Annotated in this window: 397 protein-coding genes, 5 tRNA genes, 4 pseudogenes, 3 riboswitches and 1 other annotated feature (1 of these 410 only partly in view); of the genes and pseudogenes, 230 read left to right on the top strand and 176 right to left on the bottom strand. The window is 44.1% G+C overall.

The features are described from left to right. The 4 genes from rsxC to ACWYU8_RS02015 all read right to left on the bottom strand — a co-directional run. The coding region annotated (rsxC, locus tag ACWYU8_RS02030) for an electron transport complex subunit RsxC (protein WP_457516681.1) crosses the window boundary (this coding region is incomplete at its 3' end): on the bottom strand, positions 1-624 show 624 of its 2,210 nt. The annotated region extends 1,586 nt beyond the left edge of the window. 8 nt (positions 625-632) lie between these two features. Next, a complete protein-coding gene (gene rsxB, locus ACWYU8_RS02025) occupies positions 633-1,229 on the bottom strand; it encodes an electron transport complex subunit RsxB (RefSeq protein WP_457516679.1) in 597 nt (198 codons plus the stop codon). Positions 1,230-1,232: 3 nt separating this feature from the next. Continuing rightward, on the bottom strand, positions 1,233-1,811 hold the full coding sequence (rsxA, locus tag ACWYU8_RS02020; protein WP_457516698.1) for an electron transport complex subunit RsxA: 579 nt from the start codon (positions 1,809-1,811) through the stop codon (positions 1,233-1,235). A 337-nt stretch (positions 1,812-2,148) separates the two neighbouring features. Next, a tRNA-Asn gene (locus ACWYU8_RS02015) sits at positions 2,149-2,224 on the bottom strand. Positions 2,225-2,788: 564 nt separating this feature from the next. Between ACWYU8_RS02015 and uvrB the strand changes: the two genes are divergently transcribed. From uvrB to luxU, 3 genes are all read left to right on the top strand, one after another. Beyond that, positions 2,789-4,819 (top strand): excinuclease ABC subunit UvrB, encoded by a 2,031-nt coding sequence (gene uvrB, locus ACWYU8_RS02010; protein WP_457516677.1) that lies wholly within the window; start codon positions 2,789-2,791, stop codon positions 4,817-4,819. A 331-nt stretch (positions 4,820-5,150) separates the two neighbouring features. Further along, positions 5,151-6,554, top strand: a complete 1,404-nt coding sequence (luxO, locus tag ACWYU8_RS02005) for a quorum-sensing sigma-54 dependent transcriptional regulator LuxO (RefSeq protein ID WP_457516676.1) — start codon at positions 5,151-5,153, stop codon at positions 6,552-6,554. Then, on the top strand, positions 6,551-6,895 hold the full coding sequence (gene luxU / locus ACWYU8_RS02000) for a quorum-sensing phosphorelay protein LuxU (protein WP_457516675.1): 345 nt from the start codon (positions 6,551-6,553) through the stop codon (positions 6,893-6,895). Before luxO ends, luxU begins: the two co-directional genes overlap by 4 nt. Before the next feature lie 65 nt (positions 6,896-6,960). Here the strand turns inward: luxU and ACWYU8_RS01995 are convergent, their stop codons facing one another. Beyond that, the gene (locus ACWYU8_RS01995) at positions 6,961-7,860 is read right to left on the bottom strand and encodes a YvcK family protein (RefSeq protein WP_457516673.1); all 900 of its coding nucleotides are present in this window, start codon (positions 7,858-7,860) and stop codon (positions 6,961-6,963) included. A gap of 180 nt (positions 7,861-8,040) precedes the next feature. Continuing rightward, positions 8,041-8,178: riboswitch (molybdenum cofactor riboswitch) on the top strand. Here ACWYU8_RS01995 and moaA point away from each other — a divergent pair. From moaA to ACWYU8_RS01935, 12 genes are all read left to right on the top strand, one after another. After that, positions 8,167-9,156 carry a GTP 3',8-cyclase MoaA gene (gene moaA / locus ACWYU8_RS01990; RefSeq protein ID WP_457516671.1) on the top strand — a complete coding sequence of 330 codons (990 nt, stop codon included), beginning with the start codon at positions 8,167-8,169 and terminating at the stop codon, positions 9,154-9,156. (Overlaps the previous riboswitch by 12 nt.) A gap of 104 nt (positions 9,157-9,260) precedes the next feature. Next, entirely contained in the window at positions 9,261-9,773 is a 513-nt protein-coding gene (gene moaB, locus ACWYU8_RS01985) for a molybdenum cofactor biosynthesis protein B (protein WP_457516669.1), read from the top strand. Between the two features lie 27 nt (positions 9,774-9,800). Further along, positions 9,801-10,280 carry a cyclic pyranopterin monophosphate synthase MoaC gene (moaC, locus tag ACWYU8_RS01980; RefSeq protein ID WP_457516667.1) on the top strand — a complete coding sequence of 160 codons (480 nt, stop codon included), beginning with the start codon at positions 9,801-9,803 and terminating at the stop codon, positions 10,278-10,280. Then, a complete protein-coding gene (moaD, locus tag ACWYU8_RS01975; RefSeq protein WP_457516665.1) occupies positions 10,277-10,534 on the top strand; it encodes a molybdopterin synthase sulfur carrier subunit in 258 nt (85 codons plus the stop codon). The genes moaC and moaD overlap by 4 nt, the downstream gene beginning before the upstream one ends. Position 10,535: 1 nt before the next feature. Then, positions 10,536-10,988, top strand: coding sequence for a molybdopterin synthase catalytic subunit MoaE (gene moaE, locus ACWYU8_RS01970; RefSeq protein WP_457516664.1), 453 nt, complete (start codon positions 10,536-10,538; stop codon positions 10,986-10,988). A gap of 564 nt (positions 10,989-11,552) precedes the next feature. Further along, positions 11,553-13,238, top strand: coding sequence for an ABC transporter substrate-binding protein (locus tag ACWYU8_RS01965; RefSeq protein ID WP_457516662.1), 1,686 nt, complete (start codon positions 11,553-11,555; stop codon positions 13,236-13,238). Between the two features lie 131 nt (positions 13,239-13,369). Beyond that, a complete protein-coding gene (oppB, locus tag ACWYU8_RS01960) occupies positions 13,370-14,290 on the top strand; it encodes an oligopeptide ABC transporter permease OppB (RefSeq protein ID WP_457516660.1) in 921 nt (306 codons plus the stop codon). Between the two features lie 15 nt (positions 14,291-14,305). Next, positions 14,306-15,208 (top strand): oligopeptide ABC transporter permease OppC, encoded by a 903-nt coding sequence (gene oppC / locus ACWYU8_RS01955; protein WP_457516658.1) that lies wholly within the window; start codon positions 14,306-14,308, stop codon positions 15,206-15,208. A gap of 25 nt (positions 15,209-15,233) precedes the next feature. Continuing rightward, positions 15,234-16,205, top strand: coding sequence for an oligopeptide ABC transporter ATP-binding protein OppD (oppD, locus tag ACWYU8_RS01950; protein ID WP_457516656.1), 972 nt, complete (start codon positions 15,234-15,236; stop codon positions 16,203-16,205). Continuing rightward, entirely contained in the window at positions 16,202-17,197 is a 996-nt protein-coding gene (gene oppF / locus ACWYU8_RS01945; protein WP_457516655.1) for a murein tripeptide/oligopeptide ABC transporter ATP binding protein OppF, read from the top strand. The genes oppD and oppF overlap by 4 nt, the downstream gene beginning before the upstream one ends. Before the next feature lie 185 nt (positions 17,198-17,382). Next, positions 17,383-18,333: a glutathione S-transferase family protein gene (locus ACWYU8_RS01940; protein WP_457516653.1), complete on the top strand. Its 951-nt coding sequence runs from the start codon at positions 17,383-17,385 to the stop codon at positions 18,331-18,333. 163 nt (positions 18,334-18,496) lie between these two features. After that, a complete protein-coding gene (locus ACWYU8_RS01935) occupies positions 18,497-19,771 on the top strand; it encodes an MgtC/SapB family protein (protein ID WP_457516651.1) in 1,275 nt (424 codons plus the stop codon). Positions 19,772-19,834: 63 nt separating this feature from the next. On the opposite strand, the gene pta is transcribed toward ACWYU8_RS01935, so the two are convergent. Beyond that, positions 19,835-21,979 carry a phosphate acetyltransferase gene (pta, locus tag ACWYU8_RS01930; RefSeq protein WP_457516650.1) on the bottom strand — a complete coding sequence of 715 codons (2,145 nt, stop codon included), beginning with the start codon at positions 21,977-21,979 and terminating at the stop codon, positions 19,835-19,837. Positions 21,980-22,115: 136 nt separating this feature from the next. After that, positions 22,116-23,312 carry an acetate kinase gene (locus tag ACWYU8_RS01925; RefSeq protein WP_457516649.1) on the bottom strand — a complete coding sequence of 399 codons (1,197 nt, stop codon included), beginning with the start codon at positions 23,310-23,312 and terminating at the stop codon, positions 22,116-22,118. Positions 23,313-23,657: 345 nt separating this feature from the next. Here ACWYU8_RS01925 and yfbV point away from each other — a divergent pair, with 345 nt between their 5' ends. The 5 genes from yfbV (at position 23,658) to malZ (ending at position 29,300) form a co-directional block, all read left to right on the top strand. Then, positions 23,658-24,110 carry a terminus macrodomain insulation protein YfbV gene (gene yfbV, locus ACWYU8_RS01920; RefSeq protein ID WP_457516647.1) on the top strand — a complete coding sequence of 151 codons (453 nt, stop codon included), beginning with the start codon at positions 23,658-23,660 and terminating at the stop codon, positions 24,108-24,110. Positions 24,111-24,486: 376 nt separating this feature from the next. Beyond that, complete coding sequence (locus ACWYU8_RS01915; protein ID WP_457516645.1) at positions 24,487-25,452, top strand: ABC transporter substrate-binding protein; 966 nt, start codon at positions 24,487-24,489, stop codon at positions 25,450-25,452. A gap of 97 nt (positions 25,453-25,549) precedes the next feature. Continuing rightward, the gene (locus ACWYU8_RS01910; protein WP_457516643.1) at positions 25,550-26,503 is read left to right on the top strand and encodes an ABC transporter permease; all 954 of its coding nucleotides are present in this window, start codon (positions 25,550-25,552) and stop codon (positions 26,501-26,503) included. After that, positions 26,500-27,294: an ABC transporter ATP-binding protein gene (locus tag ACWYU8_RS01905; protein WP_457516641.1), complete on the top strand. Its 795-nt coding sequence runs from the start codon at positions 26,500-26,502 to the stop codon at positions 27,292-27,294. Before ACWYU8_RS01910 ends, ACWYU8_RS01905 begins: the two co-directional genes overlap by 4 nt. Positions 27,295-27,473: 179 nt before the next feature. Then, a complete protein-coding gene (gene malZ, locus ACWYU8_RS01900) occupies positions 27,474-29,300 on the top strand; it encodes a maltodextrin glucosidase (RefSeq protein WP_457516639.1) in 1,827 nt (608 codons plus the stop codon). Between the two features lie 79 nt (positions 29,301-29,379). Here the strand turns inward: malZ and dusC are convergent, their stop codons facing one another. Then, positions 29,380-30,348 carry a tRNA dihydrouridine(16) synthase DusC gene (dusC, locus tag ACWYU8_RS01895; RefSeq protein ID WP_457516638.1) on the bottom strand — a complete coding sequence of 323 codons (969 nt, stop codon included), beginning with the start codon at positions 30,346-30,348 and terminating at the stop codon, positions 29,380-29,382. Positions 30,349-30,531: 183 nt separating this feature from the next. On the opposite strand from dusC, the gene ACWYU8_RS01890 reads away from it, so the two are divergent. After that, complete coding sequence (locus ACWYU8_RS01890) at positions 30,532-31,140, top strand: SEC-C metal-binding domain-containing protein (RefSeq protein ID WP_457516637.1); 609 nt, start codon at positions 30,532-30,534, stop codon at positions 31,138-31,140. Positions 31,141-31,214: 74 nt separating this feature from the next. Here the strand turns inward: ACWYU8_RS01890 and dsbB are convergent, their stop codons facing one another. After that, positions 31,215-31,751: a disulfide bond formation protein DsbB gene (gene dsbB, locus ACWYU8_RS01885; RefSeq protein WP_457516635.1), complete on the bottom strand. Its 537-nt coding sequence runs from the start codon at positions 31,749-31,751 to the stop codon at positions 31,215-31,217. Positions 31,752-31,835: 84 nt separating this feature from the next. Continuing rightward, a complete protein-coding gene (nhaB, locus tag ACWYU8_RS01880; protein ID WP_457516633.1) occupies positions 31,836-33,422 on the bottom strand; it encodes a Na(+)/H(+) antiporter NhaB in 1,587 nt (528 codons plus the stop codon). 692 nt (positions 33,423-34,114) lie between these two features. On the opposite strand from nhaB, the gene fadR reads away from it, so the two are divergent. Further along, on the top strand, positions 34,115-34,954 hold the full coding sequence (fadR, locus tag ACWYU8_RS01875) for a fatty acid metabolism transcriptional regulator FadR (protein WP_457516696.1): 840 nt from the start codon (positions 34,115-34,117) through the stop codon (positions 34,952-34,954). A 108-nt stretch (positions 34,955-35,062) separates the two neighbouring features. Here fadR and ACWYU8_RS01870 read toward each other — a convergent pair whose 3' ends face one another. Together ACWYU8_RS01870 and metG are read right to left on the bottom strand one after the other, a co-directional pair. Next, positions 35,063-35,869, bottom strand: a complete 807-nt coding sequence (locus tag ACWYU8_RS01870; protein WP_457516632.1) for a hypothetical protein — start codon at positions 35,867-35,869, stop codon at positions 35,063-35,065. Between the two features lie 212 nt (positions 35,870-36,081). After that, positions 36,082-38,148, bottom strand: a complete 2,067-nt coding sequence (gene metG / locus ACWYU8_RS01865; protein ID WP_457516630.1) for a methionine--tRNA ligase — start codon at positions 38,146-38,148, stop codon at positions 36,082-36,084. 162 nt (positions 38,149-38,310) lie between these two features. On the opposite strand from metG, the gene apbC reads away from it, so the two are divergent. The 3 genes from apbC to ACWYU8_RS01850 all read left to right on the top strand — a co-directional run bounded on the left by apbC (position 38,311) and on the right by ACWYU8_RS01850 (position 42,483). Further along, the gene (apbC, locus tag ACWYU8_RS01860; protein WP_457516629.1) at positions 38,311-39,387 is read left to right on the top strand and encodes an iron-sulfur cluster carrier protein ApbC; all 1,077 of its coding nucleotides are present in this window, start codon (positions 38,311-38,313) and stop codon (positions 39,385-39,387) included. Positions 39,388-39,578: 191 nt separating this feature from the next. Continuing rightward, on the top strand, positions 39,579-40,220 hold the full coding sequence (gene udk / locus ACWYU8_RS01855) for a uridine kinase (RefSeq protein WP_457516627.1): 642 nt from the start codon (positions 39,579-39,581) through the stop codon (positions 40,218-40,220). A gap of 187 nt (positions 40,221-40,407) precedes the next feature. Continuing rightward, positions 40,408-42,483, top strand: a complete 2,076-nt coding sequence (locus ACWYU8_RS01850) for an AsmA family protein (protein ID WP_457516625.1) — start codon at positions 40,408-40,410, stop codon at positions 42,481-42,483. A 205-nt stretch (positions 42,484-42,688) separates the two neighbouring features. Here ACWYU8_RS01850 and cobO read toward each other — a convergent pair whose 3' ends face one another. Then, positions 42,689-43,294 (bottom strand): cob(I)yrinic acid a,c-diamide adenosyltransferase, encoded by a 606-nt coding sequence (cobO, locus tag ACWYU8_RS01845; RefSeq protein ID WP_457516623.1) that lies wholly within the window; start codon positions 43,292-43,294, stop codon positions 42,689-42,691. Between the two features lie 124 nt (positions 43,295-43,418). On the opposite strand from cobO, the gene ACWYU8_RS01840 reads away from it, so the two are divergent. Beyond that, on the top strand, positions 43,419-43,868 hold the full coding sequence (locus ACWYU8_RS01840; protein WP_457516621.1) for a low molecular weight protein-tyrosine-phosphatase: 450 nt from the start codon (positions 43,419-43,421) through the stop codon (positions 43,866-43,868). 70 nt (positions 43,869-43,938) lie between these two features. Here the strand turns inward: ACWYU8_RS01840 and ACWYU8_RS01835 are convergent, their stop codons facing one another. Then, on the bottom strand, positions 43,939-45,498 hold the full coding sequence (locus tag ACWYU8_RS01835; protein WP_457516619.1) for a SulP family inorganic anion transporter: 1,560 nt from the start codon (positions 45,496-45,498) through the stop codon (positions 43,939-43,941). A 317-nt stretch (positions 45,499-45,815) separates the two neighbouring features. Next, complete coding sequence (gene rne, locus ACWYU8_RS01830) at positions 45,816-48,947, bottom strand: ribonuclease E (RefSeq protein ID WP_457516617.1); 3,132 nt, start codon at positions 48,945-48,947, stop codon at positions 45,816-45,818. A gap of 637 nt (positions 48,948-49,584) precedes the next feature. Between rne and rluC the strand changes: the two genes are divergently transcribed. Beyond that, entirely contained in the window at positions 49,585-50,529 is a 945-nt protein-coding gene (gene rluC / locus ACWYU8_RS01825) for a 23S rRNA pseudouridine(955/2504/2580) synthase RluC (RefSeq protein ID WP_457516615.1), read from the top strand. A 57-nt stretch (positions 50,530-50,586) separates the two neighbouring features. On the opposite strand, the gene ACWYU8_RS01820 is transcribed toward rluC, so the two are convergent. Beyond that, the gene (locus ACWYU8_RS01820) at positions 50,587-51,168 is read right to left on the bottom strand and encodes a Maf family protein (RefSeq protein WP_457516614.1); all 582 of its coding nucleotides are present in this window, start codon (positions 51,166-51,168) and stop codon (positions 50,587-50,589) included. Between the two features lie 149 nt (positions 51,169-51,317). Here ACWYU8_RS01820 and yceD point away from each other — a divergent pair, with 149 nt between their 5' ends. From yceD to ACWYU8_RS01735, 17 genes are all read left to right on the top strand, one after another. Then, positions 51,318-51,842 (top strand): 23S rRNA accumulation protein YceD, encoded by a 525-nt coding sequence (gene yceD / locus ACWYU8_RS01815; protein WP_457516612.1) that lies wholly within the window; start codon positions 51,318-51,320, stop codon positions 51,840-51,842. A 59-nt stretch (positions 51,843-51,901) separates the two neighbouring features. Further along, positions 51,902-52,072, top strand: coding sequence for a 50S ribosomal protein L32 (gene rpmF / locus ACWYU8_RS01810; protein ID WP_011080823.1), 171 nt, complete (start codon positions 51,902-51,904; stop codon positions 52,070-52,072). Positions 52,073-52,082: 10 nt separating this feature from the next. Further along, complete coding sequence (plsX, locus tag ACWYU8_RS01805; protein ID WP_457516694.1) at positions 52,083-53,108, top strand: phosphate acyltransferase PlsX; 1,026 nt, start codon at positions 52,083-52,085, stop codon at positions 53,106-53,108. Between the two features lie 5 nt (positions 53,109-53,113). Beyond that, positions 53,114-54,064 (top strand): beta-ketoacyl-ACP synthase III, encoded by a 951-nt coding sequence (locus ACWYU8_RS01800; protein WP_457516607.1) that lies wholly within the window; start codon positions 53,114-53,116, stop codon positions 54,062-54,064. A gap of 75 nt (positions 54,065-54,139) precedes the next feature. Further along, positions 54,140-55,063, top strand: coding sequence for an ACP S-malonyltransferase (gene fabD, locus ACWYU8_RS01795; protein ID WP_457516605.1), 924 nt, complete (start codon positions 54,140-54,142; stop codon positions 55,061-55,063). 38 nt (positions 55,064-55,101) lie between these two features. Continuing rightward, positions 55,102-55,836 carry a 3-oxoacyl-ACP reductase FabG gene (gene fabG / locus ACWYU8_RS01790; protein ID WP_444495361.1) on the top strand — a complete coding sequence of 245 codons (735 nt, stop codon included), beginning with the start codon at positions 55,102-55,104 and terminating at the stop codon, positions 55,834-55,836. 247 nt (positions 55,837-56,083) lie between these two features. Further along, positions 56,084-56,317: an acyl carrier protein gene (gene acpP / locus ACWYU8_RS01785; RefSeq protein WP_004406112.1), complete on the top strand. Its 234-nt coding sequence runs from the start codon at positions 56,084-56,086 to the stop codon at positions 56,315-56,317. Positions 56,318-56,410: 93 nt separating this feature from the next. Beyond that, positions 56,411-57,661, top strand: a complete 1,251-nt coding sequence (gene fabF / locus ACWYU8_RS01780; protein WP_457516603.1) for a beta-ketoacyl-ACP synthase II — start codon at positions 56,411-56,413, stop codon at positions 57,659-57,661. A gap of 144 nt (positions 57,662-57,805) precedes the next feature. Then, the gene (gene pabC, locus ACWYU8_RS01775; RefSeq protein ID WP_457516601.1) at positions 57,806-58,621 is read left to right on the top strand and encodes an aminodeoxychorismate lyase; all 816 of its coding nucleotides are present in this window, start codon (positions 57,806-57,808) and stop codon (positions 58,619-58,621) included. Continuing rightward, the gene (mltG, locus tag ACWYU8_RS01770) at positions 58,618-59,634 is read left to right on the top strand and encodes an endolytic transglycosylase MltG (RefSeq protein ID WP_457516599.1); all 1,017 of its coding nucleotides are present in this window, start codon (positions 58,618-58,620) and stop codon (positions 59,632-59,634) included. The genes pabC and mltG overlap by 4 nt, the downstream gene beginning before the upstream one ends. Continuing rightward, positions 59,631-60,263: a dTMP kinase gene (tmk, locus tag ACWYU8_RS01765; protein ID WP_457516597.1), complete on the top strand. Its 633-nt coding sequence runs from the start codon at positions 59,631-59,633 to the stop codon at positions 60,261-60,263. Before mltG ends, tmk begins: the two co-directional genes overlap by 4 nt. 25 nt (positions 60,264-60,288) lie before the next feature. Then, positions 60,289-61,251 (top strand): DNA polymerase III subunit delta', encoded by a 963-nt coding sequence (locus ACWYU8_RS01760; protein ID WP_457516595.1) that lies wholly within the window; start codon positions 60,289-60,291, stop codon positions 61,249-61,251. Next, complete coding sequence (locus ACWYU8_RS01755) at positions 61,242-62,009, top strand: TatD family hydrolase (protein WP_457516594.1); 768 nt, start codon at positions 61,242-61,244, stop codon at positions 62,007-62,009. The genes ACWYU8_RS01760 and ACWYU8_RS01755 overlap by 10 nt, the downstream gene beginning before the upstream one ends. A gap of 445 nt (positions 62,010-62,454) precedes the next feature. After that, positions 62,455-64,071 (top strand): PTS transporter subunit EIIC, encoded by a 1,617-nt coding sequence (locus ACWYU8_RS01750; protein ID WP_457516593.1) that lies wholly within the window; start codon positions 62,455-62,457, stop codon positions 64,069-64,071. Then, the gene (locus ACWYU8_RS01745; protein WP_457516591.1) at positions 64,071-64,529 is read left to right on the top strand and encodes a hypothetical protein; all 459 of its coding nucleotides are present in this window, start codon (positions 64,071-64,073) and stop codon (positions 64,527-64,529) included. Before ACWYU8_RS01750 ends, ACWYU8_RS01745 begins: the two co-directional genes overlap by 1 nt. Positions 64,530-65,015: 486 nt before the next feature. Then, on the top strand, positions 65,016-66,446 hold the full coding sequence (gene ptsG, locus ACWYU8_RS01740) for a PTS glucose transporter subunit IIBC (RefSeq protein WP_457516589.1): 1,431 nt from the start codon (positions 65,016-65,018) through the stop codon (positions 66,444-66,446). A gap of 261 nt (positions 66,447-66,707) precedes the next feature. Next, positions 66,708-67,109: a hypothetical protein gene (locus tag ACWYU8_RS01735; protein ID WP_457516587.1), complete on the top strand. Its 402-nt coding sequence runs from the start codon at positions 66,708-66,710 to the stop codon at positions 67,107-67,109. Between the two features lie 60 nt (positions 67,110-67,169). Here ACWYU8_RS01735 and ACWYU8_RS01730 read toward each other — a convergent pair whose 3' ends face one another. From ACWYU8_RS01730 to ACWYU8_RS01720, 3 genes are all read right to left on the bottom strand, one after another. Beyond that, positions 67,170-67,265 carry a MetS family NSS transporter small subunit gene (locus ACWYU8_RS01730; RefSeq protein WP_457516586.1) on the bottom strand — a complete coding sequence of 32 codons (96 nt, stop codon included), beginning with the start codon at positions 67,263-67,265 and terminating at the stop codon, positions 67,170-67,172. After that, positions 67,262-68,728, bottom strand: a complete 1,467-nt coding sequence (locus ACWYU8_RS01725; RefSeq protein ID WP_457516584.1) for a sodium-dependent transporter — start codon at positions 68,726-68,728, stop codon at positions 67,262-67,264. Before ACWYU8_RS01725 ends, ACWYU8_RS01730 begins: the two co-directional genes overlap by 4 nt. Before the next feature lie 470 nt (positions 68,729-69,198). Further along, positions 69,199-69,789, bottom strand: a complete 591-nt coding sequence (locus ACWYU8_RS01720) for an outer membrane beta-barrel protein (RefSeq protein WP_457516582.1) — start codon at positions 69,787-69,789, stop codon at positions 69,199-69,201. Positions 69,790-69,916: 127 nt separating this feature from the next. On the opposite strand from ACWYU8_RS01720, the gene cydH reads away from it, so the two are divergent. Continuing rightward, a complete protein-coding gene (gene cydH / locus ACWYU8_RS01715; RefSeq protein WP_457516581.1) occupies positions 69,917-70,009 on the top strand; it encodes a cytochrome bd-I oxidase subunit CydH in 93 nt (30 codons plus the stop codon). Positions 70,010-70,041: 32 nt separating this feature from the next. Further along, positions 70,042-71,193: a patatin-like phospholipase family protein gene (locus ACWYU8_RS01710; protein ID WP_457516579.1), complete on the top strand. Its 1,152-nt coding sequence runs from the start codon at positions 70,042-70,044 to the stop codon at positions 71,191-71,193. A 66-nt stretch (positions 71,194-71,259) separates the two neighbouring features. On the opposite strand, the gene pyk is transcribed toward ACWYU8_RS01710, so the two are convergent. Continuing rightward, positions 71,260-72,702 (bottom strand): pyruvate kinase, encoded by a 1,443-nt coding sequence (pyk, locus tag ACWYU8_RS01705; protein ID WP_457516578.1) that lies wholly within the window; start codon positions 72,700-72,702, stop codon positions 71,260-71,262. A gap of 364 nt (positions 72,703-73,066) precedes the next feature. On the opposite strand from pyk, the gene mlc reads away from it, so the two are divergent. Then, positions 73,067-74,284, top strand: coding sequence for a sugar metabolism global transcriptional regulator Mlc (gene mlc / locus ACWYU8_RS01700; protein ID WP_444495284.1), 1,218 nt, complete (start codon positions 73,067-73,069; stop codon positions 74,282-74,284). Positions 74,285-74,376: 92 nt separating this feature from the next. Here the strand turns inward: mlc and ACWYU8_RS01695 are convergent, their stop codons facing one another. The 4 genes from ACWYU8_RS01695 to ACWYU8_RS01680 form a co-directional block, all read right to left on the bottom strand. Continuing rightward, positions 74,377-77,451: an error-prone DNA polymerase gene (locus ACWYU8_RS01695; protein WP_457516576.1), complete on the bottom strand. Its 3,075-nt coding sequence runs from the start codon at positions 77,449-77,451 to the stop codon at positions 74,377-74,379. Positions 77,452-77,478: 27 nt separating this feature from the next. Continuing rightward, a complete protein-coding gene (locus ACWYU8_RS01690; RefSeq protein ID WP_457516574.1) occupies positions 77,479-78,882 on the bottom strand; it encodes a Y-family DNA polymerase in 1,404 nt (467 codons plus the stop codon). A gap of 4 nt (positions 78,883-78,886) precedes the next feature. Continuing rightward, on the bottom strand, positions 78,887-79,579 hold the full coding sequence (imuA, locus tag ACWYU8_RS01685) for a translesion DNA synthesis-associated protein ImuA (protein ID WP_457516573.1): 693 nt from the start codon (positions 79,577-79,579) through the stop codon (positions 78,887-78,889). Between the two features lie 145 nt (positions 79,580-79,724). After that, positions 79,725-80,471: a YciK family oxidoreductase gene (locus ACWYU8_RS01680; RefSeq protein ID WP_457516572.1), complete on the bottom strand. Its 747-nt coding sequence runs from the start codon at positions 80,469-80,471 to the stop codon at positions 79,725-79,727. Positions 80,472-80,738: 267 nt separating this feature from the next. Between ACWYU8_RS01680 and sohB the strand changes: the two genes are divergently transcribed. From sohB to ACWYU8_RS01620, 12 genes are all read left to right on the top strand, one after another. After that, positions 80,739-81,800, top strand: a complete 1,062-nt coding sequence (sohB, locus tag ACWYU8_RS01675; protein ID WP_457516571.1) for a protease SohB — start codon at positions 80,739-80,741, stop codon at positions 81,798-81,800. Positions 81,801-82,011: 211 nt separating this feature from the next. Then, complete coding sequence (gene cmk, locus ACWYU8_RS01670; protein ID WP_457516570.1) at positions 82,012-82,692, top strand: (d)CMP kinase; 681 nt, start codon at positions 82,012-82,014, stop codon at positions 82,690-82,692. Positions 82,693-82,802: 110 nt separating this feature from the next. After that, positions 82,803-84,473, top strand: coding sequence for a 30S ribosomal protein S1 (gene rpsA, locus ACWYU8_RS01665; protein ID WP_457516568.1), 1,671 nt, complete (start codon positions 82,803-82,805; stop codon positions 84,471-84,473). Positions 84,474-84,687: 214 nt separating this feature from the next. Next, a complete protein-coding gene (gene ihfB / locus ACWYU8_RS01660) occupies positions 84,688-84,972 on the top strand; it encodes an integration host factor subunit beta (protein WP_444495276.1) in 285 nt (94 codons plus the stop codon). A gap of 281 nt (positions 84,973-85,253) precedes the next feature. Next, complete coding sequence (locus ACWYU8_RS01655) at positions 85,254-85,553, top strand: LapA family protein (protein WP_457516567.1); 300 nt, start codon at positions 85,254-85,256, stop codon at positions 85,551-85,553. Positions 85,554-85,571: 18 nt separating this feature from the next. Next, the gene (gene lapB, locus ACWYU8_RS01650) at positions 85,572-86,747 is read left to right on the top strand and encodes a lipopolysaccharide assembly protein LapB (protein WP_457516566.1); all 1,176 of its coding nucleotides are present in this window, start codon (positions 85,572-85,574) and stop codon (positions 86,745-86,747) included. A 68-nt stretch (positions 86,748-86,815) separates the two neighbouring features. After that, positions 86,816-87,517, top strand: a complete 702-nt coding sequence (pyrF, locus tag ACWYU8_RS01645; RefSeq protein WP_457516565.1) for an orotidine-5'-phosphate decarboxylase — start codon at positions 86,816-86,818, stop codon at positions 87,515-87,517. 426 nt (positions 87,518-87,943) lie between these two features. Next, complete coding sequence (locus ACWYU8_RS01640) at positions 87,944-89,782, top strand: extracellular solute-binding protein (RefSeq protein WP_457516563.1); 1,839 nt, start codon at positions 87,944-87,946, stop codon at positions 89,780-89,782. Between the two features lie 705 nt (positions 89,783-90,487). Then, positions 90,488-91,492, top strand: coding sequence for an NAD-dependent epimerase (locus tag ACWYU8_RS01635; protein ID WP_457516562.1), 1,005 nt, complete (start codon positions 90,488-90,490; stop codon positions 91,490-91,492). Between the two features lie 57 nt (positions 91,493-91,549). Further along, complete coding sequence (locus tag ACWYU8_RS01630; RefSeq protein ID WP_457516561.1) at positions 91,550-92,299, top strand: glycosyltransferase family 2 protein; 750 nt, start codon at positions 91,550-91,552, stop codon at positions 92,297-92,299. Next, entirely contained in the window at positions 92,296-92,967 is a 672-nt protein-coding gene (locus ACWYU8_RS01625) for a TVP38/TMEM64 family protein (protein ID WP_457516559.1), read from the top strand. Before ACWYU8_RS01630 ends, ACWYU8_RS01625 begins: the two co-directional genes overlap by 4 nt. Then, on the top strand, positions 92,964-94,688 hold the full coding sequence (locus ACWYU8_RS01620; RefSeq protein ID WP_457516558.1) for an ArnT family glycosyltransferase: 1,725 nt from the start codon (positions 92,964-92,966) through the stop codon (positions 94,686-94,688). The genes ACWYU8_RS01625 and ACWYU8_RS01620 overlap by 4 nt, the downstream gene beginning before the upstream one ends. A 90-nt stretch (positions 94,689-94,778) precedes the next feature. Here the strand turns inward: ACWYU8_RS01620 and ACWYU8_RS01615 are convergent, their stop codons facing one another. The 7 genes from ACWYU8_RS01615 to ACWYU8_RS01585 all read right to left on the bottom strand — a co-directional run bounded on the left by ACWYU8_RS01615 (position 94,779) and on the right by ACWYU8_RS01585 (position 105,077). Next, entirely contained in the window at positions 94,779-95,348 is a 570-nt protein-coding gene (locus ACWYU8_RS01615; protein ID WP_457516557.1) for a PqiC family protein, read from the bottom strand. Beyond that, positions 95,348-96,994, bottom strand: coding sequence for an intermembrane transport protein PqiB (pqiB, locus tag ACWYU8_RS01610; protein WP_457516555.1), 1,647 nt, complete (start codon positions 96,992-96,994; stop codon positions 95,348-95,350). Before pqiB ends, ACWYU8_RS01615 begins: the two co-directional genes overlap by 1 nt. Beyond that, on the bottom strand, positions 96,987-98,309 hold the full coding sequence (locus tag ACWYU8_RS01605; RefSeq protein WP_457516553.1) for a PqiA/YebS family transporter subunit: 1,323 nt from the start codon (positions 98,307-98,309) through the stop codon (positions 96,987-96,989). The genes pqiB and ACWYU8_RS01605 overlap by 8 nt, the downstream gene beginning before the upstream one ends. Positions 98,310-98,524: 215 nt before the next feature. Continuing rightward, positions 98,525-99,529 carry a substrate-binding domain-containing protein gene (locus tag ACWYU8_RS01600; protein WP_457516551.1) on the bottom strand — a complete coding sequence of 335 codons (1,005 nt, stop codon included), beginning with the start codon at positions 99,527-99,529 and terminating at the stop codon, positions 98,525-98,527. A 175-nt stretch (positions 99,530-99,704) separates the two neighbouring features. Then, positions 99,705-102,797 (bottom strand): beta-galactosidase, encoded by a 3,093-nt coding sequence (locus tag ACWYU8_RS01595; RefSeq protein WP_457516549.1) that lies wholly within the window; start codon positions 102,795-102,797, stop codon positions 99,705-99,707. Positions 102,798-102,887: 90 nt separating this feature from the next. Continuing rightward, a complete protein-coding gene (locus ACWYU8_RS01590; protein WP_457516548.1) occupies positions 102,888-103,766 on the bottom strand; it encodes a MalM family protein in 879 nt (292 codons plus the stop codon). A 69-nt stretch (positions 103,767-103,835) separates the two neighbouring features. Beyond that, positions 103,836-105,077 carry a carbohydrate porin gene (locus ACWYU8_RS01585; protein ID WP_457516546.1) on the bottom strand — a complete coding sequence of 414 codons (1,242 nt, stop codon included), beginning with the start codon at positions 105,075-105,077 and terminating at the stop codon, positions 103,836-103,838. Between the two features lie 771 nt (positions 105,078-105,848). Here ACWYU8_RS01585 and ACWYU8_RS01580 point away from each other — a divergent pair. After that, complete coding sequence (locus ACWYU8_RS01580) at positions 105,849-107,969, top strand: alpha-galactosidase (protein WP_457516544.1); 2,121 nt, start codon at positions 105,849-105,851, stop codon at positions 107,967-107,969. Positions 107,970-108,330: 361 nt separating this feature from the next. After that, a complete protein-coding gene (melB, locus tag ACWYU8_RS01575; RefSeq protein ID WP_457516542.1) occupies positions 108,331-109,704 on the top strand; it encodes a melibiose:sodium transporter MelB in 1,374 nt (457 codons plus the stop codon). Positions 109,705-109,809: 105 nt separating this feature from the next. Here the strand turns inward: melB and ACWYU8_RS01570 are convergent, their stop codons facing one another. The 5 genes from ACWYU8_RS01570 to dsrO all read right to left on the bottom strand — a co-directional run bounded on the left by ACWYU8_RS01570 (position 109,810) and on the right by dsrO (position 116,690). After that, positions 109,810-110,862, bottom strand: coding sequence for a c-type cytochrome (locus ACWYU8_RS01570; RefSeq protein WP_457516540.1), 1,053 nt, complete (start codon positions 110,860-110,862; stop codon positions 109,810-109,812). A gap of 8 nt (positions 110,863-110,870) precedes the next feature. Then, positions 110,871-111,434 (bottom strand): c-type cytochrome, encoded by a 564-nt coding sequence (locus tag ACWYU8_RS01565; protein WP_457516692.1) that lies wholly within the window; start codon positions 111,432-111,434, stop codon positions 110,871-110,873. 251 nt (positions 111,435-111,685) lie between these two features. Beyond that, positions 111,686-114,778, bottom strand: coding sequence for a molybdopterin-dependent oxidoreductase (locus tag ACWYU8_RS01560; RefSeq protein WP_457516538.1), 3,093 nt, complete (start codon positions 114,776-114,778; stop codon positions 111,686-111,688). 17 nt (positions 114,779-114,795) lie between these two features. Continuing rightward, complete coding sequence (gene nrfD, locus ACWYU8_RS01555; RefSeq protein ID WP_457516536.1) at positions 114,796-115,926, bottom strand: NrfD/PsrC family molybdoenzyme membrane anchor subunit; 1,131 nt, start codon at positions 115,924-115,926, stop codon at positions 114,796-114,798. After that, positions 115,923-116,690 carry a sulfate reduction electron transfer complex DsrMKJOP subunit DsrO gene (gene dsrO / locus ACWYU8_RS01550; RefSeq protein ID WP_457516534.1) on the bottom strand — a complete coding sequence of 256 codons (768 nt, stop codon included), beginning with the start codon at positions 116,688-116,690 and terminating at the stop codon, positions 115,923-115,925. The genes nrfD and dsrO overlap by 4 nt, the downstream gene beginning before the upstream one ends. Before the next feature lie 176 nt (positions 116,691-116,866). Here dsrO and ACWYU8_RS01545 point away from each other — a divergent pair, with 176 nt between their 5' ends. Both ACWYU8_RS01545 and ACWYU8_RS01540 read left to right on the top strand, forming a co-directional pair. Further along, the gene (locus tag ACWYU8_RS01545; protein WP_457516532.1) at positions 116,867-118,687 is read left to right on the top strand and encodes a sensor histidine kinase; all 1,821 of its coding nucleotides are present in this window, start codon (positions 116,867-116,869) and stop codon (positions 118,685-118,687) included. A gap of 19 nt (positions 118,688-118,706) precedes the next feature. Further along, positions 118,707-119,312 carry a response regulator transcription factor gene (locus tag ACWYU8_RS01540; RefSeq protein ID WP_457516530.1) on the top strand — a complete coding sequence of 202 codons (606 nt, stop codon included), beginning with the start codon at positions 118,707-118,709 and terminating at the stop codon, positions 119,310-119,312. A gap of 64 nt (positions 119,313-119,376) precedes the next feature. Here the strand turns inward: ACWYU8_RS01540 and ACWYU8_RS01535 are convergent, their stop codons facing one another. The 6 genes from ACWYU8_RS01535 to ACWYU8_RS01510 all read right to left on the bottom strand — a co-directional run bounded on the left by ACWYU8_RS01535 (position 119,377) and on the right by ACWYU8_RS01510 (position 129,951). Then, on the bottom strand, positions 119,377-120,258 hold the full coding sequence (locus tag ACWYU8_RS01535) for a transglutaminase family protein (RefSeq protein WP_457516528.1): 882 nt from the start codon (positions 120,256-120,258) through the stop codon (positions 119,377-119,379). Next, positions 120,255-122,651, bottom strand: a complete 2,397-nt coding sequence (locus tag ACWYU8_RS01530) for a circularly permuted type 2 ATP-grasp protein (protein WP_457516526.1) — start codon at positions 122,649-122,651, stop codon at positions 120,255-120,257. Before ACWYU8_RS01530 ends, ACWYU8_RS01535 begins: the two co-directional genes overlap by 4 nt. 281 nt (positions 122,652-122,932) lie before the next feature. Further along, positions 122,933-126,280 carry a transglutaminase family protein gene (locus tag ACWYU8_RS01525; protein ID WP_457516524.1) on the bottom strand — a complete coding sequence of 1,116 codons (3,348 nt, stop codon included), beginning with the start codon at positions 126,278-126,280 and terminating at the stop codon, positions 122,933-122,935. After that, a complete protein-coding gene (locus ACWYU8_RS01520) occupies positions 126,277-127,224 on the bottom strand; it encodes an alpha-E domain-containing protein (protein WP_457516523.1) in 948 nt (315 codons plus the stop codon). The genes ACWYU8_RS01525 and ACWYU8_RS01520 overlap by 4 nt, the downstream gene beginning before the upstream one ends. Continuing rightward, positions 127,221-128,678 carry a circularly permuted type 2 ATP-grasp protein gene (locus tag ACWYU8_RS01515; protein ID WP_457516521.1) on the bottom strand — a complete coding sequence of 486 codons (1,458 nt, stop codon included), beginning with the start codon at positions 128,676-128,678 and terminating at the stop codon, positions 127,221-127,223. Before ACWYU8_RS01515 ends, ACWYU8_RS01520 begins: the two co-directional genes overlap by 4 nt. Before the next feature lie 370 nt (positions 128,679-129,048). Beyond that, the gene (locus tag ACWYU8_RS01510; protein ID WP_457516520.1) at positions 129,049-129,951 is read right to left on the bottom strand and encodes a LysR family transcriptional regulator ArgP; all 903 of its coding nucleotides are present in this window, start codon (positions 129,949-129,951) and stop codon (positions 129,049-129,051) included. 112 nt (positions 129,952-130,063) lie between these two features. Here ACWYU8_RS01510 and ACWYU8_RS01505 point away from each other — a divergent pair, with 112 nt between their 5' ends. Next, positions 130,064-130,687: a LysE/ArgO family amino acid transporter gene (locus tag ACWYU8_RS01505; protein ID WP_457516518.1), complete on the top strand. Its 624-nt coding sequence runs from the start codon at positions 130,064-130,066 to the stop codon at positions 130,685-130,687. A gap of 132 nt (positions 130,688-130,819) precedes the next feature. After that, entirely contained in the window at positions 130,820-132,139 is a 1,320-nt protein-coding gene (locus ACWYU8_RS01500; protein WP_457516517.1) for a D-serine ammonia-lyase, read from the top strand. Positions 132,140-132,264: 125 nt separating this feature from the next. Here the strand turns inward: ACWYU8_RS01500 and ACWYU8_RS01495 are convergent, their stop codons facing one another. After that, a complete protein-coding gene (locus tag ACWYU8_RS01495; protein WP_457516515.1) occupies positions 132,265-133,134 on the bottom strand; it encodes a helix-turn-helix domain-containing protein in 870 nt (289 codons plus the stop codon). Between the two features lie 167 nt (positions 133,135-133,301). On the opposite strand from ACWYU8_RS01495, the gene ACWYU8_RS01490 reads away from it, so the two are divergent. The 7 genes and pseudogenes from ACWYU8_RS01490 to ACWYU8_RS01460 all read left to right on the top strand — a co-directional run bounded on the left by ACWYU8_RS01490 (position 133,302) and on the right by ACWYU8_RS01460 (position 140,531). Beyond that, positions 133,302-134,267 (top strand): phytanoyl-CoA dioxygenase family protein, encoded by a 966-nt coding sequence (locus ACWYU8_RS01490; protein ID WP_457516513.1) that lies wholly within the window; start codon positions 133,302-133,304, stop codon positions 134,265-134,267. Between the two features lie 282 nt (positions 134,268-134,549). After that, positions 134,550-135,509: a transposase gene (locus ACWYU8_RS01485; RefSeq protein WP_457516511.1), complete on the top strand. Its 960-nt coding sequence runs from the start codon at positions 134,550-134,552 to the stop codon at positions 135,507-135,509. Between the two features lie 220 nt (positions 135,510-135,729). Further along, a pseudogene (locus ACWYU8_RS01480) lies at positions 135,730-135,906 on the top strand (exoribonuclease R); the annotation flags it as partial. 182 nt (positions 135,907-136,088) lie between these two features. Beyond that, positions 136,089-136,301, top strand: a complete 213-nt coding sequence (locus tag ACWYU8_RS01475) for a hypothetical protein (protein ID WP_457516510.1) — start codon at positions 136,089-136,091, stop codon at positions 136,299-136,301. Positions 136,302-136,657: 356 nt separating this feature from the next. Then, a complete protein-coding gene (locus ACWYU8_RS01470; protein ID WP_457516508.1) occupies positions 136,658-137,554 on the top strand; it encodes a dihydrodipicolinate synthase family protein in 897 nt (298 codons plus the stop codon). A gap of 28 nt (positions 137,555-137,582) precedes the next feature. Beyond that, a complete protein-coding gene (locus tag ACWYU8_RS01465) occupies positions 137,583-139,082 on the top strand; it encodes an aldehyde dehydrogenase (RefSeq protein WP_457516507.1) in 1,500 nt (499 codons plus the stop codon). A gap of 99 nt (positions 139,083-139,181) precedes the next feature. After that, positions 139,182-140,531, top strand: a complete 1,350-nt coding sequence (locus ACWYU8_RS01460; protein WP_457516505.1) for an NAD(P)/FAD-dependent oxidoreductase — start codon at positions 139,182-139,184, stop codon at positions 140,529-140,531. Positions 140,532-140,667: 136 nt separating this feature from the next. Here ACWYU8_RS01460 and ACWYU8_RS01455 read toward each other — a convergent pair whose 3' ends face one another. Both ACWYU8_RS01455 and ACWYU8_RS01450 read right to left on the bottom strand, forming a co-directional pair. After that, positions 140,668-141,684, bottom strand: a complete 1,017-nt coding sequence (locus tag ACWYU8_RS01455; protein ID WP_457516503.1) for a GlxA family transcriptional regulator — start codon at positions 141,682-141,684, stop codon at positions 140,668-140,670. Positions 141,685-141,864: 180 nt separating this feature from the next. Then, positions 141,865-143,424, bottom strand: a complete 1,560-nt coding sequence (locus ACWYU8_RS01450) for an alanine/glycine:cation symporter family protein (protein ID WP_457516501.1) — start codon at positions 143,422-143,424, stop codon at positions 141,865-141,867. 497 nt (positions 143,425-143,921) lie between these two features. Here ACWYU8_RS01450 and ACWYU8_RS01445 point away from each other — a divergent pair, with 497 nt between their 5' ends. Continuing rightward, entirely contained in the window at positions 143,922-144,890 is a 969-nt protein-coding gene (locus tag ACWYU8_RS01445) for a LysR substrate-binding domain-containing protein (protein ID WP_457516499.1), read from the top strand. A gap of 174 nt (positions 144,891-145,064) precedes the next feature. On the opposite strand, the gene ACWYU8_RS01440 is transcribed toward ACWYU8_RS01445, so the two are convergent. After that, entirely contained in the window at positions 145,065-145,886 is an 822-nt protein-coding gene (locus tag ACWYU8_RS01440) for a transporter substrate-binding domain-containing protein (protein WP_457516497.1), read from the bottom strand. 149 nt (positions 145,887-146,035) lie between these two features. Next, positions 146,036-146,974 (bottom strand): homocysteine S-methyltransferase, encoded by a 939-nt coding sequence (gene mmuM / locus ACWYU8_RS01435; RefSeq protein WP_457516496.1) that lies wholly within the window; start codon positions 146,972-146,974, stop codon positions 146,036-146,038. Positions 146,975-147,811: 837 nt separating this feature from the next. Here mmuM and ACWYU8_RS01430 point away from each other — a divergent pair. Together ACWYU8_RS01430 and ACWYU8_RS01425 are read left to right on the top strand one after the other, a co-directional pair. After that, positions 147,812-151,588, top strand: a complete 3,777-nt coding sequence (locus tag ACWYU8_RS01430) for a S8 family serine peptidase (RefSeq protein WP_457516494.1) — start codon at positions 147,812-147,814, stop codon at positions 151,586-151,588. An 853-nt stretch (positions 151,589-152,441) separates the two neighbouring features. Beyond that, on the top strand, positions 152,442-154,373 hold the full coding sequence (locus ACWYU8_RS01425; protein WP_457516493.1) for a TonB-dependent receptor domain-containing protein: 1,932 nt from the start codon (positions 152,442-152,444) through the stop codon (positions 154,371-154,373). 182 nt (positions 154,374-154,555) lie between these two features. Here ACWYU8_RS01425 and mqo read toward each other — a convergent pair whose 3' ends face one another. The 3 genes from mqo to ACWYU8_RS01410 all read right to left on the bottom strand — a co-directional run bounded on the left by mqo (position 154,556) and on the right by ACWYU8_RS01410 (position 158,444). Next, positions 154,556-156,157, bottom strand: a complete 1,602-nt coding sequence (gene mqo, locus ACWYU8_RS01420; RefSeq protein WP_457516491.1) for a malate dehydrogenase (quinone) — start codon at positions 156,155-156,157, stop codon at positions 154,556-154,558. 246 nt (positions 156,158-156,403) lie between these two features. Further along, positions 156,404-156,718: a hypothetical protein gene (locus tag ACWYU8_RS01415; RefSeq protein WP_457516489.1), complete on the bottom strand. Its 315-nt coding sequence runs from the start codon at positions 156,716-156,718 to the stop codon at positions 156,404-156,406. A 331-nt stretch (positions 156,719-157,049) separates the two neighbouring features. Further along, complete coding sequence (locus ACWYU8_RS01410) at positions 157,050-158,444, bottom strand: amino acid permease (protein WP_457516487.1); 1,395 nt, start codon at positions 158,442-158,444, stop codon at positions 157,050-157,052. A 191-nt stretch (positions 158,445-158,635) separates the two neighbouring features. Here ACWYU8_RS01410 and ACWYU8_RS01405 point away from each other — a divergent pair, with 191 nt between their 5' ends. The 4 genes from ACWYU8_RS01405 to ACWYU8_RS01390 all read left to right on the top strand — a co-directional run bounded on the left by ACWYU8_RS01405 (position 158,636) and on the right by ACWYU8_RS01390 (position 162,173). Continuing rightward, the gene (locus ACWYU8_RS01405) at positions 158,636-159,100 is read left to right on the top strand and encodes an Lrp/AsnC family transcriptional regulator (RefSeq protein ID WP_457516485.1); all 465 of its coding nucleotides are present in this window, start codon (positions 158,636-158,638) and stop codon (positions 159,098-159,100) included. 211 nt (positions 159,101-159,311) lie between these two features. Continuing rightward, positions 159,312-159,929: a YitT family protein gene (locus tag ACWYU8_RS01400; protein WP_457516484.1), complete on the top strand. Its 618-nt coding sequence runs from the start codon at positions 159,312-159,314 to the stop codon at positions 159,927-159,929. Between the two features lie 14 nt (positions 159,930-159,943). Continuing rightward, the gene (locus ACWYU8_RS01395) at positions 159,944-161,137 is read left to right on the top strand and encodes an amino acid aminotransferase (RefSeq protein ID WP_457516482.1); all 1,194 of its coding nucleotides are present in this window, start codon (positions 159,944-159,946) and stop codon (positions 161,135-161,137) included. 268 nt (positions 161,138-161,405) lie between these two features. Then, the gene (locus ACWYU8_RS01390) at positions 161,406-162,173 is read left to right on the top strand and encodes a histidine phosphatase family protein (protein ID WP_457516480.1); all 768 of its coding nucleotides are present in this window, start codon (positions 161,406-161,408) and stop codon (positions 162,171-162,173) included. A gap of 82 nt (positions 162,174-162,255) precedes the next feature. On the opposite strand, the gene ACWYU8_RS01385 is transcribed toward ACWYU8_RS01390, so the two are convergent. Beyond that, entirely contained in the window at positions 162,256-163,275 is a 1,020-nt protein-coding gene (locus tag ACWYU8_RS01385) for an AraC family transcriptional regulator ligand-binding domain-containing protein (RefSeq protein WP_457516478.1), read from the bottom strand. Between the two features lie 10 nt (positions 163,276-163,285). After that, a complete protein-coding gene (locus ACWYU8_RS01380) occupies positions 163,286-164,230 on the bottom strand; it encodes a hypothetical protein (RefSeq protein ID WP_457516477.1) in 945 nt (314 codons plus the stop codon). A 273-nt stretch (positions 164,231-164,503) separates the two neighbouring features. Here ACWYU8_RS01380 and ACWYU8_RS01375 point away from each other — a divergent pair, with 273 nt between their 5' ends. Continuing rightward, positions 164,504-166,615, top strand: coding sequence for a phytase (locus tag ACWYU8_RS01375; RefSeq protein ID WP_457516475.1), 2,112 nt, complete (start codon positions 164,504-164,506; stop codon positions 166,613-166,615). A 109-nt stretch (positions 166,616-166,724) separates the two neighbouring features. Here ACWYU8_RS01375 and ACWYU8_RS01370 read toward each other — a convergent pair whose 3' ends face one another. Then, on the bottom strand, positions 166,725-167,753 hold the full coding sequence (locus tag ACWYU8_RS01370; protein WP_457516473.1) for an AraC family transcriptional regulator: 1,029 nt from the start codon (positions 167,751-167,753) through the stop codon (positions 166,725-166,727). Between the two features lie 187 nt (positions 167,754-167,940). Here ACWYU8_RS01370 and ACWYU8_RS01365 point away from each other — a divergent pair, with 187 nt between their 5' ends. Both ACWYU8_RS01365 and ACWYU8_RS01360 read left to right on the top strand, forming a co-directional pair. Next, positions 167,941-169,443, top strand: coding sequence for a flavin-containing monooxygenase (locus ACWYU8_RS01365; RefSeq protein WP_457516472.1), 1,503 nt, complete (start codon positions 167,941-167,943; stop codon positions 169,441-169,443). Positions 169,444-169,474: 31 nt separating this feature from the next. Further along, a complete protein-coding gene (locus ACWYU8_RS01360) occupies positions 169,475-170,278 on the top strand; it encodes an alpha/beta hydrolase (RefSeq protein ID WP_457516470.1) in 804 nt (267 codons plus the stop codon). Positions 170,279-170,352: 74 nt separating this feature from the next. Here the strand turns inward: ACWYU8_RS01360 and ACWYU8_RS01355 are convergent, their stop codons facing one another. From ACWYU8_RS01355 to ACWYU8_RS01340, 4 genes are all read right to left on the bottom strand, one after another. Next, a complete protein-coding gene (locus ACWYU8_RS01355) occupies positions 170,353-170,775 on the bottom strand; it encodes an Hsp20/alpha crystallin family protein (RefSeq protein WP_457516469.1) in 423 nt (140 codons plus the stop codon). A gap of 318 nt (positions 170,776-171,093) precedes the next feature. After that, positions 171,094-171,843, bottom strand: a complete 750-nt coding sequence (locus ACWYU8_RS01350; protein ID WP_457516467.1) for a class II aldolase/adducin family protein — start codon at positions 171,841-171,843, stop codon at positions 171,094-171,096. Between the two features lie 12 nt (positions 171,844-171,855). Then, a complete protein-coding gene (locus tag ACWYU8_RS01345; RefSeq protein ID WP_457516465.1) occupies positions 171,856-172,458 on the bottom strand; it encodes an HD domain-containing protein in 603 nt (200 codons plus the stop codon). 201 nt (positions 172,459-172,659) lie between these two features. Then, the gene (locus ACWYU8_RS01340) at positions 172,660-173,565 is read right to left on the bottom strand and encodes a DMT family transporter (protein WP_457516464.1); all 906 of its coding nucleotides are present in this window, start codon (positions 173,563-173,565) and stop codon (positions 172,660-172,662) included. A gap of 98 nt (positions 173,566-173,663) precedes the next feature. Between ACWYU8_RS01340 and ACWYU8_RS01335 the strand changes: the two genes are divergently transcribed. Both ACWYU8_RS01335 and ACWYU8_RS01330 read left to right on the top strand, forming a co-directional pair. After that, complete coding sequence (locus tag ACWYU8_RS01335) at positions 173,664-174,452, top strand: AraC family transcriptional regulator (protein ID WP_457516462.1); 789 nt, start codon at positions 173,664-173,666, stop codon at positions 174,450-174,452. Positions 174,453-174,688: 236 nt separating this feature from the next. Next, positions 174,689-174,901 carry a cold-shock protein gene (locus tag ACWYU8_RS01330; protein WP_457516690.1) on the top strand — a complete coding sequence of 71 codons (213 nt, stop codon included), beginning with the start codon at positions 174,689-174,691 and terminating at the stop codon, positions 174,899-174,901. Positions 174,902-174,999: 98 nt separating this feature from the next. Here the strand turns inward: ACWYU8_RS01330 and ACWYU8_RS01325 are convergent, their stop codons facing one another. Continuing rightward, positions 175,000-175,533: a hypothetical protein gene (locus ACWYU8_RS01325; protein ID WP_457516460.1), complete on the bottom strand. Its 534-nt coding sequence runs from the start codon at positions 175,531-175,533 to the stop codon at positions 175,000-175,002. 390 nt (positions 175,534-175,923) lie between these two features. On the opposite strand from ACWYU8_RS01325, the gene ACWYU8_RS01320 reads away from it, so the two are divergent. After that, positions 175,924-176,466 (top strand): isochorismatase family protein, encoded by a 543-nt coding sequence (locus tag ACWYU8_RS01320; RefSeq protein WP_457516458.1) that lies wholly within the window; start codon positions 175,924-175,926, stop codon positions 176,464-176,466. Positions 176,467-176,499: 33 nt separating this feature from the next. Here ACWYU8_RS01320 and ACWYU8_RS01315 read toward each other — a convergent pair whose 3' ends face one another. From ACWYU8_RS01315 to ACWYU8_RS01300, 4 genes are all read right to left on the bottom strand, one after another. Then, positions 176,500-177,396, bottom strand: a complete 897-nt coding sequence (locus ACWYU8_RS01315) for a 1-aminocyclopropane-1-carboxylate deaminase/D-cysteine desulfhydrase (protein ID WP_457516456.1) — start codon at positions 177,394-177,396, stop codon at positions 176,500-176,502. Between the two features lie 136 nt (positions 177,397-177,532). Further along, the gene (locus tag ACWYU8_RS01310; RefSeq protein WP_457516455.1) at positions 177,533-178,813 is read right to left on the bottom strand and encodes a sensor histidine kinase; all 1,281 of its coding nucleotides are present in this window, start codon (positions 178,811-178,813) and stop codon (positions 177,533-177,535) included. Continuing rightward, complete coding sequence (locus ACWYU8_RS01305) at positions 178,810-179,487, bottom strand: response regulator transcription factor (RefSeq protein WP_457516452.1); 678 nt, start codon at positions 179,485-179,487, stop codon at positions 178,810-178,812. Before ACWYU8_RS01305 ends, ACWYU8_RS01310 begins: the two co-directional genes overlap by 4 nt. Before the next feature lie 208 nt (positions 179,488-179,695). After that, positions 179,696-182,032 carry a YgiQ family radical SAM protein gene (locus ACWYU8_RS01300; RefSeq protein ID WP_457516451.1) on the bottom strand — a complete coding sequence of 779 codons (2,337 nt, stop codon included), beginning with the start codon at positions 182,030-182,032 and terminating at the stop codon, positions 179,696-179,698. A 379-nt stretch (positions 182,033-182,411) separates the two neighbouring features. On the opposite strand from ACWYU8_RS01300, the gene ACWYU8_RS01295 reads away from it, so the two are divergent. Both ACWYU8_RS01295 and ACWYU8_RS01290 read left to right on the top strand, forming a co-directional pair. After that, positions 182,412-183,095, top strand: coding sequence for a hypothetical protein (locus tag ACWYU8_RS01295; RefSeq protein WP_457516449.1), 684 nt, complete (start codon positions 182,412-182,414; stop codon positions 183,093-183,095). 98 nt (positions 183,096-183,193) lie between these two features. Continuing rightward, positions 183,194-183,394 (top strand): DUF4250 domain-containing protein, encoded by a 201-nt coding sequence (locus tag ACWYU8_RS01290; RefSeq protein ID WP_457516447.1) that lies wholly within the window; start codon positions 183,194-183,196, stop codon positions 183,392-183,394. A gap of 35 nt (positions 183,395-183,429) precedes the next feature. On the opposite strand, the gene ACWYU8_RS01285 is transcribed toward ACWYU8_RS01290, so the two are convergent. Then, positions 183,430-184,341, bottom strand: coding sequence for a LysR substrate-binding domain-containing protein (locus ACWYU8_RS01285; RefSeq protein WP_457516446.1), 912 nt, complete (start codon positions 184,339-184,341; stop codon positions 183,430-183,432). Positions 184,342-184,616: 275 nt separating this feature from the next. Here ACWYU8_RS01285 and metE point away from each other — a divergent pair, with 275 nt between their 5' ends. Next, on the top strand, positions 184,617-186,899 hold the full coding sequence (gene metE / locus ACWYU8_RS01280; protein WP_457516445.1) for a 5-methyltetrahydropteroyltriglutamate--homocysteine S-methyltransferase: 2,283 nt from the start codon (positions 184,617-184,619) through the stop codon (positions 186,897-186,899). Positions 186,900-187,009: 110 nt separating this feature from the next. On the opposite strand, the gene ACWYU8_RS01275 is transcribed toward metE, so the two are convergent. The 7 genes from ACWYU8_RS01275 to ACWYU8_RS01245 form a co-directional block, all read right to left on the bottom strand. Beyond that, entirely contained in the window at positions 187,010-187,396 is a 387-nt protein-coding gene (locus tag ACWYU8_RS01275; RefSeq protein ID WP_457516443.1) for a GspS/AspS pilotin family protein, read from the bottom strand. 3 nt (positions 187,397-187,399) lie between these two features. Beyond that, entirely contained in the window at positions 187,400-187,696 is a 297-nt protein-coding gene (locus tag ACWYU8_RS01270) for a YciI family protein (protein ID WP_457516442.1), read from the bottom strand. Between the two features lie 113 nt (positions 187,697-187,809). Further along, the gene (gene yciA, locus ACWYU8_RS01265; protein WP_457516441.1) at positions 187,810-188,205 is read right to left on the bottom strand and encodes an acyl-CoA thioester hydrolase YciA; all 396 of its coding nucleotides are present in this window, start codon (positions 188,203-188,205) and stop codon (positions 187,810-187,812) included. 125 nt (positions 188,206-188,330) lie between these two features. Continuing rightward, complete coding sequence (locus tag ACWYU8_RS01260; protein WP_457516439.1) at positions 188,331-188,894, bottom strand: septation protein A; 564 nt, start codon at positions 188,892-188,894, stop codon at positions 188,331-188,333. 168 nt (positions 188,895-189,062) lie between these two features. Beyond that, positions 189,063-191,603, bottom strand: coding sequence for a hybrid sensor histidine kinase/response regulator (locus tag ACWYU8_RS01255; protein WP_457516437.1), 2,541 nt, complete (start codon positions 191,601-191,603; stop codon positions 189,063-189,065). Further along, positions 191,603-191,821, bottom strand: a complete 219-nt coding sequence (locus ACWYU8_RS01250; protein ID WP_457516435.1) for a hypothetical protein — start codon at positions 191,819-191,821, stop codon at positions 191,603-191,605. The genes ACWYU8_RS01255 and ACWYU8_RS01250 overlap by 1 nt, the downstream gene beginning before the upstream one ends. A 157-nt stretch (positions 191,822-191,978) precedes the next feature. Then, positions 191,979-193,250 (bottom strand): dicarboxylate/amino acid:cation symporter, encoded by a 1,272-nt coding sequence (locus tag ACWYU8_RS01245; protein ID WP_457516434.1) that lies wholly within the window; start codon positions 193,248-193,250, stop codon positions 191,979-191,981. 543 nt (positions 193,251-193,793) lie between these two features. Here ACWYU8_RS01245 and ACWYU8_RS01240 point away from each other — a divergent pair. Continuing rightward, on the top strand, positions 193,794-195,335 hold the full coding sequence (locus tag ACWYU8_RS01240; RefSeq protein WP_457516432.1) for a long-chain-fatty-acid--CoA ligase: 1,542 nt from the start codon (positions 193,794-193,796) through the stop codon (positions 195,333-195,335). Positions 195,336-195,437: 102 nt separating this feature from the next. Here ACWYU8_RS01240 and ACWYU8_RS01235 read toward each other — a convergent pair whose 3' ends face one another. The 8 genes from ACWYU8_RS01235 to ACWYU8_RS01200 all read right to left on the bottom strand — a co-directional run bounded on the left by ACWYU8_RS01235 (position 195,438) and on the right by ACWYU8_RS01200 (position 203,336). Beyond that, complete coding sequence (locus ACWYU8_RS01235; RefSeq protein ID WP_457516430.1) at positions 195,438-196,130, bottom strand: Crp/Fnr family transcriptional regulator; 693 nt, start codon at positions 196,128-196,130, stop codon at positions 195,438-195,440. A 238-nt stretch (positions 196,131-196,368) separates the two neighbouring features. Further along, a complete protein-coding gene (trpA, locus tag ACWYU8_RS01230) occupies positions 196,369-197,175 on the bottom strand; it encodes a tryptophan synthase subunit alpha (protein ID WP_457516428.1) in 807 nt (268 codons plus the stop codon). Continuing rightward, on the bottom strand, positions 197,175-198,365 hold the full coding sequence (gene trpB / locus ACWYU8_RS01225; protein ID WP_457516427.1) for a tryptophan synthase subunit beta: 1,191 nt from the start codon (positions 198,363-198,365) through the stop codon (positions 197,175-197,177). The genes trpA and trpB overlap by 1 nt, the downstream gene beginning before the upstream one ends. Positions 198,366-198,404: 39 nt before the next feature. Beyond that, the gene (gene trpCF / locus ACWYU8_RS01220) at positions 198,405-199,844 is read right to left on the bottom strand and encodes a bifunctional indole-3-glycerol-phosphate synthase TrpC/phosphoribosylanthranilate isomerase TrpF (RefSeq protein WP_457516425.1); all 1,440 of its coding nucleotides are present in this window, start codon (positions 199,842-199,844) and stop codon (positions 198,405-198,407) included. A gap of 13 nt (positions 199,845-199,857) precedes the next feature. Next, a complete protein-coding gene (gene trpD, locus ACWYU8_RS01215; protein WP_457516423.1) occupies positions 199,858-200,856 on the bottom strand; it encodes an anthranilate phosphoribosyltransferase in 999 nt (332 codons plus the stop codon). A 19-nt stretch (positions 200,857-200,875) separates the two neighbouring features. Continuing rightward, positions 200,876-201,466: an aminodeoxychorismate/anthranilate synthase component II gene (locus ACWYU8_RS01210; protein WP_457516421.1), complete on the bottom strand. Its 591-nt coding sequence runs from the start codon at positions 201,464-201,466 to the stop codon at positions 200,876-200,878. A 6-nt stretch (positions 201,467-201,472) separates the two neighbouring features. Further along, on the bottom strand, positions 201,473-203,035 hold the full coding sequence (locus ACWYU8_RS01205; protein ID WP_457516420.1) for an anthranilate synthase component 1: 1,563 nt from the start codon (positions 203,033-203,035) through the stop codon (positions 201,473-201,475). Positions 203,036-203,160: 125 nt separating this feature from the next. After that, positions 203,161-203,264 (bottom strand) — a sequence feature (Trp leader region). Next, a complete protein-coding gene (locus tag ACWYU8_RS01200; protein WP_457516418.1) occupies positions 203,211-203,336 on the bottom strand; it encodes a Trp operon leader peptide in 126 nt (41 codons plus the stop codon). (Overlaps the previous feature by 54 nt.) A gap of 95 nt (positions 203,337-203,431) precedes the next feature. Between ACWYU8_RS01200 and rnm the strand changes: the two genes are divergently transcribed. The 3 genes from rnm to rluB all read left to right on the top strand — a co-directional run bounded on the left by rnm (position 203,432) and on the right by rluB (position 206,118). Next, positions 203,432-204,310 (top strand): RNase RNM, encoded by an 879-nt coding sequence (rnm, locus tag ACWYU8_RS01195; protein ID WP_457516416.1) that lies wholly within the window; start codon positions 203,432-203,434, stop codon positions 204,308-204,310. A 38-nt stretch (positions 204,311-204,348) separates the two neighbouring features. Then, positions 204,349-204,969 carry an L-threonylcarbamoyladenylate synthase gene (locus ACWYU8_RS01190; RefSeq protein ID WP_457516414.1) on the top strand — a complete coding sequence of 207 codons (621 nt, stop codon included), beginning with the start codon at positions 204,349-204,351 and terminating at the stop codon, positions 204,967-204,969. A gap of 210 nt (positions 204,970-205,179) precedes the next feature. Next, positions 205,180-206,118 (top strand): 23S rRNA pseudouridine(2605) synthase RluB, encoded by a 939-nt coding sequence (gene rluB / locus ACWYU8_RS01185; protein WP_444495175.1) that lies wholly within the window; start codon positions 205,180-205,182, stop codon positions 206,116-206,118. Between the two features lie 139 nt (positions 206,119-206,257). Here rluB and ACWYU8_RS01180 read toward each other — a convergent pair whose 3' ends face one another. Both ACWYU8_RS01180 and efpL read right to left on the bottom strand, forming a co-directional pair. Then, complete coding sequence (locus ACWYU8_RS01180; protein WP_457516412.1) at positions 206,258-206,578, bottom strand: HI1450 family dsDNA-mimic protein; 321 nt, start codon at positions 206,576-206,578, stop codon at positions 206,258-206,260. Between the two features lie 2 nt (positions 206,579-206,580). Further along, entirely contained in the window at positions 206,581-207,147 is a 567-nt protein-coding gene (gene efpL, locus ACWYU8_RS01175; RefSeq protein WP_457516410.1) for an elongation factor P-like protein EfpL, read from the bottom strand. A gap of 192 nt (positions 207,148-207,339) precedes the next feature. Here efpL and ACWYU8_RS01170 point away from each other — a divergent pair, with 192 nt between their 5' ends. Continuing rightward, a complete protein-coding gene (locus ACWYU8_RS01170) occupies positions 207,340-208,107 on the top strand; it encodes a nucleotidyltransferase domain-containing protein (RefSeq protein ID WP_457516688.1) in 768 nt (255 codons plus the stop codon). 13 nt (positions 208,108-208,120) lie between these two features. Here the strand turns inward: ACWYU8_RS01170 and ACWYU8_RS01165 are convergent, their stop codons facing one another. Further along, the gene (locus ACWYU8_RS01165; protein WP_457516408.1) at positions 208,121-210,484 is read right to left on the bottom strand and encodes a DNA polymerase II; all 2,364 of its coding nucleotides are present in this window, start codon (positions 210,482-210,484) and stop codon (positions 208,121-208,123) included. 469 nt (positions 210,485-210,953) lie between these two features. Here ACWYU8_RS01165 and uvrY point away from each other — a divergent pair, with 469 nt between their 5' ends. From uvrY to nspC, 10 genes are all read left to right on the top strand, one after another. Beyond that, positions 210,954-211,598: a UvrY/SirA/GacA family response regulator transcription factor gene (gene uvrY / locus ACWYU8_RS01160; RefSeq protein WP_444495172.1), complete on the top strand. Its 645-nt coding sequence runs from the start codon at positions 210,954-210,956 to the stop codon at positions 211,596-211,598. Further along, positions 211,570-213,432, top strand: a complete 1,863-nt coding sequence (uvrC, locus tag ACWYU8_RS01155) for an excinuclease ABC subunit UvrC (RefSeq protein WP_457516405.1) — start codon at positions 211,570-211,572, stop codon at positions 213,430-213,432. The genes uvrY and uvrC overlap by 29 nt, the downstream gene beginning before the upstream one ends. Positions 213,433-213,478: 46 nt before the next feature. Further along, positions 213,479-214,036, top strand: coding sequence for a CDP-diacylglycerol--glycerol-3-phosphate 3-phosphatidyltransferase (gene pgsA / locus ACWYU8_RS01150; protein WP_457516403.1), 558 nt, complete (start codon positions 213,479-213,481; stop codon positions 214,034-214,036). 422 nt (positions 214,037-214,458) lie between these two features. Next, positions 214,459-214,532, top strand: a tRNA-Cys gene (locus ACWYU8_RS01145). A 37-nt stretch (positions 214,533-214,569) separates the two neighbouring features. Beyond that, positions 214,570-214,645 (top strand) — tRNA-Gly (locus ACWYU8_RS01140). Positions 214,646-214,722: 77 nt separating this feature from the next. Beyond that, positions 214,723-214,809 (top strand) — tRNA-Leu (locus ACWYU8_RS01135). 10 nt (positions 214,810-214,819) lie between these two features. Next, positions 214,820-214,895 (top strand) — tRNA-Gly (locus tag ACWYU8_RS01130). A gap of 734 nt (positions 214,896-215,629) precedes the next feature. Further along, a complete protein-coding gene (locus ACWYU8_RS01125; RefSeq protein ID WP_457516401.1) occupies positions 215,630-218,506 on the top strand; it encodes a diaminobutyrate--2-oxoglutarate transaminase family protein in 2,877 nt (958 codons plus the stop codon). A 19-nt stretch (positions 218,507-218,525) separates the two neighbouring features. Next, positions 218,526-219,770: a carboxynorspermidine synthase gene (locus ACWYU8_RS01120; RefSeq protein WP_457516399.1), complete on the top strand. Its 1,245-nt coding sequence runs from the start codon at positions 218,526-218,528 to the stop codon at positions 219,768-219,770. 103 nt (positions 219,771-219,873) lie between these two features. After that, positions 219,874-221,007, top strand: a complete 1,134-nt coding sequence (nspC, locus tag ACWYU8_RS01115; RefSeq protein WP_457516397.1) for a carboxynorspermidine decarboxylase — start codon at positions 219,874-219,876, stop codon at positions 221,005-221,007. Between the two features lie 106 nt (positions 221,008-221,113). On the opposite strand, the gene ACWYU8_RS01110 is transcribed toward nspC, so the two are convergent. Both ACWYU8_RS01110 and ACWYU8_RS01105 read right to left on the bottom strand, forming a co-directional pair. Further along, positions 221,114-221,626, bottom strand: coding sequence for a glycine cleavage system protein R (locus ACWYU8_RS01110; protein WP_457516395.1), 513 nt, complete (start codon positions 221,624-221,626; stop codon positions 221,114-221,116). A 209-nt stretch (positions 221,627-221,835) separates the two neighbouring features. Further along, entirely contained in the window at positions 221,836-222,738 is a 903-nt protein-coding gene (locus tag ACWYU8_RS01105) for a DUF3943 domain-containing protein (RefSeq protein WP_457516687.1), read from the bottom strand. A 196-nt stretch (positions 222,739-222,934) separates the two neighbouring features. Here ACWYU8_RS01105 and ACWYU8_RS01100 point away from each other — a divergent pair, with 196 nt between their 5' ends. Next, a complete protein-coding gene (locus ACWYU8_RS01100; RefSeq protein ID WP_457516393.1) occupies positions 222,935-224,170 on the top strand; it encodes a CinA family nicotinamide mononucleotide deamidase-related protein in 1,236 nt (411 codons plus the stop codon). An 84-nt stretch (positions 224,171-224,254) separates the two neighbouring features. Here ACWYU8_RS01100 and ACWYU8_RS01095 read toward each other — a convergent pair whose 3' ends face one another. The 4 genes from ACWYU8_RS01095 to ubiG form a co-directional block, all read right to left on the bottom strand. Next, positions 224,255-224,536, bottom strand: a complete 282-nt coding sequence (locus tag ACWYU8_RS01095) for a 2Fe-2S iron-sulfur cluster-binding protein (protein ID WP_457516391.1) — start codon at positions 224,534-224,536, stop codon at positions 224,255-224,257. Then, the gene (nrdB, locus tag ACWYU8_RS01090) at positions 224,536-225,669 is read right to left on the bottom strand and encodes a class Ia ribonucleoside-diphosphate reductase subunit beta (RefSeq protein ID WP_457516389.1); all 1,134 of its coding nucleotides are present in this window, start codon (positions 225,667-225,669) and stop codon (positions 224,536-224,538) included. The genes ACWYU8_RS01095 and nrdB overlap by 1 nt, the downstream gene beginning before the upstream one ends. A gap of 98 nt (positions 225,670-225,767) precedes the next feature. Beyond that, positions 225,768-228,050, bottom strand: a complete 2,283-nt coding sequence (gene nrdA, locus ACWYU8_RS01085; protein WP_457516387.1) for a class 1a ribonucleoside-diphosphate reductase subunit alpha — start codon at positions 228,048-228,050, stop codon at positions 225,768-225,770. A 488-nt stretch (positions 228,051-228,538) separates the two neighbouring features. Further along, positions 228,539-229,246 carry a bifunctional 2-polyprenyl-6-hydroxyphenol methylase/3-demethylubiquinol 3-O-methyltransferase UbiG gene (gene ubiG / locus ACWYU8_RS01080; protein WP_457516385.1) on the bottom strand — a complete coding sequence of 236 codons (708 nt, stop codon included), beginning with the start codon at positions 229,244-229,246 and terminating at the stop codon, positions 228,539-228,541. A 298-nt stretch (positions 229,247-229,544) separates the two neighbouring features. Between ubiG and gyrA the strand changes: the two genes are divergently transcribed. The 10 genes from gyrA (at position 229,545) to ACWYU8_RS01030 (ending at position 242,396) form a co-directional block, all read left to right on the top strand. After that, positions 229,545-232,259, top strand: a complete 2,715-nt coding sequence (gene gyrA, locus ACWYU8_RS01075; RefSeq protein ID WP_457516383.1) for a DNA gyrase subunit A — start codon at positions 229,545-229,547, stop codon at positions 232,257-232,259. Positions 232,260-233,024: 765 nt separating this feature from the next. Further along, positions 233,025-233,201 carry a hypothetical protein gene (locus ACWYU8_RS01070; protein WP_457516381.1) on the top strand — a complete coding sequence of 59 codons (177 nt, stop codon included), beginning with the start codon at positions 233,025-233,027 and terminating at the stop codon, positions 233,199-233,201. A gap of 268 nt (positions 233,202-233,469) precedes the next feature. Next, a complete protein-coding gene (locus ACWYU8_RS01065; protein WP_457516379.1) occupies positions 233,470-234,066 on the top strand; it encodes a GTP cyclohydrolase II in 597 nt (198 codons plus the stop codon). A gap of 175 nt (positions 234,067-234,241) precedes the next feature. After that, positions 234,242-235,504, top strand: coding sequence for an imelysin family protein (locus tag ACWYU8_RS01060; RefSeq protein WP_457516378.1), 1,263 nt, complete (start codon positions 234,242-234,244; stop codon positions 235,502-235,504). An 83-nt stretch (positions 235,505-235,587) separates the two neighbouring features. Continuing rightward, positions 235,588-236,985: a di-heme oxidoreductase family protein gene (locus tag ACWYU8_RS01055; RefSeq protein WP_457516376.1), complete on the top strand. Its 1,398-nt coding sequence runs from the start codon at positions 235,588-235,590 to the stop codon at positions 236,983-236,985. Positions 236,986-236,995: 10 nt separating this feature from the next. Next, positions 236,996-238,033, top strand: coding sequence for an imelysin family protein (locus ACWYU8_RS01050; protein ID WP_457516374.1), 1,038 nt, complete (start codon positions 236,996-236,998; stop codon positions 238,031-238,033). Then, positions 238,014-239,096, top strand: coding sequence for a DUF1513 domain-containing protein (locus ACWYU8_RS01045; protein ID WP_457516372.1), 1,083 nt, complete (start codon positions 238,014-238,016; stop codon positions 239,094-239,096). Before ACWYU8_RS01050 ends, ACWYU8_RS01045 begins: the two co-directional genes overlap by 20 nt. 132 nt (positions 239,097-239,228) lie before the next feature. Next, on the top strand, positions 239,229-240,791 hold the full coding sequence (locus ACWYU8_RS01040) for a L,D-transpeptidase family protein (protein WP_457516370.1): 1,563 nt from the start codon (positions 239,229-239,231) through the stop codon (positions 240,789-240,791). Positions 240,792-241,101: 310 nt separating this feature from the next. Then, on the top strand, positions 241,102-241,650 hold the full coding sequence (locus tag ACWYU8_RS01035) for a DUF882 domain-containing protein (protein WP_457516685.1): 549 nt from the start codon (positions 241,102-241,104) through the stop codon (positions 241,648-241,650). An 89-nt stretch (positions 241,651-241,739) separates the two neighbouring features. Continuing rightward, entirely contained in the window at positions 241,740-242,396 is a 657-nt protein-coding gene (locus ACWYU8_RS01030; RefSeq protein WP_457516368.1) for an MBL fold metallo-hydrolase, read from the top strand. A 17-nt stretch (positions 242,397-242,413) separates the two neighbouring features. Here ACWYU8_RS01030 and ACWYU8_RS01025 read toward each other — a convergent pair whose 3' ends face one another. Beyond that, entirely contained in the window at positions 242,414-243,079 is a 666-nt protein-coding gene (locus ACWYU8_RS01025) for a DUF2982 domain-containing protein (RefSeq protein WP_457516366.1), read from the bottom strand. 257 nt (positions 243,080-243,336) lie between these two features. Here ACWYU8_RS01025 and ACWYU8_RS01020 point away from each other — a divergent pair, with 257 nt between their 5' ends. The 6 genes from ACWYU8_RS01020 (at position 243,337) to ACWYU8_RS00995 (ending at position 249,690) form a co-directional block, all read left to right on the top strand. Next, positions 243,337-243,750: a MarR family transcriptional regulator gene (locus ACWYU8_RS01020; protein ID WP_457516365.1), complete on the top strand. Its 414-nt coding sequence runs from the start codon at positions 243,337-243,339 to the stop codon at positions 243,748-243,750. Between the two features lie 815 nt (positions 243,751-244,565). Next, positions 244,566-245,654, top strand: coding sequence for a TRAP transporter substrate-binding protein (locus ACWYU8_RS01015; protein WP_457516364.1), 1,089 nt, complete (start codon positions 244,566-244,568; stop codon positions 245,652-245,654). Positions 245,655-245,773: 119 nt separating this feature from the next. Then, positions 245,774-246,313, top strand: coding sequence for a TRAP transporter small permease subunit (locus ACWYU8_RS01010; RefSeq protein WP_457516362.1), 540 nt, complete (start codon positions 245,774-245,776; stop codon positions 246,311-246,313). A gap of 12 nt (positions 246,314-246,325) precedes the next feature. Then, the gene (locus ACWYU8_RS01005) at positions 246,326-247,612 is read left to right on the top strand and encodes a TRAP transporter large permease (protein ID WP_457516360.1); all 1,287 of its coding nucleotides are present in this window, start codon (positions 246,326-246,328) and stop codon (positions 247,610-247,612) included. Positions 247,613-247,706: 94 nt separating this feature from the next. Continuing rightward, positions 247,707-249,062 carry a cache domain-containing protein gene (locus tag ACWYU8_RS01000; protein ID WP_457516358.1) on the top strand — a complete coding sequence of 452 codons (1,356 nt, stop codon included), beginning with the start codon at positions 247,707-247,709 and terminating at the stop codon, positions 249,060-249,062. After that, positions 249,055-249,690 carry a response regulator gene (locus ACWYU8_RS00995; RefSeq protein WP_457516356.1) on the top strand — a complete coding sequence of 212 codons (636 nt, stop codon included), beginning with the start codon at positions 249,055-249,057 and terminating at the stop codon, positions 249,688-249,690. Before ACWYU8_RS01000 ends, ACWYU8_RS00995 begins: the two co-directional genes overlap by 8 nt. Positions 249,691-249,740: 50 nt before the next feature. Here ACWYU8_RS00995 and cosR read toward each other — a convergent pair whose 3' ends face one another. Beyond that, positions 249,741-250,217, bottom strand: coding sequence for a MarR family transcriptional regulator CosR (cosR, locus tag ACWYU8_RS00990; protein WP_457516354.1), 477 nt, complete (start codon positions 250,215-250,217; stop codon positions 249,741-249,743). Between the two features lie 391 nt (positions 250,218-250,608). Here cosR and ACWYU8_RS00985 point away from each other — a divergent pair, with 391 nt between their 5' ends. Continuing rightward, the gene (locus ACWYU8_RS00985; protein WP_457516351.1) at positions 250,609-252,180 is read left to right on the top strand and encodes a BCCT family transporter; all 1,572 of its coding nucleotides are present in this window, start codon (positions 250,609-250,611) and stop codon (positions 252,178-252,180) included. A gap of 209 nt (positions 252,181-252,389) precedes the next feature. Then, complete coding sequence (locus ACWYU8_RS00980) at positions 252,390-254,273, top strand: methyl-accepting chemotaxis protein (protein ID WP_457516350.1); 1,884 nt, start codon at positions 252,390-252,392, stop codon at positions 254,271-254,273. Positions 254,274-254,340: 67 nt separating this feature from the next. Here ACWYU8_RS00980 and ACWYU8_RS00975 read toward each other — a convergent pair whose 3' ends face one another. Further along, positions 254,341-255,060: a 3'-5' exonuclease gene (locus ACWYU8_RS00975; protein WP_457516349.1), complete on the bottom strand. Its 720-nt coding sequence runs from the start codon at positions 255,058-255,060 to the stop codon at positions 254,341-254,343. Positions 255,061-255,068: 8 nt separating this feature from the next. After that, the gene (locus ACWYU8_RS00970; protein WP_457516348.1) at positions 255,069-256,958 is read right to left on the bottom strand and encodes a putative nucleotidyltransferase substrate binding domain-containing protein; all 1,890 of its coding nucleotides are present in this window, start codon (positions 256,956-256,958) and stop codon (positions 255,069-255,071) included. 193 nt (positions 256,959-257,151) lie between these two features. Here ACWYU8_RS00970 and ACWYU8_RS00965 point away from each other — a divergent pair, with 193 nt between their 5' ends. Beyond that, positions 257,152-257,793 carry an outer membrane beta-barrel protein gene (locus ACWYU8_RS00965; protein WP_457516347.1) on the top strand — a complete coding sequence of 214 codons (642 nt, stop codon included), beginning with the start codon at positions 257,152-257,154 and terminating at the stop codon, positions 257,791-257,793. A gap of 70 nt (positions 257,794-257,863) precedes the next feature. On the opposite strand, the gene ACWYU8_RS00960 is transcribed toward ACWYU8_RS00965, so the two are convergent. Both ACWYU8_RS00960 and ACWYU8_RS00955 read right to left on the bottom strand, forming a co-directional pair. Beyond that, the gene (locus ACWYU8_RS00960; RefSeq protein WP_457516346.1) at positions 257,864-259,054 is read right to left on the bottom strand and encodes an amino acid aminotransferase; all 1,191 of its coding nucleotides are present in this window, start codon (positions 259,052-259,054) and stop codon (positions 257,864-257,866) included. Between the two features lie 668 nt (positions 259,055-259,722). Beyond that, the gene (locus ACWYU8_RS00955) at positions 259,723-259,983 is read right to left on the bottom strand and encodes a hypothetical protein (protein WP_457516345.1); all 261 of its coding nucleotides are present in this window, start codon (positions 259,981-259,983) and stop codon (positions 259,723-259,725) included. A 174-nt stretch (positions 259,984-260,157) separates the two neighbouring features. Here ACWYU8_RS00955 and ACWYU8_RS00950 point away from each other — a divergent pair, with 174 nt between their 5' ends. Both ACWYU8_RS00950 and ACWYU8_RS00945 read left to right on the top strand, forming a co-directional pair. Further along, positions 260,158-261,555 carry an aminotransferase-like domain-containing protein gene (locus ACWYU8_RS00950; RefSeq protein WP_457516344.1) on the top strand — a complete coding sequence of 466 codons (1,398 nt, stop codon included), beginning with the start codon at positions 260,158-260,160 and terminating at the stop codon, positions 261,553-261,555. An 86-nt stretch (positions 261,556-261,641) separates the two neighbouring features. Further along, on the top strand, positions 261,642-261,860 hold the full coding sequence (locus ACWYU8_RS00945; RefSeq protein ID WP_457516343.1) for a hypothetical protein: 219 nt from the start codon (positions 261,642-261,644) through the stop codon (positions 261,858-261,860). A 75-nt stretch (positions 261,861-261,935) separates the two neighbouring features. Here the strand turns inward: ACWYU8_RS00945 and asnS are convergent, their stop codons facing one another. Continuing rightward, positions 261,936-263,336: an asparagine--tRNA ligase gene (gene asnS, locus ACWYU8_RS00940; protein WP_457516341.1), complete on the bottom strand. Its 1,401-nt coding sequence runs from the start codon at positions 263,334-263,336 to the stop codon at positions 261,936-261,938. Positions 263,337-263,860: 524 nt separating this feature from the next. On the opposite strand from asnS, the gene queD reads away from it, so the two are divergent. Beyond that, the gene (gene queD, locus ACWYU8_RS00935) at positions 263,861-264,223 is read left to right on the top strand and encodes a 6-carboxytetrahydropterin synthase QueD (protein WP_014232353.1); all 363 of its coding nucleotides are present in this window, start codon (positions 263,861-263,863) and stop codon (positions 264,221-264,223) included. A gap of 134 nt (positions 264,224-264,357) precedes the next feature. On the opposite strand, the gene ACWYU8_RS00930 is transcribed toward queD, so the two are convergent. The 4 genes from ACWYU8_RS00930 to pabB all read right to left on the bottom strand — a co-directional run bounded on the left by ACWYU8_RS00930 (position 264,358) and on the right by pabB (position 269,545). Beyond that, the gene (locus ACWYU8_RS00930; protein WP_444495133.1) at positions 264,358-265,719 is read right to left on the bottom strand and encodes an L-serine ammonia-lyase; all 1,362 of its coding nucleotides are present in this window, start codon (positions 265,717-265,719) and stop codon (positions 264,358-264,360) included. Between the two features lie 98 nt (positions 265,720-265,817). Next, positions 265,818-267,071, bottom strand: coding sequence for an aromatic amino acid transport family protein (locus ACWYU8_RS00925; RefSeq protein WP_457516338.1), 1,254 nt, complete (start codon positions 267,069-267,071; stop codon positions 265,818-265,820). 328 nt (positions 267,072-267,399) lie between these two features. Beyond that, complete coding sequence (locus ACWYU8_RS00920; protein ID WP_457516336.1) at positions 267,400-267,999, bottom strand: CoA pyrophosphatase; 600 nt, start codon at positions 267,997-267,999, stop codon at positions 267,400-267,402. 184 nt (positions 268,000-268,183) lie between these two features. Beyond that, a complete protein-coding gene (pabB, locus tag ACWYU8_RS00915; RefSeq protein WP_457516334.1) occupies positions 268,184-269,545 on the bottom strand; it encodes an aminodeoxychorismate synthase component I in 1,362 nt (453 codons plus the stop codon). A 289-nt stretch (positions 269,546-269,834) separates the two neighbouring features. On the opposite strand from pabB, the gene ACWYU8_RS00910 reads away from it, so the two are divergent. From ACWYU8_RS00910 to ACWYU8_RS00875, 8 genes are all read left to right on the top strand, one after another. Beyond that, on the top strand, positions 269,835-271,352 hold the full coding sequence (locus tag ACWYU8_RS00910) for a fumarate hydratase (RefSeq protein WP_457516332.1): 1,518 nt from the start codon (positions 269,835-269,837) through the stop codon (positions 271,350-271,352). A gap of 176 nt (positions 271,353-271,528) precedes the next feature. Continuing rightward, a complete protein-coding gene (locus tag ACWYU8_RS00905; RefSeq protein ID WP_457516330.1) occupies positions 271,529-271,714 on the top strand; it encodes a hypothetical protein in 186 nt (61 codons plus the stop codon). Positions 271,715-271,893: 179 nt separating this feature from the next. Continuing rightward, a complete protein-coding gene (locus ACWYU8_RS00900; protein WP_457516328.1) occupies positions 271,894-273,270 on the top strand; it encodes a YcjX family protein in 1,377 nt (458 codons plus the stop codon). After that, complete coding sequence (locus tag ACWYU8_RS00895) at positions 273,267-274,307, top strand: YcjF family protein (protein ID WP_457516326.1); 1,041 nt, start codon at positions 273,267-273,269, stop codon at positions 274,305-274,307. The genes ACWYU8_RS00900 and ACWYU8_RS00895 overlap by 4 nt, the downstream gene beginning before the upstream one ends. Positions 274,308-274,408: 101 nt before the next feature. Continuing rightward, on the top strand, positions 274,409-275,950 hold the full coding sequence (gene tyrR / locus ACWYU8_RS00890; RefSeq protein WP_444495126.1) for a transcriptional regulator TyrR: 1,542 nt from the start codon (positions 274,409-274,411) through the stop codon (positions 275,948-275,950). A gap of 34 nt (positions 275,951-275,984) precedes the next feature. Continuing rightward, positions 275,985-276,566 (top strand): ribosomal protein S5-alanine N-acetyltransferase, encoded by a 582-nt coding sequence (rimJ, locus tag ACWYU8_RS00885; protein WP_457516324.1) that lies wholly within the window; start codon positions 275,985-275,987, stop codon positions 276,564-276,566. A 4-nt stretch (positions 276,567-276,570) separates the two neighbouring features. Beyond that, positions 276,571-277,158, top strand: a complete 588-nt coding sequence (locus tag ACWYU8_RS00880) for an HD domain-containing protein (RefSeq protein ID WP_457516322.1) — start codon at positions 276,571-276,573, stop codon at positions 277,156-277,158. Between the two features lie 13 nt (positions 277,159-277,171). Then, positions 277,172-277,645 (top strand): DUF2947 domain-containing protein, encoded by a 474-nt coding sequence (locus tag ACWYU8_RS00875; RefSeq protein WP_457516320.1) that lies wholly within the window; start codon positions 277,172-277,174, stop codon positions 277,643-277,645. Positions 277,646-278,252: 607 nt separating this feature from the next. Here ACWYU8_RS00875 and ACWYU8_RS00870 read toward each other — a convergent pair. Together ACWYU8_RS00870 and ACWYU8_RS00865 are read right to left on the bottom strand one after the other, a co-directional pair. After that, a complete protein-coding gene (locus ACWYU8_RS00870; protein ID WP_457516319.1) occupies positions 278,253-278,672 on the bottom strand; it encodes a double zinc ribbon domain-containing protein in 420 nt (139 codons plus the stop codon). A gap of 451 nt (positions 278,673-279,123) precedes the next feature. Beyond that, complete coding sequence (locus tag ACWYU8_RS00865; RefSeq protein ID WP_457516318.1) at positions 279,124-279,735, bottom strand: site-specific integrase; 612 nt, start codon at positions 279,733-279,735, stop codon at positions 279,124-279,126. Between the two features lie 289 nt (positions 279,736-280,024). Here ACWYU8_RS00865 and ACWYU8_RS00860 point away from each other — a divergent pair, with 289 nt between their 5' ends. Next, positions 280,025-280,492 (top strand): hypothetical protein, encoded by a 468-nt coding sequence (locus ACWYU8_RS00860; RefSeq protein WP_457516317.1) that lies wholly within the window; start codon positions 280,025-280,027, stop codon positions 280,490-280,492. A 366-nt stretch (positions 280,493-280,858) separates the two neighbouring features. Here ACWYU8_RS00860 and ACWYU8_RS00855 read toward each other — a convergent pair whose 3' ends face one another. Continuing rightward, on the bottom strand, positions 280,859-281,137 hold the full coding sequence (locus ACWYU8_RS00855; RefSeq protein WP_457516316.1) for a type II toxin-antitoxin system RelE/ParE family toxin: 279 nt from the start codon (positions 281,135-281,137) through the stop codon (positions 280,859-280,861). Beyond that, positions 281,134-281,418: a type II toxin-antitoxin system RelB/DinJ family antitoxin gene (locus tag ACWYU8_RS00850; protein WP_457516314.1), complete on the bottom strand. Its 285-nt coding sequence runs from the start codon at positions 281,416-281,418 to the stop codon at positions 281,134-281,136. Before ACWYU8_RS00850 ends, ACWYU8_RS00855 begins: the two co-directional genes overlap by 4 nt. A 1,310-nt stretch (positions 281,419-282,728) precedes the next feature. Here ACWYU8_RS00850 and ACWYU8_RS00845 point away from each other — a divergent pair. From ACWYU8_RS00845 to ACWYU8_RS00830, 4 genes are all read left to right on the top strand, one after another. Then, positions 282,729-283,952: a sensor histidine kinase gene (locus ACWYU8_RS00845; protein ID WP_457516313.1), complete on the top strand. Its 1,224-nt coding sequence runs from the start codon at positions 282,729-282,731 to the stop codon at positions 283,950-283,952. Between the two features lie 12 nt (positions 283,953-283,964). Beyond that, positions 283,965-284,999: a response regulator gene (locus ACWYU8_RS00840; RefSeq protein WP_457516311.1), complete on the top strand. Its 1,035-nt coding sequence runs from the start codon at positions 283,965-283,967 to the stop codon at positions 284,997-284,999. A 146-nt stretch (positions 285,000-285,145) separates the two neighbouring features. Next, positions 285,146-286,294 carry a methionine adenosyltransferase gene (metK, locus tag ACWYU8_RS00835; RefSeq protein ID WP_457516309.1) on the top strand — a complete coding sequence of 383 codons (1,149 nt, stop codon included), beginning with the start codon at positions 285,146-285,148 and terminating at the stop codon, positions 286,292-286,294. A 54-nt stretch (positions 286,295-286,348) separates the two neighbouring features. Beyond that, complete coding sequence (locus tag ACWYU8_RS00830) at positions 286,349-286,921, top strand: BMC domain-containing protein (RefSeq protein WP_457516307.1); 573 nt, start codon at positions 286,349-286,351, stop codon at positions 286,919-286,921. A gap of 479 nt (positions 286,922-287,400) precedes the next feature. Here the strand turns inward: ACWYU8_RS00830 and ACWYU8_RS00825 are convergent, their stop codons facing one another. Beyond that, positions 287,401-288,222 carry an MIP/aquaporin family protein gene (locus ACWYU8_RS00825; RefSeq protein ID WP_457516306.1) on the bottom strand — a complete coding sequence of 274 codons (822 nt, stop codon included), beginning with the start codon at positions 288,220-288,222 and terminating at the stop codon, positions 287,401-287,403. 302 nt (positions 288,223-288,524) lie between these two features. Here ACWYU8_RS00825 and ACWYU8_RS00820 point away from each other — a divergent pair, with 302 nt between their 5' ends. From ACWYU8_RS00820 to ACWYU8_RS00745, 16 genes are all read left to right on the top strand, one after another. Continuing rightward, positions 288,525-289,643, top strand: a complete 1,119-nt coding sequence (locus tag ACWYU8_RS00820) for a 1-propanol dehydrogenase PduQ (RefSeq protein ID WP_457516304.1) — start codon at positions 288,525-288,527, stop codon at positions 289,641-289,643. A 117-nt stretch (positions 289,644-289,760) separates the two neighbouring features. Continuing rightward, a complete protein-coding gene (gene pduL, locus ACWYU8_RS00815) occupies positions 289,761-290,453 on the top strand; it encodes a phosphate propanoyltransferase (RefSeq protein ID WP_457516302.1) in 693 nt (230 codons plus the stop codon). Positions 290,454-290,456: 3 nt separating this feature from the next. Continuing rightward, entirely contained in the window at positions 290,457-291,278 is an 822-nt protein-coding gene (gene eutJ / locus ACWYU8_RS00810) for an ethanolamine utilization protein EutJ (RefSeq protein ID WP_457516300.1), read from the top strand. A gap of 7 nt (positions 291,279-291,285) precedes the next feature. Continuing rightward, positions 291,286-291,981, top strand: coding sequence for a hypothetical protein (locus tag ACWYU8_RS00805; RefSeq protein WP_457516299.1), 696 nt, complete (start codon positions 291,286-291,288; stop codon positions 291,979-291,981). Positions 291,982-291,993: 12 nt separating this feature from the next. Continuing rightward, the gene (locus ACWYU8_RS00800) at positions 291,994-292,257 is read left to right on the top strand and encodes a EutN/CcmL family microcompartment protein (RefSeq protein ID WP_457516297.1); all 264 of its coding nucleotides are present in this window, start codon (positions 291,994-291,996) and stop codon (positions 292,255-292,257) included. Between the two features lie 33 nt (positions 292,258-292,290). Then, positions 292,291-292,755 (top strand): GlcG/HbpS family heme-binding protein, encoded by a 465-nt coding sequence (locus ACWYU8_RS00795; protein ID WP_457516295.1) that lies wholly within the window; start codon positions 292,291-292,293, stop codon positions 292,753-292,755. 75 nt (positions 292,756-292,830) lie between these two features. Continuing rightward, positions 292,831-294,057 (top strand): propionate kinase, encoded by a 1,227-nt coding sequence (gene tdcD, locus ACWYU8_RS00790; RefSeq protein WP_457516293.1) that lies wholly within the window; start codon positions 292,831-292,833, stop codon positions 294,055-294,057. A gap of 16 nt (positions 294,058-294,073) precedes the next feature. Beyond that, entirely contained in the window at positions 294,074-295,441 is a 1,368-nt protein-coding gene (locus ACWYU8_RS00785) for a 4Fe-4S dicluster domain-containing protein (RefSeq protein WP_457516291.1), read from the top strand. Beyond that, positions 295,438-295,989: a BMC domain-containing protein gene (locus ACWYU8_RS00780; RefSeq protein ID WP_457516289.1), complete on the top strand. Its 552-nt coding sequence runs from the start codon at positions 295,438-295,440 to the stop codon at positions 295,987-295,989. Before ACWYU8_RS00785 ends, ACWYU8_RS00780 begins: the two co-directional genes overlap by 4 nt. Before the next feature lie 499 nt (positions 295,990-296,488). Then, positions 296,489-296,770, top strand: coding sequence for a propanediol utilization system shell hexameric protein GrpH (gene grpH / locus ACWYU8_RS00775; protein WP_014232056.1), 282 nt, complete (start codon positions 296,489-296,491; stop codon positions 296,768-296,770). 21 nt (positions 296,771-296,791) lie between these two features. Further along, positions 296,792-297,586, top strand: a complete 795-nt coding sequence (pduB, locus tag ACWYU8_RS00770) for a propanediol utilization microcompartment protein PduB (protein ID WP_457516287.1) — start codon at positions 296,792-296,794, stop codon at positions 297,584-297,586. Between the two features lie 48 nt (positions 297,587-297,634). Beyond that, the gene (locus tag ACWYU8_RS00765) at positions 297,635-299,233 is read left to right on the top strand and encodes an aldehyde dehydrogenase family protein (RefSeq protein WP_457516285.1); all 1,599 of its coding nucleotides are present in this window, start codon (positions 297,635-297,637) and stop codon (positions 299,231-299,233) included. Positions 299,234-299,275: 42 nt separating this feature from the next. After that, positions 299,276-299,575 (top strand): BMC domain-containing protein, encoded by a 300-nt coding sequence (locus ACWYU8_RS00760; protein WP_457516283.1) that lies wholly within the window; start codon positions 299,276-299,278, stop codon positions 299,573-299,575. Positions 299,576-299,758: 183 nt separating this feature from the next. Next, entirely contained in the window at positions 299,759-302,308 is a 2,550-nt protein-coding gene (gene grpM, locus ACWYU8_RS00755; RefSeq protein WP_457516282.1) for a glycyl radical diol dehydratase GrpM, read from the top strand. A 60-nt stretch (positions 302,309-302,368) separates the two neighbouring features. Continuing rightward, positions 302,369-303,286, top strand: coding sequence for a glycyl-radical enzyme activating protein (locus ACWYU8_RS00750; protein WP_457516280.1), 918 nt, complete (start codon positions 302,369-302,371; stop codon positions 303,284-303,286). 175 nt (positions 303,287-303,461) lie between these two features. Continuing rightward, the gene (locus ACWYU8_RS00745) at positions 303,462-303,842 is read left to right on the top strand and encodes a VOC family protein (RefSeq protein WP_457516278.1); all 381 of its coding nucleotides are present in this window, start codon (positions 303,462-303,464) and stop codon (positions 303,840-303,842) included. Positions 303,843-303,969: 127 nt separating this feature from the next. Here the strand turns inward: ACWYU8_RS00745 and ACWYU8_RS00740 are convergent, their stop codons facing one another. Continuing rightward, on the bottom strand, positions 303,970-304,521 hold the full coding sequence (locus ACWYU8_RS00740; RefSeq protein WP_457516277.1) for a TetR/AcrR family transcriptional regulator: 552 nt from the start codon (positions 304,519-304,521) through the stop codon (positions 303,970-303,972). Between the two features lie 95 nt (positions 304,522-304,616). Here ACWYU8_RS00740 and ACWYU8_RS00735 point away from each other — a divergent pair, with 95 nt between their 5' ends. The 15 genes and pseudogenes from ACWYU8_RS00735 (at position 304,617) to ACWYU8_RS00665 (ending at position 312,559) form a co-directional block, all read left to right on the top strand. Continuing rightward, complete coding sequence (locus tag ACWYU8_RS00735; RefSeq protein WP_457516275.1) at positions 304,617-305,069, top strand: HPP family protein; 453 nt, start codon at positions 304,617-304,619, stop codon at positions 305,067-305,069. 34 nt (positions 305,070-305,103) lie between these two features. Continuing rightward, entirely contained in the window at positions 305,104-305,682 is a 579-nt protein-coding gene (locus ACWYU8_RS00730) for a DJ-1/PfpI family protein (RefSeq protein ID WP_457516273.1), read from the top strand. Between the two features lie 34 nt (positions 305,683-305,716). Further along, positions 305,717-306,292, top strand: a complete 576-nt coding sequence (locus ACWYU8_RS00725) for an aspartate/glutamate racemase family protein (protein ID WP_457516271.1) — start codon at positions 305,717-305,719, stop codon at positions 306,290-306,292. Between the two features lie 16 nt (positions 306,293-306,308). Next, complete coding sequence (locus tag ACWYU8_RS00720) at positions 306,309-306,770, top strand: hypothetical protein (protein WP_457516270.1); 462 nt, start codon at positions 306,309-306,311, stop codon at positions 306,768-306,770. A gap of 89 nt (positions 306,771-306,859) precedes the next feature. After that, positions 306,860-307,297 carry a GNAT family N-acetyltransferase gene (locus ACWYU8_RS00715; protein WP_457516268.1) on the top strand — a complete coding sequence of 146 codons (438 nt, stop codon included), beginning with the start codon at positions 306,860-306,862 and terminating at the stop codon, positions 307,295-307,297. Between the two features lie 83 nt (positions 307,298-307,380). Further along, positions 307,381-307,899 carry a GNAT family N-acetyltransferase gene (locus ACWYU8_RS00710; protein WP_457516266.1) on the top strand — a complete coding sequence of 173 codons (519 nt, stop codon included), beginning with the start codon at positions 307,381-307,383 and terminating at the stop codon, positions 307,897-307,899. Positions 307,900-307,901: 2 nt separating this feature from the next. After that, positions 307,902-308,069: pseudogene (locus ACWYU8_RS00705) on the top strand (GNAT family N-acetyltransferase); the annotation flags it as partial. 132 nt (positions 308,070-308,201) lie between these two features. After that, positions 308,202-308,618 (top strand): VOC family protein, encoded by a 417-nt coding sequence (locus ACWYU8_RS00700; protein WP_457516264.1) that lies wholly within the window; start codon positions 308,202-308,204, stop codon positions 308,616-308,618. A 130-nt stretch (positions 308,619-308,748) separates the two neighbouring features. Next, entirely contained in the window at positions 308,749-309,366 is a 618-nt protein-coding gene (locus ACWYU8_RS00695; protein WP_457516262.1) for an HAD family hydrolase, read from the top strand. Positions 309,367-309,445: 79 nt separating this feature from the next. Then, positions 309,446-309,808, top strand: coding sequence for a VOC family protein (locus ACWYU8_RS00690; RefSeq protein ID WP_457516261.1), 363 nt, complete (start codon positions 309,446-309,448; stop codon positions 309,806-309,808). A 140-nt stretch (positions 309,809-309,948) separates the two neighbouring features. Beyond that, complete coding sequence (locus ACWYU8_RS00685) at positions 309,949-310,263, top strand: hypothetical protein (RefSeq protein ID WP_457516260.1); 315 nt, start codon at positions 309,949-309,951, stop codon at positions 310,261-310,263. Between the two features lie 17 nt (positions 310,264-310,280). Beyond that, on the top strand, positions 310,281-310,700 hold the full coding sequence (locus tag ACWYU8_RS00680; RefSeq protein WP_457516259.1) for a GFA family protein: 420 nt from the start codon (positions 310,281-310,283) through the stop codon (positions 310,698-310,700). Positions 310,701-310,727: 27 nt separating this feature from the next. Further along, positions 310,728-311,447, top strand: coding sequence for a TSUP family transporter (locus ACWYU8_RS00675; RefSeq protein ID WP_457516257.1), 720 nt, complete (start codon positions 310,728-310,730; stop codon positions 311,445-311,447). Between the two features lie 180 nt (positions 311,448-311,627). After that, a complete protein-coding gene (locus ACWYU8_RS00670; protein ID WP_457516255.1) occupies positions 311,628-312,062 on the top strand; it encodes a DUF5675 family protein in 435 nt (144 codons plus the stop codon). A 2-nt stretch (positions 312,063-312,064) separates the two neighbouring features. Then, positions 312,065-312,559, top strand: a complete 495-nt coding sequence (locus ACWYU8_RS00665; RefSeq protein ID WP_444492915.1) for a hypothetical protein — start codon at positions 312,065-312,067, stop codon at positions 312,557-312,559. Positions 312,560-312,701: 142 nt separating this feature from the next. On the opposite strand, the gene ACWYU8_RS00660 is transcribed toward ACWYU8_RS00665, so the two are convergent. From ACWYU8_RS00660 to ACWYU8_RS00635, 6 genes are all read right to left on the bottom strand, one after another. Further along, the gene (locus tag ACWYU8_RS00660) at positions 312,702-312,902 is read right to left on the bottom strand and encodes a hypothetical protein (RefSeq protein ID WP_457516253.1); all 201 of its coding nucleotides are present in this window, start codon (positions 312,900-312,902) and stop codon (positions 312,702-312,704) included. Between the two features lie 299 nt (positions 312,903-313,201). Further along, positions 313,202-313,756 carry a DUF3750 domain-containing protein gene (locus ACWYU8_RS00655; protein WP_457516251.1) on the bottom strand — a complete coding sequence of 185 codons (555 nt, stop codon included), beginning with the start codon at positions 313,754-313,756 and terminating at the stop codon, positions 313,202-313,204. A gap of 161 nt (positions 313,757-313,917) precedes the next feature. Further along, on the bottom strand, positions 313,918-314,991 hold the full coding sequence (locus ACWYU8_RS00650; RefSeq protein ID WP_457516249.1) for a tartrate dehydrogenase: 1,074 nt from the start codon (positions 314,989-314,991) through the stop codon (positions 313,918-313,920). Positions 314,992-315,025: 34 nt separating this feature from the next. Further along, positions 315,026-315,523, bottom strand: a complete 498-nt coding sequence (locus ACWYU8_RS00645) for an Lrp/AsnC family transcriptional regulator (RefSeq protein ID WP_444492879.1) — start codon at positions 315,521-315,523, stop codon at positions 315,026-315,028. Positions 315,524-315,579: 56 nt separating this feature from the next. Next, positions 315,580-316,239, bottom strand: coding sequence for a hypothetical protein (locus ACWYU8_RS00640; RefSeq protein WP_457516246.1), 660 nt, complete (start codon positions 316,237-316,239; stop codon positions 315,580-315,582). Positions 316,240-316,310: 71 nt separating this feature from the next. Further along, complete coding sequence (locus tag ACWYU8_RS00635) at positions 316,311-317,606, bottom strand: aspartate aminotransferase family protein (protein ID WP_457516244.1); 1,296 nt, start codon at positions 317,604-317,606, stop codon at positions 316,311-316,313. A 289-nt stretch (positions 317,607-317,895) separates the two neighbouring features. On the opposite strand from ACWYU8_RS00635, the gene ACWYU8_RS00630 reads away from it, so the two are divergent. Further along, positions 317,896-318,831, top strand: a complete 936-nt coding sequence (locus ACWYU8_RS00630) for a 2-hydroxyacid dehydrogenase (protein WP_457516242.1) — start codon at positions 317,896-317,898, stop codon at positions 318,829-318,831. A 34-nt stretch (positions 318,832-318,865) separates the two neighbouring features. On the opposite strand, the gene ACWYU8_RS00625 is transcribed toward ACWYU8_RS00630, so the two are convergent. The 9 genes from ACWYU8_RS00625 to ACWYU8_RS00585 all read right to left on the bottom strand — a co-directional run bounded on the left by ACWYU8_RS00625 (position 318,866) and on the right by ACWYU8_RS00585 (position 331,327). Then, positions 318,866-320,335, bottom strand: coding sequence for an NAD-dependent succinate-semialdehyde dehydrogenase (locus ACWYU8_RS00625; protein ID WP_457516240.1), 1,470 nt, complete (start codon positions 320,333-320,335; stop codon positions 318,866-318,868). 85 nt (positions 320,336-320,420) lie between these two features. Continuing rightward, a complete protein-coding gene (locus ACWYU8_RS00620) occupies positions 320,421-322,319 on the bottom strand; it encodes an ABC transporter ATP-binding protein (RefSeq protein ID WP_457516238.1) in 1,899 nt (632 codons plus the stop codon). Between the two features lie 10 nt (positions 322,320-322,329). Next, positions 322,330-323,157, bottom strand: coding sequence for an ABC transporter permease (locus ACWYU8_RS00615; RefSeq protein ID WP_457516236.1), 828 nt, complete (start codon positions 323,155-323,157; stop codon positions 322,330-322,332). Then, entirely contained in the window at positions 323,154-324,113 is a 960-nt protein-coding gene (locus tag ACWYU8_RS00610) for an ABC transporter permease (RefSeq protein ID WP_457516234.1), read from the bottom strand. The genes ACWYU8_RS00615 and ACWYU8_RS00610 overlap by 4 nt, the downstream gene beginning before the upstream one ends. A gap of 95 nt (positions 324,114-324,208) precedes the next feature. After that, the gene (locus ACWYU8_RS00605; protein ID WP_457516232.1) at positions 324,209-325,834 is read right to left on the bottom strand and encodes an ABC transporter substrate-binding protein; all 1,626 of its coding nucleotides are present in this window, start codon (positions 325,832-325,834) and stop codon (positions 324,209-324,211) included. 64 nt (positions 325,835-325,898) lie between these two features. Next, on the bottom strand, positions 325,899-327,173 hold the full coding sequence (locus ACWYU8_RS00600) for an NAD(P)/FAD-dependent oxidoreductase (protein ID WP_457516231.1): 1,275 nt from the start codon (positions 327,171-327,173) through the stop codon (positions 325,899-325,901). Between the two features lie 22 nt (positions 327,174-327,195). Beyond that, entirely contained in the window at positions 327,196-327,870 is a 675-nt protein-coding gene (locus ACWYU8_RS00595; protein WP_457516229.1) for a haloacid dehalogenase type II, read from the bottom strand. Positions 327,871-328,431: 561 nt separating this feature from the next. Further along, positions 328,432-329,907, bottom strand: coding sequence for a Na+/H+ antiporter NhaC family protein (locus tag ACWYU8_RS00590; protein WP_457516228.1), 1,476 nt, complete (start codon positions 329,905-329,907; stop codon positions 328,432-328,434). A gap of 76 nt (positions 329,908-329,983) precedes the next feature. Continuing rightward, positions 329,984-331,327 carry a glutamine synthetase family protein gene (locus tag ACWYU8_RS00585; RefSeq protein ID WP_457516227.1) on the bottom strand — a complete coding sequence of 448 codons (1,344 nt, stop codon included), beginning with the start codon at positions 331,325-331,327 and terminating at the stop codon, positions 329,984-329,986. A gap of 340 nt (positions 331,328-331,667) precedes the next feature. Here ACWYU8_RS00585 and ACWYU8_RS00580 point away from each other — a divergent pair, with 340 nt between their 5' ends. The 8 genes from ACWYU8_RS00580 (at position 331,668) to gabT (ending at position 340,586) form a co-directional block, all read left to right on the top strand. Further along, on the top strand, positions 331,668-332,414 hold the full coding sequence (locus ACWYU8_RS00580) for a gamma-glutamyl-gamma-aminobutyrate hydrolase family protein (protein WP_457516225.1): 747 nt from the start codon (positions 331,668-331,670) through the stop codon (positions 332,412-332,414). Between the two features lie 17 nt (positions 332,415-332,431). After that, entirely contained in the window at positions 332,432-332,989 is a 558-nt protein-coding gene (puuR, locus tag ACWYU8_RS00575; RefSeq protein WP_457516224.1) for an HTH-type transcriptional regulator PuuR, read from the top strand. Between the two features lie 35 nt (positions 332,990-333,024). Further along, positions 333,025-334,509, top strand: coding sequence for an aldehyde dehydrogenase (locus tag ACWYU8_RS00570; RefSeq protein WP_457516222.1), 1,485 nt, complete (start codon positions 333,025-333,027; stop codon positions 334,507-334,509). Positions 334,510-334,546: 37 nt separating this feature from the next. After that, on the top strand, positions 334,547-335,824 hold the full coding sequence (locus ACWYU8_RS00565) for an NAD(P)/FAD-dependent oxidoreductase (RefSeq protein WP_457516221.1): 1,278 nt from the start codon (positions 334,547-334,549) through the stop codon (positions 335,822-335,824). A gap of 17 nt (positions 335,825-335,841) precedes the next feature. After that, positions 335,842-336,708 carry an N-carbamoylputrescine amidase gene (gene aguB, locus ACWYU8_RS00560; RefSeq protein WP_457516219.1) on the top strand — a complete coding sequence of 289 codons (867 nt, stop codon included), beginning with the start codon at positions 335,842-335,844 and terminating at the stop codon, positions 336,706-336,708. A 12-nt stretch (positions 336,709-336,720) separates the two neighbouring features. Further along, entirely contained in the window at positions 336,721-337,803 is a 1,083-nt protein-coding gene (gene aguA / locus ACWYU8_RS00555) for an agmatine deiminase (RefSeq protein ID WP_457516217.1), read from the top strand. Positions 337,804-337,871: 68 nt separating this feature from the next. Continuing rightward, positions 337,872-339,299, top strand: coding sequence for an NAD-dependent succinate-semialdehyde dehydrogenase (locus ACWYU8_RS00550; RefSeq protein WP_457516215.1), 1,428 nt, complete (start codon positions 337,872-337,874; stop codon positions 339,297-339,299). A 15-nt stretch (positions 339,300-339,314) separates the two neighbouring features. Beyond that, positions 339,315-340,586 carry a 4-aminobutyrate--2-oxoglutarate transaminase gene (gene gabT, locus ACWYU8_RS00545; RefSeq protein WP_457516213.1) on the top strand — a complete coding sequence of 424 codons (1,272 nt, stop codon included), beginning with the start codon at positions 339,315-339,317 and terminating at the stop codon, positions 340,584-340,586. A gap of 58 nt (positions 340,587-340,644) precedes the next feature. Here gabT and ACWYU8_RS00540 read toward each other — a convergent pair whose 3' ends face one another. Beyond that, positions 340,645-341,544, bottom strand: coding sequence for a DMT family transporter (locus tag ACWYU8_RS00540; RefSeq protein ID WP_457516211.1), 900 nt, complete (start codon positions 341,542-341,544; stop codon positions 340,645-340,647). Positions 341,545-341,663: 119 nt separating this feature from the next. Here ACWYU8_RS00540 and ACWYU8_RS00535 point away from each other — a divergent pair, with 119 nt between their 5' ends. The 4 genes from ACWYU8_RS00535 to ACWYU8_RS00520 all read left to right on the top strand — a co-directional run bounded on the left by ACWYU8_RS00535 (position 341,664) and on the right by ACWYU8_RS00520 (position 343,712). Beyond that, positions 341,664-342,146, top strand: coding sequence for a MarR family winged helix-turn-helix transcriptional regulator (locus ACWYU8_RS00535; protein WP_457516209.1), 483 nt, complete (start codon positions 341,664-341,666; stop codon positions 342,144-342,146). Between the two features lie 19 nt (positions 342,147-342,165). Continuing rightward, positions 342,166-342,522, top strand: a complete 357-nt coding sequence (locus ACWYU8_RS00530; RefSeq protein ID WP_457516207.1) for an MmcQ/YjbR family DNA-binding protein — start codon at positions 342,166-342,168, stop codon at positions 342,520-342,522. A 161-nt stretch (positions 342,523-342,683) separates the two neighbouring features. Next, positions 342,684-343,118, top strand: coding sequence for an Mpo1 family 2-hydroxy fatty acid dioxygenase (locus tag ACWYU8_RS00525; RefSeq protein WP_457516205.1), 435 nt, complete (start codon positions 342,684-342,686; stop codon positions 343,116-343,118). A gap of 276 nt (positions 343,119-343,394) precedes the next feature. Further along, on the top strand, positions 343,395-343,712 hold the full coding sequence (locus ACWYU8_RS00520; protein WP_457516203.1) for a hypothetical protein: 318 nt from the start codon (positions 343,395-343,397) through the stop codon (positions 343,710-343,712). 47 nt (positions 343,713-343,759) lie between these two features. On the opposite strand, the gene ACWYU8_RS00515 is transcribed toward ACWYU8_RS00520, so the two are convergent. From ACWYU8_RS00515 to metA, 3 genes are all read right to left on the bottom strand, one after another. Then, complete coding sequence (locus ACWYU8_RS00515; RefSeq protein WP_457516201.1) at positions 343,760-346,924, bottom strand: response regulator; 3,165 nt, start codon at positions 346,922-346,924, stop codon at positions 343,760-343,762. A 181-nt stretch (positions 346,925-347,105) separates the two neighbouring features. Beyond that, positions 347,106-347,828 carry a type IV pilus biogenesis/stability protein PilW gene (gene pilW / locus ACWYU8_RS00510; RefSeq protein ID WP_457516199.1) on the bottom strand — a complete coding sequence of 241 codons (723 nt, stop codon included), beginning with the start codon at positions 347,826-347,828 and terminating at the stop codon, positions 347,106-347,108. Positions 347,829-347,977: 149 nt separating this feature from the next. Continuing rightward, the gene (metA, locus tag ACWYU8_RS00505; protein WP_457516197.1) at positions 347,978-348,919 is read right to left on the bottom strand and encodes a homoserine O-succinyltransferase MetA; all 942 of its coding nucleotides are present in this window, start codon (positions 348,917-348,919) and stop codon (positions 347,978-347,980) included. A 452-nt stretch (positions 348,920-349,371) separates the two neighbouring features. On the opposite strand from metA, the gene ACWYU8_RS00500 reads away from it, so the two are divergent. The 3 genes from ACWYU8_RS00500 to ACWYU8_RS00490 are packed head-to-tail and all read left to right on the top strand — an operon-like array spanning position 349,372 to position 352,500. Continuing rightward, entirely contained in the window at positions 349,372-349,572 is a 201-nt protein-coding gene (locus tag ACWYU8_RS00500; protein WP_457516195.1) for a DUF1656 domain-containing protein, read from the top strand. 7 nt (positions 349,573-349,579) lie between these two features. After that, on the top strand, positions 349,580-350,446 hold the full coding sequence (locus ACWYU8_RS00495; RefSeq protein WP_457516193.1) for an efflux RND transporter periplasmic adaptor subunit: 867 nt from the start codon (positions 349,580-349,582) through the stop codon (positions 350,444-350,446). A gap of 2 nt (positions 350,447-350,448) precedes the next feature. Beyond that, positions 350,449-352,500 carry an FUSC family protein gene (locus ACWYU8_RS00490; RefSeq protein WP_457516191.1) on the top strand — a complete coding sequence of 684 codons (2,052 nt, stop codon included), beginning with the start codon at positions 350,449-350,451 and terminating at the stop codon, positions 352,498-352,500. Between the two features lie 137 nt (positions 352,501-352,637). Here the strand turns inward: ACWYU8_RS00490 and ACWYU8_RS00485 are convergent, their stop codons facing one another. From ACWYU8_RS00485 to ACWYU8_RS00470, 4 genes and pseudogenes are all read right to left on the bottom strand, one after another. Further along, a complete protein-coding gene (locus ACWYU8_RS00485) occupies positions 352,638-352,988 on the bottom strand; it encodes a DMT family protein (RefSeq protein WP_457516190.1) in 351 nt (116 codons plus the stop codon). 193 nt (positions 352,989-353,181) lie between these two features. After that, a complete protein-coding gene (locus tag ACWYU8_RS00480; RefSeq protein ID WP_457516189.1) occupies positions 353,182-354,942 on the bottom strand; it encodes an ABC transporter ATP-binding protein/permease in 1,761 nt (586 codons plus the stop codon). 158 nt (positions 354,943-355,100) lie between these two features. Further along, on the bottom strand, positions 355,101-355,814 hold the full coding sequence (locus ACWYU8_RS00475) for a glutamine amidotransferase (RefSeq protein ID WP_457516188.1): 714 nt from the start codon (positions 355,812-355,814) through the stop codon (positions 355,101-355,103). Between the two features lie 200 nt (positions 355,815-356,014). Continuing rightward, positions 356,015-356,272 (bottom strand): annotated as a pseudogene (locus tag ACWYU8_RS00470) (carboxypeptidase M32); the annotation flags it as partial. A 162-nt stretch (positions 356,273-356,434) separates the two neighbouring features. Between ACWYU8_RS00470 and ACWYU8_RS00465 the strand changes: the two are divergent. Together ACWYU8_RS00465 and ACWYU8_RS00460 are read left to right on the top strand one after the other, a co-directional pair. Further along, positions 356,435-358,780, top strand: a complete 2,346-nt coding sequence (locus ACWYU8_RS00465; RefSeq protein WP_457516187.1) for a TOTE conflict system archaeo-eukaryotic primase domain-containing protein — start codon at positions 356,435-356,437, stop codon at positions 358,778-358,780. Then, a complete protein-coding gene (locus tag ACWYU8_RS00460) occupies positions 358,777-359,388 on the top strand; it encodes a Fic/DOC family protein (RefSeq protein ID WP_457516185.1) in 612 nt (203 codons plus the stop codon). The genes ACWYU8_RS00465 and ACWYU8_RS00460 overlap by 4 nt, the downstream gene beginning before the upstream one ends. On the opposite strand, the gene ACWYU8_RS00455 is transcribed toward ACWYU8_RS00460, so the two are convergent. Both ACWYU8_RS00455 and ACWYU8_RS00450 read right to left on the bottom strand, forming a co-directional pair. After that, positions 359,381-359,533 carry a hypothetical protein gene (locus tag ACWYU8_RS00455; RefSeq protein WP_457516184.1) on the bottom strand — a complete coding sequence of 51 codons (153 nt, stop codon included), beginning with the start codon at positions 359,531-359,533 and terminating at the stop codon, positions 359,381-359,383. The two genes, ACWYU8_RS00460 and ACWYU8_RS00455, sit on opposite strands and share 8 nt — an antisense overlap. A gap of 163 nt (positions 359,534-359,696) precedes the next feature. Beyond that, a pseudogene (locus ACWYU8_RS00450) lies at positions 359,697-359,966 on the bottom strand (carboxypeptidase M32); the annotation flags it as partial. 34 nt (positions 359,967-360,000) lie between these two features. Here ACWYU8_RS00450 and ACWYU8_RS00445 point away from each other — a divergent pair. The 7 genes from ACWYU8_RS00445 to ACWYU8_RS00415 all read left to right on the top strand — a co-directional run bounded on the left by ACWYU8_RS00445 (position 360,001) and on the right by ACWYU8_RS00415 (position 364,336). Continuing rightward, entirely contained in the window at positions 360,001-361,590 is a 1,590-nt protein-coding gene (locus ACWYU8_RS00445; protein WP_457516182.1) for a recombinase family protein, read from the top strand. Positions 361,591-361,692: 102 nt separating this feature from the next. Then, the gene (locus ACWYU8_RS00440; RefSeq protein WP_457516181.1) at positions 361,693-361,995 is read left to right on the top strand and encodes a hypothetical protein; all 303 of its coding nucleotides are present in this window, start codon (positions 361,693-361,695) and stop codon (positions 361,993-361,995) included. Then, positions 361,988-362,278, top strand: a complete 291-nt coding sequence (locus ACWYU8_RS00435) for a hypothetical protein (RefSeq protein WP_457516179.1) — start codon at positions 361,988-361,990, stop codon at positions 362,276-362,278. The genes ACWYU8_RS00440 and ACWYU8_RS00435 overlap by 8 nt, the downstream gene beginning before the upstream one ends. Beyond that, a complete protein-coding gene (locus ACWYU8_RS00430; RefSeq protein WP_457516177.1) occupies positions 362,271-362,504 on the top strand; it encodes a hypothetical protein in 234 nt (77 codons plus the stop codon). The genes ACWYU8_RS00435 and ACWYU8_RS00430 overlap by 8 nt, the downstream gene beginning before the upstream one ends. 165 nt (positions 362,505-362,669) lie before the next feature. Continuing rightward, positions 362,670-363,221 (top strand): recombinase family protein, encoded by a 552-nt coding sequence (locus tag ACWYU8_RS00425; protein ID WP_457516175.1) that lies wholly within the window; start codon positions 362,670-362,672, stop codon positions 363,219-363,221. A gap of 104 nt (positions 363,222-363,325) precedes the next feature. Then, positions 363,326-363,919 (top strand): hypothetical protein, encoded by a 594-nt coding sequence (locus ACWYU8_RS00420; protein ID WP_457516173.1) that lies wholly within the window; start codon positions 363,326-363,328, stop codon positions 363,917-363,919. Positions 363,920-363,994: 75 nt separating this feature from the next. Next, complete coding sequence (locus ACWYU8_RS00415; protein WP_318189893.1) at positions 363,995-364,336, top strand: hypothetical protein; 342 nt, start codon at positions 363,995-363,997, stop codon at positions 364,334-364,336. A gap of 50 nt (positions 364,337-364,386) precedes the next feature. On the opposite strand, the gene ACWYU8_RS00410 is transcribed toward ACWYU8_RS00415, so the two are convergent. After that, positions 364,387-365,592 (bottom strand): hypothetical protein, encoded by a 1,206-nt coding sequence (locus ACWYU8_RS00410; RefSeq protein WP_457516172.1) that lies wholly within the window; start codon positions 365,590-365,592, stop codon positions 364,387-364,389. 203 nt (positions 365,593-365,795) lie between these two features. Next, entirely contained in the window at positions 365,796-366,806 is a 1,011-nt protein-coding gene (locus tag ACWYU8_RS00405) for a hypothetical protein (RefSeq protein WP_457516170.1), read from the bottom strand. 1,279 nt (positions 366,807-368,085) lie between these two features. Here ACWYU8_RS00405 and ACWYU8_RS00400 point away from each other — a divergent pair. Together ACWYU8_RS00400 and ACWYU8_RS00395 are read left to right on the top strand one after the other, a co-directional pair. Next, the gene (locus ACWYU8_RS00400) at positions 368,086-368,364 is read left to right on the top strand and encodes a hypothetical protein (protein WP_318189889.1); all 279 of its coding nucleotides are present in this window, start codon (positions 368,086-368,088) and stop codon (positions 368,362-368,364) included. Then, a complete protein-coding gene (locus ACWYU8_RS00395; RefSeq protein ID WP_457516168.1) occupies positions 368,354-368,629 on the top strand; it encodes a hypothetical protein in 276 nt (91 codons plus the stop codon). The genes ACWYU8_RS00400 and ACWYU8_RS00395 overlap by 11 nt, the downstream gene beginning before the upstream one ends. A 143-nt stretch (positions 368,630-368,772) precedes the next feature. On the opposite strand, the gene ACWYU8_RS00390 is transcribed toward ACWYU8_RS00395, so the two are convergent. The 8 genes from ACWYU8_RS00390 to ACWYU8_RS00355 form a co-directional block, all read right to left on the bottom strand. Continuing rightward, a complete protein-coding gene (locus tag ACWYU8_RS00390) occupies positions 368,773-369,819 on the bottom strand; it encodes a hypothetical protein (protein ID WP_457516167.1) in 1,047 nt (348 codons plus the stop codon). A 221-nt stretch (positions 369,820-370,040) separates the two neighbouring features. Beyond that, entirely contained in the window at positions 370,041-370,652 is a 612-nt protein-coding gene (locus ACWYU8_RS00385; protein WP_457516165.1) for a hypothetical protein, read from the bottom strand. Between the two features lie 16 nt (positions 370,653-370,668). After that, positions 370,669-371,025, bottom strand: a complete 357-nt coding sequence (locus ACWYU8_RS00380; protein WP_457516163.1) for a hypothetical protein — start codon at positions 371,023-371,025, stop codon at positions 370,669-370,671. 3 nt (positions 371,026-371,028) lie between these two features. Then, positions 371,029-371,499 (bottom strand): hypothetical protein, encoded by a 471-nt coding sequence (locus ACWYU8_RS00375; protein WP_457516161.1) that lies wholly within the window; start codon positions 371,497-371,499, stop codon positions 371,029-371,031. Between the two features lie 364 nt (positions 371,500-371,863). Then, entirely contained in the window at positions 371,864-372,427 is a 564-nt protein-coding gene (locus tag ACWYU8_RS00370) for a hypothetical protein (protein WP_457516160.1), read from the bottom strand. A 402-nt stretch (positions 372,428-372,829) separates the two neighbouring features. Next, entirely contained in the window at positions 372,830-375,160 is a 2,331-nt protein-coding gene (locus tag ACWYU8_RS00365; RefSeq protein ID WP_457516158.1) for a DUF262 domain-containing protein, read from the bottom strand. A gap of 13 nt (positions 375,161-375,173) precedes the next feature. After that, the gene (locus ACWYU8_RS00360) at positions 375,174-376,424 is read right to left on the bottom strand and encodes a putative phage abortive infection protein (RefSeq protein WP_457516157.1); all 1,251 of its coding nucleotides are present in this window, start codon (positions 376,422-376,424) and stop codon (positions 375,174-375,176) included. A 282-nt stretch (positions 376,425-376,706) separates the two neighbouring features. Continuing rightward, complete coding sequence (locus ACWYU8_RS00355) at positions 376,707-378,248, bottom strand: carboxypeptidase M32 (RefSeq protein ID WP_457516155.1); 1,542 nt, start codon at positions 378,246-378,248, stop codon at positions 376,707-376,709. A 175-nt stretch (positions 378,249-378,423) separates the two neighbouring features. Here ACWYU8_RS00355 and ACWYU8_RS00350 point away from each other — a divergent pair, with 175 nt between their 5' ends. Beyond that, positions 378,424-379,116, top strand: a complete 693-nt coding sequence (locus tag ACWYU8_RS00350; protein ID WP_457516153.1) for a LysE family translocator — start codon at positions 378,424-378,426, stop codon at positions 379,114-379,116. Between the two features lie 59 nt (positions 379,117-379,175). Here ACWYU8_RS00350 and ACWYU8_RS00345 read toward each other — a convergent pair whose 3' ends face one another. From ACWYU8_RS00345 to ACWYU8_RS00330, 4 genes are all read right to left on the bottom strand, one after another. Continuing rightward, complete coding sequence (locus ACWYU8_RS00345) at positions 379,176-380,171, bottom strand: LLM class flavin-dependent oxidoreductase (protein WP_457516152.1); 996 nt, start codon at positions 380,169-380,171, stop codon at positions 379,176-379,178. Between the two features lie 135 nt (positions 380,172-380,306). Beyond that, positions 380,307-381,077, bottom strand: coding sequence for an alpha/beta fold hydrolase (locus ACWYU8_RS00340; protein ID WP_457516150.1), 771 nt, complete (start codon positions 381,075-381,077; stop codon positions 380,307-380,309). Beyond that, positions 381,065-382,078, bottom strand: coding sequence for a DUF2817 domain-containing protein (locus tag ACWYU8_RS00335; protein ID WP_457516148.1), 1,014 nt, complete (start codon positions 382,076-382,078; stop codon positions 381,065-381,067). The genes ACWYU8_RS00340 and ACWYU8_RS00335 overlap by 13 nt, the downstream gene beginning before the upstream one ends. A 177-nt stretch (positions 382,079-382,255) precedes the next feature. Continuing rightward, complete coding sequence (locus ACWYU8_RS00330) at positions 382,256-383,629, bottom strand: alanine/glycine:cation symporter family protein (protein WP_457516146.1); 1,374 nt, start codon at positions 383,627-383,629, stop codon at positions 382,256-382,258. Positions 383,630-383,755: 126 nt separating this feature from the next. Further along, positions 383,756-383,843: riboswitch (glycine riboswitch) on the bottom strand. Positions 383,844-383,845: 2 nt separating this feature from the next. Continuing rightward, a riboswitch (glycine riboswitch) is annotated at positions 383,846-383,959 on the bottom strand. Between the two features lie 419 nt (positions 383,960-384,378). Here ACWYU8_RS00330 and ACWYU8_RS00325 point away from each other — a divergent pair. Beyond that, positions 384,379-384,537, top strand: a complete 159-nt coding sequence (locus ACWYU8_RS00325) for a hypothetical protein (RefSeq protein ID WP_457516144.1) — start codon at positions 384,379-384,381, stop codon at positions 384,535-384,537. Positions 384,538-384,565: 28 nt separating this feature from the next. Next, the gene (locus ACWYU8_RS00320; protein ID WP_457516142.1) at positions 384,566-385,300 is read left to right on the top strand and encodes a chromosome partitioning protein ParA; all 735 of its coding nucleotides are present in this window, start codon (positions 384,566-384,568) and stop codon (positions 385,298-385,300) included. Positions 385,301-385,365: 65 nt separating this feature from the next. Here ACWYU8_RS00320 and ACWYU8_RS00315 read toward each other — a convergent pair whose 3' ends face one another. From ACWYU8_RS00315 to ACWYU8_RS00260, 12 genes are all read right to left on the bottom strand, one after another. Further along, the gene (locus ACWYU8_RS00315) at positions 385,366-385,749 is read right to left on the bottom strand and encodes a hypothetical protein (RefSeq protein WP_457516141.1); all 384 of its coding nucleotides are present in this window, start codon (positions 385,747-385,749) and stop codon (positions 385,366-385,368) included. A gap of 275 nt (positions 385,750-386,024) precedes the next feature. Continuing rightward, the gene (locus ACWYU8_RS00310) at positions 386,025-387,974 is read right to left on the bottom strand and encodes an LTA synthase family protein (RefSeq protein WP_457516139.1); all 1,950 of its coding nucleotides are present in this window, start codon (positions 387,972-387,974) and stop codon (positions 386,025-386,027) included. A gap of 188 nt (positions 387,975-388,162) precedes the next feature. Beyond that, positions 388,163-389,575 (bottom strand): ATP-binding protein, encoded by a 1,413-nt coding sequence (locus tag ACWYU8_RS00305; protein WP_457516138.1) that lies wholly within the window; start codon positions 389,573-389,575, stop codon positions 388,163-388,165. Continuing rightward, positions 389,565-390,221, bottom strand: a complete 657-nt coding sequence (locus ACWYU8_RS00300; protein WP_457516136.1) for a response regulator — start codon at positions 390,219-390,221, stop codon at positions 389,565-389,567. Before ACWYU8_RS00300 ends, ACWYU8_RS00305 begins: the two co-directional genes overlap by 11 nt. Positions 390,222-390,224: 3 nt before the next feature. Then, positions 390,225-390,860 (bottom strand): tetratricopeptide repeat protein, encoded by a 636-nt coding sequence (locus ACWYU8_RS00295; protein WP_457516134.1) that lies wholly within the window; start codon positions 390,858-390,860, stop codon positions 390,225-390,227. A 13-nt stretch (positions 390,861-390,873) separates the two neighbouring features. Next, positions 390,874-391,668 (bottom strand): SDR family oxidoreductase, encoded by a 795-nt coding sequence (locus ACWYU8_RS00290; RefSeq protein WP_457516132.1) that lies wholly within the window; start codon positions 391,666-391,668, stop codon positions 390,874-390,876. 8 nt (positions 391,669-391,676) lie between these two features. Then, complete coding sequence (locus ACWYU8_RS00285; RefSeq protein WP_457516131.1) at positions 391,677-392,360, bottom strand: TenA family transcriptional regulator; 684 nt, start codon at positions 392,358-392,360, stop codon at positions 391,677-391,679. A 10-nt stretch (positions 392,361-392,370) separates the two neighbouring features. Further along, positions 392,371-393,906, bottom strand: a complete 1,536-nt coding sequence (locus ACWYU8_RS00280) for an AMP-binding protein (protein WP_457516129.1) — start codon at positions 393,904-393,906, stop codon at positions 392,371-392,373. A 7-nt stretch (positions 393,907-393,913) separates the two neighbouring features. Beyond that, positions 393,914-394,525: a thermostable hemolysin gene (locus ACWYU8_RS00275; protein ID WP_457516127.1), complete on the bottom strand. Its 612-nt coding sequence runs from the start codon at positions 394,523-394,525 to the stop codon at positions 393,914-393,916. A gap of 278 nt (positions 394,526-394,803) precedes the next feature. Continuing rightward, a complete protein-coding gene (locus ACWYU8_RS00270; protein WP_457516125.1) occupies positions 394,804-397,149 on the bottom strand; it encodes an ATP-binding protein in 2,346 nt (781 codons plus the stop codon). Continuing rightward, positions 397,142-397,933 (bottom strand): substrate-binding periplasmic protein, encoded by a 792-nt coding sequence (locus ACWYU8_RS00265; RefSeq protein ID WP_457516123.1) that lies wholly within the window; start codon positions 397,931-397,933, stop codon positions 397,142-397,144. The genes ACWYU8_RS00270 and ACWYU8_RS00265 overlap by 8 nt, the downstream gene beginning before the upstream one ends. A gap of 11 nt (positions 397,934-397,944) precedes the next feature. After that, the gene (locus ACWYU8_RS00260; protein WP_457516121.1) at positions 397,945-398,676 is read right to left on the bottom strand and encodes a response regulator; all 732 of its coding nucleotides are present in this window, start codon (positions 398,674-398,676) and stop codon (positions 397,945-397,947) included. A 627-nt stretch (positions 398,677-399,303) separates the two neighbouring features. Here ACWYU8_RS00260 and nhaC point away from each other — a divergent pair. Then, entirely contained in the window at positions 399,304-400,809 is a 1,506-nt protein-coding gene (gene nhaC, locus ACWYU8_RS00255) for a Na+/H+ antiporter NhaC (RefSeq protein ID WP_457516119.1), read from the top strand. A gap of 461 nt (positions 400,810-401,270) precedes the next feature. Here nhaC and ACWYU8_RS00250 read toward each other — a convergent pair whose 3' ends face one another. The 3 genes from ACWYU8_RS00250 to ACWYU8_RS00240 all read right to left on the bottom strand — a co-directional run bounded on the left by ACWYU8_RS00250 (position 401,271) and on the right by ACWYU8_RS00240 (position 403,998). After that, a complete protein-coding gene (locus ACWYU8_RS00250) occupies positions 401,271-402,485 on the bottom strand; it encodes a hypothetical protein (RefSeq protein WP_457516117.1) in 1,215 nt (404 codons plus the stop codon). Positions 402,486-402,522: 37 nt separating this feature from the next. Continuing rightward, positions 402,523-402,666 carry a hypothetical protein gene (locus ACWYU8_RS00245; RefSeq protein ID WP_457516115.1) on the bottom strand — a complete coding sequence of 48 codons (144 nt, stop codon included), beginning with the start codon at positions 402,664-402,666 and terminating at the stop codon, positions 402,523-402,525. A 456-nt stretch (positions 402,667-403,122) separates the two neighbouring features. Further along, the gene (locus tag ACWYU8_RS00240; protein ID WP_457516113.1) at positions 403,123-403,998 is read right to left on the bottom strand and encodes a LysR family transcriptional regulator; all 876 of its coding nucleotides are present in this window, start codon (positions 403,996-403,998) and stop codon (positions 403,123-403,125) included. A 163-nt stretch (positions 403,999-404,161) separates the two neighbouring features. On the opposite strand from ACWYU8_RS00240, the gene ACWYU8_RS00235 reads away from it, so the two are divergent. Continuing rightward, complete coding sequence (locus ACWYU8_RS00235; protein ID WP_457516111.1) at positions 404,162-405,481, top strand: DUF1254 domain-containing protein; 1,320 nt, start codon at positions 404,162-404,164, stop codon at positions 405,479-405,481. 507 nt (positions 405,482-405,988) lie between these two features. Here the strand turns inward: ACWYU8_RS00235 and proX are convergent. The 3 genes from proX to proV are packed head-to-tail and all read right to left on the bottom strand — an operon-like array spanning position 405,989 to position 409,260. Beyond that, positions 405,989-406,996 (bottom strand): glycine betaine/L-proline ABC transporter substrate-binding protein ProX, encoded by a 1,008-nt coding sequence (gene proX, locus ACWYU8_RS00230; protein WP_457516109.1) that lies wholly within the window; start codon positions 406,994-406,996, stop codon positions 405,989-405,991. Then, positions 406,989-408,068 carry a glycine betaine/L-proline ABC transporter permease ProW gene (proW, locus tag ACWYU8_RS00225; RefSeq protein ID WP_457516108.1) on the bottom strand — a complete coding sequence of 360 codons (1,080 nt, stop codon included), beginning with the start codon at positions 408,066-408,068 and terminating at the stop codon, positions 406,989-406,991. The genes proX and proW overlap by 8 nt, the downstream gene beginning before the upstream one ends. Positions 408,069-408,072: 4 nt before the next feature. Then, entirely contained in the window at positions 408,073-409,260 is a 1,188-nt protein-coding gene (proV, locus tag ACWYU8_RS00220; RefSeq protein WP_457516106.1) for a glycine betaine/L-proline ABC transporter ATP-binding protein ProV, read from the bottom strand. 505 nt (positions 409,261-409,765) lie between these two features. Between proV and ectA the strand changes: the two genes are divergently transcribed. The 6 genes from ectA (at position 409,766) to ACWYU8_RS00190 (ending at position 415,428) form a co-directional block, all read left to right on the top strand. Beyond that, the gene (gene ectA / locus ACWYU8_RS00215) at positions 409,766-410,299 is read left to right on the top strand and encodes a diaminobutyrate acetyltransferase (protein WP_457516104.1); all 534 of its coding nucleotides are present in this window, start codon (positions 409,766-409,768) and stop codon (positions 410,297-410,299) included. A 34-nt stretch (positions 410,300-410,333) separates the two neighbouring features. Further along, entirely contained in the window at positions 410,334-411,599 is a 1,266-nt protein-coding gene (ectB, locus tag ACWYU8_RS00210; RefSeq protein ID WP_457516102.1) for a diaminobutyrate--2-oxoglutarate transaminase, read from the top strand. 15 nt (positions 411,600-411,614) lie between these two features. Further along, on the top strand, positions 411,615-412,001 hold the full coding sequence (locus tag ACWYU8_RS00205) for an ectoine synthase (RefSeq protein ID WP_457516100.1): 387 nt from the start codon (positions 411,615-411,617) through the stop codon (positions 411,999-412,001). 88 nt (positions 412,002-412,089) lie between these two features. Then, positions 412,090-413,514, top strand: a complete 1,425-nt coding sequence (locus ACWYU8_RS00200) for an aspartate kinase (protein ID WP_457516099.1) — start codon at positions 412,090-412,092, stop codon at positions 413,512-413,514. 165 nt (positions 413,515-413,679) lie between these two features. After that, on the top strand, positions 413,680-414,393 hold the full coding sequence (locus ACWYU8_RS00195) for a helix-turn-helix domain-containing protein (RefSeq protein ID WP_457516097.1): 714 nt from the start codon (positions 413,680-413,682) through the stop codon (positions 414,391-414,393). Positions 414,394-414,495: 102 nt separating this feature from the next. Further along, positions 414,496-415,428: a DMT family transporter gene (locus ACWYU8_RS00190; RefSeq protein WP_457516096.1), complete on the top strand. Its 933-nt coding sequence runs from the start codon at positions 414,496-414,498 to the stop codon at positions 415,426-415,428. A 43-nt stretch (positions 415,429-415,471) separates the two neighbouring features. Here the strand turns inward: ACWYU8_RS00190 and ACWYU8_RS00185 are convergent, their stop codons facing one another. From ACWYU8_RS00185 to ACWYU8_RS00165, 5 genes are all read right to left on the bottom strand, one after another. Beyond that, the gene (locus ACWYU8_RS00185) at positions 415,472-416,623 is read right to left on the bottom strand and encodes an ABC transporter permease (RefSeq protein WP_457516094.1); all 1,152 of its coding nucleotides are present in this window, start codon (positions 416,621-416,623) and stop codon (positions 415,472-415,474) included. After that, positions 416,620-417,786, bottom strand: a complete 1,167-nt coding sequence (locus ACWYU8_RS00180) for an ABC transporter permease (protein ID WP_457516092.1) — start codon at positions 417,784-417,786, stop codon at positions 416,620-416,622. The genes ACWYU8_RS00185 and ACWYU8_RS00180 overlap by 4 nt, the downstream gene beginning before the upstream one ends. 22 nt (positions 417,787-417,808) lie before the next feature. Beyond that, on the bottom strand, positions 417,809-418,789 hold the full coding sequence (locus ACWYU8_RS00175) for an HlyD family secretion protein (RefSeq protein ID WP_457516091.1): 981 nt from the start codon (positions 418,787-418,789) through the stop codon (positions 417,809-417,811). A 3-nt stretch (positions 418,790-418,792) separates the two neighbouring features. Further along, the gene (locus ACWYU8_RS00170; RefSeq protein WP_457516089.1) at positions 418,793-420,208 is read right to left on the bottom strand and encodes a TolC family protein; all 1,416 of its coding nucleotides are present in this window, start codon (positions 420,206-420,208) and stop codon (positions 418,793-418,795) included. A 134-nt stretch (positions 420,209-420,342) separates the two neighbouring features. Continuing rightward, positions 420,343-420,570 carry a hypothetical protein gene (locus tag ACWYU8_RS00165; RefSeq protein ID WP_457516087.1) on the bottom strand — a complete coding sequence of 76 codons (228 nt, stop codon included), beginning with the start codon at positions 420,568-420,570 and terminating at the stop codon, positions 420,343-420,345. A gap of 478 nt (positions 420,571-421,048) precedes the next feature. Between ACWYU8_RS00165 and ACWYU8_RS00160 the strand changes: the two genes are divergently transcribed. From ACWYU8_RS00160 to ACWYU8_RS00135, 6 genes are all read left to right on the top strand, one after another. After that, positions 421,049-422,668: an ATP-binding protein gene (locus tag ACWYU8_RS00160; protein WP_457516085.1), complete on the top strand. Its 1,620-nt coding sequence runs from the start codon at positions 421,049-421,051 to the stop codon at positions 422,666-422,668. After that, positions 422,665-423,351, top strand: coding sequence for a response regulator (locus tag ACWYU8_RS00155; protein WP_457516083.1), 687 nt, complete (start codon positions 422,665-422,667; stop codon positions 423,349-423,351). The genes ACWYU8_RS00160 and ACWYU8_RS00155 overlap by 4 nt, the downstream gene beginning before the upstream one ends. A 633-nt stretch (positions 423,352-423,984) precedes the next feature. Continuing rightward, positions 423,985-425,487, top strand: coding sequence for a glucose-6-phosphate dehydrogenase (gene zwf, locus ACWYU8_RS00150; protein WP_457516684.1), 1,503 nt, complete (start codon positions 423,985-423,987; stop codon positions 425,485-425,487). Then, positions 425,484-426,200, top strand: coding sequence for a 6-phosphogluconolactonase (pgl, locus tag ACWYU8_RS00145; RefSeq protein WP_457516082.1), 717 nt, complete (start codon positions 425,484-425,486; stop codon positions 426,198-426,200). The genes zwf and pgl overlap by 4 nt, the downstream gene beginning before the upstream one ends. Positions 426,201-426,239: 39 nt before the next feature. Then, positions 426,240-427,688: a decarboxylating NADP(+)-dependent phosphogluconate dehydrogenase gene (gene gnd / locus ACWYU8_RS00140; RefSeq protein WP_457516080.1), complete on the top strand. Its 1,449-nt coding sequence runs from the start codon at positions 426,240-426,242 to the stop codon at positions 427,686-427,688. A 386-nt stretch (positions 427,689-428,074) separates the two neighbouring features. After that, a complete protein-coding gene (locus tag ACWYU8_RS00135) occupies positions 428,075-428,212 on the top strand; it encodes a hypothetical protein (RefSeq protein WP_457516078.1) in 138 nt (45 codons plus the stop codon). A gap of 70 nt (positions 428,213-428,282) precedes the next feature. Here the strand turns inward: ACWYU8_RS00135 and ACWYU8_RS00130 are convergent, their stop codons facing one another. Further along, complete coding sequence (locus ACWYU8_RS00130; RefSeq protein WP_457516077.1) at positions 428,283-430,040, bottom strand: sigma-54-dependent Fis family transcriptional regulator; 1,758 nt, start codon at positions 430,038-430,040, stop codon at positions 428,283-428,285. Between the two features lie 245 nt (positions 430,041-430,285). Between ACWYU8_RS00130 and exaC the strand changes: the two genes are divergently transcribed. Next, positions 430,286-431,806: an acetaldehyde dehydrogenase ExaC gene (gene exaC / locus ACWYU8_RS00125; protein ID WP_457516075.1), complete on the top strand. Its 1,521-nt coding sequence runs from the start codon at positions 430,286-430,288 to the stop codon at positions 431,804-431,806. Between the two features lie 342 nt (positions 431,807-432,148). Further along, positions 432,149-433,381: an aldose 1-epimerase family protein gene (locus ACWYU8_RS00120; protein ID WP_457516073.1), complete on the top strand. Its 1,233-nt coding sequence runs from the start codon at positions 432,149-432,151 to the stop codon at positions 433,379-433,381. A gap of 90 nt (positions 433,382-433,471) precedes the next feature. On the opposite strand, the gene ACWYU8_RS00115 is transcribed toward ACWYU8_RS00120, so the two are convergent. Beyond that, positions 433,472-434,380 (bottom strand): LysR substrate-binding domain-containing protein, encoded by a 909-nt coding sequence (locus ACWYU8_RS00115; RefSeq protein ID WP_457516071.1) that lies wholly within the window; start codon positions 434,378-434,380, stop codon positions 433,472-433,474. Between the two features lie 92 nt (positions 434,381-434,472). Here ACWYU8_RS00115 and ACWYU8_RS00110 point away from each other — a divergent pair, with 92 nt between their 5' ends. Then, on the top strand, positions 434,473-435,396 hold the full coding sequence (locus ACWYU8_RS00110) for a DMT family transporter (RefSeq protein WP_457516069.1): 924 nt from the start codon (positions 434,473-434,475) through the stop codon (positions 435,394-435,396). A gap of 63 nt (positions 435,397-435,459) precedes the next feature. Here the strand turns inward: ACWYU8_RS00110 and ACWYU8_RS00105 are convergent, their stop codons facing one another. The 4 genes from ACWYU8_RS00105 to ACWYU8_RS00090 all read right to left on the bottom strand — a co-directional run bounded on the left by ACWYU8_RS00105 (position 435,460) and on the right by ACWYU8_RS00090 (position 439,601). Continuing rightward, the gene (locus ACWYU8_RS00105) at positions 435,460-436,230 is read right to left on the bottom strand and encodes a sulfite exporter TauE/SafE family protein (RefSeq protein WP_457516067.1); all 771 of its coding nucleotides are present in this window, start codon (positions 436,228-436,230) and stop codon (positions 435,460-435,462) included. Between the two features lie 146 nt (positions 436,231-436,376). Next, positions 436,377-437,903, bottom strand: coding sequence for a tripartite tricarboxylate transporter permease (locus ACWYU8_RS00100; RefSeq protein WP_457516065.1), 1,527 nt, complete (start codon positions 437,901-437,903; stop codon positions 436,377-436,379). Positions 437,904-437,922: 19 nt separating this feature from the next. Beyond that, positions 437,923-438,417 (bottom strand): tripartite tricarboxylate transporter TctB family protein, encoded by a 495-nt coding sequence (locus ACWYU8_RS00095; protein ID WP_457516063.1) that lies wholly within the window; start codon positions 438,415-438,417, stop codon positions 437,923-437,925. A gap of 212 nt (positions 438,418-438,629) precedes the next feature. Continuing rightward, the gene (locus ACWYU8_RS00090; RefSeq protein ID WP_457516061.1) at positions 438,630-439,601 is read right to left on the bottom strand and encodes a tripartite tricarboxylate transporter substrate binding protein; all 972 of its coding nucleotides are present in this window, start codon (positions 439,599-439,601) and stop codon (positions 438,630-438,632) included. Between the two features lie 372 nt (positions 439,602-439,973). On the opposite strand from ACWYU8_RS00090, the gene ACWYU8_RS00085 reads away from it, so the two are divergent. From ACWYU8_RS00085 to ACWYU8_RS00040, 10 genes are all read left to right on the top strand, one after another. Beyond that, positions 439,974-440,678: a GntR family transcriptional regulator gene (locus ACWYU8_RS00085; protein ID WP_457516059.1), complete on the top strand. Its 705-nt coding sequence runs from the start codon at positions 439,974-439,976 to the stop codon at positions 440,676-440,678. 12 nt (positions 440,679-440,690) lie between these two features. Next, a complete protein-coding gene (gene prpB, locus ACWYU8_RS00080) occupies positions 440,691-441,587 on the top strand; it encodes a methylisocitrate lyase (protein ID WP_457516057.1) in 897 nt (298 codons plus the stop codon). A 130-nt stretch (positions 441,588-441,717) separates the two neighbouring features. Further along, entirely contained in the window at positions 441,718-442,860 is a 1,143-nt protein-coding gene (prpC, locus tag ACWYU8_RS00075; protein WP_457516055.1) for a bifunctional 2-methylcitrate synthase/citrate synthase, read from the top strand. Between the two features lie 186 nt (positions 442,861-443,046). Then, positions 443,047-445,641, top strand: a complete 2,595-nt coding sequence (gene acnD / locus ACWYU8_RS00070) for a Fe/S-dependent 2-methylisocitrate dehydratase AcnD (RefSeq protein WP_457516053.1) — start codon at positions 443,047-443,049, stop codon at positions 445,639-445,641. Positions 445,642-445,650: 9 nt separating this feature from the next. After that, positions 445,651-446,847 carry a 2-methylaconitate cis-trans isomerase PrpF gene (gene prpF, locus ACWYU8_RS00065; protein ID WP_457516051.1) on the top strand — a complete coding sequence of 399 codons (1,197 nt, stop codon included), beginning with the start codon at positions 445,651-445,653 and terminating at the stop codon, positions 446,845-446,847. Between the two features lie 56 nt (positions 446,848-446,903). Then, positions 446,904-448,781 (top strand): propionyl-CoA synthetase, encoded by a 1,878-nt coding sequence (locus tag ACWYU8_RS00060; protein ID WP_457516050.1) that lies wholly within the window; start codon positions 446,904-446,906, stop codon positions 448,779-448,781. A 181-nt stretch (positions 448,782-448,962) separates the two neighbouring features. Next, positions 448,963-449,445: an N-acetyltransferase family protein gene (locus ACWYU8_RS00055; protein ID WP_457516049.1), complete on the top strand. Its 483-nt coding sequence runs from the start codon at positions 448,963-448,965 to the stop codon at positions 449,443-449,445. A 274-nt stretch (positions 449,446-449,719) separates the two neighbouring features. After that, a complete protein-coding gene (locus tag ACWYU8_RS00050; RefSeq protein ID WP_457516047.1) occupies positions 449,720-451,180 on the top strand; it encodes an NUDIX domain-containing protein in 1,461 nt (486 codons plus the stop codon). Between the two features lie 110 nt (positions 451,181-451,290). Then, complete coding sequence (locus ACWYU8_RS00045; RefSeq protein WP_457516046.1) at positions 451,291-452,454, top strand: threonine/serine ThrE exporter family protein; 1,164 nt, start codon at positions 451,291-451,293, stop codon at positions 452,452-452,454. 639 nt (positions 452,455-453,093) lie between these two features. Beyond that, positions 453,094-453,789 (top strand): hypothetical protein, encoded by a 696-nt coding sequence (locus ACWYU8_RS00040; protein WP_457516044.1) that lies wholly within the window; start codon positions 453,094-453,096, stop codon positions 453,787-453,789. Between the two features lie 131 nt (positions 453,790-453,920). On the opposite strand, the gene ACWYU8_RS00035 is transcribed toward ACWYU8_RS00040, so the two are convergent. Next, complete coding sequence (locus ACWYU8_RS00035) at positions 453,921-454,730, bottom strand: Cof-type HAD-IIB family hydrolase (protein WP_457516042.1); 810 nt, start codon at positions 454,728-454,730, stop codon at positions 453,921-453,923. 165 nt (positions 454,731-454,895) lie between these two features. Here ACWYU8_RS00035 and queE point away from each other — a divergent pair, with 165 nt between their 5' ends. Both queE and queC read left to right on the top strand, forming a co-directional pair. After that, the gene (gene queE / locus ACWYU8_RS00030) at positions 454,896-455,546 is read left to right on the top strand and encodes a 7-carboxy-7-deazaguanine synthase QueE (RefSeq protein ID WP_457516682.1); all 651 of its coding nucleotides are present in this window, start codon (positions 454,896-454,898) and stop codon (positions 455,544-455,546) included. 14 nt (positions 455,547-455,560) lie between these two features. Beyond that, positions 455,561-456,256 (top strand): 7-cyano-7-deazaguanine synthase QueC, encoded by a 696-nt coding sequence (queC, locus tag ACWYU8_RS00025; RefSeq protein WP_457516040.1) that lies wholly within the window; start codon positions 455,561-455,563, stop codon positions 456,254-456,256. A 129-nt stretch (positions 456,257-456,385) separates the two neighbouring features. Here the strand turns inward: queC and ACWYU8_RS00020 are convergent, their stop codons facing one another. The 3 genes from ACWYU8_RS00020 to ACWYU8_RS00010 form a co-directional block, all read right to left on the bottom strand. Next, positions 456,386-456,739 carry a DUF2750 domain-containing protein gene (locus ACWYU8_RS00020; RefSeq protein WP_444492712.1) on the bottom strand — a complete coding sequence of 118 codons (354 nt, stop codon included), beginning with the start codon at positions 456,737-456,739 and terminating at the stop codon, positions 456,386-456,388. Between the two features lie 149 nt (positions 456,740-456,888). Then, the gene (locus ACWYU8_RS00015) at positions 456,889-457,500 is read right to left on the bottom strand and encodes an OmpA family protein (protein ID WP_457516038.1); all 612 of its coding nucleotides are present in this window, start codon (positions 457,498-457,500) and stop codon (positions 456,889-456,891) included. Between the two features lie 2 nt (positions 457,501-457,502). Further along, positions 457,503-458,819: a TolC family outer membrane protein gene (locus tag ACWYU8_RS00010; protein WP_457516036.1), complete on the bottom strand. Its 1,317-nt coding sequence runs from the start codon at positions 458,817-458,819 to the stop codon at positions 457,503-457,505. A gap of 401 nt (positions 458,820-459,220) precedes the next feature. Between ACWYU8_RS00010 and ACWYU8_RS00005 the strand changes: the two genes are divergently transcribed. Next, positions 459,221-461,373 (top strand): Calx-beta domain-containing protein (locus tag ACWYU8_RS00005; RefSeq protein ID WP_457516032.1); only part of this gene is annotated, 2,153 nt, incomplete at its 3' end.

Here is a 461,373-nt window from a genome sequence, read left to right as displayed (position 1 = left end):
TTTTGGCTTTAGGATATGTTCGACAATTTCAATACCCTGAATCAGTTCTTCAGCATGTTCCTGCATTAACTTGTCATCGGATGTGATGTAAGGCTCACATTCAGCTGCATTAACAATCAGGATTTCTGTGCGAGCAACACCAGATTGGATCTTTTTTGCTGTAGGGAAGCCAGCGCCGCCCATACCCGAAATACCAGCAAGACGAATTACGTCGATCAATTCATCAGCGGTTTTTTGTGTGTAATCGGCAACAGGAGTTTTCTCGCCCCAGGCTTCACGACCGTCTGGTTTTATAATGACGCATAACTCACTCAGCCCTGATGGGTGAGCGACAGTTCTGGGTTCAATCGCCGTGATTTGTCCGGAAGTCGGCGCATGAACTGGCACTGTGAAGCCCGTTTCTGATTGTGTTAACGGCTGGCCTTTTAATACGGTGTTACCAACAGCAACGAGCAATTTACCCGCTTTACCGATGTGTTGTTTTATTGGTAGGACGATTTCTGCCGGAAGTGCTGCGTGAACCAAATTTTCTTTATTGGATTGTTTTTTATTTTCAGCAGGATGCACACCACCAGGGAAACTCCAAAGTGACCCAGTACGAATTTGTTCAATCAAAGACAACATACGAAACCTTAATCAATTGAATCTTTCACGTTTGCTGCGTCTTGTGCAGCATCCGTAATATTAAGTACTGGAATAGTGTTAAGTTGCCACTTCCAGCTGTCCGTGGTAGTTGCCACAGGAATCATTTCAATACAGTCAGTCGGACAAGGTGCGACACATAAATCACAACCAGTACACTCTTCTTTGATAACGGTATGAAGTGCTTTTGTTCCACCAACAATGGCATCAACAGGGCAAGCCTGAATACATTTGGTACAGCCAATGCACATATCTTCATGAATGAAAGCGACCGTAGGGACTTTATTCTCCAGATCGTGTGCTGACTCTTCTGGTTCAACACCCATCAGGTCAGCGAGCTTTTCTATCGTAGCTTGGCCACCAGGAGGACATTTATTAATATGGTCACCATTGGCAATGGCTTCTGCGTATGGGCGACAGCCAGGGTAACCGCATTGACCACACTGGGTTTGAGGCAAGATGGCATCGATTTGATCGACGATAGGATCGGCTTCAACTTTAAAGCGGATAGAAGCAAAACCAAGTATCGCCCCGAAAATCGCAGCAAGTACAACGAGTGCAATAATGGCAATTAGTATCGTACTCATTGTTTACTTCACCAAACCAGTAAAGCCCATGAAGGCAAGCGACATCAGGCCGGCCGTGATCATTGCGATGGAAGCGCCCTTAAATGGAAGGGGCACATCAGCGGCAGAAATACGTTCGCGCATTGAGGCAAATAGAATGAGTACGAGTGAAAAGCCGACAGCTGCACCAAAACCGTAGATGATGGACTCAATGAAATTATGGTTTTCATTGATGTTAAGTAGGGCAACACCCAGTACCGCACAGTTTGTCGTAATCAACGGTAAGAAAATACCAAGCAGGCGATAGAGTGTCGGGCTGGTTTTGTGCACAACCATTTCAGTAAACTGCACCACAACTGCGATAACTAAGATAAAGCTCATGGTTCGCAGATATTCGATACCCAGTGGATGAAGGATGTAGCTTTCCACTAAATATGCACACACTGACGCGAGCGTTAGCACGAAAGTGGTTGCTAAGCCCATACCAATTGCTGTTTCCAGTTTTTTGGACACACCCATGAAAGGACAGAGACCCAAAAATTTTACCAGTACAAAGTTGTTCACCAGCACCGTGCCGACTAACAACAAAATATATTCGGTCATAGTTATTACGTTCATAAATTCCGATCCCGATATTATCGTGTTTTGTGACACCAATAACAACCAGTGAACGATGTGGTTTTATATACACGGTGGAAAAATAGCCGCGTATGTGATTCAGATAGATGAATTTTTATCAAAATTAGAGCTTTGGTGAATGATTTGTGGGTGAAATGAGATCTAGTCGATGAGTTGATGAACGTCATTTTGTTGAACGCTGTCATTGCCCGATGAATCAATGGCATTACGTTCAAGCGTTGATGGCTTCGAATCGAAAATAAACGAACCATGGTTTAAAACGAAAAAAGCCCAGTTTTTCAACTGAGCTTTTTCTGGAATTTGGCTCCCCCTGCAAGACTTGAACTTGCGACATACGGATTAACAGTCCGCCGTTCTACCGACTGAACTAAGGGGGAATTGCTTTGCTAGAAAGCGGGGCAAATCTTACCGACCACCAAATCTACTGTCAACAGTAATGAAATACATTTTTTAGAAAATATATCATGTAAAACTCTTTACTTTTTTGTATTGCTTGCCAGTAAAGGGCTAGGGTTACTTATCCACCAAATTTGTGGATAACTGTGTTGATGAATTCTGAGTAAAGTTAATTGATATGCAACACGGTTTACTTTGGTTGGGAGTATAAGCAGGTTTATACTCTAATTAAGCTGATAAAACAGAGGGTTATTAGAACCTAGGCTTGAATAGTCAAAGTGGATAAAAGTTAAACTTTTGGGGATAAACGTAGTTTGAACTATTTTTTGGGGAAAACTTGTGGAAACTAAAAATGAAGTTGGGGAACTATCATTGGCTAGGGCGAAGTACTATATCAGAGTGCTCTGAATAAGGCTATAGCGATATAGACAAAGAGATAATTATATTAACAATGGTAAATAAAAGTCGCCTAGACGTAGATTTCGTCTACTAAGGTGTATATATATACAGCCGATATAATGTAAAGCAGTAAAGTGAGGAAGGGTATGAGTAAAGTTTATGAACTGGTCTCTGATTATCAGCCATCAGGCGACCAACCAGGTGCGATTAAGCAGTTACTTGAAGGCTTAGATGCGGGTCTTGCACATCAAACGCTTTTAGGTGTGACGGGTTCAGGTAAGACTTTTACTCTGGCTAATGTTATTGCTCAGGCTCAACGTCCTGCCATTTTACTTGCACCTAATAAAACCCTCGCAGCGCAGCTATATGGCGAGATGAAATCCTTCTTTCCTAATAACGCAGTCGAATATTTCGTTTCTTACTACGATTACTACCAACCGGAAGCCTACGTGCCGACCACGGATACTTTTATTGAAAAGGATGCATCGGTTAACGCGCACATTGAACAAATGCGATTATCAGCAACTAAAGCGTTACTAGAGCGTAAAGACGCGATTATTGTCGCTTCGGTTTCTGCTATCTACGGTTTGGGCGATCCCGAATCTTATCTGCAGATGATGTTGCATTTACGTCGTGGGGATGTGATCGATCAGCGTGATATGCTGCGTCGTTTAGCAGAACTTCAATACAAGCGGAACGATGTTGCGTTCGAGCGAGGTCAGTTCCGTGTTCGTGGTGAAGTCATTGATATTTTTCCTGCAGAATCCGATCAAGATGCGGTGAGAGTCGAAATGTTCGATGATGAAATCGACTGTATCAGTGTATTCGATCCGCTTACCGGTGTAGTTAAGCATCGCGATTTACCGCGTTACACCATCTATCCTAAAACGCATTATGTTACGCCACGTGACCGTGTTCTTGAAGCGATTGAGAATATTAAAGTGGAACTCGAAGTACGTAAGAAGCAATTATTGGACAACAATAAACTTCTCGAAGAGCAACGCATAAGTCAGCGAACCCAATTCGACATCGAAATGATGAACGAACTCGGTTTCTGTTCAGGTATCGAAAACTACTCTCGTTACTTAAGCGGCCGTTCTGAGGGCGAGCCGCCACCAACGCTGTTTGATTACCTGCCTCATGACGGTCTGCTGATTATTGACGAGTCACACGTGACCGTGCCACAGATTGGCGCAATGTATAAAGGTGACCGTTCGCGTAAGGAAACCTTGGTTGAGTTTGGTTTTCGTCTGCCTTCTGCGTTAGATAACCGCCCACTCAAGTTTGAAGAATTCGAGTCACTTGCGCCGCAGACTATTTTTGTCTCTGCAACGCCAGGAAATTATGAACTGGAGAAATCGGCAGGTGATATTGCGGATCAAGTTGTGCGTCCAACCGGTTTGCTCGATCCTGAATTGGAAGTGCGGCCAGTTGCGACTCAGGTGGATGATTTGCTTTCTGAGATTCGTATCCGAGCGGCGAAAGATGAGCGTGTTCTGGTCACAACGTTAACCAAACGAATGGCCGAAGATTTGACTGAGTATCTGCATGAGCATGATGTTCGTGTACGTTATCTTCACTCGGATATCGATACTGTTGAACGTGTTGAAATTATTCGGGATCTTCGTTTGGGCGAATTTGACGTGCTTGTAGGCATCAACTTACTGCGAGAAGGTTTGGATATGCCTGAAGTTTCGCTGGTGGCTATTTTGGATGCCGATAAAGAGGGCTTCTTGCGTTCTGAACGTTCTCTTATTCAGACGATTGGTCGTGCAGCTCGAAATCTTGAAGGTAAGGCCATCTTGTACGGCGACACCATCACCAAATCCATGAAAAAAGCAATGGATGAAACGAATCGTCGCCGCGAGAAGCAACAAGCATACAATGAAAAGATGGGGATCGTGCCACAAGCGTTGAAACGCAATATCAAAGACATTATGGAACTGGGTGATATCACCAAGTCCAAGCGTCAGCGTACGAACAAGCAAGTGCCATTGTCCAAAGTGGCTGAGCCGTCTCAGTCTTATGACGTCATGTCTCCACAGCAGTTAGATAAAGAGATCAGCAGGCTGGAAGCAGCGATGTATCAGCATGCACAGGATCTGGAATTCGAACTGGCGGCTGAAAAACGTGATGAAATTGAAAAATTGCGTGCACAATTCATTGCCAATAGTTAAAGGCCTCTTTGGAACGTCGTACCTTTTGGTGCGATGTATTTGCCTATAGTTAGCTATGCTATAACTGTGGGTAATGCATCACGTAAAAAAGAAGCCAATAGGCAGTCGTTTCTATTGGCTTTACATGCGAACATTTTGTTCACTAACAACGTCAGTTGGCTAGGTGACCCAAGGGGTCAACGTTTATTCAGCATGTTTTATGCCAGTCAATTAAGCTGTTGAAATTCATTTGTATTGATCTCAATTACCCATAACCTCAGTATTGTTATTTGCAAAATGCAAAGCATAATGCGATTATTATTTAAAACACAACAAAAAAGTTAGCTAGGTTATGCAACAAACTACAATAGATCAAAAGTCACGTTATTTGTTAATGGTTGAAGACACCGCATCCGTTGCGGCGTTGTATCGATCCTACCTCACACCGCTGGGCATCGACATCAATATTGTCGGTACTGGCCGAGATGCGATTGAAAGCCTTAATCACCGTATTCCAGACCTTATCTTGCTTGATTTACGTCTGCCCGACATGACGGGGATGGATGTACTACATGCCGTTAAGAATAGTCATCCTGATGTTCCAATCATTTTTATGACCGCACATGGTTCCATCGATACGGCAGTCGAGGCAATGCGTCACGGTTCGCAAGATTTCCTGATTAAACCGTGTGAAGCTGACCGTTTGCGCGTCACAGTAAACAACGCTATCCGTAAAGCCACCAAGTTAAAAAATGAAGCGGATAATCCCGGTAACCAGAATTATCAGGGCTTCATCGGCAGTAGCCAAACCATGCAGCAGGTATATCGTACCATCGACTCTGCAGCCAGCAGTAAGGCGAGCATTTTCATTACTGGTGAAAGTGGTACGGGTAAAGAGGTGTGCGCGGAGGCTATCCATGCTGCGAGTAAGCGTGGTGATAAGCCGTTCATCGCAATTAACTGTGCAGCGATCCCTAAAGACCTGATTGAAAGTGAGTTGTTCGGTCACGTAAAAGGCGCGTTCACTGGCGCGGCGAATGATCGTCAAGGTGCGGCAGAATTAGCGGATGGCGGCACGCTTTTCCTCGATGAGTTGTGTGAAATGGATTTGGATTTGCAAACCAAGCTGTTGCGATTTATCCAAACTGGCACATTCCAGAAAGTAGGATCGTCCAAAATGAAGAGTGTGGATGTGCGCTTCGTGTGTGCAACCAACCGCGACCCATGGAAAGAGGTTCAGGAAGGGCGATTCCGCGAAGATTTGTACTACCGTTTGTATGTAATTCCATTGCATCTGCCGCCATTGCGTGAGCGTGGAGAAGATGTCATTGAAATCGCTTATTCGTTGCTTGGTTATATGTCTCACGAAGAGGGAAAGAGCTTCGTTCGATTTTCTCAAGAGGTGATTGATCGTTTCAACAGTTATGAATGGCCGGGTAACGTGCGTCAGTTACAGAATGTCCTGCGTAACATTGTAGTGTTGAATCACGGTAAAGAAATTACCTTAGATATGTTACCGCCACCACTAAATAAACCTTTGGAACGCGTAAGCGCGGCTAACTTCGTCGAATCAAAGGTGATGATGGCGTCAGATATTGTGCCATTGTGGATGACTGAAAAAGTGGCTATTGAACGGGCGATCGAAGCATGCGATGGAAATATTCCCAGAGCGGCAGGCTATCTTGATGTCAGCCCATCCACTATTTATCGTAAGTTGCAAGCATGGAACAGTAAACAAGAGCGCCAAAAAATATGAGTATGAGTATGTTAAATCAGCAGAAAATAGAACAGCTATCCCAGGAAATCGGCAGTGAAAACGTCCCCGTCTTGCTCGATATCTTCTTAGGAGAAATTCATACTTATATTGAACACCTACAGAAATATGAAGGTGAAGAACAACTGACCTATCTGAAAGACATCAGTCATGCTCTTAAAAGCAGCGCAGCCAGTTTTGGGGCCGATCGCTTATGTGAGTTAGCGATTTCTATCGATAAGAAAGCTAAAGTGTGTGATTTGGCGGTCAATGGGGAAGAAGCCACTACCATGATTGATGTGCTGCGAGATACGCAAGAGGTTTATCGAGCCTGGAATCAGTAAAAATCTCAATCGATTACAAACACAAAGCCCTTCAATGTTGAGTGAAGGGCTTTGTTGTTCCAGAGTTATTTTGTTTTATTTAACAGCTGATTTTCAATAGATCTCTTGAGTTTGTTTCGGTCATGACGCCAGTCTCGATTGGTTGAAGCCAGTGACTCGGTGACTACGTTCCATCTGTCGAGTACTTCTTGTTCTGCTTTTTCAGCTAGCACGACATCTATTTTTCTGCCTTGTAGCGCACGTTCACACCATTCCAGTTTTTGCACCATCGTCATTCGGCCAGCAGGGCCATATTCCGGGCTTAAGTTAGAGACGAAAATGACTTTGGCATTGTGGTTTTTCGCGATAGCTTTACCCAGTTCTGGCAGCAACAGTGGTGGCATTATGCTGGTCAGAAAACTTCCCGGCCCGAGAATGATCGCATTCGCTTCTGATAAGGCGGTAATAGCTTCTTTTGTCGCTGGTACTTCTGGAGACAAATCTAAACGGCGAAGATCGGCTTCCATGTGGTCGACGTTAGTCTCACCCGTTACCCATTTTCCATCTACCGACAGGGCAGACAGATCGGATGGGTGTTCCGACATAGGCAGAATATTCACATCAACTTTCAGCATATTGCGGATAAGGTTGATGGCATCCAGCGGACGCACCGACAGGTTGTCCAGAGCTGTGAGCATTAGGTTGCCCAGATTGTGACCGTCCAGTTCTCCACTGCCTTTAAAACGGTATTCGAACATCATTGAACTGATGGAGGGCTCAGTGATCAACTGATTAATACAGTTACGCGTGTCTCCCCAAGCGATACCACCCTGACAATGGCGAATTCGACCAGTGGAACCACCATTATCTGTAGTGGCAACAATACCAGTGGCGTTTCCACCAAAATCGCGCAATGCGGCCAACATTCGACCTAAGCCATGACCACCGCCAACTGCGACTACTTTATTATCCGTATAGATACTCATACGTCTTATTCTTCTTATGAACTTTGTAAAAACGGCTACAATTTAACGTAACGAGTCCTTTTGCGGTACTCAATTAGCGGTAATTTGTGTGTCTAAAGGGATTTTTTAGACCTCAAGTCTGGATTCCATTATAAATATTCAGTATTTTACTCCGCAAAGCTATCAGAGTTTTACTATCTCTGGTTGCCATAACTCCGAGCTCACGATACTAAGTCCAATTGAGGATAGGTGTTTTGAGCCAGTGGCATGCTGCCACAAGGGCATGGTTGGAAATGACCACGCCTCCCGTGTTTGGAAAGGTGTTCCGTGGCGCAACAATTCGAAGACAAATTTCATCGTAAATTCTATTACTTGCGTCTGTCTGTTACTGACGTTTGTAATTTCAAATGTACCTATTGCCTGCCTGATGGTTATAAACCTTCGGGTAAAAAAAACTCGTCTTTTTTATCGCTTCCTGAAATCCAGCGGGTCGTGACGGCCTTTGCTGATTGTGGTACGTCAAAAGTTCGTATTACTGGCGGTGAGCCTAGCTTACGTAAAGACTTTACTGACATTATTCACTCGGTCGCGACTACCCGCGGTATAGAAAAAGTGGCGACGACGACGAACGGTTATCGCATGGCCAAGCAGGTAGCAGACTGGCGGGATGCGGGTCTGACGCATATCAATGTGAGTGTGGATAGCCTTGATCCTCGTATGTTCCATCAAATCACAGGTGAAAATAAATTCACAGAAGTGATGAATGGTATTGAGCGAGCGTTTGAAGTCGGCTTTGAGCAAGTCAAAGTGAACGTCGTGTTGATGAAAGATCTCAACCATCATGAATTGCCTGCTTTTCTCAATTGGATCAAAGAGCGTCCTATCCAACTGCGTTTTATAGAACTAATGCAGACTGGGGAAATGAATGACCTGTTCAACAAGCATCATGTTTCCGGCGTTGCTATTCGTAATCAATTGATTGCCAATGGTTGGCTACTAAAAGTCCGCTCGCGTAATGATGGTCCGGCACAAGTCTTTGTACATCCAGATTACAAGGGTGAAATAGGCTTGATCATGCCTTATGAGAAGGATTTCTGCGAGAGCTGTAACCGCCTGCGTGTTTCTGCGATTGGTAAGCTGCATCTGTGTTTATTTGGTGAGCACGGGATTGATTTACGAGATCTGCTAGAACGTGATGATCAAGAAAGTGAGTTAATCGAACGTATTCAAGCTCAACTGCAAACGAAGTCTGTTAGCCATTTCTTACATGATGGTAATCCGGGTATGACGCCTCATCTCGCGTCTATCGGTGGCTAAGTTTTCGCAACTTTTTATAAAGAGAGTCCTCCTCAGACTTTCTTTTACTTTTTCAGAATCGATAAAAAATATATCCCAACTAATTTAAGAGAATAGGTGAACAAATGGGCCACGCTGAAAGCAAATTCCAACCTGCAAACATTGCCGTTCTAACGGTATCTGACACTCGTACTGAAGAGAACGACACATCAGGTCGTTACCTTGCGGAGCACGCGCAAGAAGCAGGTCACCACGTTGTTGATAAGAAAATTGTTATCGATGACATGTACAAAATTCGTGCGATTGTTTCTCAATGGATTGCAGATGAAAACGTGCAAGCGATCATGATTACCGGTGGTACGGGCTTTACTTCGCGTGATAGCACGCCAGAAGCGCTTAAGCCACTTTTCGATAAAGAAGTGGAAGGTTTTGGAGAGTTGTTCCGCATGGTTTCTTATGAAGAAATTGGTACCTCTACTATCCAGTCGCGTGCGATTGCTGGCTTTGCTAACCATACCGTTATTTTTGCTATGCCGGGTTCTACAGGTGCATGCCGTACAGGTTGGACGAAAATCATCAAGCAGCAGATGGATGCAAGTCACCGTCCTTGTAACTTTATGCCACACCTATCTGTGTAACCTCTCGAAATTAGCGAAGGTAAAACAATGACCCAATTTACACATATCAATGCATCGGGCGAAGCCAATATGGTGGACGTTTCGGCCAAAGTTGAAACAGTACGAGAAGCTCGAGCTGAAGCATTTGTTCATATGGCACCAGAAACACTGCAGCTGATCGTTTCTGGGCATCATCATAAAGGCGATGTGTTTGCGACTGCTCGCATTGCCGGTATTCAAGCTGCGAAAAAGACGTGGGATTTGATCCCTCTTTGCCATCCGCTTTTGTTGTCTAAAGTCGAAGTTCAGCTAGAAGCCATTGAGTCTGAAAGTAAAGTGCGTATCGAATCGGTATGTAAACTTGCGGGCAAGACGGGCGTGGAGATGGAAGCATTAACGGCGGCTTCTGTCGCTGCGTTAACCATTTATGATATGTGTAAAGCCGTACAGAAAGATATGGTCATTGGCCAAGTCCGTCTGCTTGAAAAGACAGGCGGAAAATCTGGACACTTCAAGGCGGAATTATGATTAAAGTACTGTTCTTCGCACAAACACGTGAGTTGGTAGGCGTCGATAGCCTTGAGTTAGACGGTCGGTTCGATACGGTAGAAGCTATACGTTCGCACTTAGTTGAGTCGGGCGCAGAGAAGACTGGGAAATGGGATCTTGCACTGCAACCAGGTAAGTTGCTTTCTGCTGTTAACCAATCCATTGTTCCTCTTGATACCGAAGTGAAAGCGGGTGATGAAGTCGCATTTTTCCCACCAGTAACCGGAGGTTAATATGGATCCTCGTGTTTCTGTTCAGGCTGAAGATTTTTCTGTTGAACAAGAGTACCAACGATTATCCGAAGGTACAGCGGCAGGTGCGGTTGTCACTTTCATCGGCAAAGTTCGTGATATGAACTTGGGTAGTAACGTCGTTGGTTTGCATCTGGAACATTATCCGGGTATGACAGAAAAGAGCCTGAGTGATATCTGTGATGAAGCCGAATCACGCTGGCCATTACTTAGTGTACGCGTCATTCATCGCGTTGGTGATTTGGACATCGGCGATCAAATTGTATTCGTTGGTGTTTCTAGTGCTCATCGTGGAGCGGCATTTGATGCTTGCGAATTCATAATGGATTACCTCAAGACCAAAGCACCATTTTGGAAAAAAGAACGCACAACAAGCGAATCTCGCTGGATTGAATCACGAGACGCCGATCACAAAACCGCACAGCGATGGGAATAATAGTGTAGTAAGTGTTTTCCCCAATTTAAATATTTAAAGCTAAGTATTACAAATGCTTAGCTTTTTTATTTTTACTTTTTTATCTAAATTCCAGTGTTATGACCGACCACTTGAAGCACGAAAATTCTGCCTTTGTTTTTCGACTTTTCTGCACAATTTTGGTTCGCTTCAAACGACATATACGCAAACGTTTGCGGAGTGTAATGCCCATGAAGTGTTAATAATGTTTAAATGGGTAGTATATGATGCTACTAATCAGTTTTAACTTAGATTATTCGAAACTTTACTCTAATTAGGGGAGGTTAGTGTTCCTCTTTAGCTAGCGAATAGTTTTTAACTAGCGTTTTTTGCTGGTTTTGTGCGATACATGCAGGATTATCGGTCTTTTTACTACATTTTTATGGCAAATAACTTCAATGATTGCTAATGTGTGCCGCAGTCTTTGTATGGTTTTAGATTTTTTTGTGCTCAGTTTTTGCACTCTTTAATGTCTAAATCACAGCCCGTTTATGTGAACCTGCAAAGAGGTCATGGATGCAAACAAAAAAATTTGGAGTTTTACGCATGTATAAGAATAAAATCACGCGCGCTTTATTTATTGGTGCTGGTCTTTCTCTAGCGCTTGCTGGTTGTGGTGGCGATAAGCCAGAAGAAAAGCAAGCAGCTCAGCCTGCTCCTGCACCAGCCCCAACCACGGAAGCGAAATCTGATTCTTCAGAACCAAAACTTGCGGCGGTTCAAGAGTTAGTGCGTGGTAACGGTACAGAAGTAGCGACAATCGACCCACACAAATCTCAAGGTGTTCCTGAATCTCACGTGATTCGAGACCTACTTGAAGGCCTTGTAAACCAAGATGCAGACGGTAAGACTATCCCTGGTGTTGCTGAATCTTGGGAAACTGAAGACAATAAAACGTTCACATTCCACCTACGTAAAGACGCTAAATGGTCGAACGGTGATCCGGTAACCGCTGGCGATTTCGTTTATAGCTTCCAGCGTGCAGTCGATCCTGCAACCGCTTCTCCATACGCTTGGTACATGGAATACACCAAGATGAAGAATGCGAAAGACATTGTTGCGGGTAAAATGGACAAGAGCGAACTGGGTGTCAAAGCGGTTGATGACCACACATTGGTTGTTGAGCTTGATACTGCCGTACCGTACTTCGTTATGATGATGGGTCACACAACAGTGAAACCTGTACACCAAGCAACGGTTGAAAAGTTCGGTGATCAGTGGACGAAACCAGAGAACTTTGTCGGTAACGGCGCTTATGTTGTAGATAAATGGGTTGTAAACGAACGTTTGGTCTTGAAACGTAACGAACAGTATTGGGACAACGAGCATACAACTCTAGACAAAGTGACTTTCCTGCCTATCGAAAACCAGGTAGCGGAAATGAATCGTTTCCTAGCGGGTGAAATCGACATTAGTTATGAAGTACCTGTAGAACACTTCAAACGTCTACAAAAAGAGCACCCAGAATCAGTATCTGTTGTGGGTAACCTATGTACCTACTACTACCTGTTTAACACCAAGAAAGCACCGTTTGATGATGTGCGCGTTCGTAAAGCGATCTCTTACGCAATTGACCGTAACATCGTAAGTGATGCGATCATGGGCCAAGGTCAAAAACCAGCTTACTTCCTAACGCCTGAAATCACAGCAGGCTTCAATCCTGAAATGCCAGCTTACGGTAAGATGACTCAGGAAGAGCGTAACGCAGAAGCTACTCGTCTTCTGGAAGAAGCAGGTTACGGTAAAGACAACCCACTGAAATTCAACCTTCTTTACAATACTTCAGAGAACCACAAGAAAGTAGCGGTTGCTCTAGGTTCTATGTGGAAGAAAACCTTGGGTCTTGACGTAACATTAGAAAACCAAGAGTGGAAAACGTACCTATCTTCTAAAGATTCGGGTAACTTCGAAGTAGCTCGTGCCGGATGGTGTGGTGACTACAACGAAGCTTCATCATTCCTTACATTAATGATGAGCAACAACACGACTGGTGGTATTCACTACGACAGTAAAGAATACGACGAGATCATGAACAAAGCATTTGCTTCTACATCGGACGAAGAGCGTCAAGCGCTTTACGCGGAGGCTGAGAAGCTGATGGCGAAGGATATGCCGATTGCACCTATCTACCAGTACGTGAAATCACGTCTACTGTCTCCAAAAGTTGGTGGCTTCCCAGCTAACAACGCAGAAGAAAAGATCTACTCTAAAGACCTATACATCACTGAGTAAATCTTAATCAGATAGAATTATAAAAATCAGGCACTGCATGTAAGAAATTACATGTAGTGCTTATGTTGTTGTGTCCTAAATTTGGGCCATTGTTTTTCATTTACACTGTCACAGACTGAAAGAGTGAGTTTATGCTTAAATTCATCGCAAAAAGGATATTTGAGGCGATCCCAACCATGTTGGTTTTGATCACCGTATCTTTCTTTCTTATGCGTTTTGCTCCGGGAAATCCATTCTCGACAGAACGTCCACTACCACCTGAAGTTATGGCGAACATCGAAGCTAAATATGGCTTAGATAAGCCTGTATTCGAGCAATACACAACTTATTTGTTTAACGTTCTCCAGGGTGATTTCGGACCATCCTTTAAGTATCTGGATTACACCGTTAACGAACTGATTTCCGTTGCGTTACCTGTATCGGCAAAAGTGGGTTTTATCGCCTTTATCTTCACCCTGATCATGGGGGTGACGGTCGGTACGATAGCCGCTTTGAAACATAATACCTGGCTCGATTACACCATTATGTCAACGGCGATGATAGGCGTAGTCATGCCGTCATTCGTATTAGCTCCAGCACTGATCTACCTATTCTCTCTTCATTGGCATATTTTTCCTGCTGGTGGATGGAACGACGGTGGCTTGAAGTACCTGGTACTTCCTGTGATTGGTATGTCTCTTTTATACGTAGCAACCTTTGCGCGTATTACTCGTGGCTCAATGATCGAGACATTAAACAGTAACTTTATCCGTACCGCTCGTGCGAAGGGTCTAAGCTACCGTTACATCATTCTAAAGCACGCACTTAAGCCAGCACTACTTCCCGTTGTTTCTTACATGGGGCCTGCATTCGTAGGTATTATTACCGGCTCTGTTGTGATCGAAACCATCTTTGGTCTGCCAGGCATTGGTAAGCTTTTCGTTAACGCTGCATTTAACCGTGACTACTCGCTAGTAATGGGTGTAACCATTCTGATTGGTTTTTTATTTATCCTATTCAACGCGATTGTCGATATTCTACTTGCAATGATTGACCCGAAAATTCGCTACTAACAGGGACGTTTGGTTATGTTAACGAAAAAAGAAAACCTAGAAGCGATTGAAAAATTCTCTGAAAACTTAGAGATTGAAGGTCGCAGTCTTTGGCAGGATGCTCGTATTCGCTTTATGCGCAACAAAGCAGCGATGGTGAGTTTGTTTATCCTGACGCTTATGACATTTGCAGTGATTTTTCTGCCGATGATCGCACCATATGCATTTGATGATACAGACTGGTACGCGATGCACGTCGCTCCAAACGCTGATCACTGGTTTGGTACCGACAGCTTAGGCCGTGATTTGTACGTACGTACACTGATTGGTGGCCGAATCTCATTGATGGTTGGTGTCATGGGGGCATTTGTAGCGGTACTGATAGGTACTCTGTATGGTGCAACATCTGGCTTCATTGGCGGTAGAGTTGACCGTATCATGATGCGTATCCTCGAGATCTTATACGCGGTACCGTTCATGTTCCTGGTTATCGTACTAGTAACCTTCTTCGGCCGTAACATCATTCTTATCTTCGTGGCGATTGGTGCAATCGCATGGCTGGACATGGCTCGTATCGTACGCGGTCAGACACTTAGCCTACGTAGTAAAGAGTTCATCGAAGCGGCGCACGTTTGTGGTGTAAGTAACTGGAAGATCATTACTCGCCATATCGTACCGAACGTACTTGGTATCGTTGCAGTTTACTCTACGCTGCTTATCCCTAGTATGATTCTGACAGAATCATTCCTATCGTTCCTTGGTCTTGGTGTACAGGAACCAATGACAAGTTGGGGCGCACTTCTACAAGAAGGTGCACAGACAATGGAAGTGGCAATCTGGCAGCTGGCGTTCCCAGCAGCGTTCATGGTTGTGACTCTGTTTTGCTTCAACTACGTTGGTGACGGTCTGCGCGATGCGCTGGATCCTAAAGACAGATAATTAAAGATAGATTAAGGAAGCAACGATGAGCTTATTAGATGTCAAAGATCTGCGTGTCGAATTTACCACTCAAGACGGTATTGTCACCGCAGTTAACGATTTGAACTTCTCTCTGAACCAAGGTGAAACTCTGGGTATCGTAGGGGAGTCGGGTTCAGGTAAATCTCAAACCGTATTCGCAATCATGGGTCTGCTGGCTAAAAACGGCATCATTTCTGGTAGCGCGAAGTTTGAAGGTAAAGAGATCCTGAACCTGCCTGAAAAAGAACTTAATAAAGTCCGTGCGGAACAGATCGCGATGATCTTCCAGGACCCAATGACGTCACTAAACCCTTACATGAAGGTAAGTGACCAGCTGATGGAAGTATTAATGCTTCACAAAGGCATGGGTAAGGCGGAAGCATTTGAAGAATCGGTACGCATGCTGGAAGCGGTTAAAATTCCAGAAGCGCGCAAGCGTATTACCATGTACCCGCACGAGTTTTCTGGTGGTATGCGTCAGCGTGTAATGATCGCGATGGCACTTTTGTGTCGTCCAAAGCTACTGATTGCCGATGAACCAACGACAGCACTAGACGTAACCGTTCAAGCACAGATCATGGAATTGCTTAACGAATTGAAGCAAGAGTTCAATACGGCAATCATTATGATCACTCACGACCTTGGGGTCGTCGCGGGCTCATGTGACAAAGTACTGGTTATGTACGCAGGCCGTACAATGGAATACGGTACGGTAGATGAAATCTTCTATAACCCAAGCCACCCATATGCAGAAGGTCTGTTGAAAGCGATCCCTCGTCTGGATACTGAAGGTGATATTCTGCCAACAATCCCAGGTAACCCACCTAACTTACTACGCCTCCCAACTGGCTGCCCTTATCAGGAGCGTTGCCATCGTGTGATGGATCGTTGTAAGCAAGAAGCTCCGATTTTGACACCATTTGGTACAGGTCGTCAGCGCGCATGTTTTTCTGATTGGGAGGCTTGGAAGAAATGAGAACAGATAAATCTCTACTACTAGACGTTAAAGATCTTAAAGTTCACTTTAGTATTGCAGCAAAGTCAGCATGGCCTTGGACCAAGCCTTCAAACCTAAAAGCGGTTGATGGCGTTAACGTCCGTTTGTATGAAGGGGAAACTCTGGGTGTTGTCGGTGAATCAGGTTGCGGTAAGTCGACGTTTGCTCGTGCCATCATCGGCTTAGTAGAAGCAACGGAAGGCGAAGTCGTTTGGCTTGGGCAAGATCTGACTAGGATGAAAGACGCGCAACGCCGTGAAACGCGCAAAGAAATCCAAATGATTTTCCAGGATCCTCTGGCATCTCTGAACCCGCGTATGACCGTCGGTGACATTATCGCTGAGCCGCTAGAAACCTTCTATCCGGAGCTTTCAAAGCAAGAGATAAAAGGCCGCGTTAAAGAGATGATGGCAAAGGTAGGCCTGCTGCCAAACGTGATCAACCGTTACCCACACGAGTTCTCCGGTGGTCAGTGTCAACGTATCGGTATCGCACGGGCACTTATTCTGAAGCCAAAAATGATCATCTGTGACGAACCTGTTTCAGCACTGGATGTGTCGATTCAGGCTCAGGTGGTGAACTTGCTTAAAGAGCTTCAGAAAGAGCTTGGTCTATCTTTGGTGTTCATTGCGCACGACTTGTCAGTGGTGAAACACATTTCTGACCGCGTACTGGTCATGTATCTGGGTAATGCCGTAGAAATTGGTGAAGCTGATGCACTGTTTGCGGATCCTAAGCACCCATACACGCGAGCATTGATGTCGGCAGTGCCAATTCCCGATCCTAAAATTGAACGTAGCAAGACGATCCAAATGCTGGAAGGTGATTTGCCATCACCTATTAATCCACCGTCGGGCTGTGTCTTCCGTACTCGTTGCCCTATAGCAACTGAAGAGTGTGCGAAGACAAAACCGAGAATTCAAGGAAGTGATATTCACTCGGTAGCTTGTCTACACGTTCAGTGTAATTAATGCAGCTTATACTCAGCTTAAGCGCGACTCTTTTATCAGGGTCGCGCTTTTTTATTGCTTGTCTTTTTTGAGTTAAGTGTTCTTCATTCATTCGAATTTCTTGAACGACATGTCCTAAGTACGATTGTTTTCTGTGCGCCACGAATCGCTAATATAGAGAAAAATAGAACAAGAGGAGAGCGAGAATGGGTAAGCTGGTTGAAGGTGTTTGGCACGATGTCTGGTACGATACGAAATCAAACGGCGGTAAGTTTGTCCGCGAAGATGCTGGGTTTCGCAATTGGATTCAAGATGAGCCGGATGCTGAATTTAAACCCGAATCCGGGCGATACCACCTGTATGTTTCTCTTGCTTGCCCTTGGGCGCATCGAACACTCATTTTCCGTAAGCTTAAAGGGTTAGAAGAGCATATTGACGTCACGGTCGTATGCCCGGATATGTTGAGTCAAGGCTGGCAAATGGGTCTGCCTGAACCATTATTTGGCCATACCCGTATGCATCAAATTTATACCCAAGCGAAACCTGATTATACGGGGCGTGTGACGGTTCCTGTTTTATGGGATAAAAAAACCAACACCATCGTTTCAAATGAGTCTTCTGAAATCATTCGTATGTTCAATTCTGCATTTAATGAGCTAACGGATAATCACGCTGACTATTATCCCGCGCATCTACAATCCGTTATCGATGAGTGGAACGACTTTATCTACCCGAATGTGAATAATGGTGTTTACCGCTGTGGATTCGCGACCACGCAGGATGCTTATGAAGACGCATTTGATTCGTTGTTTTCTGCGTTAGATAAAATTGATGCACATCTGGCTACAAATCGTTATCTAACAGGTAATCAGATCACTGAGGCAGACTGGCGTTTGTTCACAACATTGATACGTTTTGATGCCGTGTATGTTGGCCATTTTAAATGCAATAAAAAACGAATTGCGGATTACACCCATATTCAGGGCTACTTAAAAGAGTTGTATCAAGTAGACGGTATCGCTGAGACGACGGATTTCTATCACATCAAGCGCCATTACTACTTCAGCCACACCGGAATCAACCCGACACAGGTTGTCCCAAAAGGTCCTGAGTTAGATTTAGAGTCGCCACACGGGCGTGAACAACTTTCAAATTAATTCTTCTGATAAAGCATCACCGTTGTGGTGCTTTTTAGTTTGTAGTTAACAGGACGAGATATGCATCTATATGCTTTTCCTGTTATTTTACCTGATGTCACAGATTATTCCGGCCCATAGCATAAACTAATGATATAGAACCGATCTTTTAACGGGGTGGGGTATGAATATCAACGAGTTTGCAACGGGTGAGCATCTTATTTGGAATCTGCTTATTGCTCTGCTGTTGGGCGCTATTATTGGTATCCAACGTGGCTGGGTGAAGCGCAACAGTGTTGAGGGTAGTCGCGTCGCGGGTATTCGTACTTATTCACTTGTTGGTTTGCTTGGTGGATTGGTTGCCATTCTCGCGGATCACTATTCCCCTTTGTTACTTGGCTTTGCGTTGATTGCCCTGGTGATATTGGCGTGTATTGCGTTTATGATGAGGCAAAAAGACAGTGGCGACGTCAGTATCACAGGCTTGGTTAGTCTCCTGGTTACCTTTGTTTTAGGGAGTTTGGCCGTTGCTGGTGAGGCTGTACTTGCCGCATCAGCAGCGGTCATTACCGCATTAGTTCTGGATAATAAGAGAGAGCTGCACGAAGCCTTGCAGAAACTGCAAGAATACGAACTCGATGCAGCACTACGATTGCTTCTTATCTCTATCGTTTTACTTCCACTGTTACCCAATAAAACCTATGGCCCTTGGGGCGCGCTCAATCCTTACGAGATTTGGTGGATGGTGGTTTTAATCGCCAGTATCTCTTTCGTCGGTTACTTTGCGATTAAGATTGGGGGGGCAAAACGAGGGATATTGTTTACGTCAGTTTTCGCCGGACTCAGCAGTTCAACTGCACTGACGCTGCAATTTTCTCATTTATCTCGTGAACAACCGAATATCAGCCCACTGCTTGCGAGCGGTATTCTACTTAGCTGCGGTACCATGTTCCCTCGTCTACTTATCATTTTGTCCGTCATTAACCCGTCACTGGTTAAACTGCTGTGGCCTATTGTATTGGCGATGATGGCTGCGCTTTACTTACCCGCTTGGTGGATCTGGAGAAGAAGTCAAATCGAGCAGGTTGAGCCATCGAATAAGCAAAGTAACCCTCTAGCACTAAGATCCGCTCTATTTTTTGGCGTGTTGCTCGCAGTGATTATGTTGCTCTCTCACGCGCTGTCAGATTGGTTTGGTAGTGCAGGTATTTTGATTCTGTCTGCTTTGTCAGGAATCACCGATGTCGATGCCATTTCACTTGCACTTGGGCGTCAGAGTATTGAGCACTTAAGTGTGACAACAGCGGCTCTGGGGATCATCATCGCCGCATCGGTGAACACGGTTGTTAAGATGGGGATGGTGATAGCATTAGGTGAAAGGAGGCTATGGCACCGAGTGACTCCTGTGATGATCGGGTGTGTAATTGTAGGTGGCCTGTCTTTCTTAGCCATCTACTGACAATAAAAAAACCCTCGATGAATCGAGGGCTTTAAAATAGTACCAGTTAGATTGGGAGGCGAATTACTTCTGCTCTTGGTCTGCCTGGATCGCTGTTAGTGCGATTGTGTATACGATATCGTCTACTAGAGCACCACGAGACAGGTCGTTTACAGGCTTACGCATACCTTGCAGCATTGGACCGATAGATACTAGGTCTGCACTGCGCTGTACCGCTTTGTAAGTTGTATTACCAGTGTTTAGATCTGGGAATACAAATACAGTCGCTTTACCTGCTACTGGAGAGTTAGGCGCTTTAGAAGCGGCTACGTTTTCCATGATAGCTGCGTCGTACTGTAGAGGACCGTCGATGATTAGATCTGGACGTTTTTCTTGAGCCAGTTTCGTTGCTTCACGTACTTTATCTACGTCAGCACCTTTACCTGATTCACCAGTCGAGTATGAGATCATCGCTACGCGTGGTTCGATACCAAATGCCGCTGCAGAGTCTGCAGACTGGATAGCGATTTCTGCAAGTTGCTCTGCCGTTGGATCTGGGTTGATTGCACAGTCACCGTAAACCAGTACTTGATCAGGCAGAAGCATGAAGAATACGGAAGAAACGATAGACGCGTTAGGTGCAGTCTTGATGATTTGGAACGGAGGAACAATAGTGTTCGCCGTAGTGTGTACAGCACCAGAAACCAGACCGTCAACTTCGTTGTTCTCAAGCATCATAGTGCCCAGGAAGACTGAATCTTGTAGCTTCTCACGAGCAACGACTTCAGTCATGCCTTTCGAACCGCGTAGTTCAACTAAACGAGCAACGTAGTTTTCACGGATCGCATCAGCATCGATGATTTGAACGCCAGCGCCTAGCTCAACACCTTGTTGTGCTGCTACGCGTTTAATCTCTGCCGGGTTACCCAGAAGCACACACTCAGCAATACCGCGCTCTGCACAGATAGCCGCTGCTTTAACTGTACGTGGCTCATCACCTTCAGGAAGAACGATACGTTTACCTGCTTTACGAGCATATTCAGTTAGCTGGTAACGGAATGCTGGTGGGCTTAGACGACGAGACTTCTGAGTACCTTCTGTCATTGACTCGATCCAGTTACCGTCGATATGACCAGCAACGTGTTCGTTAATGAACTCGATACGCTCTTTATCGTCTGCAGGAACTTCAATGCTGAAGCTCTGTAGGTTTAGAGATGTCTGCCAAGTGTTACCTTGTGCTTTGAAGATTGGCAGGCCAGTGCCAAAAGCAGGCTTACATAGGCTAGCAATTTCTTCTGGAATATCGTAACCACCAGTAAGCAGTACAGCACCGATATCCACGCCGTTCATTGCAGCAAGAGAAGCCGCAACGATTACGTCAGGGCGGTCAGCTGAAGTTACTAGAAGTGAACCCGGTTTGAAGTGCTCAATCATGTGCGGTAAAGAACGTGCACAGAATGTAATGCTCTTGATACGGCGAGTTTTGATGTCACCTTCGTTGACGATTTCTGCTTTCAGATGCTTCGCCATGTCAATTGCACGAGTCGCAATCAGGTCGATGCTCCAAGGCACACAACCAAGAACACGAATTGGAGAAGTGTTGAAGATCTCCATCACTTTCATTTCGTTTTGTTTCGCGCTGTCTGCATCATCAAAGATTTCAGATAGGTCAGGGCGAGTACGGCCAGCTTCATCAACAGGTGCGTTTAGTTTGTTGATGATAACGCCTGAGATGTTTTTGTTCTTAGTGCCACCAAAGTTTGAACATGCAACTTCGATACGCTCTTTAAGCTGAGCTGGGTTATCAGTACCCGGAGTGGCTACCAGAACAATTTCAGCGCCAAGTGTTGCTGCGATTTCCGCGTTCACTTGGTTAGCGAATGGGTGCTTACGAGTAGGAACCAAACCTTCGATAAGAGTTACGTCTGCATCTTTGTTGATTTGGTTGTAACGCTCAACAATGGTTTCTAACAGCTCGTCCATGTTGTCGTTACCGATTAGGCTTTCAGCAACAGACATCATCATAGGTTGGCCAATCTTCATATCGCTGTTACGGCCAACGATGGTTGAAGTCAGATCAGGTTGATCACCACCGCTGCGTGGCTGAGCAATTGGCTTGTAGAAAGAAACTTTAACGCCTTTGCGCTCCATAGCGCGAAGAACACCCATGCTAACGCTAGTTAAACCAACACCAGCACTTGCAGGGATAAGCATAATAGTACGAGACATTCGAAGAGTACCTTTGCTATTGGGAGAGATAAAAGCTCAACTCTTATTCCATGACATTCAAAGAATAGGGACTGAGCCCCAAAAGAACTTCTTTGGAAGAAAAACTGGCTAGCCTGTTGGCTAGCCAGATAATTCATTAAAGACCTGCTAGGCGCGCAGTGTCTTCAGCAATGACAAGCTCTTCGTTAGTCGAAATTACCATTGCAGGGATACGGCTGTTAGCTGTAGTGATAGTACCTTCGCCGCCGAAACGTGCTTTAAGGTTAGCTTCACTGTCAACTTCGATGCCAAAGATACCCAGGCGGTTTAGAACCATCTCACGGATTGGAGCAGAGTTTTCGCCGATACCGCCAGTGAAAGTGATTGCGTCTAGGCGACCATCCAGAGTTGCAGTGTAACCAGCAACGTACTTAGCCAGACGGTGACAGAATACGTCCATCGCGCGAGTTGCTTCTTCTTTTTCGCCGTAGTTGTCTTCAACGAAACGACAGTCAGAAGTCACTTCAGTCAGACCTAGCAGGCCAGACTCTTTAGTTAGCATAGTGTTGATTTTCTCAACAGAGTAACCTAGTGCGTCGTGTAGGTGGAAGATGATAGCAGGATCGATGTCACCACAACGAGTACCCATAACCAGACCTTCAAGTGGCGTTAGACCCATTGAAGTATCTACAGACTTACCGTTTTTAACTGCACATACAGAAGCACCGTTACCTAGGTGACAGTTGATGATGTTTACTTCTTCAACTGGCTTGTTCAGTAGGCCTGCAACTTCACGAGTGATAAATAGGTGAGAAGTACCGTGCATGCCGTAGCGACGGATGCCGTGCTCTTTGTACAGGTTGTATGGAAGAGCGTATAGATAAGACTCTGCTGGCATAGTTTGGTGGAAAGCAGTATCGAACACAGCAACGTTTTTAAGCGCTGGGAAAGATTTTTGAGCTGCTTTAATACCGATGATGTGTGCAGGGTTGTGAAGCGGTGCTAGTGTCGCACAGTCTTCGATACCTTTCAGTACGTCGTCAGTGATAAGTGCAGACTGAGTGAACTGTTCGCCGCCGTGTACTACACGGTGACCAATAGCTGCTAGGTTTTCAGAAAGCTCTGGCTTAGAAGCAAGAATAGTTTCTACCATGAACGCTAGTGCTTCTTCGTGTGCTGCACCATCGCCTAGTTGAGCTTCGTGCTTACCATCAAGTTTCCACTTAATGCGAGCTTCAGGAAGGTGAAGACACTCAGCAAGACCTGATAAGTGCTCGTCGCCGTTCTCGGCATCAACAACGGCAAATTTAAGAGAAGAACTACCGCAGTTTAAAACTAAAACTAGCTTAGACATGTATGACTACCTGTTATTCGTCTGATCAAAATCAGTTAAAGAATGAAAAATTAATCACAAGAATAGTCGATACCAGCAATGCTGCGTACTAATCTTGGTCAAAAATTGTTCGAATTCCATATAGAGATATTGTGATGAACCCACTCATCACGATGACGCGTTCCTTGCAGATAGTGACCTCATAGTTGCTTAAATTGTAAATAACGGCAACAATGAGGTTGAGGGCCTGCAAAGGATAGCGATAATGGGCAATGATAACAAAAAAAATTTGAAATAATATTAATTTCCATCAATTTTTTGCACCTTCAGTTGAAATGTTCAACTTTATTTTAGTGAGAGAATGGTATGAGTAATAAAGTCGGATTGATCCATAGCCTGAAAGATGGCCAAAACTACATGGAAATCTGGCCAGTTCGTAAAGAGCTGAATGCCGTATTTCCAGAGCAGCGCATTATAAAGGCGACACGTTTTGGTATTAAAGTCATGCCAGCCGTCGCCGCGATAAGTGTTCTCACTCAAATGGCGTTTAACAACTACAGTGCTTTGCCTCAATCTATCATTGTCGCACTCTTTGCAATCAGTTTACCGTTACAGGGTATCTGGTGGTTGGGCACTCGTTCTAACACTAAGCTCCCTCCATCTTTAGCTTCGTGGTACCGAGAGCTACATCAAAAGATAGTGGAAAGTGGCTTTGCATTAGAGCCAGTCAAAGCTAAACCCCGTTATAAGGAACTGGCGCTTATACTCAATCGCGCTTTTCGCCAGTTAGACAACACGGCGTTAGAACGTTGGTTTTAGTTGATTTCATTATCTAAGGTTCAATAAAAATGGAGTGTGCATCAGCCACTCCATTTTTTGTACTCGTCTTGCTCCTCACTCATGTTTGGGAGTTTGCGCTGGGTATCTTGGCTTTTTTATCAAACACTCTCTTCTTGTATGGCTACTTACGCCAGAGAATATTACTCCTGCCCGATCACAAATGTTGTGTTGCTGTTAAATGTTTCTTTTCTTTACTGAGACTTAGTAGTAATAATAAAAACAAGATGCACAAGAAGTGCACATTTATTTTATTTTACAGACACAACAACACCGCCTTCTCACTTTTGAACATGCGAGCGTCCACCATTAGGTGAATGCTCGCGGACCAAGGACGAAGACACATCAAGGAGTTATGATGAAGACGAAACGTTTACTTGCCACCGCTATTTTATCTGCTACGGCCGTTATGGCTTCTGCCAGTGTGCTCGCTAAGACAGCCACAGTTGCAGTTTCACAAATTGTTGAACATCCGGCATTGGATGCTGCCCGTCGGGGACTTTTAGACGGTTTGAAGGCGAAAGGGTACGAACAAGGCAAAAACCTTGAATTTGACTACAAAACCGCGCAAGGCAACCCGGCTATTGCGGTGCAAATCGCTCGTCAATTTGTTGGTGAAAATCCTGACGTTTTAGTCGGCATCGCGACCCCTTCTGCTCAAGCATTAGTCTCAGCTACTCGCTCTATTCCTGTTGTTTTTACGGCGGTAACTGATCCAGTCGGTGCAAAACTGATCTCAAAAATGGAACAACCAGGTAAAAACGTAACTGGTCTGTCTGATCTTTCACCTGTGGAACAGCATATTGAGCTTATCAAAGAGCTGATGCCTGACGTTAAGTCTATCGGTGTTGTTTACAACCCAGGTGAAGCGAACGCTGTGAGCCTAATGGAACTGCTTAAGCTTTACACTAAAAAGAATGGGATCGAGCTAGTTGAAGCTACTGCTCTTAAAAGTGCTGATGTGCAGTCTGCAACTCAGGTAATCGCTGCTAAATCAGACATTATTTATGCATTGATTGATAATACGGTTGCAAGTGCTATTGAAGGTATGATTGTAGCTGCTAATCAGGCTAAAACTCCGGTATTCGGTGCGGCGACTTCATATGTTGAACGAGGTGCTATCGCAAGTCTTGGTTTCGATTACTACCAGATTGGTGTCCAAACAGCTGATTATGTTGCGGCTATTCTGGAAGGAACTCCCCCTGGCGAGCTAGACGCTAAAGTGGCTAAAGGTTCTGACTTAGTGATTAACAAGACTGCAGCAGATAAGTTGGGCTTTGTTGTTCCTAAATCGGTTATAGATCGTGCAACCAGCGTGAAATAAAGCGAGTGAAAAAGGTTGGCGTAGCTCTACGCCAACTAATTACACCAGAACACTAGTCATCACTGGTTCTGGTATATAAGCAGAAAAGGGAGTTTGTATGTCTGCTTTTGCGTTTTTTGGCGCCTTAGAGGTTGGCCTTATTTATGGTTTGGTGGCACTGGGTGTTTACCTGACTTTCCGAGTTCTTGATTTCCCCGACTTAAGCGTTGACGGTAGTTTCCCAATGGGCGCTGCAGTAGCTGCAACTGCGATTGTTGCTGGTATCGACCCATGGATTGCTACTGGGTTGGCAATTATTGCCGGTGCAGCAACCGGCTGGGTAACCGCATTTCTTACCGTTCGTTGTGGAATTCTCAATTTATTGGCATCGATCTTAACCATGATCGCTGCATTCTCTATTAATATCCGCATCATGGGGCGACCTAATATTGCTCTTCTAGGTTCGGATACTATTCTGACTCCATTTGAAGCAATGGTAGAACCTGCCAATCTCATTTATGTAAGGCCATTGGTTGTGGCGGTATTAGTGTTGATTTCAGCTGGGTTTGTTATACGTCTGCTGAATAGTGATTTTGGCCTTGGGTTACGTGCGACTGGCGTTAACGCCCGTATGGTTGCCGCTCAAGGAGCAAGCACAGCTTTCTACACCTATTTCTGTCTGGCCCTATCTAATGGATTCGTCGGTTTTGCTGGAGCATTGTTTGCACAAACTAACAGCTTTGCCGATGTCACTTCTGGTGTTGGTACTATCGTAGTTGGTCTGGCCGCAGTTATTCTCGGCCAAACCCTGATTCCGGGACGTAAAATTTGGGTAGCGGTAACCGCAGTTATCGTGGGCTCTGTTTTATATCGTTTAGCCGTCGCATTTGCACTGAGTTCGGGTATGTTTGGTTTACAGGCATCAGACCTGAACCTGGTGACAGCTGTGCTGGTAGCGTTCGCATTGATCGTGCCAAAGATGAAAAGGAACCGAACGTCAAAAAAGGGTAGTACACCTGCTGAGAAGAGCGTGGTATCTAAGCAGGGTAAGAAGTCAGGAGATGCATTATGATCAGTTTAGAAAATATTCAAGTTACATTTAATCCTGGCACTATCCTTGAAAATCGTGCGTTAAGAGGTGTTGATCTGGTGGTACCAGAGCATCAGTTTCTGACTGTTATTGGTTCTAATGGTGCGGGTAAATCGACACTATTGGGTGCAGTAACCGGTGAAACACCTATGGTCGGTGGTAAGGTTAATATCGACAATATTGATGTGACTCGTCGTAGTGTTGATCAGCGTGCCAGCTTATGTGCCCGTGTATTCCAGGACCCATTAGCGGGTACTTGTGGCGCATTGACTATCGAAGAAAATATGGCATTAGCTTATATGCGTGGTAAACGTCGTGGTTGGAAGCATTCATTATCTTCTAGTCGCCGCAAACTGTTTCAGGAGCGCATCAGTATTCTGGGTTTAGGTTTAGAGGACAGATTGGGTGATAGCATTGGACTTCTGTCTGGTGGTCAACGACAAGCCGTTAGCTTGGTCATGGCAACCTTATCGGACAGCAAGTTGTTATTACTGGATGAGCATACCGCCGCGCTTGACCCACGAATGGCTGCGTTTGTTATCGACCTGACAAAACGCATCGTTGATGAATTTGATTTGACGGTCATGATGGTGACACATTCGATGAAAGACGCGTTGGCTTGTGGTGACAGAACTGTGATGCTACATCAGGGCGAAATCGTACTGGATGTGGCTGGTGAGCAAAGGGCGAATATGAAAGTGCCAGACTTACTTGAAATGTTCTCAAAAGTACGTGGCGAAGAGCTTTCTGACGACAGTCTGTTACTCAACTAACTAGTTTGTTGAGCAACTAAATAAACCTGAACGTTAACTCTTTCTGGTTCAGTTAACTACGCCTACCAAGTGTGATCCTCCTTGAGAAATGGTGCAATCATGCAGTTTCGCAAGGAGGATTTTTATTATTACACCCTATAGTAAACTCATTACATATCTCAGAAACATGAGTACTTGCTATGACCCTTCCTTTTATTTTTCACAGTCAGACGCTTGATGGCCTCTCTTTTGAACAAGAGAGGATAACGGTATTGCTCAAGACGGAAGACATCACCTTTGATGCAGTGTATGTGCGTTCTGAACCAGACAACGAAGAATACCTGACAGAGATGCAGCCAGCTGGTACCGCTGGAAAACTTAAACTCTGGCAAGCAACCTTTGCTCCAAATAAAGACAGAGACGTGACTCACTACGTCTTTAAGCTAGTTCAGGGAGAGCAGCAGTTTTGGCTGGATGGTCGCGGCGTGCAAAAACGGATTCCTCCCAAAGAATTCCACTTCAAATTGAATGTTAATAACCAGCCGCCGGAATGGGTGCAAAAGCAGGTCTTTTACCAAATCTTCCCTGATCGCTTTGCTACCAGCCGCGATGAAAAAGCAATTCGTCAAGCCTATGGTGAATACAACCCTCAAGCGATAGTAAAGCCATGGGGTGACGATGTCGGTAACCATCAAAATTCTGGCGCAAAAGAGTTCTTCGGAGGAGACCTGAAAGGTGTCGAGCAAAGGTTAGATTATCTTGAAAACCTGGGTGTAACGGCATTGTATCTCAATCCGGTATTCAGTGCCCCGAGCAACCATAAATATGACACAACGGACTATTTTACCGTTGACCCTATGTTTGGAAGTAATGAACAGTTTGCTCAGTTGTGTGACAAGATACGTACTAAGAAGATGAGAATTATCTTAGATGCCGTGTTTAATCACACCTCAGTTCACCATCCTTGGTTCGATATCAAAATGGAAGGCGACGGAGCGTACGGTAATCCAAAATCGAAGTATCGTAATTACTATTTTTTTGACGGTGACAGCAACAACTACATTGGCTGGAAAGGCATTGGCAGCTTACCGGTATTGAACTTTGAAAATGAACAAGTGCGCAATTACATCTATCAGGGAAATCAATCGGTGATCAAATACTGGTTGAGAGCGCCTTATTCTGTGGATGGCTGGCGCTTTGATGTGATTCATATGCTAGGGGAAGGTGAGGGGGCGAAAAACAATGCGCATTACGTAGAAGCGTTCCGTCAGGCAACAAAATCCGAAAATCCTGATGCATACGTACTTGGTGAGCACTTTTTTGAGGCAACTCAATGGTTGCAAGGTGATCAGGAAGATGGCGCGATGAATTATTATGGCTTTGCTCACCCGGTAAGAGCATTCATTGCCCATCAAGATATCATGTACGATCCCATCAAAATCGACGCAACTGAGTTTAAACAATGGTTAGATGAAGCAAGGGCAAAAATTCCATTTGCAAATCAACTGTCTCAACTTAATCAACTTGACAGTCATGATACTGCCAGATTCCTGACTCTTGTGAACTGCCGCCAAGATAAGATGCTCATCGCACTGACATTGTTGATGACTTATGTTGGTACGCCTTGTATTTATTATGCGAGCGAAGTCGGTCTGGAAGGTGGCTTTGATCCTGACAATCGACGTTGTTTTCCTTGGCATCAAGTGAATAAGTCAGAATGGCTGAATATTTACCAGCGTTGGATAGCCATTCGTAAACAGTTTAAATGCCTACAATCGGGTAGTATACAGTGGCTACATAGTAGTGAAGAGGCTTTGGTGTATGCGAGGCAACTGGGGGAGGAGGCGATTGTTGTCGCCATCAATATGCGGGAAGAGGATATTAGAATCGATTTACCGCTCTGGCAGTTAGGTTTAAATATCGAACATCTACATCAACTGTTGGGGGAAAACGAATCTATTGATTATCAGAACAATCTTTCTGTTACTGTTGAAAGGCTTAGTAGCAAAATTTGGCGCTTAGAATAACAATCTAGAATCGGTTTCATGAGTCATGATACCCCGAACGAGTCAAAAGAGCGCTCTTTCGCTCTTTTGACGGCTATAACTACGCTACTCGTGATTCATTTGTTACCAATGCATCCTGATAACGTTGAATGTGTTCAACAATCGGTGCTGCTTTATTATGGGTACGGATTTCACGGAACAACTCTTGTGCTTCTGGGTAAGACTGGCGTAAATAAGAGAACCACTGTTTAACCCGATTCGGGTAGTACAACCCTTTGTCACCTTTCATCTCGAATTTAGAGTAGTAAATCAGCAATTCAACCACTTCTGGCCACGACATAGGCTGGTGGTTATGTTTTACCATATTACCTAAATTGGGAATGTTGAATGCGCCGCGACAGACCATCAAAGAATCAGCACCAGTCGTTTCAATACAACGTTGGCCGTCTGCATAATTCCAGATCTCACCATTTGCAATCAAAGGGATAGTAAAGCGTTCGCGGATTTTAGTGATGTATTCCCATTTAATTTCTGATGCCTTATACCCGCCTTGCTTTGTTCGGGCATGAACGGTCAGTTCGTCCGCACCAGCGGATTGGATCGCATCCACAATTTCAAAACAGTCTTCAGGGTTTTCCCAGCCCAGACGGATTTTGGCACTTACCGGAATCGCTTCAGGAACGGCCTCGCGGCATGCTTTGACGACTTGATGGATTAATTCTGGATGTTGAAGTAGAGCAGCACCACCTTTACTTTTGTTGACCAGTTTGGCTGGACAACCAAAGTTGATGTCGATGCCTCGGGCACCAAGCTCAGCGGCTCTAACCGCATTTTCCGCCATCCATTTAGGATCTTGGCCTAGCAGTTGAACATGTACAGGCACACCAGATGCGGTTTGAGAGTCTTGTAAAAGCTCGGGACACAAACGATGGAAAACGTGATCTGGCAGTAACTGATCGATCACTCGAACGAACTCAGTCACACAGAGATCATAGTCGTTTATTTCGGTCAAAATTTGGCGCATTAAATGATCTAAAACGCCTTCCATTGGGCCTAATACAACTCGCATAGTTTGCCTAATACAGTTTGGAGATAAAAGGAGGGCGATTGTAGCGATGTAACGAGAGTTTGTCATTAAAAGACTCGGCGAGAGCAAAACGCTCAACCAGATAGCCTGGTGATACTTGGATTAGGTTACTTGGATTTGTGCTCTGAGGTATAATGCCGACAAATTTATGGGAAACCAGATGTCATGCAATATACATTGATCGAAAAAGGTGAAGTACCGTTAGAGGAATCTTCACTGTTTATTGAAGGGGCAGTTTTAGCCGCTAACCTAACTACCAAGCCATTGTCACCGGAAGCCTGGTTAGAGCCACTGTTAGGTGTAGACTTTAAAGCGATTCAACCTGCTGTTGAAGAGCAAATTCACAAGCAGCACAATAGAATTCTTAGAAACGAGTATTCCGTGCTTGAATTAACCAATAAAGAACCTGAGCAGCTAGCAGACTTTGCTGAAGGTTTCATGTCGGTTTGGCCATTGATTGAAGAGCAATGGCAAGGTACAGAACTCAATGATGGCTTACAGCGTATGCTGCAAGGCTTGCTAACGACAATGATGTTAGCAATTGATGAAGAGACGACTCAACAGCACATGCGTGATGCTGGCATTGAAACTCCTCCAGCACTGAACGATCTGATTGAACAACTCGATTTAATGGTCGGTGAAGTAGCATTAGGCGCTGATGAGCTGATGGTTGGCAATAAGTCACAAAGCTTGAACCCTTTCAAAGGCGTTGGGCGAAATGATCCTTGTCCATGCGAGAGCGGGAAAAAGTTCAAACAGTGCTGTGGTAAATGATATTCGTTAGTTCCGTTCTAACCTAGTAATGGCAAAACGCCGACCATTTCAAAGGTCGGCGTTTTACATTGGACTTAACGGATCGGGTTCTTGCGTCTTGGTTGGAAAAATTGCGCAATCACAACAAAGGCGAGAACGATCAGGTTAACTGCAAATATAACGGCTAACCATTGTGGCATAGACAATGTGAATAATTGCCATACTATCTTCGAACAATCGCCATAGGCTTCAAACATCCAAGGAGCCCATTGATTCAGCGGCGCCCAACTAGGGAAGGTTACAAACAGATCACAGGTTGCAAATGGCGACGGATTGAACTGGTAATCAGCGTGTTGCAGAGCCAGCATCAGGCCTTTATACGCACTCAGTCCCCACGCAATAAGCCCTAGCCATCGGAACAGCGGATTACTTGGCGAAATAAACCCGATAATCGCAGCTGCCCCTATTCCTAACATTGCCACACGTTCATAAATACACATCACACATGGCGCCAGCAACATCACATGTTGGAAGTAGAGAGCGCAGGCTTCAAAGAAAATGATAAACAAGAGAAGAAGTAGCCAAGATGCGCGTCCCTTGGAAAATTGGTTTAGTGATCTTAAAAAATTCACGGTTTCAATCCTGTATGAAAATAGAAAAAGCTCTGAATACTCAGAGCTTTTTATCGTGTATAAGTTTCTTTATCAACTCAAATTTTAGTGTCCACCCGAAACAACTGGGGTTAATTCACTACTATGCAGCGTTATCCAACCTGCGTCATAGAAGGAAGCCGTCGCTGGTTCCAAGAAGTACATGATCCCCATTAGGCCCACAATCGCGAGTACAACCGTGTATGGCAGTGCCATAATGACCATTCGACCGTATGATAGGCGAATTAACGGTGCCAGTGCAGATGTTAGTAGGAATAGGAACGCTGCCTGTCCATTTGGCGTTGCTACTGAAGGTAAGTTAGTACCAGTGTTGATAGCAACTGCTAGTAAGTCGAACTGTTCACGAGTGATCAAACCTTCAATTAGGGCTGTTTTCACCTCGTTAATGTAAACCGTACCCACAAAGACGTTGTCTGAAACCATGGATAACAAGCCGTTTGCAACATAGAACAAGGCCAACTGAGTGCTTTTATCTTCAACGGCGAGTACCGCATCGATAACAGGCTTAAATAGTTGTTGATCTATGATCACAGCAACCACAGAGAAGAACACCGCGAGCAGAGCGGTAAACGGTAGCGCTTCTTCAAACGCTTTACCCATCGAATGCTCATCAATGACGCCAGTAAATGCTGTGGCGAGGATAATAACGGAAAGACCAATCAGACCCACCGCTGCCAGGTGCAGTGCGAGAGCAGCAATTAGCCATACCGCGATAAAGCCCTGAACCCAAAGCTTAGCAACATCTTGATTAGTTCGAGTTTTACGTTCTTCTCGGTCGTAGTCCACGAGAATTTGGCGAACGTTGTTTGGTAGTTGCGCGCCGTAACCAAATACTTTTAGCTTTTCTACTAGTGCACAAGTAATCAGGCCACAAAATAGTACTGGTAGTGTCACTGGCGACATACGAATTAGGAATTCACCAAAATACCAACCAGCTTGGTCCGCAATGATAAGGTTTTGAGGTTCACCAACCATGGTCGTTACGCCACCAAGTGCAGTACCTACGCCGGCATGCATCAGTAATGAACGTAAGAATGCGCGGTAATTTTCCAAGTCATCACGGGTAAGTTCGGTGATGGTATCATCTTGCGTATGGTCATGGTCACCGATAGGGTTACCTGACGCCACTTTGTGGTAAATCGAGTAGAAGCCCACCGCGACGCTGATAACCACGGCAATCACCGTCAGTGCATCCAAGAATGCAGATAAAAAGGCCGCAGCAAAACAGAATGCAAGTGACAGTAGTGTTTTCGAACGAATGCCAAGCAATATTTTGGTGAAAATGAACAACAGAAGATGTTTCATGAAGTAGATGCCAGCAACCATGAATATTAAAAGTAGCAATACTTCAATATTCGCCACTAACTCATGCTTCACTTGTGCTGGGCTGGTCATTCCAATTGCAATGGCTTCTATTGCGAGTAAACCTCCGGGTTGTAATGGATAGCATTTTAATGCCATGGCTAGCGTGAAAATAAATTCAGCGACCAACAACCATCCAGCAACAAATGGGCTTATAAAAAAGAAAACAACAGGGTTAATAATTAAGAAGGCTATAATGGCAACTTTGTACCAGTCAGGCGCTTTACCTAGAAAGTTCTTGATAAAAGCGTTTCCGAGCGATATCGGCATGATGAATCTCTTTATAATAAGTTTATGAATAGACACTACAAAATGGTGCGTAAGTATCTGCTTAGTAGACTTATTAGCTAGCCTTTTTAAACAATAACTTAGTAAAACAACAATCCTTTGCTTTAGCGTAGTATTGCCAAGTTACTTCCTTTGAACTTAAGCACCGCTCATTTTCTTCGATCGCAAACTCTACACCCAGGTTTTTAATAGTCAATAACACAGAGAGTTGCTTCCGATGGACACAACTTTTTTTATTGTAATAACGCGATCGAATAGGCGTTATTATATCATGAAAGTCTCAAAAAACTCCTTTTGGGGTACTAAATGATGACAACTGACGGAAAATAATAATATATCTGAGATTTTAATTGAGTGAACACAAATTAATTTTTCATATTTTGAATATAAAAGTGTGACAGAGTTGTCGTTATTATTTTTTGAGTTATGTTTAGTGCGCCATGTACGTAATATTGGCTTTATACTCAAACAACGCTCTGAATCCTGCATCTTGAAGTCGCTTGGGTATACTAGTAGAACGAGTTTAATGGTGATTCAAGATTGAGACTGTTAATGGAGTAAATGCCCTAATCAGGGAGTGTTTCAATTGTTGATCGTTAGTTTTATCAAATCGCTAACTAGTGGTATGATGAGTGGCATCGACCCTAAAAAATCAATATTGGATAAAACGTAGAATGGTCATAAAGGCGAAAAGCCCTGCAGGATTTGCAGAAAAGTACATTATCGAGAGCATTTGGAACGGCCGTTTTCCTCCTGGCTCAATTTTACCCGCTGAGCGTGAACTATCTGAACTGATTGGTGTTACTCGAACCACGCTACGAGAGGTTCTTCAACGACTCGCTCGTGATGGATGGTTGACAATCCAACATGGTAAGCCAACAAAAGTGAATCAGTTTATGGAGACCTCAGGTCTGCATATTTTGGATACACTAATGACGTTGGATGTCGATAATGCAACGAACATTGTAGAAGACTTGTTGGCGGCACGTTCAAACATCAGTCCAATCTTTATGCGCTATGCATTCAAAGTGAATAAAGACAGTTCTGAGCGAACTATCAAGAATGTCATCGAATCTTGTGAAGCGCTTGTGAATGCTTCTTCTTGGGATGAGTTTATTGCGTCTTCGCCTTACGCTGAAAAAGTGCTGCAAAGTGTGAAAGAAGAAAACGAAAAAGATGAAGCGAAGCGTCAAGAAATTTTAATCGCAAAAACGTTTAATTTTTACGACTACATGCTTTTCCAACGTTTAGCATTCCATTCGGGTAATCAGATTTATGGTCTTATCTTTAACGGCCTGAAGAAGTTGTATGACCGTGTTGGAAGTTACTACTTCTCTAACCCCGCTTCTCGTGAACTGGCGTTAAAGTTCTACCGCCAACTTTTGGAAACCTGTGAAGGTGCCAAACATGATCAGCTTCCTGTGGTGATTCGTCATTATGGCATTGAGAGCGCGTTGATCTGGAATGAGATGAAGAAGCAACTGCCAACTAATTTCACTGAAGATGACAGTTGATCTTGGTTCTGATACCGTTCATTCATTGAACTCAAAAACCGCAGATGGAAAGTCTGCGGTTTTTTATTCTCAAATTTAAAGTTTACGATCACTCGTTGCCTTAAAATTTCACGCTAATGTGAGTCTGGGCAATGGCAAGTAAAGTGTTTCAACGATCGTAGAAAGTACGTGATCGTATGTATTAAAAATAGTCAGAGACAGATCTGATGTAATGTCGTAGAGCTGCTCTTCGTTTAGCCCAGTGACTCGGCCTTCTACATAGTCGTGTAAAGATTGTATCGCACGAACAGCTACTGGTGACGCAATACTCAGAGGTGCAATCACTGCAAGCTGGTTCACTCGACGTAGCATAACCGAGGCGATTTTCTTTAAACGTTCATTTTCCGCCTGACCATCGCAATCTCTGATGCTGATACGTAACTGAGTCAAGGTCTCTAAATTATCGATGATGCTTTGCCAGCTAATGTGATACTCGTCATGGAGCTCGTCGCGTTGCTCTGCTGCTAACCAGGCAATAGTGACTTCATCCATAAGGAACAAACAATGGCGAATAAGTTTACCATGTTCCATCTGATTCCTGGCGACGCTATAGTCGTGCCATTGCTCCAACATCTGGCTGACTTTGATCTGCAAAACGCGATACATAGGTTTACTTTCAAAGCGGGATGATTCCAGCAAAAGCTGCAGTTTTTGATTCAACTCCAGACTGAGTTCCTCTATTTCTTGTTCTTTGTTTTTTTGGAATTGAATAGAGTAATGCGTCGCTGCACGGTGACGGCGAAGTAGATGTACGATATCACGCAATAGTGTGAGTAGTTGATACTTGCTTGCGTGTTGTTGCTCACGTTTAGCGGATAGATGATAAATGCCCGCGAGAATTGCAACTGAAAGTAATGTTGAAATCAAAACAAACATAACTAACTCCTTGTTAGTCTTAAGCCCTAGCAAAGGTAGTCATGCAAGATTTATTCCTAGCGAAAATTCGATAAAAACAAGACATTAACAATAGATAATGGACGCGTTGCTCACTGGTGGTGCGATTAATGCACAATAATGTGAATTTGATCAAAAATCCCCACCTTCTGGGTGGGGATTTTGTGAAGTGAGTCTTATCTTAATTGACTACATTACATTACGCGCATTCCAGGTTGGGCACCTTCATGTGGTTCAAGGAGCCACAAATCACTGCCACCAGGGCCAGCAGCTAGGATCATGCCTTCAGACATACCAAACTTCATCTTACGAGGCTTAAGGTTTGCAACCATGACAGTGAGTTTACCTTCGAGCTCTTCCGGTTTGTACGCAGACTTAATACCAGAGAATACCTGACGAGTCTCGCCACCGATATCTAATTGGAACTTAAGCAGTTTGTCTGCTTTTGGTACTTCTTCACAAGAAATGATACGAGCAATTCGTAAATCAACTTGAGCAAAAGTATCGAACTCAATCTCGTCTGCGATTGGATCTTTGCTTAGCTCTGTTTCTGTCTTAGCTGCTTCAGCTTTCTCTTTTGCTGCCATTTCTGCTGCCGCATCTTCTTTTGATGCTTCAATCATCGCTTCGATGTTCTTAGGATCGATACGGTTGAATAGCGCTTTAAACTTAGTGATTTCATGGCCAGTCAGTGGTGCAGTAATACTTTCCCAAGTCAATTCTTGGTTTAGGAATGCCTCAGTACGTGCGGCAAGTGCTGGCATTACTGGTTTCAGGTAAGTCATTAGTACGCGGAACAGGTTGATACCTACAGAGCAGATTTCTTGTAGTTCCTGATCTTTGCCTTCTTCTTTCGCGACGACCCAAGGTGCCTTTTCGTCAACGTATTGGTTTGCTTTGTCCGCTAGCGCCGTGATTTCACGGATTGCACGGCCAAATTCGCGAGTTTCGTATAGTTCGGCAATGCGGTCTGCTGCTGCAGCAAACTCGTTGTACAACTCAGGCTCTGCGAAGTTGTCAGACAGCTTGCCATCGAAACGTTTAGCGATGAAGCCCGCGTTACGAGATGCAAGGTTAACTATCTTGTTCACAACGTCGGCGTTTACGCGCTGAGTGAAGTCTTCTAGGTTAAGATCCAGGTCATCGATACGGCTGTTTAGCTTCGCTGCGTAGTAGTAACGCAGACACTCTGGGTCTAGGTGCTCTAGGTAAGTACTTGCTTTTACGAATGTACCTTTAGACTTAGACATTTTCGCACCATTAACGGTTACGTAGCCGTGTACGAATACGTTGTTAGGCTTGCGGAAACCAGAACCTTCTAGCATTGCTGGCCAGAATAGGCTGTGGAAGTAAACAATGTCTTTACCGATGAAGTGGTAAAGCTCAGCTGTGCTGTCTTTTTTCCAGTATTCGTCGAAATCAAGGTCATCGCGTTTGTTACATAGGTTTTTGAATGAGCCCATGTAGCCGATAGGTGCGTCTAGCCAAACGTAGAAGAACTTGTCTTTTTCGCCTGGGATTTCAAAGCCAAAGTATGGAGCATCACGCGAGATATCCCATTGTTGCAGACCCGATTCAAACCACTCTTGCATCTTGTTTGCTGTTTCAGCTTGAAGAGAACCAGAACGAGTCCACTCTTTTAGCATGCTTTCAAACTGAGGCAGGTCGAAGAAGAAGTGCTCAGAATCTTTCATGATTGGCGTAGCGCCAGAAACTGCAGATTTCGGATTGATTAGCTCTGTTGGGCTGTATGTCTCACCACATGCATCACAGTTGTCGCCGTATTGGTCTTCTGACTTACACTTAGGGCAAGTACCTTTTACGAAACGGTCTGGCAAGAACATCTCTTTCTCAGGGTCGAAAAGCTGAGAAATAGTACGGCTAGAGATAAAGCCATTCTTTTTCAGCTCTAGATAAATGTGTGACGCCAGCTCACGGTTCTCATCTGAGTGAGTGCTGTGGTAGTTGTCAAAGCTGATATCAAAGCCAGCAAAGTCCTTTTGGTGCTCTTCGCTAACTGCGGCAATCATTTCTTCAGGAGTCATACCCATCTGTTGCGCTTTAAGCATGATTGGCGTGCCGTGAGCATCGTCAGCACAGATGAAGTTTACAGTGTTGCCGCGTAGGCGTTGGTAACGAACCCAAATGTCCGCTTGGATATGCTCTAGCATATGACCAAGGTGGATCGAACCGTTAGCGTACGGAAGGGCACAAGTTACCAGCATTTTTCTTGAAGAAAGAGGTCTTGGATCATTTGCCATACTTAATATTCGCTTTTCTTGATAGGTATAAAAATTTTTGATGGATAATACTACCCCATGAGCTCACTAACTCCAAGGTGTCAAACTATGGAATGCCTTAGTTTTTTTGGGGTTCTGATTACGATAGGTCGGTGGTAGCATGGTGTTAAACAAGGAGGGCGTATGCATCAGTTCACTTCAAAACAAGATTTTTGTCATTGGTTTAACCAGTTCCAGCATCCGCAATTGGTGGATAGTTGGGCAGATATTAACGGTGTGCTCACTATCACCGCTCAGGGTGAGGTAAAAATTACTCTGCCGTTTGCAAGCAATGAACTCCAGATTGTTCTACATGACTGGATCAAACAACAGCAAACCTCAGGAGTGGTGCCTGATTTTCCATTCCAAATCGAGCAGAACGTTAAAGCCCTGGAAACACATGTGACCAATGGTGTTAAAGGTGTAAAAAACATTATCGCGGTGAGCTCGGCTAAAGGTGGGGTTGGTAAATCAACCACTGCTGTCAACTTGGCGCTAGCCATTGCTCAATCGGGAGCAAAAGTGGGTCTACTGGATGCCGACATTTATGGGCCTTCGGTTCCTATGATGCTTGGTCAGGAAGATGCTAAGCCAGAAGTTCGCGATTCTAAATGGATGGAGCCTATTTTCGCTCACGGGATCTATACTCATTCTATCGGTTATCTGGTTGACAAGTCGGAAGCGGCAATTTGGCGTGGTCCTATGGCCTCAAAGGCGTTGTCTCAGCTGTTAACTGAAACGGATTGGCCTGAACTGGATTATCTGGTAATAGACATGCCACCAGGCACAGGGGATATCCAATTAACGTTGTCACAACAGATCCCTGTTACCGGAACGGTATTGGTAACCACTCCACAAGACTTGGCGCTGGCAGACGCGCGTAAGGGCGCAACAATGTTCAATAAAGTGAATGTGCCAGTAGTCGGTGTGGTTGAAAATATGAGCTACCACATCTGTAGTCAATGTGGTGCGACAGAGCACATCTTCGGTATGGGTGGTGCAGAGAAAATGTGTCAGGAATTTGGTTTGGCTCTGTTGGGACAAATTCCACTACATATTTCAATGCGTGAAGACATTGATGCCGGGATTCCAACGGTAGCAAGAAGACCGGAAAGTGAGCACGCTGGCTATTATAAACAGCTGGCGGATAGCGTTTGTAGCATGATGTTTTGGCAAGGCAAAGCAAAGCCAGATGCAATCAGTTTTACAATGGTAAACTAACTCTAAACTGTATTTGTTAATAGTGATGGTTGAAAGTTGCCCATTTTAACGTTTGCTCGGAGGTTAATCCTCCGGGCGGTTAGAAACTTACAACTAAACTCTAATTCCAGCTAGTAACGAAGAGGTGAACTCCCTATAATCAGGCGGTTTATCTTTTTATGTCACTAGAAATCATCATCGGGTGCAAATTCATGTCTGATAATAATCATTGCGTCATCGTAGGTATTGCTGGCGCTTCTGCTTCGGGAAAAAGTTTGATCGCGAGCACAATCTACAATGAGCTTCGCGAGAAAGTAGGCGATCATCAAATCGGTGTTATCACGGAAGATTGCTACTACAACGACCAAAGCCACCTAAGCATGGATGAGCGAGTAAAGACCAACTACGATCACCCGAGTGCGTTAGATCACGATCTACTTTGTGAGCACCTTGAAAAACTGGTTCGTGGCGAAGCGGTAGAAGTACCGGAGTACAGTTACACTGAGCACACAAGAACAACTCATACAAAGACAATGACCCCTAAAAAGGTAATCATTTTAGAGGGTATCCTTCTTCTTACTGACCCGCGCCTACGTGACATAATGCACGCAACGGTATTTATGGACACGCCATTAGATATTTGTCTGCTTCGCCGTGTTAAACGCGATGTTGAAGAGCGTGGCCGCACAATGGAATCCGTACTCAAGCAATATCAACAAACAGTGCGTCCGATGTTCATGCAGTTTATCGAACCTTCTAAGCAATATGCGGATATCATTGTTCCTCGTGGCGGTAAAAACCGCATCGCAATCGATGTACTGAAAGCTCACATTGCAAAACTTTTGAAAGCTTAAGTTTCCAAACGGCTATACTACTTTATTTTTATGAAAAGAAGTGGCACCTTAGGTGTCGCTTCTTTTTTTATTTTTAAATTAATCAGTTGCACTACAATAAAGGATAATTTCACGCTTTCACGGAACTGTCAGCGATAGAACAAATCAACTACTATAGTCTTAAAAACACACGAGCAAGGATAAACTAATGAAGAAACTGCTCTTAATTGTTGCAATACCCGTTGTGCTAGTCGTTGGGGCGATTCTCGCTTTAACTATTTTTGTAAACCCGAATCAATTTAAGCCCCTTATCGTTGAACAAGCCCAAAAACAAACGGGATTGGAATTAGTGATTGAAGGGGATCTTAGCTGGCAATTTTTCCCGTCCATCGGTCTTGAGTTAGGTCGTACCGAACTAAGAAATCCGCAAGGCTTCAGTCAACCCAATCTGTTTAAAGTGGAAACCGTGAGCGTCGATGTTTCCGTTACTCCACTTTTCAGTAAGCAGTTGGAAATCGGTAATGTTACATTGGATGGCGCTGAGTTTTACCTCGAAACCAAGCAGGATGGCAGCAAAAACATCGACGCTCTGACGAAGGCGCAGCAATCACAACAAACAAATGACAGCTCACAAGAGAAAAGTGCCGAAACGCAAGAATCTGGTTCTGACTGGACTATTAATCTTGCAGGTATCACGGTATCTAATGGCTCTCTTGAAATACAGGATAAACAGGCTGACAGCTACACAAAGCTATATGATATTTCTCTCAACCTTTCTGAATTTGCCTTTGACAATTGGACGACAGCAGATTTCGGTATAAAAGGTGAGATGAATGACCAGAAGTTCACCGCGCAAGGTCAGGCGGATTTTAAATTAGCCAAAGGTCTTGCAAGTTACGAGCTAAAGAACATCAAGTTTGATGCAACTTACGCTGATCCAAGCAACAATATCGAATCGGCTAACATCACTTTGGATACTTTTGCATTTGATACCGTTAATAACCTTAGCTATGCCCTGAAAGGCAGTGCCGCTGATATGAAGTTGGACATGCAAGGTGGTGGCCAGCTAAGTCTCGATAAAGAGATCACCAAAATACAGCTAGACAAACTATCGCTAAATTCAACGTTGGAAGGTGATGCTCTACCGCAAACACCGATGAAGGTTGATATGGTGTCTGATTTGTCTTTCGACCTGAGCAAAAGCCACTTGAGTTTTGTGCTGGAGAAGTTAACGGCAAATGCTATTGAGCTAGATGGTAAAGCGGATATTACTTTGGATGATATCCCTAAAGTGCGTTTTGCGCTGCATAGTCCAAATATTGATTTAGATGAATTTCTGGGCCTAAACCAACAATCAGAAGGTCAATCGACTTCAAATGGTGAGAGTACGAAAGCGGGCTCTGAAGTAGAGCCAGATTTGTCAGCACTGAAAACACTGGATGTCAAAGGTAACATCACGATCGATAAGTTCAAAGCCGCTAACGCAAAAATGGAAGCGGTGAAAGCAAGCTTTACGGTCAACCGTGGCGTTGCTGAGCTCACTTCATTCAGTTCAAAACTCTATCAAGGCACGATTAACGCGAAAGCTCAGTTGGATGCTCGTAAGACTCCAGCGACATACATCGTAACGAATACAATTAAAGGCGTGCATGTTCAGCCATTATTAGTGGATGTCGCTGACAATGATAAGTTGGAAGGCACCGGTAATATCGATATCAACGTTAAAGGCAGCAGCCTTACACCGACGGGTATTAAACAGAACCTAGTGGGTACAGTAGCGATTAACTTTGCTGATGGTGCTGTTCATGGCATTAACGTGGCACAGTTAATTCGAGAAAACTACGCAAAATTCAAAGGTCAGTCAGTTGAAAGCACGAAGGAAGTGAAGAAAACGGACTTCAGTGCGATGACCGCGACGTTGAAACTAAACAATGGCGTGGTATCCACGGATGATATGAAGGCGCAGTCACCACTGCTTCGTGTGCGTGGTAATGGTAAGGCAAATTACCTGAACGAAACTGTCGACTTCACTATCAGCACTTCTATTGTTGGTACGCTAGAAGGGCAAGGCGGCAAGAATATCGATGAACTCAAAGACATTACGATTCCGATCAATGTCTCTGGCAACTGGGCAGATCCGAAATTCAAACTGGTATTCGATGATATCCTCAAACAAAAAGCGCAGAAAGAAATTGACCGCGGCGTAGAGAAGCTAACGGATAAGATCAAAGACGAGAAAACCAAAGAGGCGGTAGACGGTTTGCTGAAAAACTTGTTTAACTAGATCTTAGAGGTTCTAGGATTCTAGGTCCTAGGAAAAGATTATTGGATTACGGAACGCTTCGCTCACAGAATACGGAGTACAGACTGTGACTCTGTATTCTGTAATCCGTATTCCAGACCAACAAACCCAATGTTAATAAAGAGATACGGAGCCACGAGTGGGCTCCCCTAGGACCTAGGACCTTCTTTTCCTAGGACCTAAATTACTACCAATCCACACCTTTCAGGGCTTTCACGCCAGACTCAAAAGCGTGTTTAACGTTCTTCACCTCAGAGACCGTGTCGGCCATTTCAATCAGGGTACGATGCGCACCACGGCCAGTGATGACAACGGATTGCATCTTAGGGCGATTGTTGAGCGCTTCTACGACTTCATCTAAATCGATGTAACCGTAACTAACCATGTAAGTCAGCTCATCAAACAAAACCACATCGAGAGACTCGTCTTGCAGCATGCGTTTACACTCTTGCCAGACCAATTGCGCAGCTTCAGTATCTGCCGCTTTGTTTTGCGTCTCCCAGGTAAAACCAGTTGCCATGACCTGGAATTCAACCCCCAGTTTCTCTAATAGGTTGCGCTCACCGTTATCCCACGTGCCTTTGATGAACTGAGCAACGGCACAATTCAAACCGTGTCCCACAGCACGCGCAATCGTACCAAAGCCAGAAGTAGATTTACCTTTGCCATTTCCGGTAATGATGAGCAAAAGACCTTTTTCTTCCTGAGCAGATGCGATTTTTGCGTCCACCTGTTCTTTTACTTTTTGCTGACGAGCCTTATGACGCGCTTCTTTGTTTTCATCGATAGACATAATCGTACCTAATTTCCTGTTTGTTCCGTCCCGAACATGAGTATGAACTTGGGTTAGTCATTTTATCCCGCTATGATAGACCAAGTACCTATGAAGAAAAACCATCGGAATATCAGGGAATAGAATGAAAAGAATACTCGTTGTATGTATGGGGAATATCTGTCGCTCGCCTACTGGAGAAGCCATCCTGAGAGCGAAAGCAAACGAGCTGGGTGCTGCTGTAGAGATTGATTCTGCGGGGACAATTGGTTATCACACAGGTAATCCACCTGACTCTCGTGCGATGGCGGCAGGAAGACAGCGAGGGTATTCTTTTAAAGGTATCCGAGCACGTCAGGTAAAAAGTAGCGACTTTGAGTACTTTGATCTGGTACTGGCTGCAGATAAAGCCAATTTAGCCGATCTTTTGGATATTTGCCCTGTTGAGCACCGTCATAAAGTCTCTCTTTTTCTGAGTCACTCAAATTCCGGCTATGAAGAAATTCCCGATCCATACTACGGTGGAGATGATGGTTTCGAATTGGTATTAGATTTAATTGAAGAAGCTTCTGAAGCGATTTTGAAGAAGATTTAATACGTTTAACCCAAATGAAAAAGGGATGAGCCATGACTCATCCCTTTGCATATCTATTCTTCGGACTGTGTTAGCCAGCTAAAACGTCGGTGGCAACTTTATAGCTTGGGTCTTCTTTCACATTGATTTCTACCAGGCTTCCCGCTTTGTGCAGCAACTTACGGCAATCTGGACTCAGGTGACGAAGATGAAGGGTTTTACCAATCATAGCGTAGCGTTCAGCCAGTGTTTCGATAGCTTCGATTGCAGAGTGATCGGTGACGCGCGAATCGGCAAAGTCAACGATCACTTCTTTCGGGTCGTCCTGAGCATTAAATATTTCGAGGAAATTCGCCGCAGAACCAAAGAAGATAGGGCCGTGGATTTTGTACTCTTTTGAACCTTCTTCATTGAGGCAAGTATCCGCGTAGATATGTTTTGCATGTTGCCACGCAAACATCAGTGCAGATGCAATCACACCAACAGCAACCGCAATAGCTAAGTCAGTAAGAACGGTCACCACAGTAACTAGAACGATAACGAAGAAGTCTTGTTTTGGTACGCGACGAGCAAGCTTGAATGTTGCCCACTCAAATGTGCCGATCACTACCATGAACATCACCCCAACGAGTGCCGCGAGCGGAATCATTTCAATTAGTGATGAAGCAAACAGAATGAACATCAGAAGAGCTACTGCCGCTACGATACCAGAAAGACGACCACGACCACCTGAGTTTACGTTAATCATCGATTGACCAATCATCGCACAACCACCCATCGCGCCAAACACAGAACAGGTTAGGTTTGCCATACCCTGGCCGATACATTCGCGGTTAGATTGGCCTCTGGTGTTAGTCATCTCATCCAATACAGTCAGAGTAAGTAGTGATTCAATCAGACCGATAGCTGCAAGGATCACGGCGTAAGGCAGAATGATTTGCAGCGTCTCTAGCGTAAATGGTACCGACGGTACAGAGAATGTTGGCAGAGAACCAGCCAACGTTGCAGTGTCATTGCCTGACATAGCGCGCAAGAAATCAACAACAGTTCGGGTTTCAAGATCCAAACCAACCACGAGAGCCGTAACGGTTACAATCGCAACCAATGATGACGGAACCGCTGTCGTAATTTTTGGTAAGAAGTAGATGATTGCCATTGTCAATGCAACCAAACCTAGCATTAGCATCATTTGGTCTTGCGGTAACCAGGTGAGCATACCGTTAACATCTGGGGCTTTAAATTGGCCTAATTGGGCAAGGAAGATCACGATCGCCAAACCGTTTACGAAACCGATCATGACAGGATGTGGCACGATACGGATAAACTTACCCAGCTTAAACAGACCAGCGGCAACCTGCAGAATACCGGCCAGCATAATGGCTGCGAATAAGTATTGAACACCGTGACTAGCAACTAGAGTTACCATGACAACGGCCATCGCACCTGTCGCACCAGAAATCATGCCAGGACGGCCGCCAAATATAGAAGTGACCAGGCCAACGATAAATGCAGCGTAAAGACCAACCATTGGGTCTACACCAGCAACGAATGCGAATGCTACAGCTTCAGGAACCAGTGCTAAAGCAACGGTTAAGCCTGATAGCACGTCATTTTTTACAGAGTGCTTAGAAAATTGCGGAAATTCGAACATGTTTGTTTTAAGTTCTCATTGAGATGTGTTTATCCCGACAGATATTCGTATTTGCACAAGCCACCGAGAGATGAAATGTCATCAACTCACTCGGCGTAAACCGTAGTAAAAAAGAGCAGCATCAGAATAGTGTCGAAAACTTGAGTCGGCGAATGCTACCGAAAAGTGTGATTAAGTTCAAGAATGATACGGATGATGAACCACAAATGTGATCAGCCGTTGATATTAATGTGAACAATTAGAGTGAATTTATAGAGATAAAAAAGGCTGCCACTGGCAGCCTTTTGTTTTGTTTTTCAAGCTATTGCAAATTCAAACTAGTTAAAGTTTGGTTTGGTCATAGCAGCTGAAGCTCGGTTCGTTGCTACTTGGCTACCTGCACCTTTTGGTTGGTAACGCTCAGCTTTGAATGGTGCCGCAGTGACTTCAATTTCACGTAGTTCTTGAGGACCAGGTGCTTTTGTCATTGGTGCGCTTGCTCGTGGCTTCACGACAACTTTAATAACATCCGCTTGAGTCTTCTGAACTTCAACAGGAACTTCAATCACTTGTGCGACTTCAACGGCTTCAATGACTGGTTCTGCAACTGTCTCTACAAATTGCTCTTGAGCTGGTGTAGTTTCAGTTACCGCTTCTGTTGTCTCAACTACAGGAGCTGGTTCTGCTGCCACAGTTGGTGTTGGTTCAGCTGGAGCTTGTTCTGCTACTACTGGCTCTGCAGTTGCTTTGTCAGCCACAGGTGCTGCAACTTTCGTTTCGACCACTTTTTGAACTTTAGGCTCTACAGCCGGGGCTTCCTCAACCACTGGTAGCTCGCGACGGATAATCACTTTACCCATTGCCAACTCAGGGCATGCAAAACCACCTTGTATTGCTGGTACTGCTGTTACTACCGCTTCTTCCTTAACCGGCACTTCTTTCTTAGGCGCTGGTTTTGGAATGTAACGTGGCATCACTTTACCCATTGCCATCTCAGGAGAAGCTACGCCACCCTTACGCAGGCGGAATGGGTTAGGGCGACGATCACGACCACGGCGACGACGCTGACCACTTGCACGAAGGTGACGTGGAGAGCGACGATTGCGACGTTGTTTAGACTCGGCTTGCTGGTTGTCCTGTTGAGCTTCAACTGTTTCTAGTGGCTGCTCAACTGGAGACTCTACGACTTCAGGTGCATTAACTAATAAAGTTTCTTCCACCTCTTGCACGGCTGCCTGCTGATCTTTAACGCGCACAGATTTGTTAAGTTTACGACGCTGACGTCTTTCTTTAACTTTCTCTGTTTTAACGTTTGGCTTCGCTTTGCTTTCTTCAGTCTTAACATCAGATCGTGCTTCAGCGGCAAGCTGCAACCCTTTTTCCGCGACTTTGGCGTTTACTTTAGGCTCTTGAGCTTTCTCTGCTGGTTGAGCTTTTGGTTTGCGCTTTTGATTGCGGTTTTGTTGCTTGTTCGCTGGTTGCTGAGCATCAATCTGTTCGCTTGCCTGTTCGTCACGAGGCTTGCGACGACGTCGGTTATCACGATTGTCTCTGCTATCGCGATTGTCTCTGTTATCACGGCTTTCGCGATTTTCACGGCCGTCACGATTATCGCGTTGATTGCTTCGGCGGCGATCATTGCGGTCATTACGATCACGTTTGTTGCGCCTGTTATCGTGATTAGACGTCTTATCTTCGTCTTGTTTTGGTTCTTCTTTTGCTTTTTCAGAACCACCAAATAAGAAGCTACCAATCGCTTTGAATAAGCGGGCAAATAGACCTGGACGAGATTCTTCCTGTACTACTGCTTCCTTCTTAACCTCAGGTACTGGTTTCGAAACCGGCGCTGGTGCAGATTGAGCTGGAGATGCAAAGCCTTTAAGTACAGGCTCTTCAATTCGCTTAGGCTTGATATCCACTTCCGCTGGCTCTTTACCTTCGGCTTCTTTCATCGCTTCCAGTTTTTGAGGCAGCAAGTATGAAATCAGGTCAAACTCTTCACCTTCACGGACACGAATCACTTCGAAGTGTGGCGTTTCCATATCAGAGTTAGGAACAACCGTAATCTTCACTTCCTGAATACGTTCGATATGGTTAACCGAGCGACGTTTTTCGTTAAGAAGGTAAGAAGCAATTGGAACCGGCACCACAGCCAAAACTTGTGCAGTGTTGTCTTTAAGAGCTTCTTCTTCGATTAGACGAAGAACAGAAAGCGCCAAAGATTCGTTGTCACGTACAACACCTGTACCGCTACAACGTGGACAGATGTGGTGGCTCGCTTCTGCTAGAGATGGGCTCAAGCGTTGACGAGACATTTCCAACAGACCGAAGCGCGAGATACGGCCAATTTGAACGCGAGCACGATCCAGACGAACGGCTTCACGCAGACGGTTTTCCACTTCACGCTGGTGGCGAACTGGGGTCATATCAATAAAGTCGATAACAACCAGACCACCTAAGTCACGCAGACGTAATTGACGAGCGATTTCGTCTGCTGCTTCCAGGTTTGTGTTAAGAGCTGTCTCTTCGATATCGCCGCCTTTTGTTGCGCGAGCAGAGTTGATATCGATTGAAGTTAGCGCTTCAGTTGGGTCGATTACAATTGAACCACCAGATGGCAGACGCACTTCACGTTGGAAAGCGGATTCGATTTGGCTTTCAATTTGGTAGTGGCTGAACAGTGGTACTTCACCGTCGTATTTCTTAACGCGGTTAATGAAATCAGGGCGAACCAGTTGAATGTGCTCTTTTGCACGTTCGTAAATGGTGTTGCTGTCGATGAGGATTTCACCAATATCACGACGCAAATAGTCACGGATTGCACGAACGATTACGTTACTTTCCTGGTGGATTAGGAACGGAGCAGGATTAGTGTCTGCCGCGCCTTTAATTGCACCCCAGTGATTAAGCAGTACGTTCAGGTCCCATTCAAGTTCTTCTGCACTTTTACCAACGCCTGCTGTACGTACAATCAGACCCATGCCTTGTGGCAGTTCTAATGTGCTTAGTGCAGCTTTTAGTTGAGTACGTTCGTCCCCTTCGATACGGCGAGAAATACCGCCAGCACGAGGGTTATTCGGCATAAGAACAAGGTAACTACCAGCCAGAGAAATGAAAGTAGTCAGAGCTGCGCCCTTGCTACCACGTTCCTCTTTTTCCACTTGTACAATAACTTCCTGGCCTTCAGTCAGCACTTCTTTAATGCTTGGACGGCCTTGGTAGGTGTAGCCTTCAGGGAAATATTCGCGGGCAATTTCTTTGAGAGGGAGGAAACCGTGACGCTCAGCACCGTAATCAACAAATGCGGCTTCTAAGCTTGGTTCAATACGTGTGATACGTCCTTTGTAGATATTCGCTTTTTTAGATTCATGTCCCGGACTCTCGATATCAAGATCGAAAAGTCGCTGGCCATCAACCAGAGCGACACGCAACTCTTCTTTTTGAGTTGCGTTAATTAACATTCTTTTCATTGAAAATTCTCGTTGTCTTTTCTCTTATCTTTCTTGTCGACTTGCCACTGTTTTGTCGCTGTTCCACGGTGCCTGATCCCATGACTTATATATTGCAGCCTCCCGGCTGGAAGGGGATGCTCTAGGGCACTTCAGTTATCACAAGCCTCTTCTGGTCTCTGTTAGAAACGTAGACTTGTGACCCGCTATTTGGGCGGTAGGTACTCAACGTGAATATGCGAGGAGTAGGGTGGCAAGTGTGTCGAATTCAATGTGTCTTACGCCAATGCTGCACCTGATCTTCGACGTTCTACTCGCATTGCTTGAGGAGTAATGAATGGCTGTGAATAAAATGTGACCAAACCTTCCTTAGCAGCTGTGAACTATAGCAGTGCGCGTCGCTATCAGCAATCTGCTTTCATCCAAACGATCGAAAAATTGTCACAAAATTCAAATTTTACATTTTATAACTGGCTGTTTCCTAAGCAATTGAACAGGCTAAACTTTGCAAGACAGAAAACAAGGGAGAAACTTGGAAGAGAGTTTTAATAATTTAAACAAAAGCTTGGGTGATTTTTACTCGTTTTACGCTGGCAAGTGTTTCTTTTGTAGAAAGAATAATGTGAAGTCATCCGTAATTGCGTTTACAATAGCGCGCATGAGCGAAATAAGAACGAAAGTCCAGTTTGTCGACATCGACGAAGACATGGCGGGTCAGCGCATTGATAACTTTTTGCGCAACCAATTAAAAGACATTCCCAAAAGCATGATTTACAGAATTGTGCGAAAAGGAGAGGTGCGTGTTAACAAAAAGCGCATTAAGGCCGAATACAAACTAAAAGCGGGTGATCTGGTTCGCATTCCTCCTGTTACGGTGGAAGAGAAAGAACAGGATGTAGCACCAAGCACCAAACTTAATCGAGTCGCTGAGCTAGAAGATATGATCATTTTTGAAGATGACCATATGCTGATCCTCAACAAACCTTCTGGTACTGCGGTTCATGGTGGTAGCGGTTTGAAGTTTGGTGCTATAGAAGCACTTCGAGCGTTACGCCCTGATGCCCGCTTCTTAGAACTCGTACATCGGATTGACCGTGATACCTCTGGCATTTTACTTGTAGCTAAAAAACGTTCGGCGCTTCGTCATCTGCAAGCACAGTTCCGAGCAAAAACAGTGAAGAAGTTTTACTTCGCGTTAGTGATGGGGCAGTGGAAGAGCAGTTGTAACGTGGTTAACGCGCCACTACTGAAAAACGAAGTGAACAGCATTGTTCGTGTTAATCCAAACGGTAAACCGTCAGAAACACGCTTTAAGATTTTGGAGAAGTTCGAGCAGGCGACGCTGATCCAAGCGAGTCCAATTACGGGGCGTACTCACCAGATTCGTGTGCATACTCAGTACACGGGTCACCCTATCGCCTGGGATGACCGCTATGGTGACCGCCGTTTCGATGCGTATACCGGACAATTAGGATTAGACCGTTTGTTCTTGCATGCGGCGAATATTAAGTTCCAGCACCCTTCAAACGATGAGTGGATGGAAGTTAACGCGCCGATGGAATCTAAGCTGGAAAAAGTGCTGGCAGGTTTAAGAAAGGCTTAAATACGATATTTGTACCGAATACCAAAAGGGAGCGATATGCTCCCTTTTGTCTCTTTATCAGAGAATCTCAAGTCCCTGAACTTGTAACATATCTATCAAATCAATCAACGGCAGGCCCACGAGTGTGTTCGGATCTTTACCAATAAGTTTCTTGAACAAGCAAATCCCCATTCCTTCACTTTTGAAACTGCCTGCACAGTAAAATGGCTCTTCTCTGTCTACATATCGTTCTATTTGTTCACGAGTTAAATCCCGGAAGTGAACTTCGAAAGTATCGTAACCAATTTCGGTGTGGTTAGTGGCCGTATTGTGGACAGCGAGACCAGTATAGAAAGTGATCACGTTGCCACTTTGAGCCAGTAATTGCTCGATGGCATTTTCACGATTGAGTGGTTTGCCGACGATTTTATTGTTAATCAAACAAACCTGATCACTTCCGATGACCAAACTTGGTCGATCGGTCGAGCAAGATGTTGCCTTGTCAGCCGCGAGTCGCATAACAAGATCGAGCGGTTTCTCGTCATCTAACGGCGTTTCATCACAGTTTGGTGTTAAACAGATAAAAGGGACTGAGAGCTTTTCAAGCAGTTGTTTACGAAATGGAGAGGTTGAGGCTAAAACCAGTTGGTAATTTTTCATTTTGAATTACAATTTGCAGGAGCATTTCCGATAGGATAATCGATCAAAAATGATTCTGGCTAATGCTCTGTATGATAAGCGCAAAAAAGAACAACTTTTTTGCCTTTTTCTTTGACTAATTTTGATTTGGAAGATAATATTCGCGCCCTATGCAAAAGGTAAAAATACCGCGAACGGTTGATCCGGCGAAAGCGGCACAGAAACGGTTGGACTACGATGGTATCATCCAAACCAGTCTTTTCAAGCGCTTAGCGGAAGCAACTGAAGGCGTAAAACGCGACGCAGAAGTCTCATTGTCATTTGAGATAGATGAACAGCGACTCGTTGTTATCTCTGGTAAAGCTAACATCGAAGTCGAATTAGAATGTCAGCGTTGTAATGAGGTATTCACACATATGTGTGAAGTTGAATTCCTTTACACTCCTTACTACGGTGAGAAGACGGAAGAGGAAGCACCAGAAATTTATGATTTGGTAGATCTAAATGAGTACGGTGAATTAGACCTTATACAACTGGTTGAAGACGAGTTCATCTTAGCATTACCTCAAATAGCGATGCACGATGAAGCGGATTGTAGCGTTGATTCAAATAACATGGTTTTTGGTGAGCTTCCTGAAGAAATTGAGGAAAAGAAACCGAATCCATTCGACGTTTTGAAAAGTCTGAAAAAGTAATTGGTGTGGTAGCTGATTCTTCTTCAGGTTTTTAACCCAATAGTATAGGAGTAGGGTCAATGGCCGTACAACAAAACCGTAAAACTCGTTCTAAGCGCGGTATGCGTCGTTCACACGATGCGCTAACTACAGCTGCACTATCTGTAGACGCGACTTCTGGTGAAACTCACCTACGCCACAACGTAACTGCTGAAGGTTACTACCGTGGCAAGAAGGTTATCAACAAGTAAGGTTGATCCTTTGCAAGCTATTACCGTTGCACTTGATGCAATGGGCGGGGATTTCGGTCCTCGCGTAACAGTGCCTGCCGCCGTGCAGGCACTGTCTCATTTCCCAGAGCTAAAAGTGGTCCTTATTGGTGATCAATCCCTGATCACATCTCAATTATCTCAATTAGGTACTTCTACCAGTTCCCGTTTGACTATTCTCCATACCGAAAAAGTCATCTCTAACTCGGAAAAACCCTCTTTAGCATTGCGTAATAGCCAAAACAGTTCTATGCGTAAAGCTATCGATCTTGTATCTGATCAAAAAGCAGACGCTTGTGTCAGCGGCGGTAATACCGGCGCATTGATGGCGCTGTCGCGCTTTATCCTTAAATTACTTCCTGGTATTGATCGTCCAGCTTTAGTTTCCGCGTTACCGACCATTAGCGGTAAACGAACCTGGATGTTGGATCTTGGTGCGAATGTCTCATGCGACGCTGACAGTTTGTTTCAGTTTGCTGTGATGGGCAGTGCTTTAGCTGAACAACATTTAGGTCGTCCCTCTCGTGTAGCGGTACTGAATATCGGTGCAGAAGAAATAAAAGGGAATGATTTGGTTAAGCGCTGCGCAGAAATGCTTTCTCAAACCGACGCAATTAATTTTGTTGGTTATATTGAAGGTAATCAAATATTACATGACGTTGCTGATGTCATCGTTTGTGATGGGTTTGTCGGTAACGTATGTTTAAAAGCCAGTGAAGGAACAGCGCAACTTTTTATCGAAAAAATTAAAACCAGTATGATGGCATCTACGATAAAGGGTTGGATAGCTAGAAAATTGTTTTCTCGGCTATTTAATGAACTAAAAACACTGAACCCCGACCAGTATAACGGCGCAAGTTTGCTAGGATTGCGCGGCATTGTCATTAAAAGCCATGGAAGCGCTGATGTATCTGCAATTGTCAATGCACTTGGAGAGGCAGTACACGAGGTCAAACGACAAGTACCAAGCCGTATTAGCGATCGTTTGGAAGCGGTTTTACTCGAGAGGCATTATTAGTCTTCATGTATAGCAAAATTTTAGGTACTGGCAGCTACCTGCCATCTCAGGTGCGTACTAACGCAGATCTGGAGAAAATGGTAGATACAAGTGATGAGTGGATCGTTGCTCGCACGGGTATTAAAGAGCGTCGAATCGCCGCAGAAGATGAAACTGTGGCTGACATGGCATTCTACGCAGCTGAAAACGCTATCGATATGGCAGGTATAGATAAGAACGACATTGATCTTATTATTGTTGCTACTACTAGCAGTAGCCATACTTTCCCTTCATCTGCGTGTCAGGTGCAAGGAAAGCTTGGCATTAAAGGTTGTCCGGCATTTGACTTAGCCGCTGCTTGTTCGGGCTTTATTTATGCCTTATCTGTTGCAGACCAGCACATTAAAACGGGTATGTGTAAAAACGTACTTGTGATTGGTGCCGACGCATTGTCAAAAACATGTGATCCGACTGACCGTTCAACCATCATACTTTTTGGTGACGGAGCGGGCGCAGTTGTTGTTGGTGCAAGCGAAGAGCCAGGCATTATTTCTACCCACATATATTCTGATGGTCAATTCGGTGAGCTATTGAGCTTACCAGTACCAGAGCGTGGCAAAGATGCCGATAAATGGCTCCACATGGCAGGTAACGAAGTATTCAAAGTTGCTGTAACTCAGTTGTCTAAACTGGTTAAAGACACACTTGAAGCAAACAACATGCACAAGTCTGAGCTAGACTGGTTAGTGCCGCACCAAGCGAACTACCGTATTATCTCGGCGACAGCCAAGAAACTGTCTATGTCACTGGACCAAGTCGTACTGACACTAGATAAGCATGGTAATACATCGGCGGCGACAGTTCCGACTGCTCTGGACGAAGCAGTACGCGATGGTCGTATTAAGCGTGGACAAACTTTGCTGCTTGAAGCATTCGGTGGCGGCTTTACCTGGGGCTCAGCTCTGGTGAAATTCTAAGTTTCACGAGAATTCAAAATATAAGGTGCACTAAGTGCATCTTATTTATTTTTACATTGCTTAAAGGAAAACAACATGAGCAAGTTTGCTATCGTATTTCCAGGCCAAGGTTCTCAAGCAGTAGGTATGCTGGCTGAACTTGGCGAACAATATGACGTAGTAAAACAAACATTTGCAGAAGCATCTGACGCACTAGGTTACGATCTATGGTCGCTTGTTCAAAATGGCCCTGCTGAAGATTTAAACCAAACTTTCCGTACACAGCCTGCATTGTTAGCGTCGTCTGTGGCTATTTGGCGTGTATGGCAAGAGCTGGGTCTTGAGCAACCTGCAAACCTTGCTGGCCACAGCTTGGGCGAGTACTCAGCACTTGTATGTGCTGGCGTGATTGACTTTAAACAAGCCATCAAACTTGTTGAGCTGCGTGGTCAGCTAATGCAAGAAGCCGTACCTGCAGGTACTGGTGCAATGTACGCAATCATTGGCCTGGATGATGAAGCTATCGCAAAAGCATGTGAAGACGCAGCGCAAGGCGAAGTGGTTTCTCCGGTAAACTTTAACTCTCCTGGTCAAGTTGTAATTGCTGGTAGCAAAGACGCTGTTGAACGTGCGGGTGCACTATGTAAAGCAGCGGGTGCGAAGCGTGCACTTCCTCTTCCAGTTTCAGTACCTTCTCACTGCGCGCTAATGAAGCCTGCGGCTGAAAAACTGGCCGTTGCTCTAGAGTCGATCGAGTTTAATACTCCACAGCTGCCGGTCATCAACAACGTAGATGTGGCAGCTGAAACCGATCCTGCAAAAATTAAAGAAGCACTTGTTCGTCAGCTATACAGCCCAGTTCGCTGGACTGAGAGCGTAGAGCTAATGAGTGAGCAAGGTGTAGAAAACCTTCTTGAGCTTGGTCCTGGCAAAGTTCTGACAGGTCTAACTAAACGTATCGTGAAATCCCTAAATGCGGCAGCAGTTAACGACGTAGCATCGTTAGAAGCGGCTAAGTAATTTAGATAAACACGATAATAAAAGGAAAACAGAACATGATGAATCTAGAAGGTAAGATTGCTCTAGTGACAGGCGCAAGCCGTGGCATTGGTCGTGCAATTGCTGAACTTCTTGTTGAACGCGGTGCAACGGTAATCGGTACTGCAACGTCTGAAAGCGGTGCTGCTGCCATCAGTGAATACCTTGGTGAAAACGGTAAAGGTCTGGCTCTTAACGTAACCGACGTTGAGTCTATCGAAGCAACACTAAAAACCATCAATGATGAGTTTGGTGTGATCGACATCCTGGTAAACAACGCAGGTATCACTCGCGACAATCTATTAATGCGTATGAAAGATGACGAGTGGAACGACATCATTGATACAAACTTAACGCCAATTTTCCGCATGTCTAAAGCAGTATTGCGCGGAATGATGAAAAAGCGTTCTGGCCGCATCATCAACGTAGGCTCAGTTGTGGGCACGATGGGCAATGCTGGTCAAACTAACTACGCTGCAGCTAAAGCAGGTGTGATTGGTTTCACTAAATCGATGGCTCGCGAAGTCGCTTCTCGTGGTGTAACAGTAAACACAGTGGCTCCAGGTTTTATCGAAACTGATATGACTAAAGCGCTAAATGACGAACAACGTGCAGCAACGTTGGCGAACGTGCCAGCAGGTCGTCTGGGCGATCCTCGTGAAATTGCATCAGCAGTTGCGTTCCTGGCTTCACCAGAAGCTGCGTACATTACTGGTGAGACTTTGCATGTAAATGGTGGTATGTACATGGTTTAATACGACAGTTTTTGCAAAATAAGCTACTTTACATTGTGGAGAATGGCTTATAGTTACATCTAACTGTCATGAACCTGTCATGCTTGTGCGCAAGATTTGTGCATGATTTAAGTCAAAAATGTATTGAAATTCGGTTAAATTCGCTAATTTTGTGGTTTGACCAGCAAGGACCCCCTTGCAACTTTCAATAGTTCGAATAAACTACGGAATCATCGCATTAGGCGAAATCTGTAAAGGAAAAGAAAAAATGAGCAACATCGAAGAACGCGTAAAGAAAATCATTGTTGAACAGCTAGGTGTGGACGAAGCAGAAGTTAAAAACGAAGCTTCTTTCGTTGACGATCTAGGCGCAGATTCTCTAGACACTGTAGAACTAGTTATGGCTCTTGAAGAGGAATTCGATACTGAGATTCCTGATGAAGAAGCTGAGAAGATCACTACTGTTCAAGCTGCAATCGACTACGTAAACAGCGCTCAGTAATTATCTCCTCCAGGCGGTCTCCTAGACCGCCTGTGTTTTTTCTAACTTCTTCTATCCTCCCATAGAAACATTCAATTCCCGGAGAATTATATCGTGTCCAAGCGTCGTGTAGTTGTCACTGGCATGGGTATGTTGTCACCGGTAGGCAACACAGTAGAATCATCTTGGAAAGCCCTGCTAGAAGGTCAAAGTGGTATCGTGAATATCGATCACTTTGATGCTACGAACTTCTCAACTCGTTTTGCAGGTCTTGTTAAAGATTTCGATTGCACAGAGTACATGTCTAAGAAAGATGCTCGTAAAATGGATCTATTCATCCAGTACGGCATTGCAGCTGGTATTCAAGCACTTGATGACTCTGGCTTACAAATTACCGAAGAAAACGCACCTCGAGTTGGTGTTGCAATTGGCTCAGGCATTGGTGGTCTAGAACTGATTGAATCAGGTCACACTGCGTTAGTAGAAAAAGGCCCACGCAAAGTTAGCCCATTTTTTGTTCCATCAACCATCGTAAACATGGTTGCAGGTAATCTATCTATCATGCGTGGTCTTCGTGGCCCAAACATTGCGATTTCTACGGCATGTACTACTGGTCTACATAACATTGGCCATGCAGCGCGTATGATCGCTTACGGTGATGCAGATGCTATGGTTGCTGGTGGTGCTGAAAAAGCGTCAACACCGTTAGGTATGGCAGGTTTTGGTGCCGCTAAAGCGTTATCAACTCGTAATGATGAACCACAGAAAGCTTCTCGTCCATGGGACAAAGGCCGTGACGGTTTTGTTCTGGGTGACGGTGCTGGCATCATGGTACTTGAAGAGTACGAACATGCGAAAGCTCGTGGTGCTAAGATTTATGCAGAGCTAGTTGGCTTTGGTATGTCTGGCGACGCTTACCACATGACCTCTCCAAGTGAAGATGGTTCAGGTGGCGCACTAGCGATGGAAGCAGCAATGCGTGATGCTAATATCACAGGTACTCAAGTGGGTTACGTAAACGCACATGGTACTTCTACTCCTGCTGGTGACGTAGCTGAAATCAAGGGCGTGAAACGTGCTCTTGGTGAAGAGGGTGCGAAGCAAGTTCTCGTTTCTTCAACTAAGTCTATGACTGGTCACCTATTAGGTGCTGCAGGCTCTGTCGAAGCAATCATCACGGTGCTGTCTTTGGTTGATCAAATTGTTCCGCCAACGATAAACCTTGATGATCCAGAAGAAGGCCTGGATATCGACCTTGTACCGCATACTGCGCGCAAAGTTGAAGGTATGGAATACGCAATCTGTAACTCGTTTGGCTTCGGTGGTACAAACGGTTCTTTGGTATTCAAAAAGTTCGCTGAGTAACATTCTATTCGCAGAGTAACATTTGTTCTCAGAGTAACACTGTCTAACCTTATTTAGATAAGTGGAACTTGTATTCTAACGGCTCGATGCTTAGCATTGAGCCGTTTTGTTTTATTTGATATCCGCAATTTTAAAGGTAACCGTATGTTTTGGGTAAATGGAATTCCGCAAACGCATGTTCCACTTGGCGATCGTTCCTTTCAATATGGTGATGGTTGCTTCACCACGATCCTGACCAAGAATGGGGAATTGGTGTACTGGCCTGAACATGTAGAACGTTTGGAAGCGTGTCTCAAAACACTCCTGATCCCTTCCCCTGATTGGCAAGATGTATCTGAATGGACAAATAATGCCGTCCTGCAGGATGACTATGCTGGGGTTAAAATTCACATCAGTCGAGGTGCAGGTGGAAGAGGATATAGCCCAAGTGGCATTGACGGTCCAATGGTTACCATTTCAAACTTTGCTTTTCCCGCTCATTACACTCTGTGGCAAAAGAATGGCGTGAGTCTTGGGGTATGTGAGACGCGCTTAGGCATTCAACCTCTCCTTGCGGGACATAAACATAATAACCGTTTGGAGCAAATTCTTGCGAAAGCCGAAATTGAAGGGGCTGAGTTTGCCGATGCAGTAACGTTAAATGTGCAAAATCATGTCATTGAAACTACAATGGCCAACCTATTTTGGGTTAAAGATAATAATGTCTGTACGCCAGATCTTAGTTTGTCCGGTGTTGCGGGTATTATGCGCCGTAAGGTGCTCGAGTTTTTGTATGCCAACGGCATCCGTGTGGAAGTCGGCTCTTTTGCTCTTCCTGATGTGCTTAAAGCCGACGAGGTATGGATGTGTAACTCATTATTAGGTGTCGCTCCGGTGACGAGTATTGCGGCATCAAACCAAAAGATTGAATTTCCAATAGGAAAAGTGACAAAACGACTGCAAGGAAACCTAACTACGTGATTAAAAAACTGCTGGCTGTTGTTGTGCTGATTGCTTTGATTGGCGCAGCAGGTGTTTTTTACGTTGTTTCACAGGCGAAGCAATACGTGAATAAGCCAATTCTACTTGAGCAACCTCAGCTATTTACGGTAGAAAATGGTACAAGTTTTAATCAGGTCATGCGCGATTTGGTTAAAGGACAAGTTATTGAGGCTTCTGATTATACGCGTTTAATTCCGCGTCTTTATCCGGAGTTGTTACAAGTAAGGGCAGGAACATTCCAACTTGAGCCAAAAATGTCGCTCTATCAAGCATTGGAGCATCTCAATACAGGAAAAGAGCATCAATTCGCGATCACGTTCGTCGAAGGCAGTCGTTTTTCGGAATGGGTCAGTTTGCTTAAAGATGCGCCTTACGTAGAGCACGATTTGACCAGTCTGTCTGAGAAAGAGATGGCGACTCGATTGGGCATAGAACGTGAAAAGTTAGAAGGGCTATTTTTAGCTGAAACTTACCACTACACTGCCAGAACGAGTGAGAGCCAGCTACTCAAACGTGCCCATCAGAAATTGAATAGTATCCTAGAGGCCCATTGGGATTCGCGTCAGGAAAAGTTACCGATTCAAGATCAGTATCAAGCGCTGATTTTAGCTTCCATCATTGAAAAAGAGACGGCAATTGATTCAGAGCGCGAGCGAGTCGCATCGGTATTCGTTAACCGTCTGAACAAGCGTATGCGTCTGCAAACAGACCCGACCGTTATCTACGGAATGGGAGAGGCATACGATGGCAATATCCGTAAAAAAGATTTGCGCACACCTACACCGTATAACACTTATGTTATTGATGGGTTACCACCTACGCCAATTGCGATGGCGGGTGAAGCTTCAATTGTTGCAGCTCTAAATCCAGAACAGAGTGACTACCTATATTTTGTTGCAAGCGGTAAGGGTGGGCATGTGTTCACCAAATCTCTTGCTGAGCACAATCGTGCCGTACGAGCCTATTTAAAAGAATTAAGAAAGAATAAATGATGAAAGCGAACTTTATTGTCATAGAGGGCCTGGAAGGCGCGGGTAAAAGTACAGCCATTAAAACCGTTTTGAAAACGCTTAACGATGCGGGGATCCACGATATTATTAATACCCGTGAGCCGGGAGGAACGCCTCTGGCTGAGAAAATGCGAGCACTGGTTAAAGATGAGCACGAAGGCGAAGAGCTTCAAGATATGACTGAGCTACTTTTGCTTTATGCGGCGCGCGTACAACTGGTCGAGAACGTCATTAAGCCTGCTTTGGCCAAAGGGCAATGGGTGGTGGGTGACCGACATGACATGTCCTCTCAGGCGTATCAGGGGGGAGGGCGTCAGATTGATGCTTCGTTAATGAAAAACCTCCGCGAGACGACACTCGGTGACTTTAAGCCTGCTTTAACGCTTTATATGGATATTGATCCTAAAATCGGTCTTGAACGTGCTCGTGGGCGTGGTGAGCTGGACCGCATCGAGAAGATGGACATCAGTTTCTTCGAACGTACTCGTGAGCGTTATCTGGATATCGCAAAACATGATCCGTCGGTTGTGGTCATCAATGCGGAACAGACCATTGATAAAGTATCCCAAGACATTCAAGAAGCGTTAAATGAGTGGTTGTCGCACCAATAGGCGAAAAAGGGGATATAGGTTACTCATGTTAAATGATTTTCCATGGTTAGAGCCGGTATGGACTAATCTGAAAGCTGGTTTAGATTCAGAACGCATACCTGGTGCTTTACTGCTTCAAAGCGAATCTGGGTTGGCAGTTGAGCAGTTCGTTGAATACTTTAGCCATGCGCTCCTTTGTCAAAACTACAGCAGTGAAGCATGTGGTTTCTGCCATAGCTGCCAGTTGGTTCAATCGCACAGCCATCCTGACTTACACTGGATCAAGCCAGAAAAAGAAGGCAAGTCTATTACAGTTGACCAAATCCGTGCATGTAATCGTCTCGCGCATGAGTCGTCACAATTAAACGGATATCGCTTATTCATCATTGAACCTGCGGACATGATGAACGAATCGGCGTCAAACGCGTTGTTAAAAACACTCGAAGAACCAGGTGAAAAATGTCTGTTTTTGCTGGTTACTCACAATCAGGAGCGTTTACTGCCGACGATTCGAAGCCGGTGTCAGCAGTGGGTTGTCACCCCACCATCGACAGAGCAAGCGATGCAATGGCTAACTGCGCATGGAGCGTCATCACTTCCCGCTTATGCGTTAAAACTCAATATGGGCTCCCCAATTAAAACGCTGGAAGCACTCAATAGTGGTGAATTGGAGGAGTACGCGACATTTGAACGTGAATTCCTCGAAGCTTTATCATCTCCTGTCGCGGATATTTCCCGTTGTGCATCTTATATAGCAAGTAACCCGGAGAGAGCAATGAACTGGGCCTGGTATCTGCTTACCGATGCTCAGAAGGTTCAATTCGGAGTTTCGGTAGATGATCTCTTACCGGGAGCCTACAAACTGCAGCAAAAAAGCTATAACGGTTTGTATTCATCAGCAAAGAAGTTGCTGGACATCAAGGCTCAAGTACAAGTCTTTCCAGGCTTAAATCTTGAGCTATTATCAATCAATTGGTTAATTGAATCACGAGAGGCAATATGTTCGTAGATTCGCATTGTCATTTGGACAAGTTGAATTACGACGATCTCCACATTAGTGTGGAAGACGTTATTAATAAAGCCAAGCAGGCTAATGTGACAGAGTTACTCTCTGTTGGTGTTACTTTGGACTCGTTTCCTAATATGTTGGAAATGATTGAGCCATTCGAGAATGTTTACGCTTCTTGTGGCGTTCACCCTCTGGATGTAGAGAGTGCTTTTTCGTTAGATACGCTTCATAAGTATGCATCACATAACAAGGTAGTCGCGATCGGTGAGACGGGTTTGGATTACCACTACCAGCCAGAAACTGCGGCTCTGCAAAAAGAACGTTTTGAACAGCATGTAGACTTAGCTGTTGAGTTGAATAAGCCTCTGATTATCCATACGCGAAATGCGCGTGCAGATACACTGGATATTCTACGGAATGGCGGTGCAGAAAAGTGTGGCGGTGTTATTCACTGTTTCACTGAAGATCTCGCCTTTGCGGAAGCAGCGCTTGAGCTAGGTTTCTATATTTCAATCTCGGGCATTGTGACTTTCCGTCAGGCAACGGAACTTAAACAAGTCGTCAAGACGCTTCCACTAGACAAGTTGCTTATCGAAACGGATTCACCTTACTTAGCACCAGTTCCACACCGAGGTAAAGAGAATCAACCTGCTTATGTTGTTGAGGTCGCTGCGTATATTGCACAACTTAAATCCTGCTCCCTCTCTGAGGTTGCACAAAAAACAACCAATAATTTCCGAAATCTTTTTTTACGATAGATAAAAAGATTTGGCTTAAAAAGGGGGCTTAGGCTCCTTTTTTATACCTAAAATTCGATTTATTTAAAAATTTCAGAGTAGTTAACCAAATTTGTTGGTTTTTTGATATCAATTCAACCTACATTTATTTTGTGATAAAAAGTAACAAAAGATCCTATTTTATTTACTCCTTAAAATTAATATTGTCATTCATAAAATACATAAAAAACAATAAGTTAATTATGATGAAATCCATTACTTAAGGGGTTGCAGACTGTGATCTGTCTATTACTTTGAAACTAAACTCTAGCATCTGCTAGAAACCGGTACCAGTTACGCGATATATTTAGAGCCAGAAAATATATCGCGTCCGCTTTTGTATTTTCTATAGAGGCTAGCATTCAGGCTGCGGGGGTGTGCCGCTAGCCCTCTAACCATTCTAAAAATTCTATCAGGAGCAAAACTAATGAAAGGTTTCTTTAGTAAACTTTCGCAATCCATTATGCTGCCTATCGCTTTGCTGCCAGCTGCGGGTATCATGTTGGGTATCGGGGGTAGTTTTACTAACCCTACAATGATTGAAGCGTACAATATTGGCGTGCTTCAAGAGGGAAGCATGCTAAATAGCTTCCTACAAGTTATGACTGCTGCTGGCGGTATTGTATTTGCAAACCTTCCAGTAATGTTTGCTCTAGCGATTGCTGTTGGCTTCGCTCGTGCAGAAAAAGGTGCTGCAGCACTAGCGGCTCTTATCTCTTACTTGGTTATGAACGTAGCTATCGCTAAAACGCTAGTCGTTGCAAACATGATCAACGCTGACGCAAACACTGTTATCCTTATGGGTAGTGAATACGCGGGTGTCTTGGCTGATACGCTAGGTATTGCTAATACGCTAAGTATGGGTGTGTTTGGTGGTTTGATCGCGGGTGCAATCACTGTTGTTCTTCATAACAAATACCACGATGCAAAACTGCCTGATTACCTGGGTTTCTTCGGCGGTGCTCGCTTTGTTCCTATTATCAGTGCTTTCGCAGCGCTGTTCTACGGTATCGTTCTGACTTTCATCTGGCCATTCTTTGGTGCTGCGTTCGGCGCTATCGGTGCGGCACTAGGTGAAATGACAGCATCTGGCCACGGCTACATTGCTTCTTTCATCTTCGGTGTTATCGAACGTTCTCTAATTCCTGTAGGTCTGCACCACGTATTCTACTTGCCACTTTGGCAGACAGAAATCGGCGCGACAGCAGAAGTTGCTGGTGAAGTGATCAAAGGTACACAAAACGTCTTCTTCGCCTCTCTGGCTTCTGGCGATTTCTCTCAGTTTACTTCTACTAACTTCATGACTGGTAAGTTCCCGTTCATGATGTTTGGTTTACCAGCTGCAGCATACGCGATGTACACACTAGCGGATGACGAAAACAAGAAAGCAGCAGGTGGTCTACTGTTCTCAGTTGCGCTAACTGCATTCCTGACAGGTATCACAGAGCCAATCGAATTTACATTCCTATTCCTATCTCCAGCGCTTTACTACGCGATTCACGTGCCACTGGCTGGTGTATCGTTCATGCTGATGGATATGCTAAATGTTAAAGTTGGTATGACGTTCAGTGGTGGTTTCATTGACTTCTCGCTATTTGGTGTTCTTCCTGGTGTAACTGGCGTTGAAAACCACTGGTACTTCATCCCTCTAGTAGGTATCGCTTACGCGTTTGTTTACTTCTTTGTTTTCCGTTGGTTTATTGTTAAGTTCGACATCAAGACTCCGGGTCGCAAAGGCAGTGCAGTAGCGGTTGTATCTAAGAAAGACTACCACGCAGCGAAAGGCGGTGCTGGTGACAACCAAAAAGCAAAAGACATGATCGAAGCACTTGGTGGTGCTGAGAACATCGTTGACGTTGATGCTTGTATCACTCGTCTGCGTATCACTGTGAAAAATGGTGCTGACGTTAAAGATAACGATTTCTGGACTCAACAGCTTGGTGCTCGTGGTCTGGTTAAAGTTGGCGATACTGGTATTCAGGCTATTTACGGCGCTGAAGCTGCTGGTTACAAAGCTCAAATTAACTCACTGCTTGGTAAATAATGAGTATTGGTGACAAATTTCGTAGAACAGGTGCATTCGTTATCGATCTGATGATCGCTAAGATGTTTACTCAGGTCGTGCTGTCTGTTCTTGCATTACTCGCATCCAATCTATGGAGTGGTCAGGTTGAGGGCTTTTCATTAAACGATGATATTGCTCTGCCGGTTTTATTGGCATTAGTTGTCATTATGCTATTGACCTTTATTGGTATCTACCTTGGTTACTGTACTGTTTGTTACAAAATGATAAACAAGTCACTAGGTAAGTACCTGCTCCAAGTAGAGAACAGTCGCGGGATTGAGCAGCTTGATTTGTCATCATATTTATCTCGAGAAAAAGAGAAAATTGTTTATTTCTTTGCAAGTTTAGGGCTCTATGCAGTGTACTCGGCAATACAGCTTTATATGTATGACAAAGAACCTTTGCATGAGCTCCGTGCTCAGCAAGCTCAGAAGTAACCTTTCTTTCTAGTAAAAGCCCGCGATAAGTCAGCGGGCTTTTTTATATTCAAAAAAGCCTAAGCTCATCATCCCTTCATTTTTTTATTTATTCTCGATTTCAGCATCCTAAGTGCTATTTATCGCCTATGCTTCTGTTAGATTTTTTCGTCAATTTATAGATCTGGTGTTTATTGAACTCAGAATTGACGCTGCGATTTTGTCTACTTTATCCTTATGGTGATATTCGTCGTATTTATATTTGTCAATAAGGTATTGGTGGGTGGTATGGGTCGCATTTTTTAGAGTAATTTGCCAATCAATTTGTTGTTTTCGTGATCTTGAAAGGATTATTGTCATCGAACTTTGAGGGTTATCAATAATATATTTTGAGCCATAAAATATACTCAATTTGTGGTTACATCTTAATTGGGTGCTAACATTTAGGCTACGGGGGGTGGTCGTTAGTACCCAAATAATACTTATATACTTATCAGGAGCTTGAACATGTTCAAAAACCTTTTTGCTAACCTGCAAAAAGTTGGTAAATCACTGATGCTTCCAGTATCGGTATTGCCGGTTGCAGGTATTCTTCTGGGTGTTGGTGCTGCCCATCTGAGTTTCATTCCAGAGATTGTTTCTAACCTAATGGAACAAGCTGGCGGTTCTGTATTTGGCCAGATGGCCTTGCTATTTGCTGTCGGTGTTGCTCTAGGCTTCACAAATAACGATGGTGTAGCAGGTCTGGCTGCAATCGTTGGCTACGGTATTATGACCGCGACGCTTGGTGTAATGGCTGGCGTCATGGGCGTTGAAAAAATCGATACTGGTGTACTAGGCGGTATCTTAAGTGGTGGTTTGGCTGCCTGGGCATTCAACCGTTTCTTCAAGATTCAGTTACCTGAATACCTTGGCTTCTTCGCAGGTAAACGTGCAGTGCCAATCATCACTGGCTTTGGTGCGATCATTCTTGGTGTTATCCTTTCTGTCATCTGGCCACCAATCGGTAGTGGTATTGCCGCATTCTCACACTGGGCTGCAGAGCAAAACCCACAATTGGCGTTTGGTATCTACGGTATCGTTGAGCGTTCTCTAATCCCATTCGGTCTGCACCATGTTTGGAACGTACCTTTCTTCTTCGAAGCAGGTAGTTGTGTTAATGCGGCAGGTCAACCTCAGAACGGTGTACTAACTTGTTACCTTGTTGCAGATGAAGCATCACGTGCTGCTGGTAATGGCTTCGGTCAGTTAGCGGGTGGTTACATGTTCAAGATGTTCGGTCTACCAGCGGCAGCAATCGCGATTGCTCACTGTGCGAAGCCTGAGAACCGTGCGAAAGTAATGGGTATCATGGCGTCAGCTGCGTTGACTTCATTCTTGACTGGTATTACCGAGCCTATCGAGTTCTCATTCCTATTCGTTGCTCCGCTTCTATACGGTATCCATGCGCTACTAGCTGGTTCTGCATATGTGGTTTCGAACACACTAGGATTTGTACACGGTACCTCTTTCTCTCACGGTCTTATCGACTTCTTAGTGTTGTCTGGTAATGCTCAGAAGATGGTTCTGATGATTGGTGTTGGTCTGGTTTACGCTGTTATTTACTACGTGGTATTCCGCACTGTTATTACTGCTCTAGACCTTAAAACGCCTGGCCGCGAAAATGAAACTGAGACTGTAGCAACGACTTCTGGCTCAGATATGGGCGGTGAATTGGTAGCAGCATTCGGTGGTAAAGCTAACATCACTGGCCTAGATGCGTGTATCACTCGTCTACGTGTCGCGGTAGCGGATACTGCAGCTGTTGACCAAGACAAACTGAAAAAACTCGGTGCAGCAGGTGTTGTAGTTGTAGCTGGTGGTGTTCAGGCTATCTTCGGTACTAAGTCTGATAACCTAAAAACAGAAATGGATGAGTGGATTCGTAACCACGGCTAATCACAGTTGTCCATGAAAGACTAGAAAGGAGGCTTCGGCCTCCTTTTTGCTTTTATAGCACTTTATTCGCGATATGCTACCCGCCAATATACCTATTGTAGTGAGTTACTTTATCGGAAACTCTGCCTGCATTCATGTGACGTCAAACGCAACTTCATCATCTTGAGTGTTTCCATACATCCTTCTTACTCATCGTTGACATAATTAAATTCACACGTGTTTGAATTGTACATGATGTTTTTTAAGAATTGATAAGCGCGTATGAAAACGAAATTAATACTGGCAGCGGGACTTCTGTCTAGCGCTGCAATGGCTGCTAATCAGCCAGCTGATCTAGCCGTTGGTATGGCAGTTGATCAGCAATTAAGTGTGGTTGTCGAGATCGATAAAACGTATCGCGGGATAATCGGTAACGACGGTATGGCTTTTGATTACATTGCCAAACGCGGTTCGTTTGACCAGAGCGTTCCTGTGACGTGGTACGTTGGTGTTGGCGGTTGGTATGAATGGGATGATGAGTTTGGTCTACGTGTACCACTTGGTGTGAATTGGGACCTCTCACAAGGTTGGGATGTGTACGCACAAATTCATCCTGAGCTGGATCTTTACAAAGGCGCTGACTTGCAAGTCGGTGGAGCGGTAGGTGTGAAATACAGCTTCTAGTTCTGCATAAATGAAAAATGCCGGCTCTCGAGCCGGCATTTTAATTTTAGGGAATAAATGTTATTGCTTGTTCATTGCGCGCTTTATGCAAATCGCAGCACCACCCCAGGTAATACCCAGACCAATAACCATCATGATGATTGCACTGATTGTCATTTTGTTGTCTCCTTGCGGTTTACTGCGTTAATTAATAGTCCGAAGACAAATAGCGCTGCGATAATTGCCCAACCTAAGGTCAAGTCATAACCACCATAGCCTTCAGTAAATAGAGCGTATAGCTTAGTCGCTAAGATAATCGCTAACATGGCAGGGGTTACGAAACGCAAGCAGATTTCAAACCATTGACCCACAGAGAAATCAGAACGTTCGTTAACGTAGCCGCGAACTTCAGCAACGCGATTAAGCAACCATGCCATCAATACGATTTCTACCAGACCACCAACCATGATACCGATGTTATTCGCGAAATGGTCAACCAGATCCAATAGTAGTAGACCACCATTGGTTGCAAATGCCATTGATACGATGAAACCCGTGCCGATAACTACGTTTGCTGCTTTCTTACGAGTCCAGTTCAACTTATCGATCATCGCAGATGTGACTGCTTCCATGATCGAAATGTGAGAGCTCAAGCCTGCTACAACCAGAGCAAAGAAGAACAATGGACCAAGAATGTATGGAGCTGGTAACAGGTTAATTGCCGCAGGTAGTGTTACAAACGCTAGACCCACACCAGCAGAAACCACTTCAGTTAGCGGTTTACCTTGCTCTTGAGCCATGTATCCCAATACTGAGAAGATCATGATGCCCGAAAGGATAGAGAAACCACAGTTAATCAATACCGTCATAAACGCATTGTTTGTGATATCTGATTTCTCTGGCAGGTAACTGGAGTAGGCGAGCATGATGGCAAAACCAATACTTAGGGTGAAGAAAATCTGACCATAAGCCGCTGCCCATACTTTGACGTCCCAAATCTTACTGAAATCAGGTTCGAACATGTAGTTCACACCAGCCAAAGCACCTGGTAAGAAGATCATACGACCGATTAGGAACAACACCATCAGGAACAAGATTGGCATCATGATCTTTGATGCACGCTCAATCCCTGATTTCACGCCGCTGGCAATCGCGACATAAGTTACTGCCCAGGCAATCGCCATAGACAGTGCTATTTTCCACTGAATGCTACCTAGGTTAGTTGGTGAATTGTCACCCAACTTAAGGTACTCACTAAAGAAGTAAGCGTTAGTATCCGCTCCCCAGCTTTGACTGAACGACATGCCAAAGTAAGAGATTGACCAACCAATTACGGCAACGTAGTAAACGGCGATGACCGCAGCAACACCAACCTGGAACCAGCCAAGCCACTCAAATTTTGAATGGATTTTAGCTAATGTCTTTGGTGCTGAACCTCGGTATTTTTGTCCCATACTGAACTCTAGGATCATAAATGGAATACCTGCAGTGATCATGGCGAAAAGGTAAGGAATAAAAAATGCTCCGCCGCCATTCTCGTATGCCATGTATGGGAAACGCCAAATGTTGCCCAACCCGATGGCTGATCCTACTGCTGCTAAGATGAACCCTGCTCGGGATCCCCATTGTTCTCGCTTCATATTTGACTCCTGTACGACTCCCTAAGGAATGAAGCTCTCCTTGTAAGCAACAAGGCAATTTTTTAGAAGTAAGGGCAACTGTTATCCGTCAGTTTTCACGCCTTAAATTCTAAGTTGTTATTTATTTGCCAAGTTATATGCTGCTTAACTTAAGAGAAATAAGAGTTTAACTCTTAGATTGTTGATGTGTGTTTGATAAAACTGAAATATTTATCTGTTTTCGTTGTTCAGACTAACTTTTAATAATAATAAGCGCAACAGATTCTAAATGTTAAGCTTAGTCTGTAGTTTGGTTTTAATCTTGTTAAACGAACTATTGTTAGGGGTGATCTAACTTCTTATTGATAAACTCTGAAATAAATAACTGCTAAATTACAGTCAATGTGGTCATAAGGACTATTTTAGTGATTTAGGGCGTACGTCTAGCTTTTGTACATCCTCCTAGATGATGTTTCCTCAATCTGTTGCAGTTAAAAGCGAAAACTAAATCCGACATTGGATTGAAATTGATTCATCCAGTCTGTGTCATATTTGACAACACAGGTTGACTCTTCTGCCGGTAATGTACATGCCCCAGAGGTATCGTTATCAACTACGGTACCCAGCCATCGTAGTTGCGCTGTAAGGGCAAATGTTTTTGAGTATTCATATTCAATGCCCGCAAATACACTGGCCGAAAAACCATATTTGTTGTCTGCCCAGTTTACATCGTTATAAGAGCCACCTATTCCAGCTCCAATGTACGTTTGCCAGCTTGGTGTAATAGGGTAGGCGATACTGCTCTGAAATTGCAGATAATGAATGTTTGCAGAGTTTGATAGTGTTTTTATTTCTGTTGGCTGATAAGAATAAAAGAGCCCAATCTTCCCTTGGTAAAAGGGAGTTTCTACCGCTAATGCATAGTTTGCGGCGGCATCAATGTCGTAGGTTTTACCACCTTCGTCTTCGACTTTTCCTCCCGCTGTATAGCCAAGAAATGGAGTGATAATGATGTTTGCCTGGGCTTGAGCAGCAATACTCAACAAAATGCCTCCCACTAAGCAGCCAAATTTATTCTTCATGCGCTATCTCCTTATTATGACTAAGCTAATTGTGATGGCTTAGCCAAAATCGTGCGAACAAATTAAGCAAGTCTTGAAGATATCTCACACCGGTGTTATTAATTTGTTACAGTTTTAGGAGGTGTTTATGGAACACGATCTCAAGTCCGCACTAATTATTGTAGTCGTTGTTTTCGCAGTCATTCTTTCGTTTGGATTTACGGCGATTTTGTCGCTTTAATCTAGGCGTAGAGTGGTAGAAGACGTAAGCCGATGATACGTAACAGCGGTATAATTACTGAAAGCCATACTGAAGTGGATATAGATGTTTATGAACATTTCAGGCATGGCAAAACTGCTCTCGTCACGCAAGGTGGAGGGCAGAGAGGGATTTTTACCGCTGGAGTGCTTGATGCATTCTTACTCTCCAATTTTGATCCTTTTGATGAATTTTATGGCACTTCTGCGGGCGCATTAAACTTGTGCCCGTACTTATGTCGCCAACACGGAATGGGCAAGGCTTTCATTACTGAGCTCACCACATCACCAGAGTTTTTTAATCTGTTTCAGTACATTCGGAATCAGCAGTATTTAGGGCTCGAATGGGCGCTACACAGAATTCAAGAATTTCCATACAAACTCGATTTGGATTTGGGGCGTAAGACGCTAGGTGACAGGCGGGCCTTTGCGGCTGTCACTAACGTAGAGACACTTTCCGACCAGTATCTTCCGATGCTTGGAGACTCCTGGTTTACTACTATGCTGGCAACATGTGCGATTCCTAAACTCTATCTTGGTCCTGTTGATTTGAATGGACATAAGTTTGTCGACGGTGGTGTGTCTGCTTCTATCCCTGTTCAGGAAGCGTGGAGACAGAATGCGCGTAATATCATTGTGATCCGAACAGAGCCGTTCTCTGAGACGGAAGCAAGGGCGCAAAGTGAAATCGGAGATAGACCAGTCCAGTGGTATCGAGAGTCGATCAACTCGGTTCAGCAATCATGGCAACAAAAAGTCAGTCAATGGAAGTCGGATTGGTCATCATTCTTCCAGCAAAAGATAAATGTCGCGCATCAATCTAAACTCTCCGGAAAAATGCTTTTAAATGGTGGAAGATGGCTATTTGGTGCAGATAATCTTTATCGTTTGAGTCACCTTATTGGCGAAAATTTTGATTCTGGTTTAGCGGACATGCTTATGATCCATTACCAGACGTTTGAGCTCACTCAGGCGTTTCTATCTACGCCGCCGGATGATACTTTTATCCTGCAAATTGCACCGAAAGAGGGGCTATTGTCATCTTCTTTATTGAGCGATCGTGAAGCGTTAGAGCATGATTACCAACTTGGTTTGCAGGCTGGCTATAACTTCATCCAACTTTATGACCAGCTTGATCTCAATGCAGATGGCCGTGAAAGTGCCTAGCAGCATCCACAACTTTGGATTAAAAAAGGGCTCAACTCGAGCCCTTAATAATAGGTAACGGATAGGTTAAGCAGAAAGAATCCGCATACAGTTGGTCGAGCCCACCACATCCATCACATCACCTTGAGTAATAATGACTAAATCACCGTCGTCTAGAAGGCCTCGCTCTTTAATACAAGCGATGGCAGCTTGCGCGGTAGGTAATCCTGCTTCCCCTTTATAATTAAAGTACACTGGCGTTACACCTCTATACAAAGCGGCGCGATTCAGTGTCGATTCATTTCTTGATAACGCAAAAATAGGCAAACCCGAGCTCAGGCGTGACATCATTAAGGCTGTTCTGCCAGATTCGGTCAAAGAGATCATCGCTTTGATGCCTTCCATGTGGTTGGCAGAGTACATGGTTGCCATTGCAATGGTTTCTTCTGCTGTCTCAAAGGTTCTATCTAAACGATATGACGATAAACTTGCCTCAGACATTTTTTCAGCACCAAGACACACTTCAGCCATTGATTTTACTGTTTCTACAGGGTACAGACCCGCCGCAGTTTCACCCGATAGCATCACGGCATCAGTGCCATCTAAAACGGCATTCGCTACGTCCATCACTTCCGCACGGGTCGGCATCGGATTATTGACCATCGACTCCATCATTTGAGTTGCTGTGATGACGACTCTGTTGAGGCTGCGTGCTCGACGAATAAGCTTTTTCTGTACCGCGATTAGTTCCGGATCTCCGATTTCTACTCCTAAATCACCGCGAGCCACCATGACAACATCTGAGGCCAGAATGATATCGTCAATCGTCTCATTACTTTCAACGGTTTCGGCACGCTCTACTTTGGCCACCAACTTCGCTTCTAAGCCTGCGTCACGCGCTAAACGACGTGCATAGTGCATGTCTTCACCATTTCGTGGGAACGAAATCGCTAAATAATCGACTTTAATCGCCGCTGCAGTAAGCATGTCTGCTTTGTCTTTTTCGGTCAGTGCATCGGCAGATAAGCCGCCCCCTTTTTTGTTGATCCCTTTGTTATTCGATAGCGGACCACCAACGGTGACGCGAGTATGGACTTTATTTCCTTCTACACTGGTGACTTGTAATTGCACTCGGCCATCATCAAGAAGCAAAATATCGGTTGGTGCGACATCCCGCGGCAGTTCTTTGTAGTCTAAACCTACAGATTCCTGATCGCCTTCACCTTTTGGCAAGTCACTGTCTAGGGTGAATCTATCACCTACTTTTAGATTGATTTTGCCATCTTTGAAGGTAGAAACGCGGATTTTTGGGCCCTGTAGGTCGCCTAAGATTGCAACCTGACGGCCTAATTTTGCTGCCACTGCACGTACTTTGTTGGCTCGCTGAATATGATCTTCACTGCTACCGTGTGAAAAGTTCATTCTTACAACGTTAGCGCCTGCCTTGATGATCTCCTCAAGTACATTGTCTTTATCGGTGGAAGGTCCAAGAGTGGTGACGATTTTTGTTCTTCTCAATTTGGCAGTCATAGATTCTCCGAAGAATGCTAGTGTGGGACAAGGTAACTCGAAATCTGTGTATTAAGTATACTCACAGAATAGAGGCATTCAGATGAACACGAATAAAAAGTGATCCACTTAGATATAAATCTAAGCCCATATCTCAGCCCAACATAGCCGCGTGCCAGAGATTGTCTCAAGTTTTACCCCTAATTCGGCAAATGAAATAAGTTACTTTTCACACAATTTAGCAGCTGTAGATTCTTAGTTATTTGATTGAATACACAAACATACAGGTTTATGCGTGATGCTTGTCACGGGGATTTATTAATTCACTTCACAATTACTTCGCAAAGTAAAAAAATTGTCGGGTTATAGAATTTTGGAGTGCAAGATGTACATGGCTCAACCAGGCCATATTGATCATATCAAACAGGTCAATGCTGGTCGTGTATATAAATTAATTGACTTAAAGGGTCCAATATCTCGAATTGATTTATCAAAGCAAAGCGAGCTTGCGCCTGCGAGTATCACCAAAATCACTCGAGAATTAATTGAAGCACACCTGATTCATGAAACCACAGTTCAAGAAGCAACGAGCCGTGGTCGTCCGGCAGTGGGATTACAAGTCAACAATGAAGGTTGGCAATTTCTGTCGATGCGTTTGGGGCGAGGCTATCTGACGATTGCGCTCCACGAACTTGGCGGTGATGTGTTGATCGATACCAAAATCGAAATTCACGAACTTGACCAAGATGATGTGCTCGAACGTTTACTCTATGAGATCGATGAATTTTTCCAAACCTACGCCGATCAACTGGGTCGTGTTACGAGTATCGCGATTACACTTCCCGGTCTTGTCAATTCAGAGCAAGGCATAGTGTTGCAAATGCCGCACTACAATGTCGAAAATCTCGCGTTGGGGCCAGAAATATACAAAGCCACAGGTTTACCAGTATTTGTTGCCAACGACACACGAGCTTGGGCACTAGCGGAAAAACTGTTCGGTCACTCAAAAGAGAATGAAAACTCCGTTCTTATTTCTATTCACCATGGATTAGGTGCCGGTATTATTCTGGATGGTCGTGTTCTACTTGGTCGCCACGGTAACATTGGTGAATTGGGCCACATACAGATCGATCCAAATGGAAAACGTTGCCATTGTGGTAATATCGGCTGTTTAGAAACGGTTGCGAGTTCACAGGCTATTCGTGAAGAAGTGGTGATGCGTATTGCTAATGGCGAGGAATCAAGTCTTGCCGAACAAGAAGAAATGACCATCGAAAGCATTTGTGAAGCGGCGGCTAACGGTGATCCTCTTGCGGTTGATGTGATCGAAAAACTGGGAGGCTATCTGGGTGCTGCAATTGCGATTGTGATTAACCTTTTTAACCCTGAAAAGGTGTTGATTGGTGGCGTTATCAATCAGGCAAAAGATGTGCTCTATCCAGCGATTCGTCGTTGTATTGAAGAGCAGAGCCTGCCAGTTTATCACCAGGACCTGGAGCTGGTGGAGTCACGTTTCTACAAGCAGGCGACAATGCCAGGTGCTGCGCTGGTAAAACAAGCGTTGTACGATGGGCAATTGTTGATGAAAGTAGTAGAGGGTTAATCTCCCACTCTGACTTTATATTCGATATATCAAGGGATGAAACTTGAGTTCTCATCCCTTTTTATTATCTGCCTGGCTCCAACGCTAGTGAACTAGTGAAAGTCGCGTGATTTGCTCTGTAACTCCGCTAAGTGATGAGTGCAGTCGATCAGTTTACCTGCAATTACGTGCGTGACTTCTCCCTCTTTCTCCAAAATTCCTTTTACCATCATTACCTTTGACGTGAGATAAGCTTGCTTTTGTGCACGAGCGGTAGCGCTCCAAACGACGACATTAATGTTCCCCGTATCGTCTTCTAAAGTGATAAAGGTCACACCCGCAGCGGTTCCGGGAGATTGTCGTCCGGCCACGAGACCCACAACGGTTACCAGTGATTTATGCGGTTTCTCGACGAGCTGTTCCATACGGGTAAAGCGAGGTAGCTTGCCTGCTTGTTCCAGCAAGGTAACAGGGTGACGATTAAGAGAAAGCCCCGTACTGGCATAATCTTCAATCAGATTCTCATACTCGGATGGCTGTGTTTGATAGCCTGAAACAGGCTCTTGCACATCATGAAACAAAGGTAGATCCGACAGCGAGTCCATGACTGCCCAACGAGCACTATAGCGATTTCCTGATAATATCTGGAAAGCGTTCGCGGATGCTAACAGTTCGATATCACGACGGTTTCTCAAGATTTGTTTTACTTCCTGAATTGAACGATAACCCTTGTTAGGACGATGTTTAACGAGTCGGGTTGCGCTCTCTTTATTGAAACCTTTTACTAGGCGAAAGCCAAGTTGCACACCCAGACGACCGTTTGGTCGCTTAGTTAAGTGATGCTGATAGAGCGAATGATTGACACATACCGGCAAAACTTCAATGCCGTGACGACGAGCATCCTGCACCAGTTGCGAAGGGCTGTAAAAACCCATTGGCTGGCTATTCAGTAGCGCGGTATAAAACTCGGCGGGGTAGTAGTATTTCAGCCAAGACGAACAATACGCCAGCACCGCAAATGAAGCCGAATGACTTTCGGGAAAACCGTATTCTCCAAAGCCGCAAATTTGCTCGAAGATGCGCTCAGCAAACGTTAAATCGTAACCTCGCTCGCGCATACCATCGATCAGCTTAGGTTTAAATTTGACAAGATCACCGTTCTTTTTCCAGGCTGCCATCGCACGACGTAGTTGATCCGCTTCACCGCCACTGAAACCGGCTGCGACCATCGCCAGTTTGATCACCTGCTCCTGAAAAATCGGTACACCCATGGTCCGTGCTAACACACTTTCCACTTCTTTTGATGGGTAGCTCACAGGCTCTTCTTTATTGCGTCTTTTAAGAAATGGGTGAACCATATCGCCTTGAATTGGCCCCGGGCGCACAATCGCTATTTGGATCACCAAGTCGTAATAACAGGCGGGTTTCAAGCGAGGAAGCATACTCATTTGTGCTCTGGATTCGATTTGAAAGACGCCAACAGTATCCGCTTTTTGGATCATGCGATACACATCAGGATCATCCTGAAGTCGGGTGATCTCTGCAATGGAAAGCGAACACTGGTGGTGTTTTTCGACCAGTTGGAAGCACTTTCTGATCGCATTCAACATGCCTAATGCGAGCACATCGACTTTGAGTAGTTTTAAGCTTTCTAAATCGTCTTTATCCCATTGAATAATAGTGCGATCTTCCATCGCTGCGTTTTCTACCGGAACTAACTCGTATAACGGTCCGGACGAAATCACGAAGCCACCCACGTGTTGAGACAGATGACGAGGAAAACCGATGATCTCGTTCACCAGTTGAATAAATTGCTGCCCCTTGAGCGACTCCGGGTGTAATCCGAGCTCAACAATCTGCGCTTGCCAGCCTTGGCTACGATCACGGCGATTCACGTTCTTAATGAAAAAGTTGAGCTGGGTTTCTTCTATTCCCAGAGCTTTACCTACTTCTCTGACTGCGCTTTTAAAGCGATAGCTGATCACGGTTGCTGCCAGAGCCGCTCGCTCTCTACCGTATTTTTTGTAGATGTATTGAATGACTTCTTCGCGACGTTCATGCTCAAAGTCGACATCAATATCCGGTGGCTCATCTCGCTCTTTACTTATAAATCTTTCGAACAGCACAGCAATTTGCCTTGGGTCAACCGAGGTGATTTCCAGGCAATAACACACCACAGAGTTCGCTGCAGAGCCTCGTCCCTGATAGAGAATGCCTTGCTTTTTCGCGAACATCACAATGTCGTGAATGGTTAAGAAGTAATAGTGGTATTTCAGATCTTTAATTAACGCGAGTTCATTCTCGATCGTTTTCTGAATGTCTTCTGGTACGCCATCAGGAAAACGTCTTTTTTTCCCGCATTCGACTAACATTCGCAGATAAGAGTCTGGTGTGTAGCCATCAGGAATTAATTCGGCAGGGTACTCGTATTTAAGCTCGCTCAGATTGAATTCACACAAATCAGCAATGTGTTTGCTCTCGGCAAGCCAATCCGGTTTGTAGACTCGGGAAAGTTTGTTGAGTGGTCGCAAAGCTCGTTCAGCATTGGTAATTCGTTCCAACCCTAGTTTGTCGACACTACAGCCGTGTTTCACTGCGGTTAGCACGTGTTGTAAGGGTAGACGTTCAACCGAATGCATCAGCACGCCGCCACACGCGGTAATAGGTAGTTCAAACTCATGGGCGAGTTTTTCACAATGGTGAGTATATGCCGCATCATCACCACTAAGGTGACGCTGGATTGCGATCCACAAACGGTTTGCATGACGTTGCTTTAACCAACGCCCCCAGTAATAGTCGCTGCTTTGATGAGTCGGTAACCACAGCACAAAGCAATGTTGAATCGACATCAAATCCCATTCAGAGAGTTGATAACTTCCTTTTTCACTGCGTCGTCTTGCGTTAGTGATGATACGGCACAGCTCTGCATAGGCTTGGCGACATGGACACAGTAAAACCACCTGGCATTCATCATTGAGCCAAAACATGCTGCCAATGATTTGTTTGATGTCGAGCTTATGTTGTTTGATCGTGGCGTACGCTTTTACTACGCCAGCGACGGAACATTCATCAGTGATCGCAATGGCCTGATAGCGATAAAAGGCTGCTTGCAGCACCAGCTCTTCTGCATGAGAAGCACCCGTAAGAAAAGAAAAATTGGACTGACAAAACAGTTCTGAGTAATTCATAACGACTTAACAAAAATAGCTATCGACTTAACAAAAAAATCCATGAAGAAACCAATGCTTATGCTGATCGCGAAACACCCATAACCAGCGACCTTGTCTGGTGTGCGCAATGTAGTAATCGCGCATGATCTCATCGCCATCCCACCACCCTGAAACAATTCGCTCAGGTCCATGCACCAGTGACACCTGCTCCTGGAGAGGTATCGGTGTGGGTAATTGCATCGCCGGACGCAGCAATTGCGGAGTGGAAGTAATCGTGACATCAGGTTCATCGGCCGGGCGATACTGGCAGGCTTTCTCTGGCCTTGGGTCACAAGCAATCTCTGGTTTGAGTACAGCACGTTTACCTAGTTTGGCCTGCAGTAAAGAGAGCAGCTCTAAGTTATTCATCTGGCCTTGCTGCCCGGCAAAGAGGTCACAAGCACTGCTGATAGGCTCGCCCTGACGAATCACCTGTAAAGTCAAACCAATCACAGGGCCATTGAGTGTCAGGGATTCCAGACTCAAACTGGCGAGTTGCAGCCAGCGTTGGGATAAGTAATCACCTTGCGCTGAAGTGAGTGGAAGGTACTGCTGTTGTTTATCCCGCTGGTGTAGCGTTAAGCAGAGTTCGAACGCGACTTTGTCTCTCAGCTTGAGAAAGGTTTCGAGTTGTCTCAGTAGCTTGGTTAAAGGTTTTTCAATCCACTGGACATTTTCGATCTCAAATAACAGCTCCAGATACACCTGGAATGATTCAGTTGGGTGATAAAAGTCGACAGGATGTTTAAATTGACCAGTCAGTCGGCCCACGTAGTTCACTAAATCAATATCAAAACGGCGAGCGATGTCTTGCAGCGGCAATTCAAGCAAGTCTTGTAATGTATTTACGCCGACACGCTGCAACTTATCAACCGTCACCGCAGATAAATCAGTTAGTGTCAGCGGCACAAGGTTGAGAGATTGCTGGATGAATTCACGGTTCTCGCTTAGTTGGTTATTCCCGGACAGCGCCATCAGCTTGGCAGCGAATGGTGAAAACCCACAGCCAAACTGAAAAGTCAGTTTTAAAGTGGTTAAGTGAGAGGTGATTTTGCGCCAGTAGTTTTGCAGCCCTTCATATAGACTGAGCATTGGCGTTACGCGTAGCAGGATCCCTTTATTGGGCATCAGTACCACATCAGATGTGATCAGATACAGCCACTGGGCAATCTCCTGCAGCTTATTCAGTTCGGTTTGCGGATGGTAAGGATGCACTTGTAAGTCACGACACAAAGACGCGGCACTCCCAAGCCCCATATCAGGTTTAATTCCTTGCTGCTGCGCAATGTCATTGTATTGAATGATGCGGCCTCGTTGGCTTTCGACAATCACCATTGGCTGCTCTTGGTTGTCAGCAAATAATGCGTCCAGTTGCAAGCTAGGGAAGTGCAAATAAATCCATAATGACATGCGCTTAACCTTGATTGGCTAGAGGGAAATGTACCACCGTCGACGGAGTATGACTCTTAGCTGGCACCACCAGTTGCGGATAATGATGTTGGAAGTTTATGTCTACCTGACCTTTGATCCAGCCACCTTTGCGCTTTAATACCTCAACGCTGACACCTTGCTCGTGGCCTTGAACTTTGAGGCTGAGTGATACAGGCAGAGACAGGCGGTTTGTCATGCTCGGCTTTAACATAAACAGAGGGCAAGCCCCTTGCTCACTGGCGACTTGCAGACGTTTGACCTGATGGATCTCCAGTTCCTCTTGCCACAGCAAAACATTGGTGCACGCGCCACTCTTCAGGCACTGCTCCGTTGCCCAGAGAGCGTCGCGCTGGTGGCCAGGTGTGACGACCCAGACTTGATTAATATCCAAACCAATGCTGTGCAGGAAGAGTGAATTCACCAGGGCTGGTGGCTGAATAAACGTAGTGACGCCTCTGGCCATAGAGGATTTCAAATAAGGTGCTAACAGACGCAATTCACCAATGCTGCCTACGGATTCCATCTCGACTACCCCATGAGGTGGAAAACCACCACCAAGCAGGGTGTCCAGCTCAGGAAAGCCAGAGCTGTTGAGGAATGGATGTGAGTCCGCTTCAGTTAAATTTGCTTGCCAAACAAGGTGTTGGCTCTTTAAGTGCTGAATAATATCTTGCATAGCTAGGTCAGTAGAACTTAATTGACTGTATATATATACAGTATATTTCTATGGCGGAAAGTCGCAAGATTTTTGTGGAGAGAAAAATGAAAAAGGCAGCGTTTGCTGCCTTTTCAATCGGTTATGTGAAGGAGTTCGAACGGAATTACTTACGCTTCGGCTGTGCATCAATACACTGACCATTCACATCGGTCACACTTGGATCCATTAGATGCAGGTACAGTGGCATCAGGTCTTGTGGTGTTTTTAGCTGGTTTGCATCTTCACCTGGGTACGCTTTTTCACGCATGCGCGTACGTGTAGCACCCGGGTTGATAGCGTTAACACGGATTGGTGTATCACTGAGCTCATCCGCAAGGACCTGCATCATACCCTCTACTGCGAATTTCGAGATTGCATATGGACCCCAGAAAGCACGACCAGAGTGACCAACAGTAGAAGACGTAAAGATAATACGACCCGCTTCAGACTTGCGCATCACAGGTAGTAAAGCCTGGGTCATCAGAACCTCTGCCTTTACGTTGATCTGCATGATGTCGTCGAAGTCATCTTCCTTGATTTGTTCGAATGGGCAAAGTGTGCTCAGAACACCAGCGTTGTGCAGCAGGCCATCGAGGCGACCAAATTGGCCTTCAATGGTCTCCGCCATATCAATGTAGTTCTGTTTTGTTGCCCCTTTTAGATCCAGAGGAATAATGGCGGCTTGTGGGTAACCAGCAGCTTCGATTTCATCGTAAATGGATTCAAGATTTTGAACGTTTCTGCCCAATAAAATCACTGTTGCACCGTGCTTTGCGTATGCAAGTGCGGCTTGACGGCCAATACCATTACCTGCACCGGTAACAAGAATTACTTTATCTTTTAGGGCATCTGCTGAAACGGAGTAGTCCACGGTGTTTAATCCTTATTATTGTAAGAGGGTCCATGATAGTTAATTGACGCTAAAATACGCCGATTTATCAATGGAAAATCTTGGTAATCGTGACAAGATGGTTACAATACACCAATTCATGTGTTATACCAATTCCAGAACTATCGTTAGGTATGTTATCTGAATGCAATCAATCAGCACTAGTGGTTACACACTTCGTTAGTCTCTAACTGATTTTCTACGCACCATACCTGACACACATGCTGGAGTGAGATAAAGGAGCTCTCATTGGAATTTATATTAGATTACGGTCTGTTCTTGGCCAAGATTGTCACAGTCGTTGCTGCTATCGTTGTCCTGATTATTCTTGTTAAATCGGCGGGTGGGAAATCTGGTGCAGCTAAAGGCGAACTCGAGATCACCAACCTTTCAGAACAGCATAAACAGTCTGTTGAGCAACTAGAACATCACTTACATGACGAGGCTTTTATCAAAGCCCGTGATAAAGCAGTGAAGAAAGAAGAAAAAGAAAAGAACAAATCCCGCGAGAAAGAAATCAAACAAGCGAGCAAAGAAGGGGCGTTAGACAGCAAGCGCGAACCACATCTGTTCGTTCTGGACTTCCATGGCAGCATCGATGCAAAAGAAGTGAACTCACTGCGTGAAGAGATCACCGCTATTCTTGCGGTTGCGCGTGAAGGAGATGACGTTCTCCTGCGTTTAGAGTCTGGTGGCGGCATGGTTCATGGTTACGGTTTGGCGTCTTCACAACTTGATCGCATTAAAGCGGCGGGTTTGCCATTAACGATTGCCGTGGACAAAGTGGCTGCCAGTGGTGGTTACATGATGGCATGTGTCGCCGATAAAATTGTTTCCGCGCCATTTGCCATTGTCGGCTCGATTGGTGTAATCGCTCAAATACCTAACTTTAATAAATTATTGAAGAAGCATGATATTGAGTACGAACAACTGACTGCCGGTGAGTACAAGCGTACGCTGACCATGTTTGGTGAAAACACCGATAAAGCACGTGACAAGTTCAAGCAAGAACTGGAAGAAACTCACGTATTGTTCAAAGATTTTATTCGTGAGCGTCGCCCAAGCTTAGAGTTGGAAAAAGTGGCAACGGGTGAACACTGGTTTGGCACCCAAGCCAAAGAGCGTGGTTTAGTTGATGAAATCAGTACGTCTGATGATCTGATTGTGGCGGCATGTAAAGATAAAACGGTATTGGCGGTTCATTACGTACAGAAGAAAAAACTGGCAGACAAGCTGGTTGGCGTTGCCGGAAAAATCGCAGACAGTGTGATTTTAAAGCTGGCTGAACGTGGTCAAAAACCGATCGTATAATCACTAAGTGTGGTATTCAATGTGAACATGGCGAGGGTGAAAGCTCTCGCCATTTTTATTTGCATTGTAAAATTCTTTTATAAATCAAGTTGCTTATGTGGTGTGATGCATTGCATGACATTTTTCCTCGCCCGAAAGGGCAATTTCCCGTATAATGCGCGCCTCGAAAACCGAGCAAATTGTTAAAAAGAAATAATAGGTGGAGAAGAACATGTCCTCTCAAACTCCGGTTGTAACCGTAGATGGACCTAGTGGTGCAGGTAAAGGCACTCTGTGTATGTTGCTGGCGAAAAAGTTGGGTTTCCAACTCTTAGACTCTGGCGCGATTTATCGAGTACTTGCACTCGCTGCTATTCACCATGGCGTTGATACTGAGTCTGAAGATGCGCTTGTCCCACTGGCTACACACCTAGATGTGCAATTTATCGCGGAAGGTGACCTGGTTAAGGTTATTCTTGAAGGCGAAGATGTCTCTGGTGAGCTTCGTAAGGAAGAAACAGGGATGGCTGCATCTAAAGTTGCTGCTCTGCCGCGTGTTCGTGAAGCGTTATTACGTCGTCAGCGTGCATTTGAAGCCGCTCCGGGTCTGGTTGCTGATGGCCGTGATATGGGAACCGTTGTATTCCAGCATGCACAAGCGAAAATTTTCCTTGATGCGAGCGCTGAAGAACGTGCAAATAGACGCCTTAAACAGTTGCAAGGTAAAGGGTTAGATGTTAGATTTGCTGACCTTTTAAGCGAGATCCAAGAGCGTGACGACCGAGATCGTAACCGCCCAGTGGCACCATTACGCCCTGCAGAGGATGCGCTTGTGCTAGATTCTACATCGATGACTATCGACGAAGTGGTAGAAAAGGCACTACAATATATCGAATCGAAGCTAGCTGAGTGATGATGCTCATCTAAGCTAAGAGCGTTGGTCGCAAGGATGATGACCGGCGAATTTAATAACCCCATGTGGTAGGACACCCGTGGACGTTTAATTTATTGAAGATTAAATAAATGACTGAATCTTTTGCTCAACTCTTTGAAGAGTTTCTAAACGAAACAGAATTCCAACAAGGCAGCATCGTTAAAGGTACTGTAGTAGCTATCGAGAACGGTTTCGTTCTTGTTGACGCTGGTCTTAAGTCTGAATCTGCTATCCCTGCTGAACAGTTCAAGAACGCTGCTGGCGAACTTGAAGTTGAAGTTGGTGCTGAAGTAGACGTAGCTCTAGACGCTGTTGAAGATGGTTTCGGTGAAACTCAACTTTCTCGTGAGAAAGCTAAGCGTCACGAAGCTTGGATCGTACTTGAGAAAGCTTACGAAGAAGCTGAAACTGTTGTTGGTATCATCAACGGTAAAGTTAAAGGCGGTTTCACTGTTGAACTAAACGGTATCCGTGCTTTCCTTCCTGGCTCTCTAGTAGACGTACGCCCAATCCGCGACACTGCTCACCTAGAAAACAAAGAGCTAGAGTTCAAAGTTATCAAACTTGACCAAAAACGTAACAACGTAGTTGTTTCACGTCGTGCAGTTATCGAATCTGAGAACAGCGTTGAACGTGACGAGCTTCTAGAAACTCTACAAGAAGGTTCTGAAGTTAAAGGTATCGTTAAGAACCTTACTGACTACGGTGCGTTCGTTGACCTAGGTGGCGTTGACGGTCTTCTACATATCACTGATATGGCTTGGAAGCGCGTTAAGCACCCATCAGAAATCGTTAACGTTGGTGACGAGATCCAAGTTAAAGTTCTTAAGTTCGATCGTGAGCGTACTCGCGTATCACTAGGTCTTAAGCAACTAGGCGAAGATCCATGGGTAGCAATCGCTAAGCGTTACCCAGAAGGTCACAAACTATCAGGTCGCGTAACTAACCTAACTGACTACGGCTGCTTCGTTGAAATCGAAGAAGGCGTTGAAGGTCTAGTTCACGTTTCAGAAATGGATTGGACTAACAAGAACATCCACCCATCTAAAGTTGTTAATGTTGGCGACGAAGTTGAGGTTATGGTTCTTGAAATCGACGAAGAGCGTCGTCGTATCTCTCTAGGTCTGAAACAGTGTAAAGCTAACCCATGGCAGTCATTCGCTGAAGCACAAGCTAAAGGCGACAAAGTTACTGGTAAGATCAAGTCAATCACTGACTTCGGTATCTTTATCGGTCTAGAAGGCGGCATCGACGGTCTAGTTCACCTATCTGACATTTCTTGGAATGTTGCTGGCGAAGAAGCTGTACGCGAGTACAAGAAAGGCGACGAGATCTCTGCAGTTGTTCTAGCAGTAGACGCAGAGCGTGAGCGTATCTCTCTAGGCGTTAAGCAAATGGAAAACGACCCATTCAATGCTTACGTTGCAGACAACAAGAAAGGTATTCTAGTTAACGCTACTGTAACTGCAGTTGACGCTAAAGGTGCTACTGTTGAAATCGCAGAAGGCGTTGAAGGTTACATCCGTGCTTCTGAAGTATCTCGCGATCGCGTAGAAGATGCTTCTCTAATCCTAAGCGCTGGTGATGTTGTTGAAGCTAAGTTCACAGGTGTAGACCGTAAGAACCGCGTAATCAACCTATCTATCAAAGCTAAAGACGAAGCTGACGAGCAAGAAGCAATGGCATCTATCAACAAGCAAGATGACAATGCATTCGGTAACGCAATGGCTGACGCTTTCAAAGCAGCTAAAGGCGAATAATATACTCGCTTAAGCAAAAAAGGAGCCGCAAGGCTCCTTTTTTATGTTTATCGTAATAAAAGTAGTAATACTAATACCAGTAAACTATCTTAATAAAAGACATTTCTTCATTGCATATTTTTGCGTAAAAATTGTCTAGAATTACTAGCAAGTGTTTGTTGGAATTAGTATTACTTACTATAATGAGTGATAAAGATACTCAAAGAGGGCAACTATGACTAAGTCTGAACTGATTGAAAGACTCTGCGCTGAGCAAACACATTTATCAGCGAAAGAGGTAGAAGATGCTGTAAAAGATATTTTAGAGCATATGGCCTCTACACTAGAGAGTGGTGACCGTATTGAGATCCGCGGCTTTGGTAGTTTTTCTCTTCATTACCGCGAACCTCGCGTAGGTCGTAATCCTAAAACGGGTGACAAAGTGGAATTAGAAGGTAAATTCGTCCCACATTTTAAACCTGGCAAAGAACTTCGTGAGCGCGTAAATCTTGGTATTTAACGCTCTCTTATTAGTTTGAAAAAGCGGCATACTTTTGTGTATGCCGCTTTTTTATCATATATCCCAGTAAAATGAATATCCGGGCATCCTTACCGAGTTAAGTTCCTGAACCCAGAGAGATATGGTTTTGAAGAAGTCGGTAGGGTAGATTACTTCAAAAGTGTGTCCATAAACCTGACATCTTGAGGTTACTTGGGTATAGATTATTGCTAATATACGTGGTCTGAAGAAACATTTTACTGCATAATCTGACCGATTTACTCCTCTAAGGGTGATGTAACATGAAAATTATAAAAATCGCTGCTGTATTTGCTCTCTTTTTAATTGCGCTAGCTCTGGGCTCACAAAACCAAGAGGTTGTGACCTTTAATTATCTTTTAGCAAAAGGAGAGTTTCATTTATCAACGCTATTAGGCGTGGTATTTGTTGCTGGTTTTGCTCTGGCATGGTTTATCTTTGCCAGCATCCAATTTAAGACTCAACTTCAAGTTCGACGTCTGAAAAAGAAACTGAAAAAGTACGAGCCAGTGAAAGCAGAGGCCACTGCACCTGCTAAACCTGCTATCGACAAACAGGCATAAGGATAAGGCTTCACTTTAATGCTTGAATTACTCTTCTTGTTATTGCCTATAGCTGCTGCGTATGGTTGGTACATGGGGCATCGCAGCGCTCAACAAGACAAGCAGAAGCAATCACATCAAATTTCCCGTCAATACATGACGGGTCTTAACTTGCTGCTCTCTGATCAATCAGATAAAGCGGTCGATCACTTTATAGAATTGCTCCAGGTTGATAACGAAACCATAGATACGCACCTCGCTCTGGGTAATCTATTTCGTTCCCGTGGGGAAGTAGACCGCGCAATTCGCATTCACCAGAATCTTATTTCTCGTTCAGGTCTGACTCTGGATCAGAAAAATCTTGCACTTCAGCAGCTTGCTAAAGATTACATGGTTTCTGGCTTTTTAGACCGTGCAGAAAAGATATTTGAGCAATTAGTGGAAGAGCCTGATCATCGAGAGGGGGCGCTTCAACAGCTCGTGACAATTTACCAGCAAACTCGCGAATGGGAAAAAGCCATTCACTACGCGAATCAGTTGGCTAAAGTGAGTAATAAGCGTTCACGAATGCGTACCAACATCGCACATTTCTGGTGTGAAATTGCCATGCTAGATCAATCTGATGGCAATAAGAGCAAAGCGGTTCAGCACTTTAAAAAAGCACTCTCTGAAGACCCTAAATGCGTTCGTGCCAGCATTGCGTTGGGGCGTATTTACTTAGAGTCTGAAGATTATAAACAGACCATCAAATACTTAACTTCAATCTTGGATCAAGACAAAGATTTTATCAGTGATGTCTTGCCTACAATTGCAGAATGCTACCATCACTTAGGGCAAGAAGATGAGCTGGTAGAGTTTCTTCGTGCTTGTATCGATAAGAAAGCAGGGGTCTCTGCTGAATTAATGTTGGCACAACTGGTCGCTCATCACGAGAGTGTGGGCGCTGCACAGGAATTGCTGACGAAACAGCTTTTGAAAAATCCAACCATGAAAGGCTTCTACCGTTTGATTGATTATCATATTGCTGAAGCTGAAGAGGGGCGTGCAAAAGACAGTCTCTCAACATTGCAAGCCATGGTTGGTGAACAGTTAAAAGTGAAACCGCATTATCGATGCCGAAAGTGTGGTTTTTCTACCCATTCCCTTTATTGGCATTGCCCATCTTGTAAGGGATGGGGGACGATCAAACCAATCCGAGGGTTGGATGGTGAATAGTTTTAATGCAGCTGACAGGTTTTCTGTCCGCTGCATTTTTTAGAAAAAAGAAAATGTTAGGAGATGAAATGATCGACCAAAAAGTTATTGTCGCACTGGATTATGATAACCAAGCGGATGCGCTTGCGTTTGTAGATCGTATTGATCCTGCGTCATGCCGTTTGAAAGTCGGTAAAGAGATGTTTACTCTATTTGGTCCTGATTTCGTACGTGAGCTACACAAACGTGGCTTCTCTGTATTTTTGGATTTGAAATTTCATGATATTCCAAACACATGTTCAAAAGCTGTGCGTGCAGCCGCTGAACTGGGTGTTTGGATGGTGAATGTTCATGCGAGCGGTGGTGAACGCATGATGACAGCGTCACGTGAGATTCTTGAACCGTATGGTAAAGATCGTCCACTGCTGATTGGTGTCACCGTACTCACCAGTATGGAACAAAGTGATTTGGCCGGTATTGGTTTGAATGTCGCGCCTCAGGAGCAAGTGATCCGCCTTGCGACGTTAACGAAAAACGCTGGTCTTGATGGCGTGGTATGTTCAGCGCAAGAAGCGTCATTATTGAAAGGCGAGCTGGGAAAAGAGTTTAAGCTGGTGACACCAGGTATTCGTCCTGCTGGCTCAGAGCAAGGTGACCAACGTCGTATTATGACGCCAGTTGACGCCATTCAAGCTGGCTCTGATTACCTTGTGATTGGTCGCCCGATCACTCAGGCGGAAAATCCTGCGGCTGTATTGAAGTCAATCAACGACAGTTTGGCGAACATGTAATTCTCATATCGAGTCATGGAAAAGGCGAAGCGTTAGTGCTTCGCCTTTTTACGTTTCAGGGTGACTAAAAGAGTAGGTTTAATGCTCTACGGTTAATCGACTTTGGTGTAGGGCATAACACTATATCGGTCACAATTTCACAACATAACGAGCTATGATAAACAGAAAATGCAAGCATGTGTAATTGATGGGTTGCGTTACAAATTAGTTACTAATACTATGTCGGGGATGCATTTACTGCGTTGTAAGGTCTAGGATGACCTGGTGAATCTCATTGAAATTAATATAGAAGTTGGCAGGATGTCGCTTCGTATTATACTCCTCTTACTTTCTTATTTGCGTGCAATACTTCTCGCAGATTTTGTGAGCTTCACTCACGGTCTTCCTTGTCTCAGCCTTAGATCGCAATCATAACAAGGAAGAAAAATGACCAAGAAACTGCCATTTTCAGTACTTGCAATATTAACTGCTGCCAGTTTTCAACTGAATGCCGCGGAATTGCCAGCTGATATTGAATGGACCTCAAATAATAACGAGCCTCTGTTTGCTTCTGAAGAAGCGGTTCATGGTGGCACTTACCGCACTTATATCGAAAGTTTTCCACAAACGTTACGTAGTGTTGGCCCTGATGCAAACTCGGGTTTACGCCAGTACCTGATGGATGGTACGCCAAAAATGGCACAACGCCATCCAAATACTGGCAAGTGGATTCCTCAACTAGCTAAGGCATGGGCGTTTGGTGAAGACAATAAAACCGTTTATTTTCAGCTAGATGAAACCGCAAAATGGTCGGATGGTGAGAAAATTACCGCCGACGATTACGTCTTTATGATGCAGTACTACACATCGAAAGATATTATTGACCCTTGGTACAACGACTTTTTCACCAACAGCATTGTGAGTGTAGAAAAAATCGATGACTACACTATTCAAGTGAACCTTGCGGTTGCTCAAAGCCATGACTCTCTGATGGTGATGATCAATATGCCGAGTAATGGCTTCCAGCCACGTCCAAAGCACTTCTTTGAAGGTGAAAAAGACGAGAATAATGACGGCATGCCAGATAACTTCGTTCGTAATTTCAACTTTAAAGCAGAACCGACGGCTGCAGCTTATTACCTGGATGAGGTGAAAAAGGGCAAAAGCGTAACGTTTAAACACGTTGGTGAAGAGTGGTGGGGTTACAACAACCGTTACTATAAAAATCGCTACAACGTTGACAAAGTACGTATTACTGTCATTCGCGATCCTGATATCGCTCTGAAGCACTTTGAAAAAGGTAACTTAGATTACTTTGAAATGGTGTTGCCTAGTTACTGGCACGATAAAACGAACGGTGACGTTTATAAGAACGGTTACATCGAGAAGTATTGGGGATTCAACCAAGCTCCTCAAGGCGCGGGTGGCATATGGATCAACACCGCGATGCCTTTGCTTGATAATCTTGAAGTACGTAAAGGTATTATGGTGGCGACCGATTTCGACGGTATGATTGAAAACATCATGCGCGGAGATTACTCGCGTAAGCCTCATGGCCTGGGTTTTGGTCACGGTGAATACGATGATCCAAATAATACAGCGCCGAAATTTGATGTGGATGCGGCAGTTAAGCATTTTGAAAAAGCAGGTTTTGCTACCATTGGCGCAGATGGCATTCGCGTGAATGACAAAGGCCAACGTTTAAGCTTTGCAATTACATACGGATCGAACTCCTATACGCCTCGTATCGCTTTTCTGAAAGAGCAAGCTAAGTTGGCAGGCCTTGACTTTACCCTTAACTTGGTTGACGGTTCGTCAGCATTTAAGTATATCCTGGAGAAAAAACACCAGTTGGCTTTCTTGAACATGGGCTCGGGTGAGATACCTGCATACTGGGAATATCTGCATTCGGATAATGCGAATAAGCCTCAGACTAACGCGCATACGAACTTCAGCAGTCCTGAACTGGATAAGCTGATAGAAGCGTATGACTCTGAGTTTGATCAGCAAAAACGTTACGCGCTATCACGACAAATTCAAGATTACGTGAGCGAAGCAAACATCATTGTTCCTGGATACATGGTGCCTTATTCACGAGTGGCTCATTGGCGCTGGGTGAAGATTCCAAAAGATGGTATGACGAAACTGACAGAGTGGGTTCTGCATCCAATGGATATTGGTAACTTCTGGATTGATTCCGAAGTGAAGAAAGAAACAGAAAAAGCGATGAAAAACGGCGAAACCTTCCCTGAAGTGAGCGTTGTGGATGATCGTTACAAGCTATAATTGCTGCTTTAACTGAGACACTTACAAAGATAGGCCCCGGATCTATGATTCGGGGCTTTTTATTATCACGGTTCTTATACCCAAATGACTTCAAGATGCCGGATTCAGAGCGTTGTCACTGATGCTAGTTCAAGGAAAAGAACGCAGCGGAATAGCAAGCTCTTTCCAAGTTATTTGACGCAGAAATTGTGTCAGTGACACGCTCCCGAAGGGCGAGTTGTCTTGACTCTCAGTCTTGTTAACGATTTTTGATTTAGAACCACTAGATCTTCAAATCGTTGCCGCGTCTGATAGCCAAGTCATTCTCGCTGAACCAAGCATCTCGAGGTTATTTGGGTATAGTCTATCGATTTAACATGATTACTATTTTATTTATTAAATATTGTAATGGATGAATGAAATAATAATTCATCACTTATAGTCATGCTTTTTAATATATCGGAATACAATAGCTGACGAATTTCTATAAATGAAAACTATTATCATATTACAGAAATATTAAATATATTAAGAGTGTGATTAAGATCATAATGTGATTGTATCTTTCAGTTAAATTTGTTTTGTTACTGAACGTTTCAGAATAATCTAGAGCAATATCACAACATATGTTTTTAAATCTGTCTCATAAATTATAATTTGTTAATAAACTTTACATTTCAACAAATTATTACTAATTTTAACTGATGGATTTTTTGGTTCGAATTTATGAAGTACTTAGTTACTGGCGCTGCTGGTTTTATTGGTAGTGCAACTGTTAGAAAACTTAACGCTCTAGGGCATGAAGTGGTCGGAGTTGATAACCTCAATGATTACTACGATGTGCAACTCAAACATGCAAGATTACAATTCATAAATAACCCCTTATTTCGTTTCTATCCTATTGATATTTCAGATAGGGAAGAAATAGAAGCCCTTTTTAAAAAAGAAAATTTTGATCGAGTCATTCATCTTGCTGCGCAAGCTGGCGTGAGATATTCAATAGAAAACCCTCACAGTTATGTGGAATCTAATTTGACTGGGTATTTGAATATACTGGAAGGCTGTCGTCAGAATAAGATTCAACACTTGGTTTATGCCTCTTCCAGTTCCGTTTATGGATTAAATAATAAAGTCCCATTTTCGACATCAGATAGCGTTGATCACCCTGTATCTCTCTACGCTGCGACCAAGAAGTCGAATGAGTTAATGGCTCATTGTTATTCCCACCTCTATCAAATTCCGACGACGGGACTAAGGTTTTTCACAGTATATGGTTCTTGGGGACGGCCCGATATGGCGCCATTTATTTTTACCAAGAAGATACTGGATGGGGAAACGATAGACATCAACAATAATGGCGATATGTGGCGGGACTTTACACATATTATCGACATTGTTGAAGGTATAGTACGCATCGCGGATGTCATTCCTGCTGAAAATGCTCAATGGACGGTGGAGAGCGGCTCACCAGCGAACAGTTCAGCGCCTTTCGCGGTTTACAATATCGGCCATGGTTCACCTATCAATCTTATGGACTTTATTAAGGGGATAGAAACAGAACTCGGCATTGAAGCTAAAAAGAATTTCAGAGAAATGCAGCCGGGGGATGTGTATCGAACTTACGCAGATACAGAAGATCTTTATGCGGTAACGGGGTATAGACCAGCGGTATCAATACAAGAAGGTATTGCAGAGTTTGTTTCCTGGTATCGAGAGTTTTATAACAAGTAAAATGAGTTATCGCTATAGGGTTTAGCTCTATAGCACGTTTGAGCAAGGTTAGTGTGCATGTTGCCGAGTATATCAGTTGTTATCCCTGCCAAAAATGAACAAGGGAATATCGGAAAGTTAGTTAAAGAAATTCATGATAGCTTGAAGGCTTATCCCGAAGTAGAAATTGTGATTACTGATGATGGTAGTACCGATAATACTGTAAAAGAAGCGCTTGAAGCCGCACAGGAATGTGGTTGTGATCTGCAAGTCGTAAGCCATGAGAAAAGTTGTGGGCAAAGCACTGCGGTTTTAACGGCCGTTAAACACGCGAAAGGCGAATGGATTATCACCTCAGATGCTGATGGTCAGAACGATCCGTCAGATATGCCAAGTATGCTTGAACTTGCTGCGAAAGTGACTAATCCGCACTTCTGTATCGCGGGTTATCGGGCGAAACGACTAGATACAGCTTGGGTCCGCTTTCAGTCCAAAGTAGCTAATAAAGTTCGTCATGCGTTATTGGGAGACGGTGTGCCTGATTCTGGTTGTGGTCTGAAAATCATCCCTAAAGCGACTTATTTACGTTTGCCATACTTTGATCATATGCACCGCTTTTTACCAGCGTTGATCAAGTCACTTGATGGCGAAATTGTGGTTCACCAAGTCGCACATAGGGACAGAGAAGCCGGGACGTCGAATTACAACGCATGGAACAGAGCGTGGGTAGGTATCGTGGATTTGCTTGGCGTGATTTGGCTACAAAGACGTACGAAAAACCCAATGGTGAAAGCGGTTAGTGTTGCAGGTACGAATCAACAACAATGAAGAAGTGGCTAAAGCTTTTTTTACTGATTGCTGTCGGGGTTTTGATTGCGAATCAGCTGGATAATCCCGTTTTGGTTCATTTAACCGATAAAAACTGGCTGGTTGGTTATATTCAACAAAACGGTATGACGGGCGAAGTGGTGATTTTCACTTTCAGTGTTATATTTTTATCTTTGAGTGGACCAAAGCAAGCTATCGCACTAGTTTTTGGCTATTTATATAATATAAACCTAGGTGTGACGTTAACATTATTAGCTTGTATTTTTGGTGCTACTTTTAATTATTATTGCGCAAGGTTTATATTCACAAATTGGCTATATCGTCATTTTCCCAAAAAAATGATTAAATTTAATTCATTTGCCAGCCGTAAACCATTTTATAAAATATTACTCTTACGTTTATTTCCGATAGGAAATAATGTGGTTACTAATGTCTTATCAGGTAGCGTACGCGTTCCTTTTTTTGCATTTATTTCTGCAAGTTTAATTGGTTATCTACCTCAAATCATAATATTTGCTCTGATGGGAGCGGGTATTCAATCGTCCAGTAATGCAATGATCTATCTCAGTGTTTTCTTTGGAGTTTTTAGCGCTGTACTTACCGGTTTTCTTTATAGAGACCATATTAAGAGCCGCGTTGAACTATTAAATATGGAAGAGGAACTATGAATCCCGTTGTCGCGAAGTCCAGGCAAATTTGGCAAAACGAAAACTATTACCAAACACTCGGCTTCTTGTTAATCCTCGCGATTATCATTATTTTTTCTGGGATCGGTTTACGTGACCCTTGGCCTGCGGATGAACCACGTTTTGTTGAAGTTGCTCGTGAAATGGTTCAATCCGGCAACTGGTTCTTTCCAACACGAGGCGGAGAGCTTTATCCTGATAAGCCGCCAGTATTTATGTGGTCGATGGCGGTATTTTACTGGTTAACAGGCAGTATAAAAGCGACATTTATGTTGCCTAACGCGATTGTTAGCTTAATCGCGTTAGTTTGCTGTTATGACATTTCTGCAAAACTGTGGAATGTGAAAACCGCTCGAAGCGTCGGCTTCTTATTGTTGCTTGCTCCGCAATTTATTATCCAGTCTAAAGCTGCTCAAATAGATGCCATGGTCGCTGCTTGGATCACCATTGCTATGTATGGGTTACTGCGGCATTTCTTTATTAAAGCCAGTTGGGCCTGGTACTGTGTCGCTTGGGTTTTCATGGGGCTAGGCATTATTACCAAAGGAGTCGGATTCCTTCCTGCTTTATTCTTGCTGCCAGTCTTAGCCCTTCACTTTACTGGAAAACACCGATTCGATGATGCGATATCCTGGAAACTCTTGCTTGGTCCGGTATTCATGCTTGCGACTATCGCGTGTTGGTTTTTACCGATGATGATGCTTGTGGAGACGAGCAATAATCCTGACTTTGTTGCTTATAAGAACAATATCTTGTTTAAGCAAACGGGTGAGCGATATGCGAACTCTTGGGGACATATAAAGCCATGGCATTATTTCGTTGTGAGCGTCATCCCTGTTATGTGGTTTCCACTGTACTTTGTGTTCTTCAATAAGAACTTCTGGAAACAGTTACGTCTGTCTCCGGTTCTGATTAGCCTGCTGTCTTGGATTGTACTAGTTGTGATCTTTTTTAGTTTCAGCCCGGGTAAGCGTGGAGTATACATTTTGCCAGCGCTGCCAATGATGGCGATATTAGCTGGTTACGCTTTCAGCCATCAGTCCTGGCCTGCATGGACAAACAAATTACTTAAAGCCTTAACACTTGTAATGGGCTTGGCTCTTTTTGTTGGTGCTGTGATGGTAGCGCTGGAGGTGAAAGCGATCACCAAACATTTAGATGACTATAAATCAGCGTTACCTTTCGCGGCATTCTTTTTAGTCGCGGCGATAATTTGGGGATTGGCCTTCTTCAAATCTCGCACTGTCCCAGCCATAGGCGCATTTTGGGTTGCGTTGTCGCTTACATGGGTTTGGTATAGCTTTGCTGGTTACATGCTACTTAATCCAATCCGTACACCAGCGCAAGAAATCATGCTGGAAGCTCAAAAAGCGATTGGTGAAGACGGCGAATTAGGTCTCACACAATTTAAAGAGCAGTTCTTGCTGTTTTCACCGGTTTCATTAACGCACTTCAGTTATTTATCTAATCATATCGAACAAGAGCGTAATGCATGGCTATGGATGAAGGAGAAACCAAAACGCTTCATCTTGACTCACGACGGACAAGATATGCATTGTTTTGATATTCATAAAGGAAAGTCACTCGGAACCGCGCATCGTAAAGATTGGATGTTATTGGATCAAACGAGTGTGCTTGATACCTGTGAACCGCCGAAAAGCATCAAACGTTATGAGTTACATCTAGTTGAACCATACTTATGATGTTTGTGTGTTCTACTTAAAAACAGCAGGGGGAGCGTGATGCTCCCCTTTTTATTTGAATCTGTCCAATTTTGTATCTGACCAAGTTTTTTAAAGCTGTTGGGCAATGTTATCCGTGAGTTTACTCAGTCCAGCTGATAATGCATTGACCAGCGCGTCGTAACCCTCATCCTGCAAAGGCACGATGGTTTTGATTTGAGAACGGCGTTTGACTTTGCCTTCTGCATCAATCAGCATCCATTCTCCTTCAAGTTCAGCGTTACCCTGATAATTTCCATTGAACTTATTCAAGCTTAGTTGCAGCTTATTCTCGCTACTCTGGTCTAGCAGGCTATGAACTTTAACTGGCCAATAGTGGTTTTGCTTTTGGCGAAGATCCGCAATAACACGTTGCGTAATTTGCTCTGAAATACTCTGTGCCCACTGATTGTGTTTCGCTTGAATGATCTGAGACTCAGAAGTGCGGTAGACAATGCCACTATTATTTAAGTAGCTGGCCAGTTCCACAGGGCGAACAACTAACAGCGGGCGTTCAGTCATTACAGCGCTACTCGGTAATTGCGACTCTGATTGAGGTAAAAGATACATCGAACCTGTCGATTCCGGTGCGCTGCTACAACCGGCTATTAGTGCAGAAACTAACAGAAATACACGTTTCATTATTTTTGCCCTCTTACAGGTACAGGATCACTGACTTCATCTTCTCCAAATACTAATGAATTTGGTTTTTCGTTCAGTTGTTTAAGGACAGGTTTAAACTCTGTCATCACTTTTTCCAGCTCTTTGAGTGTGGATTCCATTTCGGTGTACATGGTTGAGTTAGGGCCGTAGCCATCAAGTGTTTTTTGCAGCTGTTGCAGACTCTGGCGAATATCCGCCGGGATCTGCTGGGTATCGTTCTGACTTAACAGTTTATCGATACTGCTTGCCACACGTTCCGCCGAAGCTAATGTACGTTCGGATGTTTTCAGAGTTTCGTTTAAAGAGGTTAGCGTATCTTCCATTGGTAACTTATTGAGCTTGTCCAGGAAGTCATTGACTTGTTTCTGAACCTGAGCAAATCCGCCACGCATGGTAGGGAATACCTCTAAGCCTAAAAACTCGTCTGGGACGTATTGCTCGGCATCCGGATAGAAATCAGTGTCGATGTACAGGGCGCCAGTAATTAAGCTGCCAGTTTTTAGCGTACCACGCAAACCTTTGGCAAATTCCGCTTTCAATTTATCTTTATAATTAGACATCGAATCCGGGTGGAATTCTTCGAATAAGCGGCCTAACTCGATACGTACCAAGACCGGGATTCTCTTTACAGAAAAGCTTTCTTCTTGTGTTGGGAATCGTAGCGGTACTCTCATTACCGTACCAATGCGCAGGCCGCGGTACTCAACAGGTGCTTTTGCTTTGAGACCACGAACCGATTCATCAAACAACATGACAAACTCGATGTAATCATCATACATACCTTCGCGAAGCTGTTTAACATCGTCATACAAGCGGAAATTTGCCATGTCTTCCGTTAGTGGATCACCTGAATCCATACCTGGAATAGAATCAAAAGTCACGCCGCCGGTAAGCAAGCTTTCAATAGAGCCGAATTTTAATTCAAAGCCTTCGGTATTCAGTTGTAAATCTACGCCGGAATTGAGCCAAAACTTGGTGCGGGTGCGGACTAAATTGTCGTAAGGCTTAAAGATAAAGAGCTGATAAAGCGCTCGACGAGTATCGACATCAAAACTGGTTTTTTCTACGCGACCAACGGTAAAGCCTTTAAAGATTACCGGGTCGCCGACGCCAAGTTTTCCTGCTTCACGGTGAGTTAATACGAGTCTGCGACCTTCGGCATCAGGTGCTGCGACTGGAGGTACATCCAGCACAGTAAACTTTTCTTTCTCTTCATCTGATTTACCGGGTTGAAGCTGAATGTAAGCACCTGACAGTAAGGTCTCTAAGCCCGATACTCCATCCCGGCCAATACGAGGTTTGACGACCCAAAACATCGTGTCGTCTCTGAGCATACGAGCCGCATCTTTGTTCATTTGCGCTTTGGCAATGATGTGGTCGTAATCTTCGCTAAGCGTCACTTCGGTGATGACGCCGACTTTAACGTTGAGTGCTCTTATCTCGGTCTTACCCGCTTCAATACCATCTGCTGTGGGTAGCTGTAATGTGATTTGTGGGCCTGTACTGTTGATGTATTGGAACAGCATCCACGCCCCCATGACTAGCGCAAGGATCGGTACAATCCATATCGCAGAAACCTGCTTTTGCGGTTTTATTTGAGCGGTTGTGTTGTTCTCATCACTCATATTTAGATTTCTCTTTTAAGTTCTCAGACATTGGCTCTTGCGCTTCACTCTGTGGTAATTGCCACAATAAGCGAGAATCAAAAATCATCGCAGAGAGCATGGTGAAAATAACCACCGCAGCAAATGATAATGCAGCAGGGCCAGGATAAATCGCCATAAGATTGTGCAATTGAACCAGCGCAACCAAAATAGCGACAACAAAAATATCAATCATTGACCAACGGCCAATAAATTCAGTTAAACGATATATCTTCAAGCGTGAAATACTTTCTTCTGTTGGAAGGTATTGCGCTTTTTGAGCTTGATAATACAACCACGCCAGTGTCAACATTTTCGCCATCGGAATAAAAACACTGGCGAAGAAAATCACCATGGCAATCGGGTAGGAGCCTAAGTGCCAAAGTAATATCACCCCCTCCATGATGGTCGAGCCTTCTGAGTGACCAAGGCTAACGGTGTACATCATCGGGTAGAGGTTGGCCGGAATATAAAAAACGATGGAAGCAAACAATAAAGCCCACGCTTTTTGTAAATTGTCTGCCGGATTGTACTTGTGAAGCGGACTTTTACAGCGAATGCAGGACTTTTCTTCAATATGATTGATCTGGTGGCACGTATGACAGCCAATGTGGTTATGGTTGTGATGAGTATCGCCTTCTGTGACATCTGGTAGTTCAATCGCGGGAATAAAGTGTCCCCATAACCAGCTTTTATCGACCATTGAAATACACTTTACGACTAAAACGGTATATACGCAGAATGCCCAGAAAGAGGTTCCCATGCCTATATCGGCGAGAGAAGCGATTTTGATTAAGCTGACTAACACGCCAATCAAAAATACATCGACCATCAACCAGGGTTCGACCTTAAACAAAATCCGGCACAAGACTTTGGCCATCCGCTGTTGCTTTTTAGAAGGGGTATGTTTGCGCGTTTTTAATGCTTCAAAATGAAGAAAAAGAATCAAACCCACATAGATAGTAGGCAGGACAACAACGGTCGCAAGTAGCAATATCCCTAGAAGGACGTTTTGGAATTCTGCCAGCATTTTTGCAGCGTGCAGCAAGGTGATCTCTTGAGATAGTCCCTGGACACTAAAGGACATAAACGGAAATGAGATGCTAAGTACCAGCATGATCAAACATGCCGATGAAATCGCAATCACACTTTGATATGGCTTCGCGTTAACTTTAGTGAGTGAGTGTGAGCAGCGAGGGCACTGTGCTTTTTGTCCTTGTTCAATGTCTGGAATACGGACAACAAGACCACATTCTTCACATGAAATTAACTGACGTGAATTAGGTTGAATACTCATGGAATAGGATTGTAAATCATTTATCCGAACAAGACTCTGTTTTACAGTAGATACTTATATAAGGCAAAGCTTTTAACAAAAATTATACTTGCATTTTAGTAACCAATTGGTGTAGGTGATTTTCATACTTGTTATTATTTTGCGCACAAATAAGTTGAGTGCAAATTAAGTAAGATGAGCCTACTGAAAATGAGGTTTAGGGTTCGGGATTCAGTTTATTTGATGCTGGCTACCGACGAGCGTCTTACTAAAATAGGCATAAAGAGCTTGTGCTCGGTTCGTTCAGCTTCTTCTGAGTTGACCAATTGTAGAGAGAGCTTCACTGCCTCGTTGGCCATGACCTGAATCGGGTAGCGAATTGTAGTGAGGCGAGGGTAGATATAACGGGCTATATGACCGTCATCGAAACCAATCACAGACATATCTTCAGGAATTCGAATGCCGTTTTCTTGTAGCAGGGTCATACAGCCTGCAGCCATGTAGTCGTTGTAGGTGGCGACAGCTGTGATTGGAACGTTCTTCGCCAGTAGATTCACCATAGCTTGTTCACCACCGGTTTCATCGGGTTCACCGTATTCAATATACTCTTCACGAATTTCGATACCGTTGTCACGTAGAGCGTCCAGATAACCTTCTCGTCTGTCGCGAGCATCTTCGATATCGTGACTGGAGCAAATGTAGCCGATGTGCCTGTGGCCATTACGAATTAAATGCTCGGTAGCGATGTAAGAGCCTTTTCGGTTATCTAATGCGATACAGCGAGAGGCAATCTCGGGAACAATACGGTTGATTAACACCATACCCGGAATTTCCTTTGCTAGCTTGCACAGCTCTGAGTCACTCATCCCTTTACTGTGAACGACTAAAGACTCACATTGGCTGTTAATCAGCAAGTTTATCGCGTTACGTTCTTTGATCGCATCGTGATATCCACTGCCGATGAGAAGTTGTTTTTCTTGCTCACTAGCGATGGTATCGATGGCTTTAACCATGGTGCCAAAGAAAGGGGCGGAAACGTCGTTGACTAATACACCAATCGCATTCGAAGATTTGCTGACCAAAGCTCGAGCATTGGCATTAGGGCGATAGCCCAGTTTTTCCATTGCTTCTTTTACTGCAACAATGGCAGCTTCACTGGTGTGAGGGGCGTTATTGATCACGCGTGATGCGGTAGCAATCGATACTCCTGCTTCTTTTGCGACGTCTTTGATGGTAGCCATAGGAAACTCAGAATCTTTAATTTCAGCTATTTAACTATGAAGACAGTAGGAACTCAATTAGTGAGATAAGAATAGTGATGGTGTTTCAAGGTTTTGTATTAATTACGGGTAGATTTGAATGAAAAATCCCCAAACCGGAATTTGGGGATTGAAACGATGGAGAGTCTAGCTCACCTTATTGAGCGGGCTGAAACGACACTCGGTATGCATAGTGATTGTCGGTAAGCTGGAACTCCTTATGTACGCTCGGACTCCAAGAGTCATCACCACCTACACCCATATGTTTATGATCCAGACGCAGATAAACCTTTTCTTCTTTGACTATCTCATTGGTGTGCTTCGCTGCTGTCAAAGCGTGCTGCGCATATTGGCTAACACTGAACTGGAAATCACCAGAAATGATCAGGTCGTTAATTTCTAAATTCCGAGTACCACAGCGCAATCCACTGTCCGTAGGGAAGATATAAGGCGTGTGCATTTGTTCCAATGTTTGAGTGTGCAGACCAAAGCGCGCAGCAGCTAAACGATCCGGATAGTTCTCAAACGGACCTAAACCTTGCCACGTTACCGTCGTATTTTGCTCTTGTAGTGGCAATTGCATTTCCAAACCAATACGTGGCATAGGAGGTAAGTTATCCGCCAATTTCACATCAACGTTCAGTTGCATTCTGCCATCATTGTTTAGGATATAAATCCAAGTCGTGATAGCCTGCACGTCTCCGTTGAAGTGGTATGCATAGATAGATGTCACTTGTACTGCCTGCTCAAGCGTCTCGCTTTGGCAAGTCACACATTCACGTTCCCACTGACCAATACCAGCCATGTCCCATCGGCATATCCAAGCGTTAGGATCGACGTTGTCAACTTCGCTTACACCAATGTCGTTATCCAGCGGAGCACGGAAGAAGTTGTCTTGCGGCGCTGCCAGCATTTGAGTTTTACCTTCTACTTGCCAATCAACCAGCAAGCCTGTGTGGCGATCCCAGCGCCATTGGTATTTTTCGTCTAAGCTAGCCACCAAAATGGCGTTATCTTCTTGAATCAAAGAAGGAATTGGTTTTGATTCCAGTTTCGGTATCACCAGGCCAGAGTTGTTACGCAGAGAACATTGTTCTGTCGCGCAAACATGACCCGCAGGAGCCCATGGCGTCTCTTTTATTAAGGTAATGTCCGTGTTTAAGTGATACACAGCGTCTGCTTTTGGTTCGAAACTTAGTTCGATTTCCAACAGGGCTTGGCTATTGGCTTCGATATCAAGCAGTGTTGAGCCAGACTTAACCACTTTGCCGTCTTCCAATAGTGACCAGTTTAGCTGTTCATTATCAGTGGAGCGGAAAAGGTTTTCATTGTTGACTAGCAGTTTACAACGCTCTTTTGTTTGCTCTTGGAGTGATACGGTGATCATGCGCTGGCAATATTTTGCTTCTTCTAATGTTGGATGTACGGTGCGATCAGGGAATATCAGCCCGTTGATACAAAACTGGCGGTCATTAATTTCATCGCCGAAGTCACCACCGTATGCCCAGAAGTGCTTGCCATTTTCATCCCACTGACTCAAGCCTTGGTCTACCCAATCCCAGATGAAGCCGCCTTGTAGGCGAGGAAACTCGCGGAAAGCATCCCAGTATTCGTTAAAGCTACCCAAGCTGTTGCCCATCGCATGAGCGTATTCACACAAGATAAGAGGACGTGTTTCATTTGGTAATGAAATCCATTTTTTGATTGGCCACTTAGGTACCGCTTCGTCTTCGATTACCGTATTCACACGTGCATACATTGGCGCAATGATGTCGGTAGCCGTAGTATTTGAGCCGCCACCTTCGTACTGGATAGGACGTGATGGATCGTAGTTCTTAGACCAAGCGTACATGGCGTTATGGTTGCTGCCATGACCAGACTCATTACCCAAAGACCAGATAATGATAGACGCGTGGTTCTTATCGCGCATGACCATTTGCGTGTAGCGGCTCATGTAGGCGTTTGCCCACTGTGGATCGCTCGACAGACGGTTCATCGGCTGCATACCATGAGTCTCAATGTTTGCTTCATCACATACATATAAGCCGTATTGGTCACACAACTCGTACCAACGTGGGTGATTCGGGTAGTGGGAGGTACGTACCGCATTAAAGTTATGCTGTTTCATTAAACAGATGTCACGAACCATGTCTTCTTCGGTCATTACATGTCCGAGCTCAGGGTGATGTTCATGGCGGTTCACGCCGCGAATCAACAGTGGTTTACCATTTAACTTCAATTGCCCATCGGTGATCTCTACTTTACGGAAACCAACTTGATAGGCTTCGCTTTCCAGATGTGTGCCGTTTTCGTCCAGTAGAGAGACAACAAGGCGATATAGGTTTGGTGTTTCTGCCGTCCACTTTTGCGGATCATCCACGTGCAGGTTTTGAAACACAACGTCATTCCATGAACCGCGCTCGTCAATCCGGCGATTATTCGGTGTGTCGAGACGAGGCTTCGTTACGGCGTGCTCGCCATCAAATAATTGAACCTGAACTTGGTATGTGTCTGGCGCTGAAATATGGGTCACGACAGACAAAGAACCATCGCGATAGCAGGCGTCCAGATCCGGAGTGATGAAAACATCTTCAATACAGTGTTGTGGTTTAGATAACAAAGTCACATCGCGGAAAATGCCGTTTAACCACCACATGTCCTGATCTTCTAAGTAGCTACCATCACTCCAGCGGATCACCATGACTGCGAGACTATTCTCTCCTGCGACCAAATGAAGTGTGAGGTCGAATTCAGCTGGAAGGCGGCTATCTTGGCTGTAGCCAACCCACTTACCGTTACACCATAAATGGAAAGCTGAGTTAACGCCGTCAAAAATGATGCGTTGTGTATTTGTAAGTTCTTCTGCAGTAAGAGAAATCGTTGTGCGGTAACATCCGGTTGGGTTGTCTGCTGGTACAAACGGAGGATTCACCTCAAATGGATATTTGACGTTAGCGTAAATAGGCTTGTCGTAACCTTGCATCTGCCAGTTTGAAGGAACAGTAATGTCATCCCAATGGGTATCATTGAAGTGTGTTTCGATGAACTCGCCGTCGACCTGCTCTGGCGCTTCGAACAGCTTAAACTTCCACTGACCATTGAGAGATTGTCGCTGAGCATGAATATCGTCACGGGCATGGTCAATATTGCGATAGCTAGAAAGCGGGCTATGTGCTTTCAGGCAGTGAATGTTCACTGATTGTGGGTTTTCCCAATCGCGTCGTTGAATAATATCTGAAAATGCCATCATGTTTCCTACTTAATTTTTTATTTCTAATCTTGCTTCACTACGTCCATCGTCCATCACGCGCGTAATGAATAAATCTCTGTATTTGTCTCGCTATTTAGCTAACTGCTGCACGAGATAGTCTTTTGCTTGGGTAATGCCTTGCTCTTCGGCTTTATTTGCGATTTCTGCTGCTTGTTTTACGTTGTTCACTTCCAGAGCCGAATCAATTTGTTCCCGATAGTAGGACCATACCTGTGGTGACTCTGTTGATGTCGCTTGTGGTACTGACATTTGTGGTTGGGTATCAGGATTCTTCTTGCCGAGTTCTGCCAAGAGTGTCAGTACCGCATTGTTGTCTGACGCACTGGTGGTTACGTCAATCACGCCAAACGGTTGGTATTCCGCCGTAAGAGGTAATTGCTTGTTGCCTATGATATTTTGTGAATCTGCGTAGACTTGTTCGGGGTGAATTCGGGTTAACTCTTTACCAAGCAGGGCACTATCTGACGCGATAACAATGTATTTCGCACCATTAAGTTGTGGATTGATAGTGACGACTCTCTCAATACGTTCTAATCCACGCATTCCTGTCGTTTGATAGTCGAAAGTTTCTGCTGAGTAGCTGGAAATTAGCTGCCAATTGCCATCATAAATACGAATGTTCGCAGCAAATAGCGCGTTATTATCGATATAAGAACGAACTAATAGCGAGAAAGGCATATCTGCTGTAATTCGGTAGCTTGTTACAGGAAGTGCTTGTGAAGAAGCGGTTTCTGAACCCGATAAAACCGCGTTACTCAGTGTTGGCAAATTGGCGTCCATAACCACTTGCTGGTGGAAAGGCGTCGATAATGTCGTCAGAGGTAACGCGTCTAATGTTGAGCAGCACGCCTGCGTGTTCAAATCAGTATTAAAAGCTTGTTCTGGTAAGCTACTGCATGCGCCAAGAGACAGTGCCATGAGTAGAGTTGCCAACGGTTTTAGTTTCATCGGTTTTGTCCTTTTACGGGGTGAGCAAATCTCTCACCCCATTGCGTTCAAAATAGTAGCTTTGGTGCATTACCACCATGTTTCGACGTTAAAGCCGAATGTCACTTCATCTACGTCGCTCTTGCTGATGCTTTGTGAGTCGCCATAAACGTCACCGCCGCGGTTCCATTCATCGGCTTTTTCTGAGTATGTTGCGAATAAACGTAGAGATGGACGAGCCCAAACCCCTTTGCCAGCCTGGAACATCTGCGCCAGCGTGACTTTGTACATATCGTTTGTGCCGGCACCGTTTTGTGCTTCTACTGACTCGTAACCCACTTCCAGTGCTGTCGCCATATATTCTGTCCAGCTGTATTGAGGTCGGGCACCTACGCTGAACCACTTTTCGCCTTCGTTGTTATCCAGGTTATTGTCTTGGTAGGCGATGGAGTACATCACTTGGAAATCTTCGTTAACGTTCAGATCGCCGGAATTAAAAATTCGCCAGCTGTAACCATCGTGTTCTACTCCGGTGCTGTATTTACGATTAGAACCGCCTTCTGCACTCATTAAACCACCCGCTAGCGCATCAGTGCCGTATTGGAATGCAAACGTGTTTGAACCATAGTTCCAGGCTTGACGATATAGTGCAGAAAACATGGCGCCAGAAGTGGTGATGTCACTCTCGTCGTAGCTTGAATTTTGGGTGAAAACATAGTTCAGACCGACAGTAAGATCTGCGCTGTCGCTTAGTTCGATACCGCTCAAGCGTGCATCCAGATTGTGTAAGCTACGTCCATCTGCACTCGAATTTGGTGCCATCCAGGCAAAATGGCCTTTGGCAAAACCGAGATCCCAGTTTTCAATACCGATACCAGTGCTTGAGGTATCCCAGTATTTAATGTCGATCATGTGCACTTCATGACGGCGGTAGAAACGTTCACCCGCCCAGATTGAAGCGTCAGCTTGGCCGTCAAACAGTCCGTAACCGGCTGACCACATTTGGATCACACTCACGTCACCCCAGCTTTCGCCACTGCCCAGGTAAAGGGTGGTATCAAAGTACGCATCGCCTTGCTGCCATACGTCAGCTTTTACACCCGCTTCCCACCAGTTCAGCTCATTACCCAAACGGTAGTTACCATAACCTTGGCCAGCACGAATCACGTCGTTACGTTCGCCTTTACCATCGTTGTGTTCGTCGTTATCGGTGTAGATATTGCCCCATTTGGCGTAGCCAAAGTAAGTCACGTTTTCCACTGCAGCCATACTAGCAAGCGGTGCTAAGGCAAGGGTTAACCCAAGCGCTCTCACAAGCGTCTTTTGTTTCATGAAGTGTCTCCATTCTATTTTTATTTATGGATTTATTTTTATTTGAGTCCTAACTCGCCGTGCAGTGTAAATAAACTCTGGAAACGTTTTCATGATGAGGTTGGCATTTTTGCTCTGAACTGGGGTTGTTTGTTATTTTGTGTGATTTAGATCGCATTATTAGCTTCGTTTAATGGGGTTATGCCGTATTTTTCGTGAAAGCGTTTACGGGGTGAGGGCGTATGTTACTTGGGTTGTCAGGAAGGAAAATTATCAGGGAGGGTTTTGGTGAGTGCAATAGGATGAAAGAGAGCCCAACTGAACTCAATTGGGCATGTGAGACAAGGAAGTATAAACAACAAGCGTTCGCGGGCACAATGCACGCAGTTACATGCTGAATCGTCAAGCTGGGATATAAAGTTAGGACCCAAGAGAGACACTTCATTATGAATCTCGAAGCATTAAGAATACGAGTGTCGCTTGATCACTGCAAGAGTTTGAAGGTTTAACTGCGTGGTCTTTAGGCTTATTTGCATATTTGTTTGTAAGTTTTATGGTTTTTTTCTTTAATTACAATTAGTTATTGTATTTTCCTGTCCGATTTTACAACAATAAAATCTTATATTCTCTTTCTGATTTGAGTTAAATATAAGAGGGTATTAGGCCAAATGACGCTCGCATCAGTATGAAAAATTTATCTGTAAACGTTTCCATGATTTGGGGCTGGCTCACAGATTATTTTGTTCGTTTCATTATGATGCGACGTAAATTTCAGTTTCAAGGTAAGACAAGATGACGGACAAAACGCTGATTGAGCTAGCAGGTAAAGAGACTCAACTGATCGTAGAGTTGGGTGAGTATGCGGAGATCCTGCATTGGGGACAGAAAGTAAATGGTGACCTAGAAGGTTATCGTGTCACTTTACAACGTCCGGTGCCTTATGGGCGTTTAGACAAAGACGTATCCATGACTCTGAATCCTGAGCTTGGTCGCGGAGTGTTCAGTAGCCCTGGGATGGAAGGCCATCGCGATGGGCAGGATTGGGCACCCGTATTTGTTATTACTCGAATCGAACAGAGTACAAACTGCATTGCTATCGAGAGTGAAGACACTGTTGCTGGGCTGCGCTTAAATACCATTTTGGAGATGGATGAGCATGATGTGGTCAGGACCCGTCACACGATAACCAACATTAAAGTGGGGACGTATCATGTAAACCGTCTTGCGAATACACTTCCGTTGCCAGCAAGAGCAAATGAGTTGATGACGTATTACGGGCGTTGGGTGCACGAGTTCCAGACTGTCCGTCAACCTTTAACTCAGGGTGGTTACCAACAAGAAAATCGCCGCGGTCGTACCTCTCATGAGCACTACCCTGCACTTGTTGCTGGTACGGCTCACTTTGATGAAATGAATGGTGACGTATGGGGATTCCACTTTGCCTGGAGCGGAAACCACAGATTGAGAGTGGATGTGAAAGCGGATGGACGCCGCTATATGCAGGCAGAAGTGATTTATCTGCCGGGTGAAGTCGCACTAGAAGAAGGTGAAAGCCTGACTACGCCTTGGCTGTACGCAAGCCACAGCAGTGCAGGTTTGAATGGCATGAGCCATCACTTCCATTCTCACGTTCGCGCTGCGATTTTACCACGCGACTTTAGCAGCAAGCCACGTCCGATTCACTTGAATACATGGGAAGGCATTTACTTCGACCATGATCCGCAATACATCATGTCAATGGCCACCCAATCGGCAGAAATGGGGGTAGAGCGATTCATTATTGATGACGGTTGGTTCAAAGGCCGCAATGGCGACAAAGCAGGGTTAGGGGATTGGTTCTTATGTGAATCCAAATATCCACATGGTTTGAAACCAATCGTTGACCACGTAAATGTACTGGGGATGGAATTTGGTTTGTGGTTCGAGCCAGAAATGATCAACAAAGATTCTGACTTGTACCGCACGCATCCAGACTGGTTACTTGCAGTAGATGGATACGATCAGCCGACAGGTCGCAATCAGTATGTGATTAACCTGCAAAATGATGACGCCTTTAACTTCTTGTTCGAAAGATTGGATCACTTCCTGTCGACTTACAACATTGCTTACATTAAGTGGGATATGAACCGTGAAGTTGTGCAGCCAGGTCACCTTGGTCGAGCGGCAGCGCACAATCAAACTCGACGCTACTATGAGTTAGTGGATAAAGTACGTGAAAAACATCCACAAGTTGAGATCGAATCTTGTGCGGCTGGTGGCGGCCGTATTGATTATGAAGTACTAAAGCGTACCCATCGTTTCTGGGCTTCAGACAACAATGACGCGCTTGAACGTCAAACTATTCAACGCGGTATGAGCTACTTCTTCCCACCTGAAGTGATGGGAAGCCATATCGGAGCCAGCCACTGTCACAGTACGCGTCGTCGTCACAGTATTGAGTTCCGTGGGTTAACCGCTCTGTTTGGTCACATGGGCATCGAGCTCGATCCAGTGAAAGAAGAACAACAAGAAAAGCAGGGGTTTGAGCGTTACATCAGGCTACACAAAGTATTGCGTCCGTTGCTACACAGTGGCAGAACATGGCGAGTACCAACGGATGATAAAGCTCATCAAATTCATGCGGTTGTTTCCGAGGATCAATCCGAGGCCGTGGTAATGATCGCTCAGCTTGCTATGCCGACTAATTCACTCAGTGGCCATTTACGAGTTCCTGGGTTGGATCCTGAGGGGATATATCGCGTCTCTGTGTTAGATAAGCCTTCGAATTACGATGATATCGTTAATTATCAGCCTCCATGGACAGAGTCTGATTGCGAACTCTCCGGTGATTGGTGTGCCGAAGTGGGATTAACCATGCCTATTTTAGATGCTGAAACGGCGATGTTGGTGAAATTTGAACGGGTCTGCGAATAGCACCATAAAACTAGATCTTAATTAATTCCAGCTTTGTTTATCCAAGCCGTACAGACGTAATGTTTGTGCGGTTTTTTGCGTGCTTTTTAAAACGTATTCAATAAGTTGTTCTAATTGAATTATTTTTAAGTTGTTGAAAATTAATGAATATTTATATGTTCTGGACGTACAAATAGACGAAAATATTGTCCGATGTCTCATTTTGAAAAAACTGACTGTAAACGTTTCCATAAAGTGGTAATGGATCACAGTAAGGCGACAGGCGTGTGAGTAACATGACCATCGAAATATAAATAAAAGACGTCGACGTTATGAATTCTAGTTAGGGGAATGCATAGCTGTACGGCACTAAGGAACGATTATGTCTGATAAAATCACTCTACAAACCAAGGCCTCATACGGTCTTGGTGCACTTGGTAAAGACTTTGCCTGTGCGCCTATCTATATCTTCTTAATGTTTTACTTTACTGATGTCGCAGGTTTGTCTGCTGCATTTGTTGGTACCATCTTCCTGGCGGCTCGTATCATTGATGCCGTCACTGACCCGATGATGGGGGTGATCGTTGATAACACTCGTTCTCGATTCGGAAAATTCCGTCCATGGATTGTGATCGGCACGTTATTAAACGCGGTTGTGTTGGTTGGTCTTTTCAGTACTCACATGTTTGAAGGTACGGCACTGTATATCTATGCCGCGGCGGCTTACATCTTGTGGGGGCTAACCTACACCATCATGGACATTCCGTACTGGTCAATGATTCCAGCGCTATCTAGTTCTCGCGAGGAGCGTGAGAAGTTAGTCGTTTGGCCTCGTCTGTTCGCTAGCCTTGCATGGTTCATCACAGGTACTTATGGCTTGCACATTGTGGGTGAGTTAGGTAACGGTAACCAAGGCGATGGCTTCTTTAATGTGGCAATGCTGATTGCGGTACTGTTTGTTATGAGTGCATTCTTGATTGCGCGTAACGTAAAAGAGAAAGCAGCACCGACAAACGCAAATACTGTAGAAAAATTTAACTTCAAAGATGTGCTGGCAATTATTGGTAAAAACGACCAGTTAAAAGCACTTATCGGTACGGTTCTGTCGTTCCAAATCGCAAACCTGTTGGTTGGTGGCTTTGCCATTTACTACTTCTCTTACGCGTTGGGTGATGCTGAATTATTCCCTGTATACATGATGGTAGCAGGTGTGGCTGAAGTTGCTGGTGTATTCTTATTTCCTCGTATCGCAGCGGCTCTTCCTCGTAAAAACTTATGGCTAATCGCATGTGGTTTCCCTGTACTTTCTTGTGTATTACTGCTCGTTATGGGTTTTGTTGCTCCAGCGAATGCGCTCATGATTGGTATGGCTGGTGCTGCGATTAAGTTTGGTGTGGGCATTGCAAACGCCCTGCAAACAGTCATGCTGGCTGACGTTGTTGACTATGGTGAGCACAAAACAGGTCGTCGTAGTGAAAGTGTTATTTTCTCAGTACAAACCATGCTTGTGAAATTCGCTGGTGCAGCTGGTGGCTTCATTGTTGGTGTCGGTCTGTCGATCGTTGGTTACGTACCAAACGTTGAACAGTCAGAAAGTACTATTATGGGGCTTGAGTTTATGATGATTGGTTTGCCTGCCATCATGATGATCATCAGCGGTATTATTTATCGTCGTTACTACCGCTTACACGAAGGCTTTAATAAAGACGAAGTAGAGCAAGATACGTTGACAGAAAGTGCTCCGGCTAAAGCTTAATGGGCCAAGATAAGCTATAAAACTCCGCGGTAACGCGGGATATTTAAACTGAAAGGGGAGCCTCCAGAATTGGACGCTCCCCTTTGTTCTATTCAGTACTCTTTATTATTCAACAGTACTGCTTTCAAACGCGTTTGCGCCCAATTGCTCACCGTTCAGTGTTTTCCCATAGTAGCCTTGATGCTGGTGGTACTTTTCAGCATTCGAGGCAACACTGCCTTTAAAACGAGGATCTTGAGGACGTTCCTGGCTATTAACATATGCAGCCACATCCCATGCTTCCTGCTCACTCAACTGTACGCTTTTCCCGAGTGGCATGTTCTCGTAAATAAAGTAAGCTGCAGTGTTAACCCGGTGCATGCCTGCGCCCCAGTTATAAGCATTTGCTCCCCAAAGCGGTGGGATGTATGAATGGCCATCTGAGCCTTTGATGCCTGAACCATCAGCACTGTGACATGTTTCGCAGTTCTTTTCGTAGACCAGTGCGCCTCGCTCTGGGGATGGAGCTTGCTCTGGGTCCGCGATTTTAGGGTAGCCGCGTCCGGCAAGGTTACCACGCTCTTCAACTGGAAACGCTTGAGCAATGACCTCTGGCAACGGGAAATCTGGCGCTTTGCCGCCCGTTTGCAGGGTTTTGGCGTCCAGCTCAGGAATTGGCTCATCTGTCATACCATGATGGTCAAGTAAGCCACTCATAGCCAACCAGTAAGCGTAAGAACTCAGCGCGATGATTTCTGGTGAATCATAGGCAGGTGCTTTGCCGTTCATGGAATATTCGAAGCAGCCTTGGATGCGGTCGGCATAGGTGTTTATGCGATCGTTTTTCTTACGATAAGCAGGGTAGGCCATGTATGCCGCCCATAAAGGTGCTGCGTTGGCTTTACGTCCTGCTTCCATATGGCAGTTCACACAGTTTTGGTCATTACCTACATACTTTCCACGCATCTGTTGCGAGTTCACAAACAGTGAATAGCCGTGTTTTACCTGCTCACCAAATTCCGTATTGGCAATGGTGCTGAGATCGCGTGGCTGCAAATATTCACTTTGAGTTTCTTTCTTAACCGCAGGCAGTTCTTTTTGAGGGTCTGGTAATTGGTCGTTGGCTATCGCAGCAGCAGAGACGACAGGTAACACAAATAAAGAGTAGAAAAGTTTCATGTCTGCTCCTAATAACGCAGTGAGGCAAAATAGTAGGAAAGGTTTTCGATCTCTTTATCGGTGAGACTTTTCGCAATGGTGCTCATCATGTTGAGTGGGTCTCCACTGCGAGTGCCGTTTTTCCACGCCATCAATTGCGTTTTTAAATAGTCGGCATGTTGACTGGCCAGGCGAGGGAATTTGTCGACACCCATACCGCTTGCGCCATGACAAGTCGAACAGGCAGGAATGTTGCGGTCCCAGTCACCCTGAAAGATTAACTTACGATAAGGGCTGCGAATGTCAGCTTGGTCGCCTCGTTTCTCTGGATTTGAGAACTCATAGCTTGGTAAGTTTGAGTAGTATTCGAGCACCTCTTTACGAACGCTCGGATCGCTCACTTCTTGAGCCATACCTTGCATCACCGCATTTTGTCGTTCGCCACTAAGGAACAGCTCGATTTGGGTGTTGAGGTAATTCGCGTTTAAACCGGCGATCATCGGAGCGATATTTATCTGACCCATACCATCTTGACCATGACAACCGGTACATACTCCGGCTTTTTCAGGAATAGACGAGGCGCTAGCGCCCATTGTCGTGGCCAGCAAACAGGCTGTGACCACGGAAAGAATTTTTAACATGCTGACTCACTTTATCGTTTTAGTAATACGTCCAAGTAACCTTAAGGTGCTTAGGTGTATTGTCTGCTTTGTCAATAAGAGGTGGTATTGTGGATTTCCACATTTTTGATTGTAAGAGAGTGAGCTAAGTCTAGAGTTGGCTAAACCGAGTTCGACACGGTATTAAAATATGTAAGGACTGCCATAATGACAGTCCTCGTTAGTTATGCTTTGAAAATCTTAGCCGGCAGAGATTGACGGGCTGCGGCACCGACGACCCAATCCAGCAAAACGCCTTTCCCCTCTCTAGTGGGGTCAATCAAACCAATGTCGTTAATGTTTACGCCATCTTGGCTGCGTGTTTGTACTGGTTGCTGTATATCGCCAATCCAATGCGAGCGCTGTCCTAGTTCTGTATGGCCAAACCCATGCTCAAATCCGAGTGTGCCCGGCCGAATCCCACTTACCACCATTGCGAGTGCTTTGGTGCTTGCCGACGGCGTTTGGATAATAAATTCGTCACCAGTTTCAATGCCTGCGCGCTCGGCATCGATAGGGTGGATGTACACTGGGTTAACCCCTTTGATGGAGTGTAACCTTGGCGATAAATTTGAGACCGCACTGTGAATGTTGGATTTAAAGTTCGTCAGACTGAACGGCCATTCAGAACTTGGGTATTGAGCCTCCATCGTAGTGCCGTCTGCCAGTTTTTGCGGATGCCAGGTAGGACAGCCCGTGTAAAAGTCACCAGTCATGGTGTTTCTCGCACTGCCGACACGCTCATTCCATATTGCGACAGGCAGTGTCCATTTATGCTTCATCTGGTCTCCTTGATACGCTTCGGTGGCGTTTTCAAAGCGACCGCCGCGAGCAAAAATAAACGCCACGCGTTTCATCTCATCTGCTGTCAGCGTTTTTTGCATCGCTGGCATCAAACGCTCTAAGCCCGACCAAGCGATGTCTTCTGCCGATACTTCAGGTACGCCGCCTTTCACATAAGCCAAATTTGCCGCCGAGCGTAAATAGAAATCTTCTGCGCTATGAAGACCGTGCCAGTTGCCTTGCGCATCTTGAATTGCATTCTCGCCAAATCCGCCAAGCTGCATTTTCTTGGCGACATCAATCAGGAAGTTCTCCAGGCAAATCGAGCGACCATCGGCGGTTTTCTCTGTACGAGTTTCCACAATCGGCCAGCGAGCAGTCACGGTTTTTACTGGTACATCATGCCAGGGTGTAGCCATGCCCCAGCTTTCGTAGGTGACGGTGTCCGGCACAATGTAATCCGATAACGCAGTGGTTTCGTTGATGAACGCATCGACAGAGACAATCAAACCGAGCTGTTTCGGATCTTTGAGCTCGTCTTCCAACAGCGTTTTTAAGCCTGGTACGCCATACATCGGATTAGCCATATGGTTGATCCACGCTTTGACTCGGTATGGATAACCATCAATGGCTGCAGCGAGATGTTCTGTCAGTAGTGGCGCTGCGAACGGATACCAAGGCGCACGGGTCGGGTAAGGCGATTCTCCAGCCTCTACGCGACGTCTGTATTCGCTGGTCTTGTGATACGGGAATTTACTACGAGAGAGGAAGACACCTTTTGGGGCGACCTTACCGGCAAATCTGGTGAAGTCATAGCGAGGCCCGTTGTCTGAGGTTGGATATCCACCCGCTTTCGCCATCGCGCCGCCTTTCATGTTGATATTACCAATCAGAGCATTGAGCATCATGATGGTAAACGCGTTGTAGAAACCGTTAGTGTGCATGTTGCCACCGTGGGTATCCACCACCGCTTTTGTACCATGGCTGGTGAATCGTTTGGCTAACTCGATAATCTGTTCGACAGGGATTTCACATTGCTTACTGTAAAACTCCAGACTGTATTTGAACGCCTCTTCTTTGAGCCTTTGCAGAGAAGATTTTACTCGAACCTCACCCGATGTGAGTGCAACGGTTTTATCGATAAACAGTGCTGCTTCTCCGGTTTGAGTGTGAACCCCAAATTCACCGCTTTGGGCATCGACAATGACATACGGGTCTGAGTCAGAAAGCGCTTCGTCTTTAAATGGCAGGTTCAGATCGGAAGCTCGTAAAAACGTACCGTTTCTCGGGTGCTGCTCATCACTGATCACCAGATGCGTTGCATTACACCAGTGTGCGGTCCCGACGTGCTTCATCGCGTTAGCCCCCGGCTGAGCTAAGAAAGTTTTGTTGTAGCGTTGGTGTTCAATGATCCACTGGATCATGCCAAGCACCAGGGCTGAGTCGGTACCGGGTTTGATAGGAATCCAGCGGTTGTTGTCACCGGCTGCCAAACTTGACGAGCCCGCAGGTAAACTTGGCGTAATGATGGTGTACTCCAAATTACCATGAGTTCGAGCATTGGCGAGTTGGCGAGCCTGACGCTTAAATGGATTACCGGCTTGAGCGGGCGACATGCCGATAAAGATGATGTATTCCGCGTTGTCGAAGTCCGGCTTCAAGTGTGCGTTCTTATCCAAATCGTTCATGAATGCGCCGCTGCCAGCACGAAAGGCATAGCCGCAGTAGGAACCGTGGTGACCGAAATTACGTGTGCCATAGCTATTGAAAGCGAAGCGTTTGAAAATGTCGTCTCTGCCTTCGTTACCTGCATTGGTCATTAATAGTTGGTTGGCTTTCGGGCCGTATTCTGGGTTGTCCGGATCCACAGGCGCATTTAAATCGCGAATCGCACGTAAGCCATCAACATGACCTTCACCAAACAAATCACCGCCTTCCACGACTTCTTCTATCAGCTGTTCGTAGCTAATCGGAATCCATTTTCCATCACCACGTTTTCCTACTCGTTTGAGTGGTTGAGTAATACGGTACGGGCTGTTACGAATCTCTAGCATGCCATTGCCACGGGCACAGGCCGTTGAACGACCTTCAAGACCTACTTCTCCCGCCATACTTAAATAGGCGTCTTTGACAGGTGTCTCGAAAGGAATAGGGTGAATTTGCGAAAGCGGGTGATACGGGTTGCCACTGACACGCAAAATTTCGTCATTGCGGTTATCAATACGAACACGCAATCCACACAATGACCAACAGCCAAAGCACATGGACGGCGCAACACGCTGGTTTGAGTTCGGGATCAGATTACCTTTGTCGTTGACTGTGTATTCTGGTTCAAGAGAGTTACCGTGGTGAATATTACGGGTCTTTTTGCCCGCAGTGCCTTCGAGCGCACCTTCGACCATATGTTTGGTGGTGGTGGCATAACCTGCAGCAAATGCGCCAAGTCCACCCACAGCAAGACCTGATTTCAAAAACTGACGGCGTTTGTTATCCATAATGAAATCCTCTTTGATTAGCGTTCAGTTAAGGTGAGTGGCGTTGTTTGCGTTTTGGTTGTCTGTTCTGGCTGAATCAGCTCTGAGCCGAGTAATGCCAGTGCCAGCCACAATCCGAGCATACCGATAATCCCTGTCCAGCCATTTCCATCGATGGTCAATTGGTACGGATACAGACCGGCGTCGAATTTGGCGATGGTTTGCACTTCCATGATGGTGAACCAGCGAATCAGCCAAGCACTTGTCAGTGCTGCCAAAGACATACAAAACAACCCAGCGATGCGGCGGAATTTAGCCGATGAGTACGTTTTGCTGTCCCGCAAGATGATGAATGCGAATAAGATACAGCCCAACATAACAAAAGTGAGCAGGGCTATGTTGTGTACCCACTGGTCGCTTGAATAGAGCGAGAATGTGGAATTATTGGCTGCCCAAATTGGAAGGAGTATCAGTGTTAATGCTCCGCTGGTAACCACAGTTTTTTTGAGTAAGTTGATGTCACCAGAAGTGAGTACTTTTGACTCGTGAGGCAGCAGCAGCCAAACCAGCAGAGAAAATCCGACCGCACCCATAAACGAGGTGACGAACCAAAGGATGGGTGAAGCGGGTTGATTCCATAACGAGCGTGACTGAACCACGGCAATTTCAGCGCCCGTGTAGAGTGCGATAGTTAAGCCTGATATCACGGTTACTGCAGATACCATCAGGATTGTTTTGCGCGAGATTACCCACTCTCCAAGCGATAACTTTGATAGCAGATGCAACACTTTCCCCGGTTGGTGACGTAAAGCAATAATGTCTGGACGCAGATACAGCCATGCAGTCATCACCGCTAAACCGGAAAATACAGGTAGAAACAGCGATCCTAAAGACATCCAGGACCATGGGGTTATGTGTGCGTAAAAATGCCAGGCTCGGCCCGGTTGGTGTAGATCGCCTGTTAATGCCAGTGGTCCTACGATAGCACCGATGGCTAACGTTAACACCAGTGCCACGCGTAACCGATGGCTCGTCTGCTTCTCAAACAGTAAAGCAATAAAGAACAAAATAGCTGCAGCGTACGCAGAACCGATATAGAAGAAATACTGCACTGCCCATGGGAGCCAAGCCATTGCCTGAGGTTGGACTAACACTTCTGTGATGTTCATGCGTGTTCTCCTTGTGGGTCGTAAATGGCAGGTTGTCCGTCGACATGGCGGGTAAAACGTTCATCCATTCCGATATAAAAGACATGCGGTTTCGTGCCTTCGTTGGGTTTTAGTACTTTGATGTCATTCTGATATTCAGTAAGTAAGCGCTGGATTTCACTCGATGGATCATTCAGATCGCCAATCACACGCGCACCGCCCACACAGGTTTCTACACAAGCAGGTAGCAAACCTTGTTCTAACCGGTGTGCACAGAAAGTACATTTGTCGGCAGTAAGCGTTTCCTCGTTGATAAAACGAGCATCGTAAGGACAGGCTTGCACACAATAAGCACAGGCAACGCAACGACTGTTATCCACCATAACAACGCCATCTTCGCGCTGAAAGGTTGCCTGAACCGGACAAACCGCGACACATGGCGGGTTTTCGCAGTGGTTACAAAGGCGAGGGAGCATAAAGGCTTTGGATTCTCGCAAGGCTGTTGAGCCGTCATCGAGCGTGACTTCGTATTGTTTCACTGTGGTGCGGAACTGGCCGATAGGCGCCTGATTTTCGATGCTGCAACCCACGGTACACGCTTGGCAACCGACGCATTTTCGTAGATCAATCACCATGGAGTAACGTTTTCCGACTTGTCCTTTTCGGTCAGCGGACTGATTGTTTCGAATCACATTTCCCGCAGTCGCAGTACCAATGCCAGCTATCGGGATTAGTGCTGCACCGGCTGTGATGGCGCTGAAAAAGCGACGTTTGGTGGAATCCATAACTCACCTGCTTAGTTGTATTTGAACTGACTGATTCCATTGTGAGAAATGTATCGAGTGACCGATATTGTGGATTTCCACATACCCAGATCAAACTTGATCTAAAACAAATGTGGTTTAGGTGATGTAGCTGTTATTCTTGTTCCATCATTTTCGAAGGGAAGATTCGACTCATTATGAAGAGAACGCCACTGCTGTTTCAGGTTTGGATTCTTTGCTTAGCCGTATTTTCATCTTTGGCTCAGGCAACCTATGTGCCTGTTGAGAGTCAGCAGAAAGTGAAGCAACCAGAAGTGAAACAGGAAGTTCTGATTGGCGTTTTAGCAATACGAGGTCATCTTTATGCCCAGCAGAGATGGCAGCCGACTATCGATTGGTTGAATCAGCAAATCTCTGATGTGCACTTTGTACTTAATCCGCTCAACTTGGACGAGATGGGAGAGGCGGTGAAGCTTCACACCATGGACTTCATCATAACCAACCCTGGTCAAGCCGTTAGATTAGGGCGGCAATACGAGCTATCCTGGATGGCGACCTTGACCAGTCGCGCACCGCAAAATTCGAGCTACGGTATTGGTTCTGCGCTGGTGGTCCGTTCCAGTTCGGTCTATCAATCATTGCAAGACGTATCGGGGTTGCCGATGGCGGCCGTATCAGAAAAAGCTTTTGGTGGCTATCTGACTCTGCGCTATCAAATTGTTGAAATGGGGCTGGATCCGAATGACTTTTTCTCTGATGTCCGCTATCTCGGCTTTCCCATTGATGCAAACCTCTACCAACTGCGTGATGGCAATGTGGAAGCGGCCGTTGTCCCCGCCTGTCTGCTGGAGCAGATGCAAAATGAAGGGCTGTTACAGCAAGGTGATTTCCGGGTTTTAAACCAACAACCCAATGAGCATTCATCATGTGCCGTTTCGACGCTGCTATATCCTAACTGGTCATTTGCCAAAACAGAGCGCGGATCTTCTCTGCTGGCTAAAAAAGTCGCTCAGGTGTTGTTTGCTATGCCGCCAGAACATCCGGCCATCATTGCTGCTGGCGCATCGGGATGGACATCTCCAGTCAGTTTGCTAAGCATTGACAAACTCTATCAGGCATTAGATCTACACCCGTTGCAACAGCCGTGGTGGCAAGAAGCGTTGCGTTGGCTGCGTAACCATCAGGAATGGGCGTGGGGGCTGTTCATTTTTGTGATTGTATTGAACGCTTACCACTTTTGGCTTGAGTACCGTTTCAGCAAAAGCAAACAGGCTTTGGAGCAAACGTCTTTAAGGCTGAAAGAGAAAAGTGAACAGTTAGAGCATTCTCAGAGAGTCGCTATTGTCGGAGAAATTGGCAGCAGCCTTGCTCATGAGTTAAATCAGCCGTTGGCAGCGATTCGAAACTACAGCGAGGGAGGGTTATTGCGTCTGGCCAAAAAGCGCCCTCATGAAGATATTGTTCCTGTGCTTGAGAAAATACAGGGACAAGTAGAAAGAGCCGATGCGATCATTCAGCGATTGAGGACCTTAATTCGTAAGCGCAGCGTTGATAAAGCACCATGTGATATCCAAGCGTTAATTGATGATACGATTGAGTTGCTCCATTTCAGAATACAAAAGCAGGGTGTATCGATCATAACCAGTGCAGAAGGGGAGGCTCGCCCCATCCTGGCGGATGCAGTCGGCGTTCAACAGGTTTTGGTGAATGTGATCAACAACGCCATTGATGCTTGTGCTTCGTTTCAGGAGAAATATTACTCGTCCGGTTATCAAGGTAAAATTGCCCTGCACAGCGACTACCAAGCCAATCAGCTTTCCATTCGTGTACTGGATAATGGTACTGGATTACAGCAAGACAATCCTACTCAGGCCTTTGTGAGCACTAAGGCCGAAGGGCTTGGGTTGGGGCTGGCAATTTGTCGGGATGTGATGGAAATGCACGGCGGTGAGTTTCTCATCCATTCGACCACACCACACGGCTGTTTGGTTGAGCTTGTGTTTCCATATCAGGACTAATCAACATTAGGAGCAGTCAATGAGCAGCAAAGAAAAGCAGCTACCTGTTTATGTGGTCGACGATGATGAGTCAGTGCGGGATTCGCTGGCTTTTATGTTGGAAGAACATGATTTTAACGTCACTACCTTTGCTGATGGGCAGTCTTTTCTCGATGAGGTAGACATTCATCAGGCGGGATGTGTGATTCTCGATAGCCGAATGCCTAACCTTCGCGGCCAGCAAGTGCATCAATTACTTAATCAGGCCAACAGTCCTCTGGCGGTGATTTACCTGACAGGGCATGGAGATGTACCGATGGCCGTTGATGCGCTGCAGGCAGGCGCGATAAACTTCTTCCAAAAGCCCGTCAAAGGCGATGAGCTGGCACAAGCGATTTTACAAGGTCAGGTGCACTCAGCTGCAAGCCTTGATATCGCCGCAGCAAAATCGGCGTACGAGTCACTCACGCCTCGTGAAAAGGATATTTTGCGTTTAATCATCGAAGGTAAACGCAATATCCGTATCGCCGATGAACTGTGCATTGCGATGAGAACCGTAGAAGTACATCGTGCCAGTTTACTGAAAAAGTTCTCTGCGAAAACGGTGGCAGAACTGGCGTATATTTATGGAAAAATAGCGCTTTAGTTATTTGCTTTAGCAATTCGCTTTAACTATTTGCTTTAGTTATTCGCTTCAGCGACCGTCAAGTTTAAACTCTGGCCACATCAACAGAAACACTGAGATTGTGCGTTTCACCACCATCAAACACCACTCCCTGTAGTGGGGGAACATCGGCGTAATCGCGTCCCCAGCCAGTAACAATATGCTGATCGTGAGCGATGAGATCGTTAGTCGGATCAAATTCCACCCAGCCAAGATCAGGCACAAAGATCGCAAACCAGGCGTGCGAAGCATCCGCACCAACGAGCTTTTCCTGACCCGGAGGTGGCAGAGTTTCTATGTAACCGCTCATATAGCGAGCGGCGAGACCGACAGAACGGACGCAACCTATCGCCAGTTGGGCATAATCCTGACATACGCCACGTTTCTCTTTTAACACCTGCTCGGTCGGTGTTGCCACGTCGGTTGCTGTCGGATCAAAAGTAAACTCAGTAAATATTTTATGAGTAAATGCCATTGCAGCTTTTAGTACGGGCTGGTTGTCGCTAAATATTTCTTCAGCATATTGCCTTAGATTTTCTGAGCGCTTAATTTGTTGGGAATCCAGACAGAACTCCTGCGCCATCCTGACCTCAGCACTTTCTGCTCTACTCAGTATGTCGCGAAGCTCACCACAGGTCAGTGTGTGGTTTTCTACCAGATCTACCCAATTATGAGGTTGTATTTCTAAAATGCTGGTGACATCAATGGTCAGTTCCCGGTGTGGTTCCTGAATCGAGAAGTAAAAGGTTTCGTTGCCGAAATAGTCATGTCCTTCATTCTGGTACAAAGGCCGTGGGGTTACCTTGATCTTGCGGTTAAAACAGCGCTGATTCGTGGTATCCCTCGGCAATAAGTGCGCCATATTGTAACAAAGGGTTACTGGTGCACTATAGGAGTAGGTCGTTTTATGCTGGACTTTATATCTCATACATCCAATTTCCATTTGGGTTTTATCAACTGCTGCGGCCCTACCGTGTGATCAAAGTACTTATCGCTGATTAGCGAGGTAAACTGTTCTAGCTGGGCGATGATCTTATCCATCAAAGCGTTAAGTGCTTCCCTGGTTTGATTATTCGGATTCGCCCTCGCAAGGTGTTCCAGATCGGTGAGCTGAATATCATTCAGCGTGAGCAGGATAAGTCGGTTTTCGCTGGTTAAACCTCCAGGAATAAAGGCTTTACTGCGTGGCAACATCCCGAGAAATTCTTTCAGCTTTTCCGTCTGATAGACCAGTGAGCGCGGATTCGAAGGATCTACCATCAGAAGATCCAGACCAAACGGTACACGGGTTCTGGTACGATAGCGTCTTCTGAAGGAGATAAGCGCTTCCATACTGAGAAGCACCGACTCCAGTACTTGTTGCTGCGGAAAACTATCCAGTCTTACGCTTAAGGTTGACTGCAACATTTTGGCTGTCTGAATCGCCCTTTCGGTACGCTGGCCGATTTGCTGGAATATCCAGTCTTCACCTCTTAGCATGCTGTCGTTACTAAGTCCTGAAAGTGCCAGCAGAGTGGTTACCAGGTTATCGAGAGACTCTTCCGGATCCTCCGGTATGCCGCTGGTGTATGCTCGGTCCAGTTCGTTCAGATTGTCACGCAGCTTGTTAAGAATGATCCGGGTATCGGCAGAGAGTCGATCGCGGACTTGATCTCCACAGGTGAGCATTGCCAGAAGGTTGGATTTGATGCTGCCGATTCGGTTACCGTTCACCACCAAGTCAGCCAGTTCCTCCTCCGGGTTTTCCAGAAGTTCTATATTGCCTGCTACAAATCCGGGCAGGCAGTTTGTCTGTAAAGAGATCGCTCTTAACAGAATATTCCGAGCGGAAGGCGAGAGCACCTCGATACCATTGAGTTGTTTAAATAGCACCCGCATCAGGCGAATACTCAGCTCCGCTCGCTCAGCATAACGTCCGAACCAGAAGAAGTTTTCAACCACGCGGCTGGGTACGTTGCCTTTCTGAGCAACATGGAAGCCAGTATCGTCAAGCAGTGACTGGTGCGTGAGGTCAGGTTCATCTGCGGTTATCCAGGTGTCTTTACTGCTCGCACCGGATAGGTTCGTCACAATGTAATCCTGATCGGATTGAGTCACCCGGCTTAGCGCGCCCGGCATAACGCAGTAACTATAGCCATCTGCGACGGTAAAGGCTTTCAGCAAGCTATGTCGGCGGTTTATCTTTGATTCTGAACAGACCGGAACCGTGGAGCCGGGAATATAAATCTGCGCCACATACTGCTTCGGATTCGCCTTAATCAACTCTAGCGTTTTTATCTTTTCTTCTGCTGACAAACAGTGTCCATAAATGGTCCGACTGTTCGCGTGTCGATATGCAGGCTTGATGATCAGCTTTTCTAGATTCTGCGTCACAAATTGCATCGCGTCATCGACACCACACCAGTAAGTATCGACGCTATGCAACTTCAACGGTTCTCCCAGCAAGTATTCGCATATTTGCGGAAGATACGCCATCAGCACCGGAGATTCGAGCACGGCACTTCCGAGAGGGTTGGCGAGCACCACGTTGCCACTTCGGGCGGCCTCTAGCAGTCCCGGTATACCGAAACAGGAATCTGGCCTCAGCTCCGACTGGTCGCAGTCGTTGTCATCCGTACGACGCAGAATGACATCCACTGGAGATAGTCCGGTCAGGGATTTCAGCCATACTTTGCCGCGTCTTACCGTTAAATCCCCGGCTTGTACCAGAGGGTAGCCCAAGTAGTTGGCCAGGTAGGAATGTTCGAAATAGGTACTGCTTGCAGATCCAGGTGTTAAAAGAACGATCCTGGGTGTATCGGTCTTGTGTGCGACGAGCTGGCTTAAGGTGTTTCTCAAGGTCTGGAAGAAACTGGAAAGGCGTCTTACATTGCTGCGACGAAATACAGATGGCAGTACTCTGGAGATAACGGTGCGGTTTTCCAGAGCGTATCCGGCTCCTGATGGGGCTTGAGTTCTGTCACTTATGACCACATAGGAGCCGTCCGAGTCTCGAACAAGATCAATAGAATGAAAGATAAGATTTTTCAATCCCGGAAAATCAATGCCGTGGCACTGGCGCAAGAAACCTGGGTGAGCGAAAACAATCTCTGCCGGAATCACACCGTCTTTGATAAGGCGTTGCTCACCGTAGATATCTTTCAGGATAAGGTCAAACAACTCTGAACGTTGCGCCAGCCCTTTTTCTGTCTCTTCCCATTCGCTCTGATCGATAATATTAGGGATGACATCCAGAGACCACATCGTTGGAGAGAGTGGATCGTTTTTCAGATCATAAGTCGCACCGTCGTCACGCAGAATTCTCTGTGCACGCCTTTGCAAATCCTCAAGTCTTTCAACTTTCAGTTTGTCAAAATGATTAAACAGAGGCTGCCAGTGTTCTCTGATCTGGTTGTTTTCATCATATGCCTCATCATAGGCCTGCTTTGATGCCTGATAAGGACCGATGAGGGGCGGATTTTCTGCCGCCCCGTTGCAGTCTAAAACGAATTGACTCATATTCTCTTTTGTTACTACCCTATGCGTTATTGCCTAGTATATACCACCCGGGAACGACAACCAGCTCATCAACAGGCAGTTACCATTCAATTTTCGCTTTAGGTTCAGGCAATATGGCTTTTTCGTTTTCGTAAATCCAGAGTGTTTGGATACTCGTGGCATATCTCCTCTTTTGGTGGTGCCATCGGTCGAGGTGCCGTTTTATTTTCATAGAAGCTGCGCAGTGCATCGAACTCTGGCGGAGGATTCAGCGGCCCTTGAGTAAAGCCATGATCCCAGAAACGGTTTACCCGACGAGCCTCTGCTTCGTTTCCGTTAACCGGGAAGGTTTCGTAGCTTCTGCCGCCCGGGTGGCTGACGTGGTAAGTGCAACCGCCAATAGAGACGCCGTTCCAGCTGTCGATCAAATCGAATACCAGCGGAGAATCTATTCCTAACGTCGGATGCAGTGCCGAAGGCGGAGCCCAGGCTCTGTAGCGTACGGCTGCCACGTACTCGCCTTTTCTACCTGTTGGTTTCAACGGTACACGACGACCATTACAAGCCAGCACATAGCGACTATCTGTCATCCCTGACAGGCGAACCTGCAGACGCTCAACAGAGGAGTCGACATATCGGCTTGTACCAGTCTGAGTGATTTCCTCACCCAGAACATGCCAAGGTTCAATCGCCCAGCGCAGTTCGATCTCAATATCGTCGATCTGTTGTCGGCCGTAATGAGGGAAACGGAACTCCTCAAATGGTGCCAGCCACTCCAGCTTAAACGGGAAGCCGTGGCGTTGGAGGTCGTCGACTACTTCTTTGATATCTTGCCATACGTGATAAGGCATCATGAACTTATCGTGAAGGGTCGTGCCCCAGCGAACCAGCGGCTTGTGGTAAGGATCTTTCCAGAATCGTGCGACCAGACAGCGCAGTAACAGCGTTTGTACCAGAGCCATTCTGGCGTGCGGTGGCATCTCAAATCCACGGAATTCCAGCAGACCTTGTCTTCCGCTGCTGGTGCCTGCCGCATACAGTTTATCGATACAGAACTCAGAACGGTGAGTGTTTCCGGTTACATCGACCAACAGGTTTCTCATCAATCTGTCGGCTAGCCATGGTTGATCGACCAGACCTTCAGGGAAGTTCTGGAAGGCTATCTCCATCTCGTACAAGGCTTCATCTCTGCCTTCGTCGGGACGCGGTGCCTGACTGGTTGGGCCGATAAACATGCCGGAGAAGAGGTAAGAAAGACCAGGGTGGTGCTGCCAGTAGTTAACCAAGCTTCGTAGCAGATCCGGTTTTCTGAGCAGAGGACTGTCCGCTGGTGTCGGCCCGCCAAGAGTAATGTGGTTACCACCACCAGTACCCGTATGGCGGCCATCCAGCATAAATTTCTCTGTTCCCAAACGACACTGGTGTGCCTGTTCGTAGAGAATCTCAGTGTTCTCCACCAGTTCCTGCCAGTTTCTTGAAGGGTGAATATTCACCTCTATTACACCCGGATCAGGAGTGATCAGGAATTTTTGCAAACGATAGTCTTTTGGTGGCTCGTAACCTTCAATGACAACCGGAATAGAGAGAGCGCTCGCGGTTGACTCAATCTGATAGATGAGTTCGACATAGTGCTCCAGATGAGTCACTGGCGGTAGAAACAGATGTAATCGGCCGTCTCTTGGCTCGACACAAATCGAAGTTCGGATAACATCAACCGTTCTTTTGGCACTTTTTTCGTTTTGTGCCGGTGATTTCTGAGGCTGTTGGCGCTGGGCGACAGTGTCCGTTAACGAATAGACTGGTAGTGCCTCTCTGGTTTCGAACGGATCACGCTCCGGTGGGATCTCCTCTTCGCTGACATGCGGGAGAGAATCTAGCGGCAGTCTGTATCCCATTGGGCTATCCCCTGGGATAAGTGTGATTACATCACTTCGCATCTGCCAGAGTGAGCTACGCCAACTTTGTCCGTCAAATGAAACCGGAAGTACGTAGCCGCTGACGCTTTCCAGCCCACGTCCCAGTAGTTTTGCCAGACGGCGTCTCTCTAAGTCATCGCTCAGCTTGGCTTTTTTCGGGTTGGCAGACTCGGGTAGGGAGCGCTCTAACCATAGGTAGTAAAGTGAGTCTTCATAGGCTGGTTGAAGATACTGATTATGAATGCCTAATCGCTCACAAAGTAGTCGCCCGAAACGTTCAGCATCCTCAATCGTATGTTTGTAGTCTTTGTCTACCCGTGCCAGTAAGGACGGATCGTGCCACAGCGCTTCGCCATCGGTACGCCAGAAACAGCCAAGTGCCCAACGTGGTAACTCTTCACCCGGATACCACTTACCTTGGCCATAGTGAAGTAGTGCGTGGGTATTGAACTTGTCTTTCAGACGAATCAACAGGTCTTTTGCCAGTTTGAGTTTATCAGCACCTAATGCTTTCGTATTCCACTGTGCCGAGTCCATATCATCAATAGACACGAATGTCGGTTCTCCGCCCATAGTCAGGCGCACGTCCATCTCATCCAGCTCTTTGTCCACGGCAGAGCCAAGCGCTTTGATGTTTTCCCATTCGTCATCGGTGTAAGGTTTGGTCACTCGCGGATCTTCGTGGATTCGGATCACCGTGTTGCTGTACTCAAATTCGCATTCGCACTTTTCTGTCATGCCCGTAATTGGTGCGGCAGAGATAGGGTCTGCGGTACAGGCAAGCGGAATATGACCTTCTCCGGCAAATAAGCCGCTGGTTGGATCCAGACCGACCCAGCCAGCGCCAGGAAGATACACTTCACACCATGCGTGCAGGTCGGTAAAGTCCTCTTCTGGTCCAGATGGCCCATCCAAAGATTTAATATCAGAGGTCAACTGAACCAGATAACCGGAGGCAAAACGTGCGGCCAGACCAAGACTGCGCAGGATCTGAACCAGTAACCAGGAGGTGTCCCGGCAGGAGCCCTTTTTAAGTGTTAAGGTTTCCTCACAGGTTTGCACTCCCGGTTCCATGCGAATACCGTATTCTATCTGTCCTGCCAGTTTGCTGTTTAGATCCACCAGAAAGTCGACGATGCCTTTTTCACTGCGGTCGACATCTGCCAGCCAGCGGTCTAGCTCTTTACACGATTCAGTGACCGACAGATAAGGCGCAAGTTCTTCTTGCAAAAGTGCTTCGTAATCAAACGGGTATTTCTCAGCGTACTCTTCGATAAAGAAATCGAATGGGTTAATCACCGTCATATCAGCGATCACTTCCACTTCAAACTTCAGCTCACGCGTTTTCTCCGGGAAGACCAATCTTGCCTGATAGTTACCAAACGGATCCTGTTGCCAGTTAATAAAATGGTCTTCCGGTTCTACCTTAAGTGAGTAACCGTGAATATGAGTACGTGAGTGAGGGGCTGGCCTCAACCTCAATAGGTGAGGCGAGACCTTCACATCACGGTCAAACTTATACGAGGTTTTGTGCTGGATGGCTACACGTATGGTCATGCCGCATCTCCGTGATTAAAGTTGAACCAGGTTTCGCAAATTTCAGCCTGAAGGTTTATCAATGCCAGTTGGATATCGTTCAGATAGTCGCTGAACTCTTGGTTGATGCTTTCGTTGTGTTCAATACTGTAGGTGGCAGTCAGAATTTGATCAATGTGCAATATGAGCTCTTCATGACGTGGCAGATAAGTGGCAGCGCTCTTGATCTGTTTGAGGCAAAATGCCTGAGAACGAGGAAAATATTCGTCGGTCAGTAAGAAGGTCGTGGTATTTACGCCATCGATTCCGGAGCGCATGGTTCGAAGGTAGCTCTGATAGGCGCTTTGAGATTTCAGTACCTTAGGCCAGATTATCTGTTCCAGTAAGACTTCCTCTTCCGGCAGTGCTTTTATCTTTAGGCTAACGGCTGAATCCAGAATACGTGTGTTCATATCCGTGCGTTCCAGATAACGTCCCATAATAATGAAGCTCCAAGCTGCATCTCGGCTCATGGCATTACTCAGCAAGCCGATGATCTTTTGGCAACCCTCAATCACGGTATTCAGATATGTGTAACGTTCACCTCGGTTGATGCCTTTTTGCAGATTCTTGCGAACATAGATATCCAGCTCATTAATCAGCTCCCACATTTCTTCTGGGACGACATCTCTGGTTGTTCGAATATTCTCTCGTAACATTTTTAGAGAAGACAACATCGAGCTCGGATTGTCCTCGCTGGCGAGCAAAAAGCGCACAACGTTTCTTTCGCTCTTGTCTTTATACTTTTTTGTAAACTCGGGCACACTGCCGCTGATTTCTATCAGGTTGTACCAGGAAATACGCACATCCTTTGGTAAATCAAACAATAGTTCATCGTATACACCGATCAGGCGCACAATATTTTCCACTCGCTCCAGATAGCGTGCGCTCCAAAACAGCCGTTCAGCAACTCTCGATAACATCATTTGGCTCCTTCTGTTTTTACGATCCATGTATCTTTACTGCCACCACCCTGAGAGGAGTTCACCACTAGGGAGCCTTTTTTCATTGCGACCCGGGTAAGGCCGCCAGCAGTCACATAAGTTTTGCTGCTCTGCAGGATAAACGGGCGCAGATCCAGATGTCGTGGTTCCAACTTCCCTTTTTCTATCAGCGTTGGGGCTGTGGAGAGCTTGAGTGTTGGCTGGGCGATATAGTTGCGAGGATTATTCTTGATAAGTTCGGCGAAAACAGCCTGTTCTTTTTTGCTCGAATGTGGGCCAACCAACATGCCATAACCTCCGGATTCGTTAGCCGGTTTTACCACAAGCTTGTCGAGGTTCTTCAGCACGTATTCCCGGTCAGTTTCATTTTCGCACAGGAAAGTTTCGACATTTGGAAGGATAGCTTCTTCATCCAAATAGTATTTGATCAGCTGCGGTACGTAGGCATAAACCACTTTATCATCCGCTACCCCGGCACCCGGCGCATTGGCCAGTGCAACATTACCCTGTTTCCATGCTCGCATCAGTCCGGGTACACCAAGCAGGGAGTCGGGATCGAATACCTCAGGATCAAGAAACATGTCGTCAATACGGCGATAGATGACATCGACCCGCTCCGGGCCGTAAATGGTTTTCATGTAGACGCAGTCATCTTTGCCGACGTAAAGATCTCCGCCTTCAACTAACTCAGCACCCATTTGCTGAGCGAGAAAAGCATGTTCAAAATAGGCTGAGTTGTAGATGCCTGGCGTCAAAACCACGATCTCTGGTCGCGTAATGTCTCGTGGTGAAAGTGCCTTGAGTGTATCCAGCAACTGAGACGGGTAGGAGTCTACTTTTCTGATATTGTCGTTTTCAAATAGCTCAGGTAAAACTCGCTTGGTCACGGCCCGGTTTTCCAGCATATAAGAAACGCCGGAAGGAACGCGGAGGTTATCTTCCAATACATAGAACTGTCCGTCGTCGGCTCGCACCAAATCGGTGCCACAGATATGCGCCCACACACCAAAAGGGGGCGAAACACCGATGCACTCGGGACGAAAGTTTTTGGATTCGGTAATAATATGGGCGGGAATAATTCCGTCTTTGATACAGTTCTGATCGTGGTAAAGGTCGTCGATAAAACGGTTGAGTGCGGTCAGGCGCTGCTTGAGTCCTTTTTCTGCTACTTCCCAATCTTTCGCGTCGATTGTTCGGGGAATAATGTCAAAAGGCCACGCTCGGTCGATGTTTCCTTCTTCGGTGTATACGGTGAAGCTAATGCCCATTTCCTGAATGGTGGCTTCCGCCGCCAGCTTACGTTTATCAAGCTCTTCAGGAGGTAATCCATCAATATAGCTTAGCAATCGGCATGAAGACGAACGGTACTTACCTTCGCTGTCGATCAGTTCATCAAAGAACTCTCCACAATCATAACCTTCGGTTAATTTGCTCATAGCAGGGATCCTTCCTCTAGCTTTAGAAACCCAGTTCCCAGCCTTACCTAACCTTTATCCCTGGCAGCAAAATCCGAAATTCAAAGAAGGAAAATCGGCGGGGGTGACGTTTCTATTTTGATTAATTTTATTATTTGGCTAATGCACAAGTATGAATCTAACTCGTTACAATATGAAGAAAAGCAAATAACAGACCGCAATTTCGAAAGTCATAAAAGATTCGTAATTTTGAAGATCGCACAGCACCGCCAGACGAAGTCCAGCAGATAAACTGATGTTGTTGGGAGTTCTTGTTACGAGGTTATTACATATTGGTATTAATCGGATAAAAACTGTCTAAAAGCAATAGAATAAATAGATGGAGTGTTCTTTACGTTCTTTGAGGCAAGCTTTTTCTGGCCTGTTGTACGATAGCTTGTGACACCTTCTTAAGGATTCCCGACTCTAATAGCCAGTGATGCCAGTAGAGTTGCTGGTCAATGCAATACCCTGGAGTGATATCGATAAGATCACCTTGATCCAATTCTTGCTGAATTTGTATCTTTGGTATCATACAGTACCCAAAGCCAGCCAAAGCCGCTTTTACGCATGCTTCCGAACTCCCTACGGTATGCTTGATTTCACTCACCATTTCATATCCGAAAGCTTGTGATACAAAGCGCTCATTGACAAAGTCGTGTCGGCCAAAAGATATCGCAGGCGCCTTTTCTAACGTTTGAATCGTTACCCCTGCTGAAAAGTAACGTTGATGAAATTCGGGGGTTGATACGCACAAATAAGGCATATCTCCCAGTAAAATTGCATTACAACCAGCGAAAGCTCGCGAAGACTGACTAATCGCGCCAATTACTTCGCCATTTTTCAGTCTATCAATGGTTCTTCGTTCATCATCGACGACCATATGAATCTCAATATTGTGCTGTTGCATCACCGTACTTATTGCTGGCAGCAGCCACGTTGCTAAGCTATCTGCGTTGGTAGCAATAGACACAGAAACTGCTTTTGCGTCAGTATCATTACTTAATTCGGGCAAGATATCATGTTCGAGAATGCATACCTGCCGGTACAGACCCAACAGTTTCTGTCCTGCTGGGGTCGCCCTTGGAGGCTGCTCTCTGATCAGGACTGGCTGAGCGAGCCATTTTTCAAGTTGTTTAATACGTTGTGAGATAGCTGACTGAGAAATACATAGGACTTCTGCTGCTTTTTCAAAGCTTCTCTGGGCAATAATTTCGTCGAGAGCATTCAGCCAACGGTAGTCTAATCCGCGCATTACAACCTCATAAGTAAAACTAATTAAGTATTAATATTATTAGTTTTATTTCTTGGTCGCAATCCAGTATTTTTCTCTATAACAATTTATTATTCAGTTTTTAGGTATAAATATGAATTTATGGATATTGCTTCAGGGGTTCAGTTTTGGGGCGGCAACAATCATTCCTATCGGCGCTCAGAATGCTTATGTACTGAATCAGGGCATCAAACGCAATCACCATTTAACCACCGCAACGCTATGCAGTTTTCTCGATATCTTTTTTATCTCTTTAGGCGTTTTTGGTGGTGGCGCGATTCTAGCGTCAAATGAAGTACTACTTACTAGCATTACATTTGGTGGCATTGCTTTTTTACTCTATTACGGATTTCTGTCTTTAAAGAGCGCATTTTCGACACAATCAGACGAGAGTGAAACGGGAAGTGATAGCATTATTCGAGGTAAACGGGCTGTTATTCTCGGGGCTCTTGCCGTAACAGTCTTAAACCCTCATCTGTATTTGGACACGATTGTTATACTTGGCTCAATTGGCGGAAAATTTGAAGGGTATGACAGGGTATCATTTGCAGTAGGAACCATAATGGCATCATTTGTCTGGTTCTATTCTCTTTCGATTGGTGCAGCTAAATTAGCTCCATTACTCTCACAAGCAAAAGTAAAGAAAGGCATTGATATTGCTGTGGGTATCGTGATGTTTTTGATTGCGATATCGTTGGCGAGAGGAATAATCAGCTGAGCGAACTACGGTAGTTGCACGGAGCTGTATGGTGCTATAAATTTCAATTGCTTAAAGCACTAGCAAGTAAGTTCTCAGGCACAGAGTGGTTTCAAAAAACTGTTCTGTGCGTTTTGACATAAGGAAAAGTGAATGAACGACGCTGATATAAAACAATTGATCGATGATTACCCTATTGTTCAGCAACTGATTCAGTTAGAAGAAACGTGTTGGTTTAACCCTGAAGTGACTAAACTTGAGGTGGCATTGCCTTATGTTGGACTCGATCAGAGTGATGTGAAAGATGCTTCTGACAGATTGTTACGCTTCGCTCCGTACATTAAAAAGGCGTTTCCTGAAACAGAAGTAACAGAAGGCATTATCGAGTCTTCGCTTGTTTGTGCTCCTAAACTGAAACCAGTCTTACAGCACAAAGTTCCCAATCAAATACTGGGTGATGTTTATATTAAAAAAGACAGCCATTTGCCTATTTCAGGTTCGATAAAGGCACGTGGAGGAATATACGAAGTCCTTACTCATGCAGAATCGTTAGCGCTGGAGAAAGGGTTAATTACTATTGAAGACGATTACAGTAAGTTATTGAATGAAGAGTGCCTTACTCTGTTTTCTCAACACCGAATCGCGGTGGGTTCAACCGGGAATTTAGGTCTCTCTATTGGCATCATGAGTGCAAAGCTCGGTTTTGATGTGACAGTACACATGTCTGCTGACGCAAGAGAATGGAAAAAGAATAAGCTACGTGAACATGGTGTAACCGTCGTTGAGTATGAGGAAGATTATGGGATTGCCGTTGCTCAGGGACGTAAAATGGCAGAAAACGATCCGCAATGCTTTTTCATTGATGATGAAAACTCAAAAACACTTTTTCTCGGCTACGCGGTTGCTGGCGAACGACTCAAAGCACAGTTCGATGAATTTGGTATTGTTGTTGATGAATCAAATCCGCTGTTTGTCTACTTACCATGTGGCGTCGGTGGTGGGCCTGGCGGGGTGGCTTTTGGTCTCAAGTTAGCGTTTGGAGATCATGTACACTGTATTTTTTCTGAGCCTACTCATTCGCCGTGCATGCTGCTTGGCGTACACACGGGGTTGCACGACGGTATTTCAGTGCAGGATATTGGTATTGATAATAAAACTGCAGCAGATGGCTTGGCGGTAGGACGTCCCTCCGGTTTTGTTGGCAGAGCAATGCAACGCCTGATTGATGGCTATTTCACCATCAGTGATGAGCATATGTTTGAGTGGTTAAAAACGTTAAATCACCAGGAAAACATTAAAGTTGAGCCATCAGCAGCGTCTGCTATCTACGGACCGATAGTGGTCAGCAATGATCAGCAATATCTGCGACGAACAGGCTTAAATCCCGATGTATTAGCCAACAGTACTCATGTTATATGGGCGACTGGAGGAGGAATGGTGCCAGAAGAAGCAATGGCCCAATATTTATCCTGAGTCTCCATTCATGCTACAAGTAATGCATTCCACAATAGAAAGCCTGTGACTAAGGGTTACAGGCTTGCCACAAACCGCATTCATGCGTTAATCCGTCACTTCTTCAAATAGCCCAGCGCTATCCATTAAGATACTTTTCTAAACTTGGTGCGAAATGCATTCGGGGTCAGCTGTTTATACTTCAAGAACAAACGATTAAAGTTCGAAAGGTTATTGAAGCCAGATAGCTCCGCGATTAATGACACTGGTTTATCTGTCTGAACTAATAAAGAGCAGCCTTTTCCGAGTCTTACCTGAGTGATGTAGTTATTTACACTTTGCCCCATCATTTTCTTGAAAAAACGGCCTAGCGTACTTTCACTCATCCCCACCTGCGAGGCTAACTCTGATAGGGATAGTGGCTGTGTGTAATTTTCATGGATCGCTTCCAGAAGCTGACTCAACAAACGTTGCTGCCGTTTATCAGAATCTTGCCTGTCTAACATTTGGTTCACTGAAATACTTTCATAATCTTGCGTGCCGCTCAGCTCATCAATGATGTTCAGCATGATCGTGAGTCTTTGCATCGGCGATGCGGCATCTAATCGCTCGAACAGAGGTAGTAATTTTTGTGCAACCGTTTTCGGGAAACTCACTCCTCGATGAGCTTTTTGTAGCAAGGGAGTGAAGTTGTGACATTCAGGAAATAGACGGGTTATTTCATTCATCCATTCAGTGTCAAACCACAATACATAGACTTTTTGTTCAAGGTTAGGGTTAACACTTGTTCGAGAGTGCCAAGAGTGAGGAATGTTCGGCCCAAGTAATACCAAATCTAAGTCATCATACTCAGAGATGGTATCGCCGACATAGCGTTCGCCAGTGCTATTAAGTGTCAGGGTGAGTTCATATTCAGGATGAAAGTGCCACTCAAAAGGGATGGCATCTAATCGCCGAATAAGCAGTTGCCAGGAGTTATCCTGATGATATTTAACCTTTTCATACTGAGCTTTCATGAGTAATACAAACCTGAATAATCTTGTCACTATGAATGACTATAAAGTATCAGTATCTGCTGCTTTTGTATCACTTTGTTAAAAGGTTTGTTGTCAGAATGTGATCAAACAGACGAGCTCAAGGTCTGTTAAAGCAAAAACTAATCAGCCCTACAGGAACAGCCATTATGAAAAACAAATATGGATTCGGAGACAATGCACCAGGTAACAATAGTGTATCCAACATCAATTCAGCACAGTTAAAAGACATTTCAAAAACTTTGCCTTTGAAGAAACTGACTCCAGAACAGTTCGAGTTTTGGCAGCACAATGGTTACTTGGTGATTCCACAGATTATCTCGCAAGAGGCGGTTAAACGCTCACATGACTTCCTTTGGGAGTTCCAAGAAATGGACCCGCAAGATCCACAAACCTGGTATCAAGCACAACGCCGCGATCATGCGATGGTGGAGCTCAACAACTCAGGGATGGTTGAATGTTATAATCACCAAATCTTGTGGGACAACCGTCAAAATCCTGATGTGTACAACGCGTTTGTCGATATTTGGGATCAAGAAAACCTGTGGGTCACGATTGACCGAGCGAACCTGAATCCGCCAAACAAATCAGGTCGCGAATTTAGTGGTTTTATTCACTGGGATGCGGATACGTCATTAGATCCTCTTCCGATTAATGTCCAAGGTGTGTTAGCGTTATCTGATACCAGTGAAGAGACGGGAGGATTCCAGTGTGTCCCTGAGCTCTACCGACAGCTTGAAGAGTGGCGGAAAACACAGCCGGATGACCGTGACCCTTACGTTCCCGATCTGACCGGGTTTGATGTGGAATTTATTCCGATGAAAGCGGGTGACTTGTTGATATTCAACAGCTTGCTTGCACATGGTATTCGTCCAAATCAGTCGAATCAGGTTCGTATGGCACAGTACATCTCGATGGTTCCAGCAGAAGAAGGGAATCAGGCGATCAGAGATTGGCGAATAAACTCTTGGAAAGAACGAATCCCACCACAAGGATTTGCTTTCCCGGGTGACCCACGCAACTGGGAACAAACCAAATACCTACAGGCAGAGCTCACAGACCTGGGTGAGAAACTTCTGGGGCTAGCAAGCTGGAAAGTACCAGAATCTGTATAAAGTAGGTTTCACTTAGTGCTTAACACCAACGTATGAACTCGAAGCGCGGCCGATATGAATATATCGGTCGCGCTTTATTTCTTTTTAATACACTGAAGTCATCGTCAGCCTAATTTGTAGCTATGCTTGATGAATATAAGGACAGGCATCATATGAAATTGATATAAGCGTCATTTTCAGTAACACCCAATGCCTCTCGAGAGGTTTGGATACGAGCATTTTATTAATTCACGATTCGGTTAAGTTAGTGGTTGTACATTACTAACCCCAATGGATAACTGAATGACTACGGCCAGAAACCAGCAAATTTGCCTTGAAGCGACTCACTATTACCACTGTGTTTCACGGTGTGTCCGTCGCACTTTTCTTTGTGGTTATGATGAGCAATCAAATAAGAATTACGAGCACCGTAGAGGATGGATTGAGGACCGTATCAAACAGCTCAGCACTGTATACTGCATTGATATCTGCGCCTATGCCGTTATGAGCAATCACTACCATTTGGTGCTGCATATCAATAAAGAGCAAGCTGAATCCCTAACCGATACTGAAGTTATCGAGCGATGGACATCTTTGCATACTGCGCCTGCGCTAATTCAACGTCTTCGTAATATGGAATTAAAGACTGAAGCGGAACTCAACGCTGCTCATGAAATAATCGAGCAATGGCGCGAACGGCTTTTTAGTCTCAGTTGGTTTATGCGAGAGCTGAATTTCGAGATTGCGATGAAAGCTAATCAGGAAGACGAATGCAAAGGTCATTTTTGGGAAAGTCGCTATAAAAGTCAGGCGTTATTAGATGAAGAAGCTCTGCTAGCTGCGATGGCTTATGTGGATTTAAACCCGATTAGGGCAGGAGTTGCCCAAAGTCCAGAAACATCAGAGCACACTTCAATTAAAACCCGCTTAAAAGCACTGAAAAATCAGCAACCCACCACACCTTGTCTTCATCCGTTTATCGGAGATTACAGTGACCAAAAGGGATCTGGCATTCCATTTCGTCTAATGGACTATATCGAATTGGTTGATTGGACGGGGCGAGAATTTCGCGAAGAAAAATCGAATATTAGTGAAAAACAGCCACCGCTATTGGAGAGGCTCAGCGTAACACAGAAAGAATGGCTGAAAGTTTGCAACCAGCTCGAAAGAAAACGGGCTTTGTTGGTCGGTAGTAAAGAAAGCCTGAAGCTGGCATTGCCTCAGATGCAAAGAATCCGGCTCTGTGGATACCAGCTAAGCTAACAATTCAATAAATAAACCCATATTTTTCCACCTCTATCCACTGCAGCACTTCATGTGTTGTATTTGTTGTATTAACCACGCCTCAAAAACGTCAACACATTGGAATGGAGCAATCGAACAGGCCAAATAGATGAAAATGGCTATAACCGCTCCCACTTTTGGTTTAGCCGGAAAGCGGCACGCTAAGTTTTCTTTATTATGCCTGTCCTTAGTGATTTTATTGGTTCTGTGGCATTTCTATGCGATCTTATTTAGTTTGGAAGAAGCAATCACTCTTGAAACGCACTGTGAGCAAGTTGAAAAACTGCTTAAAAATGTGCCTTCGGATGTACTTGCGTGGGTTAAAACGCTTACAGAGCTTCTGCACACTTATGCTGAGATCAACGCTAACCCTTAAGACTAAATTTTAAAATCAGCAACTTACATTTCTATTGATGCCTTATCAAAACCTGGGAGAGTTAAGTGCTCGCACGTTAATTTGCTGTTTAATGTTGTAATTTTGTTGTCTACTGGTTGTAGAGTGTTTACGCAAAATTTATTCTCTGCTTTTGCAAAATTCACAATACAAGGAAGATTGATATGAATATACACGTGGAAGTCGTGTTTGGAATTATGCTCGTTCTGCTGGTGGTGTGGTTAACGCCATTAATACTCGTTTTAAAATCCACTAAAACACATGGAAGTGAAAAGCTGGGTTGGTTGTTAGCGATCGTTTTTATCTCTTGGTTTGCCTGGATTTTCTATTTACTTTTAGCACCGATAAAGGCAAATACGGGGCACGTTAGAGAGTAATATTCACCTAAGGCTAAAGCTCCGGTGTCAGGTAATTAGCTGCCGCACATTGGCAGAGAACCCCCTAATTGCAAATTTTGGGGTACATTAGCCAGATGAGGTTTTTCGTTTTCTGGGTATCGAGCCTGATTTTTATCAGGTTTTATGTGATTTTTTGTATTTACAGTGTTTTTAGTAGTGGGTGAAAGTTTGAATTTGAGGGCGTTCACCCATCCATAACGTGATGTTATGAATTTCCGGTCGAAAACGTTGTTTGTTGGTTTGTTAAGGTTTGGTTACTGTTTGGTGGTGTTTTGGATCGACCATTCATCATTGATTTTAACTACTTCTAGACAAATTAAACAAAGGCGGACTTCATGAAATTCATTGGAATATATACACCAGTTATCACTCCTTTTAGTCACGATGGCAGCATCGACTTTGACGCTTATTCTGTTCACATCAAATACCTGGTCAGCCAAGGTGTTCAAGGGCTTGTCATTGGCGGAACTACAGGTGAGTACTATGTCGAATCGTTAGAGGAACGTATAAAACTTCTGCAAGTTGCAAAGGAGTTAGTTTCAAATGACGTGCATGTTGTATTTGGTACTGGCTCAATTAACCCGGAAGATTCGATTATCCTGGCGGAAGCAGCAGCAAAATATAAGGCTGACGCAATTTTAGTCGCGACTCCACCATACTCACTTCTTACTCAAGAAGAGCTTGCTATCCACGCTCTCAATGTGGATAAAGCAGCGAACCTTCCAATCATGCTGTACAACTACCCAGACCGCATGGGCGTTAATATGGAAAAAGAGTTCTTCGATGCTGTGCTGTCTAAGTCTTCGAACTTCGTCTCTATCAAAGAAAGCTCTGGCGACATAAATCGCTTACATATGTTGGTCAATGACTACCCTCAACTACAAGTGTCATGTGGTATGGATGACCAAGCATTGGAGTTCTTTACCTGGGGATGTCAAAGCTGGGTATGTGCAGGCTCAAACTTCCTTCCGGGTGAACACCTAGCGCTTTATGAAGCCTGTGTCGTTGAGAAGGATTTTGTAAAAGGACGCAAGATCATGTCCGCAATGATGCCGTTAATGAGTGTACTAGAGCAGGGCGGTAAGTTCATTCAATGCGTTAAGCAGGGTGTAGAAATTGATGGTCGCTTCGCTGGTAAGGTTCGCGCTCCTCTACACGGTCTGACAGAAGAGGAAAAAAATCAGCTCGCCGATGTAGTCAGTACTCTGAAAGCTGCTATTTCTTCTCTTTAACTGAGACTGAACATCAAGGAGGATGAATATGTCAGAATTACTAATGCCTAGGGACTATCTTGATATTGCAAAACGACTACGTCTACCAACACAGAGTTTTATTGATGGCAAATATTGTGCTGCTGTTTCAGGTAGAACATATACAACGTCTAATCCAGCAACCGGTGAAGTTATAGCTCAGATATCATCATGTGACGAAGTCGATGTAAACAAAGCGGTTTCGGCGGCAAAAAGAGCCTTTGATGATGGTGGGTGGAGTCTCTTACATCCCCAAGAACGCAAGTCAATTCTAAAAGATTTTAGCAAACTGGTAGCCGAACACGCCTCAGAATTAGCGGTTATGGAATGTCTGGATTCGGGTAAGCCGATTCAAGATTGTGTCACGATAGATGTCCCTGAGTTTATCCACACTGTGGATTGGCACGCAGAAGCTATCGATAAAATTTACGACCAAACTGCACCTGTTGGTTCAGAAGCTATAGCTATGATTGTTCGTGAGCCAATTGGTGTTGTAGGGGCTGTTTTACCGTGGAACTTCCCTTTATTAATGCTCGGGTGGAAGATCGCCCCTGCCTTGGCCGCTGGCTGTTCAATAGTCGTTAAGCCAGCAGAGCAAACTTCATTGACTGCCATTCGTATTGCTGAGCTTGCTCATCAGGCGGGGATTCCTAGTGGTGTCTTTAGTGTAGTAACAGGATCTGGCGCTGATGTCGGTGAGCCACTTGGCCGTCACCCGGATGTCGACATGATCACGTTTACAGGCTCCACCGCTACGGGACGACTATTTTTAAAATATTCCGCTGAATCAAATTTGAAAAAAGTGGTTCTAGAATTGGGTGGCAAGAATCCGTGCGTTGTTCTTGATGATGCCGAAAACTTACAAAAGGTAGCACAACACGTCTGCTCCGCTGCGTTTTGGAATATGGGAGAAAACTGCTCAGCGGCATCTCGCTTAATTGTTCAGTCTGGTGTTAAACAAGCACTAATGGACAATATCCTGAACGAACTCAAAGAGTGGAAAATGGGCTCGCCAATTCATCCCGAAAATCAGTTAGGAGCCATGATCGATAACCGCCACTTTGACAAAGTCATGAGTTATTTAGAAATGGGTAAACAGAAGGGGTACACCATTTTAGCCGGAGGCAAGAGCCGGGATGGCTTATTCATAGAGCCTACTATTTTTGATGGCGTCGATAATCTTGATGATATTGCGCAAGAAGAGATATTCGGTCCGGTTTTATCCGTTATCACAGTCGACACCGTTGAAGAGGCAATCCGTGTCGCTAACGATACGAACTATGGTTTAGCCGCTTCTGTGTTTACTTCCAATACTGGCCGCGCCCTGCGTGCTGCACGAGCCATCAAAGCAGGTACGGTAACCGTCAATTGCTTTGGTGAAGGTGATATTACTACTCCGTTTGGTGGGTATAAGCAATCTGGATTTGGTGGCAGAGACAACTCTCTGCACGCCCACGATCAATACACAGAACTCAAAACCATTTGGGTTGACCTAACTCACGACCTGTAACTCTCTATTCATTTACCCGATATGGCTTGTTCAGTGACCGATATATTTTGGTCACTGGGCACGCCGTTTGAATAGCAGGCATGCGAAAAGGAACAACGTATGCAAAAACGAATTAACGTAAATAAATTGCCAGCGGATAAAGGTGAAGCTGCTTGGAATTCTATTCTTGGCAAGCAAGTTACTTATCCTACGATTGAAAAAAACGGTTGCTATGACTGGGTGATTGTTGGAGGGGGCTTCGCTGGAATGGCCGCAGCTCGCCGTCTGACTCAGTTACTGGGTAGCAATGAACGTATCGCCGTATTGGAAGCTGGTCGTTTAGCGCATGGTCCAGCTGGGCGAAACAGCGGATTTATGATCGATTTACCTCATGAACTGAATTCAGAAACCTATTCAGGTGGTATGGAGGATGATCTCAGAAAAATAAAGCTAAACCGCGTAGCTATCGATTTCGCCAAAGAACTCGCAGCGGAACAGGAGTTTGATAAACAAATATTTGATCCGTGTGGGAAGGTGACTGCAGCATGTACTGAGAAGGGGCAAAAGCACATCAGTAATTATGCTAAGCACCTGGACGCGTTGAACGAAAAATATGAACTGTTATCTGGCTCAGATTTAAAAAACTGGACCGGGACAGATTTCTATTCACAAGGTTTATTTACTCCTGGTGCTGTGATGATTCAGCCTGCTGCGTTTATTCGCCGAAGTGCTGCTGCACTACAGGGTAAAGTGGATATTTATGAAAACAGCCCAGTGACCGAAATGACACTTGGTGACGCTCATGTGCTCAAAACGCCGAAAGGTAATGTTACGGCGAAAAATGTCATACTCGCAGTCAACGGCCACATACAATCATTCGGCTTTTATCCTCGTCAATTATTGCACGTATTTACATACGCCTCGATGACACGCAAGCTCACGTCTGAAGAAGTGTCTCGATTGGGTGGCGTACCGGACTGGGGGATTCTGCCTGCCGATCCATTAGGCACGACTATTCGAAAAATTTCCGACTACCAAGGGTCGGGCCATCGTATTATTGTCCGAAACCAGGCAACGTTGAATCAGTCTCTCATCGCTTCAAAGAGTAATATGAAGCGCGCTGAATTATTACAGGATATCTCGTTTAAAAACCGATTCCCGATGCTGAAAGGTATCGACATGGAATATCGCTGGGGCGGTCGGTTATGCTTATCACTAAACTCAGTCCCGGCTTTTGGTGAGGTTGAAAATCGTGTTTTTGCCGCGAGTTGCCAAAATGGCCTCGGTACTGTCAAAGGCACCTTATCCGGAATGATGGCAGCAGAACTCGCAGTCTCAAAACGTTCGCCAAATCTGGAAGAGTTTATACGACATGAAACACCTAAGAAATTGCCTCCAGAACCTTTCCTTTCTGTCGGGGCTAATATGACAATGCGCTGGAAAGAGTGGTTAGCTGGAAAGGAGTTATAAGCACTCAGTACCCTTCTCACGTTTCACCTACTTCGGTAGGTGAAAGTCGTTTTAACCATCTAATCAATCCGTTACTGCAAAAATATTCAAACATTCCGGAAGCTTCGCAAACCGACTAAAATGAAACGCCGATGTGTTAGCCTCTAATGCGTTGACGGAGCTGTGTCGGCGTGTAGCTGAAAAGATCTTTAAAGCAATTGCTGAAGTGACTACTACTGACGAACCCGCAGCTCAAACCAATTTGAATAATTGACTCACGACTGTTTTCTAATAAGTCGTGGGCTCGCGCTAGTCGACAACGTATGTAGTAACGTGAAGGAGATGTATCGAGATGCAGTTGAAATAACCGCTCAAGCTGCCGTCTAGAGATAGATATACAACGAGCCAGCTCATCTGGTGTTAAAGGCTCTTCAACATTTGATGTCATCAACGATATCGCTTCTTTCAACACTTCTGGAAGCTCTGGAATGATTGCTTCGTGGCTCAAACGAGAGCGAACTTCCTGACGACCTTCGGATGCCTGATCACAACTTAATATTTCTCTTACTGCTCGAACAAGTGTTGGTCCAAAATGACCTTCAATAATATTTAACATCATCTCCAGAGCACTGTTCGGTCCTGTGCAACTGGAGTGAAAATCATCGACTTCAAAGGTATGCGAGGAAAGTTGAAGCTCAGGAAATGTTGCTCGAATAAAGCCATGACAGCTTGGATGAACTGCTGATGCAACTTTGTTACTCAATACGTTAGCTTGAGCTAGAGCGATAGTTCCATTCCAGATACTTCCTAATCTTACTCCCTGATTATCAACAGAACTTAATCCAGATTTTAATATCTCAGAACAGTTGGTATCACATCGGTATCCACCGCATACGAATAGCCAGTCCAGAGTCCCGCGGTTATGCAAATTCAATGATTCAATCGTCGAGTCCGTGACAATCTCAATACCAATGTCACTGAGTACTTTACGTGAATCAATACCCAAAATATGAATGTTATATAACGCGTTTTCGTGCACTAAGTTAGCCGTGATTAAGGAGTCCAGGGCGGCAGTAAATGCCATCATAGAGAAATTTGGCTGTAACAAAAAACCGATATGATATTGTTTGTCCTGCTCTTTACTGAACGGGGAATTTATAGTGTGTTGCAACATGATAATTACTCGTACGAAGGAATAGAGCTGCGTTCAAATGAACTGGAAAGGGGTTGATTAATAAATTAATTAGCCAGTAAGTTTGTAAGGCGCTAAAGCCAAAATAAAAACTAAAACTAACGTAAATACTAAAGCCAACGTAAATAGAGATACGTTGGCCATTAGTAAATGGAATATTAATTATTTTCCGCTTTGTTGTAGTAGTGAACCTTTTTTAATATGACTCTTTTTGTATTCGAATTCGCGACTAGTTTTAGATTTTTCAATATGTGACTTGTTAATTTCTAGCCATATATCCGCATTTTTTATTCCTAAAGCGCGAGGATTAAAGTGGGGCTCTTTACCTGACTCCAACTGGGACATGTAATCGTTGTAGATCTTGATGACTTGCGGAAATAAAAAGATAAGAACAATACCATTTACCCAAATCATTGCCCCAAGTCCAATCTCACTCACCGCCCATGCCATGCCTGCGGTGACGTTGAACCACATGAAGAACATGACACACATTAATATACGTAGTACCCATATCATCTTTTCACGACGACTTTCGCTGATGTTACGAGCTAAATACGCTAATCCAGATTCACCTTCATAGTAGTATGCGATAGTGGTGGAAAAGACGAAGAAAAGTAGAGAGACAGCAACAACAATTCCACCTAACCCCGGTAGCACGGAGTTTACTGCTTCCTGAACCCAGATAACACCAACGCTATTCGCCGCTGCCTGTTCAGCCATCACTTGCGAGCCTTGACCAATATAGATGTAGCCGTCTGTGCCCATAACATTAAAACAATCAGTAATGAGTATTAAAAAGGCAGTACACAAACATACAGCGACATCAATATAGACAGTGAACGCATTAATCATGCCTTGCTCGGCAGGGTGTTTACATTCAGCTGCAGCAGCTGTTGCGGGTGTTTCCCCCATCCCTGCGCCACTAGAATTCACAGCTCGCTTAACGCCATAAACCAATGCACTTCCAAACAAACCACCAAAAGCGGCATCACTTCCAAGTGCACTAGACAAAATGAGCTTTAACGTATCAGGAATAGCATGCAAGTTAGCACCTAAGACGACTAATGTGATGATGAAATAGAACGCAGCCATGACGGGTACGATAAGCGTTGAAAACTTAGCGATTCGACGAATGCCGCCAGATATCACAAGAAACAATAAGACTGAGACGACGGCACCTGAAATAACGGGGCTGATTCCCATACTGCTTTCAAAGGCCATTCCAATGTTGTTCGCACCAGCACCACTTACAAACAGCGGCACACCAATTAATGCAAGAAGAGCAAATAAAACAGCAACGGGTCTCCAGCCTAAACCACTTTCAATATAGTTGTAAGGTCCGCCACGGTATTGACCATCTTGTCGAACCTTATAGACTTGACCTAAGCTGTTTTCGGCAAAAGCAAGTGCGGAAGTGATCACGGAGGTGATGAGCATCCACAGTACTGCTCCGGGGCCGCCATACATAATAGCAACACATACACCGCCAATATTTCCGACAGCAATACGATAAGCCGCTACAGAGCAAAATGTTTCAAACGGTGATATTCCATCTGAAGATTCGCCTCCACTACGCAATAAGCGAAGCTGTAGCCGGGGTTTGGTTAGTGTTCCAAACCGCATTGCTATCATATAGGCCAGGCTGACAAACAGCAGTAATAAAATAACAGGCATTGCCCAAATAGCGCTGTTTATATTATTTACAAGTGTTTCTATATTCATTGTGTTCTCCTACACATATAGATGTAATTTCCTTATTTGGCGTTCATGAATATCTCTACTTCTTTGTTTGATATAAATTCGTTCTTTAAATTGAATGTTAATTCAATGAATTTTGATTATTCTAATTAAAAGGTTCGCATATAATAAATTATCAAATTTGTTTTATATGAGACCAATGTAACTGCAGAAAGATGGTGATATTCACCAATCCTTTTTAACAGATATATAAGCGAGTTTTTTAAGTTTGTTAGTTAACCTCTTGTTGATGACTTGGTTAACTATGTTAAAGATTTGTTTCTTTGCAGGCGAGAAACATTTAGTTCATATAAAGCATAACTTAAGGTAATCGATTCGGTGGGCATTAGTAATCAACGCAGCGCTAATCATATATGGGAGAACGCTTATTGTGTTGACCTATAAAGCGTTATATGGTCTGTTGAGAAAATGTGAACAAAATTGTTGCTCGATCTTATTGGTGTAAGGAGATACTAGCGGATATGGCAAAACATGTAGAACCAGATAGAATCCTAATGAAAATGCCTTCATTGAGAGCGATAAAATCTTTTGTTGCAGCTGCAAAATATCAAAGTTTTACGTCTGCGGCAGAATCATTGTGTGTCACACAGGCTGCGATAAGCCGTCAAATTAGAGAGTTAGAAGATGCATTAGGCGTAAAGTTATTCAATAGGGTTGGAAGATCCATTGAATTAACTGAAGCAGGGAATATTTTCTATGACGCTGCTTACCTGTCCTTTGTAAATATTGCACAAGTGACCCAACGAATAGAGAATCAAAATGTGCAAAAAAAGGAAGTGACGCTTTGTTGTTCACCCGCATTTGCAACTTGTTGGCTTGCCTTACATCTGCCTAAATTTATGGCTTTGTACCCGGAAATTAATGTCAATATAATTACGACTAACAGTATTCTGAGTTTGGAACCGGATGCCCACCCCGATTTTTTTATCAGTAAATGTTCGACATCTCTGAACGGTTATGCAGCTAGACCGCTTTTTCACGACATTATTTATCCAGTGTGTTCACCGAACTACCTGAAATCTAATCCAGAGATTCATGACCTGGATTTTCTCAACGAATCAATGTTATTAAACTTAAGCCCGTATGGAAGGGCACAGTTGGCCGAGCATGTCGATTGGGATGTCTGGTTTGCCGAAGTACAACAAACATTTCAAGTGAAGAATGGGTATCGATTCGCTTCCAATGATTATAATTTATTGATTAATATGGCCACTCAGGACCAAGGTGTGTGTTTAGGGTGGCATCACTTAGTGTCTAAATTGATTGAAGATGGAAAGTTAGTCCGGGTGGGGGATTTAGAAGCAAGATACAAAGAGAAATGCCACTACCTTGCGTACAACGAGGAAAAATCGAACGATCCTACCTTGATAATTTTCAGAGATTGGATTTTATCAGAATTCAGTCAGGGAGACTTGCCTGTTTCAGTGTAGGTTTTTCTTATCCGACTTATTTTAAGTGTCGTTGGGTAGCGAATTTAGGGCCATCAAATGGCAGCGTTCACATCTGTACGCTGCCATTTTTACATTTGAATAGGGCTGAGACGATAGTTAGGGTGACTCACATGCCCCGCCAGATTGGAATGACTGACGATTTTTTATGATGGGTTACTGTACGCTATCTACCCATTCATCCGATTTGAACCATTTGTCGTGGATACGCTGATAGGTTCCATCACCTTTTATTTGGCGAAGAAAGTTGTTTAAGAAGTTAAGGAAATCTGGATCTCCCTGACGAACAGCCCAACCTAGCGGTTCAAATGTAAAGCTTGTGTCGAGGTGAACCACTTTATCCTTGTGTTGCGCTTCATACATGGCGTTATAAGGAAAGTCATAGACAAAAGCATCAGCCTGACCATTTGCAATTTGTAGTACGGCATCGGCAGATGTGTCATAAAGGTCGATTTTCGCGCCTGACAAATACTTTTTAGCCGCTTCTGCACCCGTTGTACCCATTTGCGTAGCGATGACATACTGTTGATTGTTCAGGTCACGGAACGAATGAATTTTGTCAGCAAGCTTGGGAGAAATAAGGATTGTTTGTCCAACTTCTATGTATGGATCTGCGAAATTAACACTTAAATTTCGTTCAGGCGTAATGGTCATGCCGCCGATAAAATCACATTTGCCTGTCTTTAAAGCAGGAACAATGCCGTCCCATGCGGTATTCACAGGCACAAATTTCACGTTGATTGCGCGTGCCATCTGTTTAGCCAAATCAATATCAAATCCAACATAGCGACCATTTTTGTCCGTCATTTCGAACGGAATATAGCCGGATTCAAAGCAGAATTTGAGTTCTCCTGAACTTAATATTCCATTCAGTGCCGATTCAGCGGCAGTAGCATTGGTAGAGCAAAAGAGAGTGAAAATAGCAATTGAGGAGGTCAATACCCCACGAACTTGTTGTTTTAACGGCTTTAACTTCATTTTATACATCCACATATTTTAATTTTTATTGTTCAATGGGTTACGCAAATATTTCGCTCATGAAACGAGACTTTCAGATTTGTATCATTCATGTGACTAAACTCTACTTGCGTAAACGCCAGAGAATTACTCCAGGGGCGAAGTGTTTGTCATTCTACGCTTGAGAAAATCTGTTTTATTTCAGTCGGCGTTGTACCGCAGCATCCACCGATAATTCGAGCGCCAAGATTTTTCCATTGTTGAGCGTAAGAGAGGTAACTTGTCGAGCCGTTTTTATCGTGGTCACACCAGGTCTTGCTGTTTGGATCGTAACTATTCCCCAGGTTTCCATAGACAACGATTGGTTTATTGGTTTCTGTGTTGATTTTCTCAATCAGTCCACCAACAAATTGTGGGGCAGTACAGTTGATACCGACAGCAACGACACAATCAAATGCTTCTAGAGCGCGAATACACTCGGAGATATCTTGCCCATTAGATATCTGTGATTCGCTTTTAGCACTGAAAGTAATCCAGCATTTTGCATTGAGCTCCTGGACAATCTCTGCAATGACCATGGCTTCATCTAAACGTGGAATGGTCTCCGCAGCGATGAGATCTACGCCTTGGTTCCAGAGAATTTCAATTCGTTCTTGATGAAATTGACGTAATTCTTCCTTAGACAGGTGGTAATCACCACGGTACTCGGAACCATCAGCGAGGAACGCACCATAAGGACCAATTGATGCAGCTGCAATCGGGTATCGTCTATTTTCTGCTTTTCCTTCTTGCTCCCACCACGCATCTCTCGCTTCTAAGAGCAGAGTGGCGGAGGTTCTAATCAGATCTACGGCTTCTGCTTTGGTCAGTCCTTTCTTCGTGTAGCCTTCTATCGTGGCTTGATAGCTTACCGTGACACCGAAGTCCGCACCTGCCTGGAAATAATCGCGGTGCAATTGTTTTATTAATTCTGGGTTGTCTTTGAGTATTTTTGCAGTCCAAAGATCGTCGTTAAGATCACAACCCATCGACTCGAGGTGTGTACCTGCAGCACCATCAGTAATCAGTAACTGAGACTTTGTAAGAATTGTAGTGAGATCTTGTCTCATGGTTTTTCCTTATGTGAATAACTCACAGAGTGTTTTAATTATTGTTTTATCAGTGTTGAATTGCGTCATCAAAACCAAATGATGGCTTCAGTGCTTTTCAATACCCTGAAGTTACTCATAAGTTGTTACATTAGTAAAGCCACGGACACGGAAATACCCGATTACTTAAAGTGGTTGTTTGCCATCTGACGAGTCATTCCAATGCTACCGAAAATATTCTCTATGATGCTATGTGTACTGTTTAATATATCAGGGTGAATATTCAAGCTTTAATTAATTTCAACATGAGTTCTCCGATTAAATAACCGAGTTAGAAACCGTGCTAATGAAGTTGAGGTTTTGTTTTGGACGTTCTATAGATTGGGTTGCGTTTAAAACGATATTTATTAATTTTTCATAATAAATTACATTTGATATGTTGATCTTTGTTCAGATATTTTCTGAGTGAAAGGGTTATATTTAGTAAGTTTATTATGCACTAATAATTATATGGAATGGAAATTTCCAATCTCAACGGATATTATTTTTAATATTGTTTAATATATAAAAATTATAAATTTCAATAGGTTAGTGTATATGTTATTACGAATTACAATTTAATCTACTGAGTGCCCCAAATATTTTTCAAACGCTCATAAATTAACCACACTTTCGTGCCTTACGTGATAAAGTCTTACATTCCATTTACCTAAAATACGTAATATGTTAATAATTTTCGCCTCATTTGTAGGGGTTTTAAGTACTGCATTTGAAATAAAAAGGATTTGGTTCGCAGCCGCTAAGGAATAAAGGCAAGCGAACTATTAAAAAGATAAAAATCTGGAAATAAGGAAATTTATGAGTAGTCGCTTTAAGCTCAGCAAGGTTGCTGTGCATTGTTTGGCGTTGTTAGGGGCAAGTATATCACTTAGCGTGCAAGCCGAAACGGAATTGGATGCCATGCAAGGTGGGGCAAAAGGAGTTGAATTCACCCTTATTACTGGCGACAAAGTCAGTGCAGTTGTGAATAACACTGGTGAGCTCGGTGGCATTCGTATGCTGAATAAAGAGGGGGTGGAAATTGTTACGTCTGTGTTCAAGCGCGGTAACGATACTTACGTAGTGCCAGCGAAGGCACAACCTTTTGTTGATTCACACGCTATTGACTTAGAGTTGTTTAATATCAATAAGCTATATAAGTCAAATTATGATGATGCGAGCACAGACAATCTTCCGGTAATTATCGAATACTCTGCGGGAACGCTTGCAGGAGCGGCCGCACCGACTGTTATTGAGGGGACTTCATTAACCAGTGAAATCGAATTAATCGACAGCGCAGTATTTGGAATTGCAAAAGACAAAGCCGCCGATGTGTGGGAAAGCCTGACACAGGACGGACGTATCGAAGGGGTTTGGCTGGATGCGGTGATCTACGGTCACAAACAAGCTGCTGGCACCATGTTGACACCGACTGTGCCTTTAACGGGCGCGTTGGGTACCGCAGCCAGTGCGTTTAATGGTGAAGGTGTAACAGTCGCGGTATTGGATACTGGCTACGATGTTGAGCACAGTGACTTACAGGGTCAGGTTATTGGCTCAAAAGACTTTTCGTTTTCTTCTAACGGTGTAGATGATTTAAATGGCCACGGTACCCACACGGCTTCTACCATTGCTGGTACGGGCGCAGAATCGAATGGGTATTGGGCTGGTATGGCACCGGGCGCTGATCTTCTGATCGGTAAAGTACTGAGCAACAGCGGTGGCGGCAGTACCTCTGGTATTATTAATGGCATGATCTGGGCGGTGGAAAATGGCGCAGATATCGTCAATATGTCACTGGGCGGCTCAGCAACTGCCTGTGAAGGGCCAATGGTTGATGTGGTTGAAGCATTTAGGGATCAAACCTTGTTTGTTATCTCAGCCGGTAACAGCTATTCACGTGAAACGGTGGGTTCACCAGGTTGTGCGCCAAGTGCCTTGACTGTGGCTGCGTTGGATCGTGACAACCAGACAGCAGTGTTCTCTTCGCGTGGTCCGTCACCGGATGGTCATTCAGCGAAACCAGATATTGGCTCACAAGGTGTTGATGTCATGGCTGCAGCATCCGGCGGTGTTGGCAGCAATGCGTATCGGTCTTTGTCGGGTACATCAATGTCGGCCCCTCACGTTGCGGGCGGTGCAGCGATTGTATTGCAGGCGCGTCCTGAGCTTTCTCCTGTCCAATTAAAACGCGTTCTGACTTCTTCAGTCTTTGACAATGATGTTCATGTACTTGAGCAAGGTGCAGGCCCGATGGATGTCAATCGCGCAATTACTCAGCCCGTGATTGCTGCGCCAAACACAGAGCTCGGCCGCTTTGTTGATGTGGCATCAGCTGTCAGTGTCGAAGCGTATGTGACGCTGACTAACATCAGCGATAACGATGTAACTTACAAACTGAGCATGGATCTGATTGGCGAAGACGGTAAAACCCAACTTCCAGCGACTCTGGCTGGTTTAGGGATTAAATCAGTGACAGTGCCTGCGAATGGTTCAGTGGATGTTCCTGTATGGATTGAACCACAAGTGGCGTTGCGCGATGGTGCGTACGGCGCGATTACCGGGCGTATTAAAGGTGTGAGTACCGGACAGTCAGATGAGCAGATAACTGTACCAGTCTCGTTCTGGGTTCAGCCTCCGGAAGTGGAACTGACATTAAATGCGTACGATAATCGCGGTAAGCCAGCAACCAGCATCTCTAAAGCTTATATTATCAGTGAAGAAGATGATTGGGGGCATGCACTTTCCTTTACCAATGGTCAAGCCAGTATCAGCCTGCCACAGGGTAACTACAGCGTTATTTCACACATTGTAACTTACGACAATGACTCTGATTTTGGTGGATTGCCTGAGTCTGCTGCACAGATGGCATACCTTGATCACAAAGTTACTTCAGACACGGTACTTACTTTTGATGCAGGTATGGCAGAAAAAGTGGAATTTAAAGCAGATAAGCCAATTGATACCCAAGGCTTCTCGTTTGGTTTCACTTACGCCTTGGACGACAACAAAGTAGCGAAGCTTGCTGCGATTGATATGATGCCGGATTATGTGGAAAACATGTATCTGTGGTCACAAGGTCACGACGACCGTTTCCGTTCATTTGTGTCTACTCATGCAACGGCACCAGAAGCAGTACTAACCATGGAAAATGGCCAGCAGCTACATGCTGTTGCACAAGGACTTACCGTGGGTTTTGATGGAGAAGGAAGCGCTGAGGTGGTACCTGTTGGTGACGCAGCTTATAACACTGATTGGAGCCAGTTTGATTTGGCCGGTAAAATTGCGTTGATCCAAAACCCTTACTATGCCACGAACTACATGGTGAAAAGTGCAATGAATCAAGGCGCAATTGGCGTGCTTTTCTATCTTCCTGGCACTCATGGTCGTTATAAAACGGCCTTTACTGGAGTTCCGACTAAGCCAGTCGCTGGTTTAAGTGCGGAAGAAGGTGAAATGCTGTTTGCAGAAATCCAAAATGGTCGCAACAAGGTTAGCTGGTCGGGTACAGCGGTTGACAAAACACCTTATACCTACCAGTTACATCACATCACTGATGGTCACAACAAAGGTGGCTTAATTCGCGTACATGACAAAGACATGTATCACATCAGTGCAGCTTATCACGCACAAGGTGGTGAGGTTCCTGTGTTCCGTGACATGATGGCGCAAACCAATAGTACCGGTGAATTCTATTCAACGGGGAGTCCACAAATGTTAATTGCGCCGGTTGTACGTGATGAATACTACACCGCAACCAGCAAAAATACCTGGACTAACATTGTCATGCAGGGCAGCCGTATTCAATCGGATGGTGCTTACTTTGATGGCCCACGTATTATGTCTGCTGGTGAAAAAGAAGAGACAACCTGGTTGAAAGGGCCAAAAGGCGCGAGCTTGAATTCCAGCTCTTATTCCATTGGTTACCGTGATACGAATTTGATCAGATGGAACTTCCCACAATTTGGTGATTCATCAGGTCACGATGCGATTGCCGGTCATAATGGCAGCTCGGCTTATGGTTTGTGGGTGAATGGTGAGAGTACGTACATGAACTCAGGCACCTTGACCATGCCGGTTGAAAGTGCCGAAGTCCGTCTTGAACTGCGCAACTATAACCGTGGTGTGGCAGAGCGTTCACCGATTGGCGATAAGCTAGGCTCGTTCTATCAGGGGATCTTTACCTTTATGACAGATCAAACTATGCAAGGAGCGCAGCCAATTTTGGTACCGCAAATTGATGTGCCTGTGGATATAAACAACAGCCATGCAGCGGGCGAGCCTGCGAAGGTTGTTCTATCGGGTGCAATGGACAGTAGTGACGATGTCAATCTGGCCGAAGTTACTCTGCAATACGCTTATGGCCAGGAGTGTTTGCTGAGCTATGTTTCTGCCTATTCATACTGCCCGGTTAACAACAAATTGAATGAATCGGATTGGGTCGAAGCGCAAGTGGCTTATGAAGATGGTCAGTGGGTTGCTACCGTGCCAAATGATGCTCAAGCTGGCGAGTTTGTTCACTTACGTGTTTCTATGGTCGAGCAGGGCTCAAGTACGGCACAAGTAACAACCATGCGTGCTTACATGCTGAAATAAAGCTTGTTTATAAAGCCACCTTTGTCACTCCTCACACAGGGTGGCTTTTGACCCGTCCTGAGATGGGTTGACACTTTTTAACTAAAACGCTCGATGTACCTCACATCCGGCGTTTTGTTTTTAAAGCCGTACCATCTGATTATAGATTTCTAAAGATTCTGCAACTATCTTCCTCGTTTCTTCCAAGACTTCCGGTTTCCTAAGTAAAAACTCCGCTTTGAGTATCCCATTAATCCCCCTCTATTGATGCATAAGGCCTTCTGCTACTAAGAACTTCAGTTTAGGTGTACCTACCTATGCGTGGTTGCTTCATTCTGACTTCACGGACAAGCCCAAAAGCAGCATGCTCATGATGCTCAGAAACGAGATTGAGTCTGGCGCTGCTACGAGATTTTTATGCTAACTGACAAAACCTAATGATGGCCAAGCCTGCAATGGTTTTCTCTTGGGCAATGCGTCTTTGTGCTTTTTGTTACATCACTCATGCTCTACATCCTTCATGCTAATGAGATTTCGGTCACACTTTCTTATCTGTAAACAAATAATTATTTACCTGACCAACAGAACACAAGTGATAATCAATATCATTGTGATTTGCGTTATATAATTAATCAAATTTACAATGCTGCACCGAAGAACCTCAATATCTATTTGAATGTAGGAACCTTCGAAAGTGCGGGGGAGATAGCATCCTTGATACCAACCACCTTTTATTTAAAGAACTAAAAAACAAAGGTTAGTCCGTTGTTTTTCAACAAGTATCTGGTGGACGCGATTACTTCGCTTGGCGAGTAATGCTGGCTCACGGATTAATACATCTATTGAAAAACAAAGAAAAAGGAAGTTACAACCAATGAAATTGACCGTATTGAGTGTTGCAGTGGCTACAACGTTTATTTCGGGAACGGTATTTGCGGAGACTGACCAAACTGGCAATACCGAGGTAATGGTCGTTACCGCAACGAAAAACCAAACGTCTGTTCGCGATGCACCAGCGTCAATCACTGTGATAGACAACGAGACTCTGAATCGTACACCTGCTAACGATGTTGCTAGCGTGCTTGAAACGGTGCCAGGGCTACAAGTGGTTCGTACTTCCGGAAGTGAACCCTATATCACAATTCGCGGCCTGAAGAACAACAACTCTGCTCGTGATAACTACACCTTGATGCTTATCAATGGCCGTAGAATAACCTCCGCGGAGACAATGGTCCGTGGTGCAACTTTTGATTTTTCAAGTATTCCGATGAGTGCGATTGACCATATCGAAGTCATTCGTGGTCCAATGTCTTCACTATATGGTAGTGATGCGCTTGGTGGTGTTGTAAACGTTATCCTAAAACAGCCAACCGATGATACTCAGGTGAATGCGAGCTTAAGTTTTTCTCAACCTGAAAACGGTGGTGGCGCGATGGAAAAAGGTAACATTTTTGTCAGTGGCGCTGCTATACCGGATAAATTGTTGTACACCGTCACTGCAGAGTATAGCCATCAAGCTGATTGGTTCCCGGATGATGTCAACAGTGGAAACACCTTTTCTGGAAATGCGGAAGAAGAAAGAAGTGGACTACATACGTCATTGAACTGGTTAGTTAATGACGCGAATACTGTTCTATTCGATGCTGGTTATATGAAAGATGACCGTACATTTCCTGATGCCGACAAAGATGATAGCAGTGACGATGATATCACCAACAGTGAAAAGTATACGTTTGGTGTAGGACATCAAGGTTTATGGGATTGGGGTGATAGTGATGTTTATTATCTATATGAACACGCTGAAATTTATGATGATAACTCTCACCCATTATTGGGAGTGACCAATTCAAAGCAACAGAATCATTCACTAGACGGCAAACTAACCTTAACCACTTTTGATAGTCAGGTGATCACCACTGGGATTAATGCGACAACCACTTCGGTCGACATTGATCAAAACTATGACGGCAAACAAACGACTGGGCAGCAGGCCATTTTTCTTCAAGACCAGATCAACCTGACAGAAACGTTGGCAGCGACACTTAGTGGTAGATTTACTCACCATGACGATTTTGGTAGTGATTTCACGCCGAGAGCCTATTTGGTATATAACCCAACGAACCGTTTCACGGTTAAAGGTGGCTATGCTGAAGGCTTTAAGACTCCAACGATTTATCAATCGTCAGAAGACTTTTCTCTCGTGAGCTGTGGTGGTTCTTGTTACCTGACAGGGAACCCAGATCTGAAAGCTGAAACGTCTAAGACCTACGAGCTGGCTTCTAGCTATAATGCAGATCATTGGTTTGTCCAGGCTACCGTTTTCTACAATGAAATTTCCAACATGATCGACCGTGACACCTCTACGCGAGCATCTGGATGGATTACCTATCAAAATATTGATGAAGCTGAATCGAAAGGGGTTGAGCTAGAAGGTCAATTGGATATTCTCGAAAATATCGATTTGACTGCTAACGCGACATACACTAATGCGAAAGACAAAAGTGATGATACTAGTCTGGAGAATGTACCTCGCTGGTTATCAAATATTTCTTTGAACTGGTATGCAACCGATAGATTATCTCTCTACACCTCTGCTAACTACACAGGAAAGCAATGGGATGGAGATACTTGGCTTGATCCTTATGTCATAGCAAATCTTGGTGGTAGCTATGAATTCAATAGCAATTGGACTGTTAAAGCCGGTGTAACCAACTTCTTGGATGAGAACTTAGAATCTGATGAGCAGGATTACTCAGAAAACGTGGTCGGCCGCACTTACTTTGTCACACTCGACATGTCATTTTAATCCTCACAAATTTTGACTAAGGCTCATTCAGTCAGAGCCAATCAAAGCAGAAGGAGGTAGCAGCCTCCTTCTTTATTGTGCAAAGAAAATTCTCATGCGAGTTTGGTGTTCAAACACGATTATAGATTTTCATTATGAAAGCCAAACAAAATAGCGGGATATAGCGGTGGAACCGCAGGGAGTTAAGCCCTGTAGGCAAAAACCGGTTCGTTTTGCTCTACTATACTCTCTCTGCTTGAGCGAACTTCGAGTAAATCCTGCTCTAAGTGCAGTACTTCACTCGTTTTACGTAAAATCTCTTGATTCAATTGAGGATGTTCGATTAAAGACAAACCATATGATGGGACCATTTCTTTAATCTTATGCTTCCATTTATCCGAAGCCATCTGGTGACTAAAACAGCGTTCAAGTAGTTGAAGCATAATCGACGTTGATACAGATGCGCCTGGTGATGCCCCCAACAAGGCGGTGAGACTACCATCTTCTGCATGAACAAGCTCGGATCCGAGGTGTAGTTCACCGCCTTTCCCGTGTACATGCTTTATGATCTGTACGCGCTGACCTGCTTGTACTAAAGACCAATCTTTGATGTCTGCTGACGGGAAAAATTCGCGCAACGCATTCATTCGGTCTTCATTACTCTGTGTTAACTGGCCAAGGAGGTATTTGATAAGATCAAAGCTCTTCATCCCAACTTGTGTCATTGGCAACAGGTTTGATGAGCTTACAGAATTAAACAAGTCTAATAAGGACCCATTTTTCAAGAACTTACTTGAGAAGGTTGCAAAGGGCCCAAATAGAACCACTTCTTTTCCATCTATGACTCGGGTATCCATATGTGGCACCGACATAGGCGGGGCTCCTGCAGGGGCTTTGCCATATACCTTTGCTTTATGGGCTGCAATGATGTCTGGTTTTTCGGTCACTAAGAATTGACCACCAACAGGAAAGCCACCATAGCCTTTGGATTGTTTAATTCCTGATTTTTGCAGCAGAGTAAGCGATGCTCCTCCCGCGCCTATAAATACATATTTGCTATGAACCGTACGCGTTTTGTTATTGCTGAGATCCTTCACTTTTATTTTCCAGCTACCATCAGGTAGGTGTTTCAATGAACGGACTTCGTGTCGCAAGTTGAGTTTGAAGTTTTGATTTTTTCCCAGAGAATCAATCATGTGATGCGTCAGAGCACCAAAGTTTACATCAGTCCCAAAACGTGAACGGGTAGCCGCGACAGGCTGATTTGGATCGCGGTTTTCCATCAATAATGGTGCCCAGGAGTGGATCTGCTTTTTATCTTCGGAATAAATCATGCCATCAAAAAGCGGAAGAGTCCGAAGCAATTTGAAGCGCTTACGCAGAAACTCAATATTGTTTTCGCCAGTGACGAAACTCATATGGGGAACACTTTTGATAAAGCTACCCGGGTTACTAATTGTGCCTTCCTCTACCAGATAGGACCAAAACTGACGAGACTGTTGGAATTGTTCGTAAATATCAACAGCTTTACCTATCGTGACCTGGCCATTTGGCATCTCGGGCGTATAATTTGATTCCGCCAGAGAAGCATGCCCCGTTCCGGCATTATTCCATGCGTTGGAACTTTCTTGAGCTATCTCATCAAGACGCTCAAACATTTCTATTGTCCAGTTGGGCTCTAATTGTTGGATGAATGTACCAAGCGTCCCGCTCATGATACCTCCTCCGATTAAGACAATATCAACCATTTTTTCTCTGTCAGAACTGAGCTGGCTTAATTCATTTATACCAGATACGTTGTTCATTGGGATGTAATCTCTCTCTAAAATAACAAGTAGTTGGAAGTGAGGGATACGTTATTGTCTTTAAAAAGTACTGGGTATTTATTTTTGTTGTTATATACGATTGTTGTTATAGACGATTGTTAACATCGTTTGAATCGATTAGGTTTTACGTCGACGATTGGGCTACGATTTGCTAGCTGGTCGTCAGCGAGTTTCCTTGCCGCAGGTGCTGTACCAAATCTATGCCTGTGAAACCCGTCGCTAAGGTTATTCAGTGTCTCCTGATAGGGCTTCTTCAAATTCTTTACGATAACTACAGCCCATAGATAAGTGATCGAGAATATTAGGGGCATCGACTGTAGCACGTTGGGTCATGATGTCGCCACCATTGTCATGCTTGCGAAATAAAAAATTTGGCGCACTAGCGGTGATGCTAGAGGGTATGTCCGATATTTTTTCGGCTGAAATCTTAAAGTTTTCAGAGGTTCTTAAAGTGTGAATGCCATAATAAGCCTCAGCGGGGATGTCCCAAACTCCGAGCAAGTCTTCTACTTGTCGAGCAGTGCTATTTCCTTTGGTCATATTCTTTACCTAAACATGTAATTGTGTCGTTAGAAGTTACTGTTGAGCTGAGCGTTAATTTTATTGATGGCGGGGATAAAAACTTGCAGAAAACTCGTCATAGCAGAAAAATTGGTAGGTAAGTGGTGATTTGTTCGACCTTTCCGTATCGTTTAGCGAACGAAATTAAACTTAACAAATGGCATCGAGAAAATTTTCATGGTGGTATGAAATGGATTACCTAAACTACCCATTTGCGTTATAGCATTACGTTTCAGCATAGAGAGGAGAAGCTGCTGTTTGCCTCCTATTAGGCACCAGCAGCTTAGTCTTGTTATGTATTCAATTACAATCAGATTGAGGTCTCGGCGGTGACCAACGGCACTTCATCTTTCGCTACATAACGTTTCTTAAACTGATAGGCTACTGCCATGACGACTAGCCAGACAGGTAGAAGATAAACAGATAAACGCATGCCTGGCGTCATGTACATCACCACCAGGATACCGCTTAGAAACACCAGACAAATCCAGTTCGTCATTGGGTAGCCCCAAGATGGGAATAAGGTTTTCTCACGTTGCTTAATCTTGCTCAGTCTGAATTTCATATGAGTCACAGAGATAATTACCCAGTTCAGAACCAGCGCAGAAACTACCAATGCCATCAGGAATCCAAACGCTTCGTGCGGCATGAAGTAGTTCACTACGACACTCATCCCGGTTGAAATAGCAGAAACTGCCAACGCAATAAATGGTACGCCACGCTTGTTCACGTTCAGTAATGCTTGTGGCGCATTCTTTTGTTTTGCCAGACCAAATAGCATACGACTATTTGAATACACGCAGCTGTTATAGACAGACAGAGCAGCAGTTAAGATGATGATATTGAGAATGTTTGCTACCCACTCACTGTTAAGAGCATGGAAGATCATGACGAACGGGCTGCCACCTTCGGCGACTTTCTGCCAAGGATAAAGCGACAAGAGTACAACCAAAGAGCCGATGTAAAAAATCAGAATACGATAGATAACCTGATTGGTTGCTTTTGGAATACTTTTTTCTGGATTTTCCGCCTCAGCGGCAGTGATACCGATAAGCTCCAAGCCACCAAACGAGAACATAATCGCAGCCATAGCCATTGTCAGGCCAGACATACCGTTGGGCATAAAGCCACCCTGATCCCAAAGGTTAGTGATGGATGACTCTGGATTACCGCTATCAGTCGTGAGCAGATAAATACCAAAACCGATCATACAGACAATAGCCGCGACTTTTATCAGAGAGAACCAAAACTCTACCTCACCAAACATTTTTACATTGGTTAGGTTGATCGCATTGATCAGAACAAAGAACACCAGCGCCGAAACCCAGCTAGGAATTTCAGGCCACCAATATTGAACATAGATACCAACTGCCGTTAGTTCTGCCATACCAACAAGAATATACAAAACCCAGTAGTTCCAGCCGGACATGAAACCAGCAAACTCTCCCCAGTAGCGATTAGCAAAATGGCTAAATGTACCTGCGACTGGTTCATCTACGACCATTTCGCCTAGCTGTCGCATGATAAGGAAAGCGATAAAACCTGCTAATGCATAGCCCAACAGAACGGAAGGTCCTGCACTTTGAATCGTCTGAGCGATACCCAGAAACAACCCTGTTCCAATTGCCCCACCAAGCGCAATTAGCTGGATGTGACGATTTTTTAACCCGCGATGTAGATTGTCGGGATTTGAGTGTCCTTTCATAAAATTTCCCACGTTATTCATAACGACTTTGACGGTAAGTAGCCTTACTGGATCTACAGTAAACACACAACTTAACCCGGTAAGGCAATTCCTATGCCAAACAGAAAAGTGGACAATTGAGAATTGAAAAGTAGTAGAGATTTCTGGGAGTTGTTACACTCATGACCAGCTAAAAAGGAGATAAGCGATTCATGGCTAACGAACTGGACGATTTCGACGTAAAAATACTACAGCTATTGCAAGACAATGGTCGCCTTACCAATCAAGAACTTAGTCAACTTGTGGGGTTGTCGGCTTCGCAATGTTCCCGTCGACGTATTACGCTGGAAAACAATAATTTGATACTTGGGTACCATGCCCGTTTGTCACCGCATGCTCTACAGCAAGAAGTGATTGCAATGATAGAAGTTAAACTGCTTAATCATGAAGAAGAGAAGACGAATAAGTTTCTGAATTTTATAGATAAAGAAGTCTCTATCGTTGAGGTATTTAAAACCACAGGTGAAGCAGACTATTTAATAAAATGTTTAGTCTCAGATTTGAATACACTTAACGACTTAATCAACCGCATTTTTACCACCAAACTCATTTCTCATATCAAAACTTCTGTCGTGCTTGAGCGCGTCAAAGAATACGGCACAACCCTCCATTCCTAATAAATTGTTGCACCAAAATGGTTTAGCTCTTTGCACATTTGGTGCAATAAATCTCTATTGCATGCACGATAAAATCATTATTAAGTTTTTAATTGCACAATGTGTTCGTTGTGTTATTAATAATGCACAAAATTCGCATGTAAATTTGCGAAGTGAGTCATCCAGCGATAGGTCTATTGCTGGAAAAAGTGTTAGTTAAGGGATTAAGAAAATGTCAGAGGCGACGATGACGAACACAGACCATAAATGGTTTGAAGACGTGTTCGCACTTTTAATGGGAACAAGCTTGGTTTCATTTGGGGTGCTGTTTTTAAAGCAAGTGGGTATGGTAACTGGTGGTACAGCCGGTTTATCACTTTTCCTCAGTTATAACTTCCATATGGAATTTGGCACCATATTCTTTCTGGTCAACCTGCCGTTTTACTATTTGGCGATCCGTCGGATGGGTTGGATGTTCTGTTTGAAGACCTTTACTGCAGTAGGTTTGGTTTCGTTTATTACCAATACTCAATCCCATTTTGTCCAACTCAGCGATGTACATCCACTCTATGGCGCTGTTTTTGGTGGTTTTCTATTCGGAACCGGTTTTATCATTTTATTCCGTCACAAAGCCAGTCTTGGTGGCTTCAATATCTTGGCTTTATACCTTCAAGATAAAATTGGTTTACGAGCGGGTTGGTTCTTGATGGGCGTAGACATAACAATTATGTTAGTGTCTCTGTCCGTTGTCGGTTATGTCGAACTGGCTCTATCAATATTATGTGGTGTTATATTGAACTTTATTATTGGTTTAAATCACCGTGCAGACCGTTATCAAGTTAATAAGTAACAAGGAGAATTTCAGTGCTTAATCATGTAACAGCCTATGCTGGAGACCCTATTCTGTCTCTAATGGAAAAATTTATGGCAGATGAACGTTCTGAAAAAGTGAATCTAAGTATCGGCCTGTACTACGATGAAAATGGCAAAATTCCAACGCTTCCATCAGTTGCGGCATCTCAAAAGCAGTTAGCAGAAGAAGAAAGTCAGCCTTGTATTTACCTGCCAATGGAAGGTCTGGCACCATACCGTGCAGCGGTTCAAGATTTAGTGTTTGGTGAAAATCACCCGGCATTAGAAGAAAAGCGAGTGGCAACGATTCAGTCATTAGGCGGATCTGGCGCGTTGATGATCGGCGCAGATTTCCTACACAACTATTTTCCGAATTCCAAAGTATGGGTAAGTAACCCGACTTGGGAAAACCACAATGCCATTTTTGCTGGCGCTGGGTTTGAAGTAGGTGCGTACCCTTACTTTAATCCTGAAACGAAGATGCTGGATTTTGATGGCATGGTATCAGCGCTAAAAGCTCTGCCAGCACAAAGCATCGTTCTTCTTCATCCTTGCTGTCACAACCCAACGGGCGTTGATCTCACCAACGAGCAATGGGACAAAGTGATCGATGTTGTGAAAGGACAAAAACTGATCCCATTCTTTGATATGGCGTATCAAGGTTATGGTGAAGGTATTGCCCCTGATGCGTACGTTATTCGCAAAATTGCGCTAGAAAAAGAAGTGGTGAGCTTCGTAAGTAACTCATTCTCTAAAACTTTCTCACTTTATGGTGAGCGTGTTGGTGGCTTGTCTGTAGTATGTGGCAACGATGAAGAAGCGTCTCGCGTTCTTGGTCAGTTAAAAGCAACGGTTCGTCGTAACTACTCAAGCCCGGCTAAACACGGTGCAGTCGTCGTTTCGAACGTTCTGAATACGCAAGAGCTTAAGGCTCAGTGGATTGGCGAAGTTGAAGGTATGCGTAGCCGTATTCTGACTATGCGTGAAACCCTGCATGAACAGATAAAAAATCTGTGTCCTGAAAATGACTTTAGCTTCTTAGTTAAGCAAAAAGGCATGTTCAGCTACACCGGTTTCTCTCAGGAAACAGTAGAGAAGCTTCGTGAGGAACACGGTATCTATCTAATCAACAGTGGCCGTATGTGTCTTGCGGGACTAAACGAGCAGAATGTTGAACGAGTAGCGAAAGCATTCGCTGCTGTTTAATGAAGAGCTAACCTCGATTTAAATACACAACGCTAATATACCCAAGCCATCTTTAGATGCTTGGGTATATTTTTATCCACCTACAGCAAAACCTTATATGTGACTTTGCTAAACTTTGTCGTGCAACTATTCAGTTGTTCAGCTCTCTCGTATGAAGCAGTATCAACAAACCTATCAACGTAACGTTTCTGAAGTATATGGGAAACAAATCTGTCATAACTTCCCTATAAATTTCGTGTCTCTTTAATCACAAGGACAGAGAAAAGAAATGATTCGTAAAATCCTATTTTCAGCTGCGGCATGCAGTGCACTAACGTTTAGCCTACCTGCGTCAGCGGAAGTGGAGTACTGGTTTATTCGTCATGCAGAGACTGAAGGGAATATTGGCGTTGCCAATGCTCATAACCCTGATCCAAATTATCTAAACGAGCTAACGGATATTGGACGCCAACAAGCAGCCGTTCTCGCTCAAGGGCTCGTTAACGAACCAATTAAACGTTTATACAGTAGTAATGCTTTGCGCACCATTCAAACTGCATATTACATTACTGCAGAAACTGACCAGCCAGAACCAATCGTTGTTCCTGCAATTCGAGAGTGGGATCCTGCCGTACCAGCAAGTTATTCGCAGGAGGACGTCCTGAATGCTATGTATGACGTGATACCTCAGTGGATCAGCGGTGATACCAGCGCCAAACTATCAGTAAGCGGACCTGAAGGTGAGTCGTTGGAGGATATGTTGTCTCGAACTGTTCCTGGTTATAAAAATATCATCAAAAAGCATGAATGTGATGACGGCATTATCGCTATTGTTTCTCACGGTGCTTCGATCGGCTGGTCAATGCCTTCGTTGGCAGACAATGTGGATCTCACGTTCGCACTCACTCAGGGGTTACACAATACTGGTATCGTTAAGGCAGTACCAAATGGTAATAAACTGACGGTAATTAGTTGGGAAGGGCAAGAGATGGATACCAGCTCACTAGAATCCAAAAAGCCTAAAGAGTGTAGTAAGGACAAAAACCCGAACCATTAATGTAGAAAACAGCTTCAAGATTGCGAGCTCAAGGACACTGAAACGTGTCCTTTTTTATATCATTTTTATTTGAATGCGAAGCTCAGCTTGAACTCCACCTTCTGACTGCTCGTCGATAGTTACTGACATCGAAAAAGTTCATTTTGTGTGCAATCTGGACATCATCCAACTGATGAATATCTTGTAGGTAAAGGGCGTTCTGACGATTAATATCGTTGAGAAGTGAACGATAAGTGCTGTTGTGATTTTTAAGTCGCCTTTTCAGTGTCGCTGGGCTCATATTCATCACTTCAGATAGATCATTGAGTGACGGAACCTGTTGTTGATTTTGACGAAATTGCTCACGGATATAACTCAGCAAGCCACAAGGTCGCAGAGATGTGGTTTGTTGAGCGACCTTGTAGAGTGTTGAAGATCGCTCCGATATGGTTAACTCCAGACATTCATTAGGAAGGTGGATTGAAGGCATTGACTGCCTAAAGTCGACTATGCCCCAGTAAACATCATATTGCTCCTGCCACGATGGTTTGTTCCAGTCTACTTTTACAGACCAAGGGAGCTTTTCATTCGCGCGCCAATTGGTGGCAGAAATAATGGAAGTAAAGACATACTCTATTAACCACCGACGGTAGACAATACGCGCCCCGCTACTTAATGAATTCGCTTCACCAAAAGGATCCTCTTCAAACAAGTAGATACCCGTATCATCTCGCCGCTCGCGGAGTTTGACTAAGGGAAAATAAACCTCAGAATAAGCCACGAAATTCCCAAGTAATTCTCTGACTGTCCTAGCATGAACGATAAGGTGACTCGAATCTGAAAAAGCACCGGGAATAAGCTGTTTGCCAAACAGAAAACTCAATTCAGGAAACTGCTCCAGTTTAGCTACATTATGAATCAGGCGAGCAAGTTGGGAAGGACTCACCATTAAGTCACACTCAATCAAGTCTTCGTAAAATATGCCTGTATTTCGTAGCGCGTAGTGCATATTGACACCTCTGTTGTTGAGTAAATCAAGCAACAAAGCGATGTGGTGTCTTGCTGGCACTACTTTTTCATTCCGCTCAGACCAATGTGGTACGAGAGCATGACTTCCTTTCACGCTGATACCTTTAGAAGCTTTGTATAAATGGTTTCAGAGAGTCATCAATCAGTTTCTGAGCTGACTGTGGTGTATGAGCACGCTTCTGGCTTTGTGTCAGGCTGAATTGCCATTCAAGTTCAACAAAATCACCTGAATCCAGATAGAAAACAAAATTATTTAGTAACTTTTCCAGGTGACGTGCGAATTGTGAAGCCTCTTTGTCATCACCATTTTCCATCAGAATCAGGTAACGGTGTGCGGCGCAGTGACACACTAAATCGCAACTTCGGGCTGTGATAAATAAAAGCTCTGAAATTGAAATATGTAGCCTGTTTACTTCCGTAGGGGACAAGGAATGAACAAACTGTCGCTCATTGATTAAATTAATCACCAACAGAAAAGTAGGCTCGTTGAGCTTGGGAGCAAGCTTTGTACCCATCAGTGCCCGATGAAGGTAGCTGACATCTGGGAGGCGATAGTTCTCTGCATGAATCGGCGTTCTTGGATTCAGTTTGCGTCGTTGAGAAATGTAATTATTGATGACCAAAAGCTCTTTCCGCCATTGCCAAAACGCATACGTCACCATGCCTAAGCCAATCAGCATGCACTCCATGATGTTGCCGACAATCGTGTAAGACTCAAGCTTAATAAATTCGTCGATAAGATCTTGAGATAAAGACAGCAGGATACAAATGAAACCAAGAGAAAAATAGTTGGTAATCTTTCCTGGAGTGCGGGTTGAGAGGATAACCAGTACCCAGACTAACACCATTATGGCCGAAGAACCCTCCCCGATAATATCTAACCAGTCCAGTTGCTCTCGTTGTTTTACATAGCCATTTAGGTAGTTAAAAGCAAAGAGAACAGACAGAGAAATGACAAGTATCACCAGCCAAAATCGGTGACAGCGTAGTCCGTAAAAGATGTCGAAGACTCGATAGTTAAATTGGGTAATTAGGTTTTTTATTTTCATCTGGGAGTGTATAAGGCTGGTAAATGCTCTTTTGAAGCGTGGAGATTGATAAAAGTCCGAAAAGCTCAGGCAACGTATGTTGTCATATCAATGTGACAATTTATCGATAGACGTGATAAGACATTACGTAGATTTATCCTTAGTCCGAAAAGCTCATTAAGTCAGTTTTTGTTTTCTAAATCATTGATATTAATTTGTAATTTAGTTTTTTGTCATAAATCCTTCACCCGGTGTACCTAGATTCTCTCCTGACTTAAATACATGGAGAGAAAAATGCGTCGTTCAATACTTAGTTCAATCATCGTTGCTGCGCTTTTGAGTGGCTGTGATTTGGAAGATACCGAAACCGTTTATGTAGAAGCGCAAAGTGCCAGCACAGTAGAAGCAGAATTGCTCGAGACTTCGGTAACGACAGATACTAGCTACGATGACATCGGCGACTCAGCCTACTGGATCAATAGTGACAACCGTGAAAACAGCTTATTGTTTGTCACACTGGAAGGGGAGGGGCTGGCTGTATATAACCCGTCAGGTATTCAGTTAGCAAAGCTTGAAGGGCAAGAAATTACTGGGGCGGATATCCGCTACGATATCAGTGCTTCTGGCGGTGAATCGGTGGATGTACTCGCACTGGCACAACCGGATGACAACAGTTTTGGCTTCTATTCTATCGGTTATGACAATGGCGTGGTATTGGAAAAAATTGGAACGCTCGCGACAAACTATGCAGCAGAAGGTGTTTGTCTGCAGAAAAATACAACCAATGGAGCGCTGTTGTTAACGGGCGTAACCGAAGAAGGCGTTGCACTGCAGTACAAATTGAAATACGAAAATGGCGAAATAAAAAGTATTCTGACCGATGATGCAGGTGCGCCTATCGCAGTTCGCGAGCTAGAGGTGGGTGGAGAATTAAGTGCTTGTATTGTTGATGATGAAACCGCCACGTTATATGTTGCCGAGCAAGATGTTGGTATTTGGGCGTATGGTGCGGATCCTGAAGACATCAACTCCCGACGTCTGGTCGATGGTATTGAGCCTCTGGGTAACCTGCAAGAAATAGAAGCTTTAGACCTTCTGTACATGGCTGACGGTAATGGTTATTTGATTGTCGGTGATGAAGGCAAAGGAATGATGCTGTATCGACGCGATGACTGGCAACTTGCTGCAAATATTCATCTAGACGGCGTAGATGAGATTAAATCGCTAAGTGTTGCAGATGATGGTATTTGGGTAGCGAATTCAGAAACCAATGAGCCGGTTTATCAGCAGTTGAGCTACGAAACGCTGAATCAAGCAAGCTCAATGAGCGATACTCAAATTTCTCAGGTACTGAGTCCTGAAAACCTAAGTTCGACTGGTATTGCACTGGTTAAAGTGATTGGAGAAACCGATCCTGTCGATGACGATGACGATGGCGATGCGGCGGACGATCCTGCGTTTTGGCTCAATGAAAGTTCACCGGAAAACAGCCTGATTATTGCGACCAATAAGCAGGGTGGTTTAATGGCTTACGACCTGAATGGCGCGGAACTTCAATATCTCAATGAAGGGGAGCCAAACAATGTCGATATTATCCAGTCAGTCATTGATACAAACGGGAACAGCTTTGCATTGGCAGCAGCGAGTAATCGTGAATTTAACACCATCGCGCTGTATAGAATCCAAGAGGCGAAGGAAAGTCAGAACCCGATTGTTGAGCTGGACGCCGTGGGTGAGAATGCGCATGAAGAAGTGGCTCAGTTAAAATCTGAACTCAACGAAGTGTATGGTTTGTGTACCTATCAATCTTCTGACGGTACACCCTATATCTTTATCAACGGCAAGAGCGGAGATATTGAACAATGGCGCTTAACGGTTCAACAATCAGGTATTGAAGGCAGTATCGTTCGTCGCCTTAAAGTGGATAGTCAACCAGAAGGCTGTGTTGTTGACGATGCAACGGCAACCTTGTATGTCGGAGAAGAAGATGTCGGTGTCTGGAAGTTCTCAGCGGATGAGTCAGCATCAACTGATGGCGAGATGATCATTGCAGTAGATGGAGAGCAACTTGTTGCCGACGCTGAAGGTATCACTATTTACAATAACGGCACGGTTAACTATCTGATTGTTTCTAGTCAGGGCAATCACACTTACGCGGTATACAACATTGATGAATCTTATCAATATGTTGGTAGTTTCGCGCTGGTGGCAGATGATGAAAATGGTTTGGATGGTGCGAGCGAAACGGATGGGATTCACGCAGTTTCAAACTCGGTAGGAGATCTATTCCCTCACGGATTTTTCATTGCTCAGGATGGCTTTAACGTAAATGCTGGTTATGAGTATGATAATCAGAACTTTAAGATCGCTGATTGGAATGATATCGACGCAGCATTTGCTGAATAATCTTCCACACATCCATTAAAACAAACGGTAAGAGACACGGTTTTCTTACCGTTTGGACGCAGTGGGTTACTTTTTAAATTTTATGTGTAATCGCTGCTTTTACTTTTCTTTATCTGACAGTGATATCTTTCAGCAGCTGTGTTCGGTAAGTTCTCGGAGTAACGCCGAACCAAACTCGGCAGGCACGATTAAAGGTGGCTTGTTCAGAATATCCCAATAGTCCACTTATTTGGCTCAACTTGAGGTTTGGATCTTTCAAGTACTTTGTCACAATAACTTGTCTCTCGTTCATTAAGATTTGCTCGTAGGTTGTGTTCTCCTGAGCGAGTTTCCGTTGCAGGGTTCTTTTGTGCATAGAGAGGTGTGAGGCGATGGCTTCGGTGCTGCAATGACCAGTAGGAAGCAGGCCTCGAATTAACCTTCTTACATCATCAGAAACGGAACTGGCGAAGGGAATGGGTTGTGAATCCAGGTAGTGTCTAGCCAATTTGCAGGTTTGCTCATCTTCGCTGGATAGCGGAGTGACGAACACAGATTCTGGAAGGACAAATCCACACCAGTTCTGATTGAACTCGATCGGGCAACCAAATACTTTTTGATACGCTGCCTCATCTCCCAGTTGCGGGTGCATAAAGTGCGCAGAGATGGGTTTAAAATCGTTGCCACATAATAACTTCATCACTTGCATTGCATTCGCCAACCCAAGCTCATAACACTGTACTGAGTAATCGATACCACGGCCTTCTACGCTGTATTCCAGTCTTATTGTTCTTACTTGTCCCTTTGTCTGAACGATGTGCTTGGTCGTTAACGCGGAACAATGCAGGTGTAAGTAACTGGATATATTTTCCAGTGCGTCACCAACGGTAGCTGAGCTGCGTGCAATCACCGAAATTGGGCCAAGTATGCCCATACCTTGATAGTCGGCGAGCCGCAGCCCAAAGTCAGGGCATTCGAGAGACGTTACCGTGTCTTCCAGCAAGGCAATCATATTACGAAAGATCAGAAAGGAATCGTCACCCCGTTTATCTGCACTAGGGATGTGATATTTCGAGAGTAAAGCGTGTGGATCTCCACCCAAAGATTGCGTCAGATTGTCGTACCCACGAAGGTTTGTCGCTCTAATTAAAATATGCACTATGACTCCTTTGTCTTAATTCGTCCATCATATCGCTGTAACAGTTCAGTAAAATAAACGGAATTAACATTCTAGTAACATTGTCGTGTTTAATCAAAAAATAGTCGTCATTCATCAATATTGTTTTCTGTCCTTTCTGAAATATTTAGCAATGTTTAGTCAATAATAACGACAAAAGGAAAACGCTATGACCGCTGCACACTACGACACTATCATCATCGGGGCTGGCCTTTCAGGGATTGGAACAGCTTGCCACCTAACGTCAGAACATCCTGATAAAACGCTTGCCATAATTGAACGTAGAGCACGAATGGGCGGCACCTGGGACCTATTTCGCTACCCGGGGATTCGTTCTGATTCAGATATGACGAGCTTCGGATTTGATTTTAAACCTTGGTATTCCGATAAAGTTTTAGCTGAAGGCAAAAGTATCAGGGAATACGTTGTCGAAACGGCGCAAGAGTTTGGCTTTGAAGATAAAGTGCAATATGGATTGGTTATCACCAGCGCAGACTGGTCTGATGCCAAGCAGCGTTGGACAGTGATTGCTACCGAAGAGTCGACTGGTGAAGAGAAAACATTCACTTGTGCCTTTTTAGTCAATTGTGCTGGCTACTACAATTTTGATAAAGGATATCGACCTCACTTTGAAGGGGAAGAATCGTTTAAAGGCGATATTGTTCATCCTCAGTTTTGGCCAGAGGAATTGGATTATTCAGGTAAGAAAGTCGTGGTGATTGGCAGCGGTGCGACAGCGATTACTCTCCTTCCTAGCATGGCGAAAAATGCTGCTGGGGTTACGATGCTTCAACGCTCGCCAAGCTACATCATGTCGGTTCCAAACACAGATAAAGTTTCGATATTTCTCAATCGATTCCTTCCAAAAAAATGGGTTTTTAACCTAATTAGAAAACGCAATATTTTGATGCAGCGAGGAATGTATCTGGCATGTAGGAAATGGCCAAGCAGGATGCGCAAGGTCTTGTTGTCTCATGTACGTAAGCAACTCGGCCCTGATTTTGATATGACCCATTTCACTCCAAATTACAATCCGTGGGAGCAACGCTTGTGTGCAGCTCCGGATGGTGACTTTTTCAAAACGTTACGTTCAGGTAAAGCTGATATTGTGACTAATCATGTCGATCACTTTACGGAAAAAGGCATCATGCTGAAATCAGGGCAGCATCTGGATGCTGACCTGATTGTTACTGCGACGGGATTAGACGTACAGTTAATGGGAGGGATGGAGTTCCTGTTAAATAGTGAGCCAATCAACGTTCCAGATAGAATGATTTATAAAGGGATCATGATTGAAGGGGTGCCAAATTACGGCTGGATTTTCGGTTATACCAATGCGCCGTGGACGCTAAAAGCAGATATCGGTGGTCGTTATTTATGTAACTTATTCACACATATGGATCAGAATGGGTATAAGGAAGTCCGAGCAGTGGATACTGATGGTTCAAGCACGGGTATCAGCATGTTGGATGGTTTTGCTCCCGGGTACATGGAGCGAGCAAAAGAAAGAATGCCGAGACAGGGTAAAGATGGACCTTGGGTTGTCACTATGCACTACGGTAAAGACAAGAAAGCGTTGACTGAAGATCCGATAGAAGATGGTGTTCTGCAGTTTTCTCTTGCTGCAAACCAACAGAGAACGATGGTTCAGGATGTTGAAGCGACAGCATAACGCGACTTTGCCATAAGTTAAGGACTTGAATATGAACATACCTGATAGCACCAAGCCAGCTGTGGTACTTATCCCTGGGATGTGGAGTACGGGGGACACCTTATCAGAAGTAAAGCAAGCTTTTGAATCACATGGGTATAAGGTGGAGTCTCTTTGTCTTCCTGAACACAAGAAGAAGATCGAATACGATCAAGCGGATAAAAGCCGACTTGCAAAGACTTCTTTGCAAGACTATGTGGATTTTATCGTTGCCAAAGTGGCGGCGTATGATGTTGCTCCTATTTTAGTTGGGCACTCAATGGGTGGTTTATTAGCACAGTTAGTGGCGGCCAGAGCGCCAGTCAGTAAGTTAGTGCTTCTCTCATCAGCCGCTCCTGGCGGAATTAATGGCTGGAGCTGGTCGGTTATTCGCACGTTTGGACGTAACTTATTGATATTTCCACTTTGGCGCAAAGTTACGGCGGTTGGCGAGCGTAATGTTCGGTATGGTATTGCTAACTCGCAAAGTGCCAGTGTTCAGGCGCAGATTATGGAGAATATGACCTACGAATCGGGCATGGCAACGTTTCAGATTGGCGTAGGTGGTTTTTTCAAAAGCGGTTTTTCTCGGGTTGATGCTCAGCAGGTTAAATGCCCTATTCTCGTAATTGGAGGTACGGAAGATCGTATTACTCCGATAAAAATACAACGTGCTATTGCAATAAAATATGGGGAGCAGGCGAATTTGGTTGAATTGCCAGGTGCATGTCACTGGACAATAGGGGGAAGCACTTTGCCCCGAGTCACAGCGGTGATCTTTGACTGGCTTAATGATCAAATGAAGATCGCAGCGTAGAGACGCGTTTCGATATTGAACCGTGCGTGTAAAAATGCCCTCCAAGATTCGGAGGGCATTATGTTTACGCTTAGCTAGCGAATCGGAATATGATGTTCTTCTTCGCTGCGGCCAGCTAATTTAGGTACCACGACAGTCAAAACACCGTCGGCAAAATCAGCGCTAATTTCTTCGACATTGATGTTGTTACCGAGCGTAAAACTTCGAGACATTTTGCCACTGTAGCGTTCACTGTGGACTACCTTACCTTCTTTTTCTGTCTCTTTTTTAGTTTCGATACTTGCTTCTATGGATAACACACCTTGCTGGCAACTAAGTTTGATATCTTCTTTTTTCACTCCCGGCAAATCGGCAGTGACTTCGAAGGCTTGGTCTTTTTCGACGATATCTACTCGTGGAGAAAAAGTACCTTCCTCGAATCGTGTCCGCAATGCAGGAAATGAATTGTCAAAGAACCGGGATAAATCTGCCCAGCTATCACGAGGAACCAAGCTCATAAGTACCTCCTAATTCACTCTTTCCTAACATCAATATAAGTGTAATTCGGGTGTGAAAAATTTCAGGAAAAATTACGGTTCTGTTTGATAAAAATCAAATATCCGGAGGGGTATTATTAGGTAGTAAAAAAGAGGCTCTACGATTTTATATCAGACTAAGTTGTGGTTTGATTTCACGTGTTCCTTATCGAGAAGTCACGTGGTTCGTCTGCTCAGTCAGTTTGTTAAGCGCTACATTTTGCGTCAACACAGTCACTGTATACACAAATTTAAGCGCCCACTAAGGTGGTGATAGGGCGCTTTAGTTGATTTGCGAGCCTAGTCTTTATAACGCGGGTCGATGCGATCGAGTTTACGCAGTAATGCGGGCCATACGATTGAACCATCGACGCCTTGTGTTTTTACTGCCTCTGTTATTGAGCTGACAATCTTAGGCTCTATATGAATGAGCTTGCTTCCTCCGGATTGCGCCGCTAGCTGAATTTGGCAGGTGGTTTCCAGAGCATACATGGACAAAAAGGCATCAGCCACTGTTTTACCTACAGTTAACAAGCCGTGATTACGTAATATCAGGAAGTTGGCATCTCCTAAATCTCGTTGTAAACGCGGTTGTTCATCTTCTCTAACTGCCACCCCTTCATAATCATGATAAGCCAAAGAAGAGAGAACATAGGTCGATTGCTGACTTATGGGTAGAATCCCTTCTTTCTGTGTACTGACTGCGACACCTGCTCGAGTATGAGTGTGGATGATACAGCCAACGTCGTGACGAACCTCATGTATGCAGCTGTGAATGATAAATCCAGCGTGGTTGACTGAATGCGGGGTGTCTTGCAGTATGTTACCGTTTTGGTCGATTTTGATGAGATCAGAAGCGGTGATTTCATCAAACATCATTCCGTAAGGGTTGATAAGAAAGTGATTTTCAGCCCCCGGAATTCTTACACTGATATGGGTAAAGATTAAGTCGTCCCAGCCAAATTCAGCAACTAATCTATAGCAGGCCGCCAACTCAACTCGCAATTGCCACTCTTGTTCTGAAACTTGATTTCTAATCGATGAGTTCATAATACTTCTCTGTTATGCCGTGGTGAGTTTGTCTTGTGCCTGCTTGTAGATTGAACGAACTGGTTGTGCGAACACTTTACGGATCATTGGCTCAAAGAATTCCAACGGTAGGGTATCTAATTGAGGATCGAATGCAGGCGCATCATATTGGCTGACAAACTCGACAGTACGTTCGTAGCAGGGATGATCGATGTAAGTTTTGTGCATATCCCGATCCATATTCAAATGATGGAAGAAATAGTACCCTTGGAAGATGCCATGATGTTTGATCATCCAGTGATTTTCTTCGCTCACAAATGGCTCAAGAATCGTTGCGGCAATGTCCGGATGGTTGTAAGAGCCTAGCGTATCGCCAATATCATGCAAAAGAGCGCAAACCACATATTCGTCGTCCTTGCCGTCTCGATGCGCTAGCGTTGCACATTGTAAGCTGTGCGTGAGTCGATCGACCGGGAAACCACCGAAATCGCCATCAAGCAGCTGTAGGTGCTTGATGATTCTATCCGGTAACTCCGCTGCATAGCCGATAAAATGATGAGCGATGATCTGCCAATCCTGTGCAGTACCATCTTCCATATGAGTAAAACTTGCTAACGTTGCGTCATGTTTCTTCATTCTTTCGTCCTACTTGTGGATTCAGGAATAATAAAAACACACTTAATGTAATTTAAATGTTAATTAAGTTACATTTGATTAACTGTTTTCATGGCTGATTAGCTCAACTCATTTCCCGGTTACGAGATGTGATGGTTTGAACGTGAAGAGTTTGCCTTCTCTTGCTCTTGCACGGTGACTTAAACGCCGGTCATTTGTCTGTTAAGCTGCAGCTGAGGGTAGTTTTTGGGGGAGATTGTGGCCCTTTTTACGTACTCTTATTTGCGAAAGAATAACGCCCGAGACAACAAACATACCACCAATAATGTGGTAGAGGTGGATCTGTTCGCCCAGTAGCGTTGATGCCAATAAAACAGAAACGACTGGCAACAGGTTCATAAACATTGCGCTGGAATCGGCTCCGATCAGATCGATTGCTTTTACCCACATGAACGGCGCGAAAATCGACGCAGCAATACCGGCGTAAGCAATGAGTGGTAGTGCCTCTTGGCTTGGTAAAAGTTGCTCACTCGTCAGCCATAATGGCACCAGCATGGCTACAGAAAAGAAACCTTGCATGTAAACCAGTGTGAGGCTGTTGAATGGCATCTTCCAGCGTTTTAACAGTACGCAGTAAGCAGCGTAAACTAACGCCGCGAGTAGCATTAAGCTGTCACCTTGAGTGATATCCTGATGTAAGAAGTAGGCGACATCTCCCTGACCAAGCATATAGGCCAACCCGAACAATGAAATCAAGCCACCAACAATACTCAATTTAGAAATCGATTTACCAAGCAAAGGGACACTTAAAAACACGCTGATCAGAGGTACCAACGAAGTAATCAGTGCCATATTGGAAACAGAAGTCGTTAACCCTGCGTAGTAACCCAGAGATTGGTTTAAAACCATGCCAAGCAGAGCAAGACAAGCCAGTTTTGGCAAATAAGGTCGAATTAAGTGTCGTTGCTTAATCACAGCGGGCAGACAAAACGGGGTCAGGATCAGCATGGCGACGAGCCAGCGGTAGAAACTCATGGCACTTGGTTCAATTGTGCTAGAGGCCATTTTGTTGACGATAGCATTTCCGCCCCAAATCATGACAGTAAAAAACGGAAGTAAATAAACCATGTGAACCCTATCGCGCGCTAACTGATGATGATAGTCTGGCAGGTCTTTATAATGAAAAGTATCTTTAAAAAGACATAGTGAGCGATAGGAAGACAATTTTGAAAAAGAGTTCTCGAAACCTTCATCCATCATTATCAATCGACCGAGCACCATCCGATGTGTTTATGAATTTCGAAGCGTTTTTGTCCAATACCGAAACTCGAATTCATAGCCATCCCTGGGGACAAGTGCAATTGATCAGCGGCGGCATTTTGGAAATGGATGCAGAAGATACTCGATTTTTAGCACCACCACATTTGGCTATCTGGGTGCCAGCGGGTATACGCCATACCAGCTATAACCGTAAACCGATCGAATACTGTTCGCTAAATATTTCTCCCGACTTAACGGAACATTTCCCAACCAAAACGAGTTTAATTAAGGTCACGCCGATTATTGCTGCCATTATTGAGGACTTTCGTCAGCGTGACATCAATGTAGCGAAAAGCGATGAAGACAAGCGTTTGGTAAAAGTCCTGCTTGATCAACTGGCAAAGCAAGAAGTAGAGCATCATTTCTTACCTACGACAGACAACAAATATTTACAACCTATCCTGAAAGCGGTTGAAGAATCACCAACGGACGATGTCAGCTTGGCTGAATGGGCTGCAAAAGTGCATACCACAGAGAGAACATTGGCGCGTCATTGCCAGAGTGAGTTGGGGATGAGTTTTACCGAATGGCGTTTACGCGTACGGTATTTGCACTCCATGGAGTTGCTGCGCAAGGGGCAAACGGTAAAAGAAGTTGCTCTTACCTTAGGTTACAATCAAGCCAGTCCTTTCATTGCAATGTTTAAAAAATATTCTGGTATGACACCTGAGCAGTACAAGAACCGCTTGTTGTAAGTGTGACAGAAGCCCAGAGGTGATCTTCTACATGACTAATTTCACGACAACTTGCCAAATTTATTCAGTAAATTGCTTGCCAATTGTCCATATTGAGCTAATGGTTACATATAGTTTTATTTCGACTTAATCAATTGGCTTAGTTTTGAGTCAATGAGTCAATATGAAATTTAAACAAAGCGGCTCTTGTAATGGTGATAGCAAGGAACGTCATTCATAGTTCACCAAATATGAAGATTGAGAATATGAGTACAGGAATAGTTAAGTGGTTCAATGGAGATAAAGGGTTTGGGTTCATTACGCCGGATGATGGGAGCAAAGATTTGTTCGTTCATCACTCGGAAATAAAGATGAATGGATATAAATCGTTGAGTGATGGTCAGAAAGTAGAATTTGAAGTAGGGCAAGGTCAAAAAGGTCCGTGTGCAACGAACGTTAAGCCTCTATAAACAAAACGCTGATACGTAATTCATTGATTAAGCAGACTCACTAAATTTCGCATTGAGTCTGCTTTATTTCATTGCGAGTATCGGATTGATATAAAGCTTTACGGTCTGGCTCCGACTGGAATCATAATATGCGCATACGGTGTGCCTTTCCACATCACATAAGGGCCACCATACTTAGGATCGGTCGGCAATGAGTCGAGTAACGCTTGATCTGGAGTGATGATCATCAAATGCGGGCCTTCGACTATCCACTGATTATCATCGGTTTTGCCTTCTGCATAAGGGTCGGTATTACTTGCGCCGCCATCACCCGCTAACATATAAGAAATACCCAACGCTTTAGCCTGGAAAGGCTTCTTATTCATCCAGGCATCAGCCCACTCCATCCAAGGCCCATCCATACACATTGGAGCAACACCGTTTAACTGAGGTGGCGTTGGGAAACAAGTATATTGACTGGAGCCTTCTTGCAGAACATTGTTGTTCCAGTCCATCACCGTCACTTTATCTCGAATGGTTGGAGGAGCAGCACTCAAAGCGTCTGCCAATAAAGCTTGTGAATCATCTGCTGCGAATACACCAAAAGAGCAGCTTACGGAAATAAGAGTTGAAATATAAAAAGCTGACTTCATGTTTTATTACCTCAATTTAATACAACTGAGAATTAGAGTGATTTAATTATAGATTAATATTAGATATTGGTAATTTAATTTAGACGCACATTTATAAGTAACCAGTTTATTATGTTTATTTAAGTATTGTTAATTTATACATGTGAAACTTCGAATAAATAGATGCTGTTATGAGATGTTTATTAATTTTAATTATTCGAGTATAACCGTGATTATTATTGGTTAGCTTTGCACTAAAAATCAGTAACTCATTTAGCTAAAGTCTGAATCAAAATAGTGTGATCGAGCCTCAGTTTTGCATCTCGACCACTCCAATCAAAGCGAGTATTGAGCCATTATCGATATTCAGCCAGTTTCATTTGAGAACGACCACCAAGCAAAGGAGAGAGGATGTTATCGAGAGCTAATACGGGTTTGATCGTCGTCGATGTGCAGGGCAAACTCGCGACATTAATGCATGAAAGTGACACGCTCATTGACAATATCACTAAGCTGGTCAAAGGTGCGAAAGCGTTGAATTTACCTGTTCTGTGGGTGGAACAAAACCCAGAGAGACTAGGGGCGACATCCGAACCCATCCGACAAGTGTTGGAGAAAGATACTTTGCCAATTACCAAATACACATTTGATGGTTGTAAAGAGGAAAGGTTTAAACTGGCGGTGGAAAACGCGAAAGTCGACACTTGGTTAGTCTGTGGAATCGAGACACATATCTGCGTTTACCAAACCGCACTCTCTTTGCGCCAATTGGGGTATCGAGTTGAACTGGTGACGGACTGCGTTTCTTCTCGCAATGCCGCGAACAAAGCGCTTGCTTTAGCAAAATTAACTGCCAATGGTGTGGTTCTGACCGGTTTGGAAATGTGCTTGTACGAAATGGTGGAAGACTGCCGAGCACCAGAATTTAAGGATATTCTGGCGCTGATTAAATAGTTCCCACAAGTTAAATAGTTATACAAGTCCGCGTTAGTCAAATTCTCGCTGATATCTTGGCAGCATCGATTCGTTGCCAAGTAACCCTCCTTGATGGATATAGATCAGTGTCTTATCTTGATTCTCTTGTAACCAATGAGCCAAACACTGCCACATGTACGGATCGTAAAGGAGATCAAACTCCTGGTCCGTTTGCTCGTACAAGGTTTTCCAGGTCTCATAATCCTCTTTATACAGACGACCGAAATGGTGCTTATCACGCACTGACAAAATCGTAGGATGACTTGACTCCTCAAGTATATTGAATTGCTCAATTAAGTAGTTTCTATCTCCTACACAGGGACAGGTCAGCACTTCAATTCCATGTGGACTCAAATGTTTGTGCAGATACAACGCTGTTGTACCGGTGCCTGAAGGGAGGGCAACAGTGAACCGCTTTTTAGCACTAAAACGAGTCCAGTAAAGAATCTCCCGCGCGAGTTGTTTTACTCCACCTTCCGCGATCTGAGTTCTTCCTCCTTCAGGAATAAAAAGCGTCTTGTTGTCCAAACCACGGACTTCAGTAATGTATTGGCTAGGGTGAAGATTACTGCCGACGTCATGCATTGCGGTTATTCGCATGCCCAAATCCACCGCACCTCGATAGTTACCGATTGGCGTATCTTTTAACCATGAAGGGATATGGTTGACATAAAACTCGAAGGTCCAACCTTTAATTTTTGCGAGAGCAGCCAGAGAGTACATGGCATTGGACTGAGCCGAACCGTAACTGACAAGCGTAGTAATGTCCGGGTTTTGTTCTTCAAGAAGCATCATGAATTTACGCGCTTTATTCCCGGAAAAGTGGGAGTGAAGCAAGTCATCTCGCTTGAGAAAGAATTTGTGACCATTAAAGCTGTGTTGCGTGATTGGGCTTTCTGAGAGTTTCATGCTGATTGTGACAAAGTAAACTGTGTCACCTTGGTCATTAAAAAGGTGGCACAGTTTACCGTCTTAGTATGGAGAACAAAAGTAGGGGGGACGTAAAAGAACCCTATTTATATACGGTTACTTTATTCGTCGTATTTTATTCATCAATATGTTCAGTTGCTAAATTGATGATGGCCTCACACCCCCCGGAAGGATGTGTATCTATCGTAAATTGCCAGCCATAGCGTCGACATAAATCATCTACGATCATGAGCCCTAAACCGTGACCGTCAGCATCTGGAACAGAAGAAAAACCTTCCCCTTCATCCCGCACTGACAAACAAGAATCGGTCATCTGAATGTGGATTTTGCCTTTTGAAGTAGCGGCAATGCTATTCCGAATCAGATTACTTAAAACGATATTAAGTACGGCTGTGGTCGCTTTCGTAATTGGATTTCCAGAGATCTTTACATCAAATTCAACGGACTTTTCATCTGCTTGTGCCTGACTTAGAGAAACGATGCGGTTTAACTCTTGATCCGATATTTTACGTACCGGGCTGTCGTCCGAATTCCTCTCATAGCGGACTAAGCCGAGAAGAGCATCGACCATGGTCGACATTTGCTGTGTCGCATCTTGGATACGGCTGATCTGACGCTCTTGAAATGGCGTGCTAGAGTTGCGGGCTAATAAGCTGCTAGAGCCTTTCATCACCGTCAACGGGGTTCTGAGTTCGTGGCTTGCATAGCGTGCAAATGCTTGCTCTCGCTTAATGACCTGATTGATCTCATGCCTATACTCATTGAGCTGAGCGGCCAGCGTTTCGAACTCTTTCGCCGAACCTTGTGGCACAATGAATTTCTTCGTCGTATCACCCTGATGCTCATCAAGCTGAGCTTTCAATGTGTTAATCGGTTCAATCAAACGCTGCGACAATCGAAGTAACAAACTGCCGAATACAAACATCAAAACGAGAACGACCGCCAGCACGAGTCCGATAACATAAAAAAACTCGCTCCATGAGATCTCGATTTCGTCGATTAGAGAAAGCAGAATGATAGGATGTTCGACACCAGCATTCGTATAGGTGCTCATGTAAATCATGCGAGTGTTCGGATCTTCGCCGACTTCACCCAGAAAATAGTGCTTATCTTGCAAGTAAGGACGATAAGACTCGGGAAGCAGGTCAATGTCATTGTATGCTGTCGTCAAAAGATCCAGCTTTACAATGCCCTCTGTAGGGGATCTTTTAAAGAACTCGATGGCCTCTTTCGTGTCGATCATAATTCGGCGCTCACCGACACGATCTTCTGACCATAACAGTGAGCCACTAACAAGAGCAAAGCAGAGCACGCCAATCACAATAGAGACCAACAAGAAAAACAGTTCGAGCCGACCAGTCATACTTTTCGTATTACCCAGTAAGCGACGAATCATGCCCCTGGCTCCAAACGGAACCCGACTTTAGGAATGGTTTTGAGCAGATGTTCCTGAAACGGTTTATCTAGTTGCCCACGAAGCTGGTAGATGTGACTTCGAAGTACGTCGTTATTTGGCTCGTTTTCTTGCCATAAACGATATGCGATGTCTTCTCTGGTCACGATGTCTGGTGCACTTTGCACAAGCATTTCGAGAATCGTGTAGGTGGTGGGATTAAGAGCTAATAGCTTGCCCTTACGATAAGCCTGATGTGTCTTTTGGTCGATGGTGACTTCACCATATTTGAGCTGACTAGATGCAACCGTACCGCGATAACGTTTGATCAGTGCAGTCATGCGCGCTTCTAGAATATCAAGGTCAAATGGTTTGGTCAGATAGTCATCTGCGCCGTGGGAAAATCCTTTCAGCATGTCGTCGCGGCTATCGAGTGCGGTCAGCATTAATACCGGAGTATTGTTTCCTGCATCTCGTAACTTGTTACACAGCGTTAATCCATCCATCCGCGGCAGCATCAGATCGAGCAAAATAATATCGAACGAATTACCCAGAGCAAGCTTGAGGCCCAGTTCACCGTTGTCAGCGTAATCGAGCTGCATTCCGGCACACTCGAAATAATCGAACAACATTCCCGCTATTTCTCGATTATCTTCCACTAAAAGTACACGTTTCATTCATTCTTATCCCATCTCGGCAATTTCAATCGTTGCCCTCAACCAACATTATTCACGATAGGCGTGAAAAAGTTGTCAATGTAAGCCTACGCGTCTCTATGTATTTGCAAGTATAAGTTACTGATTGAAAGCGTAACACGCAAAACAAAAGGGCTCCAGAATTGCTTCCGGAGCCCTTGAATAACGTTAGAACTTAAATCGTTATGGATTATCCGCGTTTAGGTTTACGTTGACCAGCTGGTTTGCCCTGAACTTGTGGGCGACCTGCACCCTGAGGCTTGCCACTGTTTGGACGGTTTGAGTTCGAACCGTTTGCACGCTGGCCAGTATTACCACGACCTTGACCACCTTGTGCTTTACCTGAACCATTACGGTTACCTGAAGGTTTTCCGTCGCGGGAACCGCCTTCAGAGCGTTTCTCAAGGTGTCCACCAAAACCAGGTTGGTTCTTGGTATGTTTAGTCGCAAAGCGATTCGCTCCGTGACGGCCTGATTTGCGGCGTTGGGCCGGTGTTTGTGTATCGACATCTTCAGCCGGAACCAAACAGGTTGGTTTATCTCCGATCAGATGCTTTTTACCCATATTGATTAACGCTTCACGGATCATCGGCCAGTTAGCCGGATCATGGTAACGCAGTAGTGCTTTATGCAGACGACGCTGGCGTTCACCTTTAGCGACAGGAACGTCTTCACGCTGCTTGTATTTCACACGTTTCAGAGGGTTAGTCTCTGAGTAGTACATCGAGGTCGCGTTACACATCGGTGATGGGTAGAAGTTCTGAACCTGATCACACTCGAAGTCGTTCTTCTTCAGCCAAAGTGCAAGATTCAGCATGTCTTCATCTTCGGTGCCCGGGTGAGCAGAAATAAAGTAAGGAATCAGATACTGTTTCTTACCCGCTTCTGCGCTGTATTTTTCGAACATCTCTTTAAAGCGATCATACGTGCCCATGCCTGGCTTCATCATCAGATCCAGTGGGCCTTTCTCTGTGTGCTCAGGTGCAATCTTCAAGTAACCACCAACGTGGTGAGTAACCAGCTCTTTCACGTATTCCGGTGATTCAATCGCAAGATCGTAACGTACGCCCGAAGCCACCATTACCTTTTTCACGCCTTCCACTTTACGTGCTTCGCGGTATAGGTCGATGGTGTGTTTGTGGTCCGTGTTCAGCTTGTGACAGATCCCCGGGAACACACAAGACGGACGACGACAGTTCGCTTCTGCTTTTGGATCTTTACATCCCAAGCGGTACATGTTCGCAGTTGGACCACCAAGATCAGAGATAGTGCCGGTAAAGCCCGGAACTTTGTCGCGAATTTCTTCAATCTCGTTGATGATCGACTCTTTAGAACGGTTTTGAATGATTCGGCCTTCGTGCTCGGTAATTGAACAGAAAGAACAGCCACCAAAACAGCCGCGCATGATATTGACCGAAGTTTTAATCATCTCATACGCAGGGATCTTCGCTTTACCATACATCGGGTGAGGCACTCGCGCATAAGGTAAACCGAAGACAAAATCCATCTCTTCAGTTGCCAGCGGAATCGGAGCCTGGTTGACCCAAAGTTCACGGTCACCATGGCGCTGAATCAGTGCACGCCCAGAATAGGGGTTGGTTTCTAAGTGCATTACGCGGCTTGCATGCGCATACAGAATACGGTCGTTATTGAGTTTCTCGAAGTGAGGTAAACGTACCGCTGTAGTTTTAGCATCATGACGCGATGGACGAATAGTGATCGGCTGCGCCGCAGCTGGTTCGTCTTTCTTGGTTTCACACTGCGTTTCTACCTCGTAAGGGTTCTTAGGTACGAAGGCTTCTTTACGAGGCTTTTCAATACGAGAAGAATCGATAATGGTGTAGTTTTCTGGCTCTGCTGGCAGGTTTACCGCAGTACCACGAATGTTCGTCATGGTCGAAATGTCTTCGCCATCAGCTAAGCGGTGTGCAACTTCGACCAGAGCACGCTCTGCGTTACCAAATAACAGAATGTCTGCTTTCGCATCAAACAGTACCGAGCGACGCACTTTATCAGACCAGTAGTCGTAGTGAGCAACACGACGTAAGCTGGCTTCAATACCACCCAGTACGATAGGAACATCTTTATAGGCTTCACGACAACGCTGCGAATAAACCAGTGTAGCGCGGTCAGGGCGCTTTCCACCTTCGTTGTTAGGTGTGTATGCGTCATCATGACGAAGCTTCTTATCCGCAGTGTAACGGTTGATCATGGAGTCCATGTTACCTGCAGTGATCCCGAAGAACAGATTTGGTTTACCAAGCTGCATGAACGCGTCTTTGTTTTGCCATTCTGGTTGAGCAATGATACCGACTCGGAAACCTTGAGCTTCCAGCAGACGGCCAATGATAGCCATACCAAAGCTCGGGTGATCCACATAGGCATCACCTGTAACAATGATAATGTCACAGCTATCCCATCCTAAGGCGTCCATTTCTTTGCGGTTGGTCGGCAAGAAAGGTGCCGTACCAAAACACTCGGCCCAGTATTTTTTGTACTCATGAATAGGAGTGATGTTATTGGTCATATTTTGCTCTCTGTTCCAGGGAGCGCGAATTATAGCGATTTGAGGATCAGGTATCTATACCAAACTTGCTTATTCAAGCTTAGTTCATCGACTTTTATTTAGATTGTAAAAATGCCTATGAATTATCGATGGTTTTTTATCTGATATCACCATGAACTCCTTATGGTTATTGAGCTTGTGGTCACTATCACTTGCAATATTGTTAAAACTAATACGCAACTTGATTAATACTTGGTGGTGAAGTGGTGGCCGGAACTAAGCGAGTGTATCGAAATATCTGGCATCATGTCAGGGTAAAAGCTAGATAGTCTTAAGGTGGTCTGGGGATGTGTGATTTGATATTATCGCCATCCCAAACGACTTAGAGCTTGCATTCACTATGATTCAACAATTGCTGGTTACTTTCCCACCAATGTTATTTGGCGCACAGGCGCTACTGACTTTGCTTCTGATTAAGGGTGATATCTGTCCGGGGCAGCGAGGTCGTCTTCACAAAATGTTACCTGCTATTGGGGTCATGTGGCTGGCGGTGGCATCACTTCGTATTGAAGCCTTTATGGTGGTGTTTGCCATTTTTTACTTTTACTCTCAGGTTCAAACCAAAAAAACGCGTGAGAAAGGACCGCTGTGGGTACTCCATTTAGCCAATGGTTTGGCGTTTGCGTATGTGGCGATTCAAGTCTTTGAACAATCTCACTGGCCAGCAGCGGCTGCCATGACGGTAATGATCTTCTTTTTGGGAGCTTCGTTCTCTCAATTGCTTCTTACGATTGCACGCAGTCGTTTACAAGCCTTTCACCGAATTTTGCCCGTGACTGGTATTGTGTCTGGCATGCTGTTGGTGATAGCGACACTGTTTTCGTCTTACCAGTTGGATGAGGCGGCATTAAATACGGTAACTCAGCCTATTCTCATTGCCTTGGTGACGTTGATCTCTTCAATTGTGGTGTGGTGTTGGCATATCTTTACTCATAAAGCACCAGAGAAAGTGCAGCTAAGCATCGCATTCGTGCTCGCTATTGCATCCATGACCAGTCTGCAAAGTTTATTTACTCTCGTCTAGTATCGCGCAAATGAGCTCACGATATGAAGTGAGCTCACTTTAAATTCGCCAGATTATGTCTACGCTGTATATATACGTTGTCGAAGAGGAGTGTCGCGATGGATTTAAGCAAAGTAGGTAATCTGGATAGCATTATTTTGTTAGGCATCGTCAACGAAAAACTACGCTTAGAGTGTGACAGTTTTGACGAGTTGGTCTCGACCTATGAAATGGATACAGAGTCGGTAGTAGGCAAGCTCGATGTGCTTGGCTACCAATACGACCCTCTCACCAATCAATTTAAATCTTACGAACGCTAGAGTTCGTTACGCAAATTTGCAATTTCCACGAAGCGTTAAGCCATCTTGATCCCGTCAAGGTGGCTTTTGCATTGCTGTTTTGCCGTGGCAAAGAAGGCTTGTAAATAACGCTTATCTTTCTCCGAGTTGCGAACAGCCGCAAACAGGCGACGCCATAATCCTTTGCCAAAAGGCTTACTGTTGATCAACCCCTGACGTGAAAATTCCGAAATAGCCCAGTTTGGTAGCGCTGCAACGCCTAATCCCGCCGAGACCATTTGCACCAGCATCAATGTATTGTCCGCTTGTTTCCATTTTGCGGGCTCTACGCCAGCTGGCTGTAAGAAGTGTTTTACCACATCTAATCTCTGCTTCTGCACAGGATAAGACAGCATGGTTTGATCGGCCAGATTGAGTGGCTCGATGATCGCTTTGTCAGCCAGTGGATGGCTGGTGGAAGTGATCAGGCGCATTTCAAAATCAAACAGGGGCTCATAATGTACTTCCGAACGTGGCTGAATATCGGATGTGATGACAAGGTCAAGTTCCCCGGCGAGAAGGGCTGGTAGAGGTTCGAATCCAAAACCAGAGGAGAAGTCCAGTGTCACGCTTGGCCACGCCACCTGGTATTCTCTTAATGCCGGCATTAGCCATTGGAAGCAGGAATGGCACTCAATCGCCATGTGCAGTCGGCCATTAACGTCTTCTTTTAAACTAGCCAGTTCATTCTCTGCTCTTGCCAGTTTCGGCAAAATCTCTTCTGCCAGGCGCAGCAGAATCTCACCTTCAGAAGTGAACTTTACCGGACGGGTTTTTCTGAGGAATAGCTGTCCACCAATCCGAGATTCGAGATCTTTTATTTGGTGCGAAAGAGCAGATTGAGTCAAATGCAATGCGGTTGCGGTTGCCGTCAATGAGCCTGTATCTCGAAGCGAGGTAATGGTACGCAAATGTTTTAGCTCTATCATGAATCTCTTTCATCCTTTCTTGCTCGCCATGAACTTTACTAACTTACCCATAAAAAGCAGATATGTAAACGTCTAGACGTCTATTAATTTAAAAAGGTAATTCAAAAAGTAATTTAGTGAGTAAGAAGATGGTGTTATGAATTTTTTTAATAAACAAGTTGAATATTTGGATGTTGTTCAATTTTTGTTGTAGAGAGATAGTTTAGCCATCCAGACATCTTGATAACTCGGTGCAAGATGCTCTGACCTAAATAAATTGAATAAGGAATCTGGAAATGGCGACAACAACACACATACTTGGTTACCCACGCATTGGTGAAAAACGTGAACTGAAATTTGCACTAGAAAAATACTGGCGTGGCGAGATTGATCAAGTGCAATTGAAGCAAGTGGGTGAAGATTTGCGAGCGAAGAACTGGCAAGTACAATCCGAGGCGGGCTTGAGTTTTGTAACAGCGGGCGACTTCGCATGGTACGACCATGTACTCACGACAACGCTGCTGTTGGGGCATGTACCGAAACGTCATGCTAATGGTTTCCCAAATCTCGATACCCTGTTTACAGTCGGACGAGGTCAATCCCAGACGGATTGCGGCTGCGTTGGTTCGGCGGCTTCTGACATGACGAAGTGGTTCAATACTAACTACCATTACATCGTGCCAGAATTTAGTAAAGACGATACTTTCGAGGTGAGCTGGCCTCAACTTTTTGACGAAGTGCACGAAGCGGTAAAAGCAGGGCATCAAGTTAAGCCGGTTCTACTTGGCCCTGTCAGTTACCTATATTTGGGCAAAGAAGTTGAAGACGGTTTTGACCGCCTGACGCTGCTGCCAAGATTGCTGGCTGCGTATCAGGCGGTTTTGGCAAAACTGGCCAGCCTGGGTGTGGAATGGGTTCAAATCGATGAACCAATTTTATCGCTTGAGCTTGAAAGTAAATGGGCCAACTCCTTTAGGCTGGCGTATCAGGTGATCCGCAGTGACGTCAAAGTGCTGCTGACGACTTACTTTGATTCGGTAACTGATACTTTAAACAAAATTGTCGATCTGCCCGTTGATGGCTTGCACATTGACCTTTCTGCGTCACCTGAACAGTTGGACGAAATTGTCGGCAAGTTACCTCAAGGTTGGGTTCTCTCTGCTGGCGTGATCAATGGACGTAACGTCTGGCGTTCAGACCTGAGTGCACACCTGGAACGTTTACAGCCTGTAAAAGAGCAGTTAGGTGATAAACTTTGGGTCGCAAGCTCATGCTCTCTGTTACATAGCCCGGTTGATCTTGAGCTTGAACCAAAACTTAGCAAAGAAGTGAAAAGCTGGTTTGCCTTTGCTAAACAGAAAGTGACTGAAGTAGCCCTGTTAGGTAAAGCTCTGGATGGTGATCAAAACGCAATTTTGGCATGCGACACCTACAGTCAGCCGATCAAAGCGCGCAAAACAGCGACGCATGTTAATAAGCCGCAAGTGCAGACGCGGGTTAGTAACATTACAGTGTCACTTTCTAGGCGCAGTGCTCCTTATGCAGAGCGTGCTGCTCATCAGGCGGAAGTGCTGGGTTTACCTTTGTTGCCAACCACAACCATTGGTTCATTTCCTCAGACTGCGGAGATTCGTGTTCAGCGAAGTGCTTTCCGTACTGACCAGCTTTCTGAATCTGAATACAATCAAGCGCTGAAAGGGCACATTGCTGATGCTGTTAAACGTCAGGAAGCGCTGGATCTGGACGTGTTAGTTCATGGTGAAGCAGAGCGTAACGATATGGTGGAATACTTTGCAGAGAATCTGGCTGGTTTCCAAACCACGAAATTTGGCTGGGTACAGAGTTACGGTTCTCGATGTGTGAAACCCGCTATTGTTGTGGCTGATATTGAACGTGAGAATCCAATTACGGTTGATTGGTCTATCTATGCTCAGTCACTGACAAGTAAACAAATGAAAGGGATGTTAACTGGCCCCGTAACGATTCTGTGTTGGACATTCCCACGTGAAGACATTACGCGACAGGAAATTGCACAACAATTGGCATTAGCACTGCGTGATGAAGTTTCTGACCTCCAGGATGCTGGCATCAATATCATCCAGATTGATGAACCTGCGATACGTGAGGGGTTACCACTCAAAAAGCGTGATCATAAAGCCTATCTAGAGTGGGCGGTGGATGCATTTAAGATCTCAGCAGCAAGTGCGAAACCAGAGACACAGATCCACACTCACATGTGTTACAGCGAGTTTAATGAAATCATCGACTCAGTTGCTGAAATGGATGCAGATGTGATTACGATTGAAACATCGCGCTCCAATATGGAGTTACTGAAAGCATTTGAAGCGTTTAATTACCCGAATGAAATCGGCCCGGGTGTGTATGATATTCACTCGCCAAACATTCCAACGCAAGAGTGGATTGAAGGGCTAATCAAAAAAGCGGCAGAAAAAATTCCAGTACAGCGTTTATGGGTAAACCCAGACTGTGGTTTAAAAACTCGTAGCTGGGCAGAGACGGAAGCTGCGTTAGCTAATTTAGTCTCAGCAGCGAAAAAGCTTCGCGCCGAATTGGCATAAGTGAGAAAAAATAAAAGCAGGGTTCAATCCCTGCTTGTTCGTATCCGTTAATGCCCGTTTGTCTGAACCCGTTACATTGAGGATCGGACTTTTCGGTTCAATTACTGTGGTTAATTGCTGCAGCGTTGTTCTGAAATCAACTCGTCTGCCATTAATTGTCCACGAGTGTTACGGATTTTGACTCGATACATCAAACCCATATTGATTTGATCACGAATGTCTGGCTTATGACAGAAAGTGTAGATACTGGAATTGAGTACTTGAGTTAACGGCTTTGCACCAGCAGCAGTATCGTTGTAGATCATCATCATCTCAATCACATTCTGATTAGAAGACACGCGCATGATTTTCAATGGTCCGTACTCTAATGGCAGTCCTGCAGACAAAACACCAGCCCGGTTAGACGCCAAAAGCTCCAACTGACGCTGCTTTTCACTGCTCGATGTACAACCCGCTAGCGCGCTAAGCGCCAGGAAGAAACACAGTAATTTTTTCATAAATTAGAACACTTTTTTGAACGGTTTTACGATTACGCTTTCGTAAACGCCCGCTGCCACGTAAGGGTCGTTATCTGCCCATGCTTTCGCATCTTCCAAAGAATCAAACTCAGCTATGACCGTGGAACCTGTAAACCCGGCTTCTCCCGGATTATCAGAATCAATCGCTGGCATTGGACCTGCGGTCAGAAGTCGGCCTTCATCCTGAAGTTTCTGTAAACGTTCAAGGTGTTGAGGGCGAACACTCATGCGTTTTTCTAACGAATTCTCGATATCCTGAGAAAAGATGACGTACCACATAGCATAGTTCCTTAATTGGTAGGTTGGAGCCCTAATTTAACGACTTTTTGGCACTACTCACAAGTTAACATTGGAAAATGTGAGATTTTTCCACTGATTAGGTCGTTTAGGTATTATTTTTGGATTGGGCGTGGCTTTCCTTTACTGTCAATAGCAACGTAATTAAAGGTAGCATCACACACCATAAAGCGATCTTCTATGCCATCTACTTTCACTGGTTTGACCCAGACTTCCAGGTCAATACTCATTGAAGTGCGGCCAATTTTTTTACATACGCCATAGCAACATACAACATCACCGACACGAACTGGCTTTTTAAAAGTAATACTCGATACAGAGACGGTCACTACGCGACCTGAAGAAATTTCTTTTGCCAAAATAGCGCCTGCCAAATCGAGCTGAGACATGATCCAGCCACCAAAGATATCGCCATTCGCATTAGTATCTGCGGGCATTGCCAGGGTTCGAAGCAGAAGTTGGCCTTTCGGAGAGTTAAATTCTTGGCTCATTATGACATCCTAAATCATCGGTAGCGCTCAAATTAAGCGCAAATATTTATTCGAATTAGATCAAAACAGCGACCCGGAGGTCGCTGTTAATAATATGTTGGCGGGATTATAGCAAAGATGAGCTGTTAATCATCAACCGATACATCAGATGAGTTATTTTTCTGCTCTTTCGGCATGTGTTTGTAGATATAGAAACCCGTAGCGATCATGTAAGTGAATGTCGCTATGAGCAGGCCAAACACTTTGAAGTTAACCCAAACATCCAGTGGCAGCTGGTAAGCAACGTAAATGTTTAATCCAGCACAGAACGAGAAAAAGCCAACCCAAGCCCAGTTGATACGAGTCCAAACCTGCTCAGGAAGAGAGATCTCTTTGCCCAACATGCCCTTAATGGCCGATTTACCCATGGCATGACTGACTGCAAGACCAATAGCAAACACCATATACACGATGGTTACTTTCCATTTGATGAAGTTGTCATCATGAAGGAAGATGGTCATTCCACCAAAAACAGCCACCATCACGAATGTGATTAACTGCATCTTTTCCACTTTTTTGTAAATGGCATAGGTCAGAATGACTTGAATAGCCGTCGCTGCGATAAGTGCCCCAGTCGCAACGTAAATGTCGTACATCTTATACAAGGCAAAGAAGACAATGAGTGGAATAAAATCAAGAATTTGCTTCATGTTGCAGAAAACTACCTAGTTATTGAATTGCAGACAGTCTAACGTAATCTCGAACAATGTGAATACTTCGAGACAATTGGATACAAAAATTGCCACAGTTTGGGTGGCGATTTACTGTCGCTTAAATCAAGTTTAGGCTAGATCTGGAAACTTGGGTATGCGTGTGTATCACGATAAAGAGTCAGAGGCATTTCGCTTGTCTTGACCTAGCCATTTCTCCAACATGTCTCGTAGTGCGTTTAAGGTGGTGGGTTTTTGTAAACGGTCATCCATCAACGTTGAGATTCGCTCTAATTCTGATGCGCCACATTCCCCAGATAACGCAATCACGATAGTTGAAGGGGATAGCTGCTTTATATGTTTGCTTGCATCATAACCGTTCATGACTGGCATTTGCACATCCATTAAGACCAAATCGATTTTACTGGATTTCACTATCTCGATTGCGTTTGCACCATTGTTTGCCTGCAGACTATTGACGCCAAGCTGTTTTAAATACAGTTCAACCAAAGTACGTTGCACCTCTTTATCATCGACAACGAGCACGGTCGGAGCCGGTTCCCCCATTTGCAAGTGGCGAAGACGCATCGCTGTTGTATCACTGCTCGGGTTATTCCAGTCCATCTCCTGAGCGTTTAGTGTTTCCGCTTTTGGCGAATTGGGAACAACAGGGAAGTAGAGATAAAACTCAGTAAACTCGCCTTCAATGGAGCGACATTCAATTCGACCGCCAAATGAGCGTATGACGCGCTGGCAGTAACTCAAGCCAAGGCCACTACCGCCGCTTTTCTGATAAGAAAAGAATTCATCAAAAATCTTATTTTGGATGCCGCTGCTAATACCTGGCCCAGTATCTCGAAAGATTAAAATGTTTTCGTAGGTACCAGTTTGAGTACGGATTTCAATCTTGCTTGAAGGATACGAGTCAAAGTAGTAAACCGCATTGCGGATCAGATTAAAAATGACAAAACTAAACAGCGTCTCATTGATCTTGGCAACAAAATCGTGATGTTTAGGCAGATCGATTCTTTCAATTATCTTTTCACTTTCGAAACCGTAGCGGCTAACAGCCAAATGCATGGCCTTATGCATGGAAGTTATTGCAAGAGGCTCCTGCTCTGGTGATGTGTCACTGACTTCTCGCAAAATGATATCAATCAGCTGTCGCCCTCTTTGAATAGTTGTTTGCCCTTTGTTGATGTCACGTTTGAGTTCATTCAGGGATGCTCCAGATTCGATATGTTGAGCGAGTTCTTCAAATTGCAGCTGTACCTGAGTCAGAGGGTTGCGCATTTCATGGGCGATGGAGTGGGCGAGTGCACGACTTTGGCGAACATCTCTGTCGGCTTCGATAGTGCGTTGTACGCGAGTCAGCAATGTCTGTAAGGCGGAAATTTCTTCGTTAGAAAACAGTTGATGATTCCTTTTATGCGCAGAAATCAAGAGGTGAGACACCGATTTACTCTGACCAAATAGAGGCATCACCAACGCTGTATCGTTCGATCGCATGCGACGATAGAGTCTTTTCAAAGTGCTTCTATTTGAAGAGGCATATTTGATTTCCTCAGAGAGTTCATCCACTAAGAGAACCGATTTGTCGGAGTTGAGGTAATTTTCGTAAAACGATTGCGTATAGTAACTGCTTACCAATTGCAGTTTGTTTTCGGGGATGTTGAGTAATATAGCCAACTTACTCATCGCATCATCAATCGAGCGCTTAAAGTCACCTTCTAAGGCAAGTATTTGTTGTACTGGAGTGTATTTGTGAAAGTAAATTAAATAACTAACGACATACCCCACATATCGAAAGGACCAGCGCCATGTAGTGCCTATCAATGCACACAAGGGAATGCCAACAATCCATTGATTACTATCCGAAATAGGTATCAACATTAAGCCCAGAGGAACGATGTATAGGGCACATACAATAAGCGTTGTGGTAGCTAAATAAGTGAGATATTTCGCACTATAGAAACGTGAAGTCAGCAATGCATAACCGACAAAAAGCATCTCACTGACGGACAGAGCCGGGGGCAACCATGTGAGAGAAAAATCGCCAAGGAAATAAGTGAGTCCTAAGTGAACGACTGTGGTTGAAAGTATGAATACTAATATGCCGGCGATCATATAGTTGTTTTTAGCCAGTGTTAGTTTACTGCTGTTGACTCGCATCCGAATAATATTGACGAGTGTCAATACAATGAACGCCAATATAGTCGTGAAGAAGTAGGGTGTGTGTGAGCCAAACTCTATGACAAACTCACTAGGCCCGCTGATTGTCACGTTCTCTACTGTCAATCCGGGACGTGAGTTGATAAACATCACGTAAACGGATAGCAGGATAAACATGACTTGCTGCCACTTCTTTACATCGCTGTTGTTCTGTTCCGCTAACAAGTGACATGAGAAGTAGTATGCGAACGCGAATGAGAAAAAGGAAGCTAAATTGGCGAATTTAGCCATGAATACGCCGCCTTCTGAGCCAAACGTCACTAAGAGATCAGTATGAAAATAAGCATTGCTGCTAATCCAGATAATGATGGATGCAGAGTACGCAATGTATGGCGCGTGGTGAGAGCCAACAACCACCTCATTCCTTTTTCTTAGGCGATGGCAATAGTACAGCAGCCAGAAGAGTACGATGGCAATCGCGACATAGAGCGTAATAGCTTTTGGGTAAAGTAGACCTGCCAAAGCAAAATCAAGCATTATGCTTCACCGCAGGCTACGCTGAAAGTATGGGATGTAGGGTGCGACGCGCAGGCAAAAAAGCGTGCATGGTTAGCTTTATTCACGTTTGGCGACAATAAACCAGACAGCGCATGACCACTGCTTTTGTCTAGAACAACACTGTTTGCAACGCTCTGATTTTTATGAATAGACCAATCCACATTGGAGTTAAGATCTAAAGACAACTTTAGACTCATGGAACAACCTAGCACTGATGTTTTTATGTTTATAGGTGCGTTATATCACTTTGAATAAATTATGCTACCAGTTTCTCTTTGTATGGTTATCTAATGCAAATGTTGTATAAAAAAAGCCGCTCATTTAGAGCGGCTCATTAAAAATCTCGAACTAAACTTAAGCTTCTTGCTTACTCAGTTCTGCCTCTTTCTCTGTTTGCGCTTCTTCTTCTTCGATAAGTGCATCAACGATAACCGCACACGCAGCATCGCCAGTGATGTTTAGCGCAGTACGAATCATGTCGAAGATACGATCTAAAGCGAACAGTAGCGGTAGACCTTCAATTGGAATGCCTGCTGCCAGCAGAACCGCAACAACCAGGAATGATGGACCAGGTACACCTGCCTGACCAACTGCACCAAGAGTTGATGTTACGATGATCGCGATGTAAGCACCCATGCCAAGATCGATGTTAAACAGTTGAGCGAAGAAGATGGCTACCAAGCCGTAGTAAATCGCGTTACCAGACATGTTGATCGTTGCGCCTAGTGGCAGAACGAATGATGCTGTTGAGTTTCTAACGCCAAGGTCTTTCTCACAAGTGTCCATCGTTACAGGCAACGTTGCCATTGACGATGCTGTTGAAAGTGCAACTGCTTGTGGCTTCTTCATCGAAGATATGAATTTCTTCGCAGAAGTCTTAGTGAATACGTGAACCATAGCAGGGTATACAATGAAGCCAAAGATCAGAATAGCTGCAGTGTAGACAACGAATAGCTTAAACACGACCATCAGTGCGCCAAAACCAAACGTACCTACCGCTTCAGCCATCAGACCAAATACACCGATAGGAGCAATGATCATAACCTTGTTGATCATCCAAACCATCGCGTCAACAATGCAGTTCACGCCATTAATGATAGGGTCACGGCGCTCTTTAGATTGTTGAGAAATCGCGATACCAAAGAACATACAGAATACTAGGATTTGCAGGATGTTCGCATCATTCAGTGATTGGAAAACGTTAGTTGGGATCATACCAGTGATGGTCGCCCAGAAAGTCGGTAATTCACCTTTAGAAGCGTATTCTGCTGAGAACATGCCTTCAACACCAGAAACGTCGATGCCAATGCCTGGTTGGAATACTTCACCCATAAACAGAGCAAGCGCTACTGCCAGAGCTGATGTTAAACCAAAGTAGCCTAGTGTTACCACACCAACTTTACCTGCAGACTGACTGTTACCAAGACCAGCAGCACCAGAAATCAGAGCAACAGCAACCAATGGGATTACTAGCATCTTGATCAGGTTAATAAAGATAGCACCTAGTGGCGCGAATACCGTAGCGTCGTGACCCATCAGGGCACCAGCTGCTGTACCCACGATCATTGCGATGACGACTTGCACGCCAATGTTGTTTAGCAAACTCTTTTCTTTTAACACTTCCATAACCTCTGTGCTAACCAAATGTAAAATCCTGAAATTACACACCAATCAAAAATCGTTTTATGGAGAATAATTTCGCCCCTGCTTTTTACACGTATCATTCACAATTGGCAATATACGAAACAGGGTTATTGATGAAAAAATCGATATTTTATTGACGAAAGCTAATTTTTTACTCAATAGCAAACGTTTGCTATTCGAATTCGCTATGGAATTGCACATTGGTTATTAACTTAGTTAATGAGTTTGATTTGTGTAGGTTAATTATTTGTTACTTAATTGTTTTTCCGTAATGAGTGGTGCCTGAACGGTGTTGGCGCTTGATAATTCTGACATTAATTAGGATGCGAGCTCACACTTTAGTTATTTTGCTGTAATGAATGTTAAATATTTTACATTCTTGGGTTGATAACTCTTGTAAATATAATGTTAACAAGTGGTGGGGTTTAGGACATAAGGAACTGTATAAGACCACTCTTTCGTTAATTTTTGTTGTTAAATCCTTAAGAACAACGTGAATACCAATAATTTAGAGGTGAAGTCATTATGATGAATCTTGCTGCTGCTTTGCAGCGAAATGCTGCCAGTAAGCCTGATAAAACAGCGTTGATATGCGGTGACTTGGAAATTTCCTTCGCTCAATTTGATGCAATCGCAGGAAAAATAGCGACGTCTTTGATCAAAAATGGTGTTAAGCCGGGCGATCGAGTTGCATTGTCTTGCCCTAATCTGCCGTTCTTTGCTTTCATTTATTTTGCAGTTCAGAAGGCTGGCGCTGTTGCAGTACCGCTTAACGTTCTTTTGAAAGCGAGAGAAATCAAATATCACCTGGAAGACTCAGACGCTAAATTCTATTTCTGTTTTGAAGGAACGCCAGAGTTACCAATGGCCAGAGAAGGTGTGAAAGCCTTTAAGGAAGTGGACACATGTGAAAACATGGTCGTGATGACGCTATCGCAGGCTGAATTGGATTGGGGTGGAGTGCCTACTCTCAATGCGTTTATTCGCGACGTTGAGCCACTGGCTGATTACGTACCACGTAACGCTGATGATACTTGTGTCGTTCTTTACACATCAGGCACTACTGGCATGCCAAAAGGTGCTGAGCTAACTCAACAAAACATCATTATGAACGCGGTGGTTGCTCAGAATATCATGGCGGCGCAAGCTGATGATGTACACTTGGTAACTTTGCCTCTGTTCCACACTTTTGGTCAAACGGTTCACCTGAATGCAAGTGTTTTGAGTGGTGCCACGCTGGTACTTGTCCCACGATTTGAACCAACACATGTTCTTGAACTTATCGAAAAGCATAAAGTCACCTTGTTTGCAGGTGTGCCTACCATGTACATCGGGATGCTTCATGCTGAACACGACTGTGATATTTCTTCTCTTCGAGTGGCTGCGAGCGGTGGTTCACCATTGCCAACAGAAGTGTTCCGCGCATTCGAAGAAAAATTCAATGTGCCGATTTTGGAAGGTTACGGCTTATCAGAAACCAGTCCGATTGCATGTTTTAACCATTTAGATCAAGAGCGTATTCCTGGCTCTGTCGGCCAGCCGATCCAAGGTGTGGAAGTGAAGCTTGTCGATTTAGAGGGCAATAGAGTACCAGTAGGTGAAGAGGGCGAAATCATTGTCCGTGGCCACAATGTGATGAAAGGGTATCTGGGGCGTCCAGAGGTCACAGAATCTGTACTACGAGATGGTTGGTTCTACACTGGTGACGTCGGTCGCTTTGACGAGTTAGGGAATTTGTACATTGTTGATCGAATCAAAGATTTGATTATCCGTGGTGGCTTTAACGTTTACCCTCGTGAAATCGAAGAAGTGTTTATGACCCATCCTGCGGTCGCTATGGTTGCAGTGATTGGTATTCCGCATCAGGAGTACGGCGAAGAAATTAAGGCTTACGTGGTACTTAAACCAGATCAAGAAGTTGATGCTGCAGAATTGCAAAAGTGGGGACGCGAGCAGTTGGCTGCGTTTAAATATCCGCGCTTTGTTGAGATTCGCGAACAGCTTCCAATGAGTGCTACAGGCAAGATTTTGAAACGTGAACTGAAATCTGAGCTTAAAGTCGCTTAGACTTTAACAAGTACATAGAAACAAAAAAGACTGCTAATTTATTAGCGGTCTTTTTTATTGAGTGCGCGACTACTAACATTTTTAACATTCAGAGCGGAAGCGTTATTCAAGCTGCTTGAGATAGTCTTCCATTTCTAGCGGGTTGTGAATGGTGATACTTCCGTAACTTAGGGTGAGTGTCCCCAATGCTTCCAGTTTTTTTAATACCTTGTGCACACTTTGTCTGGTGAGCCCCATCATATTGGCGATGTGCTCTCGTGTTACACGTACAACACAAGGGGCGGCATTGATAGGTTGGTTGGTTTGATACGTTGCAAGCAGTAATAATCTTCGGCCAATGCGTTCTTCAATCCCTCTGATGGCATCATCCTCGATAACGGATATTGCGGACCAAAGTCTACGGCTCATCAGGTCGAGTATTACAGGGTAGCTTTGCGGATACTTCGCCAGAAGTTGACGAAACTTGTCTCCAGGGAGCTCTAACAGAGTGACATCAGAGTGCGCTGTTGCACCAAATATTCGTGGCATTCCTGGTGAAAAAACGTTGTCACCAAACCAACCGCCCGTATCAAAAATCATCAACGTGACTTCTTTTCCTTTGGGACTGATCGAGTTGACGCGAACTGAACCTTTCGCAATGACCATCAAGGAGGAGTGATTGTCCCCTTTGTTACAGATGAGTGCCTTCTCATCGAAATGCCGGGTTCGCGCAATTTGTACCGCGTCATTAATGCCTTCTTCCGGTAATCCGGATAGGACAGGGCATTGAAGCAACAACTTTTTTAACTCTTCCATGTCGGTACCTTAATGCTGTACTTTTAATTTCGTTATATTAACACCTTATAACTGGGTGCACTTAACGAGCTTATCTTTGTGTATGGCTTAAGATCTGAAATTGTGATGGCTCTCTATATGGCTCAAACTGACTTATTTTGAAATGCTCTATTGAGAAAGGATTCTTATTTTCCATTCAATAAAAAAACGCCCGCTATGAGCAATCAGCGGGCGTTTAGCTTATTTCTATAGAAGTTAGTTATTTTTGAGTGGCTGCTTTCATAGCTGACACAAATTCACCAAGCTTATCGAGCATAATTTGCGGTTGCTCGACGTACGTCTCGATAATTTTAACCACCGCAGAGCCAGAAATCGCACCTGCCGCGCCTGCTTCTATCGCTTGCTTAACTTGTGCGGGCTCAGAGATACCGAAACCAAGTAGTGCTGGCGGCGCATCAAATTGATTCAGTCTTTCTAACAACTGTCCAACTGGCATATTTGCCTTAGTTTCTGTGCCTGTTACACCAGCTCGAGAAAGCAGATACGTATAACCGCCACTTAGCTCTGCAACTTCCGCTAAGGTTTCATCACTGGCCGTTGGTGGTGCAATAAAGATCGGGTGAATGCCGAACTTCTCTGCCGCTGCAACAAAATCTGCGCTTTCGTTTGTCGGTACGTCAGCAATAAGCACGGAGTCAATACCTGCTTTAGCACAGCGCTCATAAAAGTTCTCAATACCGCGGGAGAAAACCAAGTTCGCATACATCAGCAGGCCGATTGGTAGTTCTGGGTATTTTGCACGGATCTTACCGATTTGCTCAAAGCAGATGTCCGGTGTCGCGCCAGATTGCAAGGCACGATTGTTTGCGCCTTGGATTGTCGGACCATCTGCAAGTGGATCTGAAAATGGAATGCCTAGTTCAAGTGCATCTGCGCCAGATTCCACAAGCGTTTCCATTATTTTGTAAGATTGCTCTGCATTTGGATCGCAAACCGTTACGAACGGGACAAATGCGCCTTGGTTTTTTTCGTTTAGGCGCGCAAACATCTTCTCATAACGACTCATTAGATCACTCCTTTTTCTTCTAGGATGGCATTAACGGTGAAGATGTCTTTGTCACCACGGCCAGATAGGTTGACTACCAGAAGCTGTTCTGTTTCTGGGTTTTCGCGAGCCATACGCAGTGCGTGCGCAAGTGCGTGAGAGGATTCAAGCGCAGCAATGATGCCTTCGCTACGTGCGATTTCCTGGAACGCATCCAGAGCTTCATCATCGGTGACGTTCGCGTATTCTGCTCGGCCAATTGAATTCAGGTAGGCGTGCTGAGGGCCTACTGATGGGAAGTCCAGACCCGCAGAAACAGAATAAGACTCTTCAATCTGGCCGTTCTCATCTTGCATGATCGGCGCTTTCATACCGAAGTAAATCCCAGTCTTACCGTGTTTAAGCGGTGCACCGTGTTGGTCTGTATCAATACCTTTACCAGCAGGCTCAACGCCAATCAGGCGTACATTTTCGTCATCGATGAAGTCTGCGAACATACCAATGGCATTCGAACCACCGCCAACACAAGCGATAACAGCATCCGGAAGACGACCTTCACGAGCGAGAATTTGGTTTTTAGTTTCTTCACCGATCATGCGTTGGAATTCACGAACGATAGTCGGGAACGGGTGAGGGCCTGCTGCAGTACCTAGCAGGTAGTGCGCATTCTCATAAGTAGCAGACCAGTCACGTAGTGCTTCATTACAGGCATCTTTCAGTGTGGCTGAACCAGAATAGACAGGAATCACTTCTGCACCCATCAGCTTCATACGGAAAACGTTCGGGCTTTGACGCTCGACATCTTTCGCTCCCATATATACGCGACACTTCAGACCAAGCAATGCACACGCCAAAGCTGTGGCTACGCCGTGCTGTCCTGCGCCTGTTTCCGCGATGATTTCAGTCTTACCCATGCGTTTTGCAAGTAGTGCCTGACCAAGCACCTGGTTGGTTTTGTGCGCACCACCATGAAGTAGATCTTCACGCTTTAGGTAGAGTTTGGTTTTGGTGCCTTTGGTTAGGTTTCGGGTAAGCGTGAGCGCGGTTGGGCGACCTGCGTACTCTTGGAGTAGCGTCATAAATTCGCTGCGGAATTCTGGATCTTCCTGTGCGTCAATAAACGCTTGCTCTAGTTGCTCCAATGCTGGAACCAAAATTTGCGGAACGTACTGACCGCCGTATTCGCCAAAGTAGGCATTCAATTTTGCCATCGTGATAATCCTTCTCGTCTTTTTTGCTACGAAATAGTTTTAGTAGTTGCGAATAGCGTTAAACGCGGCATGCAACTTCTGAGCATCTTTCTTACCTGGCGCGCTTTCTACACCAGAATTTAAATCTAATCCCAAGCAGCCTAATGCAGCTGCTTGTTGAGCATTCTCAGGGGAGAGTCCTCCCGCTAACATGATTTGACTAGGGTCGCCAATCAGTGACCAGTCGAATACTTGTCCGGTGCCGCCGGATTGGTTGCCAACTTGTGCATCGAGCAAATGGCGATCAACGTTTTCAGCCAGGAGTGTCGGCAGCACATTCTGAACTCCGTACGCTTTCCAGATTTCTACGCCGGAAGGGAGTTCTGCTTTGAGTTGGTTAACGTAGTGCTGATCCTCAGAACCATGCAGTTGAACCGCTTTTAAACCGAGTGATGTGACTATTGCAGATACAAAATCAATCTCATGGTTTTGAAATACGCCAACATATTGAAGTGGTGCGCCGCTCATCGTCAGACGGGCGGTCTCTAAATCCACGGCACGTTTAGACTGTTCAACGAAAATCAGGCCACCAAATACCGCGCCTGCTTTATAGGCTTTGGCTGCGTCGTCGGGGTGAGTCAGACCACAGACTTTATTTTCGCCCAGAGTTACCTTGCGAACCGCAAGCTCGAGATTATGCTCTGCCATCAGCGAACTGCCAATCAGGAAACCATCAGCGTAAGCTGCTAAATCGCGAACTTGTTGATGGGTGTAAATGCCAGACTCTGAAATTATTGTTGCTTGAGGTGCAAGTTTTCGAATCATTGGCGCAAGCTGTTTAGTGCGGTTCAAGTCGGTACTCAGGTCACGCAAATTGCGGTTATTGATACCGATGACGAGTGCGCCCAAGTCTACGGCACGATGAAGTTCTTCTTCGTTGCTGACTTCTGTCAGTATGCCCATATTGAGGCTGTGTGCTACTTCGGCCAGTGTTTTGTACTCTTCATCATTGAGTACAGACAGCATCAATAAGATGGCGTCAGCGCCGTAATGACGCGCCAGGTAAACTTGGTAAGTGTCTACCATAAAGTCTTTACATATCACAGGTTGCTTAACCTGATTACGCACTTGTGGAATAAATTCGAAGTTACCCTGAAAGTATTTCTCGTCAGTTAGGACCGAAATGGCATCAGCATGATTGTTGTAAACCGATGCGATGTAATCCAAATCGAAAACGTCTCTGATGAGCCCTTTTGATGGTGAGGCTTTTTTACACTCAGTAATGAAGACCGTTTTTTCGCCACTAAGCGCATCATAGAAGTTACGATCGGATGGTTCTAAATCAGATTGGAAAGTACTCAAATGCTGAGAGGCTTTACGTTCTGCTACCCACTGATACTTGTCGCGAACAATTTTAGCGAGTACTTCAGCCATTTCTGCTTCTTTCTTTGATACGTGCTCAGAAAGGTTGTCAGCATTTTGAGTGTTTAAGTCCGTCATCTTGATCTTTTCCTTAAGCGTGTGCGGCAAGTCGCTGTACCAACTGATAAGCCTTACCTGAGTTCATTGCCTCAATCGCTTTTTGAGCATTGGCTTTTAAATCTTCATGACCGAACAGACGCATGAGTAATGCTACGTTTGCAGCAACAGCGCTAAGCTGAGCGTCCGTTCCTTTTCCTGTCAGAATGTTGGTTATGATTGCTTTATTCTCTTCCGGAGCACCGCCTTTAATTGCTTCTAGCGGGTATTCCTGTAAACCGAAGTCTTCTGGCGTCAGTGTGTATTCGACGATCTGTCCATCTTTGATTTCTGCCACTGTGGTTGGACCGTGAATGGCGACTTCATCGAGACCACTACCGTGTACTACTGCTGCGCGCTTCATACCCATTTGTAACATGGTTTCTGCGATAGGACGAACCAGTTCTTCACTGTAAACGCCCATTAATTCAATGTTAGGGCGTGCCGGGTTAATCAGCGGGCCCAGAATATTGAAGATAGTGCGTGTTTTCATGGTTTGACGGACTGGCATCGCATGGCGGAAACCACCGTGGTATTGCGGGGCAAACAGGAAGGCGACACCGATGTCATCCATTGCTTTACGTGTGTCTTCCGGGCTCATCGCCAGATTGATGCCGAAAGAATCCAGCAAATCGGAAGAGCCAGACTTGCTGGATACGCTACGGTTACCGTGCTTCGCGATTTTCAGACCGCACGCTGCAGCGACAAATGCTGCTGTGGTTGAAATATTGATGGTGTCGTGCCCGTCGCCACCAGTACCAACGATATCGGCAAAGTCGTAATCCGGACGCGGGAACGGTTTCGCATTTGCAAGTAGTGCTTTCGCTGCCCCTGTAATTTCGTCAGGGGTTTCACCTTTAATTTTTAGTGCCGTCAGGGCTGAAGCCATTAAAATTGGATCAAGCTCACCACGGATAATGGTATCGAACAGTTGTTGGCTTTCTGCTTGAGTCAGAGGCTGCTGTTCGTACAGTTTTTTTATAATCGCTTCCATAATTCTTCTCCCGCTTTCCTTATGCGTTGTTTTTCTCAAGCGCCCATTCGATCGCATTAGCTAATAAAGTTGCCCCATAGGTGGTCATAATTGATTCCGGATGGAACTGGAATCCGCAAACTTTATCTTGTTCATGTACAACAGACATGGTCAATCCATCGACTTCGGCTGTAATGGTCAGCTCTTCAGGCACAAAGGTCGCTACTAAAGAGTGGTAACGCGCGATAGCCAATGGTGATGGCAGATTGGCGTAAGTGGCATGGTTTTGGTGCTCCATCATCGATACTTTACCGTGAATAATTTCGCCGGCACCTGCAACGGTACCACCATAGGCTTCAACAATAGCCTGATGACCAAGACACACGCCGATGATTGGGACTTTGCCTTTCATACGCTGAATTAAGTCTGGCATCGACCCTGCTTCGGATGGCGTGCCTGGACCAGGAGAGAGCAGAACAACAGGATTCTCAAGTCCATTCACCGCTTGTTCAATTTGCTCTGCCGGGATGTTATTCCGGTAAATTGTTACGCAATGACCAAGTGAACGAAATTGATCCACCAGGTTATAAGTGAATGAATCAAAGTTATCGATAAATACAATGTTAGCCATGAACTGCTACTCCTTATGCGCTGCTTGAATAGCAGAAATAACGGCTTGTGCCTTACCGCGTGTTTCGTCCGCTTCCGCTTGTGGATCCGAATCGAATACCACACCTGCCCCGGCTTGTACCTGAGCGATACCGTTTTCAACATACGCTGAACGAATCACGATACAAGTATCTAGCGTGCCTTCTCCGGTTAGGTAGCCAACTGCACCGCCATAGCTTCCGCGGCGAACACCTTCCACGTCACGAATTAACTGCATGGCACGAATTTTTGGTGCGCCAGTAAGCGTACCCATGTTCATGCTTGCCTGATAAGCATGTAATGCGTCGAGATCTTCTCGTAGCTGGCCAACAACTCGAGAGACTAAGTGCATCACGTGGCTGTAACGGTCAACTTTTAGCAAGTCTGCTACGTGGCGAGTGCCCGCGGCAGAGATTCGCGCTACATCGTTACGAGCCAGGTCGACCAGCATCATGTGTTCTGCGTTTTCTTTCATGTCGGTACGCAGTTCAAGCTCAATACGGCTGTCCAGATCAAAATCGATATCACCGTTTGGACGTTTGCCACGGCGGCGAGTCCCCGCGATTGGGTATATCTCAACCTGGTTGGTTTCTGTTTCGTACTTCAGAGCGCTTTCTGGCGACGCACCAAATAGCGTGAATAGCTCATCTTGCATGTAGAACATGTATGGACTTGGGTTACTTGTTTTCAGCTCTTTATACGCAGCTAGCGGAGAAGGGCATGGCAGGGTAAAACGACGTGAAGGGACTACCTGGAAAATATCGCCTTTCACTACGTATTCTTTTAAGTCGCGAACAATCTGGCAGAAGTCTTCATCTGAAATACTGGTTTGCACTGTCACATCGGCAAGTTTCGTTGCGTTCGGTAGATGCTTAGGTGAAGCACATTGTGCGCTAATTTCAGCAATGCGTGCTTCTAGCGTGGCCTTCTGCGAATTATCGCCAAAAAGAGTGGCTTGCAATTGGCAAGATTCGGTTTGGTGATCAACGACAAGCAAAGTTTCAGCGACGTAAAATACGTAATCAGGGCACTGGTTGGTTGCTTCTGCATTGCCTAACGGTTCGAAGTTCGCAACCAGATCATAAGCAAACAAACCACCCAAGAAAATAGCGTGTTTGTCTTCATCAGAAATATCGAAACTATGTTGAATTAAGCGCAGCGCATCAAATGTGGAAGCTTCGCGCAAACGGGAATCTTCATCCAGAGTGTCGCATGGTTGGGTGAATTCCAGAGTAAGGGTCTCACCATTAAATTGAGCGGAGATTTCGCCTCGTACATTCTGGTTTAAATGCGCGAGCAAGTTTTTACCATTTTCCGTTAAGGCGTGAAGGCTTACGGTATGGTCATAACAAATTACTCTAACGGCAGAGTCGACAATCATCAGCGACTTCAAGTCCTGTTTCGAATCAATTTCCGCTGATTCCAGAAGTAAGCTATCCGTTTTGTTTTCACATAGGGTGTGAAACAAGCGGGTTGGGTCCTGAGTGTAAGGAACAGAAGCAGTTAACACTTCCAGTTGTCCAAGATTCTTGATTTCAATGGCCTTGTTCACAAGACCTCCTTATAGCTGTTTTAATCTTCCTGCTGCACATAGTGGCATAAAGTAAGCGTTGTCCCAATTAAGAGTTTACGATATCCGGCTAATGTTTAAGCAGTTGAACTTGAAAAGGGCGATAAATTAAAAAGCCCGCTTTAGCAGCGGGCTTTTTAACGTTTAATTCTCTAAACTAGAAGTACACGTTTGCCCACCAAGAACTTGTCCAAGTGCGCCACCAAGCAACATTTGACGAGTTTGTCTTTCTAAGACAAACCGCAACTTTCGCTTTTTGGTTTTGGGTCGTTTCTTGTAACATAGTGAGCCTTGAATTAAGTGTTCTGTATTTTCGTACTAGTTAACTAGTGCGGAGGTAAAAAGTCAACCCCAAAACAATATTAAAACGATAAAAATATGAGAATTGATTTACATAGCCATACCACTGCCTCAGATGGCCGATTTGAACCAAAAGATTTAGTGGATAGGGCACTGAGTTTTGATATAGAAGTTTTGGCGATTACAGATCATGATACCGTTGATGGTTTGACACCCGCAAAGCAGTATGTGGAAGAGAACCAATTGCCGATAAAAATTATTAACGGCATCGAAATATCAACGGTTTGGCAAAATAAAGATATCCATATCGTGGGCTTAAATATTGATCCTGATAACTCGGCATTGACGACACTCATTGAGCAACAAAAACAACATCGAATTGCTCGTGCAGAGTTGATCGCTTCTCGTCTCGAGAAAGCAACTCGTGAAGGTGTATTAGAAGAAGTCCAGCTTATCGCCGGTGATGCACCTATTACACGCGCTCACTTTGCCAAGTGGTTGGTGGATAATGGCTTTGCCAAAAACATGCAAATGGTGTTTAAACAATACTTAACGCGCAACAACCCGGGTTATGTGCCACCTAATTGGTGCTCGATGAAAGACGCGGTCGATGCAATTCATGCTGCTGGTGGTCATGCGGTGTTAGCTCATCCGGGCCGATATCAGCTGACAGCGAAGTGGATTAAACGCCTTTTGGCGGCATTCGTTGAAGCAAATGGTGACGCGATGGAAGTTGCTCAACCACAACAGCCACAACAAGAAAGGCGCAATCTGGCAGATTATGCTATACAATACAAACTATTAGCCTCCCAAGGTAGCGACTTTCACTATCCATCTCCGTGGATGGAGTTGGGTAGAAACCTCTGGTTGCCTGCAGGCGTAGAACCAGTTTGGAAAGATTGGGGTATTGATCCTTCGTTGATTAACGATCAACAAGATGGCGTTCAAGCTCCATAAATATATAGAGCCGAGAGGTTCGATAATGAGGAATTACAATGAGCCAGTTTTTTTACGTTCATCCAGAAAATCCACAGGCTCGCTTGATTAATCAAGCAGTAGCAATCATTCGTAACGGCGGTGTCGTGGTTTATCCAACCGATTCAGGTTATGCACTTGGCTGTCAGCTGGAGAACAAACAGGCGTTAGAGCGTATCTGTCAGATTCGTCGTTTAGATGACAAGCACAACTTTACGTTGTTGTGTCGCGATTTATCAGAGATTTCACTTTATGCTCGTGTGGATAATGGTGCATTTCGATTGCTGAAAAACAATACTCCGGGGCCTTACACATTTATCTTCAAAGGCACAAAAGAAGTGCCTCGTCGTTTGATGAATGCAAAGCGTAAGACAATTGGTATCCGTGTTCCAGATAACAAAATTGCCCTCGATTTGTTAGAAGCGCTTGGAGAGCCGATGATGTCTACGTCATTGATACTTCCAAACAGTGATGTCACTGAGTCGGACCCTGAAGATATCCGTGACAAGTTGGAGCATGCGGTTGATGTGATACTTAATGGCGGTTTCCTCGGCGAGCAACCAACAACGGTTATCGACTTTAGCGAAGGCGACCCTGTTGTGGTTCGCGTCGGTTCAGGTGACCCGGCACCATTTGAATAAGTTTTATGGCAATAATTCGCTCAAAGTATCAATAAATAGTCCGGATTAGATGAAAAATAATTGGCGTAGATATAGAGTGGATTTTGCTTACATTCAGCTGAAGAATCACTTATAATGTGCGACCAAAAAAAATCCCATGCTAATGGGTACTTGCATAATGCAGACCAATCCTGGTCTAGACGTCTGTGAAGACGACACATAGGTAGATAAATGAGCGAAAAGTTACAAAAAGTATTAGCACGTGCTGGTCACGGTTCTCGTCGTGAGATTGAATCGTTAATCAAATCCGGTCGCGTAAGTGTGAACGGTATGGTAGCTAAACTTGGTGAAAGACTTGAAGATGAGAGCAGTGTCATTCGTATCGATGGTCACATTGTATCTGCGAAGATACAAGATGAAGTGATTTGTCGTGTGCTGGCATACTACAAACCGGAAGGTGAACTGTGTACTCGTCATGATCCAGAGGGTCGTCGTACCGTTTTCGATCGCCTGCCAAAAATTCGTGGCTCGCGTTGGATTTCAGTAGGTCGTCTGGATGCAAACACCTCTGGTCTGTTGCTTTTCACTACTGATGGTGAATTGGCGAATCGCTTAATGCACCCAAGCCGTCAAGTTGAACGTGAATACCTAGTACGTGTGTTCGGTGAAGTAACTGAACAAAAAGTTCGTAATCTGGTAAAAGGCGTTGAGCTAGAAGATGGTATGGCTCGCTTTGAAGACGTTGTTTACGCGGGTGGTGAAGGTATGAACCACACGTTTTACGTTGTAATCAATGAAGGCCGTAACCGTGAGGTTCGTCGTTTATGGGAATCTCAGGATTGTACGGTAAGTCGTCTGAAGCGTGTTCGCTACGGTGATATCTTCCTGGACAAGAAACTGCCTCGTGGTGGTTGGATGGAACTGGATCTGAAGGAAGTCAACTACCTGCGTGAGCTTGTCGAACTTCGTCCAGAAAAAGAGACTATGCTTGATCTGAACAAAGATAACACGTCACGTAAGCGTGAGCGTGCTCGTAGCCAAAAAATCCGTCGTGCAGTTAAGCGTCACGAAGAGCGTGTAAACACGCCTAAAGGTCGCAGCAACAACCCTTCTCGCCGCAAGCCAAAGAAAAGTGCTGGTGAGCAAGGCGTGCGAAACAAAAATCGTTAATCGGTACTAAAAATCATAAAGGCTTGCCAATTTAGCAAGCCTTTTTCTTATCTGAAAAGCGGGCAATTGGGAGCTTCTTTAGAGATAAAAAAACACCAGCTCGTATAAGCTGGTGTTTTTAATCATGGTGAGGGAGGCGTTAATCGCGCTTCCAAAGCATATGACAGAACTTATGGTCTGGGTCTCGGCTGATTAGCATACGAGCGAACACGTCATCAAGTTCGTCATTTTCCTCGTTTACCAGGCCAATTCGAACTTCTGCATACACTTCTTTTTCAATCTCAAAGCCAACATGCTCAACCCAGTCTTCACCGGTTTCTACAAGTTCTGCGGCGCCACGATCTTCAAATTGTGCGGTAAACAGAATGACATCAGCTGGCTCTAGGTTATCTGGAGCCATTTCCAGGAAAATGTCGTACGCAGCGTCGATAACATCGTCGTAAGAAATCAAATCAGACATGCTTATGCTCGGCTCATGTATTTGCGTTCAGATGTGTTGATAATTACGCGATCACCAGTTGCAATGTATTCTGGAACTTGGATAACCAAGCCAGAAGCAAAGCGAGCTGGTTTAGTACGAGCAGATGCTGACGCGCCTTTTATTGATGGGTCAGTTTCTTCGATCACGAGTTCAACAGAAGATGGCAGTTCAAGACCTACAGCAGAACCGTTGATCAAGATAATGTGGATACCTTGAGTATCTTCGTTGATGAACAGTAGCTCATCTTCTACTTCACTTTGTTTAAATGTGTATTGTGAGTAGTCTGAGTTGTCCATGAAGATGTGCTCATCGCCGTCTGCGTAAGAGTACACGACTGCTCGCTTGTTCATTTCTACTGTTTCTACAACGTCATCAGACTTGTAACGCTCGTCTACGCGCGCACCAGTCGTTAGATCAGTACAACGCATTTTGTAGATTTTAGCGCCGCCACGACCGCCAGGAGTCGTTACTTCAATGTCTTTAACTAAAAGAGTTTTACCATTCGACTCGATTGCGAAGCCTTTTTTGATTTCACTTGCCTTTGGCATTGTATTTTCCTATTCATACTTATTAAGCAAAACGCGGTGATTATAGCGTTAAGTTGTCTGGCAAGCATCAAAATTCATCGCTGAAATTCGTCTTAACGCTCAAGATTAAACACCTTATTAGGCTTGATTCAAAAGCAGTGCTGGTGGATCATATTGTCCTTGAGTCTTAAGTCCGAGTTCCTGTTATCTACAATGTCTCTTCCTGTTATCGACCCAAAACAGCCATTTCAAAAAGAATTCGAACCTCTGATCAGAGAAATCCTTGCATGCCTTAAAAGTGGATTGGGACTGAACTTACATAGTGTGTATGTCTATGGCAGTGTTGCTCGAAAAACCGCAGTATCTGGCCAATCCAATCTAGATTTAGTCATAGTAACTAAAGCTGAATTTGAAGCGAACAAAGCCACTTTGCTGAACACCATCAAATGGCGAGCACAGCAAGGGTACCCGCAAGTAAACGGTGTCTCAATACGAACCGCACTCGTCACGGATGTGGCTAATCTCGACAGTATTTTTACCTGGGGCTTTATGCTGAGACATTGCTGTGTTTGCGTCTATGGTGATGATTTAGCGGATTGCTTTGGCGATTATGTTCCGAGTTGGGAGATCGCCAAACATTGGAATATGGACGTAGATGAGTGGCTTTCGGTCCATCGCACCAAGCTTGCACAGGCAAAAACTGCTGACGAGCAGGTTCAGGCTCAAACGACAATTGCTAAAAAGTTACTTCGAGCATCGTACTCTTTAATTATGTACCGCGATAAGCGATGGTTTGATGACCCAGTTGAGTGCGGTCAGGTCTTTTTGAACTATCATCCGGAAAAGCAATTGGAGATCGAACGGCTAGGCATTTTACTCTCAGGACGGCCTATTCCTAAACGGTCGGTGATAGGCCTTTTAGATAGCTTTGGCGACTGGTTGGTCAAACAGTATCAAAAAACAGAGTTTCGAATTGGCTAGCTAAAGCCGATTGTTAAAACAAGCCCATCTGCGGCGCAGATAACGTCTCAAAATCAGTGCCAATAAATGGCAAAATGGCATCGGCGACTGGTTTTAGCTGCTTATCGATATAGTGCTGATAGTCAATAGGACTATTGCGGTACTCATGAGGCTCAGGTCCATTTACCGTAATAACATACTCAATTCTGCCGCGGTTCTGATACTGCAAAGGGCGGCCAAGTCGGGCATTGATTTCGTCTGCCAATCGAGCTGCACGTACTTGTGGTGGGATGTTCTTTTGGTATTCGTGTAATTTGCGCCGCAGGCGTTTCTGATAAACCAGCTGATCGTCGAATTCACCGCTGTTGGTTTTCTCAACCATTTCTCGCACGTATTCACTTGGATCTTCGCCATGGAAGATCATTCCATAGAGTTTATTTTGGAATCTCTGAGCGAGCGGTGTCCAGTCTGTACGAGCGCTCTCTAACCCTTTGAAAATGATGCGTTCCTGAGCCCCTTCGCCAATTAAACCTGCGTAACGCTTTTTGGAGCCGGTTTCTGCTCCGCGAATAGTCGGCATCAAAAACTTACGATAGTGAGTCTCGTATTCTATTTCGAGCATTGAAGTGAGGTTGTATTCTGATCGCAGATGCTCTTGCCACCAACGATTAATGTATTCCACTAGCTGATTGCCGACTTTATCTGCGTCGACCTGACTATAAGGCCTGTTTAACGACACAAAGGTCGAGTCCGTATCTCCATAAATCACTTGATAACCTTGGTCTTCAATCAGCACTTTCGTTTGCTTCATGATCTCGTGCCCACGCATGGTAATACTGGAGGCCAGTCGGGTATCGAAAAAGCGACAACCTGATGAACCTAACACACCATAGAATGAGTTCATGATGATCTTTATCGCCTGGGAGAAGGCTTTCTCATTGTTTTTCTTTGCTACATCACGCGCAGCCCAGAGTTTTTCGATCATTTCCGGTAAAAAGTGCTTTGTACGGTGGAACTGACCACCACGAAAACCGGGTACAGCCTGATCCTCTTCTTTGCCGATCTCGAGTCGCAGACCTTCTACCAGACCGATTGGATCAATCAAAAAGGAACGAATGATTGACGGGTACAGGCTCTTAAAGTCGAGAACCAATACCGAGTCGTAAAGGTTCGGAATTGAGTCCATCACATAACCGCCGGGACTGGCAATCCAGTTTTCCGGATGCAAGTTTGGTGCAGCGTACCCAGCGCGATGGATTTGCGGCAGGTAGAGATTAGTAAATGCCGCCACAGAGCCACCAACGCGATCCAACTCGACTCCCGTTAATCTGGAACGTTCTATTGCAAAAGCAAGTAGGTGAGTATGCTCAAAGATCTTATTCACCAACACGCAGTCCTGGAGATTGTACTTCGCTAAAGAGGGTTTATCAGAGCGATACATGCGATTGATCTCATCCATACGATCATGCACGTTGTGAATTTCTTTCCCTTCGCCTAATAGTTCTTGAGAAACGGACTCCAATGACCAAGAGCGAAAGTGATAGGTCGCGGTTTTGAGTGTGTCGATACCATCCATAACGACGCGCCCCGGAATAGAAATAAAGCCTTGCTGGCTTTGTGATGAACTACGGAAAAAACTTGCCTGATCCGCTCTTCCGAGTTTGAGCTTCATCTTGTGCCACTCTGCTCGTTTATGCAGTAAGCGGAAATCAAAGTCGATAACATTCCAGCCGACCACCACGTCGGGGTCAAACTGTTTAAACCACGCTATCAGAGCGACCAATAAGGCTTTTTCGTCTTTTACCCATTGGATTGGAGTATCTGCAGTTTCAGGTTCACCTATCATGATGACTCGTGAATCCATCGGGCTATCCAAGCCGATAGAGTAAAGAATGCCTTTTTCAGAGCACTCTACGTCGAGAGAAACGACATGCAGTTTAGGCTCGTAGTCACCGGAACGGCATTTTGCGTTTTGAACTCGCTGAAACCCGTTGGCGGTTTGATGGTTACCAGTAAACTCAATACTACCGCGGATAAATCGCTCCATCAGATAGCGGTCAGCAAGACGAATGTCGCCCTCATAAGTCACAATGTCGTGATGGGTTAACGCTCCCTGAAATGCTAAGGCATCTTTAGCAAGTTGCGTATAACAAGCGGCGAGGTGGATGTGTTCGAACGTTTTGATTTCTAATGAGCGGAACTCGACCGCAATGCCGTTTGACTGAGCGATTTCTCTCGCTTGCGCCAAATTGCCCTGAGCAATAAAAAAGACAGGTTTTTCCCCATTGATCAGTAGTTGAGTCGGTCCAGCTTCTGTCGACAACCAAAGCTCAATCTGAGTCTGACCTTGGATGTCTCGTGCCTGACGAGTAAGTAGGAAGCCTTGCTGGATGTTCAAGTGAGAAAAACCTTATCGATTACTTAGGGGAGTATTCTAGCATCATGTAACAGGAAGGAAACGAACTGTACCGAGAGTGTTATTTTTGTTGGCGAATAAATAAGCAAAGCACGGCCCTTATGATTGAGGAGAGATTTTAGGCCACACAGAATGCATCTGTACCCCATTATCTCGCTCACAGAATGAACATTTGGGGCTGATATTGAGTCGCTCTGGGCAATATGCAATCTAGCTGCTTGATTTCTCGGATTTAATGTTGTTTATTAACTTTCACAAGAATTCGGTTCTGCACTGCACGTGCTGAAATAACAGAGTGGTTTATGAATAAGTTCTTGCCAAAGTTTGCGTTTGAGCACATATTCATAGAAAGCAATTTTTCGCCAAATACGTTAGTATTAGGCGTCATACTGATATCCACATTGAACAGCATGTGGGTGCAGAACCAATAGTAAAGTGTGGAGATACAAGTTTGATAAATGTTTTCCTTGTAGATGATCACGAGCTGGTTCGCACAGGGATACGACGTATTATTGAAGACGTCCGTGGAATGAACGTAGCAGGAGAAGCTGACAGCGGTGAAGAGGCAGTAAAATGGTGTCGCAGTAATCATGCTGACGTCGTTTTAATGGACATGAACATGCCAGGAATTGGTGGTTTGGAAGCTACTAAGAAAATTCTTCGCGTGAACCCAGATGTGAAAATCATCGTACTTACCGTTCATACGGAAAATCCGTTTCCTACCAAAGTGATGCAGGCAGGTGCTTCTGGTTATTTGACCAAAGGTGCTGGGCCAGATGAGATGGTTAATGCGATTCGTGTGGTAAATAGTGGGCAGCGTTACATCTCTCCAGAGATAGCGCAGCAGATGGCATTGAGTCAATTCTCACCAGCCTCTGAAAACCCATTTAAAGATTTATCAGAGCGTGAATTGCAGATCATGTTAATGATCACTAAGGGTCAGAAAGTCACGGATATTTCTGAACAACTTAATCTAAGTCCAAAGACTGTGAACAGTTATCGTTACCGACTGTTCAACAAGCTGGACATTAACGGCGACGTTGAGTTAACACACTTAGCGATTCGTCATGGAATGCTGGACACTGAGACGCTTTAGTGTGAATCCTCCTTTTGATTCGGCTTCCTTTCTCAAGACAGTAACTCATCAGCCCGGCGTGTACCGAATGTACAACGCCGAGGCTGTTGTTATTTATGTCGGAAAAGCCAAAGACCTTCAGAAGCGCTTATCAAGTTACTTTCGCAAAAAAGTCGACAGTGAAAAAACGCGCGCACTTGTGAGTAATATTGCTAAAATCGACGTCACGGTGACTCACACCGAGACCGAAGCGTTGATCCTTGAACATAATTACATTAAGCAGTATTTACCCAAATACAACGTTCTGCTGCGTGATGATAAATCCTATCCTTACATCTTTATCAGTGGTCACAAACACCCTCGATTATCGATGCATCGTGGGGCCAAAAAACGCAAAGGTGAGTATTTCGGCCCTTATCCTGATTCTGGTGCGGTACGAGAAACTCTGCATTTATTGCAAAAGATTTTTCCTGTTCGCCAATGCGAAGATACGGTGTATTCAAACCGGACCCGACCATGTTTGATGTATCAGATTGGACGTTGTGCCGGCCCATGTGTCAGCTCAATCATCTCAGACGATGAATACGCCGAGCTGGTGGGGCTCGTGCGTCTGTTTTTACAAGGCAAAGACCAGCAAGTACTCAAGCTACTGATTGAAAAAATGGAGTATGCTAGCCAGCAGCTACGTTTTGAAGATGCAGCCAAGTTTCGCGATCAAATCCAGGCGATCCGTCGCGTTCAGGAACAGCAGTATGTCTCTGAAGACAGCATGGACGATATGGACGTACTGGGCTTTGCGCAAGAAAGTGGAATCGCGTGTATTCATATTTTAATGATTCGTCAGGGCAAAGTGCTCGGTAGCCGAAGTCATTTTCCTAAAATTCCTCAGAATACCAGCCAGCAGGAAGTGTTTGATAGCTTCTTGACCCAGTACTATTTGAGTCATAACGAAGCACGTACCATTCCTGCGCGGATTATTTTGAATCAGGAGTTGGCAGTTGATATCGAACCGATTCAAAAAGCTCTCAGTGAAGTGGCGGGGCGTAAGGTTCATTTCCATACGTCACCAACCGGGGTACGAGGACGTTATCTAAAACTCTCTAATACCAACGCACTCACAGCGATTACCACTAAAATTAATCATAAGATGACAATCAATCAGCGTTTTCATGAACTACGTGAAACGTTGAAAATGGAATCTATTGCGCGAATGGAGTGTTTTGATATTTCGCACACAATGGGGGAGAGCACCATCGCATCGTGTGTGGTTTTCAATAATGAAGGCCCGGTAAAGCAAGAATATCGCCGTTACAACATCACTGGTATCACGGGTGGCGATGATTATGCGGCAATGGGTCAAGCTCTCGAACGCCGTTATTCCAAACAGTTGGATGTAGAAAAGATCCCCGACATCATCTTTATCGATGGCGGTAAAGGGCAGCTCAATCGTGCGCATGAGATTATCGTACAGTATTGGGGTGATTGGCCGAAACGCCCAATGATGATAGGTATTGCGAAAGGGGTAACGCGTAAACCTGGACTGGAAACGTTAATTACCGTCGATGGACATGAGTTTAATCTGCCAAGTGATGCTCCTGCGCTTCACCTGATTCAACATATCCGGGATGAGAGCCATAATCATGCTATTGCGGGTCACAGAGCCAAACGTGGCAAAACACGACGCACAAGTGCCTTGGAAGGAATAGAAGGTGTTGGGCCGAAGCGACGACAAGCGTTGCTAAAAAATATGGGTGGATTGCAGGAGCTTAAGCGTGCAAGTGTCGAAGAAATCGCCAAAGTACCGGGGATTAGTCACTCTTTAGCAGAAATTATTTTTCAAGCATTGAAACAATAAGGAAAATCCCGCAACATTAGCACGCAATGTGTAAGAGAATAATAAAATGCGATTGAATATCCCGAACATTCTGTCTCTTCTTAGACTGTTCTTAATTCCAGTTTTTGTGGTTGTCTTTTATCTGCCTTATTCATGGGCGCCATTTGCTGCGGCAATGGTGTTTTGGGTAGCGGGTTTTACAGACTGGCTAGACGGCATGTTGGCTCGAAAACTGGGCCAGACTTCTCGTTTTGGTGCGTTTATCGATCCAGTAGCTGATAAAGTTCTGGTAGCAACCGCGCTGATTATGATTACAGAACATTATCACACCATTTGGGTGACGATTCCTGCGGTCACAATGATTGCCCGTGAAATCATCATCTCTGCCTTGAGAGAGTGGATGGCGGAAATTGGAAAGCGCGCCAGCGTCGCGGTTTCGTGGGTAGGTAAAGTAAAGACCGTAGCCCAGATGTTCGCCTTGTGGGTGTTGATTTGGCGTTATGACGAATGGATGGTTTGGGGCGGTTTTGCCGCATTATACATCGCAACTGTCCTGACGTATTGGTCAATGATCCAATATCTTGCCGCAGCAAAAGACGATTTGCTCAACGAAGAGCACCACTAAAAATCAAATTTTTGAAAAGCAGGCTATCAAGTCTGCTTTTTTTCTATCTGTGATTTGCTCTTTTGAATTTTCTAATGGTCACTTACTTACTGTGGTTGATATAAATGTGATGTAGATCTTGTTTTTCTTTATGTTCTTAAACTGGGAAGACGATGTACCTCAATATGAAAGGTTGATGCAGGCATACTCTCCAGTTTATAGGGGAGGTGTGTAGTCAAAAATTGATGATAAACAAGTGTATTTGAGCAATTGTTTGTATTAAAACTAAGCAATCCAGCGTCTTTCGCACAAATTCTAGTCAAACGATTTAAAAAAATAAAAATAGTGTTGACTCGAATGCTCGAATCCGTAGAATGCATCCCGTACCCAAGAGAGCACTGCTCGAAAGGGTGGTTTGAAAGCTAAACCTTTTCAAACATTAAGGCGCCTTGGCAGAGTGGCCATGCAGCGGATTGCAAATCCGTGGACCTCGGTTCGACTCCGGGAGGCGCCTCCATTATTCTTTTGAGAGCAAGTGGCTTTCGAGAATAAGTGCGACACTAGCTCAGTTGGTAGAGCGCAACCTTGCCAAGGTTGAGGTCACGAGTTCGAACCTCGTGTGTCGCTCCAAATTAAAATGATAACGCAGAAGCGGTATCAAAGATGGTGTTTATCGTACTAAACGGCATCACAAAGAATATTTGTGTGCCCTGGTGGTGGAATTGGTAGACACAAGGGATTTAAAATCCCTCGGCGTTCGCGCTGTGCCGGTTCAAGTCCGGCCCGGGGCACCATCTTAACATTGCGACACTAGCTCAGTTGGTAGAGCGCAACCTTGCCAAGGTTGAGGTCACGAGTTCGAACCTCGTGTGTCGCTCCAAACGTAAAAGCCCAGCATGAACATGCTGGGCTTTGTCGTATTTGTTTTCTGGCTAATCGTTTCATCGACAATTACCTTCATCTCTAATTCGCATCTGAAATCCCTCATGACTTCTTGGTGTTAGCCAATTCTACGAGCACCAATTATCCAAAATATCTATGCTTATCAGCATATTGAACGTATCAGAGATAAAACTGATTCACTACTTTCGCAATAAGACCCGGTTAGATACGATTTGAACCTAGATAAATGTTATTGAGAAGAGTGAATCAATTAACAAAAATTATTGCCAGAAGAATTTATTTTGTGATAAATTCGCGCGCAATCTCGGAGCGTATTTTATTACGGTTGATCTCTGGGGGATACGCGTAATGAACATTCAGGCTGATTGTGACATTACGTAGGGTAGGTATCGGCAAAGCCATTTGTTGATAGACGGGATACTAATGCTGTAACGGCAGCATGTTAATGGGAAACCCAACATTGAAACCTTTGAACAAACACACACTAATCAGCTTCATACTGCCGAAATGTCCTGTTCTACAAAACAGATGCATTACGGAACCTTGATTACGCCCCAGCACGGTTAGAAGTCACGAATCTCGTGACAGGATTATCTGTATTTGTCGTTTAGTAAATGACAAATGCGGAGGTTTACTTATTTCTCCTGCAACTCAATTCAAATGACGATTAGTTCAGGATGGTAACTTTTATATTTCAAGGGATTACCTAGTATGACCACTGCCTTTGAAGTCGATAACACTATCGCAAACATTTTTTCATCACAGGTTCCAGTTGTTGAGGGAACGTACGACTTAACTCCAGATCAAGTACTTATTGATCAGGCTGAACATGAATCTCAGGTTCGTTCTTATCCTCGCCGCTTGCCAATTGCGATTAAACAAGCTTTTGGCTGTTTGGTAGAAGATACACGTGGCCAGATCTTTTTGGACTGTCTTGCGGGTGCGGGTACACTGGCACTGGGTTACAACCATCCAGAAATTAATCAAGCTTTAAAAGATCAGTTAGATTCTGGTTTGCCTTACCAGACTCTTGATATTGCGACGTCAGCGAAAACTCATTTTATTAAGTCTGTGAAGGCGTTCCTTCCTGAAGAGTTGGGCGACAACTGCGTAATTCAATTCTGTGGCCCGTCTGGTGCTGATGCGGTAGAAGCTGCTATCAAACTGGCAAAACAAACGACTGGTCGTAACACCATGTTTGCGTTCCGTGGTGCTTACCATGGTATGACTAATGGCACGATGGGTATGATGGGTAACCTGGGTACTAAAGCTCGTCGTACTGGCCTAATGTCAGATGTGCATTTTATGCCTTACCCATACAACTTACGCTGTCCGTTTGGTCTAGGCGGTGATGAAGGTGCGAAAGCAAGTATTCGTTACATTGAACGTCTATTGAACGACGACGAAGCGGGTATCATGAAGCCAGCTGCTATCATCGTTGAGCCGGTGCAGGGTGAAGGTGGTGTAATTCCAGCGCCAGCTTTCTGGTTACAAGAGCTACGCCGCATCTGTGATGAGCACGGCATTCTGTTGATCTTCGACGAAATTCAATGTGGTGTTGGTAAAACGGGTTACAACTTTGCTTTCGAAGAAGCGGGTATCGTTCCAGACGTATTGTGTTTGTCTAAAGCGATCGGTGGCGGTATGCCTATGTCGCTTCTTGTTATCAACAAGCAACACGATACGTGGAAACCAGGCGAACACACAGGTACTTTCCGTGGTAACCAGCTTGCGATGGTAAGTGGTGCGAAAGCGCTTGAGATTATCCAACGTGACAACCTTGTTGAGCACGCAAACATCGCGGGCCAATATCTGCGTTTTGGTCTTGAAGGAATTCAGAAGCGCGTTAACTGTATCGCGGAAGTCCGTGGTAAGGGGTTGATGCTTGGTGTTGAAATCAAGAATCCAAACGGTGAACTGAATAAGTTCGGTGAGCCTGTTGCTGATGGTCAATTGACGCTTGCGATTCAACGTGCTGCGCTTGAGCGTGGTTTGATGGTTGAGAAGGGGGGCCGTGAAGGTTCGGTTATTCGTTTCCTTCCACCACTGATTATCTCGTTTGAACAAATTGACTTTGCTCTACGTGTTCTTGAAGAAGCGATTCTTGCTGCTGGCGGTAGTCATGTTGAAGCTTCACCACAAGAAGAGTGGAAAAAACACTTTATCCACACTGGTGAGTTTGGCAGTACTGAATTTGCATCTGTAATGAATCACGCTACAGCGGCAATGAAATCTGTGTTTGAGCAAGTGAACGCGCCATACTCAGGTATGGATCCTAAAGCGCTGGAAGAAGCGATTTACGCTGTTGATCTAGACAACAAAAACGTGCCACTAAAAACAGTAATTGATGAAGCAGCTGAGCTAGTAGCGAAGAACTCGATCTTCACTCAACATCCGGACTGTATTGCTCATTTACATACGCCTCCGTTGATGCCAGCAATTGCGGCAGAAACAATGATCGCGGCGTTGAACCAGTCAATGGACTCTTGGGATCAGTCTTCATCAGCGACTTATGTCGAGCAAAAAGTGGTAAACTGGCTGTGCGATAAGTACGAGCTGGGTGAGAAAGCTGACGGTATTTTCACTAGCGGTGGCACGCAAAGTAACCAAATGGGCTTGATGCTGGCACGTGATTGGATCGCTGATAAACTAAGCGCTCATTCGATTCAGAAGCTAGGTCTTCCTGAGTACGCTGACAAACTGCGTATTGTGTGTTCGAAGAAATCACACTTCACTGTTCAAAAGTCTGCGTCTTGGATGGGGCTTGGTGAAAAAGCGGTGATGACTGTTGATGCGAATGCAGATGGCACGATGGACGTGACTAAACTGGATGAAGTGTTAACACAGGCAAAAGCAGAAGGTTTGATTCCTTTCGCGATCGTTGGTACAGCTGGTACAACTGACCATGGCGCGATCGATGATTTAGACTTCATCGCGGATATGGCAGAAAAACACGATATGTGGATGCACGTCGATGGCGCGTACGGTGGTGCGTTGATTCTAAGCAGTCACAAACCTCGCCTGAAAGGCGTTGAGCGTGCTCAGTCTATCAGTGTTGATTTCCACAAATTGTTCTACCAAACAATCAGTTGTGGTGCGCTTCTTGTTAATGACAAGTCGAACTTGAAGTTCCTTTTGCATCATGCAGATTACTTGAACCGTGAACACGATGAGCTACCAAACCTTGTCGACAAATCTATCGCAACGACTAAGCGTTTTGATGCCTTGAAAGTTTTCATGACAATGCAAAATGTGGGACCGAAAGCTTTGGGCGATATGTACGATCATTTGTTGGCTCAAACACTTGAAGTAGCGGATATGGTTCGTAACAACGATCACTTGGAGTTGTTAGCGGAGCCATCACTGTCGACGGTTCTGTTCCGTGCAACGCACGATTCAGCGGACCTCGACGAACTAAACAAAGCGCTGCGTTTAGAAGCGCTAACTCGCGGTATCGCAGTTCTGGGTGAAACCATTGTTGACGGTAAAACCGCACTTAAACTTACGATTTTGAACCCGTGTTTAACGGCATCGGATTTTGAATCTTTATTCTCAAAAATCCAAAAGCTAGCACTTGAGCTAGTCTAAAGGAGGTAACGGAAAAACTATGGCAATTCTACAGATTGGTGCAGGCGGCGTTGGCTGGGTAGTTGCACATAAAGCAGCACAAAACAACGACGTTCTGGGTGATATCACTATCGCATCACGTACCATAAGCAAGTGCGAGAAGATCATCGAATCTATTCAGAACAAAGACAATCTGAAAGATTCAACTAAGAAACTAGAAGCTCGAGCAGTAAATGCTGACGACGTAGATTCTCTTGTTGCTCTTATTAAAGAAGTGAAACCAGACCTTGTCATCAACGCTGGTCCTCCATGGGTAAACATGCCAATCATGGAAGCGTGTTATCAAGCAAAAGTTTCATATTTAGATACATCAGTAGCGGTTGACCTTTGTTCTGAAGGTCAACAAGTCCCTCAGGCTTATGACTGGCAGTGGGGCTACCGTGAAAAGTTCGAAGAAGCGGGTATCACTGGTATCTTAGGTGCTGGTTTCGATCCTGGTGTGGTGTCTGTATTTGCTGCTTATGCAGTAAAGCACTTGTTTGATGAAATCGATACAATCGATGTCATGGACGTGAACGCTGGTGATCATGGTAAGAAGTTTGCTACAAACTTTGACCCAGAAACTAATATGCTAGAGATCCAGGGTGACTCTTATTACTGGGAAAATGGCGAGTGGAAACAGGTGCCTTGCCATTCTCGTATGTTAGAGTTTGATTTCCCGAACTGTGGTACGCATAAAGTTTACTCTATGGCTCACGACGAAGTTCGTTCAATGAAAGAGTTTATCCCAGCTAAACGCATTGAATTTTGGATGGGCTTCGGTGATCGCTACCTAAACTATTTTAATGTTATGCGTGATATTGGCCTGCTGAGCCCGGATTCGGTAACTCTGCACGATGGTACAGTTGTTCAGCCTTTGCACGTACTTAAAGCGCTGCTGCCTGACCCAACTTCTCTGGCACCAGGCTATACCGGCCTAACTTGTATCGGTACTTGGGTACAAGGCAAGAAAGATGGCAAAGAGCGTAGTGTCTTTATTTACAACAACGCTGACCACGAAATTGCATACGAAGACGTAGAGCACCAAGCGATTTCTTACACCACTGGTGTACCAGCGATCACTGCCGCACTACAGTTCTTCCATGGTATGTGGGCAGATAAAGGTGTGTTCAACATGGAACAGCTAGATCCTGATCCGTTCCTGGAAACAATGCCATCTATCGGTCTGGACTGGCATGTTCAGGAGTTAGTACCTGGGCAGCCTGTGATCCATAAATTAAAATAAGAATCTAGCGACTCTTATGTGTAAATTTAAGCCGACGCAAACGCGTCGGCTTTGTTCCATTTTATAGTCCCTTCGCCCCGGTGAGGGGACTCAAGGTATTAACATGCAACACAACGAACTAAAAACTCCGTACTTCATGATCAATGAAGACAAGCTGATTGCGAATCTAGAGAAAGCAAAACAGCTAAAAGAAATCTCAGGCGTGAAGCTGGTTCTTGCTCTTAAATGCTTTTCAACCTGGGGTGTCTTCGACATCATCAAACCTTATCTGGACGGCACGACAAGTTCTGGTCCGTTCGAAGTAAAACTTGGTCACGAAACGTTTGGTGGTGAAACTCACGCATACAGCGTTGGTTACAGTGAAGATGACGTACGAGAAGTGGCCGATATCTGCGATAAGATGATCTTTAACTCTCAATCTCAACTTGCAGCGTACCGCCACATCGTTGAAGGAAAAACATCGATTGGTCTTCGTCTAAACCCGGGTGTAAGTTACGCGGGTCAAGACTTAGCAAACCCTGCACGCCAATTCTCACGTCTTGGTGTTCAAGCCGATCACATCAAACCAGAAGTTTTTGACGGTATTGATGGTGTGATGTTCCATATGAACTGTGAGAACAAAGATGTAGATGCGTTTATTGGCCTGCTGGATGCGATCTCAGATCAGTTCGGTGAATATCTGAACAAGCTAGATTGGGTTAGCATGGGCGGTGGCGTATTCTTCACTTGGCCTGGTTACGATATTGAAAAGCTAGGACTTGCACTAAAAGCTTTCTCTGAAAAGCACGGCGTACAAATGTACCTTGAGCCTGGCGAAGCGATCATCACGAAGACAACCGATCTGGTGGTAACTGTGGTCGATATCGTAGAGAACGTGAAGAAAACGGCAATTGTTGACTCTGCGACAGAAGCACACCGTCTTGACACGCTGATTTATAATGAACCAGCATCTATTCTGGAAGCTTCAGAAAAAGGCGAGCACGAATACGTAGTCGGTTCATGTTCATGCCTTGCTGGCGACCAGTTCTGCGTGGCGAACTTTGAGCAGCCATTAGAAATTGGTCAGCGTCTGCATATTCTGGACAGTGCGGGTTACACTATGGTGAAACTAAACTGGTTTAACGGCCTGCGTATGCCATCGGTTTATTGTGAACGTTCAAGCGGTGAGATCCAAAAGCTCAACGAGTTTGATTACTCGGACTTTAAACGCTCATTGTCACAATGGTCGGTTAAATAAGTACGGTCAGTTAAATAAGCGTACCGTTTGAAAAGAGTGATTTGACTTCACCGCATCGCAAAAGAGCAGCTAAGGCTGCTCTTTTCATTTGCGCAAGTGAAGATATTTAGTCTTCTATAATAACCCGTGTATCTTCGCTCAATGCTTCAAGCTCATTTGCGACATCTTCTATTTCCATTTCACTTGGTAGTTTAATTGCCATTTTTGCACTAAACAGGCTTGAGCTGACACCGCCGCCACCAGCGATAAACACCCGTTGGCAATCCATATCTAAAATAGAAATGCCCTGAGCATCAAGCACATGAGTTATCTCATTGACGATACCTGCTCTATCATTGGCATCAAGTCTTAGCTGGAAGATTGTGTCCGCACTGTGAGAATACGGCTCTGAATCGACGAACTTAACCACAAGAGTCTGACAAGCAGAGAATGCTTCTTTAACGAAGTCGGCTTTGTCTTTTGGCAATTCAATTTTAATCACACCCGCGACCTGGTCTTCAATAAAATTGACTTTACTGATTAACCATTTACCGCCATTTTCATGAGTAATGGCAGCAAGTTCTTTGATGGTTGCAGGCGATGCTTGACCGACAAAATTGACGATAAACACAGTGTTCATATGGTCCCCTCCTGAAAAAGGTTTGGACGCGGCACGGGATTACGTAGCGCTTAAGTTATTGGAATAAATCCTTTTATTTAGTGTAGGTGTTAAAGGAGGGATAAGTTTGATGAAGGTCAATTTTTCTAGCTTATTCTCGATACAAATATGGAAAACCAAATTTGAGCCACAAAAACGCAGCCAGTTGGCTGCGTTAGATTTTCATGAATTTAGAACGTAACTTTTAATTCGACGCCATAGAATTGAGTGTCGTAACCTGCTCCGGCATTCAGGGCGAATTTAGCCACGTCTTGATTCCCAAACCAAGGCGATGAGCTAAATTGGAGCTCAGCACTACCTCCCCATGCTTCTGTTACCCAATAGTGCACGTGGCCAACCGGGTTAAGGAAGAACATTGACACACCGCCTACCGTTTCTGAGCCTAATACTTCCCCGCCGTTTGCCAGGATCTCTTGCTCTGCAGTGACCATCATTTCACCGACTACCGCACCAAAGAAAGGTGTGATGAAAAGATCTTGCCAGGAGGGAACTTCAGCGAAAGCCTCTACTCCATATTCCCAGAAGAATGCTGACATGGTGGTGGAGTACAGAAAGGATTCGAACTCGTTATAACCGGCATGGCGAGCAGCGGTGTAGTAGACGCCACCAAAATAGGGGTGCATGACATAGTTTAGGACATGTTCATCTCGATCCCATACCGGGCCATCGGAGACATTATCTCTCCATTTTTTGCCCAACTTACTCATATCGCGGTCTTCTTCATCCCACTTCGTAATGCTTTCTGGCAGGAATGTCATCAAACCAACAGTCGCGATACTTAATCCAAGGATGGTATAGGTTTGACCCATCAGGTAATCCCAATCTTTGTCCTGTGGAATAATACGATGTTTCGGCAGGAGTCCGGCATCAAGATTTAAAGAATCATCGTTATTCTGTTCAAAAGCAAGACTACGATTTTGCGGTTTGAAGGTATACAGTTCAGTCCTTTCACAGTAACCTGAAAGGCATTCAGGTGCGTAAGAGAACTCTGTGTGACTTGTCATATCGTATTGGCTTGCGTTTGCAACCGCTGATGTTGCTAGGCATAGTCCAGTTATTGCCTTCTTGAACATGGATGATTTTGACACAAACTTCTCCGAGCTATTGTTTGATGAACTAGCGCACAATTATCCGTTAAAAGAAAAGTCATTGAAATACATGCTCTTCATTTAAACAAAACTAATATACTAAGAAACTTGTCCAATATATAGAAATGATATGAGCATGGCCAAGAAAAAATAGAATTGTGCTTATGTCCAGGAGTCAGTTGTGAAAATAGCAATGCTTAGTACCGGTGAAGAAGTTCTTCACGGCGATATCGTTGATACAAATGCGGCTTGGTTGTCCGGTTTGTTTTATCAGCAAGGATTTGGCTTAACAAAACGTTCGACGGTTGGAGATAAACTTTCCAGTTTGATTGAAGAGTTCTTGATGCTCAGTTTCAATAATGATGTGGTTATCGTCAATGGTGGCCTAGGCCCGACAACCGATGACTTGAGTGCAGCTGCAGCAGCCAAAGCGGCTGATTGTAAGTTGGTGCTGTTTAAGGAATGGCTGGAACAGTTAGAGAGCATGTATGCGCGGCGTGGCAAACCTATGCCAGATAGTAACCTTAAACAAGCTATGCTACCTGAAACCGCTCAAATACTAGATAACCCAATCGGTACTGCTTGTGGTTTTAAGATGCTGATTAACGATGCGATTTTCTATTTTACTCCAGGTGTACCGAGCGAATTTAAACTGATGGCTGAAACGCAGATTCTACCTGATCTCAAGTGCTCCTTCCCGGATGTTAAGGGCTCGTCGTGTAGCCGTATTTATACATTTGGTCTTTCAGAATCTGGAATTTCAGACAAATTAGATCCGATTAAGTTGCCGCAAGGTTATGAACTAGGTTATCGATCTTATTTACCCTTCATCGAAGTCAAACTTTTTGGACCGACAGACCAGTTCGAACAACGATTACAGTTAATGAAGTTGATTAATCAACATCTGGAGACAAATACAGTCAGTGTTGATCTGCCAATGATTGAGCACGTTGGTCAGTTGTTGAAGACGAAAAATCTGACTCTGTCCGTAGCAGAAAAGAGCAGTGCTGGGTATTTGACTTACTGGCTCAACAGCGATGAAAACGCCGAAAAGCAACTTGGCAACAGCTGGGTTTTGTCATCGGACAAAAGCGAAGTTATTAAAGACGAAGGAGACCCTCTGGCTGCCGTATTCGCCCTGGCGGGTGCGACACGTGAAAAGTGTCAGTCAGACTTGGCATTGGTGACTGGTAAAGTTGACGAGGGTGTATTTTCTATTGCGCTTTCAACGCCAGCAGGGGAATGGGGCGTTTTATACAAACTATCTCGAAAATATCAGCGTGATGATCAGGTCAGCGTCATCAGTACTGCTGCGCTCGATCTTCTGCGCCGTTATCTGGAAACTAAGCCTATGTCGGCTCAATATGCGTTCATAGAGACAGTCAAAGAGATGTACATTCCATCGAGTGCAATTTAGGCAGGATGTTTACGAGCGTTGAATAAACAAAAGCCAAGGTGTTATTTACCTTGGCTTGTTTCATTTGATTGTTTTTCAATGGCGTTATGCGCGCTGTTTTTCTTTCATCACGTAGTTAACACCACTCAGTGAAACATTGGATTTTGCTTTACAGATACAAGGCAAAATTTCATCGCCTTGGGTGTAAGCCATTGCAAAACCAACATACTCAATCTCACCAGATTCTAATGTACAACGGCATGCACCACAGTGGCCGTCACGACAGTTATATTCTGGTTGCAGACCTGCCTGTTCCATGGTCTCCAAAATCGTATTTGAAGGGTTGGATTCAATGCTGACGAGCTTGTTGATTTTAATTGTCGGCATTACAGCTCAAATCCTTCAAAGTCGTCTGCGTGTACTTCGTTGTCAATCTGACCCACTAGGTAAGATGAAATCTCTGCCTCTTGCGGAGCAACCTGAACATTATCTGAAGACAACCAAGCATTAATCCATGGAATTGGGTTGCTGGTTGCGTTCGGATATGCTGCTGGCAGACCAACCGCTTGCATGCGAATGTTTGTGATGTACTCAACGTACTGGCTCAAAATGTCTTTGTTAAGACCAATCATTGAACCGTCTTTAAACAGGTATTGCGCCCATTCTTTCTCTTGCTCTGCCGCTTCTTTGAAAAGTTCAAAACACTCTTGTTTTGCTTCTTCTGCGATTTGCATGAAAGTGAAATCATCCTGACCGTTGCGTAGCAGGTTGATCATGTGCTGGGTTCCGTTTAGGTGAAGCGCTTCATCACGTGCGATCAGTTTGATGATTTTCGCGTTACCTTCCATTAGCTCACGTTCTGCGAAAGCGAATGAACAGGCGAAACTTACGTAGAAACGAATCGCTTCTAGTGCGTTCACAGACATCAAACAGATGTACAGTTTCTTCTTAAGGTCGTACAGACTTACCTTAACGGTTTCACCGTTGATAACGTGCTCACCTTCGCCGTAGCGGTGGTAATCATTTGTCGCTTGAATCAGATCGTCGTAGTAGTGCGCGATGTCTTTTGCACGCTTAAGGATGTGTTCGTTTTCAACGATGTCATCAAATACTACAGCTGGGTCGTTCACAATGTTACGAATAATGTGCGTGTACGAACGAGAGTGGATCGTTTCAGAGAACGACCAAGTTTCAATCCATGTCTCCAGCTCAGGCAGAGAGACAAGAGGAAGCAATGCCACGTTTGGGCTGCGTCCTTGGATTGAGTCCAGAAGCGTTTGGTACTTCAGGTTCGAGATGAAGATGTGCTTCTCATGATCTGGCAACTTGTTGTAGTCGATGCGGTCGCTAGATACGTCGACTTCTTCTGGACGCCAGAAGAAAGAAAGTTGCTTTTCGATAAGTTTTTCGAAGATTTCGAATTTTTGTTGGTCGTAACGAGCAACGTTTACGGATTGACCCAGGAACATTGGTTCCTTTAGCTGGTCGTTTTTGTTCTGGTTAAAAGTACTGTAAGCCATGATGCCTCAATTCCTTTTAGACCTCCCCGCATAGAGGGGGAGGTACTCGATATTCTGTTTCTAATACAGGTTCTGGGGATTGTCTGAGTGGGGGAAGATTAAATCTTACAACCGCCGCCCGCACAATCTTCTTCTTCTGGCTGAACAGCGTCTTTCTGTTCATCCTTAGCACCATCACGAGTGTTATGGTAGTAAAGCGTTTTTACACCAAACTTGTACGCGGTAAGCAGGTCTTGAAGAAGTTTCTTCATTGGTACCTTACCCGTCTCGTAGCGCGATGGGTCGTAGTTTGTGTTCGCTGAGATAGCCTGGTCAACGAATTTCTGCATGATACCGACAAGGTGCAAGTAACCATCGTTCGACCCGATGTTCCAAAGTAGCTCGTAGTTTTCTTTCAGCTCAGTAAATTCTGGCACAACTTGCTTCAGAATACCGTCCTTTGATGCTTTTACAGACACGTAACCACGTGGGGGCTCAATACCGTTTGTCGCATTAGAGATTTGAGAAGAGGTCTCAGAAGGCATTAGCGCAGTCAATGTTGAGTTACGTAGGCCGTGTTCCATGATCTCTTTACGTAGGCTGTCCCAGTCGTAATGCAGCGCTTCGTCACAAATCAGGTCGATGTCTTTCTTGTACGTATCGATTGGCAGCAGACCTTTCGCGTAGTTTGTTTCATGGAACGAAGGACATTTACCTTGTTCTTTTGCTAGTGCTACTGATGCTTTTAATAAGTAGTACTGCATGGCTTCAAACGTACGGTGAGTCAGACCATTTGCGCTGCCGTCAGAGTATTTCACACCGTTCTTCGCTAAGTAGTAAGCAAAGTTGATCACACCAACACCTAAAGTACGGCGGTTCATTGTCGACTTGTATGCTGCTGGTAGTGGGTAATCTTGGTAATCCAATAGTGCATCCAGCGCACGAACAACCAGATCAGACAGCTCTTCAAAATCATCAAGAGACGTAATTGCACCCAAGTTAAACGCAGAAAGCGTACACAGGGCGATTTCACCTGAATCGTCTTCAACGTTAGTCAGTGGTTTGGTTGGAAGTGCGATTTCCAGACATAGGTTAGACTGACGAACTGGTGCTACTTCAGAGTCGAATGGGCTGTGAGTGTTACAGTGATCGACGTTCTGAATGTAGATACGACCTGTTGAAGCGCGCTCTTGCATTAGAAGAGTGAACATCTCGATCGCTTTCACGGTTTCCTTCTTAATTGAAGGATCATTCTCATACTTCACGTACAGGCGTTCAAATTCCGCTTGGTTTTCGAAAAACGCATCGTAAAGCCCAGGTACGTCGGAAGGTGAGAATAGCGTGATGTTGCCACCTTCAACCAGACGTTGGTACATCAGTTTATTCAGCTGTACGCCGTAGTCCATATGACGAACACGGTTTTCTTCAACACCACGGTTGTTCTTCAGTACCATCAGGGAACGTGCTTCACCGTGCCACATCGGGTAGAACACTGTTGCAGCACCGCCACGCACGCCACCTTGTGAACAGCACTTAACAGCAGTTTGGAAGTATTTGTAGAACGGAATACAACCTGTGTGGAATGCTTCGCCACCACGGATTTCCGAACCCAAAGCGCGGATACGACCCGCGTTAATACCGATACCTGCGCGTTGAGATACGTAACGAACAATTGAGCTCGCCGTCGCGTTGATAGAGTCCAAGCTATCACCACACTCAATCAGTACACATGAGCTGAACTGACGGGTAGGAGTACGCACACCAGACATAATCGGAGTAGGTAGAGAAATCTGGAATGTCGATGTCGCATCGTAGAAACGCTTGATGTAATCAAGACGCGTCTCTTTTGGGTATTTAGCAAATAAACACGCAGCCACAAGAATATACAGGAACTGAGCACTCTCGTAGATTTGACCCGATACACGGTTCTGGACAAAGTACTTACCTTCCAGCTGTTTTACCGCAGCGTAAGAGAAGTTAAGGTCGCGCTTGTGGTCAATGTACGAATCAAGTAATTCTAGATCTGCTTTTGTGTAGTCTTCAAGCAGGTGTTTGTCGTACTTACCCATGTCAACAAGTCGAGCTACGTGATCGTATAGCGTAGGTGGCTCATATTGGCCGTAAGCTTTTTTACGTAGATGAAATACTGCTAAACGAGCCGCTAGATATTGGTAATCTGGCGTCTCTTCTGAAATCAGGTCAGCGGCAGATTTAATGATAGTCTCGTGGATGTCTGACGTCGTAATACCATCGTAAAACTGGATGTGGGCGCGCAATTCTACCTGAGAGACAGAAACATTACTTAGGCCTTCTGCAGCCCATGTAATAACGCGGTGAATTTTGTCCAGATCGATAATTTCTTTACGTCCATCACGCTTGGTGACGGTAAGTTGTTGGTTCATTCTGCTTTATTTCCCTAAGAAAACTGATTAAAGCCATGTTTTTGTCTATTTATGTGCGAGACATTTAAATCTTGCGTTGGCTTTGCGATCGAAGTCTATCTACATATTGTAGACTAAACACAATATATAGGGGTTCATTTGTTTGCGGATTACAAGATAGTGCTATTGCTCGGATTGATCAAGGCACATGTTTGGGATGACTTGTGGATAACTTACGAAATTAAAAAAATCAGTAAGTGAATACTAACCGATGAGAAAAGGGCACACTTGAATAGGTAAAAATGCAGTTTTCAGATCGGTTTAGAAATAACCGCACTGAAAAATATTTTTCTTGATCTTTGACCATTTTTATTTGCCAAAAATAGGTTGGTCAAAATACAATCCAGAGCACAAATCTTATACACAAAAGCGGCAACTTTATGCTACCGCTTTTGGCGAATTTGTTAACTAAATGGTCAATATAAATACGATTTATGGGGTTGTATCGTTTAGTATTTTGTAGTGTGAACGATGTAATTTACGTCGACTTTACGACCGAGTTTGTAGCTGTCAGTAAGTGGGTTGTAGTGCAGCCCCGTAATACCCAATTCGGTAAGGTCTGTTTGGTCGATCATCTTCATCATTTCGGCTGGTCTGATGAATTTTTCGTGGTCGTGAGTACCTTCCGGAACAATCTTAAGCAGTTTTTCTGCGCCGACAATGGCAAATAGGTACGACTTAACGTTGCGGTTCAGAGTAGAAAAGAACACGTGGCCACCCGGTTTTACCAGTGAAGCACAAGCGCGGATTACAGAAAGCGGGTCTGGGACATGCTCAAGCATTTCCATACAAGTTACCACATCGTAAGTTCCGGCATTTTCAGCGGCATGATCTTCGATAGTACTCCGGATGTAGGTAAGCTTAGTTCCCGTTTCCAGAGCATGTAGACGGGCGACTTCTAGGGGCTCTTTCCCCATATCAAGGCCCGTAACGACAGCGCCTTCTTTTGCCATGCTTTCCGCCAGAATGCCACCACCACAACCTACATCTAATGCTCGTTTGCCAAATAAGCCATCCGCTTTTTCAAGCACATAGTTCAAGCGAAGCGGGTTAATCTGGTGAAGTGGCTTGAATTCACCTTCTAAATCCCACCAGCGAGAAGCCATATCCTCGAATTTTTTAATTTCACTAGGGTCGACGTTTTGTGATTTAGTCATAATGGTTGCACTGCATTCAATCTGAGTCCTTTAGAAGGGCGCATTTTATCAGTATTAAACCGATTAATCCCCGATTTGTTCGCCAGAAATCTCTTTTTGCTTAATATTGACCGAAATATAGTCACTTTTCATAAGGATATCGGATGAGTGTGCAAATTCTCGACGTTTGAATCTCAACGAACCTCACAACCTGATAAAAGGAGAGGGAAAGGGATGCCGAAGTGATGAAATATGTGTTATATTTTTTCACCTTAAACGTATCGTAATTACGATCAGATAATAGAGGGATAATGGCTCTATGAGCGATTTAGCTAAAGAGATCACGCCCGTAAACATTGAAGACGAGCTTAGAGGTTCATATCTAGACTACGCGATGTCAGTAATCGTGGGTCGTGCTCTTCCGGATGTGCGTGATGGCCTAAAACCAGTACACCGCCGCGTTTTATTCGCGATGAACGTACTAGGCAACGATTGGAACAAACCATATAAAAAATCAGCCCGTGTTGTCGGCGACGTAATTGGTAAATATCACCCACACGGTGATAGTGCTGTGTACGACACCATCGTACGTATGGCTCAGCCGTTCTCACTGCGTTACATGCTGGTCGATGGTCAAGGTAACTTCGGCTCAATTGATGGCGACTCTGCTGCGGCAATGCGTTACACCGAAGTACGTATGGCAAAAATTGCCCACGAACTTTTGGCTGACCTAGATAAAGAAACCGTAGACTACGTACCTAACTATGATGGTACTGAGCAGATTCCAGCGGTTCTTCCTACTAAAATTCCAAACCTATTGGTAAACGGTGCTTCAGGTATCGCGGTAGGTATGGCGACCAACATCCCGCCACATAACCTTGGCGAAGTGATCGATGGCTGCCTTGCATACATCAATAATGAAGAGATCACTATTGATGAACTCATGGATTACATCCCTGGCCCAGATTTCCCGACGGCAGCACTTATCAGTGGCCGTAAAGGCATTGTAGACGCGTACAAAACTGGTCGCGGTAAGATCTACATGCGTTCAAAAGCGGAGATCGAAACAGAGAAAAACGGTAAAGAAACCATCGTTGTTACCGAGATTCCGTACCAAGTGAACAAAGCTCGTCTAATCGAGAAGATCGCGGAACTGGTTAAAGATAAGAAAGTAGAAGGCATCAGTGCGCTACGTGACGAGTCTGATAAAGATGGTATGCGTATCGTTATTGAGTGTAAGCGTGATGCTGTAGGCGAAGTGGTTCTTAACAACCTTTACGCTCAGACACAGCTACAAACAACTTTCGGCATCAACATGGTTGCGCTGAACAATGGTCAGCCACAGCTATTCAACCTGAAAGATATGTTGAAGTGCTTCGTGGATCACCGTCGTGAAGTTGTTACTCGTCGTACTATTTTTGAATTGCGTAAAGCTCGCGAGCGCGCGCACATTCTTGAAGGTCTTGCTCTTGCACTTGCGAACATCGATGAAATCATCGACCTGATTCGTAAAGCACCGACGCCAGCGGAAGCGAAAGCGGGTCTTATCGCACGAGGTTGGGATCTCGGCAACGTTTCAGCAATGCTGGAGCGTGCTGGTACTGACGCGGCGCGCCCAGAGTGGCTTGAGCCTCAATATGGTATCCGTGACGGCCAGTACTTCCTGACTGAACAACAAGCGCAAGCAATCCTGGATCTACGTCTACACAAACTGACTGGTCTGGAACACGAGAAGATTCTTGGTGAATACAAAGAGCTTCTGGATGTAATCGCTGAGTTAATGCACATCCTTGCAAGCACTGAGCGTTTGATGGAAGTGATTCGTGAAGAGCTAGAAGCTGTCCGCGACGGTTTCGGTGATGAGCGTCGTACTGAAATCACTGCCGCTAGCCATGACATCGACATGGAAGAGCTGATTGCTCGTGAAGACGTAGTAGTGACACTGTCTCACGAAGGTTACGTTAAGTACCAAATCCTAAGTGACTACGAAGCTCAACGTCGTGGTGGTAAAGGTAAGAGTGCAACGCGAATGAAAGAGGAAGACTACATTGAGCGTCTTCTAGTGGCGAATACCCACGATAACATTCTGTGTTTTTCAACTCGTGGTAAGACTTACCGTCTTAAAGTTTACCAGCTACCGCTTGCGAGCCGTACTGCTCGTGGTAAGCCTATCGTTAACATTCTTCCGCTGGAAGAGGGTGAACGAATTACGGCCATCCTGCGTGTAGATGAGTTCTCAGAAGATAAGTTTATCTTTATGGCGACGGGTGACGGTACGGTTAAGAAAACTCCGCTGAACCAATTTGCAAACGTCCGTTCGAATGGTCTGATTGCAGTGAACCTACGTGAAGATGATTCGTTAATTGGTGTGGATATCACCAATGGCGAAAACGAAATCATGCTGTTCTCTAAAGCGGGTAAAGTGGTTCGCTTTAAAGAAGCAGAAGAGATTCCAGTACTTGATGAAAATGGTAATCCAGTTCTTGATGAGAATGGTCAACCAGAAATTAAGTTTAAAGGTGTTCGCCCTATGGGTCGTACCGCCTCTGGTGTACGTGGTATGAAACTGGCTGAAAACGACCAGGTTGTATCACTGATCGTTCCATCAAACGAAGGTGACATCCTAACGGTTACAGAAAACGGTTATGGTAAACGTACAACACTTAGTGAGTATCCGACAAAAGGCCGTGGTACTCAGGGTGTGGTATCTATCAAGGTTTCTGAACGTAACGGCCCTGTTGTTGGTGCGGTACAGGTAGAAGAAGGCGACGAGATGATGATGATCACCGACGCTGGTACCCTAGTACGTACTCGTGTTGCTGAAGTGAGTCAGGTTGGTCGTAACACACAAGGTGTCACCTTGATCAGAACGGCTGATGACGAATCTGTAGTTGGCCTGCAACGCATTGATGAAGTTGAAGAAGTCGATTTACCAGAAGGTGAAGATGGCGAAGAAACAGAGACATCAAATGCAGAACCGCAAACACCAGAAGCACCTGAAGTGGATGATTCAGCAGAAGATGCTGAAGAGTAATCTCTAAGCCTAAAATTGCTATATAAAGAAGCCGAGCGTTATGCTCGGCTTTTTATTTGCCTATACTCAAACAATGCTCTGAATCCAGCACTTTGAAATCGCTAGGTATATTACGAGGCAATCGATTTCATTATTACGATGTGTACCAACGATCGGTTTTGGTTCAAGATAAATAATAGTTGGCAACGGAAACTATAGAGGCACGCATAGATAAGTGATATTTACGGAATCGTGTTTATTTCAATACTTAAATCAACATCGATAATCATTTATGCTCCCAATTTATATAGTCTTCATATCATGGATATAAATAACGTAAAGCTAGGAGCGATATAGGGCATATTGTTGAATATTAATAGTTAGTGTATATATAAATTAAAGTGTAATTAGAATCGCTCCCGATTATTTGTAAATCTTGCTCCTGATTTTATTGATCTGATCTCATATGTTTCTGTTATTCATTGGTTAATTGGCTTTTCATATGCACCTTTGTGTGCATCGCTCACCTTGATTGGTCGACGGGCTTTTCTGCAGAATATTAACGAATGACTGGAATAGAGTATTATGAATCTGTATTAGTATTCTTCGTCAGTTTTCAATAATTTAACAGGTATTCTTAGTGTGATTATTATTCCATAATTTGAAATAACCCGTGAAAATACTTAACAAGCTGTTATTATTTTTCGGGATTTATGAATGCTCCAGCAATTAAAAATAACAGTACTTGAGCTGGAAAAGTAATAAAATATCTAAGTAGGTGAACGAGTGGATTCAATCATATCGCAGTTAAGAAAGGACTTTTATGCGAACATTCGCGCATTGCAGGCACCTATGATGCCGCAAGTCACTTCGACGCTCTCCGTTTTAACCGACGAGGAAATTCAACAACTCGAAGCAGTGTGGATAGAATTTGCAGTTTGGAAAAGTCGCCAGACACACTAATTCTGTTGTTATTCGCCAGTACTTACTAACCCCAGTCAAAATTTGTCTGGGGTTTTTTATTGTAGTTTTTAGAGAATGTTATAGTATAACACTTCATCAGCTTGGCTAAGGGTACGTTTAGCTTTGGAAGCTTTAGGGGAACAGATTGAGATTAAATGTGATCTCTGTATTGAAAAATTCAGTATCAGTCCCCATAGTTGAAGGGCAATAAGAACATCCCATGAATGTAATAACAAAACATAAAGAATTAAATCGAGTGAGTATAGATATGGCGGAAGTACGAGCCAGAGTAGACTTTAAAGTCGGGGCTAAGAGTGATATCGATGCTGAAATCCTGTCTTTCCGTGGTTTGAAGACAGATAAAGAGCATGTAGCAGTTATCTTTAAGCAAGCGGACCAAGAGCAAGAGACGCCACTAGTACGTATGCATTCAGAGTGTCTTACTGGCGATGTTTTTCACTCTTCTCGTTGTGACTGCGGCGAGCAGTTAGAAGAAACCATACAGATCATGGGAGAGTCTGGTGGCATCATTCTTTATCTGCGTCAGGAAGGGCGCGGTATTGGTCTTTACAACAAGATAGATGCTTATCGATTACAAAGTCAGGGTATGAATACCTACGAAGCGAATAATCATTTAGGCTTCGATGATGATCTACGTGATTTCACTGAAGCAGCACAGATGCTACAAGCTTTGAATGTAAACAAGATTAGACTTGTGACTAATAACCCTAAAAAAATCCGTGAGTTAGCCGAGTACGGCATTGAAATTGTCGAAGTCGTAAACACGTCTGCTCATGTTAAAGATGGCAACGAGAATTACCTCAAAGCAAAAGTTTCCCATGGTAAACACAATCTGAAGGTTTAAGCCTAAAGATAAAATTATCAGCTATTCATGTTAAAAGCCTCACATTGATGAGGCTTTTTTCGTATCTAAAGTTGCAAAAAAATTGTAAGTTTGTATTATTTCGCGACTAGTAGTGCAAATAAGAATAATTAGCACTACGTGGATACAAGTAATTTGCTCAACAAGGATGCTTCGAATGAATGCAAAAACAGTTTTAGTTAAAGCTATTGCTGCTTCTCTATTGATTTCCAGTGGTACAGTGGTTGCTGCTCAAGTAACCAAACAACAAGTTGTCGAACATTACGCTGATGTGGCTCATGCAGTATTTGCTGACTCGTTGACAACAGCAAAAACTCTTAATCTTAAAATCGAAGAATTCTTGAAGTCACCTTCCGCTAAAAAGTTAGCAGAAGTGAAACAAGCCTGGCTCGACTCGCGCGTACCTTACCAACAATCTGAAGTATTCCGTTTTGGTAACGCGGTCGTAGACGACTGGGAAGGCCAGTTAAATGCTTGGCCGTTAGATGAAGGATTGATTGATTACGTTGCTTCCGACTACCAATACGAACTAGGTAATGAAGGCGCGGCGGCAAACATCATAGCAAACAGTAGTCTAACCATCGGTGCCACGACTCTGGACGTATCGAAAATTACTCCAGAACTGCTTGCGAGCTTAAATGAAGTGGGCGGATCTGAAGCGAACGTAGCGTCTGGTTACCACGCCATTGAGTTTCTGCTTTGGGGACAAGATCTTAACGGAACAAATGCTGGTGCAGGCCAACGTGCTTACACCGACTTTGTTGTAGGTTCTCGTTGTACTAACGGCAACTGTGATCGTCGTGGAGAATACTTAAAAGCAGCCGCGGAACTTTTAGTTCAAGATTTAGAGTGGATGGAAAAGCAGTGGTCTACAGATGTGAAAGATAACTACCGTCAGGAGTTACTTGCTGATTCTGCGGACAATGGTCTTCGTAAGATGTTATTTGGCATGGGCTCGCTCTCTTTAGGTGAACTGGCTGGTGAGCGTATGAAGGTTGCATTGGAAGCAAACTCAACAGAAGACGAGCATGATTGTTTCTCTGACAACACTCATAACTCGCACTTCTACAACGAGCAAGGCATCTACAATGTCTACATGGGGCTGTACAAGCGTCAAGATGGTACATTGCTTACTGGGCCAAGTGTCGCTGATCTGGTTAATCAGAAAGATGTGAAAGCGGCAAAAGAGATTCAGAAGCAATTTGATGCGACACGCAGCCAGGTAGGCAAGCTTGTTCAGTCTGCGGAGAAAAACAACCAGCATTTCGATCAGCTTATTGCCGCAGATAACGTACAAGGCAACGCTTTAGTCAATGAAACGATCATGGCTCTGGTTGCGCAAACTGGTGCGATTGAGCGTGCAGCGAGCATTGTGGGTATCGACAGCTTAAGCCCAGATACTGCAGACCACGAGTTTTAAGAAAAAATTATTATAACAAGGGCTCATACATTGAGCCCTTTGCTGTTTAGCTCGCTGTTAGCCATTCAATTAAGAGCAATGATATGAAGCCATCCTTTACTCATTTTCAATTAGCGATAGCGCTTGCGGCTGTATTTTCTAGTACCGCAAGTGCTTATGATGTTCGATCTGGCGGCAAAACCAGTGTTAATAAAGATGGGGCTAACGCGTACTCGCTTCCTGCCGCCAACTTGCCAATGAGTAAGCGATTAGATTTTAGTGTTGGAAATAGCTTTTTCCGGAATCCTTGGGTACAGGCGCCTGCGTCTACTGATGCTCGTGACGGACTTGGTCCGCTTTTCAATACCAATGGCTGTCAAAACTGTCATATTAAAGACGGTCGAGGTCATCCTCCTGAAGATGGAGATATCCACGCAGTATCAATGTTAGTGCGTCTAAGCATACCTGCAGTGACGCCCGAACAGAAAAAAGCCTACATCATCAATGGCGGTATTCCAGAACCAACGTATGGTGGTCAATTGCAAGACTTTGCCCTTCAAGATCAAAAACCGGAAGGCAAAATTTCTATTACTTATAGTGAAGTGCCAGTTCAATTTAAAGATGGCACAACTGTGATTCTACGAAAGCCCGCCCTGAAAATTACCGATTTAGGCTACGGGCCAATGCACCCCGATACGGAGTTTTCTGCCCGAGTCGCACCGCCAATGATTGGTTTGGGCCTTTTGGAAAGCATTCCTGAGGAAACATTGCTTGGGTGGTCTGATGAAAATGACAGTGACCACGATGGTATTTCAGGAAAAGTGAATAAAGTTTGGAATATAGAAAAAGGCGAGTTCGCGCTAGGAAGATTTGGCTGGAAAGCGGGCCAGCCAACATTGATGCAGCAGAATGCAGCTGCCTTTAATGGCGATGTTGGTCTGACAAGTCATTTGTTTCCTAATGAAAACTGCACATCTAAGCAATCTATTTGCGACGAGCTTCCCAATGGTGGTGAGATTGAAGTAAGCCAGGATATTCTTGATTTTGTTGAGTTCTATAGTCGGCATTTGGCGGTACCAATCCGACGTAATATTGATAACCCAGAAGTTCAACTTGGTCAGCAGCTCTTCGCTTCAATAGGTTGTGAAAGCTGCCACAAAACCAATGTTAAAACGGCTAAGCGTCCTGACTTACCCGCACTTTCGGAGCAAGAGATCCATCCATACACCGATCTCTTGCTACACGATATGGGCGAAGGTCTCGCGGATAATCGACCGGAATATTTAGCGAATGGCCGGGAATGGCGTACACCACCGCTTTGGGGTATTGGCTATACAGAGGAAGTGAATGGACATACCTATTACCTTCATGATGGTCGTGCTCGCAATGCGATGGAAGCCGTGCTTTGGCATGGTGGTGAAGCAGAAGCCTCAAAACAAAAAGTATTAGCTTTAAGCAAGAAAGAGCGCGATGCGCTGGTTGCTTTCATGGATTCTTTATAAGGAACTCACATTGAAAAAAACACTATTAGTAAGTGCGGTGGTTACTGCACTCGGTCTTACTGGTTGCCAATCGACGTTGAGTACAGAAATTAGCCAAGCAGAGAAAACGAGTCATATTTCGCAAAGCGTGTATGAAGTGGAATATAAGTATGCCTACACCTTGTTAAACCAAAGCGATAAATTGGCGCAAGCGTTTAGTAACTATTGTGCGGCAGCGAGCAAAGACCTGACTTTGGTTAAGCAACAATGGCACGAAACGATGCGTGCATGGATGGCTTTACAAGGTCAGGAGCGAGGCCCTGCAAGTGCATTAGAGCAGAGCTGGAACGTACAATTTTGGCCGGATAAAAAGAATACGACAGGGCGAAAAATGTCAGCACTAACTAAAGCGGATCATGCGTGGAATGCAGAACAAATTTCGTCTCAAAGTGTGACGGTACAAGGTTTAGGAGCACTTGAATGGTTGCTTTATGACGATGTTTCGACGCTTGAGAGTAACGCAAATACTTGCGCTACGAGTGTCTCTATCGCCCAAAATCTAAATAACAAAGCTCAACTAATCGCTGACTCTTGGGCACAAAACCCATGGAAGTCGATGCAAAAGATGGAATGGGAATCGGAGTATATTTCATTGTTGTCCAACCAGCTTGAATACAGCATGAAAAAACTGAGCCTTCCTCTTGCTAGTATTGGCCATCCGCGTCCGTATTTTTCTGAATCTTGGCGCTCACAAACCTCGTTAGCGAACGTAAAAACAAATGTCGAGAGTATGCAGGCATTGTATTTTGCCGATGGTAAGGGGTTAGACGCGCTTCTGCGAGAGCAGGGTAAAGTATCTCTGGCAGATAGAGTTGCACGCCAATTTGACACAGTTCTGGCCACTTGGCCTGATGAGCAGAGCTTGTTCACATCATTGCAAACTGTCGATGGATATCGCTTGGTATTAGCTCAGTACAATAAACTAGAACAGCTAAAGCTTCTTGTTCATGAAGAGGTGGCAATCGAACTTGGCGTAGTAATAGGGTTTAATGCGACCGATGGTGACTGATCAAACAAGGCGTACACTACTCAAAGCTGCTCTGTTTGGAGCGGCTATACCACTGTTGCCGTCAGGCTGTACGTCGACAAAGCCGCGTACACCAGCTCTAATAGGCTGCTCAATTATTGGACGCGATAAGTTCGCTGCCGTTGTTGCGGATGAGCACGGTATGCCGATTTCAACACTTCCTATTCCAGAACGTGGTCATGGTGTAGCGACGAATCAACAAGGTCATGCAGTGGTTTTTGGCCGTCGTCCTGGTACTTTTTTCATGGTGTTTGATTATCGGACAGAGCAAGTCATCAAGTTACAACCTGCACAAGACGATCGCCATTTCTACGGCCATGGTGTTTTCTCACATGATGGCAACTATCTGTTTGCAACAGAAGGGGAAAGAGGGACTAGCCGGGGTATCATTGGTGTTTATGATGTACATAAGCGATACCAGAAAATTGATGAACTGACAGGTTTCGGCATCGGTCCCCATGAAGTGATCATGATGCCTGACAGTGCACTGGCGATTGGCGTTGGAGGTGTGCATACCAATGGACGAGAACCTTTAAACCTCGATACGATGACCCCTAGTCTGAGTTACCTGTCTCAAGATGGTGAGTTACTTGATAGCGTGTCTTTGCCAGACCGCAAGCTCAGTATCCGTCACCTTGCGCATGATGGTTCAGATACTGTGCTTTGTGGCCAGCAATACCGAGGTGAGCCTGATGAGTATCCCGCTCTCATCGCGATGCACACACGAGGCGGCGAAATGCAACAGTTGCAAGCTGAACCAGAAGAGTGGGCTCGATTTAATCACTATGTCGCAAGTATTGCTGCCACCGATGATTGGATCTTAGCCACTTCACCGCCGGGAAGTTGTTACGGTATTTGGTCAAAGAAAAGCGGTAAGCTGGTGGAACTCAATGCGTTGCCAGATGCGTCGGGAGTAGTGATGTACGGAAATGAGTTCCGAGTCAGTTCTGGTGCCGGAAACATCGTTGAACAGATGCCAAATGAGTATAAAAATACAATCGCCAGTGGCGTACAGTGGGACAATCATTGGACTAGAATTGTGTGATAAATGGATAATCTGGAGAATTTTTGCGAAACTTATCGTAAATAATGTTGTCGGATTCTTAGTTTTAAACCAGCAAACTGTGAGATATTTGCCATAATTCTTATATTGGCAAGTAGCACAAGGGTTGTTTCAGTGATTGCTAGGTTTTTAATAATAACGGCACTTCTAGTGCCGTTTTGCAGCTTTTCTACTACGGTATCTCTCGACACTGCTTCGCAAACCGAGCAGGAAGGAGCAGTTAAACAGCTCTCAATTGAAAAGATGATCCATTATCCGATGGTTATCGATCAGCTGTATCAAAGCACCAATTATCATTTGAATTGGCAAAATGAACGTGATGTGGAGCAATTTATCTCACAGCTGAATCTCGTTGCACTTGCTGGTGTTAGCGAAGAGTTTGACAACCAAATTCATCGCATCAATCAAATCAGATGGAAAGGTGACAGTCTCGATTTTGACTTGGTTATGACCGATTCACTTCTGATGTATATGAGCTATGTTGAGCAACTACCACACGAAGGCGTTAATTGGCTATTTGCCAATAAAGCGAAGGTCACGCTTCCTCCCCCAAGTATAGATGCTCTATCTGTGCTCAGTAACGAACTTACCGTAGGTAAGCTGGATAGCTTCCTGGCAAAATTGCGTTCCCCGTTGCAGATGGATGCTTATTTTAGTTCAGCATTTACCTCTTTATCGGAGCATGCTCAACACCAATATCCGTTATATGAACAAACCGGGTTGCTTCGAGTTGGTGATCCGATCACTAACAAAGAGTCGCTGATCGATCGTCTTGCGATCGTGGGGGTGGATGTCAGCTACATCGTACTGGAATCACCACTGTACGATGAAAATTTAGAGCTGGCGGTTAAGCAGTTTCAAGCCATTCATGGTTTGAAGCAAGATGGTGTGATTGGGCCGAATACTATTCGATGGGTCAATTTCTCTCCTAAACAACGTTTGCATTTACTTGCATTGAATTCTGAGCGTTCAAGAATCTGGGCTAAGGAAAGAGATAATGTTGTTTTTGTTAATGTTCCTGGATATCAGGTGACTTACTGGCACGAAGGCCAACCTTTGTTTGAGTCGAAAGTGGTGGTTGGGAAAAGCTCAAGAAAGACGCCTATTATGACGGGGACAATGGATGCGGTTATTTTGAATCCAACCTGGAATGTGCCTTGGACAATCATGGTGAAAGACATTATTCCTAAAGTGAAACAAAACCCGATGTACTTGGTTCACAACAACATCCAGATCATTCGCTCTTGGACATCGAGAGAGATAATTGATCCGACTACTATCAATTGGGCAAAAGTCAATCCAAGAAGTTTCCCTTATCGCATGCGTCAAGCTTCGGGCGATCAAAACGCCTTGGGCTTATACAAGTTCAACATGCCTAACCCTCAAGCGATATATTTGCACGATACACCGAGCAAAAACTTGTTTAAGCAGGACCGTCGTGCGTTTAGTTCGGGTTGCGTTAGGGTGGAAAATGCGGATCAGTTTGCAGAGTTGCTCTTTAAGACTCAAGGATTGGAAGAGCGCTTGGCGAAGAAACGAGAAAGTGCTCGTCGATCAAATACTGCGGTGCCATTAGGAGAGCGTATTCCTGTGCATATCATTTACCAGACTGCGTGGCTAGAAGAGGGTATGCTCTATTACCGTGACGACATTTACTCTTACGACAATCAAGGATAAACAGCGTCGATTGGAAGAAGTTCTAAATTGAAATCCTGGACTTTAGTAACGATGTTAGATCGCCAATCACGGGATTTCATCATCGTTACCAAATCGGCAAGTCGGTATAAGTCCGTCAGGTTGGTGTGTTAATGTGAATTGACTCGAAAGCTTTAAGTAAATTTACATTTCTAAAAAACCTCTTTTTGTTCAATAAGTAAATAAGTTTAAGTTACAAAATCAAACAATCCGGACTGATTTATGCATTTGACGAAATGCACCAGTTTGGTTAATGTCAGCTGCTCGTATGGTATTTGAGCAGTATTTCTATATGGTAAGTCGTAATTTTTCTCGTCGTGATTTTCTTAAAATGACCGCTGGTGGTGTTGTCTTGGCATCTACTATGCCAGCTCTTACATGGGCTTCACTTCCTGATCAACCTCGAGTATTGGCGATGAATAACCTCAATACTGGTGAACAATTAGAAACGTGCTACTTCGACGGAGAAGGGTACGTTAAGAAAGAGCTTCAAAGGCTAAATCAGTTCTGTCGAGATCATCGCCGTAACGAAACGTTTCCAATGGATCGACGCTTGTTTGATCAAATCACGCAAATTCAAAAGCTTATAGGTACTGAATCCGAAGTTATCGTTATTTCGGGTTATCGTTCTCCGGCCACCAATTCATCTTTACGCAAGGGCTCTTCTGGTGTCGCGAAAAAGAGTCTTCATATGGAAGGCAAAGCCATAGATTTCCGTCTCGACGGGATCAAGCTATCTACCGTTCGAGACGCAGCGCTTAGTTTGAAAGCGGGCGGTGTTGGTTATTACCCCGGAAGTAACTTTGTCCATATTGATACGGGTGCAGTTCGCTCGTGGTAGTAGACGTATAACCAAGTCTTGAAGTCACTTAGGCTTAGTGTCATAGTTGCGGGAGTTTTAACGCAATTTTAAGTGGTAATAGGTTATCTATGGCTTTGAAATACCAAATTGTCCCTGTGACAGCTTTTTCTCAAAACTGTTCTATTGTCTGGTGTGATGAAACGATGAAAGGCATCGTGATCGACCCAGGCGGTGATGAAAAACAGCTCGCAGCTTTAATCAAAGAGTTGGGTGTTGATGTAGTGAATTTGGTATTAACACATGGTCACTTAGATCACGTAGGTGGTACTCAGCCATTAGCCGCCTTGCTTGGTGGAAAAGAAATTATCGGCCCACATAAAGCAGATAGTTTCTGGCTACAAGGCTTAGAGGGCCAGAGTAAAATGTTTGGTTTTCCACTGACTAAAGCTTTTGAACCACATCAGTGGCTTGATGAGGGTGACACTGTCACCTTTGGTAATCAAGTTTTGAACGTTATTCACACCCCAGGCCACACTCCTGGTCACGTTGTGCTTTACAGCGAAGAAGCGCGTTTAGCATTCGTGGGTGATGTCCTGTTCAACGGCAGCATTGGCCGTACAGATTTTCCGCAAGGTGACTTCAACACTTTGATCAGTTCGATTAAAGAGAAACTGTGGCCTCTTGGTAATGATGTTACTTTCGTTCCTGGTCATGGTCCGCAATCCACTTTTGGTTACGAAAGAAAAACCAACCCGTTTGTTGCCGATGAGATGCCGCTTTACTAATAAGCGCCTTCGACTTTTTAATCTGGCTCGGCGGCCGCCAAGTATCGCCGGGTCAGCCCTACAAAATCTTCTGCTTCCCTGTCTAAATCGCTGGCAGAAATGAAGATGTCGTACCCATAAAAGTTTCGCTGATACCTCATTCTATTCGCTAACATCGCCAGTAAACCGTCATAACGAACCCCAGAACTGCTTATATAAGGGTTAGGGTCGAGCACCATGTCCTCAAATTTTTCTTCACACTTATTTTGCCTCGCGCCTAAGTAAAGCAGTGCGCGTTGACTCAGCAGTATTTCTGTTGCGATTCGAGGGCATATAGCATTCAGGTAAGGCGAGTAGTGTTTTAAGCGAACTCCAATCCATGGTAGCGGTTGATACCAACCATCTTGCTGATAGCTACAAATGCCAATCGATTCGACGTTTCGCCAGCGAACCACCCATCCACCTTTGAATAAGTGTTGTTGAAAGTGCGTTGCCGTTAGAGTAAACCTGACCTGACTTTTCTTTATCATTAGTACGGCAAAGCCAACGATTATCGCCATCAATATCACTGACAACATGGCTTGCTTCCACCCCGGAGCTATCAGAACCAGAACCAAGGTGATAAGAGCAGCGAGCATCAGCGTGATTCTGGTGACAGGAGAATCAGACTTAAAATGTGAATTGGTCAGATGCAGCGTTTCCATACTGTTACCTCAAGGAATATCAGGCTTTCTACTGTGAAACAAATTGCGTTTAGTGGCTCAGCAACCTCTGTTTTTATACCCAGTATTCAAGAAATTTGCTCACAAATTATCTGATTAAATAGTAGACATCCTACGCGATGAACGCATTTTTCATCTCATTTCGGCGCTAAAACCTACAAATTGCTTGGGAATTTTGGTATAAAACGCGCTTCAAATTTTCATCCCTGCTGAGATGCAGTGAACTGGAGAAATATTCAATGAGACTTGCTCATAAGCGTAAAGTGCAAATGAAACTGCAAAAACGCATTAAAGCGACAGTAGCAAACATTGCTGCAGTACAGAACGCACAGAAAGCAGCGAAGCCTGTTGTAGCAAAAGCAGTAGCAGCTTTTGTTACTGAAAAAACTGTTGCTGAGAAAGTAGTAGCTGAGAAGAAAGTTGCTGCAGTGAAAACAGTTGATATCGCGCTGACTCCTAAGCAGCAACAAGTACTAGACATCGTTGTGGCAAACGCTGAAGGCATCAACCCGAAAGGTATTGGTCTGGCTGCTGGTCAAGAGGACACGAAAGCGGCATCCTGGGCGACTGGTGCACTGAAAAAACTACTTGAAGAAAATCTGGTTCAAAAAGAGCAGTTAGCAGGTAACAAAGTTATCTACAAAGCCGTTTAAGTCTTTCTTGCTATCTGAATTTTTTATTAGGGCAATAGACCTTAATACTCATCACCTATACCTCGACTGTTGTCGGGGTATTTTTTTATCTGCTGTTACCGATCCGCTTTTATACATCACTGATTCTAACTCGATCAAAAAGGTTTCTGTCACATTTCTTTAAATACTTTGTAAATTTTTTGGCAGTTTAATACGTACGTACTTTTTCATAATTCTATTTGAGAGATTTATTATAATTACATGATTTTTATGGAAAGATACTATAGTAAGAAAATTATCCTACGCATAAATACGTAATACTAATGGCTAACGGTTTGTTTCAGAACTGAAAAAATTGCGTGTTCATGCCTATTTCGAATTAAACAATACTGTTACATCTTTACCACCAAGTTACTCAAAGTGACCAAAGCGTTGTCGTCATAAAAGATCCGAATGGAACGGAGAAATGATGGTGCGCATATTGTGGTTACTCAGATGTAATATACCCAAAAGACTTCAAGATGCCGGATTCAGAGCGTTGTCACTGATGCTAGTTCAAGGCCTACTCTCAAGGAAAGAACACTCAGCGGAAGAGCAAGCTCTTTCCAAGTTATTTGACGCAGAAATTGTGTCAGTGACACGCTCCCGAAGGGCGAGTTGTCTTGACTCACAGCCTTTGTTAACGATTTTTGATTTAGAACCACTAGATCTTTAAATCGTTGCCGCGGCTGAGAGCCAAGTCTTCTCGCTGAACCAAGCATCTCGAGGTTATTTGGGTAGCCCAATCCTAATGAAATGGATGATAACAATAACCTTGGTGACAAAGGACGTGAACGATGAGTTTAATCCAACAATCTTTGAAACGAGTGCTTAAAGCGACTGCTGTGGTTGCCGCAATGGCGTTCGCTGCAACTTCTGCAAATGCCGCTGAAAAAGTATACCGCCTGAAACTGGCTGAAACTTGGGGACCTAACTTCCCAATCTTCGGTGATACCACTAAAAATATGGCGAAAATGGCTGAGGAGATGTCAAACGGACGTCTTCAAATCCGTATTGACTCGGCTAACAAGCATAAAGCGCCTTTTGGTGTGTTTGACATGGTAAAATCAGGCCAGTACGACTTAGGACACTCTGCGTCGTATTACTGGAAAGGCAAAGTACCTAACACTCTTTACTTCTCTTCTATGCCTTTCGGTATGTTGCCTACAGAACAGTACGCGTGGTTTTACTACGGTGGTGGTATGGAACTGATGGAAAAAGTGTACGCGCCACATAACATGTTGTCTTTTCCGGGCGGCAACACAGATACTCAGATGGGTGGCTGGTTCCAGAAAGAAATCAAAACGCTGGAAGATCTACAAGGTCTGAAAATGCGTATTCCGGGCTTTGCTGGTGAAATTCTTGCAGAGCTGGGAGCAAAGCCAACTAACATTGCTCCGGGTGAACTGTACACCTCCCTCGAGCGTCGTACCATTGATGCGCTGGAGTGGGTGGGACCTTCTCTTGACCTACGCATGGGCTTCCACAAAATAGCACCTTATTACTACACTGGTTGGCATGAGCCTGCGACTGAACTTCAATTTCTGGTAAACAAGCGCGTTTGGGAAGGCTTGCCCGATGATCTCAAAGCAATCTTACAAGTAGCAATGAAAACAGCCGCTTACGATATGTACACTCAGTCTAAACATGAAAATGGTAAAAACTGGGCGTCAATTAAATCGGAATACCCAAATGTGGAAGTGAAAGATTTCCCACCAGAGGTCATGGCAGCAATGAGAGATGCAAATGATCGCCTTCTGAAAAAGCATGCAGAAGAAGATCCATTGGCAAAAGAAATTCAAGAGTCACAAGCTGCTTATATCAATCAAGTTCGTCCGTGGACGAATATCTCACAGCGAGCTTACCTAAACAGCCAAGCTGATTAGTAGGCTATTCAACTGGCCAAATCGAACGGTGATTGGTTTGGCCAGTTAGTGAAGCCCAAGAAAAAACTTTAAGCTCCGCATATAGACGGAGTTTATGCACAGGTTCCACGGAGTCAGGAATGAGAAGCCTTATTTATATTGAGCGAATGTTCAACCGCTTCAGTGATTTTCTAGGGTGGTTGTCCAGCATCCTATTTATTGTTTTGTTATTCAATGTGGTTTATGACGTTATCATGCGTTATGTATTCAACGATGTGTCGATCGCCTTCCAGGAGATGGAATGGCACCTCTTTGCTTCGGTATTTCTGCTTGGTGTGCCATATGCTATCAAATCCGGTGCTCACGTAAGGGTCGATATTTTTTATGAGCGTTTGTCGTATAAAGCGCAATCCATCATCGACATCATATGCACGCTACTTTTCCTCTTTCCATTTTGCTTATTGGTTGCATGGTTCGGTATCGATTTTGCCAAAGAAAGTTATGCCTTAGGTGAAACATCCGGTGATCCGGGTGGACTTCCTTATCGCTGGATCATTAAAGCCATGATCCCATTATCGTTCTTTTTCATGGCAGTCAGTGGCATCGGTTTGTTGTTGCACTCTATCAATAAGATTGTTAATCCGCATCTCATCTATGCCGGTAACAACGGTAAGTCGTAAAAGGAAGTTATTATGATCGGTATAGTGATGTTTTTTGTCGCCTTGTTAGCGCTGCTGCTGGGATTTCCCGTTGCTTTCACTTTCGGTGGTATTGCTCTGATATTTGGTGTATGGGCAGAAGGCATTGATATGTTTGCCTTTATGCCATACCGCATCCAGTCTATCATGCAAAATACCGTATTGATGGCTGTACCTCTGTTCGTTTTTATGGGCTTGGTTCTGCAAAAGACCAAACTTGCTGAACAGTTACTCGAATCCATGGGGCGTTTATTCGGTGGTGTCCGTGGCGGTATTGCGATTTCTACGGTTTTGGTCGGTACGCTGCTCGCAGCTTCAACAGGTGTGGTTGGCGCTTCTGTAGTGGCGATGGGTTTGATTTCACTGCCAGTGATGCTGAAGTACAACTATGACAAAGGACTTGCCTGCGGCACCATCTGTGCGTCTGGTACGTTAGGGCAAATTATTCCACCATCAATAGTGTTGATTCTGCTTGGCGACGTATTAGGCGTTCCGGTGGGCGATCTGTTCCAGGCAGCAGTCTGGCCAGGGATCACATTGGTCGTCGCGTATGTAATTTATATCCTTATCTATGCGAAATTTAACCCGCAAGCTGCTCAATCGATTGAGCGTGATGAGTCCATCAGTCGAAAAGAGGAAGTGGTCCGTGCTCTGAAAGCTGTACTGCCACCACTCGCGTTAATCGTTGTCGTATTAGGCTCAATATTTGCTGGTGTTGCAACGCCGACTGAGTCCGCTGCATTAGGTGGTGCAGGGGCAATTGTGCTTGCGTTGCTGTATAAGCAATTTAGTTGGTCGATGGTTTACGATGCATCGAAAGAGACAGTAAAAGTGACCGCGATGGTTTTCGCTATTCTGCTTGGCGCTACTGCATTTTCTATGGCCTTTACTTACACTGGTGGCGACTATTTAGTTGAAGAATGGATGCTTAAGATCCCTGGAGAAAAGTGGGGATTCCTCATCATAACGATGCTCGTGATCTTGGTTCTGGGTTTCTTTATCGACTTTGTTGAAATCTGTTTTATCATCGTTCCTATCCTTGCGCCGGTTGCAGAGACTCTTGGCATTAATATGACTTGGTTTGCGATACTGGTTGCGATGAACTTACAAACGTCCTTTTTGACGCCTCCGTTCGGGTTTAGTCTGTTTTACTTGAAAGGCGTTGCTCCTGCTGGCGTCACTACACGAGATATCTATAAGGGCGTCATGCCGTTTATTGCCATTCAGATTCTCGTACTGGCGTCACTACTGTTCTTTCCAAGCTTCTACGGAATGGGGTAAAACGAAATTTTGTGAGCTGAGAGTTTCCCCCTTTTCAAACAAGTTGATAAGCTGCTTATAGTCCCTTTGGACAGCGGTTTCTTGGAGGGAAGGGATGCCTCTCAAAGCAAAGTTAATTCTGCTGACACTGATACCCGTGGTATTAGTGTCAGCCAGTATCAGTTGGATTTCTATCTATCAGGCGAAAACACTCGGCCAGAGAGAGGTGGAAATCTTCCACAATAATCTTATTCAGTCGAAAGAAGCGGCACTCAAAGATACCGTGGATGTTGCTTTTGATGCGATCGCTCACATCTATAACGACCCTTCAATTGAAGAGCGTGTGGCAAAAGCTCAGGTGAAAGCGATATTGAATCGCTTAACCTACGGTTCAGATGGTTATTTCTTCGCGTACGATAAATTTGGTGTCAACCTAGTCCATCCTGTCCAACCTGAGCTGGTGGGCCAGAACTTACTCGGTCTTCAAGATGAGAATGGCGATCGGCTTATCGAAGCGTTATTGTATCAGGCTCAGTCTGGCGGTGGTTTTCATCAGTATTTATGGAAAAAACCTTCGACTGGTGAAGTTGTTCCGAAACTCAGTTACTCCGGCTGGCTAGAGAAGTGGGAGTGGATGGTAGGAACGGGGCTTTATATAGAAGATGTCAGTCAAGAAGTGGCCAGTATGCGTGCCGCAGTGAATAAAAATATCGAAACGACTTTCTTCTCGGTGGTGGTAATACTGGTTGTGACCGTGGCCGTTATCATTGTCTTAACGCTTGCAATTAATTTGCACGAACATCGTCTTGCGGACAAAAATCTTAAAGAACTCGCGCACAAAACCGTAATGTTTCAGGAGGATGAGAAAAAACACCTTGCCCGCGAATTACATGACGGCATCAATCAATTGTTGGTCTCAAGCAAATGTCATTTAGACTTGATGAGTCATCGTCTGGAAGATGAAAAACTTAAGCTCCATTTAGACAAATCTCAGCGCTCGTTAATCACAGCGATTAATGAAGTCAGGCATATTTCCCATCAGTTGCGTCCCAGTGCTCTGGATGATATTGGTTTAGAAGCCGCGCTTGCCACGTTGCTTCAGGATTTTCACTCTCATTCTGGTATCGATATCGATAGTCATTTTGATACCCAACAACAGAGGTTGAGCTCTGAAGTTGCTACTACACTGTATCGTGTAGCTCAAGAATCCTTAAATAATATTGAAAAGCACGCAAAAGCCAAAAAAGTGACCGTAACTTTGCAGAAAATGGGTAATATGTTGCAATTGCTGATACGCGATGATGGGATAGGTTTTATCGCCAATAATGCAGTTCACCGTCAAGGCATAGGGCTTCGTAACATGCAGGAACGTGTGGAGTTTATTGGTGGCGAGTTTGAGCTCATCAGTGAGCCCGGGTTAGGGACCGAGATTACGGTGCTACTGAATTTGGATGAATTAATTTATGGATAAAGCGATTCGTGTTTTGATCGTAGACGATCACCAGGTTGTAATCGATGGATTTATGGCGCGCTTGGAGTTAGAACCTGACATTGAGGTTATCGGAACTGCAAGCAATGGCGTAGAAGCGATAGAAGTGGCCAAACACCTTCGTCCGGATGTCATTCTAATGGACATTAGCATGCCAATTATGAATGGGATTGAAGCCACTGGGATTATCAAAGAAGAATTACCTGATAGTCGCATCCTTATGCTAACGATGCATGATAATCGCGAGTACATCATGAAGGTCATGCAAGCGGGAGCTGTTGGATATATGCTGAAAGAAATTTCAGCGGAAAAAATGGTACAAGCGATTAAAACCGTCAATCAGGGATCGACGTATTTTTGTGAGTCCGTCACGCAAACACTGTTTACTCAGGATATCGTTCCAGCAACGCAAAGGCCAAATCCTCTTAGCCGAAGAGAAGAAGCGGTGCTGAAATTAGTCGCGCAAGGTCACAGCAGCAAAAAAATTGCTACGTTACTGAATATCAGTTATCGAACTGTTGAGACGCATCGTCATAACATCAAACACAAACTGGATCTGCATTCGACAGCTGAACTGGCGAAATATGCTTTCGAGACAGGGCTAACCTAAGTGTCGTTTCGGTTAGGAGTGCCTGTCGATACAGGCACTTAACTTAATGATTACTCAGGCTTTGTAATGCTACCAATTTCAAGCATCGGAGCCACATCAATATCTTCTGCATTCATCATGGTTGAGATGCGCTGAACCGAAGACAATAGCAGGGATTGTTCCCACTCTTCTAATTTTTGGAATCGGTTAATGAAATGTTCTTGAAGAGGGGTCGGCGCTTGTTTTAAAACTTCTTGCCCCATTTCTGTCAGCACAGCGTGAACTTTACGCTTGTCTTCAACACTTCGACGACGTTCTACAAACTGATTGCGTTCTAGTCTGTCGAGAATCGTCGTCGCCGTTGCCTGACTCATATTGGTATGGCAAGATAGCTGCTTGATAGTGACGTTGTCTAGTTCATCGATTGCACGCATTAAAATCAGCTGAGGGGCGGTAAGGCCGGACTCTTTGCTCAATTTTTTAGAATGTAAATCAATAGCGCGGATGATCTGACGAATCGAGACCAATACTTCTTCGTACTTTTCCAATTTATTCATCCAGTCTGTAGGAACAATTAACGACGCGACACTAACCTAAAAGTAAAGCCAGTTAAAGTGTTGTGTCCAAAATTATCTCTTCATTTATTCTCAAGTTGTTTAGCTTTGCGAAATTCTTTTCTTTACAACATACAAGCCAAACAGAACTACATAAAATTATTATAGTAATAATTGTTCGTTGTCTAATGATTGCTGTGGTTATTTTAATATTTATAGGAGAAAGTTTCTGTTTTTACACTAAATATATGGATTTACTTACGGTAAACCTAGACAAAATGGTCTCAAATGTTAGGATCTTGGGCTTTTCACGGAATGTAATATGCATCGTGTTCAAATTATTTTTCTGTTTGATGCATACAAATTACAACAATAGAGAGGAAAAATGACAAAAGGTATAGATAAGTACAGTATCGACAGTACCGACTATACGGTGGGTCAAGATAATGTTCAAAAATGGGGATTTGATGTTCATAACCCTGTATTTGGCATCAGTGCCGGTTTAATTGCACTATTTCTTGTCGCCGCGTTGGTACTGGATTCGCATACGGCTAAAACGGTGTTGGATGGGATAAAGTGGCAGATCATCGGATCATTTGATTGGCTATTCATTATCTCGGGCAACATTTTTGTTATTTTCTGTTTAGCTCTGATTGTGTCTCCTTTGGGGAAAATCCGTTTAGGTGGTAAAGACGCCGTAGCCGATTACTCATTCATGTCCTGGCTTGCGATGCTATTTGCTGCAGGTATGGGGATCGGATTGATGTTCTGGAGTGTGGCAGAACCTGTAGCTTACTTCACTGGGTGGTATGAAACTCCACTTGGCGTGGAAGCGAATACTCCGGAAGCGGCAAAGCTTGCTCTTGGTGCAACCATGTTCCATTGGGGTCTTCATCCTTGGGCAATTTATGGGGTTGTTGCACTTTCCTTAGCGTTTTTTGCCTACAACAAAGGTCTTCCGCTATCAATGCGTTCTATCTTCTATCCACTATTGGGTGATAGAGCATGGGGATGGGCCGGTCACGTTGTAGATATTTTAGCGGTATTAGCAACCTTGTTCGGTCTGGCTACATCACTTGGTCTGGGAGCGCAGCAAGCGGCAAGTGGTATTCATCATGTGTTTGGGATTGAAGCGGGGATTGGGCTTCAGGTAATTGTTATTACCGTGGTGACATTACTAGCCGTCGTATCCGTTGTTCGTGGTATTGATGGTGGTGTAAAAGTTATCAGTAACATCAACATGATCGTGGCTTTCTTATTGCTCATTCTGGTTGGTTTGATTGGTTGGGCGGCAAGTTTGGGTTCAATTCCGACGACGCTAATGGCGTATGTAGAGAACATTTTACCCCTGAGTAATCCTTTTGGTCGTACTGATGAAGCATGGTTCCAGGGCTGGACAGTATTCTACTGGGCCTGGTGGATTTCATGGTCACCATTCGTAGGTATGTTTATTGCCCGCGTTTCGCGTGGCCGAACTGTACGTCAATTTATCGTTGCGGTTCTGCTTGTTCCAACAGCGGTTACGGCGGTTTGGATGTCAGTGTTTGGCGGTTTGGCTATCGATCAGGTTGTTAATAAAGCGGGTGAGTTAGGTGCGAATGGCTTAACTGATGTCTCGCTAGCAATGTTCCAAATGTTTGATGTTTTGCCATATGGTAATGTTTTATCGATTATCGCCGTTATCTTGGTGCTGGTATTCTTTATTACGTCGTCAGATTCGGGTTCTTTGGTCATCGACAGTATCACCGCTGGTGGTAAGGTAGACGCGCCAGTGCCTCAACGTATTTTCTGGGCAGTGATGGAAGGTGCAATTGCTGTTGCTTTACTTTGGATTGGTGGCTCAGAAGCGGTTCAGGCGTTACAAGCTGGTGCGATTTCGACGGCATTGCCATTTACCATCATCTTACTTGCAATGTGTGTAAGCTTACTGATGGGGATGAAGACGGAACGTCAGTAGCCCCTTAAAAACGACACCTTAATTAGGAAGCCAGCTTAGCTGGCTTTTTTTATGCAAATTTCTGACGTTAGACAAAATAATGACGATGATAAAATACTGTTGTTACAACAAGTTATATTGATATTTGAATGTTTAAAACTTAGTGAATAGTCGTAAGAAAGTGTGTAATATCCACGCTCCTAGGTTGTCTTCTAAAATCAAATATAATTATGAAACTATCACTAAAACAAAAACTTATCGGGGCGAGTCTTTCTGCTGTTGTCGTTATGGCAGCCGCTCTGACTTGGCTGTCGGCTGGTCAATTGTTTGATCAGACTTCTTCAGGTGTCTATACACGCGCACAAAGCCTGAGTGCGGTTGCATCAGAAGGGATTTCTGACTGGGTTGCTATCCGAAAAGAAATTGCGTCTGCATTTAACGATTACTCAACGGAGCAAGATGTTGTTCCATTCTTGCAACAAGCCCGTAAAGCTGGTGGCTTTGATGATATCTTCCTTGGTACGCCTAGAGGTGAAATGTACCGTTCTCATCCGGAGCGCAACCGTGCTGATTATGACCCGCGTACCCGCCCTTGGTACAAAGACGCTAATGTGGCTGGGAAGCAGATCATCACTGAGGCTTATCAAGATGCGATTACTAATGCACTTTTAGTCACAATTGCAGAACCAGTTGTGAAAAATGGTCAGTTTATTGGTGTCGTGGGTGCTGATGTACTTATCGATCAGTTGATCAGCGATGTGATTAGTCTGGATGCAGGTAAAAATGCCAACGCCATGTTAATCGACATGAATGAAGGTACTTTTCTTGCGCACCCTGATAAGAGTTTGACGCTCAAGCCAATTACCAGCTTGTCAAACGACTTTTCTAAACAGGCGATAGAGCGTGCCGCAGATGAGGGCAAAATTGAAAATACGACTATTAAAGGGGTAGAAAAACTGTACTACTTCCACAAAGTGCCGGGTACGCACTGGATGTTCGCTATCGAAATGGATCGAGCGACGGAAGAGGCGGGAAATGCTGTGCTGCTCCGTGATTTGCTGCTCACTGCTATGATGATCACCATCGCTGTGATTGTGGCGGTATCTTGGTTAGTGGGCTTCTTGTTCCGCGACCTGAATCGCGTATCTCATGCATTAGAAGAAATTGCTTCTGGTGAAGGGGATTTAACTCAACGTCTGGAGCCACGAAGCGACGATGAAGTGGGTAAACTGGCAGAAAACTTTAACCGTTTCGTGGGTAACATGCACACTATGGTGACTAAATTAAGTCACGTCTCTTCATCGCTTTCTGAACAGGCCCGAAGAACCGCTCAGCAAGCGGAAGAACGTAGCCAGCGTATTTCTTATCAGCAAGATGAAATCAACATGGTTGCGACTGCGGTTAACGAAATGGCGGCTGCGACGCAGGAAATTGCTGGCAATGCAGAAAACACGGCGAGTAATTCGGAAGAAGCTGTACAGGCTTGCGCTCACGGTTCTAGCCAGGTTGCACAGACTCAAAGTTCAATTCAAAACCTGGCGAAAGAAGTACAGATTGCTACAGATGTGATTCAAGATTTGGAAGCACACGGCAATAGTATCAATACGATTCTTTCAACCATTCAAGATATCGCAGAACAGACGAACTTACTGGCACTTAATGCCGCGATCGAAGCCGCTCGTGCGGGAGAACAAGGCCGCGGTTTTGCTGTTGTTGCGGATGAGGTTCGTGTGTTGAGCCAACGCACCCATGCTTCAACGAAAGAAATTCAAGAAACCATCGAAATGCTGCAAGGTACCACTAAGAAAGCCGTAGGGATCATGGGTGACAGCCGTCGATTGGCTGACACCAGCGTTGATGATGCGAATGCCGCCGCCGCTAGCTTGACTCAAATCCATAGTTCGGTAGAGCAGATCAGTGATATGGCGACGCAAATCGCATCGGCAGCAGAAGAGCAGGCTTCGGTAACGACAGAGATCACACGTAATACCGAGGGTATTCGTGATGTATCCAATGAACTTTCATCTGAAGCGCATTACGCAGCGGAGCAGGCCGCTCATTTATCTGAGTTGTCACATGAACTTGAACAAGAAATCAAACGCTTTAAGCTGTAGTATTCTGTTCTAAAAAGAAATAAAGGAGCCGTGTTGGCTCCTTATTCTTTTATTAGTTCTACAAATACTACAACCAAAACTCGCTAATGGGTGACTTGTCGCTGAAGTGATGAGCAATTTGAGCCTGGAGAAGCTCTGCCGTTGCAATCGCATCCGTCAGCGCGTGATGAGGGGTATAGTCTGGTAACCCATAACGTCGGCGTGAATTTGCGAGCCGTACAGATTCAGGTTTTTTCCCTTTGAGTTTGTCCCATAGCGTTCCGGTATGTTTTTGTTGAATGATCTCTTCGATTTGCAAAGTATCTAACACTGGAAACTCAATCCCTTCTCCGATGCGGTCTCTTAGAGCTTTATCGAGAAATTCGCGCTCAATTCTACGATAGTGCACCACAACAATCTTGCCACTTAAGCAGGGTAAAAAATCATCAAGAATGTCTTCCAAATCAGGTGCATCGATAAGTTCGCTGTGAGTGATGCCGTGAATGATTACTGAGTCTTCGTCTAACTTCTTTTTAGGTCTGACTTTCCAGTGACGAGAGCGACGCAAAAAGACACGCTTTAGGTTAAAAGGAACAAGACCGATAGTTATAATATCGTTTTTGTCTGGGTCCAACCCCGTGGTTTCAAAATCCAGTGCTACAAACTCAACATCGGATATCGGAGTGTCTGGGGCAGGGAGTTCCGTACTATAAAACGCAAGCAGATGTTCATTGGATACCATCTCACGTTTTTGTTTAAACTTTGTATTCCATTGAATCGTCGGTTTCTGAAAGAGCTTTTTCAACATGTCAAGCCTCACTTAAAGCTCTTGCTTGCTTGATAGCGAAACTTAAGGAAGTTCTGGCCATTACTTAATATCTGGAAGGCATCCTTAAGGTTTCTACGCTCAAAGTCAGACAGTTTTTCTGGCTCTATGCTGTTGTCAGGATCAATTCCCGTTTCTACATCGTGGGCTTGATGTTGAATCCTCACCATCGAAATAAACTCTAAAGCATCCTTAAGGTCTTGTGCTCGACCTTTCGGCAAAATACCAGCATCGATAATGTCATCAAGACGTTCAAACGAGTTTTGAGCGCGTGACCCAACAGCAAGTGCATGGACGCGGATCAAGTCAACCAGAGGTGCAGTGCCTCGACGTTTCAAGTTTATCGAGTTCTTGTGCTGGCCGTCTTTCTCCACCACAAAGTTCTTGAAAAAGCCAAGTGGAGGGGTGCGGTTAAGTGCATTACGTGCCAGACAGGCAAGGAAACGATTATTTTTGCGAGCACGGCGAACAATGAAGCTGGTAAGTTGCTCGGCCCATTTCAAGCGACCATACACCCCATCCAAATCAAAGAAAATAGAGGCATTTAACAGTGCTTTCGGGTTCGGATTGTCGATCCAATCAGCAAAACAATCTTCCCATTCGGAACGTGTCATACGCCACATTGGGTTGGTTGCCATGATGTCGCCAGTACAGTATTTATAACCGCATGCATCTAAACCATCACTGACAAATTGAGCCAGATCTGCGAAATATTTGCCGTGTTTCTCTTCCCGGTAGCTTTCGTCTAGAATAATCGCATTGTCCTGATCCGTTACGAGAAGTTGCTCATCTCGCCCCATGGATCCTAGTGCGAGGAAACAATACGGAATGGGTGGGGAACCAAGTTCTTCTTCCGCCAATTCCAGCAGGCGTTGTTTAAAGCTTCTCCCTATCACCGACATCGCACTCCCTACCATGTGAGAGTTTGCGTCTTCGTTCACCAGACGTACAAAGCTGCTTTTCACCTCTTCAGCAACGACAGCCAGCTCTTCGATGGTGTGTTGGTGAAAGATGCTACTTACGAGTAGTAATGAGTTTTGCGATTCGTACCGAACAATATCAGTCGTTTCGATAATACCAATGGGTTGTTGATTTTTAACCACAGGAAGATGATGCACGTTGTAGCGCAACATTTTCATCATCGCTTCATAGATGTAGGCGTTGTGATCGAGAGAGATAACTTCTGTCGTCATCACAGTGGCAACGTCGTCGTGAGGCGACTTCCCCTGAGCCAATACACGTGCACACAAGTCACGGTCGGTAATAATGCCTAATACCGGAGATTGGGGATCGTCTTCGTCTTGTACAAAATCTGGGTCGATGATTAGGAGAGAAGACACGTTATCATGTGCCATGATTTGTGCCGCTTGCTGAATAGTCTGGCCGCGTTCAATGGTAGGCGCGTCCCTCGTCAGCAGCGTTATCACTTTGGATGTCGCAAGGTCATTCGCGTGCTGGTTTTCTGAAATCGCCTGGCGCAAACGCGCACTGTTTCCAACCTCAACAAACTCTGTGAATGAGTCATAGTTGTCATACAGTTCTTGGAAGACGTCTCCGGGGATACAGTAGATCAAAGCGTCTTCAATGGCTTTGACTGGGAAATGTACTTTGTTATTGGTGAGTAACCCCATCTGGCCGAAAATATCGCCTTTGTCGAGCCGACTATAGAGTTCTCCTTTGCGTCGGTAAACTTCTACGACTCCACTACGTACGACGTACAGCTCTTGAACATGATCTCCGAAATGAATAATAGGGGTATCTTGTCGGTAGTACGAGATCTCAACACTCTCTGTTACTTTAGTCAGTGCTTCTTCAGGTAGCTCGTTAAAAGGGGGATACTTGGCGAGGAAGTTATAAATCTCGATAAGTTCTGCTTCCATGAGGTGCTCTTTGATTTTCAAGTAGTAAAGTAATATTAACTTAGTTTTAAAACAGAGTCTTACTCAATCACGGTTTTGGGCTGTTAATCATAAGATTCCGACGTGTCGCACGACAAAAGTAACGTTATTCGGCTAATATCGCATTTACCTAACGGGTGTTAAGTTATTTTTGATTCTCATGAAAGGATATCGAATGTTGAGAAGTTTATTACTTGTACCGCTCTTGGTTGCTTCTGTAGCATGCAGTGCTTCTGAATCGGAACAAGCTGAAAAATTTGGGTATGAGAATATTTACCTGAACGTTGGTGCAGGTACTACTAACGAAGAGTGGTTAGAGAACGCGAACGTCACTACTATTGATCTCGGCGGTAACTACTTACTCACGGACAATTGGTTATTGAATGGTGACTACTCGGCGCAATTTTTTCACCCGGACACTTATACACTGCGAATTGACCGTTTAGCATTTGGTGGTGGTTACCGTTATGGCTTGCTTCAGCAACTGGATCTGTACGCTTTATACCGATTAGGGGCAATCAAAGCAAAAGCGACCGACAATGACACAGATAGGACTTTGATATCGGAAACTGAATTTTTTCACGCCGTTGTCATGGGTTTAAACTACCTGATGAGTGAAAAATTTACCCTCATTACTCAGTTGGAAGCCAATCGCAGTGATATCGTTGATGAAAACAAAATGACGATAGGTTTCAATTATCAATGGCATGATGTCATTGGTACTGGACTTTACTACCAGTATCGAGATACGGATTATAAGGACGCGAGTTCAGATTACATCAATGAAGTGGGTTTGAGTCTTAAGTTTGTTTACTAACATAACAGCTAAGCGAATACAAAAAAGGTCAGCGTTGTACTGACCTTTTTCTTAATTTTATAGCTGCAGATTAAAGAACCGCTGCGATACCTTTACACAGTGGGCCCATGTTTGATTTCGTCATACCTGCCACACTGATTCGGCCTGAGCCTACGATGTAAATTGCAAACTCTTCTTTCAGACGGTTTACTTGCTCTTTAGACAGACCAGAGAAAGAGAACATACCGTTTTGACGTTCGATGAAGCTAAAGTCTGCGTCTACGCCTTCTTCTTTTAGCGTTGCTACAAACAACTCACGCATTTCCTGAATACGGTCACGCATTTCTGCTACTTCCGCTTCCCACTCTGCACGAAGGTCGGCATCGTTTAGGATGTGTGTTACAACAGCACTACCGTGAGCTGGTGGGTTAGAGTAAATAGAACGAATGATGGCTTTCACTTGAGAGAATGCCGTTGTTGCAATGTCTTCAGACTCAGCAACAAGAGTGAACGCACCTACACGCTCATTGTATAGGCCGAAGTTTTTAGAGAATGAGCTGGCAACCAGGATCTCTTTGTTGTACTTAGAAAAAGTACGCAGACCAGAAGCGTCTTCCTCAACGCCTTTCGCGAAACCTTGGTAGGCGAAGTCGAACAGAGGTAGCAGTTTTTTCTCAGCGATTAGCTTAGCCAGTGTTTCCCATTCTTCAGCAGTAGGGTCGATACCTGTTGGGTTGTGGCAGCAGCCGTGCAGCAGAACTACGTCGCCTTCAGATGCAGCTTGAAGATCACTAAGCATGGCATCAAAGTCTTTATCTTTACTGTCAGCGTTGTAGTAGCTGTATTGAGCAGTTTCAAGACCTGCAGCAGTGAAAACACCATTGTGGTTAGCCCAAGTTGGGTTGCTGATCCAGATCTTAACATCGCCTAGCTGACGTTTAATGAATTCGCCTGCTACACGTAGCGCGCCCGTACCACCAGGCGCTTGCGCTGTTTTTGCACGCTTGTCAGTAACGATTTCTGCGTCGTCACCAAATAGCAGTTTTTGTACCGCTAGGGCGTACTCCGCTGTACCTTCGATTGTTAGGTAAGATTTGGTTTTCTCAGTCTCAATTAGAGCTGCTTCAGCTTTCTTTACCGTAGCAAGAACAGGGGTTTCGCCTTGTTCGTTTTTGTAAATACCTACGCCAAGGTTAATTTTTTCTGCGCGAGGATCTTTTTTAAATTCTTCAGTAAGACCAAGAATAGGGTCAGCCGGAGCGGCTACTACTTTTTCAAACATAATCTTCATCCATGTTAATCGAAGGGTGTGCTCGTATTTATACCTGTCACCATTACTTGTTACAACACCTACTTAAAAGAAAACTTAAAAAAGATGCGATTTGAAATCGAAACCTAAGATAAGCCAGACTTTTGCCATGCAAACCGTACTTATTATTGCTGTTCTAAGTGAGCTTTACCTCGAAATGATGCTCTTTTGTTCACCGGATGCAATCGTTTACTAAAACAGGAAAGGAGGATTGGAGTGTTATGAAAACGTTACGAAATTCGCTTCGGGGGTTTTAAGCAAAAACCCAAGCAGGCTCTTAACAAAACAAAAATCCAAAGCTTAAATAAATTAATCAATAAAAGTGCTTTAAAACCCTAATTGTTACTTCATCGTTAAATAAGACGATTACACATTTATGTCGGGTTTAGCTCTATTTGGCTAGAAATCGAAATTGATGCTTGTTTTTCAGTATCCCGAACATCGATATGAAGCAGAATTGCGTTATCAAGATGTAATTTGACCAAATCTCGACCACAGTAAAATGCGCGTGGTTTCTTCTCAGGGATACAAACATTGAGGAGTGCATCATCATTTTTCAAACTGACTGAGCAAATAAAGGAGAGGCGGGTAATTTGCCAGATAACTAATGACGATGCACAAAATATTACCGATGCGTGCGCCTAGTCGTTTTGTTTTTCATCTTTGCTAGCGCTTTCCTCGTTTAGGTGTCTGATAATTGCCTCTTTGGCATGTTCTTCGGTTGCTTCTTCACCTAGTGGTACAACAAGATCCGCCATTTTGTGCATACCCATAGCGTCTTCAGCAATATGTAGCCAGTCAGGGTGCCAATAATAAGGATCAGCCGCCCCAGGGTGATCCCAGCTATGGACACCTTTATGGGCACCTCGGTATGAGAGGTCATCCATGGTAAACACTTTCATAACTTCCTCCAAAAAATTGTCATTCCTTTGAAAGTATGGAACATAATTCTCCATTTCGGATCGAGAATTCGTATGACCAAGTTTGATAAATTACCTTGCAAGAACAACAGACACGCGACCAGAATGTCGGCTTAAAGTATGCTAACGTCGACTCGAGATTAGAGTGAGAGACAGATGAATCGATACCGTCAATTAGCTGAACTGTTTAAAACGCAGATTCAGCAGAATACATGGAGAGCAGGGGAGAAACTGCCATCTGTGCGTGTGACCAGCCGTAATCATTCAGTGAGTGCGGGGACGGTATTACAGGCTTATCAGTTACTGGAAGCTCAGGGCTGGATAAGTGCTAAACCTCAATCTGGTTATTATGTTACGGCTGAATTAGAGCGTTTTGAGGCAAGTAATGAAGTCGTGCCTGCTTATCGCTCTAGCTTCAATGATGAGCTGTATGATTACCTTAAACATCAAGGATTGCCCGATGCAGTGCGTCTAGGTTCGGCTTTTCCCGACGCCACGTTATTTCCTTTCGAAGCCTTAAACCGTAACCTTGCCAGCTCAGGCCGCAAAATGGGACCAGAAAGCTTGCTTGATAACATGCCTCCGGGGAGTGAGTCATTGCGTCGTTTGCTCGCGCAACGGTACATACAGCAAGGCATATCGACTACGCACGAAGATATTGTGATCACCTCTGGCGCGCTAGAGGCGTTGAATCTGAGTTTACAGGCGGTCACTCAGCCTGGTGATACGGTTGTCGTTGAGTCACCGGCTTTTTATGGCGCGCTTCAAGCGATAGAACGTCTTGGTCTGAAAGCAATCGAGGTTTCTGTAGACAGTCAAAACGGGCACGATCTTGAAGGGCTTGAAGCAATATTTGCAAAACACAACGTTCGCGCTTGTTGGTTGATGGTTAATTTTCAGAACCCAACAGGAGCGTTGCTTTCTGACGAACAAAAAGAGCGAATCGTCCGGATGGCGGAACAACATGATGTCTATCTAATTGAAGATGACGTCTATTCTGAGTTGTATTTCACAGCGAGCAAACCAACTTCTCTTAAAACTTTTGACACGCAAGGGCGAGTGCTTCACTGCTCCTCACTATCTAAGAGTCTCTGTCCGGGGTATCGGCTAGGATGGGTGGTGAACCATCGCTTTAACGAACCGATTCAAAAGCTACAACTTACCTCTACTTTGTCGGGTAGTGCACCGATTCAGCAAGGTATCGCACATTATCTGCAAAATGACAGCTACGACAATCACTTGAGAAAGTTGCGTAAAATAATGCAACAGCGCCAAAGTTTGTTCATTGAACTTATCCAGCGTTACTTTCCCCAGAACGTGACTTATAACGTACCTGAAGGCGGTTACTTTGTATGGGTCAAGTTACCAAGTGGCGCTAACAGCAAGGCGATTTATCATACTTTGTTGCAACAACAGATAACCGTGGCATATGGGAAGTTGTTTTCAAGCGATACCAAGTATGAAAATTACCTGCGGCTGAATACCTCAATGTCTGTCGATGGAGCATTAGAAAGTGCTATCAAGAAAATAGGCGAGTTACTAACAACTGTTTAGGCATTTATCACATTAACTGTATCAGTTCATTTCACTTCGAACGTGGTTTAATCAAAGAGAAAACAACCTCTTAGTTAGGAGTGATAATGAAAAAGCAGTTGGTGAAACATGAATTAACGCTGATTATTGTGGCGATCTTTAGTGCTTCATTACTCGTGTTTGCTCATCTAATTTTAGCGAAATCTTTTGCTCACTTCGCTTGGGTGGAATACACAGCAGCGGTCATTCCGTTCGTTATCTTTGGACTGTGTTTTGTGGGTGTGAGATACGCGGTGAAAGCTGATCAAGAAGAAACTAAAACATAACGAGTATGGCTGTTAGACAAAATGAAAGACCTCCACTTGGGAGGTCTTTTTCAATTCTGTATCAGCAAAAAGTGATTAGAAGTTCGCTGAGCGAGGAGTACGTGGGAATGGGATCACGTCACGAACGTTGCCCATACCTGTTACGTAAGAAACCAGACGCTCAAAGCCCAGACCGAAGCCTGCGTGTGGTACTGTACCGTAACGACGTAGATCGCGGTACCAGTTCATGTGCTCAGGGTCGATACCCATTTCACGCATACGTGAATCCAGAATGTCCAGACGCTCTTCACGTTGAGAACCACCGATGATTTCGCCAATGCCTGGTGCTAGTACGTCCATTGCCGCTACAGTTTTACCATCGTCGTTCATACGCATGTAGAACGCTTTGATGTCTTTCGGGTAGTTCTTCACGATAACTGGCGCTTTGAAGTGCTCTTCTGCCAGGTAACGCTCGTGCTCAGAAGACATGTCGATACCCCATTCAACTGGGAATTCGAACTCACGGCCAGAATCCAGAAGGATTTGGATCGCGTCAGTGTAGTCTACTTGTGCGAAGTCTGAAGAAACGAATTGCTCTAGACGAGTGATCGCTTCTTTGTCGATACGTTGTGCGAAGAACTCAAGGTCATCACGACGCTCTTCAAGTACTGCTTTGAACACGTATTTCAGCATGTCTTCAGCAAGTTTTGCTACGTCGTCTAGCTCTGCAAACGCAACTTCAGGCTCAACCATCCAGAATTCAGCCAGGTGGCGGCTTGTGTTTGAGTTTTCAGCACGGAAAGTAGGGCCGAACGTGTAAACTTTGCTGATTGCACAAGCGTAAGCTTCTGCGTTTAGCTGGCCAGATACCGTCAGGAATGTCTCTTTACCGAAGAAGTCTTCGTTGTAGTCTACTTTACCAGCGTCTGTACGAGGTAGGTTTTCCATGTCTAGCGTAGAAACACGGAACATCTCACCAGCACCTTCTGCGTCAGAAGCTGTGATTAGCGGAGCAGATACCCAGAAGTAGCCTTGCTCATGGTAGAAGCGGTGAATTGCTTGAGACAGGCAGTTACGTACACGAGCTACAGCGCCGATCACGTTAGTGCGTGGACGAAGGTGTGCGACTTCACGTAGGAACTCGATTGAGTGACGAGTTTTTGCCATTGGGTAAGTTTCAGCATCTTCAACCCAGCCTACAACTTTAACGTTAGTCGCTGCTAGCTCGAAATCTTGGCCAGAAGCAGGAGACTCAACAATCTTACCCGTTACTTCAACAGAGCAGCCAGTTGTTAGCTTTAATACTTCGTTGTCGTAATTATTAAGATTATTAGGGACCACGGCCTGAATCGGGTCGAAACAAGAGCCGTCGTAAATGGCAAGGAAAGAGATTCCAGCTTTGGAATCACGACGTGAACGGATCCAGCCACGAACAGTAACTTCACTGTCTACTGCTAGCTGACCTTTCAAAACGTCTGATACAGGCGCGTAAGTCATGTTTTCAATATTCTCCATAGAGGTAAAAATTCAACTCAACACTCTTAAAAGTCCTTGTTTCATAATGTTATTGTTTAAAAAACAAGCAAAGCGCTGAGTTGAGTAGAATTTTACAGATTCAACGAGACATATTACCTGTCAATTCGTCAGCTTCAACCTTTATATTCACTTTGAAGGTCAGAAAAGGATTATTTTGCCTTCCTTTAAGGTTCTTAAAGAGAGAATTGGCTAGGTAAATGATCTAAACGCTTTGAAAACGATGCTAAGCTAACTCTGCTATTCCGTTTAGGGGAAGTTGACTGAGAACGCTTCTCTGCATGCGAGGGGAGCATGTCTGTTGTGGATATGTAATTGTGATGTGAGACTATGTAGTTAAAAAACTGGTGTGTGAGAAAAATTTGTCATTCTGAGAGTCTAGGGTGAAGTAAACAACCTGAAAATATAGCTCAATAGCCGACTAATGCTTGTCTCTTGGCAGTGATTTCCTTAGTATATCGCGTCTTTTTTAAAGCCTGAGAATCAAGATGAAAACAGAATTGTACAAAGAGTTTATGTTCGAAGCAGCACACCACTTGCCACACGTACCGGAAGGGCATAAGTGTGGTCGTTTGCACGGACACTCTTTCCTTGTTCGTCTTTATGTCGAAGGTGAAGTAGACCCGCATACGGGTTGGGTTGTGGACTTTGCAGAAATCAAAGCGGCTTTCAAACCAATTTACGATCGTTTAGATCATTACTACCTAAACGATATTGAAGGTCTTGAGAACCCAACCAGCGAAGTGCTAGCGAAATGGATTTGGCAGCAACTGAAACCAAGCCTTCCGCTACTAAGCAAAGTAGAGATCAAAGAGACTTGCACAGCAGGTTGTATCTACAAAGGCGAGTAATCGCGACAAGTGTTGAGAACAAAGGCAAGCCTAGTGCTTGCTTTTGTTGTATCTGACCTATCAAAGACACAGAATACGCAAATACAAAAAAGCCTGAGCAGATAGCTCAGGCTTGATAGGACTTAGAATCGGGATTAGCAGATAACTTTTACTGCCAGACCACCTTGAGAAGTTTCGCGGTATTTCGCGTTCATGTCCTTACCTGTCTCCAGCATGGTTTCGATAACCTTATCCAAGGATACAGTAGGAGCTGACGAACGGCGCAGCGCCATACGAGTTGAGTTGATCGCTTTCACTGCTGCGATACCATTACGCTCAATACATGGAACCTGTACCTGACCTGCAACAGGGTCACATGTCAGACCAAGGTTATGTTCCATTGCTATTTCCGCCGCCATACAAACTTGTTCAGGGCTACCACCCATCAGCTCTGCAAGACCCGCGGCTGCCATCGAACACGCCACACCAACTTCGCCCTGACAGCCAACTTCAGCGCCAGAGATAGACGCGTTGCGTTTGTAAAGACCACCGATTGCACCAGAAGCTGCGAAGTAACGGATGTAGTCTTTCTCTGTAACGGTTTGAATAAACTTGTCGTAGTAAGCCAGTACTGCAGGGATGATGCCACACGCACCGTTTGTTGGTGCTGTAACTACACGGCCACCTGCAGCGTTTTCTTCGTTCACTGCAAAAGCAAACATGTTTACCCAGTCAACCACAGACATAGGGTCGTTGGTGGTTTTCTCTGAAGTAAGCAGCTGCTGACGAAGTGCCGCTGCACGACGAGGCACACGCAATGGACCCGGTAGAATTCCTTCTTCATTCATGCCGCGATCCATACACTCACGCATGGTGCGCCAAATGTTCGCAAAGTAGGTACGAGTTTCCTCGTCAGAGTGAAGTGCTTTCTCGTTCTTCATTACCAACGCGCTAACAGAAAGTCCACTGTCACGGCATTGATTAACAAGCTCTTCAGCTGAGATGAATTCGTAAGGAACCTTAATTGGGTTCTCTATTTCTTTACCGAAGTTTTCTTCATCAACGATAAAACCACCACCAATAGAGTAGTAAGTTTTTGAGTATGCTTTTTCATCGTCAATCCAAGCGTGGATTTGCATACCGTTCTCGTGAAGTTCAAGGTTAGTCTTGTGGAAGTTCATCCCACCTTCACGGGGGAATGATACTGTATGACAGTGCATGCCAACAGGAAGACGTTCAGTTTCTTCTACGCGAGCAATAAAGCCCGGAATAGAATCGATATCTACTTTCTCTGGGGTGTTGCCTGCAAGACCCATGATGATAGCAATATCCGTGTGGTGACCTTTCCCTGTCAGTGATAGTGATCCATAAACGTCAACGGTGATTTTAGTGATGTCGCGTAATTTTCCCATTGCGCGAAGATCATCAATAAATTCTTTACCCGCTTTCATTGGGCCTACAGTGTGTGAGCTTGAAGGACCAACACCGATTTTATAGATATCAAAAACACTAATCATATCGATTACCTCAGAAGAAAGCCTCCCGAGTGGGTACTGGGAGGCTTAATTTTTATCGTTATATTTTTGAATTAATCACGCCGGATTTTCAGCTGTGATTAAAGAGCGCCGTAGATTACAGAACTAATTGCAGCAAGACCACAGATTGCTGTGAAAATTTGCACAGGTGCTGAAGTTTTGTACTTCGCCATTGCTGGCACTTTTTGCATTGCGAAAACTGGCATCAGGAATAGGATTGCCGCGATCATTGGGGCACCCATTGTTTCAATCATGCCCAAGATGCTTGGGTTAACAATAGCAACGATCCAAGTGGTTACTACGATGAAGATTAGAGACGTCTTTTCAATTTTGCTTACGCTACTGTTAGAACGAGACTTGACCAAACCTACAAGACCTTCATGCGCACCAAGGAAGTGACCGAAGTAGCTAGAAGTGATCGCTGCAAACGCAACCAGTGGACCTAAGTAAGAAATAAGTGGAGACGCGTGAACGTTCGCAAGGTAAGAAAGCACTGAGATGTTTTGTGCTTGTGCTGTTGCTAGTTGCTCTGGAGACAGAGAAAGCACTACAGAGAACACGAAGAACATAACGAAGCCCATTAGCATCATTGCTGCGCCGCCAGTGATAGCGTCAGTCTTCTTCACTGCATTTTCACCGTACACGCGACGTTGTTCTTTAGAGAACTGAGAAATGATAGGGCTGTGGTTGAATGAGAATACGATGATTGGAATTGCTAACCAAACGATAGTCGGCATTTCACCCCAGTTTGGAGCGACTTCCATCATTGACGTATTCCATTCAGGAATTAGGTAGAAAGACAGCGCTAGCAGGATGAATACCAGAGGGTAGACCATTGCTGAAGTTGCTTTCAGCATTAGCTCTTTACCAAATACCACGCCAGCTGTCATTGCTGCAATAAGAGCACCAGACAGTAGCCAGCGAGGAATGGATTCCATACCCATTTGGTTCACTAAGAATGAGTCAACCGTGTTTGTAATGCCGACACCGTAGATAAGTACGATAGGGTAAATAGCGAAAAAGTAAGCGAAAGTAATAAGGTTAGCGCCAGTTTTACCGAAGTGCTCTTCTACTGTGTCAGTGATGTCAGCTTCTGGGTTCTTCGCTGAAAGAACGAAGCGAGCCAGAGATTTGTGTGCGAACCAAGTCATTGGTGCTGCAATTAGGGCTAGGATTACTAATGGCCAAAAACCACCCGCACCCGCTTTAATCGGAAGGAATAGAACACCTGCACCTACTGCTGTACCGAACAGAGACAGACACCAGGTGAAGTCTTTGTAAGAAAACTTACTAGACGATTGTGCGGTAGACACCGCTGAATTAACTGAATTCATTTTTTGTTTACTCATTTTGGGAACAGGAAATAAGTCGGGTGCAATTTTGCAAAATTTTGCATTGAGAAAATTAGATCTAGGTCATGTATTGCTTGAGCTTATTGAACAATATGTCAAAAACCTGTTTTTTATCACGAAAACGACGTGCTACTAGTGATTATTGCTAATGTGTAGAATTAGAAAATCTAATCTATTGGCGTGTTTGTGTATATTTTTATCAGGGCAATTGCTTGAATTGAAAATAATAAGTTAACTTAGTGTGAATGACTGGCTAAAAAGTGTTGTAGTGAGCATGGCCCCAAGCTGATGAGATATAACGGGTAGAGTGTCATTTAGAAATGATGTGCTTTTGCATCGACTCAATGATTTGAGCGGTCATGCCCCAAATGAAATGCTGGCGGTATGGTATAGCGAACACACGATGACTGGTCTGCTTAAGTTCGAACTTGGTACTGTAGAGTTTATCCGGATTCAAAATATGATTGGCCGGAACTTCGAAGACATACTCTACTTCATTGGGATCAATTTGAGTTTTGTAATCCGGGGACACAAAAGCCAGAAAAGGGGTGACATTAAAACGGCTAATCGTAGGCAACTTGGGTAATTGACCGAATACGTGGATGTATTGTTTTTCGATGCCAACTTCTTCTTTAGTTTCCCGAAGCGCGGTGTTCACCAAATGTATGTCTTCAGGTTCAAATTTGCCGCCGGGGAAGCTGATCTGCCCCGGATGATGGCGTAAGTGCTCCGCTCTTTTAGTCAAAATAACCTGTAGTCCTTGTGGGCGTTCGACAAAACCTATCAATACCGCAGCGTCACGCAAAGGCTTTCCTTTTAAAAAATTCAAGCGGGCGAGTGACTCTTTGTGATAACCAGTAGGTAGCTGCAGCTGAAAGTTTTGCAGTAACTTCGTTTTGTCGATGACCAAATTGCGTCCTTTTGTCTAACACCTATTGATAATTATAGAGACGCTCAGCCATCTCGCTAAACGTCTCTTTGAGATTATACCGATAGTCACCGGGAGTAAATCAGACGTTAGGGTAAGAACGCTAATGCAAAAACGCCCCCAAATGCGGAGGCGTTGAGATATGGTTTGAAGAGTACCGATGTCGTTACTGTAGTGCCGGTAGAATTTTCGACAGCTTATCTAGAGTCTCCTGATACTCGGCCTCGCATTCACTGTCTGCGACGACACCACCACCAGCCCAAGCATAGAGGCTGCCTTTCTCTGCGACCAGAGTTCGAATGGTGATACTGGTATCCATACGGCCATGACGAGAAATATAACCAATGCTGCCGCAGTAAGCACTGCGTCGGTGTGGTTCTAACTCTTCAATGATCTGCATGGCACGCACTTTTGGTGCGCCAGTGATTGAACCACCAGGGAAGCACGCACGCAATAAATCCGCTGGGGAGTATTGTTCGTCCAAATCCGCTCGAATCGTACTCACCAAATGATGAACTGCTGGAAAGCTTTCAATATCGAACAGCTTTGGAACATGAACGCTCCCCGGTGATGCGACACGGCCAATGTCATTACGAAGCAGGTCTACAATCATCAGGTTTTCAGCCTGATCTTTCTCTGCGGTCTGCAAATCATGTGCGTTCGCTAGATCTTGCTCCGCATCGAGGCTTCGTTGACGTGTGCCTTTAATCGGTTTGGTCTCGATGACGCGATCTTTCAGTTCCAGAAAACGCTCTGGTGAGATGCTTAAAATCGAAGACTCAGGCATGCGAATAAACGCAGAAAACGGCGCTTGGTTGGCGGATTCGAGCTTCAGGTAGGCTTGCCATTCACTGCCAGTGTATGGCGCATTAAAGCGTTGCGCTAAGTTGATTTGATAACAGTCACCGCTTAGGAGGTACTCTTGCACGCTATTAAAGCGAGTACCGTAAGATTGCTCAGTCATGTTCGATTGCCAAGCGCCAGTCAAACTAAATTCAGCATCTTTTACGGCGTTTTGTTTATCGAGCCAATCCCAGGCTTGCACAATGTTTTGTCCAACCATACAGGCCGTTTTGAGCTTGTGGTCCACAACCAATGCCCACTCATACAGCCCAAGAGCCATATCAGCTGTCTGCAGATCTTTTTCGGCAAGTTCCGGCATAGCTTCAACTCGGCGACCTAAATCGTAGCTGAAGTAACCTAGTGCGCCGCCAACAAACGGTAAGTCCCATTCTGAGCTGAGGTTTACACTCGGTACCCATTGCTGTTGCAATTGGTCGAGCAGGGCAAACGGGTCCTCATTCGATACATAATCGTCTGAAGGCGTTTTAATGTGCGTGTTATCGGCAATAGTTTCTATCGTCGCTACGGGATTCGCTACTAGAATATCAAATCGGCTGTCGATATGGGTCTCAGATGCGGAGCGCAGCAACATCGCCCATGGCTGGTGCTGAATACGAGAAAAAAGGCGAAGCGCTATGTTTGGTGCGTATTCCAACGCTTTAAAATCAATGAATTGATTATCCATGTTGTTCATTTGTGTAATTTGTGACAAAGAGATCGTTCACTGCATGGCATGTCATGGGCAGCAAGAGTATCATATTCCACCGTATAGCCAAACTTCCTCTATACAAAGGGTCCTGAGGAAGTTTTACTATACAAGAAGGCGACTTCAGTAACTCGTATGTCGATATCAGCCATTCGACATCGGTTTATAAAATGTGTTTATAAAAAATGAAGCTCAAGAGAGCAATTAGCTCAACAGACACGATTGAAGCCAAGCCAGTAATGGAAGCATAACTATAACGAGGCATGTAATGACGGTAATTCGCAAGCAGGATGTCATCAGCAGTGTTGCTGATGCGCTACAGTACATTTCTTACTACCACCCGCTAGACTTTGTTCAAGCCCTTGAAAAAGCCTACCACCGCGAACAGAGCCAAGCCGCGAAAGACGCGATTGCGCAGATTTTAATTAACTCCCGTATGTCAGCAGAAGGCCATCGCCCAATCTGTCAGGACACAGGTATAGTGACTTGTTTTGTCAACATCGGCATGGGTGTTCAGTGGGACTCAACGGACATGACCGTTCAGCAAATGGTAGATGAAGGCGTTCGACAAGCTTACACGAATCCAGATAACCCATTGCGTGCCTCGGTTCTGATGGATCCCGCTGGTAAACGTATTAACACCAAAGACAACACGCCAGCGGTAGTACACATCAATATGGTGCCGGGCGACAAAGTTGAAATTCAGATCGCTGCGAAGGGCGGCGGTAGTGAAAACAAAACTAAGATGGTGATGCTAAATCCGTCTGACGATATTGCAGAATGGGTAGAAAAAACGCTACCAACAATGGGTGCTGGTTGGTGTCCACCGGGTATGCTTGGCATTGGTATCGGCGGTACGGCTGAAAAAGCGGCGGTACTGGCAAAAGAATCGCTGATGGAACACATCGATATTCAAGATCTTATCGACCGTGGTCCACAAAATGCGGAAGAAGAGCTACGCCTTGATATCTTCAATCGCGTCAACAAGCTTGGTATTGGTGCGCAAGGTCTTGGCGGCCTGACGACAGTCGTCGACGTTAAGATCAAAACAGCGCCAACGCACGCTGCGTCTAAGCCAGTATGTCTGATCCCGAACTGTGCAGCGACTCGTCACGTACACTTCACTTTAGATGGCTCAGGTCCGGCAGACTTAACGCCGCCTAAGCTTGAAGAGTGGCCAGATATCACTTGGGAAGCGGGCGCGAATACTCGTCGCGTTAACTTAGACGAAGTGACACAAGCTGATGTTGAGCAGTGGAAGACCGGCGAGACAGTTCTTCTTTCTGGTAAGATTCTTACTGGTCGCGATGCAGCACACAAACGCATCCAGACTATGTTGCAAAATGGTGAGGGTTTACCTGAAGGCGTCGATTTCAAAGGTAAATTTATCTACTACGTAGGCCCAGTAGATGCGGTGGGTGATGAAGCCGTTGGTCCTGCTGGTCCAACAACGTCAACCCGTATGGATAAGTTCACGGATATGATGCTTGATGAAACAGGCATTATGGGCATGATCGGTAAAGCGGAACGTGGTCCTGCGACGGTAGAGTCTATCAAGAAGCACAAAGCGGTTTATCTAATGGCGGTTGGCGGCGCAGCATACCTTGTAGCGAAAGCGATCAAAAAAGCGCGCGTGGTAGCGTTTGAAGATCTGGGTATGGAAGCGATCTACGAATTTGAAGTAGAAGACATGCCAGTGACTGTTGCGGTAGACTCTAACGGTGTGAATGCTCACCAGATTGGTCCTGACACTTGGAAAGTGAAAATTCAAGAGATGGAAGCTTAATATAAACGGCACTTTAAGAACGTCTCAGCCATGAGAATGTGACAAGGTGCTGATTTACCTAGCAAACAATTGACAAAAGTGCAGCGAAAACTGCACTTTTTGTCTATATACTAGGGTATATAAACCTTTGGGCATAGCAACAGACGTTATGCGAACAATAATAATTGGGAGACGGCATGCCTCGTTTTATTCAAATTCTACAAATTATTCTTGCTGTTGTGGTAGGTGGCTTTGTTGGCTATGACTTGATTCTTCACGGTATCAGTATCTTTGATGAAAAATACGTCACGATCACGTGTGTATTGGGGGTAATTCTAGAGGTTGCTCTATTTGTTATCTACAAACTGATTGAAGAAGATTAGACTGTTTAGGCTCAAATCGTTTAATTGATAGTTAGCACACCCGAAGCCTCTGAGAGTACTCAGGGGCTTTTGTGTTTTTGAGTAGTGCTTTTTGCTGAGAGTACTTTGTTCATCTTTTATTAATGTATGTAAAATTAGACTCATACCTTTGTCGTTTACTAATGAGATAAATAAAAAGCATGAAAAGAATAACAAAAGAAGTGAATGACTTTATCAACCGTGGCATGGACTCTAATGTCCGAATTGCCGTTACTGGCTTATCCCGAGCGGGTAAAACAGCTTTTATTACTTCTCTGGTAAATCAATTACTTTATACGGCGACGCACGACAATTTGCCATTACTGTCTGCAGCCAGAGATAAACGTCTTATTGGAGCCAAGCGGGAACCGCAATCGAATATGATGGTTCCGCGTTTCGCTTATGATGAAGCAATAAATCAAATTCATGCAACGCCGCCAGCATGGCCAGTACCGACGCGAGATGTGAGTGAAATTCGTTTGGCACTCAAGTATAAGCCTAACAAAACCACCAAAAAGTTATTGAGCAAAACCGCGGTACTAAACGTGGATATCATCGACTATCCGGGCGAGTGGCTGCTCGATTTACCCTTGTTGGATATGGATTTCGCGACATGGTCACAAACGCAGTTTAATGCGCTAAAAGGCCAGCGCAGTGAGTTAGCAAATTCGTGGTTAACAGAACTGGAAAACCTCGACCTTAACGAAAGTGTGAATGAAAAGAAGCTCGAAAGTGTTGCACACGCGTACACAGAATACCTTCACGCTTGTAAAGAGTCAGGTCTGCATTGGGTACAGCCGGGGCGATTTGTTTTGCCGGGTGAGTTAGCCGGAGCGCCAGTTCTGCAGTTTTTCCCTTGTCGTATTGACTCGGATGCTAAACCGGTTAAAGGCAGTAACTTAGCTATGTTGGAAACCCGTTTTCGTGAATATCAGCAAAAAGTGGTGAAGGCGTTTTATAAACATCACTTTGCGACCTTTGACCGCCAAATCGTGCTGGTGGATTGTTTACAACCTTTGAATGCTGGCGATGAGGCGTTTTACGATATGCGTCAAGCGTTAGAGCAAATCATGCACAGTTTCCGTTACGGACGGAGCAGCTTTCTACGGCGACTTTTCTCGCCAAAAATCGACAAAGTACTCTTTGCAGCAACCAAAGCGGATCATGTTACGCCAGATCAACACTCGAATCTGGTCTCTTTGTTACAGCAGATAGTCCATCCCGCATGGCAAACGGCCGCGTATGAGAATATCGAGATGAGCTGTATGAGCATCGCATCGATTCAGGCGACAACGCCGGGATTTATCGCCACAGGTGATAAAACCGTTCCTGCACTGCAAGGTACAACGCTTGATGGCGAGCCGATGACGATGTTCCCTGGTGAGGTACCAAAGAAATTACCTAATGCTGCGTATTGGCAAAACAATGGTTTTGATTTTACCTCTTTTCGTCCGATGCCGTCCGCCAGTGACGAGCCGATGAAACACATACGTTTAGACAAAGCACTGGATTACCTGATCGGAGATAAGCTGAAATGAGTGAATTTAAACCAAAGCAAGTTTTCTCCGACAAGGTTTTAGAGAAAGAACAGGATACGGAGTTTAAGGATTTAACAGCGCAACAAGCCTTTAGTGATAAAGAAACCTTTGTACCCGTTGCGGTACAAGAAGCGCAGCCAGAAACGGAGCAGGAGCTACAACTTGAGCATGTGATTCGACCTAAACCCGGCCGGAAATGGTTAGCTACCGGTATGCTGGCAACGTTTTCTGGTCTTGTTGGTTGGCAGGCTGTGGATTCCATCTTTACTGCAGTACAAACATCCGATTGGCTGGCTTTAGGCTGGGCTGGTTTTATCACGACAATCGCATCGTTTGGTTTGGGGGCGATTGGTAAAGAGTTATTGAAGCTGCGTAAACTAAGAAATCATTTCAGCATTCAGGAAGAAAGCGAGTTGCTTGTTAGCAGTGACAGCGTTGGTAAGGGTAAGGCATTTTGTGAAAAAGTGGCCGAACAAAGTGGGGTGTTGGCTGAAAATCCGGGCTTTGACCGTTGGAAAAACAGCGTAAATCCAGCGCATAGCGACGCTGAAATTCTCGATATGTACGACTCGATGGTGGTTAGCCAGCAAGACAGACTCGCGACAAAAGTGGTGTCTCAGCATGCTACCGAGTGTGCTGCATTGGTAGCAGTGAGCCCACTTGCTGCTGCAGATATGATGTTGGTAGCGTGGCGTAATTTCAAAATGATCGACAACCTATCGAAAGTCTATGGTGTCGAGTTGGGCTATGCGTCGAGGCTTAAATTACTGAAAGCAGTATTTGTGAACATGGCTGCTGCTGGTGCCAGCGAATTAGCCATCGATGCGGGTATGGATTTGATGTCGATGGATCTTGCGGGCAAGATCTCAGCGCGAGCAGGGCAGGGGCTTGGTGTCGGTATTCTTACTGCGCGTTTGGGCTTGAAAGCCATGGCTCTGCTGCGGCCATTACCTTGGTATCCTGATCGTCAAGTCAAACTGGGTACGATTCGCAAAGCTGTAGCGGCTAAAGTTGCATCAATCACGATGAAACCGTAACTAATATCACCTTTGAAAGATAGGATTGCTTGACGCCATAACAAGGTTGATAGAAACTACTGTCAACTTTTCCTGACAGTTTGTTAATTGGGATATTTTCAGTGCGTCTTGAAGTCTTATGTGAAGATAGACTCGGGCTTACCCGAGAGCTGCTCGATATTTTAGCGTCTAAGAGTATCGATTTGCGCGGTATCGAGATCGATATCAGTGGCATTATTTACTTGAATTGCCCAGATATTGATTTTGATACCTTTAGTGAATTAATGGCCGAAATCCGTCGTATTTCGGGGGTTAAAGACGTACGTAAAATCCAATTTATGCCAATGGAACGCCACAATACAGAGCTTCTTTCATTGGTGGATAACTTGCCAGATCCAGTCTTCGCTATCGACCTCAAAGGCGCAGTGGATATGGCAAACATGTCAGCTTTGTCTTTGCTGGGTTTGCATAAGCAAGAAGTTATCGGCACTCAAATTGGCACGCTGCTACCAAGTATGCGCTTTTCCCGCTGGGCAGAAGGCGTGAATGCCAGAACGCGTGAAAATCTGGTCATTGATGGCTTGGATTACATTCTTGAGTTAATGCCGGTTTATATTAAAGATGAAGCGCAAAACTCGACATTAGCGAGTACGTTAATCACGATTCGCTCCAGTCAGCAAGTTTCAAAAATTGAAGAAACCGTGCCACTGCATAATCCGCTTGGCTTTGAGCATTTTGTCGGCTTATCTAACCGTCATAAGGCGCTGATGAATCAGGCCAAGAAGTTGTCCGTTCTTGATCAGCCGTTACTAATTGAAGGTGAAACAGGTACAGGTAAAGAAATGCTGGCAAAAGCATGCCATAGCCGTTCTGGGCGAGCGAGTAAGCCTTTCTTGGTATTGAGTTGTGCGTCTATGCCTGATGATGTTGCTGAGACAGAGCTGTTTGGGCATGCTCCGGGGTCATTTAATCACGAGCAAGGGCACAAGGGTATTTTTGAGCAAGCGAACGGCGGCACCGTATTTCTTGATGAAATCGGTGAGATGAGCTCACACCTGCAAATCAAGCTACTGCGTTTCCTTCAAGATGGTAATTTCCGCCGTGTTGGCGCAGAAGATGAAATGCACGTTGACGTGCGCATCATTGCGTCTACCAAACACAATCTTGCAGAGCTCTCAGAAGCGGGCCAGTTCCGTGAAGATTTGTACTATCGCCTCAACGTGCTGACGTTGAGCATTCCTCCTCTGCGTAAGCGTTCTAATGACGTCGCCCCACTGCTAGATCTGTTTGTTACGAAGCACTCGCAGAAATTAGGTATCGACAAGCCAGAACTGGACGAAGGTCTGGTGGATGCCTTAGCTAATTACCAGTGGCCGGGTAACATGCGTCAGCTTGACAACATGGTACTGCGCGCACTGACTGAAATGGATGGCCATTTGCTACAGGCTGAACACTTCAATTTGCCTCAGCCACAATCGGTAGGTGGTAGTACGACGATTAATATAGATGGTTCACTTGATGAGATCATGCGTGATTACGAGTCACAAGTGCTTGAGCGTTTGTATCAATCATTCCCATCAAGCCGCAAGCTGGCAAAGCGTCTGAATGTTTCTCATACATCGATTGCCAATAAATTGCGTGACTACGGGATTCGTAAGAACTAAGACCGAGCTAAGGGAAACGGAATTGTCATTTGTAATGGAAGATAAAAGCTCATCCGTTGCCGTTCACAAGTTGGACGGCGACTTACTTCTACGCACGGCTGAAATCGCTGATGCAGATATGATCGCGGAATACTTTCAGGTGAATCGAGAGTATTTGAAACCCTTTGAACCCAAACGTGAAGAGGGATTTTTTACTGTGAGTGGTTGGCTACAAAAGCTTATCAAACTCAATGAACTTCATCGTCAGGGGCTTGGTTATTATTGTCTTCTCATCGATAATCGAACCCAGCGTATGTTAGGCACGATTTCATTCAGTGGTATGACACGCTTCCCGTTCCACGCATGCAGTGTCGGATATTCTCTTGCACAAACCGCGCAAGGGAATGGGCATATGCGTCGTGGCTTGAAAATGGCTTGTGATTACATGTTCGATGTGCAAAATATGCATCGTATTCAGGCGGGGTACATGCCACATAACAAGCGCAGTGAGGCGGTTCTGGAACATGTAGGATTTAGCAAAGAAGGATATGCGAAGGACTATCTTTTGATAGATGGAGAGTGGCAAGATCATATCTTAATGTCTCTGACTAAACTTAACTGGCAACCGAGGACATGATGATATGGACAGATTAGAAAAACAGCTAAAGCTATTGATAGAGCTAGACCAGTTAAAAAGTGTCCTTCGTCGTACTCGGATTAAAAGCGCGGATGGCCGTTTGGAAAACAGCGGTGAGCACAGTTGGCACGTTGCTTTAATGGCAGTATTGATGGAAGAGCATGCGAATGTCCCTGTTAATATTAGCCGAGTCATGAAAATGTTGTTGATCCACGATGTTGTCGAGATCGACGCGGGCGACACCTTTGTTTATGATGCCACCGCTTCAAAAGAGCAGGCAGAGAAAGAAATCAAGGCCGCGGAGCGGTTGTTCGGTATGTTGCCAAGTGAGCAAGGTACAGAACTTTTAACGTTGTGGCATGAATTCGAAGCCGCGCAGACAGACGACGCAAAGTATGCCAAAGCGCTCGACCGTTTAATACCGATGCTGCTGAATTATCATAATAACGGTCAAAGCTGGAAAGAACATGGTGTAACGCGAGAACAAGCGCTTACTATTAATAAGAGAATTGAACTTGGCTCTGTCACCTTGTGGGACAAAGCGAAAGAAATGATTGAAGATGCCACCGAGAAAGGTTGGCTGAAGTCGTAATAAAGGAGACTGAATGTCTTATTTGCCTTTGGACGAATACCAAAGAAAATGGATTTTTACTCACCAGTCGATGCCGGTACCGGAAGAAGACTTAGCGCAGATTAAGCCGATGAGTCAGGCGCGCTCTGCACAGTTCTGGAAAGAGAACATCAGCGCTCAAAGTCCTGATATGGATCGTTTGAGCCCCCAAGATTGGCCGATGAAAGAGTCCAATTGGTCTGATATTGTCGACTGGATGGCGGCATGGGAATCGGATGAGCCAGAAATGCCTGCGGAAGTGGATGAACATATCGATTGGCAAGATGATGTGACGGTTTATTTCTGCTACGAGAAATACAACGTCATCGAAACCAAATGGTCAATTTTCAAGAAGCATTGGAAGAACTTCCTATTCTATGACGATGGCCCAATGCTCATTGGCCGTCGCCGTTCACAAGCGCTTTGGTTCGATTCAAAGGGCAAAGTTAGACTGGGCGAACGTCACTAGGTAACATGCTGCGAATACTATCTAAAACCACCGATTTGGTGGTTTTTGTCTATTAAAGGCTTGATAGGGGACTTAGAACCCCATTCGCTCCTCTTTCTATAACATGCGTATAGATTTGTGTGGTATATACACTCACGCTATAAGTGATTGTTTTTATTGGTAGCTATCATGTCCCGACTGAAGTGGGGCGCTGGTGGGACAATTCAGAATTATTTATGGTTATGCGGATTAAAATTCGCGTGTGAAGATTTGATCATTAATTGTAACTTATACTCGATATTACATATCCGCTGGTTAGTCACGACCGGGTCTTACCGTCGAACTGCTGGTATCGTAACTCACAATTGTACAGAAATAGCATAGCGTTAGGACTTAAATTAGATAATCACGAATAACTTCAAGTATGGAAAACTCACTTAACGCACTGCCCAAAAATAATGCTGCGGATGATGTATAGCCAGTACTGTGTTTAAGTACAGATTCAGTTTGACTACAGAAACGACATTTTAATTGAATAGCTACTATGACTATTTACGAGAAAACGTAGATAATACTGCGCTTTAACGCTTTTGAATAACGATCAAGATATATCTAAAATGATTGTTTTTCAAAGATCAAGTTTCCTAGTTATTGTATCACAATAATAGTGACAGAATCGTCGGCCATATTTGTTTTCAGGACCTGGGTATTTTTTATCACATCTTTCATGGCACGATTTTTTATTAATTAATATAGGCTTTAACATAGGTTCATTAGACATCAACATCAGTAGTTGTACTAAATCTTCAGTTCCTTCAGAACCTGATGTTTCATTGCAATTACAATCTGTAACATTGGATAAATTTGACTTGCAATGCTTACATTTTATAGCATCAACTTTAATTGACTCTTTACAATATGGACATGTACCTTTGTGGTCAGGCCCTGGACTGGCGAGTTTAGAGCCGCAATGCTTACATTTAATCGCTCCATCTTTTATCTCTTCCTTGCAAAATGGGCAAGTAGAATCGTGATTATCTTTTATCATTGTTAATATATCCTATGGTTAAACCTGATTAATAAATTTATGTTTACAATCGTTATGTTTTTATATGAAACACCACTGTTTAGAATAGTAGTCCAAACCGACAAGACTTCCACTTCAATATTGAATAAAAGTAAATTAGTGTTGCGGTAATACCTGAATAGAGATTGAATTAGTAGTCATTTATATCATTATAAAAATTTAGCCAACAAAACAGAAATAAATGGTATGGACTAGTGAAATCAAACACTTTACGGGGCAATTCTGTTCTGCACATTGAAATGCACATCATAATCAGAATGGCCTTATTTATTTGAAGCCATGATCCCATTTAAGTATTCGATCTGCTCGTGTGAGTGTGACTTCATGAATCGGCCGTAAACACGTTCCAACATCATCGTGCTCCTGTGCCCCATCTGCTCAGCGATAAAGGACAGGTTTGCCCCTTTGGTGATCAACCAACAAGCCTAGGTGTGACGAGATTGATATGAGCAGCGGTGGCGAATAGCACTCGTTTAAGTGTGCGTGACCATAGTCGATTGTATGTTGTCGTCTTATAGGTCTCACTCGGTGCTTGGCCATTAAGACGTTCTGGAATAAACACGAACCGAACGCTTTCCTGGCGAAAGGTGTTTGAACCTTTTACTTCCACAAAAATATCCCTCACCGGGCTAAACATAGTTAGTTCTCTTTGAGATTTAAGGGCGAGGAGCGCAGGCTCAAGTAAGTGAATAGTTCGCTCTGACTTCTTATTCTTCGGTGTTGTGAACTTTCGTTCAATCGTGACGTTTCGAGTAACCTCGATCGTACCTTTCTCTAGATCGATGTCTTCCCAGGCTAACGCACAAAGCTCACCAGTTCGCATGCCCGTGTAAATGGCTAAGGTGAACATATTCCGCTGCTGTAAGTTTGTCGTTGATTCTATTAGCTGGTGGAATTCTTCTAGTTCTAGTGGGTCCGGTTCACCAGAGCCACCACTAAGCAACTCAACATGCAGAAATGGATTGTCATCGATAAACTTTGACTTCACCGCTAAGTCAAAGCATCGGCGCAGAAGTTTGATCATATTATTGATCGTCTTTGCGCTCCGTGACGCACCAGTGCGAGTAGGGGAGTCGACCATTAACTTTTGGCACTTGAGTGCGTCCATGATCGTGATGGTGGAAATAGTACGTTCCTCCCCAACAAACAAGCCATGTCATTCGTTAGGCTTCTTTGGTAAGTCACAACTCTCGCAACTCAATGTAATTTAGTCCTAATCCTTATGAGGTGCGTTGTATTAATGGATAAAAGCTCACGTTTATCAAAACCCTTTGGGCTAGATTTTAACTTTCTGACGTCAAAAGGAGATTTTAATGACGGAATGTTACAAGTCTGGTGATTTTTACAAATACTTTGAAGAGAATATGAGTGCTTTGGGGCTAGCCGCACCAAAGGGACTGTTTGAAAGCGCAGAAAAGGCTACAGCAACTGTCACGACTTTGGTTGCTGCATTAACCCAATTGGGAAAAAATGCAACAGTTGCTGAAATCATTGGTACGACTACAGGATTGGAGAAACTTGTAGTTGTTGGGGCGCTATTCGGCGCAGGCTATGCGGGCGCAGTTGTCGGTAGTATAGCTGTTGCTAGCGGTAGATCTCTTGCTTGTGGTACATCTATTGCCGATGCTCTATGGTATATAAAGCATAATGGGCTGGATTTTCCAGAGTCGCATATGTTCTTTAAATCTAACCCTGAAATATTAGATTCAAGTGTACCAAATAGGGTAAAGTTCAGCGCTAAATGTAAGCAGATGAACAATTATGGTTATATCTGCCAATGAAATATATAAAATTATTCATCGCATTGGTGATCTTACTTGTTTTACTCTGGGGAGCGTATCAAGTTCTCGGAGGCTATCTGCACTTGATTTTCTTAATAGCTGCTGTTGCACTTTTGGTCAAAAACTCTAAAGGCGCAAAGTTCAAGTAGAGATCTGGCAAGTAAATCTTTCCCGTATGTCAGTCTATAAGCTATTTCTTTTTATACATTAGGAGAGTGGTGTAAAAGCCTAACAAACGCTTCAAGACGGATTCGCAACGCGTGGCATTTGTGGTTTGCGGTAAATTTAGTGATTTAGGTGGTGTGCGGAAACATCGGCATTGTGTTGCTCACCACTTAAGCGGGGTTAGTTTCCATGAGGAAGTAATCAATCTATCGGGAATTTTTGTTTCTGGTGGAGTACACGCATAATTCGAATGATATCGCCTTCAACCCAATATGAAACGATCATCGAAATCTCGGGAATAATGAGCAATCGTCCACGAATACCGTCTCGTTGTACACCCATGAGAGGCTGCTCTAGCAAGTTTTCTACTTTTGCTTCAATGAGGTTGTCAGCTTTCTCTGATGCATCAGGGTTGAAGTCATAGAGAAACTCAAAGATCTTTTCGCGATCATTAAGTGATTCTTCTTCCCATAAAATCATTGCTTACCTCGGTTGCGGATTCTGGCTTTACGCTCTTCCATCCGAGATTTAGCTGTTTGGTGTTCAACGAAAACAGCTTTTCCTGAGTCAAACTTCTCAAATGCTAGGTTTACTTGTTCAGTTAGCCAGGCATTGTGAGATAATGTTTTTCTTTGTTGTTCAGCGAGTTGCTCAGTAAGTTCACGGCAAGCATCACTTAGCGTGCGACCTTGGCTTTCAGCCATTTGTTGAGCTAGGCGTTTTGTTTCCTCATCAACACGAAATTGAATTCTAGTGTCCATGATGTGTTCCTATGTTGGTGTGTGTACAAATGTTAGCACTGGCCTTCGAAATAGGCAACTAACTAACAATTTAAGAGTGATTTCCAACGCTTGGCATTTTTGTCTTCACGTTGTTACGGTGGAATGGTTTAGGTTAGGTGGCAGCGTTGCTCATCTTAATGTGGCCTTATGTGAATATAATTGAGATTAACGTCGAGTTTTTTGATATTTTATGCTAGATAGCGTCTGATTCGATAATAATAATGTTTCAAACGGAAGTCTTGGAGCATAAGCATAGTGAATATTGTTTTAGTTTTATTGACGGCAAATCATTTAATTTACTTGTATTTTTTTCACTTTATCGAAAATGTGGTGAGTAGTGGTGGTGGAGCCGGAGAGGCTTCGTTATACGGATTCGCTTACGGATTTCTGATATTACCTTTTCAATTTCTTTTAGAGTTGGCTTTATTTTTTTTCTTTCTTATATCAAGCGCTAATAGTTCGTCAAAGCCGTGAGAGTATATGGTGCTGGTCTACTTTCTTGCTTACGTTGTTTTTAATTATTGATATCGGATACTGACTTTAGCTTATATGAAATAGATAGCTTCAGTGAAGTTGGAAAGCAGTGCGGTTTAATAACTAATCAATCAACAAAACATGTTGCAGACCCACGTCTAGTCGCAGGAATAATGTATATGGAAGCCACTCATGATTGGTATAAAAAAGTCTATTCTTTGATAAAAACAATATTTCATATGAACCTACATTACTCATATTGGAAAGACATTTGAGTAACTAAAGAAATGCTAGGTGGTCCTTACTACAAATATTTAGTTCGGGATTATTCTATTATCTAGAATACAAGAACGTATCGAAAATCCGACAATAAGGAAAATAGCTACGTTCTATAATGTCTTGGGTTATGAAGTATTTTTCGATTACGGTGCACGTGTAACCAAGTTATCTCTTGAGCAACCATGGAGCCCAGCCAAATTCGCCGTTTGAAACAGTTTGTCGCGTCTATTGTTGTTTCTGGCATTCTTGCTTGCTTTCCCCTGTATGTTGCAGTCAAACATAACTTAATGGGAGAGTTTTGTACTGCCAAGTCTCTAGCTCTAAGTACTTGTAGATATGACTTGAGCTATATCTTTTATAGTGTAGGGTAGTTGGTTTGACATTACGAACAGCCTAGAATAGAGCATTACATAACGTATATCTCAAAACAGTTATTCAGCACGAATGATACATAACTTGATTGATCTGTGTCAGGTTGTTAACCATTATTAAAATTATAATTCTTCGATGTTGTTAATCATAATATGTTGAGAATTATGCAGTATACACTTCACGAGTATCTAGATATCAACCGATTGCAAACGTTACAAAACAACTTCAGCCAGTCGATGGAAATTGCTTTGGTTGTCGTGGACGCATATGGTGAGCCCGTAACGAAACCCAGTGGATTTTGTGATTACTGTGCTCAATCTAGAAAAGATCCGAAAAAACAAAAGCGGTGCTATGAGAGTGATGATGCGGGCGGTCGTATTGCTATGCAAACCGGAGAACCGGTTGTTTATCGCTGTTATTGTGGTTTTGTCGAATGTGCTGTACCTATTATGATTAACGGTCACTATTTAGGTGCGATGATATCTGGACAAGTTAGAGTCGAAGACTGTGAGAATAACAAGATTCCTAATATTTTAGAAAGTCAAAAAGTATGGGAAGACAGTGCTGAATTGACTGCTTTGCTCGATAAAACAAAAAAGATGGGTTATGAAAGATTTGTCTCTACCGCCAATACATTATTCGATGTCGCGTCTTATTTGGTTGAGCAAGCACACTCTAGAATTGTTCAAAGTGAATTGCACCAAAAAGAGTTAGAGCTAAAAAATGAATTACAGAAAAGTATGGAAATGGAGAGAGCTCTCCAGGAAGCAGAATTTAAGGCTTTATCTTATCAAGTAAGACCACATTTTTTGTTTAATGTTCTCAATACTATCGGCCGATTAGCTTATTTGGAAGAAGCACAAAGAACGGAGTCAATGTTACATAATTTTTCGGATATGATGAGGTACCTACTTCGGAAAAACTCTCGTGGAGTTATAACATTAGGCAATGAAATAAATTATGTTATAAATTATATGTCCATTCAAAAAGTAAGAATGGGCGATCGATTTGAGTACTCATGCGATATTCCTGAAAAATATTCAAACATTCCTTGTCCTTTTTTGACTCTTCAGCCATTAGTTGAAAACTTTTTTAATTATGTTGTTGAACCAAGGGATACTATCAGCCACCTCAAAATTACCGCATTCGATGATGGTCATGATGTGTTTATAGAACTTCAAGATAATGGTGATGGAATTAGTGATGGTAAAATCCAAGAAATCATTACTGGGGTGCAAAGTTCAAATAATGGAAGTATCGGAATTTACAATATAATAAACAGATCAGAAATGTTATATGGCGAAGAATATAAGCTAAAAATAACCAGCCCAAACAAACCGATGCAAGGGACGAAAATAACTCTTAAATTCCCGATGGTAAATAAATAGAAGAGAGCTCTTATGTATAATATAGTAATAGTTGAAGATGAACTAATTGAAATGGAGTCCATTGAGAGAATTGTATTACAATGTGTCAACAATGCCTTTATACATAAAGCATCAACAGGTAAAAAAGCAATAAAGTTAATTGATGAAATTAAGAATGTTGATATGATTCTTGTTGATATAAATATCCCTTTGCCAAACGGTAAAGAAGTTATCGAATATTTGAGAACTAAAAATAGAGACGCTAAAGTTATTGTCACTACAGCAAATGACGACTTTGATATGTTGCATAATATGTTTCACTTACAAATTCAAGATTACTTGTTAAAACCAGTGCGACAAAATATTTTAATAGACACAATTAAAAAGTCACTTGGGTTTGATGAAGATATTATAAAAACATCTAAAGAATTAAAGTCTAATATAGAAAGAATTATTGAAGATAAAAACTATGCTGTTTGGAATGACTTTGTATTAAATATAATTAATGAAAGCTACGTAAAAACTAAAGAAGGCATAGATGCAAGAGATAGTGTAAAACACTTTCTTGATACATTATGCTTCTATCTTAACTCATTGCATGATGAGTATTCATCTAGTTGTTCAAAATTATCTTCTTTATCAGAAGATGTGAGTCGTTCTGGCTTAAGAGAAGATCTATATCCTCAGCTTGTATTTTCTTTGTTTAAGATCGGCGATGTTATTTTTACAAACTCATTTAAAAAGCAGTCATCAAGCATAGATTTTATAAATAGAGCAAAATTTCATATTGAAAAAGGTATATTTAAAAACATAACTCTGGATGAAATCGCAGAAAAAACATTCGTTAGTTCTTGTTATTTAAGTAGGGCGTTTAAAAAGAATGAGAGTATTGGTTTCTCTAGTTACATAACAAAAAGAAAACTCATAATTGCGCGTGCATTATTAAAGTATAGTAACTTGAAAATAAATAAAATCTCTTTAGAACTTGCCTGGAAAGATTCTAACTATTTTTGTCGAATATTTAAAAAAGAGATTGGTATATCTCCTTCTGATTACCGAGAAGCATAGGAGGAAAGAAGCCTTAATTTCAAGTTAATTGCACTATCTTGCTCATAGGCAGATAAGGGATAACAAAAAAATCCACTGTATGGGCAAGAAATTATATTTATCTATCTATATGATCAATACAAGTGAACGATATTATGAAAGTATAGATGATGGAAAGCTACTTATTTAGTTCTGAATCAGTTTCAGAAGGGCATCCTGATAAATTAGCGGATCAGGTTTCTGATGCGATTCTAGATGCTTTTTTACTCCAAGATCCTTTTGCAAAAGTGGCATGTGAATGCTTAATAAAGTCAGGTGTCGTTATTATCGCCGGAGAGATAAATTCATCGGCTACACTTGATATAGAGCCTATTGTTCGAAATACCATAATAGGCTGCGGTTACAATAATTCTTCAGTTGGGTTTGATGGTAATACTTGCGGCATTATCAATTTACTTGGTGTTCAATCTAGCAACATATCTGAAGGCATTAGATGTTCCAACTTTGCAGAATTAGGTGCCGGTGACCAAGGTATTACATTTGGTTATGCTTGTGATGAAACGACAGAGCTAATGCCTGCACCGATCAGTTATTCGCACAAGCTAATGAAAAGGCAAGCTTTATTACGAAAAGAAAACACACTACCTTTTTTGCTCCCCGATGCGAAAGCTCAAATTACGCTTGAGTATAACCAAAAAAGAATACTGCAAGCCCATACTATTTTAGTTTCAACACAACATTCTCCATCTATTTCTTTAAAAGATTTGCGTGAAGCTGTCGTTGAAGAAATTATCAAACCTGTTATTCCAAATACTTGGATAACATCAAAGACTCAATTTCTAGTTAATCCTGCCGGGAAGTTCCTTATTGGAGGACCAACTGCAGATTGCGGCCTAACCGGTAGAAAGATAATTGTTGATACTTATGGTGGCGCTGCTTGTCATGGTGGCGGCGCGTTCTCCGGGAAAGATCCTTCAAAAGTCGATCGTTCAGCCGCTTATATGGCGAGGTATATCGCCAAAAATCTTGTAGCAGCAGAATTGGTTAAAAAATGTGAAATCCAGCTTGCCTGGGCAATTGGCATCTCTAAACCTGTTTCGATGAAAATAAACACATTTGGTACAGAAAGAGTACCCGTTGCTCGTTTATATCAACTTGTTAATGAACATTTTAATATTCGTGTATACGAGATTATTCAACACTTGAATTTACTTGTTCCTCGTTATCGTCAAACGGCATGCTATGGCCATTTTGGGCGGAATATTTTTCCTTGGGAAGATACGACAATATCAGAACGGCTGCGAAGTGGAACATAAATAGCTTCAGTGAATTATAAGGTTTAAATCTAATTTAATATTAAGGAGAAAGGTATGTCTATGTTTGGCCAAAGTTTAGGTTTGATAGAAACGGTAGGCTTAGCGGCGGCAATCGAAGCTGCGGATGCTGCAATTAAATCGGCAAATGTGGAACTGCTTGGCTATGAATCCGCCAAAGGTAATGGCATGCACACAGTAAAACTTGTTGGGGACGTTGGTGCGGTTAATGCCGCTGTTGCTGCCGGTGTCGCAGCGGCATCACGTATTGGCAAAGTGTATGCGTATAAGGTTATAGCTCGGACTGCAGAAGGCTTAGAATCTGTTATTGCAAATGGTGAAAATGTTGCTATTAAAACCCAAGAAGTTGAGCAAGTTCATGAAGAACAAAAAGCTCAAGCTCCAGAAACAGCAGAAGTCGTGGCTGAAGAGGTAATATCTCCGTTGGCAGAAAATGTTTCTCCAGAGGTTGCAGAAGAGAAATCGGTGGTTACTGTGACCACTTCTCCAAAAGCGGAGCAAGCAACTGAAATAAACGTCACTAAGCCAGTAACGCCAACGACAAACAAAACAACGACAACGAGTAACAGAACAAAAGCAAGAACAAACCGTCAATCTGCATCAAATTGATTTCTCATGCTCTTTTCCCTGCCCCATGAACATGGTACTTGTGTGATTGGGGTCGCTCATATTCTCTTTCAAAAAACTCAAGCTCTGAAATCGAATACTTCGCTTCAAGTAACTACCTGTTTGAAGCGAAGTATTATTCTAATACCTGCAATTGTCTAATCCATCTAACTTTATAAAAAATAGTTAGTTTCATTGTCACCTTCGATTTTAAAATAATCGTAAAAATACTGGCTTTTTAAAACCCTTTTCCTACGTAATTTTCTGAATACATACCGACTGTGATAGGTAATAAAAATAATTTTTGGTCTAGATCCTATTGCTAGGCAGAGGCAATAGAAAGTAGAACGCTGAGGAAATTCATTGATTATGTTGAGATGAATCATGCCCAAGTCTTTATGAACTAGAGTTACTATAAAATACTCAGTTCTAGACTTAGGCATTAATAAAGGGAGGTTAATTATCTAATGTTATTTATATTTTCAATTAACTGGCTCTGATTCAGTGCTTTGTACTTCATTAGCCGGTTTAGATACATATTGATCGATTAAATAGCGGTAACCCGCGCCACCGACACAGGCACCGATAACCGGAGCGATAATCGGAACGATCATATAAGGAATATCTCTAGCGCCGGTGAATGTCATTTCTCCCCATCCGGCGAAGAAAGTGAACAATCTAGGCCCAAAGTCACGCGCAGGGTTCATTGCGAAACCGGTTAACGGTGCTGCTGCTGCACCAATTACAGCGACGAGAAGACCAATTAACAATGGCGCTAAAGCACCTTTAGGAACACCGTTACCGTCATCAGTAAGTGACAGTATCAATGACATTAGGGTTGCAGTGAGGATGATTTCAATTATTGCAGCATGGAAAATAGTGATAGAAGGGTGAGGGAAAGTGGTAAAAATGCCCGCCAGCGCGAGACTAGCCTGAGACCCTCTCACGATATTATGTGCAGTTTCATAATCCGAAAATAAATTTTGATAGATAAAATAACAAACTGTGGCACCGAAAAATGCACCAGCTGTTTGTGCAATGATATATGGGATAACTTTTCTTTTTTCAAAGTTTGCGAATAAGAATAAACCGATGGTTACAGCTGGGTTTAAATGTGCGCCAGATATACCTGCGGTTAAATAAACGGCTAATGAAATGCCCAGGCCCCAAACAATCGCGATTTCCCATAGACCAAATTCAGCACCGGCCAATATTGTGGCACATAAGCATCCCGCACCAAAGAAAATAAATAATCCAGTGCCAAAGAACTCAGCAATGCACTGGCCTTTTAGTTTTTTATCCATAATTAAACCTTTTTTCGTTACAGTAATAAGTAGGGTTTTATTAAACGTTTGTGTTTGATTTGTCACTAATTCAGTATATCTATGGCTAGTTGTAAAATATTGTCTAGTTTTCGTTTTCTATATGAAAAAATTGTTCTTTGTTTTTGGGTTACTAGCACTTTTAAAATTCTAGTTTTTTTTGTCTAGCCACGCGTTGGGACAGCAAAATTGTCCTAGATATAGTCAAGTTCTTATAAGCGTAGTTATCGAGAACGGTGGTAAATTGAAAATAACTAAAAAGTTCAATAGAAAGTGAGAATTTGATGACTCGTCGATTTTTTTCCGTACCTGATGTGTATTTTGGTACAAATGCTGTCTCCTCTTTAGAGCGCTTAAATTCTAAAAAAGTAGCGATTGTGACAGATGCTTTTATGGTCTCTTCGGGTAAAGATCGATCACTAATTAAAGCAATGCCTTATGCTAACGTTTCAGTGTTTGGTGAAGTGAAACCTGATCCAAACACTACCGTTATTATTGCGGGCGTGCAGCAACTTAAGTCATTTCAACCTGATGCCATTATTGCTTTAGGTGGCGGTTCTTCTTTAGATGCTGCAAAAGGTATTAAAGTGACGTTAGAAGAATTGTATCAAGGTAAAAAAATCGAACTGATTGCGATTCCAACTACTAGTGGTTCTGGTTCCGAAGTGACATCGTATGCGGTTATTTCTGACGCTTCTAATGGCCAAAAACTTCCGCTCGTTTCTGCAGATCTATTACCTGACGCTGCTATATTGGACCCTGAGTTGGTATTGAGTGTCCCTCGTCCTGTTGCTGTTGATACTGGTATGGACGTTTTAACTCATGCGATTGAAGCGGTTGTTTCTAGTAACGCGAATGATTTCAGCGATGCACTTGCAGAAAAAGCGATTCATTTGGTTGCGACTTATTTACCTCAGGTAGTTGAAAATGAGACCGCGCTTGAGCCTCGTGAACATATGCATAACGCATCATGCATGGCAGGTATGGCATTTAATGCATCAGGACTGGGTTTAGTTCATGGTATGGCGCACGCGCTGGGTGGAACATTACATATCTCACATGGCAAGATTAACGCTATGTTATTGCCGTTTATTATCGATTTTAACGGTGAAACGGGAGATTCAGATATTTTAGATAAATATCATAAATGTGCGCGTTTAATGAATATCGAAGTTTCCTCTCCGTCACTTGCGGTAAACGCGTTATCGGTGGCTATCCGTAATCTGAACAGACAATTGCAAATTCCTTCGTCTTTAACCGAGCTCGGTAAAAATCGAGAAGAAATAGAGGTGGCAAGACAGGTGATCATTGAAGCTACATTGTCGGATGCTTGTACCACAACAAACCCTAGAAAACCGTCGAAAAGTGATATCGATAAGTTGCTCACAAAAATAATCGGTTAATCTGGATCGTTTTGTCACGACCGTTTTTTGTTAGCAAAAAAATCCTAATTAATGGCAAACATTAAGACTTATTACAAATTATTGTAAGGCTAAGCCTCTAAGAATGGTAAAACTATTATGGACACAATTAAGGAAAAGGCAGAATTAATCACTCAACAGATAATGAAAGAGTTATTTGGGCAATCAACTACTCTTGCTACGAACCGGAACGTTACTGCTCATAATTCAAGTAATAAATTAGTTGTGCCTATTGGTATTTCAAATCGACATGTGCATTTAAGCAGAGAAGATATGGATGCTTTGTTTGGTGTTGGTTCAGAACTTACTCGTTTTAAAGCGGTAAAACAGCCAGGACAATATGCTGCTGAAGAAGTGGTCACGCTAAAAGGCCCTAAAGGCGAATTACAAAAAGTTCGGGTGCTTGGGCCATTACGCAGCGAAACACAGGTGGAAATTTCCATTGCAGATGGTTTTGCGCTGGGTGTAAGAGCGCCAGTCAGAATGTCTGGTGACCTCGAAAGTTCACCTAGTATTGAACTCATTGGCCCTCGGGGTAAGGTCATCAAAGAGCACGGGGTTATCGTTGCATGGCGGCACATCCACATTTCACCACAAGATGCAGAATCGTTTGGTCTTAGAGACGGCATGGAAATTGATGTGGAAACTCAGGGTGATCGTGCGGGCATTTTACGAAATGTTGTTGTACGCGTGAGCAATGATGCGGTAATGGAAATGCATATTGACGTAGAAGAAGCAAATGCATTTGGCCTGAAAAATAACGATTGCGTGACGCGCTATCTGGTGGGTTAAGCCATGTCTGATGCAACTTCTTACAAACGACTAAAAAAGCTGGCCAAACTGGTTAAAGATGAAAAGTGCCTGAAGAAAAAAGGACCATTTAAAGTTGGTGTAGATCTCGGCACTGCCAATATTGCGATCGTTGTTGTTGATATGAATAACAATCCTGTAGCTGGTGCGAGTTACCCTTCCAAGGTTGTGAAAGATGGAATCGTGGTGGACTACATCACTGCGACCCAAGTTGTTTCAATGCTGAAACAGAAAGTTGAAGAAGGATTAGGCTGCACTTTAGAAAGGGCAGCAACTGCTATTCCTCCAGGCGTATCGGAAGGCAGCGTAAAAGTCATTGTTAATGTGGTTGAATCTGCTGGTTTTATTGTAACCAATGTCATTGATGAGCCTGTTGCTGCCGCTTGCGCTTTAAATATAGAAAGCGGAGCAGTAGTTGATGTTGGTGGCGGCACTACAGGTATGAGTATTTTAGATAAAGGCGATGTTACTTTTAGTGCGGATGAGCCTACGGGTGGTTCGCATATGACATTAGTTTTGGCCGGTGCCATGGATATGGAGTATGACGACGCCGAAACGATGAAGAAAGATTCAGAGCACGAACAACACGTTTTTTCCGTTGTACGTCCTGTGGTCGAAAAGATGGCAAGTTTAGTTTCTCAATGGTTACAGACTAATTCTGTAGACCGATTATGGCTTGTTGGCGGTGCAACGAGCTTTAGCCAATTTTCAGATGTGTTTACTAAAGTAACGGGCGTTGAATCACTTTCCGTACCAGAGCCATTACTGGTAACTCCTTTAGGAATTGCCATGAAAGCGATTGGGTGAGAGTGCTATGGAGATAAAAGACTTAACGCTAATGATCAGTCAGATTGTTGATGACATCCTAGAGAAAAAACGCCAACGTTCCAAAGTTATCCGAGTGATTTTAACGGGTAATGAGCAGCAATCATTACTCGAGACTCTTAACTGTATTAAGGCGTTATATCGTTCAGGTTATGGTATTGCTGTAACGCTTTCCCAAACAGCTAATGACTCGGTTATCAAGTCTGTTTTTTTACGCTGGCAACAAGAAGCTGATATAGAGTTTTCCATGGACTCTTATTTACCAGATGAATTATCAGAAAATTATTACGGTGTCTTTTTCCCAGCAATCTCGATTAATAGCTTAACTAAGTTAGCGTTATGTATTCGAGACAATTTAGCGACCAGCTGGGCTTTTCACGCTTTACTTAATCGAAAACCGATAACAGCAACATTGAATCATGAGTATCACACCGTTCTAGAAAATGCCGCTGGTCCGTTAACTGATCAACTTTCGAGTTATTTAAATAAGGTTGAAGATTATGGCGTCAGTTTTATCGGTAAACCTCACGCATCCCGTCTCGTTCCTAAATCATTAATTACTCTGCAAGACGTAAGATCACAACCTGAATACCAACCGTTAATTATTGAAAAGAACACAATTATTACGCCGTCAGCTAAAGAAGAAATTGCCCGTCGTCGTATCTTTATTGAAAGAATCAGTTAAGGGGAAATGAATATGTATTTGGCACAAGTCACCGGAGCAATTGTATCAACGACAAAACATGAATCACTTAATGGTAATAAGTTACTGGTTGTGACGCGTTTAGATGAGCAACACCACCCAACCAGTGAAACGCAAATTGCCATTGATTGTGTCGGTGCAGGTAATAGTGACATTGTTGTCGTGACGACAGGAAGCTCCGCTCGCAATAGCAGCACGCATTCAAACTCTGTTACGGATGCTGCGATCGTTGGCATTGTAGATTCTTTAGAGCAGTAAGAATGTGAAGTGTCATTGAGTGAGGAACAGATTATGAATAGTACATTTCCTGATAGTCCTATCAATCAAGCGATAGCCCCCGTTGATTCTGGAAAAAGCACCCAACTGAGTTTGCAAGATATAACCCGAATCGGGCTATTGGCTAGCCAGGCAGCAGCAGAAGTGGGTATTGATATTGTTTTCAGTTTTGTCGATCAGGCTGGGGCTGAGCGGTATTTTTACGTCATGGACAACGCGCTGCTTATTAGTCATGAACTGGCAACTCAAAAGGCATGGACGGCGGCCGCATTGAAGATGCCGACGCTCGAATTGGCCCAAAAAGTACTGCCCGGTCAAAAGTTATACGGTTTACAAAATACACCCAAAGTGTGTTGTATCGGTGGTGGACTGCCAATTTGGAAAAACGGTCAGCTACTTGGTGCCATTGGTATTAGTGGCGGAACCGTTGAACAAGATTGTGCTATTGCTCAGGCGGCTATTTCTCTATTCAATCGATAAGTCGCAGTTCTCTAAATACAACCACTGTATTTAAATCCCCATTTTATTTAAAACTCATTCTAATTTGAGGTAAGCATGACGTCAGAAACTCGTGTATTAGTTATTAATTGTGGCTCATCTTCGATGAAATTCTCTGTTTTACCAACAGGGAAAGATGAACCTGTTTTATCGGGTATAGCAGAAAAACTAGGCTTATCCGATGCCTTTATTTCAATGAAAGATTCTGAAGGAAATAAATCTGTCTTCGAATTAGCAGAAGGCACACATGCCGCGGCATTAGAAAAGTTATTTGCAACGATGTCGAATTTAGAACTGATGGGCTCTTTATGCGCTATTGGCCATCGAGTTGCGCATGGAGGCAATGAATTTAGTGATTCTGTTCTTGTTACCGACGAAATAATTGAGAAGATAAACCAGCTGTCCGAACTTGCTCCGCTACATAATCCAGCAAACCTTGTTGGTATTAAAACGGCAATGACGCTGTTACCGGATATCCCAAATATCGCCGTGTTCGATACCGCTTTTCACCAAACGATACCGGAAGATGCTTATACCTATGCGATTCCTCTCGAACTTAGAGATAAGCATAAAGTGAGACGTTATGGCTTCCACGGCACTTCACATCGCTTCATTGCATTAGAAACCGTTAAACGCCTTAAACTTGATCAAAATAATCACGGAATGATTGTCGCGCACCTTGGTAATGGCTCTTCTGTTTGTGCGGTTAAAAACGGTAAAAGTGTTGATACGTCGATGGGGATGACACCACTAGAAGGTCTGGTGATGGGCACTCGTTGTGGTGATGTGGATTTTGGTGCAGCGGTTTATATTGCGAATCGTACTGAACAATCATTAGATTCGGTTTATCGTTTAACCAATAGCCAGTCTGGCTTATTAGGCGTATCTGGACTCTCAAGTGACTGTCGTGAATTAGAGGTGGCTCGATCAGAAGGTAATGAGCGAGCGGCGTTGGCCCTTGATGTATTAGTGCACCGTTTAGCACGCCATATCGGCGGTCATTTAGCCTCATTAGATCGTATTGATGCTTTGGTTTTTACCGGCGGTATTGGTGAAAACTCAGTATTGATCAGAGAGCTTACAGTTCAAAAACTCGCTGTGTTTGGTTTCAAATTAGATAAAGAAAAAAATGCTTCAACAACAAGAGGTCAATGGGGCGTTGTGTCGACAGAAGACTCACCAGCTATTGTTGTTTTGCCAACAAATGAAGAAAAAATGATTGCACAAGATGCCGCAGACATAGCCACACAACGTGTAAACGTAACGGTCAAAAAAATTGCTTAATCGTTGAGGCAATATAATGAAAGAACAACAAAGTATCCCCCAATCGTATCTTGCCCAATATGATAAAGATGCGATTGTTGAAAGAGTGAAAAATGCAGCGGTTGTTGGTGCAGGTGGAGCGGGCTTTCCTACTTATGTAAAACTGCAATCCGACGCTGAAATTTTCCTCGTCAATGCGGCAGAATGCGAACCGATGCTTAAGGTGGATCAACAGCTGATGGTCGTAAAAGCGGCTGAAATGATCCGTGGGTTAAGCTATGCGATGAAAGCCACGGGAGCGAAAGAGGGGGTGATCGCATTAAAAGCGAAATATCAAAAAGCGATTGATGCATTAACCCCTTTGTTGGCACCTAACATGCGCATCCATATTCTGAAAGATGTTTATCCGGCGGGTGATGAAGTCATCACCATCTGGATGGCAACCGGGCGTCGTGTTCCCCCTGCACAATTACCGATAACGGTCGGAGTCATTGTCAATAATGTTCAAACGCTGATTAATGTTTGTCACGCCGTAGAGCATGAACAAGGTGTTTTCGAGCGCACATTAACCATCAATGGTTGTGTTAAAAATCCAATGACCATCACTGTCCCGTTAGGCATCCGTTTTCAAGAATTGCTTGATTACGCCGGAGGGGTAACCGTTGATGAATTTGCCGTTATTAACGGTGGACCAATGATGGGAGCATTAGTTGAAGATTTAAATCAATGTGTGACCAAAACAACCGGGGCACTTTTAGTTCTGCCGCGTGACCACATTTTAATTCAGCGACGTCTGAAAACAGATGAACAAATTCTCAACATGGCGAAAACGGTCTGTGAGCAGTGTTCACTATGTACAGATTTATGTCCGCGACATTTGATTGGGCATGAAATAGCGCCGAATCTGGTGATCAGAGCAACGAATTATAAAGATTTAGCTAAGCCATCAACGTTTTTATCTGCATTAACATGTTCAGAATGCTGCTTATGTGAGAGTTATGCCTGTCCCGTTAATATCTCGCCAGTGCGCGTGAACAAAATATTGAAGCAGCAACTACGCGCTCAGGGAGCTCGATATAGCGGTGAATTAAGAGATGCAGATCCAATGGCGGAATATCGCCTGGTACCCACTTCACGATTGGTTTCTCGTCTGAACTTGACGTCCTACTACCAAGATGCCCCATTCCAACCGTTTGACTACCCGTATGAACAAGTCAAAGTCGCGATTAGACAACATATTGGTGCTGCAGGTGAACCGATTGTAAAGGTTGACGATAAAATTGAAGTCGGTCAAAAGTTAGTCGAAGCGAAACCGAATGCCTTGAGTTTAGGTGTGCATGCAAGTTGTAGTGGTACCGTAAGTTCGATTGACTCTCAATATATTACTATTCAAAGAGGTAGATGATGAAAGATACCATTGGTTTGCTTGAATTGAGCAGTATTGCGAAAGGCGTCGAAGTCACAGATAGCATGTTAAAAAGTGCTAGCGTGGAAGTATTAAGTTCGAAAACCATTTGCCCAGGTAAATATATTGTCATGATTACCGGTGATGTGGCTGCAGTACAACAAGCAGTCGCGCATGGTGAAATGCTGGCAGGGCATTTAAAGGTAGATAGTTTTATTCTGTCTAAAATTGATCCTAGTATTCTGCCTGCGATTGCAGGGGTAACTCCTGTTGAAGCAAAAGGTTCTGTTGGCGTGGTTGAAACGTTTAGTGTTGCAGCCTGTATTGCGGCTGCGGATGCAGCAATGAAAGCGGCAAATGTGACCTTAGTTCGTGTCCATATGGCGTTTGGCATTGGCGGTAAGTGTTATTTTGTTGTCAATGGTGACATTGGTGACGTCAACAATGCGGTCAAAGTCGGATGTAAAAGCGCGGGTGATAAAGGGTTACTGGTTCATAGCATGGTGGTGGCCAAGCCGCATCCAGATATGTGGAAGCATCTTATCTAAGTCTGTTAGATGAGTTTCGCCAAGTTGAGCTTACCGTTACCGTTTTTTTGAAAATATTTTGGTCTCATTGGTATAGAAAAAATGTCATTGAGTCTTTATTTATTTGTCGATTTACGGGCACTGAAAATAATTTCGTACATACTTTACAGGACAAAATTGTCCTGTTTTTTTATATTCTTTAATATTAATTTAAACGATTTAATGATGGGGCAAGGAGCTAGGATTAATTATCTTCTTCGTATCACTTGCTCCCACTATTTATAAACATTCCTTCCCCTTACGCCGTCTGGTTCTTATCTCTAATTTGAAATTTAGTGTGAGATAGATCGCTGTAAATTATTGCTTTACTCATTTTTTATCAGCAAAAGAATCCTTATTCGTGGCAAAACATTTTGTTTCCGCACATTTACTATGAAATTGCTTAATAAATAAGGCAGAGCCTACTCCTCTCGTAGGGATATTTGCCAGAGATGTGAACATTTAAATTATCGAGGTATTTATGCAACAAGAAGCATTAGGTATGGTTGAAACAAAAGGTTTGGTTTCTGCAATTGAAGCTGCGGACACTATGGTTAAATCAGCAAACGTAACATTAGTAGGCTACGAAAAAATTGGTTCAGGCCTAATCACAGTAATGGTTCGTGGCGATGTTGGTGCTGTAAAAGCAGCAACTGACGCAGGATCTTCTGCTGCTAGCAAAGTAGGTGAACTTGTTTCTGTTCATGTTATTCCTCGCCCACATACTGAAGTTGAAAAAATCTTGCCAAAAACAGTTCAGTAATAGAACGGAAGGAAATTGACGATGAAAGATAATTTTGTTGAGCAGATTATTTCTGAGGTCATGAACAAACAGCAGCCAGCGCAACAAGAACAAGCAGCACCGGCCGTAGCACATGTTGCAAGTTGTGGTTTGACTGAGTTTGTTGGCGCTACTGACCTAGGTCGTACGATTGGGCTTGTTGTTGCGAGTGTCGATAGCCAGTTACATGAAGTGATGAATATCGATAAAAAATACCGTTCTATCGGTATTGTTGGTGCTCGGAATGGTGCTGGCCCACATATTTTCGCTGCAGATGAAGCCGTAAAAGCCACCAATAGTGAAGTGGTTGCTGTTGAACTGGCTCGTGATACAGAAGGTGGCGGTGGTCACGGCTGCTTAATCATATTTGGTGCTGATGATGTTTCTGATGTGCGCCGTGCTGTGGAAGTCACGTTATCTGAAATCAAACGTACATTCGGTGATGTTTACGGAAGCGTTGCAGGTCATTTAGAGTTCCAATATACCGCGCGAGCAAGCTTCGCTCTGAACAAAGCGTTTGGTGCGCCAATTGGTAAATCATTTGGTATGACTTGTGCGTCACCAGCAGCGATCGGTGTTGTTATTGCTGATGCTGCGGCGAAATCTGCTGTGATTGATCCAATTGGTTATTCGACGCCAGCAAAGGGTACGTGTTTTAGTAACGAAGTTACATTTACATTTGCTGGTGACTCGGGCGCCGTTCGCCAGGCTGTCGTCACAGCCCGTGAAGTAGGCTTACAACTACTCGGTACTATGGATTCAGCACCGCTTAAGTCCTCTACAACACCTTACATTTAGATTTCAAGCGACAACTGAAATTTAATTGTGTTGTAAGGAGAGTGAAGAATGAATGAACAAGACATTGCTCAAGCTGTTGAAAATGTATTGAGCAAATACACAAGTATCACGGTGCAGAACGCCCAGCCAGTCTCATCGAATTCAAATGCAAATTTAGAGAGTATCGTCTCTCAAGCTTTAGCTGACAATATGGTGAAACAACCCGCGGCTCATACTGCACCGGATTTAAGCAGTAGTATTGAGAATATTGTTTCTCAAATACTAGCTGAAAAGCAGACGAATTCTCATAGTGTTCAATCCAAGAGTGCTAATCGTGGCTCGACAGAATACTTAGGGTGTTTTGCTTCAATGGAAGAGGCAATCAGTGCAGCATCACACGCTCAAGTCCAGTACCGTCATTGTACCATGGGCGATCGCGCTTCATTCGTGAAAGGTATTCGAGAAGTGTTCACTCAAGACGATGTTCTTGAAAAAATTTCTCGCATGGCTGTCGAAGAAACGGGCATGGGCAACTACGCTGATAAGCTAACTAAGAACCGGATTGCAGCAACCAAAACGCCAGGTATAGAAGATCTTACTACTTCAGCACTAAGTGGGGATTCAGGGCTAACACTCACTGAATTCTCTGCTTACGGCGTGATTGGTTCGATCACTCCAACGACGAACCCGACCGAGACCATTATTAACAACAGTATCGGTATGTTGGCGGCAGGCAACACGGTTGTTTACAGCCCGCATCCGCGTTCACGTAATGTCTCGTTAGTGGCCGTTGACTTGATCAATAGAAAGCTTGCTGAGCTAGGCGCTCCGGCAAACTTGGTGGTTACGGTATTAGAGCCTTCGATTGACAACACCAATGCAATGATGAACGACCCTCGAGTAAATATGCTCGTTGCAACTGGTGGCCCGTCAATTGTTAAGACTGTGATGTCAACCGGTAAGAAAGCGATTGGGGCTGGTGCTGGTAACCCTCCTGCTGTGGTTGATGAGACTGCAAACATTGAGAAAGCAGCAAAAGACATTATTAACGGCTGTGCGTTCGACAACAACTTGCCGTGTATCGCTGAGAAAGAAGTCATTGTTGTTAATGAAGTCGCTGACTACTTGATTCATTGCATGAAGAAAAGTGGCGCATATCTGCTATGTGACAAACAGAAGATTCAACAACTTCAATCACTGGTTTTGAACGAAAAGGGGACAGGTCCAAATACTTCTTTCGTTGGTAAAGGCGCACGCTACATCCTGGATAAATTGAATATTCAAGTTGGCGATGACATTAAAGTGATTTTAATCGAAACAGAAAGAAATCACCCATTTGTTGTACATGAGCTCATGATGCCAATCTTGCCTGTCGTTCGAGTTGAAAACGTAGATGAAGCGATAGATTTGGCAATTAAAGTGGAGCATGGCAACCGTCATACCGCAATCATGCACTCTACCAACGTCGAGAAACTAACCAAAATGGCACGTTTAATTCAAACCACAATCTTTGTGAAAAACGGACCATCTTACGCAGGCATTGGTGTTGGCGGTGAAGGTCATACAACATTCACTATTGCAGGTCCAACAGGAGAGGGCATCACTTCAGCTCGATCTTTTGCCCGCTACCGTCGATGTGTAATGGTTGAAACATTGAATATTCGATAACTGATTGAATATTTATGTCATTAAGAGATAGGCAATAGAACTATGAAAACTCGCATAATTAACGCACCAGGGCCAGATACTCTTGCCATGCTCAAACGCCGTGTATCCTCGGAATTTCGTCAGCGCTTGGGTTTGATTCGTATCGATGCGATTGGATTAATCATGTTGCCCATCCCTGATCTTTACTTCTGTGCTGATCTGGCAAGTAAGTGTGCGGATGTAGCGGTGACTGAAATCACTGGTACCTGTCCGCAGCACGTCACCTCACTTGCCATATTTGGTGAAGTTTCCGCAGTGAATGAAGCAATGCGTGTTATTGAAGATGACTTAAGCAGCTTTTAATGGACTTACGATAAAGAAAACATCTGAAGGCATCAATGTGGAAAGGACATCCTTCAATATTGCGCAATTTCTCTCGTTTACCAGGCATTAGCCATATTTCTCAAAATGCAGAAATTGCCGCACGACAAAATAATTGAGGTCTGATCTTGTGATCATTCTGAATAATAATTACGGAGTAACATTATGTTAGAGAAAGGTTTTTCTAATCCAACTGACCGCGTTGTACGCCTTAAAAAAATGATTCTTGACGCTAAACCTTATGTCGAGTCTGAGCGTGCAGTTTTAGCAACCGAAGCTTATAAAGTAAATGAGCATCTGCCTGCGGTTATGAGAAGAGCAAGAGTTGTTGAAAAGATTTTCACCGAACTACCTGTGACAATTCGTAAAGATGAATTGATTGTTGGTGCGGTAACGATTAACCCTCGTTCAACAGAAATTTGCCCGGAGTTCTCTTACGATTGGGTAGAAAAAGAATTTGAAACAATGGAACACCGCGTAGCGGATCCATTTATTATTGAGAAAAAAACCGCACAAGAACTGCACGAGGCTTTTAAATACTGGCCAGGTAAAACAACCAGTGAGTTAGCCGCTTCTTATATGTCTCAAGAGACTCATGAAGCGATGGCTGCGGGCGTATTCAGTGTAGGTAACTACTTCTATGGTGGTGTTGGCCATGTATGTGTCGATTACGGTAAAGTACTGAAAGTTGGCTTCCGTGGCGTTATTGATCAAGTGAAGGAAGCGTTAGAAAAACTAGATCGCTCAGAGCCAGATTTTATAAAAAAAGAACAGTTCTACAACGCAATTATCATCAGCTATGAAGCTGGGATTGTTTACGCTAACCGCTACGCAGATGAAGCAGCGCGTTTAGCTCAAATTGAATCTGATCCACAACGCAAACGCGAACTTGAACAGATTAGCCAAAACTGTCGTCGAGTACCTGAGCACGGTGCGACAACTTTCTGGGAAGCATGTCAAACATTCTGGTTCCTACAAAGTATGCTGCAAATCGAATCAAGTGGTCACTCTATCTCTCCAGGACGTTTTGACCAATACATGTATCCATATCTGGAAGCCGATAAATCGATTGATCCAGTATTCGCCCAAGAACTGGTTGATTGCTGCTGGATTAAACTAAACGACATCAATAAAACCCGTGATGAAGTGTCAGCTCAGGCATTTGCTGGTTACGCCGTGTTCCAAAACTTATGTGTCGGTGGTCAAACTCAAGATGGTAAAGATGCAACTAACGCACTAAGTTACATGTGTATGGAAGCCACAGCGCATGTTCAGTTGCCTGCACCTTCGTTTTCTATTCGTGTATGGCAGGGTACACCTGATGAGTTCTTGTTCCGTGCATGTGAAGTGGTTCGCCTTGGTCTTGGTGTTCCTGCGATGTATAACGATGAAGTTATCATCCCATCACTACAAAACCGTGGTGTGTCATTAGCTGATGCTCGTGATTACTGCATTATCGGTTGTGTAGAGCCACAAGCGCCACACCGTACTGAAGGTTGGCACGATGCTGCATTCTTTAACCTGGCTAAAGTATTAGAAATTACCTTAAATAGTGGCCGAGCTGATAACAAACAAGTTGGCCCTGTAACCAAAGATATGACTCAATTTACTGATATTGAAGACTTCTTTGATGCATTCACAGCACAAGTGACTTATTTCGTTCGTAAGTTGGTTGAAGCTTGTAACAGCGTAGATATTGCTCATGCGGAGCGTTGTCCACTGCCTTTCCTTTCTGCACTGGTTGACGACTGTATTGGTCGTGGTAAGTCTCTGCAAGATGGCGGTGCGATTTATAACTACACTGGCCCTCAGGCATTCGGTGTTGCAGATACTGGTGACTCTGTTTATGCGATGCAAAAGCAAGTCTTTGAAGATCGTAAACTGACAATGACAGAGCTTAAAGATGCGTTAGATGCAAACTTTGGCTACGCTGAAGGCGGTTCCGTACCAGCGGCTGGTCGCATGTCGCTAGATGAAAAAGACGTCTATAACGTTGTTCAGCAGATTATTGCTCAAAAAGGTTCTCTAAGCCCGGAAGCAATTAAAGCCGAAGTCCTTCGTCAACTATCGAATGCGCCTGCACAAGCAGCATCAGCGTCAGGTAACATTTCTCGACATGAAGAAATTCGTCTTATCTTAGAAAGCACACCTAGCTTTGGTAACGATATTGATGATGTCGACTATGTGGCTCGCCGTTGTGCATCTATTTACTGTGAAGAAGTAGAGAAATACACCAATACTCGCGGTGGTCAATTCCAGGCAGGTATCTACCCAGTATCCGCTAACGTTCTTTTTGGTAAGAATGTATCCGCATTGCCAGATGGTCGTTTAGCTACCAAGCCTTTGGCTGATGGTGTTTCGCCTCGTCAAGGTAAAGACGTTTCTGGGCCAACTGCTGCAGCGAACTCGGTAGCGAAACTTGATCACTTCACTGCCTCAAACGGTACTCTGTACAATCAAAAATTCCTACCTTCTTCATTGGCTGGAGAAAAAGGATTACGTAACTTCAGTGGCTTGGTAAGAAACTACTTCGACCGCAAAGGTATGCACGTACAGTTTAACGTTATCGACCGTGAACGTTTACTTGATGCACAGAAAAATCCACATCTATACCAAGATCTTGTTGTTCGCGTCGCGGGCTACAGTGCTCAGTTCGTGGTGTTAGCGAAAGAAGTTCAGGACGATATTATTAGCCGTACAGAGCAGCAATTATAATTTCAAAATAATAAATAGGCCGCGATTTTGCGGCCTAAACCCAAAAAACGAGAAACTGGCATGACTAAAGTTGATTACAGTACAGAAGGGGTACTTTTTAACATACAGAGATATTCGTTACATGATGGGCCAGGTATTCGAACTATTCCTTTTTTTAAAGGCTGCCCTCTCTCTTGTAAATGGTGTAGTAACCCTGAATCTCAGCAAGCTAAACCTGAGTTGATTTTTAAATCAAGTGACTGTGTTAGCTGTGGGAAATGCATTGACGTCTGTAAAGCCGGAGCGATTTCCCGCTCAAATCCCAATTTTATTGATCGTGAGAAATGCATTGAATGCGGTGCTTGCGTTGATGTTTGCCCAACTGGTGCTCTTGAAATCAAAGGAAAGCGAATGAGTGTTGAGCAAGTTTTGCTTGAACTCAAAAAAGACGAAAACTTATTCCGCAGAGCGGGTGGGGGGATTACCTTATCAGGTGGTGAACCATTAGCTCAGCCTGAATTTGCACGAGAATTACTCAAAGGATGTAAAGCAAAAGGTTGGCATACCGCGATTGAAACAACCGGAATGGCTTTAAAGCAAACCATTGAAGATGTGTTTCCGTGGATTGATTTAGCGTTAGTCGATATAAAAGCCATTAACCCCCATGTTCACAAAGAAGGCACGGGTGTTGATAATCGAATCATTCTTGAAAATATCCTGCGTATTTCATTTATTACCAAGGTTATCGTGCGTGTCCCTGTCATTCCGGGATTTAATGATAATGAAGAAGAAATTCAGGCCATTGGCGAATTTGCACAGCTCATGTCAAATGTTGATACCATTCATCTTCTTCCCTACCATAATTTTGGTGAGAATAAGTACTCTCTTCTGGGACGTATTTATCCGATGGGGAATACTGAATCAAATCCGGATGAAAAGATCGAACAACTAAAACGTAAAGTCGAATCCATGGGCTTTGCCTGTCATATCGGTGGTTAATACGCCACTTCACTCGGAGGAAGTCTGTTCAGTGCTTGCTCCGAGGCCTACCTAGAATTTTCATCAACCGCAGCGGCACCTTACGTGCTTCACACCTTAACAAAGTATCAATAGACATCAGAAACTTGATATAGCAGAGTAGCTTAGTTCAACAACATGCAAAAAGGATATATAAATGTTTAGTCACGTTATGGTTGGCTCAAATGATATCGATAAATCCAAACAATTTTATGATGCAATCCTGTCAGTTCTTGGCTACAAGGAAGGTGCCTTAGACCCACACGGGCGCTGTTTCTATTTCCATCCTGAGGGGACTTTTGCTATTACCGCGCCTATCAATGGCGAGGCAGCAACTTCAGGTAATGGTATGACTATCGGCTTCAAAGTGGAAAGCCCTGAATTGGTCGAGCTATGGCATAAAGCTGGTCTGGAAAGCGGTGGAGTAGAGTGTGAAGATCCTCCAGGTGTGAGAGCTGTAGGTCCACGTGAAATGTACCTCGCTTATTTACGAGATCCAGCAGGTAATAAGCTTTGTGCAACTCACATTATGTCGTAGGCAATATCGCTTTAACATAATCAAATAGCGCTGATTCCCAACGCTTGGCATATAGTCTGCGTTGGGTTTCTTGTTTTCGGCGCAAGATACTAATCAACAGGCCTTACTCTTCATCTCAAGATCGGTATTAGTCCAGCAATCTATCCAAGATCGTAATACATTTAGTTGCGACTTCTTGCCCATTTCCGCTTACATGCGCAGTAACAATCGCGCCTTCTTTTAAAATGCAAATGGCATTTAGTAACGTACTCTCCGTACTTTTTAGATGACTGGCGATGATTTGTCGGACTTCTTCTTTGTGATGCCAACAGAAACGTGCGATCTCACTATTCAAATCACTGAATTCTGCCGAAGTGTTGATAAAAAAGCAGCCTCTGAAATTCCCTAAATCTTGTTCCTGATTGTTGAACCAGCTTGATAGTGCTGAAAATAGTCTATTTATCAAATCTTTATCTGTCTTCGATCCTGCTAGTTTTTGTTCTAGCCAGTTAGAAAACGTGTCGTGCCTTTGCTGCAAAGCGGCCAGTACCAGCGCTTCTTTACTTGAGAAGTGAGTGTAAAGTGTGCGCTTAGCCACGCCAGAGACACTCAAAATTTCATTGATGCCAATAGTGTTAATTCCGTTGGCATAAAAAAGCGATAACGCGGTATCCACTAATAACTGACGTTTTTTACTCATAAGGCTCCTCCTGTAAAAGTAGTTTGACAAAAGTAGACCGATTTGTCTATTTTAGTTTGGTAGACAAATCGGTCTACTTTCATTCGGAGAATAGTATGAAGAATTTTGGTTTATCTGTTATCGCAGGCATTGGGGCATTTCTGGCAATAGGGTTGCTGTCATTTTTTGATTCCACAATGAGTGATGTAGCGCTGCTCATGGCGCCTTTTGGAGCGACGGCTGTACTGGTTTTTGGCGTACCCGAGAGTCCGTTGGCGCAGCCTAAAAATGTCATCTTTGGGCACCTAATCACAGCGTTGGTCGGTGTCATCTTTACTCAGTATGTTGGAGTCTCACCACTGACACTAGCGTTAGCAACTGGAATCGCAGTGAGCCTGATGCTGGTGACGAAAACCACGCATCCACCGGCGGGAGCAAACCCTTTATTAATTATGTTGTCAGGGCAGGGATGGGCTTTCCTCATTACCCCAGTTTTAGTGGGGGCTGTTCTCATTGTTTTAGTGGGGAAAAGTATGCAAGGGTTGCTCAGGCAGTGGGTAAAAAGTTAAAGTGCTAACAATAGTTTATGTGCAGGGAGGCATAATGAATATAGGTATATACATCTATGACGGGGCAGAGGTACTGGATTTCTCAGGGCCTTTCGAAGTATTTAGTACAGCAAAGCGATTAGAGATAAGTGATTGGAATGTGTTTCTCGTCGCAGAAACTAAAAACACTGTTGCCGCAAGAGGTGGCTTCAACGTCTTACCTGACTATTCTATTCATGATCATCCAGATATTGATTTGTTGGTTGTTGTTGGCGGCGTACACACTGAGGAAATGACGAAGTTACCGGTATTGAACTGGATAAAATCGGTTGATCAACGTGCCAGTCGGGTGGTGTCGGTTTGTACTGGCGCATTTCTATTAGCCAGTGCCGGACTGCTCACGGGATTAACGGTCACAACCCACTGGGAAGACATACCTGATTTAACGCGTCGCTTTCCAGACTTAATGGTGATTGACGATCAACGCTGGGTAACGTCAGGGAAATACACCACTTCTGGAGGTATCTCTGCGGGTATCGACATGAGTTTATATCTTGTTTCACAGCTACATAGCCGTGACCTTTCTGAATTGGTCGCGCGTCAAATGGAGTATACGTGGCAGGAACGGTCATAACCGAGCGATCTATGGGTGAACTAAGGGCGGATAAATGAAGACGATAGGATTGGTAGGTGGGATGAGTTGGGAATCAACCGCCAGCTATTATAAAGCGCTCAATGAAGGCGTAAAGGATCGGCTGGGTGGCTTACATTCCGCGAAGATCTGTTTATACAGTGTCGACTTTGATGAAATAGAAAAACTCCAGCATCAAGGGAAATGGTCGGAAACCGCTTTGATCCTTGCTGATGCGACAGCAGAGAGTTTGGTTCAAGATGGGGTCACCAAAGTCGGTCTATTGGGAACGCGTTTTACAATGGAGCAAGACTTTTACAAGGGAAGGATCACAGAGAAATTTGGAATAGAAGTTGTTGTTCCAAGTACGGATGAGCAAACTGTCGTTCATGACATTATTTATCAAGAGCTTTGCCTGGGTGAAATTAAAAGCGAGTCCCGAAAAAGATACTTGAAAATTATTGCCAATTTACACACCCAGGGAGCACAGGCGGTGATTCTGGGATGTACTGAAATTGCATTATTAGTGAAGCAAAGTGACACGACGGTCCCTTTGTATGACACCACGGAAATTCATGCAGCGCATGGCGTTGAATGGGCGTTAGGTAATTAAAAAATAAGGATAATTTATGGCTCTACCAAGTAATGAAGAACTCTCACGTTTACACCGATACTTTGCTATTGAGAGTAACAATGAATTTTGGTCTCTGTCTGAGAGTTCAGCAAATTCTGAAGAGAAACAGAGACTATTAACCGTTGCGTTTTCATCACTATATCATTGGTCAGAAGTAGGCACCGATGAGAATAAACACCTCGCTCATTTAGCCGTTGCGCGAGCACTGTGCGTGAATGAATCGAAGTTAAGCCTTCAGTTCGCAAAAATTGCTTTTGACTATTTTGATGGAACAGGTGCTGATTGGATTCAGGCGTTTACCAATGCCGTCTTAAGTCATGCATTTCAGATTGCGGGTGAACAATCCAGTGCGCTGGAATGTTATGAACGAGCGCTATCTTTTCAAGGGTTGTTATCTGAAGAGGATAAAGCAATCTTTGATGTTACATTCAAGTTGATACCTGTCCCTGCGGCGTAAACAGCAAACATCTATTAACGGGCTAAGTGTCAGTCAGCGTGTTAGCCTGTTTCTCTAGATACCTCGTTAAATGCTTAAAGGAAGTTGGCATGGAAATTATCACTGGGAACAGTCCTGAGATCATACAAAAGGTTCAAGCTATTCGCTATCAGGTGTTCACCATTGAGCAGCAAATACCCAGAGAATTAGATCTGGATGGATTAGATGAATGTTCCATTCATGCGTTAGTAACGGAAAATGATGCTTCAGTCGCGACAGCTCGATTAACGATAAAAGACAACTGTACCTCCGTTATGGCCAGAGTTGCTGTAATGAAGCCTTATCGAGGTTTGGGCATCGCTTCTAAAGTTGTGCAGTCATTAATGGAATACGCTCGAAACGAAGGGGTAAGCTTTATAGAAATTCATGCCCATGGGTATCTTCGAAGTTACTATGAGAAATTTGGTTTTGAGTTTATTCGAGAAGTTGAAATTGTTGGTGAACATCAGCTCATCGAAATGCAGTATCACATCAAAACGAAAGCATAACGATTGAAGATTGAATCGCTACGTGCGGTGCGTTTTGTGTCTTCGTTTCGGTTTAAGGCATTTTCATTTAAAAGGATTTTATCATGGAGTTAGTTGTACCATCAGTAGAGTTGGAGTCTTCCTTTGCTCACTTTTACGATGACTTTGCTCAACATGATGTTGAAAACTCAGAGTACTACCAAGAGGGTAAATCCAATTTCGTTCATTACGTTCAACGACTGACTGATGAAGCGAATGGCGTTAACCTAAGAGAAGGATACGTACCCTGTAGTCATTTCTGGCTCGTCAATTCAGACAAAGCCATTATTGGTGCGATTCGCGTCCGTCATAATATCAACAACGATTTTCTGACATTAGAAGCAGGCCATATTGGCTACGACATTGCGCCTTCCTATCGGTCTAAAGGTCATGGAAAGTACATGTTAAGGCTAGCTTTGCGTAAAGCCAAAGAGTTAGGTATTGATCAAGCGTTAATAACAGCAGATGACGACAATTTCGCGTCACGAAAAGTTATAGAAGCCAACGGTGGACAACTTGAGAATGTGGTAATGGGTAAGGTGTTTCCCAATCTTTTGGCCAGATATTGGGTGGCTTGTAAGTGACGGTGTCACAGGTTCAAATATCGGCCGCTGTTGACAACGCACCCAGTCGACGTGTCTGTGAACGCTTAGGTTTTAGTCTCGAAGGTATCATCACTCGCTGTGAAAACTTAAATGGTCGTGTTGTTGACCATGCGGTATATGGGCTTAGTAAAAACACTTGGTCTAAATAAAGTTTGGAAAGGCTGACCTCCGCTCTCGGTGGTTTTCTTTGCGTGGGTTCGAGAGATTAGATGGTATGCTGGTACATGGGTATTAAAGTCTCATCATGTTGTGGTGCTCCTGTCAGATAATAAGGAAACGAAATGAAGCAGAACATTGTCCATATCGCGTTGGTAGTTAAAGAGTACGATGAAGCAATCGATTTTTATGTAAACAAGCTTCAGTTTGAGCTTATCGAAGATACATACCAGCCGGAGGAGGATAAACGCTGGGTTGTGGTTGCTCCGCCTAATTCGCATGGTGTGACGTTGTTACTGGCGAGAGCATCAAAACCAGAACAATTTGATTTTATCGGTAATCAAGCTGGTGGACGTGTATTTCTTTTCTTAAATACTGATGATTTTTGGCGTGATTATGAACGTATGAAATCCATAGGAATCAAGTTTGTACGTGAGCCTAAAGAACAGGATTACGGTACAGTCGCAGTCTTTGAAGACTTGTATGGCAACCTCTGGGATCTTCTTCAGTTGAATCCTGACCATCCAATGGCCAAAAGGTAAACTCGGTCAGTCGATTAAGAAGAATTTGTTACTTCTGGCACCTCTTTTTTTCGGGGAGGTGTGTTTCTTGTTCTGAGGGGGGATATCGCGCAATCACTCCCGGACAAAGAGCTATAAGAGAGAAATACAAATGGAATCGAAGAACATCAAGAATGTAGTTTTTGACATTGGAAATGTGGTCGTTCGCTGGGCTCCACTGGAGATCGTAAGACTAACGTTTGGAAATATTGAGTCCGCAGAAGAGAAAGTGAAAAGTATCTTTCAATCAGATACTTGGTTAGAGCTAAACAAAGGTATCATTTCTGAAAGTGAAGCCAAACTTCAGTACCAACGGCTGCATGGTTTGTCTGAACTAGATTGCGAGCGTCTGTTTTACTATGTGAAGCAAACTCAGATATTAATTTATGGATCTGTCGATTTAATCAAGCGAGTAAAAGAGGCAGGTTATCGCGTATTTGCGCTTACTGATAACGTGCATGAAATCGTTACGTATTTGAAAGAGACCTATACGTTTTGGCACCTTTTTGAAGGCGCTACGGTGTCGGCCGAAGTTGGACTGTTAAAGCCGCAACCCGAGATTTATCAATCATTGTTAACTCAGCACGCATTGGAATCGTCACAAACCGTATTTATTGATGACATGCCATACAATGTAAAAGGTGCTGAAACAGTTGGCATCTCGGCGATTCAGTTTGAAAACCCAGTGCAGTGTGAAGCGGATTTGAAGTCTCTTGGAGTAGAGTTTTAAATGCTAGAGAGTTAGGTAGGGATCGTTAATAAGCCAGAAAACTCACCAGAAAATTAACACAACATCACAAGGAATTAGAGTGATCGACCATTTTGAAATTAAAGTCGTTGATTTTGAAAACTGCCTCGACTTCTACCGGCATGCACTGTCTCCACTTGGCATTGAATTAAAATGGGCAGATGAAGTTGCAGCAGGATTTGGCTTAACAACGGAACCAAACGTAAGGTTTCTGATTGAAAAGGGTGTTAACAGCGCTAGAAGCCATATCGCGTTTTCGGCTTCCAATAAAGACCAAGTCTCTGAATTTCACAAAGCGGGTTTAAGTTGTGGAGCAATTTGCAATGGTAAACCAGGGCTGCGAAAAAAGTACGCGCCTAATTATTACGCCGCCTTTTTGTTGGATCCGGACGGCAATAATGTTGAAGCGTTAGCGTACCTTTAGTCATTAATACGCTAAGCGGCTATGCTTTTTATGTCTGAGTCTTTTATCGTTTCTGTAGGCAGTCGGCGAAGTGCATTCACAGATAGAAGTGTTTAACAAGGCGCTATTTAAATGTAGGGTATTATGGATAAGGAGATTGTATGTCTGGAGAAATTATCAAATCGTCTGTTGCTACAATACAGATTGGTGTTGCAAGAGCTGATGGGAAGCTGTCTCTAACTGATTCAGAGGTCATTTTTGAGCCTTATAATCAGAAGCTTGCATTTGGTCCATACATATTAAAACGTGATGAAATCGTTTCGGTAGAAAAGTGCATAGGAAAAGGCGCTGGCATCATGCCCGTTACAAGTGATGCAATTCGCATGACGTTATCTGATGAACGAGCCTTCGAGTTTATCATTGCAGAACCAAATCAGTGGATAGAAGTATTCGGCGAACTAAGCGTTGATAATTAGCAGCAGAGGAGCATTCCATGGCAAGTGTGTATAAAGGATCGTGCCTTTGCGGCAGCGTGAAGTACGAGCTTACGGGAGCATTTCAGCAATTCTTTTTATGTCACTGTACTCGCTGCCAGAAAGATACAGGCTCAGCGCATGCGGCTAATCTCTTTGCTCAAGATTCTACGTTAGTTTGGGCTCAGGGTGAAAGTGACGTTAAGACTTATCAACATCCGCATACGTTACATAGCAAGAGCTTTTGTCAAAACTGCGGTTCAGCATTACCAACGGTAGTGGAAAGTATTCAATGTATTGTCGTCCCCGCAGGGAGTCTTGATAGTCCGGCTCCAATTTCACCTACGGCAAAAATATTTACAGGGAACTGCGCCGATTGGGCAAAAGATTTGTCTCAAGTACCGAGTTTTGAACAATTGCCAGAGCAAAATAAAAATTAAATATTAGAGCGTTAGTGCTAGGGGAAAATGGTGCCAGTAGAATTTATTTTAGGGTTCATTTCGATGATAACCTCGGCCATTGCGGGTTTTGTTGGATTTGGTGGGGGGATGTTACTTATCGCTATTCTGCCCAGTTTTCTCAGCCCTAGCTTAATTATTCCGATACATGGTGTCACACAGTTAGCCAGTAACTCATCACGAATGTTTTTCTCACTAGCATATGTGCAATGGTCGTTACTTCCCAAGTTTTTAGTTGGCTCTCTGGCTGGTATGCTGGCATTTGGTTTATTTCTATCGAATATTTCCTTTGAATATGTCCCTGCCGCAATTGGTACGTACATTTTGTTGAACCTTTGGAGTAAGCGATTTGCTCACTTTATACGTCGCTACGAAAGCTTCTACCTTATTGGCTTTTTACAAACTGGCTTGGGGCTTATCGTCGGTGCGGTGGGGCCTTTGTCACTCGCAGTACTTACCAAACAGTTGAAATCGAATGATGCTGTTATCGCCACAAGCTCAATGTTTTTGACCATCAGTCATTTGGCAAAGATCCCTGTTTACGTAGCGGTTACGAGTGATTTAGCTTCAAACTTGAGTGTTATTGTTTATATGGTTATCGGATCTATCTTGGGATCATTTATTGGTACCAAGGCTAGATTTAATACGGGAAATAAAAAAGTAATTCTGATAATCAAAACGCTACTCACCTTATTAGCGATTAGGATGCTTGTCGCTGTTTTCATTTAAGTACTCCTAAGCTGCGTGAAATTAACTATGATGAAGCATGTATAAGCATGTATAAGCATGTAAACATTAATATAATCAATTTCATAAAATTTAGTTCTCCTTCTATAGCTTAAAAATAATGGATATAAACATTAAATATATTTGCTAACTTTTGACTTCTCAAGTTAGGAGCAAGTGACTATGGCTATAGAAAAACACGTTAGACTAAACCTGAAAAGAATAAAGCAAAAGGGAGAAACCACTCTGGGAAAACTTACGATTGAGGGGGTGAGCAAAAGCTGGTTTGTCTTAGAGCCTGCCGGAGCAGATTCAATAGTAGAAGGTTCAGACAAAAGAATTAAATCAGGCACTTACAAATTGGCTCCTTATAGTTCAGGAAAATATCCCAATGTATATGAGTTACAAAATGTTCCAGGACGGACATTCATTTTGATTCATGCAGGGAATTATCATAAAGATACGTTGGGTTGTTTGTTACCTGGAAAAGCATGGGGTAGTTTATCTGATACTCATTATTATGTAAGTAATAGTAAGGCTGCATTAAAAGAAATTTTTTCTGAAATTTTAACTTATGATAGCGCAAGCATTAATATATCTAATCAATTAGAACTATGACTATGAAAAAAATAATAACTCTACTAATAATATCTTTAGGTATCTCTGGATTAATTAATGCGAAAGAACTAGATGTTGGTCTAATTCATACTTGGATGAACGACAATTATAAAGTGATAGAAACAAACCTATATGAGAGCGATGCCTCGGTCGTTGTTCCTACACTTAACACGCTTATTGACCTTTGGCTAACTCGGGATGGTTCAATATCAGGTGAAGTGTCCCCTTTAATAGCTGTAGGGCTTAAAGTTCATCCAGAGTTAACGTTACAAATGCTGTCAGTAAACAAGCCTTCGTTTGAAAGGTGGTTAGATGAATTAGACGGTATGGTTTTTACTGACCATTCTGGACATCAAATCGAACAGCTAGAAAAGCTAAGGATAGATCTTATCCACTCATTACAAGAATATTCGTTGGAAGGGAGTACGAGCCTAACACCAATGTCCCAAAGGTTAATCGAAAAGTTGAATTCAATCGAAATCAGGGTAATTGAATAATGCTCATTTTTTCTAAGAGCATTTTTATAAGTTAGTATTCCCCGACTGTTTCATTTCTTAATTACAGTCCTTTGTCAAAACGAGAATGTGCCCTACAACCGAAGTACACCGTAGGGCACATGTTGTGGAGTCGGCGGGAGAACTAACAGACGTATCTGCGGAGTTCGTGGGGGTAAATTCTCATTCCGTTTAAGGTGTTTTCATAAACGGATTGCTCTTGGATATAAGACCAGATGTAGGCCTCTGTTCCTGTTTGTGCGGCGAGTTGGGAGATCACCATATCGACATCGTGGCCTGCATAATCTTTCGGATGAATCAACATTTCCCTGATGACTGATAACATAACAATTTCCTTTGTATGTAAATAAATTACAAAAATGTATGATATAAACATAGTATTGGTTTTTATTGTGATCAAGTTTGGGTTTAAATTTAACTATAAATTCACATATGTAATTTATTAACATAAATAGAGTGCGAGGAGCAGAATCGCAAAGAAAACGGCGCGGGTATCTGGCGCCGTTTTGAGTAGAGAGCTCGTTGAGTTCTTTTGAGTCTAACCGATCATTGAGCGTAGACGAGCTGCCCCTCTTTGTACGTTTTTAGCACTTTTATTGTGTTGATTTTTTTACTGCTCAACAATCAGTTGATGTAGCCACTACCAATAGCTCGAAACGGCATGTCTAAGTTGAGTTCAGGGATCTGTTGGCCAACCCAGGCTGGGAAGGTGTTACTGTTTGGCCCAGGAAATAGTTTGTATTCATTTGCCCAAGGGTAGTTCTCGACAATACGCTGAATTTTGGGTATGAGCTGGTGCGCTTTTTCACCTTGTATAGAGAGTACTTTTTCCGGCTTTGCTCCGTACCAATAGCGATCGGGTGTAGCAGTCTGATAGTTATATAGCGCAGGTTGACCACGACCTACTCGCCATCCAACGACTTCATACACGGTGTATTCATCCGCATTCTCTGGCTTGATGGCAAGCCAAGTGTGTACTGCAAACCAGCCACGCCAACCAAAAGCATCAGCTGCATAAAATTCAATAACGGCCTGTTTAACATTAGAAGGATCAGGAGCAATACCCGCAGGCTCACGGCTGGCAGTACGCCAGTCACTCTGAGTGCAGCCGCTAAGTAGTACAAACGCAGCCAACACCACAGGCTTGATAATACGTTTTAATTTAAAGCTATTTATCATCGTTAAGCTCCTATCGTTCTTCTTATGGCAACGGCAGAAGGGGATTCTAATGCACACTGTATACGCAGCAATAATCGACGGGGTTAATAGTGCTGGGGCCACGAGTTAATATTAAATAGTAAGACAGCCTGGACTGCCTTACTAATGTTTTGAGGAAATTTCTAAATGAGTTGAAGGATTTCATTTTCAATTTCTGTTCCTAACTCCTGAGTTGAGGCTTTTCCTCCCATATCTGGCGTCAGGCTATTTCCTTCACGAATAACGTTTTCCATCGCCTTTAAGATAATGTCGTGCTCTTTAGATAATCCAAGATGATCTAGCATCATTGCACCAGCCCAAATAGTACCGATCGGGTTCGCAATATTTTTACCGTAAATATCTGGTGCTGAGCCATGAACAGGTTCAAACATGGATGGGAAGTCCCGCTCTGGGTTGATATTTGCTGAAGGAGCAATCGCAATTGTCCCGGTACATGCAGGGCCTAGATCAGACAGGATATCGCCAAACAGGTTAGATCCGACAACAACGTCAAAGTGTTCCGGCATACGAACAAAATTCGCGGTCAAAATATCGATATGAAATTGTTCCGTTTGAATGTCCGGGTAATTCTTGCTCATTGCTGCGAAACGACTGTCCCAGTATGGCATTGAATGATACAACCCATTCGATTTAGTGGCGGATGTGACACGCTTTGCTTCGCGTTTGGAAGCGAACTCAAAGGCGTACTTTAAGATGCGATCGGTTCCTTTGCGGGTAAAAATGCTCTGCTGAGAAACTATCTCGTCGGCCGAACCTTCATACTGGATACCACCAACAGACGAATATTCACCTTCTACGTTTTCTCTGACCACGTAGAAATCAATGTCTCCAGGCTTTTTGTTGGCTAACGGGCACGGAATACCCTCGAACAGACGGATGGGTCTAAGGTTGACATATTGCTCAAACGAACGGCGAATGGGAAGCAGCAGTCCCCATAAAGAAATGTGGTCAGGCACATTAGGGAAGCCAACCGCACCGAGATAAATCGAATCGTATTTAGAAAGGATTTCGATACCGTTTTCAGGCATCATTCGGCCTGTTTCTAAGTATGTTTCACATGACCAATCTAAATAATCAAATTCAAATTCCACATCCAATCTGGAATCTGTAAGCGCTTTGATTACCTTTATCCCTTCAGGGATGACTTCTTTACCAATGCCATCGCCAGGTATTACCGCAATTTTAAATTTTTTCATTTCAATACTCATTTAAAGTACAAGAAATAACGTTTTACTGAGCACTGCGTTCCAATAACTTATTGATGGGAATGTCTTCTTTTATTACTGGTGACTTTATAACGATGTAACTGAAATACTTTGAAATTCCCACATTATTGTCGACGAGTTTCTCAATGATCTCCTGATAGTGAGCAACGTTTCTTGTGACGAATCGTACGAGGTAATCGTAACCACCGCTGATCAGGTGGCACTCCATTACTTCATCAACTTTCTTCATGTAATTTTCAAACTTTACAAAGTCTTCCCGCTTGTGACTATTGATATAGACTTCAGTGTATACCGTGACATATTCCGTTATTTTTGTCAGGTTTAGGAAGGCCTTATAGTTTTTGATATAACCACATTGCTCAAGCCTTTTCACTCTCTGCAGACATGGACTGGCCGAAAGACCAACGGCATCAGCTAACTTCACGTTGGTCATTCGTCCGTTTTTCTGCAATTGAGTCAATATATTGATATCAATGCGATCGAGTCTCATACTTGAATCCATAGCGCTATCCTCAACAATTATGGGTTTACTGGACGATGTATGGATTCAAAGCAATTCTAATGCCATGAACTGCGTATGGTGTTCTGATGCTCGATGACCAAGCTTGCAAGAGATTCCGTCTTAGTTGTGTCTGGAGCATACAGCGGGCTCCTGTGCAAGATACGAACATTCGGAAACTGAGTGACTTCTGCAAGGCTGGTTGTTGTTAGTAACAAACAGTCATCAATGGATTCTCCTTTTTCCTCTAAGAGTTTTGATAACGCACTGGTTTCTTGTCCGCGAATGATCAACTCGTCGCTATCTAGTTTCAGGCTTTTTTGTATGTGTGGAATGTCTTCCGGTTCTACATCTAATCTTATGAAAACCTTGAAGAATTTCTTAAGATAATGAAGGGCTCCATAAGCATCTTCATATAATGGCCACCGGGTCATCCCGCGGCCAAACTGAAAGGTTTTCCGCCAGTTATACTGGCGGTTAAATTCTTTCATAATGCACTGATATGCAAACCCATGTGATGCAAGGAAACCATTAGAAACCAGCGATTCTGACAAGCTGTAGTAATAATCCAGATACTGCTTAATGATGGTTTTTTGAGACGGAATATCCTGCGGTAAATCCTGTTCAAGATCGTAAATCTTGCTCAAAATCCCCTTGTAGTGGTTAACTAGAATTCCATCACAATCGATGATAATAGTTGTGAATTTGGTTATGTCCACGCAGGCTCCTTTTTCATTTTCGTGCAGTATAACGCACAATTTGCACTACAGTAGGTCAGGGTAATGGAACGCTAGCCAAGTACGTTTGCACAAGCCTTACTTAGCATTTCCAAAGCTTCACTTAAGATGGATTCTGACGTGTTTATTGGCGGCAAAAATCGGATAACATTCCTTTGTGTACCGCACTTTATAACCAATAAGCCCTGCTCACGACATTCGTCAATTAATGTCTGTGCAAGTTGAGCATTTTCATCTGGAGTGTCAGTTTCAGTAACCAGTTCTATCGCGAGCATAAAACCAAGTCCACGTACATCCGCAATTGCCGGGAAATCACGTTTGAGAGACATAAGTCCTTCTTCGAAAAAGTGGCCGCGTTGGCTTGCCAGCGATAGCAGAGAATCGTCTTTCATAAAAAGATCCAATACAGCATTTGCTGCTGCACATGCAACTGCATTACCACCATAAGTGCCTCCCAGACCACCTGGCAACGGACCATCCATAATGTCTGCTTTACCAACAACTGCCGATAGTGGGAATCCGCCGGCGAGGCTTTTCGCTGTTGTGATTAGGTCTGGCTGAATTTCGGCGTGTTCATAGCCGAACATTTTGCCTGTTCGGCCAAAGCCTGCCTGAATTTCGTCCATGATCAGAACGATACCATGACGTTTTGTGATTTCTCTAAGTTGTTGCAGGAACTCTTTAGGTGCAGCAAGGAAGCCACCATCACCTTGCACAGACTCAATAATAATGGCTGCTACACGGTCTGGTGTAACTTCGGTGGTAAAGATATCGTCCAGAGATTTAAGAGCATCTTCACTGCTCACACCACGAAACTCGTTCGGGTAAGCCGCGTGGTATATTTCGCCAGCCATTGGTCCGAAGTTTTGTTTGTACGGTGCACTCATTCCCGTTAAGGTACTACCAAGAAGTGTTCGTCCATGGAAGCCTCCTTTAAAAGCGATCACAGCCGGTCGGTTGGTATAGCCACGAGAAATTTTTACTGCGTTTTCTACCGCTTCAGCGCCGGAAGAGAGTAGGACCGTTTTGTATTCTTCACCTTTACCTACAAGCTGGTTAAGTTTTTTGGCTACTTCAATATAGGGTTCGTATACCGTGACCTGAGCGCAGGGGTGGGCGACCTTAGATAGCTGCTCAATAACGGCATTGCAGACTTCTGGATGAGTGTGGCCGATGTTGAGTACACCGATGCCTCCGACAAAGTCCAGGTAGCGTTGACCATCGACATCCCACATCTCTGCGCCGGAGGCTTTTTCCAACGCGATAGGGTGTGCGTTAACCAGCCCTCGAGGAACATGGCGAAGTTTGTCTTCAAGTAGAGCTTTAGAACGAGATTTATCTGTATTCATAATGTTACCTTTCCATAGCAAAGTAGATTCCCTATGAAAAAAGTAACATTTTTGGTCGGAGCACAACGCTTAATTGGCCGTCTATATATTCACATTTGACTGTATTTAGGGGTCAAAACAGCATCATTTGTCGTAACGTTTAACTTTGCTGTTAGACACAGTGGATACGTTAATATCTGCTGTCTACTGCTTGTTTTTTATCGTCATCTGCGGCGGCGATTTATCACAATGTTTTCTGGTGAATTATCAACGATCTGATGGACAATGATTAGCTCGGAAAGGAAGTGACATGGGAAAAAAGCTTAATATTCTATATTGTTCGACGGAAGAACGTGGCCGTGTTTGGAAACAAAGAATAGAAGAACGTCATCCAAATATACACTTCTCAATCTGGCCGGATGTGGGCGACCTTACGGACATCGATATTCTTATTGTATGGAAAGTTCCGAAGGGCTTGTTGAAGAAATTGGTTAATTTGAAAGCCATATTTACCGTTTCTGCTGGTGTTGATCAGATTGATTTTTCCGATATTCCTGACCATGTATCCGTTGTGCGTATGATTGATAATGATCTATCCGATCAACTGGCGGAATACGCTTCAATGTCTGTATTGATGTTATACCGACGAGCGTTTGATTATCTTGAAAATCAAAAACAGCAACGCTGGCAAGAATTTTCAGTGCCTTCTGCCAGTCGAATAAGGGTGGGTGTGATGGGGCTCGGTCAGCAGGGAAGAAAGATTCTCGACAGACTGAAACCATTCAATTTTCAGTTGAGCGGATGGTCTAAATCCGGTAATAAGAAAAGTGGTGTCACCTGCTTTGCTGAGCATGAATTGGCCGAGTTTCTATCTTCGCTTGATATACTTATCTGTGTCTTACCGCTAACCAGCGAAACGCAGGGCATTTTAAATTCAGAGTTGTTCAGACTGTTACCCCAAGGCTGTTCGATCATTAATATGGGTAGAGGAGAGCATCTTGTTAGTGGTGACTTACTTGCTGCGTTAGATTCTGGACAAATCGGCCGCGCCATTTTAGATGTTACTGAACAAGAGCCATTGGATACCGAAAGCCCGCTTTGGCTTCATCCTAAGATTATGATCACGCCTCATATCGCGGGATCTACTCGTGCAGATTCTGCATTTAATACGTTTGAAACAAATGTTCTGAAGTGGATGGCGGGAGAAGATCTTGAGGGGTTAGTGTCGCGAAATCGTGGTTACTGATTTCGCGACAAGAGGTGACATCAAGGGGGAGGGCTTAGAGCCCTCCGACGTGCCAGGCTTTCACTTCGAGGTATTCATCGATTCCCATGTTAGAACCTTCACGGCCTAAGCCAGACAATTTGATACCGCCAAATGGCGCAGAATCCATGGAAATGACGCCTGAATTTAGTCCGACCATACCGAATTCTAAAGCTTCGCCAACTTTCCATGCGCGTTTCAGGTTCTGAGTATAGTAGTAAGCACCTAAGCCATAAGGTGTGCCGTTCGCAATCGCCAGTGCCTCTTCATCAGTCTGGAAGCGGAAAAGTGGCGCGAGCGGACCGAAGGTTTCTTCCTGTGCTACCAGCATGTCCGTCGTAACGTTCGTCATCACCGTTGGGGTCACAAAATGGCTGCTTGGATCCGGAATTTCACCATATACAATTTCAGCGCCTTTGCTTAGTGCATCTTCGATATGGGTTTTCACTTTATTTACAGCCGCTGAGTTGATAAGAGGACCTATAGTTACGCCTTCTTCCAATCCGTCGCCAACTTTCAGCTTTTCGACGGAGTCGATAAGTGCAGCAGTAAATTGATCATAGACAGAATCGTGAACCAGAACGCGGTTGGCGCACACACAGGTTTGTCCCGCATTTCGGAATTTACTTGCCATCAGTCCTTCGATGGCCTGAGGAATATCCGCATCACCAAATACGATAAATGGTGCGTTTCCGCCAAGTTCGAGACTAAGGCGTTTAATCGTTGGGGCACTTTGTGCCATTAACAGGCTGCCAACTCTTGTTGACCCGGTAAAGGTAATTTTACGTACAGTTTCGCTTGTCGTGAGTTGTTCACCGATGCGAGCAGCATCACCTGTTACTACGTTAAAAATGCCGGCCGGGATGCCCGCCTTTTCAGCCAGTACGCCGAGTGCGAGTGCGGTAAGTGGTGTAAGATCCGCTGGTTTGACGATAATTGGACAACCCGCCGCAATTGCTGGCGCACATTTGCGGGTAATCATCGCCGCCGGAAAGTTCCATGGGGTAATAGCTGCGCACACGCCAACAGGTTGTTTGATGGTCATTACTCTACGATCGAGAGAGGGGTTACTCAGGGTATCGCCGTGAACACGGCGAGCTTCTTCAGCAAACCATTTTATAAAGCTTGATGCGTAAACAATTTCGCCTTTGGCTTCTGGCAGAGGCTTACCCTGTTCCAACGTCATGATAAGCCCCAGATCGTCTTTGTTATCGAGCATCAGTTGGTACCAGGTCATCAACATCTCTGCGCGTTCTACCGCCGTAGTTTGCTTGAATTTTTTGAATGCAATGTCAGCCATCTCAATTGACGAAAGCAATTGCTGGTCTGATAAATCTGGCACACTTGCGATCACTTCTTGATTAGATGGGTTGATTACATCAATGTTTTTCCCATCGTCTGAGTAACACCAGTCACCATTGATGTACACTTTGTCGGTTAAGAGTTCTGGGTTTTTGAGCTGTTTCAAAATCGTTTCGTTAATCATGTTCACTCCGTTGAAATCATGTATGTTCATTGTGCAAAGGGGTCTCTGCACTGAAATCTGGGTCAGTTTTGGTAATAATCACGGTTCAGGCGTATCTGTCGTTATATCGCTGCTTTGTCACAAAGCGAAGATCAGCTTCATTGTTCTCTTCAGCTACACTCTTTAGCCTTGGAAGCGTCTCATCTTTTAAGTGGCAGAGAATATGACTCTGTTTATTAATGCTTTTACGAGTTGGTGCCGCTTGTGCACACTGATTGGCTATCCGTTTTGGACAGCGATCGATAAAAACACACGCTTCCGTATGTTCGCGCGTGACCACCTCTAGGCTGCTCTGAGTTGCGAGCCTTGGCTGGTGGATCCAATCTGTGCGGATCTGTGGAATCGAATCCATCAACAGTGCGGTATAAGGGTGTAACGGCCCTGAATAGATTTCGTCTGTTGGAGATGTCTGAACCTGATTGCCTTTGTAAAGTACAATGACATCATCACACAGTGACTTTACGCTATTCATATCATGGCTGATAAATAGGTAAGCGAAGCCTAATCGGTCTTTTAAATCGTTTAACAATTCCAGTATTGCAGCCGCTACTACCGTATCCAGTGCTGAGGTGACTTCATCACATATAATGATGTCTGGTTCTGCGGCTAAGGCTCTGGCTAAGTTAATGCGTTGCTTCTGTCCGCCTGATAGAGCTGAAGGTTTTCGATCGATAACACTGCTTGGGAGCTGCACTAATTCAATCAGCTCTTCAATACGCTTGTTTTGCTCTGCTTTCGATAATTTGAAATAGGTTTTAAGAGGGCGGCCTAGTATCTGTCTTATCGTCTGCTTAGGGTTTAGCGAAGTCTCGGCACTCTGAAATACCATTTGGATTTTCTGGCACTGGCTTTTTGTTCGCTGGCTGAGTTTTGTTGGTAGATCGCTTCCGTTGTATTTTGTGCTGCCGAGTGCTGCGGGAAGCATGCCGACTAAGGTTTTTGCTAGTGTCGATTTACCTGATCCTGATTCACCGATAATGCCAATAGCCTGACCCGGATATAGGTTGAAGTTAATATTGTCCAATACCGGGTATTCAGGCATACCTCGGGAATCGCGATTACCGTAACCCGCAACTAACCGTCTCACTGACAATAACGGTGTTTTCTTTGGCTGTTCGGGCTCTACGGTATTTGATACCGGGTGGACCGAACTTCTCACTACTTTTGGAACGGCCGCATTCATCAGTTCGCGTGTATAAGGGTGGGATGGAGCCGTAATCAGAGTATCAATGTGACTGGTTTCTTTTACTTCGCCATGGTTGAGTACCACCACTTTGTCCGCGACCTGAGCAACAACGGCGAGATCATGTGACACATAAACAGCAGTTACATTTCGTTGCTGAACGACTTTTCGAAACACTTGTAGCACTTCAACCTGTGTTGTCACGTCTAAAGCTGTTGTTGGCTCATCAAGGATAACCAATTCAGGATCGACAATCAGTGCCATCGCCGCCATGATACGCTGCAATTGCCCTCCGGAAACTTCGTGGGGGTAACGCTGGCCGATTTCGTCAGGGTTTGGCAGTGCCAGTTCTTTAAATAATTTAATCGCTTTGCTAATCAGCTCGTTGCGGGTTCCAAGACCGTGGATGACTGCAGATTCGATGACCTGATCTATCAAGCGCTGACTCGGGTTAAACGCCGCCGCCGCACTTTGTGCAATGTACGTCATGCGTCGACCGCGCCAGTTTCTGAGCTGAACTGGTGTTGCCTCCAGTAAGTTATCTTCACCCAGTTGTACTTCGCCTCCGGAGAAAAAACACCCAGGTTTAGTGAAGCCCATCAGTGACAGTGCAATCGTTGTTTTACCTGAGCCGGATTCACCAATCAGTGCCAGTACTTGTCCCTTATCGAGAGAAAAGCTGACATTTTTCACAATTTGTACCGGGCCGCTTTCCTGTTTTGCGCTAATACAAAGGTTTCTTACGTCGATAAACTCTTTCATTGTGCACCCCTTAACGCTGTTTGTTTCGTTGATCGGAAATTCGGTCGATGACCAGGTTGACCGCGATAGTCATAATGCCAATCGCGACTGCTGGCGCGATAAGTGCGGCAGCACCCTGGCTTAAGCCTCCAATGTTTTCCCGTACAAGCGAACCTAGATCCGCATTAGGTGGTTGCACACCTAACCCGAGGAAACTCAGACCACTCAGTAGAAGGACGATGAATACAAATCGCAGGCCAAAATCAGCCATCACAGGGTTTAGGATATTTGGCAGGATTTCTTTGGTCGCAATGTAGAACGAGTTTTCACCTCGGATTTTGGCGACCTGAACGTACTCAAGTTGACTTTGAGTGCGCGCCATACTGTAAGCGATACGGAATGCCCCCGGTGCGTAACCTACAACGGCGGTGATGATCAGCATTTCAACAGAAGAGCTGAATCCGGCCACGATAACCAGTGCCAGCATTTTGCTCGGAATTGAGATAAGTGCATCCACGACACGGATAGACACTTCTTCAATCCAACGTGGTGACATTACCACCAGCAAGGCAGCCAGAGTACCTATGCACGAAGCCAGTAAAGCTGAAACCAGAGAGAGTCCCACGGTATAACGAATGGCATTTAAGATACGGCTTAGGTTATCTCGGCCCAGATAATCGGTTCCTAGTGGGAATTGTGTACTCATAGGAGCAAAAATAGATTGAGAAACCACATCGCCAATATCATGAGGTGGAACCCAAGGTCCAATGATTGCCAGAACAAAGAAAAGCAGGCAGATAACCGAGCTTGGTTTTTTCATTTCTTGCCATACTTTGTAATTCGGTGATGAAGTAATCATGCTTGACTCCTTAGTCTCGGGTTGAAGGCGATCGATACAAGGTCAGAGATAAGGATTAGAACCAGATAACCTGAACAGAAGATCATGGTACACGCCTGAATAAGCGCAATATCTCGGTTAGTTACGGCGTCAACCATCAGGCTGGCAACGCCTGGAAAATTGAAAATCGCTTCTACGATAACCACACCGCCAAACAGGTATGAGAGACTTAAGGCAACGGCATTCGCAATCGGGCCCACAGCATTCGGAAGGGCGTGAAAAATCGCAATTCTCACCGTAGACAAGCCTTTAAGTTTTGCCATCTCCGCATAGCTACTTTTCAGTTCGTCATCCATTGCCGCTCGGGTCATACGAGCCATTTGAGCGGTAATGACAAAGCACAAGGTCATGACAGGCAATGTGTAAGATCGCAGGAAGTCCATCATGCCTTCACCGCCGCCGCCATAGGAAATGGCTGAGAACCAACGAAGTTTCACGGCAAAAATCAGAACTGCGACGGTCGCGACCAGAAACTCCGGTACTGCAACGAGCGTTAATGTCATGGTGTTTAAAAACTTATCAAGTTTACCGTTACGGTAAATTGCCGCACATACACCCAGCACGAGTGCGATAGGCACAGACACCACAGATGTAGCGGCTGCCAGCATTAAGGTGTTTTGTAACCTTCCGTCGAGCAGTTGGCTGACAGGCATGCTGTTGGTAAATGATTGACCTAAGTCGCCACTTAATAAGCTGAATAGCCAGTCAAAATAACGAACGAGCGGAGGCTGATCTAAGCCGAGTTGTGAGCGTAGCGCTGCCACTTGTTCAGGCATTGCGAACTGCCCCAGAATTTGTTGCGCGGCATCTCCGGGAAGAATATTGGTTATTGAGAAAACGACGATCGAAACTAAGAACAAGGTGAGTAGGGCACTCAGCAGCCTTCGTACGATCAGCGATAAAATAGCGTTGTTCATAAAGCATCCCTCTGTGTTGAAAGAGCGACAGCATCCGCTGCCGCTATGGTTATAGCGTCGCTTTGCTTTAATGAGGTTAAGTTAATTTAATCCGATCAGGCATCTAGCCAGACTGTCTCGGCGAACATATAACCCATAAAGTTACCGAGAGGGTTAGCACCATAGCCTTTCAGACGAGAGTCAATCGCGTCGATTTTACTGACGAAGATTGGGACACCGATGCCGCCTTTATCGTGAACGACGGACTGCATTTCACCAAACATTTGCGCGCGTTTGCTTTCGTCGGTTTCTTTACGAGCGTCGAGCAATAATTGGTCGAATCTGTCGTTTTTCCACTGAGATTCGTTCCATGCGGCGCTGGAGAGGAAGAATTGAGAGAAAATAATGTCTGCGCTTGGGCGAGCGTTAACGTGACCGAGACTCAGAGGGTGTTTAGCCCAGTGATTTGACCAGTAGCCATCGATGGACTTGGTCTGAACATCGATTTTGATCCCCACTTTGGCGGCAGATTGCTGCATTAATACGGCAATATCGACTGCGCCAGTTGCGGCTCCGGAGGTAACCATTGGGATAGTCGCATCAGCAAAGCCGGCTTTTTTGATTAAGTACTTGGCTTTTTCTGGATCGAAGGTGCGCTGTGGTAAATCACTATTGAAGTATCTTGAACCCGGTGCGATTGGTGTATCGTTACCAATGGTGGCGAAGTCCTGGAAAATGGCAGACTTGATTTGATCACGATCCATGAGGAGTTTCATCGCTTCAGTAAATTCTGCGCTGCTTCCCGGTAGCATATCCTGACGGACGATCAAATCTGTATAGCTACCCGATGGCGCGTTAATGTACTCATATCCGGCACTCTGCTTAATTCGCTCGGTTGAGCGTGGGTTTACTTCACTGATAACGTGAACTTCACCAGATAGGAGAGCATTAACACGCGATGGTTCATCTGCAATAGCGAAGAGTTCTACCTGATCCAGGTAAGGTAACCCTGGTTTCCAGTAGTTCTTATTTTTCGTTACGACAGTACGAATGCCCGGCTTGAAGTCCGCAACTTTAAATGGGCCTGTACCAATGCCTTTGCTGATATCTGCGACATGAGCAGGAATAATCATCATCTGCGATACAGCGAGAACAGAAGGGAAGCCTGAGTTTGGACTTTCCAGCTCAATCTTCACTTCATACTTGCCCGTTTTTGTGATGGTTTTCATCTGGGTTGCCAGCCCCATCACTTTGGACTGGGTAACAGGATCTTTATGACGCTGAAGGGAATATACTACATCATCAGCGGTTAATTCTTTGCCGTCGTGGAAAAGGATGCCTTGACGTAGTTTGATGTGCCAGATGGTCGCATTTTCGTTATCAATGCTCTCTGCAAGTTCTAGGTGAGGGACTAGATTTTCATCGAATTTAGTCAGGCCGTTATACACCATGTAGTGGCGAGTGTAGTCAGTCGAAAAAGCACCTTTTGCCGGGTCGAGTGTGTCAGCAGTAGACATAGAAAGGCTGGCGACTTTTATGCTACCGCCGGGCTTGCCTTTCGCCGGTGTGGTTTTGTCATCTGCAAATACGTTAAAAGGCGCAAGAGATGTACCAGAGGCTGCAAACAGAATACCAGCAGCACCCAATGATTTAAGGATCCGTCTTCTTGAACGACCATCTTCTGTGAGGCGTTCGTAATCATTAATACACTCTTGTCCCGTTATAATATGCTTATTTTTCATAATATTGCTTCCTTTCTATATTACGATTTAGCGGTTAGATATTAACTAAATTAAGTGAGTCTACTTAGTGTAAATAGTCCTGTAATTTGTAATAAGCACCGACCATAGGTAAGAACCAGGGTTTGCCGTTATAGGCAGGAATAGGGAACCAGCGTTCGTCTCGCCAAGGGTTCGCTTCTTTATTACCAGCAATCATTTCTGCAAGCTGTTGACCCATATACGTCGACATTTGCACGCCATGCCCGCTATAACCCATCGCATAAAACATCCCTTTATGCATACCGGCTTTAGGTAAACGGTTCGGTGTCATGTCAATCAGTCCACCCCAACAGTGAGAGGCTTTTACCCCTTTTAATTCCGGGAAGAGATCTTCCATGGTTTGCGTCAGCAACTTTCCGCTGATAGCATCCGACTCCGGGTTGGAGGCTGCAAATCGAACCCTTCCCCCAAACAATAAGCGGTCATCTCCCATGACTCGGAAATAGTTACCGATGTTTTTGCTGGTGACATAAGAACGTTTGTTAGGCATCAACTGATTGATCAGTTCAGGATCGACTTGCTCGGTCATGATGATGAAGCTGCCGACCGGGACGATACGTCTTCTGAACCAGCCCAGAGGACCATGCTGGCTGATACCACTTGCAATGATGACGTCTTTGGCCGTGACTTTGCCTTTTGGTGTATCTAGAACGAATTGGTTGCCAGTATTTTTGATGTTCAAAACCGGGCTGTGTTCGTAGATATTTGCGCCATATTTAACCGCACTGTTTGCCAGACCAATGCCTAGCTTGCCAACATGAAGCTGAAATCCGTTACGCTGAATCATGCCGCCATAAAACAGATCTGAGGCAATTTCGCTTTTGATTTGATTCCCATCGAGAAACTCAACGTTATGGTCGACTTCTTTGCGAATCAATTCGCAGGTATTAAATATCTTCTCTGCATGTTTAGGCTTCGATGCGAGTTTTAATTTACCGCTTTCACGGACTTCACACTCGATTTGCTCTTCTTTGATGACCTGGCGTAGAGAATCGACCGCGCTGCCGTACGCATTGTAGTAACGCTTCGCTTTATCCATGCCGATCGAATTGGCCAAAGAACCAAAATCCTGGACTACACCGCTACTGCATTGGCCGCCATTCTGGCCAGATGCGTTCTCCATGATATTTTCGGCTTCAAACAGGGCGATAGACGCCCCTTTTTTAGCCAGTGAAAGAGCAGCAGACAATCCAGTTAACCCACCGCCAACAACCACAACGTCGTAGTGCGTTTTCACTAGTTCGCTTGAGCCGTTAGTGAATTCGGGTTTGGTATCAATCCAATATGATTTATTAATCATAAAAACTCCTCACCTTGTCGAGTTAGTCCAGCCCAAGTAGGTCTGCAAGTCCGTTAATGTCTTTTACTTCATGGTATGAATAGCTGCTGTCAGCAGGACGGTCGTGACCACGGTTAACAAAGGCTTTGTTCTTAATGCCCATATCATCTGCAGAGAAAAGGTCATAACGGAAGCTCGATGAAACGTGGAGGATCTCTTCAGGTTTACAACCAAGGTTATCAATCATGTATTCAAATGCGGCTAAGCGAGGTTTGTATACTTTAGCCTCTTCAGCGGTAAATACACGGTGGAAGGGTACGCCTAATTTTTCTACGTTCTGCATAATTTGTTCATCAGCAGCATTAGAATAGATAACCAGCGGGTAAGCTTTCGCTAAACGTTTTAGACCTGAAACTGTATCTGGGTGTGGGCCCCACGTTGGTACGGCTTCGTAAAATGCTTGTCCTTCTTCCTCTTTAAATTCCAGATCCCATCGTTTACAGGTTCTTTCTAGAGCCGCTTTTAGAACTACATCATATGGACGCCATGCTGATGACGCTTCATCTAGGCGGTATTTGTAGAAGTCGATAACAAATGCATCCATTTTGTCCGCAGGAACACGATCAGCAAACATCTTGCGAGTCATGATCGCAAATTCCATTTTGATTAGCGTGCCGTAACAATCGAAAGAGATATATTTAGGTTTTAGTGTACTCATCGTATTCATCCTTAAATTTAAAAGTAACAACCCGAACTTAAAGGTAACAATCCGAAGCGTTTTGCCTTCATTTTTGCCACGACTTCATTACATCACACACCCACAGCAGATGGCGTTTAATACAAGGTCACAAAAACAGAAATCTACTTTTTTATGATTTCTTACAGCAGTAAATGTGGTGTGTATCAAAGTGGAATTGGAAATAAGAGGTGTGTGAGGTAGAAAGGTTTAGTTTGATATATGCGTTTGAAATATAAGTATTTATATTGTTTCATGATACTGTGCTAGAGGGAGGTTACGAAGTTGATTGAGGTGATAAGAGCTTCCCAGGCAACTTATTTGCTGCGTGTCAGCTGGTTCAAACAAAATAATCTGCCGTTGAAGATAATGTCGTGAATAACACGAGTTTTAACATTACGGTTTAAAGCCGGTCACTGGTTTAAAGAGGAAAGATCAGAGGTTGTGGTGCTTGGTATAGGGTGGGGTTATGAAAGTGGAGTTTGGGTATAAATAAAGCCCTGCTTTGTGAACAAGCAGGGCTCTGATTTTCACTGTTAATGTTTAACCGATAACAAGGAAGAATAGTGCAGTCGCGACGATACCGATAAGCGCATAAGGGAACTGGGTCGTAGCATGTTGCATTGACGTACAACCTGAACCTTGTGCAGAAAGCACGGTGGAGTCACTGAAGAAGCATGAGTGGCTACCAGCAGCTGATGCAGAAAGTAGAGCTGCTACCGTTAGGTGTAGAGGCACACCAAGCTGTTCACCCAATGGCAGAACAATTGGCATCGCTACCGCAAATGTACCCCAAGAAGAAGCAGTCGCGAATACCAGACCACCAGTAATCAAGAAGATGATTGCAGGGAAGTATGAGGCGTTTAGGTATGGGCTAACGGTTTCGATTACGTATTGTGTCACACCTAATGAGTCATTCACCGACTTCAGCATAAAGCCGCCAATAACGGTTGCAAGAGGCAATAGCATGACTTTAATGCCATCGTAAACAGCCTCAAACATATCGTTCATCGAAATCAGTCTTTGTGCACCATAGAAGCTGATAGTGAAGATAAGCGCAACGAAAACACCAGCCAGAAGGTCAATGCCGAAGTACCAGCTCGCGGCAACCAGAACAATCATAGGTAGCAGGAAGTTGATTAGGCCCACTGTTGGATTCGTGTGTGGAACAACGTCATTACCAAAGTCTACATCCGTTGCGCCGTCAGGACGAACCTGGCCATTCTTTGCACGTTGCTCTGCTTTTTTCATCGCGCCCAGATCTGGGATCTTTTCCATCGCAACCAAAAGAACAATTGCGAGTGTTACCCAGCCATAAGCCATGTATGGAATTGCTTCGATATAGGTTTGAATACCTTTACCTGTCTCAGCAACTCCATTCGACTCTAAAAGAGAGCTAAAGAAAATTGCCCAAGTTGAAATTGGCACAAGGATACAGATTGGCGCTGCTGTTGAGTCAACCAGATATGACAATTTTTCGCGAGAGATGTTATAGCCGTCAGTGACTTTCTTCATTGATGAAGAGATTGCAATTGCGTTTAAGTAGTCATCGATAAAGATCAAAATACCTAAAGCAAATGTCATCAGCATGGATTGTTTACGGCTTTTAACCTTAGTCACCAACATGTCTGAGAAGCTTAAAATACTGCCGCCTTTTTCAAGTACCGCAATCAAACCGCCCATCAAACCACACACCAGGATGATCCAAGCGATGGTTTCATCCATCATTACGCTCATCGAAATATCAACGATTTGCTCTACCGCTTCTGCGGGGTTGAGTAGTAGCACCCCGGCAATTGCGCCGCTAAAGAGCGCTTCTACAGTACGGTGAGTCGTCAAAGCGAAGACTAAAACCAACGCTGTAGGCAAAAGGCTCATCCATCCGTAGACTTGCCCCTCTTCGTGATTCAATCCAATCGCTGTAAAAAGTACGAAGGTCGAAACACAAATTAACGAGATAATCATATGTTGCATGTTGAATTTTAGCGGCGCATCCATCGCCTTTGTTTGCGTAGTCATAAATTACATTTCCTTTGTTTATGCCAATCACAGTAAATAACAAGCTAGAAAGCCCCATTATTTACTGCGATCGCTATTATGCCGAGTGCAACATCCAGTCGATTTCCAGTGGTGTGATAGTACGCTCAAATTCAGCGAGTTCACTTCGTTTGCAAGCAAGATACAAATCGATAAAGTCCCTTGAAATGTATTGTGCCAGCTCACTGTGTTCCAACTGATCAAGAGCTTCGGACATACGCACTGGTAAGTCAATTGCATCTTCACTTAGGGTCGGTGGACATTGATCTTTGGTATAGTTTTCACTCGCTAATACTGCGGAAAGTACTACTGCAGCGAGGATATAAGGGTTAACATCAGCTCCAGCGATACGATGTTCTATACGGCGATTTTTGCTATCGCTGATAGGCACACGCAACGCAACACCACGATGGTTTTCACCCCAGTCGGCTTTCGTCGGAACGTAAGCGCCAGGCACAAAACGGCGGTAAGAGTTAACATTAGGACAAATTAATCCCATGGCATCCGATGTTTGCTCAAGCATCGCTGCCATCGTTTGATAGAAGAGAGGGCTGGCTTGACCATCCTGTTGGCTAAAGTGGTTGTTGCCATCCTTATCCATCAAACTTAAGTGAATGTGCATGCCGTTGCCAGCTTGTTCACCAAAAGGTTTGGCCATGAAGGTTGCATCAAATCCATGCTGATGGGCAACTTGACGAATCAGACGTTTAGCGATGACGATTTCATCACATGCTCTAAGTACATCTTGTGAGTGATTGAAGTTGATCTCGAATTGGCCCGGTGCGGATTCAGAAAGGGCACCTGAAGTATTTAAGCCTTGTTCCAACGCGAATTTGTTTAGATCTGATAAGAAGTCTGCGTAGTCATCTAACCCATCTAAATCATACACTTCAGTGTCTTTTTCACGAGTTTTCTTCGTTGGGTTAATCGCCGTTAAAGGTGATCCATTTTCTCCACGTTGCTTATCAACCAGGTAAAATTCTAGTTCTAGTGCAACACAAGGGTACTGATCTTTAGCGTGTAGCTTCTGAACCATAGAAGCGAGAATGTTACGAATAAACAACGCATTTGGTTGCTGGCCCGATTCATCCACCATGCTTAGTAGTAACTGACCAACTTGTTTTTTAGCGGTAGGCATCAATGTACCACTGATAGGGAAACAAAGATTGTCTGGTTCGCCTAAATCTTCTCCTAGTCCTGCTGATTCAACGACGTTGCCTTTTAGATCGAGAGTAATAGTAGAAAGAGGCAGTGCAACGCCTTTATGTAACTTATCCAAAGCGTCGATTGGGATGCGCTTTCCTCGTGGGGATGCGTTGATATCGGTAAAAATCAGATCGATAAACTCAATATCAGGCCACTTGTGTTTAAAATTTTGAACTTCCTGTAGATACGATTCCATTTTCTTCTCCAAATAACCAGACGAGTCGAAATTAGAGATATCTGATTTAACAAAAAAGTTACAATGCGATAATTAACGAGTGTGTCAATTCAGATATATTTAATTTTAACAAGCACATACATTGCGTCTTGGCTTTTTAATTGGTTGTTTTTGTGCTTTGTTGTTAACTATTTTGTAACAGTCGTTTTTGTTTTGTTCAATATAATGAGCGTAAATATTAGTTTTATTGAGCGAAATGGTGAGGTTTGTCACGTTTTGGTTATAATTTCGAACATCTATGTTGATAATTTTGTACATGGTTTGTAGTGTTGTTGTTAAATAAATTGAACACGGATATGTCATGTCAAATAAACGCAAACCAATCATTGGCGTTGTTAGCTGCACAAAGGAGTTAGGTGGCTATCAGATTCAGGCGGTCAATGACTTTTATTTACGCGCAGTCAAAGACTTTGGCGGATTACCAGTGATATTAGCGCCTGATATGTCGAGCGACGAAATCGCATCAATTCTGGAACTATGTGATGGCTTCTTGTTCCCTGGTAGTCACTCAAATGTTGCGCCGCATCGTTACAATGCGAGCCACACCGAGAATAAAAAAGACGAAGCGCGCGATGAGTTATCGTTGAGTCTGATTCGACACGCTGTTGATAAAAATATTCCTTGTCTGGGTATTTGTCGTGGCTTTCAGGAAATGAATGTTGCGTTAGGTGGGACACTTAATCCTGCGGTTCATGATTCTGGCTTTAATGACCATCGCGAAGCGCCTGTTGAAGATTTTGAACAGAAATACTCGCCTGCACATGCTGTTCTGGTTCAAAAAGAGAGTTTGTTTGAGAAGTGGTTAGTAGAAAACCATTGGGAAAATACGACCTTCTTTGACGTGAATACACTGCACAATCAAGGCGTCGATCTGTTGGCTCCCCAGCTACAAGTCGAAGCGAAAGCGCCGGATGGCCTTATAGAAGCTTTTAGTCTTTCGCAACAAAAATTTTTCGTAGGCGTGCAGTGGCACCCAGAATGGAAAGCAAAAACCAATCATTTCTCACAAATTTTGTTTAAAGAATTTATTATGGCGGCCTCTCTTTAATTTTTGGAGCCGCATGAATGGACAATCAAGAGATTGGTAAAAATATTGTTCAGTTAAGAAAGAAACATGGATTGTCACAACGAGAACTGGCCGAGCGAGCTGGGATTACTCACAGTGCCATCTCATCAATTGAAAACGGCAAGGTTAGCCCTTCGGTTAGCTCGTTGCAAAAAATAGTGAACGTATTTTCTTTATCTCTGTCGGAGTTTTTCATTTTTGAACAAACTCAGAATGAAGATGTGAAAGTTGTCGTTACTCCAGAAGAACTTGTCGAAATGGGTAGTGAGACAGTTTCGATGAAACTGGTGACTAACGGCAATAAAGATCAGGTTATCGGATTCTTGATCGAAGAGTATGCACCACATGGAACAACGGGTGCTGCTGAAATTAAACACGAAGGCGAAGAAATTGGCACTGTGTTGGAGGGTGAAATCACTCTGGAATACAAAGGCCGATCATTCGTTATCAAAGAGGGTGAGTCGTACGTGATTGATACGACGCAGCCACACAGATTTACGAATCACACAGACAAGGCTTGTCGAATGATAAGTGCGCATACGCCAACCACATTCTAAGTGGTGCTTGCCTTGTGTGATAACAAGGAGAGCGTATGAAAACTCAAGAACAATGGATTGAACTTAAAGACAATCTAAACATCGAAAACAGGGCGTTTATCAACGGTGAATATAGCGCAGCACTAAGTGGACAGACGATCCCTGTCGTTAACCCAGCAACGGATGAGATCTTTACCGAAATCGCCCGTTGCCAAAGTGAAGATGTCGATCTTGCGGTATCATACGCTCGCAAAGCATTCCAATCAGGTCAGTGGAGCGAAAGCAGCCCGGCACACCGCAAAGCCGTGTTAAAACAATTTGCAGACCTGATTGAGCAAAACCGTGAAGAGTTGGCACTACTTGAAACTCTTGATACCGGTAAACCTATTTCTCATAGCTTTTCTACCGATATTCCTGGTGCAGCAAACTCTTTACGCTGGTACGCAGAAGCGATCGATAAAGTGTACGGAGAAGTTGCTCCAACCGAAAAAGATGTACACGCTTTTATTTCTCACCAGGCTATTGGCGTTGTTGCGGCAGTTGTTCCCTGGAATTTCCCTCTATGGCTAGCTTGCTGGAAGCTAGGTCCGGCGCTTGCTGCGGGCAACAGTGTCATTCTTAAACCGTCAGAGAAGTCTTCTCTCACTGCGATTTTCTTAGGCAAACTAGCTTCACAAGCTGGCCTACCAAACGGTGTTTTCCAAGTAATTACAGGTTTTGGCCATGAGGCGGGCGATGCGCTTGCCACTCATGATGACGTTGATTGTATCGCTTTCACTGGTTCTACACGCATTGCTGGCCAACTCATGATTCGCTCTGGCGAAAGTAACCTAAAACGCGTTTTTGCAGAAGCTGGTGGTAAGAACGCAAACATCGTATTTGAAGACTGCGAAGATCTAGACCGTGCTGCGGCTGAAACGGCGGCAGGTTGTTTCTACAACCAGGGCGAAGTGTGTGTTGCTGCGACTCGATTACTCGTTCATGAAAGCATTAAAGATCAGTTCATTGAAAAAGTCATCGAAGCTGCCAAAGCTTTCGCACCAAAAGATCCAATGGACCCGAGCTCTTCTATGGGAGCGCTTATTGACCAAGACCATAAATCTAAAGTGTTGGAATACATCACACTAGGTCTGTCTGAGGGCGCGGTATTACGCTGCGGTGGCAATGTTGAAGGGCAAGGCGCTTTCGTTGAGCCAACCATACTGGACAACGTGGACAACCACTTCCGCGTTGCTCAAGAAGAAATCTTTGGCCCGGTATTGTGCGTGATTCCATTTAAGGATGAAGCGCAAGCCATCGAAATTGCTAACGACTCGAAGTACGGCTTAGGTGCGGCACTTTGGAGTAGCAACATCAACCGCGTTCATCGCGTAGCTAAACGTCTGCAAGCCGGTTCGGTTTGGGTGAACAACTATAACGAAGGTGACATGACGGTCCCATTTGGTGGATTCAAAATGAGCGGCAATGGTCGCGATAAATCTCTTCATGCCATTGAAAAATTCACTGAAACCAAAACCACTTGGATTCGCATCCAGCCTTAAGCCTGCTGACGATTACGATTAATAAAGGAATATCACTATGAACAAGCATACGGATTCGTTCTACGCTCACTCTGTGCCAAATATGCCGGACTACCCACAACTTCAAGACAACATTGAATGTGATGTATGTGTCGTTGGCGCTGGCTTCTCTGGTCTTTCTTCTGCTCTACATTTGGCAGAGAAAGGTTTTAAAGTTGTGGTGCTGGAAAGTGCAAAAGTAGGTTTTGGAGCAACTGGTCGTAACGGCGGCCAGATCGTTAACAGTTACAGCCGAGATGTTGACGTTATTGAAAGCCGTTACGGCCAACACCAGGCTAAAGCACTGTGTGACATGATTTTCGAAGGCGGTGACATCATCCGCGGTCTTATCAACAAATACGATATCGAATGTGATTTCAAACAAGGTGGATTGTTCACTGCGCTGAACAACAAGCAGCTGAAAGGGCTAGAAGAGCACAAGAAAAACTGGGAGCGTTACGGCAACGACCAACTAACGGTGTTAGATGCAGGCCAAATCGAGGAAACAGTTGGTACTAAAGTGTATACCGGTGGTCTGCTTGATATGCGTGGTGGCCATATTCACCCGCTTAAACTTGCGTTAGGTGAAGCAGCGGCGTTTATCTCACTTGGCGGACAAATCTTTGAACAGTCTGCAGTCGTGTCGATTGATAAAGGCGTAAACCCGGTTGTTAAAACCGCACAAGGCAGCGTGAAGAGCAAATATGTTGTACTCGCGGGTAACGCCTACCTGGGTGGCCTGGCTCCAAACATCAGTAATAAAGCGATCCCTTGTGGTACGCAAGTGGTAGCAACTCAGCCTCTGTCAGAAGATCAACTGAAACAAGTACTGACCAGTGACTACTGTGTTGAAGACTGTAACTACCTATTAGATTACTTCCGTTTAACTGCTGATAAGCGTCTGTTGTTCGGAGGTGGTGTGGTCTACGGTGCACGCGACCCAGAAAACGTCGAAGCGCTTATCCGTCCTAAGATGGAAAAAGTCTTCCCTCAATTGAAAGGCATTAAGATTGATTATGCGTGGACAGGTAACTTCCTGCTTACTTATTCACGTATGCCTCAGTTCGGTTCTTTTGCTGACAACATTTACTACCTACAAGGCTACAGTGGCCACGGTGTTACGTGTACACATCTGGCAGGTAAGTTACTTGCAGAAGCATTAACCGGACACGCTGAGCGCTTTGATGCGTTTGCAGCACTAAAACATTACTCCTTCCCGGGTGGCCGTCACTTCCAAATTCCATTTACTGCAATGGGTGCGGCTTATTACAACCTACGTGACAAACTGGCGATTTAAGAGATAAGGAATATCCAATGAGCAAAGTAGTTAAATTTGCAGCCCTTCAGCTAACCAAGAGCTGGGATCTGGAAGATAACCTAGATAAAGCAAAAAAAGCGATTCGCGAAGCGGCACAAAACGGTGCGAACGTGATTCTTCCTCAAGAACTATTCGCAGCGCCTTACTTCTGCAAAAAGCAAGAAGCGAAGTATTTTGAATTGGCAGAAGAGAAAGAAAATTGTCTTCTGATCAAAGAGATGAGTGCATTGGCGAAAGAGCTGGGAGTGGTTATTCCGGTCAGCTATTTTGAAAAAGCGGGCAACAACTTTTTTAACTCACTGGTCATGATTGATGCAGACGGCACAGTACTGGATAACTACCGTAAGTCGCACATTCCAGATGGTCCAGGTTACAGTGAGAAGTACTACTTTAGCCCTGGTGATACCGGCTTTAAAGTATGGCAAACCAAATTTGGTAAGTTTGGTGCTGGTATCTGTTGGGACCAATGGTTCCCAGAGCTTGCTCGTTGTTTAGCGCTGCACGGTGCGGAAGCGATTTTCTATCCGACTGCTATTGGTTCTGAGCCTCAAGATCCAACATTAGATTCGCGTGATCATTGGCAGCGCACGATGCAAGGTCACTCGGCTGCAAACCTTGTTCCTGTCATCGCGTCAAACCGAGTCGGTACAGAAGTGGATGACGGCATTGAAACGACGTTCTACGGTTCTTCTTTCATCACTGACCACACAGGTGCAAAAATTGCTGAGGCACCACGCGAAGGCGAGACGATCATTTACGCAGAAATCGACTTAGCAGCAACGGCAAAAGCTCGTCACGCTTGGGCTCTGTTCCGCGACCGTCGTCCTGAGCTATACACAAGTGTTGGTAAGCTAGCTGTTTAAAGAGGCGTTACTATGAAGTTATCTACAACACCAGCGCAAGATGGCTTCTATTTTCCGGCTGAGTTTCAGCCGGTAAGTGAAGTCTGGCTAGCTTGGCCTGAACGACGTGATAACTGGCGTGATGATGCGATTCCTGCTCAGGAAACGTTCGCCAGAATCGCAAATGCGATTGTTGAAGTCACCAAAGTAAGTGTTGCCGTTTCATCACAACACTTTGATAAGGCCCGTCTGTTGCTGCACCCAGAAGTACGCTTGGTGGAAATCCCGTTTAACGATGCGTGGATGAGGGATATAGGCCCGACAGTTCTTGTCAATCAGGCAGGTGAACGCCGTGGGATTAGCTGGCAGTTCAACGCCTGGGGTGGTGAATACAATGGCCTTTATGAAAACTGGCAGCAAGACGATTTAGTCGCAGGTTCAGTATGCGACATCATCGGAATCGATTACTACCGTGCCCCGTTTGTACTTGAAGGCGGAGCGATTCATACAGATGGAGAAGGGACACTTTACACGACGGAAGAGTGTCTACTTAGTCCGGGGCGTAACCCGCATCTTAGCCGTGTGCAAATTGAAGAGCAGCTAAAAGAATATCTCGGCATCGAAAAAGTCATTTGGGTACCAAATGGTTTATTCAATGACGAAACGGATGGGCACGTGGATAACCTGCTGCATGTGATAGCACCGGGCAAAGTGGTGTTGAGCTGGACGGATGATCCAAGTGATCCGCAATACGAGCTTTCTCGGCAAGCTGAAAAAGTGCTGAAGTCACAGCAAGATGCAAATGGACGAAACATCGAAATTGTACGTTTACCGCTGCCAGGACCATTGCACTATAGTGAGTTGGAAGCCAATGGTATCGACGCGAGCGCAGGGATGAGCCGACAAGCGGGAGAGCGACTCAGTGCTTCATACGCGAACTTCCTCATCGTTAACAACCATGTGTTTTTACCGATGCTTGATGAAGAAACTGACTCGCTTGCTATCGATATTTTGCAAAGTGCGATGCCGGAGCATCAAATCATTGCTATACCGTCAAGAGAAGTGCTGCTTGGCGGTGGGAACATCCACTGTATTACGCAGCAGATCCCAGCTTAAAAAGAGATTGCTTTGCCACCAGAGACTAACATTAGGGTGGTGCAGAAAAGCTGTTAAAAGGAATAACCATGCAACAGATTAAAAATACAAGCCTTCTTTCGTTCATGGTGGCGAGTGAAGTACAAGGCACAGCGGTAACGAACCCAGCCACGGGCGAGGTTCTTGGATACGCGCCAGTGACCACAGAAAACGAGATCCTAAATGGAATTGAGCGCGCAAGTGTCGCGCAGAAAGAGTGGGCAAAGCTTCCAGCAAAAGCACGCTCTGCAATGCTTCATCGTTGGTACCAACTTCTACTTGAAAATAAAGAAGATCTTGGTCGCCTCATGACCTTAGAGCAGGGCAAACCACTGGCAGAGGCTCAGGGTGAGGTGCTTTACGGTGCAAGCTTTATCGAATGGTTCGCTGAGGAAGCTAAACGTACTTACGGTGAAACCATTCCTGCGCCGAGCGCAGATAAGCGTTTGGTGACCATCAAGCAGCCAATTGGTGTGGCGTGTGCGATTACACCTTGGAATTTCCCGATTGCAATGATCACTCGTAAAGCAGGTCCGGCGTTGGCTGCAGGCTGTAGCTTTATCGTGAAACCATCAGAGGCAACGCCATTTTCTGCATTTGCAGTGGCTGAGTTAGCTTACCAGGCTGGTATTCCACGTGACATACTGCAAGTGGTTCTCGGTGAGAGCTCACGTAAAGTAGGTGCTATTTTTACCTCTCATCCACTGATTCGTAAGCTCTCTTTCACGGGCTCTACTCAAGTTGGCAGTGTTCTGATGCAGCAAAGTGCGGGGGACATTAAACGCACGTCGATGGAATTGGGTGGTAATGCGCCGTTTATCGTATTTGATGACGCTGATATTGATGCAGCGGTTACGGGGGCGATGGCGTCAAAGTTCCGCAATGCCGGTCAAACTTGTGTTTGTGCCAACCGTTTCTACGTGCAAAGCAAAGTGTATGACGAGTTTGTTGCTAAATTTGATGCTGCTGTTCAGAAGCTTAAAGTCGGCAACGGCCTGGAAGCTGGCGTGAATATTGGCCCAGTGATCAGCGAGTCTGCAAAGCAAGGTATCCAGGCGCTTATCGATGGTGCTATTGAGCAAGGTGCAAAACCAGTTTCAGAGTTGAAAGAATTGGATGGTCTGTTCATGCAACCTGTGGTGCTGAAAGACGTGACTCATGACATGGAGATTGTTTCTCAGGAAATTTTCGGCCCTGTCGCACCAGTTATTCGCTTTGATAATGATGAACAACTTATCGAGATGGCGAACGACACGATCTACGGGCTGGCATCTTACTTCTACAGCCAGAATATTCACCGTGTATGGAAAATTGCTGAAGCACTTGAATACGGCATGGTTGGTATTAACGAAGGCATGATCTCTACTGAAGTGGCTCCTTTCGGTGGTGTTAAACAGTCCGGCATCGGGCGTGAAGGAGCGAAACAAGGTATTGATGAATACATGGACGTGAAATATCTCTGCTTTGGCGGCAACTAATTTAAGGACAGAACAATGACAAACCAACAACTACAACAAAGAAGAAATGAAGTAATCGCTCAGGGCATGGGCGCATTGTACCCACTTTACGTAGAGAAAGCAGAAAATGCGCACGTATGGGACATTGAAGGTAATAAATACATCGATTTTGCTGCTGGCATTGCGGTAACGAATACCGGTCACTCAAACAAACGCATCACTGAAGCAGTAAAAGCTCAGTTGGATAATTTCTCGCACACGTGTGCAATGGTGACGCCATACGCTTCTTTTGTGGAGCTGGCTGAAAAGCTAACTGAACTTGCACCTGGTGAGACGAAGAAGAAAGCGATATTCCTGACTACTGGCGCAGAAGCAGTAGAAAACGCAGTGAAAGTGGCACGTGCACATACAGGCCGTAGTGGCGTGATTGCGTTTAAAGGTGGTTTCCACGGTCGAACCAATATGACGATGGGTCTAACGGGTAAAGTTGCACCTTACAAAGCTGGCTTTGGTCCGTTCCCGAACGAAATCTATCACGCACCATACCCAAATGCGTTCCACGGCATTAGTGTTGAGCAAAGCTTGCAAGCAATTGAAGATATGTTTGCCTGCGATATTGAGCCATCACGCGTTGCGGCAATCATCTTTGAACCTGTACAAGGTGAGGGTGGTTTCTACAAAGCCCCAGAAGCGTTTGCACAAGGTCTGCGTCAGTTGTGTGATAAGCACGGTATCATGCTGATTGCAGATGAAATCCAGACAGGTTTTGCCCGTACCGGTAAAATGTTTGCGACAGAATACCTAGGTATTGAACCTGACCTGATGACAATGGCTAAAGGTATTGCTGGTGGATTCCCGATCTCAGCCGTGGTTGGTAAAGCACATGTGATGGACTCTGCTCTACCTGGTGGTTTAGGCGGTACTTATGCTGGTTCTCCGCTAGGCTGTGTTGCAGGTCTTGAAGTACTGAAAATCATCGAAGAAGAAGATTTGTGTGCAAAAGCGATGGGCATTGGCGAAGTCGTTAATGCACGCATGACTGCGCTGCAAAAATCAGTGCCTGCTATTGGTGAAATCCGTACCACTGGTGCAATGATGGCGATTGAATTCACTGACCCAGAATCAGGTAAGCCTCTGCAAGAAATGACGAAAGCAGTCATCAGTAAAGCGCAAGAAAACGGTCTGATCCTGCTTTCTTGTGGTGTAAAAGCGAACGTTATTCGTCTACTTCCACCACTGACGATTGAGTCTGAAGTACTGAACGAAGGTTTAGACAAGCTGGAAAAAATCATTCTTGAGCTGGCGTAATTGAGTCAACACAAGTATTAAAAAAGAAGAGGAAGTCAGTGGCTTCCTCTTTTTGCATTCAATTTGTGCTCGGTGTTGCCTGTCTCTCTCTTGATTTCAAAAAGGTAGCCACGAGTTGAGGTAGCAGTGACATCAGGATCATGCCTAGCATCAAACTGTATTGTAATAGGGTGAAGCTTTCTCCAAGCAACAAAAGCCCAGAAACAATCCCCGCAATTGGATTAATAATTCCGCCAAAAGTAAAGTCGACCACAGACATTCGTTGCAGAAGCCAAACATACATGGTGTAGCCCAATGCCGTGTTGAGCAAAATAACCCAGAGTAGCCCCATGATGTTTGTGGTAGATACATTGCTTATCGCACTGACATAAGGCTCCGGGTTCAGACTCGCGAGAACGCCCGCGGCAACCGATAGGACAACACCGCCGATGATCAACTGCCAGGTAAGGACTGTCCACCAATGCATTTTGGTTCCCAGTGATTTAGTCACACTGCTACCGGAGACAATACATATGATGGCGGCTAGCATCGCAAGTAAACCGATAGGATCCAGTGTGATAGTTCTGGGATCAAACAAGAACCAGGCTAAAACAATCAGCGAGATCCCTCGCCATATATGCATCGCTCTTGGCTTACGTTTATAGACTGCCCAACTGTAGAGCATCGCAAAAACTGGTACTGAAACCATCCCAACACCGGAGATGGCAGCTGGTAAAGTCAATGCCATGACAAAAATCAGTCCAAAGAACAATGCGATATTGATGGTTCCCAAGACAAACAGCGACTTCCACTCGTGCTTTTTAGGTAAGGTTGGCTTTATTGCAAGTAGCAGAAGGCCTGCTGGAAGTGCTCTTAGTGCACCCAACAATACGGGAGGCCAGTCTGGCACAGTAAACTGCGTCACGGCATAAGTGGTTCCCCAGAAAAACGAAGGGATCATCGCGAGTAAAATGTTCACATTAAATATCTTTACGTTAAGATAATTGCATGTAAAGATACGCCTAAGGTTACTTTTTGTAAAGTATCTTTATGTTAAAATAATTTGCAAGTTAACGTTGCTTTGGAGCGCATTTAGTAATGGACGCAATTGATAGAGTGGTCGATCAGTGGCTGAAGGAAAAGCCTGATCTTGATACACAGCCGATGGCTATCATGGGACGGCTGATGAGAATCGCCAAACATATGGAGACGCGCGTAGCAGAGCTTCACAAGCAGTATGATCTTAAAATGGGTGAATTTGATGTGTTGGCAACCTTGCGCCGAGCAGGAGCGCCTTATTGCTTGACTCCTTCTGCATTGATTGAATCTATGATGCTGACGTCAGGAGCAATGACAAACCGTTTGGATAAGCTGGAAAAGAAAGGTCTAATTTCCAGAGAGCACAGCAGAGAAGATCGACGCAGTGTCACGGTAGCACTAACGTCTGTTGGATTACAACTCATCGATAATTTAATTGTGGAGCATGTTGAAGTTCAACGAGACTTTATTCGTGGCTTATGTGATGAAGAAAAGATGCAGGTTAATAAGGCGTTAAAAGTCTTATTACCTCAGTTTGAGTAGAACTAATTTCGAGGTGTGTATGCAAAGCAAAGAGTTAGAAAAGTACCTCAACACTTTTATGAGTGCTGAAAGCGATTTTCCGTTTGGACCCGAAGCCTTGGTATTTAAGATTAAGGGTAAAATGTTCGCGCTACTTGCGCAGCGTGATGGTCGCGAGTACGTCAGTGTTAAGGTGAAGCCAGAAGATGGAGAAGTGCTGACTTCCCAATTCAAGGACATCACCCCCGGCTATCATCTCAATAAAAAGCATTGGATCACGGTGTATTTTGATGGTGATGTCGAAGACGGGCTAATTCAAGATCTGTGTCAACGCTCATACCAACTTATCGTTGCAAATATGACTAAAGCTCAACGTGCTTCACTTGGTTTTCTGTAGCGCAACGCAGGTAGGATGAAGCTAGCTAGACGCCGTCATACTGTATTAAGTTGTTGCCATATCAATTAAAACGAATTTTTCGATAGTGTTCGCTCAAAAACTCGCGCCTTGATCAACTTAGGGCTATATAAAAAGTAAGAGAGCGAAAAGGGGATAATGATATGCGCGCGCTATCTGATTGGTTAAAAGCCTATGGTGAAAGTCATCAAAACCCGATCAATCGAAAAATCCACGCTATTGCCGTGCCTGGTATCTATCTTGCTGTGGTCGGGTTGATCTGGTCAATTCCTCAACTTCCCATTTCAGGTCTTAATTTAAACTGGATATGGCTGGCCGTGATTCCGGTTTGGATCTTTTATTTCCGACTTTCTTTAAGTGTTTTCATGATGATGTTGGGTTATACCTTGGCATGTATTGGCTTAGTGTGGTCGTTGGAAGTTTTGCAGCTTCCTGTACTTTATATTTCCGCAATTGTATTTGGTGTTTTGTGGATGCTGCAATTTATTGGTCACAAAATTGAAGGAACTAAACCTTCATTTTACGAAGACTTACAATTTCTTCTTATCGGCCCAATCTGGGTGTTCAGAAAGCAGTAAGATGCTATTTAAAAGTAAAACTTTGCTTTTGTTAGCGTGCTAAACACAGATGTTTTTCAATACATAACATGGCGTTCTAGACTGACATTGATCTGTATTTCCGCTCAATTTTAGCGTTGAGCCAGAACTCATGATCTTTCTCAAACTAACTTCAAATTGTGTGCTGTTAAAAGGGTTTGTACAGCAACGCAGCGTTATTCCCACTATGCTTAATGTATTAGGATGCACAGCAACCACATTGTTATTTTTCAGTGACATGTCACGTAGGGAGGGGGGATGTACAACCGAGAACACAAATACGTTTATTGGAAAGAGGAGCGTAAGAAAGGCAAATGGCGTTATATCTTCAAATCTTTTTTTATGATTTGTTGCGCATTATTAGTAGGGAAAATTATAGGTTTGTTTGTGTTTGGACATTTGCATGCCATTGAGGATATCGTCGAGCAGTTGCCAGCGGATCTCTTTATCATGATGCTTGTCGGGTTCCCTATCAGTGTGATCGGTTGGTACCACGAAGAATCTAAATTTTTTAGAGCGTTAAGGCGTAAAGATAAGCAAGTCAAAATGAATAAACATAACTCTGACAAAAAATAAGTGAGACTTAGAAGACAACGCTCAGCTGGTCAGTAACTACCGCTTGGCTAAATCATGTTTTCGATCTGATTCAGTAGTTTCTCTTTTTTCACAGGTTTGGGTATATATGCGTCCATCCCTGAATCAAAGCAGCGCTGAATATCATCATCAACAACACTAGCGGTTAAAGCGATGATCGGCGTTTTTTCTAAGCCTTTACGCGCCTCATAAGCACGAATTTGTCTCGTTGCTTCAAAGCCATCCATGACTGGCATCATGCAATCCATTAAGATGATGTCAAACTCCGTGTTGCGTTGAAACATCTCTACCGCTATCTGGCCGTTTTCCGCTATTTCATATTGATATCCCGCTCTATCTAACAGCAATGACGCAACTTTCTGGTTTACTCGGTTGTCTTCAACAAGCAAGATGCGTTCAGTTCGTATGGCGATAGGATCGATTGTTGGACTTCGGTTAAGTGGTGGCTCTGCGTCTGAGTTTTGGTCTGTACTTGAGCTCATTGAGTCTGGTTCATTAAGAGGATCGGTTTGAACGTGTAATCCAAGGGCTTTGTCTAGTTTTACTTTTAGTAAACCAGCTTTAAAGGGCTTTGGAATGTAATCGTTCATTCCCATGTCAAAACACTTTTGAATATCATCTTCGACCACACTGGCGGTCAGAGCGATGATTGGGATACGAAAAGTGCGTTGTTCACTTTCTTCAATTTGTCGAATGATCTTTGTGGCTTCGAATCCATCCATTACCGGCATCATGCAGTCCATCAAGATCAACTTATATCGATTATGTTTAAACATTTCGATAGCTTCTGCTCCATTTTCTGCAAAATCAAAGCTATACCCGGCTTTTGTTACATGCAGTCCAGCAATCTTTTGATTTACCGTGTTGTCATCCACGATCAATATTTTAGGTCGTGTCGATGTCTGAAGGGAGGGAGTGTGCATTTCAGTTGGTACCGAAAAACCGCTTTCACACAGATTGAGTGCTTTAAGAAAGCGCTGACCTAACAGAGGCTGTGTAACAATGGCACTGACACTTTTCCCAAAATCGAATTGCTTACTGTGCATGTGTTTTATCAGGCAAACACGTATATTCTGGTTTTCAAAACTACGCATATAATCGGCTATCGAAATTGCCTCATCAGGTGCGGTTTCGACATATATAATGATGATGTTTTCTTTATCGTTAATCCATCTTGGCAGGTCACTAAGTTTATTGACTGAATCGCGGACATCAACTTGGTAAACGTTTAACTCGTTACGCAGTTTGTTTTCCGTATTAGCGTCATCACAAACTAGCCATATCTGATGTTGGTTCAGCGTATGATGCGGATTAAAGAATTGCTGAGAAATCGGGACGGTTAAATGAAAGTAGAAGCGACTTCCCAGCCCTTTTTGGGAGTCAAGCTTGATATGTCCTCCCATCAGATCGACAAGTTGAGTACTAATTGCTAGACCAAGCCCTGTACCACCAAACTGTCGTGTGGTTGAATTATCTTCTTGAGCAAAGGGTGCAAAAATGCTTATCTGCTGTTGTTCATTAATACCGATGCCAGAGTCTTTGACAGAAAACTCAATGACAGCAGTAGAGTCGGTAAGGGCATGGGTAAAAATGCTGAGCTCGACATAGCCTTGTTGAGTAAATTTAACGGCGTTTGACATAAAGTTCATGAGGATTTGGTGTAGGCGATGGTCATCTACCACGATGTGGTAGGGCGTATTAGGGCTGATGTTCACCTTGATATCAATGCCTTTTTCTTTTGCTTTTGGACACACGATAGACGCAATGTCGTAAATTGACTCTCGAATACAGCTCGAATTAGGGCTAATCATTAGCATGCCAGATTCAATTTTAGAAAAGTCTAGTACATCATTGATAAGGCTTAGCAACAGTTGTGATGATGTTTCTATCGTGTCGACATAGTCGCGCTGGACGGCGGTGAGTGAGGTATCCGACAGAACTTCTGAAATACCAATTACCCCATTTAACGGCGTACGGATTTCGTGTGACATGTTGGCCAGGAAGCTGCTCTTCGCTTTACTCGCCTCAATCGCTTCATCTTTGGCTCGTTCTGCATCTTCTTTTGCTTGAGTCAGCTTTTGCTTTGCCTGCTCTCGTTCGTAACTCAACTTGTCCACTTCCCGAGCAAATTTGCTGAGTTCATCTTTACCTTTAATCAGTCCTGACAAAGGAGAGTCTGCCACGTAACTTTCGTGACTCAGGAATTCTAGTACTAAATCCAGGTTACCTGTGACCTTACGAATTAATCGTATGGTTAGGCTGATGACCAGAACCGTAATTAACAAGACTGCAGCGATAAAAATCAATCGATGTTGAGTCGTGTTGGTAATGGACTCACTAATTCTTGCCTGCAACTGGTGCACGATGTGTTTGTCTATACCGTGAATGAGCGTCATTCGTTTGTTTAGCGCTGCTAAACCTGAAGCGATTTGTTGTGACGTCAGGGCTTGTAGCTGTCGCGGCTGAAGTATATTGGTGCGGAACTCCTGACTGATTCGAAATACCTCGTCGCTAAAGGTGTCGATAAGCATCTCGACTTGTTGACGATTGGCATTGAGAGCCATAAAACGTTCGATTAAGAGTTGTTGACTTTGTACGAGTGACTGAATTTCGTCTCGGATAGCCGTATTGTAGTATTGGTCTTTTTCTACTGATTCAATAAGGTACTGGCTGAGTCTGTGTTCTTTAGTCGACCAATACATAAGCCATTCCAAATGCATTATCGATGAGAGGTCGTTATTGGTTTCATGGCTGATATTACTAAAGTAGATCTGGTCCAGGCTTAAAAGGATTTGTTGATATATGCCAGATCGCAATTCGATCGCATCTAGCTGTTCTTCGGCATCAGAGGCTTCGTTTAACGCCATACTGGCCTCTTCAAAGCTTGTTAATAAAACTGATATCTCCAAATCGTTTCCGAAAATTGCACGATTTCGGTGCTTGAGCTCCTGAGCAAGGCGAAGAATTTCCTCTGATTTATCGACGTTTTCTAATGTGTTGGGAAGATTATAGAGGTGGGAAACGAGCTCTATGTAATCCGTAAATAGCTGAGCTCTATTGAGATCCTGCGCTTGTGATGAAAGGCGGTGTACGTGTTGACCTGCCAGAATAAGCAGCAATGTTATTGGCAAAAGAACCAAGCCAAATAATTTTTGCTTAACAGACAGGTTATCCCAGGAAAAAACACCGACCACAGTACACTTCCATATTCAAGTTGGTTGATATGCAAAGTGTAGTTTATCTATCTCAACAGGTTTGCTTTCGGACAAAACTCTAACTTGCAAGCAAAAGGAAGTGTGACTCAGATTTCATACTGTTTTTTCGTTCAAAAGGTTCGGTCATCAAAATCAATCGTCATGATATAAATTATCGCGGTTACAGTTGCTCTAACTGCCTCTGATATTTTTGTTCGAGTGATTCGTTTCCAGCAGTGCGTTCGAGTTCAAGCATCAGTTGTAAAGCGGGTTTCTTTACCCCATAGATCTGGTTAAAGCGCATGAGTCTGATTCTGGCATCGGTGAATTCTCCTGCGTCAATTTCTAGCTTAGCGAGTTGAAGAATCGATTTGGGTCTGTGTGGGTCGTGGTCGATAGCTCTTGTGAAGTAATACTTTGCTTTGTCTTTATCTTGTGATTTCAAAGCACAAAATGCAGCATTTTCGTAACTGGCTGGAATCAGATAGTAGTACGGCTGTTCAATAGCCCGGTTGAACATCTTGTCAGCTTGTTGGTACTGGCCTCGCTTGCATAAGAAAGTCCCGTAGTTGTTCAGGACGTTACCATTTTGGGTGTGTTGGCGTAATGAGCGCTTATACATCTGTTCCGCTTTAGAATCTTCACCGACGGTTTCGTAGTAGTGTGCCATGGAAAGCTGAGAACGGTAATATTGAGGGGCGTGAGTTAGCGCTTGTTGTAAATTATCATGAGCACGAATCGTGCTGCCACTCTCCAGATAACCAAGACCTAGCGCAATACGTGACTCTGCCATCGCGACTGGGTCTGCTTTTATGACCGGCCCCCCATCTTTTTTCACCGTGACACAGCCTACCAGTGAATATTGAGCAACTAAAAGAACTATCCCAAGCTTAACTGTTTTCATTTCTCATCCCTACATACCTGTATTTCACTGAATGATATGAATTGCGTGGCAAAAGCCTATTGATGAGAAATTACGATGCGATCAGGTTTGCAAACTACTGCGAAAAAGCCGCCGTATGGCGGCTTGGTTCACAAAGTTAAGTCATTGAATTAATCGTCTTTAGTGAATGCATCTTCACTGAAATGATCTAGGTCGAATGGTGTTTGTTGGTAAACACAGTAGTTCAGCCAGTTGGAGAACAACAAATGACCATGGCTTCTCCAGCTTGCTGTCGGTGGATTATCCGGGTTGTTATTCGGATAGTAGTTTACCGGAATAGCAGGCTCCATACCTTCGCTCAAATCTCGGATATATTCATTATGAAGTGTGTAGGAATCATACTCAGGATGGCCAGTCACAAACACGTTTCGCTTATCTTTGGTTGTTGCTAAGTAAACACCGGCGACGTCGGAAGTCGCTAGAATATCTAAATCGGTATGCTCTTCCAGGAAATGCTGTGAGAAGTCGGCATAACGTGAGTGAGGCGCTAAAAAGGTGTCATCAAATCCACGTAATATTGGATGGTACTGATTATGGATCTGATGATGATAAACACCAGAGAGCTTTTCTTTACGGGTTTTCTTCGGCAAATCGTAAAGCAATTTTAAACCAGCTTGAGCCGCCCAACACACATATAGTGTTGATGTGACATGCTGTTTGGCCCATTCCATAATCGTTTTCAGATGGTCCCAATACAACACATCTTCAAATTGCACTAGGCCGAGTGGGGCACCTGTGATGATCAGACCATCAAAATTTTTGTTTTTGACCATCTCAAACTGGCGGTAAAAATTATCCAAGTGTTCTGTTGGTGTATTTTTACTTGGGCGATCATCAATTCGCAGTAATTCAACATTAACTTGAAGAGGACTATTGGAAAGTAAACGCAGAAACTGAGTTTCAGTCTCGATCTTCTTAGGCATTAAATTCAGGATCAGTACTCGCAACGGACGTATTTCCTGACTTGCCGCTCGAGTCTCAGTCATTACGAAGATGTTCTCTGTCCTTAGTATGTCAGTTGCAGGTAATTGATCTGGAATTCTAATTGGCACGACTTTCTCTCCCTAATCCTGGTCATCTAGACGTCTATACATCTAAAGCTAACTCAAATCGAATTAGATGTCGATACGAAATGTGACTTTAGATAAGTTTAACTCTTACTTATTTATGTTAGAAATAAATGTATTGATTATATTTCCATCATCAATGACCTTGGCGTCTGCTAATCGTGACTAGATAATTATTTATGATGAGGCGATATTGGAATGTGTCTTATACCATTTGATGATGGTTTTACGAACGAGTGAATATGGATGAATGGGCATCACTAGTGAGTATGGGCTGTAAATCTCTTTTGGTCGGGGATACGGCATAAGCCAGATATTGCTAACCTGCTTAATCCGCTATTTTTTTTACATTCATTGGGTTGTATAGTGAATGTACTAAACTTTCGTAATCATCTATTTCATCCAAGCCAACACCAGAAAGTTGGGAACTATGCCCTATGTTTGAAGAGTTAGCGTTTGCCGGGCTTCTGTTTAGCCCGCTGGTGATTTTTATGCCTCTTGCTTTTTTACTGTCATGGAGTACGCGTTTTGTGCTGCATAAATCAGGTTTATACGCAAAACTGTGGAAGGCACCCTGGTTTGAAGTCAGCTTGTATGTCTGTTATCTCGCGTTAGTCATCTATCTATTTGGGAGCTAATCATCTTATGGGAAAATTCATTCGTATCTCCCTCACACTTACGACTCTGGTTGTTGCCGTAATTCTTGGTCATTGGATTTGGCAGCATTATCTGTATTCTCCCTGGACCAGAGATGGGCGAATAAGGGCTCACGTGATAACGATTGCTCCTGATGTTTCTGGATGGGTCAATGAGATTGAAGTCAGTGACAATCAGGATGTCAAAAAAGGTGATGTTATTTTCACCGTTGACGATGCTCGCTATAAAGCGGCGATAGCAGAGCTGGAAGCGCAAGTTGAAAACAAAAAATATGCGTGGGAATTAGCAAAACATCAGTACTCACGTCGTGAAACATTAACGAATAAGCAATTGATCAGTGAAGAAACGGCAGAAAGCGCTCGTATCACTACTGAACTGGCAAAATCGAATTACAAACTGGCTCAGGCTCAGCTTGCCACCGCTCAGATCAACCTGGATCGTACCGTTATCAAAGCGCCTGCGGATGGCAGCATTATCAATTTGAGTCTTAGAGATGGTAATTATGTCAGTCAGGGTAATCCTGTTCTTTCGTTAGTGAAAGCGAACTCCTTTTACGTGACGGGGTATTTTGAAGAAACAAAGATCCCACTGATTAAGCTTGGTCAAAAGGCAAAAATCACCTTAATGAGTGGAGGTAAAGCACTAACCGGAACCGTTACGAGTATTGGTGAAGCGATTGCTGATAGTAACACGACTGGTAACAGCCAACTGCTGCCTCAGGTTCAACAGACCTTTAACTGGGTTCGTTTAGCGCAAAGAATCCCGGTGGATATCAAATTGGATGATTACCCTGACGATCTGAATCTTAGCGCAGGGATGACCGTTTCTATTCATTTAAATGAGACCGCTCAGTAACCATGCAGGCACTATTTAATAGTCTATTTTTCCCTGATAAACAGGCGATAAAGTTTGCTATCAAAGGCGTGATTGCTATGGCGTTGTCTCTGTACATTGCCATGTTCTTGAACCTAGACCGACCATACTGGGCGTTAATTGGTGCAGTATTTCTGCAAATTCGTCCTCAAAGCGGTCTGGTTGTTGAAAAGGGCATGTACCAGATTATCGGTACTCTGGTTGGCGGGTTTGTGGGTATCACCATTCTTCAATGGTTTGCCCCTTACCCTGAAATCGCACTCGGTCTGTTGGCTCTTTGGTTGGGTATTAACTCAGGACTATCAGCCATGGTGCGTCGGCAAAATTTAGTCTACGCCTTTGCGATGGCAGGTATGACGGCGTGTTTAGTCTGCTTGTTAGTCATGGTACAGCCGGATCTTGCCAGCAGTCAGCGTGTATTTGATATAGCACAGGCCAGAATCAGTGAAATTGTCATTGGTGTTATCTGTGCGACTCTGGTCAGTCAGCTGATTTGGCCGGAGAAAGTGAAAGATGGCTTAGTCGTCAACGCCAGGAACGTTATTAATCAGACGTTAGGTTATTTAGTCATCGAGCTGGATAAAAATGGCTCTCATGAGGAACGCCACCACACAATTGATAGCATACTTGAGTCAGTAACCGCTCTCAGTGATGACTCAAGTGCAGTGAGTTTTGAAGGTCCTGAAGGTAAAGGGCAGAGCCGGGCAGCCAATGCGATAGGTAATAGCGTGTTGTCACTATTGGCTTTGGTACAGATATTCGGGCGCTTGCAGCGTCGCCATCCGGAGCTCGTAGGTGAGGTTCTTGAGCCAGTACTGGACTCTATGCGCATGAGTTTTACCCAAATGGCAGACTCGAGAGACTACGATGAGTGCTACACTATTGCCCAGTCATTGCGCCGCAAGCAGATGGAATATGCCAATCAGGTTGGTGAGAAAACGCCGCTGCAAAAACGTTTACTTAAGATTTCGCTTGAGTTGAGTGCTGAGTTGATTGTCTTGCTTAAAGGTTATGCCAAGTTGTCCAGTAAAGAGACGACCAATTTGAATGCACCGAGTTTTCAAAGCCATCGTGATCCTTTGATCGGCATTACTACCGGGCTTCGTAGCGTATTGCTATTTCTGGTTGGTGCCGGGCTCTGGGTGGGGACGGGCTCATCCTCGGTCATGATGATTATGATACTGCCAGTGGTGTTTTCTATTATGATGGCTCGCTTACCGATGTCGACTCTTACTGTAGTGCTAAAGCGGCTACTGGTTGGAATCGTTATCGCGTTACCGTTAGCCATTTTTTATGCATTACCTTTAATCGCAGCAAGCAGTAAAGATTTTGAGCTGCTAGTACTCATATTGGCTGGCCCTTATTTCATAGGTCTGTTGGCGTTAGCGAATCGAGCTACCTTGCCGTATGGTCTTGGCATCTGTATCCCATTTACGATATTTATTATGCCTAGTACAGACATGACTCGGGCACTCACCGTGAGCACGACGATCAGTAATGGTATGGCCATCTTTGTTGGTGTCACAGTGTTGTACTGGATTTTCAAATTAGTGACAGGCCCTAGTTTGCCACTCATGCTGACACGCTTAATGCGTGCGACTCAGAATGATCTTATTGATATGGACAAGCACACCGCGCCAGAACAGTGGTTCAATGCACGTATGGGGGATAGGTTATTAAGGATTTCGACTTATGATAAAGCACTTAGTTCAGAGCGAAACGTCACAGACCTGGCGTTAACGGGATTAAATCTTGGTCATGTTTCCATGCGTTTACATCGTATTGTAAGAAGAGTCGCAGATACTAAATTGGATTCACATTTGATTTACTGGCAGGAGGCACTGGCTAACGCGTACCTAAACGCTTTTCATGGTAAAGAAGATCCCATATTTCATCTTGCCAACGCGTCACTGTTATCGAGATTAGATGAGTTTGATTTTTTACCGGAACAGAAAGACATACTGGCGGGTATGTGTGAACGTATTCAACTAACTCTTGATCGAAGTGCAAAAGCTATTGCTGAAGAAAGAACATAGGCAGATGTGCGGAAAGGGCATCAGATGATGTCCTGACCAGAAAACTTCTCGCCCGCATTGAATGTAATGACGCCTGAGTCCGATTGTGGGTAAAATTGTTCTACGACGAAAGGGTGCTGATGGGAATGTAAAACTAGCTATGAGAATTTGCTACGAAATACAAAATAAACAGCACCAACTAAACATAAACCAGCCCAGAGATAATCGAGTTTTAGGGGTTCTTTTAGATAAAGAACAGAAAAAGGGACGAATACCATCAAGGTGATGACTTCTTGCATTATTTTTAGTTGGCCAACGCTCAAGACGGTATAGCCAATTCTGTTGGCAGGAACCTGCAGAAGGTACTCAAATAATGCAATTCCCCAACTGACGAGCGCTGCAATTATCCACAATTTATTGTTCAGCTCTTTTAAATGTGCATACCAAGCGAAGGTCATAAAAACGTTACTACATATAAGTAACGAAATACTGAGAAACACCGGATTCATAAACACTCAAACTCAAATAGATGGCTCACCACGATAATGAGCCAGAACCAAAGTTGGCGCATTCTACTCTTGAGTGAAAACAGAGTAAATTGGAATATTACAGACAAGAGTAGCTTGTTTGTGATGCTCTGAAGTTTTGGTGCCGATAGGATACACATTAAGCCTGTTAATTAGAACGAGCATAAATAAGCCTTTAATCTAAGTGCTTAAACTGCAATGCCACCAGTCGCTGATATAACTCGCAGCTTTGCATCAAGGATTGGTGGTGACCAATGTCGACCAGTTCGCCGCCATCTAAAACTGCTATTTTATCTGCATGTTGGATGGTCGATAAACGATGAGCGATGATCAGTGTGGTACGGTCTTTCATTAACGCCTCAAGTGCTTGCTGAACATGGTGTTCACTTTCGCTATCTAGTGCACTGGTGGCTTCATCAAGCAGTAGGATTTTCGGGTCTTTAAGAATGGCACGAGCAATCGCAATTCGCTGCTTTTGGCCTCCTGAAAGTCTCACGCCACGCTCCCCTAAAAAGCTACGATACCCTTCAGGTAGCTTCTCAATAAATTCATGTGCGTGGGCTTTTTTCGCGGCTTCGATGACTTGCTCATCCGTTGCTTCGGGGTTGCCGTAACGAATGTTGTGGAACACATCATTGCTAAACAAGGCAGGCTGTTGTGGTACCAGTGCCATTTGGCGGCGCAGATCGTTCGGGTCGAACTGGCGAATATCGATTCCTCCAAACAAAACCTGGCCTTGTTGTGGGTCGTAAAAACGTTGTAACAGTTCAAATAGTGTCGTTTTACCAGCGCCAGACGGACCAACCAGTGCCAAGACCTTTCCTTGTTCAGCGGTTAGGTTTAGCGCTTTGATCGCAGGTTGACCAGGGCGAGAAGGGTAGGTGAAATTAACCGATTTAAATGCCACCTCTGCAGGCATCGTGGCGTTTATCGCTAAAGGATGGGTTGGCGCACTAATCTCGCTATCTACTTGCAGGATCTCAATCAATCTTTCGGTTGCGCCCGCGGATCTTTGTAATTCACCAAGCACTTCTGAAATGGTTGCCATGGAGGACGCGACCATAATGGCATAAAACACAAAAGCCCCCAGATCACCTGCTGACATCTTTCCGTGAATAACATCACTGCCGCCGACCCAAAGCATACCTGAAATGGCGCTAAAGACGATTACAATGACACCTGATATTAAAATCGCTCGCTGCTTCACTCGTTGTCTACCAACCTCGAACGCTTTCTCCACCTCTACGGCAAAGGCGGCTTTTTCATGTTGTTCTGAATTAAAGCTCTGTACGGTTTTAATATGCTCTATGGCTTCACCTGCATAGCTGCCCATTTCCGCCATGGAGTCCTGACTTTGGCGAGACAGTGCACGTACTCGTCGGCCATAAACCAAAATAGGCACCAAAACGAACGGTACTGAAGCAAGGACAATCAGCGTGAGCTTAAAGTTGGTGGCAAACAACATAATGATGGCCCCAACGCACATCAAGGCACTGCGCATTGCCATGGAAAATGAAGAGCCAATAATGCTCTGTAACAAAGTGGTGTCAGTGGTGAGGCGCGACATAATATCGCCGCTACTGTTGGTTTCAAAATAACTCGGATGCAGTGAAATAACATGGTTAAACACCGCAAGGCGAATATCGGCGCTGACGCGTTCTCCTACTGATGAAACAAGATAGAAGCGAAAGAAAGTACCGATAGCAATACACAAAGTAATAGCGATAATAAATTGAATCGCACTGCTTAACTCTTGTAACGACTGCTGAGCGAACCCCTGATCAATAAGAATGCGTACGCCATAGCCAACTGACAACGTCAGGCTTGCAGTCGCTACCAGTGCGACCAGGGCTGCGGTAACTCGCCACTTATAAGGTGAAACAAAGTTGTTGAGTTTAAGAAGAATGCTGAGGTTTTTGTTCTTTTTACTGCTCATGAGAGGTTCACATATTTATTATGATATTGGGCATAGTAAGCGACTTTGTTTAAGGCAACCAGTAACGAGTTATTTTCAGGGAACGACGATATGTTGTTACTGAAAGAAGAAAATACATGCTTCTGGCCTGTTTGGTTGCCAATCTCGATAATGCTTTTTTAAGCACACTTCCTTGTACACAATAGAGCAAACTGGACTAATATTTGTCTCGCATTATCTGTCGTTGAAATCTGCTGCTTTTTCTTAGCGAAAAGTTCACCTTCCAAGTGTTCCTCAACGTTGTCCAGCATATCAGCCATGATTTCGGCAGAAAACTCAGGGTGAAACTGTACGCCCCATGTGCATTTACCAATGCGAAATGAGTGGTGCTTATCCATATCACTTTCCGCAAGAAGTACGGCGTTTTCTGGTAGAGTCAGTACAGTCTGGAAATGGATGGTTTGTGCCAGAAATTGTTTCGGTAAACGCGAAAAAAGCGGGTCATGTTCGCTTTCGGCACTCCGGGTAATGTTTACTGTTCCTACCTCTAAGCCATTTGGGTTATATCCGGCTTTCCCGCCAAACGCATAAGCCAAAAGCTGGTGTCCAAAACAGATGCCTAGGATAGGGATATGTTGTTCACTCAGCGCAACGAGCTCTGCGGACAATCTTTTCATCCAGTCGGTTTTTTCAGTAACCATAGAAAGCGAACCCATGATGATGACACCTGCCAGAGTATTACTATCTGGCAGTGGAGTATGAATGCCGTCATGGAAAATGATATTTAATGAAACTTCACCAATAGCCTGCTTAGCCCATAACTCGAAATCACCAAACTTACTGAGTTGCCTTTCCGGTGCAGATCCTACGTTGACGATTAATAGTGTTTTCATTACATCCCTTGGTCATATTTTTGTAATCCAATCAATATAAAGACCGGATAGATTAAACGCAATAAAGGTGTGAATGATGGTGCGTGCTTTGTAAATTACATTGTAACGATAGGCGGGCTCTGTACAGTTCAGTTTGATTTGAACACGCTTTGTTGTGATTTCTAGATCAGGCGCCCAGTTGGACACCTAATCACTAGATGTTATAGGTATCGAGTCCTAAGGTGCTGTTTGAAATGGACAGGATTCAGTGTTTCACCCGTTGCTTCCTTAACTAATTCATCTGTTGTTAATAAGCTGCCTTTGCTCCAAATGTTGTCTGATAGCCAAGTGAAGATAGGCGTGAGATCGCCGCTTTGGATAGCACCGTCAACGTCTACTGTTTTCTTCATTGCAGCCATAAACTGCGCCGCATACATCGCGCCTAATGTGTTGCTCGGGAAGTAACCGAATGCGCGATCTGGTCAATGAACACTGATATCTATTTTTTCAGTTAAAAATCGAGGTTGAAATTGGTCGGATAATAAGAAAGCCGTTACATAATCCTTTGAAATATTTGTGTTATCCTATAGTTAAATTTTGCTTGATAGTGTATTTAGGCAAATAAGTTGAGGCAGGAATGCATGGATGAACTCAGTGCTATAGATAACAGAATCGCAGCGCTTAAAGCAGAGTTAGCGCAGCTTGAGGCTAAGCGGTTGAAGTTAATTGTTTCAGAAGAATCTGTGTCTACCGTATGTAGCAATACAATGTCTCCAGAACAAAAAGTCGAGCTATTTCGACGTTACTTCCAAGGGAACACTAGCTGTTATGCAGTGCGCTGGCAAAACAAACAAGGGCGTTCTGGATACTCGATAGCATGTAACAATGAATGGCAACAGGGGCTATGCAATAAACCGAAAGTCAAATGTTTGGAATGCCCCAACCAATCGTTCAAACCACTGGATGAAAAAGCTCTGTATGATCACTTGTCGGGGAAATCTATTGTTGGTATCTACCCAATGGACAGTGATAGTAACTGCTGGTTTCTTGCTATTGATTTCGATAAGAAGGACTGGAAGGAAGCCTCGCTGGCTTACGCTGAAGCATGTAGACGTAATGGAATAGATTTTTTGCTTGAACGTTCTCGTTCAGGGAATGGTGCGCATGTATGGATTTTCTTTGAAACTAAAGTTGATGCAGCTAGTGTGCGAAAGCTAGGTTTTATGCTCCTTGACCAGGCTATGCTAATCCACGGAGCGCTGTCCTTTGAATCATATGACCGATTGTTTCCTAATCAGGATTTTTTACCTGTAGCAGGAATAGGTAACTTGATTGCTTTACCATTACAAAAAGGTTCTAGAGCAGAGGGAAACTCTGAATTTGTTGATGGGAATTTTTTGTCTTATCAGGATCAATGGCAGATCCTAGCCTCAACAAAAAAATTGACAGTTGATGCTTTGGCTAAGTTGGTACTGTCTCACGAGTCTATTGATCATGATAAGACAGGGTTCACGTTGCCACCTTGGGAGCGAAACCTACCTGCTACTTCTTCTATAATTCTAGGGTGCCCAGACAATATTGAAATCACTCTAGCGAATAGAATTTATCTTCCCATAGAAACATTACCAAATGCTTTGCTTGCCAGATTAAAAAGGTTTGCATCATTTTCAAATCCCAAATTTTTCAAGGCTCAGGGATTGCGGCTATCAACGAATGGAATATCCAGATACATATCACTGGCAGAAATCGACAGTGGTTACCTTGTACTACCACGAGGCTGTATTGATGATGCTTGTGAGTTATTGGAACAGTCAAATATCAAATTGTTCTTTAACGATAAAAGAAGACCTGGAGTTCGACTCAAAAGTATCCAGTTCAATGGCGTATTAAGGAAAGAACAAAAGGTAGCGGTGGATGCCGTTTCTAAATTTGATATCGGTGTTTTACACGCACCGACAGCGTTTGGGAAGACCGTAACGGCAATAGGACTGCTATACAAAAGAAAGGTCAACACATTAATCCTCGTTCACAATAAACAACTTGTGGAGCAATGGCAGGAGCGACTGAAAACGTTCACTACAGGTGTAGACATTGGTGTACTGACGGGCTTAAAGAAAAAGCCAACGAAGGCAGTTGATGTCGCAACGTATCAAAGTTTACTTAACCGTAGCGATAATACCGTTAACCCTGTTGTGCATGAATACGGACAGGTCATCATAGATGAGTGTCATCATTTGTCAGCACCGCAGTATGAAAAATTATTGGGGGAGATTCACGCAAAATATGTATTTGGAATTAGCGCAACCTTGGAACGTAGAGATGGTCACCAACCAATCATTTTCATGCAGGCGGGTAGGATAAGACATAACATTACTCCGACCAGTTCTGCGAAATTTGTCCAATCCCTTCAAAAGAAGGAGGTTCTCTTTGAACCTCCACTTCAATTGGTAACTCAAGAACCTCGACCACATATTGCTGATGTATATCGATGGCTGATTGAGAATGAAATGAGAAATCAGTTAATCATCAATGATATCGAAGCCGAAGTGAGGCAAGAACGTGTTCCTATTGTTCTTACAGAGCGTCGAGAGCATGCAAAAATTCTTAGTGACATGTTGACTCTAAGAGCAATTCAAAATGAGGTGCTCATTGGCGCAATGAAAAAGAAAGATCGAGAAGAGGTCAATGAAAAGCTGGCGACCACACAGGTGTTGGTAGCGACTGGGCGGTTTATTGGTGAAGGATTTGACCTACCTCGACTCGATACCTTGGTTCTCGCATTACCTGTATCTTGGAAAGGAGCACTTGTTCAGTATGTCGGAAGGATACAGCGGGAGTATGACGGTAAGACGGAAACTCGTGTTATTGATTATGTAGATATGAAAATTCCAATGCTGGCAAGAATGTATTCCAAGCGGAGCCGAGGATACAAAGCGCTGGGTTTTTCTGAATCTGTGGCATATAAGCAGGAGAACCTCGCTTTATGAATAGATATGTACTTGATTCATCGGAAACACGGTTTGAGGTCGGATCACAGGGTAAGGTGCTGGCAAATAAGCTTGGTATAACAATTTCTGATGAAATGGATGATGTAGAAGCAATTTTGTTAACCAAGTTATATGAAAAAATTTTCGAGGAAGGAAATACAGAGTTTCAGCCAACTTTTTCTGACATCATAGGCTGGCACAGGCAGTGGCTTGGTAATGTCTATGAATGGGCTGGGAGGATCAGAAATGTGGATATGGGCAAAGGAGGCTTCCAGTTTACTTCACCACTTCAGATCGGAAGATGTATTGAACTGTTTGAACAGAATTATTTGTCAAAATTCGAAAGTATTCCAGAAATGGGCAGGGAAGAGTTAGTGTCGTACTTGGCTAGGAGCCACATTGAACTTATCTTGATCCATCCATTTAGGGAAGGGAATGGCAGAATAAGCCGACTACTTATGGACGTAATGTGCAACAAGGCAGGGTTAGGGCTATTAGATTACAGTTTGTGGGACAAACACAAAGACTTCTATATCGCTTCTATTCAAGCTGGTGTGGCGCATGAATTTCAGCATATGGAAAGACTGGTTAGAGACACCATTAGCTAGCTAATGATAAGGCGCTATACTTTCGCTTGTTTGCTTTTAGACGCTGTTCAATATTTTGAACAGGAGATCCTGTCTCAATTGCAGTCGAGCTTGCCACCGCACGATAGATCATCTTTTGAGTGATTTTCTTTTTTTCTGTCTTCATATTTTTCTGCTACAAGCAATTCCATATAGTATTGATGCTACATTACGTACTGCTATTTTTCAATCGACAAAATCTTGAAAGGGCACCGTATTACTATCATCTAAAAGGCCGTGAATAAAAAGATACGAGCTATTTCAGAGTAGCCCGCATATAAATAACCAAACTAGAGGTAACGATTTTTTAAGTGGCTCTGAAAATGGACAGGATTCAGTGTTTCACCCGTTGCTTCCTTAACTAATTCATCCGTTGTTAATAAGCTGCCTTTGCTCCAAATGTTGTCTGATAGCCAAGTGAAGATAGGGCTGAGATCCCCGCTTTGGATAGTACCGTCAACGTCTACTGTTTTCTTCATAGCTGCCATAAATTGCGCGGCATACATAGCGCCTAATGTGTAGCTCGGGAAGTAACCGAATGCACCATCTGTCCAATGTATAGTGATAACTTTCATTTTGTAGTATGGTGTAACAATGAGAAAAGTATACAGTTATATGCGCTTTAGCCGCCCTGAACAAGCTAAAGGCACATCAATCGAACGCCAGTCACATTTCGCTGAGCAATACGCCCTTGAGCATGGCTTAGAGCTAGATAAGAGCTTAACCATGATGGACAAGGGGCTTAGTGCGTTTCATGGCGTTCATAAGACAAAGGGAGCATTTGGTCAGTTCTTGGCGGCGGTAACAGCAGGCAAAGTTCAATCTGGCTCAGTGCTGGTAGTTGAATCATTAGACCGTTTGAGCCGTGAAGACCCATTAATAGCTCAATCGGCATTAAGTGACTTGATTCTGTCTGGTATAACGGTCGTAACTGCCGCAGACAATCAAGTTTATTCTCGGGAAGAGATTCAACAAAACCCATTCAAGTTAATTATGTCACTTGTTGTGATGATTCGAGCGAATGAAGAGTCTGAAACTAAACAACGTCGTTCAAATGCTTTCTTAAAGAGTGCTTTGAACCAGTATCAATCGAATGGAAAAATTCGACGACTAGGTGCTGACCCTAGTTGGCTTAATTTCAACAAAGACGATGACACGTACTCTTTTAATGAACGTGTAGAAGTTATTCGTCGAATACTGAGTCTGTACAATCAAGGGATAGGTTCTCTAAAGATAGCCAGACAACTGACAGAAGAAAGCATACCAACGCTATCAGGTAAACGTAGTGCTTGGGGACAGACTACAGTTGCAAACATTGTTAAGTCCCATGCTTTATATGGAATGAAACGAATTAACGTTCAAGGTATTGACTACGATCTTGAAGACTTCTACCCAGCGTTGATTTCAAAATCCAAGTGGTTAGCGTTACAACAGCATAGAACGAAGCGTAGTAAAACTATGCATGGCCGAGGTGAAGCTGTTCACTTGATTACTGGTCATGGCAAAGGGTTTACAACTTGTGGCTATTGCGGAGGTGGGTTAGGTGCTCAAACACAAAAGCAATATAAACGCTCTGGGGAATACAGTAGAACCGTTACACGTTTGCACTGTTTAACGCATAAAGAAACAAGTTCATGCTGTTCGTCTGTTTTTCTTGAGCCAATAGAAAGCGCGGTATTGTTTGCAGCATGTATTGGTGTTGAACCTCAGTCTTTAGTGCCTACAGTTAACAATGTTAACTACTCTGCTTTAATAGACGAAGCAGACAACAAAGTTAAACATATTGTTGAACAGGTTGCAGCAGGGGCACCTTGGGAGTTGTTCAGAGATGCTCACGACAGACTGGAGTTAGAAAAGCAAAAGCTGATTAAAGAGCGTGATTCACAAAAGCCAGATGTTAATCAAAGTGATGTTCAGAAATGGGTAGATATGCTGGTGGAACTGGCTGATAAAGCGCGAGCAGGAGATAAAGAAGCTAGGTTGAAATGTAGAACGTTGATCAGCAGTATTTGTAAGAGCATTGTTATTAAGTTACGGGGGCATGATTTCAAATCAGTGCCATTAGTTACGATTACGTTTGTTACTGATGAGCAGTTTGAATTCAAGGTCGGAGAGAGTGGAGCCGTAAAGTTTGTTGATAATGGTATGGCAGTCAATAGAAGGTTAAAGCCTTTACTTACTTAGTCAATTGAATAACGTCGAGAAGGGAGCTATCAGCTCCCTTTTTCATATCTGTTAGCTAATAAATAAAACAATAAACGGTTAAAAATAACGGGATAACGGAAAATGGCATTATTCAACTCACAAACAGCTTCTGAAGCTGGGAGAAAATCAAAAAGAACATCGGCAAAGAAACTAATTATCGATTCAACACTCGATGAAGAAGAACTAACCAAGAATGCTTTAGCTGGTGATTACGGTGCAGTTACTCAAAGACAAGTACTTTTGATGCTGATTCAACACCACCTTAGACATAAAGACAGATTGTTAAAGCAGGCAATCGACGAAGAAGACCTAGTATCGGCAGCGTACTTAAAGACGTTATCAAGAAATGAACTCGAAGCATTCATGGAGTCACACGATGCTTAAGCCAATTAAAAAAATGCAACAAGACTCGGAATCAAGCCATTGCGAAATTACGCACCTTCAGCTTCTTCGTGAAGTTGGCTCGTTAGATGAGTATCGCCGAGAACAGCTTAAAGACCAAGAGCGCCAAGAAGAAGCAGAGAAACGACTTGATGCTATTCGAGATAAGATGAAGAAACAGGAACAAATCCGCTTGGCTTCACAAGAAGAAGCGTTACTTGAGCAATCTGAGCGAGAACGGAAACGAAGAGAACTACTTGAACAACTAGGTGGTGGAAATGAATAAGATACTAGCAGGGTTGGCAATTATCTTAATGCCATTAGCAATTTCAAACATCTCATTTTCAAATAACTACGGTCAGTTGAACTCAACGTTAGATACTTTGTCAACACAGCAAGACGTAATGATTGAAAGAACGGATATCATTTTGGATGATATTGATTCTATAAAATCCACGACTAAGCACAACGGTGAACGAATAGAGTCACTTGAAAAACTACTTGCTGATTGAATCACTAGCCCTCGTAGAGATACGGGGGCTTTTTGTATTCATTTGACTACTGTCTAAGAACACATTCGATTGAATACGTTAACTGTGTTCAATAGGGTTGAATTGAGCCTTGAATACATCCTATAGTATCCATATCTAGAGTTAAATGAATACAGTGAGTGTAGTATGAGTAAAGTTGGCTATATTAGGGTATCGACTGTACAGCAGAACACAGTTCGCCAGCTCGATGGTGTTGAACTGGATAAAGTGTTTACTGATAAATGTAGCGGATCAACAACTGATAGGGTTGAGCTACAGAGATTGAAAGAATACGTGCGCGAAGGTGACACGGTTGTGGTTCATGACATCTCACGTCTTGCACGTGACATGAAAGATCTATTAGGTCTGATCGAGTTCTTTAACAACAAGTCAGTAGCGGTTCAGTTTATTAAAGAGAATATGCTGTTCAGTGCTGACAAGAGTAACCCAATGAATGAGCTGTTGTTGAACTTACTAGGTTCGGTATATCAATTTGAGCGTCAAATGCTACTTGAACGTCAGGCAGAAGGCATTGCCAAAGCGAAAGCAGCAGGGAAGTACAAAGGTCGCACTGCGACAGTTGATAGGCAAGCGATATTAGATTGTCTTGAAAGTGGTCTATCGATTCGCAAAACAGCTCAGCAGCTAGGTGTCGGCGTGTCAACGGTGCAGAGAACAAAGGTTTCAGTTACTAACTAGTTTGAATGGAAAATTAAGGTATGTGGATAGTTCAAAGTGTGAAGCTATGTGTCGCCAAAGTCTTCTATATTATGTAGATTAATATCTCTATTAAGATAGGTGTATTGGAACATCTGGAAAACTGGATTGATGAGGGTGTTATGTATAATCCAAAAGACGGTTTAGGCTTGCGAACTGACGTTGATGCCAACGAGATTTCTACTGAAGAGCTTATTAAAAATATAGACGCGTTGACTAAAGAGTTGGAGCGACGTCGAGAAGTTGAAAGGGATCAAGTTTTATCTGATATTAAAGAAAAGGTATTACAGTATAGAAAGCTACAACCAACAATTAATGACTTCGATTTGGCAAAGAAGATCGGTTTGAATGTGTCATGGAGTGATACAAATAAAGAAACACCAGTAGAGGAAAAAAAGAAAAAGAAACAACCACCTCACTTCTATTACAAAGATAGCCGTGGTGTAGAACACATTACTGGTTCAACTTCACCAAGAGCATTAGCTAAGTCTCCTTGGAAAGAACTTATTGAAGATGGAACGATCAATAACTACACGATCAAATATGAAAAGAACATAAACGGTGAGATGAAATATTGGACGAAGTCAAATGAAGGTGAACGACCAGATGATGCTTTACCTGTAAATCGCAATGGAGTTAATCTTGATAAGATAAGAGGATCAATAAAAAGTATCGCTTGAAATGGGTGTTATCTTAATGAAGATATACTCCTTAGGCTATTGGTTCGTAACTTAAATAAACTGAAGAAGCGACATGTGAATAGACTGAAAACGAGCATTAAAAAAGACGATTTCGAGAGTTTCAAAAGAAACTCAGATGAAGTTGGTCTTGACTATGATGCTGGAGTTTATTCATATGGTCAGTGTCATGCTGATGACGTACTAGAGAATTACGTTCAATGGTACTCATATTTTGATGACGCGACTCTCGCTGTAGAGTCTTATCACCAAGCGTATGAGAAAAGTATAGTGTATTGCAATACAGGTCTGTCTGAACAAGAGTTAAAAGAAGTTAGTGAAATGGATATAGGTGAAGTTCGTCAAGACCTCCGATCAGCACGTAAACCAATAAACAGTGGTTCAGACGTTAAATGGTAAATCTAAGCCCCATCAAGGGGCTTTATTTATTTCATCGTTGTGACCCTGATTTAAACTTCTTTCTTTAAAACCAAAACACAATGATAGAGAAGTGCTTTGATGACATGGTTCAGGCTATGAACTTCACGAAATAGAAGAAGCATTTTTCTCAAGAAGAGCATAAAACTCATTTCAATGGTTTTATCTCTAGTCAGACCTTCTTTAGCCGAGCTGTAAGTGATGATTTGATTCGCTTCATCGTACTCGTACTTGTAATGCGCTATGCCGTTTCTTAAGCGCGTATCTATTGCATCTTCATCAAAATTAAAGAAAGAGTTATCTATAGCTGCGAGTTTCCTGCCTAAGTCAACATTGGCATATTCGGCTAAAGAAGAGAACTCTTTTATCACTTTATTATTTTTCTTACTTATTCGAATTTCGTCTGAAAATAAATTGAAGTCACCTCGATGTATCAAATTGTTTAACCCTGCGACTAAAACTAGTTGTCGTGAGTATACTTCGGCGAGGTCTTTATATGTATTGTTACAAGTATCGAAGCTTTCTGTTGATACTCTAGCCGGAACGTCACCAAGATCTTCTTCAGAGTAGTCGTAATACAAAGCTGGGCGAAGAGGTAATTCTAACTTAATTAACTTAGGGTATAGGCTTATACAGTCATGATGAACAGTCTTTAGAAATCCTGTTTTGAGTATACTATCGAAGAAGGCGTTTAAGTTGTCATTGTGTTCAGAGTACAATGTAAAAAGCAATTTCGGCATTCCCTTACTTAGTTCAGTATTGTGTTCATGCACTGTAAGAGGAGAAGACATAATCGACGTAGCAGAATACAGAGCTGCAATAACGTCTTCTTGTTTGTGAGACTTGAGCTTTACAAACTCTAAATCAGCAAGGCTTTTAACTACTTTCTCAAATGCCTTTATGTCGCCACGTTTGTATTGAGATATTAGTCTACGCAAGTTTCGGTGATGACCACTCAATCTATTGAGCAAATCTAAACGAGTAAACAAATGGCGATAAGAATCTTGTCCGATTGAATGGATAACACGCATAAACGCGGTGTTCCCTTGCTCATAGTTGCCGAATGATACTGGAAAGTCTAAGTGTAGGTCTATAAAAGGGTTCTCACCTGAAAATAGACCTTCAAACTCCTTGATTTCGGTAGCACCTTCAAGATCATCAAGACCTAAGGTAAAAGTGATTTGTTCATTACACTCAGGACATGCGAACTGAAATCGTTGGACTTGGCGGTTAGACATTCCAATACGGCAGTCGATTAAGGTGTCGCAAGTATCACATTGATAACGAGTACAGATATTCATGTTAAATTGCAGTCTATTATGATTTAACTTTAATCTTTCTCGTTTGTAAGCCTCAGTCAAGTGAAAATCTGGATAATTAGCATCAATATACTTCGAATGTGAGATGGGTTATCTTTTGCATATAGCCGTCACAGTTTAGTTTACACTTCAAGCAATTCAAATTGTGCTTCTTCTTCAGACCAGTTTTTATAGGCTAGGGCAGCACTAGCTAACCGGCACTCTTCTTCGGCGATAAGTTTTTCAGTTTGTCGGAAATTTGCGTTGCAGAACATCAAGGGATAGAACTGAGTGATCTTCTCAATCGTGAACCTATCTGGCAGCAGTCTCATGCCTTTATCAAGTAGCTTAACTATGTCTTCAAGGTATTCGACATGCTCTGGTTCAACTAACGGCTTAATCGCCTTTAGCAAGTCACGGTTGTAGTTAATCGCTAATGAACTGATCAAGTTATTGGTTGTTTTGTCTAGGTCTACTTCGTCGTTGTCTTGTTCAAATAAAGCTTCAATCTCATCCTCTTCAATAACTAATTCGATTTCTTCTACTTGCCAGTTCAAAGTAAGATTAGCCTCAACAGGGATTCGTTTTGGTTTAGCCTCATGCAATTGCTTTTCCTCGATGTTACTTTTAATAATCGATAGTATTTCGTCTTTTGAACGGTTAAATGTATCACAAGCATTTTGTATAATTGCGCCGAAGCTGACTTCGTCATTGATTAAAAGAGTTGTAGTCTCTTTTAGTTTTCCGTGCACGATTTTTGCTTCACCGTTATGGACTTCACCGAGATCATTACTATCTACATGTTTAACACAAGCGATTGCAATTTCATGACTGTTGATGTCTGCAAATAGTACTTGAGCGGTACTTGCATCAAGAGCTATAAAGTAATTGCCAGTAACAGCCGTATACAACTCGGCAGTGCTGTGTAGTTTACGAGAAATCTTCTTTGACAGTTGGTCATGTTTTGAATCAAGCTGCTTATCTTTGCGGTCGTATTCAATCAATGTACGTACATTTAACTTATCGGTTTTCTTCAACGTCACACGTTTGACTAATTCTTTATATGAGCGTTGACCAGTTTGTTCTTGCAATCGAACTTGAATTAAATTGCTATTGGTGAATAGCGTTGCTTTTTTAGTTAATGGTTGATTCATGTGATACCTCATTACTCTCATTGGAGTTGTTCTTCAGTTTACTTTGGGTTAGGTCGAAAATAATTTGCGTAATAGATATCTTGTTGTATTCAGGTAGTTCTTGCAGTGCTTCAGCTATAGCGATAGGAACACTGACTTTCAAATATGCCTTAGCTCTCATTTTCGATTTCTCTAACGATTTTGTAGATAGTTGAAGTTGATATTCTGTATTGCTTGCTTATCTCATCGATGGTCAGTTCGCTGTTCAAGTACAAGTCGTAAATCAATCGCTTCTGTTCTGGGGTTCTACGTGGTTTTTTGATTCTCATCATTCTCTCTTTTCTTGTTTCTACACTTCTATTTATAACAAGTCAGATCGAGGATTGATGGTTTGAGTGAAAAAAGTTGAAATTACTTTCGAACGGGCAGGTGACACAGTGGAGTAGTGCGCAATTTCGCGTACGTTTCAACGTACACTTTGACTCAATCTCACGTACACTTTCGCGTACATTTTAGTTAAGTGTTGCGTACGTTTAGAAGTACATATCAAGTACACTTTTGCGTACATATTAAAAAGACTAGCCTAGTAAAAACAATAGGTTATGAGATTAGATTTAAGAGGAACACTAATACGAGTAACGAGAAAGAGAACGAGAGTCCAAGGGAGAACAACAAGAATAGAACTGGGAGCGAAGCGACCGACGCGAAGCGTCTAATTGGTCGTTCTTGGAACGCGGCTTCAATAGGTCTTCAATTGGGGCTTCGCCCGTTCGCCTTCGGCTCACCTTGTTATCGCTTCGCTTATTACAAGTAGATGGTACTTGTGGTTCTTTGAATAGTCTCTATTGGTAGACTAAGAGACTGCTACGCAGTCACCGTCTTTCGATAGCACTGCGTGCTACCGGACAGTTTAGCTTTTGATTGCTTGTTAGTTATCTTTGACTTGTATAGCGCAAGCTAGATGCTCTTCAACGCGATTCTAAGATGGTTTCAACTGGCTAGTAGTGCACTTTGTTAAATGAGTCTTTAAATTCGCTTAGAGTCGAATCTAGACGTTAAAATGCTTTTGACATACATTTGCCTTTTATAAATACAGTTGAATGTTTTCAGAATTCTTGATTGTAAACCTTTTAGATGTTTTTAAGCTGTCTACCAGACTGCTTGTATAAATACGATTGAATTTGTTAATTCACTTCAATCGTAAAACCTCTCGTTTTGTTGAGCAGCCGTAAGGCTGCTTTTTTTTGGTTTGAATTTTATGGATAGATAAATACAACAAACGAAAAAGAGGTGAATCAAAATGCTTTGTCCAAGCTTATTATCAAGTCAAAACATCAATCCAGAAGAACACTTTTCTAGTCAACAATTCGACCGTTCTTATTTTGTTGAACGTATCTGGGAACAAATCCACGAAACCGATCAAAAGAGAAGGAATGGTTTAACTGATAACGATTGTCAGTACTTTGACCGACTCTTAACGGCTATTGAAGAATGGAGCCAAGAAGAGCTACTGGAACTTGCAGATGCAACGCCTAGTGAGTTTAGAAAAGAATTCAGGGGTGGTAGACATGCTTCTTGAATCAATCAGAGCCGCGACATATGAACCAGCCATACGTTTCAAGACCGACGTAACAGAAGCGCGTCAGCGTGTCGTAGACTTCGCTGTTGCAGAAGTCCGAAAGAAAGCCGAGCTAGGCGAGACTTCAGCAGAGTTAACTCTTGACCATATCGCCAACGCTAGATATCAGCTGGTTGACTGGCTACGGTCGTATTTTGAGAAAGAGGAATTTAGCTTTAATGTGTCATCAACGCCAGAGCGCTTGGCGATCAGCATCAAGTGGTGATGGTTACTTACCACAACATCTTAAATGCGTTGGTTAGAACCAAATCAGTTAGTCCTCAAAACTATTATACTACTTGTTTTTCGACGTTAATCTAGGATAGATTTTGTCCCAAAGTTATGATTAAAACACTTAAGATAATTCGACTAGTGGTTACCTTTAATTGACTTTGTATCTATTGAATGTGTATCTATAGAAGAAGGATGAATAGGCTTATTCAACTGCTGAAGCACATAATCCGCTTGCGATTGCTCCATTGCTTCTTGAAGTTCCTGGATTCGAATATCATTTTCATACATTGCAAGTAAACTTTCACGTTCTTCGATGTCATCCGGTTTAACATCGTAAAGTGAAAGTATGTACAAATGCCCAGTTTCATCTTCAAGTCCTATCGAAGAGTCTGGATCAATATATTTGCAATCCTGAAAGGGAGTGTAAGAGGAGACCATTACGTGCTTTAGTCTTTTTCCAGATGTATATAACCTTCTCAAGAAGTCAAAGGGTTTCCAAATTATGTTCAAACCTTCTCTCAAATGGATTAAAACGAATTCGGAGTATTTTACAAATGGGTAACATTTTTGTTCAAGCAACACATTACTTACTAATCCACTAGATGATGTATTATTAGCGTATGTAGCCCCTATATCGAATAAAGTAGTATGTTCATCATCTCTAAGTGTAGCGTTACTTTTAACAGTAAACTCAATCGTAGCTGCCTCGCCGTCAGACCAAGCGTACGCTAATGGTTGAACAACTAGTACATCCGTCACTAGGTAATCTTCATCATTCCACGGAATTTGGCCGCTAGCTATTTCTTCTGCTAGTTTAGCCAGCATTTCTCTTCTGTGTTTCAAGTATACTTTTTTTTTATCTTTGTAGTGGGCTATGTACGCACCTTCCCCATGTAACATAAAAGCTAACTGTCCACTATCAGACACAGAGTCGACTTTAGCAATGCCTTTTTTGTCAATCGAAAAGTTGCAACCTAGTTTCTTACCCTGACTTTTTACTGAATTATCGGTTTTGAGCCAATTCCGCGTCCTGATATCTAGGTGTCCGGCTTTATCGAATGACCAATCCGTAAGTGGTCCATAATCACCAACTTGAACTATTTCCTCTGGATTGAAAGTGAAATAGTAATTCAATTTACTAAAAATATGATTTTGAATGAGTCGTTTGCTATCTCTTGCCATTGTCGTCAACCTAAGCCATGGTCACAAATGTAACTGTAGTAAAGGTGGTTCGGAATGACAAAGATTCCCTTGTGGAATGTGCTGTATAGAAATACCAATTGTAATTGGTTTAGCGTAAGTTAGCTGGTTAAAATCTAAATGATCGAGTCAGGGGGTATAATTAATGCTGTCAGCCTCCATTGGTAATCACAGCAGTACAATTTAAATGTATTAGCAAGATTTTATTCATCATTACCTAAAATATTATCAATAGCCTTCTCGATCTGTCCGTATGACCCACACATTCGCGCCTTTCTCAAAGCCACCAAATCAGACAACTTGCCAGTTGAACTGTTAAGAATTGAAGTGGCATCATGTTTTAACAAATCATCAGTAAAGTCAGACACGTCCATTTCTTCCTGAACTCTATCTAGTTCAAACAAGGCATTAAAAACAGCAAGTTGATTAGCGACTTTCGAACCTAGTACAGACTTCTTGGCGACATCACGCGCTAGTTGTCCAACGTAGGTATCTGAAACAATTGCTGCCTTGGCTCGCATCAACTGCTTTTCATACTCAATAGATTGAGCAAGAGAACTACAGTGAATAACCATCCAACGTAGTTCCGACAATGCATCGGTAACACTTGTTGATAGGTAATCGCTATTTGCAATTTCATCGTCAATAGCGCGGCTATGTTGTCTAAAGCTAGTTAATTCAACAGGCTTAACTGTAATGCTTGATTTAGTAATCTTTAGTTCTTCTGCTTCTTCTAAGCGTTCCAATTTTAACTCGGCAGAGTACAAAGCGGCTTCAAGTTCAGCGATTCGTTTTTGTTCTTTAGTTAGTCGCATGTCCAATATCCTTTAATTATTTTCTATTGATTCGAAGCCAGTCTCGGAAAGCGTGGCTATCTGTTTTAGCTACTGGTTTAGGCATGCTAGAGTAGTGCTGACACTCGCGCATGAACTGGTCGAGGTGCTTGCCATGAAGCAAGTACTTAATATCATCGGCTAAGTCTTCCATCGATTTCTTGCTACCTAAACGCGGTTCTACTGTTGCAAGATATTCAATTGATTTGTCTTTCAATACGTTGTCGAATTCTGCTTGATAAGCCTTAACAGCGTTTGGTGACTGTTGTTCAAGTGTCGCTAATCGACTAACGACGCTGTAAAGAAAGCCACTGTCCAAAGCTGAAGCTGCTTTTTTTAATTCTTGGAAGTACATATTTTAAATCCCGTTTTTAATGATTATTGTCTTTGCCTTCGCTAGCCAGTAGTTGGCAGCTAATAGATCTTCTCGTTGTGACACTGTAATGTCTTTACGATCTAGTTGGCGTTGAACCCAGTTCTTGAATTGATAGTTAGTAAACGTCATTTGCTCACGGTCTAACGTCGTTCTACCCACAACCCACTTAGTTGAATCGTTATGTTTGTCATAGGCATATAGAACTCTAGACTCTTCTTTAGTCTTCTTGAGTTGTTCATACTCGGCTTGTTGTTGAATTTGCTTTAACTCGTTTTCATGAGCAGATAAGAGTGTTTCTAGCTCTTTCTCGTTTAGCCATTGATCAAGTCCACCAGCAACACGACAAGAAACTTGAAACGCCTCAGGTGCTTGATATTGAATGGCATCGAGAACAGCACTTAACAGCCAACGGTTTGAAGTGTCACGTTGAACGTGCTTCAAGTTAATTTGCATACCCAAGTACCTCTAGTCTTTCTGAATAACGATTAACGTACTTGATTACTGTGTTGCGTGAGCATTCATTCTCACGAGCTAGAGAGCTAATCGATTTGATACCTAGACAAGACAATATTGCCAGTTCGGCACTGGCTATCTCATCAAACCGTTCTGGTCTGCCGCCTGCATTTTTCATGTTATTGCCTCTATGTTGTAATTTTAGAATTGCCGCTTTGTGCACCACTAGCGCGGCTGACTAGCAGGAATTGGAATCATTCGGTGCATGAGAAGATGCATTTCTCATATGCAAGTATTTATAAAGAGTTTTTGAGCAGGTTATTGAACACAAAAAGCCCTCGACATGATGCGAGGGCTAGAGGGATTAAAGTTTTGCGTTGATGACAGCTTGTAGTTGTTTACTAGCGGCTTCTACGTTGTCTATTGCCAGAAATGCCGCTGCCTTTGAAGTGTGGTCACAGAGCTTTTCTATTGCTTCAAGTTTACGAATAGCTTCGGCGTATAGCTTTTCATCGATTTTGCCACCACGAGCAAATTTACCGCCTTTAGTGCTTGAACGTCGGTAGTCTTCTAGAGTCGTTAAAAACTGGCTGGTCATTTGTCTTATTTGTATCGCAAGGGTTTTAAGCTGCTTAGATTGATTGGCTTGGTCGTTGGTGTCGTTAAAGACTACTTTGGCGAGTTGTTGCAGTTCTTCAAAAGAAGAAACAAGAGTTGTAGTGTAAGCGTTGATTTGGCGACTTAACTTAGTTGCTTCACTTGGCTCAAACAAACTTGATAGAGCGCGTTCGAGTAGTAGTTTCAATCTATTGTTTAGTACCTTGCCTGTTTTAGCTGTGTTCTTTCTCAACCATTTACGAGCTGCGTCAAGTGTTCTCGATTCTGCTAGGTATTCGTTGAATGTCAGAGTAGTTGATGTTGGTCTCATTTAAATATCTCCTGTTTGAAGATATTTATGATTGCTATTGTATGATTACAAAGTTAATGGCACTACTAGCTTTCTAGTCAGTGAGCCTTTTTAAGCTATATAAGTTAACGACATCGAATTCTTAGGTGTTCCTTAAAGTCATTGATGTATTTATGGAACTAGAAGACTCAATTATTGGTGACCATTTACAAAGTGTTAGAGAGCGGATAGGCAACAAAGTTGATCGCAAGTCTGTTTTAATGACGCACAGCGCCAAGAGATTAGACCAAAACTTGTTGGTGGAGCTTCGTTCTCAGCGATGGCGAGAGAATACCACACGAGTAGAGCTACAATTCATAGAGTTATAAGCAAATTAAAAGTCGATAGCTAGACCTGTGTATATACAGGCCTAGCTAATATAAACTAGTGATTACTTGGTTTAGAGTACTTTTCGATGACAATATCAACTTGTTTTATAAATTGTAACATATATTGTTCATTTATTTCCTTGGATTCTGTATTCTTCATGCTCTTTAATAACTCAACACAATCATTTTTTATTTCTAATCTGGAATTTTCTATTGTTTTGATGTCTATTTTATGTATTACCATCCAAAGTAAATATATGTCTTGAAGGGAGCGCTTAAAAGCAGTGATGTTTTTAACATTGAACATGTCATTTAATTCTGAAAGCTTGTCGTTAGAATCTCCGAGCAATAAATTTATTTTATCTATAAAAGTTTTAGTATTATTGATGCTGTCGACAAACTCCTTTTTCTTCGCTGGATTAGAATCTAAGCTATTTAAAAAGTTTGATATTCCTGATTTGTTCGTTATCCGACTATTTAGTCTATCTTGCTTAAGATAAAACTCTACGCCTTTAATCGGTGAGTTAGTTGATTCCAAATGATCAAGGTACGATAAAACAGTAATCATTTCTTCGTTTTCCATACGGTCGTTGACACGATCTTTTTTTACAACTCTCAAATAAAACCAATCAATGTTGGCTTCAGTTATATCTTTTATTTTCTGAATAACATCCAGACTAACAGTAGAGTTCCACATCTCAAAAGAATTTTCTTTGATAGGATATGGCTTGTTATTTAGTCTGATAAACAAATCTACGGGTTTAAATGCGTTGTTTAGCTTGTAATCTATTTCAATGATATTTAGATCAAAGTCATATATTTTCTCAGATAAATTCTCTGGTAGAGCGCTAAATTTAGAACCATTAAGGTCAGTCAGTATTTTTAATCCTTTCAAAGAGAAGTTATTATTTTTTGAGTAATCTTCTTGACCTTTTTCATTTAAGTATTGTTTGCCCATGAAAGCAAGAATTGAAAGTAAGCGTTGCTGACCATCAATTACTTCTTTTACACCGTCTTTATTTTTATAGATAAATATTGGAGGTAGATAAATACCAAGAAGAATGCTTTCTATAATGGAAGATGCTTTAGCTATACTAATTCTTTCTTGTCTTTGGTAAGAAGGTCTTAACATATATTTGTTAGTGTTTAGATCAGATACTACTTCCTCGATTGGCTCTGATGACGGTTCTGGCTTTAATACTCTAAGTTTATCTAAAACATTAATTCTTTTTAATCCATCTTCTTCAGTTTGTTTCATCTCTTTAATCTGAGAGCTAAAGCCATCTTTTTTTATATATATACCAAAGTCAAAGTTGTATTTTTTACCAAAAAATGAGCTAGTATCTTCAAATCGCTTTACTATGCTGCCATAATAGTGAGCACCATCTAAAGAGTATAGGTGCAGGTTGTCTTTATAGTGTTCAATCAAGCTTGGAAATATATTATCGTCAATGATATATTCGACTCCTTCGCTTTTCATTATTTCAAAAGCCCAAAGCATACACTCATAAATAAGTTTATTATCTAAGTCTTCAATAATCGATATCTTTTTATGGATATATATTACGTCTTTTACTGATGAAATGAAATTATTAAAATATATCTCGTTATCTTCGATATTGTCAGTAATAAATTCATAAAGTAGTTCTCTTATGTCTGTTCTACTACCGCTGCCAGCATATGAATATATTGGAAAGTGAGATAACGTTATATACCTACGCAAAAAATCTGCTATCGATGAAGAAGTTACATCCGATTTTCTTTTCTTATTACTAAAGAAGCAATTAATTATATCTACTACAGTATCTTTGTTCGATTCTAGGTACTCTTTTATCACAGTCGTTAAAGAGTCTTCATCGTACTTAGCATTATCTAATTCCATTGAATTAATAGGAGTTATACCTGTGTTGTATCTTCTAAATATTTCCTTTTTGATTTTGTCTTCTAATTCTAGAGATAACCGAGGCTCATTAACTACTTCAAATTCAAATAATCTAACTTTAGTATTTAAGAAAGCGTCTTTAATTTCTGGATTAAGTGTGTTGAAGTTTTCATCTTGAAGAACTTTTAATTCCATCAACCCATGAGTTGTAAGCTTAAAACTTGATTCTTTAAATCTTTTCAGCGTTTCAAATCTTTGTCTGCCATCAATTACTTCAATATTTTTACCTGATTTGAAAAAAATAAGTGGTGGGATATCGGTACCTAAAAGAATACTTTCTATGAAAAATGTAGCTTTTTTCGCATCCCAAACATAATTTCTTTGATAATAAGGTTTATAATTTATTCTTGATAGATTTCGCTCACTTAATAAGGTTTTCACAGATATAGTTCGAGTGTTTATTTTTAGATTGTTTTTAAATAACCTGTTAAATTCGTTTTCCATGTATGATACCTTATTAAACAAAATCTTTTACAAAGTTGATATTTTTTTCAATGCTAATTTTAGCTAATATAGAATCGTTTTTCTCTACAATGTCAATGTAATCATTAGTTGATAATTCTTCAAAATGACTGTTTATTAACCTGTCGTAAAAATAATTTTCTATGAATTTTAACATCTTTCCTTTTTCTAAGCATAATTTAGTTTCAATATCAAGTGAGCTATTGGTAATCTTAATTATTATATTTTCATCTATATCTAATTCCATCTGAATCATAATTTTACCTATACTATCTATAGCTAACTCAGATGAATAACTTGGATTTTCTATTTCTAGATCATACATATAGTGCCAGTTGGAACTTAAAAAGCTATCTAACCAAGATGTAATAGAATGTCTCTTCATATTCACTGAGTTGTCTTCATCTAAAATAAACTTGAATTCAACTTTTGAAATAGGCATTAAATGTTTTAAAATGTTGTATTTTAAAATTAGAGGTCTAAAATTAACACCATAAGAAGAATGAGCGTTATAGTATATTAAAAATAACTCTTCTTCAGTAAATTGAGAACGAACTATTTTTGAATAGAAATATTTCTTTTTGATGTTTAAATCTTCTTGTTCATCAATAGTTTTATAAATTCGATAAATAGTCTTAAGATAATGGGAAATGTTGTCTTTATTTTTGTAATATATTTCTTGATATTTATTGTTTATTAATTTTATTTTATCTTTTGCTTCTGTGTTATGTATATCTAAAGAGGAAAGTTCTTTGTTAACTTTAGATATAAAACTTCCGCTTTGGCTGGCGATATCTTTACGAATCCCTATGTAAATATCAAGTAATGAATAAAAGTTTGACTCAAATTGCTGAACTCTAGATGTTTTTGCTTGTTCTTTTAAGGCTTCCCTTTGTTCCTCGAATACTTTTCGAGCCATTGCATATTCTTTTCTCTGTAGTTCCATTTCTTCTTTTTGGTAATTTAAAGCAGAAATTTGTTTTTCAAGTGCATTTTGGTTAGTTTGGATATCTTTACGCTGTTCGGTTAGTCCCGCATAGAAAAGTATAACTCCGGCTAACGCCCATAAAGAACCAATAACACCTCCTACAATATCTCCAAATTGCCCGAAAACGTCTGTTTTAATTGGAACATCAAAGTTGAAAAATATAGATTTATAAGAAAAGGATAAGAGAAATACAATCAGTAAAAATACGCCTAAAAAAATTAGGACTTTAGAGAACCGCTCTGATACAAAAAAACTCACTATTATTCCTTATAGATCAATACTGGTACTAATTGTGCAGGTAATACTGACATGCATCTATCCGAACTACAAGAAATCCCGTGAGATTTTGGATGTTTGATTATACATGTCAATCAATTCACTTTGAATTATTGGAAAGTGGGTGGTTGACGATGATGAAATTTTAGGTCATTTACATTCGAGCGTCTTTAGTACAGAGAGTATCTCTCATTTTGATGTCACCTATCGCTATAAATGGCAGGCTCGTAGTTGTTATTACTATCTTGACCTGCCTAGTTAAGTTTACAAGTATCTTGAAATCAAGTGCTCTTTAAAGTAAGCAGAATTCAATGTCTCACCAGTAGCTTGTTTCACTAGTTCGTCAGTGGTCAGTAAGCTACCTTTACTCCAAATGTTGGCCGATAACCAGTTGAAAATTGGAGATAGATTGCCAGATCTTATAGCTCCGTCCACATCAACTGTCTTCTTCATCGAAGCCATAAACTGAGCTGCGTACATTGCGCCTAGTGTATAACTCGGGAAGTATCCAAATGCACCTTGAGTCCAGTGAATGTCTTGTAAGCAACCATTCTTGTAGTTATGCACTGTACATTTGCTCTCTGTCCAATGGATATCTTGCATACAGCCGTTTTTGTAGTTGTCTTTCGTCGACAAGCCTAAATAGGTCAGCATCTTTTGATCCCATAGTTCTGGTACATCGGTATGTTTTATCGCCCCATTCATCAAGTCACGTTCAATCTCGTAACGCAAGATAACGTGAGCAGGGTAGGTCAGTTCATCTGCATCAACGCGGATAAAGTCTTTCTTCACTCGGGTATAGAGCTTTTGGAAGTTTTCTTGCGAGAATAATTTAGTATCGTGACCCGTAAAGTGCGAGCCTGCTAGACGCGCTAAGTGTTCGATAAAGTGATTACTGCGACCAATTTGCATCTCAAAGAACAGTGACTGAGATTCATGAATTCCCATAGATCGTGCCTGACCAGAAGGCAAACCAGCCAGGGACTTCGGCAAGCCTTGCTCATAACGCGCATGACCAGTCTCGTGCACAATTCCCATCAATGACTGTACAAACTCGCTTTCATCGTAGCGTGTGGTGATGCGCACATCAGTAGGGACTCCGCCACAAAATGGGTGCACGCTTTCGTCGAGTCGGCCGTGTTCGAAATCGAATTGAAGTAGTTTCATGACATCCAACCCCAGCGCTTTTTGTATCTCGGTTGAGAAGACGCCCTGTGGCTCAATGTATTTTTCCGATGATTGCTTCTCGATAGCTTGGTCAATCATTTCTGGCAGCCAAGATTTTACGTCGCTGAACAGCAGGTCTAATGATTTTGTTGTTGTACCAGGTTCATAGATATCAAGCATTGCGTCATAGGCGGAAAGTCCCGTGACTTCAGCGCGGATTTGCGCTTCTTCCTGAGAAAGCTTTACGACTTCTGCCCAGTTCTTTTCAAATCCTTGCCAATCATTTTGACCGCGCTGAGTGCGCCAGGCGTGTTCACATTTTGAGCCAGCGAGGGATTTTGCCTGTACCAGATCTTCTGGCAGAACATTAGCTTGCTGCCAGTTGCGTTTTAGTTCGCGCAGTGTGGCCTGTTCTTGAACACTAAGTGATTCTTGCTCGGCTTCGGCAAACCAGTCTGATAGTTGCGGCTGAGTTTGCAGGTGATGCATGTGAACATACAATTCTGCCATCGCTTCTGAGCGAGCCTGACTACCACCGTTAGGCATTACTGCCGCTTGATCCCAGCCACAAATTGCGGCGAGGTGTTGAAAATTAGAGAGTTTTAGTGAGTGTTTTTTGAGTTTTTCGAATGCGCTCATGTGTCGCCTTCCATGACTATAAAGAAAATAAAAGTCTATCAACCCTCCACGGGGTTACCAAGTGATTCGCACAGAAAGTTAGACTTCTTGCAACTAAAGAAACATATACATTCGGTTGTTTGGTGCCGTCAATAATAGAATTTTATCGTTGGGTTAGTAAAATTAATTGAAATAAATGCATAAATATGACAATAAAGGATCAGTTTTCTCTTATTGCTTGGTGGATGTAAGCTTGATACACAATTTTGAAGCATTTTTAATTGCTATAACTATACTGACGCTCACTCCAGGATTGGATACCGCGTTGGTGATTCGCAATTCTTCGCGCGGTGGATTTACAGATGGCGCGGTCACGAGCCTTGGTATTTGCCTTGGTCTCTTTGTTCACGCAACTTTCTCTGCGATTGGTATTTCTGCGATCCTTGCTCAGTCTGCAGAACTATTCCATTTGGTTAAGATGGTTGGTGCGGCATACCTTATCTACTTAGGTTTTACTACGTTGAAAGGCTTGTGGAGTAATTCTGCTGGCCCACAAGCGGCGTCAGGAGCAATCAAACGTCATGAGTTCAGTTTCCTTCGCTCAATGAGAGAAGGGTTCTTATCCAATGTCTTAAACCCTAAAACGGCCGTGTTTTATCTTGCTTTCTTACCGCAGTTCATTAATCCGGAAGGTTCGGCGCTTTTACAGTCGACCTTTATGGCGGCCATCCATTTTGTTATCGCGATGGTATGGCAATGTGGTTTGGCAGGGGCATTAACGTCGGCGAAAAATTTGCTTAAGAGCGCACGCTTTATGAACTGGATGGAAGGTACTACCGGTGTCGTGCTGGTGGGGCTGGGCCTGAAGTTGATGTTAGAAGACAAATAGTCTTTTCGTTTACACTCATGAAAAAAGAGCGACTCGATAGTCGCTCTTTTTGATCGTACTTATTGTTCGTCTCTCAACTCAGCTAACAGTTCATAAGATCGTAGCTTCTTCTCGTGGTCAAAGATAATCGAGTGGGCGATGATTTCGTCTGCTTGTGTGCGTTCAACCAGTGATTTCAATTTTTCTAGCACCAGTGTTTTATCACCGTGGATCGATTCTCTTAGCTGATGAGTGACCTGATGCTTTTCATGAGGTTGCCATAACTGATCCATGTCGGCAACAGGCGCTGGGATTTTTCCCTGGCCACCGCGAATCAGTTGCAAGAATTTCTGATATTCCGTCGTCGCTAAATAATTTGCTTCTTCATTACTCTCTGCAACGACCACATTAACGCCAATCATCACGTAAGGTTTATCAAGCTGTTCAGACGGCTGAAAGTTTGCTCGGTATATATCCAATGCCCGCATCATAGCATCGGGTGCGAAGTGAGCGGCAAAGGCAAAAGGGAGTCCTTTCATAGCGGCCAAATGTGCGCTGTAGGTACTCGAACCCAGTAGCCAAATGGGAACTTGAGAGTTTGCCCCAGGACAGGCTTTTACAGGCTGTGCTTTAGAGACTGGGCCCATAAAAAACTGCAACTCCTCAAGTAATTCAGCGAAATCCGGATCCATTCTTTCTGGGTCGCGGCGCAGCGCATGCATGGTTGGATAGTCGGTACCCGGAGCCCGACCAAGACCGAGGTCAATGCGTCCTGGATACAGCGCTTCTAATGTACCGAACTGTTCTGCAATAACCAAAGGCGCGTGGTTTGGAAGCATAACGCCGCCAGAGCCGAGACGGATAGATTGAGTATGAGCTCCAATATGACTAATCAAAACCGAAGTCGCTGCACTAGCGATATCTGGCATATTGTGATGCTCTGCGAGCCAAAAGCGGTGGTAGCCCAATTTTTCTGCGTGTTGGGCAAGGGAAACCGATTTTTGATAGGTTTCCGTATAGTTTGAGCCTTCTGTTACGGGGGCTAAATCTAAGATAGAGATTCGTGGGAATTGCATATGACCTCAATGATTCTTGCTTTATTCATATTATGTGGAGTCAATGTGACACGAAATAAACCCCTATATCATCAATGAGGTAGTTTGGAGTTATAACTTGGAGGAATATCGAGAAGGGAGTTGCACTCTGTCAAACTACTTAGGTGGGGGAGCATTTGTCAGGCGATCGACATGCGCTAGCCAATGAAGGAGGTGATGTGAAAGTTCATGTGGCTGGGCCAATGGTAAGTCGTGCGCATCACAATCAAAATGTGATATTTCGACTTGCCAGGCCTTCGCGATGGCTTCTCCACATCGGCTATCAACGAGTTTATCTTCAGTGCTGACGATAATTTGGCTCGGGCAATCTGGTGGTGAACTTTGACCTTTAAACTGCGCTGCCGCATAAAGCTGGCGAATGGCATTACAGGCACTGACCGGATGTTGTCGAGCTAGCTTGATATGATGTTCCAAGACTTCAGGGTGATTAACACTGATTGGGCTTGTCCATTTAAGTATCGATTTTTGGAAAGCCTCGTTCCCTTTTAAGCGAGAACCCGCGATGCTTGCCAGCGCGTTGATGTTGATTCTGAGCCAAAACGGACTGTAACGAGAAAAGCTTGGATTGATCAGTGTTAGGCTAGCAACTTGATTGGGCAGGGTGTGTGCCCAGTGACTCGCAAGCATTGAACCCATTGAAATGGCGACCAGATGATAGCGGTCACAGTGGTCAGGGAGTTGCTCTAGCATCGATGGGAACATTTGTTCAATCTTCAGCGGGCTTAATTCACGATATTTTTCTCCGTTGCCAGGTACGTTAGGGGTGATGAGAATAAGCTCTGGCGAGGCTTGTGTTAGTGCATTAAGCATATTTTGCCAATGGCCACTTTCTCGTAATAACCCTCTCACTAACACTATCGGTACCATAGCTTTTTTGCCTTCTCCAAATATTTCTCTTCTACACTAGCATCCATGCCTGCTATCAAATCATTATCGAGCACTTGTATTAAATAACTTAAAAAAGTGCTGTGGCGGCGTTGAACTCGTTTAATACGATGGGATTTCGTTGGATGAAAAAGCTGACTAAACCGAAGCATTTGCACTGGGTTCTTTTTCACCCATAGCCATGATCCTAATTCCAAAGTCAGTGGCAAGAAGTGATGATCTGACTGCGCCTGATGTTGGATCAGCATCCAATCCCAGAAATCGCCGTGAGTCGTGTATTGATGCCACTGAGGCTCAAACTGATAGAGCTCATAATGCGGATAGCTTTTGCGAAACAATCTATACAGTAAATAGTATTGAGCAAGATTGCTGGGAGGATTGGTTTGATAGGCATAAGGAAACCACAATCGGTCACGAGTACCAAATCCACTATGCAAATCTAAAAGAATGCTCGCACGAGACTGCCTAGTGTAATTGAGAATGTAGTGTGACAACACGCGCAGCTCCTGCTCCATCTCGTTTGGGTTTCCCCGATACCAGGGTAAGCATGAAGTAAAACTTTGACCGGCATAAAGATGGTAGACAGGGTTATCGCTATTGATCGGGGAATTGCGCATTAAATCCACACCATTGTGATTTGCTCGTTTTTTTAGTGCGACGCCCCAAGGATTGACGACGGGCACCGCGACAATTCGCAAGTTATTGAGCGATGCTTTAAGTTGTCGATCCCATTCCAACCTTGTTAGCAAACTCTTTATAAAAGCGAGAATAATCTGGCTACCAATGCGTTCAACACCATGGATAGCGCCGATGAAAAACAGACAAGATGCATCGCTGTCAGTTGAGCCTAATTCGAGCGTATAAATCGGTAGGGATTTCCCTTTGTGATAAATGTCATCAAGAAGGTGCAAACGTAGTTGTTGAGGGTATTGCTCAGCGAGTTGTTCTATGTGCTGTATTTCACGAGAAATGTGTCCAGTCATCTTGATGCTCAGATTGAGTTTGAGGTAATAGCAATCAAATTCAGATTGGCATAAGTTTAGAACGGATTGAATGGGGATGGAGTGAAGTATTTGTTTCAGCTTAGGTAACTGGAACAAAAAAATGCGAAGCTGACTGGCTTCGCATCGAGTTGTTTATGTTTCTAGAATGGTAACGATTTATGCAGTCACTTCATCGCTCTGAGTCGAAGTCACTTGTGTAAAGTATCTTTTGGTTTCTTCTACAACAACGTGACGAAGAGCAATTAAACCAATCAGGTTCGGAATTGCCATCAACCCATTTACGATATCAGCCAGAATCCAAATCATATCCAGATGCAGGAATGCGCCTGAAGCCACTAAACAGACAAAAATCAGTTTGTATGGCAGTACTGCTTTAGTACCGAACAAGAACACTACACAACGTTCACCGTAGTAGTTCCAGCCAAGAATAGTGGTAAACGCGAAAAACATCAGACCGATAGATACTAACATTGGACCCACTGTGTCTGCATTCAGACCGATCGCAAACGCGTGTGTCGTCATCGCTGCCCCAGAGAAGTCACTTTGCCAAGCGCCCGTCAGGATCAGAGCCAAACCAGTCATGGTACAAATGATGATGGTATCGAAAAATGTACCCGTCATTGAAATCAGGCCTTGTTTCACACAAGAATCTGTCTTCGCTGCCGCCGCTGCCATTGGTGCACTGCCCAAACCAGATTCGTTTGAGAATACGCCTCGCGCGATACCAGACTGGATTGCCAACATAATGCTTGCGCCTAAGAAACCACCCGTTGCTGCAGTTGAAGTGAATGCTGAGACCAGCACTAATTCAATCGCATTCATGAGTTGGTCTGCGTTCATGATAATGACGCTTAGACACGCGAGCACGTAGAAGACAGCCATTGCTGGCACGACTTTACCTGCAACATTCGCGATAGACTTAATACCACCTAAAGTGACGAAAGCGACTAACAGAGTCAGGATGAAAGCGGACAGCTCACGGTTTGCACCGAAAGAAATCTCTGTTGCATCCAAAATCGCATTCACTTGAGGGAAAGTACCGATACCAAAACAAGCAACACCTAATGCAAATACTGCAAACATTATCGCTAGCGCTTTAGAACCCACGCCATTTTGCAGGTAATACATTGGGCCACCAATCATTTGGCCTTTGTCGTCGACTTGGCGGTATTTGACGGCTAGTAGACATTCAGCGTATTTGGTTGCCATTCCGAATAGGGCTGCAAGCCACATCCAGAACAGTGCTCCCGGACCACCCAGTTTGATGGCAGTCGCTACACCAACGATGTTACCTGTACCAATAGTTGCAGAAAGCGCGGTACATAATGCTGCAAAGCTAGAAACGTCACCCTGTTTATCAGATGACTTATCTTTACTAAATACCATCACTAACGCTGTCGGTAGATGTTTAAACTGGATTAAGCCAAGGCTAAAAGTAAAGTAAACACCGGTACCCACGAGCAAAAGTAAAAGTGGTGGACCCCAGACAAAGTTATCGATGGTTTGCAGTAAAGATTGTAGGTCGTTCATGATTTCCCCTTAATAAAACAACTAATAAGGAGAAGAGGGAAAGGATGAGATACAAGATCTCCAATAGAGCCCAAGCTATTAAAAAGACGGGATCGCCAAATAAGTAGTCAGGTTTTACTTTCCACTCCTCTGTCCTTTTGCCTGAGAGTTTCACCCTGTGCAATGGCACAAGACTTGCTCCTTCGGCGACCGATTTAACGGTTCTCTCCAGAGGTTCCTCCAACTACAGTCCCCGCTACCTGAGTAGCACCTGAAATAGTTAATTCTTCGGCGAGTTATGCTAATCAAATGTTAAAATTTGATTAATAACCACTCTCCTGCAGTCTTCTTCGGAACAATTACTCAATGATGTGAGTAAAGGTTAGTTAATGATGCTGGTCATCATTAACGTGAGAACTCTATCATGTTTTTTGACCATTTCAACACCCAATGTGGATTTATTTTCAAGAGATTATTGTGGAAGAGCACTTATAATCGTGAACAGACGAAAGTTTTGCGTTATCTACCTTATTACCAGCACTATTATTTTTGGTAATGTTGATGAGTTCCAAGATTACCTCAGGGAATAAGTCGCTCGATAAATCGAGGTAACTGATTCAATTGAGGCCACAAAATTGATCCAATCGAGCGTACTCTTTTCAAAATCTACGTTATGTTGACGTTGAAAATCATAGAAATAGGTTACAATACAACTTTGTGAAACCGCTTATCGACGTAGATAACAACTCACAATTGGACCAGGAGGCTGTATGATTAGATTGTTAGCCATTGCGGTTTTGATTGCGATAGCATTCGTGCTTTTTCGTTATCGAACCAATGCAAAAGTCCAAAAAGCGACTGTCATTGTTTTGATAGGCGCGTTCCTGATTTACACCGCATCCATTATGATCGCGGAACTGATTCGCTAGCGTAAGAAGAATCCTGGAGTTAAATACGGTGAGTTCTGAGAACAATATTGAAGAACAAGAAGACGTGGTTGTTATCGAACAGCGAGACAAGCGCACGAATATTTATATCGCTATTGCGGCGGTACTGGGATTAGCTTTTGGTGGCTTGGTCGGTTCTTCTTTAACCGCTAAGAAATGGGAATCGACTTATCAGGTTTTGGAACAGAAATACGAAGCTCTTACTCAGGATAAATCGGAAATTCTATCGCAGGTGAAATTGCGTGAAGAAGGCTTAGCAAAAGAGTCGCAGGACAAAGTAACAGCACTTCTTGCGGCACAAGAAGAAGAGCATCAGAAAGCGCTGAATAAGTTGCAGTCACAACTGACCAAAGTTGAGAAGGTAAATTTGTCGCTCGAGTCTCAGCTCAAGCAGCAAAGCGACAAGGTCATTACGGCAAAATCGGAAAATGAAAAACTGACTCGCCAGAGCGGTATTCAAGCGACAATGTTGGAGCGTTCTCGCGAAGTCTTTCAAAAAGAACTTAAAGTTACACAAGATTTAGAGTCGCTGACGAATGAGCGTGAAAAACTGATCCCAAGAATCAAAAAGCTCAAGAAAGAGTGCGATCTTTACTTAGAAGGTACATCCTGGGATATGAAATCTGACGCGTGTAATAAACATGATGCAGCTATATCACGCTTAAGCCAAGTTGAACAGCTTATTGAAGTCAACAAAATGGACTTAAAACAAATCAAAGAAATGAGTGAAGATATGGGGTTATAGGCCGTCTTAACCAGTTTCGTATCAAAGAAAAAGGAGCACGATCGCTCCTTTTTTACTGCGTTGGTTTAAATGCGAGACGCGTCGTAACCAGAAGCCAGTAGTAGTTCTCTTTCTCGCTTAATCAGTTGCGCACGGTCTTCAATTAGCTCATTCAATGCTTGAGAAGGTTTACCTGCAAAAGTCTTGAACTCAGCAAACGACGTCGCTTTGCCAATTTCGTCAATCATACTGCTGATGGCATTACGAGCCTCACAAGGGTTATCGAAGGTTTTGAAGTATTCGACTTGTTGAGCTGCCGCTTTCATCTCTGTAAGTAGTTCTAAAGGACTACTATCCTTCGCCACTGCCATGTAGTTATCGAGTACGCGTTTGGCGTACAAAAGTTCGGTAAGTGGGATATCACGTCCGCTTTCAATCAGGGACTCACTAAGGATCATACTAGAGCTCATTGCCATTCCTTTTTGTTGTCTTCTACACAGCTGTTGGTATTCACAAGAGTCTAATTTATTGGCGTCTTAATGGGAATGGTTTAGAGATAATTTGAGTGATATTTTTAATCTTTTTTAGTGAATAATCATGCATTGGGTGGGTTGTGGCGAAAAGAGTTGTACTTTCCGCATTCAGTTCACACTCATCGCCTTACACAATGCATTTTTATTTAGTGGAAGAAACGATAGAAAAAGGAGCCAAAATGGCTCCTGTTAGATTTCTGATTCAGTGGGGGCTAATCTGTTCGTTGGGAAGAGTACCAAGCGTTTTTATAGGCTTTAGAAGCAAACAGGGCATGCGCTTTTGCGCGTTCAATAACCGATTCCTCAACATCCAAAGGCGTCATTGTGTGGTTATCAAAATCGTATGCTAAGGCTGACACTTTCTCTCCGGGAGAGAGTACGACTAGGTTATCACGTGTCAGATAGCCGAAATTTTTATCGTATTGCATCATCGCCCGTTCATCTTCTCTGGCTAACGGCTTGGTTAGGTCGCGTCCAATCATTGGGCTTTTTGCATCAACGCCAATTAGGGACAACAGCGTTGGCGGCATGTCAATGTTGTTAGAAATTCGATCGTCTTTACGGGGCTCAATACCTTTACCGATGATCAATGTAGGAATATGGAAATGTTTCACTGGTACCAGGTTAGCACCTGAAACGCGTGCATCATGATCAGCAATGATGATAAATACCGTGTCGTCCCAGTATGAAGATTGTTTGGCTTTTTCAAAAAAGGTGCCCAGTGCGTAATCTGAATATTTCACCGCATTGTTGCGCGTCATCTCATGTTCATCATACTGCTTAATTTTGCCTTGAGGGTATTCAAACGGACTGTGATTGCTCGATGTAAATACCAGACTAAAAAACGGCTTGTCACCTTTAGATAAGCGATTGAACTCTTCATCAGCTTTGGTATAAAGATCTTCATCACTTACCCCCCAAGAGCCAACGAAGCCCGGATTCTGATAATCTTTCTCTTCAACAATTTGCTCAAAACCGTTGCCGAAGAAGAAGGTCTTCATATTGTCGAAGTTTGCTTCACCGCCATAAATGAACTGTGTGTGATAGCCTTGTTGTTTCAATAAATCCGCAATAGTAAAGAAACCTGTCTGGCTTTTACTCAGTTTCACTACAGAACGAGAAGGAGATGGCGGAAAACCAGAGGTTACAGCTTCGATACCGCGTACAGACCGAGTACCGGTGGCATACATTTGAGTAAACAGCCAGCCTTCTTCGATTAATTTATCGAGGTTTGGTGTCAGAGGTAGACCACCCATCGATCCAACAAATTGAGTCCCTAAACTCTCCTGTAGCAGAATAACCAAGTTCTTAGGCTTTCCCTTATAGGTCGCAGTATTGTGATTCATCGTTGGTAAGATATCAGGGCTAAATTCCGATTTCGCGGAAGAAGCACGAACGATATCCAACATTTTTTGGGTATCCATCTTGCCGTAAAACTGCTCAGCACTTTTTTCTGACTTCATGTTACTCACAGCAAACAGCAGAGAGTAAGATGAGTTCAGCGTCAAGTCATTCAGCAGCGGATCGCTAGAAAATGCAACCATCGCTGGGTTAAGTGGACGATGACCAAAAGAGGAACGCGCGCCAGCAATACAAAGCAGAACCACGAATATGGCGAGCAAAGGACGCCATTTCCAGTTGATTTGTTGCGAGGCATCAGTCAGCTTTTTACTCCAATTCCAACCTAATATTAGAGTGAGAGTAGAACCTACTACACCAATAAACAGTTCTAACTTGTAACCTGCCCATAGCATGCTCATGACTTCTTTAGGGTAAATCAGATATTCAATAAACAGGCGGTTAGGGCGCAGATCATATTCCTGAATGAATGGTGCAGTCGCCAACTCCATATAGACCAGTATCCAAAGACCTGCAACCATCCAGAGGCGAAGAGTCCACTTCCAGCAACCGCCAATTTTTCCCTTTAGCGGTAGCAGGGAAGAGAGCAGAGCAGGGAGAATAAATAACCAGCACAATGTTGCGACATCAACTCGTATACCTTGGCTGAGAATATGGATGGAGTGTCCGAGTGTTTCTATTCGGTCGGATTGCCAAAGCAGCAATAACAGTCGAGATAGTGATAAAAAGGCGAGTGAAAACAACGAAAAAACAGCAATTGGCTGCAGTGGCCCAAAAAAGGGCCTATTTAAGGTACTTCTCATATTTACGTTTTAATAGAGTCAATAGTAATGCAGCGCTGTTTCTATCAAACTCGATGTGAAATAAACGTGAAACATAACCACAATCTATAAAACAAACTTGAAAGTATTGGATTATTTACTCTGTATGCGAGTAATATCACTGATGCATTTATTAGTAATAGTTCAGTCTCAGCCCGTCTGTTGGCAGGTTAGGTATTGGGAAACGCGATCAGAAAAGTATTCCGTCCATTTTCTCGAGGCGCTAGGTTAATAGTTGCACCGTGCAAGGTAGCAATGTCTTTACAAATAGACATACCGAGGCCAGCCCCATCTCCGGTTTCAGAATGACCCCGATAAAACTGCTCGAAAATTCTATCGCGAGTCTCTTGAGGAATCTCTTCACCCGTATCGGATATCGAAACATGAATGAGATTGGCATCCTGAGATACCGTCACTTGAATTTCACTGTTTGCACCAGAATATCGAATCGCGTTGTCGATGAGATTGCGGAACAGAACGCCGAGCAGCATTGGGTCTCCTGATAGCTGAACGGGAATAGATTCGAGACTTATGTCTTGATCCTGCCTTAACGCCAAAGGAGCGAGATCGGCGACCACGGTTTGCAGTAGAGGCGTTAACTCGATGGTTTCGAATATGCGCTCCGACAAGCTCTCAACTTTGGCTAAAGTCAGCAGTTGATGAATAAGCCTGTCAGTCCGTTCTATGCCTTTGAGGATATTCTGCAAGTCGCTACGCAAATGGTCCGGGTCATTACTTTGCAGCGCATTTTCTGCGTTAAGGCGCAGGATGGTTAGTGGTGTTTTCAGTTCATGAGCCGCAGCGCGTGTAAATCGCTTTTCACGTTCCCATGCCTGTTCTAATTCAAACAGTAATGAGTTTAAGGCTTCTACCAAAGGATCCAGTTCAATAGTGTGGTCAGTCACATGAATTCGATCTAAACGATGAACATTCCTCTGAGTGATAGCGCTTCGGAGCTCATTGATAGGACGGAAGTAGCGCTCAATCAACCAAAAAAGTAACAGTAGCAATGTGGGAAGCAGCAAGACTTGTTCTATCAACGTCGACATTGCAATTTCACGGATGATCTCTTGCCTGATTTTCTGTTTCTCGGCGACCACAACGTATTCATTTTCATGTGTGCTTTGAGGGAAAGAGAGTTGGAAAGCCCGCCACTGAGTACCTTCCAGTTCAATGTCAGAATAGCCACTACTATTTGAGGAAGACGAGAGTGAGACTAAATCAGGAGAAGAGCTCCATAGCAGTTTATTGTCTCGGAAAAACTGAAATACGAGGTTTTGCTCATAGGGATGGCCAAACTTTGTCGCGTCTTCACCATCATCTTTCGATAGTTGTTTAATGTTTTGCATCCATTGCTGGAATTGCTCGCTGTGGTTGGCGAGGGTGCTTTCTTCTTTGGAAACAGACAGAGCGAGAAACATCAGTTTTGCAGATTGACCAAGTCTCGCATCGTAAACTTCTTCTACTTCGTGCTTGGCGGATTGGTAACTGAATACCAAAGAGATCAGTAGTAATGCGGAGACCAATAATCCGACCCAGAGAGTAAGCTTACGCTTTAAAGAGTACGGCTTATTATTTTTCAAGAATGTACCCCACACCGCGAATGTTTTTAATGTTAACGTTCGGCGCTTTTTTGCGTAAGTTATGAATGTGTACTTCTATCGCGTTGTCACTGGCTCCCTCATCCCAACCGTGCAGGGATTGTTGCAATTGCTCTTTGCTTTGGACTCGGCCCGCATTCGTAATCAAACTCGTCAGGATCTTAAACTCATTACGCGTCAGTTTCAGCGGCACATCGTCATAGCGGATGCTCTGTTCTGACAAAGACAAGGACAACAAGCCAACTTGAATAAGCTCATCCGCGCTTCCCGATTGGCGACGAATCAACACCCGTAAACGGGCGAGGAGTTCTTCCAGAGCGAATGGTTTACCTAAGTAATCATCGGCACCGCCATCCAGCCCCTGAACACGGTCACTGATGTCATCTCTTGCCGTGAGTATCATTACTGCTAGCTTAAATCCGCTTTTGCGAATGTTACGCAGAACTTCTAATCCATCAATATCGGGTAGGGTAAGGTCTAAAATCACCGCGGTGAACTCTTCAGTTTTTAGTGCGCTTGTCACTCCAGCCCCTTTTTCAACCCAGTCCACGGTGTATCCATGGCGATTAAGAGAAGTCACCATGGATTGACCGAGTAGTTTGTCATCTTCTACCAGTAATAAGCGCATAGATTATTTTAGTTTCCCTAATGTTGCTTCGATTTCAAGTTTTCTGCCTTTATCAGCTAAAGGACGATCGGGGCGAGGAGAGGCTTGCATAGCTCGAGTCAGATAGACTTTCGCTTCCTGCTCTCTGCCTTCTTCTGCAAGGAAGTCACCATAAAAATAGTTTGGATCGATACCATTTGGATTGATCTCTAAAGCTTTTTTCAACATTTGTTCTGCTTTATCGTCGTCGCCAAAACCAATTGGCCACCCCGGAACTTTATAATACAGTGAACCTAAGCTGGTGTAAGCCGATCCTTCAAGAGTTTGTGGCGAAGTTTCAATCACTTGTTCGAGCAGCGACTTTGCTTCTTTCGCTAAAGATAATGCACCTAGCCCGCCTTTCGCGCCAGCCAGAGATGCTTTATTGATGGCCAACCAAACAGTCAGCTCCGGGTTTCCCGGCTCTCTGTCCAAGTAAATGCTTGTTCTTGCAATCGTGCGATTGAAACACTGTTCTTTCTCATCACCACTTGGGGTGCTGTACTGACATTCTGCCCATTTCTTTTGCACGTCCTGAAGTGGGGTATTTCCTGCCAACGCAGCGGTTGAAGCCAACGTTGAACATACAGTTAAAGTGCATAGTAATTGTTTAGCATTCATCGTTAGTGTCCTTTTAATGGCTTACGCGGTTTACATATTGATGGATGGTTTGTTGCTGCTTTTTAATTGCTGATGAAACAACGTTTGGCAGCAATTGATTGATGCGTGCAAACAGCTTTTCTGGCCAGCCGATCCATTTTGCTGAAATCTCTTTTTCCAGCATGGTGACAACATGTTCTGCGACAACGTTGGGTGAATCGGTTTTGTTGCCAAGTTTCTGATTCATCTCATTAACAATGTCGCTGTTTAATGAAGTTTCTGTGGCTCTAGGAGCGAGATATAAGGCTCGAATTCCTGTAGCAAACAGCTCACGATCCAGTGCTTCCGTAAAGCGGTGCAGTCCCGCCTTCGCCGCACAGTAAGAGGTATATCCGGGATAACCAATAGAACCAAAAGTCGAGCCAATGTTGAGGATAACGCCTGGTTGTTTTAGCCAAGAGAGCGCGGATTGGCACAGAAGCATAGGCGCAACCAGGTTGAGTTGAATATCAGCTTCGACTTGTGTCGGGTGCTTTTGGCTTAATAGCGAGAAGTCATTACATCCAGCATTGTTAATCAAAGCGTCCACTTTGTGTTTTTGCCTCGCTCGTTCTTTTATCGCACTTAAACCTTCTGCTGTCAGGATGTCTGCGACCACAACGTCGTGGGACTCAGGATTTGCCAGCGAGGCTTTGAGCGCGACGAGCTTATCCTCATTTCGTCCGACCAGGAGCAATTGAGCACCGCGATTCGCCAATTCGGTCGCGATCGACTGACCAATACCGCCAGTCGCGCCAGTGAGTAAAATCGTACTGTCTTTGATGTTCATGACTTACCTCACGCTGCTTGCTGATTCGAATAAGCTGGCAAGGTGCGCAGCATTTCTCCGTACAGAGAAAACACCATTTTGGCGGAGTCGATGATGACTTGTTTATCTTCCTCTTTGGTGATTTTGTTCATCAGAGACTCGAAAAACTGCAGGTGATCTTGATCCAACACGCTATGAGAGACGAGGTAGGTCATCGCTGAAGCCGGAAGATTTAACGTAGACTGAATTTTGTCAGCCATTTGTCCACCAATACCAACGCTGGTACCTTCCAGTACCCATACCATGCCAAATAAAGCCAACGGATTATTTCGGTCTATGTTGTGGTACAGGTACGACACCATCAGCTCTATTGCTTGTCCAACTCGGCCTTCATCTTGGTTATTGCGAACGGCATCCGCGTTACCGCCACAGGCTTTAATGTCATTGAGAATCCATTCCTGATGGCCTTTTTCTTCCTCAATGTATTCTGCAATGGCTTCGCGTACCCATTCATATTCAGCGGATAATCGGCCTCCGCAGGCCATCAATAGCGGTACCGTATGTTTTACGTGATGGTATGCCTGAGTAAGAAAAGCAATATACATCTGTTTTGAAATATGACCTTGTTGTACGTCAGCAAGAATCGGAGCGGTTAGCATAGCTTGTTGAGCAGCCGAAGTTTGTTGTTTTAGTTGTTCGAAAAAAAGGGTCATAACCTTCTCCTTAAGAAGCTTTTGATTGCTGGAAAGGCAGGTCAATTCTTTCTACCTTTTGGCCTTCCAGCATGAATTCGGAATTGGTGTTATTGATCAGTTGAGCAACACTGTGTTCTATTTCGTCGCGTTTCAGTTTGCCGTTTTCTGTGTACCAGCCAGCGACGGCTCTTGGGTTATCAATCACCAGTAAAGTTTGGATTCGGGCGTAATCAGGAAGCGTATTATTTAGCGCAGAAATCTTTGCCACTAAGTTGTCACTGGCTGCAACGACGGCACATAACGATTGTTGCCCGTCACCAGTCACAATAAGTGGGGAATTAGGTAGAAATGCCAAAGCTTCTGATTCAATCCATTCAGGTGAAATATTTCGCCCATATGAAGTAACGATAAGATTCTTTTTGCGACCTGATAAAGTCACAAAGCCTTGTTCATCAAGGTGTGCCAAATCCCCGGTTGCTAGCCATTCTTGGCTAAAAGGATCGTTCAAATATCCCAGAGCGATGTTGCCTTTAACATAGAGCTCCCCGTCTTCTGCGATACGAATTTGTGTATGAGGCAGTGGTTTTCCGCAAGTACCAGCTTTGAAGGCAGAAGGGGTATTTAAGCAAACCACCGAACCGCACTCAGATAAGCCATATCCTTCAAACGCAGGAATATCGAGTGCATGCGCAGCATTAATCAGTTGTGATGAAACCCTCGCTCCTCCAACGGCGACGAATTTCAAAGAGTTCGCTAGCGAAGGTTGCTGTTTGACGATATGGATAAGAGCGAGTAATAGAGCAGGGGTTAATACCAAGCTATCGGGTTTTATCTCAGCCAACGCTTTAGCAAACAGACTCATATCAAACTGACTCGACCCAATCAGACCGGTTTGTTTACCGGGCAAGATATACGAGGTCACGCCCAATATTAATGGGACATAAATGCCGGTTATGTTTTCTAACAGGGTCGAAAGTGGAAGCAAAACCAAATGCGATTGCGCCAGACCATCGACACTTTGCGCGAGCGATTTGGCAACCTGACATAAGTGATCATTGCTTAAACAGACGCCTTTTGGTTGTCCTGTGGAACCCGAAGTAAAGGTTATTTTTCCTGTTCCTTCGAGATAAGCAGCAGGACCTTGACTTGTTCTACGCAAGACAGTTAAGCCTGCGATTTTAGTGCTTGCAAGCTGTTCCGATTTAGATGCATTTTGCGCTGAAGCGTATTCGTTCCCCCAATCGCCAATCAATGCATCGACGCGAGACTGACTTAACGTGTGCTCCACTTGAGCATCTGAAAAGAACGTTGGAATAGGTACGACGACAATATTTGCAGCCATGGCAGCCAGATCGATGATCGCCCAGTTCACACTGTTTTCGGCACGCAATGCTAATGCGTTGATGTTCTGCGCTTTCAACGCTTCAGTGGTATCTTGGATTTTAAGTAACAGTTCGGCATAAGTGATTTGAATGGTTCTTCCTTGTTCATCAATACCGACCAACGCCGTTTGTTCTGGCTTGGTTTTTGCCCATTTACGTATCTCGTTAAGGAGAATATTCATACTACACCTATGCTTGTTTTTGTTTTCTTTCTTGAACTAATCGGAGGCGTTCCAACCCTTTAACTAAATTTCCAGCCAGCACTCGTGGTTGGTGTTCGTAGTAGGATCCCCAAGTCGATTGCGCGTCAGGGACTTTATTAGGATCCGCGTGCGCTAAGACGTGTGGTTCTAAACCAAGGCGAGTCATCATGGCGTGAAGAGGGTCAGTAGCGGTGAAAATGCACCACTCAAAACCGAGATCGACAAGCATTTGGGCAATAAGGTAAAAATGCAGGGCAGACATACCCTTAGCAAACGAGGCAAGGTGGCCAAACTCGACCAGATTGGAACGTTTTACATTACATTGAAAAGTGGTTGAGACAAGGTTCTGAGCCTCGTCTTCCAGGTATTGTTCAAGGAACAAAGGTTCTTGCTCGGCGATACGAAACCCGCACACAGAAATAATGTTGTCGTTTTCGATAAGCGTTAAGTACGCAGGCATGAACAATTTAAGTTCTGCAAAGAATGCTTCTTGATAACGCAGAGAAACATGCTCAATCACTTTATGCCAAAGTGGGTGAGTAGGATTTACGATGTCTAAAGTAAAACCTTGTATAGAAGTCTGTGCATGTTTTTTCATTGGCGCTTCCATTTTATTGTTTAGTCATCAACAAAATAAAATGCGAAACTTAAGAAACTCTTAAGGAATGAAATTTAGATGATTATTTAACACAAGAACTTTTTTCTCACCGTATAGGCTGGTGGAGCTTTGGTCAGATTGGGGAAGGGAAGACAAAAAATAAGAGCCAATTGTGATAGGTTATATACAGTAACTCTCGGGGTGTATTGTATATTGCGTATAGAGGCAACTGAGAGTCTTACGATTCCTACTTTTCCACCAGTAAGACAGTAAGCAGGCTACTCACTTTTGCTTGCTACCGCTACTCGTACCAACTCAGCTAGGCTTGATTTAATGCAGTGATTCAGCTCGGCACAGCGCTCAGACGACAGTGCTTCAGTTGTCCCTTGTTGTGCAAGGTCTTCCAAGCTCCTTAACTGACGGGCTAATTTGCTGGCTCCAAGTGATTCTGCGTCTCCCGCCAGACGGTGCGCTTGCTCTCCGACATCATAATGATCGCCACGCTGCATTGCCTGCTCAATGCGCGGCAGGATTTTTTCACAGCTGTTTTGGAAGGTCTTGATTAGGTTATTGACCCTGGCCGCTCCCAAAATAGCGCAGTGGGACTGAAATACGACAGGATCAATTAGTTCATGTTTTGTTGGATTTGCTGCACTCTGTATCATTTGCGGTAAGCGGATGGCCTGTCCCATCAGCGCATATAGGCGTCCAAGTTTAAGTGGTTTGGGCTCAATGGCGGTCATACCAGCCGCGTGATACTCCTGAATCAGGCTCGGCTGAACATTGGCAGTCAGAGCGATAATTGGTGTGTCACGGTTCAGGTCGAGTTGTGAAATGCTTCGCGCTACATCTAATCCGCTGACATCCGGCAAATGAACATCCATCAGGATGACATCAAACCGATGAGCCGCAGCGGCCTGCAGAGCCCGATGGCCATTTTTCGCGAGCTTAACTTTGTGCCCGTCCTGAGTCAGTAGAGCGATAGTAACTTCTTGATTAATAGGTGTATCTTCAACAAGGAGGATGTCCAATGTGGGTAAATCAGGGACGGTAGTACTGCCAATAATGTCTGTAGCTGGGTTGGTTTCAACCTGTGTGAACAACGGGATCTCAAACCAAAAAGTGCTGCCCTTATTTGGCTCACTGGTGACACCTATCTCGCCGCCAAGGCTGTGTACCAGCTTCTGAGTAATCGCCAGACCAAGCCCTGTGCCGCCAAAGCGACGGGTAATACTGTCATCGGCCTGACTGAAACGTTCAAAGATGCGCTTGAGATCGCCGGCCGCAATACCGATACCAGAATCACTGACTGAAAAACGGACCCATTGTTTATCTGGTCCGGTTCGGAGTCGGGTCAGCGTAATATGGACAAAACCCTGCTGGGTAAATTTGACGGCATTGGCGATCATATTGCCCAGCATCTGACGCAGCGCACCTGAGGGACCCTGGCAGATATCCATTAACTGTTCATCAACGTCGTATTGTAAACTCAGCCCTTTTTCCAGCGCGCCAGCAGAAAAAAGATGGCAGCTGGTTTTGACCAGCTCGTGCAGAGAGAACACTTGCTGTTCGGGTACATAAGCGCCTTCTTCCAGTCGGGCGTAATCCAGCAGGCCGTTCAGGATTTCCAGCAACGCATCACCGGACTGATAAATGGTATTGAGGCGCTCTTTTTGCTCTGCTGAGAGTTCGGTGCGAGCCAGCAGTTGCACCATCCCCAGTATTCCGTTCAACGGAGTACGGATCTCATGACTCATAGTGGCGAGAAACTTGGTTTTCGCCTGACTGGCTGCTTCAGCGCTCTCTTTCGCTTCCAGTAGATTCTGGGTCCGGCGCTCGACCTGCTCCTGTAATTGATCCCGGCTGTATCTCAGCTCCTGTTGCTCTGACTCCCGCCTCTCGATATCGCGCAAAATAGCCTGACGCATATCGTTGATGGCATCTGCGACCTGATCCAGCTCATTACTGTAGCGCTCGTCAGGTTGCTTTTGTAAGGTCAGGGGGTGTTGCAGATGGGCTTTACTAACCTGCCGGGTAAACTGCGCCATGCGCTCCAGATGACGGGTGATATTAAAGTGGACGATGGTAAACAGTACTACCCCAGTGACAAGGATCATCAGCGATTGAACAATAAAGATCCAAAGCGCAGACTCTATCAGACGCGTGTGAATCGCGTCGATATCATGATAGATAGTTAAATTGCCTAGTTGACGTGATTCCCCCTGTAACGTGAGATACACAATCGGAAATGTGTCGGATACGGGCGACTTATCGGTCAGTTCGCCAAACTGCTGTACTTCTGGCCAATCGGTGCTGTTGAGTGTTACCGCCTGGAGATCGGGAAAGTTCATAATACCCTGCAACTGCAGATTGACCTGCTCTTTGTCGAGGTTCCACAGACTTTTGGCAATACCATCCAGTTGAGACGAAGCTATCAAAGTGAGGCGATTTTGCAGATTGCGTTGCTCTCGGCTGTAATCGGATATGACCTGCAGTACAGTCGTGATTACAATCAGTATTACACCACACAGCAGAAAACGTTTCAGTACCTGATAGACCAGCGGATGTTCGGTGTGGTAACCGCGTGCTTTACCAAACCAGGAAACGTAAGAAATGTTACTCATGAGAGTCTCCTAGTCCGGCAGATTCCCGGTATTGTTTGGCATACTCAGCCATCAGTTCACCGATATCGGTCTGTGTGGTAATTTGTTGTAGCGCTTGGTCAAGCTCAGCGCGAAGGCTTGCGAGAGATGATTTTTTTGAAATGGCAATGTACCAGTAGTCGGTGGTCAGTGGACGTTTAAGCGGCACAATGACATCCTGATAACCAAGCCGCTCGTTCTGTAATTGGCCGCCGTAGCGTCCCAGCGGCATCATATCGATGCGCTCGCGTATCAATTTAGCGAAGTTCTGTTCCCCAGTAGAAACATATTCAACCTGCATATGAGATTCTATCCATTGATCCATTTCATCACCGTATGAGTCGCCAAGAATCACCCCCAGGACTTTTCCTTCCAGATCAGTTTTGCTTTCGAAGTTCTGTGGGCGGTGAATGTTGTAAAACAGAACGATGGGCTCTTTGACTATCGGCGTTGAGAGGTAATAGTTGTAACTCTGACGGTCTGCCACTTTATACATGGCAGTTGCGACATCGACATTACCGAGTTCCATCTCTTTTAAACAGCGTTGCCAATTAAAATCTTGCTCAAACGATAATGTCAGGTCGAATTGGCTGAACAAGCGTTGCAGTAAATGAGCACCAACGCCTTTGACCTGATGGTTCTCGACCCAGGAGATGGGCGGATAGATCGGCAGTCCACAAGCTTTATAGGTACGGCTATGGTCTAGGTTGGCGGCTAGAGTATACGGAGCCAGAAGCAGGCAGAGAAGAGCGACAAAATATTGCATGGCGGAGCGCTCTATTCAGGAGAATAGAGATATCCGACCCCATGCACTGTGATGAGCCATCTGGGATTACAGCGATCGTCCTGCAGTTTACGCCGGATGCGACCAATCAGTACATCAATGGTGCGATCAGTGGCATTCCATGAGCGGTTACGTAACCTTTCCATCAACTCATCCCTTGACAGCGAGCGTCCCGGGTTGGTAACCAAGGCATTGAGTAACTGAAATTCTGCTTCGGTCAGTTGCACTGGTTCGTCTGTATCGGATTGTTTCAGCCAGCGACGATGAATATCCATTTTCCACGGCCCAATTTCAATCAGTCCTCCAGGCTCTTTATCCTGGTTACGTTCCAACGTTTTGAGTAATTTTACCCTACGGATCAGGTTTTTTGAGCGAGCGAGAATTTCGCGTGGATTAAAGGGCTTGGTGACGTACTCATCGGCTCCACATTCCAAGCCAATTATGCGGTCAATCTGATCCTGGCGGCCGGTGACCAGAATAATGCCAATTTCAGAGCCAGCACGCAGTTCCCTAGTTAAGGTAAGACCGTCTTTACCAGGCAGTCGGATATCCAGTAACACCATATCAATATCGTGCTCTGCCAGAAGCTCTTCGCCTTGTTCGGCAGTTTCTGCTGAGTAAACAATAAAGCCTTCTTCTTCGAAATAGCTGACTAGCGTTTCTCTGGTGACGTCGGAGTCATCAATTACCATTATCTGAGCTTGTACGTTTAACACAGGGGTCATAATTAGAATCCTTTCTATTGCGGCACTATGTCTAGCAAGGGCCGTTCCCTAATATGCCAACTGTAAATATTAAATGAGTAAGTAGGCAAGGCTGATAGTTATTAGAGATGAAGCAGTCTACATTTTAATCCCGTATGTTTACATCTTTTCACATATGATTAGTGTAATTTTACAAAGTATTACTGCACATTGATATTAATAAACAGAGCTTTAAATACTAGTTAGGTCGATTGCATTGTGGTGAGTGTTATGAAACGAACATTCTACAAAAGTGCAACATTTGCACTAAATGAGTGCTGCAGAAAGCTGTGGTTTGGTCCTACTGTTTTGAAACCCAGTAATTACGGGCGACGGCTAGCTGCAAGGGAGTGAAGCTTTTTGCATTAGTTTTGTGCTATAGACGGAACTTGTCATTTAACCAATGATTAACGATTAGATTAAAGATCTGCTTTTATGTTTGTGATTAGTGTTTTTGTTTGATTTGGTGGTAATGAGCTGTATTTACAACTTAATTACAAGCTGTTACTCGCCGTTTGCGACTTAAAGATCGAATAAGGCTACAAATTAAGATACCAATTCAACGGAATTGGTATCCGCATAATTTTCTGCTCTGCGCAAGGAGGCAACATGTCTAAACAAGAGCAAATTGAACGTCCGGGACTGTTTCTGGCGATATTGCCTATCGCGATTACCATCGGTCTGCTGGGTATTCAGCTATTTTATTTCGGTGATTTCACCCCTCATACGCCACTGGCAATCGGTATTGTGTGTACCTGTGTGATTGCCTGGTTCAGAGGCTATCGCTGGAATCATATGGAGCAGGGATTGTTCCACGTGATTAAAGTAGCAACCTCTGCCATTTTGATTATGTTGATCATCGGCATGATTATCGGTATCTGGATTGCCAGTGGTACGGTACCAATGATGATCTATTACGGCTTCCAGGTACTGACTCCGCAAACCTTCCTGGCGGCAGCAATGATCCTGTGTGCGGTCATTTCTGTTTCACTGGGTACCTCCTGGACCACGACTGCAACCGTTGGTCTGGCCTTGATGGGCGTCGGTGAAGGATTCGGAATTCCGATGTACTGGACTGCGGGTGCTGTCGTCTCTGGAGCATTCTTCGGTGATAAGATGTCACCGCTGTCTGATACCACCAACCTAGCTCCAGCGGTGACCGGCACCAACCTTTTTGCCCATATTCGTAATATGCTACCAACCACTTTCCCTGCGATGTGTATAGCGCTGGTGGTGTACCTATTTGTCGGTTTCAACATCATTGATGCGCAGCAAGTAGATATCGCAAAAATTGACGCACTGAGCACAGCACTTCTCGACCACTTTGAATTTAACTGGTTGGTTCTAACCCCCGCGATTGTGGTGCTTGGTCTGGCTCTGATGAAGATGCCGGCGATCCCAAGTCTGATGGCCAGTGTGCTGTTCAGTATGGGTATTGCTGTTGTGGTGCAGGATGTGACTATTCATGATGCACTGATTTACCTGCAAAGTGGATTTAGTGTCGATACTGGTAATGCGACCGCTGATGCACTGCTTAACCGTGGTGGTATTCAGTCAATGTCGTGGATTTTGACTCTGGTTCTGATTGCACTGGCTCTGGGTGGTGTGCTGGAACAAACTCGCTGCCTGGAAACTATTGTATTGTCTATCATGAGCAGGGTGAGAAGTATTTTTGGCCTGCAACTGGCCTCTACCATGACCGCAGCGGGCACCAACCTAGTCGCAGGTGACCCGTATCTGTCGATTGCACTGCCAGGCCGTATGTTCAGTCAGGCTTACCGTGGGATGGGTTACTCAACTTTGTGTCTGTCACGCTCTGTAGAAGAAGGCGGTACACTGATTTCTCCGCTTATCCCATGGAATGCTGGCGGCGCTTTCGTAATTCACGCTCTGGGGCTGGGCATTGCAACCGGTCAGACGGAAAACCTGCTTTATATTGTTTGCGCCGTCGCGTGCTGGGCATCTCCACTAATTGGTATTATTTATGCGGCGTTCGGTAAATTCTGTCCGAAAGCTACAGAAGAAGAGAAACGTCAGTGGGTGGAAAATAATGAACTTATTCTTGAGCCAGTGAATGACGATCGTCCGGTGGGTAAACCTGCCGTTCAATACTGATTAGAGAGTAAAATCAAATAGCTTTCAGCCGCAGCAGTCGCTGTGGCTTTTTTTAGCCTCGCTTTAAAGACGACAAATGAGTGTGCAGCTACTAGGCTGCTCCTCTTTGTATGTCTTTATTTGCAACTTGTTTAAAGATACCTCAAAAACCTTGGTGGTGACACAAAGGTTAGCCCCGGCTGGTTACAGTACTTAAACAGATTTTCTCTGAACATAGCATAATCTTATTTTGGCTAGCTCAGATCTGCCCCGAGTCGATGCCCATAGCTATCCATGGCTATCATATTTTACCCAATTATTCTAATGCGTGGGCTGACCTTATTATCTTCACTTCGCGTTCGATCTTTTACTGAAGAGGAGTGAATTAAAAAGGGCTGACAATGTTAGTCAACCCCCTTCGATACCTGCTTTATAGTAATTGAACCTGATAAATGGGGTTAGAGAGCCCATTCATGTATCCATCAGCCTTTTTTCCCTTTTTTAGCAACAGTAATAATGGCTTGATAGGGCCCACTATTACATACGCGGCTGTCATCCGGATCTATCACAATGGCATAGGTGCCATTGGTTAAAGCACTCAAATCAGCATTGTAAATATATTGCTGCTCATCAGAGTCGTATCTCATTATATTTTTAGTATCAGCAGATGAAACAGAGGTAGCTGGCTCAAAATCTTCACCAAGACCAGTACCTTCTGACCATTTATAAATCCAAACAGTAGGCTCAGCTTCTGTAACTGGATTCAAATTAGCATCAACAATTTTGACTTTTACTGGGATGACACGACCATTGCCAAAAATACTATTCCCAGCGGGATTGATCGGTGGTTGGAAGCCTACAAAATTGTAGTAAATGCCTATAATCCCGCTATCATCACTAGGGTTAAAATTACCATCGCCCGCATAGGCAACAAATAAGTTATGATCTCCAGCTTCTAGACTATTGATATTGTGAGACAGATAAGCATAGCCATTATCTCCAGTCGATTCTGAACCGACATAAATACCGTCAATAGAATAGTTTAAAGTTGCTGCCAGAATAGGATTGCTACTTTCAGTTTCTGCTAAATGAGCTTTTAAATTAGCCTCACCTGTTTGATACGGAAAACACTGAGTGTCCGGTACTGTTAAAGTGGTACCAATAGCACTTATGTCTTGCTCGATGACAGTAAAATTGACGAACGTACTTTGATTTAACAGCCCACCACTTCCGGTTTTGTCTGTATCAGCGTTAACTTTAATTTGTATTGCACTTTCCGTATTTGGAACATCGAATGAAATATCTAAAAAGCATGTGGAATTTTTGTCTATCAACTCACATGCGTCAGGTGAAACATTAATAGGGCTAACAATTACACCGTTAGATGTTTCAGCACTAAATGCCGCAGTCTTAGAGTATTGGGTTGGACTACCATTACCTTCGTCTATTGACCATTTTAGTGTTAATTTAATATTTGAAGTACCAACAAATGTATTTTTAAACGTCACATTTCGGTGTTGTGGTGCACCACTATCATCCAACCAATTGCTAATAGTTTCTTCCACACCATTGATCGTTAAGCTGGTAACTCCATCAAAGTAAACTGTATCCTTTGCAAACGCTGATGTAGCAAGCAAAATAGCCACACCCCCCATTACTATATTTACACCACGCTTAAAAATTAAATCCATTAACATTTTTATGTTCCCCAAAATTGGCAATCCTGCCTGTTGGTTAATTAAGTGAGGCAGCATTACGCATCTTCGGAATTAATCCACGCTCGGCCTCAAGCGCAATATTTGGTTTAGTGATGGTTAAATGTTGATGATTAATCCATTCTAAATAACAACCTAAAATGATAAGAAGTTGATGCAACATTGCTCTTCTTCTCTGGCAAACAGGCACAAACACTGGTCCCATTAAGAATGAGAAACCAATCGCTATTTCGCCCAAAATTAGAATAGAAATCACATGTTACCGCTTCAAATTAGCAGGTAGGACTTCGTTGTCATTAATTAGTACTTTAATGCTTTAATAGTAGTTAGTTAGAATTATTTTTCTTAAAAAACATAAAGATAAATGATTAGTCTATTTACTCAAAATCGTGACAAAAATCACCTCATTGCATATTGGTTAAACGAACAATTGCAACTATACAAAAATGATATTGGGCGCTGACCCCATTGGGGAATCACAAAAATTCAGAGTTCTTGCACAGCCGGGCTGACGTATTTTTGCCCCATTCCAATTTTAAGCAATAGTGTCTTTGATGTTTCGTGGCTACATTTTTCCCTACTTTTTCTTATATTAAAAAATGCATTTTGCTATTAGGTTTTAAATCAATATCTGCGACATTAATGAGTACAGGTGTTGGTATAGGGGAGACTTACGATCTGTAACACGCACATTAGCAGCCCAGATTATGTTGTAATCGATAAACTCTGTGCCTGAAACTTGAACAAATTCGTTACCTAATACCTTGCTAGGTAAGACATTCGCAACTTTTCGATTTGCCATTAGTTTTAGAGCAAAGGAAGCCGTGTCGGCCTGATGTGAATAGTTGAGATCGATTCCTTGTGACTGTAAATGTTCTATATATTGAAATTTTTGCTCGTTCCATCCAATGGCTCTTTGTTTAATAAAAGGCCACTTTTTTACTTCATCCCAATCATACTTACCATGTTTAATGGCAGACGCGATAACGAATCTGTCATCGCATATTTTTTGCTGATAGATGCCTGATGATCGCTCTGGATGAAGTAGGTGTACACCAAAATTGATTTGCCCTCGCACAATCTTATTTTCAGTCTCATCTCCCCAAGAATGGAGAGTCACTGATGCTATAGGAAATTTCTGTAACAGCATTTCGTACAAGGTGATGCCAAACTTCTCCATAACTAAATCTGGCAACGCAATGTTAATGGCGTCCTCATATGTTGAAGGATCAAAGTGTGTGGTAGTGACGGCTTCTTCTAAATCACTAAGAGCCACTTTTATTTTGGGAATAATAGAACGAGCATAACTGGTCGGTTCAAGCTTACCAGACATCCTAATAAACAGTTCGTCATTAAGTTGCTCTCGAAGGCGGGTCAACTGCTTACTAACCGCACTTTCTGTTAAACCTAAGGTAAGCCCCGCTTTTTTTAGGTTTTGCTTTTCCGCAAGCACTAGCAACGTTTTTAATAGATTGAAGTCGAGGTCAAAGCGCATTGATGGCTCCTAATTTCGAGTTAAATTGAAAAATATTCAAGATTGAATTTTCTCACATTCCGGAAATTCCTAATAATATAGCAACAATTAGTTTATAGGCTCTAATTTTTAACTATATTCAATAGGTTGATTAGGTGCATTGTTCATATTCTCGGAGAAGAAAATGATTGGTAAAAAACCACTTGTCTCGTTGCTAGTCGCTTCAGCGATGTTAAGCCCTTTTGCTACTCAGCTCGCTTTTGCTAAGCCTATCCCCGATAAGCTAGCTCAAGACGCTTTTATTTATGCTTATTCTATCGATGAAGCTTACAAATTTTTCTACGAAACTGCTGTCGAAACCGATACACCGCTAAATCGTTTTCAGAATATTCGTCATATTGCTGACGACTCATACACTGCCCATGTAACCATAAACAATGACACTTTACATTTAATGGGGTGGTTAGATGTAGCCGCAGAGCCAGTTGTGGTAAGTGTTCCTGATATGGATGAAGGTCGCTATTGGATTCTACACACGATGGATATGGGCCACTACACAACATCTATGATTGGCTCTCGTTTAAGAGGGAATAAAGGTGGCAGCTTTATGTTTGCAGCCCGCTCATGGACAGGGGATGTGCCTGCAAGTGTTGATGAAGTTATTTATGTCGATTCAAATATCATTAAGTTGATGGGGCGAATCATGGCAGTGGGCAAAGAGGATGAAAAAGTTGCCCTAAATTATATGGATGATTGGAACATTAGAACGTTATCGGCGTACCTTGGTGTTTCTGGACCTAAAGAAAAAGTCAGAACCTATCCGAAATATGACGAAACGAACTGGTTACAACGAGTTAATTACGTTCTATGTGACGGTGACATGGGTATTGCTGATAAGAAATGGCTCGAGCAATACAAAGACATTGGTTTAGAACCTTGCAAAGAAGACTTTACCAATGAACAGTTAGCTGCAGCCAAAGTGGGTAAAGAGTTAGGGATGAAACACCTTCAAGAACTCGCTCCGAAAATGACTAATGCAGGTAAATTGCTTGGTACTAGAGAGCAGTTGGGAGATGGTGAACGCGATTTGTTTGCTGAAGGTACATACTTGGGACAGTGGGGATTGCCGCCTGATGAATCTGTTTACTTAAAAGCAGAGACAGGGGAAGACGGTAAAAGCATCAATGGCTCCAATGGCAAAAAATATGTTATGCACTTCAAAGCTCCTGATGTGAGCCAGTTCTGGTCGTTCACTGTATATGGGTCTGATAACCGTCTGATGGCTCACAACGAGATTAACCGTCACAGCCGCGGCGACCGCACTCTTAAACCCGATGCGGACGGCATGTATAAGATTGAGCTAAGTTCGACTGGGAAAGAAAGTGATACCAATTGGCTGCCAATTCCAGAAAAAGATGCTTACATTATCTTGCGGATGTATGGACCGAGCAAAGAAATACAGCAGGGTGGATATGCATTTCCTACGTTAAAAGTTAGTAAGTAACTCGCAACGACTTATCGAACAAAGCGCCCAGTTTGGGCGCTTTATTATTATATCTATTGAAAATTAGAAATTTAGCGAAGACTTTGCGATACAAAAAGGAATCCATTATTGCTTTGCTTAGGGGAGAGCGTAACTCGAAAATGTCCAGAAATTTGTCAAGAGGGTGGTCTAAACGCCTGTGGTCTAAACGCCTAACGTACGGTGTGAGCTTCAGGATTAGCTGATTGTTTTACTTGACCATCACTCCCATAAATACTTTTGTGGCTGGGTGATGGTTTCACGCAGTGAGACCATCGCCTTGCTAAGTCTTCGGGGGGGATAAAAAAGCGTACACACCATAATACATAGTATGTACGCTTTCATATTGCACCAGAAGTAAAACTACAAAAGGGCTGTCACTAACCCGGAAGAAAACGTAGTTTTTACTCTATACTGCGTCACGCAATTGGCTCTTAGCTATGTATGCTTCTTGAGGTGTTACTGAAAAATAGCGAGTTTTACGCGGTATTACATGGCTGCCTTTTTCGCTTCTTCCACCCAACCATCGAACATTTCTTGGTGTGCTTTAATCCAGCCGTTGACGTGAGATTCGATGTCTTCTGTACTGTTCTTACCCTGGCTCATCATCATATTTTGTGCACTTACATCATTGATGTTGAGCTTCATGATTTCGAACAATTTGGCTGCTGCTGGGTTATTCTGGGTAAACTCTTTGTTGGCGACGATGCTCATTGAGTTCATCTCGAAACCGTAGTTTTTACCATTCGGAAGTGCCGTGTCGATGTCTTTTCGTTCGCCAGGCAGTGAAGAGAATGGCACTTCTAACCAAACGACATCTTTACCCGGAACTAATACACCACTTACCCAGTATGGAGTCCAAGTGTAGTAAAGAATCGGGTCGCCTTTCTTGTAGCGGGAAATGGTGTCTGCGATAATTGCGGCATAGTTACCTTGGTTGTGAGTGACGGTGTCACGAAGTTTAAAGGCATCAAGCTGGTGCTCAACGACCATTTCACAGCCCCATCCAGGGTTACAACCTGTTAGATCTGCTTTGCCGTCACCATTAGCATCAAACAACTTCGCTAGTTTTGGATCTTTCAATTGGCCAATATTTGTAATGCCATATTTCTCCGCGGTTTTTTTGTCGATCAAGTAACCTTGCGCTGCGCCACTGACATACTGTCCTTCACGGTAGAACTTGTCGTCACCGCCAGACATGGTGTATTTGTCTGCGTGAAGAGGGAACCAACCTACGGCTAAGAACGTTGCATCACCTTTAGCAATCGAAGTGTAGCCAACGTTATAGTCCACTTCTTTGGTTGGTTTGACATCATAGCCAAGCTCTTCCAAAGCACGATTCACAATCAATGTTTGAAACGTCTCTTCTGCAACAGTTGACTGTACTGGTTGAACGGTCACGCCTTCACCGGGTAAATCAGCTGCAATGCCGTACGTAGAAAAAGCAAGGGTACTGAGTGCCCCAACAGAAAGCGTTGTCTTCCATGAACTATTCATTCGTTTTTCTCCTAAGTTTTTGGTCGTCTTGGTTCGTTTTCAGTTTTAATAGGTATGAAACAGGTCCCTTGTGATACCAGCGAAGCTTGGTATTGCCTGCATTTACACCCAATACCTGAGTGATGCGGTCTAGAAGAATCGCGAGAATGACGATACCCAAACCACCAACGGCCGCTAATCCCATATCGAGTCGACCGATACCACGCAATACCATTTGGCCCAAGCCACCAACGGCAATCATGGAAGCTATCACCACCATAGAGAGCGAAAGCATCAGGGTTTGGTTTACACCCGCCATAATCGTTGGGAGTGCCAAAGGTAATTGAATGAGATAAAGCATTTGCTTTTTACTTGCACCAAATGAATGACCCGCTTCGATCAGTTCTTCCGGCACTTGTTGAATACCTAAAATGGTCAAGCGAACTACTGGCGGCAACGCAAAAATGATAGTAACCACAACGCCCGGAACGTTTCCGATACCAAACAACATCACGATGGGAACCAGATAAACAAACGCTGGCGTGGTTTGCATTGCATCTAAGATTGGCCTGACAAATTTTGCGGCAGTATTACTTCGCGCCAGCCATATCCCCATCGGTAGACCTATCAGCAAGCAGAAAAATACCGATGTTAGGACCAGAGCCAGTGTTGTCATCGCTTCTGACCAAGCTCCGATTAGCCCGATAAATACGAGAGAGACAAGTGTCGATAAGCCGAGCTTAAAGTTAGAAAACTGCCATGCGAGTAGAAATAGAATCAGCACCATGATCGGCGCTGGCGTTGAGACCAGTGTGGTTTCAAAGGATGTCAGAATAAAGTCGATTGGAATACGTATAGCCTGAAAAACAGGACGGCCGTGATCCACCAGCCAGTTTAGACCGGTTTCTACCCAATCATCGAGGGGAAGTACAGCTTCCTGAAACGGATTCATGATATCGAAAGGAGCATGTTCAATAGGCTCTGAACTTAGCCAGTCACTATTGGCTGCTGCGTCTGAACCCTGCGACCAGGGATCATCCTGAGTAGGAGAGGGTTGTGTCCATGGATCATTATTTGCTGGTTCTGATGACATCGTCTTACTCCTTATCCAGTGTTTGCAAAAGACGCGATTTGGTCACGACACCAAAGTAAGTACCGTTATCATCGACTACGGGTACGGCGTATGGTGCATCAGCAACCACACCCAAAATGTCATTAATTGACTGATTTGGTTGAAGTGTAATTTCGCCTCGCAATTGCGCACTCGCCAAGGAGCGATTCTCTTTGTGAGCTAAACGTAATGAATCGATCGAAACAATACCGGAATAATGGCTGGACCTATCTATAACGATGCCGTATTCACGGTCTTGTTCTATCAGAATCTGAAGTGCTGAACCCGGACCGTCATTGTCTGATTTTTTAAATACCGCAGCTGGTTTTTTGCGAGCGATATCTTTAACCGTCAAAACACTTGCTATGTTTACGCCTCGGAAGAAGGCTTCAACATAATCATTGGCAGGGTTGTGGAGGATTTCATCTGGCGTACCTACTTGGACGACTTCACCGTTTTGCATAATTGCAATTCGGTCACCGATGCGCATCGCTTCGTCTAGATCGTGAGAAATGAAAACGATGGTTCGTTTGTCGTCATTTTGCAGTCGAATTAGCTCGTCCTGCATTTCAGTTCTAATTAACGGGTCAAGTGCTGAAAAAGCTTCATCCATCAACAGAATATCAGGGTCACAAGCGAGAGCTCTTGCTAAGCCAACACGCTGTTTCATACCTCCTGACAGTTCGTCGGGGAAGGACTCTGCATAGGTATCTAATCCTACTCGCTCTAGTGCAGAAAGGGCGCTGACTCGTCTTTTTTCGGCGCTGACACCAGCAAGTTCAAGGCCAAAAGCCGCATTTTCAACCACCGTCATATGCGGCATAAGTGCGAAACTTTGGAAAACCATCGAGATATTATTACGACGAACTTCTCTTAGTTCATCTTCAGAGATTTGAGCAATGTCTTTGCCTTTGAGGAAGACACTCCCCTTAGTTGGCTCAATGAGTCGATTGAGGAGTCGAACAAGAGTCGATTTACCTGATCCTGAAAGCCCCATTATGACGAAGATTTCGCCTTCATTAATTGAGAGAGAAACGTCGTTTACCCCGACAGTTAACCCGGTTTGTTCAAAAATGTCGTCTTTATTGACACCTTTGTTGATGAGTGAGAAAGCACGTTCCGGCTCTTCTCCAAACACTTTATAAAGTCCCTTTACTTCTAGTATGGGATCCATGTTAATCGTCCTTGTTATGTGCCTAATATTTCGTACTCTAATTAAAATTCAGGGAAAGTTCAATGAACGAGATCATGCCTACGGGCTATAGCCATCGATGTTGAAGGCGTGTGCCAGATAGGGGTTTTTATTATTTAAACTAATAAAAACAATAAGATATAGTTTGTTTGTAGTAATTGATGAGATTAAAAGTAACGTGAAGTTAAATTTTTAAGATTGTATTACGCTTTTATTTGGCTGGCGTAGATGAAGCTTCGTATCATTTAGAACTTTTTAACGATAGTTAATGATTAGACTTCGAAGAGTGTGATTTTTGCTCAATGAATGAAAATAATTTGCAATAATTTAGACATCAAACTATTTATTTGTGTTATTGAAGTTGTAATTAATGTGATATTGGTCACATTTATATGGTTATTTTGGCTAATAATTTGATTTTTGGTGGCGATGGATGCGCATAATAAAAAGGAATTTTATTTAGACATCAAAGGATATGTATTTTCACATGATCACGTCAGCACCTTGGGTCCTCTATCCTGAAATTGAAGAGGGAACAAGAAAAAAATGGATTTTTCGTGAACCTAAAATTTCTGATGGAGACGACATTTACAGCTTAATCGCAGACTGTCCTCCACTAGATATGAACTCTTCTTATTGCAACTTCTTACAATCAACACATTTCAGTAAGACCAGTATTTTGGTTGAGTACAACGGCGAAATTGCTGGTTTCATCTCGGGTTATCAGAAACCTGAAGAGCAGGACGTGCTATTTGTTTGGCAAGTTGCAGTCTCACCTCGTTTCAGAGGTAATGGTCTGGCGTTACGCATGCTGAAGGAACTTCTTTTAAGAGAGGATCTGACTAACGTCAACTTGGTAGAAACTACCATCACAGAAGACAACAAAGCCTCATGGGCGCTGTTCAAAAAGTTAGATGCGATGAACGGCAATTCTGGCCAGGTAAGCACATTTTTGGACGAAAAAGCTCATTTTAAAGGCAAGCACGATACAGAGTATTTGTATCGTATCCCCCTAAAATAATCCCCTAAAAATAGGAATTTAAAACGGTCTCATCATGGATATTTTCAAAAAGCAGGAATCCAATGTACGCTCATATTCAAACAATTTTCCAGTCGTATTTCGCAAAGCGAAAGGCTGCTGGCTGGAAACAGAACAAGGTGGACGTTACTTAGACTTTCTTGCTGGAGCGGGATCTCTAAATTACGGCCACAATAACCCAGTACTTAAGCAAGCGTTACTTGAATACATTGAAATGGACGGCATTACTCATGGCCTGGATATGCATTCAGAAGCGAAAGCTGCATTTCTTCAAGCACTGGATCACTACATTCTTAAACCAAGAAAGCTGGACTACAAAGTTCAGTTCACCGGACCGACTGGTACCAACGCAGTAGAAGCCGCGTTGAAACTCGCTAAAAAAGTAACGGGCCGAAGCAGCGTAGTTGCTTTCACTAATGGCTTCCACGGTTGTACAGCTGGTGCATTGGCTGCAACAGGTAATCAACATCACAGGCAGGGCAATGGTTCGAGCTTACACAATGTCACGCGTCTTCCGTTTGAAGGTTACGCAGGCGTTGATGGCTTGGCTCTGTTTGAAACGATGCTCAACGACAATTCAGCTGGTATGGACAAACCTGCCGCTGTATTGCTGGAAACCGTGCAGGGTGAAGGTGGCTTGAATGTCGCTTCAAACCAATGGTTACAGCGTTTGAGCAAAATTTGTAAAGCCAATGATATTCTTATGATTGTTGATGACATTCAGGCGGGTTGTGGACGTACGGGTACGTTCTTTAGCTTTGAGCCTGCAGGCATTCAGCCAGATATCGTCACTTTATCTAAATCTATTGGCGGCTACGGCTTGCCGATGGCGGTTGTACTACTTAAACCTGAGTTTGACCAATGGAAGCCGGGTGAACATAACGGTACGTTCCGCGGTAACAACCATGCCTTCATTACAGCCACTAAAGCGCTGGAAATCTATTGGGCCACTGATGATTTTCAAACGCACATTAAACAATGTTCAGAAAACGTCAGCGAAGTCATTGACCGCTGTGTACGTCGATTCCCGCAGATGTTCGTGCAGAAAAAAGGTCGCGGCATGATGATCGGAATCGAGTGTATTAACGGCGAGCTCTCTTCTGAAATCACAAAAGTGTGTTTCGATAACGGCATGATCATCGAGACTGCTGGCCCAGACGATGAAGTGGTTAAGTTTTTCTGTCCACTGACTATCAGTGAGTCAGAGTTAGAGCAGGGACTGAACATTTTTGAAAATGCAGTAGAAACCATCGCTGCAAAGCACTTCAAACAAGCATCTTAATAAGGGAAATTAATAATGATCGTTAGAACACTCGAAGAGTGTCGCAATAGTGAGCGACGTGTCGTAGCAGATACTTGGGAAAGTGTCCGTATGTTGTTGAAAGATGACAAGATGGGCTTTTCTTTCCATATCACGACTATTTACGAAGGCACGGAAACGCATATCCACTATCAAAATCACTTGGAATCTGTTTTTTGTATGAGCGGAGAGGGTGAAATCGAAGTCGTTGGTGGTGAAACTTACCCGATTAAACCAGGAACATTGTACATTCTGGACAAAAACGACGAGCACTACCTGAGAGCATATAAAAATAAAGAAATGGTAATGGCGTGCGTATTCAATCCACCTATCACAGGTGCTGAAGTACACGATGAAAACGGCGTGTACCCTCTTGTTGACTAATAAAAAGTTACTGTGAGGTGGTTTCCACCTCACATTTCAATTTTGTCTTCTTTCTTCTTTTAAAATTACCAATCAAGAAAGGCTTATCATGACTTTTACCGTAGAAAAAATCGGCGGTACTTCAATGACAGCGTTTGATGCTGTTCTCGACAACATTATTCTTCGTCCCAAGACACCGTACAATCGCATTTTCGTTGTATCGGCTTACGGTGGTATGACCGATGCGCTATTAGAATGTAAAAAAACCAGTAAAGCGGGTGTATACCAACTGCTCGCCAAACGCGATGATCAATGGGAAGAAGCACTGGCATACGTAGAAAACCGTATGCTACTGACCAATGAAAATATTTTCGCTGATCCGATGAATCGCATGCGAGCAGACAAGTTTATTCGATCCCGTATCTCAGAAGCGAAAAACTGTATCGCTAATATTCTCGAAACTTGCCAATACGGTCAGTTTTCACTGCGTCACTACCTACCTCAAATTCGCGAGTTTCTGTCTTCAATTGGCGAGGCACACAGTGCGTATAACACCGCATTGAAACTGAAAAACATGGGTATTAACGCTAAGTTTGTCGACTTGTCCGGTTGGGACACAAAAGAGCCGAAAAGTTTAGATGAATCCATTGGTGATGCTTTTGCCAATATAGACGTCTCTAAAGAATTACCTATTGTTACTGGTTATGCGTATTGCAAAGAAGGGCTTATGCATACCTATGACCGCGGCTACAGTGAGATGACGTTCAGTCGAGTTGCATCGATCACAAAAGCCAGCCTTGCGATCATCCACAAAGAATACCACCTAAGCTCCGCAGACCCGCGTGTTGTAGGGCCGGAAAAAGTATTGCCAATTGGCAGCACCAACTACGATGTAGCTGATCAGCTGGCGAACTTAGGAATGGAAGCAATCCACCCTAATGCAGCGGCAGGACTACGTGAAAGTGGCATCGAACTGCAGATTAAGAACACGTTTGAACCGGAACATGAAGGTACTTCAATTTCGTCTGATTATCGTCCAGACGGAGATAAAGTAGAGATCATCGCAGGCAAGCAGAAAGTATTTGCGTTACACCTGTTTGATCAAGCCATGGTTGGCAAAGTAGACAACGTGAGTTACGAGTTGATGGAAATCATATCTGATGCCCACGTGACATTGGTTGGTAAAGAGATGAACGCCAACTCTATTACTTACTACCTGGGTGGTAATGCAGACAGCTTGAATCAAGTTCTGTATAAGGCAGAAAAGCGTTATCCGCATGCGTCGATTAAAGGTCGTATGGTAGCGTTGATTTCAGCCATTGGTTCTCAGATTGACACCAATAAAACCTTGGCGAAAGGCGTAGTGTCTTTAATGAACAGTGGGGTGACTCCGGTTGCTCTTCACTCATCATTGCGCAATGTTAATGTTCAATTTGTTGTAAGCGATACAGAGTATCAACGAGCAATTTGTGCTCTGCACGACGAATTTTTTGAGCCATTAGAAAACTCTGACGCAATAGTCGATGTTGCTTAGCATTTAATTTTCGCTATTCGCAATAGATCGGTTACAAGAGGAGCCTTCTTATTGGCTCCTTTGTTTTTATGTAAAGACTTCAAATTAAATCGATACCTAACTTTTCTCTTAATAAAAAGAGTCGCTATACTAGCGCAATTACTTTGAATCTCGCGTTCGTGTGACATGAAAAATAGCCTTAGCATTCGTGCTTATACAAAGAGACTGCAGAGTCACATTCACGATGACTACCATCAACTGGTACTGCCAATTCAAGGCAATATCTCTATTGAAATGCCTCATTTTGTCGGTAAGGTCACCGTTGGAGAATGTGCTGTCATTCCTGCAGGGACGAAACATGGATTCAAAGCGGACGAAGTAGCAAGATTTATTGTCGCGGATTTATGCAATTTACCTAGTCACTTTACAGATGCAGATTTAACTTCGTTTTCAGTTACACCACCTTTACTCAGTTATCTTCACTTCATAGAGAAGCAGTTAGAGCATCAAGTGGATAGTGGTCTTGAGAGTTCAATATTAAGTGTCTTTATGATGCTGCTTGAACAGCAAACTCAGGTGGCACCAGTTGATCCGCGTATGCGCGCGGTACAGACCTTTATCTCTGAAAATTTAGAAACGCCGTTATCCATTGCTGAGCTTTCTAAGATCGCTTGTTTAAGTCCCACCCAGTTTAAAAAGCGATTTAAAGAAAGTGTTGGTATCAGTACATTGCAGTACATTACGGAGTTAAGGATGGAAAAGGCCAAAGCGCTTTTAACTCATACTGATTTACCTGTTCAGTTGATCGCAGAACGGGTTGGCTATAGTGATGTTTCTGCATTCAGCCGTCGTTTCTCACTTCACTTTGGATTATCACCACGCGAGTTTGCTCGGCAATAAAGTCTAACTAAGCAATTATTGCGTCCTTTTAGCAAAGTTACTATTTTGATTTCCAATAAAATGCTTCTTTATAAAGTCGTCATAAAGAGAAGTGCTTAAGTTATGTCTATTGCAATCAAATCGGTCAGTCAGTATCAGAGTGGGGCGTTTTCAATCTTATTTGCCTCTATTCTATGGGGCACTACGGGAACTGCTGCGAGTTTTTCTGAGCAAGTAAGTCCCCTTGCGATAGGTGCATTCGCAATGGGCATTGGAGGCGTTATTCAGGCACTACTTTCTCTGAAGGCTATTACAAACAGTGCGTCTCAAATTTGGGTGTTTAAACTGCCGTTAATGGTAAGTAGTGTTGCTTTAGCTGCCTATCCACTTGCGTTTTACACCTCTATGAAGTTGTCAGGTGTGGCTATCGGTACGGTCATTTCTATCGCCAGTGCCCCATTTTTTACCGTTTTTATTGAGCGTCTTTTCGGCAAAGGTATGAGAGTAAACACACAGTGGTGGATTAGTTTCGCTTTAGGAGTTGTTGGCATCGTACTTTTGGTCTTAGAGAGAGGAAGCAACTCAACATCTGCCAGTGACTCCAGCTATTTACTTGGCATCATGCTGGGACTGCTAGCTGGCTTGTCTTATGCCTCTTATTCATGGGTAGCGAAGTCTATGATTGATGCTGGTGTGAAATCTCAGGCAGCGTTAGGCAGTATATTTGCTGGTGGCGCATTGTTATTGCTTCCCAGCTTATGGTTTACGGGTGACAACTTGTTTGCTGGTGCAACTAACTCGATGGTGGCGGTTTATATGGCCGTGGTTCCGATGTGCATCGCTTATCTCGCTTTTGGATACGGGTTACGGCATGTTGAGGTGAGCAGTGCTACATTGCTCACTTTATTCGAGCCCGTAGTAGCAGCAGTGTTGGCGGTTTGGATAGTCGGAGAACGAATTCCAGCTTTAGGATGGCTAGGGATTGGTTTGATCGGCGTGTGTTTGATTCTGCAAACGGTGAATACGAACAACGATAAAGCAAAAGGGGCAAATTAATGCCCCTTGTTCTCGATGATGTTGTTGAATCAGCGATCTAAAATCAGGCCAGACGTTCTGTTACGACAGGTTTTGCATGACGTTTTGCCATCCAATACGCAACAGCTCCCCACAACGCAGTTAGCAACCAAAGTGCCGTCCAGTACTTCGCAATTTGTTGCCACGTTGCTCCCATCTGGTTTAAAGCTAGAAAGCCTTTGATTGCCCACGTACTCGGGCTTAAATCAGCAATCCAAAGTAGTGGGGCCGGAATAGATTCTACTGGCCAAATGAATCCAGCAAGGAAGATAAGTGGCATCGAACTTAACAGTACGACTAACGTGACCAGTTCTCTTCTCGGCAGAAGATAACCAAGCCAGAAACCCAAGCCACAACAGCTCAAGAGAAATGGCAAGAGTAATGTGAGAAGCTCAGCCGATTGAGCAATGTGATTGACACTCAAACGTTCAAAGCTTGCCCCAAAATAATATGCGCTAAGCAGGTAATATATCGCGACGAAAACCAGTGTTCGGACGATTAGCAATGAAGAGGTCGAAACTTTTGACCAATAACCCCGACCATGGCGTTGTGTCCCCGTTTGTAAGCCTACAGCCATGATCAATGTTTGCTGCAAAATGAGCACAAAGACGGCGGGTACCACGTATTCGATATAACCCATCGTTGGGTTAAAGGTCGGTTTCATGTTGAGCTTTAAGGCTGAGTAATTGTGACTCGCCATACTAAGAGGTACGCCTTCTATCAACAACTTACTGACTTTTACTTGTGCGCCTAACGTTCCACCCGCTTGCGCCAATCCTTCTACGACGGTGCCATAAACCAAAAAATAAGACGCGTCGGCAGCATAGGCTAACGTAGGGCTTTTACCTAACATCAGATCTTTATAGAAGTGCTCAGGAATCACTAAAAAACCAGTGATATCGTGGTTCAAAAACGACTGTTTTGCCTCTTCAATGGTATGCAGTCTGGAAACAATTTTTACTTGCGGTGTGGCGTCGACCATACGCTCTAATGTCAGACTGGTTTGGCTGCCATCCAGATTGACGATTGCAATCGGCTGCTCTCTTGGCGTTTGCTGGCTATAGGGTAGTGGGTACAGGAATGAATAAAATACCACACCACCGAAGACGGTTAGCGTTACGACAGGGTTCGTAAAAACAGTGCGAATCTCCGCTTTAATCAGTTGCCAGAGTGTCATGAGGTCTCCCTGTTTTGATGATGGAACGCAGTGATACGGTGTTTGCGAATCAGCGCTGCAGTAAGGAGCAAAGGTAGGACGTAACCAATCATTGTCCATAACGAACTTATCGATTGAATAGCTGCTGTACCATAACTCGCTTGGGCGACTTGTACTTCAATATAGTGGCTGACAGGTAATAGTGAACGCCAGGTCGTAGCGAGTGTGCTCATGTCTGTTACAGGAAAAGTTATCCCCATAAAAGCAAAACTAGGCGCGGTAAACGCTCCGGCGAAACTCATCGCACGAGCTGGATCCATAGACAAGAAGAAAAACAGTGCACCCATGATAATGCAAGCGATGATAGTGAGCCATTGAGCGATTAAGATAACAAGTACGCTGCCTTCCATTGGCCAATCTAACAGAACGTAAAACCAGTAGAGAAATATTGCACCCTGCGTCATAAACACAGGTATATACTTGCATAAAATGGAGGCGACTCGTAAGTAAGGTTTTTCGCCTAAAAACTCAAATCCATTTTTGCAGCCATAAATACGAAAGTGCGCAGCGAGAATCAAAATGGTGCTCACCACGATACATATCTGCCAGATAGCAGGCACGATGGCAGTAACCAGAAACTGAGCGTAGTTCGTATTGCGGTTAAACAGTGCGGTTATCTGTGTTGAAACGGGTACCGCTTGACCGACAGCCGCTAGTGCAGTTGTATCGCCCTTGGCAAGATTACCCATGACTTGCAACTGCGCATCAAAATAGCCTTGAGCTTGTGCAACGGCAGAATTAATCAACTTCGCGACCAGAATATATTGGCTGTTGAAAAATACAGATAGCTGCGGTTGACGGTGCTGAAGGATATCCTGATCAAATTTTACAGGAATCACCGCATACGCATAAATCTCACCGTCAATCATGGCATTTTTTGCCTCGGTGACATTTGTGTAATAGTAATCCACTGACGAAGTCGAAGAGGCGTCCAGAGACTGAATCAACTTACGTGAAAGATGAGAGTGCTGTAAGTCCACGACACCAATAGGCAGGTCGCGAGCAATGCCAGCAGAGAATACACCCCAAATAGTGACAGCAAGCAAAATGGGCACCCAAGTGAGGCAAGATAACAACCACTTATCGCGCCGTAATATATGCCGCTGTGAAATCTGAATCGTCATAACTTTAACCAATTAGGTGTACTCAGAGTTCAACCACAACACTCATGCCCATGCGAAGTTCCGGCTCTGGTCGCGTTGGTCGTGCTTCAACTTCAAATGTGCGCAGATCAAACCCTTTCGCTGCGTCTGTCGAGCGCCATGTTGCGAAGTCACCCATTACAGCAACGTGCATGACTTTAAACTCAACCTTTTTATCCAAAGCAGGTAAGTAGGCATTGAATGTGGTGCCTTTAGTGAAGTGCTTAAGAAGATCTTCCCGGACATTAAGTGTTGCCCATGCATCTTGCGTATCAATGACAGTGACGACAGGAAAGCCTTGCGGTGCCAGTTCACCACTTTGCAGCAGTACCTGAGAAACTTCACCGTTAAACCAACTATGGATTTGCGTATCTTTTGCGTAGGCTTCTACCTCTGCTACAGCGCCAGAGGCCATGCGTGCTTTTTCAGCCGCAGCCACTTTGGTTTCGCTACGCGCGCCTTCCTTCGCCATTTCATACATTTGGTAAGCCGCACTTTCCGTGTATTTTGCAGCTTGCCATTGCGTTAATGCCTCATCTCGCTTTTGCTCCGCGACAACACCATCTTTGTAAAGGTTGTTAACCCGGTTAAAGGTTTTTTGCATTAAATCTGCTGCAGCTTTAGCTTTTAACCACTGATCTTTTGACGCTTGGATCTGTTGTTCACGCGCACCTTTTTCGGCTTCTTGTGCGAGTGCATCTGCGGCTTTTTCACCGGCCTTAGCTTGCTCTAATTTGGCTTCGATCTCTGGGCTGTGAAGCGTGAAAATGAGCTGACCTTTTTCAATCTCATCACCTTTACGCACCATTACTTCATCAATGCGACCAGGTACTTTTGACGAAATGCTATACTGCTGTGCTTCGATCAAACCTTGAAGGCGGATAGGCTCTGGCTGATAGGCTTGATAAAACTGGTAACCAACCCAAGAAGCAACACCCAAAGCGCAAAGTGATAGTAAAACGGGTTTCAATGATTTTGCAGCCATGACTTAATTTACCTCTTTCGATGTTGAAGCTGGGGTGTATGCGGTGCTCTGGTATTGTTTGAAGCTGTCGATTTCACTGCTGAGTGCTAATAACTTAGTCAAAGAGATAAGATAACGAAATCGTGCGACTGAACGTTGAGTCTCAATGCTAGCGACATAAAGCTGAGCATCAACGACATCCAGAGAAGAAGAAAGCCCTTGAGTAAATGCTTTTTCACGTAGATGAAGGTTCTCGTTTGCAAGTGCAATACTTGACTCAAGTCCTTGGACTTCATCAATGGCCTGCTGTGCTTCGAGGTAGGTTTTCTGTACCAACAAAGACAAATCTTGTTTAGCCTGAGATTTCAGTGCGTCAACTTGAGATACCAAACTTTGCGCCGCTTTCACTTTGTCACTACGACCTGACGACTCAATCAGAGGAACACTAACGCCAACTCCCACTAACCAGTCTGGCTTCATTTGGCTTGCTAATGAGTCGTCTTCGAAAAGGCTGTAATCACCGTATAGGTAAACTTCTGGGTAGTACTTACCTTTTTCTGCCTTAATTAAACTGGACGCTTGTTTATGCTTTGCCTCAAGAAGATCAAGCCCTGGGTAGGTGAGTATGGTTTGGTCAATAAATGCATTCAGAGGTGGAAGCTTATCGTTAATAAACAGGGTTTCGGCGGGTTCGACAGGCTCGGTTTGTGCAAGCAGTTTTTCAAGTGCGGCCTTAGCGATGGTTAAGTCGCTCATGGCTTTGCGGGTTTCAACCGAGGCTTTATCCAATGACGCTTCAGCCTGCAATCGTTCTACGCGAGCAATTTGTCCTTGCTCCTCCATTTTGATTGCAAAGTCTCGATGTTTCCTCAGACCTTGTTCGGCAGCCTGACGAGTTGCTAACACCTCTTTCGCAAGCACGACAGAAAAGTAGTACTTGGACAGATCTTCGAAGCGTGCTTGCTGTTCCATTGCGAACTGGCTTTTAGCTTCTTGTGTCTTTCCTTCTGCTGCGGACTGTGCAGCAGAAATTCGACCACCAGTAAAAATTGGCCAAACTGCACGAATCGAGGAGGAAAAAACATCCCGTTCAGTAATAGTGGAAGTGGTGTTGCCTAATGAACTTAAAATACCCTGAAAGGCGGGAGGAACTGCGATTTCTGCACCTGTACTCTCAACAATTTGTTTGCCAGAGAGAGTTATATCGGTGTCCAGGCGAGTATAACTTGCACCCAGAGTAATCTGGGGCAAGTTGAGGTTACTCGTCGCGTGCTCTTGATATTGATAGTTGTCGACGTTAGATCGTTGAGCCTTTAGAGAGTAGTTATTTTCTAACAGTAATTGCCATGCCGTATCCAGAGTGATCGGAGCGGAGTAACAGGCAAAGGAAATAGAGCTACTGATGAGGCCGAGTACCCAAAACTTTCCAGTTTGTTTCATAGTGGCTGCTTTGCTATAGAGTAATAGCTCTAATATAGAGGAATAATAGTTTTGTGTTAAGTGGGCTTGTTGAGAAATTCGTGTTACAACAGAGCCCATCGATGAGAATTACTGGGCGCTAAAATGTCGCCGAATTATTTTTGATAGGGACAGTGAAACTCTGCTCGCCATTCAAGTTGTCGAGATCCGCGCATGGTATTGAGTAAGTCTTTACCGCTCATCTGAGGAAACGAAAGCAACACTCTGAGATCAGAAGCACTACCATCGTTCTTCTCGTACGCTCTGACGTGGGTAAAAGTTGAATGCATATACTCAGACAACATAGCCTTATCAAGGCAAATTCCGAAATTATCACGTTCCATTATTTGGTGTTCCTTCTAACTATAAAAACACCTCTGTTTATCGTTTTCCAGTATCCAGAGGGTGTCTAACTATTTGTCGTATCTTCAGTAATTTCATTGTTATGATTTTATATTCGAATGTACTGACAACTATGTTGAGCTTTTTATAGACTTCCGGCGTCACTATGTTTCTATTAAGGTTCTTACAGACCTCTTTGATTGAAAATTATACGCCTGAAACTCTTCAGGTGCTTTAGAATTCGGGAAAATTACTGTGATCAAATTCATCTTTTTGGGTAAATATTATGTGTGGTGTTGAATATCAAGTGGTAGTGCTTTAAGCCATATTTTATGGCGTTGTAATGTTTCGTTCAGCTTATAATTTGACCACTAATTTGGTGGTTTGTTCGCACTGTTCACAGATTTTTCATCTGACGACAGCTTGTCTGTTAACTCAATGTTAACTTATGGGCGAGAAGCTTTTGTTGAGGAATTGTTTGTGAGTTGGAGCACCATTAGCTTTCGAAAGCGCATGCTCATTATTATGACGCTTTCCGGTTTGATTGAGCTTTTACTGCTTGTCGCCGCAGGTTTTACTTATTTGAAAGTGGATCAAGAGCATGAAATGGGTGAGAAGGCTCTCGGTGTTGCGCAGTTTTTAGCCAGCTCAGAGATCGTCCGAGAGATGGTAGAGAGTAATGATCCTGAAGCGTATCAAACCCGTTTTCGCGAACTCACTCAAGCTATCGGAGCGGCATTTATAGTCATTGGTGATAGTAACGGCGTGCGCTTAATTCACCCTGTTGATGAGCGAATTGGTCAGCCGATGAGAGGCGGTGATAACCAACGAGCATTAGATCAAGGTGAGTCCTACATTTCAACAGCACGTGGTTCTTTGGGGGATTCAGTCCGAGGCAAAGCAGCAATATTTGACGCAGAAGGCAACGTGATAGGCGTTGTATCGGTGGGGTATTTGCTAGACCGCCTCCAGGACCGTATCGAGCCGTTTTTAGCCTTTTTGATTCTTATGGTTGTGGTTGTAGTGGCAGCCAACGCTATCGTTTCCAACTATGCGTCAAGGAAGCTTCAACGAGCAATTTTGGGCTTTGAGCCAGAAGAAATCGGCCGCTTATATGGTGAACTTGAAGTGACGATGGGCACCATTAAAGAGGGGATACTAAGTATTGACTCGCAAGGCGTACTTCGTTCGATCAATCGTAGTGCCTGTCAAATTTTAGGTATCGACAGAGAAACCGCGCTTAACAAACCACTGACAGATACGCTTCGCGATAGTGATCTTTATACGGTGCTGGAAACCGGTCAAGTCGATAACGATATTGAGATTTTCCTTAATCACAAACGACTGATTGCTAATCGTTCACCTATTTATGCTGACGGCAAAATAGTCGGTGCTGTGTCCAGTTTTCGTCTGCGTGATGAAATTAGTGAATTGACAGAGCAGCTCTCTCAAACCAAGGAGTATGCAGAGCTGCTGCGCTCGCAAACACATGAACACAGAAACAAACTCAACACAATTAGCGGACTTGTGCAGATGGGCGAGCTCGATGCTGTCCAGCGGCTTATCGGCCAGGAAACCGCACACTATCAGGCCATGATTGAGTTTTTACGTGACACCATCAGAGATCCCCTTATTGCAGGTATGTTGTTGGGTAAGACAGAGCGTGCACGCGAACTTGGTTTAAATCTCGTGGTGGAAGATGGAAGTCGCTTAGAACCACTGCCCGAGTGGTTGAACTCAGAAGATCTGGTCACGATTTTGGGTAATTTGATCGACAACGCTTTTGACGCGACTTTAACCGCTATTCGTGATGAATCAACCGTTGCCGTAGAGCGAAGAAACATCGAGGTTTCTGTGAGTGACTACGGTAACGAAGTGATTATGGAAGTCAGTGATTTAGGCTGTGGTTTACCAAATCACATTGAGCCAAAAACACTTTTTAAGAAAGGTATTTCAACCAAATCCCGCCACAACAGAGGCGTAGGGCTTCATTTAGTGAACCAATTAGCCACACGTTACCATGGACACGTTGAGATGCTACCAAACACAGAATATGGAACGAGAATAACCGTGTATTTGCCTAAGGAAGAACAATCATGAGCATGGCAACGCGAGTAATGATCATTGAAGATGATTTTGCGATTGCAGAGTTGCACCACAAATACCTTAGCCAGCTCGAAGGTTTGGAAGTAGTGGGCATTGCAACCACACGGATGGAAGCCGAAATGCAGCTGGATATACTCAAACCAGATTTGCTTTTGATGGATGTCTATCTCCCTGATGGAACTGGTCTGGAGATCCTGAATACTTTACGTGCGAAAAATCAAACTTGCGATGTCATTTTGATTACTGCTGCACGAGATGTGGATACGCTTCAACAAGCCATGCGTGGTGGAGTGGTTGATTACTTACTGAAGCCTATTATGTTTCCGCGCTTAGAAATGGCTCTGAAAAAGTACATTTCGCAGCGTCAAAGTCTGAATGTTGCAGAGAGTCTCGATCAGCACATGGTCGACAAAATGCTGCAATCAAGTGGGGTCACTGATACGGCAGCTAAACGTCTTCCTAAAGGCATTGATAGCGTTACGTTAGACAAAATTCGTGCACTATTTCCAGGTGGAGAAATGCTCACCGCGGATGAAGCGGGAGAAAAAATTGGTGCAAGCCGTACGACAGCAAGACGATACCTGGAATTCTTAATTAGTTCGGGAGAGTTGCAAGCGGATCTTAACTACGGAACGGTTGGACGCCCCGAGCGTTGCTATAAAAAAGTGACGCGGTAGCGAATAGTCCTCAGTAGCTAAAGTCACGCAGTAGCTATCAAACTGTTTCTTGATAACCTAAATCGCTTGAAAACATCAACGGCTGGAAATACATAACGCGCTAAAAAAACGCTGGAAAATGAATGTATAAAACAAAAACGGTGGCTTTTAGAGTCACCGTTTTTGTTTAGTGAACTAATATCTTTCTATCTACTAACGAAAGTGGAAATGATGGTTGAGTGTTTTCTGTGCTAAATTGAGTTTTTACTCAAATTGTGGTCAAACTTGGCTAAATATTTTATGTTGTTTAAATTCAATTGGTTAGGGTGATTTCTGCAACTTATTTAAACGTTTGCACTAGCAAGTGTTGATGTAAATCAAATTGTCGTAGACAATACGACCCCGTGTCGGACTCTCCTCCACTGCGTGCAAGGGTGTGCTCTTGACACGTGATTGACCTAAATGGCCTCAAAAAGTCGTGTTTTGATGTTAATGATGAGCGCAACCTCTTGAGGTTCTTTGGGCCTAGTTGACTTACCTATCAACGTAATAGGTAGGAGCAATTTTCTATTTTGAAGTGCCATTGATAGGGTAGGCTCATCTTTTAGCCATATCCAGGCACACAATAAGTACCTCGTTTTTAAGGGAAAGATGATGGTAATACCAGAAAACAGCAGCATCGTTATTTTTGGTGCTTCAGGCGATCTTACGTACCGTAAGTTAATTCCTGCTTTATACCACCTTTATGCGAACAAGCAGCTTCCAGAGAATTTTGCAATTCTTGGTGTAAGTCGTACTGAATACAGTGATGACACCTACCGCGAAAAGCTGAAGAAATCGCTTCAGGAGATGGAAAAAACAGAGCCAGAAACGCTTAATGCATTTATTAACCATCTGCACTACCAAGCTATCAATACTTCTGACACTCAAGATTACGGAAAGTTGGTGACTCGTTTAGACCAACTCGCTACTGAATACCAGCTAGCGCAGCGTAACACGCTTTTCTATCTAGCGACTCCTCCAAGCTTATACAGCGTGATCCCTGCAAGCCTTGCCGCACATGGTTTAAACAACGAAGAAGATGGTTGGAAACGACTTATCATCGAAAAGCCATTCGGCTACGATCTAGAATCAGCACGCATTCTGGACACAGAGATCCACGAGCATTTCCAAGAGCATCAAATCTACCGAATCGACCACTACTTAGGTAAAGAGACGGTTCAAAACCTACTTGTATTCCGTTTTTCAAATGCGATGTTTGAGCCGCTATGGAACCGTAACTTCATTGATTACGTAGAGATCACAGGTGCAGAATTCCTGGGCGTTGAAGAGCGTGGTGGTTACTACGATAACTCTGGTGCCGTACGCGATATGTTCCAAAACCATCTACTGCAAGTATTAGCGATGGTAGGTATGGAACCACCTGCACAAATCAATGCTGATTCAATGCGTGATGAAGTCGTGAAAGTTCTGCAGTGTTTAAAACCGCTGGATGAAGAAGCGCTACGTAACGACCTTGTGCTTGGTCAATACACAGCATCTGACGTGCGTGGTCAGCACCTGCCTGGTTACCGTGAAGAACACGGCGTGGCAGACGATTCTCGTACAGAAACTTATATCGGTCTAAAGGCATACATCAATAACTGGCGTTGGAATGGAGTACCATTCTATGTTCGCACAGGTAAACGTCTTCCGACTCGTGTTACTGAAGTAGTGATTCACTTTAAACAGACACCGCATCCAGTGTTTGGGCAGAATGCGCCAGAGAACAAGCTGATCATTCGTATCCAGCCAGATGAAGGCATCCAGATGAGTTTTGGCTTGAAAGAGCCAGGAGCAGGGTTCAAAGCGAAGGAAGTGAAGATGAACTTCCATTACGCAGAGCTAAAAGAAACTCAAATGCTAACCGCTTATGAGCGTCTGTTGCTTGATTCCCTCAACGGCGATGCAACGCTATTTGCGCGCAGCGACGCAGTTGAAGCGTGCTGGGAATATGTACAGCCAATTCTTGACTTTAAACAAGATCCTCAATCACTCTACGGATACGCATGTGGCACATGGGGGCCAAAAGAGTCAGATAACTTACTACAGCGTGATAACCGCGCTTGGCGTTTCCCGTGTAAAAACCTAACAGATACGGACTACTGTGAACTATGATCAACCATAAAATCTACCAAACTGCAGAACAGGTTGTAGAAAGCCTGGCGAACGACATGAAGACGTTCAGCGAAATGAGCCGACCTGTTCATATTTCTCTTTCGGGTGGCAGCACGCCAAAAATGCTGTTTAAATTATTAGCATCGGACGCTTATGCGACATCCGTTCAATGGCAAAACCTACATTTCTGGTGGGGTGATGAGCGTTGCGTAGCACCTGATGATGCAGAAAGTAACTACGGTGAAGCGAACGAGCTTCTGTTTAGCAAAGTAAATCTGCCTGCAGAGAACATACACCGTATTCGCGGCGAAGATGACCCTCAAGCTGAAGCAGAGCGCTTTGCGAAAGAGATGCTAGAAGCCATTCCTTCTCTAAACGGTACGCCAGTATTTGATTGGATCTTGCTTGGTGTAGGCGCAGATGGTCATACAGCTTCACTTTTCCCTGGAAAAACCAACTACGATGATGCAAACCTATCTGTAGTTGCTTCACACCCGGAATCAGGCCAACTTCGAGTTTCAAAAACCGCTCGCGTTTTAGAAGCAGCAAAACGCATCAGTTACTTAGTGCTTGGCGCAGGTAAAGCGGATATCGTTGAAGAAATTAATGGTTCACCAGCGGAAGCATTGCCATATCCGGCTGCTAAGGTTCAGTCAAAATCTGGTCTTACGGAATGGTATTTAGATTTAGACGCGGCAGCAAAAATTGCTTAATAAGCCTGCTCGTCAATGGAACACAATTGGAGAGAAACAATGAAAGGTGATATCGGTGTAATTGGCCTGGCAGTAATGGGTCAAAACCTTATCCTAAACATGAACGACCATGGCTTTAAAGTTGTGGCTCACAACCGTACTGCTGCAAAAGTAGACGAGTTCTTGGAAGGTCCAGCGAAAGGCACAAACATCATTGGTGCATATTCTCTGGAAGAGCTAGTAGAAAAGCTAGAAGCACCACGCAAAGTGATGCTAATGGTTCGCGCTGGTGACGTTGTAGATACATTCATCGACGCTCTGGTACCTCTGCTAGACAAAGGCGACATCATCATCGACGGTGGTAACACTAACTACCCAGATACTAACCGTCGCGTTGCTGCACTACGTGAAAAAGGCATCCACTTCATCGGTACTGGTGTATCTGGTGGTGAAGAAGGAGCACGTTTTGGTCCATCTATCATGCCTGGTGGCGCACCAGAAGCTTGGGAAGCGGTTAAGCCTATCTTCCAGGGTATTTCTGCAAAAACTGACGCTGGCGAGCCTTGCTGTGACTGGGTTGGTAACGACGGTGCGGGCCACTTCGTTAAGATGGTACACAACGGTATCGAATACGGCGACATGCAGCTGATCACTGAAGCTTACCAGTTCATGAAAGACGGTCTTGGACTTTCTGCAGACGAGATGCAAGCAGTATTCGCTGACTGGAACAAAACTGAGCTAGACAGCTACCTGGTAGAAATCACCGCTGACATCCTTGGCTACAAAGATGAAGACGGTGAAGCTCTGGTTGAGAAGATCCTAGACACGGCTGGCCAAAAAGGTACAGGTAAATGGACTGGTATCAACGCGCTAGACCTGGGTATTCCTCTAACGCTAATCTCAGAGTCTGTATTCTCTCGTTGTCTATCTGCACTGAAAGACCAGCGTGTTGAAGCTGAGAAACTATTCGGCAAGACAATCACGCCAGTTGAAGGTGACAAGCAAGAGTGGGTTGATGCACTTCGTCAGGCTCTACTAGCGTCTAAGATCATCTCTTACGCTCAAGGCTTCATGCTAATGCGCGAAGCATCAAACGAGAATGGTTGGGATCTAAACTACGGTAACGTTGCACTAATGTGGCGTGGTGGTTGTATCATCCGTTCTGCGTTCCTGGGCAACATCCGTGATGCATACGAAGCGAACCCAGAACTAGCGTTCCTGGGCTCTGATGATTACTTCAAAGGCATCCTACAAAACAGCCTGGTAGCGTGGCGTAAAGTTGCAGCTAAGTCTCTGGAAGCAGGCATCCCAATGCCATGTACGACTTCTGCGCTAACTTTCCTAGACGGTTACACAACTGCACGTCTACCTGCTAACCTGCTTCAAGCTCAACGTGACTACTTCGGTGCTCACACTTACGAGCGTATCGACCGTGAGCGTGGTGAATTCTTCCACACGAACTGGACTGGTACAGGCGGTAACACAGCGTCTACTACTTACGACGTTTAATACGTTTTAAGTAAACCAATACAAATTAAAAGGATGCCTAAGTGGCATCCTTTGTTGTTCTGGGATATTTCCTCTGATCCAGTTAATTCTTCTCCTCCTGTATTCGTCTGGGTGGAGGATGATTTATTTCCATTTAATACAATAAGTTGCTTTAGATGTAATAGTGTTCGTACAGTCAACTGTAGACGAAAGAGGATATTTTTCTGCAAAGAGTCTCGGGTAAGCCCTTGAACTACGCCTAAGAAATTTCCACAAATGGAGGATGTTTGAGTTTTTCAAACTCCCTATCTTAGACACCAACAACAATCCGTCAGAAGAAGCCGTTTTTACTGGCACTGATTTGTTGATATCGAAGGTGGCAAACATAACCGATAGAGGTACTAACGATGACTATTAATAAGTACTTTGCTTTTAATCCTGTAAAAATAGCTCAGAAAAAACCAAAGAACACCAATGTGATCTCTGATAAAGAAGCTCAGCGACAGGCATTAGTCAAACAGGCACAACAAGCTGGCGGCCTGTAAAAACTTAAGAAGAGCACCCATAATCGGGTGCTCTTCTGCTATTTAGCCTTGTATTTAAGTTGAACGAAGGCTATTTGATCATCCCCATACTTTTTAGCTTTCTATAAATCGTATTTCGGCTGACACCTAACATACGAGATGTCTTACTGATGTTGCCCTGAGTCGCCTGATAGGTTTTCACGAGTTTGTCTTCCACGGTAGCACGCATATCAGAGGTGGGCTCTGCACTGACTTTTTCACGTATTTGACTGAGTTTCTTAGCCAGGTGATTTGGCACATGGGTAAGTTCTAGCATCGCTTCGCCTTGCGCCATTAATGCAGAAACTTTGATTAAACTATCGAGTTCACGCAGATTACCAGGCCATGAATATGAAAGTAACAACGATAGCAGGTTAGGGCATAGCTGTTGATTTGGTTCCGCATGACGACGATGAAGGTGCTCAATCAGTTTCTGCTTATCGTCTCGTTCCTCTAAACGCGGTAACTCTATAATTAACCCATTCAGGCGATAGTACAAATCTTGTCGGAACTCACCTTGTTCAACTAATGCTTCGAGATCTTTGTGTGTCGCCGCGATAATCTGAGCATCGACTTGTACGCTTTGGTTTGAACCAACAGGAAGTACGGTTTTGTCCTGGAGTACGTGCAGCAACCGGCTTTGCGCGGATAAAGGCAAGTCGGCAATCTCGTCAAGAAATAGAGTACCTTTATGTGCTTGGCGAATTTTACCCTGATAGCCTTTGCTGTTTGCTCCGGTAAATGCGCCCGCTACATAGCCAAACAGCTCCGACTCAATCAGGTCTTTTGGCAGTGCTCCGCAGTTAACCGCAACAAGAGGTCCGCTCTTTCTTTGACTATTGTTGTGCAACGCTTTTACGAACTCATTTTTGCCGACACCTGTTTCACCCAGAATCAGTAAACTGATGTCTTTATCGATAACACGGTTTGCTTGTTGCCAGCAGTGTTCCACCCGGGAATCACCGTAATGGAGGTCACTGGAGACACTGATGGCGCGAGACTGAATTTTTCGTTTTGTTAACGCTTCAGTTCTATATACGATCGACGGATTCGCATTTTGTTGAGAGAGAATCTCTTCCAATGAATGTCCCACTACGTTGATACGATCAAGCAACTGAGATGCTACTTGGTTATGAGCCAGTATCTGACCATCTTCGTTGGCGATGATTATCCCTTGCCAGCCACTATTGAGCAGAGTTTTGTCACACGCCAAATCAACCCGGATATGACCACATGGAATCTGGTTTAACATTTGGTTCTCTACAAGTTGAACCATATTCTGTACCAGCAGTTGCGTCGAAAGGTCATGTTTTTGCTGCTCACTGGTGATGTCCAATACACCAAGCAGTCTTCCCTGATGGTCGAAAATAGGATTCGCGGAGCAACTGATAAAGCGGTGATGTTGAATGAAGTGCTGATCACCAATGACGCAGACTGGTTTTGCTTCTACTATTGCAGTTCCAATGGCGTTCGTCCCTTTCAGTTTTTCCTGCCAGCATGCGCCGGAGCTAAGAGCGATCTCGGTCAGTTTCTCACTAAACTTCGGCTGCCCCCAACTACCAATGATAACGCCATCTGAATCGGTAAGAATTAAGCGACTATGACTGTGCGCAAAAAGCTGGTTAAACAGCGGGAGCGCAAACTGCTTAACGGCTTCTAGCAGAAAGTTGAGTTGATGGCGTCTGTCCTTGAGCGTCGCTGATGTCACTCGGACATCTTCCGGACGTCGACGCTGTTTTAAACCCGCTTGTTCGCTTCTGAGCCACGAAGTTGAAAGCCAGTTGTTATCGGTAATATGCTGAAGTTCCATGACTGTACCATTTTGTCACAGTGAGCATGTGCCATTTTGGAACACTTGAACATTGGTGTTCACACCATACGTCTATTCAAACATTACTCACATAAATTGTTATCACTTGGTAATCATAGTGTTACATCTAGTTAACAACAAGTGCATCTTAGTTGGCCTGTGACTTGCGTAATACTCTTCGTTAACACTGCAATAAAAACAAAGTGTTTCAAACACTAACTGAACGAGAAACAAAAGGAAGAGTTATGATTTATGCACAGCCAGGTAGTGAAAATGCCATCGTGAACTTCAAGTCACATTACGACAACTTCATCGGTGGAGAGTGGGTTAAACCCGTTGGAGGTGAATATTTCGACAACATTTCACCTATCAATGGTAAAGCTTATTGTAAGGTTGCCCGCTCTGGTGAAGCAGATATCAATTTAGCATTGGATGCTGCACACAACATCAGAGCACAGTGGGCGAAAACCAGCGTTACAGAACGCTCTAATCTTTTGCTGAAAATTGCTGACCGTATTGAACAGCACGTTGAAGAACTTGCTTTGGTTGAGACATGGGAAAATGGTAAGCCGGTTCGAGAAACGCTAGCGGCCGACATTCCTCTTGTTGTTGACCACTTCCGTTACTTTGCAGGCTGTATTCGAGCTCAGGAAGGTAGCGCTGCTGAGATCGATCAAAATACCGCGGCGTACCACTTCCCGGAACCAATCGGTGTAGTAGGTCAGATCATTCCGTGGAACTTCCCAATCTTGATGGCGGCATGGAAACTCGCGCCAGCGTTAGCAGCCGGTTGCTGCGTGGTACTGAAACCTGCAGAGCAAACGCCAACATCTATTCTTGTTCTTATGGAAAAAATCGCTGATTTACTTCCACCAGGTGTCGTAAACGTGGTCAACGGTTACGGCTCTGAGGCTGGTCAGGCACTGGCGACCAGTAACCGTATCGCTAAACTTGCGTTTACTGGTTCGACGCAAGTGGGTAACCATATTCTGAAATGTGCGGCAGACAACCTCATTCCTTCAACGGTAGAGTTAGGTGGTAAATCGCCAAACATCTACTTCCCGGATGTGTTTGATCACGAAGATGAGTTCGTAGACAAATGTATTGAAGGTACGCTGCTAGGTTTCTTCAACCAAGGTGAAGTCTGTACTTGTCCTTCGCGCGTCTTGGTTCATGAGTCTATCTACGACAAGTTTGTTGCTAAAGTCGCGGAGAGAGCGAAGCTGATTAAGCAGGGCAACCCTCTCGATACAGAGACTCAAGTTGGTGCACAGGCTTCTCAGGAGCAGTTTGATAAGATTCTGAGTTACCTTGAAATTGGTCGTCAAGAGGGCGCGAAAGTAGTCTTCGGTGGTGATGTCGCGCAACAAGATGGTGAGCTTGAGCAAGGCTACTACATTCAACCGACGTTGTTGGAAGGTCACAACAAGATGCGAGTATTCCAGGAAGAGATTTTTGGACCAGTCATCGCGATTACAACTTTCAAAGATGAAGCAGAAGCACTTGAGATAGCAAACGATACTGAGTACGGTCTGGGTGCGGGTGTCTGGACACGAGATCAAAACCTTGCTTACCGAATGGGACGTAATATTGAAGCAGGCCGAGTTTGGATCAACTGTTACCATGCGTACCCGGCACACGCTGCATTTGGTGGATACAAGAAGTCAGGTATTGGCCGTGAAACACACAAAATGATGCTGGGTCACTATCAAAATACTAAGAACTTACTGATTAGCTACAGCGTCGATCCACTAGGTTTCTTCTAATTCGATTCATCTAAATTTGTAAGAAAAAGCAGTGCTACTCAAGCCCCGTAACATACGGGGCTTTTTGCTGCTCCCAGTTAAGATTCCTTGCTATTTATGTCTCCTTCGAACACGGCTTCTGTGTGACGATGAGAAAATAAAATTTACGCCTTTAAATTTAATTCTGACAAATCAATCAGTTAATGCTGAACGTGATTCATCAACCATAAATGGCTAAAAAATCAACTAAGCCAATGAACTGAATCACATCTATTTGTTCAGCACTTTGATCCTTAATTTATCGTCTATAAATTATTAGCTGAAACGATTCAGCTTAGATGTAAAAAATTAAAGGATCACATTATGAAAGTAAAACCTCTTATCTCTGCGCTTGCTCTTATCACACCTATCACACCGTTTTATGCTTTCGCTGTCGAATTTACCCTGTCAGATGCGGCCACAAATACTTATGTTGAGAATTGGAATGTTACCAATCAAAAACTTGGCTTTGAAAGCACTCCGTTTAGTGTAGAAAAAGTGCGCTTACATGGCGGTAAGCAAGAAGGCGTCGATATTATTGTAATAAACAATGGTGAACTGGAAGTGACCTTAGTACCAACCAGAGGAATGGGCATTTTTAACGTTAAGAAAGACGGGAAACGAGTATTAGGTTGGGATTCACCAGTAAAAGAAATTGTTAATCCTGCCTACATTGATTTGGAAAGTCGTAATGGACTTGGCTGGTTAGATGGTTTTAACGAAATGATGGTGCGTTGTGGTTATGAATGGACGGGGCATCCAGGAATCGATGACAACGGTCAGTTATTGAGCCTACATGGTCGGGTACAAAATACACCAAGTTCGACTATTAAAGTCATCATTGCGGATGAGGCTCCGCATACAATCACTGTTGAAGGCGAAGTTTCTGAAAGAACCTTCAAAAAGGCGGAGCTAGTGACTAAAACCTTATTTTCGATCACGCCGGGGCAAAACAGTTTTTCTGTCAATGACACTCTGACGAACAAAGCGGATTACGACGATGAGTACCAAATTATTTATCATTCAAACTTTGGACGTCCGATCTTAGAGAAGGGCGCGAAAGTGTATGCCGCTGCCAGTGAAATTTCTCCATTTAATAGCTATGCAGAAAAGGGCCTGAAGGATTGGCAGACCTACTTAGAACCAACGAAAGGTTTTGATGAAATGGTGTACAACCTAAAACCACTATCTGATCAAAACGGCAATACATTAGCAGTGTTACATAACAAAGCCGGCAATCTAGGTGTATCAATGCAATATAATACACAGCAACTGCCAGTTTTGACGATTTGGAAAAACACCGATACTTTACAACAAGGTTATGTAACCGGCATTGAACCAGGTACCAGTTATGCGTACAACACTAAATACCAGCGTCCTCTGGGGCTGGTTCCAACGATTCATGCCGGAGAAAGCAAGCAGTTTGATCTTACTTATACGGTACTATCGTCTTCAGAAGAGGTCGACAATGCGGTTAACGATGTGAATAAACTGCTGAATGGCAAAAAGGTACAGCAAGTGAAAGAGCCTATCGTGGATTTAAGCAAAGTTGAGTAAACCACAGCGTTTCTTCTAGACCAAGAGGGGGTGGGCAATACCCCCTCGAATCATTTCTAACCTCAAATTTAGCTTGCGTGTTATTGGTTATCAATTTTCTAGTGCATCATTAAATTCTTTGCTTAACCAAGATTTCAGAGTAAGAACATTTTCGTTTCGCAGCTTTTCTGGTTTGCAGACAAAGAAAAATTCCAGATAAGGGTTTTTCACTGGCGTTCCAATTTCTACCAACAAACCGTGCTTAATTTCATCACGGACGAATAATCGGTGAGTGACAAAAACGCCCAATTTTCGAATCGCGGCCTGAACGGCATGGATTGACGCAATAAAACTCAAGTTATTACGCTGTTTAGGAACAGGGAGTGAGTTACCCTGACACCAGACACTCCAGTCCTGTTTTCTACGAAGGTTTTCGGCATAAATTGCAGGATAGCGTTGTAATAAGTCAGCAGCTGTAGGGATTCCTTGAGATGGATCCAATAAGTCCGGGCTGCATACCAGCAACAGTTCATCATCTCCGAGTTTTTCACAATAGTAATCTTCCCATTCGTCGGTTTTTCCGTGAATGATCGCGACGTCCACACCTTCTTGGTTTAAATCAAAAGGACCGATTAAGTTTGATAGGCGAATATCCACATTGGGCGCGTATTGTTGGAAGTTATCTACTCTTGGCACCCACCAGTGTATTGCCAGCGAGTTGATCATATTCAGTGTGATTCGATTTGATTGTGGCTGGTGAGTCACTGCTGCTGTTGCATCGACAATCGTTTTGAGTGCAGGGGCTATGTCATTGTAGTACTTCTGGCCAATGGAATTGAGCTGAACTTGTCTGCCAACTCTTTGAAACAATGGCTGTCCGATGAGTGACTCAAGGCTTTTTATCGCTTGGCTGATTGCTGAGTGGCTCACGCTAAGTAAACCAGCGGCATCTGTCATGCTGCCGGTTTCTGCGACTGCGACAAACGCGTAAAGAGATTTCAGAGGTGGTCGTCTATTCATTTGTAAGTTTATCTAACAGGTTTGTTTAAATATATTCGTTTTTTTCTCTGTTGTCATTGCACTAGTATGAGCGGGTCAATAGGGAGGATATCATGTTGTTTAAGAACCACGCTGTACCTTATATGCTAGTTTCAACGTTCAGTCTGTCGTTAACCGGTCTTCTATTAAAAAAACTTACCGAAATGATGGGTGTTGAGCTTCTCACGTTCCTACGCTTTGTTATGCCGACATTGTTACTTTTTGCAATGGTGTTCGCTTCAAAGTTGCCAATGCCACCTCGTGCCGTTCTAAAGCCAATTATTATCCGAGGTCTGTGTATCGCTGCATGTCAACTCTGCTTTATTGTTTCATTGAACACCTTATCGCTAGTTGAAAGCTCCGTACTTTTTGCGACAGGGCCGCTGTTTATTGCAGTGTTAGAAAAGTTGTTTTTTAAGGTAAAGATTAAAACTGAAACGAAATTTGGTTTAGCCGCTACTTTTGCTGGCGTTTTATTGCTGGCAGGAGATGTGTCGGGCATTCAGTTTAGGCCAGAGCTTTTGATTGGATTAGCTTCGGGGATATTTAGTGCAGGGTCGCAGGTGAGTTTGTTTCGTGCCAGCAAAGAAGAGGTTAAGCCTTCGGTGCTGAATAGCTGGACATTTCTTATAGCTGCATTGAGCGTTCTGCCGTTGTCTTTCATATCAGGCTTGTCAGCACCAGACATGCAGATATTGTTGCAGCCACAAAGCAATACATTGGTGTGGATGTGCCTGTCGGGTCTTTCGATATCTGTCGTAGCCAATCAAATTTTCCGCTCAAAAGCGTACAAACTGGCGGAAAGCAATTCCCAACTTGCTCCGCTGATTTTTACCAACCTGTTGTTTACAGCGATATGGCAGGCTCTGTTTTTTGATGAGAGTTTTTCTAATTATCAGATAGTTGGCATCGCGCTAATCATTACTGCAGCGCTGATGAACAGCTTTGCATCAAAACTATTTAGGCACTTTTTTCATACCAAAGCGCATCAGGTTTGAATGGTCGTTCATACAACGGCTGTGGCTTGAGGAGTCTGTAAGTGCCTTCGGAGTTTGGTAACATTAAGCATAAACATCAATGAAAAAGTAGAGAGTGATAAACGTTGAAAATACCGCAACGAATCCTCTCACGTGCTTGGGATTCAATTGGCGTGACATGCGGGCGGCAATATATCCACCAACCAGAGTGCCGACCATCACGGCGCTTCCTTTGCTCCAGTCAATAGAGCCATTGGCGATGAAAATGACAATCGCAACCAGAGATACAGAAGTCGATACAAGTAACTTTAATCCGTTCATCAAATTGATGTCTTGATGCCCGGCGACCACCAAATAGCTCAGAACAATTACGCCTAATCCGGCATTAAAGAATCCGCCATACGTCGAGACTCCAACTAAGAGCAGACCTAAAGCGATGGTGCCCAAAATGCCTGCGTGTTTGTGACCCTTGGTTAAGGTTTTAATCGCCAGAGTTAAGCGCGAGCCAGTTATAAAAAGTACGGTCGCAAATAAAAGTAGCCAGGGAACGGCTTCCAAAAATAATGAGTCAGGAATGTTTAATAGCAGGTATGCGCCGACTGCTCCTCCAATAAGACTTAAAACAACCGTAAATAGTAATTCGTGCTTTTTTTTGAGGATCTCTTCTCTGAAACCGAAAGCTCCACTCATATAACCAGCGCAAGACGCATAAGTATTGGTCGCGTTTGCCATGATTGGCGGTACGCCAGCCGCCATAAGTGCGGGGAAAGTGACGAAGCTGCCACCGCCAGCTATGGAATTCATCATTCCGCCTATTACTCCAGCGGCAAATAACAGTCCAAGTTCCAGCAGCATACAACAGTCCTTTTGTATTTTTATGTGTATTTTTAAGGCGTTAACTTTAATGAACTCGAAAGAAGAAAGATAGTAGAGAAAGGTCAAAGAAAAAGAGCCACCGCGAGGGTGGCTTCTGGCAGTCTATCATGGGGAAAGACAGACTTTTATTGTTCGACCTTCACTGGCTGAGCTTTTAATTTTTGGAACATTTTCACTAGCAGAGGGCTACCCAATACCAACACGGCTAACAAGGTGAAGGCTAGGGTAATAGGACGCTCCCACAAGAAGCTCAGTTCACCATCGGATATCATTAACGCACGGCGCAAGTTCTCTTCCATTAAGCCGCCAAGGATAAAACCAAGCAGCAACGGTGCGAGAGGGAAATTCGCTAGACGGAGAGCAATAGCGGCCATCGCGACAAGCAGCATCACAAACACATCCATGGTGTTGAATGAGACCAAATACACGCCCGTGATTGAGAAGAACAAAATCATCGGAAGAAGTACTGTTCTCGGTACTGCAAGTAGTTTCGAGATGTACGGAATAAGAGGTAGATTCAGAATAATCAGCACGATGTTGCCAAAGTACATTGAGATGATTACTGACCAGAATACATCCGGATGTTCTACAAACAGACGCGGACCTGGTTGAATACCGTACGCGATTAATGCACCCAACATGATTGCAGTGGTACCTGACCCCGGAATTCCCAGTGTCAATAATGGTACAAACGAACCGCTTGATGCCGCGTTGTTCGCTGATTCAGGAGCAACAAGACCACGGATGCTGCCTTTACCGAATTCTTCTTTTTTATCTTTTGGTGCAAGGTTACGTTCCAAACCGTAACTCAGGAATGCGGCAATCGTTGCGCCTGCACCCGGAAGTACACCAGTAAAGAAGCCAAGAATAGAAGAGCGAATCGCGACAGGTGCCACTTCTTTGACTTCTTCTTTGGTTACTTTCATTGAGCCGATGTTGCTCAGTTTGTCTTGCTCTTCGTCACGAGTATCTTCTGAAGGTTTAAGGATCCCCATTAACGTCTCGCCCAAAGCAAAAGTCGCCATAGCAAGCAGCAGGAAGCTAAAACCATCCATCAAATCGGTCATTCCAAAGGTAAAGCGCTCAACACCTACGCCTTTATCGATACCCACTGTTGACAGCATCAAACCAAGAAGGGTCATCATCCACGCCTTAACTACCTGACCTTTACCAGCAAACGCCGCGACTGCTGACAAACCAAGTAGCATCAGGGCGAAGTAGTCAGAAGATTGGAAACTTAAAGAGACTTTAGCTAGCGCTGGTGCCGCGACTAACAACATGATCGCAGAAAGCGTACCGCCTGTGAAAGAAGAGTAGGCTGCAAGGGCTAGTGCTTTACCTGCCTGACCTTTCTGCGCCATTGGGTAACCATCGAACGCGGTAACAACGGTTGAAGAACAACCCGGAGCATTGATAAGGATCGAAGAAGTAGAGCCACCAAAAATTGCGCCATAGTAAACACCCGCCATCAGAATCAGTCCAGAAGAAGGCTCCAGACCATAAGTGATTGGGATCATCAAAGCGATAGCTGAAATAGGGCCAAGACCTGGCAGCATCCCAATAAATGTACCGACGAAACAGCCAACAATCACCATCATGATGTTCATTGGCATTACCGCGGTGGATAAACCTTGTAGAATTCCATCTAACATAATTCAGTCCTTTGTTTGGCTACCAGATGGTGAAAATCAAACCCGGTTCAAGATAGATATCCAAACCTTGGGTAAGCAATAGATAAAAGGCGATCACGAATGGGAACGATGCGCCAAACAGAACGGGTTTGCGTCTTTCACCCAACAAGTAAAAGCCTCCTAACAGGAAGAAGCCGGTCGCAATAACAAAGCCTAAGTACGTGAGGCCCACACCGTAAAGTGCCATTAAAACTAAGAATGAAATCAGCAGCTTCCAGTTAAACGACAACACCGCACCGCTTTGTTTATCAGGTTGACCTGTAACCAGAAGCAGAAGAGCTAAACCAATGCCGATGTAAGTCAGAATCGTCGGCAATGTACGAGCGGTAAACGGTTCATATTCATCACCAGGGAACAGTTGTATTTGAGAGGTTTGATAACCGTAACAAAGACAAAAGAGCAGAAAAATCATTGCTCCGACGCGATCGCGACAAAGCAAATTTTCTTTGCTGAAAAAGTTGGTTGAACGAGACATATTCAACTCCTAACGAAAGTAAAAAAAGACCGTATATGGGCGTTAATGTGCAAGGTAATCCATTAACAATTAAGCAATTCGCTGCTAGTCGAGATGCTTACCAATCAATAAACAAAGGAGTATGTATGCCGAATGTCGACAATGCCCATATACGGTGAAACTTAGAGTGCAAACGCAACAAGTGGGACTAGTAGAACAGCCCCAATCTGCTGTTATTTAAGGAAACCTAATTCGCGCATTAGATCACCCATTTGCTTCTCTTGCTCTTCAAGGAACGCGAAGAATTCTTTATCTGCTTTGTAGTTGTCGATCCAACCGTTGCGGTCGCGAACAACTTGCCATTCATCGGTGTTATACATCTTGGTAAACGCCGCATTCCACTCGTTGATTTTCTCTTGGCTAACACCTGGAGCGGCAAAGAAACCACGCCAGTTCGCAAAAACAGTTTCGTTACCGTATTCCGTTAAAGTGGGAATATCTGGAGCTGCTTCCAAGCGTTTTGGCGCAGTAATAGCCAGCACTTTTACTTGACCAGATTTGGACATTTCAAGTACTTCACCCAAACCAGTGGAGAGGAGCTCTGTCTCACCGGATAGGAGAGCGGCAACGGCTTTACCCCCCGCATCATATCCAATGTAACGAACTTTACGAGCGTCAAAACCTTGGCCTTTAAACGCAGCGGCAATGACAAGATGATCCATTGAACCACGAGCCGATCCACCCGCAATCTTTACGTTGCGTGGGTTTGCTTCAAATGCTTTAACTACGTCTTCCCATGAGTTGTATGGCGAATCCGCTGAAGCAACGATAGCACCATAGTCCGCAACAGTTGCGGCTACAGGAGTTAGGTCACGGAAGGATTGTGGAAAAATACCGCTAAGAGAGCGCACTACGATTGGAGTTGAGTTCACCATCAGGGTGTCTTCTTGGCGATCAGCGGTTTCAATTAAGTGAGCGATCGCTTTACCACCGCCACCGCCAGACAGGTTTTGGAATGATACAGACTCAACGATATCTGATTTCACCAGAACATCTCCCGTACCGCGAGCGGTCATATCCCAGCCGCCACCAGCGCCGCCAGGAATGAGGAAATGCATTTTTTCTAGATCTGCAGCAAAAGTGTTAAATGAAAATGAAGCTGCGATGATAGATGCGGCGAGCGTTGGTTTGATTACCTTTAACATGTTCACGTTCCTTATGTGAGTGACTCTATTTTTTGATGAGTCTTATTGTTGTTTCAGTTTTAAATCTGAATTTGATGAAAGGTTAAATAACTGTTAATTGAATGTCTGTAAAAGGTAGATAAAGGGAATATTGGGCATTGCGGGTATTGTGTTCATAAAGTTCACGGCGGGAATTAGTTGTCGACAATTACTCTATTTAATCGTCATTTAGAGTGTTACTTCTTCGTTTATTTGCTTTGGATCTCACTTTTCACTAATACCTTAGTCTAAATTGTCGACAATCTTCTTGATTGTCGACAATTTGTTAGTTTATTATGTCTGCAAGTTAAGAAATTGTAGACACCTAAGGTGTTGTAGAGCGAGTGACTTGAAATGAATGTGGAACTAAAAACTCGTCTTAAAGCCGTTGGCGCAGAAAAAGAAAATACGAAATCTGAAACGCTAACTGAATCTTTGGTTGAAGCGATTGTAAACGGTGAAATTGCACCCGGAAGTAAAATATCCGAGCCAGAACTGGCGAAGCGTTATCAGGTAAGCCGAGGTCCTTTACGTGAAGCGATCATGCGCTTGGAAGGACTTAGCTTAATCGAGCGTATCCCTCATGTTGGTGCTCGTGTCATTACTTTTTCACCAGAAAAACTGATTGAATTGTATGCGGTGCGTGAAGCGTTGGAAGGGATGGCTGCCAGATTAGCTGCCCGACATATTACGCAGGAAGAAGTCCTCCAGTTAGAAATGCTATTGTCGACACATTCAAATCACATTGATGAAGTCGAAGGCTCTTCTTACTTCCACCAACATGGTGATTTTGACTTTCACTACCGCATTATTAAAGCGAGTCGCAATAGTAAGCTGATATCGCTGCTGTGTAATGAACTGTACCACTTGCTGCGTATGTATCGTTACCAGTCGCCACGTTCTCAGTCACGCCCGAAAGAAGCGTTAAATGAACACAAATTTATTTTGCAAGCGATCAAAAACCGAGATGGGGAATTGGCAGAGATGCTGATGAGACGCCATATTTCGGGCAGTCGCTTGTTAATTGAACAACAAATCTTGTTTGCTGAAAATGACTAGAAGGAAAGTGTCATGAGTTTATCTCCAGGGGCGAAGTTCAGACTCGCCATTGAACAAAACAATCCGCTACAAATCGTCGGCACTATCAACCCATACTGCGCCATGATGGCGAAAAACCTGGGGCATCAAGCGATTTACTTATCTGGTGGCGGCATTGCAAACGCCTCTTACGGACTGCCAGATTTAGGGATTACTACTCTAAACGACGTACTGGTTGATGTTGACCGCATTACAAACGCATGTGATTTGCCTCTACTGGTAGACATCGACACAGGTTTTGGTGGCGCATTTAACATCGCTCGTACTATCAAGCAAATGGAAAAAGCGGGTGCGGCAGCGGTACATATGGAAGACCAGGTTGCGCAAAAACGTTGTGGTCATCGCCCGAACAAAGCGATTGTTAGCCAGCAAGAGATGGTTGACCGTGTGAAAGCTGCGGTTGATGCACGTAATGATGAAAGTTTCGTGATTATGGCTCGTACTGATGCACTTGCGGTTGAAGGCATGGACAGCGCGATTGAACGTGCGATTGCTTGTGTAGAAGCAGGTGCGGATATGATCTTCCCGGAAGCAATGACCAAGCTTGACCAATACCTACAATTCTCTAACGCGCTTGAGCAAGCGACCGGCAAACATGTTCCTATTCTGGCGAACATTACTGAGTTCGGCGCAACACCGCTGTATGGCTGTGACGAACTGGCGAAAGCGAAAGTGGATATGGTGCTTTACCCACTTAGTGCGTTCCGTGCGATGAACAAAGCTGCTGAAACGGTTTACAAACACCTTCTGGCAGTGGGTAATCAGGAAGCGCTGGTTGATTCAATGCAAACACGTAAAGAGCTGTATCAGCACCTGAATTACCACGATTACGAAGACAAACTTGACCAGCTATTCTCAGAAGGAAAATAGCGGGGAAGTAAAGAATAAACGGAAGCCCAAGAAAAGATAATCGGAATTTACAATCCAATAACGTGAAAATTGTCTGGTGAATAAAAACACTCCAAAGAGAGTAAAGCCAGACAGAAAAGGAGTTCAAACAATGCCTCAAACTGAAGCAAAGAAAGCAGAGTTAGGCGGCGCAGGTCTACGTGGTCAAAGCGCTGGAAGCACAGCTTTATGTACTGTCGGTAAAACGGGAACAGGTCTTACTTATCGCGGCTACGATATCACTGACCTTGCCAATAATGCTCAATTTGAAGAAGTGGCGCACCTGCTGTTACGCGGTCACTTACCTAATCAACAAGAACTCGATGCGTATAAGACGCACCTGTTGAGCCTTCGCGGTTTACCAACCGAGCTTAAGCAAGCTTTAGAGCTAATCCCTGCCAGCGCACACCCAATGGATGTGATGCGTACAGGTTGTTCTATGTTGGGTAACCTAGAGCAGGAAATGAGCTTTGATGAGCAACTGCAATCCACTGAGCGTATGCTAGCGCTGTTCCCGGCAATCATCTGTTACTGGTACCGTTATAGCCATGATGGTGTTCGAATTGACACTGAAGATCAGACGGAAGACAGCATCGGTGGTTACTTCTTAAAACTGCTCACAGATAAAGCGCCAACAGCTCTACACAAACAAGTTATGCACTGTTCATTGATTCTTTACGCAGAGCATGAGTTTAACGCGTCAACATTCGCAGCACGCGTTTGTGCATCAACACTGTCTGACATCCACTCTTGTGTGACTGCCGCAATCGGTACGCTTCGTGGTCCTCTTCACGGTGGTGCAAACGAAGCTGCGATGGAAATGATCGAAGATTGGCAAACGCCAGATGAAGCAGAAGCGAACATCATGCGAATGCTGGCAAACAAAGACAAGATAATGGGCTTTGGCCATGCGATTTATCGCGAAAGCGACCCTCGCAACGCGTTGATCAAGCGCTGGTCAGAAGAGCTGTCGAAGCAAGTGGGTGACACGCACCTATATGCGGTATCTGAGCGTGTTGAATCAGTGATGAAGCGTGAAAAAGGTCTGTTCTGTAATGCTGACTTTTTCCATGCATCGGCGTACCACTTTATGGACATTCCGACCAAACTGTTCACGCCGATTTTCGTGATGAGCCGTTTAACTGGCTGGGCGGCACACGTGTATGAGCAACGTGCGAATAACCGAATTATTCGTCCAAGTGCGGATTACACAGGTCCAGACCATCAGGACTGGGTGCCTATCGAAAAACGCTAGCGCGTTACTCCTTCCTCTGTGCGATTCTCTCCACACAGGGGAAGGAGTATTTCTCATCACTAACGTTACTAGAATGACTACATCTCAAAAAGTTCTCCAATCAGGTCTCCAAACAACTTTTCTAGAGTAACGTTTCTAGAGTGATGGGGAGAAGGTCAAGATGTACAGATTGAATGGAAGCAAACCATGAGCACAAATAATATTAATACCCACTATCGTAAATCGCTTCCGGGGACTCAACTTGATTTTTTTGATGCCCGCGAAGCCGTAAATAGTATTTCTCCAGGAGCTTATGAAACGCTCCCTTACACCTCACGAGTTCTTGCCGAGCAGCTCGTACGCCGTTGCGACCCAAACGCATTGACAGCCAGTCTCAAACAGCTAATTGAGCGCAAGCGCGATCTAGATTTTCCTTGGTATCCTGCACGTGTCGTTTGTCATGACATTCTTGGCCAGACTGCACTGGTCGATTTAGCAGGTCTGCGTGATGCGATTGCTGATCAGGGCGGCGACCCTGCAAAAGTAAACCCTGTGGTTGAAACTCAGCTTATCGTTGACCATTCACTTGCGGTAGAACACGCAGGGTTTGAACCAGACGCATTCGAGAAAAACCGCGCGATTGAAGAGCGCCGAAATGAAGACCGATTCCACTTTATCGAGTGGTGTAAAACCGCATTTGAAAACGTCAGCGTGATTCCTGCTGGTAACGGCATCATGCACCAAATTAACCTGGAAAAAATGTCTCCAGTGGTGCAGGCGAAGCAGGGCATTGCTTACCCTGATACCTGTGTCGGTACCGACAGTCACACCCCGCACGTTGATGCGCTTGGTGTTATCGCGATTGGTGTGGGTGGTCTGGAAGCAGAAACTGTAATGCTTGGCCGACCATCGATGATGCGTCTGCCAGATATCGTTGGTGTAAAACTGACGGGTAAACGTCAACCGGGCATTACTGCAACGGATATCGTTTTGGCGATCACTGAGTTCCTACGTAATGAGCGTGTTGTTTCTTCTTACCTTGAATTCTTTGGTGAAGGTGCACGAGACCTGACTATCGGTGACCGCGCAACCATCTCCAACATGACACCAGAATACGGCGCAACAGCGGGTATGTTCTACATTGACGAACAGACCATCAACTACCTGAAACTGACTGGCCGAGATGATCAACAAGTCGATTTAGTAGAGAAATACGCGAAACAAACAGGCCTTTGGGCAGATGATCTTGATACTGCGGTTTACGAGCGCGTACTTGAATTCGATTTGTCATCAGTAAGCCGTAACATGGCAGGCCCTTCAAACCCTCACCGCCGTTTGCCTACTTCTGAGCTGGCACAACGTGGCATTTCTGGTGCTTGGGAAGAGAAAGAGGGCGAGTTGCCAGATGGAGCGGTGATCATCGCTGCTATCACATCGTGTACTAACACCAGTAACCCACGAAACGTTGTTGCTGCTGGCCTTGTCGCGAAGAAAGCCAATGAGCTTGGCCTTGTACGTAAACCTTGGGTGAAGTCATCATTTGCTCCAGGTTCGAAGGTTGCACGTCTTTACCTGGAAGAAGCAGGCTTACTACCAGAATTAGAGAAGCTTGGCTTTGGTATTGTCGGTTACGCATGTACGACTTGTAACGGTATGAGCGGTGCGTTGGATCCGAAAATTCAACAAGAGATCATCGATCGCGATTTGTACGCGACTGCGGTACTGTCTGGTAACCGTAACTTTGATGGCCGAATCCACCCTTACGCGAAGCAAGCGTTCCTGGCATCTCCACCGTTAGTTGTGGCTTATGCATTAGCTGGCACGATTCGTTTTGATATCGAGCGTGATTCACTTGGCACCGACCAAAATGGTAAACCAATTTACTTAAATGATTTGTGGCCAAGCGACGAAGAGATTGATGCAGTTGTCGGTAAACACGTTAGACCCGAGCAGTTTAACCAGGTTTACATCCAGATGTTCAAACTGGATGACGCGGCGCAAAACTCGAATCCGCTATACGATTGGCGTCCGATGAGTACTTACATCCGTCGACCTCCTTACTGGGAAGGTGCGCTAGCGGGTGAAAGAACGCTGTCTGGCATGCGTCCTTTAGCGGTGCTTGGTGACAACATCACGACTGACCACCTATCACCATCGAACGCGATCATGGCGAGCAGTGCGGCAGGTGAATACCTAGCGAAAATGGGCGTTCCTGAAGAGGACTTTAATTCTTACGCGACTCACCGTGGCGACCACTTAACGGCGCAACGTGCGACCTTTGCTAACCCGAAACTGTTCAACGAAATGGTGAAAGAAAACGGCGAAGTGGTACAGGGTTCTCTAGCTCGAATTGAGCCAGAAGGTCAGGTTGTTCGCATGTGGGAAGCAATTGAAACTTACATGAACCGTAAACAACCACTGATTGTGGTAGCTGGCGCGGATTACGGTCAGGGTTCATCTCGTGACTGGGCTGCAAAAGGCGTTCGATTGGCAGGGGTAGAAGCAATCGTTGCTGAAGGCTTTGAGCGTATCCACCGTACTAACTTGGTTGGTATGGGCGTACTGCCACTGCAATTCAAACCAGGTGTTAACCGCAATACGCTAGAACTGGATGGTACGGAACTTTACGACGTAGTTGGCGAGATTAAGCCGGGCGCTGATTTAGCCCTGGTTATCACACGCAGCAACGGCGAGAAAGTTGATGTTCCTGTTACCTGTCGTCTAGACACCGCTGATGAAGTTCACGTGTATAACGCGGGTGGTGTACTGCAGCGTTTCGCGCAAGATTTCTTGGCGCAATAAGGAGTGGTTATGGAAAACAAAACTCCGAATCAAATGAGCCAAATCAAAGTGCCGGCGACGTATATGCGTGGCGGCACGAGCAAAGGGGTCTTTTTCAACCTCGAAGATTTGCCTCAAGAAGCGCAAGTGGCTGGAGCCGCACGTGACAATCTGTTGTTACGTGTTATCGGCAGCCCGGATCCTTATGCAAAGCAAATCGACGGTATGGGTGGCGCAACCTCAAGCACCAGTAAAACGGTAATTGTTTCGCGCAGTAGCCAAGCCGATCATGACGTTGATTATTTGTTTGGCCAAGTGTCGATCGATAAGCCATTCGTAGACTGGAGTGGTAACTGTGGCAATTTGTCTGCGGCAGTGGGTCCTTTCGCAATTCATGCTGGCCTGATCCCACAAGATCGTATTCCTGAAAATGGGATTGTGATTGTGCGTGTCTGGCAGGTGAACATCAGCAAAACTATCTTGGTTCACGTACCAATCGTCAATGGATTCGTGCAAGAAACCGGAGAGTTTGAACTGGATGGCGTGACGTTCCCAGCCGCAGAGATTCAAGTGGATTTTGTCGACCCTGCTGACGGGGAAGGCAGCATGTTCCCGACCGGAAACTTAGTCGATGATTTGGTACTGCCTGATGTGGGTACTTTCAACGCGACCTTCATTAATGCTGGTATACCAACCATATTCATTGATGCAGAGTCTATTGGCTATCAGGGAACTGAGCTACAAGACGACATCAACAATGATGACGCAGCACTGGCGATGTTTGAATCGATCCGTGCGCATGGCGCGTTAAAAATGGGGCTGATTTCAGATCTTGAAGAAGCTCAGACACGCCAACATACGCCAAAGATTGCTTTTGTCTCGAAACCCAAAAGCTACCTGTCTTCAAGTGGCAAAGCGGTAAATGATACGGATATCGATGTGTTGGTTCGCGCGCTATCGATGGGCAAACTTCACCATGCGATGATGGGGACAGCAGCCGTCGCTATCGCTTCAGCAGCGTGTGTGCCAGGAACGCTGGTGAACCTGGCTGCTGGTGGCGGCGAAAAAGAGTCGGTGACTTTTGGCCATCCGTCAGGAACGTTAAAAGTTGGTGCTCGAGCGAAGCAAACGGAACAAGGCTGGGTGGTTCAGAAAGCCATCATGAGTCGAAGTGCGAGAATACTGATGGAGGGATTTGTGCGTGTACCCTCCGATGTCTTTGAATGAAAAAATGGTCTTTGAATAGAACGAGAGCAATGTCAGGACATACTGGAGGAAGCGATATGTCTTCATACGAAAAAGAATACTTATGGGCGAAAAACGAACCGGAGAGTTTTTGGCGCGCCCAAGCGGAGAACATTGATTGGTTTGAGTCTCCAAAAACCATATTGAAAACTGATGAGAATGGTATTGAGCGCTGGTTCCCTGATGGGGTGATGAATACGGCTTGGTTAGCACTGGATTACCATTGCGAACAAGGCAGAGGTGACAACGCTGCCCTTATTTATGACTCACCTGTAACAGGTAATAAAAAGACCTACACCTACAGTGAGCTGCGCGACCAAGTCGCTAAAATTGCAGGTATGTTGTCTAGTCAAGGTGTTGAAAAAGGCGACCGCGTCGTCATTTACATGCCGATGATCCCAGAAGCGGCAATGGCGATGCTTGCCTGTGCACGTCTGGGCGCTATTCATTCGGTGGTGTTCGGTGGTTTTGCGCCAAATGAGCTGGCGGTACGCATCGAAGATGCTGAGCCTAAAGTCATCATGACGGCATCGTGCGGTATCGAAATCAGCAAAATCATTCCATACAAGCCAATGGTGGACAAAGCCATCATGGATAGCCGTTGGAAGCCTGAGAAAGTCTTTGTCTTACAGCGTCCAGAATGTGAAGCTGAGCTGAATCAAGAAAGAGATTTGGATTGGCAACAAGAATACAGCCAAGCGCTTCCACATGCTTGTGTTCCTGTTTTAGCAACGGATCCACTCTACATCCTTTACACCTCAGGTACGACCGGTAAACCAAAAGGGGTTGTACGCGATAACGGTGGTCATGCGGTAGCACTGAAGTACTCAATGAGTGCAATCTACAACATGCCAAAGGACGGTGTATTCTGGGCTGCGTCAGATGTTGGCTGGGTAGTGGGTCACTCTTACATTGTTTACGCTCCGCTTATTCACGGATGTACAACGATACTGTTTGAAGGTAAGCCGGTGAGAACACCAAACCCTGGTGCATTCTGGCGAGTATGTGATGAGTACAAAGTGGATGCCTTGTTCTCAGCTCCGACAGCGTTCCGTGCGATTAAGAAAGAAGACCCTGAAGCTGAGTTCTTAAAGCAATATGATCTGTCGAACCTGAAAACCATTTTTATGGCGGGTGAGCGATTAGATCCTCCTACGCTTGAATGGGTGCAAAGCAAAGCAGACAAACCAGTCATCGATCACTGGTGGCAAACTGAAACAGGTTGGGCAATTGCGGGTAACCCAACGGGCATTGAAATGATGCCTGTAAAAGCGGGGTCTTCTACCAAGCCAATTCCGGGTTATCAGGTGGAAATACTCGACGAACTTGGTGAGCCAGTCCCGGCTAATCAACAAGGTTTTGTCGCGCTTAAACGCCCGTTGCCACCGAGCTGTTTACCAACGGTGTGGCGTAACCATGATCGCTTTGAATCCGGTTACCTAAGCCAGTTCCCGGGCTACTATGTATCGGGAGATGGCGGCTATCTTGATGAAGAAGGTTACTTGTTCATCATGGGTCGAATTGATGATGTCATCAACGTCGCGGGCCACCGTTTGTCCACAGGCGAAATGGAAGAGATCGTTGGCGGTCACCCAGCTATCGCAGAGTGTGCGGTTGTTGGTATCCACGATGAGCTGAAAGGGCAACTGCCGCTTGGTTTCGTGGTGCTTAAAGATGGCGTGAAAGTCGATGAATTAGCGCTAGAGGGCGAGCTTGTCGGTAAGGTGAGAAATGAGATTGGTGCTGTTGCTTGTTTTAAACATGCGCTAGTGGTCGATCGCTTACCGAAAACACGTTCGGGCAAAATTTTACGCAGAACCATCCGTCAAATTGCTGATGGTGAACAATATACCGTACCATCTACCATTGATGATCCAACGAGTCTGAGCGAGATTGAGCGCGTATTGCGTCGCTAAATAATCGTCATAACTCTTGTGTTCCACCCCTGTATTTCCAAGAGATGCAGGGGTTTTTTGTTTGAATCTATCTGGCAGTAGCAAGAATAAGCAATCAAGCGTCATATTACTATTGCAGATACTTGCTATCCTCGGTCTTTACCCACAAACTACATGAGTTGAATTATTGGTAGCCCTTTGTATGTCAGCATTTTTAATCAAACCAGCGTGTATTGACGATCTTGAAAGTCTCAATGATCTTATGTTCGATTTGCACGATGAACATCATGTCCAATCGCCAGATCTATTTAAAACGGCGGAAGAAATTGAGCAGGAAAAGAGCATTGCTCGCTATATCGATCATCCTGAGTGCCTGGTTTACGTTGCGAAAGAAGGCGACGAAATCATTGGTTTTGTCTCGGGGCACTTTGGCGAACTCACATCAGTGGTAAGTAACCCTGTCATGATGGGCAGCGTGGATGAATTGTATGTGCTACCTGAATACCGGAAACAAGGTGTAGCCAAAACCTTACTTGAAGAAATTGAATCAACTTTCATCCAGTACGGAGCAAAACAGATGTTTGTAGAGGTGTGGGATTTTAACCAACAAGCGCTGTCACTCTACCAAAAGCAAGGCTTTGGGCCTCATATTCACTGCTTGAGAAAGCCGTTAAGGCACAGTTAGAACAACGCTACAGACGTACTTAAGTGACGTTTCAAATGTGAGAATGTATAAATTAAGGGCAAGTTTTTCAGACATTAGTGTCATATAGCTGTCACAATCGAGGCCATATTGCACGCGATGCCTGCAAATTGTCAGGGTGAAACTAAGTTTTATCTCGATTGAATTCGATCTTATGTCATATATGCATGAGACGACAATTCGTTGCAATCAACCATTAGCCAATTTTCAGCCACGACCAGTTGGCTATTATCCGTATCTTTAAAGGTTACTTTTTGTGTTGAGACAGTTGTTTTTCCTCACGTTCTGCTCAGTGTTGTACGCTATTTCTCCGGTAACAGTGGCAAAACCATTTTCTGAGGGAGTAAAAGGCGCTCTTTGTATCATACGTGCAGACAATAAACTCGTTCTAGTGCACGAAATACTAACAAATAGAATTTCACTGCCCGGCGGAACCATAATCGAAGGTGAGTCACCAAAGGTAGCTGCTCAACGGGAAACCTGGGAAGAGGCCGGTTTGGTTGTTACAGTCGGGCAAGAGTTAGGGCGAACTGACACGGCCGTCTTTTATGATTGTGTTTCAGATTCAGAAATCATCGCCTTTTCGATGAATAATTCGCTGGATGGACACGAACTGCCGATGTGGTTCGCACCTCACTATGGGGTTGAAACGACATCGGCAATGTTATTGTCTCCGGAGCAATTGCCGCAATCCTTATATCGCTATCCCTCTCAATGGAAAGACATCGTTCGATACTTCGATGATGCGACGTTCCAACCTGTTAATTATGTTCATCATTTGATTGATTCGGCACCAGCGTTTCGTCAGATCGAGTTGACTTGGTTGACTGAGTTTCAAAGCTGGGTGGGATCAATCTCAGAAAACAGTTTTCTAGCGGTGTATCAGTTTAGCGAGCTGGCCACAGAGTTAACGATGCCAGTCATTTTACTATTTTTGTTTCCGTTCGTGATGATGCGATTCGGTAGCCACTTCGTTTACCGACTGTTTTTTGCTATTGCTGCAACTTCGATCTTGGTACTGGTGGCTCAGCAGGGGTTTTCGTTACCTCAGCCGCATGTGTATGTGCCTACCTTAGAGCTTACGCACAATAGTGGTTATAGCTTCCCGAGTTTACCAATTGCGGTTTGGTGCTGTGTATTCACACTTTTGCTGCAAAGAGCGGGTAGCTTTGGCTTAAATGCCACCACGGGGATTATCACATGCTCACTAATTGTGATTATTCTCGCTAAGTTTTTTCTGGGTAGCGCGTTTATTTTAGATATGCTGTTCGGTGCGCTATTAGGTATTTTAGTCTCCTGGCATATTTTACGTTTGGAAACCAACCCTGAGATAAATGTTGATAAGCTGCTCACATCAAAAGGGGTTTGGTTGGCAATAACGGGGGCCAGTGCAGTCATAGCGGCCATTTGGCCATTACCCGTGTTTGGTTGCTGGCTGGCTGTTTTGATTACTGCTTCGGGCTTAGTAATGACATTCGACAAGGCGCAGGTTCAGATAGAGCCTAGGCAGATGATCTTCCTAACGTTGGTATTGGTGCTGGTTCATCGATTATATTTGTACGCTGCAACTACCGTTTCGTATAGCGGCTTTTGGTCTTTAGTCTTTACGATTCTTCATTACCCTTTGCTGATGCTGTTGTTTGTTCAACTGGCGCGAAAGCTCACTTACGAAAAGCGCCTTGTTTGCAGTTCTAACAGGAGCGTTTCAAACAAGTAGCTTTATCACACTTTTTAACTGGGATCTGAATAAATAATGCGATGTTTCTCGTCTTAGTCAGTACTCTCTGATACCTTTGCGCCACTTTGATCTAACCACATTTTCATACCATGCCGTCACAGTATCGAATCGACAAAATTGTTGAGATTGGCGACACACTTCACCGTAGTGGATGCGCCCCTTATAAAGTTGAAAAATACACTCAGTTTTATGCACAGAAACACGGCGTCGATGTCATGATTCAGGCTACACCAACCAGCATCAACTATCAGTTTCCTGATGACAACAATGCTGTGGTTATGAAGCGCTTAAAGCCTGCATCAATAAACCTTAGTTTGTTGGCGAATACGATTATTCGCATAAACCAACCGAGTTCTGAGCCTGTACCAGAATCTAAAGGTTATCCTACTTGGGTTATTGCACTTGCCAATATGGGAATTCCACCTGCCTATCTGATGCTGGTCGGAAGTACGCTTGAAGCGGTGTTCATTTCGGTCATGCTTGGCTTTTTGATTTGGGGATGCCAGCGAGTGTGTCACTCCCGACGCTCTATTGCGGTTGAATTTATTTCCGCACTAGTCACTGGTGTTATCGTCGCGTTTCTGGCAAGTACCGGATTACCTATCCCTGTTTGGGCGCTATGTATTGCCGCGATTGTTTTATTTGTTCCTGGCTTATCGATTGCTAACTCGTTGGAGTGTCTGGCGTTTAACGATTTAGTTTCCGGCACCAGTTTATTAGGCCAAAGTTTTTTGACTCTTATCAAGCTCTTTGTCGGGATCGTTATTGGTTTAAATATTGGTGAAGCCATTTGGGGGCAGGCACCTGCGACGACTTACAAGAATGAAGTGCCATTTATGATGCACATTTTCGGTCTGTTCTTGATTTCAATTTCGCTTAGTATCCTATTTAACGCGAGACCAAAAGACATCCTGCTCGGTTTACCTGTGGCCGCTTTAGGCATGTGGGGGCCATTTTATATGGGATTCGATGCAGGATGGGTTGTTGGCACTTGGGTCACTACCGTGCTTATCACGCTCTATGGAACCTGGGTGGCTAAAAAAATGGAGCTTACAGGCTCAATCTACATCGTCCAGGGAATTATTATTCTGGTTCCCGGCAGTCGCGTACTTATCAGCGCGAGTCAGTCGGTGTTTGAGCAATCTATCTTGCCGATTCCCAGCATTGGATTGTCGGCATTATTTATGTTTTCCGCCATTGTTGCAGGACAAATAACGGCATATTCGATTTACTCCCCGAAGATTGAACGCTAACGCACCGAATCAATGCCCTATTCTAGAAACAGCGTTTATCTAGAGTAGGGCTCTTTCCATTATCTCCGGACAACAACATCTGATAGTTTATCAATCATATGCGGTAGTTCTCACCACAGTAGTTCTCATCAAAGAAGAGTGACACTAACTGATGCGATTTTGATTACGTGACGTTGGTTTGTCATCGAATTGTCATTTGCAAAACGTACCGCTGGAACTGAGAGATCAAACAGGATTAGTAACGCTTTGAATCCGTTTCAATAGCAAATATATTTGTAATTTCTAGCAACCATCTGTAGGCTTTTACGCATTAAGTGGAGAAGGGGCAGTAATACTATTGCAGTGACATATTCGCCTTAGACATTACCTAGCATAGAGGCGAATATGATAAGATCTGTTATCTCTCGACTACATGCGGAAATTGAATTCTGACTCCATTTCATCGTGTACCAAATGATTCATGAAGGTTTCACTCATGGCTTGAGTGAATATTGGTGCAATGTTCATGGATAAAAGTAAAATAATGTTGAGTGAAAATTGAGGATAGGAAACGTAAAGTGTTCATCTTCGGTAAAGCTTTATGTAGAAGCATTGGGTTCAAATTTCTGGACGAGTAGCGCTAGGTAAATACTGTATAATATGAAAAAAATCATCTCCTTGATCGTGTTGTTCGGCCTCGCTGGATGTGTAACTACGCCTACCAGTAATCCCACGTTATCGACTGAATATATAGAACAATGTCAGGATCTCGGTAAACGAGTTGTTGCTCAGGATACTGAGTTTCAGCCTTCATTTTCATTGTCATCACTAGTTTCGAATGAATTACCGGTCGTTGCCGAAGATTTTCAGGACGGCATTCTCACTTGTAGCCTCGCAGGCAATTCCGATAATGGTTACGCCATTGCTTATGCTAAAAGTTCCGATATCCTTTTACACCAAAAGTTTAGTGGTAGTAATAAGAACGCGACATTAAAAAAACTGACCAAGGAAGTGGCGGTTGTAGAACAAAGGCTGCAAAGTCTTGAGCGTGCGGAACGAGAGCGTGAAGAAAGCGCTAAAAGAGAACGAGAGCAGAAAGCAAAACGTGAAGCACTTAAAGAGGAGCAGATAAAGTTCTGTCTGAATTTTGCCGAAAAGTACGCAGGTATCTTGAAGGTACATGGTATGACTGTTGGTAAAGTATCCGTTTCCAGTGCCTGGGATAATGGCGATTCAATGACTTGTGTGAACAATTATGATGGCTACTGGGCAGATGATGACGAGGAAAATGAGCAGTTGCAAGAACAGCATGTCATCAATAAAAATACTGGTGAGTATCAAACCATCTTTCGTTGAGTTGTACTAATGTGAGGTGAGTGAAGCCAAGTCCGGAAACCCCCCATTATTTTCCTTGAAAAGTGCGCTTTTCACTTCAGTTCAACACTGGCGTGATGCGCACTTGTCGCGTAATTTCTAGCTTTTTGGTATTAAGCCTTCAGAACAAACTTTTCAATGGCTTTTGCCACACCGTGATTGTCGTTACTCTCGGTAATGTAGTCAGCAATTTTTTTAGTTTCTTCCATGGCGTTTTCCATCGCGATACCCAAACCTGCGAACTCTAGCATATGGTGATCGTTCTCGGCATCTCCCATACAAATTACCTCATCTGCTTGAATACCTAAGTATTCGGCAATCGCCGCGACACCAATCCCTTTGTTGCTTGACGGGTTAAGGAATTCGAGGAAATAGGCGGCACTTTGAACCACAGTGAAGGTTTCGCGTAATTCCGACGGTAATGCAGCGATCACTTCAGTGAGTTTGCTTGGCTCGGCAACCATCATAGCTTTAATAATAGGGTGATCATCTTCCAGCGAATCAAAACACATCTCTGTGACGTCAAGACCATTAATGTTTGCTTCTATATCCGTATACGGGTTGTTTTCGGTGGTGATCAAGCCGTGAACCTGACTAAACGCGTGTACGTAGGCTCCAAGTTCTTTTGCTTTGCGAGCAACTAATTTTGCCGATTTACCATCAATGATCTGCTGGTGGATGATTTCGTTCGTACCAATGTTTTTGACCATTGAACCGTTGTAGTAAAGAACGAAATCTTTGTCTGAGCGAATGTCTAACTCATCTAACTTATCTTGCATGCCTTCTAGCGGGCGACCTGATGCCAAAACGACTGTGACACCTGCTGCACGAGCTTTAGCAATCGCTTGTTTGTTCTCTTCTGAAATTACTTTTTTGCTGTTTAGCAAGGTGCCGTCCATATCCAGGGCGATCAATTTATACATTTGTACTTACCTTAAAAAGTGGGAACCTTAGTATGTAACTACAAAATGGACTATTTTAACAATTAATTTTTGGTTTGAATTGACCTAGGCACGCCTCTCCATTAAGGTCTCCGCCTCGAAGTTTTTATGAGTAAAGTGAGTTCTGCGTTGTATAAGCTAAATGAGATGTTTGAAACCATCCAGGGTGAAGGGGTCTTTACTGGTGCTCCTGCTGTTTTTGTTCGCCTTCAAGTCTGTCCGGTTGGATGCTCTTGGTGTGACACTAAGCAGACCTGGGATGCGGAAGAAGAAGACCAGCGTTCGATTGGCGATATTCTGGTTAAGACGGAAGATTCACCAACATGGTGTGTGGCATCGGCTGATGACATCGTAGAGCAATATAAAAAGCAAGGTTTCAATGCGAAGCATATCGTGATTACTGGTGGTGAGCCGTGTATTTATGATTTACGCCCGTTAGCACAAGCTTTTGAAAATATGGGGTGCCAGTGTCAGATTGAGACCAGTGGTACGTCAGAAGTCGTAACTACAGAAAAAACATGGGTGACAGTGTCACCTAAAGTTGCGATGAAAGGCAAACTGCCTGTACTGAAAAGTGCACTGGAGCGAGCCAATGAAATCAAGCACCCGGTTGGTACCCAGAAAGATATTGACCATCTTGATGGGCTATTAGCTTCAGCGGAAATTGCACCTGAGACGATCATCGCTTTACAACCGATTAGCCAGAAACCGCGTGCGACTCAATTGTGTATTGAGACGTGTATTGCTCGTAATTGGCGATTGTCGATTCAAACTCATAAATACCTAAGTATTGCTTAAGCTCGGAGAGTAACATGAAAAAAGCCGTTGTTGTTTTTAGTGGTGGACAAGATTCAACTACCTGTCTTGTTCAGGCATTGAAAGAGTTTGATGAAGTACATGCAATTACTTTTGACTACGGTCAGCGTCACAAGCTAGAGATTGAGGTTGCTCAGAAGCTCGCTAAAGATCTTGGTGTTGCGGCACACAAAGTTATGGATGTAGGTTTATTGAACGAACTGGCGATCAGCTCTCTGACCCGTGATGACATTCCTGTCTCGCATGAATTACAAGACAACGGTTTACCGAACTCTTTTGTTCCGGGTCGTAATATCCTGTTTTTGACGCTTTCGGGTATTTATGCGTACCAGATTGGCGCAGATACGGTTATCACTGGTGTATGTGAAACGGACTTTAGCGGTTACCCTGATTGTCGTGACGACTTTGTGAAAGCAATGAATACCGCCTTGGTGAAAGGTATGGATCGTCAATTAACGATCAAAACGCCACTGATGTGGTTAAACAAAGCAGAAACTTGGGCGCTTGCAGACCAATACGATGCGTTGCAAATGGTTCGTGAAAATACACTCACGTGCTACAACGGCATTATTGGGGATGGTTGTGGTGACTGCCCTTCGTGTGACCTGCGTAAAGCGGGGTTAGACGATTACCTGAATAACAAAGAGGTTGTTATGCAGTCGTTGGTTCAAAAGCAGAATTCTGAAGCGTAACGCTTACAATGCCTCTGTTTTTACTATGACCATAAACTCATACTTTGTCACTATTTGAAGTAAATTGAAGTAAAAAGCTCAAAAGTAATAAAATAATAACCCCCTGCACTATGAGCAGGGGGTTCATCATTAGTCTACGTAAAGTTTCGCTAGATCTTGTGGCTCCATTTCTTTGCCTTCTAGCTGATCGTTCCAGTTTGTTCCAACAAGAACGCCATCTTCTGCGAGAGTAAGAAGCCAATCCTCGACAAAAATATCCAGAGGAATTTCCAGGACATTGAAATCAGCCCACTCTTCAACGTTATGTGCTTCTGCATCTTCTTTAGAAGACCAGAAAGGCATAACTTCACTATTTTCGAATTCGGTCGAATCGCAAGATAGCCAACCTTCCTCGTTGCGCAGACCCCAAACCAACTGGTTTTCTTTGGTTTCTGCAACGAAAAGATCAAGGTTTGCTTGGATATCTGATGTAAGTTTGCTCATTTCAAAACTCTCATTGTTATGACGTGGCTAGATTAACACTAAAGCGCATTTTCCTAAAGCATAATACGGTTTCGCTTTGCTGCTAAAAACAAAAGGAGCCGAAGCTCCTTTAGACAAATAACGGTTTCATTTTCTTGGGGAAAGTGTGGTTAGTTTTTTGGCAATGTTGTAAAGACTGTCCACTCTTTTTTAACCGCCCCTTTATAACCGATGACCGTTGCAGTGACACGTCTGTTTTGAGCATGACTCACTTCATCCGTTCCCGATGTTGCTAAAACAGTATCGCCATATCCAACGATGGTTACTCGAGATGGACTAATGCCATTTCGTAGTAATTCGTTTCGGACGTTTTCTGCTCTGCGCTTGGAAAGATCCAGATTGTGCTCTGAAGTTCCCGTACGGCTTGCGTAACCCTGTATTTCAATTGAGGTTTCAGGGTATTCTTTCAAGAATTTAGAAAGATCCAGAATCTGTTTTTGGAATACTGGGTTAATTACATCTGAGTCATTCGCAAACAAAACACGAAGCTGCATTTTTTCGGATGTGTTTTCGTAAGATCCACAACCATCGTTATCAATTTCTGACCCTTCGGGAGTACCTGGGCACAAATCTCTTTCGTTGATAACACCGTCGCTGTCATCGTCAAGGTGATCAGCGCTTTGCTCGGCAATCGGGGTATCAATGTACTCATATTCGTCCCCGCGATCGGATGCACAAGCGGCTACAACGAATGAGAGTGCAATAATAGTTATGTATTTCATAATTAGTACTCCACTTTATCTAGCCATTCTTGCGGTACGTCGACTCGCAATGCACTGAGAAGCTGACCTGTTGCATTCATTACGCGGTATTTTGCGTACTGTTCGGCATATTTAGCATCAAGGTAATCTTTACGTGCTTCAAACAATTCATTCTGCGTATTCAGCAAATCAAGGAGTGTTCGCTGACCGATTCTGTATTGTTTTTCATAAGCAATTACGGTTTGAGAGGCTGAATCAACATGATCGGACAAAAACTCTTTTTGTTGTACCGTCAAGTCAAGTGCTGTCCATGAAAGCTTCAGCCCTTCCTCCACGTTTCTGTAGGCGCTTTCACGTAAGTCTTTCGCCTTATTGAGTTGGTAGGCGAAGTTATTCGCATTAGCGACATCACTGCCGCCATTGAACAAGTTATAACGTAGTCGAAGCATGGCTAACGTTTCATCACTTCTCCCTTTAAGACCATCTGCATCATCACGCCATGTTTGTGATGCTTCAATTGAAATCGTAGGGTAGTAGACGCCCTTAGATTGTTTGTACTGGAACTTAGCTGAGTCTACGTCAGCCAGAGCTATTTGAATCACAGGGTGGAGTGCGTAGGCTGTGCTCAACGCTTCATCGACTGTGTACGGAATAAAATTTTGGTCTGCTCTTGGAAAGATTAACCCCTGCGGTGTTTGTCCGACTAAGCGGGTAAACGAGGTATGGGTGTCATATAAGTTATTTTGCGCTGCCGCCAGATTACCATGTGCTTTTGCGATACGGGCTTCAACCTGAGTTAAATCAGCGGTTGATCCGATACCTGATGTGACGCGTTTTTGAATGTCTGCATAGATATCTTTGTGAACGGCAAGGTTATCTTCAGACAGTTTTAATACCTCGTAGGCTTGTTCGGCTTCCAGATATACTCTAGTGACCTCAAGTGCCTTGTCTGACGCATCAGCGAGAAGTTGGAATCTCACCGATTCTGCATCCGCAGCAGTACGGTCAATATCGTTGAGCGTCGCACTTCCGTCCCAAATTAATTGGGTCAGTGTTACGGACGCTTCTTTTCTGGTGTAGTCAGTGTCTCCCCGAAGGACCTGATCAGACGGATCCAGTCCTTCGTAACCTATACCAGCATCCAAATCAATGGATGGCAGGTAAGCCCCTGATGACGCATCATTCAAGTACCGTTTACTCGTGAACTCGTTGAAAGCGCTTTTAATATCTGGGTTGTTTTGTAACGTCAATGTCACTGCTTGCTCTAACGTTTGACCGAAAACAGGTATAGACACGATTAAGCTACAGCAACAAGCGTATTTGAATCGGTTCCATTTCACGGTATTTCTCCTAAAAATCGTGTTTCTTTTTGTTGTTTTATCTCACATGTGAGACAGAACGCTATAAATAACAGTGCTTGAGTAATGAATAGATCAACCTACTGTTAAACCTAAGCTTTTACTTAGAAAATTCATGAATATATCTATATAAACCTTAGCACATAGGACAGAAGTTGCTTAGCTGCCTACTACGTAAGTTCTATTAAAAAATCAGAATTTTCAACATCATAGAATGTAAAGTTACGTGCTTTTTCGCGCATTTTTAAGACCCTGCCCCTAGAGTCCTAAAGTACTGTAAGCACTAAACATACAACGAAAAATATGATGATTTTGACTAAACTATAGTCGTAAATTATAAGGTGACAAACTTTTGAATTAGTTTGAAGTGGGGCGAGGTAGGTATGGAACGAGTAACTTTGAGCTCTTTGATGGGCAGCATAGTAGTTATTGGGCTTGATGGGAATATTAGAACCCTTGCAGAAGGAGAGTCCCCTAAGCCCGGTGAATTAATAATTGAGGAAGTTTCAGATACTTCGGAGTTGGTTGTAGAGCAAGTCACACCACAAGGTAGCTCGATAAATGTCACAGATGACATTACCGCTCTGATTGAAGCTGTTTCACAAGGACAAGACCCGACTCAACTCGGAGAAGATTTTGCAACTGCAGCTGGTGGTGTTAATGGGTCAAGTCCCCAGAATACTGGTGTAATCAACCGAACTGGTGCAGAACTACTTGCCAATACCAATTTTGAGACAATTGGCATTAACGGAACAGGATTCTCAAGCACGCAAGTCAGAACTCTGTTGAACATTTTTCAGCCGCAGACGCCTGACCCTCAAGTAATACCAACTGCTGAGGTGGTGATTCAAGAAATATCCAGCCCAACCGTCAACGAAGGTGAGCAAGTCTCTTTTGAAGTTACTTTGGATCAGGCAACCGAAGTCATTACGGATATTGAATTTTCTTTGGGTGATGGCTCTGCAGTGGGCGGTGCCGCTGGTGAGAATGGCGTTGACTACGTAAATACCACGGTATTAGTAACGCTGTCAGATGGCACGACTCAACCAATTCAAGTCAACGAAGATGGGACGTTCACTGTTTCTATCCCAATCGGTGAGCAGTCATTTACGGTGACGTTAGACAGTGTTGATGATGATATTTATGAAGGTCCGGAGACCTTTACATTGACGGGTATAACCCCAGATCAAGAAGCACCCGTTTCAGGCACTGCGACCATTTTAGATGATGGCAGTGGACCGGGAGAAGAGCCGGATGATGACCGTCCGACGGTCTCGATCTCCGATGCAGGCACGGTGGATGAAGGCAACAGCGCGACCTTTACCGTGACATTAAGCAATGCGTCGGAAGACGAAGTGCAGGTGCAGTTGGCGCTGAACCCGGATGAAACCGAAGCGGGTGATTTGGGCACGTTGGAATACAACACCGGCTCCGGCTGGGTGAGTGTTCCTGTGGACGGCATTATCACCGTGCCGGCCATGCTCACCGAGTTTGATGTGCGCATTGCGACCATCGATGACGAGGTGTATGAAGGACCGGAAGACTTCAGAGTCACCGTCACTGGTTTGGGTGTCGTTCAGGGCACAGATACCGGTCTGGCGACCATCGTGGACGATGGCACGCTAACGGATGATGACCGTCCGACGGTCTCGATCTCCGATGCAGGCACGGTGGATGAAAGCGACACCGCGACCTTTACCGTGACATTAAGCAATGCGTCGGAAGACGAAGTGCAGGTGCAGTTGGCGCTGAACCCGGATGAAACCGAAGCGGGCGATTTGGGCACGTTGGAATACAACACCGGCTCCGGCTGGGTGAGTGTGCCGGTCGATGGCATGGTCACCGTGCCAGCGGGCATGACCGAGTTTGATGTGCGGATTGCCTCCGTTCAGGATGAGGTTTACGAGGGCGCGGAAGATTTCAGCGTCACCGTGACCGGCATTGGTGCCGTTCAGGGCAGCGACACAGGCCTTGCGACCATCGTGGATGACGGCAGTGGTCCTGGACCGGATCCGGATGATGACCGACCAAGCGTCTCTATCACAGATGCGGGCACTATTAATGAAGGCGACACCGCGACCTTTACGGTGTCGTTGAGCAACGCCTCAGAAGCAGCGGTGCAGGTGCAGTTGGCGCTGAACCCAGATGAAACCGAAGCGGGTGATTTGGGTACGTTGGAATACAACACCGGCTCCGGCTGGGTGAGTGTGCCGGTGGATGGCATGGTCACTGTGCCAGCGGGCATGACCGAGTTTGATCTGCGGATTGCCTCCGTTCAGGATGAGGTTTACGAGGGCGCGGAAGATTTCAGCGTCACCGTGACCGGCATTGGTGCCGTTCAGGGCAGCGACACAGGCCTTGCGACCATCGTGGATGACGGCAGTGGTCCTGGACCAGATCCGGATGATGACCGTCCAAGCGTGTATATCGTGGAAGACAGCGTGGGCGTGAATGAAGGTACCGACGCGGTGTATACCGTTAAGTTGACGGCAGCGGCCGATATTGATGTGACCGTCAGGCTCAACACCTCAACCGA

It is taken from the genome of Vibrio limimangrovi (assembly GCF_054064025.1).
This window is presented reverse-complemented; position numbering and strand designations above follow the sequence as displayed.

Bases quoted from the DNA above. Each gene is read 5' to 3' on its own strand.
- ACWYU8_RS01470 (WP_457516508.1), top strand. From the start codon at position 136,658: ATGAAATTCATTGGAATATATACACCAGTTATCACTCCTTTTAGTCAC.
- ACWYU8_RS01500 (WP_457516517.1), top strand. From the start codon at position 130,820: ATGAACGACGCTGATATAAAACAATTGATCGATGATTACCCTATTGTT.
- ACWYU8_RS01925 (WP_457516649.1), bottom strand. From the start codon at position 23,312: ATGTCTAAGCTAGTTTTAGTTTTAAACTGCGGTAGTTCTTCTCTTAAA.
- ACWYU8_RS01315 (WP_457516456.1), bottom strand. From the start codon at position 177,396: ATGAAACTCTCAGAAAGCCCAATCACGCAACACAGCTTTAATGGTCAC.
- aguA (WP_457516217.1), top strand. From the start codon at position 336,721: ATGAAGTTATCTACAACACCAGCGCAAGATGGCTTCTATTTTCCGGCT.
- oppF (WP_457516655.1), top strand. From the start codon at position 16,202: ATGAGAACAGATAAATCTCTACTACTAGACGTTAAAGATCTTAAAGTT.
- ACWYU8_RS00895 (WP_457516326.1), top strand. From the start codon at position 273,267: ATGAGTGAATTTAAACCAAAGCAAGTTTTCTCCGACAAGGTTTTAGAG.
- ACWYU8_RS00800 (WP_457516297.1), top strand. From the start codon at position 291,994: ATGTATTTGGCACAAGTCACCGGAGCAATTGTATCAACGACAAAACAT.
- ACWYU8_RS00405 (WP_457516170.1), bottom strand. From the start codon at position 366,806: ATGAATCAACCATTAACTAAAAAAGCAACGCTATTCACCAATAGCAAT.
- ACWYU8_RS00715 (WP_457516268.1), top strand. From the start codon at position 306,860: ATGGAAATTATCACTGGGAACAGTCCTGAGATCATACAAAAGGTTCAA.
- pabC (WP_457516601.1), top strand. From the start codon at position 57,806: ATGTTTTGGGTAAATGGAATTCCGCAAACGCATGTTCCACTTGGCGAT.
- udk (WP_457516627.1), top strand. From the start codon at position 39,579: ATGTCTGATAATAATCATTGCGTCATCGTAGGTATTGCTGGCGCTTCT.
- ACWYU8_RS00615 (WP_457516236.1), bottom strand. From the start codon at position 323,157: ATGATTACTTCATCACCGAATTACAAAGTATGGCAAGAAATGAAAAAA.
- oppD (WP_457516656.1), top strand. From the start codon at position 15,234: ATGAGCTTATTAGATGTCAAAGATCTGCGTGTCGAATTTACCACTCAA.
- ACWYU8_RS00055 (WP_457516049.1), top strand. From the start codon at position 448,963: ATGTCAGCATTTTTAATCAAACCAGCGTGTATTGACGATCTTGAAAGT.
- yceD (WP_457516612.1), top strand. From the start codon at position 51,318: ATGCAAAAGGTAAAAATACCGCGAACGGTTGATCCGGCGAAAGCGGCA.
- ACWYU8_RS01375 (WP_457516475.1), top strand. From the start codon at position 164,504: ATGCGTCGTTCAATACTTAGTTCAATCATCGTTGCTGCGCTTTTGAGT.
- ACWYU8_RS01490 (WP_457516513.1), top strand. From the start codon at position 133,302: ATGAAAAACAAATATGGATTCGGAGACAATGCACCAGGTAACAATAGT.
- ACWYU8_RS00635 (WP_457516244.1), bottom strand. From the start codon at position 317,606: ATGAATACAGATAAATCTCGTTCTAAAGCTCTACTTGAAGACAAACTT.
- moaB (WP_457516669.1), top strand. From the start codon at position 9,261: ATGGGCCACGCTGAAAGCAAATTCCAACCTGCAAACATTGCCGTTCTA.
- ACWYU8_RS00495 (WP_457516193.1), top strand. From the start codon at position 349,580: ATGGGAAAATTCATTCGTATCTCCCTCACACTTACGACTCTGGTTGTT.
- ACWYU8_RS00355 (WP_457516155.1), bottom strand. From the start codon at position 378,248: ATGAGCGCATTCGAAAAACTCAAAAAACACTCACTAAAACTCTCTAAT.
- ACWYU8_RS01625 (WP_457516559.1), top strand. From the start codon at position 92,296: ATGAAGAAGTGGCTAAAGCTTTTTTTACTGATTGCTGTCGGGGTTTTG.
- ACWYU8_RS00980 (WP_457516350.1), top strand. From the start codon at position 252,390: ATGAAACTATCACTAAAACAAAAACTTATCGGGGCGAGTCTTTCTGCT.
- ACWYU8_RS00855 (WP_457516316.1), bottom strand. From the start codon at position 281,137: ATGATTTTATGGGAAGAAGAATCACTTAATGATCGCGAAAAGATCTTT.
- ACWYU8_RS01300 (WP_457516451.1), bottom strand. From the start codon at position 182,032: ATGACCAATAACATCACTCCTATTCATGAGTACAAAAAATACTGGGCC.
- ACWYU8_RS00430 (WP_457516177.1), top strand. From the start codon at position 362,271: ATGAATAAGATACTAGCAGGGTTGGCAATTATCTTAATGCCATTAGCA.
- ACWYU8_RS01425 (WP_457516493.1), top strand. From the start codon at position 152,442: ATGAAATTGACCGTATTGAGTGTTGCAGTGGCTACAACGTTTATTTCG.
- ACWYU8_RS01630 (WP_457516561.1), top strand. From the start codon at position 91,550: ATGTTGCCGAGTATATCAGTTGTTATCCCTGCCAAAAATGAACAAGGG.
- ACWYU8_RS01615 (WP_457516557.1), bottom strand. From the start codon at position 95,348: ATGAAACGTGTATTTCTGTTAGTTTCTGCACTAATAGCCGGTTGTAGC.
- ACWYU8_RS01310 (WP_457516455.1), bottom strand. From the start codon at position 178,813: ATGATTCGTCGCTTACTGGGTAATACGAAAAGTATGACTGGTCGGCTC.
- ACWYU8_RS00650 (WP_457516249.1), bottom strand. From the start codon at position 314,991: ATGAAAAAATTTAAAATTGCGGTAATACCTGGCGATGGCATTGGTAAA.
- ACWYU8_RS01690 (WP_457516574.1), bottom strand. From the start codon at position 78,882: ATGTCATTATGGATTTATTTGCACTTCCCTAGCTTGCAACTGGACGCA.
- ACWYU8_RS00785 (WP_457516291.1), top strand. From the start codon at position 294,074: ATGAAAGAACAACAAAGTATCCCCCAATCGTATCTTGCCCAATATGAT.
- ACWYU8_RS00110 (WP_457516069.1), top strand. From the start codon at position 434,473: ATGTTGTTTAAGAACCACGCTGTACCTTATATGCTAGTTTCAACGTTC.
- ACWYU8_RS00910 (WP_457516332.1), top strand. From the start codon at position 269,835: ATGACGGTAATTCGCAAGCAGGATGTCATCAGCAGTGTTGCTGATGCG.
- ACWYU8_RS01325 (WP_457516460.1), bottom strand. From the start codon at position 175,533: ATGAAGTCAGCTTTTTATATTTCAACTCTTATTTCCGTAAGCTGCTCT.
- puuR (WP_457516224.1), top strand. From the start codon at position 332,432: ATGGACAATCAAGAGATTGGTAAAAATATTGTTCAGTTAAGAAAGAAA.
- ACWYU8_RS00410 (WP_457516172.1), bottom strand. From the start codon at position 365,592: ATGTCTAACCGCCAAGTCCAACGATTTCAGTTCGCATGTCCTGAGTGT.
- pqiB (WP_457516555.1), bottom strand. From the start codon at position 96,994: ATGAGTGATGAGAACAACACAACCGCTCAAATAAAACCGCAAAAGCAG.
- ACWYU8_RS00245 (WP_457516115.1), bottom strand. From the start codon at position 402,666: ATGTTGCATCAACTTCTTATCATTTTAGGTTGTTATTTAGAATGGATT.
- ACWYU8_RS01005 (WP_457516360.1), top strand. From the start codon at position 246,326: ATGATCGGTATAGTGATGTTTTTTGTCGCCTTGTTAGCGCTGCTGCTG.
- ACWYU8_RS00300 (WP_457516136.1), bottom strand. From the start codon at position 390,221: ATGCGCTTATTACTGGTAGAAGATGACAAACTACTCGGTCAATCCATG.
- ACWYU8_RS00310 (WP_457516139.1), bottom strand. From the start codon at position 387,974: ATGAGAAGTACCTTAAATAGGCCCTTTTTTGGGCCACTGCAGCCAATT.
- ACWYU8_RS00610 (WP_457516234.1), bottom strand. From the start codon at position 324,113: ATGAACAACGCTATTTTATCGCTGATCGTACGAAGGCTGCTGAGTGCC.
- ACWYU8_RS00020 (WP_444492712.1), bottom strand. From the start codon at position 456,739: ATGAGCAAACTTACATCAGATATCCAAGCAAACCTTGATCTTTTCGTT.
- ACWYU8_RS01255 (WP_457516437.1), bottom strand. From the start codon at position 191,603: ATGCTTGATTTTGCTTTGGCAGGTCTACTTTACCCAAAAGCTATTACG.
- ACWYU8_RS01260 (WP_457516439.1), bottom strand. From the start codon at position 188,894: ATGAAGCAAATTCTTGATTTTATTCCACTCATTGTCTTCTTTGCCTTG.
- acpP (WP_004406112.1), top strand. From the start codon at position 56,084: ATGAGCAACATCGAAGAACGCGTAAAGAAAATCATTGTTGAACAGCTA.
- ACWYU8_RS01415 (WP_457516489.1), bottom strand. From the start codon at position 156,718: ATGACCAAAGGAAATAGCACTGCTCGACAAGTAGAAGACTTGCTCGGA.
- nhaB (WP_457516633.1), bottom strand. From the start codon at position 33,422: ATGCCGATATCGCTCGGAAACGCTTTTATCAAGAACTTTCTAGGTAAA.
- pduB (WP_457516287.1), top strand. From the start codon at position 296,792: ATGAAAGATAATTTTGTTGAGCAGATTATTTCTGAGGTCATGAACAAA.
- ACWYU8_RS00590 (WP_457516228.1), bottom strand. From the start codon at position 329,907: ATGACTACGCAAACAAAGGCGATGGATGCGCCGCTAAAATTCAACATG.
- ACWYU8_RS00735 (WP_457516275.1), top strand. From the start codon at position 304,617: ATGAAGAATTTTGGTTTATCTGTTATCGCAGGCATTGGGGCATTTCTG.
- rnm (WP_457516416.1), top strand. From the start codon at position 203,432: ATGAGAATTGATTTACATAGCCATACCACTGCCTCAGATGGCCGATTT.
- ACWYU8_RS00380 (WP_457516163.1), bottom strand. From the start codon at position 371,025: ATGTACTTCCAAGAATTAAAAAAAGCAGCTTCAGCTTTGGACAGTGGC.
- pabB (WP_457516334.1), bottom strand. From the start codon at position 269,545: ATGGATAATCAATTCATTGATTTTAAAGCGTTGGAATACGCACCAAAC.
- exaC (WP_457516075.1), top strand. From the start codon at position 430,286: ATGATTTATGCACAGCCAGGTAGTGAAAATGCCATCGTGAACTTCAAG.
- ACWYU8_RS00480 (WP_457516189.1), bottom strand. From the start codon at position 354,942: ATGAGCAGTAAAAAGAACAAAAACCTCAGCATTCTTCTTAAACTCAAC.
- ACWYU8_RS00570 (WP_457516222.1), top strand. From the start codon at position 333,025: ATGAAAACTCAAGAACAATGGATTGAACTTAAAGACAATCTAAACATC.
- ACWYU8_RS00195 (WP_457516097.1), top strand. From the start codon at position 413,680: ATGAAAAATAGCCTTAGCATTCGTGCTTATACAAAGAGACTGCAGAGT.
- proV (WP_457516106.1), bottom strand. From the start codon at position 409,260: ATGGATCCCATACTAGAAGTAAAGGGACTTTATAAAGTGTTTGGAGAA.
- ACWYU8_RS00520 (WP_457516203.1), top strand. From the start codon at position 343,395: ATGTACAACCGAGAACACAAATACGTTTATTGGAAAGAGGAGCGTAAG.
- trpB (WP_457516427.1), bottom strand. From the start codon at position 198,365: ATGGCAAAATTGAATGCCTACTTTGGCGAATACGGCGGTCAGTACGTT.
- ACWYU8_RS01015 (WP_457516364.1), top strand. From the start codon at position 244,566: ATGAGTTTAATCCAACAATCTTTGAAACGAGTGCTTAAAGCGACTGCT.
- ACWYU8_RS00435 (WP_457516179.1), top strand. From the start codon at position 361,988: ATGCTTAAGCCAATTAAAAAAATGCAACAAGACTCGGAATCAAGCCAT.
- malZ (WP_457516639.1), top strand. From the start codon at position 27,474: ATGACCCTTCCTTTTATTTTTCACAGTCAGACGCTTGATGGCCTCTCT.
- nrdB (WP_457516389.1), bottom strand. From the start codon at position 225,669: ATGGCTTACAGTACTTTTAACCAGAACAAAAACGACCAGCTAAAGGAA.
- ACWYU8_RS00695 (WP_457516262.1), top strand. From the start codon at position 308,749: ATGGAATCGAAGAACATCAAGAATGTAGTTTTTGACATTGGAAATGTG.
- ACWYU8_RS01605 (WP_457516553.1), bottom strand. From the start codon at position 98,309: ATGAGTATTCAACCTAATTCACGTCAGTTAATTTCATGTGAAGAATGT.
- ACWYU8_RS01640 (WP_457516563.1), top strand. From the start codon at position 87,944: ATGACCAAGAAACTGCCATTTTCAGTACTTGCAATATTAACTGCTGCC.
- ACWYU8_RS00235 (WP_457516111.1), top strand. From the start codon at position 404,162: ATGATTGGTAAAAAACCACTTGTCTCGTTGCTAGTCGCTTCAGCGATG.
- ACWYU8_RS01745 (WP_457516591.1), top strand. From the start codon at position 64,071: ATGAGTATTGGTGACAAATTTCGTAGAACAGGTGCATTCGTTATCGAT.
- ACWYU8_RS01750 (WP_457516593.1), top strand. From the start codon at position 62,455: ATGAAAGGTTTCTTTAGTAAACTTTCGCAATCCATTATGCTGCCTATC.
- prpC (WP_457516055.1), top strand. From the start codon at position 441,718: ATGCCTCAAACTGAAGCAAAGAAAGCAGAGTTAGGCGGCGCAGGTCTA.
- ACWYU8_RS01390 (WP_457516480.1), top strand. From the start codon at position 161,406: ATGATTCGTAAAATCCTATTTTCAGCTGCGGCATGCAGTGCACTAACG.
- ACWYU8_RS00500 (WP_457516195.1), top strand. From the start codon at position 349,372: ATGTTTGAAGAGTTAGCGTTTGCCGGGCTTCTGTTTAGCCCGCTGGTG.
- rsxB (WP_457516679.1), bottom strand. From the start codon at position 1,229: ATGAGTACGATACTAATTGCCATTATTGCACTCGTTGTACTTGCTGCG.
- ACWYU8_RS01400 (WP_457516484.1), top strand. From the start codon at position 159,312: ATGTCAGAGGCGACGATGACGAACACAGACCATAAATGGTTTGAAGAC.
- proX (WP_457516109.1), bottom strand. From the start codon at position 406,996: ATGAATAGTTCATGGAAGACAACGCTTTCTGTTGGGGCACTCAGTACC.
- ACWYU8_RS00985 (WP_457516351.1), top strand. From the start codon at position 250,609: ATGACAAAAGGTATAGATAAGTACAGTATCGACAGTACCGACTATACG.
- rimJ (WP_457516324.1), top strand. From the start codon at position 275,985: ATGGAAGATAAAAGCTCATCCGTTGCCGTTCACAAGTTGGACGGCGAC.
- tmk (WP_457516597.1), top strand. From the start codon at position 59,631: ATGATGAAAGCGAACTTTATTGTCATAGAGGGCCTGGAAGGCGCGGGT.
- ACWYU8_RS01380 (WP_457516477.1), bottom strand. From the start codon at position 164,230: ATGAAAATAAAAAACCTAATTACCCAATTTAACTATCGAGTCTTCGAC.
- ACWYU8_RS01535 (WP_457516528.1), bottom strand. From the start codon at position 120,258: ATGAGATATAAAGTCCAGCATAAAACGACCTACTCCTATAGTGCACCA.
- ACWYU8_RS00780 (WP_457516289.1), top strand. From the start codon at position 295,438: ATGATGAAAGATACCATTGGTTTGCTTGAATTGAGCAGTATTGCGAAA.
- ACWYU8_RS00085 (WP_457516059.1), top strand. From the start codon at position 439,974: ATGAATGTGGAACTAAAAACTCGTCTTAAAGCCGTTGGCGCAGAAAAA.
- ACWYU8_RS01000 (WP_457516358.1), top strand. From the start codon at position 247,707: ATGCCTCTCAAAGCAAAGTTAATTCTGCTGACACTGATACCCGTGGTA.
- ACWYU8_RS01760 (WP_457516595.1), top strand. From the start codon at position 60,289: ATGTTAAATGATTTTCCATGGTTAGAGCCGGTATGGACTAATCTGAAA.
- ACWYU8_RS01405 (WP_457516485.1), top strand. From the start codon at position 158,636: ATGGCTAACGAACTGGACGATTTCGACGTAAAAATACTACAGCTATTG.
- ACWYU8_RS01850 (WP_457516625.1), top strand. From the start codon at position 40,408: ATGAAGAAACTGCTCTTAATTGTTGCAATACCCGTTGTGCTAGTCGTT.
- ACWYU8_RS01965 (WP_457516662.1), top strand. From the start codon at position 11,553: ATGTATAAGAATAAAATCACGCGCGCTTTATTTATTGGTGCTGGTCTT.
- ACWYU8_RS00660 (WP_457516253.1), bottom strand. From the start codon at position 312,902: ATGTTATCAGTCATCAGGGAAATGTTGATTCATCCGAAAGATTATGCA.
- rluB (WP_444495175.1), top strand. From the start codon at position 205,180: ATGAGCGAAAAGTTACAAAAAGTATTAGCACGTGCTGGTCACGGTTCT.
- ACWYU8_RS01870 (WP_457516632.1), bottom strand. From the start codon at position 35,869: ATGTTTGTTTTGATTTCAACATTACTTTCAGTTGCAATTCTCGCGGGC.
- ACWYU8_RS00295 (WP_457516134.1), bottom strand. From the start codon at position 390,860: ATGAATGCTAAACAATTACTATGCACTTTAACTGTATGTTCAACGTTG.
- imuA (WP_457516573.1), bottom strand. From the start codon at position 79,579: ATGCAAGATATTATTCAGCACTTAAAGAGCCAACACCTTGTTTGGCAA.
- oppB (WP_457516660.1), top strand. From the start codon at position 13,370: ATGCTTAAATTCATCGCAAAAAGGATATTTGAGGCGATCCCAACCATG.
- ACWYU8_RS00900 (WP_457516328.1), top strand. From the start codon at position 271,894: ATGAAAAGAATAACAAAAGAAGTGAATGACTTTATCAACCGTGGCATG.
- rsxA (WP_457516698.1), bottom strand. From the start codon at position 1,811: ATGACCGAATATATTTTGTTGTTAGTCGGCACGGTGCTGGTGAACAAC.
- ACWYU8_RS00400 (WP_318189889.1), top strand. From the start codon at position 368,086: ATGCTTTGTCCAAGCTTATTATCAAGTCAAAACATCAATCCAGAAGAA.
- queD (WP_014232353.1), top strand. From the start codon at position 263,861: ATGAAAACAGAATTGTACAAAGAGTTTATGTTCGAAGCAGCACACCAC.
- ACWYU8_RS01445 (WP_457516499.1), top strand. From the start codon at position 143,922: ATGGCAAAACATGTAGAACCAGATAGAATCCTAATGAAAATGCCTTCA.
- ACWYU8_RS00955 (WP_457516345.1), bottom strand. From the start codon at position 259,983: ATGAAAGTGTTTACCATGGATGACCTCTCATACCGAGGTGCCCATAAA.
- ACWYU8_RS00925 (WP_457516338.1), bottom strand. From the start codon at position 267,071: ATGAATTCAGTTAATTCAGCGGTGTCTACCGCACAATCGTCTAGTAAG.
- nrdA (WP_457516387.1), bottom strand. From the start codon at position 228,050: ATGAACCAACAACTTACCGTCACCAAGCGTGATGGACGTAAAGAAATT.
- ACWYU8_RS00765 (WP_457516285.1), top strand. From the start codon at position 297,635: ATGAATGAACAAGACATTGCTCAAGCTGTTGAAAATGTATTGAGCAAA.
- ACWYU8_RS00960 (WP_457516346.1), bottom strand. From the start codon at position 259,054: ATGTTTGAAAAAGTAGTAGCCGCTCCGGCTGACCCTATTCTTGGTCTT.
- ACWYU8_RS00995 (WP_457516356.1), top strand. From the start codon at position 249,055: ATGGATAAAGCGATTCGTGTTTTGATCGTAGACGATCACCAGGTTGTA.
- uvrC (WP_457516405.1), top strand. From the start codon at position 211,570: ATGGAATGCTGGACACTGAGACGCTTTAGTGTGAATCCTCCTTTTGAT.
- ACWYU8_RS01485 (WP_457516511.1), top strand. From the start codon at position 134,550: ATGACTACGGCCAGAAACCAGCAAATTTGCCTTGAAGCGACTCACTAT.
- ACWYU8_RS00185 (WP_457516094.1), bottom strand. From the start codon at position 416,623: ATGACACTCTGGCAACTGATTAAAGCGGAGATTCGCACTGTTTTTACG.
- acnD (WP_457516053.1), top strand. From the start codon at position 443,047: ATGAGCACAAATAATATTAATACCCACTATCGTAAATCGCTTCCGGGG.
- oppC (WP_457516658.1), top strand. From the start codon at position 14,306: ATGTTAACGAAAAAAGAAAACCTAGAAGCGATTGAAAAATTCTCTGAA.
- ACWYU8_RS00385 (WP_457516165.1), bottom strand. From the start codon at position 370,652: ATGCGACTAACTAAAGAACAAAAACGAATCGCTGAACTTGAAGCCGCT.
- eutJ (WP_457516300.1), top strand. From the start codon at position 290,457: ATGTCTGATGCAACTTCTTACAAACGACTAAAAAAGCTGGCCAAACTG.
- ACWYU8_RS01295 (WP_457516449.1), top strand. From the start codon at position 182,412: ATGATTCAACAATTGCTGGTTACTTTCCCACCAATGTTATTTGGCGCA.
- ACWYU8_RS00135 (WP_457516078.1), top strand. From the start codon at position 428,075: ATGACTATTAATAAGTACTTTGCTTTTAATCCTGTAAAAATAGCTCAG.
- ACWYU8_RS01275 (WP_457516443.1), bottom strand. From the start codon at position 187,396: ATGAAAAAATTACTGTGTTTCTTCCTGGCGCTTAGCGCGCTAGCGGGT.
- ACWYU8_RS01125 (WP_457516401.1), top strand. From the start codon at position 215,630: ATGACCACTGCCTTTGAAGTCGATAACACTATCGCAAACATTTTTTCA.
- ACWYU8_RS00390 (WP_457516167.1), bottom strand. From the start codon at position 369,819: ATGGCAAGAGATAGCAAACGACTCATTCAAAATCATATTTTTAGTAAA.
- ACWYU8_RS00275 (WP_457516127.1), bottom strand. From the start codon at position 394,525: ATGAAAAAACATGCACAGACTTCTATACAAGGTTTTACTTTAGACATC.
- nspC (WP_457516397.1), top strand. From the start codon at position 219,874: ATGCAACACAACGAACTAAAAACTCCGTACTTCATGATCAATGAAGAC.
- metK (WP_457516309.1), top strand. From the start codon at position 285,146: ATGATGGAAAGCTACTTATTTAGTTCTGAATCAGTTTCAGAAGGGCAT.
- ACWYU8_RS00120 (WP_457516073.1), top strand. From the start codon at position 432,149: ATGAAAGTAAAACCTCTTATCTCTGCGCTTGCTCTTATCACACCTATC.
- ACWYU8_RS00625 (WP_457516240.1), bottom strand. From the start codon at position 320,335: ATGATTAACGAAACGATTTTGAAACAGCTCAAAAACCCAGAACTCTTA.
- pyrF (WP_457516565.1), top strand. From the start codon at position 86,816: ATGATCGACCAAAAAGTTATTGTCGCACTGGATTATGATAACCAAGCG.
- ACWYU8_RS01180 (WP_457516412.1), bottom strand. From the start codon at position 206,578: ATGTCTGATTTGATTTCTTACGACGATGTTATCGACGCTGCGTACGAC.
- moaE (WP_457516664.1), top strand. From the start codon at position 10,536: ATGGATCCTCGTGTTTCTGTTCAGGCTGAAGATTTTTCTGTTGAACAA.
- ACWYU8_RS01720 (WP_457516582.1), bottom strand. From the start codon at position 69,789: ATGAAGAATAAATTTGGCTGCTTAGTGGGAGGCATTTTGTTGAGTATT.
- ACWYU8_RS00340 (WP_457516150.1), bottom strand. From the start codon at position 381,077: ATGGTACCGATAGTGTTAGTGAGAGGGTTATTACGAGAAAGTGGCCAT.
- ACWYU8_RS01360 (WP_457516470.1), top strand. From the start codon at position 169,475: ATGAACATACCTGATAGCACCAAGCCAGCTGTGGTACTTATCCCTGGG.
- ihfB (WP_444495276.1), top strand. From the start codon at position 84,688: ATGACTAAGTCTGAACTGATTGAAAGACTCTGCGCTGAGCAAACACAT.
- dusC (WP_457516638.1), bottom strand. From the start codon at position 30,348: ATGCGAGTTGTATTAGGCCCAATGGAAGGCGTTTTAGATCATTTAATG.
- ACWYU8_RS01455 (WP_457516503.1), bottom strand. From the start codon at position 141,684: ATGTTGCAACACACTATAAATTCCCCGTTCAGTAAAGAGCAGGACAAA.
- ACWYU8_RS00165 (WP_457516087.1), bottom strand. From the start codon at position 420,570: ATGGAACGTGATAATTTCGGAATTTGCCTTGATAAGGCTATGTTGTCT.
- grpH (WP_014232056.1), top strand. From the start codon at position 296,489: ATGCAACAAGAAGCATTAGGTATGGTTGAAACAAAAGGTTTGGTTTCT.
- ACWYU8_RS00260 (WP_457516121.1), bottom strand. From the start codon at position 398,676: ATGACCCCTGTGTTAAACGTACAAGCTCAGATAATGGTAATTGATGAC.
- ACWYU8_RS00325 (WP_457516144.1), top strand. From the start codon at position 384,379: ATGATTAGATTGTTAGCCATTGCGGTTTTGATTGCGATAGCATTCGTG.
- ACWYU8_RS00805 (WP_457516299.1), top strand. From the start codon at position 291,286: ATGGAGATAAAAGACTTAACGCTAATGATCAGTCAGATTGTTGATGAC.
- ACWYU8_RS01020 (WP_457516365.1), top strand. From the start codon at position 243,337: ATGAGACTTGCTCATAAGCGTAAAGTGCAAATGAAACTGCAAAAACGC.
- nrfD (WP_457516536.1), bottom strand. From the start codon at position 115,926: ATGAACATCACAGAAGTGTTAGTCCAACCTCAGGCAATGGCTTGGCTC.
- proW (WP_457516108.1), bottom strand. From the start codon at position 408,068: ATGTCATCAGAACCAGCAAATAATGATCCATGGACACAACCCTCTCCT.
- ACWYU8_RS00845 (WP_457516313.1), top strand. From the start codon at position 282,729: ATGCAGTATACACTTCACGAGTATCTAGATATCAACCGATTGCAAACG.
- ACWYU8_RS00280 (WP_457516129.1), bottom strand. From the start codon at position 393,906: ATGAATATTCTCCTTAACGAGATACGTAAATGGGCAAAAACCAAGCCA.
- mqo (WP_457516491.1), bottom strand. From the start codon at position 156,157: ATGAACAACGTATCTGGTATAAATGAATTAAGCCAGCTCAGTTCTGAC.
- ACWYU8_RS00525 (WP_457516205.1), top strand. From the start codon at position 342,684: ATGCGCGCGCTATCTGATTGGTTAAAAGCCTATGGTGAAAGTCATCAA.
- ACWYU8_RS01410 (WP_457516487.1), bottom strand. From the start codon at position 158,444: ATGAAAGGACACTCAAATCCCGACAATCTACATCGCGGGTTAAAAAAT.
- ACWYU8_RS00375 (WP_457516161.1), bottom strand. From the start codon at position 371,499: ATGCAAATTAACTTGAAGCACGTTCAACGTGACACTTCAAACCGTTGG.
- ACWYU8_RS00200 (WP_457516099.1), top strand. From the start codon at position 412,090: ATGACTTTTACCGTAGAAAAAATCGGCGGTACTTCAATGACAGCGTTT.
- ACWYU8_RS00630 (WP_457516242.1), top strand. From the start codon at position 317,896: ATGGGAAAAAAGCTTAATATTCTATATTGTTCGACGGAAGAACGTGGC.
- ACWYU8_RS01210 (WP_457516421.1), bottom strand. From the start codon at position 201,466: ATGGCTAACATTGTATTTATCGATAACTTTGATTCATTCACTTATAAC.
- ACWYU8_RS00655 (WP_457516251.1), bottom strand. From the start codon at position 313,756: ATGATAAATAGCTTTAAATTAAAACGTATTATCAAGCCTGTGGTGTTG.
- ACWYU8_RS00335 (WP_457516148.1), bottom strand. From the start codon at position 382,078: ATGACTGGACACATTTCTCGTGAAATACAGCACATAGAACAACTCGCT.
- pilW (WP_457516199.1), bottom strand. From the start codon at position 347,828: ATGAAAACAGTTAAGCTTGGGATAGTTCTTTTAGTTGCTCAATATTCA.
- ACWYU8_RS00345 (WP_457516152.1), bottom strand. From the start codon at position 380,171: ATGCAATTCCCACGAATCTCTATCTTAGATTTAGCCCCCGTAACAGAA.
- ACWYU8_RS00490 (WP_457516191.1), top strand. From the start codon at position 350,449: ATGCAGGCACTATTTAATAGTCTATTTTTCCCTGATAAACAGGCGATA.
- ACWYU8_RS00825 (WP_457516306.1), bottom strand. From the start codon at position 288,222: ATGGATAAAAAACTAAAAGGCCAGTGCATTGCTGAGTTCTTTGGCACT.
- ACWYU8_RS00830 (WP_457516307.1), top strand. From the start codon at position 286,349: ATGTCTATGTTTGGCCAAAGTTTAGGTTTGATAGAAACGGTAGGCTTA.
- ACWYU8_RS00580 (WP_457516225.1), top strand. From the start codon at position 331,668: ATGTCAAATAAACGCAAACCAATCATTGGCGTTGTTAGCTGCACAAAG.
- ACWYU8_RS01450 (WP_457516501.1), bottom strand. From the start codon at position 143,424: ATGAATATAGAAACACTTGTAAATAATATAAACAGCGCTATTTGGGCA.
- ACWYU8_RS01525 (WP_457516524.1), bottom strand. From the start codon at position 126,280: ATGACCATACGTGTAGCCATCCAGCACAAAACCTCGTATAAGTTTGAC.
- ACWYU8_RS01730 (WP_457516586.1), bottom strand. From the start codon at position 67,265: ATGACAATCAGTGCAATCATCATGATGGTTATTGGTCTGGGTATTACC.
- ACWYU8_RS01105 (WP_457516687.1), bottom strand. From the start codon at position 222,738: ATGTTCAAGAAGGCAATAACTGGACTATGCCTAGCAACATCAGCGGTT.
- prpB (WP_457516057.1), top strand. From the start codon at position 440,691: ATGAGTTTATCTCCAGGGGCGAAGTTCAGACTCGCCATTGAACAAAAC.
- fabG (WP_444495361.1), top strand. From the start codon at position 55,102: ATGAATCTAGAAGGTAAGATTGCTCTAGTGACAGGCGCAAGCCGTGGC.
- ACWYU8_RS00670 (WP_457516255.1), top strand. From the start codon at position 311,628: ATGGCTATAGAAAAACACGTTAGACTAAACCTGAAAAGAATAAAGCAA.
- ACWYU8_RS00850 (WP_457516314.1), bottom strand. From the start codon at position 281,418: ATGGACACTAGAATTCAATTTCGTGTTGATGAGGAAACAAAACGCCTA.
- ACWYU8_RS00745 (WP_457516278.1), top strand. From the start codon at position 303,462: ATGTTTAGTCACGTTATGGTTGGCTCAAATGATATCGATAAATCCAAA.
- ACWYU8_RS00265 (WP_457516123.1), bottom strand. From the start codon at position 397,933: ATGCAATATTTTGTCGCTCTTCTCTGCCTGCTTCTGGCTCCGTATACT.
- ACWYU8_RS00930 (WP_444495133.1), bottom strand. From the start codon at position 265,719: ATGATTAGTGTTTTTGATATCTATAAAATCGGTGTTGGTCCTTCAAGC.
- ACWYU8_RS00530 (WP_457516207.1), top strand. From the start codon at position 342,166: ATGCAAAGCAAAGAGTTAGAAAAGTACCTCAACACTTTTATGAGTGCT.
- ACWYU8_RS00905 (WP_457516330.1), top strand. From the start codon at position 271,529: ATGCCTCGTTTTATTCAAATTCTACAAATTATTCTTGCTGTTGTGGTA.
- ACWYU8_RS00440 (WP_457516181.1), top strand. From the start codon at position 361,693: ATGGCATTATTCAACTCACAAACAGCTTCTGAAGCTGGGAGAAAATCA.
- fabD (WP_457516605.1), top strand. From the start codon at position 54,140: ATGAGCAAGTTTGCTATCGTATTTCCAGGCCAAGGTTCTCAAGCAGTA.
- ACWYU8_RS01635 (WP_457516562.1), top strand. From the start codon at position 90,488: ATGAAGTACTTAGTTACTGGCGCTGCTGGTTTTATTGGTAGTGCAACT.
- ACWYU8_RS00155 (WP_457516083.1), top strand. From the start codon at position 422,665: ATGAGCATGGCAACGCGAGTAATGATCATTGAAGATGATTTTGCGATT.
- trpD (WP_457516423.1), bottom strand. From the start codon at position 200,856: ATGGAAGCGATTATAAAAAAACTGTACGAACAGCAGCCTCTGACTCAA.
- ACWYU8_RS01030 (WP_457516368.1), top strand. From the start codon at position 241,740: ATGGCTTTGAAATACCAAATTGTCCCTGTGACAGCTTTTTCTCAAAAC.
- yfbV (WP_457516647.1), top strand. From the start codon at position 23,658: ATGAGTAATAAAGTCGGATTGATCCATAGCCTGAAAGATGGCCAAAAC.
- ACWYU8_RS01350 (WP_457516467.1), bottom strand. From the start codon at position 171,843: ATGAACTCATCGATTAGAAATCAAGTTTCAGAACAAGAGTGGCAATTG.
- ACWYU8_RS01580 (WP_457516544.1), top strand. From the start codon at position 105,849: ATGACGGACAAAACGCTGATTGAGCTAGCAGGTAAAGAGACTCAACTG.
- ectA (WP_457516104.1), top strand. From the start codon at position 409,766: ATGATCACGTCAGCACCTTGGGTCCTCTATCCTGAAATTGAAGAGGGA.
- ACWYU8_RS00760 (WP_457516283.1), top strand. From the start codon at position 299,276: ATGAAAACTCGCATAATTAACGCACCAGGGCCAGATACTCTTGCCATG.
- rne (WP_457516617.1), bottom strand. From the start codon at position 48,947: ATGAAAAGAATGTTAATTAACGCAACTCAAAAAGAAGAGTTGCGTGTC.
- ACWYU8_RS01340 (WP_457516464.1), bottom strand. From the start codon at position 173,565: ATGGTTTATTTACTTCCGTTTTTTACTGTCATGATTTGGGGCGGAAAT.
- ACWYU8_RS01065 (WP_457516379.1), top strand. From the start codon at position 233,470: ATGGCGGAAGTACGAGCCAGAGTAGACTTTAAAGTCGGGGCTAAGAGT.
- uvrB (WP_457516677.1), top strand. From the start codon at position 2,789: ATGAGTAAAGTTTATGAACTGGTCTCTGATTATCAGCCATCAGGCGAC.
- asnS (WP_457516341.1), bottom strand. From the start codon at position 263,336: ATGACTTACGCGCCTGTATCAGACGTTTTGAAAGGTCAGCTAGCAGTA.
- zwf (WP_457516684.1), top strand. From the start codon at position 423,985: ATGGTAATACCAGAAAACAGCAGCATCGTTATTTTTGGTGCTTCAGGC.
- ACWYU8_RS00725 (WP_457516271.1), top strand. From the start codon at position 305,717: ATGAAGACGATAGGATTGGTAGGTGGGATGAGTTGGGAATCAACCGCC.
- ACWYU8_RS01755 (WP_457516594.1), top strand. From the start codon at position 61,242: ATGTTCGTAGATTCGCATTGTCATTTGGACAAGTTGAATTACGACGAT.
- ACWYU8_RS00190 (WP_457516096.1), top strand. From the start codon at position 414,496: ATGTCTATTGCAATCAAATCGGTCAGTCAGTATCAGAGTGGGGCGTTT.
- ACWYU8_RS00040 (WP_457516044.1), top strand. From the start codon at position 453,094: ATGAAAAAAATCATCTCCTTGATCGTGTTGTTCGGCCTCGCTGGATGT.
- ACWYU8_RS01200 (WP_457516418.1), bottom strand. From the start codon at position 203,336: ATGTTACAAGAAACGACCCAAAACCAAAAAGCGAAAGTTGCGGTTTGT.
- ACWYU8_RS00285 (WP_457516131.1), bottom strand. From the start codon at position 392,360: ATGACCCTTTTTTTCGAACAACTAAAACAACAAACTTCGGCTGCTCAA.
- ACWYU8_RS01590 (WP_457516548.1), bottom strand. From the start codon at position 103,766: ATGAAACTAAAACCGTTGGCAACTCTACTCATGGCACTGTCTCTTGGC.
- ACWYU8_RS00395 (WP_457516168.1), top strand. From the start codon at position 368,354: ATGCTTCTTGAATCAATCAGAGCCGCGACATATGAACCAGCCATACGT.
- ACWYU8_RS00315 (WP_457516141.1), bottom strand. From the start codon at position 385,749: ATGAGCTCTAGTATGATCCTTAGTGAGTCCCTGATTGAAAGCGGACGT.
- grpM (WP_457516282.1), top strand. From the start codon at position 299,759: ATGTTAGAGAAAGGTTTTTCTAATCCAACTGACCGCGTTGTACGCCTT.
- ACWYU8_RS01365 (WP_457516472.1), top strand. From the start codon at position 167,941: ATGACCGCTGCACACTACGACACTATCATCATCGGGGCTGGCCTTTCA.
- ACWYU8_RS01495 (WP_457516515.1), bottom strand. From the start codon at position 133,134: ATGAAAGCTCAGTATGAAAAGGTTAAATATCATCAGGATAACTCCTGG.
- pyk (WP_457516578.1), bottom strand. From the start codon at position 72,702: ATGACTGCCAAATTGAGAAGAACAAAAATCGTCACCACTCTTGGACCT.
- ACWYU8_RS00015 (WP_457516038.1), bottom strand. From the start codon at position 457,500: ATGAAATACATAACTATTATTGCACTCTCATTCGTTGTAGCCGCTTGT.
- ACWYU8_RS00880 (WP_457516322.1), top strand. From the start codon at position 276,571: ATGGACAGATTAGAAAAACAGCTAAAGCTATTGATAGAGCTAGACCAG.
- dsrO (WP_457516534.1), bottom strand. From the start codon at position 116,690: ATGGATTCCACCAAACGTCGCTTTTTCAGCGCCATCACAGCCGGTGCA.
- ACWYU8_RS01190 (WP_457516414.1), top strand. From the start codon at position 204,349: ATGAGCCAGTTTTTTTACGTTCATCCAGAAAATCCACAGGCTCGCTTG.
- ACWYU8_RS01170 (WP_457516688.1), top strand. From the start codon at position 207,340: ATGTCTCTTCCTGTTATCGACCCAAAACAGCCATTTCAAAAAGAATTC.
- ACWYU8_RS01570 (WP_457516540.1), bottom strand. From the start codon at position 110,862: ATGAAACTTTTCTACTCTTTATTTGTGTTACCTGTCGTCTCTGCTGCT.
- ACWYU8_RS00720 (WP_457516270.1), top strand. From the start codon at position 306,309: ATGGCTCTACCAAGTAATGAAGAACTCTCACGTTTACACCGATACTTT.
- ACWYU8_RS00645 (WP_444492879.1), bottom strand. From the start codon at position 315,523: ATGGATTCAAGTATGAGACTCGATCGCATTGATATCAATATATTGACT.
- ACWYU8_RS00240 (WP_457516113.1), bottom strand. From the start codon at position 403,998: ATGCGCTTTGACCTCGACTTCAATCTATTAAAAACGTTGCTAGTGCTT.
- ACWYU8_RS01655 (WP_457516567.1), top strand. From the start codon at position 85,254: ATGAAAATTATAAAAATCGCTGCTGTATTTGCTCTCTTTTTAATTGCG.
- ACWYU8_RS00100 (WP_457516065.1), bottom strand. From the start codon at position 437,903: ATGTTAGATGGAATTCTACAAGGTTTATCCACCGCGGTAATGCCAATG.
- queC (WP_457516040.1), top strand. From the start codon at position 455,561: ATGAAAAAAGCCGTTGTTGTTTTTAGTGGTGGACAAGATTCAACTACC.
- prpF (WP_457516051.1), top strand. From the start codon at position 445,651: ATGGAAAACAAAACTCCGAATCAAATGAGCCAAATCAAAGTGCCGGCG.
- ACWYU8_RS00840 (WP_457516311.1), top strand. From the start codon at position 283,965: ATGTATAATATAGTAATAGTTGAAGATGAACTAATTGAAATGGAGTCC.
- ACWYU8_RS00350 (WP_457516153.1), top strand. From the start codon at position 378,424: ATGCATAAATATGACAATAAAGGATCAGTTTTCTCTTATTGCTTGGTG.
- pgl (WP_457516082.1), top strand. From the start codon at position 425,484: ATGATCAACCATAAAATCTACCAAACTGCAGAACAGGTTGTAGAAAGC.
- ACWYU8_RS00820 (WP_457516304.1), top strand. From the start codon at position 288,525: ATGACTCGTCGATTTTTTTCCGTACCTGATGTGTATTTTGGTACAAAT.
- ACWYU8_RS00270 (WP_457516125.1), bottom strand. From the start codon at position 397,149: ATGAGTAACATTTCTTACGTTTCCTGGTTTGGTAAAGCACGCGGTTAC.
- ACWYU8_RS01910 (WP_457516643.1), top strand. From the start codon at position 25,550: ATGTCTGCTTTTGCGTTTTTTGGCGCCTTAGAGGTTGGCCTTATTTAT.
- ACWYU8_RS01595 (WP_457516549.1), bottom strand. From the start codon at position 102,797: ATGATGGCATTTTCAGATATTATTCAACGACGCGATTGGGAAAACCCA.
- trpCF (WP_457516425.1), bottom strand. From the start codon at position 199,844: ATGACGGACTTAAACACTCAAAATGCTGACAACCTTTCTGAGCACGTA.
- ACWYU8_RS00475 (WP_457516188.1), bottom strand. From the start codon at position 355,814: ATGAAAACACTATTAATCGTCAACGTAGGATCTGCACCGGAAAGGCAA.
- ACWYU8_RS00585 (WP_457516227.1), bottom strand. From the start codon at position 331,327: ATGGAATCGTATCTACAGGAAGTTCAAAATTTTAAACACAAGTGGCCT.
- ACWYU8_RS00750 (WP_457516280.1), top strand. From the start codon at position 302,369: ATGACTAAAGTTGATTACAGTACAGAAGGGGTACTTTTTAACATACAG.
- gyrA (WP_457516383.1), top strand. From the start codon at position 229,545: ATGAGCGATTTAGCTAAAGAGATCACGCCCGTAAACATTGAAGACGAG.
- fadR (WP_457516696.1), top strand. From the start codon at position 34,115: ATGGTCATAAAGGCGAAAAGCCCTGCAGGATTTGCAGAAAAGTACATT.
- ACWYU8_RS01915 (WP_457516645.1), top strand. From the start codon at position 24,487: ATGAAGACGAAACGTTTACTTGCCACCGCTATTTTATCTGCTACGGCC.
- ACWYU8_RS01060 (WP_457516378.1), top strand. From the start codon at position 234,242: ATGAATGCAAAAACAGTTTTAGTTAAAGCTATTGCTGCTTCTCTATTG.
- metG (WP_457516630.1), bottom strand. From the start codon at position 38,148: ATGGCAAATGATCCAAGACCTCTTTCTTCAAGAAAAATGCTGGTAACT.
- metE (WP_457516445.1), top strand. From the start codon at position 184,617: ATGGCGACAACAACACACATACTTGGTTACCCACGCATTGGTGAAAAA.
- ACWYU8_RS00865 (WP_457516318.1), bottom strand. From the start codon at position 279,735: ATGATCAAACTTCTGCGCCGATGCTTTGACTTAGCGGTGAAGTCAAAG.
- ACWYU8_RS01010 (WP_457516362.1), top strand. From the start codon at position 245,774: ATGAGAAGCCTTATTTATATTGAGCGAATGTTCAACCGCTTCAGTGAT.
- ACWYU8_RS01305 (WP_457516452.1), bottom strand. From the start codon at position 179,487: ATGAAACGTGTACTTTTAGTGGAAGATAATCGAGAAATAGCGGGAATG.
- queE (WP_457516682.1), top strand. From the start codon at position 454,896: ATGTTTGAAACCATCCAGGGTGAAGGGGTCTTTACTGGTGCTCCTGCT.
- ACWYU8_RS00675 (WP_457516257.1), top strand. From the start codon at position 310,728: ATGGTGCCAGTAGAATTTATTTTAGGGTTCATTTCGATGATAACCTCG.
- ACWYU8_RS00685 (WP_457516260.1), top strand. From the start codon at position 309,949: ATGTCTGGAGAAATTATCAAATCGTCTGTTGCTACAATACAGATTGGT.
- ACWYU8_RS00620 (WP_457516238.1), bottom strand. From the start codon at position 322,319: ATGAAAGAGTTTATCGACGTAAGAAACCTTTGTATTAGCGCAAAACAG.
- ACWYU8_RS01800 (WP_457516607.1), top strand. From the start codon at position 53,114: ATGTATAGCAAAATTTTAGGTACTGGCAGCTACCTGCCATCTCAGGTG.
- ACWYU8_RS01735 (WP_457516587.1), top strand. From the start codon at position 66,708: ATGAAAACGAAATTAATACTGGCAGCGGGACTTCTGTCTAGCGCTGCA.
- ACWYU8_RS00130 (WP_457516077.1), bottom strand. From the start codon at position 430,040: ATGGAACTTCAGCATATTACCGATAACAACTGGCTTTCAACTTCGTGG.
- cmk (WP_457516570.1), top strand. From the start codon at position 82,012: ATGTCCTCTCAAACTCCGGTTGTAACCGTAGATGGACCTAGTGGTGCA.
- moaD (WP_457516665.1), top strand. From the start codon at position 10,277: ATGATTAAAGTACTGTTCTTCGCACAAACACGTGAGTTGGTAGGCGTC.
- ACWYU8_RS01440 (WP_457516497.1), bottom strand. From the start codon at position 145,886: ATGAAGTTAAAGCCGTTAAAACAACAAGTTCGTGGGGTATTGACCTCC.
- ACWYU8_RS01840 (WP_457516621.1), top strand. From the start codon at position 43,419: ATGAAAAGAATACTCGTTGTATGTATGGGGAATATCTGTCGCTCGCCT.
- ACWYU8_RS01095 (WP_457516391.1), bottom strand. From the start codon at position 224,536: ATGCCGACAATTAAAATCAACAAGCTCGTCAGCATTGAATCCAACCCT.
- ACWYU8_RS01835 (WP_457516619.1), bottom strand. From the start codon at position 45,498: ATGTTCGAATTTCCGCAATTTTCTAAGCACTCTGTAAAAAATGACGTG.
- ACWYU8_RS01510 (WP_457516520.1), bottom strand. From the start codon at position 129,951: ATGCGCGGATTAGACTACCGTTGGCTGAATGCTCTCGACGAAATTATT.
- ACWYU8_RS01235 (WP_457516430.1), bottom strand. From the start codon at position 196,130: ATGGAAGAGTTAAAAAAGTTGTTGCTTCAATGCCCTGTCCTATCCGGA.
- ACWYU8_RS01695 (WP_457516576.1), bottom strand. From the start codon at position 77,451: ATGAATTACTCAGAACTGTTTTGTCAGTCCAATTTTTCTTTTCTTACG.
- ACWYU8_RS01320 (WP_457516458.1), top strand. From the start codon at position 175,924: ATGTTATCGAGAGCTAATACGGGTTTGATCGTCGTCGATGTGCAGGGC.
- ACWYU8_RS01540 (WP_457516530.1), top strand. From the start codon at position 118,707: ATGAGCAGCAAAGAAAAGCAGCTACCTGTTTATGTGGTCGACGATGAT.
- gabT (WP_457516213.1), top strand. From the start codon at position 339,315: ATGACAAACCAACAACTACAACAAAGAAGAAATGAAGTAATCGCTCAG.
- ACWYU8_RS00370 (WP_457516160.1), bottom strand. From the start codon at position 372,427: ATGAGACCAACATCAACTACTCTGACATTCAACGAATACCTAGCAGAA.
- ACWYU8_RS01345 (WP_457516465.1), bottom strand. From the start codon at position 172,458: ATGAAGAAACATGACGCAACGTTAGCAAGTTTTACTCATATGGAAGAT.
- ACWYU8_RS00665 (WP_444492915.1), top strand. From the start codon at position 312,065: ATGAAAAAAATAATAACTCTACTAATAATATCTTTAGGTATCTCTGGA.
- yciA (WP_457516441.1), bottom strand. From the start codon at position 188,205: ATGAGCCAAGAATTTAACTCTCCGAAAGGCCAACTTCTGCTTCGAACC.
- ACWYU8_RS00730 (WP_457516273.1), top strand. From the start codon at position 305,104: ATGAATATAGGTATATACATCTATGACGGGGCAGAGGTACTGGATTTC.
- ACWYU8_RS01940 (WP_457516653.1), top strand. From the start codon at position 17,383: ATGGGTAAGCTGGTTGAAGGTGTTTGGCACGATGTCTGGTACGATACG.
- ACWYU8_RS01710 (WP_457516579.1), top strand. From the start codon at position 70,042: ATGATACGTAACAGCGGTATAATTACTGAAAGCCATACTGAAGTGGAT.
- aguB (WP_457516219.1), top strand. From the start codon at position 335,842: ATGAGCAAAGTAGTTAAATTTGCAGCCCTTCAGCTAACCAAGAGCTGG.
- ACWYU8_RS01505 (WP_457516518.1), top strand. From the start codon at position 130,064: ATGAATTTATGGATATTGCTTCAGGGGTTCAGTTTTGGGGCGGCAACA.
- ACWYU8_RS01465 (WP_457516507.1), top strand. From the start codon at position 137,583: ATGTCAGAATTACTAATGCCTAGGGACTATCTTGATATTGCAAAACGA.
- ACWYU8_RS01270 (WP_457516442.1), bottom strand. From the start codon at position 187,696: ATGTGGTACGTCATCTTTTCTCAGGATATCGAGAATTCGTTAGAAAAA.
- pgsA (WP_457516403.1), top strand. From the start codon at position 213,479: ATGCGATTGAATATCCCGAACATTCTGTCTCTTCTTAGACTGTTCTTA.
- ptsG (WP_457516589.1), top strand. From the start codon at position 65,016: ATGTTCAAAAACCTTTTTGCTAACCTGCAAAAAGTTGGTAAATCACTG.
- rluC (WP_457516615.1), top strand. From the start codon at position 49,585: ATGAGCGAAATAAGAACGAAAGTCCAGTTTGTCGACATCGACGAAGAC.
- ACWYU8_RS00565 (WP_457516221.1), top strand. From the start codon at position 334,547: ATGAACAAGCATACGGATTCGTTCTACGCTCACTCTGTGCCAAATATG.
- ACWYU8_RS00460 (WP_457516185.1), top strand. From the start codon at position 358,777: ATGAATAGATATGTACTTGATTCATCGGAAACACGGTTTGAGGTCGGA.
- apbC (WP_457516629.1), top strand. From the start codon at position 38,311: ATGCATCAGTTCACTTCAAAACAAGATTTTTGTCATTGGTTTAACCAG.
- ACWYU8_RS01285 (WP_457516446.1), bottom strand. From the start codon at position 184,341: ATGATAGAGCTAAAACATTTGCGTACCATTACCTCGCTTCGAGATACA.
- ACWYU8_RS00795 (WP_457516295.1), top strand. From the start codon at position 292,291: ATGAATAGTACATTTCCTGATAGTCCTATCAATCAAGCGATAGCCCCC.
- pta (WP_457516650.1), bottom strand. From the start codon at position 21,979: ATGTCTCGTACTATTATGCTTATCCCTGCAAGTGCTGGTGTTGGTTTA.
- ACWYU8_RS00170 (WP_457516089.1), bottom strand. From the start codon at position 420,208: ATGAAACAAACTGGAAAGTTTTGGGTACTCGGCCTCATCAGTAGCTCT.
- ACWYU8_RS01560 (WP_457516538.1), bottom strand. From the start codon at position 114,778: ATGGATAACAAACGCCGTCAGTTTTTGAAATCAGGTCTTGCTGTGGGT.
- ACWYU8_RS00045 (WP_457516046.1), top strand. From the start codon at position 451,291: ATGCCGTCACAGTATCGAATCGACAAAATTGTTGAGATTGGCGACACA.
- ACWYU8_RS01515 (WP_457516521.1), bottom strand. From the start codon at position 128,678: ATGAGCAAATTAACCGAAGGTTATGATTGTGGAGAGTTCTTTGATGAA.
- ACWYU8_RS00870 (WP_457516319.1), bottom strand. From the start codon at position 278,672: ATGATAAAAGATAATCACGATTCTACTTGCCCATTTTGCAAGGAAGAG.
- melB (WP_457516542.1), top strand. From the start codon at position 108,331: ATGTCTGATAAAATCACTCTACAAACCAAGGCCTCATACGGTCTTGGT.
- ACWYU8_RS01600 (WP_457516551.1), bottom strand. From the start codon at position 99,529: ATGGCTACCATCAAAGACGTCGCAAAAGAAGCAGGAGTATCGATTGCT.
- ACWYU8_RS01045 (WP_457516372.1), top strand. From the start codon at position 238,014: ATGCGACCGATGGTGACTGATCAAACAAGGCGTACACTACTCAAAGCT.
- ubiG (WP_457516385.1), bottom strand. From the start codon at position 229,246: ATGACTAAATCACAAAACGTCGACCCTAGTGAAATTAAAAAATTCGAG.
- ACWYU8_RS00250 (WP_457516117.1), bottom strand. From the start codon at position 402,485: ATGTTAATGGATTTAATTTTTAAGCGTGGTGTAAATATAGTAATGGGG.
- ACWYU8_RS00445 (WP_457516182.1), top strand. From the start codon at position 360,001: ATGAGAAAAGTATACAGTTATATGCGCTTTAGCCGCCCTGAACAAGCT.
- ACWYU8_RS01460 (WP_457516505.1), top strand. From the start codon at position 139,182: ATGCAAAAACGAATTAACGTAAATAAATTGCCAGCGGATAAAGGTGAA.
- ACWYU8_RS01725 (WP_457516584.1), bottom strand. From the start codon at position 68,728: ATGAAGCGAGAACAATGGGGATCCCGAGCAGGGTTCATCTTAGCAGCA.
- ACWYU8_RS00180 (WP_457516092.1), bottom strand. From the start codon at position 417,786: ATGACGATTCAGATTTCACAGCGGCATATATTACGGCGCGATAAGTGG.
- ACWYU8_RS01545 (WP_457516532.1), top strand. From the start codon at position 116,867: ATGAAGAGAACGCCACTGCTGTTTCAGGTTTGGATTCTTTGCTTAGCC.
- moaC (WP_457516667.1), top strand. From the start codon at position 9,801: ATGACCCAATTTACACATATCAATGCATCGGGCGAAGCCAATATGGTG.
- ACWYU8_RS01035 (WP_457516685.1), top strand. From the start codon at position 241,102: ATGGTAAGTCGTAATTTTTCTCGTCGTGATTTTCTTAAAATGACCGCT.
- ACWYU8_RS00365 (WP_457516158.1), bottom strand. From the start codon at position 375,160: ATGGAAAACGAATTTAACAGGTTATTTAAAAACAATCTAAAAATAAAC.
- ACWYU8_RS00710 (WP_457516266.1), top strand. From the start codon at position 307,381: ATGGAGTTAGTTGTACCATCAGTAGAGTTGGAGTCTTCCTTTGCTCAC.
- ACWYU8_RS01905 (WP_457516641.1), top strand. From the start codon at position 26,500: ATGATCAGTTTAGAAAATATTCAAGTTACATTTAATCCTGGCACTATC.
- cobO (WP_457516623.1), bottom strand. From the start codon at position 43,294: ATGTCTATCGATGAAAACAAAGAAGCGCGTCATAAGGCTCGTCAGCAA.
- ACWYU8_RS00455 (WP_457516184.1), bottom strand. From the start codon at position 359,533: ATGAAGACAGAAAAAAAGAAAATCACTCAAAAGATGATCTATCGTGCG.
- rpmF (WP_011080823.1), top strand. From the start codon at position 51,902: ATGGCCGTACAACAAAACCGTAAAACTCGTTCTAAGCGCGGTATGCGT.
- ACWYU8_RS00970 (WP_457516348.1), bottom strand. From the start codon at position 256,958: ATGGAAGCAGAACTTATCGAGATTTATAACTTCCTCGCCAAGTATCCC.
- ACWYU8_RS00330 (WP_457516146.1), bottom strand. From the start codon at position 383,629: ATGAACGACCTACAATCTTTACTGCAAACCATCGATAACTTTGTCTGG.
- ACWYU8_RS00465 (WP_457516187.1), top strand. From the start codon at position 356,435: ATGGATGAACTCAGTGCTATAGATAACAGAATCGCAGCGCTTAAAGCA.
- nhaC (WP_457516119.1), top strand. From the start codon at position 399,304: ATGTCTAAACAAGAGCAAATTGAACGTCCGGGACTGTTTCTGGCGATA.
- ACWYU8_RS01475 (WP_457516510.1), top strand. From the start codon at position 136,089: ATGAATATACACGTGGAAGTCGTGTTTGGAATTATGCTCGTTCTGCTG.
- lapB (WP_457516566.1), top strand. From the start codon at position 85,572: ATGCTTGAATTACTCTTCTTGTTATTGCCTATAGCTGCTGCGTATGGT.
- ACWYU8_RS00535 (WP_457516209.1), top strand. From the start codon at position 341,664: ATGGACGCAATTGATAGAGTGGTCGATCAGTGGCTGAAGGAAAAGCCT.
- ACWYU8_RS00095 (WP_457516063.1), bottom strand. From the start codon at position 438,417: ATGTCTCGTTCAACCAACTTTTTCAGCAAAGAAAATTTGCTTTGTCGC.
- mmuM (WP_457516496.1), bottom strand. From the start codon at position 146,974: ATGAGACAAGATCTCACTACAATTCTTACAAAGTCTCAGTTACTGATT.
- ACWYU8_RS01620 (WP_457516558.1), top strand. From the start codon at position 92,964: ATGAATCCCGTTGTCGCGAAGTCCAGGCAAATTTGGCAAAACGAAAAC.
- ACWYU8_RS00425 (WP_457516175.1), top strand. From the start codon at position 362,670: ATGAGTAAAGTTGGCTATATTAGGGTATCGACTGTACAGCAGAACACA.
- ACWYU8_RS01250 (WP_457516435.1), bottom strand. From the start codon at position 191,821: ATGAGTCTAAAGTTGTCTTTAGATCTTAACTCCAATGTGGATTGGTCT.
- ACWYU8_RS00595 (WP_457516229.1), bottom strand. From the start codon at position 327,870: ATGAGTACACTAAAACCTAAATATATCTCTTTCGATTGTTACGGCACG.
- ACWYU8_RS01585 (WP_457516546.1), bottom strand. From the start codon at position 105,077: ATGAAACAAAAGACGCTTGTGAGAGCGCTTGGGTTAACCCTTGCCTTA.
- ACWYU8_RS00550 (WP_457516215.1), top strand. From the start codon at position 337,872: ATGCAACAGATTAAAAATACAAGCCTTCTTTCGTTCATGGTGGCGAGT.
- gnd (WP_457516080.1), top strand. From the start codon at position 426,240: ATGAAAGGTGATATCGGTGTAATTGGCCTGGCAGTAATGGGTCAAAAC.
- ACWYU8_RS00205 (WP_457516100.1), top strand. From the start codon at position 411,615: ATGATCGTTAGAACACTCGAAGAGTGTCGCAATAGTGAGCGACGTGTC.
- ACWYU8_RS00965 (WP_457516347.1), top strand. From the start codon at position 257,152: ATGTTGAGAAGTTTATTACTTGTACCGCTCTTGGTTGCTTCTGTAGCA.
- ACWYU8_RS01055 (WP_457516376.1), top strand. From the start codon at position 235,588: ATGAAGCCATCCTTTACTCATTTTCAATTAGCGATAGCGCTTGCGGCT.
- ACWYU8_RS01120 (WP_457516399.1), top strand. From the start codon at position 218,526: ATGGCAATTCTACAGATTGGTGCAGGCGGCGTTGGCTGGGTAGTTGCA.
- ACWYU8_RS01110 (WP_457516395.1), bottom strand. From the start codon at position 221,626: ATGAACACTGTGTTTATCGTCAATTTTGTCGGTCAAGCATCGCCTGCA.
- luxU (WP_457516675.1), top strand. From the start codon at position 6,551: ATGAGTATGAGTATGTTAAATCAGCAGAAAATAGAACAGCTATCCCAG.
- ACWYU8_RS00485 (WP_457516190.1), bottom strand. From the start codon at position 352,988: ATGAATCCGGTGTTTCTCAGTATTTCGTTACTTATATGTAGTAACGTT.
- ACWYU8_RS00700 (WP_457516264.1), top strand. From the start codon at position 308,202: ATGAAGCAGAACATTGTCCATATCGCGTTGGTAGTTAAAGAGTACGAT.
- ACWYU8_RS01245 (WP_457516434.1), bottom strand. From the start codon at position 193,250: ATGGAAGTGTTAAAAGAAAAGAGTTTGCTAAACAACATTGGCGTGCAA.
- ACWYU8_RS00175 (WP_457516091.1), bottom strand. From the start codon at position 418,789: ATGGCTGCAAAATCATTGAAACCCGTTTTACTATCACTTTGCGCTTTG.
- efpL (WP_457516410.1), bottom strand. From the start codon at position 207,147: ATGCCAAAGGCAAGTGAAATCAAAAAAGGCTTCGCAATCGAGTCGAAT.
- ACWYU8_RS00105 (WP_457516067.1), bottom strand. From the start codon at position 436,230: ATGCTGCTGGAACTTGGACTGTTATTTGCCGCTGGAGTAATAGGCGGA.
- ectB (WP_457516102.1), top strand. From the start codon at position 410,334: ATGGATATTTTCAAAAAGCAGGAATCCAATGTACGCTCATATTCAAAC.
- pduL (WP_457516302.1), top strand. From the start codon at position 289,761: ATGGACACAATTAAGGAAAAGGCAGAATTAATCACTCAACAGATAATG.
- ACWYU8_RS01290 (WP_457516447.1), top strand. From the start codon at position 183,194: ATGGATTTAAGCAAAGTAGGTAATCTGGATAGCATTATTTTGTTAGGC.
- mlc (WP_444495284.1), top strand. From the start codon at position 73,067: ATGTACATGGCTCAACCAGGCCATATTGATCATATCAAACAGGTCAAT.
- ACWYU8_RS01520 (WP_457516523.1), bottom strand. From the start codon at position 127,224: ATGATGTTATCGAGAGTTGCTGAACGGCTGTTTTGGAGCGCACGCTAT.
- ACWYU8_RS00950 (WP_457516344.1), top strand. From the start codon at position 260,158: ATGAATCGATACCGTCAATTAGCTGAACTGTTTAAAACGCAGATTCAG.
- tdcD (WP_457516293.1), top strand. From the start codon at position 292,831: ATGACGTCAGAAACTCGTGTATTAGTTATTAATTGTGGCTCATCTTCG.
- ACWYU8_RS00740 (WP_457516277.1), bottom strand. From the start codon at position 304,521: ATGAGTAAAAAACGTCAGTTATTAGTGGATACCGCGTTATCGCTTTTT.
- ACWYU8_RS01820 (WP_457516614.1), bottom strand. From the start codon at position 51,168: ATGAAAAATTACCAACTGGTTTTAGCCTCAACCTCTCCATTTCGTAAA.
- ACWYU8_RS01890 (WP_457516637.1), top strand. From the start codon at position 30,532: ATGCAATATACATTGATCGAAAAAGGTGAAGTACCGTTAGAGGAATCT.
- ACWYU8_RS00875 (WP_457516320.1), top strand. From the start codon at position 277,172: ATGTCTTATTTGCCTTTGGACGAATACCAAAGAAAATGGATTTTTACT.
- ACWYU8_RS01355 (WP_457516469.1), bottom strand. From the start codon at position 170,775: ATGAGCTTGGTTCCTCGTGATAGCTGGGCAGATTTATCCCGGTTCTTT.
- ACWYU8_RS00060 (WP_457516050.1), top strand. From the start codon at position 446,904: ATGTCTTCATACGAAAAAGAATACTTATGGGCGAAAAACGAACCGGAG.
- ACWYU8_RS00860 (WP_457516317.1), top strand. From the start codon at position 280,025: ATGACGGAATGTTACAAGTCTGGTGATTTTTACAAATACTTTGAAGAG.
- ACWYU8_RS00090 (WP_457516061.1), bottom strand. From the start codon at position 439,601: ATGTTAAAGGTAATCAAACCAACGCTCGCCGCATCTATCATCGCAGCT.
- ACWYU8_RS00680 (WP_457516259.1), top strand. From the start codon at position 310,281: ATGGCAAGTGTGTATAAAGGATCGTGCCTTTGCGGCAGCGTGAAGTAC.
- ACWYU8_RS01995 (WP_457516673.1), bottom strand. From the start codon at position 7,860: ATGAGTATCTATACGGATAATAAAGTAGTCGCAGTTGGCGGTGGTCAT.
- ACWYU8_RS00605 (WP_457516232.1), bottom strand. From the start codon at position 325,834: ATGAAAAATAAGCATATTATAACGGGACAAGAGTGTATTAATGATTAC.
- ACWYU8_RS00945 (WP_457516343.1), top strand. From the start codon at position 261,642: ATGAAAAAGCAGTTGGTGAAACATGAATTAACGCTGATTATTGTGGCG.
- ACWYU8_RS00035 (WP_457516042.1), bottom strand. From the start codon at position 454,730: ATGTATAAATTGATCGCCCTGGATATGGACGGCACCTTGCTAAACAGC.
- ACWYU8_RS00975 (WP_457516349.1), bottom strand. From the start codon at position 255,060: ATGTTGAAAAAGCTCTTTCAGAAACCGACGATTCAATGGAATACAAAG.
- luxO (WP_457516676.1), top strand. From the start codon at position 5,151: ATGCAACAAACTACAATAGATCAAAAGTCACGTTATTTGTTAATGGTT.
- ACWYU8_RS01935 (WP_457516651.1), top strand. From the start codon at position 18,497: ATGAATATCAACGAGTTTGCAACGGGTGAGCATCTTATTTGGAATCTG.
- cydH (WP_457516581.1), top strand. From the start codon at position 69,917: ATGGAACACGATCTCAAGTCCGCACTAATTATTGTAGTCGTTGTTTTC.
- ACWYU8_RS00290 (WP_457516132.1), bottom strand. From the start codon at position 391,668: ATGAACATCAAAGACAGTACGATTTTACTCACTGGCGCGACTGGCGGT.
- ACWYU8_RS00600 (WP_457516231.1), bottom strand. From the start codon at position 327,173: ATGATTAATAAATCATATTGGATTGATACCAAACCCGAATTCACTAAC.
- ACWYU8_RS01565 (WP_457516692.1), bottom strand. From the start codon at position 111,434: ATGGGCGCTAGCGCCTCGTCTATTCCTGAAAAAGCCGGAGTATGTACC.
- ACWYU8_RS01240 (WP_457516432.1), top strand. From the start codon at position 193,794: ATGATGAATCTTGCTGCTGCTTTGCAGCGAAATGCTGCCAGTAAGCCT.
- trpA (WP_457516428.1), bottom strand. From the start codon at position 197,175: ATGAGTCGTTATGAGAAGATGTTTGCGCGCCTAAACGAAAAAAACCAA.
- ACWYU8_RS01025 (WP_457516366.1), bottom strand. From the start codon at position 243,079: ATGGAAACGCTGCATCTGACCAATTCACATTTTAAGTCTGATTCTCCT.
- rpsA (WP_457516568.1), top strand. From the start codon at position 82,803: ATGACTGAATCTTTTGCTCAACTCTTTGAAGAGTTTCTAAACGAAACA.
- ACWYU8_RS01430 (WP_457516494.1), top strand. From the start codon at position 147,812: ATGAGTAGTCGCTTTAAGCTCAGCAAGGTTGCTGTGCATTGTTTGGCG.
- ACWYU8_RS00115 (WP_457516071.1), bottom strand. From the start codon at position 434,380: ATGAATAGACGACCACCTCTGAAATCTCTTTACGCGTTTGTCGCAGTC.